Here is a 457219-nt window from a genome sequence, read left to right as displayed (position 1 = left end):
GCCCATTAATAGGTATTTCTGATTTCACCCCCCATCCACAACCGGTTGAGGGTGCGAATACGACGGCGTCGGACCGGCGGCGTATTCACGGCCTGTGAAACGATCAGATCCGCTGCGGGACACGGGCGCGGCGTCGCCCGGCCGCCGGACCGGCCCCCAGCAGGTCGCGGTAGAGCGCGTCCACCTGTTCGACCACCGAGCGAACATCATGGCGAGCGGCGGCGTGCTCGCGCAGGCGCAGACCGCGCCGCTCGCACTCGATCGGATCGGACAGCGCCTCGGCCATTCGGGTGACGAGCGCGTCCGTGTCGCCGGGCGGGACCACGGCGGACGCGCGTTCGACCGGCGGCAGGCACTCCCGCGCGCCCGGCACGTCGGTCAGCAGCACCGGACGCCCGGAGGCCATCGCCTCCAGCGGGGCCAGCGCCATGCCCTCCCAGCGCGAGGGCAGCACCACCAGGTCGGCCGCGGCCAGCCACGGCCGGGGGTCCGCGACGTCCCCCACCAGCCGGACCCGGGACGGCTCGGCGCCCTCCCGGACCGTCGCGGCCAGCCGGGCCTCCTCCGGTCCGCCGCCGACCAGCGCCAGCCGGGCGGCCGGCACCCGGCGCCGCACCTCCGGCCAGGCGGCGAGCAGCACGTCCTGGCCCTTCTGGCGGCAGAGCCGGCCCACGCAGACCGCGAGCGGGGCGTCGAGCTCCAGGCCGAGCGCGATCCGGGCGGCCCGGCGGTCGGCGGGCGCGTAGTGGCGCACGTCCACGCCGTTGGGCACCACCGCCCAGTCGGCGTGCAGTCCGGCCGCGATGCCGTCGGTCCGCTCCTGGACCGAGACGCAGAGCAGCCGGTGCGCCCAGCGGGTCGCGTACCGCTCCCAGCGCAGGGTGGCGGCGGCCAGCGCGCCGTCCACGGCGGCGAAGGACCAGGCGTGCGGCTGGAAGACCGTGGGCACCGCGCCGCGGACGGCCAGCCGGCCGGCCAGCCCGGCCTTGGCGCTGTGCAGATGAAGCATGTCGGGTGCGGCGGCCCGGACGATCCGGCGCAGTCGCCAGGCCTCCGCCGCGGTGGCCGGGCCGGGCGAGCGGCCGGCGGGCCAGTCCTGGACCAGCGCGCCGACGGCCGCGGCCTCCTCGGCCAGCCGGCCGCCGCGCGGACAGGCGACCAGCACCCGGTGGCCGGCCTCGCGCTGGCCCCGGACCAGGTCGACCACGACGCGGGCCACACCACCGTCGACGGGTTGGGAAATGTGAAGGATCGTCATATGCACGGCGGCGAGCCTAGGGTGGCCGCACCGTGCCGCGGGGCCCCGTCACCCGGAGGTGGCGGGGCGTCCACCCGTACGGCGTGCCGCTCGTACGGGTGGACGAACTCCTCGAATTCCTGGACGGGTTCGCGGGGCGGTCCGCCCCGGGACCGGGGCCCGGGCCGCACCGCCGGGCGCTCCGGCTCAGCGCACCTCGGCGGCCAGGTTGGCGAGCACCTCGTCGTGGATCCGGTTCAGGCCCTTGGGCGCGAAGGTCCGCTCGAAGAAGCCGCCGATACCGGTCGCACCCTGCCAGGTGGCCGTGACGGTGACCCTGGTCCGGCCCTCGCCGGCCGCCGCGACGGTCCAGGTGACCACCATGCTGGAGTTGGCGTCCTTCTCCACCAGCTGGTCCGGCCGCGGCGCCGAGACGGTGAGCAGGCAGTCGCGGACCCGCTTCTCGGTGGCCTGGAGCTTCCAGTGCACCTGGGTGCCCGCGCCGGTGCCGCCGACCCGGACCTCGTACTCGCTGTACTGCGCGGGCAGCAGCTTGGGGCGGATCACCTGGTAGTCGGCCAGGGCCTCGTACACCCGCTCGGGGGCCGCGTCGTAGACCCGCTCCGTGGTGGCCTGCACCTGTCCCATGGTCCTGCTCTCCTTGTCGGTCGTCCGGCGCCGGGTTCGGTCCGGCCGGTCTCGCTCACCGGCCAGCAAATCACAGCGGACCGGGTGCTCCGGGCGGCGGCCTCGGCCACGGCGCTGAGGTTAGGGTGGCGGTTGTGCTCGAACAGGTGACAGCAGTGCGCTACGTCGACCCGCTGCGGGCCGGCGGTTCCGTGCCCGGCGTCGTGGAGACCGACGACCTGGGCACCTATGTGGTGAAGTTCACCGGGGCCGGCCAGGGCCGGAAGGCGCTGGTCGCGGAGGTGATCGTCGGCGAGCTGGCCCGGCGGCTCGGCCTGCGGGTGCCGGAGCTGCGGCTGGTGGACTTCGACCCGGCGGTGGCCGAGGACGAGCCGGACAGCGAGATCCAGGACATCCTGCGGGGCAGCCGAGGTGTCAACCTCGGGATGGACCTGCTGCCCGGCGCCCGCGACTTCCGCCCCGGCATGATCGACGTCGGACCGGCCGAGGCCGGCCGGGTGGTGTGGCTGGACGCGCTCACCGGCAATGTCGACCGGACGGTGCACAACCCCAACCTCATGGTCTGGCACGGCCGGCTCTGGCTGATCGACAACGGCGCCGCGCTGATCTTCCACCACCGCTGGTCCGCGGCCGGGGCCTCGGTCGGCAAGCGGTACGACCTGAGCGCCCACGCCCTCGGCGGGTACCGCCCGGACGTGCGGCTGGCGGACGAGGAGCTCGGGCCGCTGGTCACCGCCGGACTGCTGGAGCAGGTGGTGGCAATGGTGCCGGACGCCTGGCTGGCCGACGAGCCGGGCTTCGACTCGGTCGGGGCGCTGCGCCGGGCCTATGTGGAGCACCTGGCGGAGCGGGCGGCCCGTTCGGCCGAATGGCTGCCGGAGGGGTTCTCGACCCCCGAGCAGCTGCTCGACGCGGAGCGGCGGCGGGCCGCGCGGACCAGGGCCGGGCGGCCGGACTGGCTGCGGGAGGTGCCGGACCTGCACGGCAAGCCGTCGGTGGAGACGGTGTGGGAGCAGCACATCGAGTGACCCGCCGGCCGGACCCGTGACCGGGGCCCGGACAGGGGCATGCGAACGGGGGCGGGACAGGTGTCCCGCCCCCGTTCGGCGACTCAGGGGTTCAGCAGCAGGTCAGCCGTGGCTCAGCGCCACCACTGGACCGCCTTCTCGGCGTTGATGATGCCCGCGCCGTAGAAGCCGTTGTCGTCCGCGCCGCCCTCGCAGGTGGCGGTCCACTCGCCGGCGCCGCCCGGGTTGTACGGGGCCGACGGGCAGGCGTGCGACTCGGCCTGGCTGGTGAGCAGCTCGGTCAGCTCCTCCGGGCTGGCCCACGGGAAGGTGCTGGCCAGCAGGGCAAGCACACCGGCGGCGTGCGGGGACGCCATCGAGGTGCCCTGCATGTAGCCGTACTGGCCGCCCGGGATGGTGGACAGCGTGCGGCCGTTCTGGTCCGGGGTGTTCGGGATCTGGTAGCGGCGGTCGCCACCGGGGGCGGCCACGGTGACCTTGCCCTTGCCGTAGCTGGAGTAGTACGACTTGTCGCCGTTGACACCCACGGAGGAGACCGCGACGACGCCGTCGAGCTCGGTCGGCAGGTTGAGGCAGTCCTGGGTGATCGGGCGCTCGACCGGGGTGGTGTCGTCCGGGCTGGCGACGTCCTTGGTCTTGTGGGCCAGGTCGATGTTCTCGTTGCCCGCGGCGGCGACGTTGAGGACGCCCTTGCGCTGCGAGAACTCGACGGCGCGGCGGACGGCGGTGGTGATCGCCGCCTGGTCCGCGTCGTTCTGGCAGTTGAACATCCACGGGTCGACGAAGTAGCTGTTGTTCGTGACCTTGAACTTGTGCTCGCCGGCCCAGACGAAGCCGCAGATGGCGTACTCGGGGTAGATGAAGCCACCGTCGTCGACGACCTTCACCGCGGCGAGCTTGACGTTCGGGGCGATGCCCTCGATGCCCTTGCCGTTCTTAGCGGCGGCGATGGTGCCGGCCACGTGGGTGCCGTGGGCGCCGTCGACGCCCGGCTGCCACGCGTCCCAGGCCGTGTTCGGCTTGCCGCCGTCGATGCAGGAGACCGACTGCGAGGCGTCGATGTTGGCGGCGAGGTCCTCGTGCTTGCCGTCGATGCCGGAGTCCAGGACGCCGACGGTGACCTTGTTGCTGCCGAGGGACAGCTTGTGGGCCTTGTCGACACCGATCTGACGCATGTCCCACTGGTTGGCCCAGTAGGGCTCCTCGCCGGCGGCGGGGGCGGCGGTCGGGGCGGCGGCGACCTCGGCGACCTTGTCCTCGGAGGCGGTGATGCCCTTGGTGCGGCTGGCGCCGACCGACTCGACGGCCTTCGCCTTGCGCAGCTTGGCGGCGAACTGGGTGTCGGTCGAGCGGGCGATCACCACGCCGATCTGCTCGTAGGAGTAGACGACGGTGCCGCCGAGGGCCTTGACCGCGGTCTCGACCTTCTGCACCTGGCCGTGGTTGGCCTTGGTGTTGACGACGTAGCTGAGCAGCGGACCGGTGGTCGTCTCCGCCCCGGCGGCGAAGGCGCTGCCGGCCGGGAGCGCGAGGGCTCCGGCGGTGGCGAGCACAACGCCGACCGCCGCGATCCGGGTCCGGCTGATCCGAGGAACACTCATAGGGGTTGGCCCTCCCGAGTCGTCATGCTGCAGCTGCGGTTGGCAGATGCGCTTGGAATGATCGGGACGCTAGTGAACAAGTGTTGCAATCCGCAAGAGGTAGTCATCTAATCGTCACAAGTCATCCACCGACGGAAGGTATGACTCCGCTCCTGCTGGGCAGGGGTGGCGATCTGACGATCGGACGAGCACAGAGCTCACTGGCGGGTGATCCTAGTAACCCGGACCGAGGGGGCGACAGGCATTCGGAACGGCCGAAAGCGGCCAGTGGCGAGTGCTCGCCACTGGCGGCGGGCCGACGCTCAGATCGCGTACAGTCGGCGCGCGTTGTCCGCCGCCACCAGACGGGCCAGCCGATCGGCGTCGGCCGGGGTACAGGCTCCGTCGGCCCGCCAGCTTCCGAGCAGGGTGCCCAGGCCGTGGCGGAACTGCGCCGCGCCCACCAGGTGGAGCTCCGGCAGGGCATAGCCGTCGGTGGAGAACAGCAGCTTGCCGAACGGCGCCAGCTCCAGCATCTCGCCGAGCACCGCCGCCGCCCTCGGGCCGACGTAGGAGGTGGTCAGCCCGAGGTCGGTGTACACCAGCGGGAAGGCCTGGGCCAGCCAGGCGGCCTGCCGGTGGTAGGGGTAGCCGTGCAGCAGTACCAGCGGGACGCCCGACGGCTCGGCGGCCCGGACGAAGTCGGCGAGCAGCGACGGGTCGGCCCGGTGCAGGGTGACGTCGGGATCGCCGAAGCCGGTGTGCAGCTGGAGCGGCAGCCGCAGCCCGGCGCAGACCTCCAGGGCGGTGTGCAGCAGCTCGTGCAGCAGGACCGGGTCGGTCAGCCGGCCGCCCCCGGCGCGCTGCCGGGCGGTGGCCGCCGCCGTCACCTCGGCCGCTGAGGGCCGCCGCGCGGGCACCGCGAGCCCGGCCCGGTAGGCCACCACCGACTTGACCGCGACGGCGCCGGCGGCCGCGGCGGCCAGCGCCTCGCGCACCGCCCGCGCCCAGCCGCCGGGCGGGGCGGTGACGGCCTCGGCGACCGGCTCCAGCCGGACCACCTCGCGCACCCGGGCGCCGGAGGCCGAGGCGAACCCGTCGAGCGGCAGCAGCGGGAAGCCGGCGGCGCCGGTCAGCCCGGTGTCCACCAGGCAGGTGTCAAGCCCGGCGGCGGCCAGCAGTCGGCGGGTGGCCTCCGGGGCGCCCAGCTCGCGCCGCCGGGCCAGGTACTCCTCGGCCGGCGCGTGCGCGGGCAGCCCGAGCGCGGGCGGGCACCAGCGGCGCACGGCGAGGCCGAGCGCGCTGTCGAAGGGCGAGGTGCCGGGCGCGGGCGGGCGGTCGGACTCGGTGAGCAGCCCCGCCAGGGCGTCGTCGTCGAGCTCGGCCGTCACCACGCTGTGGCAGTGGTGGTCGACCAGCGCGGGGACGTCGGGGTAGGACACGCCCCTAGTACCGCCAGCGGGTGACGGCGGCCAGCCGCTCGGGCGACGCGCCGGCGTACTGCTCTGCCTCGGCCTGGCGGACGGCCAGCACCGCTTCGAACAGCGGCTCGCCGAGCGCCTCCCGCAGCACGGCGGAGCCCCGGTAGGCGGCGAGCGCCTCGGCCGGGCCGGTCGGCAGCCGGGGGACGGTGCCGGGCTCGGCCAGGGAAGGGTCCCCGGTGGACTCCGGCGGCAGCGCGAGCCGCTGCTCCCGCCCGGCGAGGCCGGCGGCGATCACCGCGCCGACCGCCAGATAGGGGTTGGCGGTGGCGTCGAAGCACTTGATCTCGGCGTTGGCCGCGGAGGAGCGCTCGCCGGTGGAGCCGGTGACCAGGCGGAGCGCGGCCTCGCGGTTCTCCAGGCCCCAGCACTGGTAGGCCCCGGCCCAGTGCGAGGGGACCAGCCGCAGATAGCCGGCCGGGCTGGAGCAGCCGAGCACCAGCAGCTCGGGCAGCGCGCCGAGCACCCCGGCCAGGAAGCCCTCCGCCTCGGCGGTCAGCCCGTGCGGACCGGGGCCGCCGTGCGCGAGGTTGCGCCCCTCGCGCCAGAGGCTGAGGTGGAGGTGGCCGCCGTTGCCGACCCCGCCGGCCTCGACCGCCGGGGCGAAGGAGGCCCGCAGGCCGTGCCGGGCGGATACGGCCCGGACGGTGTGCCGGACCAGCACCGAGGTGTCGGCGGCCTCGACCGGCCCCTCCGGGGCGACCGAGACCTCGAACTGCCCGGGCGCGTACTCGGGGTGGATCTGGAGCACGGTCAGGCCCTGCTCGCCGAGGGCGCGGAGCACGTCGCGCAGGTAGTCGGAGAGGTCGGTGAGCCGCTGCATGCCGTAGGCCGGGCCGGCCGTCGGGTAGCGGGGCTCCTCCCCCTCCGGGCCGGCCAGCGCGACCACCCACTCGATCTCGATGCCGGCCTTGAGGGCCAGGCCCTGCTCGGCCGCGGCGGCCGCCGCCCGGCGGGCGAACAGCCGCTGGCACCCGGGGTGCGGGGCACCGCCCTGGGTGTAGCGGTCCCCCGGGGCCCAGGCCCAGCCGGGCTGGGCGGCGAGCGGGACGATCCGCTCGACGTCGGGGTAGAGCCTGAGGTCGCCGGTGGGGCCGCCGATCAGCCGGCTGGTGACGATCGAGTCGTCGGCGAGGAAGACGTCGAAGCAGGGGGCCGCGCCGACGCCCCACTGCGCCGCGTGCACCAGGCCGCCGAGCGGCACCGCCTTGACCCGGGCGATACCGGCGTTGTCCACCCAGGTGACGGCGACCGCCTCGACCCCGGAGCCCCGCAGCCGGTCGACGGCGGCCTGCGCGCGCTCGCCGCGCTCGGCCCGGTCCGCCCGCGGCGGCAGCACGGCGCCGGTGACGGCGGGCCCGGCCGGGCCGGGGGCGGGCCCCGAGGCGGACCCGGCGGCGGGCTCGGGTCGGTCCGTGGCAACGGTTCCAGTGGTCATGCCCCCATGCTTCCCGGCGCCGCCGGGGCGCGTAACTCCCCTATCGGGTGGTCCGAACGGACGTCCGTCCACTCGCCTCACCCGCACGGGTGATCACCCCGCCGTGAGCAGCGAAACTCCCACCCTCCACCCCCTTCCTACTGATCGGTAACTTCGCTACAGTGTCCGCACGCACCACTGCCGGGCTTCGGGAGCCGCACCGGCGGGGCGCCGTCCGCCGCGCCGGTAACCGCGGGGCCGACGGCGGACGACGGTGCGTTCGTTCACCGGTCGGTGCCGCGGATCGCGGCCGGAGCCGGATTTCTCTCCTCTGTGTTCAGAGCCGCTTCCTTCACCCCGAGCGCCTGAGTACCACGGCACACCCGCAGCACCGCCGGAGCGGACCGGCGGCTGCGCGGTGGCCGCAACCGTCATCCCCCCGCACCGCGCGCGGACCCTCCTCCGAAGGCGCGCCCTCTTTCCGGGGGCGTGCCCTCCGGAGCGCGCGCGGGCCTTCCATGACAAGGAGTCAGGACAGATGGAGCGTCCCTTTCCCACGGTCGCCGTGGTCGGACTCGGCACGATGGGCACCGGCGTCGCCGTCGCGGTCGCCAGGAGCGGCCGCCGGGTGATCGGCATCGAGGCCGACGAGAACTCCGCCGCCAGGGCCCTGGCCCGGATCGAGGAGTCCACCGCGCACGCGGTGGACCGCGAGCGGCTCACCGCCGAGGAGCGGGCCGGGCTGCTCGCCCGGCTCACCGTCGGCCACTCGCTGGCCTCGGCCGCCGAGGCGGACCTGGTGATCGAGGAGGTCCCCGAGCAGCTGGAGCTGAAGCGGCAGCTCTTCGCCGAGCTGGACCGGATCTGCCCGGCCGGCACGGTGTTCGCCACCGGCACCACCGCGCTCTCGGTGACCCGGATCGCCGCCGCCACCGCCCGCCCGGACCGGGTGCTCGGCCTGCACTTCTTCAACCCGGTGCACACCATGAAGCTGGTCGAGGTGGTGCGCACCGTGCTCACCGCCCCGCAGGTCGCCGAGGACGCCGCGGCGCTCGCCCGGGACCTCGGCAAGGAGCCGGTGGCGGCCGGCGACCGGGCCGGCTTCGTGGTCAACGGCCTGCTCTTCGCGTACCTGAACCAGGCCGCCGCGATGTACGAGTCCAAGTACGCCACCCGGGAGGACATCGACGCCGCGATGCGGCTCGGCTGCGGCCTGCCGATGGGGCCGCTGGCGCTGCTCGACCTGATCGGCGTGGACACCGCGAGGACCGTCCTGGAGGCGATGTACGAGCAGTCCAGGGACCGGCTGCACGCGCCCGCGCCGATCCTCGGCCAGCTGGTCTCGGCCGGGCTGCTGGGCCGCAAGACCGGCCGCGGCTTCTACACCTACGAGGCGCCCGGCTCCTCCAGGGTCGTCGGCACCGCCACCGGCCCGGCCCGGCCGGGGGTGACCGGGCGGGAGGTGCGCAGCGTCGGCGTCTGCGGCTCGGGCACCATGGCCACCGGCATCGTCGAGGTGTTCGCCAAGGCCGGGTACCCGGTGCTGCTGGCCGCCCGCAGCCTGGAGAAGGCCGAGCGGGCCAAGGCGCAGCTGGCGAAGTCGCTGGAGCGCTCGGTGGCGAAGGGCCGGCTGACCGAGGAGCAGCGGGACGCCGCCCTGGGCCTGGTGACGCCGGTCGGGCAGTACGGCGAGCTGGCGGACGTGGACCTGGTGGTCGAGGCGGTGGCCGAGGACCTCGGGGTGAAGCGCGAGCTGTTCACCGCGCTGGACGCGATCGTCAAGCCGGGCGCGGTGCTGGCCACCACCACCTCCTCGCTGCCGGTGGTGGCCTGCGCCTCGGCCACCGGGCGCCCGCAGGACGTGGTCGGCATGCACTTCTTCAACCCGGCGCCGGCGATGCGGCTGGTCGAGGTGGTCTCCACGGTGCTGACCGCGCCGGACGTCACCGCGACCGTGCTGGAGCTGTGCGCGAAGGTCCGCAAGCACCCGGTGGAGTGCGGGGACCGGGCCGGCTTCATCGTGAACGCGCTGCTCTTCCCCTATCTCAACGACGCGGTGCGGATGCTCCAGGAGCACTACGCGACGGTGGACGACATCGACACGGCGATGAAGCTCGGCTGCGGCTACCCGATGGGCCCGTTCGAGCTGCTGGACGTGGTCGGCCTGGATGTCTCGCTGACCATCGAGCAGGTGCTGCACCAGGAGTTCCGGGAGCCGGGGCTGGCCGCGGCGCCGCTGCTGGAGCACCTGGTGGCGGCGGGCTGCCTGGGCCGCAAGACCGGCCGCGGTTTCCGCGACCACGCGCGCCGATGACCGCCCCGCCGTCCTACGGGGGAGCGCCCGACCGGACGCCGTTGCGCGCGGAGCGGGCCGGCTGGGGAGCGGGTTCGGTGTCCGCGCACTGGCCGAGACCGGCGGTGGGCGGGCCGGTCGCCCCGGTGCGCCGGGAAAGGCCCCCTGCTCCGGCGCCGGGGACGTGTAGCGTTCCGGGCATGGATCGGGTTCAGTCAGTCTCCCCGCAGCAATCCGCCCCGCAGCAGCCCGCCCCGGCGCGTGACGGCCGGTCGGCCGGGACGGGCGCGGAGGGGGGTCAGGGCAGCCGCCGGGCGGCGGCCCAGCGCCAGCAGATGCGCCAGGACCTGGCCACCGCCGCGATGGAGCTGTTCGCCTCGCAGGGCTACGAGGAGACCACGGTCGACCAGATCGCCGCGGCGGCGGGGGTCGCCCGGCGGACCTTCTTCCGGTACTTCCGGTCCAAGGAGGAGGCGATCTTCCCGGACCACGACGACACCCTGGTGCGGGTCGCCGACCTGCTGGCCAGCGCCGAGCCGGAGGAGCACCCGCTGGACGTGGTCTGCCGGGGCATCAAGGAGGTGCTGCGGATGTACGCCTCCACGCCCGGGGTCTCGGTGGCCAGGTACCAGCTGATCCGCCAGGTGCCGACGCTGCGGGAGCGGGAGATCGCCGTGGTGGCCCGCTACGAGCGGCTGTTCACCCGCTACCTGCTGGGCCGGTTCGACACTGCCGGGGAGATCCCCGAGGGCTGGCAGCACGGCGGCGAGGACGACTCGATGCTGGCCGAGGTGTCGGCGGCGGCGGTGGTCGCGGCCCACAACCACGTGCTGCGGCGCTGGCTGCGGGCGGGCGGGCGGGGCGATGTGGAGGCGCAGCTGGACCACTCCTTCGAGGTGATCCGGCAGACCTTCTGGGGCTCCAGCGCGCCGGGGGCGCGGCGGCGCGGTGCCGTGGTGGCACCGGGTGCCAGTGGGACGGAGGCGGAGACCTCGACCGCGCGCGCACTGAGTGCCGGCTCCGGAGGTGAGGTGCTCATCACAGTCACCCGGACGGACGCCCCGCTGGAGCTGGTGGTGGATGCCGTGCGGGCTGCCCTGGAGGGCGTCAAGCAGGCCTGACGGCAGGAGTTTTCGCAGGTAGCAAGGGGTTCATGGGCCCGTGCCGGAGTGTCGGCACGGGCCCTTCCCGTACCCTTCGCGGGCCCTCGGGAGCTGCCTCCCGGTCACCCGAATTGATGGCACCGCGTGTCTTTACGAGTGGCACAGGGTGCCATTACCTTGTTACCCACCAGTCGCGGCGCCGCGGCTCCCCACCTGGCGCGCCGTCGTACCGGCGCCCCCCGATCCCGGGGGCGACCCACCGCAGCACCCGGCCCACCAGCCACCGGCCCGACAGCCACCCCGGCCCACCAGCCACCTCGGCCCACCAGCCACCCACACCCACCACCCCGTTCAGCGAAGCCGGTGTCCGCTCCCGGCTCCCCCAGACGCCCTGTGCCCTCACACAGGTACGCCTTCGGAGGCAGCCATGAAGGAAATCCTCGACGCGATCCTCAGCTCCGACAGCACCTCGGCGGACTTCGCCAACGTGAAGCTGCCGGAGTCCTACCGGGCGGTCACGCTCCACAAGGACGAGGAGCAGATGTTCGCGGGCCTCGCCAGCCGCGACAAGGACCCGCGCAAGTCCCTCCACCTCGACGACGTCCCGCTGCCCGAACTGGGCCCGGGCGAGGCCCTGGTCGCGGTGATGGCGAGCGCGGTGAACTACAACACCGTGTGGAGCTCGATCTTCGAGCCGGTCTCCACCTTCGGCTTCCTGGAGCGCTACGGCCGGCTCTCCCCGCTCACCAAGCGCCACGACCTGCCGTACCACGTGCTCGGCTCCGACCTGGCGGGCGTGGTGCTGCGCACCGGCGCCGGGGTCAACGCCTGGAAGCCGGGCGACGAGGTGGTCGCCCACTGCCTGTCCGTCGAGCTGGAGTCCTCCGACGGCCACAACGACACGATGATGGACCCGGAGCAGCGGATCTGGGGCTTCGAGACCAACTTCGGCGGCCTGGCCCAGCTGGCCCTGGTGAAGACCAACCAGCTGATGCCCAAGCCCGCCCACCTGACCTGGGAGGAGGCCGCCTCCCCCGGCCTGGTCAACTCCACCGCCTACCGCCAGCTGGTCTCGCAGAACGGCGCGGGCATGAAGCAGGGCGACAACGTGCTGATCTGGGGCGCCAGCGGCGGCCTCGGCTCGTACGCCACCCAGTACGCGCTGGCCGGCGGCGCCACCCCGATCTGCGTGGTCTCCAGCCCGGAGAAGGCCGACATCTGTCGGGCGATGGGCGCCGAGGCGATCATCGACCGCTCCGCCGAGGGCTACAAGTTCTGGAAGGACGAGCAGAACCAGGACCCGCGCGAGTGGAAGCGCTTCGGCGGGCGGATCCGCGAGCTGACCGGCGGCGAGGACGTCGACATCGTCTTCGAGCACCCCGGCCGGGAGACCTTCGGCGCCAGCGTCTACGTCACCCGCAAGGGCGGCACCATCGTCACCTGCGCCTCCACCTCCGGCTTCATGCACCAGTACGACAACCGCTACCTGTGGATGTCGCTCAAGAAGATCGTCGGCTCGCACTTCGCCAACTACCGCGAGGCCTGGGAGGCCAACCGCCTGGTGGCCAAGGGCAGGATCCACCCCACCGTGTCCAAGGTCTACACGCTGGAGCAGACCGGGCAGGCCTCGCTCGACGTCCACCAGAACCGCCACCAGGGCAAGGTCGGCGTGCTCTGCCTCGCCCCCGAGGAGGGTCTGGGCGTGCGCGACGCCGAACTGCGCGCCCGGCACCTGCCCGCGATCAACCGCTTCCGCGACATCTAAGGCGACCCGATGACCGACCAGAAGCGCGACCGGCCCTGGCTCATGCGCACCTACGCCGGGCACTCGACGGCCGAGGACTCCAACGCGCTGTACCGGCGGAACCTCGCCAAGGGGCAGACCGGCCTCTCGGTGGCGTTCGACCTGCCGACCCAGACCGGCTACGACTCCGACCACATCCTCGCCCGCGGCGAGGTCGGCCGGGTCGGGGTGCCGGTGGGCCACGTCGGCGACATGCGCACCCTGTTCGACGGCATCCCGCTCGAACAGACCAACACCTCCATGACGATCAACGCCACCGCGATGTGGATGCTGGCGCTCTACCAGGTGGTCGCCGAGGAGCAGGGCGCGGACATCGCCCGGCTCACCGGCACCACCCAGAACGACATCGTCAAGGAGTACCTGTCGCGCGGGACGCACGTCTTCCCGCCCGGCCCCTCGGTGCGCCTGATCACCGACATGATCGCCTACACGGTCGGGAACATCCCGAAGTGGAACCCGATCAACATCTGCAGCTACCACCTCCAGGAGGCCGGGGCCACCCCGGTCCAGGAGATCGCCTACGCGATGTGCACCGCGATCGAGGTGCTGGACGCCGTCCGCGACTCCGGCCAGGTGCCGGCCGAGCGGATGGGCGAGGTGGTCGCCCGGATCTCCTTCTTCGTCAACGCCGGGGTCCGGTTCGTCGAGGAGATGTGCAAGATGCGGGCCTTCGGCCGGCTCTGGGAGAAGGTCACCCGGGAGCGGTACGGCATCGAGGACCCCAAGCAGCGCCGGTTCCGCTACGGCGTGCAGGTCAACTCGCTCGGCCTGACCGAGGCCCAGCCGGAGAACAACGTCCAGCGGATCGTGCTGGAGATGCTCGCCGTCACGCTCTCCAAGGACGCCCGCGCCCGCGCCGTCCAGCTGCCCGCCTGGAACGAGGCGCTCGGCCTGCCCCGCCCGTGGGACCAGCAGTGGTCGCTGCGGATCCAGCAGGTGCTCGCCTTCGAGTCCGACCTGCTGGAGTACGGGGACCTCTTCAACGGCTCCGAGGTCGTCGAGGCCAAGACCGCCGACCTGCTGGCCGGGGCCGAGGCCGAGATCGCCAAGGTGCTGGGGATGGGCGGGGTCATCCCGGCCGTCGAGTCCGGCTACCTGAAGTCCAACCTGGTCTCCTCGCACGCCGCCCGCCGGGCCCGGATCGAGTCCGGCGAGGACAGGATCATCGGGGTCAACTGCTTCGACACCACCGAGGAGAGCCCGCTCACGGCCGACCTCGACACCGCGATCATGGTCGTCGACCCGGCCTCCGAGCAGTCCGTGCTGGCCGCGCTGGAGTCCTGGCGCGGGCAGCGCGACGAGGCCGCCGCGCTGCGCGCCCTGGAGGAGCTCAAGGCCGTCGCCGGCACCACCGCGAACCTCGTGCCGGCCACCCTGGCCTGCGCCCGGGCCGGGGTCACCACCGGCGAGTGGGCCTTCGCCCTGCGCGAGGTGTTCGGCGAGTACCGGGCGCCCACCGGCGTCGGCGGCGCCCCGGTCGCGGTCCCGGCCGAGCCCGGCGGCGAGCTGGCCGCCGTCCGCGAGGCGGTCGCCGCGACCGCCGCCGAGCTCGGCGCCGGCAAGCTGCGGCTGCTGGTCGGCAAGCCCGGCCTGGACGGGCACTCCAACGGGGCCGAGCAGATCGCCGTCCGGGCCCGCGACGCCGGGTTCGAGGTGGTCTACCAGGGCATCCGGCTCACCCCCGAGCAGATCGTCTCGGCCGCCGTCGCCGAGGACGTCCACTGCGTGGGCCTGTCGATCCTCTCCGGCGCCCACTCCGAGCTGGTGCCGGACGTGCTGCACCGGCTGCGCCGGGCCGGGGTGGAGGATGTCCCGGTGATCGTGGGTGGCATCATCCCGGCAGCGGACGGCGAGGCCCTCAGGGCCGCCGGCGTCGCCGCCGTGTTCACCCCGAAGGACTTCGGCATCACGACCATCATCGGCCGGATCGTGGACGAGATCCGGCTGGCCAACAGGCTCCAGCCCTGGACGCCGGCCCCCGCCACGACGACCAGCTGACCCCGGAAGGAACCACCCCCTTGTCCCAGAACCGCCTCCGCCCGCGCCGTTCCTGCCTCGCCGTGCCGGGCTCCAACCCCCGCTTCCTGGAGAAGGCCCAGGGCCTGCAGGCCGACCAGGTCTTCCTCGACCTGGAGGACGCCTGCGCCCCCCTGGTCAAGGAGAGCGCCCGCCACACCGTCGTCGACGCCCTGAACACCGGCGACTGGACCGGCAAGACCCGGGTCGTGCGCGTCAACGACTGGACCACCCACTGGACCTACCGCGACGTGATCACCGTGGTCGAGGGCGCCGGCCCGAACCTCGACTGCATCATGCTGCCGAAGGTCCAGGACGCCGAGCAGGTGAAGGCGCTCGACCTGCTGCTCACCCAGATCGAGAAGACCATGGGCTTCGAGGTCGGCCGGATCGGCATCGAGGCGCAGATCGAGAACGCCAAGGGCCTCATCAACGTCGACACCATCGCCCAGGCCTCGCCCCGGCTGGAGACCATCATCTTCGGCCCGGCCGACTTCATGGCCTCGATCAACATGAAGTCGCTGGTGGTCGGCGAGCAGCCGCCCGGCTACTCGGCCGACGCCTACCACTACATCCTGATGCGCATCCTGATGGCCGCCCGCGCCAACGACCTCCAGGCGATCGACGGCCCCTACCTCCAGATCCGCAACCAGGAGGGCTACCGCGAGGTGGCCGGCCGCGCCGCCGCACTGGGCTTCGACGGCAAGTGGGTGCTGCACCCGGACCAGATCGGCGCCGCCAACGAGATCTTCTCGCCCTCCCAGGAGGACTACGACCACGCCGAGATGATCCTCGACGCCTACGACTGGTGCACCTCCGAGGCCGGCGGCTTCAAGGGCTCGGCGATGCTCGGCGACGAGATGATCGACGAGGCCAGCCGCAAGATGGCGCTGGTCGTCTCCGGCAAGGGCCGCGCCGCCGGTATGAAGCGCACCTCCACGTTCGAGCCCCCGCAGGCCTGAGACCGGTCAGGAGCCATCGACCCATGCAGTTCGGACGCACCTACGAGGAGTTCGAGGTCGGCGCCGTCTACCGGCACTGGCCCGGCAAGACGGTCACCGAGTACGACGACCACCTCTTCTGCCTGCTCACCATGAACCACCACCCGCTCCACATGGACACCAACTACGCGGAGCGGACCACCGACTTCGGCAAGAACGTGGTGGTGGGCAACTACATCTACTCGCTGCTGCTCGGCATGTCCGTCCCGGACGTCTCCGGCAAGGCGATCGCCAACCTGGAGATCGAGTCGCTGCGGCACATCGCGCCGACCTTCCACGGCGACACGATCTACGGCGAGACCACCGTGCTCGACAAGTGGCCGTCCAAGTCCAAGGACGACCGCGGCATCGTGTACGTCGAGACCAAGGGCTACAAGCAGGACGGCACGGTCGTCTGCATCTTCCGCCGCAAGGTGATGGTGCCGACCGCGACGTACATCGAGGCACGCGGCGGCGAGCAGCCCGCCCGGCCCACGCCGCTCTCCTGAGCCCTTCCGGAGCCCCACCACCCCAGGACCCCGGACGGGCCCGGCCGCCGTCATCGGCCGAGCCCCGCACCGGTTCACGGGGGCTCCGCGGAGCCACGCCCGCGGAGCCCCCGTCCACTCTCCCCCCACCCTCGTTTTTCCAGGCATGACAGGAGCCGCACGATGGGACGCCTCGCACAGACCGACGGCCTCACCGAGATCCAGCGGGACATCCTCGCCACCGTGCGCGAGTTCGTCGACAAGGAGATCATCCCGGTCGCGACCGAGCTGGAGCACAAGGACGAGTACCCCGCGGCGATCGTCGAGGGCATGAAGCAGCTCGGCCTCTTCGGGCTGACCATCCCCGAGGAGTACGGCGGCCTCGGCGAGTCGCTGCTGACCTACGCGCTGGTGGTCGAGGAGATCGCCCGCGGCTGGATGTCCGTCTCCGGCATCGTCAACACCCACTTCATCGTCGCGCACATGATCAACGCGCACGGCACCCAGGAGCAGAAGGACCACTTCCTGCCCCGGATGGCGGCCGGCGAGATCCGCGGCGCCTTCTCGATGTCCGAGCCCGGCCTCGGCTCCGACGTCGCCGCGATCAGCACCAAGGGCGTGAAGGACGGAGACTTCTACGTCCTCAACGGCCAGAAGATGTGGCTGACCAACGGCGGCACCTCCAGCCTGGTCGCGGTCCTCTGCAAGACCGACGAGGGCGGCTCCACGCCCTACAAGAACATGACCACCTTCCTGATCGAGAAGACGCCGGGCTTCGGCGCCAACCCGACCGTCCCCGGCCTCACCGTGCCCGGGAAGATCGAGAAGATGGGCTACAAGGGCGTCGACACCACCGAGCTGGTGCTCCAGGACGTCCGGATCCCCGCCGACCGGATCCTCGGCGGCGTCCCCGGCCGGGGCTTCTACCAGATGATGGACGGCGTCGAGGTCGGCCGCGTCAACGTGGCCGCGCGCGGCTGCGGCGTCGCCCGCCGCGCCTTCGAGCTGGGCATCTCCTACGCCCAGCAGCGCTCCACCTTCGGCAAGAAGATCGCCGAGCACCAGGCGATCCAGTTCAAGCTCGCCGAGATGGCCACCAAGGTCGAGGCCGCGCACCAGATGATGGTGATGGCCGCCCGCAAGAAGGACAGCGGGGAGCGCAACGACCTGGAGGCGGGGATGGCGAAGTACCTCGCCTCCGAGTACTGCAAGGAGGTCGTCGAGGACGCCTTCCGCATCCACGGCGGCTACGGCTTCTCCAAGGAGTACGAGATCGAGCGGCTCTACCGGGAGGCCCCGATGCTGCTGATCGGTGAAGGTACTGCGGAGATCCAGAAGATGATCATCGGGCGCCGACTGCTGGAGGAGTACCGCATCGCGGGCTGACCGGCCCGCCGCGGGACTCGCGGTCGACCCGCGGGACCGCCGGACGACGGGCGTGCGGGCCCGTCCCGGCACCGCGCCGTGTCCCGCCCCGGTGGCCTGGTCCGCCCCGGGGCCGACACCGGCGCTCCGGAGCGGCCGCAGGGCGTACAGCTGCTGTCACACGCCCTGCGGCCGCTCCGGCCTACCGTCCCGCGCCCCCGACGGGCAGTTCCGCAGGGCCGACCGGGCAGGGTTGAGACAAGAGTCACCAGCTTCGCCGGGTCCCTTGGGAACCGGAGCGGGGCGAGCTACGGTCGTATACAAGGAGACGCACAGGCGCCTCCCGCAGGTCACATGAACGAGCAGGCGGGTTGCCCACCCACCGTGTGCTCCCGATAGCATCCACCGGGACAGCAGACGTCCCTCTATTACCCGATCCCGCGGTGGCCCCCGTCCAGCGGCCATGATCCCCCGCGACAAAGGTCTTCGATGCCCATCAGCCCGTCCCCTCACACCTCCGTCACGGACCGCGATGCCCTCGCTGCCACGACGGCCGGCCGGCGACCCCGCGTGACCATCGCGCGCGGAGCCACCCCCTGGTTCGTCCCCACCCTCGCCACGGCCGCCGTGACCACCGCGCTCACGCGGCGCAGTGGCAAGTGGGCCCTCGCGGCGGTACCCGCCTGTGCGCTCGGCGCCGGCATGCTGTGGTTCTTCCGCGACCCCGAGCGTGAGATCGGCACGGGCAGAGTGATCTCCCCCGCCGACGGCGTGGTCCAGAGCATCGACGCGTGGCCGGACGGCCGGACCCGCGTGGCGATCTTCATGAGCCCGCTCAACGTCCACGTCAACCGGGCGCCCCTGCCCGGCACGGTGACCTCCGTCGAGCACGTGCCCGGTGGCTTCGTGCCCGCGTTCAACAAGGACAGCGACCAGAACGAGCGGGTCGTCTGGCACTTCGACACCGAGCTCGGCGACATCGAGATGGTCCAGATCGCGGGCGCCGTGGCGCGCCGCATCGTGCCGTACGTGGACGCCGGTACCAAGGTCGAGCAGGGCGAGCGGATCGGTCTGATCCGCTTCGGGTCCCGGGTCGACACCTACCTGCCGGCCGGCGTCGAGGTCGGCGTCGAGGTCGGCCAGAAGACCACCGCCGGGGTGACGCGCCTTGACCGTGACTGATCCTGAGACGATCGTCGGCCTGGACGACGAGGAAACGGCCCTGCGCCGTCGTCGCTGGGCCCGCGACCGCGAGCTGCGCGCACCGCGCTCGCCGCAGCACCTGTCCACCGCCGACTTCCTCACCCTGGGGAACGCCGTCTGCGGCTTCCTGGCGATCTACTCGATCACCACCGGGGTGCTCGTCCCGCACATCACCAACCCGGACGCCGCGCCGGACAAGCACAGCGCCGCCACCGCGGTGACGCTGCTGCTGATCGGCTCGATGTGCGACCTGTTCGACGGCCTGGTGGCGCGCAAGCTGCGCTCCTCCGCGCTCGGCGCCGAGCTCGACAACCTGGCCGACCTGATCAGCTTCGGCATCGCGCCGGCCTACTTCGTCGCGGTCTGGGGCATGGTCTCGCCCGGCTCCAACAGCCGGCTGTCGGCGCTGATCGCGCTGACCGTGCTGCTGGCGGTGGTGCTGCGGCTCGCCCGGTTCTCCACCGTGAAGATGCGGCCGGGGGTCTTCCAGGGCATGCCGTGCCCGATGGGCGCGATGACGGTGATCGCCATCGTGCTGCTCGACCCGCCGTTCCTGCCCGGTCTGCTGGCGATCTTCGCCGTCGCGTACCTCATGGTCAGCCGGATCGAGTACCCGAAGCCGCAGGGGCTGCTGGCCACCGCCACGCTGTGCTGGATCGTGCTCTCGATCGGCTGCCTGGCGGCCTGGGCGACCGGCGCTCCCGGCGGCGACACCCTGCTGCACATCGGCGCGTTCGCGCAGATCACGCTCGCCGCGATGGCGCCGCTGCTGGTGATCCGCCGCAAGGTGGGCCAGAAGGTCGGCGACGTGCGGGCCCGCCGCGCGGAGTCGCGGATCGGCTGACGACCGCCGAAGGACAAGCGGAAGGGCCCGGCTCCCCTCGGGGAGCCGGGCCCTTCCGCTTGCCGTTCGCCCGGATGTCCGGGTGATGTCTGCGGCTCAGGCGCCGCCGCGGTGGACGCTGAACGCCGAGCGGCGGGCCGCCCGGGCCACCGCCGGGTCCGGGTGGACGCCGGAGACGGCCGTCAGCACCGAGGCCGCCCGGGGGTGCCCGGACTGCCGGGCCCGGGCGAACAGCCGCACCGGGTCGCCGGCCGAGGCACCCTCGACATGGCCCACCAGAAGTTCCGTTTCACCGTGGTCCAGCACGGCTGCGGCGGTGTCCACCCAGAGCCAGGCGGCGTCCTCCGCGCCCAGCACATCGGCCGGGGAGACCCCCTCGTCCGAGCGCTCGGCCAGCCACAGCAGCGCGTACGGGCGCAGCACCGCCTCGTCGACGGCTGCCCGCACGGCCTGCTCGGCGGTGGATCCGGCCACCCGCAGCGCCTCGAAGGCCAGACCGCGCACCAGGGCGTCCTCGCCCTGCGCGGCCTCCAGCAGCTCGGCCACCGCCCGGTCGGCGGGGCGGGCGGCCAGCCAGGCCCGGTACTCGGCGCGGGCCGGGCCCGGCGAGTAGTCGGCGCAGGCGCTCAGCAGTTCCATCGCGCTCTGCTCGATGTGGCCGGCGGCGGTCTGCGCGACGGTGCAGATCTCCTCCAGCTTGGCCCGCACCGCCCAGTGCCCGAGCGGGGAGAGCTCGGCCGCGTTGTCCTCGCGGACCAGCGCGCCGACGGCGGCCAGGCCGTCCAGCATCCAGTCCAGGACGGCGGCGACGTCGGCGGGCGAGGCCGGGGTGTCGATCTGCGGCTCGCGGCAGGTGCCGCGGACGGCGGAGACTGCGGAGGCCGCGTGCGGGACGGGCGAGAGGCCGAAGGCGCCCTCGCCGCCGCCGACCCGGCGCTCGTCCAGACCGCGCCGGAGCAGCTCCAGCAGTTCGACGTCGGCGACCGGGCCGTCCACCAGGTGCAGGAAGGAGAGCAGTTGGGGTGCCTGGTCGACGGCCTGGCCGGCGAGGACGGAGAACACGCCGCGCAGGGCGGCGGGCGGCACCGGGGCGAGCAGGGTCCAGGCGTCGAACAGGGTCGACCAGCCCCGGATCACCGCCTCGTCGTCGTGCTCCCAGGCGTGCAGGCGCCAGCCGGGGACGGCGCCGCCGTCGCGGGGCTCGACCAGGCCGACCAGCAGGGCCTGGCCCCAGGCCTTGGCGGCGGCTCCCACCGTCATGGCGAGGGCGCGGCCGGCCGCACGGGCGTCGTCCGGGAGCAGTTCGCCGCGCTTGTCGACCTCGTCGAGGTCGCCGGCCCAGCGGGCGATCCGGACGGCGTCGACCAGCATCCGGCGGGCCAGCGGGGCCAGCTCGGCGGGTGCGGGGAAGCCCTCCGGTACGGGGACCCGGCCTCGGCCGGGGGCGGGGGCGGGGCCTCGTCGGCGGGGTACGCCCTGGCTCCCCGGCCTCGCGCCGGCGGGGCGGTGGGCCGTTCCGGGGAGACGGGTCACCGTCGCACCGGAACCGTTGGTCGGCGGGAGCGGGGCATCACGGTCGCGCGGATTCCGAGACGTCACGTCGAGCAGTCTTCCCCTTGTACCGGCCTTCTGTCACATCCGGTTGTCCGCGCGGGGCGGGGCGGGGGTTCGGGGGGATCGACAAGATCGGGCAACAGAGCCCAAACCGACTGGCTTGATCTTTGTGGCGGGTGCATGCCAGGTCGGAGGGGTGGGCGGGGCCGGTGGTCCGGGCGGGGTCCCGGTCGGCCCGCGCGCCGACCGCCGCCCGGCCGGCGCGCACGCGGTGCACCCGGCTCCCCTGACCCGCGCGGCGCGGCGGGGAGCGCACGGCGGGGGCGGGGGCGGAGCCGGGGGCCGAGGCAGGGCCGGGGGCCGGGGGCCGGTGGCGGCGGCTCAGCAGAAGGGCGTGAGCCAGCGGCGCAGGGTCTCGGAGTAGCGGTCCGGGTCGGTGTTCCACAGCGCGGCGTGGTCGCCGCCGGGGAAGGCCTGGAGGTTCACCAGCGACGGACGGCCCGCCGCCAGCCGCTCGGCGGCCCGGAACGGCGCCACCGGATCGTCGGGGCCGTGCAGCACCAGGGTGGGCACCCGGAGGTCCGCGCCCTCCGCGAGGCGGGCGAAGTCGGCCAGATCCACGCCGGTGCGGCCCTGGGCGGCCAGCGCGCCGAGTTCGGCCGCCGCGCCCCGGTACCCGGCCCTGGCCGCGCCCCGGCGGGCGGTGGCCGGCCAGTCCAGCACCGGGGAGTCCAGGACCAGGCTGCTGATCGAGGAGGCGAAGTCGGACCGGGCGGCGGCCTGCAGGGCCATGGTGGCGCCGAGCGACCAGCCGTAGAGGACCACCCGGCCCGCGCCGCCGTCCAGCGCCAGCCGGATCGCCGCCTCGACGTCCCGCCACTCCGTCTCGCCGAAGTGGCCCAGGCCGTCCGGGGAGGCCGGCGCGCCCGCGTCGCCCCGGTAGGTGACCGCCAGCGCGGGCAGGCCGAGCCGCTCCAGGACGGGCAGCACGGGCAGCACCTGGCTGCGGTCGGTGCCCGGGCCGTGCACCAGGATCACCCAGGTGCCGCGCTTGCCGTCGAGCCACCAGGCGGGCATCGCGCCGAGCTCGCCCTCGACGGCGGTCTCGCCGAAGGTCAGGCCGAGCGCCGAGGCCGGGTCGCCGAGGTACACCCGGGGGGTGAAGCGGACCTCGGTGCCGGCCGTGAGGGTGCCCCGGTCGGCGCGGGCCAGTCGGCGGGTGACGCCCTGTTCGTCGCGGTGCAGGACCTCCTCGACGACGGCGTGCCCGTCCTCGCCCCACTCGACGGCCCAGCGGCCGGGACGCTCGCTGGCCGCGCTCCGGGTGAAGGTGATCCGACCGGCGCCCAGGCTCTGGACCACGACCGGACCGGACCGCTCCCGGGCGGCCCCGGCCGGGCGGACCATCCGCTCCGAGGCCCGGCGGCCGATCACCAGGACGGCCGCCCCGGTGCCGACCGCGGCGGCCGCCACGGTGGCCGCGATTCCCCAACGCATACTCGCTCCCCGCTGCTCGGTTCTGGGCCGACCGGTGTCCGGACCCACGTCACAGCCCAGTCCACTGGCCGGGACCCGGCCGGGCCAGCAGGACACGGCCGTACGGGTTGCCACGTGAGGAAGGTCGCACCGGGTCCGTCGGAACGAGACTGCCAGAACGGACGGGTCCTCACACGGGGATCGCGGGCTCCCGTCGGGCGAGCAGCTCCCAGAAGCGACCGGCCGGCGGGACCACCGCGTCGGACGGCGCGGCCGCCCCCTCGGCGGGCCCCCAGCCGCCGGCCCCCCAGTGGGCGGGCACCTGCCGCTCCTCCTGGAGCACGGGCAGCACCGCGTCGAGGTCCGCCCGGTCCACCGGCACGATCCGGACGATCGCGCCGGCCTGCGCCTGCCAGCGGCCCTCGACGCAGCGCCGCAGCCGCCGGTCCAGCTCCTCCCGGCGGCCGGTCGCGGCGACCAGCTCCCGGAGGGTCAGGCCCAGCACGTGCGCGAGCGCGGCCGTCGGCCCGGCGTCGCCGTCCCACCACCCGGTGGCCTCGGCCCGCCGGTACTCCCCGGCCGGGACGCCGATCCGGCGGGCCGCGCCGTCCGGGCTCAGCTCACGGGCGAGCCGGAATTCCCGCAGGCTCGCCGGGCGGACGCCCATCAGCCGCTCGGGCGGGCACCACAGCGCCCGGGCCAGCGCGAGGAACTCCTCCTCGCCGGGGGGCGGCCCGCCGTTCTCCCAGCCGAGGACGTGGGCCGGGAGCAGCCTGACACCGTGCGCGGCCATCCCTTCGGCGACCTGTTCCGGGGTCAGGCCGAGGGCGGCGCGGTGGGCGCGGACGGCGGCGGGCGAGAACGGCACCGGCGGCGGCGGGGCGGGCGGGGCCGACCGGGCCGGACGTGCGAAGAGGTGGGGGCGCTGGGGTCGCATGGGTCCCGACGCTAGGCGCGGCGCCGGGTGGTGCCCCAGCCGACGAACGCACGAAGCGGGCCGGGCGCGCCGCCCGGCGGGGGTGGAGGATCGCACAGCGGGGCGCGGTCCGGCGGCGGGCGGGCTCGGAGGTAGCGACGGGGGAACAGCGGGCGGCGGCGGGTGGCGGGGCGGGCGGCGGGGCGGGCGCCCGGACTGCTGTCAGCAGGGCTCCGGAAGGGCTCCGGCGTGTGACCAACCCCTCCGCGACCTCGGTTGACTCCCCCTTCGGGCCCGTGATGGGATCCTTCAGCCATTACGGAGGCAAGCAGAGGAAGCCGGTGCGAGTCCGGCGCGGTCCCGCCACTGTCACCGGGGAGCACGACCGGAGTTCAGCCACGGAGGGCCGTTTACGGCCGCCGGAAGGCCCGGGAGCGCGTCCGACCCGGGAGCCAGGAGACTCTCACCCCCGGTACGTCGATCCAGGGCGCGGACCCTGAGTGAGGACACGCACGCGATGCAGGCTGCCCCGCCGGGCCGGGACGTCCCCCCGAGCGCACCAGCGACCACGCCTCCCACCCTGCCCTGCGCCACGCCGTGCGCCCGCTGACCCGGGCCGCCGCGTTCGGCGCGGGCGCCGTCGCCGGGTACCTGGCCGACTCCCGGTTCGGCGACCCGCGCCGCGGCCACCCGGTGGCCGGCTTCGGCGGCGCCGCCGGCCGGCTGGAGCGGTTGCTGTGGCGCGACGACCGCGCCGTCGGCACTGCCTTCACCGCGCTGTGCGTGGGCACCGTCGCGGCCGGCGCGGTGGCCGCCGACCGGCTGCTGGGCCGCCGTCCGCTCGGCCGGGCCGCGCTCGCCGCCGCCGCGACCTGGACGGTGCTCGGCGGCACCTCGCTGACCCGGGAGGCCCGCACCGTCGGCCGCGCGCTGACGGCCGGTGACCTGACGGCGGCCCGGGAGCGGCTGCCGCACCTGTGCGGACGCGACCCGAGCGCCCTGGACGAGCAGCAGATCGCCCGCGCGGTGGTCGAGTCGGTGGCCGAGAACACCGCCGACGCCGTGGTCAACGCCCTGGTCTGGGGCGGCGTGGCCGGCACCCCGGGGCTGCTGGCCTTCCGCGCGGTGAACACCCTGGACGCGATGGTCGGTCACCGCTCGCCGCGCTACGCCCGGTTCGGCTGGGCCTCGGCCCGGCTGGACGACGTGGCGGGCTGGCCGGGCGCCCGGCTGACCGCGCTGCTGACGGTGGCCGCCGCCCCCGAACCGCGCACCGCCTGGCGGGTCTGGCGGCGGGACGGCTCCGCGCACCCCAGCCCCAATGCCGGCCAGGCCGAGTCCGCCTTCGCCGGCGCCGTCGGCGTCCGGCTGGGCGGGACGCTCCAGTACGGCGAGCGCACCGAGCACCGGCCGGTGCTCGGCGAGGAGCTGCGTCCGGTCGGGGTGGACGACATCGAGCGGGCCTGCGTGCTCTCGCGGCGGGTGGGCGCGCTGGCCCTGGGTACGACGGTCGCCGGGCACCTGCTGCTGCGGGCGGCTCTGATCAGGAAGCGGAGGGACCGGGCATGAGCAAGGCACTGCTGGTCGCCGGGACGACCTCGGACGCCGGCAAGAGCGTGGTCACGGCGGGCATCTGCCGCTGGCTGGCGCGGCAGGGGGTCGCGGTCGCGCCGTTCAAGGCGCAGAACATGTCGCTGAACTCCTTCGTCACCGCCGACGGCGCCGAGATCGGCCGCGCCCAGGCGATGCAGGCGCAGGCCGCCCGGGTCGAGCCGGAGGCGGCGATGAACCCGGTGCTGCTCAAGCCCGGCGCGGACGGCCGCAGCCAGGTGGTGCTGCTGGGCCGCCCGGTCGCCGAGGTCGGCGCGCTGGACTACCGCGAGCGCAAGCCGCTGCTGCTGGAACGGGCCCTGGAGTGCCTGGCGGACCTGCGCGCCCGCTTCGACGTGGTGGTCTGCGAGGGCGCGGGCTCGCCCGCCGAGATCAACCTGCGGGACCGGGACATCGCCAACATGGGCCTGGCCACCGCGGCCGGCCTGCCGGTCGTCGTGGTCGGGGACATCGACCGGGGCGGCGTGTTCGCGGCGATGTACGGGACGCTGGCGCTGCTGTCGGCGGAGGACCAGCGGCACGTGGCCGGCTGGTTCGTCAACAAGTTCCGCGGCGACGCGCGGCTGCTGGCCCCCGGGCTGGAGATGCTGCGCGAGCTGACCGGTCGTCCGGTGCTCGGCACCCTGCCGATGCTGCCGGACCTGTGGCTGGACGCCGAGGACTCGCTCGACCTGTCCACCGTCGTCGACCGGACGGCCGCGCGCGGCCCGCTGGGCGCCGACGTGCTGCGGGTGGCGGTGCTCCGCTTCCCCCGGCTGTCGAACTTCACCGACCTGGACGCACTCGCCCAGGAGCCCGGCGTGCTGGTCCGCTGGGCCACCCGGCCGGAGGAGCTGGCCGACGCCGACCTGGTGGTGCTGCCCGGCACCCGGGCCACCGTCTCCGACCTCGGCTGGCTGCGGGAGCGCGGCTTCGAGCCGGTGCTGAAGGCCCGGGCGGCGGCCGGACTGCCGGTGCTCGGCGTCTGCGGCGGCTACCAGATGCTGGCCGGCTCCATCGTGGACGAGGTCGAGTCGAAGGCGGGCCCGGTGGAGGGCCTCGGACTGCTGCCGACGCGGGTGCGCTTCGGGGTGGAGAAGGTGCTCGGACGGCCCGTCGGCGAGGCCTTCGGCGAGCGGGTCGAGGGCTACGAGATCCACCACGGGATCGTCACCGCGGAGGGCGGCGAGGCGTTCCTCGACGGCTGCCGGGTCGGCTCCGTCCTGGGCACCACCTGGCACGGCGCGCTGGAGAACGACGGCTTCCGGCGCGCGCTGCTGCGCGAGGTCGCGGCGGCGGCCGGCCGGGCGTTCGTCCCCGCGCCGGACATCTCCTTCGCCGACGCGCGGGAGGCCCGGCTGGACCGGCTGGGCGAACTGATCGAGGAACACGCCGACACCGACGCGCTGTGGAAGCTGATCGAGGGCGGGGTGCCGGCGGCCGGATCGCTGCCGCTCCTTCCGCCCGGAGCCCCTGGGGAGCATGCATGAGTGACGTCCGATACCCGTTCACCGCGATCGTCGGCATGGCCGACCTGCGGCTCGGCCTGCTGCTGAACGCGGTCTCCCCGGCGGTCGGCGGGGTGCTGGTGCGCGGGGAGAAGGGCACCGCCAAGTCGACCATGGTGCGCGCGCTGGCCGGGCTGCTGCCGTCCATCGCGACCGTCGACGGCTGCCGCTTCGCCTGCGACCCGGCCGGTCCCGACCCGCAGTGCCCGGACGGCGCGCACGACGGCGGGGCGTCCTCGCGGCGCCCGGCCGAGCTGGTCGAGCTGCCGGTCGGCGTCTCCGAGGACCGGATCGTCGGCTCGCTGGACCTGGAGCGCGCGCTCTCCGAGGGCGTCAAGGCCTACGAGCCGGGGCTGCTGGCCCGGGCGCACCGCGGCGTGCTCTACATCGACGAGGTCAACCTGCTCCAGGACCACGTGGTGGACCTGCTGCTGGACGCCGCCGCGATGGGCCGCTCCTACGTGGAGCGCGAGGGCGTGTCGGTGCGGCACGCGGCGCGCTTCCTGCTGGTCGGCACGATGAACCCGGAGGAGGGCGAGCTGCGGCCGCAGCTGCTCGACCGGTTCGGCCTGACGGTGGAGATCGCCGCCACCCGGGAGCCGGTGGAGCGCGCCGAGGTGGTCCGCCGCCGGCTCTCCTACGACGCCGACCCGGCGGTCTTCGCCGACCGCTTCGCCGCTGAGGAGCGGGCGCTGGCGGACCGGATCACCGCCGCCCGCGAGCTGCTGCCGAGCGTGGAGCTGACCGACGCGGCGCTGCGCCAGATCACCGCCGTCTGCGCGGCGTTCGAGGTGGACGGGCTGCGCGCGGACATCGTGATGGCCCGGACCGCCGTCGCCCTGGCCGCCTGGGCGGGCCGCACCGAGGTGCTGGCGGAGGACGTCCGCAAGGCCGCCCAGCTGGCGCTGCCGCACCGGCGGCGGCGCAACCCCTTCGACGCCCCCGGGCTGGACGAGGAGCAGTTGGACCGGATCCTGGAGGAGCACGCCGAGCCGGAGCCCGAGGAGCCGCAGCAGCCGCAGGAGCCGGAGGAGGACCCGGACCCGGAGGGCGGCCCCGAGGGCGACGGTCCCGAGGGTGACGGTCCGCAGGACGGCGGCCCCGACGGCGGCGGTGGCGGCGCACCCGAGCCGTCCGGCCAGGACGGCCCCGACGGCCCGCCTGCCGAGGCGACGGACGCCCCGGCCCAGGACGACGCCCCCGCCCCGCAGCCCGTCCCGCTCCAGCCCCCGTCCCCCGCCCGGGAGACGGCCCCGGTCGCGGCCGGCGACCCGTACCGGACCCGGCTGTTCTCCGTGGACGGCACCGGGCGCGGCGCCCAGGGCCGCCGCTCCCCCGCCGAGACCGACAGCGGCCACACCATCAGGGCCCGCCGCCCGCGCGGCCGCCTCGCCCGGCTGCACCTGAGCGCCACCCTGCGCGCCGCCGCCCCGCACCAGCTGGCGCGCGGCCGGTCCGCGCGGGCCCTGGTGCTGCACAAGGACGACTTCCGCGAGCAGGTCCGCCAGGGGCGGGAGTCCAACCTGGTGCTGTTCGTGGTGGACGCCTCCGGCTCGATGGCGGCCCGGCAGCGGATGACCGCCGTCAAGGGCGCGGTGCTGTCGCTGCTGATGGACGCCTACCAGCGCCGGGACAAGATCGGCATGATCACCTTCCGGGGCGCCGGCGCCGAGCTGGCGCTGCCGCCCACCTCCTCGGTGGAGGTCGGCGCGGCCCGGCTGGAGTCGCTGCCCACCGGCGGCCGCACCCCGCTGGCGGCCGGTCTGCTGCGGGCGCACGAGGTGCTGCGGGTCGAGCGGCTGCGGGACCCGGACCGCCGCCCGCTGCTGGTCGTGGTGACCGACGGCCGGGCCACCGGCGCGCGGGACGCCGTCGCGCAGTCGCACCGGGCGGCCGGGCTGCTGGCCGGTCAGGGCGTGGCGAGCGTGGTGCTGGACTGCGAGTCCGGCCCGGTCCGGCTCGGCCTGGCCCGCACGCTGGCCGACCGGCTGCGCGCCACCGCCGTGACCCTGGACGAGCTGCGCGCCGACGGTGTCGCCTCGCTGGTCCGCGACAGCCGCGGCGAGCGCCGTCCGGGCGTCCCTGCTTCTGCTTCTTCCAGTGCTTCTGCTTCGCGAAAGGCGGCCTGAGCCGACATGCCCAAGGGTGTCCCCGAGAGCGTCCCCGAAGACGGCCTGACGACCCGTCAGCGCCGTACCCAGCCGATCACCGCCGTGCACACCGGGCCCGGCAAGGGCAAGTCCACCGCCGCCTTCGGCATGGCCCTGCGGGCCTGGAACCAGGGCTGGTCGGTCGGGGTGTTCCAGTTCGTGAAGTCCGCCAAGTGGAAGGTCGGCGAGGAGAACGCGCTGCGCGTGCTCGGCGCCTCCGGCGAGGGCGGCACCGTCGACTGGCACAAGATGGGCTCCGGCTGGTCCTGGATCCAGCGCACCGACGCGATGGAGCTGGACAGCGAGGCGGCGGCCAAGGAGGGCTGGGAGCAGGTCAAGCGCGACCTCGCCGCCGAGACCTACCGCTTCTACGTGCTGGACGAGTTCACCTATCCGATGCACTGGGGCTGGATCGACCCGGCGGAGGTGGTGGCCGTGCTCAAGGACCGCCCGGGCAGCCAGCACGTCGTCATCACCGGCCGGTACGCGCCGGAGCTGCTGACCGACGCGGCCGACCTGGTCACCGAGATGACCAAGGTGAAGCACCCGATGGACGCCGGACGCAAGGGCCAGCGCGGCATCGAGTGGTAGCCCGCCGGGTCGGTCGAACCCGCCGGACGTCCTGGTAGTACAGCGAGAGAAGAAGCAGCAGCACCGTGAACATCCCCCGTCTCGTCGTCGCGGCGCCCTCCTCGGGCGCCGGCAAGACCACGATCGCCACCGGCCTGATCGCCGCGCTCGCCGCCCGCGGGCTGGCCGTCTCGCCGCACAAGGTCGGCCCGGACTACATCGACCCGGGCTACCACGGCCTGGCCGCCGGCCGTCCGGGCCGCAACCTGGACGCGTTCATGTGCGGGCCGGAGCGGATCGCGCCGCTCTTCCTGCACGGCGCGGCCGGGGCGGACGTGGCGGTGGTCGAGGGTGTGATGGGTCTGTTCGACGGCGCGTCCGGGCGCGGCGAGCTGGCGTCCACCGCGCATGTGTCGAAGCTGCTGCGGGCGCCGGTGGTGCTGGTGGTGGACGCCTCCTCGCAGTCCCGGTCGGTGGCGGCGCTGGTGCACGGCTTCGCCTCCTGGGACCCGGAGGTCCGACTGGCCGGGGTGATCCTCAACCGGGTCGCCTCCGACCGGCACGAACTGCTGCTGCGCGAGGCCCTGGAGGAGGGCTCCGGGGTGCCGGTGCTGGGCTCGGTGCGGCGCTCGGCGGCGGTCGCCACGCCCTCCCGGCACCTGGGGCTGATCCCGGCCGTCGAGCGCTCGGCGGAGGCCCTGCGGGCGGTGGCCGACATGGGCGAACTGGTCGCCGCCTCGGTGGACCTGGACGCGGTGCTGGCGCTGGCCCGCACCGCCCCGCCGCTGACGGCGGAGCCGTGGGACCCGGCCCGCGAGGTGGCCTCGTTGGGCTCCGATGCCGGTGCTGCCCCCGGTGCCGCCGCCGGTGCGGTCCGGCCGAGGATCGCGGTGGCCGGGGGCGCGGCGTTCTCCTTCTCGTACGCCGAGAACACCGAACTGCTGACCGCCGCCGGCGCCGAGGTGGTGCCCTTCGACCCGCTGCACGCCGACGCCCTGCCGGAGGGCACGGCCGGCCTGGTGATCGGCGGCGGCTTCCCCGAGCTGTACGTCCGGGAACTCAGTGCGAACGGGCAACTGCGGGCAGCGATCGCCGCGTTCGCCGCCTCGGGCGGACCGGTCTCGGCCGAGTGCGCCGGGCTGCTCTACCTCGGGCGGGAGCTGGACGGCCTGCCGATGTGCGGGGTGCTGGACACCTCGGCCCGGATGACCGAGCGGCTGACGCTCGGGTACCGGGAGGCGGTCGCACTGGAGGACTCGATGCTGTTGCCGGGCGGGGCCCGGCTGCGCGGGCACGAGTTCCACCGGACGGTCTGCGAGCCGGAGCACGGCGAACGGCCCGCCTGGGGCTGGCGACTGCCGACCGGTCTGCACTTCGAAGGATTCGCGGGCGCGACGGGCGCCGAGAATGTTCACGCTTCGTATCTGCATCTGCACTGGGCGGGATACCCGCAGCTCGCCGCCGCCTTCACCGCGGCGGCCGCCGCGCACCGGGCCGGCTGAGCGGGCCGGCGGCGGATCCGACGACCCCTCGGGTCTGGTCTTTTGGCCGTCCGGAGCGTCAGAATAGGGACAGACAACCGCATATCGCCCTTTTCGCAACCGGTACCGGCCAGACCCGACCGCCTTTCGGCGAGCCGACCGATTGCCGGCGACCGCCTACTCGACGGGGCGCCGAACACGTCCCCGCGGCGCCGTACACGCCCCGGCGGGGTGAACAGGCTCGAAGGAGCCGTCACCATGCGTCATAACTTAACCCCGCTGCATCACCACCCCACCCCCGTCGACCTCCCCCACGACCGTCCGCACGCCTGCCCCGTCCCGCTGTCACCGGACGCGCTGGACGAACTCCATGACGAGTACCAGGACCTGGTCGCGTCCCGGCGCCTCCCGAACGGCATCTCCTTCGGCCAGTACTACCGTGTCCTGCGCACCCAGTGGCGCGGCGAGAACGTCGTCGGCCTCGACGACGGCGCCCTCCGCCCCGGTCCGCGCAGCGACGCCCAGCTCATCGACCACCCGTCGGAGAAGCTCAAGGGCGTCGTCCCCACCCTGGTACTGCTGGTGGACTTCCCCGACCAGCCGCACGACCCCGCCCACACCGTAGAGCACTTCGAACAGTTGCTGTTCAGCTCCGGAGCGTTCCCGACCGGCTCGATGCGCGACTACTACCACGGCGTCAGCGGCTTCGATGCCGCCGCTCCCACCAACGGCGGCATCGACGTCCAGGGCGAGGTGCACGGCTGGTTCCGCCTGCCGCACCCGCTCTCGTTCTACGCCAACGGCCTGTCCGGCCAGGACTCCGCCCACTTCCCCAAGAACGAAGTGGGCATGGCCGCCGACACCCTGAAGATCGCCCGCCAGCAGGGCGTGAAGTTCCCCGAGGAACTGGACGTGCTGGGCGAGGGCATCGTCACCGCGCTGTTCATCGTCCACGCCGGCCCCGGCGCCGAGGCGGTCCCGAAGGCCCAGCGGCCGGGGGCCCTGTGGAGCGCCAAGTGGAGCTTCACCCCCGGCTTCCCGACCGATTCGAGCCTGACCGTCCAGACCTTCCTGACCGTCCCCGAGGATTGTCGGGTCGGCGTCTGCTCCCACGAGTGGGGCCATCTCGCGGCCCGCTGGGCCGACTTCTACGACACCGGCAACCCGAACGTGGATGCGGTCTCCAGTGGCCTCGGCGACTACTGCCTGATGGCCTCCGGCTCCTGGGGCGGCCCGGACCGGCAGCACGCCGGCGACCGGCCGGTGTACCCGAACGGCATGCTCCGGATGTTCCACGACTGGACCCAGCCGCAGAAGATCACCAGCACCGTCAAGGACATCGTGCTGCGCCCCGTCTCCGAGGGCGGCGACATCCTGGTCGTCCGCAGCCAGCGGATGCAGCCCAAGCAGTACATCGTGGTCGAGTACCGCCGGCAGAGCGGCCAGGACGCCTTCCTGCCGGACCAGGGCATCGCCGTCTACGCGGTGGACGAGTCCATCGACAACGTCAACGACGAGAACCACCTCGCCATCGAGCTGATGCAGGCCGACGGCCGCCGCGACCTGGCGGACGCCGTCATGCCCAACCGCGGCGACAAGAACGACCTCTACCCGTCGCTCGGCAACAACCTCCTCGGCGAGCACAGCACCCCGGCGCTGAACGAACCCGACGGCCACTGGAGCGGCGTCACCATCGAGGTCGCTGGAACGCCGGGGGACGACCGGATGGAGGTCAGCGTGACCGTCGAGTGAGGCGCCGAACACACCACCCGCTCCGCTCCGGGAGCATCCGAACGACCGTGGGCCGCCCGGAGCGGACCGGGACGACCGCCGCCCCGCCCGCCGTTCCGGGCGGCGGCCCCGCCGGTGGCTCCGGCGGAGCCGCTCCGGTACGGACCGAGAGGCCGGCCCGGGCAGCGGCGGCGGTCCCGTCCCCCTGATCCGTCCCGCGTCCGGGACGGATCAGGGGGACGGGTCCTCGTCGGCTGCGAGGTCGGCCGGGAGGTCGGGGGCTTCCGGGAGGAGCAGGGTGGCGACGGCGCCGCCGGTGGGGTGGTTGGTGAAGGTCAGGGCGGCGCCGATGACGCGGGTGTGGCCCTGGGCGATGGTGAGGCCGAGGCCGTGGCCGCGGCCGCGTTCGCGGACGCTGGTGCGGAAGCGCTGGGGGCCGTCGCGGAGGAGTTCGGCGGGGAAGCCGGGGCCGTGGTCGCGGACGGTGAGCCGGTGGCCGTCGACGTGCAGGAGGATCGGGCCGCCGCCGTGGCGGTCGGCGTTCAGGAGCAGGTTGCCGAGGATGCGGTCCAGGCGGCGCAGGTCGGTGCGGACCGAGGCGTCCGCCGCCATCTCCACCTCGACCTCCAGGCCGGTCAGCGCCACGGTGCGGCGCACCGCGCGCTCCAGCGGCACCGCCGAGAGGTCGGGCAGTTCGACGTCGGCGTCCAGCCGGGACACCTCCAGGAGGTCCTCGACCAGGGCGCGCAGGGCCTGGACCCGGTTCTGCACCAGTTGGGTGGGCCGACCCGGCGGCAGCAGTTCGGCCGCCGTGACCAGCCCGGTCAGCGGGGTGCGCAGCTCGTGCGCGACGTCCGCGGTGAACCGCTGCTCGTCCTCCAGCCGCCGGTGCAGCTCCCGCGACATGAGGTCGACCGCCGCCGCGAGGTCGGCCACCTCGTCCCGTCCGTCGACGAGTTCGCCGATCCGGGTGTCGGTGCCCCCGGCGGCGATCGCCCGGGCGGCGGTCGCCGCCGTCCGCAGCCGGCGGCTGATCCGGTCGGCGACCAGCACCCCCGCCAGCACCGTGATGAAGACGGAGGCGACGACGGCGAGCAGGATGATCCGGTCCAGGTCCGCGATGGCCTGCCGGTCCTGGGCGAAGCCGACCCGGACGGACAGCACCTCGCCGCGGCCCCGGACCGGGGCCGCCGCCCAGACCGACTCGCCCGCGGGGCCCTGGGCCAGCAGCGACCCGCGCCGCCCCCCGGCGGCCAGGGCGCGCAGCCGGGCCGGTAGTTCAGGGTCGTCCAGCACGGCGTGCCGACGGCCGCCGCCGGTGAGTTCCTCGTTGCGCTCGTAGGAGCCGAGCGCCGCGTCCAGGGCGGTGACGGCGGAGTCCCGGGCCTGGTCGACGTGCTGGCGGACCATCGCCTGGTGGACGAGCAGCCCGACCGCGACCGCGACCAGGACGGAGATGGCGGCGACGGCGGTGGCGATCTGGCGGCGCAGGGTCATTCGGCCCGCCTGAGCTTGTAGCCGAAGCCCCGGACGGTCTCGATCCGGCCGGCGCCGATCTTGGCGCGCAGCCGCTGGACGTGGACGTCGACCACGCGGGTGTCGGCGCCCCACTCGTAGTCCCAGACGCGTTCCAGCAGGACGGCGCGCTCCAGCACGATGCCGGGGGCGGCGGTGAACTCCAGCAGGAGGCGCAGTTCGGTCGGGGTGAGCGGGACGAGGGCGCCGTGCACCCGGACCTCCATGGAGTCGGTGTCGACCTCCAGGCCGTCGAAGCTGCGGACGGGGGTGCGGGGGGCGGGGGCGACCGGAGGAACCGGCGGGAGCGGCGGAACCGGGGGGACCGGCGGGTCGGCGGGTGCAGCAACGGACGCGGGCTCGGGCACGGACGCGGGCGCGGCCTCGGCCGGGACGACGCGGACGCGGCGGAGCACCGTGCGGATCCGGGCGACCAGCACGGCGCTCTCGAACGGCTTGACCACGTAGTCGTCCGCGCCCGCCTCCAGCCCGGACACCACGTCCACCGGGTCGGTGCGGGCCGACATCATCAGGATCGGCAGCTGGCTCTCCTCCCGGATCCGGCGGCACAGCCCGACCCCGTCGAGCAGCGGCAGCATCACGTCCAGCAGGACCAGGTCGGGCCGTACGGCGTGGAACATCTCCAGCCCCTCCAGCCCGTCGGCGGCCGTGGCGACCGGGAACCCGTAGCGTTCCAGCGCCATCCTGGTCGCCTCCCGGATCACCTCGTCGTCCTCGACGATCAGGATGCTCGGGTGGCCGGCGGCCGTGGGGCTCATGGCTTCGTCTCCGGGAGGGGCACGGCGGTGGGCGTGGCGCTGGGCGCCGCGGGGCGGGCGGTGTTGGGCTGCGGCTGCGGCTGCTTGCCGACGGCCGCGTCCGAGCCGACGCCGGCGGACGGGGAAGCGGTGGGCCGCGACGGGGCCGAGGGCTTGACGGGCCCGCCCCCGGCCCCTCCTCCGGACGTGGCGGTCGGGCCGGTGCCGGGCGGCTTCTCCACCGTCGGCTTCTCGGCGGTCGGCGGCGTCGGCTCGGGCTCCGGGGTCGGCCCGATGCCCTCCACCTTCTGGTCGGCCAGGGCCAGCCGCACCCCGTCCCAGCGGTAGAGGCGGCCGGTCCGGAAGGAGCCGGTCGGCTCGTACAGCCAGAGGTCGGTGCCGACCGTCTCGGCGCCGAACTCCTTCAGCAGGGAGACCCGGTGGATCGGCAGCAGCCGGTCGCCGGAGGCGGTGTAGACGTGCAGCACGACGGTGTCGGCGAGGCCGACGGCGACCAGCAGCTCGGGCCGGCCGTCCCCGGTGAGGTCGCGGTACTCGGGGGTGCGCAGCTCGCAGCCCGGGCACGGTTCGAGGACCCGCCGTTCGTCCTGGGTGACGCCGGGGTCCTTGGTGACCAGGGCGCGGACATCCACGGTGGTGACGTCCTGCCCGGGGACGGTGAGGTCGGGGACCGGCTGCGGCGCGGGCTCCGGGCTGCGGCTCCCGGTGGGCTCCAGCGGCGTCGGTGAGGAGGCGGTGGGCGCGCTCGGCCAGAGTGGCACGCGGGCCGGGGAGGGTGTGACGGGGGCGACCGCGCCGTTGTCGCGCAGTTCGCCGGGGGCGGCGCAGCCGACCGGGAGCGCGAGCGCGGCGGCGGCGAGGAGGACGGGGAGGAGAAGGGCGGGGCGGGGCCGTGCGGCGGTGCGGCGGGGGGCGGTACTCATCCTCCGGGTCCTTTCCTGTCCTGTGCGTGTCCTGGTACGTGCCCGGTGCCTGTCCGATCGCGCCCCGGCCGACGTGCCGGGCGCCCGGCGGGGACACCGCCGGGCGCCGTTCGGCCCCCGTCAGCCTACGGGCGCCGCCGGATCGGCCAGGACGACGATGTTGTCCGTCCAGTGGCCGTCGGCCCCGATCCGGCCGCCGCAGGTGATCAGACGCAGCTCGGGCCCCTTCGTGTTCCCGTACACCGTGTCGGTGGGGAACTCGCCCTTGGCGTACTGGAGCAGGGTGCGGACCCGGAAGTCCACCGTGCCGCCGTCCTCCCGCCGGACCTGGATCAGGTCGCCCGGCTTCAGCTTCGGCACGTTGTGGAACACCGCCGGGCCGTGCGCGGTGTCGTAGTGCCCGATCAGGACGGCGGGCCCGGTCTCCCCCGGTGTCGGGCCGTTGCGGTACCAGCCGACCTCGTCGGCGCGGTCGGCGGCCGGCACCTCGACCGTGCCGTCGGCGTTCAGGCCGAGACCGGTGACCGGGGCGTCCACCCCGGCCGAGGGGATCAGCAGCCGGGTCGGGACCGAGGCCGCCAGCGGGCGGGGGGCGGCGGCCGTCTCCGGCCCGGTGCCGGTCCGCGCCGTCGACGGTGCGGGCGGCACCGGGGCGGGCGCCGCCGGTGCGGTGGCGTCGGGGGCCTGCCGGGCCGAGGTCTCCACCCGGACCACCGGCGGCTCCGCGCGGCCGGAGACGGCCACGGTCGCGCCGATCGCCAGGCAGAGCAGCCCGGCCGCGCCGAAGACGCTCCGGTTCAGCCCCGCCCCGAGTCCGGCCCGGCGCCCGTGGCGGCCGTGCCGCGAAGCGTCCCGGGCCCGGCCGCCCCGCGCCGCCCGCACCCCGTCGCCGCCGTCCGGAGCGGCGGCGACGGGGTGCGGGGAGGACCCGGGGGCGTTGTCAGCCCCGCGCACCGGAACGCCGGCGCAGCAGCGCGAAGCCCAGGGCACCGGCGCCGACGGCGGCGACGGCGCCGCCGCCGACCAGCTTGAGGCCGGAGGAGTCGCCGGCCCCGGAGCCGTCGCCGGCCTGGGCGGCGCCCTTGGGCACCTCGCGCACCTGCGGCTTGGCGTCGCTGGGCGCCTGGGGCTTGGGCTGGACGCCCTCGGGCAGCGCGGTCGGCGTGGCGGTCTTCGCCTGCTCCTTGCCCTGCTCGACGGTGGGCGGGACGGCCTGGGCCGTCGGGGGCCGCTCCGGGTGCTGGGGCGCCTTGACGGCGGGGCCGCTGCCCGCCCCGGCGGAGGGGGCGGCCGGCGCGGGGGCGGAGGGCGTGGCGGTGGGCGTGACGGGTGCGGCGGCCGCGGAGGGGGCGGCCGGCGCGCCGCCGTCGGCCCAGGCCTGCCCGCCGGTGACGGTCGCCAGCAGGGCGGCGCCGGTCAGGGCGCAGACGGCCGTCAGCCGGGAGACGGCGGCCGACCGCCGGGCGCGGTTCGTGGTCGTACGCAGAGCCATGCGAGCTCTCCTTCATGGTGGTGACGCGGGCTCCGGCACCCTGTGGCCGGTGCGTCGGGACTGACGTTAGGAAGCCCGTGTCGCGGTCCCCGGCCGGTCGTGTCACAGCGCTTCATCGGCTGTGTAACGGTCGCCCGGCGGTCGGGCGAGGGGGCCGTGACACCCGTGCCGGCGGCGGGAAATTCGCTGGTGGCGGCCGGCGCGGGGCTCGTAGCATCCACGCGTGACCGACAGTGAGAACACACCCGGGACCGAGGACGGCATCGAGACGGCGGACCGGGAGGTGTGCTGGCGGGGCCGCGACATCGGGTTCGCGGTCGTCGACGTCGACGACGCCGAACTGCTGCAGCGCTGGCGCTCCGATCCCGTGGCCGTGCACCAGATCGGCTATTGGCCGCGCGCCCTGTCCGCCCTGCGCGATCGGCTGGAGCGCCAGCGGAACGACAACGAGCGGGACGACTTCCTGGTCCTGCTCCCGGACGGCACGCCGATCGGCCACATCTCGCTCTTCGACCAGGACCTCGCCGACGGCACGGCGGAGATCTCGCTGCTCCTGGACGAGCGGCACCGGGGCGGGGGCCACGGCCCGGCCGCGCTGGACGCGCTGGTCGACCTCGCCTTCGGGGAGCTGCCCCTGCACCGCCTCCAGGCCGTCACCCACACCGGCAACGCCCCGGCACTCGCGGTGCTGGCCGGCGCGGGCTTCGTCCAGGAGGGCGTGCGGCGCTCGGCCTGCCTCCACCGGGGCACCCGGTACGACGCCGCGGTGCTGTCCCTGCTCCGGCCCGAGTGGGAGGCGCTGACGCGGCCCCGGTCCTGGGATCTGTGATTCCCCGGGGCTGCGACCGGGGACGACCGCTTCCGACCGGTCCCGACCCGTCCTGATCGGAGTCGCGGAATGGACCTAGGTCGGAGGGTCCAGGCCGACCCGAACCGCAGCCGGAGGCCCGGGCGGCGTCCGGTCCGTACGGTGGCGGTATGAGCGTCGATCTCGACAAGTACTTCGCACGCATCGGATGGGACGGCGGACGCGCTCCCACCCTCGACACGCTCCGATCACTGCAACACGCGCACGTGCTGGGCATCCCGTTCGAGAACATCGACGTGGTGGTCGGCACCGTGCCCTCGCTGGACCTCACCGATCTGGAGGCCAAGCTCGTCGCCGGTTCGCGCGGCGGGTACTGCTTCGAGCAGAACACGCTCTTCGCCGACGTGCTCGAACAGCTCGGCTACGGCGTCACCCGGTACACCGGACGGGTGCGGGTCGGCGCCCGCCCCGGGGAGATCCGGCCCCGCACCCACCTGGTGCTGGGCATCGAGGTACCCGGGGGCGGCGAGGGGCCCGGCGACGGGCCCGGGGGCGGCGGGCGGTACCTGGTCGACGTCGGTTTCGGGTCGACCGACGCCCTGCTGGAGCCGCTGCCGATGATCCCCGGGCTGGTCCGGGAGGGGCGGGGCCGCCGGCACCGGCTGGTGCTGGAGGAGGCCGACGGCCCGGCGCCGGTGTGGGTGCTCCAGGCGGCCCGGTCGGGGGACACCTGGATCGAGCTGGTGGCCTTCACCCTGGACGCCGCGCCGCTGCCCGACATCGGCGTCGCCAACTGGCACGTGTCCACCCACCCGCGCTCGCCGTTCCGCCGTCTGTTCGTGCAACGGACGCACGCCGACGGGCACTTGGCCCTGGACGGCACCACACTCACCCGGACCGCGCGGGACGGCACGGTGACGGTGGAGCGGGTCGACGGCCCGGAGGCGCTGCGGGAGCTGCTGGAGTCCGAGTTCGGCATCACCCCGCCGCCCGGCGTCCGCCCGGAGCGCTGACCTGGGCAACAGCCTCCTCGGAGCGGCTCACCCGGTGCGGTAGGCGTCCACGAGGGTCTGGTCGAGGGTGTTGCCGCCGGTGCTGGTCGTCCAGTAGGAGTCGTACCACTGCCGGACCGAGCCGGCCTCGGCCCCGGGCCCGAGATGGGCGGTGCGCAGGGTCGGCGTCGCCTTGACGATGCTGGCCATCCTGGTCGCTCCCTCGTGCGTGACCTCGATGAACATCCCGCCGGTGAGGAAGGCCGCGGCGGCGTCCGGCGGCGTGACGTCGACGGGGGCGGTGGTCCGGGCGTCGACGGTGACGGTGGTGTCGCGGTCGAGGTCGAGCCGGGGCTGGACGATCCAGTCGGTGCCGTCCGGCACCCGGTCCGTCCAGAGGCTGCTCTCCAGCAGGTAGCGGCCGCCGGGCAGCCGCACGGAGGCGGTGCCGGAGGCGTCGTGGGGCTGCTCGGACCGGCCGGCGCCGGGGCCGGAGATCCCGGTGACGGAGGTCCGGTAGCGCGTCGGCACCCGGCCGTCCCGGCCCAGGTGGCGGATCGTCAGGGTGTACGTCGCGGGCTCGGTCGCCGACCCGGTCCCCCGCTCGGTCCCCCGCTCGGTCTCCGGCTCGGCGGCGAAGGCGGCGGAACCGGGGACGCGGACGGAGGCGACTGCCGCACCGCCCAGGGCGGCGGCGCCGGTCAGGACCCGGAGGACGCTCCGGCGCGGCAGGAGGGACGAAGTGGTCATGCCCTCTCCTGTCCGCCGGAGCACCGGAGTTCCCGCGATCCGGCGGACCGCTCCCGGCCCACCGCTCCCGGGCCGCCGCTCGGGCCCACCGCTCCGTTCAGCGGGTGCCGCGCGCCCCGGCGGTCAGGCTGCGGCCCAGGTCGAGCAGGCTCAGGCCGAACATCAGCACGCCCAGCGGCACGTGCAGCGCCGGGTGGTGGGTGACGCCCAGGACCACCTGGGCGGAGGCGAGGACGAGGAAGCCGGTCGCGTACAGGATCGGCCGGGCCGGGCCGCCGCCGGGCCGCCAGGCCAGGACCGCGGCGAGCAGGTAGACCATCGAGGCGCCGTACATCACCCGGGCGCCCACGCTGTGCAGCGTCTCGCCGTAGGAGGTGGAGAGCAACAGGCCTGCGGTGGCGGCCTGGTAGAAGATCGCCACGGTCTGCGCGGCGATGCTGGAGCGGAGGAGCGTGAGGCTGCGGCGTGCGGGCGGGGTCGTCGTCGTGGTGGCCATGGTGCGGTCCCTCTTCCTGCCTCGCGGCGGTGGGTCGGTAGTGTCCCGCTGGTTCGACGAAACAGGTCCGCGAAGTGTGAGGCGGGCGGCGAGGAACGGGGGCGGCACATGGGCGCGGACACGGGGTTCGACCGGGGCGCGGGGTTCGGGCCCGGGGCGGACGCGGCCGTCGGCGAGCGGCGGCACCTGGTCGGCCTCGCCTACCGGATGCTCGGCTCGGTGGCCGAGGCGGAGGACGCCGTGCAGGAGGCCTACGCCCGCTGGTACGCGCAGGCGCCGGAGCGGCGGGCGGCGATCGCCTCGCCCGGCGCCTGGCTGACGACGGTGCTCAGCCGGGTCTGCCTGGACGTGCTGGGCTCGGCGCGGGTCCGGCGCGAGAGCTACGTCGGCGAGTGGCTGCCGGAGCCGCTGCCGGACACGGCGGAGTGGGCGGTCGGGGCGGGCCGGACGGCCGATCCCGCCGACCGGATCACCCTGGACGAGTCGGTGGGCATGGCGTTCCTGGTGGTGCTGGAGTCGATGACCCCGGCCGAGCGGGTGGTGTTCGTGCTGCACGACGTCTTCCGCTACCCGTTCCCCGAGATCGCCGCGATCGTCGACCGGACTCCCGCCGCCTGCCGCCAGCTGGCCACCTCCGCCCGCCGCCGGGTCGGCGCCGCACCCGCCCCGGCGGCGGGCAGCGCCGTCGTGGTGCGGGAGTTCAGACAGGCCTGGGAGGCCAAGGACATCGGCGCCCTGGTCGGCCTCCTCGATCCGTCCGCGGTCATGGTCGCGGACGGCGGCGGACTGGTGAGCGCGGTGGTCCGGCCGGTCGAGGGCGGCGAGCGGATCGCCCAGTACCTGGCGCAGATGGCGGAGTGGGCCCCGGGTCTGGTCCTGCTGGACCGTCAACGGCCGCCCCGGCCTGGTCGCCCAACGCGACGGCACCACGGCCACGGTGGCGGCCCTGGACGTGACGAACGGCCGGATCACCCGCATCTGGGCGGTCCGCAACCCGGAGAAGCTCGGCCTCTGGACGGCGGCCTGACGATCGGGGCGGTGCGGCGGCTCAGTGGCGCGGTACGCCCAGCGCCGGCTGGGAGTACGTGGTGCCGTTCTCCTGCACGAACACGTAGCGGTCGTCGGTGCGGCCCAGCCAGGGGGTGCCGTACAGGGACGCCTTGCGGAGGTCGGTCCGTTCGACGGTGCGGCCGTCCGCCCCGGCGAGACGGTGCACGACGTCGAGGTTGCGGCCCCGTTCGACGGCCACCAGCGGGCCGTCCGGCGCGGCGGTGACGGCCAGCACCTGGCCGTCCACCTTACGTTCCCAGGCCCGGGAGCCGTCCGTCAGCGAGTGGGCGACGACGAACTCGCTGTTCAGCTCGCCGGGCCGGGCGGCAGCGGCGACCAGCAGGTCGCCGACCACCGCCGCCGGGCGGACCGGGCGGAGGCGGAACGAGGCGTAGAGCTTCTGGAGGGACGTCAGCTCGTAGTCGGCCGAGGAGACCGGGATCGTCGCCCGGGGCGCTCCGTCAACGGCCGCGAAGGAGAGGACGGCGTCGATGCCCCGGTTGCCGCGCTCGGTCAGGCGGACGGTGGGCGGGTCGACGGCGAGCACGGCCGCGGTGGCGGGTTCGTTCTCCGCGCCGAGGTTCGTCCGCCACTGGGCCGCGCCGGTCGGGGCGAAGGCGCGCAGCCAGGTGGCCCCCGTCCCCGTCGCCGTCGCCGGGTCCGCGGTCGCGCAGTACTCGACGGCCACGACGCGGGCGGCCGAGGCGGACAGCGCGCGGAAGCCGCACCCGGCGGTCGGCGCCGCCGTCCAGGCCGGGGCGCCGTCCCGCAGGCCGAAGGCGGCGAGCTGGTCCCCGTCCAGGGCCACCAGGGTGGCGGGGCCGGCGAGTTCGATCGCCGAGGGCCGGACGCCGTCCTTGCGCCACAGCTCGCGCCCGGTGCGCAGATCGACGGCGGCGAGCTGGTCGCACGGCGCGGGGGCGCTGCCGTAGCCGACGGCGGCCAGCCCGTCGACGGCGGGCGAGACCGCGCAGACCGACTTCCGGGGAGGTGCGTCCAGCGTCCAGGCGGACTCGCCCGTCCGCGCGCGGTAGGCGTCGAAGCGGTCGGCGCGCGCCCGGACGACGGTCTCGCCGTCCTGCCAGACGGCCACCGCCACGGTCTGGGCGGGCTGGTCCGCCGGAGCCGACCAGGCGGGGCTCACGGACGGCGGCCCCTGTAGGCGGCCGAACGCCAGCGCGCTGCCGGGCACCGCCAGCGCGCAGCAGAGGACCGCCGCGATCAGACGGCCCTTCTTCGGCCCCTCGGACAGGAAGGCAGCGATGAACAGGGCGATCGCCACGAAGACGCCGACGATGCCGGTCGCCAGCATGGCCGATGTCCCCGGCGGGCAGGGTCCCGCGATCCCGCCGCAGGCGCCGCCGGCCTCGGACAGCGCCGACCCTCCCATGGCGAACCCCACGGCCGCCGCCCCGACCACCGCTCCCCCGAGGCCCCCGCAGACCAGTCGCCGTCTCGCCCCGCGCCGCTCCATGAACCCGCCCCCGTGATGGTCGTCCGCCGAAGTCCGGGCACTCTACCGAGGCCGGGTGGCTGCGGCGTCGCGCGGGGTGGACCCGTCCCGGACCGCCCCCGTAGGACAGCGTCCCGCCGCCGATGCCGAGCCCGCCGGGGCCCTCCGTGGTGAGCATCTCGTCCAACTCGGCCTGCGGGAGCAGCCGTCCGCGCATCAGCGCGGAGAGGAACCGGGTGAGGTCGTCGGTCGTGGAGATGATCTCCCCGGCCGCGCCGGCCGTCGACGGGTTGAGCTCGGTGGTGTCCAGGGGCGTCGGCGACCCGCCGAACAGCTTCGAGCAGCCGCGCGCGTGCGGCCGGGGCACGGCGGTGGCGGTGCCGGGCACGCTGGTGCCGCCCAGGCCGAGCGGCCGGACGATCCGCCGCTCGATCTCCGCGCCGTACGGGTGCCCGGTCACCTCGGCCACGATCATCCCGGCCAGGATGTAGTTGGTGTTGGAGTACTCGCGCTTCGCACCGGGGGCGAAGACCGGCGGGTGCGACACGGCGATCCGCACCAACTGCTCGGGTGTCCAGGTGTCGTAGCGACGACTCAGGAACTGCGGCGTGAACAGGACCGCCGCCATTCCGGGGTCGTCGTCGTAGGCGAACAGCCCGCTGGTGTGGTTGAGCAGTTGCCGGACGGTGATCGCCGAGCCGTCGTTCCCGTTCCCGCTCACCACGCCCGGCAGCCACCTGTCCACCGTGTCGTCGAGGTCGAGTCGCCCCTCGGCCTGGAGCTGGAGGAGCACGGTCGCGACGAACATCTTGGTCACGCTGCCGATCCGGAACCGCTCCCGGGTCGACCGGGGCTGCCCGGTCGCGGTGTCGGCGGTTCCGATCGCCGTTGTCCAACTGTCCTGCCCCGACCGGGCCGTGGCGATCATCCCGGGCAGCCCCTCCGCCCGGACGGCCGTGTCCATCGCCGCCCTCGTCCCGCCGTGACCGCTCCCGCCGGTCGCACCGCTCCCGCCGATCCCGCCGCTCCCGCCGGCCGTCGCCGGGAGTGCCGTCCCCACCACCAGTGCCGACGCCGCCGCCGCCACCCCGACTCCGCGCCGAAGCGCCCGCCGCTGTGCCCTCTGCCGTGCCCACTGCTGTGCCCGCTGCCGTGTCATGCAGATCTCCTGAGGTCCGTCGCCCTCGCCCCCCGTCCCCGCGCAGGTCGACGAGCCGGGCGGCCCCGGAGTTCCGGCCGCCCGACCCTTGGCCCGCAAACCGTCCGCGTGGACGAACGGCCCCGGAGTTCCGGGGTTCGGGGTACCCCTAATGGGCCGATTCACCCCCCATGAGCATGGGATGTCGCCCCACCGAACGGCATTGCGAGGATTCGGCGTGCGGCGCCCGGATCCGGCCACGGGAGCGGGCGTTGCACGCCGCACTCGGTGCCCGGCCCGCTCCCGCAGCAACACTCCGGGAGCGTCGGACGTTCACCGATGGAGCATCAAATCCCTTGCACAGTACGCACGTTGGCGGACGATCCGGCTCCGGCGTACTGGCGCCCGACGTTCCGGAACGCCGTCTCCGCGCGGAACGGGATCCCGGCACGTCGCCACCAGAAGGAGGACCCCGTGCCACCACCCCGATCGGTCCGCCGTCCGATGACCGCACTGCTGGCGGCGGTCGCGGCGCTCACGTGCGCGATCGCCCCGGCCGCCGCAGCCGCTCCCGGACCGACCTCCTCCTCCGCCGCCGCCGAACCGCCGCGGCTGCGCTCGCTGTACGTCGCGATGCCGGACGGCGTCCGGATCGCCGTCGACGTCTGGCTGCCCGCCGGAACCACCCCCGGCAAGCGGCTGCCGACCGTCCTGGAGACCGAACGGTACTGGCGCTCCCGCGAGCACCCCGGCGGGCCCGAGAACGACCCCCGGGCCGGGAAGGCCGGCGGCTGGAACGACCGCGGCTACGCCTACGTCGTGACCGACCTGCGCGGCACCGGAGCCTCGTTCGGCACGCTCACCGCCGAACTCGGCACCGCCCTGATCAACGACAGCGGCTCGCTCGCCGACTGGATCGCCGCCCAGCCGTGGTCCAACGGCCGGGTCGGGACGACGGGCGTCTCCTACGGCGGCGACACCGCCATGCTCGCCCTCGGCCTGCGCAACCACCACATCACCGCCGCCGCGCCGAACTCCTACGACTTCGACCCCTACGAGGACCTGGTCCGCCCCGGTGGGCTGCTGATCGAGCCGCGGGTCGCCGTCTACGGCATGCTGCTGCGGATCCTCGACGGGACCGGCGGCACCACCTGCGCGACCAGCGACGAGACCCGGCGGCTCTGCGACGAGTACGGGCTGACCGGCACCGCGCCGAAGCCCGTCGACGGTCCGGACGGCCCCGCGCTGCGCGCCGCCGCCCGCGCCGAGCACGCCGGGAACGCCAACCTCGTCGACTTCGCCCGCAACGGCGCGCACCGGGACTACGCCAGCGGCCCGCAGAGCTGGAAGGTCACCGCCGTGGCACCCCGGAGCGGCGCCATCGAGGCGGGCGGCGTCCCGGTCCTGACCGACGCCGGCTGGCTCGACGCCGGTACGCCCAACGGCGTGCTGTCCCAGTTCACCGGCCTGTCGAACACCCAGGAGAGCTGGATCGGCCCCTGGAACCACGGCCAGGGGTACCTCGCCGACCCGTTCCTGCCCAGCCGCCCGCTCACCGGGGCCGAACGCCGGGAGATCGGCGAGCGCACCGTCGCGTTCTTCGACCGCTACGTCAAGCACCACGAACGCCCCGACGGCGAGCGGCTCGTGCACTACTACACCCTCAACGAGGGCACCTGGCGGACCACCGACCGCTGGCCGGTCCCCGGGACGGCGAACCGGCGGCTCTACCTCGCCGACGGCAACACCCTCGGCCGGAAGCCGCAGCAACCGGCCCCCGGCCGGCCCGACAGCGACCCGCTGACCCTCGCTCCCACCGCCGGCACCGGCCCGCTCGACCGCTGGAACACCAACCTCAGCGGCGACCCGGTCAGTTACCCCGACCGGGCCGCCGTCGACCGCGACCTGCTCAGCTACACCAGCCAACCCGTCCAGCAGGACACCCGGGTGACCGGCCTCGGCCGGGTGACCCTCGACGTGACGGGCGTCAGCGGCGCGAGCGACGGCGCCTTGCACGTCTACCTGGAGGACGTCACCCCGGACGGCCGCGTCACCTACATCACCGAGGGCCAACTCGCCCTCGCCGACCGGGCGGTGGCCTCCCGGTGGAGCAACCCCGACTGGCGCCGGCTGCGCACCCCGCGCACCTTCGCGGCCGCCGACTCCACCCCGTTCCCGCAGGGCACGCCCCAGCGCGTCACCCTCGACCTCCAGCCGACCTCGGTCCTCTTCAAGGCCGGCGACCGGATCCGGCTCACCGTCGCCGCCGCCAACCCCGACTCCTTCGAACTCCGGCCCGCCGACGGCAGGGCCGCCTACACCATCGGCCGCGGCACCGTCCGGCCCTCCTACGTCGACCTGCCGGTGGTCGACTGAGCGCCCGCACCCCGGCGGGCGCTGTACCCCACCCGGCCCCGGGCCGTCGGCGCACACCGCGCCGGCGGCCCGTCCGGCCTGCGTCGACCCGCGTCGGCCTGCTTCGGCCACGACCGGTCGCCCCCGGTCGCGGGCATGGAAGCCCGTCGCGAAAGTAACGCTTGTGTCACGACCGAAGATCGCGTGCAGCAGCCGCGAGCCGGGCTCCGTCAGGTTCAGCGGGGGAGCCAGGGGGGCTTCGGGGGGGACGAAGATGTTCGACAGAGATCAGCCGGGTGACCATGCGAAGCGCTGACGTCCCCGCCTTCACGGCCTTCGTGCATGCACGCTCCTCGGCCCTCTTCAGGACCGCGCTGCTGCTCACCGGCGAGCGTCATCTGGCCGACGACCTGGTGCAGTCCACGCTGGAGCAGGTCTGTCGGAACTGGCGCCGAGTCCGCTCCGCCGACGCACCGGAGGCCTACGCGCGCCGGATCCTGGTGAACATCGCCAACGACCGCTGGCGCAAGTTGCGCGGACACAAGGAAGTACCCCTGGACGACGGGATCGGGGACGAGTACGTCGATCCGTACAAAGGGCTCGTGGTCCGCGACGCGTTGATGCGCGAGCTGCAGTCCCTGCCGATCGGCATGCGCACCGTCCTGGTACTGCGGTACTTCGAGGATCTCGACGACGCGGAGATCGGCCACCTGATGAACATCTCGGCCGGCTCGGTCCGGTCCCAGATCGCCCGGGGCCTGTCGAAACTCCGGTCGACCGTCGACGCCCAGCCAGTGCACTCACGTTCCGGAGGGGTGGCATGAAGGACTACGACCTGGAGCAGGAGCTGGCCGCGGCCATGCTCGACCGTTCACGACAGGAACCGCCGGGCGGCTACGACGTCGACGGCCTCGTCGGGTCGGTACGGCGCCGCCGCCGGCGCCTGCAGGCCGGTGCGGCGGCCGCCGTGGCGATCGTGGCCCTGGGCGCCGGCTTCCTGTCCCGCGCCGATCACGACCGCGTCTCGCTGCCCGTCCAGGCACCGACCGCGCCGAGTGCCGTGCTGCCGCCTGCTCCCCCGCCCGTCGAGCCACCCTCGGCTTCGCCCTCGCCCTCGGCCTCGGCTTCGGATTCGGCCTCGAAACCGGCCGACCCGGCCCGGACGACGAGCACCCTGTTCCTCGCCGCCCTGCGCTACCAGAACCCGGCCGCCCGCTCCCAGGTGGACCTGGTGGCGGTAGCGGCCCTGTTCGCCGACGAGTCGACGTACCAACGGATCTGGGGCGCCGACTCCACCGGTGCGACCTGCGGTTCCTCGGTCGACGGCGTGCTGGTGGCGGGAGAGGTCCTGCTGTACCAGGGGGTCGAACGGCTCGACCGGGCCCCCTCCCCGACCTTCGACGCCACGGGGAAGGTGACCGACCTGACCTGCCGAACGGTCGCCGGAGGCAGCAAGGGCGGCGGCGACCCCACGGTTTCCGGCTTCTACGGCGGGCTGGTGGCGGCCGCCAAGTCCGGTGACTCCACGGCGATGTCGAGGCTCGGGAGACAGTTCGTGACCGCGAACCTCCGCTCCGTCCAGGGCCCGACCGCCGGGACCTGTTCCTCCGCCACCACCCCGTTCTGGCTCGCCGACAACCCCTCGTCCGGAACCCTCACCCACGGATGGACCGTGAACCTCGGCGGCCCGTACGCGTTCCCGATCGAGATCGACGAGAACGCGAAGATCGCCACGTCCTGCGGCAAGTGAGCCGCACCGGCCGCCCCTGAGGCCGACGACACCGGACCGCGCCCGCACGGCGGCGCGTCCGGCAACCCCTGCACGCCCTTGACCGCCCTTGGCCGCCCTCGGTGGCCAACAGGCGATGTCCGCATGCCCGGACATCGGAGAGCGAGTACCCGCATGAAGCACCGGACAGCCCTCACCATTCCCGTACTCGTGGGCGCCGCCCTGGTGGCCCGCGTCCTGGTCCAGACCCCGGGCCCCGCCGAGGGCGCCCCTTCCGGCCCGCCGCCGACGGCAGCGCCGGCAAGCCCGTCGGCGCCGTCACCGCCGGGCGTGCCTTCCGATCCGGCACCTGCCGCCACGGGTACGACAACGCCGGAGCAGGCCGTACGCCTCGCGCTCGACGGACTCGGGGCACACCGCGGCCGCTACGCCCTCGCCGTCGAGGACCTCACCTCGGGCCGCTCGGCCGCCTACGGTTCACCCGCTTCGTCCACCGAGACCTTCACCTCCGCGAGCATCGTCAAGGTCGACATCCTGGCCGCCCTGCTGCTGCGGACGCAGGACCGCGGCGGCCGACTCAGCGCCGCTCAGCAGCAACTGGCCTCCGACATGATCCGCGTCAGCGACAACGACGCGGCACAGCGACTCTGGGCCGAGATAGGCGGGCGCCAAGGTCTGGACGCCGCCAACGCCCGACTCGGACTCTCCTCGGCACACGCCGGGCAAAAGGTGCCCTGGGGCCTGACCCGGACCACGGCCCGCGACCAAATCGCCCTCCTGAAAGCCGTGTTCACCCAGGACTCTCCGCTGAATACCGCCTCCCGTTCGTACCTGCGGACCCTCATGGGCACCGTCAGCGAGGGCCAGAACTGGGGCGTCGGCGCAGCCGGCACACCCGGCACCCCGCCCGTACTCAAGAACGGCTGGCTCCCGGACGGGACGACTCGGCTGTGGATCGTCAACAGCGTGGGCATCGTCGAACGCGCGGGCCACAGCCTGCTGGTCGTCCTCACCGACGGCCAGCCCACCCAGGAGACCGGCATCGGACTCGTCGAGCGGGTCGCGGCAGCTGCGGTCGAGGCCCTGGTGCCAACGCCGTGAGCACCGTCTCGGGCGGCTTCTGCAAGGATGGACGGCGCGTCCCGGGGCTCGCTTCCGGCCCGAAAGGTGCCCATGATCAGGGAGGCTTGCGATGCCGTCGAGCGCGCCCGACTTCGCTGAACCTCTCGGACGGTGCGAGCGCTCCGCCGTCCATCGGGAACTGCGGGACTCCTACGCCCCGACCGAACGGTTCGAGGCGTGGCGGCGCGGTGACCGAATCTCCTGGGACGCCAGGGAGTCCTGGTGGCATCCCTATGACCAGCTGATCACCGACACCGTGGCTCGCGGTGTGGTCGTCCGTCGGGCCCGGATCGTCTCCGAGCCCGTTTCCGAGTACATCCGGTGGGAGCACTACGTCACTCACGCGAACGTCGCGGCCGGCGAGGATGTCCGTTGGCTGCCTCGACGGCGGGCCACGAGCATTCCGCTGCCGGGGAACGACTTCTGACTGTTCGACGGAGCACTGCTCCGAGTGCACCACTTCTCCGGCGACGGCGCGGTGGTCGAGGACGAGATCACCGCGGACCCGGAAACCGTGAAACTGTGCGCCACCGCGTTCGAGGCGGTCTGGGAGCGGGCGGTCCCGCATCACCTGTACGAGATCTGACGAAGGCCCGGCTCCCTTCATACCCGCGTATCCCCCGGAAGGAGCTGTCCGGCCCGACCGTTCGGGAAGGATCGTTTGCAGTCCGACGGTTGTCGGGCGAAAGCCCCGGTGTCGGTCCGGGGCTTTCTCGCGTTCCGGGGCTATTCGGCGGGGGTGCCGTGGAGGAGGAGGGGGAGGTGGGCGCCGCGGGTGAGGGCGTCGAGGGCGTGGGTGGTGCGGCGGTGGTGGTCGGGGTGCATGGTGTCGGCGAGTTGGGCGCGGTGGAGCCAGTGGACGGCGGTGACGGTGTGGGGCGGTCGGTGGCGGGCGACGGTGGATTCCTGGGCGGGGCTGAGGCGTCCGCCCCAGTGGACGAGATGGAGGGCTTCGGGGAGGAGTCGGGTGGGGGTGTGGTCGGTGGCGAGGATCTTGCGCAGGGGCAGGACGAGGCCGGTCTGGGTGTCGGTGTGGCGGCGGGCGGCGTGGTGGGGGAGTTCGTTGGCTTCTGCGGGTCCGCCGGGCAGGACGAGGCCGGACTGGTGGGTGGTGCCGATGACGAGGAGGGCGCCGTCGCGGTTGAGGATCAGGGCGTGGTGGTTGTGGCGTCGGCGGGGTGGGGTGGTGAGGAGGGTGGGGAGGTGGTGCAGCACGGTGGGGCTCCTGGGGGTGGTCAGTTCTCGGTGTCGGGGCTGTCGGGGGTGAGCCAGGTGAGGCAGGCGGGGAGTCCGGCGCTGATGCCGGTGGCGAGGATCAGTCCGAAGATGAGGAGTTGGGGTCCGAGGGGTCCGTCGTGGATGGGCCAGCAGACGAGGGCGGCGGCGAGCGCGCTGAGGGTGGGGACGGTGACGGCGGCGACGACGAGCCGCAGCGAGCGGTTCACGCCACGTCGGCGACGCGGGGCCGGCTGGGGTGCTGGACGGTGAGGAAGCGGGGGGTGGGGAGGGCCTGGATGCGGTTGGGCTTGGTGGTCCACTCGCAGCCGCCGGCCTCGTGACGGAGGTAGACGAGCCCGGCGAGGGTGTCCATGTAGACCGCTTCGAGGGGCTTGCCGGAGGTGTCGAGGTGCGCGAGGTCGCGCACGATCTCCCCAACGGCAGGCTTGTACACGGGAATGCGGGGGTGCGAGGGCATGTTGGCTCCACTGGTTGCACTGTGCATTGGAATCACTACGACCGGTATCCATGGTGGAGCTGGGGGGGCTACGATCGGAAGGTCTTTAACTCTCTAGTTCACGCTGCTTTAAGTGGGGCGATCTTGAAGCGCATCACACTTGACCCGACGTCATCTCCGCTTGCTGCCTTCGCGGTTCAACTTCGCAGGTTGCGCGAGGCGCGAGGACTGACTCAGGTCGAACTCGGCACCCTAGTTCGATACTCCAGCGTCTACATCTCGAACGTGGAGACGGCAAAGCAGGCTCCGAGCTTAAAGTTCGTCCAGCGGGCCGACGAGGCGCTGACAGCCGGTGGGGCACTGGAGCTGCTGTGGTGGAGCTGGAAGAACGGAGCGCTCATCCCGGGATTCCCCGAGTACACCACCAAGGAGCGCGAGGCGATCTGCATACGGCTCTTTGAGACGAGCATGGTGCCAGGCGTTCTGCAACACCCGGACTACTCCGCTGCATACGAGGCTGCCATCGTGCGCCGGGGCGAGGCCACTCGCTCACAGGCCGATGAGCGACTTCAACTCCTCTCAGCTCGAAAGAAGTTACTGGAGCGGACTCTGACCATCCATGTTGTTCTGGACGAGACTGTCCTCCACCGGCCGATCGGCGGCCCAGGTGTCATGGTGCAGCAGATGACCCACCTGGAGAGCCTGTCCGCTCAGCCGAACGTCGTCCTCCAAGTAACGCCGTTCAGCCTGGGCGAGGAGCGCCCCTTCTCACACTCGGTAACGCTGCTCACCATGCCCAATCGGGCGATGGTCGGATACACCGAGACGCTTCAGCGCGGCTACCTGGAGCAGGATGCCGAGATCGTCGCGGGCTGGGCAAGAAAGTACGATCGCCTCCAGGTGGACGCACTTCCCCGGGCGGACAGCCTGACCATGATTCATGAGGCACGGAAGGAACTTGAACGCCATGCACGTTGATCTATCGGGCGCCGAGTGGCGCAAGAGTTCACACAGCAACGGCGGAGGCGGATGCATCGAGGTCTCCGATGGCTACGCCGACGTCATGCCGGTTCGAGACTCCAAGGACCCGCAAGGCCCCTCCCTGCTCTTCCCCGCCGACGCCTGGCGCGCCTTCGTCACCGCCGTCCAGGGCGGCGAGTTCGGCACCGTCTGAACCCCAGCACCATCGATGAGCCCCGACCGCTGAACCGGTCGGGGCTCACCTCGCTCTCCACCCGTGTGCGTACTCGATGTTCAGGACACCTGGCCCCTTCACCGGACCCTTCGCCGTCAGATCCCCCGCGTGATGCAACATCACGCTGTCGTACGGTGACCACGGAGTCCCCGCCAGCGCGCGAGCCGGACCCTCCCGCACCAGCAAATGCACCTGTGCGCCGGTCCACCGGAACGCCGCCGCGCTCCCGGTCAGGAACAACGTCTCGGCCGCGAACCCGAACCTCAACTCGTCCCGCCGCCACTCCTTCGGCTCCTTCTCCCCAGAGAAGTCCGTCTCCGGGATCTCCATCACCTGCGGCCGGCCCGCCCCCAACCCCGCCCGCACCGCCTTCCACCGCGACACCGGAAACCCCAACCCGCCCTGCACCAGCACCAGGTCCACCACCGGCGACTGGAACCACCCCGGCAGCCTGCCCGGCCCCTCCCGCTCGGCCCGCAACGGCACGTACACCAGCGACCGCCGCGACCGCGCCGCCAACCCCCACGCCGCCGCCACGTTCCGGGCCCCCTCCAGGTCCACGAACATGTCCAGCGACCATTCCTTCCGGAACAGCACCGTCCGCCCCGACCTCGGGACGGCCTTCACCACCCGGTACTCCTCGCCACCGTGCCGCACCCGGTGGACCGTCGTCCTCAACTCCACCAGGCAGTCCTACCCCGCCCGTACGCCCTCTGTCCCCCGGGTTTCCCTTCCCCTACCGTGGATCGCAGGCCTACCGAAGGGAACTCCTGGACCATGTCGTGGCGGAAGAGCACCTACAGCGGCCAAGGCGGCGAATGCGTCGAGATCGCCGACGACCACCCCGGCCTCGTCCCCGTCCGGCACTCCCAGGACCCCGCCGGCCCCGCCCTGCTCTTCCCCGCCGACGCCTGGCGCGCCTTCGTCACCGCCGTCAAGCACGACGAGTTCGACATCCTCTGACACCCGGGGCCCTCCCCCGCCGCGTCCGGCTGACCCGCACCCCCTCCGGCTGCTTCGATGGGCGGATGCGCGAAGCAGCCGCCCCAACTCCCCCACCACCGCCGCTCGCCGAAGTACTCGGTGTGCGCCGGATCCGGCTCGCCGAGGTCGCCGCACCTCGCCTCACCGCCGAGGAGCGGCACGCCCGGGACCAGGTCTGGGCGACCATGGTCCTGGCCAATCCCACCCTCTTCGACGGGCCCGCGGTGGCCTGCGCGGACACCTCCTGGCCAAGACCCGGCGAACTCCACATCTCCTGGTCCCGGGTGACCTACCGCCACTACGCCCTGCGGCGCGTCCCCTCCGCCACCGCCCCCACCGCCTCGCTCTCCGTCAGCGTCCTCCAGACCACCGACGACGGCCGTCTGCTCGTCGGCCGGATGTCCCCCACCACCGCCGCCCCCGGGCGCTGGCAGTTCCCCGGCGGCTCCGTCGAACCCCCGCCGGACGGCGAGCGCCTCGACCTCGCCGCGCTGCGTCGCAACGCCGTCCGCGAGCTGGCCGAGGAGACCGGAGTCACCGCCGCCCCCACCGAGTTGGAGCTCCGGGCCGTCACCCGTGGCCAGTACGGCAGCGTCGGCGTGCTGTTCCTCGCACCGCCCCTCCCCGAAGCCTCCCTGCGCGAGCACTTCACCGCCCTCGCGCCGCCGGAACGCGAACTGGTCGAGCTGGCCTTCGTCCGCTCCCCCGCCGACCTCCCGGGCCTGCCCGGCCCGCACGCCGACTACCTCACCCCGGTCCTCCGCCACCTCACCCGGCAACAGGCAGGGCTGCGGCGTCGGACGCCCTGACCGGCCGGGACATCCGGCCGGCACTTGACCTGAACCTCGGTTGATGTACGAGGGTCGTGCCATCGAACGGCGAGACGAGGAGATTCCGATGACACAGCCCACGATCCTGGTGACCGGCGCGACCGGACGGGTCGGCGGTTCGGTGGTGGCCCAACTGCACGCGGCGGGCGTACCCGTGCGGGCCCTGGTGCGGGGGGAGGTGGGCTTCCCTGAGGGCGTGCGGGCGGTACGGGGCGACCTCGGCGACCCCGCGTCACTGGGCGAGGCCCTGGAGGGCGTCGACGCCGTGTTCCTGGTCTGGCCCTTCCTGAGTGCCGAGGGCGCCGCGGAGGTGATCGACGCGATCGGGAAGCACGCCCGACGGGTGGTCTACCTGTCGTCCGCCGGGGTCGGGGACGGGACGGACGTACCGGGCGACCCGATCACCGCCTTCCACACGGAACTGGAGCGGCTGATCGAGGCGTCGGGCCTCGAACGGACGGCGCTGCGGCCCACCGGCTTCGCGAGCAACACGCTGGGCTGGGCGGAGGAACTCCGCGCGACCGGCGCGGTCCGGGCGCCGTTGCCGCAACTGGCCCGCCCGTTGATCCACGAGGCCGACATCGCCGCCGTCGCCGTCCGGGCACTGACGACGGACACCCTGCTCGGCGCCCGCCCCCTGCTCACCGGCCCCGAACCGGTCACCCAGGAACGGCAGGTGGCGCTGATCGGCGAGGCGGTCGGACGGCCGCTGCGGTTCGAGGAGATCACACCCGCCGAGGCCGCCGAGCGGATGAGGGCCGCGGGCTGGCCGGCGGAGCTGGTGGCGGCCGTGCTCCCGGCCCAGGCGGCCATGCTCGACCACCCGGAGCCCGTCAACGACGCCGTGGAGCGCATCACGGGAATCCCTGCCCGGTCCTTCCGGGAGTGGGCGGTGGACCACGCGGCGGACTTCCGCTGAGCGGGGCACCGTTCAGGACGCCGTTCAGGACGCCGGTCAGGACGCCGGTCAGACGGCACCGAAGCGCCGGCGGGCCTCCTCGATCGCGTCCAGGTGGCGGTGCGTCCAGTCGCACATGGCGTCCACCGTGGCGCGCAGGGCCCGGCCGGGCCCGGTGAGGGTGTACTCGACGCGCGGCGGCACCGTCGGGTGCACCGTGCGCTCCACCAGGCCGTTGCGCTCCAGCAGGCGCAGGTTCTGGGTGAGCATCTTGTGGCTGATGCCGTCGACCTCCTTGCGCAGCTCGGTGAAGCGCAGGGTGCCGTCGCCGATCGCCTCGACGATCAGCAGCGCCCACTTGTTGGCGATGTCCGAGAAGATCTCCCGTGCCAGCGAGTCCGCCCGCATCGCGTCCGCCCGGTCCGTCGTCGTCGCCGAGCCGTTGACCTGCTTGCTCACCTTGAGGTTCCCCAGTCACCGAAAAGTGCGTTCTTCCACGTCGGCGACCACTCTCCTACGGTGACCGAGTCACCACAAGAGAGCACGAGGAGGCGGAAGCCGCCATGGCCATCACCCTGCTGAACCCCGACGGACTGCCCACGATCGACGTCTACCACCAAGCGGCGGTGGCCACCGGCTCGCGGACGGTGTACATCGCCGGACAGGTCTCCTGGGACGCCGACGGTGCCACCGTCGGCGCGGGCGACCTGGCCGCCCAGGTCGAGCAGTGCTACCTCAATGTCGCCACCGCCCTGGCCGGGGCGGGCGCGACCTTCGACGACGTCGCGAAGCTGACCGTCCACGTCGCCAATTGGACGCCCGACCAAATGCCGCTGCTCCTGGAGGGCATCCGGCGCGCCACCGCGAAGATCGGCACCACCGCCACCCCGCCGGCCACTCTGCTCGGCGTGGCGGCCCTTGACGTGCCCGAGCACCTGGTCGAGGTGGAGGCCGTCGCCGTCCTCGACTGAGCCCGGGCCGCCGCTCCCCGCGCAGGAAGTCGGACCCGCCGACTTCCTGCGCGGCGGGCGGGCCCCGGTGCACGGGGCCCGCGGGGGTGGGAGATCATGATCGCCACCGACGCCCACCGAGAGTGTGACCATGCGATTCCCCTGGCGCCGCCGCCCCACCGCTCCCACCGCCGCACCGGCCGACACCGAGGACGACCTGCACCTCGCCCGCCAGATCGCCTACCGGGCCGCCCGACGGGACCACCCCTCGACCATCGAGATCCTGGCGCTCGGCGAGGAGGCGCTGGTGGACGAGGCCGGGTACGCGCTCGCCGTGCGCGTCCTGGAGAACGTCCAGAACCTCACCTCCCACGGCCTCGACGAATTCCGCTCCCCCGAGGACATCCGCACGCTGCTCGGCCCCCGGAGCGCGATCTGCTGGGACACTCTGACCGGCTTCTGGAACGACGTCGCCGACTGGAGACGGCACAACGGAGCGCCGTTGGAGTCCTCCGCCCCGCTGCTCGCCGTCGAGAACGAGGAACTGCGGCTGCTCCTGTGGACGTCGAACCGGACCCTCCCCACCGGCGAGAAGCTCGGCATCGCCGACGCCGTGCGCTACGAGAGGGCCGTTGGGGCGAGCCTGCCCGAGTACAGCCACCTCGCGGCGGCCCTGAGCGCCGCAGGGGAGGGCGGCTCCTGACCCCGCCCTCCCCCTGGCGTGGGAAGTCGGACCCGCCGACTTCCCACGCGCACCACCCTGCGGGAATGGATCATCAGCAGGACCCGTGGGCGGCGCTCCTCCACCCTCCCGTGCCGTCGGCGCGGCTCGGGCGGGAATGGCTGCACGGGATCGGGCTCGGCCCGGCCGTGCCCGAGGACGTACTGCTCGCCCTGCTCGACGCCGGGCACGCCGACTTCCTGCTGCGCTCGGACCTGCCCCCGGCCGTCCTGGACGCCGCCGTGGCCAGCCCGCACCGGCAGGTCTGGGGCCGGGCCGCCGAGAACGGGCAGCTCTCGGCCGCCCAGTGGGACCGCCTGCTGACCGCCAGGGCCGGAAAGCCTGAGCACGCCCTGCTGACGGAACTGGCGGCGGACGCGGCCGCCTACCGCGAGCGGGCACCCCGGCGGCGGGGTGTCGAACCCGCGCCCGAGGCCGACGCCCGGCCGCCCGCGACCTCGGAGGAGATCGCCGCACTGGCCGACGCCGTCCCGGACATCGACCCCCGGGACCGTACCTACGCCCTGTGGTGGGTCGCCGCCCTGTTCGACGACCCGGACGCCATGCGGCAGTTGGCCGGCTCCCCCCGGCTCCGGATCCGCCGCAGCGTCGCCCGCGCGCCCCGACTGCCCACCGATGTGGTCGAAGTCCTCGCCCGTGACGAGGACTTCGCCGTCCGGCTGTTCCTCGCCGAGTCCTGCGACGACGCCCCCTCCTGGCTGCTGCTCGACCTCTGGACGGACGGCCGGGACGGCACCTTCTCCTTCCCCGACCGCCCGCTCAAGCACCCCAACTTCCCACGCGCCGACCTGCTGCGCTTCGCCGACGACCCCCACCCGCGCCTGCGGATGCTCGCCCTCGACGACCCGGCAGCCCCCGCCGCCCTCGCCGAACGATTCGCCCACGACCCCGATCCCGTGGTCCGGGCCCGCGCCCACCGCCACCCGGCCCTCCCCCCTGCACTGCTGGCAACCCTGCTCCAGGACCCGGCCACCGCCGGGAATGCCGCCACCAACCCGGCGCTGCCGGCGGCCGTCATGCACCGCATGATCACGGCGGCGGCGGAGCCTGCGGAGTAGGAAGTCGGCCGGGCCGACTTCCTACTCCGGGGCACACCGGCGTCAGCGGCGCAGCGTTCGCCGGGCCAGAGCAAGGGTGACCTCGACCGTGTCGCTCCAGGAGCAGACCTCCAGCCAGGAGAGGTAGCCGGCCTCGGCGAAGGCCAGGACTTCGCCGGGGCAGTCGCCGTTCTCGGTCAGGATCTGGGCTTCGGCGGCCACCACCGTGCCCGGCCCTGAGGCGGCCGGCCGGACTTCGGACCGGTCGAGGTCGAAGTAGGCCGTGCCGCAGCCGCAGGTGCACCGCCCCGAGACGCTCAGGTGGGGCACCTGGGCGCGGAGCGCAGCATGAACCGGATCGTCGGCGTCGAGGAGGGCGTCGAGCACGTCGGCGACATCAGCGGGAAGAGCCTCGGTCATGGCCGCACCGTACGTGGCCTCCGGCATCACCGTCGGATGATTGATCCCGAGGCTTCCCGACCGGCCCCTCTGTCGCCGCCGAACGCCATACTGCCTGTCGTGGATCGCGAAGAGCTGATTGCCGCCCTCGAACGACACGGGACCGAGGGGGCCGGCCGTGCCGCGCTCGCCCTGCGTACCGGGATTTCGTTCCAGGTGTGGGCCGGATCGACGACGCCGGCCGGCCGGCTCTTCGCCATCTGGGCATGGCGGGCCGAATGCTTGGCGGAGGACGGCATCGCCGGCCAGTGGGACTTCGGCCAAGGACTCCCCGACCTCCGGCGCGCCGGTGACACCCCCGTCGCCCTGGGGCGGGTGGGGATGGGCGAGGACTCGCACCTGGTCTTCCTGACCGCCGACCTGAGTTCGTGCGTGGCCGTGCTGTAGCTCCGCCCGGAGGGGCCGACGCGGCGAAAATGGCGGGCTCCGCACGCCCCGGCGGAGCAGAATGCGCAGCATGGCGGACATGGCAGCGTTCCGGGACGCGATCACGGCTTGGGCGGCGGGCGGACCCGGTGGGCCGGCGGGGGAACTGGCCGGGCGGGTGGGGGCACGCACGGCCGTCCTGGTGGAGGGGCCGAGCGACCTGGCCGCCGTCGGGACGCTGGCCGCACGCCACGGCCGGGACCTGGCCGGGGACGGGGTGTGCGTGGTCTCCATGGGTGGGGCGATGAACATCGCCCGCTACGCCGAACTGCTCGGGCCGCCGGGGCTGGGGCTGCGCCTCACCGGGCTGTGCGACGCGAACGAGCAGGGCTTCTACGAGCGTGGGCTCGACCGGGCGGGAGCGCCGCGCGAGGGGTTCTTCGTCTGTGTGGCGGACCTGGAGGAGGAGTTGATCCGCGCGCTGGGCGTGGCCCGGGTGGTGGAGATCGTGCGGGCCGAGGGCGACCTCCCGGCCTGGCAGACCTTCGTTCGCCAGCCCGCCCATCAGGGCCGCCCGGCCGAGGGGCAGTTGCGCCGTTTCCTCGGCACCAAGAAGGGCCGCAAGATCCGCTACGGGCATCTGCTGGTGCAGGCCCTGGCCCCCGGGCAGGAGCCTGCCCCGCTGCGCGACCTGCTCGCCGCCGTCTGAGCCGACGGGACAGCCGGAACGCGCCCGTCAGTACTCGACGGCGTCCAGGTGGTAGGTGGTGTCGACCGAGAACTCCCCGGCCCGCGCCTTGATGGAGAGCACGTACTGACCGGGCGCCAGCGGGTCCAGGGCGCACCACTGGCCCCAGGCGACGCGCGGGATGCCCATCACCAGGAAGCGCCTGGACGCGAACTCCTGCACCCGCAGCGGGACCCCGTTCAACGTCGCCTCCGCCCTGGAGGTCTCGACCCGCCACGGCGCGGCGGACAGGCCGAAGGCGAAGCGCTGGGTGTTGAAGACCGGGAAGAAGACCGGCTTCCCGGCGGGGATGGGGCAGCGGCGCACGACGCGGCCGCCGTAGGTGCCGGCCAGGAACCAGACGTCCGAGGGCTGACGCCAGTTGGCGAACTCGCCGGTGGTGTCACCGACGGGGCTGCGCTCCGCCGGGGCCGACAGTGCCCACTTCCACCAGCGCGCCGCGAGCTCCGCGCCCCGGCGGGGGTCCACGGTGTCGGCACCGGTCTCGGGGGAGGCGGCCTCGCCCACGGTCTGCTCCTTCGGTTCCACGCGCGCACCGCAGATCGGTTCGCCCCGCGACTTTATCCCCTGGGTTTGTCCCCCGGGTGCCGGGCCCTCCGCGCGGGAGGGCCCGGGGCGGGCCGTCGGGCGGTCAGGCGATCACGCGGCGGACGGTGACCTCGTACTGGTCGACCGCGCCGTCCCAGCGGACGACGACGGTGCCGCCCTGCGAGTCGTCGTAGTCGTCGAAGTCGTCATCGTCGTAGTCGTCGTCGTGGAAGTCGTCGTCCTGATCCTCGTCCTCGTCCTCATCCTCGTCGGCCGGGGCGAAGCGCACGAGGGCGAGGTCGTGGGACTCCTCGTCGCAGAAGGCCGCCAGGTAGTCCCGCAGGGCCGGGTCGGCCACACCGGCCACCAGCTCGTGGGCCTCCTCCGCCACCTCGTCGGCGGTGTCGCCGAGGCCGGCCGGGACCAGCTCGGGCGAGGTGGCGGCGGTCAGGCCGGTGGCGGCGCGGAGGGCGTCGAGCAGGGTGTCACCGGAGGCGATCCGGCCCTGCCAGAGCGTCCACACCTCCCGGGGCAGGTCGGCCGAGGCGAGGTCGACGCCGTGGCGGCCCGATATCCGGCCCAACTCCTCGCCCAGCAGGGCGCCGCGCCACTGCCCGCCCTCGGACGCCGCGACGGCGGCGGCCAGATCGGCGCCGAACGCGGCCAGCGTGTCGGGCAGTTCGCGCGGGTCGACCCAGAACAGCGACCGGCTCGCGTCGAACACCAACTCGGTCTCGGCGGTGTCACCCGGCGGGGTGAGCAGCAGATCACCGGGGCCGATCGTCTCCTCCCCCGCGAGCGCGGCCCGGCCGACCCACACCGGGTCGTGGTCGAGCTCGGCCTCGTCGAGGAAGTTGCCGCCGTAGTAGGCCCCGTAGCGGGCGTCCGCGTACTCGGTCAGCGGCCGGCCGAGCACCTCCCCGAAAGCCCCGGCCAAAGTGGCCTCCCACTCCGCGGAGCGGCCGGGCGGCGGCGTGCTGTTCTCAAGCGTCATGGCGGGAGTACAGCACGGCCAACCGACAGCGCCGGCAACGGGGTTGGGTCAGCGGCTGTAGTCCTTGAGCTCCTCGGTGTCCAGGACCATGTCGAGACCGGGGAGTTCGACCCGCTCGCCGTAGTCGTAGGTCCGGGTCCCGCGGTAGCTGCCCTTGACCGGCTCGCTGTGGACGGTGACGGTGTCGTTGTCCCGGTCGACCAGTAGACAGAGCGGGATGCCGCTCTCCGCGTACGCCCGGGGCTTCTTGACCCGGTCCCGCTCGTCGGCCCGCCGGTCGAAGGAGGTGACCTCCGCGACCAGCAGCACACCCCGGGAGTCGGCCCACTCGCCTTGGCCGGCGAAGTACTCGGCGGGCGCCAGGGTGCCGTCCGGGCGGGCGGCAGTCGCGGCGATGGCCTCGAAGGCGTCGAACCGCAGCCCGGCCCGGTCAGCCGGTGGCGCGGACATAGATGTCGGCGGCGCCGGGGAGTCCGGCGGGGTCGGGGGCGACGTAGATGCGGCGGGCCCGGTTGCGGGTGGGGTCGGTGACGGGTTCCTCGGTGTCCTCGGGTGTCGGGGTGGGGCTCGGGCCGGGGTCGGCGGCCGGTTCGGCGGCGGGGGCGAGGTGCTCGGCGGGTTCCGGGTCGGCGGCCTCACCGGCGGGCTCGGTGGCCTCCGCCGGGTCGGTGGGGTCCGCGTCGGCGTCGAGGGCCGGACCGTCGGTGGGCGCCTCATCAGGCGGCGCGGAAGGCAGCGCGGTGGGCGGCACGGAGGGCGAGGCGTCAGGAAGTGCCGAGGGGGAAGCCGACGGCGAGGCCGACGGCGAGGCCGAGGCCGGCAGCGGCCCGCCCAGCTCCGGGGCCGAGGCCGGTTCGTCGCCGCCCAGTGCCTCGGTGAGGTCGGCGGGCAGCGGGGCGACGGCGCCGGGGGCGGGCAGGTCGTAGGTGCGCAGGAAATCGCCGATGCCGACCTCGCGCCCGCCCGCCAGCCGGTAGTGCAGGTAGGCGACGGGCAGGCCGTCCGCCCCCCGCGTGTAGACGGCGCCGACCGGGACGTAGTAGCGGCCCGCGCCCGGGTGCTGGGAGGGATGGAGCCCGGCCAGCAGTTCGGCGCGGTCGCGGTCGGTCTCGATGGCCCCCCGGCCGACGGTGAGCGCGTTGACACCCCGGACGGCGAGGGCGGCCAGCACCGACACGAAGACCACCAGACCGATCGCGACGGTGCGGCGCAGCACCGGCCGGCCGTGCAGGGCCGGCCAGGATTCGCTGGTCGCACGCTCGGGCGGCGATCCGCCGTCGGGCCCTCGTTGCCTCACTGTTCCCGTTCCCCCGGTCCGTCGTCCTGGCGGCCCGGTCAGGGCCCGGCCGTTCGTGGTGCTCGTCCTGGACCCTACGCTCCGAGTTCCGAATGGGACCAACCACCCCGATCAGCCCTGGTAGCACCTCCGCCCGGCCCTCCGCCCGAGCTCCGCCCGACCTCCGCCCGGCCCTCCGTTCAGCCCAGGTACGCGGGCGCGACGGCCGCCTCCAGCAGCCGCCCGACCGCGCCGCCGCCGTCGGCGGGAACGGTCCACAGGTCGGCGCCGAAGTCGCCGGGCATGGCGTAGAGCAGGGTGCGGTCGTCGGACCAGACGGCCTGGTCGTCGATGCTGCGCTGCTCGGCGGTGGCGGTCTCGGTCATGGTGGCGAGGTCGAGGACGTACAGCCGCCAGGGGGCGTCCGCGGAGGCGCCGGGGACGCGCTTCTTGTAGGCGATCCGGGTGCCGTCCGGGGAGAGGGACGGGCACTCGACGTTCTGGTGCAGGGTGGTGAGGGTGCGGGCGGCTAGGTCGCCGCGGACCAGGTAGGTCTGGCCGCCGGTGGCGACGGTGGCGTAGAAGGTGTTGTCGTCGGCGAAGGTCACGCCCCAGACGTTGACGTCCGGCGCCCGGTACGGCCTGCCGTCCTTGACCACGTCGAACTCCTCCAGGTTCTCCCGGAGGTTCCAGTCGCGGACGTCGACGATCGAGGTGCGGGTGGAGAAGTCGGTGCCCGCGTAGGAGTCGCCGCTGACGAAGACGGTCCAGGCGGCGAGGTGGCCGGAGGGCGAGACCCGGGAGCGGGTGGGGATGCCGGCGGCCGGGAAGGAGCGCAGTTCGCGCAGGTGGTCGTCGAGGACGACGGCCCGGTAGGTGTCCTGGAGGGCGCCCCGGTCGGCCCGCAGGCAGATGCCGGTGCCCGCGGCGGCGTAGAAGCGCAGGCACTGGACGCCGGAGGAGGTGCGCGGGCCGTCGGGGTGCCCGGCGGGGACGGTGACGACCTCGTCGCGGTGCGGGCCCCAGGCCATGTTGCGGAAGACGAGCTGCCGGGCGGCCGGGTCCTTGAGGGTGACCTCGCCCCGGGTGACGACCGGGCCGCCGGCCTGGGTGCGGTCGCGTTCGGCGGAGCGGTCCGAGGCCCACAGGACGGCGCCGGTGCCGACCGCGCCGAGCAGGACGACGGCGACCAGCAGGATCAGCACCCGGGTGCGGTTCGGGAGGGTGGTGGCGGTGGTCACGAGGGCACCTCGGAGTCGTCGGTCGTGGAGGTGGCGGGCCCACCAGGGATGCCGGTAGCGGCGGCGGGCTCGCGCAGGACGAACGCCGCCCCGGTGACGCAGCCGGCCAGCGCCAGCGCCGACCAGGTCAGCGCGGTGGTGCCGCCGACCGCGCTCCACAGCGCGCCGAACGCCAGCGAGCAGGCGAACCGGGCCAGCGCCTGCCCGGTGCCGACCAGGGCGAGGCCGGCGCCGCGCCGCTCGGCGGGGACGGTGTCGGCCGCGGCGGCGGCGAGCACGCCGTCCGTGGCCGCGTAGAAGGAGCCGTGCAGCAGCAGGACGCAGACCACGGCCGCCGGGCCGTCCAGCGGCGACAGCAGCAGGCCGTAGGCGAGCAGCAGGACGCCGTGCCCGGCCAGGAACAGCCGGCGGCGGCCGATCCGGTCGGCGAGCGCGCCGAGCGGCACGGCGAGCAGCAGGAAGGCGCCCGCGGTACCGAGCGGCAGCAGCGGGAAGTACTCGACGGAGAGGCCGAGCCGGCGCTGCACCAGCAGGTAGAGGAAGGAGTCGCTGACGGTGGTGAGGCCGAGCAGCACCGCGCACACGGTGAGCCGGCGCAGGCCGGGGACGCGCAGCAGCGCGAGCCCGTCCCGCAGCCGGGGGCGGGCGTCGGAGACTCCGGCGGCGTCGGAGGACGGTCCGGCGCCGTCGGGCGTCCCGGCGGCGTCGAGCCGGTTCGGCACGAAGAGCAGCAGGACGAGCACGCCGAGCACCGCGACGCACCCGCTGACCGCGAACACCGCGTGGTAGCCCTGCTGCTGGCCGCCGTCGGCGAGCATCGGGCCGCCGGCCAGCCGCAGGACGAGGAAGGCGGTGAGCGGACCGAGCAGCGCGCCCGCCGTGTCCATCGCCCGGTGGACGCCGAACGCCCGGCCGCGGTGGGCCGGTTCGGTGGCGAGCGAGATCATCGCGTCCCGCGGGGCGGTGCGCAGGCCCTTGCCGGTGCGGTCGACGGCGACCACGGCGCCGATCAGCGGCACCGTGTGGACGAGCAGCAGCAGCGGCTTGCAGAGCGCGGACAGTCCGTAGCCGACGGCGGCGACGGCCTTGTGCCGGGGCGCCCCGTCGCGGCCCCGGCGGTCGGCGAGGTGGCCGCCGAGCAGGCGGACGAGGGCGCTGAAGCCGTTCTGGATGCCGTCGAGCAGGCCGAAGCCGAGCGGGGACAGGCCGAGGCCGGTGAGCAGGTAGAGCGGCAGGACGGCGCTGACCATCTCGGACGAGACGTCGGTGACCAGGCTGACCACGCCCAGGGCCACCACGGTGCCGGGGACGGCCGCCCGGACGGCGGTGCGGCGTCCGGCGGCGGCGCGCGGTCCGTCACCGGCGCCGGATCCGTCGGCCGGGCCGGATCCGTCGGCGGCCTCCCGCCGCCCCGGCCGGGTCTCGGCCGGGGCGACGGGGGCCTTGGAGCTGCGGGAGTCCGCGACGTACACGGGCGTCAGTTCCAGATGCCGGTGACGGTGGCGGCGGTGGCGGCGTTGCCCGCGTGGCTGGTCAGGCCCGCGAGGTCCTCCAGGGTGCGCAGCACGTTGTAGTGGTTGTAGGTGGTGGCGGTGGTGGAGCCCGGGGTGACGTGGGCGCCGTAGAAGACGGTGGGGATGCGGTTGCCGGCGAGGCGGTTGTCCTCGTCGAAGGTGACGACGAGGAGGCTGTTGTTGGCCTTGGCCCAGGTGGCGTAGGCGCCGAGCTTGTTCTTGATCCAGGTGTCGCCGGTGCCGACCGAGCAGTCGTGCATGTCGTTGCACAGGTCCGGGACGACGAAGGAGACCTTCGGCAGGGTGGCGTAGTTCGTCGGGAACTGCGTCATGGTGTACGCGGTGTTGGTCGGCACGTTGGAGAAGCCGAACCACGGGTTGTGCTTCTGCGCGTACTTGCCGCTGGAGCACACGGTCGAGCCCTGGCTCGGCAGGCCCTCGTTGTAGCTGCCCCAGGTCTTGCCGGCGGCGATCAGCTCGGAGGCGAGGTTCGGCTTGTTGATCGAGCCGACGGAGACGCAGCTGTCGTCGGTGCGGCCCTGGTTGGAGCCGGAGAACAGCTGGTAGTAGTTGGGCTCGCTGGGGTGGGTGAGCCCGAAGGACTGGGTGAGGGTGGCGCCGCCGGCCGCGAGGGTGTTGTTGATGTACGGGGCGCTGGAGCTGCCGATGACCTGGGTGTAGGCGTGGTTCTCCAGGACGACGACGACCACGTGGTCGGGGGCCGGCAGGGCGGCGGCCTGCGCGGTGGTGCCGGTGGCGGCCCAGAGGCCGAGCGACCCGGCGACGAGGCCGAGCCCGGCGGCCGAGGCGGTGAGCCGGCGGCGGGGGCGGCTCGGGGCGGCACCCCCGGCGCTCGGGGCGGTGGCGCTCATGTCAACAGTGTCCGGAGTTTCGGGCATGGTGTCCTCCGTGTGGCGTCGGGACCGGCGGTGGGCAGGGCAGGCTCACCCGGCCGCCGGGTACTGCCGGGTGGGAGAGGACCGCCGGTCGGGGCACCGGCGGTTTCGGAGCGCCGCAAACAGTAGGAGCGGCCCGGTGGCGGGGGCCTCGGCGCAGAGGTGAAGAACTGGCGAACAGGGATCGGTGGCCGAGCTTCGCCGTAGGACGGACGCCGGGGAACGTCACAATCGACCCGATTGACCCGTCCGTCGCGGGCGTGGTGGGATTTCCGGCGGCCCCCGACGCCCGGTATCGCCCTGACCTGCGGCATTCCGCCCGGGCGGCGACCGGCGGATTTCGGCCGCCCCCGGTGGCCCTCGGCGACCGCCGGGCCGGGCCGACCGGCGTCCGGCCCTCGGGCAGGTGTCGGGCGGGTGACGTGGAGGAGCTGGACGTGAGCGGACGGTGAGTACAGCGTGAGGAATCCCGACGGCGACGGGCCCGTCGGCGGCGACGGCCTCGTCGTCGGCGTCGGCGTGCGCGCGACCGCCGCGGAGACGGAACTGCTGGAGCTGGTCCGGCGGACGCTCGCCGGAGCCGGACTGCCCGCCGACGCCGTCCGCGCACTCGCGACCCTCACCGGCAAGGGCGGCCACCCCGCCGTCCGGGCCGCCGCGGCGGCGTTCGGCGTCCCCGTGGCCGAGTACCCGGCCGAGGCGCTGGCCGCCGTCCCGGTGCCGAACCCGTCCGGCACCGTCGGCGAGGCGGTCGGGACGGTCAGCGTGGCCGAGGCGGCGGCCCTGGCGGCGACGGGCGGCGGCGAACTCCTCGTCCCCAAACGGAAGACCGCGTCCGCGACGGCCGCCGTCGCCCGCACCCCTCACCACCGGAACGCAGGAGAGCGCCCGTGACCCCCCACTCCCCCGCCGAACCCGGCGCGCACGAGCCGCACGAGCCGCACGAGCCGCACGAGCCGGACCTGCGCCACCACGGGGACGCCGAGGTCCGCGCCGACGGGGCCGACCTGGTCGACCTCGCCGTCAACGTCCGCACCGGCACACCCCCGGACTGGCTGCGCACCCGCCTCGCCGCCACCCTCGCCGACCTCGCCGCCTACCCCGACGGCACCGCCGCCCGCGCCGCCGTCGCCGCCCGGCACGGCCGCCCGGTGGACGAGGTCCTGCTCACCTCCGGCGCCGCCGAGGCGTTCGTCCTGCTCGCCCGCATCCTGACGCCACGTCACATCACGGTGGTCCACCCGCAGTTCACCGAGCCGGAGGCCGCCCTGCGGGACGCCGGACACCCCGTGCACCGCACCCTGCTCTCCCCCGCCGAGGGCTTCCGGCTGACCGTCGGCGCCGTGCCGGAGGAGTCGGACCTGGTCGTGCTGGGCAACCCCACCAACCCCACCTCCGTCCTCCACCCGGCCGCCGCCGTCGCCGCCCTGGCCCGGCCCGGCCGCACCCTGGTGATCGACGAGGCGTTCATGGACACCGTGCCCGGGGAGAGCGAGTCCCTGGCCGCCGCCCGGGAGCTGCCGGGCCGGGTGGTGGTCCTGCGCAGCCTCACCAAGACCTGGGGCCTGGCCGGGCTGCGGATCGGCTACGTGCTCGGCCCGGCCCCGCTGATCGCCGGACTCGCCGCCGCCCAGCCGCTCTGGCCGGTCTCCACCCCGGCCCTGGTCGCCGCCGAGGCCTGCTCGGCCCCGGCCGCGCTCGACGAGGCCGAGCGGGCCGCCCACGAACTCGGGCTCCGGCGCGACCACCTGCTGAAGGGACTGGCCGCCCTCCCCGCCGTCCGGGTGCACGGCGAACCGGCGGCGTCCTTCGTGCTGGTCGAGCTGCCCGGCGCGGACACCGTGCGCGACCGGCTGCGCGCACGCGGCTTCGCCGTCCGCCGGGGCGACACCTTCCCCGGCCTCGGCCCGGACTGGCTGCGCATCGCCGTCCGGGACGAGGGCACCACGGACGCCTTCCTCGCCGTGCTCGCCGAGGCCCTCGGCTAGCGGGTCGGAGTCAGGGAACGGCGGGGCGGCCGAGGGCGGCGGAGGTCTCCAACGGCAGCGGCCCCGGCCCCGGGACGGTGAGCGTCGGCGTGCCCGAGGGCGTCGTCACCGTCACCGTGATCGGCGCCGACCGCCCGCCCGAGCCGCCGTCCCCCGAGGTCAGGAGCACCACCGCCAGGGTCGCCCCGGCCATCGCGACCACCGCCCAGCGCGCCCACCGCGCCGTCCGTCCGCCCGCGCTCCCGTCCGTGCTCACGCCCGCCGTGCCCTCGCCGTCCGTGCCCTCGCCCGCCACGCCCTCGAACTGCCGGTGCCCGCCGCCCATCCCGGTCGCCTCCCCGGACTCGGTGCTGGTACCCATGGGACCTCCTGGAGCGGCAACCGGTTCCGCTTCCCCGGGAAAACCCCTCAGGAAGACCCCTTCGGGAAGACCCTTCGGGCCACCGGCCCGACCCGGTCCCCCACCCGCACCCGCCCGGGCCGCAGCACCCGGGCGTACACACCCAGGCAGGGCAGCGCCGCCATCCCCGGCAGCGGCACCACCCGGTTGCGCTCCGCGAGCACCCGCAGCGCCGCCGCCGAGCGCGGCAGCCCCGGCCCGTGCGCGAGGGTCGGGACGGCGCAGCGCGGCGTCGCCGCCACGACGTGCAGGCGCAGCTCCGGACCGACCGCCAACTCCCCCTCCACCCAGTCGTTCTCGACAAAACCGGAGACACCGTCGGGAGTCCGCAGCACCAGGTTGGGGCGGTACCGCCCGGCCGCCGCCGCGGGCGCGTCCGCGGCGTCGAGGGCGGCCGTGGTGAGCAGGTGGAGCGGCGCGAAGTCGAAGAAGGTGCCGGTCGGCGCACCCCGGCCCAACTCGCTGACGGTGAAGCCGACCTCGGCCCGCACGCCGCGCGCCAGGACCTCCTCCGGGACGGACCGTTCGACGCTCGCGCCCGGCGGCGGCACGTCCACCAGCCGGACCTTGCGGCCCAGCCGCTCCGAGAGCCCGCCCTCGTCGACGGCCCCGCCGTCCGGACCGAGGACGGCCACCCGGCCGCCCGGGCCGGTGACCGCCGTGAACCCGAGCACGCCGGCCCACAGCCGGGGGTTCTTGGCGCTCACCACCCGTCCGGTGTCGGCGTCCAGCAGCGCCCACGCGCGGTCGCCGGCGATGCCGCGCTCCGACACCTCCGCCTCGCGGAGCTCCTCACCGAGCATCGACTTCACCGGGTACCGGCACAGCCGCTCCACCGTGGCCACCAGCACCGCGCTCAGGCCCCCAGCTCGGTCCGGGCCCACTCCCGCAGCGTGTCGAAGTCCTCGGCCCGCAGGCCGACCCCGGGGTGGATCCGGTACGTCGCCGCCGGGCCCGGGTGGTTGGCGGCTATCCACTCGGTGTCCTGCGGGCCCAGCTCGTCGTCCACCCAGACGAAGGGGCGCCCGTCCGCCCACTCGACCAGGACCCTGGTCTTCCAGTGCAGGCCGTCCGGGTCCTCGTGGAACATCTTCGGCCAGGCGATGAAGGGGAGTTCGGGCAGGCCGACGAGCGGGCCGATCCAGGTGTTGGCCTCGCCCTTCCAGGCTGTCGCCCAGACCAGTTCGAAGGGCAGGCCGAGCAGCCGGGGGCCGTGGTCGGGGTTGATCCACAGCCGGATCGGCTCGACCTCCTCGGCCGGCTTCCCGGGGAAGCGCGCCAGCAGGAAGTCCGGGCGGACGTGGTGGGTGCCGTATCCGGCGGGCTGTTCCGACGGCTGGGCGGCGAACGGGTTCAGCGGGCCGTCGACGTCGAGGAGGAGCAGCGGGAGGGTGGTCATGATGCGAATGGTCCCGCGCGGTGCGCTTCTTGACCATCTTTTTTGCGGCGGTCGGGAGGGCCCGGGGCGGTCCGGAACAGAATCGGGATAGTTCCCGCACCGGACCGTGAACGACCCCGGCGTACGGTCGTGCTGCGCCGGTGAGCGACACCGGCAGTCACAACCCTGGGGGATCCGCCATGCGCCCGCGCCGTCTCGTTCTCACCGCCGTCGCCGTCGCGGCCCTCGCCGTCACCGCGAGCGCGTGCGGGCCGGAGAACAGCGACCCCGCCACCTCCGCGTCCGGCCCGGCCACCACGGCCGCCGCCCCCGCCACCACGGCCCCGGCCGCTCCGGCCGCACCGACCTCCGCACCGGCCGGCGCTCCCACGTCCGCGCCCGCCGCCGCGCCCACCACCGCGAAGCCCTCCGCCTCCACGCCCGCCCAGGCCGCCGGCACCTGCGCCACCAAGGACGTCGTCCTCACCGCCAAGGCCGAGTCCCAGGCGGGCGGCTACATCCTGATCACCGTCAAGGCCAAGCCCGGCGTCACCTGTACCCTGGCCGCCCGCCGCCCCGTGATCGCCTTCGGCTCGGGCGGCATCGAGGCGGCCAAGGCCGAGCAGACCCCCGCCCAGCCGATCAAGCTCAGCGGGTCGGAGGCCGCCTACGCGGGCGTCATGACCAAGACCACCAAGGACAACCAGGCGATCCAGTTCGGCGACGTCATCGTCGGCGTCAACGACCCGGACCCCGACCCGGTCAGCCTGCCGATCGGCCCGACCAACGTGGACAAGCCGATCGTCACCAACTGGCACACCCGGCCCGCGGAGGCCGTGCCGATCCACTGACCGGACCGGCCCGCACCCGTCGGGCCGCCGACCCGGTAGCGGCGGTCGGACCGGTAATCGCTGGTCCGGCGGCGGCCGCTCTGCTTGGATCCGGCCATGACCACGGAACTGCCGGACGGCTACGAGATCTCCACCGACCCCGCGCGCCTCGATGCCGCGCTGATCCACCGGTGGCTGTCCGAGGACGCCTACTGGGCGCTCGGCCGCAGCCGCGAGAAGCAGGACCTCGCCATCGCCGGCTCGCTCAACTTCGGTGTCTACGAGCGCGCTTCCGGCGCCCAGCTCGGCTACGCCCGGGTGGTCACCGACTTCGCCACCTTCGCCTGGCTCTGCGACGTCTACATCGCCCCGGCCGCCCGCGGCCGGGGCCTCGGCACCGCCCTCGCCACCGCCGTCCGCGACCACCTCGCCCCCCACGGCCTGCGCCGCCTGCTGCTCGCCACCGCCGACGCCCACCCCGTCTACGCGAAGGTCGGCTTCGAGCCCATGGCGAAGCCGGAGAAGTGGATGGTCCTCGGACAGCAGTGAGGCCCGTGTGCAGTGGAACCGCACACCGGAAACGCCCGCAGGGCCTCCCCGTGCGACGGGGAGGCCCTGCGGGCGTACGTGCTACTACCGGCGGATCGCCGTGGATCAGACCTGGCCGGCCTTCTCCAGGGCGGCGCAGCAGGTGTTGATCAGCAGGCGGGTGACGACGTAGGGGTCGACGTTGGCGTTCGGCCGACGGTCCTCGATGTAACCCTTCTGCTCGACCTCGACCTGCCACGGGATGCGGACCGAGGCGCCGCGGTCCGAGACGCCGTAGGAGTAGACGTTCCACGGGGCGGTCTCGTGCTTGCCGGTCAGGCGGGACTCGATGTCGGCGCCGTACTGGGTGACGTGCTCCAGGACCAGCTCCTGGGAGGCGCCGAGCGACTCGCAGGCGGTGATGATCGCGTCGTAGCCCTCGCGCATCGCCTTGGTGGAGAAGTTGGTGTGCGCGCCCGCACCGTTCCAGTCGCCGCGGGCCGGCTTGGCGTCGAGGGTGGCGTCGATGCCGAACTCCTCGGCGGTGCGGTAGAGCAGGTAGCGGGCGATCCACATGTCGTCGGAGACGGTCAGGGCGTCGACCGGGCCGATCTGGAACTCCCACTGGCCGGGCATGACCTCGGCGTTGATGCCGCAGATGGCGAGGCCGGCGTCGATGCAGCGGTCGAGGTGCAGCTCGACGATCTCGCGGCCGAAGACCTCCTCGGCGCCGACACCGCAGTAGTAGCCGCCCTGCGGGGCCGGGAAGCCGCCCTCGGGGAAGCCGAGCGGGCGGGAGCCCTTGAAGAAGGTGTACTCCTGCTCGATGCCGAAGATCGACTCCTGCGCCTCGTACTGCTCGGCGACACCGCGCAGCAGGGCACGGGTGTTGGACTCGTGCGGGGTGCCGTCGGTCTCGTTGACCTCGCAGAGGACGAGGATGTTGTCGCCGCCGCGGATCGGGTCCTTGGTGACCCGGACCGGCTCCAGCACGCGGTCCGAGGCGTGACCCTCGGCCTGGTTGGTCGAGGAACCGTCGAAGCCCCAGGTGGGGATCTTCTCGGCGTTCGGCAGGACACGAGTCTTGGAGCGGAGCTTGGCGGTCGGCTTGGTGCCGTCGATCCAGATGTACTCGGCCTTGATTGCCACGGCGGTGTACCTCGCATAACTGGGTGGTGGGTGCCCGCGTAGCGTTGCAAGGCGCCGTTTCCCGGTTGTTCCTCTCATGTAACGCGCATGTGAACCAACCGTCCGCATTGGCACGGTCACGGTGCGGGAGTGCCGCAGGTGGCACTCCCGCACCCGAGGGGGACCGGGGCTCAGTGGCGGCGGGCGTGGGCCGCGACCGCGCGGCGGCGGCGGGTGCCCCAGAGGGCGAAGGCGCCACCGGCCACCAGGGCCGCGGCTCCGGCGGCGAGCGGGGCGGTGGCGTCGTTGCCACCGGTGGACGCCAGGTGGTCGGGCGCGGCGGAGGACGTACCGGTGCCGGTCCGGCGGGCGGAGGGGGTCGTGCCGGCGACCTGCGGGGCGGCGGCGCGGGTGGTGCCGGGGGCCGCGGACGGGGCTGCGGAGGGGGCTCCGGACGGGGTGACGTCCGCAACGGGTTGGGCGGCCGGGGTCACGCTCGGGGCCGCGTCCGACGGCGCCGGGGTGGCGGTGGGCGCGGCCGGCACCGGCTTCTCGCAGCTCACCGAGGCGATCCTGATGGTGCCGGTCACCTTGGCGACATTGAGGTTGAGCGGGTCCACCGCCACCTGGACCTCCAGTGCCGAGGCGGCGGCGGTGGTCGAGGTGGTGGTCTTCTTGGAGAACTCCACCGATACGCTGCCGACCAGCGGCACGTCCACCTTGGTCGGCCCGTAGAGGCTGACGGTGACGGACTTGCCGAGCACGGTGAGCTTGGCCGGGGCCACCACGTCGGCGGTCGGCTGCCCGTCGACCGGACAGGTGGCGGTGGCGGTGAGCGCCTCCAGGCCCAGCAGGGTGGTCCCGGGCAGGCCGGGGGCGTGCACATCGGCGTCGGCCAGGGTGACGGAGGCGGTGGCGCCCTTGGCGTCCGTCCTGGTCACCGACTTGCCGACGTCGGCCTTGACCAGGGTGACCGGTCCGGACTGGTCGACGCCGTCGACCTTGGCGGTGAGCACGGTGCCGTCGCGCTGTGCCGGGGACTCCACCTTGTTGAGCGAGACATTCACCGGGACGTCCACGGCGTTGTTCAACAGGCGGACGTCCAGGTCGAGTTCGGCGGTGACGGCGCGCGCCTTGCCCGGCGAGCCGGGAGCGGCGGTCCCGGTGCCCGGACCACCCGGCGCGCCCGGGGCCGCCGTGGCGGTCGGCACGGTGAGCAGTGTGCAGACCACGACGGCGGCGCTTGCGGAAACGATTCGGCGAGCGGAACGGGAAGAGCGGTGGGAACGGGAAGAGCTATAGGTGCGAGAAGACATGGCGGTACCCCACGACCAACGACAGGAATTGGATGAGCCGCCAGTCTTCTCAAACGATCCGTCATACGAGTCATACAGAGAGTCATTTCACCCATTGGGGTGATGTTGACGCTCTGGGATGACGCGGATCTGCTAGGGCAGCCGCCAGTCGACGGGCTGGGCGCCCTGCTGGGCGAGCAGCTCGTTGGCGCGGCTGAACGGCCTGGAGCCGAAGAAGCCGCCGCTCGCCGAGTACGGGCTCGGGTGCGCGGACTCGATCGCCGGGATCTGGCCCAGCAGCGGCCGCAGATTGCGCGCGTCCCGGCCCCAGAGGATCGCCACCAGCGGGCCTCCGCGCTCGGTCAGGGCGCGGATCGCCTGCTCGGTGACCTCCTCCCAGCCCTTGCCCCGGTGCGCCGCGGGCTTGCGCGGGGCGGTGGTCAGGGCGCGGTTCAGCAGCAGCACGCCCTGGCGCGTCCACGGGGTGAGGTCGCCGTTGGACGGCTGCGGCAGGCCGAGGTCGCTGCCGTACTCCTGGAAGATGTTGATCAGACTCGCCGGGATCGGACGGACGTCCTCCCCCACCGAGAAGCTGAGGCCGACGGCGTGACCGGGCGTCGGATAGGGGTCCTGGCCGACGATCAGCACCCGGACGTCGGCGAAGGGCTGCTGGAAGGCGCGCAGCACATTCGGTCCGGAGGGCAGATAGGTGCGGCCTGCGGCCAGCTCGGCGCGGAGGAAGTCGCCCATCGCGGCGACCCGCCCGGCCACCGGCTCCAGCGCGGTGGCCCACCCGGGCTCGACGATCTCATTCAGTGGACGCGGTGCCATGGGCGTAACCCTATCGGCCTACTCGGACAGCCCTGTCACCACGACCACCGGCCCCGGCGTCGGCACTGGCGTCGGCGTCCGGGGCGCCGCCCCCGCTCAGGCCACCGGGCGGCCGCGCAGCACCACCAGCCGCGGATCGGCCAGCACCCGGACATCGGCGCGCGGGTCCTCCGCGTACACCACGAAGTCCGCCGGGGCGCCCTCCTCCAGACCGGGCCGCCCCAGCCAGGCCCGCGCGCCCCAGCTCGCCGCCGAGAGCGCCTCGGCCGGGGCGAGTCCGGCCTTCACCAGCTCGGCGACCTCCTCCGCGACCAGGCCGTGGGCCAGCGAGCCGCCCGCGTCCGTGCCGACGTAGATCGGGATGCCCGCGTCGTGCGCGGCGCCCACCGTGTCGTAGCGGCGCTCGTGCAGCCGACGCATGTGGGCGGCCCAGGACGGGAACTTGGCCTCGCCGCCGGACGCCAGCTGCGGGAAGGTGGCGATGTTGACGAGCGTCGGGACGATCGCGACCCCGCGCTCGGCGAACACCGGGATCAGCTCCTCGGTCAGCCCGGTGGCGTGCTCGACGCAGTCGATGCCGGCCGCCAGCAGGTCCGGCAGCGACTCGGCGGCGAAGCAGTGCGCGGTGACCCGCGCACCCTCCTCGTGCGCCGCCGCGATCGCCTCGGTGAGCGCGTCGCCGGGCCAGCAGGCGGTGAGGTCGCCGTGCTCCCGGTCGATCCAGTCACCGACCAGCTTCACCCAGCCGTCGCCGCGCCTGGCCTCGGCCCGGACGTAGGCGGCGAGGTCGCCGGGCTCGATCTCGTGCGCGTAGTTGCGGATGTAGCGGCGGGTGCGGGCGATGTGCCGGCCGGCCCGGATGATCCGCGGCAGGTCCTCCCGCTCGTCGATCCAGCGGGTGTCCGCAGCCGAACCGGCGTCGCGGAGCAGCAGGGTCCCGGTGTCGCGGTCGGTGATCGCCTGCTTCTCGCTGGTGGCGGCGTCGACCGCGCCGTGCGCGTCCAGGCCGACGTGGCAGTGCGCGTCCACCAGGCCCGGCAGCACCCAGCCCTCGACCGTCCGGACGTCCCCGGACCCGGACCCGGACCCGGCCCCCGCCCCGACGGCGGTCGGCCGGGAGAAGGCCACCCGGCCGTCGACCACCCAGAGTTCGTCCCGGACGTCCTCCGGCCCCACCAGCACCCGACCACGGACGTGCAGCACCGCGCCATCGCTCATGGCGGCACTCTACCGACGGCGCCGTTGCCTGCGGGCGGCGATTGTGAGGCAGACTCGTTCGGACCGGCACCGCCCCTCCCCGCGAAAGGCCCCGAGACCGTGAGCCCCTTCCTCGACCTTCCCCCGCTCACCGCCGCCGAGTTCGCGGCGATCGAGGACAAGGTCGCCGCGCTGCTCCACACCACCGCCGATGTCGTCGTCACCCAGGGCGAGGCGCTGCTGCCGCTGGAGGCGGCGATCCGCGGCGCCGCGCACCCGGGCTCGACCGCGCTCAACATCGTCACCGGCCCCTACGGCCAGACCTTCGGCAACTGGCTGCGCGACTGCGGCACCAAGGTGGTCGACCTGGCCGTGCCGTTCGAGACCGCGGTGAGCGCCGAGCAGGTCGCCGAGGCCCTGGCCGCCGAACCGGCGATCGACTTCGTCTCGCTGGTGCACGCCGAGGCCGCCACCGGCAACACCAACCCGGTCGCGGAGATCGCCGCCGCGGTGCGCGAGCACGGCGCGCTGCTGATGGTGGACGCCGTCGCCTCGGTGGCCGCCGAGCCGCTGCTGACCGACGCCTGGGGCGTGGACCTGTGCGTGATCGGCGGGCAGAAGGCGATGGGCGGCCCGGCCGGCGTCTCGGCGGTCTCGGTCTCCGCACGGGCCTGGGAGCGGATCGCCGCCAACCCGGCCGCCCCGCGCCGCTCCTACCTCTCGCTGCTGGACTGGAAGGAGCGCTGGACGGACGCCGGCCGCACCGTCCTGCCGCACGCGCCCGCGCAGTTGGAGATGCTGGCGCTCGGCGCCTGCCTGGACCGGATCGCGGCGGACGGCCTGGACACCGTGATCGCCCGCCACCGCGCGGCGGCGGCCGCCACCCGCGCGGGCGTCCGGGCGCTCGGCACGCTCTCCCCCTTCGTCCCGGACGACGCGCACGCCGCGCCGGTCGCCACCACCCTGCGCACCCCGGACGGCCTGGGCGCCACCGGCCTCGCCCGCGAACTGCTGCGACTGGACGCCTCGCTCCCGGTCCAGGCCGGCGGCGGCGCGCTGGCCGCCTCGATGCTGCGGGTGAACCACTACGGCACCGCCGCGGACCTCGGCACCGTCCGCGCCACCCTCACCGCTCTCGCCACCGCGACGGCTGCGGACGCCGCCCCCGCCCTCACCGCGGCGGACGCCGCCTGGGAGCAGGCGCTCACCGCCGGGCGGTAACACCCGGCGGGCCGAGGCTCGGGAACACTGACCGGCCGGGCAGTGTTCCCGAGCGTTCCCGAGCCGTTCACTCCCCCGGCACCGGGACCTCACCGACCCCGGGCAGGCTCCTGCGCGACGGAGAAGTTGTCTGTACAACTTTGACCCCCGCCCTCCGGGCCGCCGAGGAGAAGACCATGACCACCACCGAGCTGTCGCCGTACTGGCTGCGCGACAACTGCCCCTGCACCGAGTGCCGCGACCCGCGCAACGGGCAGAAGCTGTTCCAGATCACCGACCTGCCGGACGATCTGGCGATCGCCGCGCGGGCCGAGCTGGACGGCCACCTGGAGGTGCTCTGGTCGGACGGGCACCGCTCGCGCTACCCGTCCGAGTGGCTCTCCCGGGGCGAGGACGGCGACGGGCGGACGGAGGCCGACAAGCAGCTCTGGGACGCCGCCGACTTCGCCGGCGGCATCCCCGGGGCGCACTGGGACACCTACCTCGCCGACCCGGCCGAACAGGCCGCCGTGCTGGCCGCCGTCCGCCGCTCCGGCTTCGCGGTGCTGCGCGGCGTCCCGGCGGTGGAGCGGCAGGTGCTGGCGGTCGCGGAGACCTTCGGGTACGTGCGGGTCACCAACTACGGCGCGCTGTTCGACGTCCGGGTCGAGCCGGACCCGAACAACCTCGCCTTCACCAGCGCCGCGATCGCCCCGCACAGCGACAACCCGTACCGGGACCCGGTGCCCACCCTCCAGCTGCTGCACTGCCTGGAGAACTCGGCCACCGGCGGCGACTCCGGCCTGGTGGACGGCTTCCGGGCGGCGGCGCTGCTGCGCGCGGAGGCACCGGAGCACTTCGCGGTGCTGACCCGCACCCCGGTGCCGTTCGTGTTCCGCGACCGGGGCACCGAACTGCGCGCCGACCGGCCGCTGATCGACGTGGACCCGCTGGGGCGGATCCGCGAGGTCCGGTTCAACAACCGCTCGATCGCGACCCTGCGCGGCCCGGCGGCGGAGCTGGACGCCTTCTACGCCGCCTACCGGGCGTTCGCCGCGATCACCCTGCGCCCGGCACTGCAGCTGGAGTTCCGGCTCGACCCCGGGGACTGCCTGATCTTCGACAACGTCCGGCTGCTGCACGCCCGGACGGCCTTCGCCCAGGACGGCCGCCGCCACCTCCAGGGCTGCTACGCCGACCTGGACTCGCTGTCCTCCACGCTGAGCGTGCTGGAACGCCGCTCGGCCGCGCTGGACGAACTGGCCGCGCTGTTCGAGGGCGAGGGCGCCGGGGAGTACCTGGGCGAGGCGGTCACCATGGCCGAGCACATGCTGCAGGCCGCAGCGCTGGCCGAGGCGGCCGGCGCGGGCCCGCACCTGGTCGCGGCGGCGCTGCTGCACGACGTCGGACATCTCTCCCTCGACAAGCACAGCCACGGGACCCTGCACGGGCGGGACCTGATGGCGGGCCGGGACAACCGGCACAGCCACACCGGCGCGGACTGGCTGGCCCGCTGGTTCGGCCCGGAGGTCACCGAGCCGGTCCGGCTGCACGTGGCCGCCAAGCGCTACCTGTGCACGGTCGAGCCGGAGTACCGGGCCCGGCTGTCCGAGGCCTCGGAGTACACCCTCCAGGTGCAGGGCGGGCCGATGTCCGAGGAGGAGGCCGCCGCCTTCGCCGCCCACCCGGGCGCCGAGGACGCGGTGGCGGTCCGCCGCTGGGACGACGAGGCCAAGGAGGCGGACGCGGTGACGCCGGACTTCCCGCACTTCCGGCCGCTGCTGGCCGCGCTGATGCGCTGACCCGTGCCGCCAACAGCACACCGCCGCACCGCCGTTGAAGCGGTGCGGCGGTACGGCGGTTGCAGTGGTACGACAGCGAACCGGTGCGGCGGACGGGCGACGCCCCCGAGCGTCAGTCACTCTCCCGCGCGTGCCGCGAAAGCGCCGACGCCGCCAGCGAGTTGTGGATACTGAAGGCCACCGTGCCGGGCAGGTAGCGGTCCTGGGACCACTCCACCGGAGTGCCGGTCGGGTCCGTGGTCCGGCGCCGCTCGCGCAGCAGCGGACCGCCGCGCCGGCAGCCCAGCAGCCGGGCGTCGTCCGCGTTCGCCGCGACTATGTCGATCGTGTGATCGGCGTCGGTGAACAGGATGCCGTGCTCGCGCAGCACCTCGGTGTGCGAGACGACGTCCGGCGGCAGCTCGGCGACGATCTCGCCCACCCGGGGCGGGTAGATGGTCCGCTCGACCATCACCGGCTTCCCGGAGAGGGTGCGCAGCCGGACCGTCACATAGACCTCGTCGCCCGGTTCGAGGCGCAACTGGTCGCGCTCGGCGGCGTCGGCCGGGCGGCGGACCAGCGAGTCCAGGATGCCGCCGGGCTCCTCGCCCATCGAGTAGGCCCAGTGCGTGAAGCTGAGCAGTTCGGAGAAGCTCTGCACCCGGGCCGTGCCGAGCACGACGCGACGGGTGCCCCGGCGCGAGGTGACCAGTCCGTCCGAGCGCAGCACGGCGAGCGCCTGGCGGACGGTGCCGCGCGAGACGCCGTACTGCTCGGCGAGCGCGCCCTCCGCGGGAAGCCGGCCGGCCTCGCCGAACGCGCCGGTGGTGATCGCCTCGCGCAGGTCGGCGGCGACCTTGCGGTAGAGCGAACCGGACGTGCGCTCGGCCCCGGCGGCGCCGGTCGGGCGGCTCTCGGGGCGCCCCGGCTCCAGTGCCACGTCAGTCAATGTCCCTCCTGGGCGTTGTCCTGCGCAGCCCGTACCGGCGCGGACAGCCCGACCATATCCCGCTGCGCTTCCGAAGCATCGCACTCCGGCGATCATCCGCCGGCGATCTGATTCGACCGTTCCCGCAGCCGACCCCGGTTCTGGGCCATCCGTTCACCTTCCCGTCATCGGACTCCGGCGTACTTACCCCCGTCAGCGAAGTTGGCTAGTCAACTCGGACGACGCGATCGGCCTCTCACCCGGCCGGCCCGCCGCCCTTCGCGAGACGCAGGCCCGCGGACCCCCCGCGAACGCCCCCTCGCAGTACGCCCCCTTTACAGGAGACTTCCCCGTGACCGTGCACCGCGCCCGCGCCGCCGCCTTCGCGGCCGTACTGACCGCCGCCGCGCTCTCCCTGACCGCCTGCGGCTCCGCCGGTTCGACCGCCAAGGCCGGCGACGCCGCCAAGGCCGGTACCAAGGACGCCAAGGACGCCACCTCCGCCGCCGACCTCGGCGGTCTGGACGGCCTGGTCGCCGCCGCCAAGAAGGAGGGGAAGCTGCACGTCATCACGCTCCCCCGCGACTGGGCGAACTACGGCAAGATCATCGACGGCTTCAAGGCCAAGTACGGCCTGGAGGTCGAGGAGGAGAACCCGGACGGCTCCAGCCAGGACGAGATCAACGCGATCAACTCCCGCAAGGGCCAGGACCGTGCCCCCGACGTGGTCGACCTGGGCAGCGCCTTCGCCCTGCAGGCGGTCAAGGACGGCATCCTCGCCCCCTACAAGGTGGCCACCTTCGACAAGGTGCCGGACAGCATGAAGGACGCGACCGGCGCCCGCGTCAACGACTACGGCGGCTACATCTCCATCGGCTGCGACGCCAAGAAGATCGCCAACTGCCCGAAGACCTTCGCCGACCTGCTCAAGCCGGAGTACAAGGGCCAGGTCGCCCTCAACGGCAACCCGACCAAGTCCGGCTCGGCCTTCGGCGGCGTCTACGCGGCCGCGCTCGCCAACGGCGGTTCGCTGGACAACATCCAGCCCGGCATCGACTTCTTCGGCAAGCTGAAGCAGTCGGGCAACTTCAACCCGGTCGAGTCGACCCCGGCGACCATCGAGAAGGGCGAGACCCCGATCTCGATCGACTGGTCCTACCTGAACGCCGGTTACAGCGACCAGTTCAAGGACAAGGGTGTCGACTGGAAGGTCTCCATCCCGGTCGACGGCTCCTACGCCCAGTTCTACAACCAGGCGATCAACAAGTGGGCCCCGCACCCGGCCGCCGCGCGCCTGTGGCAGGAGTACCTCTTCAGCGCCGAGGGCCAGAACCTCTTCCTCGGCGGCTACGCCACCCCGTCCACCTTCGAGGCCCTGAAGAAGGACGGCACCCTGGACGCCACCGCGGCCGCCAAGCTGCCGGCCGTCGAGAAGCCGTTCACCAACTTCCCGACCGTGGACCAGATCAACGCGGCCAAGAAGGTCGTCACCGAGAACTGGACCAAGGCCATCGCGGGCTGACCCACCCCGGCCACGCACCACCCATCGGGCTGAGACACCACTCATCCGGCTGAGACAAGGCACTCATGACCACGGCTCCCACCCCGGTGCCGACCACCCCCGCCGCCACCGAACCCGGTGGCGGCGCGGGGGCGTCGACCACCGCCGCACGCACCACCCCCGCCCCCACCCGGCGGCGCGGACCGCTCGCCCGCCTCGGCGGCGCGTGGCTCGCCACCCTGCCGCTGCTGCTGTTCTTCGTGATCGGCTTCGGACTCCCCGCCGTCGCCATCGTGATCGGCGCGTTCACCACCTCCAGCGACGCGGAGACCGGTGCCGGGCAGTTCACCTTCGACAATGTGACGGCCTCCGTCCAGGGCGCCTACCTCACCGCGATGCTGAGCAGCCTCAAGCTCTCCGCGCTGACCGCCCTGCTCGCCACCCTGATCGGCCTGCCGCTCGCCCAGGCGGTCGTCACCTCGAACCGCGGCTGGCTGCGCCAGGCGGTGCTCACCGCCTCCGGTGTGCTCGCCAACTTCGGCGGCCTGCCGCTCGCCTTCGCGTTCGTCGCCACCCTCGGCAACGCCGGCGAGATCACCAGGCTGCTGCACCTGACCGACCACGGCTGGTCGCTGTACACCTTCACCGGCCTGACGATCGTCTACCTGTACTTCCTGATCCCGCTGATGGTGCTCACCATCACCCCGGCCCTGGACGGCCTGCGCGTCCAGTGGCGCGAGGCGGCGCAGAACAACCGCGCCACCACCTACCAGTACTGGCGCCACGTCGCCCTGCCGATCCTGCTGCCCTCGCTGCTCGGCGGCTTCGTCCTGCTCTTCGGCAGCGCCTTCGCCGCCTACGCCACGGCCGCCGCCATGGTCGGCGCGACCGTCCCGCTGGTCAGCCGCTCGATCGCGGACGCGCTCTCCGGCAACGTGCTGGTCGGCCAGGGCAACCTCGCCCTCGCGCTCAGCCTCAACATGATCGTGGTGGCCGTCCTGGTGATGGCCGTGTACCTCCCCCTCCAGCGCCGGAGCGCCCGATGGCTCAGCTGACCTCCCCCGCCCGCACCCACCGCCAGGCCACCCGCCGGCCCAAGGTGCGCTGGTGGCGCGGCGCCGTGCTGCTGATCGCCGGCGTGTACTTCGTGATCCCGCTCGCGGCCTCCGCCTGGTTCTCGATCGACGAGCCCAAGGGCATCTCCTTCGAGGCCTACACCGGGCTGCTCTCCGCGCCCGGCTTCCTGGACAGCCTCTGGCTGACCCTCGGCCTCGCCCTCGCCACCGTGCTGGTGCTGCTGCTCCTGCTGGTCCCGGCCCTGATCGCGGTCCGGCTCGGCGCGCCCCGGCTGCGCCCGGTGATCGACGTGCTCTGCACCCTGCCGCTGGTCGTCCCCCCGGTCGCCCTGACCGCCGGCACGATCGGTGTGCTCCGCTGGGGCCCGGACTACCTGATGGACACCCCGTTCTTCCAGACCTTCGTGTTCATCCAGGACCCGGACTTCCCGCTGGTGCTGGTCATCGCCTACGTGCTGATGGCCCTGCCGCTCGCCTACCGCTCCCTGGACGCCGGCCTGCGCGCGGTGGACGTCCGCACCCTGGTCGAGGCCGCCCGCAACTGCGGCGCGAGCTGGCCGCGCGCGGTGTTCACCGTGGTCCTGCCGAACCTGCGCGGCGCGCTGCTCAACGCCTCCTTCCTGACCCTGGCCCTCGTGCTCGGCGAGTTCACCGCCGCCTCGATCCTCGGGTACCAGCCCTTCCCGGTCTGGATCTACTCGGTCGGAAACAGCCAGGCCCACATGTCGGTCGCGGTCTCCATCCTCAGCCTGCTGCTCACCTGGCTGCTGCTGCTCCTGCTGGCCGGCCTCAGCCGTCAGCGCGGCTCCAAGACCGCCACCTCCTGAAACCACCCCCGGAGTCACCCATCATGACCACGGCCATCTCCCCCGTCACCGGCACCACCACCGCCTCCGGCAGCGCGACCGTCGAGTTCCGCTCGCTGCGCCGCACCTTCGGCGCCACCACCGCGCTGGACGGCCTCGACCTGACCGTCCAGCCCGGTGAGCTGCTCGCCCTGCTCGGCCCGTCCGGCTGCGGCAAGACCACCGCGCTGCGCATCCTGGCCGGCTTCGAGCAGCACGACTCGGGCCAGGTCCTGGTCGACGGCAAGGACATCACCGCGATCCCCGCGCACAAGCGCGACGCCGGCATGGTGTTCCAGTCCTACAGCCTGTTCCCGCACCTGACCGCCGCCGACAACGTCGCCTTCGGCCTGCGGATGCGCGGCGCCGGCAAGGCCGAGCGGACCAAGCGCGCCCAGGAGCTGCTGGAGCTGGTCGGCCTGCCGCAGCACGCCGGCCGCTACCCGCACCAGATGTCCGGCGGCCAGCAGCAGCGCATCGCGCTCGCCCGCGCGCTCGCCCTCCAGCCGCGCGTCCTGCTGCTGGACGAGCCGCTGTCCGCGCTGGACGCCAAGGTGCGGCTGTCGCTGCGCGAGGAGATCCGCCGCCTCCAGCAGGAGCTGGGGATCACCACCCTGTTCGTCACCCACGACCAGGAGGAGGCGCTGTCGATGGCCGACCGCGTCGCCGTCCTGCGGTCCGGCCGGCTGGAGCAGTGCGCCGCCCCCGCCGAGCTGTACGCCCGCCCGGCCACCGCCTTCGTCGCCGAGTTCGTCGGCACCATGAGCCGCATCCCCTGCGAGCGCTCCGGCGAGGGCGTCGAGGTCCTCGGCCGCCGCCACGCCGTGGACGGCGCGCTGCCCGCCGACGGCTCGCTCCAGGTGCTGGTCCGCCCGGAGAACGTCCGGCTGACCCCCGACGAGCACGGGGTGGCCCTGGTCGTCTCGGCGTCCTTCCTGGGCGCGGTCACCCGCCTCACCGTCCGCCTGAACGACGGCACCGACGTCAAGGCCGACCTGCCCACCGAGGCCGCCGCCGGCCTGCCGGTCGGCTCGCGCGCCGCGCTGACCCTGCCGGAGCGCCCGGTCCTGGTCGACCGGCGTACCGTCTGAACCGCACCCGACCCGAACCCGGCCGACCCACACGGCCCGCCCCAACGGCCCGGGCCGCACGGCCCGCCCCGTCCACCCTCCGCGTGCACCACCGAAGGTACCGCCATGCCTGAAACTCCCCCACCCGCCGCCGTCCTCTTCGACATGGACGGCACCCTCGTCGACACCGAGCACCTCTGGTGGGAAGCCGCCGCCGAACTCGCCGACGAACTGCGCCACCCGCTCACCGAGGCCGACGCCCCCGAGGTGCTCGGCCGGGCGATCGAGCACACCGCCGCCCACCTCCACCGGGTCAGCGGCACCACCCTCAGCGCGGCCGAGCTGGCCGACCGGCTCGGCGACTCCTTCGCCGGCAAGGTCGCCGCCGAGACCGTCCCCCGCCCCGGCGCGCTCGCCCTGCTGGCCGAGCTGCGCGACGCCCGGGTGCCCACCGCGCTGGTCTCCGCCTCCCCCCGCCGGGTGGTCGACATGGTGCTGGGCACCATCGGCCGGGACTGGTTCGCGGTCACCCTGGCCGCCGAGGACACCCCGCGCACCAAGCCCGCCCCGGACCCGTACCTCGCGGCCGCGGCCCGGCTCGGCCTGGACCCGGCCACCTGCGTCGCCGTCGAGGACACCCCGACCGGGGTCGCCTCCGCCTCCGCCGCCGGCTGCGCCGTGCTCGCCGTCCCGTCCACCGGCACCGCGATCCCGAACGGCTCCCGGATCACCCTGCTGGACAGCCTGGAGCACGCGGACCTGGACCTCCTCGGACGGCTCACCGCCGTGCCCGGGGTTTAATGCTCCGTGCCCTACGTACTCCTCGCCCTGGCGATCATCAGTGAAGTCTGTGCCACCAGCTGCCTCAAGCTGACCGAGGGCTTCAGCCGGCTCTGGCCGAGCGTGGGCGTGGCGATCGGCTACGTCCTGTCCTTCGCCCTGCTCGGCCGCGCCCTCAAGCACATACCGGTCTCGGTCGCCTACGCCGTCTGGTCGGGCGCCGGCACCGCCGCCGTGGCCGGCATCGGCGTCGTCGCCTTCGGCGAGTCGCTGGGCCGGATGCAGTGGCTCGGCCTCGGCCTGGTCATCGTCGGCGTGGTCGTGCTCAACCTCAAGGGCGGGCACTGACCCGAGGCGCCTCGTCGGCGGCCACCCGGAAGCCGATGTTGCCCGCCGAGCTGTCCGGCGTGTTCGAGCTGCGGGCCGCCACCCGGTAGCGGTTGCAGTAGGACTCGTGGCACATGTGGGAGCCGCCGCGCATCACCCGCGCCGTGCCGTCCGGCGGGCCGAGCGGGTCGCGGCGGTGCTCCCGCCCCGGGCCGGTGCGGTGGAAGTCCGGGCTGAACCAGTCGGCGCACCACTCCCAGACGTTGCCGACGGTGTTGTGGAGCCCGAAGCGGTTCGGCCGGAAGGCCGTCACCGGGGCCGTCCCCCGGTGGCCGTCGGCCGCCGTGTTCAGGGTGGGGAACACGCCCTGCCAGATGTTGCACAGGTGCCGTCCGCCCGGGGTGAGTTCGTCGCCCCACGGGTAGCGGGCCTGCTCCAGCCCGCCGCGGGCCGCGTACTCCCACTCGGCCTCGGTCGGCAGCCGGGTGCCCGACCAGGCGCAGTACGCCTGCGCGTCGTGCCAGGAGACGTGCACCACCGGATGGTTCTGGCGGGTGGTGACCGAGGAGCCCGGCCCCTCGGGCGCCCGCCAGCTCGCCCCGGCGACCGCCCGCCACCACGGCACGGCTGCCACCGCCGGTGAGGCGGCGGCGAGTCCGGGCTCCAGGAAGCCTTCGAAGACGTAGGAGAAACCGAAGCTCTCGGCCTCGGTGCGGTGGCCGGTGGCCTTGACGAAGGTGGCGAAGGCGGCGTTGGTGACCGCGGTCGTCGCGATCCGGAACGGGCTCAACTCGACGGCCCGGACCGGGCCTTCGCCGTCGGCGGGGTAGCCGGTCCGGTCGTCCGTGCCCATCAGGAAGCGCCCGCCGGGCAGGCCGGTCAGCTGCCGGGCGACCCGCGAGGTCCGGGGCGGGTCGGCGAGCGCCAGCGCGACGGGGGCCAGCGCGACGGGGGCCGGGGCGACGGGGGCCGGGGCGGCGCCGTCGCGGCCGGGGGTGCAGCAGGGCTTGGTGGTCGCCACGGGGGTTCCTCGTCCGGTCGGGGCCCGGGGCGGCGGACGGCCGCCGCCCCGGGCGCGGTGGAGTGCGGGGTGCGGGGTGCGGGGTGCGGGGTCAGGCGGCCCGGTCGGTCGCCAGCTGTGCCGCCAGCGCCGGTACGCCGAGCGCCTGTTCCTGCTGCGGCGTGGCCTGGTACAGCAGGTTGGTCAGCTGGTACGGGTCGGCGGCCAGGTCGTAGTACTCGCGGAACTTCACCTCGCCCGTCCCGGACACCGTGCCGTTGGCGTCGGTGTGCAGCGCGTAGTACTCGGTGTACTGCTTGTCCGCCGCCACGTACGAGGACCAGGTGGGCGGTCCGCCCGCCGCCGTGCCCTGCTTCCACCACTCCACCAGCAGGTGGTTCCTGCTGTACGCGGTGAGCAGCGAGTGGCCGTCCTGCGGGGTGTCGGGGGTGATCCCGGCGGCGTCCAGGATCGTCGGGGCGACGTCGATGTTGGCGACGATCCGGTGGTCGGTGGTGCCCGCGCCGAGCCCGCCGGCCGGCCAGGACAGGTAGAAGGGCACCTCGTGCGCCGGGGAGTAGGGCACGGACTTCTTGAGCCAGCCGTGGTCGGCCCAGGTGTAGCCGTTGTCGCCGAGGTAGATGACGAGGGTGTTGTCCAACTGCCCGAGGGCCACCAGCTTGTCGTGGATCGCCTGCACGGCGTCGTCGACGGAGAGCAGGGTGCGCAGCTGCTTGGTCCGTACGGCCTGGCCGTCGGCGAGGGTGGCGGTGGCGTTCTGGATGTAACCGGGCTTGTCGCTGCGGTCGGCCTCGGGCACCGAGGGGCGTCCGTTCCACGGCGGGACGACCGTGTCCGCGTACTTGGGGGCGGGCACGTTGGGCGCGTGCGAGGCGTACGGGGTGACGTAGGCGAACCACGGGCGGGAGTCGGTGGCGGCCTTGTCGAGGAAGGCCAGGGTGCGGTTCTTGACGATGTTGGTGGTGTAGCCGGGCAGGGTCTGGACGGTGCCGTTGATGTTCCAGCTGGCGTCGTTGTAGGCGGGCTGGAGCAGCGCCCACTCCTCGAAGTGCGGCGGATTGTCCGCCAGGGTCCAGGAGTTGAGGTACTTGCCGAACAGTCCGGTGCGGTAGCCGGCCTCCCGGAGGTAGCGCTGGACGGTGGTGTGCTGGTCCAGGCTGTGCGAGGCGCCGTTGTTGCGCACGCCGTGGTTGTGGGCGTAGCGGCCGGAGAACACCGAGGACCGCGAGGGCGCGCAGAGCGGCGTGGTGACGTGGCCGCGGGTGAAGCGGACGCCGTGGCCGGCGATCCAGTCCACGGTCTGCGGGGTGGCCCACTCGGTCTGCTTGGGCTGGTCGTCGGTGACGATCAGCAGGATGTTCGGCCGGCCGACCCCGGCCGCGGCGGCCGGGGCGGCCGCCGCCGTTTGGAGCGCCACCGGGGCGGCGGCGGTGGCCGCCACGGCCGCGGCGCCGGCGAGGAAGCCCCGCCGGCCGATCGCGGAATTACCGTTCGGCTCCGAATCACCGATTTCGCTCATAACCTTGCCTCCATACTGGTCGATGATTCCGGAACACCGGTCGGGGGAATTCCCCGCAGGTGCCACCGGAATTCGTTCACGGGAGGCGGACCACCGGTCGAGACGACGACGCACCCGCGCCCCGGACTGAACTCACGGGTACGGAGACTCGCCGGAGATCCGCGGCGAACACTTCGGGGAACCTCACCGACCTGCACGAACGGTGCGGGTGCGAGCCACCCCGGGTAGGTCCGACGCGCTGCGGCCGGTCCCCGTCCACCCGCCCGGGGACCGCCGCCGGCTCACGCCGGAGCGGCCGTACAGAGGGCGCTCGCGAGCCGTCCGAAATCGACGTGCCGACGAGCAGCCAGGAACTCTCCAGCTGCCATGCGTGCGACTTTAGGAGTTCCCGGCGAGGGCTGGCAATACCCCCGCGCTTTTGTGTCGGCGCCGTTTCGGAGATCCGGCCGCAGGTTTCCCCCGCCGACTCCGGGGCCCTCGCGGCTATCCTCCGACGATGATCATTCCTGCGGAGCCGGTGCGGCTCGTCATCTTCGACTGCGACGGCGTCCTGGTGGACAGCGAGCGGATCGCGGCCGGGATGCGCGCCTTCGGCTACGCGGGCGGCCTCACCCCCGCCGCCCGGCTGACCGGCCCGGACACGGTGGTCTTCGAGGACATGCGCGAACTCCCCGCCCTCCTGGCCCCGGTCGGCCGGTAGAACGGGGAGTGCAGGTCGTACTTCCTCGGGCCGCGGCCCGGGCGGGGCGCGCCTCGCGTCGCACCCCGCCCGGAGTCCGGCTCAGCCGACCGGTCCCAGCAGGGCCGGCAGCTCGGCGACGGACTTCAGCACGTGGGTCGCGCCGTCGGCCCGCAGCCGCTGCTCGTCGTGGGCGCCGGTGAGGACGCCCGCGACCACCGGGGCCCCGGCCCGGACGCCGGTCAGCATGTCGTAGCCGGTGTCACCGGCCACCGCGATCTGCCGGACGGAGTCGGTGCCGGTGCGCAGCAGCGCGGCGAGCGCGAGGTCCGGGTAGGGGCGGCCCCGGCCGGCCTCGGCCGGGCACAGGGTGAGGTCGGCGATGTCCTGCCAGCCGAGGGCGGCCAGGATACGGTCCTGGGTGGACCGCGAGAAGCCGGTGGTGAGGACCACCTTGCGGCCCTGGCCGCGGAGTTCGGCGATGGCCTCGGCCGCGCCGGGCAGCGCCGCGCAGTGTCCGGCGTCGACGAGGTCGTGGTACGCGGCCTCGAAGGCGGCGTTGGCCCGCTGGGCCTTCTCCTCCTCGCCGAACAGGTGGCGGAAGACCGAGATCTTGGACTCGCCCATGGTGGCGCGGACGTGCTCCAGCATGGTGGCGTGCTCGGCGCTGCCGGTCTCGACCCCGAGCGAGCCGGCGGCGGCCCCGAAGGCCCGCTCGACCAGGCCGTCGTCGGCCACGGTGGTGCCGGCCATGTCCAGGACGACCAGGCGGATGTCGTTCGACATGTTCAGTTCCTTCGACAGGATTGCAGGTGGGCGGACTTACAGGTTGGCGAGTTCGGCGGTGGTCTCGGCGATCGCGGGCGAGCAGGTCATGCCCCGGCCGCCGGGGCCGGTGACCAGCCAGACGCCTTCGCGGACGCGCTCGCGGTGGACCACCCGGGTGGTGTCGACGCACTGCGCGTAGACGCCGGCCCAGCGGCGGCGGACCCGGGGCAGCGGACGGCCCAGCAGTTCCTCGGCCACGCCGACCAGGTGGTCGTACGGGTCCTCGACCACGTCGAAGCCGAAGGGGTGGTCGTACTCGTGGGTGTCGCCGATGGTCAGACCGCCGTCCCGGCGCTGGACCATCAGCAGCTGCATCTTGTGCTCAGCGGCGACCGGCGGCTGCGGCTGGACCTCGCGGAGGTGGTCCAGGGCGTTGCCGGCGAAGGCCGGGTAGTAGCGGAAGGAGTCGCCGTCGGCGACCGAGGTGGTCAGCGGCTCGTCCAGCGGGTCGGTCTGCATCATCTGCAGCCGCACCTTGCGGACCGGCAGCTCGGGCGCCAGCTCGCGGACCAGGCCGCCCAGCCAGGCGCCGGTGCAGAGGATCACCAGGTCACCGGCGTGGACGTCGCCGTGGTCGTCGCGGACGGCGTGCTCGCCGACGACGTCGCGGACCTCGCGCCCGGGCAGGAAGGTGTACCGGCCGGTGGCGGTCAGGGCGGCGCGCAGCGCGGGCTGGGCGGTGCGCGGCTCGACGGCGGCGTCCCGCTCGCACCACAGGGCGCCGAGCAGCTTGCCGCGCAGGGCGGGGTTTGCGGCCCGGGTCTGCTCGGCGTCGAGCAGCCGGTAGCCGCGCGCGGCGGCGTCGGGCAGGGTCAGCGCCTGCTCGGCGACCGCGAGTTCGGCCTCGGTGCGGATCGCGGTGAGCGAGCCGTTGGCGCGGAAGCCGAGGTCGGGGACCTGCCCGCCGATCCGCTCCCACAGTTCGCGGGCCCGCAGCGCGGTGTCCAGTTCCTCGCCCTGTGCGCGGCCGCTGACCCAGACCAGGCCGAAGTTGCGCACCGAGGCGCCGCGCGCCTCGGCCTCGCGCTCCAGGTGGACGACCTCGTGGCCGCGCTCGACGGCCTGCCAGGCGTGCATGGTGCCGAGCACGCCTGCTCCTACGACGATGACTCTCATGCGGCCAGGCTGATGCCGCCAGGTGTCCGAGGGGAGTCCGAGTGGCGGACCGCAGATGAACCAACCGAAAAGTTGTACAGCCAACATGGTGCCCGCCCGGTCCCCGGAACGACCGCCGGACGGGCACCCCGGTCCGGGTCAGCGCCGCACGGCCGCCCGCAGGTAGTTCCGGCGGCCGAACTTCGGCTCGTCCACCGCCGTCAGCTCCTCCACCTGGAACCGGTACAGCGCCGCCGCCCCGCCACCGGTCAGGAACTGCCGCCGCACCTCCTCGTCCTGCGCGAAGGCCGGGTACCGCCCCTGGTACGCGGCGAGCGCCGACTCGGCCTGCCGCCCCCACGCCTCGCCCGCGCTGCCGGTCAGCTGGAGGCCGCGCAGCTGCTCGCCGAAGACCGGCGGCGGCAGGAACACGGTGGCCGAGGCCCTGGCCTCCTCGGCCAGGTGGTGGCTGTGCCGGGTGGAGCGCTCGCTGACGAAGTAGAGGACGAGGTCGTCGTCGTAGGCGAAGAAGGCGAGGTTGGCGTGCGGGCCGTGCTCGTGCCCCGCCGTCGCCAGGGTGAGCACCATCGCCTCGGCCAGCAGTCCCTCGACGCCCTTGCCGAGCTCCTCCGCCGGCCGGTCCCCCTGGGTGATGTCGAGTCGGTACGGCATGGGCAGCACTTCCCTCCACTGACACGCCCGGCGCGCGGCGCCCTGGCACGACTGAGCCGGGCGGGTGCCCCCGTCGGGGGCCGCCACGCCCGGCTCACATGCTCTTCCCCGGTACCCCTGCCGCACAAGGGTCGGGACAGCGTCCAACCTGCCGGTTCCGCACCGGCCGTCGCCGCCCGGCCGCTCGCGGTACCGCTCGGCCCCTCTCGGTCCCTCTTGATCCCTCTCGGTCCCGCCCGGTACCGCTCAGTCCCGCCGCGCACCGACCGGCCGACCCGCGCCGACGACCGCCGCCGCGGCCCCCGCACCCAGCAGCGGCCGCAGCGGACCGGTGCGGGCGTGCGCCACCAGCGGCCCGGCCCGGCCGGCCGCGAGCACCAGCGGCACCGCCACCAGCACGCCGACCACCGCCCCCACCAGTACGTCGTGCGGATAGTGCACCCCGACCCAGACCCGGGAGGCGCCCATCAGCACGGCGGCCACGGCGGCGACCGCGCCGATCCGCCGGTCGACGAGGAACAGCGCGGCGGCCGCCGCGAAGGCGATCACGGTGTGGTTGCTCGGGAAGGACCAGTCACCGGGCCCCGGGCAGCTCTCCAGGGTGTCCCGCACCCGCAGCTGCGCGCACGGCCGGACCTCCTCCACCACGCCCTTGAAGCCGGAGTTCACCATGTAGGCGATCAGTACGACCGGCGCCGAGGCCAGTACCCGGGCCATCACCGCCGGCCCGCCGTCGCGCGCCCGCCACCAGGCCGCGAGCATCAGCAGCGCGAAGAGCCCGAGGCCGAGCAGCGACCAGAGCGCGACCAGCCGGTCGAGCCAGTGCGGCGCGGCGTCCGCCCAGCCGACCACCCGGCTGTACAGACCGCCGGAGACGCCACTGCCGTCGTACACGGCCAGCTCGTGCACCGGCAGGCCGTGCGCCACTGTCGCGTGCACCGCCGCCTCGTGCACTGCGGCCTCGTGCACCGCCGCCTCGTGCACCGGGACCACTGCCGTCACCGGTCGGCACCGGTGTGACGGCGGACCGGCCGGTCACCGAACACTTTGCAAACAATCGGGAGCATAAGGACAACTACTACCAGAACGACGATGAGCACCGGACAACGGTCGATACCGGGCGCGCCCGAGCCGGACCACCGCCCGCCCGGCCGCCCGCCCCCGCACCGGCCACCGTGACCAGCATCCGGACACGCGCCCCTGCCACGCACCCGTGCGCCGGGCGCGCACCCCGCAGGCCCCGCGCGCCCGCTTGCGGCCGCCTGCCTCGACCGCCCCGGAACCGGGCGCCTGCCCACCGCTCCCGGCCCCTCGTCACGCCCCTCCCCACCCCCGGCCGGACACTCCCGGCCATTGGCATGTCCTCTCTCATACCGTCGGGTATTCCGAGTTGGCAGACCCCATCCCCAGGAACGGGTGGCGCCCGTACTCTTTCGTCAGCGCGTCGGCCCCGGCGCGCCCTCGGACGGCGGCGAGGAGCGAACCGAGTGCGGCAGCCAGGACGGCAGACCCGACGACCCGAACGTCGTACGCCGCAGACCGCGGCGGAACTGGCCAAGGTCCACGAGCGCGCCCTCGCCGAGGCCGCCGCCCGCGCCGCCACCCGCGACACCACCGCCGACGACCCGTCCCTCTTCCAGCCCCGCCCCGAGATCGGCGACTCCTGGGAACGCCTGCGCCGCCTCGGCCTCGACCCGGACGCGGGCGCCGCCGCCGTCCACCTCGGCCCCGCCGAGATCGAACACCGCCGCCGCACCAGCGGCCTCGACCCGCTGCTCCCCGTCCTGCGCGGCACCCTGCTCGAACAGTCCGGCCAGCCGCCGCTGATCCTCGCCATCGCCGACGCGGACGGCCACATCCTCTGGCAGGAGGGCGAACGCGGCCTGCGCCGCAGCGCCGACCGGATCGGCTTCCTCACCGGTGCCCGGTGGATCGAGGAGAGCGTCGGCACCAACGGGATCGCCGCCGCCCTGCGCGCCCAGCGCCCGATGCAGGTCCACTCCGCCGAGCACTACCTGCGCAGCCACCACTCCTGGACCTGCGTCGCCGCCCCCGTGCACGACCCCGGCACCGGCCGGCTGATCGGCGCCATCAACCTCAGCGGCCCGGCCCACTCCGTCCGCCCCTACCTGCTCCAGCTGACCGCCACCGCCGCCAAGCTCGCCGAGACCGAGCTGCGCGCCCGCCGCCTCGAATCGCTGCACCACCTGCGCACCCTCGCCGCCCCGATGCTGGCCCGGGTGAACGGGCCCGCCCTGGTCGTCGACGCGGCCGGCTGGACGGCCGCCGCAGCGGGCCTGCCGCCACCGGCCCGGCTGCGACTGCCCGCAGAGGGCTGGAGCACCACCGCCGTGCACTGGCTGCCCAGCCTGGGCGAGTGCGTGATCGAGCCGCTCGCCGACGGCTGGCTGGTCCGCCCCGTCCCGCTCCGCAGCACCGCCCCGGCCCCGGCCGGGGACCTGGACGGCCCCGACGGCCGTGGCGGCCTCGACGGTCCCGCGGCTCGCGACGGGCTCGGCGGCCTCGGCGGACTGCTCGCCGAACAGGCCGAGGGCGCCCGGGTCCGGCTCGACCTGCGCCGGCCGGGCAGCCCGGCGCTGTCGGTGCACGGCGCGGCCGGCAGCTGGTCGCACGCGCTCAGCCCCCGCCACGCCGAACTGCTGCTCCTGCTCGCCACCGAACGGAACGGCCTCAGCGCGGCCCAGCTGGCCGACGCGCTGTTCGGGGACCCGGCCAGGACGGTGACGGTGCGGGCCGAACTGTCCCGGCTCCGCCGCCACCTGGGCGGCCTGCTGGCCCACCGGCCGTACCGCTTCGCCGAATCGGTCCTGGTCAGTGTGGCCGGACCGGAGGACCCCTACGACCTGCTGCCGTCCTCCTCGGGCCCGGCCGTGCGCAGGCTCCGCGCGGGACTGGCGGGCGGCACCGTCCGGCTCCCCGGCCCCCCGCCCTTACCGGGCCAGCTGCCGGCTCCGCGAACCGGCCGGGTCGCGCTGCCACCGGCCTGAGCGCGCCACCGGCCCGAGCGCCGTTCGTCCGACTCGAACGTTGTCCGTCCGAGCGCCGTCCGTCGGCCCGGGGCACCCGCTCCGGGCTCAGCGGCCGCCGGACAGCAGCTCGGTCAGCTCGGCGTCGCTCGGCCCGTGGGCCCGCTCCGCCTCCTCCGAGACCAGCGCGTACGTCCGGTCCAGCCAGGCCCTGACCTTCGGCTTGGAGACCTCCAGCAGGGCGCTGCCGTGCGGGGATTCCAGCGCCAGGTGCAACGTCGAGCCGTGGCACGGGCAGTAGGCCGGCCACAGCTTGACGTCGCCCTGACCGCTCAACGAGCGCAGGCCGTCGCGCAGCAGTTCGCGCGAGAACACCCAGTCGGCCTCGTCCGGCCGCCCCAAATGGAACGTCAGCAGCACCTCGTACGGGCGCGCGGCGTCGAACCGGAACCGCGTACGGACCTCTCCGACCACCTCCTCGCCCAGCGAGATCCGCAGGGACAGCACCTCCTCCACCGCCGCCGGAGCGGCGGTGGAGCCTGCCTCTTCGCCGCCCGTGGGGGTAGCGGCGAGAGGGGCACTGGAGGGTGCTGGCAGCGGGTCGGGCGGCATGACGGTCTCTCCAGAACGGCGTGGAATGCCCTCCAGACTGCGCCACCGCGCGACGGACCGGCAAGGGTTGCAAGGGGGTTGCAATAATCCCCGAACGCTCCCGGGGTCCCTTACCGCCCTTGTCAGACGGACCGTCAACTTCCGCTGGTCAAAGGGTTGTCCACGGATTTGATCCATTCGGTCCGGGCTCTGGCCAGCACCCGGGTACCCGCTGCTACGCTCGTCCCCCTGCCGGCGCGCGCCCGCGCGCGCACCCGGCGGACTCCGCACGCGCGGCCCCGGGGGGCACTCGGGCCGGGCCCGGACGCGTCCCGGACGACGCTCCCCCGACCGGATCCCGGTCGGACCGGTCGTCCCCGGCCCGGTCGGCGGCCGTCCGCCCGGTCGGCGGCACCGGCGCCGCCGTCGGTACGTGGGAGAATGCCGCGACCGCAACGGTGACTTCAGGGGAGGGAGGGGTCCGGTGGGTCCGTCCGAGGACACCGGGCAGGACACGGCGTACCCGCACGACCGCAACCGCACCAGGCACGGCCGGCACGGCCGGCCGGGCCCGTTCGGCGGCCGCCTGCGACTGCCCACCCTGCGGTTCTCCGGCGCCGCGATGGCGATGTCCACCGTCGTGGGCATCAGCATCGCCACCACCCTGCTGCTCAACGAGCAGCAGGGCGTGGGCCGCCGGGCCGGGGTAGCCCGGGTCGGCTCCAGCGCCCCGCCGCCCAGCCCGGCCGTCGGCCCCGACAGCGGCTCAGGTACCGCCTCCGGCCGCACTTCCGGTCCTGCCTCCGGCACCACGGCCGACCAGGAGGCCGACGCCTCGGCCGCCACCGCGGGCCGTCCCCCGGCCGTCCCCGTACCCGGCCCGACCGGTCCCGACCGGCCGAACGACGCCGACAACCCGAACGGTCCGAACGACCCGACGGCCGGCCCCCGGGCCCCGGGGGCCACCACCGGCCCGAGGTCCAGCACCCCGGCCGCGCCCCGCGGCGGCTCCCCCACCGGCGTACCGCTCGCCGAGGTCACGCCGCCCCGGCACGGCGTGACCGGCGAGCCCGCCGGGGGACACGGCGCGGGAACCGGAACAGGCACCGGTACGGGCACCACCGGCGGCCAGGACACCCTCGCCGCCGGGCAGACCGCCGAGGAGCAGCCCGCCTCCCGCAACGCCGACCGGCCGACCGCCGACCGGCCCGCCGAGGAGCCCGCGCCCACCACGACGGCCCCGGCCACCCCCGCGCCCTCCCCCTCCCCGACCGCGTCCCGCCCGCTCGCCCCCGTACCGGGCACCCCGACGCCGTCCCCGCCCGGCTGGACCGGCGAGACCCTCACCGACCCCGGCACCGGCGGCACCGACCCGGCCCCCGAGAAGGGCGGCACCACCGGCACCGGCGACAAGGGCGACACCGACAAGGCCGACGAGCTCGCGCTCACCGGCGCGGCCCTGGTCCAGCAGCTCGGCCGCGACGGGACCCGCCACCTGCTCGCGCTGACCGTCACCGAGCCGCTCACCGCGCTCCAGGCCGAGTTCCGGCTCGCCCCGGGCGCGCTGGCCCCCGGGGCCGGCACCGTCTGGACGGACCTGGCCGGCGCCGTGATCACCGCCCACCAGGAGCGCGGCGCGGCGGTGTACCGCTTCACCACCCCGCCCGGTACCGACGTCCGCCCCGGCCGGTACACCTTCGCCGTGCTCGGCGTCCGTCCGCCCGCACCGCGCCGCGCCGCGCCCCGGACCACCGAGTCCTGGAAGGCCGGCGCCTTCGGGATCGACCGGCCGCGCGCCGTCGCCGCCCTCGGCACCTTCGCGGCTCCGTCCGGCACCGACGCCCGTCCCGGTCGCGGTCCCGGCCCCACGGCACCGGCATCCGCACCGGCGCCCGCACCCACGCCCGCACTCGCACCCGCACCCGCACCGGCCCGCTGAGCGGCCCCGGTCCGGTCCGGGCGCGCCGGTCCGCCCCGGTCGGACAACCCGACAGGTCAGCGGCCCGTTCGGGCTCATCCGGCCGACCTCGTTCGTTACTGTGGTCGCCAGTCGGCACAGCCGCCCCACCGCCGGGGCCGGCCCCGCACCACGTCATTCCCAGGAGGAGTTCGTGTCCACGGTCCTGACCCAAGGCGGCAACGCCCCGTTGACCGCCGCGCGGGTGACCGTCGAGGTCACCGCACCCAAGGCGCTGGACGTCTCGGGCCTGCTGCTGACCGATGCCGGAAAGGTCCGTTCGGACGACGACTTCGTCTTCTACAACGCCCCCAACGGACCCGGGGTGACGCACCGCCCGGCCGCCGCCGGCAGCCCGGACGCCATCATCGTCGACACCGCCGCCGTCCCGGCCGGGATCAGCAAGATCGTGGTGACCGCCAGCCCCGACGAGGCAGGCGCCACCTTCGCGGGCATCGAGCCGACCGCGACCGTCCGCGACGCCGCCAGCGGCGAGGTGCTGGTCACCTTCACCTCGCCGGCGCTCGACCGGGAGACCGCGCTGATCGTGGTCGAGGTCTACCAGCGCAACGGCGCCTGGAAGGTCCGCGCGGTCGGCCAGGGCTACGCGAACGGCCTGGCCGGCATCGCCACCGACTTCGGCGTCTCGGTCGAGGAGCCGCCTGCCCCGGCGCCCGCCGCCGCGGCCGCGGCCGCTCCGGTCGCGCCCGCCCCGGCCCCCGCCGCGCCGACCCCGCCGCCGGCCGCCGGCCCGGTCGACCCCCGGCTCGCGATGGCCTCCGCCCCGCCGATGCCGCAGAGCGCGCCCCCGATGCCCCCGGCCCCGCCCGCCGCGGCGACCGCGCCCTCCCTCACCAAAGTCACCCTGGACAAGGGCCGGGTCAGCCTCACCAAGGGCGGCTCGGTCTCGCTGGAGAAGAACGGCAAGCCCTTCCTCTCCTCGATCCGGATGGGCCTCGGCTGGGAGCCCGCCGGCCGGGGTCGCAACATCGACCTCGATGCCTCCTGCCTCGCCTTCGACGCCAAGCGCGAGAAGCTGGACACCGCCTGGTTCATGAAGCTGGGCATCTTCAACGGCGCGATCACCCACTCGGGCGACAATCTGACCGGCGAGGGCGGCGGTGACGACGAGTCGATCACCGTCCACCTCAACGGCCTGCCGCCGGAGGTGTGCGGCCTGGTGTTCGTGGTGAACTCCTTCTCCGGCCAGAAGTTCACCGAGGTCAAGAACGCCTACTGCCGACTGCTCGACGCGGGCACCAACCAGGAGCTGGTCCGCTTCGACCTGACCCACTCCGAGGCCCGCACCGGCGTGGTGATGTGCAAGCTGGTCCGCCAGTACTCGGGCGAATGGGTGATGACCGCGATCGGCGAGTACGTCGACGCCAAGACCGCCCGCGCGATGGTCAAGCCGGCCTCCTCGATGCTCTGACGGCCGGTCGGGCGGCGGGAGAAAACGACTGGACCTCCCGCCGTCCGCCGCGCATCATGTCCGGATGCTGATCAGGGAAGCCACCACCGAGGACTGGCCCGCCATCTGGCCGTTCTTCCACTCGATCGTCGCCGCCGGCGAGACCTTCACCTACCCGCTCGACCTCGGGTTCGAGCAGGGCCGGGAGTGGTGGCTGCTGCCCGAACCGCACCGCACCGTGGTCGCCGTCGACGAGGCCACCGGCGCGGTGCTCGGCACCGCCAAGACGAACCGCAACCAGATGGGCAACGGCGGCCACGTCGCCAGCGCCAGCTACATGGTGGACCCGGCGCACGGCGGCCGGGGCATCGGCCGGGCGCTCGTCCTGGACAGCATCGACTGGGCCCGCCGGTCCGGCTACCGCGCGATCCAGTTCAACGCCGTGGTCGCGTCCAACGAGCACGCGGTGAAGCTCTACGAGTCGCTCGGCTTCACCGTCGTCGGCACCGTCCCGGAGGCCTTCCACCACCCGGTGCACGGCTACGTCGCCCTGCACATCATGCACCTGGCGCTCTGACGCCCCGGGGGCGTATCCCTACTCCTCGATCGCCCCGCCGACCCGCCGCAGGTGCTGCCGGAAGCTGTACCCCGGGTCGGCGGCCCGGCGCTCCAGGAACTCGTCGAACGAGGTCTGCCGCCGCAGCGTGTCCCCGGAGCGGATCCGCTCCGCCTGCGCCCGCTCGGTCCGGGCGATCCCGGCCGCCGTCTCCAGCACCTCGTCCAGCCGAGCGCCCGGCACGAACAGCACGCCGTCCGCGTCCGCGAACACCGCGTCCGCCGCGCTCACCAGGTGCGGCCCGAACCTCGCCGTGGCGAGCGCCTCCGGCTCCCGCCCGTCCAGCCGCAGCGGCCCGAGCGGCAGGCTGCCGTAGGTGAACACCGGCAGCCCGATCTCCACCAGCTCCGGTGTGTCCCGGTGCAGCCCCCACACCACCACCCCGGCGATCCCGGCGGCCCGCGCCTCCAGCACCGCGAGGTCCCCGACGCACGCCTCGTCCGTCCGCCCGCCGTTGTCGATCACCAGCACGTCCCCCGGCTCGGCCGCGCCGTACGCCTCCAGGAACACGTCCACACTCCCGTAGTGCCGCACCGGCAGCACCCGCCCGGCGACCCTGCCCCCCGGCACCACCCCCACCACCCCGGCCGGCGCCACCCGCAGCCCGACCCCCACCCGCATGCACGCATCCGCCACCAACGGCGTGGACAGCTCCGCGAACCGCTTCAGCACCATGCCAACTCCTCGCTCACACGCCAGAGTTCACCAGCACGAAGATCCTACGCCGCTCCCCCTCCCCCCATCGAGTGAAATCCCGCCACACCCGGCCCAGCCCCCGCACGGGGCACCCCCGGACGCACGACGGCCCGGGTCCCCCATCGCGGAAGGGGGACCCGGGCCGGGCGGGTGCCGCGGGGGTCAGCCGCGGGTGGCCATGGCGCGCAGGAAGAAGGTGAGGTTGGCCGGGCGCTCGGCGAGGCGGCGCATGAAGTAGCCGTACCACTCCTCCCCGTACGGGAGGTACACCCGCATGGTGTTGCCCTCGCCGGCGAGGCGGAGCTGCTCCTCGGGGCGGATGCCGAAGAGCATCTGGTACTCGAAGGAGTCGCGCTTGCGGCCGTTCCACTGGGCCAGCTGGCCGGCGATCTTGATCATGTTGGGGTCGTGCGAGGCGATCATCGGGTAGCCCTCGCCGGCCATCAGGACCTTGAGCGCGCGGACGTACGCCAGGTCGACCTGCTGCTTGCCCTGGAAGGCGACCGACTCGGGCTCCTTGTAGGCGCCCTTGCACAGGCGCACCCGGGAGCCGGGGCCGGAGAACTCGCGGCAGTCGGCCTCGGTGCGGCGCAGGTAGGCCTGGAGCACGACGCCCAGCCAGGGGAAGTCCTGGCGCAGCTCGCGGGCGATGGCGAGGGTGGAGTCGGTGGTGGTGTGGTCCTCCATGTCGAGGGTCACCGTGGTGCCGGCGTCGGCGGCGGCCTCGCAGATGCGGCGGGCGTTCTCCAGGGCGATCTTCTCGCCGTCCACCGGGAGGAACTGGCCGACGGCCGAGAGCTTGACCGAGACCTCGGCGCCGGCGGCCAGGCCGGTCTCCTTGAGCGCCTCGAGCAGGTGCTCGTAGGCCTCGGCGGTGCCGGCGGCCTGGGCGGCGTCGCGGGTGTCCTCGCCGAGGTGGTCCAGGGTGACCTTGCGGCCGGTCGCGACGAGGTCGTCGCAGGCGGTGACGGCGTCGTCGAGGGCCTCGCCGGCGACGAAGCGCTCGACTATCGCGTGGGTCGGCGGGAACTTCTCGACGACGGTGCGGACCTGGGCCGAACGGGAGGCGGCGAGGAGGGCGGAACGGAGCATCGTGACTCCTGGAGCGAGTGCTTCTTGGGGTGGCAGAAAGGGACGGGCGGCGAGCCCAGGGGGGTGGTGGGCTCGCCGCCCGTGGGACGCCGCCCGGCTGCGGGGCCGGGGGCGTCAGGGGACCGCGAACGGGTCCCGGAGGGACGGTCAGCCCATGTGCGGGTAGCGGTAGTCCGTCGGCGGGACGAAGGTCTCCTTGACCGAGCGGGTCGAGGTCCACCGCGCGAGGTTCTGCTTGGCGCCGGCCTTGTCGTTGGTGCCCGAGGCGCGGGCGCCGCCGAACGGCTGCTGGCCGACGACCGCGCCGGTCGGCTTGTCGTTGATGTAGAAGTTGCCGGCCGCGTTCCGCAGCTTGAGCATCGCGTGCTGAACGGCCTCGCGGTCCTGGGAGATGATCGCGCCGGTCAGGGCGTAGTCCGAGACGGACTCCATCTGGGTCAGCATCTCGTCGTACTTGTCGTCCTCGTAGACGTGCACGGCGAGGACCGGGCCGAAGTACTCGTCGCGGAAGTACTCCGAGGCCGGGTCCTGGCAGACCAGCACGGTCGGCCGGACGAAGTAGCCCACGCTGTCGTCGTAGGTGCCGCCGGCCAGGACCTCGACCTGCGGGTCGGCCTGGGCGCGGTCGATCGCGGCCTTGTTCTTGGCGAAGGCGCGGTCGTCGATGACGGCGGACATGAAGTTCGACAGGTCGGTGACGTCGCCCATGGTCAGACCGTCGACCTCGGCGCGGAACTCGTCCTTCAGCGCGGCCCAGATCGAGGCCGGGACGTAGGCGCGGGAGAGCGCCGAACACTTCTGGCCCTGGAACTCGAAGGCGCCGCGGGTCATGGCGGTCTTCAGCACGGCCGGGTCGGCGGACGGGTGGGCGACCAGGAAGTCCTTGCCGCCGGTCTCGCCGACGATCCGCGGGTAGGTGCGGTAGCCGGAGATGTTGGTGCCGACCTCGCGCCACAGGTGCTGGAAGGTGGCGGTGGAGCCGGTGAAGTGGATGCCGGCCAGCGCCGGGTGCTTCAGCGCGACGGCGGAGACGTCCAGGCCGTCGCCGGTCACCATGTTGATGACGCCCTTGGGCAGGCCGGCCGCCTCCAGCAGCTGCATCAGCAGGTGCGCGGAGAACTGCTGGGTCGGCGAGGGCTTCCACAGCACCACGTTGCCCATCAGCGCCGGCGCGGTCGGCAGGTTGCCGGCGATGGCGGTGAAGTTGAACGGGGTGATCGCGTAGACGAAGCCCTCCAGCGGGCGGTGGTCGCTGCGGTTCCACACGCCGTCCGAGGAGATCGGCTGCTCGGCCATGATCTGGCGGGCGAAGTGCACGTTGAAGCGCAGGAAGTCGACCAGCTCGCAGGGAGTGTCGATCTCGGCCTGCTGCGCGGTCTTGGACTGGCCGAGCATGGTGGCGGCGGCCAGGGTCTCGCGCCAGGGGCCGGCCAGCAGGTCGGCGGCGCGCAGGAAGATCGCGGCGCGGGAGTCGAAGGAGAGCGCCTGCCAGGCCGGGGCCGCGGCCAGGGCAGTGTCGATGGCCTCCTGCGCGTCCGCCTGGGTGGCGTTGCGCAGGGTTCCGAGCCTCGCCGCGTGGTTGTGCGGCTGGACGACGTGGAACTCGGTGCCGCCGCCCATGCGGCGCTCACCGTTGATCGTCATGGTCAGCTGGACCGGCTCCTGGCCGCCCAGCTCCTTCAGCTTCGCCTCCAGGCGGGCCCGTTCCGGGCTGCCGGGGGCGTAGCTGTGGACCGGCTCGTTCACCGGCGCGGGGACCTGGGTCACAGCATCCATGAGCGCACGCTCTCCTTCGTTCCTTGCGGGGGATGCCGACGCGGATCGCACGACGGCCACATGACGAACGCTATTCCTGCATCAGGGCCCGCTTGATTGGCCGGACGGCTAAAATCATCCGGACGGCGTTGTCCGACCGGATGAAGGATTCGGACGAAAGCCACCCTTCGGCCACCCACCGGCCACCCCGGACCCACCCCAGAGCCACCCCGGACCCACTCCCGGCCCACGCCCGACCCGCCACCGCTCGCCTCCGCGACTGCCCCGGCGGCCGCCCCCGCCCCACCCGTCGGACACCCCCGAGGAGGCCCGATGACCGCCCCCGGCCTCCCGCTCCGGCAGCTGCTGATGTCCCTGGGCGAGCCGCTGGTCGAGCTCCAGACCGCCCCGCACGGCCTCGACGTCCCGGTCCGCGACGTGGCCATCCTCGACCCCGAGGACCCGCCCACCGCCGCCCCGGGCGAACTCGTGCTCGCCATCGGCGCCCGGGGCCGGGCCGCTCTCCCGGCGCTGCGCGCGGCCGGCCGGGCCGGAGCCGCCGCCGTCGCCGTCAAGCTGGACGCCCCCGGCCAGGCCGACGCGCTGCGCGAGGCGGCCACCGAGGCCGGCGTGGCGCTGCTCTCGGTGCGCCGGGAGACCCGCTGGGAGCACCTCGACTCACTGGCCCGGGCGATCATCGCCGGCCCGGACACCCCGGACGCTCCCGGCTCCCCCGAGCACAACGCCGGCGACCTGTTCTCGCTCGCCCAGACCGTCGCCGTGCTCACCAACGGCATCGTCTCGATCGAGGACACCTCCAGCCGGGTGCTCGCCTACTCGCGCTCCTCCGACTCCGACGAGGTCGACGACCTGCGCCGGCTCTCCATCCTCGGCTGGCAGGGCCCCGAGCCGTACCTCTCCAAGCTCCGCGAGTGGGGCGTCTTCCAGCACCTGCGCACCTCGGACACCGTGATCGCGGTCGACCCGCACCCGGAGCTCGGCCTGCGCCGCCGGCTCGCGATCGGCATCAGGACCGGCGCGCAGCCGCTCGGCACCATCTGGGTGCAGGAGGGCTCCCGGCCGCTCGCGCCGCTGGCCGAGCAGGCGCTCGTCGGCGCGGCCCGGGTCGCCGCGGCCCAGCTGGTGCGCCGCCGCCGGGAGCTGTCCGCGGACGTCCGGCTCACCCGGACCCTGGTCACCGGCCTGCTGGAGGGCTCCACCGGCCCGCAGTCGCTGGCCACCCACCTCGGCCTCGACGTGCGGCGCCCGGCCACCGTGCTGGCGTACAGCGCGGGCACCACCGAGCAGCTCACCCGGGCCGAGGTGACCGGCCTCATCTCGGTGCACACGGCGGCCCGGCACCGCGCCGCGCTGCTCGCGCCGATCGAGTCCCGGGTGTACGTGCTGCTGCCCGACCTGCCCGCCAATCTGCCGATGGCCACGGTGCGCGGCTGGGCGCAGGAGGTGGTCGAGGCGGCCAGGGACCACCTGGGCGTCCCGCTGCGGGCGGCGCTCGGTTCGACCGTGGAGGGCCTCGCCCAGGTGCCCGACTCGCGCGCGCAGGCGGACCGGATCCTGGACGCGATGGGCCGCGGCGGGGTCGACCTGGAGGTCGCGGCGCTGATCGACGTCCAGGCGGAGGTGCTGGTCAGCGAGGTGCTGGCGCTGCTCCAGGAGCGCGGCGGCCTGCGCGACCCCAGGCTCACCGCGCTGACCTCCTACGACCGCAGGCACGGGACCAGGCTCGCCGAATCGGTGCTGGCCTGGCTGGACGCCCTGGGCGAGGTCAGGGTCGCCGCGGACGCCCTGCACATCCACCCGAACACCCTGCGGTACCGGGTCCGCCGGGCCGAGCAGCTGACCGGGATCGACCTGGCGCAGCCGCAGCAGCGGCTGCTGGCGATGCTCCAGCTGCGGCTGCCGGCCGACTCCTGACGGTGCACGCCCGCCGCAGTCGGCCCCGGGGCCCGTACGTCCCCGGGCATGCGAAAGGGGCCCGCCGAAGCGGGCCCCGATCACTCATTCGCGGTCAGCTCACTGGCCGTAGCCCTGGCCGCGCTTGTGCTCGTTCAGGCGGTGCCACGGGCCGGTGATGGCCAGCTGGATGCCCGGGGTCTGGATGTTGGCGAAGAGGGTCTTGCCGTCGTCCGAGAAGGTGACGCCGGTGAACTCGCTGAACTCGGGCTTCTCGGCGGTGCCGATGTTCAGCTCGTTGCGGGCGATCGGGAAGGTCAGGCCGTCCTCGGTGGCGCCGAACAGGTGCGAGACACCCTCGCCGTCCTCGGCGATCACGATGCCGCCGTAGGGCGAGACGGTGATGTTGTCCGGGCCGTCGAAGTTGTCGTGGTCGCCCCAGACGTCGGTGTTGACGCCCAGCAGGACCTTCAGGGTGATGGTGCGGCGGACCGGGCTGTAGAACCAGACCTGGCCGTCGTGCTGCAGCGGGCTCTCCGAGCGGGCGAAGCTGGAGACGAAGTAGAAGCCGCCGTCACCCCACCACATGCCCTCCAGCTTGCGGGCGCGGGTGACCTCGCCGTCCTTGAACTGCTTGCGGACGGAGACGGTCTTGGCGTCGCGGTCCTGGACCTTGACCCAGTCCACGCCGTAGGTGGTGCCGACCGTGGTGGCGCGGGACAGGTCGTCGATGAACTTGCCCTGGGCGTCGAAGACCTTGAAGGCTTCCAGCACGCCGGCGTCGGCGGCCAGCTTGCGCAGCTGGTAGCGGCCGTGCTTGAAGCCGGCCGGCGGGGTCCAGCGGAAGAGCAGGCCGTTGGGGTTCGAGGCGTCCTCGGTCAGGAAGACGTGGCCGCGCTTCGGGTCGACGACGACGGCCTCGTGGGCGTAGCGGCCGAAGGCCTTCACCGGCTGCGGGTCACGGTTGTAGTCGTCGTCGAACGGGTCGACCTCGAAGATGTAGCCGTGGTCCTTGGTGAAGCCGTTCTTGCCGGCCTTGTCCTCGGTCTCCTCGCCGGACAGCCAGGTGCCCCACGGGGTGACGCCACCGGCGCAGTTGGTGGCGGTACCGGCGATGCCGACCCACTGCTCGACCGTGCCGTTGGCCTTGGCGTGCACGATGGTGCAGCCGCCGGCCGCGCCCGGGTCGTAGACGTGGCCCTCGGTCAGCGGGACCGGGTTGGGCCAGTTGGCGCGGGCGCCGCCCAGCTCGTGGTTGACGACCAGCAGGTTGCCGCCGCGCTCGTCCTCGAACGCCGAGGTGCCGTCGTGGTTGCTCGGGGTGAACTCACCGGTGCGCAGCTTGGTGACGCCGGCCCGGTTCACGACCTTGTACTTGAAGCCCTTGGGCAGGGCGAGCAGGCCGCCCTGCGCGTCGGCGACCAGCGGGCCGTAACCCACGGCGAGGCGCTCGGCCGCGGCGGCCTCGGCGGCCGGAGCCTCGCCACCGGCCGGAGCTGCGATCGCACCCGGGGCGGTGGCCAGGGCCTCCGCGCTGCCGGCGATCAGTACGCCGGCCCCGACGAGGGTGGAACGGTTGACGAAGTCCCGACGGGACAGCGACATGGCAGTCACTCCTGAAGGCTGGGGAGCCGACCGGGCGGACCCGGTGCGCGGCGTGCGAGGTGTCGAGAACGGTCGTCGACGCCCAGCAGACTCCGCCCGCCGGGTGAACGCCCGGTGAAGGGGACACCGCGTCAGAGCGGCCATTTGCCGACCGTATTCGAACTCATGACTCAACTTTTGCCATGTCCCCACAGGTCACACCACCGGCCGGGCCCCGGCCACCCCCCGTTCGGCCCCAGGGGGGGCCACTGTTCAACCGGGCCGGCCGCCCGGCCGCCTCAGTGGCCGGCCCGTGCCACCCGCCACTGCTCCCAGGCCGCCAGCCACAGCTGCTCGGCCATCCGGTGGTGCTCCTCGCGCTCCCCGCTCCGCGCCCGTTCCCCGCTCCGCACCCGCTGCCAGGCCTGCTGCGCCGGCAGGCTCGCCACCTCGCTGGCGAACACCGAGTACCGGATCGACTCCTCGACCGCGGCGTCGCCCTCCGGCGTCCCCACCACCCAGTGCGTCAGCTGGGAGAGCCGCCGGAGCTGCTCGACCAGCGCGGCCACCGCCTCCGCCGCCTCCGCCCTGGTCTCCGAACCTAGCCGCATCTGCTGGCGCACCGCCGACTCCCACCGCAGCGCGCCCGCCTCCGCGCGCGCCCCCCGCAGCGGCCGGGGCGGCCGCCCGGACCGCAGCCGCGCCTCGACCGCGGCGGCCTCGCTGATGCCGTGCGCGATCACCTCCCGGTGCCCCTCCAGGCCGGTGACCGGGGGCAGCTCGCGCCGCTCCACCGGCAGGCACCGGCCGCGCCGGCCGGCCAGCTCGCGCAGCAGCGCGGTGCGGCCGCGCAGACAGCTCTCGGGGTCCTGGATCCGGGCCAGCTCCACGCCGCCCGGCGGCACCCCGCGCCCGCAGACCGTCACGGTCAGCCCGTCCACCCGGAACCGGCCCGCCCAGACCGGCTCGGCGCCGCCCATCGGGCAGCAGCCGGGCAGCGGCGCGCCGGACCACAGGCCGCGCCGGTCCTCGTGCACCTCGACGGCGTGCGCCCGGCCGTCGACGGTGATCCACTCGCGCAGCGCCCTGACCCGGCCCGGGGTGTCGCCCTCGTCGACGCCGAGCTGCTCGTACACGCGGTCGCGCTCGTCCTCGACCACGTCCTCCAGCTCGGGCAGCGGCTCGTACCGGTCGGCGCCCGGCCGGTGCGTGCGCACGGTGACGTAGGGGCCGGCCGCCGAGGTCCAGTCGCCGGTGCCGACCTCGACCCAGCCGGGAACGGGATCCGCGCCGCCGCCGAACGCGACCAGCGCGGCCGGACCGCCCGGGCCCGCCGCGGGCACCACGCCGTACAACGGGAAGTCGGCCGCGGCGAGCGTCCGGCGGGCGAGGTCCTCCTGACCGCCGAGGAACTCCTCCAGGTCACCGACCCGGCACTCGCGCGGACAGTCCCCCGGGCGGCCGCACGGGTCCACCGTGCCCGCACCGTCCCCGTACCGACCGCTCCGACCGCCTCCGCTCGCCCGCGTCATCCCGCGCCGCACCCCCTGTCCTCGCCGTTCCCGCCGTGCCGTAGACCCCGGCAACGATACGTGGCCCGACCTGCCGGGTCATCAGGCCCTTTGCGCACCGGGCCGATCCGCCGCCGGGCGGGCGGCCACCGCACCCCGTCCACCCCTCCCGGTCCCGCCTCGTCCCGGCCGGTCCCGGCCCCCGCCGGACGGCCCTGCCCGGGGCGCCGCTGTCGGTCCCCCTCCCTACGCTGGCGGCATGACAGCAACCACGGACTTCCCGGCCCGGCTCAGCATCGTCACCCTCGGCGTGACCGACCTCGACCGCAGCGCCCGCTTCTACGAGGCGCTCGGCTGGCACCGGTCCGCCGCCTCCAGCCCGGAGATCGTCTGGTTCCGCACCGCCGACTCGGTGCTCGGCCTCTACCCGCACGACGAGCTGGCCGCCGACGCGGGCGTGCCGTCCGCGGGCGAGCCGGCCTTCCGGGGCGTCACCCTCGCGGTGAACCTGGAGTCCCCGGCCCTGGTCGACGCCGCGCTGGCGACGGCCGTGGAGGCGGGCGCCGCAGTGGTCAAGCCGCCGGCGACGACCGGCTGGGGCGGCTACTCCTGCTACTTCGAGGACCCTGACGGCCACCTCTGGGAGCTGGCCCACAACCCGTTCTTCCCGTTCACCGAGGACGGATCGCTCGACCTGCCCCGCTGAGCCCCCGCCCGCCGCACCGGGCACCGGGCGCCGGGCGCCGGGCGCCGGGGGGCTCTGTTCACCGGCTCTGTTCACCAGCGGGGGCTCTGCTGCCGCCTCAGCCCTTGGAGCGCGCCTTGAACGCCGCCTTGCGGGCCTCCTTCGCCACCGCCCGGTCCGGGTGCATCTCGCCGACCGCCTCCAGCACGTCCGCCGTGTACGGGTGCTCGACCCGCCACAGCTCACCGAGGTAGTCCGCCGGCTCCTCCGTCACCGGCAGCTCCGCCACCAGCTCGCGCAGCAGCTCCGGATCGCCGCCGGTGTCCAGCAGCTGGGCCGCGAAGGCGTCGACGACCGTCCACAGCGCCGTCGCGCGGTCCGGCGCGGGCACGTCCGCCGCGCCGAGCGCGACCAGCCAGGCCGCAGCGCCGCCGCCCAGCTCCGGATCGCCCAGCACCTCCCGCACGGCCGGTTCGGCGGGCGCGCCGATCAGGGTCAGCGCCGAGTGGCAGAGCATCCGCCGCATCGGGGCGTACGCGTCGTTGCCGCGCGCCGCCTCCAGCAACTCGCGCGCCGCCGCCGCTGGCTCCCGCCCCTCGATCCAGACCTTCAGCTCCTCCTCGGGCAGCACATTGGCGGCCTCGCTGACCCCGCGGAGCAGCTCGGCGGCGTCCCCCTGGGCCAGGTCGCCGACCAGCGGCGCGTCGTAGCCGTCCTCCAGCAGCCACTGGCGGATCCCGTACTGGCCGAGCGGGGTGAGCCGGACCAGCCCGAACCGGGCCGACTCCGCCTCGTCCAGCTCCGCCGGCCCGCCGTCCGGGCCGACCCCGGCGGTCTCCTCGCCCTCCTCGCCCTCCTCCTCGTCGAAGAGCTCGGGGTCGATCGGCCGGTAGTCCAGCAGACCCAGCTCGGAGAGGTCGGCGAGCATCGGGTCCAGGGCCACCATCACATCGGTGATGTCGCCCAGCAGCTCGTCGCTCGGCTCCTCGCCCTCGGGGACGACCAGCAGCGCCGCCAGCACGCCCAGCGGCACCGTCTCGGTGCCCGGCTCGGCGAAGGCCGTGGTCTCGTACAGCACCTGCAACGCCTCGTCGAGCAGCTCGGCGGCCTCGTCCCTGGCGTCCTCGACCTCGCCGAGGCCCTCCTCGTCCTCCTCCGCCTCGGCGTCCCCGTCGTCCTCCCGCTCCAGGTCCTGGGAGTCCGCCTCCACCGCCAGCTCGCGGACGATCCCGGCGGCCGTCAGCCACAGCTCCAGGACGGTCTCGGGGTCGCCCTCCTCGGCCGGCTCCAGGTCCGGCCCCGGGACGGCGACGTGCTCACCGGCCGCCGTGGTGCCGATCTCGACGAGGTCCAGGTCGCAGGCGAGCGACCAGGCGCGCATCGCCTCGACCACCGCCTCCTCCGGGACCTCCCCCTCCTCGGGGGCGAGGCCGAGCAGCCGGGCGGCCGGGACCCGGTCCGGGGCGGTGAGGTCGCCGAACTCGTCCACCGCCCGGTGCGGGGCCGCCCAGCGGGACAGCCGCAGCGCCCAGTCGAACATCGGAACGGCCTTCGCCAGCGCGGCCAGCTCCGGTTCGGACGGCAGCCGGACCGGCGGCACCAGCACCGCCGCGTCGTCGAGGTCCTCGTCGTCCAGTCCGTGCGCGGCGAACGCGCCGTACAGATCCTGCAGCTCCAGGTCGGCGGGCAGCACCGCGCCCTCGCCCGGGGTCCCCGCCGCCGAGGGGCCGGCGTTCCTGCGACGTCGTGCGGCCATCGTTGCGCGTTCTCCCTACACCGAGCTTCACCGAGCACCATCGGGCTGTTCCGAACGGTCAGCCGGGCCGGGGCCGCGGAGATCACCTCCGCGTACCGGCCCACTACCTCAGCGTATAGGCCGGGCACCCCCGACGCCCGGCCTCCAGGGGCGCGCGCCGCCAGCGCGCGCCCACCCCTTATCCTTCGAAGTCGGTACCGCGCACAACCCCGCGCGCACCGATGGGCAACGTAGCCCCGCTCTCGCTCACCTGCACCACCAGGGAGCCCGCACCGAGGCCACCACCACAGCGCCCAGGACGGGCGCGCCGGCACACCCCGCCGACCCGCGTGGTGCCCGGCCACAGGAGACCCCTGCCATGGCGGACCTCTCCCCCGCCGGCTCCGGCCTGCGCACCGCGCAGCTCGACGGACGCCGACTGTCGGAGGCCCTGCTTCCCCTGGAGCTCGCGCCCCGCGCCCAGCTCCGGCTCGCCGCGATCAGCCGCTGGAACGCGCTGCGCGGTGTCCGCGTCGGCCTCGTCGCCGGCGCGCTGCTCCTCATGCTGATCGGCGCCAATCTGGCGACGCCGATCTACTCACTGCTCCAGCAACAGCTGCACCTGACCGCACTGGACACCACTGTCCTGTTCGCGATCTACGTGTTCGCACTCGTCCCGGTGCTGGCCGTGGTCGGCCACTGGTCCGACCACCTGGGCCGGCGCGCCCTGATCCTGCCCGCCGTGGCGCTGTCCGCCGTCGGCGACGTCGTGTTCGCCACCTCGGGCAGCTTCTGGCAGCTCGCCGCCGGCCGCGCCGTCCAGGGCATAGCCGTCGGCCTGACCACCGGCGCCGCCGGCGCCGCCCTGGGCGACCTGCTGCCCGACCGGCCGACCCTGGCCGCCAAGATCACCCTGGCGTGTTCGGCGGGCGGCGTCGCGCTCGGCCCGGTGGTGGGCGCCATGCTGGCCACCGGCTCCGACCCGCTGCTCAGCCCGTTCCTGCTGCACGCCATCGCCCTTCTGGCGCTCTGTGTGCCGCTGGCCCTGGTCCACCCCCGGATGCCCGGCCGCAACCGCCCGCCGGCCGACCCGCCCCGGATCACCACCCCGGCCCACCTGCGCCCGCAGCGCCTGCGACTGCCGCGCACCGGCCGCCGCGAGTTCCTGCTCGCCGCCACGGCCGGTTTCATCTCCTACGCGGTCTTCGGCGTCTACCTCAGCCTGGCCCCGGCCTTCGCCACCAAGCTGCTGCACACCGACTCCAAGCTGATCGGCGCCGTGGTCGCGGCCCTGCTGCTCGGTTCCTCGGCGCTGGCCCAGCTGCTCGTCCCGCCGACCGCCGACCGCGTGGTCATCGCGCTCGGCATGACCGGCCTGGCCACCGGCCTGGCCCTGGTCGTCACCGCCGGGTACACCGGCACCCCGGCGCTGCTCTTCATCGGCAGCGTCCTCGGCGGCGCCTGCCAGGGCATCGCCTTCCGCTCCCTGTTCACCACCGCCGTCGGCGCGATGAACCCCGAACGGAGGGGCTCCGAGCTCTCCTCCCTCTGGGTCATCGTCTACCTCGGCTCCTCCCTCCCCATCGTCGCCGTCGGCGCCCTCGTCCAGTCCTACGGCCTGCTCCCCGCCGTCAGCGGCTTCGCCGTCCTCGCGGCCACCCTCTGCGCGGCCCTGGCCGTCGCCGTCGCCCGCAAGCCCCGACAGCCCGCCTGACCACCACGCACACCGAACGCCGCTGCCCGGGACTCCTTCGGAAGTCCCGGGCAGCGGCGTTTCCCCACCTCAGCCGCACGCCAGGTGAACACCCGCGCATCACCCGCTTCGTTGGGCAGTTCTCCCGCCGTTCCCCACCGTCCACCCCCACCCGCCCAGCGGCGGGTGCCCACCCCAGCCCCGCCCGCGCGGCGCGCCAATCGGGCGGGCGCCGGCCGTAGCAACCCCGCCGTCCCGGAACGGAGGTCCGTTCCGGGACGGCGACGTTCCACCACGCCTACGCGCTCCAGGGCTTCCAGGCACCGGTGTCGATCTCGACGTCGAACGGCCCCGGCAGTCGGACGGCCTCGCCGAACTTCCACTCACCCAGGGTTCGTTACGCAGCCTCAGCCCTGTTCGGCTCGCCGAACAAGGTGACGCCCGGCTGTCCCGGGTCCCGGTCCACCAGCAGGTAGTAGGGCACCCCGCTCCGCGCGTATCCGCTCCACTTGGTGGGCTTGCCGGACACCGGGCACCGGTCGTTGTGTGCGCCGGGGTACGCAGTGACCTCGGCGACGAGGCTGATCTCGTCCGGGCGGAGATATCGATCCTCCGCGCCTTCCAGCAGATCCACCTCAGCGCTCACCAGGACAAGGTCGGGACAGTAGCCGTCCCCGACTTCGGCAAGATCGACACCAACGTGCTGCAACACCTGCCACGGAAAGCCTTCGTCCCTGGACTCGGCGCGAAACAGCCCTTCATGCAGGTCCGAGAGGATCGCAGCGTGAACCACCGGTGGATACGGTGCCACGACGAACTCGCCACCGATCACTTCTACCCGCAACCGCTCAGGCAGCCCGAGATGCTCGTCGAGTTCGCCCCGAACCCAGAGCGCATACGGCGACTCGGGCAGGACCCACTGCCCGGCGGCAACAACGGACGACATGCCCCCAGCCTTGCCGCCCCGTCGCAGCCGTACCGCTGCCGCGCAAACCCTTCCCCCGAAGGAGCGAGTTGCGTGCCACTAGGTTGACGTTCGACCTATCCGTCAGACATTGGGCCGCTCAGACCGACAGGAAGAGACCACCGTGCAGCACCGAGTCCGCGCCGTCCTCGTCACCCCGAACAACACCACGCTGCTGATCAAGCGCCTCCGCCCCGGCGTCGACCCGTACTGGGTGATCGTCGGCGGCAAGATCGAGCCGACCGACACCAGCCCCGAGGAGGCCCTGCTGCGCGAGGTCCGCGAGGAGATCGCGGGCGAGGCTGAGATCGTCAGCCTCCTCCACACCATCGAGACGGACGACGAGCGCCAGGACTTCTACCTCGCCGCCATCGAGAAGTGGAGCTTCGAGGACCGCACCGGGCCCGAGTTCAGCGAGGAAGGCCGAGGTGAGTACCTCCTGGAGGAGATCCCCCTCACCGCCGAAGCCATCGGCGCGATCAACCTCCTGCCCCAGGAGATCGCCGCGGTTCTCCGCGCGGCCGTCGAACGCGGTGGAACTCCTCGCCGCCGGGTAGCCGCCGACCGGTCGCCGCGTCCGTACGCCAGACTCTCACTGGGTGTCAAAAGCGCCTCACGGTGCGTCAAATACCGTGGTACGTTCCGTACTCAAAGAGAAAAAGGCGACCCCGGCAGCGCGCCAACGCTCCGGGGTCCGGCAACAGGAGCTATCACTCCCGATGCGCGTCCATCGTAGCGCCCACGTGCGCAACTTCACCGTGCTGCCCAACGCCGTCCTCCAGTACCGACGGCTCTCCTACACCGCCCGCGGCCTGCTCGCGGACCTCCTCTCCCGCCCCGACGGCTGGCGGGAGGACGGCCGCCACATGGCCGACTCCAGCCCGCAGGGGCGCGGCGCGATCCGCAAGGCCCTGAAGGAGCTGACCGACGCGGGCTACTACCGCGTCGAGAAGATCCGGATGCCGGACGGCACCATCCGCACCGAGACCCACGTGTACGACACGCCTTGGTCCTCGCCGGATGCCACCCGTCCGGCACCCGGTGGAGCGGGCACCGGGCACACTGACAGCCCTCCTGTTAAGAACCGGCGCAAAGAACCCTCCCTCCCCGCGAGCTCGGCCGACGACGGCAAGGCCGAAGTGGTCCGCGAAGCCGTGGCCACCCTGTTCCGCGTGATCCGGTCCGAACCGCGTCTGCACTTGGGCGAGGCCGAGGCCGCCGAACTCGCGCCCCTGGTCGCACAGTGGCTGGAGCGCGGCGCGACCCCTGCCGACCTCGCTCACGCGTTGCTTCCGGGCCTACCCGTCCCGATGCACTCGGCAGCGGCCGTCATCCGCTACCGGCTGGAGCGCAAGATGCCGCCCACCCGGCCCACCGCACGGCCAACGGCCCGGTACAGCGAGTGCGCCAAGTGCCACGACCCCGTGCCACAACCAGGCATCTGCCGCCCGTGCACCGGTCTGACAACCGGCGCCCTCACGATCGGCAAGGGGGCAGAGGTGGCAGCAGCGGGCGCCGCCAGGGTCCGAACCGCCCTGCGCACTGCAATTACCGGCGGACGGCCCGCGCACATCGCCGCCTGAGACGCACCCTGTTACCTCGGGCCCGGGGCGGGCACCCGCCGGGAGGCGGGTGGGGGGTGGACGGTGGGGAACGGCGGTAGAGCTGCTCAATCACGGAGATCACACGCGGGTGCACCACGAAAACGCCGCTGCCGCGCGAACCTTGCGGTTCGCGCGGCAGCGGCAGGCAGGTCGAGATCGACTCAGGGCCTCAGACGTTGAAGCCCAGGGCGCGGAGCTGGTCGCGGCCCTCGTCGGTGATCTTGTCGGGGCCCCACGGCGGCATCCAGACCCAGTTGATCCGCAGGTCCTTGACCAGGCCGTCGGTGGCGGTCCTGGCCTGGTCCTCGATCACGTCGGTCAGCGGGCAGGCCGCCGAGGTGAGGGTCATGTCGATGGTGGCCACATCGGCGTCGTCGATGTGGACGCCGTAGATGAGGCCCAGGTTGACGACGTCGATGCCCAGTTCGGGGTCGACGACGTCCATCAGGGCCTCGACGAGGTCCTCGACGGCGACGGTGCCGGCGCTGGTGCCGACCGGGCCGGCCGGGGTGGTCTCCTCCGCGGGGGAGGTGGTCTCTTCGGTCATGGCGGGTGTCCTCCTCTGCGGTGTCAGTCGGTGGCGGGGTGCTCGGCGAGGGCCTTGGCGGTGGCGTCCTTCCAGGCCATCCAGCTGAGCAGGGCGCACTTGACCCGGGCCGGGTACTTGGAGACGCCGGCGAACGCGACCGCGTCCTCCAGCACCTCCTCGTCGCCCTCGCCCTGGCCCTTGCTCTGCATCAGCTCCAGGAACGCCTCCTGGACCGCCTGGGCCTCGCCCACGGACTTGCCGACCACCAGGTCGTTCAGCACCGAGGCGCTGGCCTGGCTGATCGAGCAGCCCTGGGACTCGTAGGAGACGTCCACGACGGTGGAGCCGTCGAGCTTCACCCGCAGGGTGATCTCGTCGCCGCACGTCGGGTTGACGTGGTGCACCTCGGCGTCACCGTCCCGCAGCCCCTTGCCGTGCGGGTTGCGGTAGTGGTCCAGGATGATGTCCTGGTACATCGAGTCGAGCTTCATGGTCGTGCCCCGTCCTCAGCCGAAGAAGTTCCGGACGTGGTGGAGGCCCTCCACGAGCGCGTCGACCTCGCCCGGCGTCGAGTACAGGTAGAACGACGCCCGCGTGGTCGCAGGAATTCCGTACCGCAGGCAGACCGGCCGCGCGCAGTGGTGGCCGACGCGCACGGCGATGCCCTGCTCGTCCAGCACCTGGCCCACGTCGTGCGGGTGGATGTCGCCCAGCGTGAACGAGATCGCCGCACCGCGGTCGACGGCCGTGCGCGGGCCGATGATCCGCAGGTCCGGAACCTCCAGCAGCCGTTCGAGCGCGTACTCGGTGATGGCGTGCTCGTGGGCGGCGATCCGCTCCATGCCGATGCCGGTCAGGTAGTCGACGGCCGCGCCCAGCCCGACCGCCTGCGCGATCGGCGGGGTGCCGGCCTCGAACTTGTGCGGCGCCGGGGCGTAGGTGGACGAGCCCATGGTGACGGTCTCGATCATCTCGCCGCCGCCGAGGAACGGCGGGAGGTCCTCCAGCAGCTCCTGGCGGCCCCAGAGCACACCGATGCCGGTCGGCGCCAGCATCTTGTGCCCGGTGAAGGCGACGAAGTCGGCCTCCAGCGCCTGGACGTCCAGCACCATGTGCGGCGCGGCCTGCGAGGCGTCGATCACGACCAGCGCGCCGACCGACTGGGCCTTGCGCACGATCGCTTCGACCGGGTTGACGGTGCCCAGCAGGTTGGAGACCAGGGTGAAGGAGACCACCTTGGTCTTCTCGGTGATCAGCTCGTCGATGTTGGACAGGTCGAGCCGGCCCTCGTCGGTCAGCCCGAACCACTTCAGCTTCGCGCCGGTGCGCTGCGAGAGCAGCTGCCACGGGACGATGTTGGAGTGGTGCTCCATCTCCGTGATGACGATCTCGGACTCGGCGTCCACCCGGTAGGGCTCGTCCGCCCAGGTCAGCATGTTGGCGACCAGGTTGAGCGACTCGGAGGCGTTCTTGGTGAACACCACCTCGTTGCGGCTCGGCGCGTTGACGAACGCCGCGACCTTGTCCCGGGCGCCCTCGTACAGCGCCGTGGCCTCCTCGGCGAGCACGTGTACGCCGCGGTGGACGTTGGCGTTGTGCCGCTCGTAGTAGGCGTTCAGGGCGTCGAGCACCTGGCGGGGCTTCTGCGAGGTGGCCGCGTTGTCCAGGTAGACCAGCGGCTTGCCGTCGTGCAGCACGCGCTGCAGGACCGGGAAGTCCTTGCGGATCGCGTCGGTGTCGAGCAGGCCCGACAGGACCGCCGACTCGTGCGTGGAAGAGGTCACTCGGACGCGCCACCCTTCACATAGGCCTCGTAGCCCTCCGCCTCCAGCTTGTCGGCCAGCTCGGCGCCGCCGGACTCGACGATGCGGCCGGCCGCGAAGACGTGGACGTAGTCGGGCTTGATGTACCGCAGGATGCGGGTGTAGTGGGTGACCAGGAGGGTGCCCACCTCCCCGGTGGAACGGACCCGGTTGATGCCCTCGGAGACGACCCGCAGCGCGTCGACGTCCAGGCCGGAGTCGGTCTCGTCGAGGATCGCGACCTTGGGCTTGAGCAGCTCCAGCTGGAGGATCTCGTGGCGCTTCTTCTCACCGCCGGAGAAGCCCTCGTTGACGTTGCGCTCGGCGAAGGCCGGGTCCATCTGGAGGGCGGCCATCGCCTCCTTGACCTCCTTCACCCACAGCCGCAGCTTGGGGGCCTCGCCGCGGACGGCGGTGGCGGCGGTGCGCAGGAAGTTGGAGACCGAGACGCCGGGGACCTCGACCGGGTACTGCATGGCCAGGAAGACGCCGGCCCGGGCGCGCTCGTCGACGGACATCTCCAGGACGTCCTCGCCGTCCAGCAGCACCGAGCCACCGGTGACGGTGTACTTGGGGTGGCCGGCCAGGGAGTAGGCGAGGGTGGACTTGCCGGAGCCGTTCGGACCCATGATGGCGTGGGTCTCGCCCTGCTTCACGGTCAGGTCGACGCCCTTCAGGATCTCCCGGGGACCGTTCTCGGCCTCGACGGAGACGTGCAGGTCGCGGATTTCAAGGGTAGCCATGTGTACTCAGGACTCCTGGTTGACGGAGACGAGCACATCGTCCCCTTCGATCTTTACGGGGTAGACAGCGACCGGCCGGGTGGCGGGCAGGCCGGAGGGCTTGCCGGTGCGCAGGTCGAAGCTGGAGCCGTGCAGCCAGCACTCGATCATGCAGTCCTCGACCTCGCCCTCGGACAGCGAGACGTTCGCGTGCGAGCAGATGTCGTTGACCGCGAACACCCCCTCGTCGGTGCGGACGACGGCGACCGGTACGCCGTTGAGGTCGACGCGCTTGGGCACGTCCTCAGCCAGTTCGCTCAGCGCACAGGCGCGAAGGAAGCTCATGGGTGTCAGACCGCCGCTTCCAGCTCGGCCTCGATCTTCTCCATGAGGTGGTCCTGGATCTCGGCGACGCCGATCTGCTGGACCAGTTCGGCGAAGAAGCCGCGCACCACCAGGCGGCGGGCCTCGTCGGCCGGGATGCCGCGCGAGCGCAGGTAGAAGAGCTGCTCGTCGTCGAAGCGGCCGGTGGCGGAGGCGTGGCCGGCGCCGACGATCTCGCCGGTCTCGATCTCCAGGTTCGGCACCGAGTCGACCCGGGCGCCGTCGGTGAGCACCAGGTTGCGGTTGAGCTCGTAGGTGTCGGTGCCCTCGGCGGCGGCGCGGATCAGCACGTCCCCGATCCACACCGCGTGCGCGTCCTTGCCCTGCAGCGCGCCCTTGTAGACGACGTTGGAGCGGCAGTGCGGGGTGTCGTGGTCGATGACCAGACGGTGCTCCAGGTGCTGGCCGGCGTCGGCGAAGTAGAGGCCGAGCAGCTCGGCCTCGCCACCGGGAGCGGCGTAGTTGACCCGCGGGTGGATCCGGACCACGTCGCCGCCGAAGGTGACGACGACGGACTTCAGCGAGGCGTCGCGGCCGATCAGCGCGGTCTGCTGGGCCACGTGCACCGCGTCGCGGTCCCAGTCCTGGACCGAGACGAAGGTCAGCTTGGCGCCGTCGCCGACCAGCAACTCGACGTTGGCGGCCCGGGTGCCGGTGCCGGTGTGGTTGATCACCACGACGGCCTCGGCGAACGGCTTGACGTCGACGACCACGTGCGCGAAGCGGGTGCCGCCCTCGCCGTGCACGTCGATCCGCACCGGTTCGGTGAGCACCGTCTCCTTGGGGACGGTGACCACGAGCGCCTGCTCGAAGGCGCTGTACGCCTGCGCGACGACCCGGTCGACCGGCTTGCCGGCCTTGCCGAGGCGGGCGTCGTCACGGCCGACGGTCTCGGCGGTGACCCCCTCGGGCAGGCTCAGCTCGACCTTGTCCTCGCCCTTGTCGGCGGTGGCGGCGGTGCCGTCGTGCAGGCCGCCGAGGCGGTGCATCGGGGTGAACCGCCAGTCCTCCTCGCGGCCGGTGGGCACCGGGAAGTCCGCGACGTCGAAGGACGGCGCCACCGCGACGCGCGCGTCGATCGGCTGGCGGACACTGTCCCGGCCGGTGCCGGGACCGGCGAGCTGGGCGCCGGCACCGGCGGTGCCGACCTCGATCGAACCGGCGGTGGTGGAGCCGGAGTTGTTCTGGACGTCAGCCATGGCTGTTCGTTGTGCTCTCTTCCTCAAAAAAATGGTCGATGGACGGCGGGCGGTCGGCGGGTCAGCCGACGGAGCCCTCCATCTGCAGCTCGATCAGCCGGTTCAGCTCCAGCGCGTACTCCATCGGCAGCTCGCGCGCGATCGGCTCGACGAAGCCGCGGACGATCATCGCCATGGCCTCGAACTCGGTCATGCCGCGGCTCATCAGGTAGAAGAGCTGGTCCTCGCTGACCTTGGAGACGGTCGCCTCGTGGCCCATGGACACGTCGTCCTCGCGGACGTCCACGTAGGGGTAGGTGTCCGAGCGGGAGATGGTGTCGACCAGCAGCGCGTCGCAGAGCACGTTGGACTTGGCGCCCTTGGAGCCCTCGCCGATCTCGATCAGACCCCGGTAGGAGGTCCGGCCGCCGCCGCGCGCCACCGACTTGGAGACGATGTTGGAGGAGGTGTTCGGCGCCATGTGGACCATCTTGGCGCCGGCGTCCTGGTGCTGGCCCTCGCCCGCGAAGGCGATCGACAGGGTCTCGCCCTTGGCGTGCTCGCCCATCAGGTAGACGGCCGGGTACTTCATGGTGACCTTGGAGCCGATGTTGCCGTCCACCCACTCCATGGTCGCGCCCTCGTACGCCACGGCGCGCTTGGTGACCAGGTTGTAGACGTTGTTCGACCAGTTCTGGATGGTCGTGTAGCGGCAGCGGCCGCCCTTCTTGACGATGATCTCCACGACCGCGGAGTGCAGCGAGTCCGAGGAGTAGATCGGCGCGGTGCAGCCCTCGACGTAGTGGACGTAGGCGTCCTCGTCGACGATGATCAGCGTCCGCTCGAACTGGCCCATGTTCTCGGTGTTGATCCGGAAGTAGGCCTGGAGCGGGATGTCGACGCGGACACCCTTCGGCACGTAGATGAAGGAGCCGCCGGACCACACGGCCGTGTTCAGCGCGGCGAACTTGTTGTCACCGGTCGGGATGACGGTGCCGAAGTACTCGTGGAACAGCTCCGGGTGCTCCTTGAGCGCGGTGTCGGTGTCCAGGAAGATGACACCCTGCTCCTCCAGGTCCTCGCGGATCTGGTGGTAGACGACCTCGGACTCGTACTGGGCGGCGACACCGGCGACCAGGCGCTGCTTCTCCGCCTCCGGGATGCCCAGCTTGTCGTAGGTGGCCTTGATGTCCGCGGGCAGGTCCTCCCAGGACTCCGCCTGCTTCTCGGTGGAGCGGACGAAGTACTTGATGTTGTCGAAGTCGATGCCGGAGAGGTCGGAGCCCCAGGTCGGCATGGGCTTCTTGCCGAAGAGCTTCAGGCCCTTGAGACGCAGGTTCAGCATCCACTCGGACTCGTTCTTCTTCGCCGAGATGTCGCGGACCACGTCCTCGCTGAGCCCGCGCTTGGCCCCGGCGCCGGCGACGTCCGGGTCGGCCCAGCCGTACTCGTAGTTGCCCAGGCCGTCGAGCTCGGGGTGCGAAACGGTGTCAGTCATGCGAGCTTCCTAACGCGCGGACGCTGAATCATCGGTGGACGTACCGGCAGTCGGCGCGGCATCGGTGTTCCGGCCCGCGGCGGTGCGCAGGGCGGGCGACGATGCGGCACCGGGTGCCGGCACATAGGTCGTGCAGACCCCGTCGCCGTGGGCGATGGTGGCCAGCCGTTGCACATGGGTGCCCAGCAACTGGGAGAAGACCTCGGTCTCCGCCTCGCAGAGCTGCGGGAACTGCTCGGCGATGTGCGCGACCGGGCAGTGGTGCTGGCAGAGCTGCGCGCCCGCCGGGGCCTGGGCCGCGGCAGACGGGACCCGCCGCACCGTGGCAGCGTACCCGTCGGCACTGAGCGCCTGGGCCAGTGCCTCGGTACGCTCGCCGGCTCCGGCGGAGCTGAGGGCCTCCCCGTACTTCTCCGCCTGCCGGCCGAACCGGGCCCGGGCGAAGGCGGCGACCGCCTCCTCCCCGGCCTTGCCGCCGCCGACCGCGTCGGAGATCCAGCGCAGGGCGTCGGCGGCGAGCTGGTCGTACGCCTGGTAGAAGGCGTCGCGACCGCCGTCGGTCAGGGCGAAGACCTTGGCCGGACGGCCCCGGCCGCGGCTGCCGTAGACCCGCTGCTCGCGGGACTCGACCAGGCCGGCGGCCGTCAGGCCGTCCAGGTGACGGCGGACGGCGGCGGTGGTGAGACCGAGCCGGTTGGCCAGGTCGGTGGCGGAGGAGGGGCCGTGGTCCAGGATCGACCGGGCGACCCGGTCCCGGGTGGCCCGGTGCCCGTCCAGCAGCACCTCGGTGGCCGTCGCGGGCACGGCGCAGCCGGGGGCCGACTCGGCCTCCTGCTGCGTGGAGTGCTCGCGCATGTTTTTCACAACACCAGTGTTGCGTAATTACTTCCGGCAGGACAAGCCGTGACCCACACCTCACCCGTGGCATCTGTCACGCAGGTTAGCCTTACCTGACCTGCGGAAATGATCACCAAACCCGGTGTCGGGGCCATCCGTTGGCTCCTTTTAGACTCACAGGCATGCAATCCGAACCCGCGGTCCAGATCACCGGGCTGGTCAAGCGCTACGGCGAGAAGACCGCGGTGGACGGTCTCGACCTGCGCATCGACCGGGGCACCGTCACCGCCGTGCTCGGCCCGAACGGCGCCGGCAAGACCACCACCGTCGAGACCTGCGAGGGCTACCGCCGCCCCGACGCCGGCACCGTCCGGGTGCTCGGCCTCGACCCGGTCGCGCAGAACGCCGAGCTGCGCCCCCGGATCGGCGTGATGCTCCAGTCCGGCGGCGTGTACGCGGGCGCCCGCGCCGTCGAGATGCTCCGGCACACCGCGAAGCTGCACGCCGACCCTCTGGACGTCGACGCGCTGGTCGAACGGCTCGGCCTGGGCTCCTGCGGCCGCACCACCTACCGCCGGCTCTCCGGCGGGCAGCAGCAGCGGCTCGCGCTGGCGATGGCCGTGGTCGGCCGCCCCGAACTGGTCTTCCTGGACGAGCCCACGGCCGGCCTCGACCCGCAGGCCCGCCGCGCCACCTGGGAGCTGGTCCGCGACCTGCGCCGGGACGGCGTCACCGTGGTCGTCACCACCCACCACATGGACGAGGCCGAGCAGCTCGCCGACCGGGTCGCGATCGTCGACCGGGGCCGGGTGATCGCCGGCGGCACCCCGGAGGAGCTGTGCCGCGGCGGCGCCGAGTCGAGCGTGCGCTTCGACGCCCCGCCCGGGCTCGACCTCACCACCCTGCTCAAGGAGCTGCCCGAGGGCGCCACCGCCGCCGAGCCCTCCCCCGGGAGCTACCGCATCGAAGCCTCGGTCGACCCGCAGCTGCTCGCCTCCGTCACCGCCTGGTGCGCGGCCTCCGGCATCCTCCCGGAGCGGCTCGCGGTGCAGCGCCGCAGCCTCGAAGACGTCTTCCTCGACCTGACCGGACGGGACCTGCGCTCGTGACCGACTACTCCCCCCGTCCCGGAGCGGCACCGGTCGGCCGGATGCTGCTCGCCCAGACGGCGTTCGAGACCCGGATGCTGCTGCGCAACGGCGAGCAGCTGCTGCTCACCGTGGTCATCCCGACGGTGCTGCTGGTGCTCTTCTCCGCGGTGGACATCGTCGCCGTCGAGGGACCCGGCAAGCGGGTCGACTTCCTCGCGCCGGGACTGCTCGCGCTCGCCGTGATGTCGACGGCCTTCACCGGACAGGCCATCGCCACCGGCTTCGAACGCCGCTACGGCGTGCTGAAGCGGCTGGGCGCCAGCCCGCTGCCGCGCTGGGCGCTGCTGACCGCCAAGACCGGCTGCGTCCTGGTCACCGAGGCGCTCCAGGTGGCGCTGCTGTCGGTGATCGCGCTGGCCGTCGGCTGGTCCCCGCACGGCAATCCGCTCACCGTGGCCGCCCTGCTGGTGCTCGGCACCGCCGCCTTCTCCGGGCTCGGCCTGCTGATGGCCGGCACGCTGAAGGCGGAGGCGACGCTGGCGGCCGCCAACCTGGTCTTCGTCCTGCTGCTGCTCGCGGGCGGGGTGGTCGTGCCGCTGTCGAAGTTCCCGGCGGCGGCGCAGTCCGTCCTGGAGCTGCTGCCGATCGCCGCACTGTCGGACGGCCTGCGCTCGGTGCTCCAGGGCGGCGCCGGGGTGCCGTGGGCCGACCTCGGCCTGCTGGGCGGCTGGGCCGTCCTCGGCCTCGCCGCCGCCGCGCGCTTCTTCCGCTGGGAGTAGGGGCCGTCTCCTCGGGCCCGCCCGGCCGGTAGGCCCGCCGGCCGCGCGACACAACGCCGACGGCCCCCCGGTTCGGGTGAACCGGGGGGCCGTCGGCGTCACTACCGCCTCGGTGCGGGCGGCGCCGTACCTCAGCCCTGGTCGTTGCCGCGACGGCGGCGGGCGAGCAGGACGAGCGCGCCGCCGAGGAGCACGACACCGCCGCCGACGGCCGCGATGACCGGGGTGGCGTCGCTGCTACCGGTCGCGGCGAGCGCCGGGCCGGCCGGGGTCGGCGAGGACGTCCGGGGCGGGACGGGCGCCGCGGTCGACGGGCTGGACGTGGGCGTGGCCGGCCGGCTCGGCGTCACGGTCGGGGTGACCGGGGGCGGGGTCGGCGTCACCGTGGCGGTGGGGCTCGGCGTCGGCGTCACCGTCGCGGTGGGCGTCGGGGTGGGCGTCACCGTCGCGGTGGGCGTCGGCGTCGGCGTGACGGTCGGAGTGGGCGTCGGGGTCGCGCAGACCTCGATCGTCTTCGTCTCCGTCTTGTTCCAGTCCTGGTTCTTCGGGTCCTCGGTGGTGGTCACCACGAGCGTGGCCTTGATCGGCGCGCTGTGGTCCTTCACCGGGAAGGTCTGCTTGAAGGTCTTGCCGAACTCTTTCTGGTCCAGCACCTTCTCGCCGTCGACGGTCAGGCTGACGGCGTTCTTGACGCCGGTCTTGTCGCTGTAGTTGGCGAGGTCGATCACGATCTTGTCGCAGGTGACCTGCCAGGTCGGGACGTGGGCCGAGGCACTGGTCGCCAGCGCCACCGGCAGCAGGACGGCCGCCACGGCCGTTCCCGCGATCGCCGCACTGCCGATGCCTATCTGCCGCCGCTGTCGCGCCATTTCGTAGTTCCCTCCGAACGGTCTTGTGCAGCAGGCGCATTGAAGTGGAACAGCGGTGGCCCGCCACGACTGTCCGGGGGACTCTACCGGCAGCCCCCTGTCGCTCCACACCCCGCTGCACGTCCGGATTTCGACTTTCCGGTGACATTCGGATGTGCTTCGGCGGCCCCGCAGGCCCGCCAGCTCGGGCGACGCCGCTGCCGCCGACCCGAATGGACACCGTCAGGGTGGCCGAAAGACTGCACCCCTGATGATCATTTTCGATCATCAGGGGTGCCTGAAGGAGCAGAACGGGTCACGCGCCTTCAGCAGGTGCGGAGCGGACCGCGACGGGTCAGACCCGGCCGGCCGCCTTGCGCCGACGCGCGACCAGGACCAGCGCGCCACCGGCGGCGAGGGCCAGCGCACCGGCGATCGTCAGCGGCACGACCGGACCGGAGCCGGTGTGGGCGAGGCCGCCCTCGGTGACGGCACCGGCCGACGGGCTCGCCGAGGCGCCCGGCACGACCGCCGGGGCGGACGCGCTCGCGGACGGGCTCGCCGACCCGCTCGGCCCGGCGGTGGCCGGAACGGACGGGCTGCCCGAGGCGCTCGGGGTCCCCGAGGGTGCCGGGGTGCCGGTCGTGCCGGGAGTGGTCGGCGGCGTGCTCGGGGTCCCGGTGGAGCCCGGCGTGCTCGGGGTGACGCTCGCGGACGGCGTACCGGTCGGCGGCACCACCGGCGGCGTGGTGGCCGGGGTGCTCGGCGTCACCGGCGGCGTGGTCGGGGGCGTGGTGGGCGGCGTGGTCGGCAGGCAGCCGGTGAAGGGGTAGTGGTGCGTCTCCGCACCGCCCTTGCCGGTCAGCGACTTGACGATGACCGAGCCGTTCACCGGGGCCGCCGAACCGAGGTCGAGCGCCGCGTTCGGCGCCAGCACGGTGCCGGACCAGGCCGCCAGGCTGCTCTTGACCACCTTGGTGGCGGTCGGGAAGTTCCAGAGCAGCTTGGAGCGGATCGCCCCGCCGTGCGCGCTCTGCAGCTTGTCGTCCAGGACGTAGGCCTTCTTGCCCTCGTCCCAGAGGAGGAAGCCGGTGGTCTTCGCGGCGGCCATGTCGTACGAGTCGCCGGTGACGGTGACCACGGTGACCGAGCCGGTCGGCACCTTGACGTAGATCTCGGTGGCACCCTGGAGAGCGGCGGCGGAGACGGTGAAGCTGTTGAAGGCGACGTCGCCGCTGGTGAGGTAGAGCGCCTTGCCCTTGGCCTCGACCGTGGCACCGGCGGTCTGCGGCTGACCCGCGAGCGTGGTGGAGACGGCGCGGGCCCGGGCGAACTCGGCGGCGAAGTCGATCGGCGACTTGCCCTGCGCGATCGTGCCCTGGTGGGCCTGGACCACGGCACCCTCGGCCTTCGAGCCGTAGACGCCGTTGCCCTTCATCACCTGGGTGTTGTGACCGGTGATCTTGCCGGCGACGACCAGGGCGTTGCCGCCCGGCAGCGCCTTCACCTGCTCGGGGGTCAGCTCCTGGCCGACCGAGAATCCGCCGGTGAAGTCGGCGTTGCCGCCGACCGCCACCGCACCCTCGGCGTCCGGCGTGTGGGTGTCGTCGCCCTCGACGAACTCCCCGTAGAGGTTGGCGACCCCGAGGCTCAGGCACTGGTTCGGGGCGGCTTGGGCGGCGGCCGGGGCGACGAGCCCGGCCAGAACGAGCGATCCGCCGAGCGCGAGCGCTGCGGCGGGAACGGATATGCGCATGTGCAGGATCTCCGCTTGTGTGCGGGGGTGTGGGAGGGGTCCTGAAAAAGGTATGGACCAAACCGCACTCTTTCGGCCATGTAGGCAATTGGTCAAGACCAATGACCGCATTGCCCGAATGATCCGCTTTGCCCCGCCATGCCCTCGGTGGTTTTGCCGCCAAGTCGACACCGGGCATCCCCGGACGCCCACGGACAGCCGCCGACGCCCACCGACGACCGACGCCCGAGCCCCCGCCCCAAGATCGGCTGTAAGGCCGCATACCATGGACGCCGTGCCTAACACCACCCCCTTCTCCCTGCTCGCCGAGCGCTGGCAGCCCTCCGCCGCCGTGGTCAAGCGCGCCGCGTTCGCCGCGCTGGTGATGAGCGTGGTGATCGTCGTCACCGGCGGTGCCGTCCGCCTCACCGCCTCCGGCCTCGGCTGCACCACCTGGCCGAGGTGCACCGACGAGAGCCTCACCCCGACCGCCGAGATGGGCTTCCACGGCGTCGTGGAGTTCACCAACCGGATGCTCACCTACGTGCTGAGCGCCGCCGTCGGCTGGGCGATCGTCGCCGCGCGCTGCGCCCGGCCCCGCCGGCGCGGGCTGACCAAGCTCGGCTGGGCCCAGTTCTGGCTGGTGATGAGCAACGCCGTGCTCGGCGGCATCACCGTGCTGACCGGCCTCAACCCGTACACGGTGGCGCTGCACCTGATCGCCGCGATGGCCCTGGTCTGGGTCGCGACCCAGATGTGGGAGCGCTCCAAGGAGGGCGACGGCCCGGCCCGCCCGCTGGTCGCCGAGCCGATCAAGCGGCTCTCCTACGCCCTGGTCGGCGTGATCGGCCTGCTGGTGGCCGCCGGCACCCTGGTCACCGGCGCCGGCCACCACCCCGGGACGCCCAAGGACAACAAGATGGTCCCGCGGATCCCGCTGGACTACGACCGCCTCGCCCAGGCCCACGCCGACCTGGCGTTCCTCTCGATCGGCCTCTCGATCGCGGTGGTCTTCGTGTTCGCCGCCGTCAAGGCCCCGCCGGCCGCCCGGGCCCGGGCCCGCGAGCTGCTGGTCGGCCTGCTGCTCCAGGGCGTGATCGGCTTCGTCCAGTACTTCACCGACGTCCCGGAGCTCCTGGTCGGCCTGCACATGCTGGGCGCCACTCTGATCTGGATCGCCGCCCTGCGCATCCCGCTCGCCCTCCGCACCCGCGAGGACACCCCGGCCCCGGCCGCACCCCCCGCCCGCACCCCCCAGCCCGCGACCGCCTGACCCCCGGCCCCCGCGAGCCACACGCCACGCAGCAGGGCCCCCGGTCTCCGTGGAGACCGGGGGCCCTGACCGTCCGCGACGGGGCGGGGTCAGCCGCCGATCTGGATGCCGGCCATCCGCTTCCACTCGTACACGCCGGTTCGCACCTTCAGGCCGAGTTCGCCCTCGAAGTTGTCGTGCAGGGTGACCCCGGCCAGTTCGGCGGCCCGGCGGCCGACCGCGTAGCTGGGCGCGACCTGGTCGCCCCAGGCACCGTCGGCGCCGACCACGACGATCCGGGTGGCGACCGCGCCGACGTACTCGACGACGCCGTCGGCGCTGCCGCCGTGCGCCGCCGCGAAGGCGGTCAGGTGCTTGGCGATGCGCTTGGCGCGGCGCTCGGCACGGGCGTCCGGCGCGGCGGGGGTGGCGGTCTCTGCGCTGCTCATGCCCGCATGCTACCGAGCGGTAGTAGAGCTGGCGACGGGAGCGCCGTGTGCACCGGGCCACATACTGGTGGGGTGACCTTCGACGGCTGGCCGGCCGAGGCGCTCGACTTCTACGAGCATCTCGAGGCCGACAACTCCAAGACCTTCTGGCAGTCCCACAAGGACCGGTACGAGCAGGCCGTACGGGAGCCCATGGAACGGCTGCTGGACGAGCTCGAACCCGAGTTCGGGCCCGCCAAGATCTTCCGGCCCAACCGCGACGTGCGGTTCAGCGCCGACAAGTCCCCGTACAAGACGCACATCGGCGCCCATCTGGCGGCCGGCGGCTACGTCCAGCTCTCCGCCGACGGCCTGGCCTGCGGCAACGGGCTGTACCGGCTCGCCCCCGACCAGTTGGACCGCTACCGCACCGCGGTCGCCGAGGACGTCTCCGGCGCCGAACTGGAGCGGGTGGCCGCTCGGGTCCGCCGGGCCGGCCCCGAGGTGGTCGGCCGGGACTCCCTGAAGTCCGCCCCGCGCGGCTACCCCAAGGACCACCTGCGGATCGAACTGCTCCGCCACAAGGGGCTGATCGCCTGGCAGGAGTGGGCCCCCGGGCCGTGGCTGGGCACCCGCGCCGCGTACGAGCGGATCACCGGCTTCCTGCGCGCCTCGCAGCCGCTCAAGGACTGGCTGGACGGCCACGTCGGCCCCTCCGAGCTGCCCGACCGCTAGCCGCCCGCACACCGCGGAGGCGAACACGGACGGAACGCGAAGGGCCCCGGTCGAGTCGACCGGGGCCCTTCCTCACATCCACGTCACCGCGTCACTTCACGAACGGGTCCACCGCGATCACCACGAACAGCAGCGTCAGATAGGTGATCGACCAGTGGAACAGCCGCATCTCCTTCAGCTTGGCGCCGACCAGACCGGCCTTCGCCCGCCCGTACAGCGCGTGCGCCTCCTTCAGCCAGAACGCGCCCAGCACCACCGCGGCGGTCGGGTACAGCCAGCTGGTGTCGGCCAGCGGCCACAGCGTCAGCGAGACCGCCACCATCACCCAGGAGTAGGCGACGATCTGCTTGGCCACCGCCAGGTTGCCCTTGATCACCGGCAGCATCGGCACCCCGGCCCGGGCGTAGTCCTCGCGGACCTTCATCGACAGCGGCCAGTAGTGCGGCGGCGTCCAGAAGAAGATCACCAGGAACAGCACCAGCGCCGACCAGGAGAGCGAATTGGTGATCGCCGCCCAGCCGACGAAGACCGGCATGCATCCCGCGATGCCGCCCCAGACGATGTTCTGCGCGGTGCGGCGCTTCAGCCCCAGCGTGTAGACGAACACATAGAAGAGGAGCGCGCCGAGCGCCAGCGCCGAGGAGAGCCAGTTGACCAGGACACCCAGCCAGACCGTCGACAGGACGCCGAGCGCGATGCCGAACACCAGCGCCTCGCGCGGCGACACCATGCCGGTGACGATCGGCCGGCGCTCGGTGCGGGTCATCACCGCGTCGATGTCGCGGTCGATGTACATGTTGAGGGCGTTGGCGCCACCCGCCGAGAGGTAACCGCCGACGACCACCTCCAGCACCAGCAGGAGGTTCGGCACCCCGCGCTCCGCCAGGAACATCACCGGCACCGTGGTGATCAGCAGCAGCTCGATGATCCGCGGTTTGGTCAGTGCGACGAAGGCGCCGACACGGGCCCCGAACGGCCGGTGCGCAGGCGTCGCCCCGGTGACCCCGGCGGGACGGGATTCGACGGCGGTCACTAACACCCCAACTGAAGATGAATCCTCACAGGCGGCCACCGGAACGTTGTTCCCGAATCGTCCGCTCTGCGCGTACCACGCCACCTTAGACGCTCCATATCTCCCCACCGGCCCCGGGGTGCCCCGGCGGGGCGGAACGCACACCCCCGGGTGAACCCCCGCCGCCCCGACCAGGAACGTTGCCCGCGACGCCGCTCCCGGACCCGCCCGGACCCCCGGACCCCCGTCCCGCGCGCCGGAGAGGCGAACCGGACGGATCCGGGCGAGGGTGGACAAAGGGACCGGGCCTCCGGTCGCACGGTCGTCCACGAAATGTCCGGGGAATGACTGCCAACATGCCAGGGTTCTCCCACCACGGAGGGTGAGCCCCAGGCCGGACGGTAGGCTCGCCCGAAGAAGCGGGATCTACCCTCCGTGACCGGCACCACCCAGCGTCCGGCCCCAGCGACGTGGCCGACCCGGTCCCTCACGGGGTCACTCTTCAACATGGAAGGAGCCCTGAGACAGGGTGAGCACGACGCCGAATGCATTCGAGTGGTCGGACCTCGACGACCGGACCGTCGACACGGCCCGGGTCCTGGCGATGGACGCGGTTCAGAAGGTCGGCAACGGACACCCGGGGACGGCCATGTCGCTGGCCCCCGCCGCCTACCTGATCTTCCAGCGCTTCCTGCGCCACGACCCGACCGACCCGGCCTGGGCCGGCCGTGACCGGTTCGTCCTCTCCCCCGGGCACACCAGCCTGACCCTCTACACCCAGCTCTACTTCTCCGGCTACGGCCTGGAGCTCGACGACCTCAAGGCCTTCCGGGTCGCCGGCAGCCGCACCCCCGGTCACCCCGAGCACGGCCACACCGCCGGCGTCGAGACCACCACCGGCCCGCTCGGCCAGGGCATCGGCAACGCCGTGGGCATGGCGATGGCCGCCCGCTACGAGCGCGGCCTGTTCGACCCGGACGCCGCGGCCGGCGAGTCACCGTTCGACCACACCGTCTGGGCCATCGTCTCCGACGGCGACCTGGAGGAGGGCATCTCCGCCGAGGCCTCCTCGCTCGCCGGCCACCAGAAGCTCGGCAACCTGGTCGCGCTCTACGACGACAACCACATCTCGATCGAGGGCGACACCGAGACCGCCTTCTCCGAGGACGTCCTCAAGCGCTACGAGGCGTACGGCTGGCACGTCCAGCGCGTGACGCCGAAGTCCAACGGCGACATCGACGTCGCGGCGCTGGCCGAGGCCCTGGCCGCGGCCAAGGCCGAGACCTCCCGCCCCTCGATGATCGCTATGCGCACGATCATCGCCTGGCCGGCCCCGGACGCCCAGAACACCGCCAAGGCCCACGGCTCCGCGCTCGGCGCCGCCGAGATCGCCGCCACCAAGAAGGTCCTGGGCTTCGACCCGGAGAAGTCCTTCGAGGTCAGCGACCAGGTCATCGAGCACGCCCGACTGGTCGTCAAGCGCGGCAAGGCCGTCCGCGGCGAGTGGGAGAAGTCCCTCGACGCCTGGCGCGCCGCCAACCCGCACCGTGCCGCCGAGTTCGACCGCATCACGGCCGGCGAGCTGCCCGAGGGCTGGAAGAAGGCCGTCCCGGTCTTCGAGGCCGGCAAGGCCGTCGCCACCCGCAAGGCCAGCGGCGAGACCCTGAAGGCCCTCGGCGCGGTGATCCCGGAGCTGTGGGGCGGCTCGGCCGACCTCGCCGAGTCCAACCTCACCACCATCGAGGAGGACAGCTCCTTCCTCCCCGAGGGCAACCCGCTGAAGTCGGCCGGCCCCTACGGCCGGACCATCCACTTCGGCATCCGCGAGCACGCCATGGGCTCCACCATGAACGGCATCGCGCTGCACGGGAAGACCCGCGTCTTCGGCGGCACCTTCCTGGTCTTCGCCGACTACATGCGCCCCGCCGTCCGCCTGGCCGCCCTGATGAAGCTGCCGGTCACCTACGTGTGGACGCACGACTCCATCGGCCTCGGCGAGGACGGCCCGACCCACCAGCCGGTCGAGCACCTCGCCTCGCTGCGCGCCATCCCGGGCCTGGCCATGGTCCGCCCGGCCGACGCCAACGAGACCGCCGTCGCCTGGCGCACCGTCCTGGAGCGCCAGACCACCCACCCCGGCCCGGTCGGCCTGGCCCTCACCCGCCAGAACGTCCCGACCTTCGACCGCACGGTGTTCAGCTCCGCCGAGGGCACCGCGAAGGGCGGCTACATCCTGGCCGAGGCCTCCAGCGGCACCCCGCAGGTGATCCTGCTCGGCACCGGCTCCGAGGTCCAGCTGGCCGTCAAGGCCCGCGAGGTCCTGGAGGCCGAGGGCATCGCCACCCGCGTCGTCTCGGTCCCGTCCTTCGAGTGGTTCCAGGAGCAGGACCAGGCCTACCGCGACAGCGTGCTGCCGCCGTCGGTCAAGGCCCGCGTCTCGGTCGAGGCCGGCATCGCCCAGGGCTGGCGCGAGCTGGTCGGCGATCACGGCCGGATCGTCTCGCTGGAGCACTTCGGCGCCTCCGCCGACTACCAGGTGCTGTTCGAGGAGTTCGGCATCACCGCCGAGCGCGTCGTCGCCGAGGCCCACAACGCCCTGCGTTCGCTCGAGGCCGTCAACCGCTAGCGGCACCGGGCCGGGGCGCCGACCGCACATCGGCTCCCCGGCCCGCACCCCACACCCCACAGCAGCAAAAGACGTAAGGACTGAAGCACCATGACCGACGCACTGAAGCGCCTCAGCGACGAAGGCGTGGCGATCTGGCTGGACGACCTCAGCCGCAAGCGGCTGAACAGCGGCAACCTCGCCGAGCTGGTGCAGCACAAGCACGTGGTGGGCGTGACCACCAACCCGACCATCTTCCAGAAGGCCATCGGCGGCGGCGACAGCTCCTACGACGGCCAGCTGAAGGACCTCGCCGTCCGCAAGGTCACCACGGACGAGGCCGTCCGCATGATCACCACCTCGGACGTCCGGGACGCCGCCGACGTGCTGCGCCCGGTCTACGACGCCTCCAACGGCCGCGACGGCCGGGTCTCGATCGAGGTCGACCCGCGGCTGGCCCACGAGACCGCCGCCACGGTGGCCGAGGCCAAGCAGCTGTGGTGGCTGGTCGACCGCCCGAACGTCTTCATCAAGATCCCCGCCACCAAGGCCGGTCTGCCCGCGATCGCCGAGGTCATCGGCAAGGGCATCAGCGTCAACGTCACGCTGATCTTCTCGCTGGAGCGCTACAAGGCCGTCATCGACGCCTACCTGACCGGCCTGGAGGCCGCCAAGGCCAAGGGCCTCGACCTCTCCCAGATCGAGTCGGTCGCCTCCTTCTTCGTGTCCCGCGTGGACACCGAGATCGACAAGCGCCTGGAGAAGATCGGCGGCGACGCCAAGGACCTCCGCTCCAAGGCCGCGCTGGCCAACGCCCGCCTCGCCTACCAGGCGTACGAGGAGGTCTTCGGCAGCGTCGACGGCAAGAGCGCCGGCAACGCCCGCTGGGTCGCCCTGGAGGCCGCCGGCGCCAAGCCGCAGCGTCCGCTCTGGGCCTCCACCGGCGTCAAGGACCCGGCGCTGCCGGACACCCTCTACGTCACCGAGCTGGTCGCCCCCGGCACCGTCAACACGATGCCCGAGGCCACCCTGGACGCCACCGACGACCACGGCGTGGTCACCGGCGGCACCATCGTCCCCAACTACGCCGATGCCAAGGCCGTGATGGACGCCATCGCCGCCGCGGGCGTCGACTACGACGACGTCGTCCAGGTGCTGGAGGACGAGGGCGTCGAGAAGTTCGAGCAGTCCTGGAACGAGCTGCTCGACACCGTCACCGCCTCGCTCGCCTCCTTCGCCGACGAGAAGTGACCCCCTGCGAACGGCGCACGAAAGCGGAGCCCATCAAGTGAGCACTGACTTCCCCGAGTTGACCCCGGTGCAGGACGCGGACGACCTCCCGCCGGCACCCGTCAACCCGCTTCGCGACCCCTCGGACCGGCGGCTCCCGCGCATCGCGGGGCCGTCCGGCCTGGTCATCTTCGGGGTCACCGGCGACCTCTCCCGCAAGAAGCTCATGCCGGCCATCTACGACCTGGCCAACCGCGGCCTGCTGCCGCCGGGCTTCTCGCTCGTCGGCTTCGCCCGCCGCGAGTGGGAGGACGAGGACTTCGCCAAGGAGGTCCACGACGCGGTCAAGGAGCACGCCCGCACCCCCTTCCGCGAGGAGGTCTGGCAGCAGCTCGCCAAGGGCATGCGCTTCGTCCAGGGCGACTTCGGCGACGACGACGCCTTCGACAAGCTCCGCGAGACCATCGAGGAGCTCGACCAGGCCCAGGGCACCGGCGGCAACTTCGCCTTCTACCTGTCCGTGCCGCCGAAGTTCTTCCCGACCGTCGTCCAGCAGCTCAAGAAGCACGGGCTGGCCGATCCGCCGAGCGGGTCCTGGCGCCGCGCCGTCATCGAGAAGCCCTTCGGCCACAACCTGGAGTCCGCCCAGGAGCTGAACCGGATCGTCCACGAGGTCTTCCCCCGGGACGAGGTCTTCCGGATCGACCACTACCTGGGCAAGGAGACCGTCCAGAACATCCTGGCGCTCCGGTTCGCCAACCAGATGTTCGAGCCGATCTGGAACCGGTCGTACGTCGACCACGTGCAGATCACGATGGCCGAGGACATCGGCATCGGCGGCCGGGCCGGCTACTACGACGGCATCGGCTCCGCCCGTGACGTCATCCAGAACCACCTGCTCCAGCTGATGGCGCTCACCGCCATCGAGGAGCCGGCGTCCTTCCACCCGAAGGCGCTGGTCGCCGAGAAGCTCAAGGTGCTCAGCGCCGTCAAGCTCCCGACCGACCTGGGCGAGCACACCGTGCGCGCCCAGTACACGGCCGGCTGGCAGGGCGGCGAGGAGGTCGGCGGCTACCTCGACGAGGACGGCATCAACCCGGACTCCAAGACCGACACCTACGCGGCCATCAAGCTGGAGATCAACAACCGCCGCTGGGCCGGGGTGCCGTTCTACCTGCGCACCGGCAAGCGGCTGGGCCGCCGGGTCACCGAGATCGCGGTGGTCTTCCAGCGCGCCCCGTACCTGCCGTTCGACTCCTACGCGACCGAGGAGCTGGGGCAGAACGCCCTGGTCATCCGGGTGCAGCCGGACGAGGGCGTCACCGTGCGGTTCGGCTCCAAGGTGCCGGGCACCTCCTTCGAGGTCCGGGACGTCACGATGGACTTCGCCTACGGCGAGTCCTTCACCGAGTCCTCCCCGGAGGCGTACGAGCGGCTCATCCTCGATGTGCTGCTCGGCGACGCCAACCTCTTCCCCCGTCACCAGGAGGTCGAGCTCTCCTGGCAGATCCTCGACCCGATCGAGAAGTACTGGGACGCCCACGGCAAGCCCGCCGAGTACGCGGCCGGTACCTGGGGCCCGGCCGAGGCGGACGAGATGCTCGCACGAGACGGCAGGAGCTGGCGCCGGCCATGAAGACCGACCTCACGGACACCACGTCCAGCAAGATCAACGCAGCGCTCATGGAGGCGCGCCGGGCCAGCGGCTCGACGGCCGCCGGCATGGTGCTCACCCTGGTGATCGTGACCGACGAGGGCAGCGCGTACGACGCCCTCAAGGCCGCCAACGACGCCTCCCGCGAGCACCCCTCGCGCACCCTGGCGGTCATCAAGCGCGCCGGGCGTTCGCCCCGGGCCCGCGCCGAGACCCGTCTGGACGCCGAGATCCTGGTCGGCTCCGACGCCGGCTCCGGCGAAACGGTCGTCCTGCGCATGCACGGCGAACTCGCCGCGCACGCCCAGTCGGTCGTCCTGCCGCTGCTGCTGCCGGACGCCCCGGTCGTGGTCTGGTGGCCGGAGAACGCGCCGCTGCACCCGGCGCAGGACCCGCTCGGCGCGCTCGCCCAGCGCCGGATCACGGACGCGGTCACCGCCGAGTCCCCGGTCGGCCAGCTCGCCCAGCGGGCCCAGAGCTACACCCCGGGCGACACCGACCTGGCCTGGACCCGGATCACCGGCTGGCGCTCGATGCTGGCCGCCGCGCTGGACCAGCGGCCGTCCGCGATCACCTCCGCGGTGGTCGAGGGCGAGTCGTACAACCCCAGCGTGGAACTGCTCGGCCTGTGGCTGCACAACCGGCTGCACGTGCCGGTCGAGCGGGTCGTCACCAACGGCCCGGGCATCACCGCGGTGCACCTGCGCACCACGGACGGGGACATCACCCTGGACCGCCCGGACGGCCTGCTGGGCACGCTCTCGATGCCCCGCTCGCCGGACCGCCAGGTGGCGCTCAAGCGGCGCGAGACCTCGGAGCTGATCGCCGAGGAGCTCCGCCGGCTCGACCCGGACGACATCTACGCGACGGCCGTCCGCACCCCGGTGGAGCGGCTCAAGGAGCCGGCCACCACCGAGCCGGCCGCTGCGGCCTCGACCGCCGGCGTGGCCGTCGAGGAGGCCGTGGCCGAGGAGACGGCCGCCGCCACCGCCCCGGCCGGGGCGACCGACGGCGGGGCCCGCAAGGGCTCCGCCAAGCGCGCCGCCAAGAAGGCGGGCGCATGACCTCGGCCACCCCGCAGCTGGTCGTCCACCGGGACAAGGAGCTGATGGCCCAGGCGGCCGCGGCCCGGCTGATCACCCGGATCGTGGACGCCCAGGCCGCCCGCGGCGCCGCCTCGGTGGTGCTCACCGGCGGACGCAACGGCAACGCCCTGCTGGCCGCGATCGCCGCCTCCCCGGCGCGCGACGCGATCGACTGGGCGCGGCTGGACCTCTGGTGGGGCGACGAGCGGTTCCTGCCCTCCGGCGACCCGGAGCGCAACGCCGTCCAGGCCCGCGCCGAGCTGCTGGACGCCGTACCGCTCGACCCGGCGCGGGTGCACGAGATGCCCGCCTCGGACGGCGTCGACGGCTCGGACGTGGACGCCGCGGCCGCCCGCTACGCCGAGGAGCTCGCGAAGGCGGCCGGCCCGGCCGACCGCCTCCGGGTGCCCGCCTTCGACGTGCTGCTGCTCGGCGTCGGCCCGGACACCCATGTCGCCTCGCTGTTCCCGGAGCACCCCGGGGTGCGGGAGACCGAGCTGACGGTGATCGGCGTGCGCGGCGCGCCGAAGCCCCCGCCGACCCGGATCTCGCTCACCCTGCCGGCGATCCGGGCCGCCCGCGAGGTCTGGCTGCTGGCGGCCGGCGAGGACAAGGCGGACGCGGTCGCGCTGGCCCTGTCCGGCCCGGGCGAGCTCCAAGCGCCCGCCTCCGGCGCGCACGGCACCGGCCGCACCCTGTGGCTGCTGGACCGGGCCGCGGCGGACCGGCTGCCGCCCCAGCTGTACCCCCCGGCCTCCGCCTGAGGCCAGGGAGCACTCGGAACGCTCGGGAACACTCGGGAACACCGAAGGGCGCCACCCGTCACGGGTGGCGCCCTTCGGTGTTCGCCTGCTCAGATCTCGCCGCGGAGCTTGGCCAGCGCCTCGGCGAGGATCGCCTCGCCGTCGGCGTCGGTGCGCCGCTCGCGGACGTACGCCAGGTGCGTCTTGTACGGCTCGTTGCGGGACGGCGCGGGCGGGTTGTGCTCGTCCTGCCCGGCCGGGAAGCCGCACCGCGGGCAGTCCCAGGTGTCCGGGATGACCGCCTCGGCCGCGAAGCTCGGCCGGGTCTCGTGCTTGTTGGCACACCAGAAGGAGATCCGGTTGCGGGGGGCGGATTCGCCGCGCTCCGCCTCACCCATCGGGCCGGCTCCGACCCTGCTGCCACGGATGGCGTTGCCACTTGCCACGGTCTGACTCCCTGCGTGCTGGTGCGCCGACGCGCCGCGATGCGCGTCGGTGGCGAAAGTCGTCCTAGTGTAAGCAGGAGTTAAGGATGCGCCACCACCGGCTCCGCCCCGGACCCTCCCAGGATAGGCCGCGGGGCGACGGGGCGTCAGAGGTATGTCAGCTCTTGTACTTCAGGACCATGCTGAGTACGAACAGCGAGGCGAACCAGCCCAGACCGACCACGATCGTGATGCGGTCGAGGTTGCGCTCGGCGACCGCGGAGCCACCGCCGGTGGACATCGCGCCGCCACCGAACATGTCCGACAGGCCGCCGCCCTTTCCCTTGTGCAGCAGCACCAGGAGGATCATCAGCAGGCTGAAGACGATCAGGGCAATCGAGAACCCGAGAACCACGGCGGGACCAACTCTCTCGTATCTTCGGCGAAGGGGCCGGACCACGTCGGGTGGTCCGGCCCCAAAGCCTACGTTGCTGCGGCGGCGTTAGCCTACTGCCTGCTCACGGTACCGCACGATCTTGACGAACTCCTCGGCGTCCAGCGAGGCACCGCCGACCAGGCCGCCGTCGATGTCCGGCTTGGCCATCAGGCCGGCCGCGCTCGACGACTTGACCGAACCGCCGTACAGCACCCGGACCTTGTCCGCGAGCTCGGCGGAGTACAGCTCGGCGATCCGGGCACGGATGGCGGCGCAGACCTCCTGGGCGTCCTCGGGGGTCGCCACCTCGCCGGTGCCGATCGCCCAGACCGGCTCGTAGGCGACGACGACGGACTCGGCCTGGTCGGCCGGGACGTCCTTCAGGCCGCCGTCGAGCTGGGCCAGGGTGTACTCGACGTGGGTGCCGGCCTTGCGGATCTCCAGCGGCTCGCCGATGCACAGGATCGGGGTGATCCCGTTCCGGTAGGCGGCCTTGACCTTGGCGTTGACCAGCTCGTCGGTCTCGTCGTGGTACTCGCGGCGCTCGGAGTGGCCGATCACCGCGTAGGTGCACTTCAGCTTGGACAGCATCGGGCCGGAGATCTCGCCGGTGTAGGCACCGCCGTCGTACTGCGAGATGTCCTGCGAGCCGAACTTGATCTTCAGCTTGTCGCCGTCGACCAGGGTCTGCACCGAACGCAGGTCGGTGAACGGCACGAGGACGGCGACCTCGACCGCCTCGTAGTCCTTGTCGGCCAGCGCGAAGGCCAGCTTCTGGGTGTGCTGGATGGCCTCGAGGTGGTTGAGGTTCATCTTCCAGTTGCCCGCCATCAGCGGGAGACGCTCAGTCATGCGTGATTCAGCCTTCCAGTGCGGCGAGACCGGGGAGGGTCTTGCCCTCCAGGTATTCGAGGCTCGCGCCACCGCCGGTCGAGATGTGTCCGAACTTCGTCTCGTCGAAGCCCAGGATGCGGACGGCCGCGGCGGAGTCGCCGCCACCGACCACGGTGAACCCGTCGCTGTCGATCAGGGCCTGGGTGACGGCCCGGGTGCCGTCGGCGAAGGCCGGGTGCTCGAAGACGCCCATCGGGCCGTTCCAGAACACCGTCTTCGCGTCGGCCAGCTTCTCCGCGAACAGCGCGCCGGAGCGGGGGCCGATGTCCAGGCCCAGCGTGCCCGCCGGAATGGCGTCGTCGGCGACGACGGCGAAGTCCTCGACCGGCGCCTGCGTCTTGACGTCCGGGAACGACCCGGAGACCGCGACGTCCACCGGCAGCACGAACTCGACGCCGTTCTCCTCACCGCGCTTGAGGTAGTCCAGCACCGTCGGGATCTGGTCCTCCTGCAGCAGCGAGCTGCCGACCTCGTAGCCCTTGGCCTTGAGGAAGGTGAACGCCATGCCGCCGCCGATCAGGATGCGGTCGGCCTTGCCGAGCAGGTTGTCGATCACGCCGACCTTGTCGGAGACCTTGGAGCCGCCGAGCACCACCACGTACGGGCGCTCGACCTCCTCGGTGAGGCGCTTGAGGACGCCCACCTCGGTGGCGATCAGGTCGCCGACCGCGTGCGGCAGGCGGGCCGGCAGGTCGAACACCGAGGCGTGCTTGCGGTGCACCGCACCGAAGCCGTCACCGACGTAGAGGTCGGCGAGGCCGGCCAGCTCGTCGGCGAAGGCGCCGCGCTCGGCGTCGTCCTTGCTGGTCTCACCGGCGTTGAAGCGCAGGTTCTCGAGCAGCGTGACCTCGCCGTCGGCCAGGGCGGCGACGGTGGCCTTCGCGCTCTCGCCCACGGTGTCGGTCGCGAACGCGACCGGCCTGCCGAGGATCTCGCCGAGGCGGGCGGCCACCGGCGCGAGGGAGAACTGCGGGTCCGGCTCGCCCTTGGGGCGGCCGAGGTGGGAGGCGACGACGACCCTCGCGCCGCGCTCGACGAGCTTGGCGATGGTCGGGGCGACGGCGCGGATCCGGCCGTCGTCGGTGATCGTGCCGTCGGACAGCGGGACGTTCAGGTCCGCGCGCACGAACACGCGCCGGCCGGCGACGTCCAGATCTTCGATGGTCTTCACGGTCTTCGGTCTCCTGGCGAGATGGTGGAGCAGGCGACGGCACAACAGCGGGCCGTCAAAGGGGAGTTGAGGGTGCGCAGACGGAGGGCCCGGTCGGCTTCGCACATGCCTTCCGGGCCCTCCCCCCTACTTCACGTCAGCTCCCGCTGCGTCAGATCCCGGCACCGACGAGGGTGGTCAGGTTGACGAGGCGGTTCGAGTAGCCCCACTCGTTGTCGTACCAGCCGAAGACCTTGACCTGGTTGCCCTGGACCATGGTCATCAGCGAGTCGAAGATCGTGGAGAACGGCGAGTTCACGATGTCGGAGGAGACGATCGGGTCCTCGGTGTACTGCAGGATGCCCTTGAGGGTGGTCTCGGAGGCCTTCTGGAAAGCCTCGTTGACCTCCGCGACGGTGACGTCGCGCTCCAGGGTGACCACCAGGTCGGTGATCGAGCCGGTCGGGACCGGGACGCGCAGCGAGGTGCCGTCCAGCTTGCCCTTGAGCTCCGGGAGGACCAGGGCGGTGGCCTTGGCGGCACCCGTCGAGGTCGGGATGATGTTGAGGGCCGCGGCGCGGGCGCGACGCAGGTCCTTGTGCGGGAAGTCCAGGGTGACCTGGTCGTTGGTGTACGCGTGCACCGTGGTCATCAGACCCTTGACGATGCCGAAGTTCTCGTTCAGCACCTTGGCCAGCGGCGCCACACAGTTGGTGGTGCAGGAGGCGTTGGAGATGACGGTGTGCTTGGCGGCGTCGTACTTCTCGTCGTTGACGCCCATGACGATGGTGATGTCCTCGTCGGTGGCGGGCGCCGAGATGATGACCTTCTTCGCGCCGGCCGTGACGTGCTTCTTCGCAGCCTCGGCCTTGGTGAAGATACCGGTCGACTCGATGACGATGTCGACACCCAGCTCGCCCCAGGGGAGGTTGGCCGGGTCGCGCTCGGCGATGACCTTGAAGGTCGTGCCGTCGACGGTGATGCTGTCCGCGGTGTGGGACACCTCGCCCGGGAAGGTGCCCAGGATCGAGTCGTACTTGAGCAGGTGCGCCAGGGTCTTGGTGTCGGTCAGGTCATTGACGCCGACGATCTCGATGTCCGCGCCCTGGGACTTAACCGCACGGAAGAAGTTGCGGCCGATGCGGCCGAATCCGTTGATGCCTACCCGGATCGTCACGAACCGATCTCCTCGTTAGGTACGCCGGACGCTATGCCGACGGGGTGGAATTTTGGGATGTCCCCGACCGCCTATGACCCTACCCCTCCGAGGCCGGGTGGAGCACATCAGGCGATTGCGCAACCCCTGGCGTGGCGCGTGTTCCCACTGGTTTCGGGCCGTCCGGCCTTGCCCGTCCGGGCAGTTGGTCCCGACCCTCGCGAAGGCCCCCGGCGACGGCCCGTCCCTGTCCCCGGACACGACAGCGCCGGTGCCCGCATGGCGGACACCGGCGCGTGGATCATCTCCGGGTGCGATCGTCAAGACCCCGGCCGGACCCGGTCGGCGGGAGGCGTCAGCTGAGCGCCATCTCGTCGGTGAGATTGGCCTCGGTGCTCGGCAGCCCGAGCTCGGAGGCGCGCTTGTCGGCCATCGCCAGCAGTCGGCGGATCCGGCCGGCCACCGCGTCCTTGGTCAGCGGCGGGTCGGCGAGCGCGCCCAGCTCCTCCAGCGAGGCCTGCTTGTGCTGCATCCGCAGCTGGCCCGCGGCGGCCAGGTGCTCGGGCACCTCCTCGCCGAGGATCTCCAGCGCGCGGGCCACCCGGGCGCCGGCCGCGACCGCGGCCCGGGCCGAGCGGCGCAGGTTGGCGTCGTCGAAGTTGGCGAGCCGGTTGGCGGTGGCCCGCACCTCGCGCCGCATCCGGCGCTCCTCCCAGGCCAGCACCGACTCGTGCGCGCCGAGGCGGGTGAGCAGCGCGCCGATCGCGTCGCCGTCGCGGATCACCACCCGGTCCACGCCGCGCACCTCGCGGGCCTTGGCGGGGATGCCGAGCCGGCGGGCGGCGCCGACCAGGGCGAGGGCGGCCTCCGAACCGGGGCAGGTGATCTCCAGCGAGGACGAGCGGCCGGGCTCGGTGAGCGAGCCGTGGGCCAGGAAGGCGCCGCGCCAGGCCGCCTCGGCGTCGCAGGTGGCGCCGGAGACGACGGCCGGGGGCAGACCCCGGATCGGGCGACCGCGGCCGTCGACCAGCCCGGTCTGGCGGGCGAGCAGCTCGCCGTCCTTGACCACCCGGACCACGTAGCGGCTGCCGCGCCGCAGGCCGCCGGGGGCCATCACGACCAGGTCCGAGGAGTGTCCGAAGATCTCCAGCAGGTCCTTGCGCAGGCGCCGGGCGGCGGCTCCGGTGTCGAGCTCCGCCTCGATCACGATGCGGCCGCTCACGATGTGCAGCCCGCCCGCGAAACGCAGGATCGCCGACACCTCCGCTTTGCGGCAGCAGGCCCGGGTGACCGGGAGCCGGCTGATTTCGTCCTTCACCGCTGGAGTCATCGCCATGGCCCGATCCTTCCATGTGTCCGGAAAATCCGGTCGTACGCGGCGGCCAAGAGCTCCGGGTCGTGTCGCGGCGTGCCGTCGGTACGGGCGACCCGTCCGAGCACCAGTGCGGCGCCCATGCGCTCGGCGGCCTTTTCCAGGCCGGCCAGGTCGGCCTGGCCGAAGGCGCCGCCGGTGACGGCGCGCTCGTCCACCAGGATCGCATCCACCGCGAGTGCGGGGGCGTGGTCGGCGATGACGTCCAGATGACGCTGCGGGGTGAAGCCCTCGGTCTCGCCGGGCTGCGGGGCGAGGTTCAGCGTGAGCAGGCGGCGGGCGCGGGTCTCCACCAGGGCCTTGACCAGCTCGGGCACCAGCAGGTGCGGCAGCACGCTGGTGAACCAGGATCCGGGGCCGAGCACCACCCAGTCCGCCTCCCGCACCGCGGTGACCGCCTCCGGCACGGCGGGCGGCTCGTCCGGGACGAGCCGGACGGACTGCACGGTGCCGGGAGTGACCGCCACGCTGGCCTGGCCGCGGACGGCGCCCAGCTCGGTGGGGAAGGCCGGGTCGTGCCCCCGGACTATCGCCTCGATGTCCAGCGGGACCGCCGACATCGGCAGCACCCGGCCCTGGACGTTGAGCAGCCGGCCGACCCAGTCCAGGGCCGCCACCGGGTCCCCGAGCTTCTCCCAGAGCGCGACGATCAGCAGATTGCCGACCGCGTGGCCGCCGAGCTCGCCGGTGCCGGTGAAGCGCTGCTGGATCACCTCGGACCAGGTGCGGCCCCAGTCGTCGTCGCCGCAGAGCGCGGCGAGCGCCTTGCGGAGGTCGCCGGGGGGCAGCACCCCGAGCTCCTCGCGGAGCCGGCCGCTGGAGCCGCCGTCGTCGGCGACGGTCACCACTGCGGTGAGGTCGGTGGTGAGCCGGCGCAGCGCGGAGAGCGAGGCCGACAGGCCCTGGCCGCCGCCGAGCGCGGTGATCCGCGGGGCCTGACTGCTCCTGGGCGCCTGGTGGGGACGGGCCGGGCCGGTGCGGGCCGCCCCGGTGCGGGACCGGCCGGTCAGGATGGACCTGACCGTGCTCCCGCTCCGGTCGGCGGTCTTGTTCTGCAGCTGCCGCCCGGGCACGTATCCCGTCACACCTACCTCGCGTTCCTCTTGCCGGGCCGCCGACCTCCGCCGGCGGCCCGGCAGGGGGTGCGGCGGCTACTCCCGTCCCATGTCACGGTGGACGAGCACCGTTTCCACGCCGTCCGAGATCAGACGCTTCGTCAGCCGCTCGGACATCGCGACACTGCGGTGCTTGCCACCGGTGCAGCCTACGGCAAGGGTCATGTAACGCTTCCCCTCGCGGCGATAGCCCTCGGTGACAATGCGCAGCAGCTCGGCGTAGCCGTTGAGGAACTCGTTGGCCCCGGGCTGCTGGAACACGTAGTCGGCGACGTCCGCGTCGGTGCCGGTCCTGGCGCGCAGCTCGGGCACCCAGTGCGGGTTCGGCAGGAAGCGGCAGTCCACCACGAGGTCGGCGTCGACCGGCAGGCCGTACTTGAAGCCGAAGGACATCACGGTGGCGCGCAGCTCGGGCTCGTCGTGGTCGGCGAACTGGGCGTCGAGCTTGGCGCGCAGCTGGTGGACGTTGAGGTTGGAGGTGTCGATCACCAGGTCGGCCTCGCCGCGGAGCTCGCGCAGCAGCTCGCGCTCCTGGGCGATGCCGTCGACGATCCGGCCGTCGCCCTGGAGCGGGTGCGGACGGCGCACGCTCTCGAAGCGGCGGACCAGGGCGTCGTCGGAGGAGTCGAGGAAGACGACGCGCAGCCGCACGCCGCGCTTCTCCAGCTCGTCCAGCGAGGTCAGCAGGTCGTCGAAGAACTGCCGGCCCCGGACGTCCACGACGGCGCCGATCCGGGCGACGTTGCCCTGGGAGCGGGCTCCGAGGTCGACCATGGTCGGGATGAGGGCCGGCGGCAGGTTGTCGACGACGAACCAGCCCAGGTCCTCCAGGCACTTGGCGGCGGTGGAGCGGCCCGCCCCGGACATGCCGGAGATGATCACCAGCTCCGGGGTGTTCTCGCCGCCGGCCTCCGGCCGGGCGGTGCCCCCGTAATCGGACACGGTCACTTCGGTTCCCCGCTCTCGGTGGTTCTGCTGTGGAGAACGCGCGTCGCGCGGGCATGCTTCCCGGTCTCACTCGGACGAGTGGGCGCGGGGCACGCCGGCTGACGGGCGGCGTCGGCCGTCATGGCGTCTCCTGGATGGGTGCGGTCTCGGGCGCCGCGGGCGCCGGCTCGTCGGCGCCGTCCTCGATGATCTCGCCCGTGGCGGTGTTCACCGCTGGTGCGGCAGGTGTACGGGACGACAACGCCGCCGCAACGGTCTCCGCCGTCCGCCGGCCGATGCCGGGGACCGCGCAGAGTTCGTCGACGGTGGCCGCTCGGAGCTTCTTGAGCGAGCCGAAGTGCTTGAGCAGCGCCTGACGGCGAGTCTCGCCGAGGCCGGGGACGGAGTCCAGCTCTCCGGCGGTGAGTCGCTTGGAACGCTTGCCGCGCTGGTAGCCGATGGCGAAGCGGTGGGCCTCGTCGCGGACCCGCTGGAGCAGGTAGAGGCCCTCGCTGCTGCGCGGGAGCACCACCGGGTCGTCCTCGCCGGGCAGCCAGACCTCCTCCAGGCGCTTGGCCAGGCCGCACAGCGCGACGTCGTCGATGCCGAGTTCGTCCAGGGCCCGCCGGGCGGCGGCGACCTGCGGCTGCCCGCCGTCGACGACCAGCAGCTGCGGGGGGTAGGCGAAGCGCCGGGGGCGGCCGTCCTCGGCCCGGGTGCCGGTGCCGTCCACGGCGGTGCCGGTGCCGTCCGCGGCGGCCTCGGCGGCGTCCTCCGGGCCCTCCTCGGGGACGGCCCACTCGCCGGTGCGCTCGCGCTCCTGGAGGTAGCGGCGGAACCTGCGGCTGATCACCTCGTGCATCGAGCGGACGTCGTCCTGGCCCTCGAAGCCCTTGATCTCGAAGCGGCGGTACTCGCTCTTGCGGGCCAGGCCGTCCTCGAAGACCACCATCGAGGCGACCACGTCCTCGCCCTGGAGGTGGGAGATGTCGAAGCACTCGATCCGCAGCGGGACGCTGTCCAGCTCCAGGGCGTCGGTGATCTCCTGCAGGGCGCGGCTGCGGGTGGTGAGGTCGGAGGCGCGCTTGGTCTTGTGCAGCGCGAGCGCCTGTTGGGCGTTGCGCTGCACGGTGGCCATGAGGTCCTTCTTGTCGCCGCGCTGCGGGATGCGCAGGTCGACCTGGGCGCCGCGCAGGCCGCCGAGCCACTCCCGCACCGGCTCGGCCGGGTCGGGCAGCGCGGGGACGAGCACCTCGCGCGGGACGGCCTCGCCGCGGTCCTCGGCGCCGCCGCCGACGCCGCCGTAGAGCTGCTGGAGGGCGTGCTCGACCAGGCCGGCGGTGTCGACGTCCTCGACCTTGTCGGTGATCCAGCCGCGCTGGCCCCGGACCCGGCCGCCGCGGACGTGGAAGATCTGGACGGCGGCCTCCAGTTCGTCCTCGGCGACGGCCAGCAGGTCGGCGTCGGTGGCGTCGGCGAGGACGATGGCGTTCTTCTCCATGGCCCGCTTGAGGGCGCCGATGTCGTCGCGCAGCCGGGCGGCCTTCTCGTACTCCAGGTCGGCGGCGGCCTCCTGCATCTCGGTCTCCAGCCGGCGCAGGTAGTTGCCGGTGCGCCCGGCCATGAAGTCGCAGAAGTCCTCGGCCAGCGCCCGGTGGTCCTCGGGCGTGATCCGGCCCACGCAGGGTGCGGCGCACTTGCCGATGTAGCCGAGCAGGCAGGGGCGGCCGACCTGCGCGGCGCGCTTGAAGACGCCGTTGGAGCAGGTGCGGACGGGGAAGACACGCAGCAGCAGGTCGACGGTCTCGCGGATCGCCCAGGCGTGGCCGTAGGGGCCGAAGTAGCGCACGCCCTTGCGGTGCGAGCCGCGCATCACCTGGACCCGCGGGAACTCCTCGTTGAGGGTGACCGCGAGCTCCGGATAGCTCTTGTCGTCCCGGTACTTGACGTTGAACCGGGGGTCGAACTCCTTGATCCAGGAGTACTCCAGCTGGAGCGCCTCGACCTCGGTGGCGACGACGGTCCACTCCACCGAGGCGGCGGTGGTGACCATGGTGGCGGTGCGCGGGTGCAGCCCGGCGAGGTCCTGGAAGTAGGAGGACAGCCGGGGCCGGAGGCTCTTGGCCTTGCCCACGTAGATGACCCGCCCGTGGGCGTCGCGGAACTTGTAGACACCGGGCGAGGTCGGGATCGCACCCGGCGCCGGACGGTAGGTGGACGGGTCAGCCATGGGTCCACCGTACCGACTCGGGCCGGGGGCGCGTGCGGGAGATCAACTGCTTCAGCGCGGGGTCACCTTGAGGTTGCCGCCCTCGACCGCCACGTCGTACGCGGGCAGCGGGGTCGGGGCCGGGCCGTCCAGCACGGCGCCGTCGGCGATGCCGAACAGGCTGCCGTGACAGGGGCATTGGATCTTCTGGTTCTTGACCTGGTCGACGATGCAGCCGGCGTGGGTGCACTTGGCGCTGAACGCCTTGTACTGGCCCTCGGCGGGCTGGGTGACGACGATCTTCTTCTCGCGGAACACGGTGCCGCCGCCGACCGGGACGCCGGAGGCCGGGCCGAGGTCGACCGGGGTCTTGGCGGCGGAGTCGGAGCCGGAGGACGTCGAGGAGCAGCCGGTGACGGCGACGGTGCCGCCGGCGGCGAGAACGGCCGCTGCCCCGCAGAGCAGGGTGCGGCGGGAGGGGGTGGGGCTCTCGGGGGCCTCGGACATGAGGGTGCTCCTGGTTCGGCGGCGGCGTTCGGCGGCGGCTTCGCGGCTGCGGGCCGCCCGGAATTCTATGCGGCGCGCCTCCGCCCGCCCCCGGGGTGCCGGGGGCGGGCGGGGGCGGGCGTCCGCTACTTGCGCGCCGCCGCGGCGCGCTTGCGGGGGGCCTTGGCCTTGACGGGCGCGGCCGGGGCCTCCTCGAAGCCGGCCGGCAGGATGTCCCGGAGGAACTTGCCGGTGTGGCTCTCGGAGACGGCCGCGATCTCCTCGGGGGTGCCCTCGGCGACCACGCTGCCGCCGCCGGAGCCGCCCTCGGGGCCCATGTCGACGATCCAGTCCGCGGTCTTGATGACGTCGAGGTTGTGCTCGATGACGATGACCGTGTTGCCCTTGTCCACCAGGCCGGAGAGGACCTTGATCAGCTTGCTGATGTCCTCGAAGTGGAGGCCGGTGGTGGGCTCGTCCAGCACGTAGACCGTCCGGCCGGTGGAGCGCTTCTGCAGCTCGGAGGCGAGCTTCACCCGCTGGGCCTCGCCGCCGGAGAGGGTCGGCGCGGACTGGCCGAGCCGGACGTAGCCGAGGCCGACGTCGTTGAGCGTGCGCAGGTGCCGGGCGATCGCCGGGACGGCCTCGAAGAAGTCGAGTGCCTCCTCGATCGGCATGTCCAGCACCTCGGCGATGGAGCGGCCCTTGTAGTGGACCTCCAGCGTCTCCCGGTTGTAGCGGGCGCCGTGGCAGACCTCGCACGGGACGTAGACGTCCGGCAGGAAGTTCATCTCGATCTTGATGGTGCCGTCGCCGGAGCAGTTCTCGCAGCGGCCGCCCTTGACGTTGAACGAGAAGCGGCCGGGCAGGTAGCCGCGGACCTTGGCCTCCTGGGTCTCCGCGAACAGCCGCCGGACGTGGTCGAAGACGCCGGTGTAGGTGGCCGGGTTGGAGCGCGGGGTGCGGCCGATCGGCGACTGGTCGACGTGCACCACCTTGTCCACCAGGTCGGTGCCGGTGATCCGGGTGTGCCGGCCGGGCACCGTGCGGGCGCCGTTCAGCTCCCGGGCGAGGTGGGTGTAGAGGATGTCGTTGACCAGGGTGGACTTGCCCGAGCCGGAGACACCGGTGATCGCGGTGAAGGTGCCGAGCGGGAAGCCGACCGTGACGTCCTTGAGGTTGTGCTCGCGGGCGCCGTGCACGGTGAGCTGGCGCTTCTTGTCCCGGGCGCGGCGGGCGGCCGGGATCGGGATGCTCCGCTTGCCGGACAGGTACTGGCCGGTCAGGGACTCCTTGTTGGCGAGCAGCTGCTTCAGCGAGCCGGAGTGCACCACCTTGCCGCCGTGCTCGCCGGCGCCGGGGCCGATGTCGACCACCCAGTCGGCCATCTTGATGGTGTCTTCGTCGTGCTCGACGACGATCAGGGTGTTGCCGATGTCGCGCAGCCGGACCAGGGTCTCGATCAGCCGGTGGTTGTCGCGCTGGTGCAGGCCGATGGACGGCTCGTCCAGCACGTAGAGCACGCCGACCAGGCCGGAGCCGATCTGGGTGGCGAGCCGGATCCGCTGGGCCTCGCCGCCGGAGAGAGTGCCGGCCGCGCGGTCCAGCGAGAGGTAGTCCAGGCCGACGTCGACCAGGAACCGCAGCCGCTCGTTGACCTCCTTGAGGACCCGCTCGGCGATCTGCTTGTCCCGGGCGTTCAGCTTCATCGCGCCGAGGAAGTCGGAGCAGTCGCTGATCGACATCGAGGAGACGTCCGCGATCGAGCGGCCCTCGACGGTGACCGCCAGCACCACCGGCTTGAGCCGGCTGCCCTGGCAGGTCGGGCAGGGCACCTCGCGCATGTAGCCCTCGAAGCGCTCGCGGCTGGAGTCGCTCTCGGCCTCCGTGTGGCGGCGCTGGATGAAGGGCACCGCGCCCTCGAAGCCGGTGGTGTAGGAGCGGTCGCGCCCGTAGCGGTTGCGGTAGCGGACCTCGACCTGGTGCTTGTGGCCGTACAGCAGCGCCTTCTTGGCGCGGGCCGGGAGCCCGGCCCAGGGGATGTCGGTGCGGAAGCCCAGCTCGCCGGAGAGGGCGTCGATCAGCCGCTGGAAGTACTCCTTGGTGTGGCCGCCGGACCAGGGGTGGATGGCGCCCTCGTCCAGCGAGCGCTCGTCGTCGGGCACCACCAGCTCCGGGTCCACCTCCATCCGGTTGCCGAGGCCGGAGCAGTCCGGGCAGGCGCCGAACGGCGAGTTGAAGGAGAACGAGCGCGGCTCCAGCTCCTCGAACGACACGTCGTCGTACGGGCAGTAGAGGTGCTCGGAGTACATCCGCTCGCGCTCGGGGTCGTCCTCCGGGAGGTCGACGAAGTCGAGCACGACCATGCCGCCGCTCAGCCGCAGGGCCGTCTCCACCGAGTCGGTCAGCCGGCGCTTGGCGCTGTCCTTGACGGTGAGGCGGTCGACGACCACCTCGACGGTGTGCTTCTCCTGCTTCTTCAGCTTCGGCGGCTCGGCGAGCTGGACCGTCTCGCCGTCCACCCGGGCCCGGGCGTAGCCCTTGGACTGGAGGTCGGCGAAGAGGTCGGCGAACTCGCCCTTGCGCTCGCGCACCACCGGGCTGAGGACCTGGAAGCGGGTGCCCTCGGCGAGCTCCAGCACCTTGTCGACGATGGCCTGCGGGGACTGCTTGGCGATCGGGCGGCCGCAGTGCGGGCAGTGCGGCTTGCCGATCCGGGCGAACAGCAGCCGCAGGTAGTCGTAGACCTCGGTGATGGTGCCGACGGTCGAGCGGGGGTTGCGGTTGGTGGACTTCTGGTCGATCGAGACGGCCGGGGAGAGGCCCTCGATGAAGTCGACGTCGGGCTTGTCCATCTGGCCCAGGAACTGCCGGGCGTAGGAGGACAGCGACTCGACGTAGCGGCGCTGGCCCTCCGCGAAGATGGTGTCGAAGGCCAGCGAGGACTTGCCGGACCCGGAGAGGCCCGTGAAGACGATGAGGGAGTCGCGGGGCAGGTCGAGCGAGACGTTCTTGAGGTTGTGCTCGCGAGCACCGCGCACGATGAGGCGGTCGGCCACTGCTTCTGGCGCCTTTCTCCGGGGCGAGAGGGCTGGATTTCGAGGGGTGTACTTCTACCAGGATGCGGCAGCCAGCCTACTAGCTCACGCGTTCGATTATCGAGCTCGTCCAGCCGGGTCCACCCGAACGAGTGAGGACGGCGCGCGGAGTCTTGACGCGCGGACCGAAAAGCCCCTGCTCGGAGGCGGACAACGGCGGTAGCGTCACCTGGTCAACGAGCGAAGCCCCCTCGGGGCAACGCGCCGTCTCCCACCGAAGGCCGAATCGATGACCGACGCGCAGACCGACCCTCAGACCGAGCCGCAGACCGAGCCCGCCACCGCCTCCCTGCCCGCCGTCGCCGCCCGGCGCCTGGCCGAGGTCGAGGAGAGCACCCGCCTGCTGCTGCGGACCGTCGCCGGGATCGGGGCGGAGGCCGTCGCCGGGCCCTCCGCGCTGCCCGGCTGGACCCGCGGCCACGTGCTCACCCACCTCGCCCGCAACGCCGACTCCCTGGTCAACCTGCTGGACGGCGCCCGCACCGGCACCGACATCCCGCAGTACCCGAGCCAGGAGGCCCGTGACCGCGACATCGAGGAGGGCGCGCCCCGCCCGGTGGACGAGCAGCTCGCCGACCTGCGCACCTCCCACGCCCGCTTCGGAGCGGCCGCCGCCCTGCTGCCGGACGGGGCCTGGGCCGCGGAGGTCAAGCACCGCAGCGGCATCCTCTTCCCGGCCGCGGAGCTCCCGTGGCGGCGGCTGGCCGAGGTCGAGTACCACCACGTCGACCTGGACGCCGGCTACACCCCCGCGCACTGGCCGGAGGAGTTCGCCACCGTCGAGTTCCGGCAGCTCGCCGCGAAGCTGGCCGGGCCGGCCGGCGCCGGGCTGCCCGCCGTCGAGCTGCTGGCCGAGGACACCGACGCACGCGCCGTGATCGGCACCGGCGCCCCCGCGCTGACCGTCGGGGGCCCCGTCCGCGCCCTGCTCGCCTGGCTCTCCGGCCGGTCCGACGGCGCCGGGCTGCGCCGCACCCCCGGCACCGACCTGCCGGTCCTCCCCCCGTTGGGCTGAGCCCCCTCGCAGGCGCGAGGATGACCCTGACCCTGTAGCCCGACAAGGAGCGGACGTATGACGTACCACGGAGCGGTCAAGGTCGGCGGGCCGCCGGACGTGCGCGAGCTGGCGCACCTGATCATCACCAAGGTGGCGGTCGGCCCCCACGACAACAACGCCTATCTGCTGCGCTGCCGCGACACCGACGAGCAGCTGCTGATCGACGCGGCGGCCGAGGCGCCGGTGCTGCTGGAGACGGTCGGCGAGCGGCTGGCCACCGTGGTCACCACCCACCGCCACCAGGACCACTGGGGGGCGCTGGCCGAGGTGGTCGCCGCCACCGGCGCGCGCACCGCGGCGGGCGAGCACGACGCCGAGGGCATCGGCGTCCCCACCGCGCTGCCGCTCGCGGACGGCGACACCCTCGCGGTGGGCCGCTGCGAGCTGGCCGTCCGGCACCTGGTCGGCCACACCCCCGGCGCGATCGTGCTGGTCTACGACGACCCGGTGGGCCACCAGCACGTGTTCACCGGCGACTGCCTCTTCCCGGGCGGCATCGGCAATACCTGGGGCGACAAGGACGCCTTCGCGAGCCTGTTCCGGGACGTCACCGGGAAGATCTTCGACGCGCTGCCGGACGAGGCCTGGGTCTACCCCGGCCACGGCGACGACACCACCCTCGGGGCGGAGCGCCCGCACCTCGCGGAGTGGCGCGAGCGCGGCTGGTAGTCGCCGACAGCCGAAAGGGCGGGCCCGCGACCACTGCTCGGTCGCGGGCCCGCCCGGTTCTCGGGGAGGGGGTGCGTCAGGCGTCCAGCTTCTCCGGCTCGCCCTGTCCACCCTGTCCGCCCTGCTCGGCCTGCTCGGCCAGGGCGGCCTTCTTGGAGGCCATCAGGCTGGTCACGGTGGTGACGGCGAGCACCACCACGATGAAGCCCAGCGAGAACGGGATGCCGATCTCCGGCACGTGCACACCCTGCTCGTGCAGCGCGTGCAGCACCAGCTTCACCCCGATGAAGCCCAGGATGATCGACAGGCCGTACGACAGGTGGACCAGCTTCTTCAGCAGGCCGCCGATCAGGAAGTACAGCTGGCGCAGGCCCATCAGCGCGAAGGCGTTGGCGGTGAAGACGATGTACGGGTCCTGGGTCAGGCCGAAGATCGCCGGGATCGAGTCCAGCGCGAACAGGACGTCGGTGGTGCCGATCGCGATCATGACGATCAGCATCGGGGTCATCAGCCGGCGGCCGTTCTCCCGGATGAAGAGCTTGGTGCCGTGGTACTTGTCGGTCGACGGGAAGCGCTGCTCGATCGACTTGAGCAGGCGGTTCTCCTCGAACTCCTCGTCCTCCTCGTCGGCCCGCGCCTCCTTGATCAGCTTCCAGGCCGTCCAGATCAGGAAGCCGCCGAAGATGAAGAACACCCAGGAGAACTGGGCGACCAGCGCGGCACCGCCGGCGATGAAGACCGCGCGCAGCACCAGGGCGATGATCACACCGAACATCAGCACGCGCTGCTGGTAGATCCTCGGCACCGCGAACTTGCCCATGATCAGGATGAAGACGAACAGGTTGTCGACACTGAGCGACTTCTCGGTGATGTAGCCGGCGAAGAACTCACCGGCCGGCGTCGCGCCGGAGTGCCACCAGAGGAAACCGCCGAAGATCGCCGCCAGCACGACCCAGACCGTGGTCCAGATGCCGGCTTCCTTGATCGAGACCTCGTGCGGCTTGCGACCACCGATGAAGAAATCGGCCACGACCAGTGCCACGAGCACCACGATCGTGCCGACCCACAAACTTACGGAAACGTCCACTACTGCTCCTCCGGCAGGTAGGCGAGACAGTCATCGTCACTGCCGGAGGTCTCTTCCGCCCGTCGGACGCGCGGCTGCGCGACCGTGGACCAGCGCCCCGGGATGCCGCGACGGGCACCCGTGATGACGGGGACGACTGCGAGGGAATACTCCCCTCCGCTGCAAGAAGGGTAACAGCACTCCCAAGGAAAGGTAAAGAAGGTAAAGAACCGTCAGGGGAACGGTCAGAGGTACGGCTCGATGGCCGGCAGCAGGTCCTGGAAGGAGCGGCCCTTCGCCGGGGCCCCGATCGCCTGCATCTCCCAGCCCCCGGCACCGTCCCGGAACACCTTCGCCATGATCTGCCCGGTGTGCGGACCGCCGCCGGTCAGGTCGTAGCGGGCCAGCTCCAGCCCGGTCGACTCGTCCACCAGCCGGCAGTGCGCGTTCTGCACCTCGGCGAAGGTCTGCCCGGTGTAGGAGCTGACCGTGAACACCACCTGGGTGATGTGCGGCGGCACGTGCGCCAGGTCCACCAGGATCGCCTCGTCGTCCTCCCCCGCCCCGGAGCCGCCGACCAGGTTGTCCCCGGTGTGCCGGACCGAACCGTCGGAGCTCTCCAGGTGCTGGAAGAAGACCACGTCGGACGGGGTCCGCTCGGCGTACAGCAGCGCCGAGGCGTCCAGGTCGATCTGTCGCGTCCGGCTGCCGAACAGGCCCCGCCGGGGCGCCGCCCGCCAGCCCAGGCCCATCCGGACCACGGTCAGCGTCTCCCCCGGGCCCTTCTGCAGGCTGACCCGCTGCCCCTTGGCCAGGTTCACCGACACGGCGGTTGTCCTCTCTGCCCGGCCGCACGGGATCCCCGCGCCGGCTCCACGGTGGAACACCCCGTTGCCGTCCCCCGGCTGAGGCCCCCTCTTTACCGGCCGCCCGACAAGGACGGCACCGCAGGCCAGCCTAGGCCCTGTCTCTTGGATCCTTGCCGGGGCCTCGACGCCGGGGCACGCACTCCCCCAGCCTTCGGCCGGGGGTACCCCCACGCCGCGTTGTCGTCGGTCGCCAATGGCCCCCAGCCTCCGGCCGGGAGGTGCCCCCACCGCAGTGGCTCCCTCCTCCGCCTTGCGATGCACGCACCCCAACGCCGCGGCCTGATCCGACAAAATCCAAGAGACAGGGCCTGAGCCCTGCCCTCGAACGCCTTTCCCGCCGTGTACCCCCTCGCCGGGGCGACGACGCACCGGCGGGCGCGGCCGGGCAGAGAACCGGCCACGCCCGGCGGGCAGTCGGGGCCGGTGCTACGCGATACCGGCCTCGCGCATCTGCCGGAGCTCCCGCTTCAGCTCCTTGACCTCGTCGCGCAGCCGGGCCGCCACCTCGAACTGGAGGTCGGTCGCGGCGGCGTGCATCCGGTCGGTCATCGACTGGATCAGCTCCGCCAGCTCGGCGGCCGGCATCGACTTCGCCGGCTTGCGGTCGGCGCCCAGGGCCGGCACCGGCGCCTTGCCCTTGGCCCCCTTGCCGCCGGGCGCGCGGTACCCGGTGGACAGCAGCTCGTCGGTGTCCACGTCCTCCCGGGCGAGGGTGTCCAGGATGTCGCCGATCTTCTTGCGCAGCGGCTGCGGGTCGATCCCGTGCTTCTTGTTGTACGCCTGCTGGACCTCCCGGCGGCGGTTGGTCTCGTCGATGGCCTTCTCCATCGCCGGGGTGATCCGGTCCGCGTACATGTGGACCTGGCCGGAGACGTTGCGGGCCGCGCGGCCGATGGTCTGGATCAGCGAGGTGCCGGAGCGCAGGAAGCCCTCCTTGTCCGCGTCCAGGATCGCCACCAGCGACACCTCGGGCAGGTCCAGGCCCTCACGGAGCAGGTTGATGCCCACCAGCACGTCGTACTCGCCGGCCCGCAGCTCGCGCAGCAGCTCGACCCGGCGCAGCGTGTCGATGTCGCTGTGCAGGTACCGGACCCGGATGTCCAGGCCGAGCATGTAGTCGGTGAGGTCCTCGGACATCTTCTTGGTGAGCGTGGTGACGAGGACCCGCTCGTTCCTCTCCACCCGCTTGCGGACCTCGTGCACCAGGTCGTCGATCTGGCCCTCGGTCGGCTTGACGATCACCTCGGGGTCGATCAGGCCGGTCGGACGGATGATCTGCTCGACCGGGCTGTCGCCCCGGGAGAGCTCGAACTTCCCCGGGGTCGCCGACAGGTAGACGGTCTGGCCGATCCGCTCCAGGAACTCCTCCCACTTCAGCGGGCGGTTGTCCATCGCCGAGGGCAGCCGGAACCCGTGCTCGACCAGGGTCCGCTTGCGCGAGGCGTCGCCCTCGTACATGGCGCCGATCTGCGGCACGGTGACGTGCGACTCGTCGATGACCAGGAGGAAGTCCTCCGGGAAGTAGTCGAGCAGGGTGTTCGGCGGGGAGCCGGGCTCGCGGCCGTCGAAGTGCATCGAGTAGTTCTCGACCCCGGAGCAGGTGCCGATCTGGCGCAGCATCTCCAGGTCGTAGGTGGTGCGCATGCGCAGCCGCTGGGCCTCCAGCAGCTTGCCCTGCTTCTCCATCCTGGCGAGGGTCTGCTCCAGCTCCTTCTCGATGTCGGTGACCGCGCGCTCCATCCGCTCCGGACCGGCCACGTAGTGCGAGGCCGGGAAGACGTGCACGGAGTCGTCCTGGCTGATGATCTCGCCGGTGAGCGGGTGCAGCGTGTACAGCGCCTCGATCTCGTCGCCGAACATCTCGATCCGGACGGCCAGCTCCTCGTAGACCGGGAAGATCTCGATGGTGTCGCCCCGGACCCGGAAGGTGCCGCGGCTGAAGGCCAGGTCGTTGCGGGTGTACTGGATGTCGACGAAGCGGCGCAGCAGCACGTCCCGGTCGATCTCCTCGCCGACCTTCAGCCGCACCATCCGGTCCACGTACTCCTGCGGGGTGCCGAGGCCGTAGATGCAGGACACCGACGCGACCACGACCACGTCCCGGCGGGTGAGCAGCGAGTTGGTCGCCGAGTGGCGCAGCCGCTCGACCTCCTCGTTGATCGAGGAGTCCTTCTCGATGTAGGTGTCCGTCTGCGGGACGTACGCCTCGGGCTGGTAGTAGTCGTAGTACGAGACGAAGTACTCGACCGCGTTGTTGGGCAGCAGCTCGCGGAACTCGTTCGCCAGCTGCGCCGCCAGCGTCTTGTTCGGCGCCATCACCAGGGTGGGCCGCTGCAGCTTCTCGATCATCCAGGCCGTGGTGGCCGACTTGCCGGTACCGGTGGCACCGAGCAGGACGACGTCCTTCTCCCCGCCGCGGATCCGCCGCTCCAGCTCGGCGATCGCCGCCGGCTGGTCACCGTTGGGCTGGTAGGGACTGACGACCTCGAAGGGCGCCACTGACCGCTCAATACTCGTGATGGGTCGCACGCCACCACCGTACGACCCACCACCGACAACCGCGGACTACTCGGCGCTGTCCCGGGCGAGGGCGACGAGGCGGGAGACGGCGCGGAGGTACTTCTTGCGGTAGCCGCCGCGGAGCATCTCCTCGGGGAAGACCTGGTCGAAGGGGAGGCCGGAGGCGGTGATGGGGAGTTCGCGGTCGTACATGCGGTCGGCGAGGACGACCAGGCGCAGGGCGGTGGACTGGTCGTCGACCTGGCGGACGCCGCGCAGGCAGACGGCGGTGACGTCGTCCAGGAGCGCGCCGTAGCGGCTGGGGTGGACGGCGGGGAGGTGGGCGAGCAGGGTGTCGAAGTCGTCCAGGGAGGCGCCGGGGGTGCGGGCGGCGACGGCGTCGACCTCGTCGTCCCGGTACGGCGGCGGGGCGTCGGGCAGGCCGCGGTGGCGGTAGTCCTGGCCGTCGATCCGCATCGGGCGGAAGTGCGCCGACAGGCCCTGGATCTCGCGCAGGAAGTCGGCGGCGGCGAACCGGCCCTCGCCCAGCTTCTCCGGCAGGGTGTTCGAGGTGGCGCACAGCTTGACGCCGTTCTCGACCAGGCGGCCGAGCAGGGTGGAGACCAGGACGGTGTCGCCCGGGTCGTCCAGCTCGAACTCGTCGATGCACAGCAGGCGGTGGTCGGACAGGGTCCGCACGGCCTGCTGGAAGCCGAGCGCGCCGACCAGGTTGGTCAGCTCGACGAAGGTGCCGAAGGCCTTGGGGCCGGGGACGGCGTGCCAGAGCGAGGCGAGCAGGTGGGTCTTGCCGACGCCGTAGCCGCCGTCGAGGTAGATGCCCGCCGGGCCGGCCGGGGCCGGGGCGGCGCGGCGGAACCAGCCGCGCTTGGGCGCGGTGCCGTTCGCGCCGTTGAGCGCGCCCGCGAACTGCTCCAGGACCTGCACGGCCTCGTACTGGCTGGGCTGGCCCGGGTCCGGGAGGTACGTCCCGAAGCTCACGTCGGAGAAGCGCGGCGGCGGCACCATCTCGGCGACCAGGCGCTCGGCGGGCACGACCGGACGGCGGTCGGTGAGGGCGATCGGCGAACCGATGGCGCCGGCTATGGGCTCGGTCGCGGTGGCGGGGCGGGAGGGTGCGGACACGGTGGTCAAGGGTACGCCCGCTCGGCGCGGACTCCGACCCCGGCCGCTGCGAGACTGGAGGCATGCAGCAGCTGATCGGTCCGCCGGGTGCGGCGTTCGAGGATCCGGAGTCGTCGGAGGCGCTCGCCGCCGTGTACGCGTACCCCGGGCAGGTGAATCACGGCCGCCCGTGGCTGCGCGCCAACATGGTGGCCGGTCTGGACGGCGGGGCCCGGCTGGACGGGCTCTCGGAGGGCCTGTCGAGCCCGGCCGACAAGCAGATCTTCGGGGTGCTGCGGGCGCTGTCGGACGTGGTGCTGGTGGGCGCCGAGACGGTGCGGGCGGAGGGGTACGGGCCGGCCGCGGCGCCGGCCGGGTTCGCCGGGGCGCGCCGGGCGGCCGGGCAGGCGCCGGCCCCGGTGATCGCGGTCGTCAGCCGCTCACTGGGCCTGGACCTCGCGTCGCCGCTGTTCACCGAGCCGCTGGTGCGCACCGTGGTGGTCACCACCGAGGACGCTCCGGCGCACAGCCTGGACGCGGTGGCCGAGGTGGCCGACGTGATCGCGGTCGGACGGGGTTCGGTGGACCTGCGGGCGGCGGTCGCGGCGCTGGCGGACCGGGGCTGGACCCGGCTGCTGACCGAGGGCGGCCCCCGGCTGCTGGGGCAGCTGGCCGCCGCGGACCTGCTGGACGAGCTCTGCCTGTCGCTGGCCCCGCTGATCACCGGCGGCGACGCGCCGCGCATCATCCACGATGCGGAAATGCCTGACGTGCGACGGATGCGGCTGGTCTCATTGATCGAGCAGAAAGGATTCCTCTTCACCCGTTACCTGCGTCCGCCGACCCCGTGACCTCCGCACCGTGATCCCGCTCCCTTCCGGGACTTCCTCCGCGTGGCCCGTGTGCCGGGTGAGCAGCGTGCGGAAAGCTTCCGCCGGGCAGTATGGGATGCGAAGCCGGGGCCCGGGGGCCGGTGTCTGGAAGGGACTCACGTGTTCAAGACGGTACTGATGATCGAAAAGGCGCTCTCCGACGCCGACGTGGAGCTCGTCACCACGCTGCACAGCGAGGAGAAGGTGTCCTTCGTCGTCCTGATGCAGCCGCGCGGCAAGCAGGACGAGCTGCTGCGGGCGCTGGACGACGTCGCCCTCGGCCACCTCGACAAGGTGGTGCACGAGCACGACGAGTCCGAGAGCGGGCCCACGGTCGCCACCGAGTCGCTGGAGCACAGCCTGCGCCACCTGCGCGAGGCCGGCGCCGAGGCGGTCGGCGAACTGGTCGAGGAGAAGCCGCTGGACCGGCTGCGCGCCGTGGTGGAGGAGCACCGGGCCGACGAGGTGGTGGTGCTCACGTCCCCGCACTTCGTGGAGGAGTTCTTCCACCGCGACTGGGCCTCCCAGGCCCGCCACAAGGTGGGCGTCCCGGTGCTGCGGCTGTTCGCCAGCGACTCCTGACCCCGGCCTCCCCGCGTCGGGCGGGGCGGGGTCCGGACGCCGTCGTGGTGCAGAATCGTCCTTGCGGTCCGGCGCGCCCCGGCCGCGAGGACGAAACGACCGTCGTCCGCACCTCCCCCGTCCCCGCCCCGTACGGAGCCCCGCCTTGAACGACGCCGCGCACGACCTGCACGCCCCGCACTTCATCGGCATCGGCGGCGCCGGCATGTCCGGCCTGGCGAAGATCCTCGCGGTGCGCGGGGCCAGCGTCTCCGGCAGCGACTCCAAGGAGTCCGAGACCGTTCTCGCGCTGCGCGCCCTCGGCGCCGGCGTCCACATCGGCCACGCCGCCGAGCACGTGCCGGACGGCGCGAGCAGCATCGTGGTCTCCAGCGCCATCCGCGCCGACAACCCGGAGCTGGTCGCGGCCCGCGAGCGCGGCATCCCGGTGGTGCACCGCTCCGACGCGCTCGCCGCGCTGATGGGCGGCCGCCGGGCGCTGGCGGTGGCCGGCACCCACGGCAAGACCACCACCACCAGCATGCTCGCCGTCGCCCTCGGTGAACTGGGCCTGGACCCGTCCTACGCGATCGGCGGCGACCTCGACGCCCCCGGTTCCAACGCCCACCACGGCACCGGCGAGATCTTCGTAGCCGAGGCCGACGAGAGCGACCGCAGCTTCCACAAGTACGCGCCCGAGGTGGCGATCGTGCTCAACGTGGAGCTGGACCACCACGCCAACTACGCCTCGATCGACGAGATCCACGAGTCCTTCGAGACCTTCGTCACCCGGATCACCCCCGGCGGCACCCTGGTGGTCTCCGCCGACCACGACGGCGCCCGCGAGCTGACCGCCCGGGTGGCCGGCCGCGAGGGCCTGAACGTGGTCACCGTCGGCGCCTCCGAGGACGCCGACCTGCGGGTGCTGTCGGTCGTCGCGCACGGCATGACCAGCGAGGTCACCGTGCTGCTGGACGGCGAGGAGCTGGGCTTCACCGTCTCGGTGCCCGGCCGGCACTACGCCCACAACGCGGTCGCCGCGCTGGCCGCCGGCATCGCGCTGGGCGTCCCGGCCGCGGACCTGGCCAAGGCCCTCGGCGCCTACACCGGCGTGCGCCGCCGGCTCCAGCTCAAGGGCGAGGCGGGCGGCGTCCAGGTGATCGACTCCTACGCCCACCACCCGACCGAGATGACCGCCGACCTGGAGGCGATCCGGGAGGCCACCGAGGGCCGGGTGCTGGTGGTGTTCCAGCCGCACCTGTTCAGCCGCACCCAGCAGCTCGCCGAGGAGATGGGCGCCGCGCTGGCGCTCGCCGACGCCTCCGTGGTGCTGGACATCTACCCGGCCCGCGAGGACCCGATCCCCGGTGTCACCAGCGAGCTGATCCTCGACGCCGCCCGCCGGGCCGGTGCCGAGGTCACCGCCGAGCACGACTTCGCCGCCGCCCCCGCCCTGCTGGCCGGCCTGGCCCGCCCGGGCGACCTGCTGCTCACCATGGGTGCCGGGGACGTCACCAACCTCGGTCCGGAAATCTTGCAGCACCTCGCGAACGTTTCCACCAACGTCTGAGTCCCCCGACCTGGAGCCGTCATGAGCTACGAGATCGAGAAGACCGACGCCGAGTGGCGTGACCAGCTCTCGCCGGAGGAGTACCACGTCCTCCGGGAGGCGGGCACGGAGCGCCCGTTCACCGGCGAGTACACCGACACCAAGACCGTCGGCGTGTACGGCTGCCGGGCCTGCGGGGCCGAGCTGTTCAGCTCGGAGACCAAGTTCGACAGCCACTGCGGCTGGCCGTCCTACTACGCGCCGCTCGCCGGCGACCGCGTCCAGTACATCGAGGACACCACGCTCGGCATGCGCCGGGTCGAGGTCCGCTGCGCCCGCTGCGGCGGCCACCTGGGCCATGTCTTCGAGGGCGAGGGCTACGGCACGCCGACGGACCAGCGGTACTGCATCAACAGCGTTTCGCTGACGCTCAAGCCGGCGGAGTGACGGAGAGCGGTCGAGTGGGCCCGGTACCCCGACGGGGTGCCGGGCCCACTGCTGTCCGACCCACTGCTGCCGGGCCCGCCGCTACCCCGCCAGCGGGGTGAAGCGGACCGGGAGCCGGACCAGGGCGCGGTGGAAGGGGCCGGGACGCCAGCGCAGGGTGTCGGCGGGCTCGGCGAGTTCGAGGTCGCCGATCCGGCTGGTCAGCTGCTCGACGGCGGTGATCGCGATCAGCAGCGCCGGGTCACGGGCCGGGCAGGCGTGCGGGCCGGCCGCCCAGGCCAGGTGCGCCGATTCGCCGCTGCGCAGCCCGGCGGTGTCGGGGCTGTCGGCCGGCGGGGCGGCCTCGGAGTTGGCGGCGGCGTAGGAGACCAGGACGAGCGAGCCGGCCGGGATCGCCCGGCCGTGCAGGACGGTGTCGCAGCGCGGGTAGTGGGCGGAGAGGTTGGCCAGCGGCGGCTCGTGCCAGAGCACCTCGTCGATCGCCTGGTGCGCGGTCATCGCGCCGCCGAACAGCGAGCCGGCGTAGCGGGCGTCGGTGAGCAGCCGGCGCAGGGCGTTGCCGATGAGATTGGTGGTCGGCTCGTTCCCGGCGATCATGGTCAGGGTGATCTGCCGGACCACCTCGTCGTTGTCGAGCCCCGCCGGGTGGGTGAGGAACCACGAGGTCAGGTCGTGCCGGGGGCGTTCGCGGCGCTCGGCGACCATCGCGGTGACCACGGCGACGAGGTCCGCGTAGGCGGTCACCGCCTGCCGGGTGGACTCGATCATGCCGACGATGCCGGCCACCAGTCGCTCCCGGTGCTCGTCGGGCACGCCGAACCAGGTGGTGACCACGTGGACGGGCAGCCGGCGGGCGTAGTCGGCGATGAGGTCGGCGGAGCCGGTGGCCCCGAAGGTGCCGATCAGCCGGTGGGCGACCTCGGCGACGCGGCGCTGCAGCAGGTGCGGTTCCAGCAGCGCGAGGCCGTCGGTGATCACCTGCCGGTAGCGGGCGTGCGTCTCCCCGTCGCTGAACAGCGCGGTCGGCCGGTAGCCGAGCACCGGCAGCAGCGGGGAGTCCGGGGGGACGGTCTGCTGCCAGGCCCGGGAGTCCTTGGAGTAGGTGTCGGTGTCGCGCAGCAGGTCCAGCGCGGCCTGGTAGTCGGTGACCAGCAGGGCTTCGACGCCGGGCGCGATCTCCACCGGCGCGACCGGGCCCTGCCGGCGCAGCCGCTCGTAGACGGTCTGCGGGTCGGCGGCGAAGGCCGGGCCGTGCAGGGCGGTCGGGGGCCGGTCGGTCGGGGGCTGCGCGACGGGGGGCTGGGCGGTGGGGGTGGTCATGACTGCTCCGGGACGGAGGGCGGCAGGCCGCGCAGGACGTGTTCGGTGAGGGCGATCAGGGCGTCCAGGCTGGAGCGGCGCTCGCGGGCGTCGCAGAGCACCAGCGGGGTGGCGGGGTGCAGGTCGAGGTGGGCGCGGAGCACCTCGGGCGGGTGCGGCGGCGATTCGGGGAAGCGGTTGACGGCGACCGCGTACGGCAGGCCCTGCTCCTCGACCATGTCCATGATCTCGAAGGAGTCGGCGAGCCGGCGGGTGTCCGCCAGGACCAGGGCGCCGAGGGCGCCGCGCGCGATGTCCTGCCAGAGCGGGAAGAACCGCCGCTGGCCGGGGGTGCCGAACATGTACAGCACCACCTCGCCGGGCAGGGTGAGCCGGCCGAAGTCGACCGCGACCGTGGTGGTCGTCTTGCCGGGGAGGCCGGCCAGGTCGTCGACGGGGGCGCCGGTCTCGGTCATCGCCTCCTCGGTGTGCAGGGTGGGGATCTCCGAGAGGGTGCGGATGAAGGTCGTCTTGCCGACGCCGAAGGGGCCGGCGACCACGAGCTTCATCAGCGTCTGTTCGGGGTCGGGCAGGTAACCCACCCGGTCCGGGCGCCCCGGACCGGGCGGCCTACCGGAGAGTGCGGAGTCCAACGAGGAGCCTCTCGACGAGGGAGCGGTCGGTCTGCTGGGCGCGGGGGATCGGCGCGCGGGCGTGCAGGCAGCCCGCCTCGACCAGGTCGGCCGCGAGGAAGACGGTCGCGCTGACCGGGAGCCGCAGGTGCGCTGCGGCCTCGACGACGGTGAGCGCGCCGGGCCGCAGCAGTTCCCAGAGCCGCCGGTGCTCGGCCTCCAGCTCGGTGAGCGCCTCCGGCTGCTCGGCAGCGGTCGCGAACAGCACGGTGAGCCGTTCGAATCCGTCGGCGCCGGCGCGGGCCCGGCCGCCGGTGGCCAGGTAGGCGGGCACCATCCGCCTGCGGGGGACGGCGGTCATGACCGCGGGGCGTCCTGCCGCCTGGCCGGGCTGGCCAGGGCGCGGCCGAGGGCGGCCACCTGGACCTGCATCTGGTAGGCGACGTTGCCGAGTTGGGCCTCGGGCGTGGCGAACACCGCGAGCGAGGTGTTCTCCCCGGCCGGGACGACGACGGCGAAGCCGAGCTCGGACTCGACCACGGTCTGCGCCAGCCGGGGCTGCTCGGTGTCGGTGAAGGCGGTGGTGAACGCGCGGGCGGCCGCGTGGACGGTGGCGGTCATCGCGGCGACCCGCTCGGCGGAGGCGCGGCCGAGGCCGGCCGAGGCGGCCTCGACCAGGCCGTCACCGGTGGCGATCACCGCGTGGACGACGCCCGGCAGCTCCAGGAGCGGGCTCAGCACCCACCCGATCCCTTCGGCGGCGACGGCCGGGGCGCCGCCGGTGGGCGCGCCGGCGGGGGTGGCGGTGGCGGTGCTGGGGCTGGACGTGCTGCTCACGGCGCGGCTCCTCAGGAGGTCTGGGTGCTCCGGCGGCCGGACGCCGCCGCAGGACCGGCGCCGGTGTGGGCGGCGTCGGGGCGGGGCGTGGCCGCCCGGTCGGCGACGGCGGGGCCGGTCGCCTCGGGGGACGGGGAGTGGGGGTTCTGGGGGGTGTCGGCCTCGGCGGCTTCCGCGGTGACGAACTCGGTGCCCGCGGCCTCGGTGTCGGCGGCCTCGGCCGTGACGGCCTCCGCCTCCGCGACGGCGGCGCGGCCGGAGCCGGTGCCGTGCTGGAGCGCCTGCCAGCGGGCTGCCGCCTGCTCGGGCGTCCGCACCGGGCGGACGGCGCCGGGCGCGGGTGCCGCGGCACCGTCGGCGGGCGAGGGCTGCGCGGGCACCGGCCGACGCCGGCGGCGGCTGGGCAGTCCGGTGCCGTCGTCCGGCGCGGCGGGCTCGTCCGGCACCGCCCGCACCGGCGGGACGGCGTGCACCGGCGCTCCGTCGGACGGGTCCGGCAGGTCCGGCACCGGCGGGACGACATGAATCGCCGGGACACCCTCGCGGGCGCGTCCGCCCGGAGCGGGAGCCGGACCGGCCGGACCGGAACCGGCCCGCAGCGGCAGCGGGGTGAGCACCGACAGCGGCTGCTGCTCGTCCACCACCGTCAGCAGCCCGGCCGGAATCCGGACCAGGGCGCGCATCCCCCCGTACGGGGAGGGCTCGACATGGCAGGAGAAACCGTACTGCCGGGCCAGCTTGCCGACCACCGCGAACCCGGTCCGGGGCGGGTTGCCCAGTTCGGTGAGCAGCACGTCGGACGGGCCGGCCAGCAGTCGGCGGGCCCGGCGGAGCTGGTCCTCCTCCATCCCGATGCCGCTGTCGTCGACGATCACCAGCGCGCCCCGGCCGCCCTGCTGGAGGGTGACCGGCACGTCCGTCTCGGGGTGCGAGTAGGCGGTGGCGTTGGCGAGCAGTTCGGCGACGGCGATGGCCACCGGCTCGGCGGCCCGGGCCACCACGGCCAGCCGGCCCTCGCGCAGGTGGTTGGCCACCTTGATGCGGGCGTAGCCGGGCACCCGGGAGAGTGCGCCGACCACCACCTCGGCGAGCGGCGAGTCGGTGCGGGCCAGACCCGGCCAGGCCTCGCAGAGCACGGCGACGGTCTGGATCCGGCGCAGCGCGACCTCGTTGCGGAAGTCGACCTCCAGCAGCCGGGGGTCGTCGTTGTCGTCCTGGAGCTGCTGGACCAGGCTCTGGATCTGGTAGAGCAGCGTCTGGATCTTGGAGGTGGCGCCGCGCATCGCGGAGCGGGCGGCGGCGTCGACGCGCTCCCGCTCGTCGGTGACGGCGGCGGAGGCCGCGTCCAGGACGGCCTGCAGGGCCTGCACGGCGGCCGGGCCGACGGCGGCGGCGTCGAGCGGTCCGGCGATCGGCGCGTTGGGGTGGCTCAGCCGCAGGGCGGCGGCGGCCACCCGCTCGGTGGCGAGGTGGCCGATCTCGGCCAGCAGGGCGGCGACGCCGGCCTCGGCCGCCGCGGCGCGCTGCTCGGCGGTGTCGGCCCGCAGGTCGGCGGCGGCCGCCCGGTGGTCGGCCTCGGCCGTGCGCTGTCCGGCCTCGGCGGCCCGGTTCTCCGCCCGGTGGGCGCGGTCCTCGGCGGCCAGAGCGCGGTCGGCGGCGGCGCTGGCCTCCACGGCCGCCTGCCGTGCCTCGGCCCCGGCCTCGCGGGCCTGCTGCTCGGCCCGGGCGGTCTGCCCCTCGGCGGCGCGGGCGCGTTCGGCGGCCAGGCCCGAGGCGGCCTCGGCGGCCTCGGCCCGGGCCGCCGCGCGCGAGCGGCCGCGCGCCAGGAGCGCGGCGGCCACGAGCGCGGCGAGCGCGATCAGCGCCAGGGCCGGTACCAGGAACTGCGTCATCGACGTCCTCGGAGTTTCCTTGTACGAAGAGCGGGCTCGGTCGGGGGGCAGCGGGCGGGTGCCGTGGAACGGGTGCGGTGCGGTGGAACGGGTGTCGTGGAGCGGGTGCGGTGCAGCGGGTGCCAGGGCCGAGGGCTCAGGCCGTGGCGCGGCCGTCCGCGCGCGGGCGGGGCGTCCGGCCGCGAGTGTCCTCGTCGATCTCACGGGCCACCAGCGCCACCTGGTTCATCGCCGCCAGGATGTTCGGCACCTCGCTGCCGTCCAGGTGCCGGTACTCGGCCGCGACGGTGAGCACCAGCCGCTCGGGCAGGCCGAGTTCGGGGTACCGCTGCTCGGCGATGATCCGGCGGGCCGCGTCCAGCGCGGTGAGCCCGGCGGCGTGCAGGGTGTGGGTGCGCTCGCGGACGTGGCCGAGGTAGGCGATGTGCTCGTGGACGCCCGGGCGGTCGAGCACCGGCCCGTGGCCCGGGACGATGATCCGGGCGCCGGTGGCGAGGATCCGCTCGCAGGCGGCGATGATGTTCTCCAGCGGACCGGCCCAGTGCGAGGGGTGGTCGCCGGGCTGGGCGGCGGTCGAGCCGAAGATGACGTCACCGGTGAACACCGCGCGCTGGTGCGGGAGGTGGACGATGAGGTCGCCGCCGGTGTGGGCGGCGGGAAGGCCGGTGATCTGCACCGGGTACTCCCCCACCCGCAGTTCCAGTTCGCCCTGGAAGACGGTGTCCGGGTGGACGGGCTCGGTCCCGGACCAGTCGAACTGCCCGAAGTGGCGCCGGAGGTAGTCGCCGAGCGGCGAGTCCGGGTCGCTCCCGGTGACCAGCTCGTGGGTCTGCTGGGGCGTCGGCTCCCAGTGGATGTGCTCCAGCGCCTCGCGGGTGGCGATCACCTCGGCGTCCGGCAGCACGCCCGCGCCCCAGAGGTGGTCGCCGTTGGCGTGGGTGACGACGATCCGGTCGACGTCGACGCCGTCGGCCAGCCGCTTGCGGCTCTCGGTGAGGAACTCGGCGGCCAGCGAGGGATCGTAGGGGGTGTCGATCCACAACGCGGTGCGTTGCCCGGCGAGCAGTCCGCAGTTGGCCAGGCCCCAGCCCCGCTTCGGCGGGAGCCAGACGTACAGGTCCTCGGCAATCGCGCTCACGTTCGCACGGTTGATCGTCATGGCCGCGATTATGCCGATGATGTGACAGCGGTGGAGCGAAACCCTGGCGTTTTCGGCCATTCCCCGCCCCGGACTCTCCCGTCCCGCCCCATTCCTCCCGGTTCGCCGCCCGCCGCCGTTCCAGGATCCGGTCAGCGGGCATCCGGTCAGCGGGCGCCCGGTCGACAGACGCTCGGTCAGCCGGACGGCAGGACGCGGCAGACCTCCACCGTCACGTCCACCGTGTCCAGGCCGATCACCCGGCCCTCGACGGCGACGAACCCCTTCTCCCCCGAGCGGAACAGCCCGGCCAGCGGGGACTGCCGCCCGGCCGCCGCGAGCGCCTCCACCGCCATCGCCGAACCGAAGGCGAAGACCCCGCACAGCACCACGCAGGGCGCCTGCCGGGACGTCCGGGTGACGAACACGAAGCCGTGGTCGCGGACGAGTTCGTCGGCCGCGTTGTACTGCGCCTCGAAGGCCATCCCGCCCCAGCGGGCCCGGGCCGCCTGCGGGTGCTCCAGCCGGAAGTCCGGGAAGGCGGTGGCCAGGACGCCCGCCGAGTAGGCGTTCACGCTCGGCCCGCCGACCGAGAAGGTCGGCATCCGCGGGTCCTGCGCGCCCGCGGTGACCAGTTCGATGGTGGCCTTGCGGTTGATCTTCCGCAGCAGGTCGGTGAGTTCGGCGATGGCCCGCGCCTCGGCCATCGGCATGAACAGCACGTTCCGGGGGCCCCGACTGGTGAGCCGGCAGCCGTCCTTGGCGTAGGCGAACTCGCCCACCTCGATACTCGGGGTGACTATCTGCACGCGGCCGTACGGGCCGAGCAGCGCGCGCAGGAAGCCGTAGCGCAGGAAGAGGCGGGTCCGGGCGAGCGACCGCGCCGCGAGAAAGCCGATCACCGCCGGAACGAACCCGATCAGGATCTGGAGCACGATCTCCACGACACCCCCGCGATGACTCGGGCACGAACTGTCTGCGCCGATGTGATGCCCCGTAGAACCCCGGGAACTCCCGAGCCGGGCCGACACCCCGCTTCCACGCCCCTCCGCGCACCCGATTCACCCGTCCGGCCCAGTCCTCCGGCCGTCCGCCGGACCGGTGGGCGTCACGCTCCGTCATCCCCGGCCGGGCCGGGGCCCGTCAGCCGTCCAGGCGCTTGATGAACTTCCGCTCGCTGGCGCAGCGTTCGTAACCCAGCCAGGCGTTGATCGCCAGCATCGGCGCGTTGGTCGCGTCGTTCGAGGTGTACGCGTGCCGCAGCCCTGCCTCCCGGGCCAGGCGCAACGACTCCAGTTTGACGAGCTTGGCCAGCCCCCGGCCCCGGAAGTCCCGTCGGCAGGCGGTGAACGCCGACCAGTACCGGTCCGCGCCGTCCGTGTGCACGGCGGTGAACGCGGCCGGCCGGCCGTCGACCGCGGCCACGACGCTCAGACCGGCGTCGAAGGCCGGGCGGTGCCACTCGCCCGCCAGCCACTCGTCGTAGTCGGCGGCGTCCATCACGACCTCGCCCGGCTCGTCCCGGATCGCGTCCGCCTCGACCAGGAACACCGGGTGCGGGTCGGCCGCCCAGTAGCGCGCCGGGCGCAGCTCGACTCCGGTCGGCAGCGGCGGGGCCTCCGGCAGCGGGCGGGCGAGGTCCCGGGCGCCGAAGTGGGCGATCCTCCCCTCGGCGAATCCCCGGGCCGCGGCGAAGGCGCGCGGACCGGGCTCCTCGTCCACCCAGCTGTGCAGTTCGACCACGCCGTGCCCGGCCAGGTGCCGCTCGGCGGCGGCCAGCAGGGCGCTGAAGGCGCCGCGCCGCCGGTACTCGGGCAGGACGCTGCCGTTGGCGTGGCCGACGCCGGTCGTACTGGTCCCGGTCACGACCCCGCAGCGGACCGAGCCGACCACCCGGCCGTCCAGCTCCGCGACGAAGGTGCGGTCATGGCCCTTGGTCCGCTGGGCGTTCAGCCAGACGAACATCTCGGGCGCCTCGACCAGGTGTTCACGCCCGGCCCGGTGGGCGGCCGCCACGGCCTCGGCGTCCTCGGGGCGGAAGGCACGAATCGTCAGCGGTGTCATAGCTGCGTCACAGTAGCCACCGTCGGTCCGCCTGCGAACCCGTTTTCCACCGGAACCGTCCCCACCAGCGGTGATGCGGGAAATTCGGGCCGAGGTCGCGGATTGACTCAACGCCAAGCTCAAGTAATGCTCTGAGATGACCGGCCGAGGCTTGGCAGCCGCTCGGTCCGGGGACATGCTCAGCACTACAGCCCGGCGGCCCTGGCGACGAGGCCCGCGCCGACCGACGGCTTTCCACCCAGCCCTCCGAAGGGGGCGCACCGATGACCTCCCCCGCCCTGCGGACCGCTCCGCAGCCGCCCGCAACGACGACGGGCACCACCGGCACCACGACCACCGCCGGCACCACAGGCTTCGGCACCGGCACCGCGCGCCGGCTCGGCGTCGGCCTCGGCTGGCGCAGCGAGATCGACACCGTGGTCGAGCGGCAGCCCGGCCTGGACTGGGTCGAGGTCGTCGCCGAGAACATCTGCGACGGCCACCTCCCCACCTCTCTGCAGATCCTGCTCGACCGGGGCCTCACCGTGGTCCCGCACGGTGTCGGGCTCGGCCTCGGCGGCGCCGACCGGCCCGACCCGGCCCGGCTGGCCAGGCTCGCCGGGACAGCCGCACTGCTCGGCTCCCCGGTGGTCACCGAGCACCTGGCGTTCGTCCGGGCCGGCGGCCTGGAGGCCGGTCACCTGCTGCCGGTGCCGCGCTCGCGCGACGCCCTGCGGGTGGTCGCCGAGAACGTGCGGATCGCCCAGGACCAGCTGCCGGTGCCGCTGGCCCTGGAGAACATCGCCGCCCAGCTGGCCTGGCCGGACGACGAACTGACCGAGGGGCAGTTCCTGGCCGAGCTGGTCGAGCGGACCGGGGTCCGGCTGCTGATCGACGTCGCCAATCTGCACACCAACCGGGTCAACCTCGGCATCGACCCGGCCGCCGAACTGGACCGGCTGCCGCTGGAGGCGCTCGCCTACGTGCACGTCGCGGGCGGCACCATGATCGACGGGGTCTGGCACGACACCCACGCCCATCCGGTCACCGAACCGGTGCTGGAGGTGCTGGCCGAGCTGTGCGCCCGGGTCGCTCCGCCCGGGGTGCTGCTGGAGCGCGACGCCGCGTTCCCGCCGCCGGCCGAGCTGGCGGCCGAACTCGACGCCGTCCGGCGGGTGCTGGAGCGCGGCCGGTGACCGCCGCCCCCGGCCCGGACGCGGCCGCCGTCTCCGGCACCATGTCCGCCAACGCCTCCGACACCGACACCGTGTCCGCCACCGCCACCGACACCGCTTCCGCCACCGACGCCGCGCGGGCCCGGCTGGCGGCCCGGCAGACCGAACTGCTCACCGCCCTGGTGGCCGGCGGCCCGGTGCCGCCCGGCTTCGACCCGGCCCAGGTGCGCGCCCAGGCGACCGGCCTGGCCGCCAAGCGGCGCGACACCGCCGCCAAGGTGGCCCCGGAGCTGCCCCACCTGCTCGGCGCGCAGTACGGGCCGCTGTTCCTCGCCTACGCCCGCGGCAATCCGCAGACCGGCGGCTACCGCGCCGACGCCCGGGCCTTCGCCGAATGGGCGCTCACCGGGCGCCCCGAACCGTCCGAGGACCAGCGGCGGGACCTGGAACGCTGGCTCCGCCCGGCGTCCGAGGACCGCTCCGAACGGCGGCCCGGCCCGCTCGCCCGCCTGCACCGCGCCCTGCGGCCCGGCCGGGAGGCCTGAGCCCCGCACCGGCGCCGCTCCCGGGGCACCCGTGCCGAGTCCGCCCCGACGCCACCGCCCACCCGGGCCGCGCGTCCGTCCGGACCGCACTCGGCACCACCCGGACACCGCCCCACCACCGCCCCACGACGGCGCCACGCGCGCCCGAACCATGTCTCACCACCCGGGGGAACCACTCATGTGGCACAACGCCTTCTACCTCGTGCCCGGCGTCCTGCTGGCCGCCACCGTCCTCTACGCCTGGCAGGCCAAGCAGGCCGCGCAGCGCGTCAGCGACCCCAAGGGCCTGCCCGGCCGCGGCATCGCCCTGCTGGAGGCCGCCTTCCTGTCCGGGGGCCCGGGCCGGGTCTTCGACACCGCCCTGGTCCGGATGCACCGGCGCGGCCACGTCGTGGTCAGCCGCTCCCGGCTGGTCACGCTGACCGCGAGCGAGCCCGTCGACGAGGTCGACGGTGCGATCGTCGACGCGATCGGCCCGTCCCGCAGCCGGGACCTCGACTCGCTGCGCGTCGCGGTGATGCGCGCGCCCGCCGTCCAGGCCGTCGGCGACGCCCTGGCCGCCCGCGGCCTGCTGCGCAACCCGGAGCGGCTGCGCCGGGCCCGGACCGCGAACCGGAGCATCTGGCTCGCCCTGGCGGTCACCCTGGCCTTCGCCGCCGCCGCCCCGCTGCTGGTCTCCGACGAGCCCGGCAGCGACGGCCCCTCGCTCTGGATCCCGCTGCTGCTGCTCGTCCTCGGCCTGGTCTCGCTGCTGGCCACCCGTCCGCCCAAGGGCCGGGTCACCCCGGCCGGGCGCCGCCAGCTCGGGCTGATGGACACCGGCAAGCCCTGGCAGCCGCACCACGGCGCGTTCGTGAGCGGCGCCGACGCCGTCCTGTTCGGCGCCGTCGCGATGGGCGGCCTGGCCCTGATCGGCGCCGACGGCCTCGGCGACGCGGAACTGCACGAGGCGATGCTCGCCGCGGCGGCCACCGACCAGTCGGCCCGGGCCTTCGCCGCCTCCGCCGGCACCGGCCCCTCGTCCTCCGGCTCCTCCGGCTCCTCCGGCTCCTCCTGCGCCACCGGCCCGGCCGCCTGGTGCGGCTCCTCCTCGGACTCCTCCGGCTCCTCCGGCTCCTGCGGTTCCTCGGGTTCGGGCTGCGGCAGCTCCTCCGGCTCCAGCTGCTCCTCGGGCTCCTCCTGCGGTTCCTCCTCGGGCTCCAGCTGCGGCGGCGGCTCCAGCTGCGGCGGCGGCGGGGGCTGCGGATCCTGAGTCCCGCCCGGGAGCCGACGGCCCACCGGACGTCACAGTTCGGTATCGCGGTCCGGGAAGACGTTCCGCGCGCGGCGCGGCCGGGACTACAACAACCCCATGTGGTTGCTCTTCCTCCTCCCGGCCTGTGTCGCCGCGGTGCTCTCCTGCATCCGGCTCGTCCGGACGACCGCCACCGCCGACGCGCTGTCCGGTCAGGAGGGCCCCCGGCCGTCCGAGGCCGTCGGGATCGGGCTCTACGAGACGGCCTACCTCGCCGGCGGACCGGACCGGGTGGTCGAGCTCGCGCTCGTCCTGATGGCCTCCCGGGGGCGGCTGCACCTCGCCCACACCGGCTGGACCACGGTCGTCGACCCGCGCGGCCGCAGCCGGCTGGAGCGCGCGGTGATCGCCACCGTCGGCCCCGAGGGCCAGTGCCGCACCGACGACCTGCGGGCGGCGATGGGCGCGCACCCCACCGTGCTGGAGATCGGCAGCCGGCTCTCGCTCGCCGGGCTGGCCACCCCGGCGACCGTGCGGCGGCACACCGTGCTGGTGGTCCGGCAGGTCCGGCAGGCGCTGCTGCTCTCCGTGGTCCTGCTGGCCGCGGCGCTGGTCGTCGGCGGCCTGGTCGACGGTGACGCGCTGACCCCGCTGGCCTGGTTCTCGCTGCCGCTGGTGCTCACCTCGGGCACCCTGCTGATGGCCCGGGTCGACGTCTACCCGTACACCCGCTGGGCCTCGCCGATCGGCCAGGAGGTGCTCCGCGAGGTCCGCCCGGCGCGTCAGCACGGCCTCACCGACGACGAGGAGCGCGAACTGCTCACCGCCGTCGCGATGAACGGCCCCGCCGCCCTCCAGGACGCCCGGCTGCGCGCCGCCCTGCGCCGCCACTGACACGCCGAAGGGCCCGTCCGCACGGAAGTCTCCGGCGGACGGGCCCTTCGGCGTGTCGGAACGCGGGTGTGCTCAGACCAGGCCGTTGAGCAGCTCGGCGACCGGCTTGCGGCGGCCGGTGAAGAACGGCACCTCCTCGCGGACGTGCAGCCGGGCCCGGGACGGGCGCAGGTCGCGCATCAGGTCCACGATCCGGTGCAGCTCGTCCGCCTCGAAGGCGAGCAGCCACTCGTAGTCCCCCAGCGCGAACGAGGCGACCGTGTTGGCCCGCACGTCGGGGTAGCCGCGCGCCATCTGGCCGTGCTCGGCGAGCATCGCGCGCCGCTCGGCGTCCGGCAGCAGGTACCACTCGTAGGAGCGCACGAACGGGTACACGCAGACGTAGTCGCGCGGGCGCTCGTCGGCGAGGAACGCCGGGATGTGCGACTTGTTGAACTCCGCCGGGCGGTGCAGCGCCATGTTCGACCAGACCGGCTCCAGCTGCCGGCCCAGGCCGGTGCGGCGGAAGCGGTTGTACGCCTCCTGGAGGTCGTCCGAGTCGGCGGCGTGCCACCACACCAGGATGTCGGCGTCCGCGCGCAGACCGGACACGTCGTAGGTGCCGCGCACCGTGACGTCCTTGGCGTCCAGCTGGGCGAACAGCTCCTCGACCTCGGCGACCAGGCCGGTGCGGTCCTCGGGCAGCGCGCCCTTGAGCTTGAACACCGACCACATGGTGTAGCGGATGACCTGGTTCAGGTCCCGCGCCTTCAACTTGGCGGGCTGCTCGGCGGTCTGCTGCTCAGCGGTCTCAGTCATGCGCCCATTGTCCTCTCGGTGACGTTCGCCCCGGCCAGCGGGGTCAGTACTCGGTCGAGCGCGGCGACGGCCGCCCGGGCGCTCGCGACGCACGCCGGGATGCCCACGCCGTCGTACGCGGCCCCGCACAGGGCCAGTGCTCCCGCCCGGCCCGCCGCCGCCCGGATCCGGGCCACCCGGTCCAGGTGGCCGACCGGGTACTGCGGCAGTCCGGCCCGCCACCGGGTGACGGCGGTGTCGTACGGACGGGCGGTCAGACCGATCGCCTCGCCCAGGTCGGCCAGCGAGCGGGCGACCAGTTCCTCGTCCGCCAGCTCCAACGGCTCCTCCTCGCGCAGCCGCCCCAGCGAGGTACGCAGCACGAAGGCGTCCGGCGCGGACCGCTCCAGCCAGCCCCACTTGTTGGAGGAGAAGGTGGACGCCTTGATCCGGCGGCCGTCCACGGGCGGGACGAGGAAGCCGCTGCCGACCGGTGTGCGGGCCAGGTCGGCGCGGCGGAAGGCCAGGGTGACCAGCGCCATCCCGGCGTACTCCACGGTGTCCAGTTCGGCGGCCGCGGCGGGCACGTCGGCGCGCAGCAGCCGGGCGGCGGCCGGCGCGGGCACGGCCAGCACGACGGCGTCCGCGGCGAGCACCTCACCGTCGCCGGTGGTCACCCGCCAGCCGTCGGGGGTGCGGCGCAGCTCCGTCACCCCGGTCCGGGTGCGCAGCTCGACGCCGGCCGCGGCGCAGGCCGCGGCGACCGCCTCCGGCAGGGTGCCGAGACCGCCGCGCAGACCCTGGAACACGGGGGTGCCGACGGTCGTCGGGCGGGTGGCCAACTCGTGCACGCCCTCGACCAGCGATCCGCCGCCGCGGGCGACCGGCAGCAGCGCGGGCACCGCGGCGCGCAGCGAGATCTCGTCGCTGTGCCCGGCGTAGACGCCGCCGAGCAGCGGTTCCACCAGCCGGTCCACGACCTCGCGGCCGAGCCGGTCGGCGACGTAGCGGCCGATCGCGACATCGTCCGCGACCGCTTCCCCCACCACCTCGTTGCGGGCCCGCTCCAGCCCCTCGGGGCTCAGCACACCGGAGTCCGCCAGCGCGGCGAGGTCCCCGGGGACGCCCATCACCTGTCCGCCGGGCAGCGGCCGCAGCGCGCCCCTGGTCCAGATCGCGGCCTTGGCGGTGGTCGGCGGCTCCAGCAGCTCCGCGAGCCCGACGGCCCGCGCCAGCTCGACCGCCTCCGGCCGCCGGGCGAGCATCGACTCCGCCCCGAGGTCCACCCGGACCCCGCCGACCTCACCGCCCCGCAGCTTCCCGCCCAGCCGCTCCGACGCCTCCAGCAGCGTCACCCGCGCCCGCGCCGGCTCCCCCGCACCTCCACCGACCACGGCGGCCGCGGTCAGCCCCGCGATCCCGCCGCCGATCACCACGACATGTGCTTGCGCCATGTCCCGCAGTCTCGCAGGTCTTTACACCTATGCCTCAATCCGCCCGCTACCGGACAGCGCGCGGACGGATCCGGGACAGCACAAGCCGTACGGCTCCGCTTCTCCGCCTTCCCGCACGGGCCGCTTCCGCTGTTCCTGCGGTCGCAGAGCACTCCGCACCGGGCCGTCGGGGGCGTACCGCTTCCTCCGTACAGTCGTCGAGGCCCCGGTGGACAAGCCCGATCAGTTCCTCGTCCGCACTTTCCTCGGCAAATGGCACCGCATCCATAAGAATCCGTGCCGCCCGCCCCTTATCCCCCAGTTTCTCGCAACAGCGCCCCAGAAGTAGAAGCCTTACGGCCATGTCGCGAGGATTCCGCTTCGGCCCTCTTCTCGTGACCGACAGTTCGGCGCTCTCCGCCGCCTCGCGAAACCGCGACGACTCGTAGTAGAGATCCGCGAGACTGTAGTGCGACCTTGCCTCGCCATCTCTTTCGCCACATCGACCGAATATTTCAATGGCCTTCCTGAAGAACCGTTCGGCCCTCCTCGGATCATCGTGAATCCGGCACAGCGATCCGACGATATCGTAGACTCTCCCCTCCTCCCCCCACGCGCCTCGCATCCGAGCGATCGCCAGCGATTCCTGAAGCTCGGCCATGCCTTCCGGAATATTGCCGCACATCACGAGGGAGCGCCCCAGACCACAGCGGATCTGCCCCTCCGTCATACGGGAGGACGAGATCCCGCCCGCCGCGAGAGCACTGCGGTAGTGGTCGACCGCCTTTTGATGCATGCCTCGGCAGGACCAGATGTCTCCCAGACCGGCCAGGCTCCTCGCCTCACCGTCGTGTTCACCGAGTTCGCGGTAGATGGTCAGCGCTTGCTCGTGATGTTCCGCCGCCGGCCCCCATCGGCCCGCGCCGCGTTCCATGACCCCGCGCCGATGAAGGACGTCCGCTGCCGCCGACCGGTCACCGAGTTGCTCTCTCAATGCGACCTGGGCAGCCTGACAGTCGCGCGCCTCGGTGAGCCTGCCGGCGGCGAAGTACGCCTCCGTGAGCATCACCAACGTGCCCACTTCGAAGTTCCTCTCTCCGAGATGGCGAGCCGCACGCACAGCGTGTTCGAAGGACGTGATGCAGCTTTCGACATGACCGCGAGCCTGGAAGTACGAACCGAGCGCAATCGGCAACGCACGCGCGATCCTGGGCCGACCCATGGCTGTCGCCAGCTCCACCGCCGCCACGAGGGACGGAAGTTCAGCGTCGAACCAGGCCAGCGCATCGGCCGAACCGCCCTCTCCTTCCAGTTGTTCCTCGAAATCCCAGGCCGACGACAAACACCGCGCCAACCAGCGATCGGCTGCGGCTTCCCTTACGTTCGGAGGGACTTCCGACTCCAGACGCTCCTCTGCATACAGCTTCAGCAGATCGTGGAAGCGATATCGGAGCAGGCCTTCCACACGTTCGCTCTCAACCATGTGGGCACGACGAAGAGCTGACAACAATCGACGCACGTCACGCTCGGGCACACCAGCAAGGGCAGCAGCACCTTCCTGGCTGAGCCGCGGTCCGGGGGCGACCGCCAGCAGGGGGAAGAGCCTCGCCTCGTCCGCCTCCAGCCGACGACAGGAGAGTTCGAAAGCAGCCCGGACCGCCAGGTCGTCCCCGTACTCCAGCTCTGTCAAGCGACTTCGCGCACAGGCCAGGGAGTCCGCCACGTCCCGCATCACCCGCTCCGGCTCACCAACCAACAGAGCGGCAACGATCCGCAACGCCAGTGGCAGGCCCGCGCAATGGGACACCACCTCGGCCGTGGCTGCCGGGTCGGCCATGGCTCGATCCTCCCCGGGACGTGCGACGCGGAGAACACGGCCAAGGACTTCGGTCGATCCACTCGGCGAAAGGGCTCCAACCTCGACCACCCGAGCTGCGTCAAGGTCTGCAAGCAGGTGACGGCTGGTGATCAGCACCCCATGAGCACCCTCGGACGGCAACAGCCCCCGCACCTGCGCGGCATCCGAGGCGTCGTCGGCCACGACCAGCAGACGCCTTCCCCGTCTCGCCAGATCACTCATCACCGCCCGGTAGCAGGCCTCCCGGTCCGCCTCACCGGAAGGAATCTCCGCGCCCGCGACTCCGAGCTGCCGCAGCAGGCGATCCAACGCCGCCGCCCCCGTCACCCTGGAGGCGCCGTCGAGGGCGTAACCGTGCAGGGTCACGAACAAGGTTCCGTCGAACCATCCGAGATCTCTTATAGCGCTGCCCGCGGCCAGCGCAAGGGAAGTCTTTCCCGCGCCGGCGAGCCCCGCCAGAATACCGGCAGGACTCGCGGACGGGGCTCGAAGCGCAGGGTTGAACAGATCCAGGACATCGGCAAGTTCCGCATCCCGTGCCGCCACAATGCCAACCGGCGGAAGCAGGTTCGCAAGCGCGCACCCTCGACGGTCCTCGAAGATTTGATTGACGGTCACATTTTCTGCTTGAAATACAGTCTCGGCGCTTCCGCCATTGAATTCATTCACCACACTCGACACATATTCGTTGTACATCGTCGCGCAACTTCTCCCAAATAGGCTGATCGGAGAAGTGAACTCCGGAATGGATGCCGTCACGTACGACGGATGGGCGCAGGCCACCGGCGCGGTAAGTCGTCGGTGCGTGGGCAGGTGCACGACATAGCACTCTGCGGGGAGCTGCGGCCGGGTGACGGGGTGACGGCGGCGCTGCTGCGGCGGGCGAGGATCGCGGTGGACGCGGTGTGACGCCTTGTCCGCTCCGCAGCCGAGACGTGATCGAGCTGCGACCTCCCGGGTGGGTCCGGAGTGGGGCGGGGTCCGTCGAAATGGTGTGGGTGCCCCGGGAGGGGGTGCCGGGCATCGGATGACGGGGAGGGCTCGATCGTGGGACGAGGACGAGGGCGGCGGAGAGCGGGGGCGCTGGCGGCGGTGGCCGTGGCGGCGGTGCTGGCGGCGGGGTGCTCGGCGAGCGGGGACGGCGCGAGCCGGGACATGTCGGCGGTCGCCCCCGCGCAGGCCCCGGCGCAGGCCGCCGCCGGGGAGGCGGCCAAGGCGGACGCCGCCGTCGGGGCGCCGGGGGTGGCCTCGGTGGCACCCAAGGCGCCGCCCGGGCAGCCGGGTGTGATGCCGGTGGTGGACTCCCGGCAGATCGCGTACTCGGCGCAGCTGACGGTGCGGACGGCGCAGGTGGACACGGCGCTGGCGAAGGCCCGGGACCTGGCCGTCGCTGCGGGCGGCTATGTGGCGAGCGAGACCGGGAGCTCCGGCGGGGACGGCGGCCCGCAGAGCGGGCAGATCACGGTGAAGGTGCCCTCGGCGGCGTTCCAGCCGACGCTGGACCAGTTGGCCGGGCTCGGCGAGGTGCTGTCCCGGCGCAGCCAGGCGGAGGACCTGACCCAGCAGGTCGCGGACGTCAACAGCCGGATGCAGAGTCAGCAGGCGAGCGTGGACCGGGTGCGCGCGCTGATGGCGCAGGCGAAGACGCTGGCCGAGATCGTCAGCCTGGAGAGCGAGCTGAGCCGCCGGGAGTCGGACCTGGAGTCGCTGCAGAAGCAGGTGAAGGAGCTGTCGGCGCGGACCTCGCTGTCCACCGTCACGCTGGACGTGAGGCAGAAGGCCGGCCCGGTCCAGGACGTGCCGGACGCGCCGGAGGACAAGGGGTTCTGGGCCTCGGTCGGCTCGGCGCTCGGCGGCGGCTGGCACCTGCTGGGCGCGATCGTGCGCGGGGTGGCCGTGGCGGTGGCCGCCGTGCTGCCGTTCCTGCTGGTGGCCGCGCCGGTCGCGGCGGTGCTGTGGGTGCTGCGCCGGCGGCGGAAGCCGGTCCCCGTGGCACCGGAGCAGGAGGAGGACCGGGCGGTGGAGGAAGCGGAGGAGGAAGAGGAGAAGGAGCCCGCGCACTGATCCCGGGCCCGGCCCGACGGTGGCGGCCCCCTCTCCCTCCGGAAGTGCGGGCCGCCACCGGACGGCGGGTCAGCGGGCGCTGGCCTCGTGCACGAAGGCGACCAGGCGGCTGAGCGCGTCCGGGTCCATGCTGGGCATGACGCCGTGGCCGAGGTTGAAGATGTGGCCGCTGCCGCCGAGCGCCCGGGCCGCGTCCAGCACCTCGCGGGCCTTGGCCTCGACGGCGCCGGTCGGCGCGAACAGCACCGCCGGGTCGAGGTTGCCCTGGAGGCCCTTGCCGGGGCCGACCCGCTCGGCGGCGACGTCCAGCGGCACCCGCCAGTCGACACCGACCACGTCCGCGCCGGCCTGGCCCATGAGGCCCAGCAGCTCGCCGGTGCCGACGCCGAAGTGGATCCGCGGCACGCCGTACCCGGCCACCGCGTCGAACACCTTGGTGCTGGCCGGCATCACCGAGCGGCGGTAGTCGTCCGGCGCGAGCGCGCCGACCCAGGAGTCGAACAGCTGGATCGCCGAGGCGCCGGCCTCGATCTGCACCTTGAGGAAGGCGGCGGTGATCCCGGCCAGCCGGTCGAGCAGGGCGGCCCACAGGTCGGGCGCGCCGTACATCATGGCCTTGGTGTTCTCGTGGTTCTTGGACGGCCCGCCCTCGATCAGGTAGCTGGCGAGGGTGTAGGGGGCGCCGGCGAAGCCGATCAGCGGGGTCGCGCCGAGCTCGTCGACGAGCAGGCCGACGGCCTCGGTGATGTAGGGGACGTCGTCCGGCTCCAGCGGGCGCAGCCGCTCCAGGTCGGCGAAGGTCCGGATCGGGTCGGCGATGACCGGGCCGATGCCGGGCTTGATGTCGACGTCGATGCCGACCGCCCGGAGCGGGACCACGATGTCGCTGAAGAAGATCGCCGCGTCCACCTTGTGCCGGCGCACCGGCTGGAGGGTGATCTCCTTGACCAGCTCGGGCCGCATGCAGGACTCCAGCATGGGGATGCCCTCGCGGACCTTCAGGTACTCGGGCAGCGAGCGGCCCGCCTGGCGCATGAACCACACCGGGGTGTGCGGTACCGGCTCGTGCCGGCAGGCGCGCAGGAACGCCGAGTCGTACGCGGCGCCGCGGCGCGCGTCGGGCTGCTGACCGGGGGTGGCGCCGGTCGGGGGGACTGCCGTCGTCTCGCTCACGCTCCAAATCTTCGCACGCGGCCCGGACCCGCCCGTCCCGGCGGTCCCGTCGCCTCCGCCGGCGCCCGAACGGGAATCGAACGAGGGTCCGACCGGGAAGCCGGGCGGGGCTCCGGACGGGGATCCGGCCGGAGATCTGGCCGGATTGCCGCCCCGGCGCGCCGCGCGGGCAGAAGTTACGGCGATTACCCGGGTTTTCGACCTAGTCTTCGGGTCATGGCAGCGGTCGGAGGGCACCCCGCGCAGGGTGGAGGAGCAGGTGGCGGAACGGGTCGGGAGGCGGCGCCGAGCGAGTTCCGGGCCGCCGTGGAGGCGTTCTCCGGCGCCCGGCTGCGCCCCGAGCTCGTCCTCTCCCCCGCCCCGGCCCCCCGCCGGCTGGCGCCGCACTCCTTCGCGCTGACCGCCACCGTCGAGGTCGACGGCGAGGAGCTGGCCGACGGCCGGCTGGTGCTGCTGCACGACCCGGCCGGGCAGGAAGCCTGGAACGGGGACTTCCGCGTGGTCACCATGACCCGGGCGGAGCTGGAGCCGGAGATGGCCGGCGACCCGATGCTCTCCGAGGTCGGCTGGGCCTGGCTGCTGGACGCGCTGCAGGCGCACGGCGCCGGGTACGCGGAGCCGTCGGGCACGGTGTCGCTCTGCGCCTCGCAGTACTTCGGCGGGCTGGCGGAGCGAGCGTCGACCACCGAGATCGAGATCAGGGCGTCCTGGACGCCCGCCGACGGCCGCTTCGAGCGGCACCTGTCGGCCTGGGGGGACCTGCTCTGCATCAGCGCGGGCCTGCCGCCCGCGGCCGCGGCGCCGCACGCGCCCGCCGACGTCACGTCACTCGGTGGAGTGGTCCCGATGCCCGCCAGGCGACGTCCGCGCTCGCACTGAGGAGTGGCGCCGCCGCGTCGTCATCACCGGACGCGCCGCCACCCCCAGGGCTGACGGAGTGTGACTTCGGTGCGGCTCTCCGTCAACAATCCGGTCGAATCCGACTACTTCGTGTCGAGAGTGATCGATTTTGTGCGAATTCCAGGCATGTCGTAATCAGTCACCTGAGCGATTTGTCCGTATTGTTACTCACTAGATCGTGATCTTTCGCTAAAGCCGGGCACTGATGCTGCCGAAGCAGACTGTGACCCTTTCCGAACGCGGAACACTCCGACCGCCCCCTCGGGGTTCCGTCCGCCACTCCCGCAGGAGGCCTGGTGTCGGTCCTTCTTGAGCACCCCGCAAACGTGGTCGCCTACCGCCCGACCAAGCCCACCGCCATGGTGGTCATCGCCGATCCCCGCGTCCGAAACACCGTCACCCGTCACCTCTGGGCGCTCGGCGTCCGGGACGTGATCGAGGTGTCCTCCATCGCCGAGGCCCGCCCCCGGGTCTCCACGCCGCGCGACATCTGCGTCGCCGACGTCCACCTCCCCGACGGCTCGGGGCTGACCATCCTCGCCGAGACCCGCGCGGCCGGCTGGCCCAACGGGCTGGCACTCTCCGCCGCCGACGACATCGGCGCCGTCCGCAGCGCGCTGGCGGGCGGGGTCAAGGGTTACGTCGTGACCGGCACCCGCACCAATGTGGCCATGCCGGGCCGCCCCGGCATGCCGCTCGGCGCCGCCGGACTGGCCGGCCGGATGCGGCGCCCCGGGATGCCCGGCATGCCGGGCGCGGCCGGGGCTCCCGGCGGCGCACCCGGTGCCCACGGCGCGCCGGGCGCCCAGCAGACCGCCTACCGCGAGCTGTCCGGCCGCGAGGTCGAGGTGCTGCGGCTGGTCGCCGAGGGCCAGTCCAACAAGGCGATCGGCGTGGCGATGGGCCTCTCGGCGCTCACCGTGAAGAGCCACCTCGCCCGGATCGCCCGCAAGCTCGGCACCGGCGACCGCGCCGGCATGGTCGCGGTCGCGCTGCGCACCGGCATCATCCACTGAGCCCCGGCGCCGCTGCGGCGGCCCAGGAGGAACGTTTCCTCCCGGGTCGCCGCGCGCCGCGGCCGGGAACGCCCTGCGGGGCCTGTCCGGAGAGCCCCGGGCGGGCCCCTTCATCGGTCTGACCAGTCCGACAACACTCCCGGTCGCGGGGTCCGTCGTACCCTTGGTAGGTGACCGACGCCGTAGCAGCCATCCCAGAAGAAGCAGCCCCGGTCCCGCTCCTCGAACCGAAGGAGGGGATCCCTCCGGTCGTGGCGGACGAGCAGGCGCTGGCCGACACCGTCGCCGCCTTCGCCGCGGGATCCGGACCGGTCGCCGTCGACGCCGAGCGGGCCTCCGGCTACCGCTACGGCCAGCGGGCGTACCTCATCCAGCTCCGCCGCGCGGGCGCCGGGTCCGCGCTGATCGACCCGATCGCCTGCCCCGACCTCAGTGGGCTGGGCGCGGCCCTCGCGGACACGGAATGGGTGGTGCACGCCGCCACCCAGGACCTGCCCTGCCTGGCCGAGGTCGGCATGAGACCCCAGCGACTGTTCGACACCGAGCTGGCCGGCCGGATCGCCGGCTTCGCCCGGGTCGGCCTCGGACCGATGACCGAGAGCGTGCTCGGGCTGAGCCTCGCCAAGGAGCACTCGGCGGTGGACTGGTCCACCCGTCCGCTGCCCGAGCCGTGGCTGCGCTACGCCGCCCTGGACGTCGAGGTGCTGGTCGAGCTGCGCGACGCACTCGAACAGGAGCTGGACGCCCAGGGCAAGCTCGACTGGGCCCTGGAGGAGTTCGCGGCGATCGCCGCCGCCCCCCGGCCGGCCCCGCGCACCGACCCGTGGCGCCGCACCTCGCAGCTGCACAAGGTCCGCCGGCGCCGCCAGCTGGCCGTGGTGCGCGAACTGTGGCTGGCCCGCGACCGGACGGCGCAGGAGCGGGACGTCTCGCCGGGCCGGGTGCTCTCGGACGCCGCGATCGTCAACGCCGCGCTGGCCATGCCGCTGAACATCGCCGCGCTGCAGGGCGTCCAGGGCTTCGGGCCCCGGGTGCACCGGCGCCAGCTGGAGCAGTGGCTGGCCGCCGTCCAGCGCGGGCGGGAAGTGCCGGAGAACCAGTTGCCGCCGGCCGCCGCACCGCACGACGGCCCGCCGCCGCCGCGCGCCTGGGCCGAGAAGGACCCGGTGGCGGCCGCCCGGCTGAGCGGGGCACGCGCCGCGGTCGGCGAGCTGGCCGAGCGGCACAACCTGCCGGCCGAGAACCTGATCACCCCGGACCTGGTCCGCCGGGTCTCCTGGGAGCCGCCGGCCGACGCCTCGGCCGCCAACGTGGCCGCCGTGCTGCGGCGGCTCGGGGCCCGGCAGTGGCAGGTGGACCTGGTCGCGCCGACCCTGGCCGCCGCCTTCGTCGAGGCGGCGAAGGCCGGCGCCGAGGCCAAGGCCGGTACGGGCGCGCAGCAGGGCTGAGCGGGGAGGAACGGAGAAGGGGATGTCGCCCGGAGCGGGCGGCGTCCCCTTCGTCGTACCCGGCCGCCCCGGACCTCAAGCCGACCCCGAACCCGCCTTGACCCCGGCCGGCACCAGCCCGCCCCGAGCCGAAGGGGCGCGCCGGTGCCGAAACGAGGAGGCTGCGAGGTACAAGCGGCATCGGAGCGCCGACCGTCGGCGCCGGACCGGAGCGCCCCGGAGGCGAGCGGGTGAATCACAGAGTGGGCGACAACACATCCGGTGTTGCGGCTTCCGGGCCTGGGCAGGGTGGTTACCGGCGGGTAGCATGGCCGTGGGCGGCGCCGCCCGCGTCGATTCGTGCGACGGCTCGCGGCAGCCTGCCCACTGAACCGTTGGTCCCTGGGAGGAGAGCCCCCGTGCCTCGTACCGCGAGGGACGTCGTCTTCGTCGATGGCGTCCGCACCCCGTTCGGCAAGGCAGGCCCGAAGGGCATCTACCACGAGACCCGTGCCGACGACCTCGTCGTCAAGTGCATCCGGGAGCTCGTGCGTCGTAACCCGAACCTGCCCGTCGAGCGCATCGACGAGGTCGCGATCGCGGCCACCACGCAGATCGGCGACCAGGGTCTGACGATCGGCCGCACCGCAGCACTGCTGTCGGGCCTGCCGAAGTCCGTCCCCGGCTACGCGATCGACCGCATGTGCGCCGGCGCGCTGACCGCCGTGACCACCACCGCCGGCGGCATCGCCTTCGGCGCCTACGACGTGGTCGTGGCCGGTGGCGTCGAGCACATGGGCCGCCACCCGATGGGCGAGGGCGTCGACCCGAACCCGCGCTTCGTCTCCGAGAAGCTCGTCGACGAGTCCGCCCTGTTCATGGGGATGACCGCGGAGAACCTGCACGACCGGTTCCCGCACATCACCAAGGAGCGCTGCGACGCCTACGCCGTGCGCTCGCAGGAGAAGGCCGCCAAGGCGTACGCCAACGGCGACATCCAGCCCGACCTGGTGCCGATCTCGATCCGCAACACCAACCCCGAGGTCGGCGAGACCGGCTGGGGCCTGGCCACCGCGGACGAGCCGATGCGCCCGGGCACCACGATGGAGAGCCTGGCCGGTCTCAAGACCCCGTTCCGCCCGCACGGCAACATCACCGCGGGCAACTCGGCCGGTCTGAACGACGGTGCCACCGCCTCCCTGCTGGCCGCCGAGGACGTCGCCGAGGAGCTCGGCCTCCCGGTCCGGATGCGCCTGGTCTCCTACGCCTTCGTCGGCGTCGAGCCCGAGGTCATGGGCATCGGCCCGGTGCCGGCCACCGAGAAGGCGCTGGCCAAGGCCGGTCTGACCATCGACGACATCGGCGCGTTCGAGGTCAACGAGGCCTTCGCCGTGCAGGTCCTGGCGTTCCTGGACCACTACGGCATCGCCGACGACGACGAGCGCGTCAACCCGTTCGGCGGCGCGATCGCTTTCGGCCACCCGCTGGCCTCCTCGGGCGTGCGCCTGATGAACCAGCTGGCCCGCCGCTTCGAGCAGCGCCCGGACGTCCGCTACGGCCTCACCACGATGTGCATCGGCTTCGGCATGGGCGCCACCATCGTCTGGGAGAACCCGCACTTCGAGGGTGGTAAGTGAGCATGAGCACCACGACTGAGCTGCTGACCCGCGGCGCCGAGCTCTTCCCCGGCGAGGTCGTCACGACCGCGCACGTCCGCCACCTGGACCTGCCGCTGCAGGCCGGCCGGCTGGCCCTGATCACCCTGGACAACGGCTTCGACCACACCAAGCCGACCACCTTCGGCCCGGGCTCGCTGCTCAAGCTGAGCGAGGCGCTGGACCAGGTCGAGGCCGAGGCCGCCGAGGGCACGATCGTCGGCGCCGCGATCACCGGCAAGCCGTTCATCTTCGCGGTCGGCGCCGACCTCAAGGGCGTCGAGCTGCTCCAGCAGCACGCGGACGCGCTCGCCATCGGCAAGGGCGGCCACGAGGTCTTCAAGCGGATCGCCGCGCTGCCCGTCCCGACCTTCGCCTTCTACAACGGCGCGGCGATGGGCGGCGGCGTCGAGGTCGGCCTGCACTGCGACTACCGCACGGTGTCGGCGGGCGTCCCGGCGTTCTCGCTGCCCGAGGTCTTCCTCGGCCTCGTCCCCGGCTGGGGCGGCTGCAGCATCCTGCCGAACCTGATCGGCCCGGCCAAGGCCGTCAAGGTGATCATCGAGAACTCGATGGCGCAGAACAAGCAGCTCAAGGGCAAGGACGTGTTCGAGCTGGGGATCGCCGACGCGATCTTCGAGCCGGCCGACTTCCTGGAGCAGTCGCTGCTCTGGGCGGCCAAGGTCCTCAAGGGCGACGTGGCCGTCGAGCGCGAGGCGATCGACCGCGGCAAGGCCTGGGACGACGCCGTCGCCTGGGGCCGACTGGTCGCCGACGCCAAGGTGCACGGGGCGGCCCCGGCCGCGTACCGGGCGCTGGACATCATCGCCCAGGTCAAGACTGCGACGCTCAACAGCGCGGACCTGCAGGCCGGCTTCGACGCCGAGGACGCGGCCCTGGCCGACCTCATCATGGGCGGCGAGCTGCGCAGCGGCATCTACGCCTTCAACCTGGTGCAGCGCCGGGCCAAGCGCCCGGTCGGCGCGCCGGACAAGTCGCTGGCCCGCCCGGTCTCCAAGGTCGGCGTCGTCGGCGCCGGTCTGATGGCCTCGCAGCTGGCGCTGCTGTTCGCGCGCCGGCTGGAGGTGCCGGTGGTCCTCACCGACATCGACCAGGAGCGCGTCGACAAGGGCGTCGGCTACGTCCACGCCGAGATCGACAAGCTGCTCGACAAGGGCCGCATCGGCAAGGACAAGGCCAACCGCCTCAAGGGCCTGGTCTCCGGCTCGCTCGACAAGGCCGCCGCCTTCGGTGACGCGGACTTCGTGATCGAGGCCGTGTTCGAGGAGATGGGCGTCAAGCAGACCGTCTTCGCGGACCTGGAGAACGTGGTCTCGCCGACCTGTGTGCTGGCGACCAACACCTCCTCGCTCTCGGTCACCGAGATGGCCTCGAAGCTGAAGCACCCCGAGCGGGTCGTCGGCTTCCACTTCTTCAACCCGGTCGCGATCCTGCCGCTGCTGGAGATCGTCCGCGGCGAGAAGACCGACGACGTCTCGCTGGCCACCGCCTTCGGCGTCTCGAAGAAGCTGAAGAAGACCGCGGTGCTCTGCAAGGACGCCCCGGCGTTCGTGGTGAACCGGATCCTCACCCGCTTCATGGGCGAGATCCAGGGCATCATCGACGAGGGCACCCCGATCGCCACCGTCGAGAAGGGCGTCGAGCCGCTCGGCCTGCCGATGTCCCCGATCGTGCTGCTGGAGCTGGTCGGCCCAGCCATCGCCCTGCACGTCTCGGAGACCCTGCACGGCGCGTTCCCGGAGCGGTTCACCGTCTCCGAGAACCTCGGCAAGGTGGTCAAGGCCGGCAAGCGCGGCTTCTACACCTGGGTGGACGGCCAGCAGGTCCTCGACCCCGAGGTGCTGGAGCTGCTCACCTTCGGCGACACCGTGCTGACCGAGGAGCAGGTGCTCGGCCGCGCCCTGGAGGCCGTCGCCCAGGAGATCGGCCTGATGCTGGAGGAGGGTGTCGTCGCCGAGGCGCAGGACATCGACCTCTGCATGATCACCGGCGCCGGCTGGCCCTTCCACCTGGGCGGGATCACCCCGTACCTGGACCGTGAGGGCATCTCGGAGCGCGTGAACGGCAAGCGCTTCCTCGCCCCGGGCCTGGCCTCCGTGCCCGCCTGAGGATGAACGCGGAGGGCCCCGGCGACCTTGACGGTCACCGGGGCCCTCTGTCGTCCGCCGCGGCCCGTACGGAGGCCGCTGCGGGCCTTCCGGCGGGTACCGGGCGCGTCGTCAGCGCTTGAGGCGGTAGACGACGGTGTCGGCGAAGACGCCGACCATCTCGTAGTGGGTGTCCAGCAGGTTCTCGATCTTCGGGATCATGCCCGGCTGGTACGGCGCGAGGCCGGAGTCGTCGACGACCACCTCGGGCAGCCCCTTGGCGATCTCCTGGTCGAAGGTCTGCCAGGCGTTGGCCATCGAGAACTGCTCGCCGACGTTGGGGCTGCCGTCCTTGCCGCCGCTGTAGTTGGTCAGGAAGCCGGCCGTGAGGTACCGGGTGGCGGGCTTGCGGTCGGCGAGCCAGTACAGCTCCGGGTGCATGCCCCAGACCAGCACGGTGTCCTTGGGCGTGGTCTGCGCGGCGACGGCGGTGGCGACCTCGGTGGTGCGGTCCAGCCGCTCCCCCGGCCAGGCCAGCGCCAGGCCCCAGAAGACGGTGGCGGCGGCCGTGGTGTACACCAGCACCGGCTTCCAGCGGACCGCCGAGGTGGCGACCGCCCCGGTGCCCAGCAGCACCAGCGGGGGCATCAGCTGGAGGTAGTAGTGGCCGAAGAAGTGGAAGCCGACGCTGACCGCGACGACCGAGGAGAGCAGCCACATCCACAGGTCGGTGGTCGAGCCGTGCTCCTCGCCGGCGACCGGCAGCGGGCGGTGCCGGTACTTCAGCCACAGCCTCCGGCCGACCGGCAGCAGGAAGCCGAGCCCGGCGCCGATCAGGATCGCCGAGTTGCCGAGCGCCCGCCCGACCATCTGCAGCCAGGCACCGCCGGAGGTGGCGTAGTCGCCGCTGCCGGTGACCACCCAGAACAGGAAGCCCTTGGGTTTGGTCAGGATCACCGCGACCAGCGCTATCGGCAGGGTGAAGCCGAAGCCGATCTTGAACAGGGCGGGGATCCAGCGGACGCCGCGCTGCCGGGCGTCCTGGAAGAGCATCCAGAGCACCGGCAGCAGCACCGCGCCGCCGGTCTGCTTGGTCAGCGAGCAGAGCGCCACCGCGATGCCGGCGGCCAGCCAGCGGCGGCGTTCGGCGTAGCGGAAGGCCGCCACCATCGCGGGCAGCATGAAGACCTCGAAGGTCGCCGCCTGGGTGTCCTCCGGGGAGAGCCCGATCGAGACCAGCAGGTAGAGCAGCCCGGCGCCGGCGCCGGCCCGGTTGCCCCAGCGGCCGCGGGCGATCGAGGCCAGCAGGATCGCGGTGACCAGGTGCGCGGCCACCGCGAGGGTGCGCAGCGGCCAGAGCGAGGCGGAGCCGAAGACCGTGAAGCACGCCTGGTAGAGCCAGGGCAGCAGCGGGGGCTTGCGGTCCACCACGGTGTCGTAGAGCACGCCGCCGTCGGCGAGCATCCGGGCCTGGGTGGCCAGGAAGCCCTCGTCGGGGCTCCAGACCGGGCGGACGAAGGACGGCAGGTGGGTGAGCAGGGCGACCAGGGCCAGCAGCGGCACCAGACGCGACCAGTAACCGGTCTTCACCCGCTCCCAGCCGTCGGCCGAGGGTACCCCCAGGGGCAGGCGCTCGGTGAGCGCGGTCAAGCGGGATCGGGTGGGGGTCGGCACGGATGACAACCTACCGGGCGGAATCGGCACGGGCAGCGCCGGTCCCGCCTTTGGTGCGATTATCGGCCTCACTGTTGCAGAGCTGTCGCAGAGCCGGGGCGGACGGCCGCCGTCCGGGGCTCTCCCCCGGACGGCGGTACTCCCTCGGACGGCGGTACTCCCTCGGACGGCGGTACTCCCTCGGAGGAGCGGTCAGGCCTCGACGGTGGCGACGTCCAGCCGGGAGACCAGGGCGGTCACCTGCCGGGCGATGTCCGGGGCGGTGAGGCCGATCTCGGCGAGGATCTCCGGGCGCGAGGCGTGGTCCAGGAACGCCTGCGGGATGCCGAAGTCACGCAGCGGCAGGTCCATGTCCGCGTCCCGCAGCGCCTGGGCGATCGTCGCACCGACACCGCCGACCCGGCCGTTGTCCTCGACCGTGACGACCACCCGGTGCTCCGCGGCCAGGCCGGGCAGCGCCGGGTCGACCGGCTTGACCCAGCGCGGGTCCACCACGGTGGAGCTGATGCCCTGGGCGGCCAGCAGGTCGGCCACCTCCAGGCACATCGGGGCGAGCGCGCCGACCGAGACGATCAGCACATCGGCCCGGCGGCCGTCCTCGGCCCCGCCGAGGGAGTCCGGCACGGCGGCGCGCAGGACGTCCATGCCGCCGACCGTGGCGACCGCCGGGACGGCCTCGCCGACCGAGCCCTTGGAGTAGCGGACCACCGTCGGGGCGTCCTTGACCTCGACGGCCTCGCGCAGCTGGGCGCGGACCTGGTCGGCGTCGCGCGGGGCGGCGAGCCGCAGGCCGGGGACGACCTGGAGGATCGACATGTCCCACATGCCGTTGTGCGAGGCGCCGTCGGTGCCGGTGACGCCGGAGCGGTCCAGCACGAAGGTGACGCCCAGCTTGTGCAGGGCGACGTCCATCAGCACCTGGTCGAAGGCGCGGTTGAGGAAGGTCGCGTAGACCGCGAAGACCGGGTGGAGTCCGCCGGTGGCCAGGCCGGCCGCGCTGGTGACGGCGTGCTGCTCGGCGATGCCCACGTCGAAGATCCGGTCCGGGAAGGCCTCGGCGAACGGGGCCAGGCCCACCGGGTGGAGCATCGCGGCGGTGATGCCGACGATGTCCTCGCGCTCGTGGCCGAGCGCCACCATCTCCTCGGCGAAGACCGAGGTCCAGTCCTTGCCGGAGCTCTTGATCGGCAGGCCGGTCTCCGGGTGGATGACGCCGACCGCGTGGAAGCGGTCCTCGTCGTTGTTCTCGGCGGCGTGGTAGCCGCGGCCCTTCTCGGTGAGGCAGTGCACGATCACCGGGCCGCCGAAGCCGCGCGCCTTGGTGAGCGCGGACTCCAGGGCGGTGAAGTCGTGGCCGTCGATCGGGCCGATGTACTTGAGGCCGAGGTCCTCGAACATGCCCTGCGGGGCGATGAAGTCCTTCAGGCCCTTCTTGGCGCCGTGCAGGGTCTCGAACAGCTGCTGGCCGACCACCGGGGTGCGCTGCAGGGTGCCCTTGCCCCAGGACAGGAAGCGCTCGTAGCCCTGGGTGGTGCGCAGGGTGGCGAGGTGGTTGGCGAGGCCGCCGATGGTCGGCGAGTAGGAGCGCTCGTTGTCGTTGACGACGATGACGACCGGGCGGTCCTTGGCGTCGGCGATGTTGTTGAGCGCCTCCCAGGCCATGCCGCCGGTGAGCGCGCCGTCGCCGATCACGGCGACCACCGGGTCCTGCTTGCCCAGCAGCTGGTTGGCCTTGGCCAGGCCGTCGGCGTAGGAGAGCACGGTGGAGGCGTGCGAGTTCTCGATCACGTCGTGCTCGGACTCGGCGCGCGAGGGGTAGCCGGACAGGCCGCCCTTCGTCCGCAGCCCCGAGAAGTCCTGCCGGCCGGTGAGCAGCTTGTGCACGTAGCTCTGGTGGCCGGTGTCGAACAGGATGCGGTCGCGCGGGGAGTCGAACACCTTGTGCAGCGCGATGGTGAGCTCCACCACGCCGAGGTTCGGGCCCAGGTGGCCGCCCGTCTTGGAGACCTCGGTCACCAGGAAGGTCCGGATCTCCTGGGCCAGTGCGGCCAGCTGTCCGGGCGTGAGCCGGTCGAGATCGCGCGGTCCCCGAATGCGGGTCAGCAGGGCCACCCGTTCCTCCTCGTTCGTATTCGCGGACCGGAGGTCCGACGGGCGTCGCTGCCCGGTGTCGACCGGTCGAGTCTAATGTCCGCCCACCGGACGCCGGGCGGGGCGTCCGGTGCCGACGGCCGGTACGCGCCAGCCACCTCGGCGGTCACTCTTTCGGGTGAACGTGGAGAACCGGCGTGTCGTTGCACCCGGCCGGGGCGGCCCGGTGGCGGGCGACGGGGGTCAGTGGCGGGCGACGGCGAGCGCGCTGGAGTCCCCCGCCTCGCTCATGACCAGGGCGAGCGCGCCCAGGACCTCGGCCCGACCGCCCAGGGTACCGGGGACCACCGACAGCTGGCGGGCGGCACTGGGGATCGCGTAGCGGGCCACCGAATCGCGGATCGGCGCGAGCACCAGCTCGCCGGCGTCCGCGAGGTCGCCGCCGAGGATCACCCGGCGCGGGTTGAGCAGGTTGCAGAGGGTCGCCACGCCGGTGCCGATCTGCCGGCCCGCGTCGGCGATCACCCGGCGGCAGCCCAGGTCGCCCTGGTGGGCCAGCTCGACCACCCGGGTCAGGCTGAGCTCGGCGCCGAGGGTCGGGGTGAGCAGGTTCAGCAGGTAGCGGGAGCCGACGAAGGTCTCCAGGCAGCCCCGGTTGCCGCAGCGGCAGACCGGGCCGGCCTCGTCCAGGGTGATGTGGCCGATCTCGCCCGCGGTGCCGCCCGGGCCCCGGTAGATCTGCCCGTTGACCACCAAACCCGCGCCGACGCCGCTGGCCACCTTGATGTAGGCGAGGTCGCTCAGGCCCCGGCCGGCGCCCCAGACCAGCTCGCCGAGGGCGCCGAGGTTGGCGTCGTTGTCGACGTGCACCGGCATGCCGAGGCGCTCGGCCAGCTCGCGGCCGGGGGCGATGCCGGTCCAGCCGGGCAGGATCGCGGTGGAGCCCAGTGCGCCGGTCTCCACGTCGATCGGGCCGGGCACGCCCAGGCCGACGCCGATCACCTTGTCCGGGCGGAAGCCGGCCTCCGCGAGCAGCCGCTCGACCAGGGCCTCGGCCCGGTCGAAGCCCTGCGCGGCCGAGACGTCGACGTCCATCGGGGCGCTCTCCTCGGCGAGGACCCGGTGGGCGAGGTTGCCGACCGCGACCCGCAGATGGGTGTGGCCGAAATCGATCCCCACCACGATGCCGGCGTCACCGCTGAGCGAGACGCTGCGGGCGCGGCGTCCGCCGGAGGAGGTGTCGGCCACCACGACGGTGCCGCTCTCCTTCAGTTCTCGCACGATGTTGGACACCGTGGCCGCCGAGAGTCCGGTCCCGCGGGCGATCTCGGCCTGGGTCAGCGAGCCGGCCATCCGCACCGCGCGGAGCACCCGCTCCAGGTTGGCCCGGTGCAGCGAGGACTGCGAGCCCGGAGTGTCCGTCGACATGATCCACCCTCCCAAGGGGGCCGGGGACCCCTCCGCCGGGTGTCCCCTTTCAACTCCTGAAGCCTAGAGCCTGTGTCCCGGTGAAGGCACGGGGGAGAGTGGGCGAAGAGGTGGTGAGGGCGGAAGGCCCGCGAGCGGGCGCGGGCGGACCGGCGGAGCGGCCCCGGCCCAGGTCGGCGGGGCGGGCCGAGGGCTGACAGCGCCGCAGGTCGGCGCGGGGGCGGCCGGGAGGGCAGGTTCCGACGCGGGTCCGAAAACCGGCCCCCCGTACGATGGTGCCCAATCTCACCCGTCCCGGCGGCCGCGGATGCGCGCCGCTCCCGGGACGATTCCAGACATGACGGGGCATCAGATGGCAGGGGACAACCCTACACCGGGAGCTGGCGAAGCTTCCGGCGGCGGACCGGACAACCGGGGCGTATCGCTCGGACGCCCGGCGGGCGGCGTAGACCCGGCGGCCGTGGCCGACCAGCAGACACAGCTCGACGGGGCCGCGGTCCCCGGTCAGGCCGCACCGCCGGCCCCGGCCGCACCGCCCGCGCCGCCCGCCGGGGCTCCGGGGGCCGCCGGGGCGTACGCCTACGCGCCCACCGCCCCCGCCTTCCCCTCGCAGGGCCCGGCGGGCGCCCCGCCGCAGGCCCCGCCGGTGGGCCCGTACGACCCCTCCGCCGGCCAGCCGCAGTTCGGCGCCCCGGCCGCGGGCCAGCAGTACGGGTACACCGCCCCGCCCGCCGACGGCGGCGCGGCCGGATACGGCTACCCGCAGCAGGGCGGCGGCTACGGCTACCCGGGCGCCCCGGCGCCCGTCGCCCCGCCGAAGCGCAACCCGGTGATGGTCTGGGGCGGCATCATCGGCGGTGTGCTGGCGATCGCCATCGTCGCCGCGCTGATCGTGCTCTTCACCGACGACAACAAGAAGAAGGACGACCAGCCGACCGCCTCCGGCGGCACCACCGGCCAGGTCACCGGCGGGCCCAGCGGGGACACCACCGCCGCCGCCACCGGCGGGACGGTCACCGCGCCGGCCACCGGCGGCGGCACCGGCGGCACGGGCGGCGGTGGCGGCGGCAAGGCCGGCGCCTACAACCCGGCCTGGGCGGCCGACAAGCCGGCCAGCTCGGTCAGCGGCTCGACCCGGATGCTCGCCATCTGGGGCGCCGAGAAGGTCGCGGTGCGCGCCGACACCACCGGCATCCGCGCCGTCAACACCTCCGACGGCAAGGAGGCCTGGAACATCCCGGTGCCCTCCGGCGCCAAGGAGTTCTGCTCCGCCTCGTACAGCGCCAACTCCAAGCACATCGCCGCGATCGCGCTGAACACCGGTGACAGCGACTGCTCCACCATCGCCGCGGTCGACCTCACCACCGGCAAGCTGAGCTGGACCGTCAAGGTCGGGCAGAGCCGGATGACCTCCCCCACCCTGACCGTCACCGACAAGGTGGTCGGCATCGGCGCCAACACGGCCGCCGCGGTCAACATCGCCGACGGCTCCGCGGCCTGGTCGTTCCAGCCGCGCGAGAAGGACTGCAGCGTCTACGGCACCGTCGCCGGCGCCCAGATCGTGGTCACCGACCGCTGCTACGGCCTCAACACCACCGTCAAGTCGCAGCTGGTGATCGTCGAGACGGACACCGGCAAGGTCGCCTCCCCCGCGCCGATCACCCTGACCGGCAGCATCGAGCGGGTCGACAAGGTGCTCTCCGAGCAGCCGCTCGTGGTCTCGATGTCCAGCGGCGCGAACGGCGACTACGTGCTGCCGTTCGACAAGACCAACAAGCCCGGCACCCAGATGCCCGTCAAGGAGCCCGGCTACGACAGCCTGCGGCTCAGCGGCCTGGGCGACGCCATCACCCAGAGCGTGGTCAGCGGCACCACCCTGTACGTGCAGACCAACCCGACCAAGCCCGCGGTGAACGCCTACGACCTGAACACCGGCAAGCGGCTCTGGTCGACCGACGGCAAGGCCAAGGACGGCCTGCGGCTGGTCTCCGGCACCGACAAGGACGGCAAGGTCCGGGTCATCATGGACATGGGCTACGGCACCGACGCCAAGCTGGCCTCGCTCGCCCCCGCCGACGGCGCCGTCAGCGAGCTCGGCACCATCGCGCTCGGCAAGGACTCCTCGTCCTCCTTCAGCATCAGCCTGAGCAGCAACGAGTTCGTGCTGAACTCGGACGGCGCGCTCTACGGGTTCTCCCGCAGCAGCATCGACGCTCCGGTGTTCAAGTTCGTCAAGAAGTAGCGGCACCCCCGGGCGGGGTGGTGCGGGCCCGACCGGGCCCGTACCACCCCGCCCGCGGCGTCCCCGGGGATATCCCCTCGGAGCCCGCGGACGGACATGGCAGGATGCCAGGCATCAGCCCGACGAAGGAGTCCTGCGAGTGCCCGGCACCAACCTGACCCGTGACGAGGCCCGCACCCGGGCCGACCTCCTGCACGTGGACGCGTACGAGATCGAGCTCGACCTGAGCTCGGCCCGAGAGGGGGGCACGTTCCGGTCCACGACCGTGGTCCGGTTCACCGCCACCACCCCGGGCGCGGCCACCTTCATCGACCTCGTCGCCCCGAGCGTCGAGGAGATCGTCCTCAACGGCGTACGGCTCGACAACAGCGCCTTCGCCGACAGCCGGATCGCGCTGCCGGACCTCGCCGCCGAGAACGAGCTGCGGGTGGTCGCCGACTGCGCCTACACCAACACCGGTGAGGGCCTGCACCTGTTCGTCGACCCGGTCGACGGCGAGACCTACCTGTACACCCAGTTCGAGGTGCCGGACGCCCGCCGGGTCTTCGCCTCCTTCGAGCAGCCCGACCTCAAGGCCGCGTTCACCTTCACCGTGACCGCGCCCGCCAACTGGGTCGTGGTCTCCAACTCGCCCACCCCCGAGCCGCAGGGCGAGGGCGACACCCGGGTCTGGTCCTTCGCGCCGACCGGCCGGATCTCCTCGTACATCACCGCGCTCGTCGCCGGCCCCTACGTCGGGGTCTTCGACAGCTACGAGAACGGCGAGCAGAAGGTGCCGCTGGGCATCTACTGCCGGCCCTCGCTGCGCGAGTTCCTGGACCCCGAGGCGATCTTCGAGGTCACCAAGCAGGGCTTCGACTACTTCCAGGAGAAGTTCGACTTCCCCTACCCGTTCGCCAAGTACGACCAGCTCTTCGTCCCGGAGTTCAACGCCGGCGCGATGGAGAACGCGGGCGCCGTCACCCTGCGCGACCAGTACGTGTTCCGGTCCAAGGTGACCGACGCCGCGTACGAGGCCCGCGCCGCGACGATCCTGCACGAGCTCGCCCACATGTGGTTCGGCGACCTCGTCACCATGGAGTGGTGGAACGACCTCTGGCTGAACGAGTCGTTCGCCACCTACGCCGAGGCGGTCTGCCAGGCCGAGGCGCCCGGCTCCCGGTGGCCCAACTCCTGGACCACCTTCGCCAACCAGATGAAGACCTGGGCGTACCGGCAGGACCAGCTGCCGTCCACCCACCCGATCATGGCCGAGATCAACGACCTGGAGGACGTCCAGGTCAACTTCGACGGCATCACCTACGCCAAGGGCGCCTCGGTGCTCAAGCAGCTGGTGGCCTACGTCGGCCAGGACGCCTTCTTCGAGGGCGTGCGCGCCTACTTCAAGCAGCACGCCTGGGGCAACACCCGCCTCGGCGACCTGCTCGGCGCACTGGAGAAGGCCAGCGGCCGCGACCTCAAGTCCTGGTCCGCCGCCTGGCTGGAGACCGCCGGCATCAATGTGCTGCGCCCCGCGCTGACCCTCAACACGGACGGCGAGATCGAGTCCTTCGCCGTGCTCCAGACCGCCCCGGCGCTCCCGGCCGGCGCCAAGGGCGAGGCCGTGCTGCGCCCGCACCGGATCGCCGTCGGCCTGTACGAGCTCAACGACGGCGCGCTGGTGCGCACCGACCGGATCGAGCTGGACGTCAACGGCCCGCGCACCGAGGTGCCGGAGCTGGTGGGCCGCCACCGCCCCGCGGTGATCCTGCTCAACGACGACGACCTCACCTACGCCAAGGTCCGCCTCGACGAGGACTCGCTGGCCGTCGTCACCGAGAACCTCGGCGGCTTCACCGAGGCGCTGCCGCGCGCGCTGTGCTGGGCCTCCGCCTGGGACATGACCCGCGACGGCGAGCTCGCCGCCCGCGACTACCTGACGCTCGCCCTCTCCGGCCTGCCCCGGGAGAGCGACATCGGCGTCGTCCAGTCGGTGCAGCGCCAGGTCAAGCTGGCGCTCGACGTCTACGCCGACCCGAACTGGCGCGAGCAGGGCCTGGCCCGCTGGGCCGAGGCCGCCGAGCAGGCGCTGCGCGACGCCGAGCCGGGCAGCGACCACCAGCTGGCCTGGGCCCGGGTGCTCGGCTCCGTCGCCCGGACCGACGGTCAGCTCGACCTGCTGGCCGGGCTGCTGGACGGCGGCACCGTGATCCCCGGCCTGGCCGTGGACACCGAGCTGCGCTGGGCCCTGCTGGGCCGCCTCGCCGCGACCGGCCGGGCCGACGAGGCCGCGATCGGGGCCGAACTCGCCCGCGACAACACCGCGGCCGGCCAGGAGCACGCGGCCAGCTGCCGGGCGGCCCGCCCGACGGCCGAGGCCAAGGCGGCGGCCTGGGCCTCCGTGGTCGACTCGGACGAGCTGACCAACTACGTGCAGGCGGCGGTGATCGGCGGCTTCCAGCAGGCCGACCAGCGCGAGCTGCTGGCGCCGTACGCGGAGAAGTACTTCGCCGCGGTGAAGGGCGTCTGGGAGAGCCGCAGCCACGAGATCTCGCAGCAGATCATCACCGGCCTGTACCCGGCGCTGCTGGTCGAGCAGGGCACCCTGGACGCCACCGACGCCTGGCTGACCGCCGCGGAGCCGTCGCCGGCGCTGCGCCGTCAGATCGTCGAGGCGCGGGCCGGGGTGGAGCGGGCGCTCAGGGCGCAGGCCGTCGACCGGGCCGCCGGGGAGCGCTGACACCGGCGGGGTGCGTCCCCCTCCCGCGCGGAGGAGGGACGCACCCCGCACGGGGTCGCGCCCTCACGCGGAACGGAAACGCCCGAGGGGGCGCCGGACGATGTCCGGCGCCCCCTCGGGGTCTGTGCTGGGCTCCGTGGTGGAGGGCCCTCGGCTACTTCTTCTTGTCCTTGTTGCCGTACGGCATCGCGGCCAGGCCGCCGATGATCACGAAGGCCGCGATCGGGAGCAGCACGTACAGGCCGAGGGTCTGGGCGACGCTCAGGCCGCTACCCGGGTCGTCGCCGTCGTCCCGGGTGAGGGCCATGGCGGGCGACGACAGCAGCATCATCAGCGTGACCGTTGCGGTGACCGCGCCGGCTCGCAAAGCGTTCCTCTTGTCCACGGTGCCAACTTACCCGTGACTTACGCCGGGCCGCTCGGCGGGGTCGGCCTTTCGGGAGCCGGTCCGGGCCCGGCGGGCGGTCGGGCGCCCACGGAGCGCAGCAGGTCGGCGAGGGCCCGCGCGTCCGGGGCGGCGGCCAGGCCGTCCAGGGTGACCGGGCGCCCGGAGCCGTCCGCGACCGGCAGCCGCCAGTTCGGGTACTGGTCCCAGGTGCCGGGCAGGTTCTGCGGGCGCGGGTCGCCGACCACGTCCGGCAGCCAGACGCCGACCAGCTCGGCCGGGGTGCCGGCCAGGAACCGGTACAGCGCCGTCACCGACAGCGGCTCGTCCTCGGACAGCAGGCCCAGCCGGAGCAGCTCGGCCCGCCAGTCGGCCAGCTCGGCGGCCGCCTCCGCCTGCTCCTCGCCGAGCGCGCGGGAGAGCAGGCCGAGCCGGTGGCGCAGCTCGACGTGCTCGCCGGAGAGGCGGGCCGCGGTGGACGGCAGGTCGTGCGTGGTCAGGGTGGCCAGGCTGCCCGGGCGCCAGCGCCCCGGGGGCAGGATCGCGCCGCCGCCCTGCCAGTCCCGCTCGAACCAGAGCACCGAGGTGCCCAGCACTCCGCGCTCCGCCAGCTCCTCGCGCACCCCCGGCTCGACGGTGCCGAGGTCCTCTCCGACCACGGCGGCGCCGGCCCGGTGGGCCTCCAGGGCGAGCACCGCGAGCATCGCCTCCGCGTCGTAGCGGACGTAGACGCCCTCGGTCGGGGCGTGCCCGGCCGGCACCCACCAGAGCCGGAACAGGCCCATCACATGGTCGATCCGCAGGGCGCCGGCGTGCCGGGCGGCGGAGCGGATCAGCTCGGCGAAGGGCGCGTAGCCGGCGGCGGCCAGCGCGTCCGGGCGCCAGGGCGGCAGGCCCCAGTCCTGGCCGTGCGCGTTGAAGGCGTCCGGCGGCGCGCCGACCGAGATCCCGGCGGCCAGGACGTCCTGGAGCGCCCAGGCGTCGGCGCCGTCCGGGTGGACGCCGACCGCGAGGTCGTGCACCAGGCCGACCGGCATGCCGGCGGTGCGGGCCGCCTGCTGGGCGCGGCCGAGCTGGCGGTCGACCTGCCAGGCGAGCCAGCGGTGGAAGGCGACCCGGTCGGCCAGTTCGGCGGCCTCGTGCCGGACGTGCGGGGAGTCGGGGTGGCGCAGGCCCTTCGGCCAGTGGTGGTGGTCGGCGCCGTGGCGCTCGGCCAGCGCGTTCCAGACCGCGTACCGCTCCAGCCACTCGCCCTCGCGGGCCAGGTAGGCGTCGAACGCGGCCGTGCGGACGGTGCCGTGCCCCTCCGCGTACCGGCGGTACGCGGCGTGCAGGAGTTCCAGGGCGCGGCGCTTGAGGGCCCACACCTCGTCGCGGTCGATCAGTCCGTCGTGGACCAGCACCTCGGCGCGCAGCCGGGCGGCGCGGGCGAGCAGCTCGTCGGCCTCGGCCCGCTCCTCGCCGGCCAGGTAGGCGTACTCGGGCACCTCCTCGATCCGCAGGTGGACCGGGTCGGCGAAGCGCCGGGAGGAGGGGCGGTAGGGGGACGGGTCGGAGGGCTTCGAGGGCAGGGCCGCGTGCAGCGGGTTGATCTGGACGAAGCCCGCGCCGAGGGAGCCCGCCCAGGTGGCCAGGTCGGCGAGGTCGGCAAGGTCGCCCATGCCCCAGGAGCGGTCGGAGAGGACGGAGTACAGCTGGGCGAGGAAGCCCCAGCCCCGACCGGGGAGAGCGGGGAGGCGGTCGGGGGCGACGATCAGGTGCGCGGTGGCGGTGCGGTCCGCGGCCTCGGCGTGCAGGGTATGTCGGCCGGGCGGGAGGTCGTCGGGCAGCCAGTGGGCGTGGCCGTTCGGGAGCCGCCACCGCTCGCCCTGCTCCAGGACGACGGTGAGCCGGGTGTCGGCGGGGAGGTCGAGCGCGGTGCGGCGGCCGGCCCGGGCGACCACGGTCGGCGGCAGCAGGCGGGCGCGCTGCTCCTCCCGGTGGCGGGCGAGCGCCTCACGGGCGGCGTCGGGGGTGGCCGCGGCCACGCCGAGTGCGGCGAGGACGGCGACCAGGGTGCGGGTGCCGGTCGGCACCCCGCCGGGGCCCTGGCGGGTGTCCACCCCGTGGGCCTGCGCCAGCGCCACCAGCTCGGACGGCGGCGGGGGCGCGTCCTGGGCCGGCACCTCCAGTGCGTCGGCTCCGTCACGGTCGAGATAAGCGGCCACTCGCGGCTCCTGCGATGTCTCGGCAACGCCCAGTCAGGACAGGCACAGTCCTACCCGGGTGACGACCCGGTGACCCGGCGCGACACGAGGGGGAACAGAACCGGGAGCAGACGGGGTACCACTCGTACACGGACGCAGGGGCACCACGAGCGGGCAAGTCCACCGGCACCACGCACGGGTGGAGTCCAGCGGCGCCACGCGTGGGTGGGTTCTTTGACCCCGGCCCAGCACGGACCGCGAGCGAGCCGAAGGGGCGCGCCGGTGCCGAAAGGGAGGCGCGAGGAGGCCGCGAGGAACGAGCGGCATCGGAGCAACGACCGTCGGCACCGGACGTAAGCGCCCCGGAGGCGAGCCGAGCCCGAAGAAGGTGTGAGCGAGCCGAAGGGGCGCGCCGGTGCCGAAAGGGAGGCGCGAGGAGGCCGCGAGGAACGAGCGGCATCGGAGCAACGACCGTCGGCGCCGGACGTAAGCGCCCCGGAGGCGAGCCGAGCCCCCAAAAAAGGGGGCGCACGAAGGGTTGCAGTCGCGGGTAAATCGGACAAAGTCGGCATACCCGTCGACGACGTTGACACCGTCAAACAGAGCTGGTGGGCTGTGCCGCGATGTGGTTCCGGCCTGGCTAGGAGGCTCCTGTGCAAGCCCGAGTGTCCGAGGTGGCCGGCCGGCGGTTCCGTCAGCAGCTGGAGCAGAGTGCGGCCCTGCGCGAGGTGCTCCAGCACCCGACGGCGCTCGCGGCCCGTCGGGCCACCGCACGGACGTGCCGTCAACTGGCTCCCAGGACGGCCGATCGGCTGATCGCCGACCTCAAGGGCACCTCGCCGCTGCTGCCTTCGGTCCGGGCCGAGCGCGCCCTGTCCGCCCGCCCGGGGGCGCCGAGCCGGCGGACCCTCCAGGTGGCGGCCACCCTGTCGGCGGCCGCCGTGGTCGGCGGCCTGCTGGTCGGCGGACCGGCCGCGTACGCCTTCGCCCCCGGGTACACGCCGGGTCCGGACGTGGTGAGCACCGCGAGCGGCACTCCACAGACGCCGCTCGGCAGTCTGGGCGACCCCCAGGTGTTCCCGCGTCCGCAGGAGCAGCGCGTGACCGGGAAGCCGGTCACCGTGCCGGGTGCCGTCACCCTGGTCCCCTCGCCGAACGCGGATCCGGGCGCGGTGGCCGCGGTGCGGGAGGTCCTCGGGATCGCCGGCGCGACCGCCGTGACCGCGCTCCCGGAGCCGGGGGCGCCGGTGGCCGGCTCGCTGGTGGTGTACGTCGGCGGACCCGCCGAGGGCGCGGGCGGCGACACCGACCGGATCCTGCGCGAGCTCACCGTCGCGGCCGGCGGCAAGGACACCGCCGCGCCCACCACCGCCGGGATGCCGTCCGGCGGCCATGTGCTGGCGGCCGGTCAGCTTCCGGTGGCCGGCGGCGGCAGCTACGGTGCGGTCGTGCTGGCCGGCGCCGACGCGGCCGGCACCTTCTATGCCGCGCAGTCGCTGCGCCAGCTGCTGGCCGCCGTCCCGGCGGACCAGGGCCAGCTGCCCGGCGCGGCCGGTCTCGGACTGCCCGGGATCGTGCTGCGCGACTGGCCGTCCGGCGCGCCGGTGCGCGGCACCGCCGAGGCGTTCTACGGCACCCCGTGGACGCAGCAGCAGCGGCTCGACCAGCTGGACTTCCTCGGCCGGTCGAAGCAGAACTTCTACCTCTACGCGCCGGGCGACGACCCGTACCGGCTGGCCCGCTGGCGGGACGCCTACCCGCGGGAGCGGGAGAACGACCTGCGCGCGCTGGGCGTCCGCGCCGCGCGCGACCACGTCACCCTCGGTTACGCGATCGACCCCGGGCAGTCCTTCTGCTTCAGTTCCGGGAAGGACGCGGACGCGCTGGTCGCCAAGCTGGACGGGCTGCGCCGGCTCGGCTTCTCGGCGTTCCAGCTGCAGTTCCTGGACGTGTCCTACGAGGAGTGGCACTGCTCCGACGACCGGTCCAAGTACGGCACCGGCCCGGCCGCGGCCGCGCGGGCGCAGGCGGAGCTGGCCGCGAAGGTGCAGGACCGGCTGATCGCGCGGAACCCGGGCCTGGCGCCGCTGTCGGTCGTCCCCACCGAGTACCACCAGCAGGGCTCCAGCCCGTACCGGACGGCGCTGGCCGCCGCGCTGCCCTCGGGCGTGCAGGTGGCCTGGAGCGGCGTCGGGGTGATCCCGGAGCGGATCACCGGCACCCAGGTCACGGACACCGGCGACCTGTACGGGCACCCGCTGGTCACCATGGACAACTACCCGGTCAACGACGCCACCCCGGACCGGCTCTTCCTGGGGGCCTACACCGGCCGGGACAGCGAGGTGGCGAGCCGGTCGGCCGTCATGCTGACCGGTGCGATGCGGCAGCCGGTGGCCTCCCGGATCGCGCTCTCCACGGCCGGTGACTTCGCCTGGAACCCGTCCGCCTACAAGCCGGAGGACTCCTGGCGGGCGGCGCTGCGCTCGCTGGCCGGGCCGACCGGCGCGACGGCCACGCCGACCGGGGAGACCCTGGCCGCGGTCACCGCGCTGGCCGGGAACAGCGTTTCCTCGCCGCTGGCCAAGCAGGAGTCCGGCTATCTGCTGCCGCTGATGGACCGGTTCTGGGCGTCCGCCGAGCCGACCTCGGGGGCGGCGCCGGACGTGGCGAGGCTGATCGAGTCGGCCGCCCCGCTGCAGGAGGCGTTCACGGCGATGGCCGGCGCCCAGCAGACCCTGGCCGCCGCCCAGGCCACCGCCCCGCTGGCCGCCGAGGCCGCGCCCTGGCTGGCGCCGCTGCGGGACTTCGGGCTCGCCGGGCAGTCCGCCCTGGACATGCTGCTGGCCCAGCGCGGCGGCGACGGCGGGGCCGCCTGGAAGGCCCGGGTGGAGCTGACCAAACTGCGCGAGCAGCTCGGCCAGAGCCCGGCGACGGTCGGCGCGGGCGTGCTCGGCCCGTTCCTGGAGCGGGCGCTGCAGGCGGCCGACACCTGGGCCGGGGTGCAGGGCGGCGGCATCACCGCGACCACCACCCTGGGCACCGCGCACGACCACCTGCCGGCGCTGATGGCCGACGGCGTCGCCGACACCTTCTACTGGAGCTCGGCGCCGCCGCAGCAGGGCGACTCGGTCGGCCTGGACCTCGGCGGCGGGCGCCCGGTCGGCACAGTCACCGTGCTGATGGGCTCCTGGGGCAGCGGCCCGGACGGGCAGAGCGCGCTGGACGACTACATCCGGGACGGCGTGCTGGAGTACTCCACCGGGGAGGGCGGCTGGAAGAAGCTGGCCTCGGTGAAGAACCAGAAGTCCGTCTCCGCCCAGGTACCGGCCGGGACGGTGGTCCGGGCGGTGCGGCTGCGGGCCACCGCCGCGCAGAAGACCGCGGTCGCGGTGCGCGAGTTCTCGGTGACCGCGCCGGACGAGCTGCCGGCCAGTGTCTCCGGCGGCCCGGCCGCGCTGCCCGGCTCCTCGGCCTCCGCCGTGCTGGACGGCAACCCGGACACCGCCTACCGGGCGGCCACCGCGCCGACCGCGCAGGACGAGCCGCTGACGGTCGAGCTGGGCGCCGCCCGGCCGCTGGACCGGCTGACCGTGCTCACCGACCCGGGGGTGCGGGCCTCGGCCGCCGTCGCGGTGCGGCACCCGGACGGCACCTGGAGCGAGATCGGCACCGTGCAGCCGGGGTGGAACGAGCTCGCGGCCGGCGGTCAGCCCGCCGACGCGTTCCGGCTGGCCTGGAAGCCGGGCGGGGAGCCGCCCGTGGTCAACCAGGTGATCCCCTGGTACGCGGACGCCCCGGCGGCCCGGCTGAGCCTGGCCGACGCCTCGGTGGACGCGGTGATCGGGGAGGCCGTGCCGGCGCAGGCCCGGGTCACCGTCGAGGCCGGCCGGCCCGAGGGGGTCACCGGGGAGCTGCGCACCGAGGTGCCGGCCGTCGCCAAGGGGCTGACCGTGGCGCCGGTGACCGGGGTGAGCGTGCCGCGCGGCGGCAAGGTCGGCGTGCCGCTGCTGGTCACCGCCGGGCCGGAGACGCCGCCCGGGACGTACCAGGTGCCGGTGGTGTTCGTGGCCGGCCAGACCACGGTCCGCCAGGTGCTCCAGGTGCATGTCGTGCCGCCGACCGGCGGCCCCGACCTGGCGATCACCGCGGTGGCCACCGCCTCGGGCGCCGAGACGGCGAACTTCCCGGCCTCGGCGGTGGCCGACCAGGACCCGAAGAGCCGCTGGTCCTCGCCGGCGGCGGACGACGCCTGGGTGCAGCTGGAGCTGCCGAAGGCGACCCACCTGGGCTCGGCGGTGCTGCACTGGCAGGCCGCGTACGCCGCCGCGTACAAGATCCAGTCCTCGGCGGACGGGCGTTCCTGGACCACGGTGGCGACCGTGGGGGACGGCAGGGGCGGCAACGAGACGGCGCGCTTCGACGCGCCGGGCGCGAAGTTCCTGCGGATCCAGGGCGTGGCCAGGGCGACCAAGTACGGCTACTCGCTCTGGGGCGTCGAGCTGTACGCCGTCGCCCCGGTGGACGGCCAGGTCGTGCCGCCGGTGACGCCTCCGGTCACCCCGCCCGTGACGCCTCCGGTGACGCAGCCGACCGGGCAGCCGGGCGGCCAGACCGGGGGCCCGGGGGGCGGGACGGCGACCACGCCGCCGGCCGTGCCGACGCCCTCGGCCTCCCCGACCGGGCCGACGCCCTCCCCGACCGCCACCGGCCCGGGTGCCGGTGCCGGTGGTGGCGGCACGCCGAGCGGCAGTCCGACCACCTCGCGGCCGAAGCCCTAGGGTCCTCCCGAGGGGGCGCAAACGGCGGGCCGCCGTGCTCCCCGGTGCGGGGTGCGCGGCGGCCCATGAGGCGTACCGGGAATGACGACGGGCAAGCCCTTGTGGTGCTGACTCAGGCGGAGAGCGGTTCCGAGTGCTCACCGCGGCGGACGGGGGCGGGGTGGCCGGCGTGGGCCCGGCCGAGTGGGACCGGGTGGGCCGGGTCGATATGGTCGTGGTGTTCGTACTCGCCCCACTGCGGGGCGCGCAGCTGGTCGTTCCCGCCGTACGGCTCCAGGTAGGGCCGCCAGCGCGGGTCCTTGATCCCGGTGCCGATGATCCGCCAGGCCAGGCCGCTGGGCGGCGCGGGTGGTCGTTTCATCCGCCAGCCGAGTTCGGTGAGGTGGCGGTCGGCCTTGGTGTGGTTGCAGCGGCGGCAGGCCGCCACCACGTTGTCCCAGCGGTGCTGGCCTCCCCGGCTGCGCGGGATGACGTGGTCGACGCTGGTGGCGGCGGCCCCGCAGTAGACACAACGACCGTGGTCGCGGGCGAACAGCGCCCGGCGGGTGAGCGGGACCGGCCCGCAGAACGGGACCCGGACGAAACGGGTCAGACGGACGACGGACGGCGCCGGAAGGGCGCTGGTGGCGCTGTGCAGAGTGACCCCCGAGTCCTCCAGGCTGACCGCCTTGTGATTGAGGACGAGGATGAGTGCGCGGCGCATCGATACGACGCCGAGTGGCTCGTAGGACGCGTTGAGGACCAGGACATGCGGCACGGATGCCTCCTTGGACGCCTGCGGCGCGTGGCTCGCGCCGGGACGAGCGGTTCGATCACGCAACGGGTGCGTGATCCACCCCAGTGTCGCCTTACGCCTTTGTACGGCGCCACCACTCCTGTGTAACGGACCCGATGTGAACTCCGGGTGTGGGTTCTGTCATACCCGGTATGCCCGGAGGAAGCGCGGGTTGCACTCCGGTGCCCCGCCGGGGTGTCGCCGGGGTCCCGTGGGGGTGTCGCTGGGCCGGGCGGAGCAGCGCGGAACGCGGCGCGCGGGGGCGTTGACGGGGCGTCCGGGCAGGTGTGCGCGCCCTGGGGCGGAGCGGTCCGGTCCGTTCGGCGTGCCCTCGGCGTGTCAGGCCGCCGACCGGACGGCGGCTAGGGTAGGCGGACGGTCCGCAGGCCAGGGGCGTGCCAACCCCGGGTGGGCACCGCGGCGGCGGACCGGGTCACGACCCCTGCAGGAAGGTCCCGCACGTGTTCCGCTCCGGTGCCGCCGGCCTCCTCGCCGACGCGTCCACGACGACGCCGGCCTCGACGCCCGCGCCGTCCCCGACTCCCACGGCCCCGGAGTTGCCGGACCTCAGAATCCCGACCAGCGCGCAGGAGGTCTCCGACACCACCCGGCAGGCCGCCAGCTGGTTCGACTCGCACTGGCAGGACTGGCTGGCGAGCGGTGTCCGGATCGTCTTCATCATCGTGCTGGCCCTGGTGCTGCGGGCGATGGTACGCAAGGTGATCACCCAGCTGATAACGCGGATGGTGCGGCCCGGCGAGAGCGAGGACGAGCCCAGCCGGCTCGGCGGGCTGCTGGCCAACACCGGGGTGGTCAACCCCGAGCGGCGCCAGCAGCGGGCCGAGGCGATCGGCTCGGTGCTGCGCAGCGTCGCGTCGTTCTCGATCCTGGGCACGGCGGCGCTGATGGTGCTGTCCGCGCTCGGGGTGAACCTGGCGCCGCTGCTGGCGAGCGCCGGTGTGGCCGGTGTGGCGATCGGTTTCGGCGCCCGCAACCTGGTCACCGACTTCCTCTCCGGGGTCTTCATGATCATGGAGGACCAGTACGGCGTCGGCGACGAGATCGACACCGGGGTGGCCACCGGCACGGTGCTGGAGGTCGGCCTGCGGGTGACCAAGCTGCGCGGCGCGGGTGGCGAGATCTGGTACATCCGCAACGGCGAGGTGAAGCGCATCGCCAATATGAGCCAGGGCTGGTCGACCGCCTCGGTGGATGTCCAGGTCGGCTACAAGGAGGACCTCGAGCGGGTCGAGGCGCTGATCAAGGAGACCGCGGAGGCGCTGGCCAAGGAGTCCCCGTACGACGAGCTGGTCTGGGCGCCGTTCTCGGTGCTGGGCGTGGAGTCGGTCGCGGCGGACTCGGTGGTGCTGCGGATCGAGGCGCGGACCGCCCCCGGCAAGTCGCTGAGCGTGGCGCGGGCGCTGCGCCAGCGGCTCAAGGAGGTCTTCGACCAGGCCGGGATCAAGGTCAAGGAGGAGGTCGCGCCGGCCGTCGCCGTGGGCGCGGCCGCCGGGACGGCCGCCGCGATGGTGCTGAGCACGGCCGCGGCCCCGGCCCCGGGCACCGATCCGGCCCCGCCGTCCGCACTGGCCGACCCGTCCTCGGCGGGCTACAAGGCGGCGACGCCGATACCGGCACCGCTGCCCGCGCCGGTCGACCCGACCAGGACTCCCTGACCTCGGAGCAGCGCACCCGGGCCCCGTCTCCGAGCCGCTCGGAGACGGGGCTCCGCACTGTCCGGGGGCGGGGTGCCGGACCGGCTGAATGCGCCCTCCCTACCCAGGGACCGACGGGAGGTTCGTCAGCGCACGAATAGCCTGATCACGAGCACGGAAGCCGAAGCTGACGAGGGTGACGCGCTCGCCGACACCGAGCGGCGTCCGGCCGTGCGGCGTGAGCGCGCCGTCGAATACGACACAGTCACCTTCGCGGAGATCGCATTCGAGGCAGCCGTCGGCGTTGATGAACACGGTGGTGCTGACCGTGGGCGCACCGGTGGGGCGAGCATGCTCGAGGCAGAGGATCAGATTGGCCTCACCGAAGCCGGAATCGTCGAGGTGGAAGTCGAGGAACTGCCCTTCCTCCCGGTACGCGATGTAGACGGCGGTGTGCGGCCGTTCGACGTCCAGGCCGGTGGACCGCGCGACGACTGCAGCGAGATCGACCTGTTCGGCGAAGCGGTGTACGGCGTCGCCGACGGCCACGTTCCACTTGCCGTTGTGGAGGTACCCGGAAGCGGCTACGGCCTTCTCTGCCTCCTCCGCCATGGCGGCGATCAGCTCGGCGGGGAACGACTGATCACGCAGGTGGCACGGCCGTACACGCTGGTGTGCGGTGAGCCCGCGCACAGCATCCCGGAGCCCGGGGAAGTCCTCTGCCCACCGGGCCGGTGTCCGGGCCGTGCTGTGGGACTGGAGCCATGAGGTCCACCGGCGACTCCAGTAGCTCGGTGCCGCTGCTGCGGCGTCGCCGAGCAGCAGTTCGACCCGGTCCAGTGCGGCCTGCGTCGACTCAACCAGCTCGGTGTTCCCCTTGGCGATCCGCAGCCTCAGAGCTTCTTGCAGATGGATCTTGGCCTCCGCAAGATCTCCGCGCTCCATCAGGTGCTTGCCGGTGTGCTGGAGCGCGAAGTCGAGGAGTTCCGGTTGCTGGCTTCGCGCGGTGTTCAGCGCGTTGCGGTAGAGCGCGTCCGCCGTCCGCACGTCACCGGCGTAGCGGTGCGCGTCCGCCAGGTTGAGCCCGGTGGCGACGACCGCTCCGGTGTTGCCGATCGCTGCGGCGAGGTCGAGCGACTGCTGGAGGAACGTGCGGGCGTCCTCATGGTGCCCCAGGCACATCTGGCCGAGGCCGACCCATCGCGTCAAGACCCGAGTACGCACGGGGTCGGTCTTCTCGGGCAAGGCCCGTAGTTCGTCACGTAGTCGGCCGACCGCGGCGGTCAGCTCGTTCCGGTCGGTGGGGACCATACGCAGGCCGTCGTCCTGTGTGATGAGGTGCTGGAGCACTTGGCCTTCCCTCGTTCGGTTCTGCTCAACGTGGCACTACAGCTCGTCGGTCTGCTGACGCACGTCGGCCAGCAGCTCAACGCCGTGGGGGGAGAAGTGCTCACGCAGGAGTTCGAGTTCGCGCATGAGGTACCGGACGGCCGGCAGCCCCTCGTCGTAGGCGGCTTGGAAGCTCGTGCGCTCGTTGGGCGTCAGGTCGTCGCGGTTCAGTTCAGTCCGGCGGAATCGCAGCAGCTGGTTGTAGACGGAGGTCGCGTGGAAGGCCCGGTCGATTTCCCAGAACTGGTTGCGGGCCACTCCCTGCCCGGCCCGCCACTTGATCTCGATCTTGGGAGAGGTCTCGGCCGAGTAGCCGTCGGCGAAAACCCGATGCTGGAGGACGTGAAAGCTGATCGACTGGTGAGTGCCCTCGTGCAGGATGTTCTCCGCCAGGAAGAGGTGGGACGGCTGCTCGCTGACGGTGTTCGGTGGGATGTGACGAGATGCCTTGTCGGAGAACACGATGACGTACGGGAGCGCCGGGTCGCTGGAGCTGGTCAGCGAGGAGGTGCGGACGCCGGGCTTGAGGCCCACCCACAGCATTCCACGGACGAATTCGCGCACGCGGGCGAACCCCTCGGGGTGGACCAGCGACAGGTGGTCCAGGGCCCGGGTCAGCACCGCGCGGCGCTCGTCGGTATGCACGGCGATCTCGTAGTCCGTCAGGCTGATCTCGTCGGCGATCTCGCGGGGAAGCTCGGCGTCGAACCAGTCGAAGGTCACCCCGGCTACGGTCACGGGGTCACTGCGCAGGGACCGGGCGTGGTCCGCGTAGGTGGTTCCCGACTTCACAAGGCGCTCCATCAGGGCGAACGGCAGAGCCGGCTCGGCGCCCTCCTCGCGGAGCCGGGTCAGCACCGGGTCCTTCCGGTCCAGGTCGAAGAAGGAGCCGACGGGGACGCGGGTTGCGATGGCGGTCTTCAATGCGGACTCTCCTTGATTCGGGGGTGTGCCACGCCGGGCGGCGGGTCAGCTCGGATGATCACCCGCGCCGACCCGCCCATGCCGTCAACCGACCGGCACCAGTTCGGGACTGCGGTCAGACCTCGGTACCCACCGGGGCGAAGTCACCATCCGGGACCATGTGGTCCAGGCGGCGGGTCAGGTTGGTGACCTCCGGGTCACCGGACTCGATGGTGGTGTCGCTCACGTGCCTCTCCAATCGGGTTGGCTCTGCTCACCCGGGAGCGGGCGAGCAGACGATTGGAGACGGTAGGGAGCAGCGGGGTGCGCGGTCGACGAACTTGCTTGAGCTTGCTCGCATTCACCCGAGCGCGTTGATGGCTCCAGTGATGAGCGATCTTGCCTCGGCACCGTAGACAGCGATGCCGGCCAGCTCGGAGAAGGCCTGGCCGTACTCGGAGATTTCGGCCGGCTGGGTGACGGTGAGGTGGGCAGAAACAAGCTCGACGTTCACCTGTGCGTCGTCGTAGACGGTGAAGGACTCAACCGGCCAGCCCGCGCCTCTGGTCGAACCGAGGGGAATCACCCCAAGACTCACCGACGGAAGGGAGCCGACGGAGATGAGGTGGCCGAGCTGACCGACCAGGATGTCCGGAGTGCCGATGACGGTTCGCAGCACCCACTCCTCGATCAGGACGGCGAACCGGTGATCCCCCGTATGCAGCACCTTCTGCCGCTCCATTCGCACGGCGACAGCGTCGTCGACATCGTCGGGAGTGCCGCGCAAGGAAACGATCGTGTTCAGCACTTCGCGCGTGTAGGCCGTTGTCTGGAGCAGGCCGGGAACGACCCATGACTGGTACATCCGAAATCGCCGCGTGCGCTCGAACAGGGGGCGCACGGACTCCTGAGCCCGTTTGAGGCCGGCCCGCTCGAGGCGCCGCCACTCGACGTACATTCCCTCGATGTTCCGGGCCGTCGCGATGAGGTCTGCTGCCTGGTCCGGAACGCCGCAGATGGCCGTCCAGGCACGTAGATCGGCCTCCGAGGGCATCACCCGGCCGTTCTGGATCTTGGAACACTTCGACTCGTGCCATCCCGCAGCTTCGGCCAGCGCCCGCGCGCTCAGTCCGGAATCTCGCCGGATATCGCGCAGACGCTGGCCGAGGGCCTGCCTGGCTTGCTGAACGCTGGACGACACGGACATGGTCAGCGCAGCCGGAAGTCCTCGTGCGGGACCGCCAGCTCCCAGACCGCCTCGAAGGCGGAGGCGCAGAGCTTCACGGTCTGCGGATCGATGGTGACCTCGTCGTCCACGAAGTCGCCGTCCCCGCTGAAGTGGTGGACCAGGAGAAACTGTCCGTCGATCAGCCAGAAGTCGTTGCCCGGGAGCGCCAGGCCAGTCGTCTGCCGACGGGGAAGCCACCTGACCTGCTCACCGGAGGCGAGGTTCCGGAACGTGATCTCGTGCTCGAACCGGATGTACTCGCTCACCGGTTCCGAGACGACCCGCGCGCGCCGCACCTCGACGCCGCGGCTCGTGGTCTCCTCGACGAGCTGCAACCAGGGGCTCCACCACGACGGCCGGTCGGCAGGGTCGTCGCGCTGTCCGCCGAGCCAGCGGAGGAACAGCGGGTCGTCCCGCATGTATCCGTCGCGCAGCTCCAGATGGAGAGCCGAGCGGGTGCAGGTCCGCAGCAGATCCTCAAGCGACGGGACTGCCGCCACCGTTCACCTCCGGGAAGAACTGCATCATGCGCCTGGGGAATTCGATCACGGTCTCGTGCCCGGGGACGTCCATCTGCGCGAGGCGCTCGGGGTCGAGCACCTTCCAGCCCTGGAGGACGTAGTTGCCCGTCGTGTCGTCGAAGTAGACCGTCGGGGACTTGCCTTCGGGACTGTTGGGGTCTTGTCCGAGCTTGTGCAGTGCCATGGTGCGCCTCCTAGCGGGTCGGACCTGATCGCCTTGACGACCTTGCCGTACAAGTCGCCACTCACACCATGAACTTGCTCGAACTTGCTTGAACTACCTTGTCAGATGGTCGAACTCGCCTTCCTTGATGCCACGAAGGAGGGCGCGGAGCGTGTCTGGCGTTGTGGTGATGATGACGTCAGGGTCATCGCTCTCGCGGAGCTTGACGCTGCGGCCAGGGGCTACGGCGAGATTGATGCAGTTGACCGACTCGGAGCTGAAGCTCGACTTCTGCCAGTTGAGAGCTGACATGACACTTCCTCTCAGGTGTCCATTTCGATACGGGCAATGAGATCACGTGACTTCGCAGGGCTGAGGGCGGAGGCTTCCATAATGTCCAGGACCTTCTGGTATTTCACCAGTTGCGCATGGGCGTCAAGGAACTCGGAGCCGTGATACGTGTCGAGCTGTACGGTGTCGAGCTGGGGCACGACTGCGGAGCAGTAGACGATGGACTGCCCGGAGCCGGGGAGCATGCCCGCACCGAAGGGAATCACGAGGACCGAGACGTTCTCGCGCATGCTCGCCTCGATGAGGTGCTTGAGCTGTGCACGAGCCACAGCGGGCCCACCGAACCCCATCCGCAGAGCTGCCTCATGAACGATCGCCGTGAGCGGGATCGCCCGCTCGCCATAGAGGACAACCTGCCGTTTGATCCGGTAGGACACCCGATGTTCCACCTCATGTGGCGCCAGCGGCGGTACAGCGCCGCTGCCGAGCGTACGCACCTGGTCGACGGTCTGGAGCAGGCCGGGAACGTGAATCACCGAAGCGATGCGCATCGCCGTCGCGTGGTGTTCCGTTTCGGCGAGATCGAGCGCGTCCGGCGGAAGGATGTCGCGATACTCCTCCCACCAGCCCCGAACCCGCCGTCCAGTCATGCCGGCCAGAGCATCGATCAGGCTCTCGTCCCCGCACATGTACGCCTGAGCAAATGCGCGGACCCGCTCTGCGCTCACCGCGTAGCGGCCCGCTTCGATTCGACTCATGTGCGCCTGGGCCACTCCCACCCGAGCAGCCGCGGCCGTTGAGCTGAGCCCGGCGTTCTCACGGAGTTTGCGCAGTTCAAACCCAAGACGCTGCTGTCGCAACGTCGGGGCGCCGCTCGATGACATCGCGATCCTCACGTTCACCATCTGGAGTGAAATAGCAGGTTTTCAACGGACCTCATGGAAAGTATGCCACATCGACGCTACCGTATGACATGGATCAGTTACCGAAGGTGCTGGCCCGTTGGCTCACCCATGCCTTGAGGCAGGAGACTTCCATGACTGCTGAGCCCTCACAAACCCCCCGCCCGGGCACACTCGCGCCGACCGTTCCAGACCCCTTCGACCAGGAGCTGTGTGAGCTGGTGCTCGACACCGCACCCCGACTGTTCGCCGTCGTCCAGGTGTGCGGCGAGGATCCTGCGAACGCCGACGGATGGGTCGTGGCCTGGGGGCTCGTCGACCGTGACGGGCCGACACACGTGATCGGCATCGACGGGCGGGCGCGGATGACCCTCGCGTCTCCCGAACGGGCCTTGCGCCATTTCACCGGCCGCTCGGGGACCACCGCGCGACTGGTGTGGCTCGCACAGCCGGGAACTGCCGGATTGGACCGACCTGAAGCCGCTTGACCTGCGACCTGATGGTGGGTCTGCCTGCGGAGGAACGGACGCGAGTTTCCATGGCCGCCTTGCAGCACGTTCCGCGCCCCGCCGCGATCACGATCGCGGCGGGGCGGGGCGGGGCGGGGCGGGGCGGGGCGACAATAGAAAATTTCATTATTAAGATCCCATGGCTGGACGTGAATTTATGGTGCGGCCCCTCGATTCATCGAGGGGCCGCACCATAAATTCACCCATTCTCTTATTTCTCATAAATTTCTTTTTCAAGGTCGGGCCGGTGCGAGCCCGCCCCGCCGCCAGGAGGCCGTCCGGTAACGAGTCGGCATCCTCCGTGCGAAGGGCCATTGACACTCCGCCGACGGGGCCCGTACGGTCCTGTCCCAAGCGACTGGAAAGTTTCCTAACAGTTCGCCCCTGGCCCGACCGGAATCCCGGCCGTCCCGAGGAGGAGGATCGTCACGTGACCAGAAGCCACACCAAGACCCCCCTCGCCGGCACCCCCAGCCTGCTGCGGGCCATCAACGACCGCGCCGCGCTCGAACTGCTGCTGGCGAACGGACCGCTCTCCCGCACCCAGATCGGCACCCTCACCGGGCTCTCCAAGCCGACCGCCTCCCAGCTGCTGGCGCGACTGGAAGCGGCCGGGCTGGTGCTGCCGGTGGGTACCACGGCCGGTGGGCCGGGGCCCAACGCGCAGCTGTACCAGGTGAATCCCGCCGCCGGATACGTCGCCGGGCTGGACGTCACCAACAGCCACGTCCGGGTCGCGGTCGCCGACATCAGCGGCACCACGCTCTCCGAGCACGTCGTCCCCACCAAGGGCTGGCAGGCTGCCGCGACCGTGCCCCGGGTGGCCGCCGCGGTGGCCGAGGCGGTCCGCGCCGCCGGGCTCGCCGAGGACGCCCTGCACACCGTGGTGATCGGCGTCGGCGGCGCGCCCGACCCGGTCACCGGCAAGCTGCGGTACGCCTCGCACCTGCCCGGCTGGCACGCGCCCCGGCTGGTCGAGGGGCTGGCCGAGGCGATCGGCGCGCCGGTGACGATCGAGAACGACGTGAACCTCGCCGCCGTCGCGGAGCAGTCCTCCGGCGCGGCGGGCGGCTTCGAGGACTTCGTACTGCTCTGGGCGGGCGAGGGCACCGGCGCCGCGATCGTGATCGCCGGCCGGCTGCACCGCGGCTTCACCGGTGGCGCCGGTGAGGTCGGCTACATGCCGGTGCCCGGCTCGCCGGTCCGCGACGTCCGCCGGCGCAACTCCGGCGGGTTCCAGGAACTCGTCGGCGCCCCCGCCGTCCGGGCCCTGGCCAAGGAGCACGGGATCGCCGCGCCGACCGCCGAGGACGCGGTCGCCCGGGCCCTCGCCACCCCGGGAGCGGGGGACGCCTTCCTCACCGAACTGGCCGCCCGGCTGGCCGTCGGCCTGGCCGTGATCGTCGCCGTCGTCGACCCCCGTCTCGTGGTGCTCTCCGGCGGGGTCCCGACCGCCGGCGGCGAACGGCTGCGGGCCCTGGTCGAGGAGGAGCTGGCCAGGATCTCGCCCGCCCGGCCCGAGGTCCGCGGCAGTGCGCTGGCCGGCTCGCCCGTCCTGATCGGCGCGCTGGCCCGCGCGCTGGCCGCCGCCCGCGAGGCGGTCTTCTCGACCCACTGACGCCCGACCCACTGACGCCCGACGCACCTCCCCAGGCCCGACGCACAGCCCGACGCACAGCCTGCACCGCTCGACCCTGCACCCACCTCTCCCCATCCCGAACGCGGGACCCGAGGCAATGACGCCTGCCCGCGGCACCCCCAGGAGGACCTCGAAGTGCAATCCACCACCTCCCCCGCCCGCAGAAGCCGCCGGACGATCGCCGCCGTCACCGGCAGCGCCGTCCTCGCCCTGCTCGCCACCGCCTGCACCGGCAGCAGCGACGGCGGCGGCAGCGACGACTCGGCCAGTGGCAAGGACGTCACGATCACCTTCTGGCACGGCTGGAGCCAGGACTCCGAGGTGAAGGCGATCAACGACAACATCGCCGCCTTCGAGAAGGCCCACCCCAACATCCGCGTCAAGGCCGTCGGCAACATCGCCGACGACAAGGTCAACCAGTCCCTGCGGGCCGGCGGCGACGACGCCCCCGACGTGGTCTCCTCCTTCACCACCAACAACGTCGGCATGTTCTGTTCGACCAAGGCCTTCGTCGACCTCAAGCCGCTGCTGGCCAAGGACGGCATCGACGCCGCCAAGACCTTCCCGGCCGCGATGCTCAACTACACGCAGTTCCAGGGCAACCAGTGCTCCCTGCCGCTGCTCGGCGACGCCTTCGGCCTGTACTACAACAAGAAGGCCTTCGCCGACGCGGGCATCACCAACCCGCCGAAGACCTTCACCGAGTTCGCCGAGGTCGCCAACAAGCTCACCGTCCCCGAGGGCGACGGCTACAAGCAGCTCGGCTTCATGCCGCTCTACCACGGCTACGAGTCGACCACCGAGCACTTCCTCGGCCAGTACGGCCCCACCTACTTCGACCCCGCCGGCAAGTCCACCGTCGCCACCGACCCGAAGGTCGCCGCGATGATGAAGTGGCAGAAGAGCATGGTCGACAAGCTCGGCGGCTACGACAAGCTGGACAAGTTCCGCTCCACCTTCGGCGAGGAGTTCAGCGCCAAGAACCCGTTCCACACCGGCCAGGTCGCGATGGCCATCGACGGCGAGTGGCGCACCGCCTCGCTCGCCACCGACAAGCCGGACTTCGAGTGGGCCACCGCCCCGTTCCCGGTGCCGGACGACCAGCAGGACACCTACGGCCGCGGCTACCAGACCGGCACCATCGTCGGCATCGCCAGCACCAGCAAGAAGCAGGCCGCCGCCTGGGAGTTCGTGAAGTTCCTGACCACCGACACCGACGCGGTCGTCTCCTTCGCCAACGCGATCCACAACGTGCCGAGCACCTTCGCCGCGCTGGAGTCGCCGAAGCTGGTCGCCGACGAGAACTTCAAGACCTTCGTGAACATCGCCAAGCACGCCAGCTCCGGCACCACGCCGGCCGTGGTCAACGGCGGCGGCTACCTGGTCTCCGTGCAGAACCTCGGCTACGACTACGAGTCCGGCAAGCAGACCGACCTCACGGCCGGCCTCACCGCCACCGCCAAGGAGATCGACGCCGCCATCGCCCAGGCCAAGTAGCGCGCACCCCGCACGCCCGGCCCGTCCTCGGAGCTCCCATGTCACTCGCGTCCGCCACCCGCAAGGGGGCCGGAGCGACCGCCCCGGCGGCGCCTCCCGTGCAGCAGCTGCTGCGCCGGAAGCGCCGCCGGGCGGCGGCCCGCACCCTCGCCTTCCTCTCCCCCTGGCTGATCGGCTTCAGCGTCTTCTTCCTGTACCCGCTGATCTCGACGATCTACTTCTCGTTCACCAAGTACAACGGCTTCGGCTCGCCCACCTTCACCGGCCTGAAGAACTGGGACTACGTCTTCAACGACCTCCCGGCGTTCTGGCAGGGCCTGCGCAACACCCTGTGGCTGGTCGTCGTCATGGTGAGCCTGCGGGTGGCGTTCGGTCTCGGCATCGGGATGCTGATCACCAAGATCAAGACCGGCGTCGGCTTCTTCCGGACCGCCTTCTACCTGCCGTACCTGGCCCCGCCGGTGGCCGCCACCGTCGCCTTCGCCTTCCTGCTCAACCCCGGCACCGGCCCGGTGAACCACTTCCTCGGCGAGATCGGGCTGCCGCAGCCCGGCTGGTTCGCCGACCCGAACTGGTCGAAGCCCGCGCTCACCCTGCTCGCCATGTGGGGCGTCGGCGACCTGATGGTCATCTTCATGGCGTCCCTGCTGGACGTCCCGAGGGAGCAGTACGAGGCCGCCGAGCTCGACGGGGCCGGCCCGTTCCAGCGGTTCCGCTACGTCACCCTGCCGAACATCTCGCCGATCATCATGTTCGCGGTGGTCACCGGCGTCATCCAGACCATGCAGTACTACACGCAGGCCTTCGTCGCCGGGAAGGTCGCCGCCGGCAACGCGGGCAACTCCGGCCAGCAGTTCGAGCCCGGCTACCCGAACGGCTCCACCTGGACCCTGCCGCAGATGGTCTACAACCTCGGCTTCCAGCGCTTCAACTACGGCGCGGCGTGCGTCGTGGCCCTGGTGCTGTTCGTCATCTCGATGGCCGTGACCTCGGTGCTGATGCGCCGCAAGTCCGGCTTCATGGCCAGCGACGACTAGCGGCCCAGTGAGGACACGATCATGACTCTCAGCTCGACCCTCCCCTCCGAGGCCCCCGGGAAGCGGACCGGCCCGGGCGTCGCCCGCGGCCCCGTCACCGCCGCCGAGCGGGTCGCCCGCCGGCGCGCGCTGCTCAACTGGGTGGCCGTCCACTCGCTGGCGATCGCCGCCGGCCTCTTCTTCCTGCTGCCGTTCGTCTTCGTCTTCCTCACCTCGGTGATGACCGACAGCCAGGCACTCACCACCGACTACTGGCCCACCTCCTGGAACTGGGGCAACTACGGCAAGGTCTGGAACACCCCCGGCTTCCTCACCTGGTGGCGCAACACCCTGCTCTACGCGCTCGCCGGCACCGTGCTGACCGTCGTCTCCAGCCTGCCGGTCGCCTACGCCCTCGCGAAGTTCCGCTTCCGCGGCCGCAACCTGGCGATGATGGCGGTCATCTCGATGATGATGCTGCCGCCGCAGGTCACCATCATCCCGATGTACCTGTTCTGGGCGAAGCAGCTGGGCCTCGGCGGCTCGCTCTGGCCGCTGATCATCCCGATGGCCTTCGGCGACGCCTTCTCGATCTTCCTGCTGCGGCAGTTCCTGCTGACCATCCCCAAGGAGTACATCGAGGCGGCCCGGATCGACGGCTGCGGCGAACTGCGCACCCTGCTGCGGGTGGTGCTGCCGATGGCCAAGCCGGCCATCGCCGCCGTCGCGCTGTTCCAGTTCTTCTACTGCTGGAACGACTACTTCGGCCCGCAGATCTACGCCAGCAGCAACCACGACGCCTGGACCCTCTCCTACGGCCTGGAGTCCTTCAAGGGCGCCCACCACACCAACTGGAACCTCACCATGGCCGCCACCCTGCTGGTGATGGCCCCGGTGATCGTCCTCTTCTTCTTCGCACAGAAAGCCTTCATCGAAGGCGTGACACTGACAGGGGTCAAGGGCTGATGTCCGCACTCAAGCTGGCCATCATCGGCGGCGGTTCGACGTACACCCCGGAGCTGATCGACGGCTTCGCCCGGCTCCGCGACACCCTCCCGATCGGCGAACTCGTCCTCGTCGACCCCGCCGCCGACCGGCTGGAGCTGATCGGCGGACTGGCCCGGCGGATCTTCGCCAAGCAGGGCCACGGCGCGGTCGTCACCACGACCACCGACATCGAGGCCGGCGTCGCGGACGCCGACGCGGTGCTGCTGCAGCTGCGGGTCGGCGGACAGGCCGCCCGCAACGAGGACGAGACCTGGCCGCTGGAGTGCGGCTGCGTCGGCCAGGAGACCACCGGCGCGGGCGGCCTCGCCAAGGCGCTGCGCACCGTCCCGGTGGTGCTCGACATCGCCGAGAAGGTCCGGCGGGCCAACCCGGACGCCTGGATCGTCGACTTCACCAACCCGGTCGGCATCGTCACCCGCGCGCTGCGGGAGGCCGGCCACAAGGCCGTCGGCCTGTGCAACGTGGCGATCGGCTTCCAGCGCCGCTTCGCCAAGCACCTCGGTGTCGACCCGGAGCTGGTCCGGCTCGACCACGTCGGCCTCAACCACCTCAGCTGGGAGCGCGGCGTCACCCTGCTCGACGCGCCCGGCGCGGCCGGCGGCCGGGAGGTGCTGCCGGAGCTGCTCGCCGGATTCGGCAAGGAGATCGCCGACGACATCCGGCTGCCGCAGCGGGTGGTCGAGCGGCTCGGCGTCGTGCCCTCCTACTACCTGCGGTACTTCTACCAGCACGACCTGGTGGTGGAGGAGCTGAAGGTCAAGGGCTCCCGGGCCGCCGAGGTCGCCGAGATCGAGCGGCAGCTGCTGGAGCTCTACGCCGACCCGGCCCTCGACACCAAGCCGGAGCTGCTCGACCGGCGCGGCGGCGCGTTCTACTCCGAGGCGGCGGTCCAGCTCATCGCCGCCCTGCTCGGCACCGGCGGCGGGACCTCGGTGCAGGTGGTCAACACCCGCAACGACGGAGTGCTGCCGTTCCTGCCCGACGACGCCGTGATCGAGGTACCGGCCGAGGTCGACGCGGCGGGCGTGCGCCCGCTGCCGCAGCGCCCGCTGGAGCCGCTGTACGCCGGCCTGGTCGCCGCCGTCACCTCGTACGAGCACCTGGCCCTGGACGCCGCCCTGCGCGGCGGTCGCGACCGGGTCTTCGACGCACTGCTCGCCCACCCGCTGGTCGGCCAGATCGAACTCGCCGACCGGCTCACGGACCGGCTGCTCGCCCACAACCGCGAGCACCTCGCCTGGGCCTGACCCGCCCGGCCTCCGCGCCGGACCCGTCCCGGCGCCGGACCGGGCCCTCGGCCCCCGGCCCGCACTCCGTGGGGGGAGTGCGGGCCGGGCCACCGGCGGCCCGGCGGACGGCGCCCGGCGGACGCCGGCAGGAGAAGCCATCCCCGGCCGGGAAAGACCCCCGGCCGGGCCACGTACGACGAGCCGCGGGGACCCGATGACCCACCAGCCCGAACCACACCTGCCAGGCGTCCTCGCCATCGACGCCGGCAACTCCAAGACCGACGTCGCCCTCGTCGGCGCCGACGGCCGTGTCCTCGGCTCCGCCCGGGGCGGCGGCTTCACACCTCAGAAGACCGGTGGCGCCGCCGCCGTGGCCGGCCTCGCCCCGCTGGTCGAGGAGGCCGCCGCGGCAGCCGGGCTGACCGACTGGACCGGCCCGCTGACCAGCCACGTCAGCGCCTGCCTGGCCAACGCCGACCTCCCGGTCGAGGAGGAGGCCCTGCGGGTGGCCCTGGAGTCCCACCCCTGGGGCGTCAGCAACACCGTGGTCAACGACACCTTCGGCCTGCTGCGGGCCGGCACCGACGGCCCGCGCGGGGTCGCCGTCGTCTGCGGCGCCGGCATCAACTGCGTCGGACTGCTGCCGGACGGCCGCACCGCCCGCTTCCCCGCCCTCGGCGAGCTCACCGGCGACTGGGGCGGCGGCGCCGGGCTGGCCATCAGCAGCATGTGGCACGCCGTCCGCGCCGAGGACGGACGTGGCGGACCGACCGCGCTCGCGCCCGCGATCGCCGAGCACTTCGGCCTGCCCAGCGCCGGCGCCGTCGCCGAGGCCGTCCACCTCGGGCACCTGCCGTTCGCCCGGCTGCACGAGATCGTGCGGGTGCTGTTCGCGGTCGCAGGGGAGGGCGACCGGGCGGCGCTGGAGCTGATCGACCGGCAGGCCGACGAGATCACCCGGCTCGCGCTGGTCGCGCTGCGCCGCCTCGACCTGCTGGACACGCCGACCCCGGTGGTGCTCGGCGGCGGCGTGCTGGCCGCCCGGCAGTCGCTGCTGCTGGACAACCTGACGGACCGCCTGGCGCGGGAGGCGCCGCTCGCCGAGCCCCGGGTCGTCGTCGCGCCGCCGGTGCTGGGGGCGGTCCTGCTCGGCCTGGACCACCTGCGGGCCGGGCCGCAGGCGCAGGAGCGGGCGCGGCTGGCCTACGACCCGGCGCACCCGGTGGCCGCGTAGCCCGGGCCGGGCTGCCGGACTGCCTGCTTGCTGGCTTGCCGGCTTGCTGGCCTGCTGCTCGTCCGCCCACCGTCCTCCGCCCCCGCCGGGCCCGCACGCCCGGCGGGGGCGGTCGTGCGTCCGGGGCGGGAGCGGTGGGTGGCGGGGCCACTGGAACGGGACCGTCACGGCAGAACACTTTGCAGAGTTCTGCCAGGACTTTGCAAAGTGTTCGGCCGTGACGGTGGCAGCGAAGCGGAACCGGCCGAACGGATTCCACGTGTACGCGGGTGTCTCGTCCGGTCATGTTCCTGGAAGACTCATCCCATGACCGCGCCCCGTCGCCTCCTCCTCGCCGTGCTGCTCTGCTGCGCCGTCACCACCGGCCTCTCCGCCTGCACCCCGATCGACGAGGACCCGACGCTGGCGATGTCCTCGGACGAGGTCGGCGACGCGGACGACAGTGCGGACACCGACGACCTGGAGGACGCCGGGGAGGACGGATACTCGGACACCGAGGAGTACTGGGCGGCCCCCGAGGCCGGGGCCGACCTCGGCCTCGCCTCCCCCGCCTCCTCCCCCGCCGCCTGCGCGACCGGGACCGGGCACCGGGTGGTCACGGTCCTGGAGGTCCGGGACGGCCGGCTGAGCGTCCGCCCGGCGCCGCCCGGCTGCCACCCCGACGCCGCACCGGTCGACCTCACCCTGGCGGCCCACGCCACCGCCACCCTGGTCGACCTCCCGCACGGCGAGCCGGCCAAGGAGGTCCAGTTGCCCGTCCTCCTGGACCACCTCGACACCTGTCTGTCCGGCGGCGAGCCCGAACCCCCCTACGCCTGCTACGGCGACACCTACGACCTGGTCGTGGACGCCCGCGGCCGGATCACCCGGATCCGGGAGCTGCGGACGTCCTCCTGAGACGTCCTGAGGCGTCCCGCACGGACGGCGGGACCGGCCCCTCCGGACGGCGGGGCTTGACCTCACGTGCGGTTGAAGTTGTCGGATGGTTCGTGACCGGTCCGGACCACGCGGTCGATGCCCAGTCAGCGGCGTGGTCCGGGAACGGTCCCGGGGGCCGCTTCCGATCCAACGATCGTGCCAGGAGGCGGCCCCTCTCCCGTCCCCCTCTCCCGTCCCCGGTCCGGTCGGGTCCGCCGAACCGGGTCGACAGGAGCGGCACGGGTGGCGCAGAGTCAGGACACATGACCGACCTCGCGGGACTCCCGCCGCTCCCCGCCCGCTACCGGTCCGCACCGGCGGCCGTCGCCGACGCCCCCGCCGTCGCCCGGCTGGTCGCCGCCTGCGAGCGCGACCTGCTCGGCCGTACCGAGAGCGCGCCGGGCGACGTCGCCGCCGACCTCGCGCACCCCGGTCTCGACCCCGCCCGGGACGCCCTGCTGGTGCGGGACGGCCGCGGCGAGGTGGCCGGCTGGGCCTGGGTGCGGGGCGGACGGCGGAGCCGGGTGGACGTCCATCCCGGGCACCGGGGCGCCGGGTTGGGCGGGTGGCTGCTCGACTGGACCGAGGAACGCGCCCGGCGGGCCGGCGGGGAACGGCTCGCGCAGGCCGTGGAGGACGGCGACCGGGCCGCCGTGGGGCTGCTGCGCTCGCGCGGCTACCTGCCGTTCGTCTCCCAGTGGCAGCTGGGGATCGCCCTGCCCGCCGCTCCGGTGGCGGCCGCACCGCCGCCGGGGGTCTCCGTGCGGCCGTTCCGCCCGGGCGACGAGCGGGCGGCGCACCGGGTGACCGAGGACGCGTTCGACGAGTGGCAGGTGCGGCGCAGTCCCTACGAGGAGTGGGCGCCGCGGACGGTCGGGCACGATTCGTTCGCGCCCGCGCTCTCCCGGGTGGCCCTCGCCGGCGGGGAGATGGTCGGCGCGGTGCTGGCCCTGGACGCGCCGGACTGCGGCGAGGGCCACGTCGAGCGGCTGGCCGTCCGCCGCGACCACCGGCACCGGGGGATCGCGCGGCTGCTGCTCGGCGAGGTGTTCGGCGCCTTCCACCGGCACGGCCGGGAGCGGTGCACCCTGTGGACGCACTCGGAGACCGGCGCACTGCCGCTGTACGAGCGGTTGGGGATGACCGTCCGGCGCACCTCGTCGATGTACGGGAAGGCTCTCGGAGCCTAGGGGGCTTTGCAAAGTCGCGTCGGACTTTGCAAAGCCCCCTGGGTCCGGCTCACGCCGGGGCGGCGGGCAGTGCTCAGACGGTGCCGCGGCGGCGGCGTCGGAGCCGGCCGAGGGCGGCGGCGCCGCCCGCGAGCGCGAGGGCCACGATCGAACCGCCCGCGAGCAGGGGCGTGCGGGAGGGCGCTTCGGCCGCCCGGCCGTCGGGACCGTAGCCGCTGGACATGCCCCGGGTGTCGTACTCGGAGCCGGGCAGCTTGTCGGCGTAGCGGGCCTTGACGACCTGCTGGTAGTCGGCCAGCGAGATCGCCGACCTGCCGTCGAGCCCGTCCCTGGCCTGGTCGTTGAGCGGTTCCACGGTGGTGAGCGTCAAGCGGTACCAGCCGCGGATCTGCGGTTCGGTGAAGACCAGGGAGCCGGGCGTCGCACTGCCCGCGTACCCGGCGTCGCTGTCGCCGTCCCGAACCCCCGCGAGGTGCCAGCCGCCGCCCTCGGTCGGGGCGAGCAGCACGGTGGCGGTGCGGTCGTTGACGGCGCCGCCGAGCGAGGAGACCAGGTGGCTCAGCCTGACCGCCGAGGTGGGGACCGGCAGCGCCGTGCCCGCGACGAAGTCCGGGGTGATCTCGTGCACCGCGAGCGGGTCGTTGAGCGTGAACGCGGGCAGGCCGGCGCACGGATCCGCCGTGTCGGGGGGCGTCACCACGGCGCCGGACCCGCCGTCGGGCCCGGCGACGGGCAGCGGGGTGGCGAGGAAGCGGCAGACGGCGTCGTGGACGCCGGCCGACCGCACCATGTCCAGGGCGGCCTGGTAGTCGGGGATGTCGACGGCCCGGGCCGGGCCTGCGGCGGTCAGCAGCACGGAAGCGCCCAGGACCAGGGCGAGGGGCAGTCGGGCGAGCGGGGTGAGCCGGACGGCCTTCCGGCCGACGGGGACAGCTCGGTCACGCATGTGTCGTCCTCCTTCTCTGTCTAGCGGGAGATGCCGGTACGGGAGTGGGTCCACTGGAACGAGCTGTTGTTGACGTAGTCGGCGTAGTTCCACCACGTGTAGGTGGTGGTGTCCGGCCAGGGGTCACCGACGGCGATGGTGTTGTTGGAGGTGTCGAAGCCGTAGACGACGTTCATGTGGCCGCCGCCGGACTTCCAGCCGATCCGGGCGCCGATCGGCCGGGCGGCCTTGACGTCGGTGGTGACCTCGGCGAACGACGCCGCACGAACGAGACCGGTACCGGGCTTGGCCATGCCCAGGCTGTACCAGGCGTTGGCCATGTCCTCCAGCCTGGCGGGCTGGTTGTCGCAGCTCGGCCCGCCGCTGTACTGGGAGGCGCGCGCGCAGAAGTCCGCCTGGGTGGTGCCGTATCCCTGGAACTTGGCGATGGTGAGCCCGGAGGCCGACCAGCACCACTGGCTCTTCTCCTGCTTCAGCATGGTGATCTGGTCGTAGCCGGACTCCGCCCGGGCCGTACCGCCTGCGGCCAGGAGGACCGCCGAGGCCGCGAGTGCCAACACCGGTGCGGTGGCCGTGTATGTGAATCTGCTCATGTCCCTGCCTTCCCATGGGGCGTGGGTTGCCCAGCCACATGAGAGCGCGGACCGCTGCCGTTCGACGGGGGACTCGTGGAAAGCAGGGCCGAACGGGTTGTTAGCCATATGAGAGTGGGATGGCTTGAAACATTCGTAACCGGAGGACCCTTGGAGCATCCGGCTCCATCGCACGCCCCTCGGCGGGCGGCGGCTACCCATTCGGATGAACGTGCCTTGTGGTGCTGGCAGTTCACGGACGGCCACTGCTACCAATTGCCAGGTACTCGAACCAAGGCGAGTGCACCACCCGGCCGTGCGCGAACCGTACGGCCTCCAGTGAGAACGGAACCCGCCTGATGGCAACCGCCCTCCGTAAGACGCTCGCCCTCACCACCCTGGCCCTGACGGCCTCCGTCATGCCCGCCGGTACGGCGGGAGCCGCCGACGCGGCAGGCCCGACCACGCGCACACCCGGCGTCTACTGTCTGGCCAATACCTGGAACAAGCCGGACGTCTCCACCAAGGCGTGCGACGCCAACGACCAGGGCCAGCACTGGACCGTCACCGGTCAGCAGATCGCCCTCACCAACGCCCGGGCCTACTGTCTCGCCAACACCTGGAACAAGCCGGACGTCTCCACCAAGGCGTGCGCCTCCGGTGACCAGGGCCAGTACTGGACCGTGAACGGTGACCAGATCGCGCTGACCTTGGCGCCCGCCTACTGCCTCGCCAACACCTGGGGCACCCCGACCGTCTCCGTGAAGCCGTGCGACAAGTCCGACCGGGGCCAGCACTGGGTGGCCTTCGGCGACCAGATCAGCCTTTCGCAGGTCTGACCCACCCGAGCCGCCCGCGGCGGCACGCCCGTGAAGTGACCGGGAGTGCCGCCGCGGAGCGGAACGGCGGGTCGGCGGTGTCGAAGGGGACGTCCTCCCGGGCGGCGTCGACGGCCGCGTTCGCACACGAGAAGTCGGAGTGGCCGACTTTCCGTGCGGCACCGGACGACCCGACCCGACGGCTGTTCAGGCCGACCCGGCCGCTTCAGCGGTCCATGCCCAACCGGGCCGCGATCGGGCCCGGCAGCGGGTACGGGCGCTCGGGCGGCAGGAGGCGCTGGGCCCGGTCCGCCCGGCCGCCCTGGACGAGGGCGGCGATCTTCCGGGCCTGCGGGGTGAGGTCGGTGATGCCGGTGATCCACTCCTCGGCGAAGGTCCGGACCAGGGTGCGGCCCACGCCCACCTGGATGCTGTAGTGGTTGAGCGCGGCGCCCCGCAGCGAGCGCTCCGGATCCCACTGGACGTGCACCTCGGCGTGGGCGAGCTCCGCCGGGTCGGCGGTGGTCAGGACCGCGCGGCGCAGGGCCTCCTCCCAGCCGGCGCGGGTGATCCGGACGGCGAGGACGCGTTCCTGGCCGGGCTTGCGCGCCCAGTTGCTGCGGTGCATCAACCAGGCGAACGAGGGCTTGATCCAGGTCGTCCGGCCGAAGGAGAAGGGCGGCACGAACCGCTGGGCGGCGAGCGCGGGTTCGGCGACGGCCGGGGCGTACGCCTGGTAGAGGGTGATGGTGGTGGCGTCGAAGTCGGCCCGGATCCCGCGCAGGTGCTGCATGGCGTCCGACTCTGCCAGCGGCGCGGCGGGCGGAGCGACCGGTTTTCGACCGGCCCGCCCTGTCCGCCCTGTCCGCCGGCGGCCGGCGCGGCGCACGGTCAGTGCGGCCGATCACGGTGACGCCGCCCAGTGCGGGCTGAGGGCGATGGCCTGCAACTGGTCGATGGTCAGCGGGGGTTCGGCTCGGGTGGGACTGGCGGTCGTCGCCTTCTCCGGGATCCGGTCGGTGTTGAGCTCGTCCACGTCGACCTTCCGGCCGTCCGGGTGGAGGACGTGCACCGACCAGAGCAGGTAGCCACTGGTCAGCTTGGCCTTCTCGGCCTTGATCTCGGTGCCGTCCGCGAGGATGTCGCAGAAGAGCCAGGGCCCCGGGTCGCAGCTGGGGGTACGCGGGTCGATGTCGGCGAGCCTCACAACGACGGAGGCCCCGCCGCGCCCGTCGTCGTGGAGGACGGATCCCGAGGCTGTTCCGGTCCGGCTCAAGGTGACGCGTCCGTCCTCGAAGGCTCCGCTGCTGGACACCCGGGTGGTCGTGCCCGGGGGCATGAAGGCCGCCAGTTGCGCCGCGAGCGGTCCCGAGCGCGGGCCGCCGACGGGCGGGGCGGCGGACGGGGGCCGGGTCGGAACGGGCACGAGCGTCGCCGTCGGGGCGGGCGCGAACGTCGGGGTCGACGTCGGGGTCACGGCGGGCGACAGGGCGGGCGCGGCCCCGGGCGAGAGCTGCGTGACCCCCATCACGGCGGCGCCGGCGACGGCGGCGGCCAGCGCGGCGATCCGGGCCCGGCGGACGAGGCGGAGCCGGCGGCCCCGCGCGGCCGCGCGGAGGACGAGGTCGGCACGGTGCGGGCCGAACGCGTCGGAACTGTGCCGCATCGCCTCGTGCAGACGTCGGCCGGACTGCTGATCGGGGCTCACGGTGCTCTCCTTTCGAGGGGCGGGGACAGCGGGTCCACGGCCCGCTCAGAGGTGTGCGAGGTCGGCGAGCAGCTCGTCGCCGAGGACGGAGCGGAGCTTCTGCAGCGCCCGCAGGCTGCGGGTGCGTACGGCGCCGGGGTTCAGCTGCATCATCCGCGCGGTCTCCTCGACCGACCGGTCCTCCCAGTACCGCAGCACCAGCACCGCCCGTTCCTTGGGGGCGAGCCGTGCGAGCCCGTCCAGCAGGGTCAGCCGCAGCTCGGGGTCTCCGCGGTCCTCCGCGCCCTCCGGGAGCCGTTCGACGGGGCGCTCCTGCGCACTGCGCCGGCGGCGGTACGAGGTGAAGGTGCGGACCAGGACGGTGTGGGCGTACGCGGCCGGCGCGTGCGTGCGGTCGATCCGCCGCCACGACCGGTACATCTTGGCGAGCGTCTCCTGCACGAGGTCCTCGGCCAGATGCCGGTCGCCGGTGAGCAGGCACGCCGTGCGGAAGAGCTGGTCGCTGCGGGCGTGGGCGAACTCCAGGAAGTCCGCAGGTGTGTCCCCCACCGAATGGTCCCCTCTCGAACTGATGTCACCACCAACACGCTCCAGGACCGACGGCGCGTTACAGGGTCGCGGCAACGGACGGAGCAGGGATACGGAAAAGGAGGTGCGGAGCAGGAAGTCGGCCGGACCGACTTCCTGCTCCGCACCTCCTGTCCGGCGACGGGCCGGACGCGCCTCAGGCCGGGCGGCCCTCGCCGCGCGGGGCGGTCGGGTGGCCGAAGCGGAACAGCGGGTCGGCGGTGTCGAAGGGGACGTCCTCCCGGGCGGCGTCGACGGCCGCGTCGGAGCGCGGGAGGTCGAAGGGGAGGGTGCCGGTCATCGGGGTGCGGCCGAGGACGGCGTCCAGGACGATGTCGTCGGCGGCGCCGAACTCGCCCACCAGCAGGGCCGCGTGGGGTGCCAGCGGGGTGAGGACGGCGGGGCGCTCCAGCTGGGCGACGAGCGCCGTGGGCAGTGCCCCGGCGAGCTCCGCGAGCCGGGCCGCCTCGGCCGGTTCGAACTCCAGCGAGCCGGAGTGGAAGGCCTGTTCCAGCAGCCCTTCGCGCTTCTCGTAGGGCGTGGCGAGGCGGAGCACCGCGAGGTCGGCGTCCTCGGGCCGGTCGACGACGGTGCCGTAGCGGGCGGCCACGGCCGGGTCGACGCCCTCGACGTAGAGGCGGGTGCCGGTGAGCGGGCGGCCGGCCAGGTGGACCAGCGAGCGGGCCTGGAGCTCCCGGCCGAGTGCGCGGCCCTCGGGCGTTCCGACCGTCGCGACGGCGGCCTCGACGTCCACGTACGGGTCGTCGAACAGGCCGAGGCGGAACTTGTCGCGCAGGATGCGGCGGACGGACTCGTCGAGGCGCGCCTCGGTGACGGCGCCGGAGCGGAGCGCGCCGAGGATCAGTTCCGGGTCGGTCTCGCCGCCGAGCTGGTCGGCCCCGGCGTGCAGGGTGAGCGCCACCTGCTCCGGTACGGAGAGCTCCTCGACGCCCCAGTGGCGCGGCGGCAGGCTGACGATGCCGGGGACGTCCATGCCGGTGATGGCGTTGAAGTCGGTGCAGACCACGCCGTCGAAGCCGTACTTGCCGCGCAGCAGGCCGGTGATGACGTCGTGGTTGAAGTTGGCGCCGACCTCGGTGAGTCCGCTGCCGGAGGGGATCGCGTAGGCGGGCATGATCTGCGCGGTGCCGGCCTCGAACGCGGCCTCGAAGGGGCGCAGGTGCCGGTCGAGCGCGCCGCCCGGGTAGACCAGTCGGCGGCCGGCCGCGAAGTGCGAGTCCTCGCCCTTGAACTGCGGTCCGCCGCCGGGGAAGTGCTTGGTCATGCAGGCGACGCTGTCCGGGCCGATGGGCCCGCCCTGGAGGCCGCGGATGTAGGCGGCGATGATCCGGGAGGCGCGGTCCGGGTCCTCGCCGAAGGTGCCGCTGATCCGGGCCCAGCGCGGCTCGGTGGCGAGGTCGGCCATCGGGTGGATGGCGACCCGGATGCCGACGGCCCGCAGTTCGCGGCCGATCAGCGCGGCGTAGCGCTCGACGAGTTCCGGGTCGTCGGTGGCGGCGAGCCCGATCGGTTCGGGGCCGGTGGAGAAGCCGCCGCCGGTGAAGGCGGTGGCCGGGTTGGCGGTGAAGCCGTGCCGGGGGTCGGAGGCGAGGGTGACCGGGATGCCGAGGCGGGCGGCGGCGGCGAGGTCCTGGACGTGGTTGTTCCACTCGGCCATGGCGCGGGCGTCGGGGACGGCCATCATGGCGAAGGCGGTGAGGCCGTGTTCGGTGACGAGGTGCTCGCCGGAGGGGAAGGGGCCCTGGTTGCCGGGGAGCATCCGGCCGTGGAGCATCAGGGCGGCCTTCTCGGCCGGGGTCATCCGGGTCAGGAGGTCCTCGACGCGTTCCTCGACGGGCAGTCGCGGGTCCTCGTAGGGCTCCATGGTGCCGTTGTGGTTGAGGTCGCGGAACGGCGTGCCGTCGGTGTGGCGCAGCAGCGCCGGGCGGCCGGCGGCGCTCACGCGGTCACCCCGGCGGCGGCCTTGGCGCGGAAGGCGGCGACGGTCCCGGCGTCCACGCCGCAGTGGGCGAGGAAGCCCTCGGTGCCGCCGTAGCGGCTGCCGACCAGCTCCAGGAAGGCGGCCATCGCACCGGCCGGGGCCTCCAGCAGCGGGCGGGGGACGACCAGGTTGCCGTTCTCGTAGTCGTTGAGCGCGGCCCGGTTGCGCTCGGCCAGGCCCTCGAAGATCTGGGTCAGCGCGGCGCCGGTGCGGGCGTAGTCGGCGACGATCTCCTCGGTGGGCACGCCGAGCAGGTCGAGCAGCAGGGCGGTGAGGAGGCCGGTGCGGTCCTTGCCGGCGGCGCAGTGCAGCAGCACGCCGCCGGGGCGGGCGGCGGCCTCGACGGCGAGCTTGACGGCCTCGGGGGCGGATTCGGCCATCAGCAGGTAGAAGGCGCCGAGGTCGGCGTCGGTGACCATCGCCTTCATGGCCGCCGCCAGTTCGCCGTTGGTGGGCTGGATGCGGGCGGCGACCACGTCGACGCCGTCGGCCGCGGAGACCGCCCAGTCGTTGTCCCGGGCCTCGGCGTCGCCGCGCAGGTCGACGATGGTGCGGACGCCGGCGGTGCGCAGCTGGGCGGAGATGTCGGCGTTGTCGTTGGGGAAGGGCTGGGCGGAGCGGTACAGGGCGCCGGGGCGGATCCAGCGGCTGGCGGGGTCGGCGAGGGTGGCGGGGTCGCGGAAGTTGACCAGGGTCATGGTGGGGGCCTCTCGGTGGTGGGGGTCGGTCGGGGGAAGGGGGAAAGCCATGGGGAGAGCCATGATGGGGCGAGACATCTAGACATCTAGACGTCTAGATGTCTACCTGGCGGATCGGGGCCGGGGCAAGCGGCGCCGGGGTGAACTTCCGGACAACCCCGGACGGAAGCCGCCCTGCGGCTCCGTAGGATCGGGCGCGTGGCAACGCACCGAAGCGACACCCCGCTGTACCGCCGGCTGGCCCGGCAGCTCCAGGAGCGCATCGACGCCGGGACGTACCCGGCGGGCTCCCGGCTGCCCAGCGAGCCGGAGCTGAGCGCCGACTTCGGCGTCAACCGGCTGACCGTCCGGCAGGCGGTGGCGGAGCTGGAGCGGGCCGCGGTGCTGGAGATCCGCCGGGGCGTGGGGACGTTCGTCCGCCCGCCGGCGGTACGGGTCTCGATCACCGTCGACCCGCGCAGCCAGCGGTTCGACCTCGGCAGTGTCCACCGCGCCCTGCCGCTGGACACCGCCCTGCCGTCGGGCACTCCCCTGCCGGAGGGGGCGGCGGGCGTCGTCGAGGGCGACGGCGAGACCGTGGTGGCGGCCCCGGCCGTCGGCGGCTCCGCCGAGGACGACGAGGCGGCCCGGCAACTGGGCCGCACCACCGGGGAGTTGTCCCGGGTGGACACCGTGATCAGGATCGGCGGCCGCCCCCGGGTGGCGAACAGCTACTGGGTGCCGACCCGGCCGCTGCCGGCCGAACTGCAACGGCCGGGACGGCCGGGGAACATGGTGCTCGCCCTGGCCGGGTCGGCCGGGGTGGAGCTGGAGTACGACTGGCGGGCGTTCGGCGCGATCGGCGCGGACCTCGCCGACGCGGAGCTGCTCGGGGTGCCGCCGGGCACCCCGCTGCTGGTCCGCGAGGGGGTCAGCTGCACGCCGGACGGCACGCCCGCGCTGTACGTGCGGCGGCGGATCGACGGGAGCAGCGCGCGGTTCGTGCTGCACTACCGCGAGCCCGGCGGGACGGACGGCAGGACGGACGGCGGGGCGGACGGCGCGGGCGGGTCCGGGCCCGCCGAGTAGCCGGGCGCGCTCACCCGGCGGGCCCGGAGGGCACAGCCGTCGGCTCCGGCCCCGCTTCCGGCTCGGGCTCCGGCCCCGCTTCAGGCTCGGGCTCCGGCCCCGCGAGCGGCCCGAGCAGCTGCCGGAACGCCACCGCCCAGTCCGCCAGCGGCCGCCCCTCCTCGCCGTCGACGACGTGCCGCCGGGTCATCCCCGCCAGCAGCGCCGCCAGGGCGTGCGGCCGCAGGTCGGCGGTCACGTCCACGCCCAGCCGGTCGGCCGCGATCGCCGCCGCCCGCTGCGAGAACGTGTCGATCATGATCAGCGCGAAGTCGTGCACACTGCGGATCCCGATGAACCGGCGCCGCAGCGCCCGGCGCCGCGCGGTGTGCGCGGCCGGCTCCTCCAGTTGCCCGTCGGTGGTGGCCCCGGCGTACTCGAAGGCCTCCCAGATGCCGAGTCCGGCCGGTGCGGCGGCGAAGGCGTCCAGGACCGCGAGCCCGAAGTCCATGCCGAAGAGCAGGGCCTCCTTGCACTCGTAGTACCGGAAGAAGGTGCGGTGGGCGACGTCCGCGCGCCGGCAGATCTGGTCCACCGTGGTGCTTTCGAAGCCCTGCTCCTCGAAGAGGTCGAGCCCCGCCGTCCGGATCGCCTGCCTGGTCCGCGCGCGTTTGCGGTCGCGCAGTCCGGGCTCCGCCGCGGTGTCCGTCCCCTGCCCCTGCATCCTGCTCGCTCCTCGTCAACTGCCGTGCCGCAAGCGGCCTTGGTCGTACGGAATCACGCCCGGAGCGACCGCTCAAGCCCACCGCGAAGTCGTCGCCAGCTCGACATGTGAAGTTTGCACAACTGCCAATTGGCAGTTGTGCCACTTCCAAAAGCTGGGCTCGTACGGCGACCGGTCCGGTCGGGACCGCCCCGTCCTCCCCTCCCTCTCCCCTCCCTCTCCCCCCGCTCTCCCCTCGGCTCTCCCCGCCTTCCCCACTCCCCCGCCCCCACCGAACCCCACGAGGAACCATGAAGCGGCACACGCACGTTCTGGCAACCGCGGTCTGCACGGCGGCCCTCGCCCTCACCGCCGTCGCCTGCTCCGCCTCCGACGACACCCTCTCCGGCGGCGCCGCGACCGGCTCCGCGCCCAAGGACGACGGACCGGCCGTCGACGGCGGCACCCTGCGCATCGGCCTCGACCGGCCGTTCACCAAGCTCGACCCGGCCGACAGCGGGCTCACCTCGATGCCGATGATGATCCTGGCCAACGCGCTCTACGACCCGCTGATGGCCAACGCCGACAACGGCGCCGTCCAGCCCCACCTGGCCAAGTCCTTCACCCCGAACGCCGACGCCACCGCCTGGACGCTGGAGCTGCCCGAGGGCGTCACCTTCAGCGACGGCAAGCCGCTGGACGGGCAGGCCGTCGTCGACCACGTCAACCGGCTCGCCAGGCCCGAGGCCAAGTGCAGCTGCGCCGTCGACGCCGCCAGCATCGGCGCCATGACGGTGAACTCCCCGACCTCCGTCGGCTTCGCCCTCAAGGCCCCGAACGCCGCCTTCCCCAACCTGTTCACCCGCTCCCTCGGCTACATCTCCGAGGCCCCCGCCGGCCCCGACACCCCCGCCGTCGGCTCCGGCCCGTACACGGTGGAGAGCGTGCAGCCCGGCGTCTCCGCCACCCTGGTGCGCAACCCCGGCTACCGGGGCCCCAAGGGCCACGCCGACAAGCTCGTCTACAAGGTGCTGCCGGACACCGACAGCCGCTACCAGTCGCTGCGCTCCGGCGACGCCGACCTCGTCTGGACCGAGACCCCCGCGCAGTACAAGCAGGCCGCCGGCGACGGGCTGCGCGCCGCGACCGGCCCCGGCTCGACCTCCACCGTGCTGTTCAACACCAAGGCCGCCCCCTTCGACGACCCGAAGGTCCGCAAGGCGCTCCAGTACGCCGTGGACCGCTCCGCCGTCGAGCGGGTCGTCCACCTCGACCAGGGCAAGGTCGCGGACGGCCCGATCGGCTCCACCTCGCCCTACCGGGGCACCGCCGACACCGGCTACCCCGCGCACGACGCCGCGAAGGCCAAGGCCCTGCTCGCCGAGTCCGGCCACGCCGACCTCGCCTTCGACTACCTGGTCGACAGCCGGCCCGAGGCCCAGCAGCGGGCCACCGTGCTCCAGCAGATGTTCGCCGAGGCGGGCGTCCGGATGACCATCAAGCCGCTGGACCAGGCGGGCCTCGGCACCGCGATGTTCCAGCGCCAGTTCCAGGTGATGGACTTCGTCACCAGCATGTTCGGCGACACCGACACCGCCCTGACCAGCCTGTTCCTGTCCGACTCCCCCTACAACTTCACCGGCTGGAACAACCCGAGGGCCGCGCGGGCGATCACCACCGGGCACGGCACCGTCGACCCGGCGCAGCGGGCCCGCGCCTACCAGGAGGCCGCGCAGGAGATCGTCGCCGACGTCCCGATGCTCTTCCTGACCGAGAACCCGGTCGGCTTCCTGGCCTCCGCCGAGCTCGGCGGACTGCCCGACGTGTCGAAGCGGACCGTGGTCAGCGTCTCCCCCGCCGTGCTGTGGGTGAAGAAGTGACGCCTGCCCACGCACCTGCCCCGACCGCGCCGGGGCTCGCCCTGGCGCCCGTCCTCCGGACCGCGGGGCGCGTCGCCGGGCGGGCCGGACGGGCCGCCTCGGTCCTGCTGCTGGTCACCGTCGCGGCACTCGCCCTGCCCCACCTCATGCCCGGCTCCCCCGCCCTCGCCGCGCTCGGCCCCACCGCCACGCCCGAGCAGGTCGCCGCGTACGAGGCGAAGCTCGGCCTGGACGACAACGTGCTCGTCGCCGCCTGGCGCTGGCTCGGCGACGCCCTGCACGGCGACCTCGGCCACTCGCTGTCCACCGGCGTGGCCGTCACCGCCGAACTCTCCGACCGGATCCCGGTCACCCTCGAACTCTTCGTCGCCGCCCAGGTGGTGGCGCTCGGCCTGGCCCTGCCGGTGGCCCTGTACTCGGCCTGGCGGCCGGGCGGCGCGGTCGACCGGATCGCCACGGCCGGGGCGTTCGTCTGGCTCGCCGTGCCCGGCTTCGTGCTCGGCCTGGTGCTGATCTGGCTCGCCGCCGTCCAGCTGCGGATCCTGCCCGCCACCGGCTGGACGCCGTTCACCGAGGACCCGCTCGACAACCTGCGCCACCTGGTGCTGCCCGCGCTCACCCTCGGCCTCACCGAGGCGGCCGTGTTCACCCGAACCCTGCGCGGCCAGCTGATCGACACCCTCGACCAGACCTACGTGGCTGCCGCCCGCAGCCGCGGCATGGGGACGGTGCGGCTGCTGCTGCGGCGCGCGCTGCGGCCCTCCTCGCTGCCGCTGGTCACCCTGGTCGGGATCGGCATCGGGATGTCGCTCGGCGGCTCGGTGCTGGTCGAGTCGCTGTTCGCGGTGCCGGGTGTCGGCACCCTGGCGGCCACCGCGATCGCCGGGCGCGACTTCCCGGTGGTGCAGGCCGTGGTGGTGGTCAGCGCCGTCGGCGTGGTGGCGGCCACCGTCGCCGTGGACCTGCTGTACCGCACCGTCGACCCGAGGATCGCCGATGAGCGTCGCTGAGACCGCCCCTACCGCCCCTACCGCCCCTGCCCCCGCGACCTCTCAGCCGGTTCGCCGCCCGTCCGTCCGCCGCCCGGCCCCCGGGGTGCTGGCCGCCGGGGCCTGGCTGGCGCTGATCGCGCTCGCCGCCCTGCTGCTCCCGCTGCTGCCCGGGTTCGACCCGCTGCACGGCGACTTCGCCCACCCCTCCGCCGCCCCCGGCCCCGGCCACTGGCTGGGCACCGACGCCGCCGGGCGGGACGTCCTGCAACGGACCGTGGCTGGCGCCCGCGCCTCCTTCGCCGTCGCCGGGCTGACCATCACCGTCGGCCTGCTCGGCGGCGGGGCGCTCGGCCTGGTGGCCGGCTGGTTCCGGGGCCCGGTGGACAAGGTGATCGGCTTCGCCACCGACCTCCTGATGTCGGTGCCCTCGCTGATCCTGGTGATGATCACGGTCGCGCTGCGCGGCCCGAGCCTGAGCGTGATCGGCACCCTGATCGGCCTGTTCACCGTGCCGCACTTCACCCGGGTGGTGCGCGCCGTCGTCCTGTCGCTCAACGAGCGCGGCTTCGTCCAGGCCGCCCGGATGATCGGCACCGCGCCGCTGCGCATCCTGCGCCGCGAGGTGGTCCCGCACGTCGCGCCCGTCGCGCTGACCTTCGCGTTCACCGCCACCACGGTCGCCATCGTCGCCGAGGGCTCGCTCAGCTTCCTCGGCTTCGGCCTGCGCCCGCCGGAGCCGTCCTGGGGGGGCATCATCGCCGAGGGCCGGACCACCCTCGGCAGCGCGCCGTGGATCTCGCTCGCCCCCGCGGCGGTGCTCTGCCTGACCGTCCTCGCCCTCAACTACCTGGGCGAGCAGCTCCGTTCGAAGGGAGGCCGGGGATGACCGCCCCCGTCCTGGAAGTCCGCTCGCTGGACACCACCCTGCACACCCCCGACGGCCGGACCCTGCACGTCCTGCACGGCATCGACCTCAGCATCGACGCCGGGGAGTGCCTCGGCGTCGTCGGCGAGTCCGGCTCCGGCAAGTCCGTGCTGGCCCGCACCGTGCTCGGCGTCCACCCTCGCACCACCCGGGCCACCGCCACCGGGCGGATCCTGCTCAACGGCGAGGACCTGCTCACCGCCGCCCCGCGCCGGCGCGCCGAACTCCTCGGCACCGGCGTGGCCATGGTCCACCAGGACCCGATGACCTCGCTCAACCCGGTGGTGCGGATCGCCGACCAGGTCACCGAGTCGCTCACCAACCGCCGCCGGATGCCGCGCCGGGAACGGCTGCGCACCGCCGCCGAACTGCTCGCCGCCGTCGACGTGCCCGACCCGGCCCGGCGCGCCCGCGCCTACCCGCACGAACTGTCCGGCGGGCTGCGGCAGCGGGTCGGCATCGCCGCCGCGCTGGCCGGCTCCCCCGCCCTGCTGCTCGCCGACGAGCCCACCACCGCGCTCGACGTCACCGTCCAGCGCACCGTCCTCGACCTGCTCGACCGGCACCGCGGGACCCGCGGCCTCGCCACCCTGCTCATCACCCACGACATCGGCCTGCTGTACGGGCGGGCCCGGCGGATCGCCGTCATGTACGGCGGGCGGATCGTCGAGACCGGGCCCACCGAGGCCGTCACCGAGGCACCCGCCCACCCGTACACCGCCGCGCTGCTGCGCTCGGTGCCGAGGGTCACCGGGCCGCTGCGCCGCGTCCTGCCCGCCGTGGCCGGCTCGCCGCCGGACCTCTCCCGACCGGCCGTCGGCTGCCCGTTCGCGCCGCGCTGCGAGCGCGCCGAGGCGGTCTGCTCGACGGACGCGCCCCCGCTCCACCGGGCCGGCGACGGCCACACGGCCGCCTGCCACTTCCCGCTCACCGTGCTGCCCGGTCCGGCGTCCGCTCCGTCGGCCCCGTCCGCCGTGTCCGCCTCGTCGGCCGCGTCCGTGCCGAAGGCCCAGGAGACCGTATGACCCCCGTCGCCCCCGCCCCCGAACCCTCCCCCGTCGTGCTGCGGGCCACCGGGCTCTCGGTGGTCCACCGCACCCGCTCCGGCCCGCTGCACGCCGTCAGCGAGGTCGACCTGACCCTGCGCGAACGCCGCACCCTCGCCCTGGTCGGCGAGTCCGGCTCCGGCAAGAGCAGCATCGCCAAGGCCCTGCTGCGGCTGCCCCCGCCCACCGCCGGGACCGTCACCGTGGACGGCACCGACCTGGCCACCCTCGCCCCCCGCGCGCTACGGGCCCTGCGGCCCCGGCTGCAGATGGTGTTCCAGGACCCGGTCTCCTCGCTCAACCCGCGCCGCACCGTCCGCGACCTCGTCGCCGAACCGCTCGACGCCCACCCCGACCCGGCCGCGGACCGCGCCGCCGTGGTCGAACGCCAGCTGGAGGCCGTCGGGCTGCCGCTCGCCCTGTTCGGCGACCGCCGGCCCGCCCAGCTCTCCGGCGGCCAGGCGCAGCGGGTCGCCATCGCCCGGGCGCTGGCCGCCGAACCCCGGGTCCTGATCGCCGACGAGGCCGTGTCCGCGCTCGACGTCTCGGCTCAGGCCACCGTGCTCAACCTGCTGCGCGGCCTCACCGAGGAGCGGGGCCTGGCGAGCCTGTTCATCTCGCACGACCTCGGCGTGGTCCGCGCGGTCAGCGACGACGTCGCGGTGCTCCAGCTCGGCCGGCTCTGCGAGCAGGGCCCCACCGAGGAGGTGCTCGCCGCCCCCGCCCACCCCTACACGGCCGCGCTGCTCGCCGCCGTCCCCGAACCCGGGCGGCCGCTCGGCGACACCGGGCTGCTCCCCGCCGACCCGCCCTCGCCGCTCGACCCGCCGTCCGGCTGCCGGTTCCGCACCCGCTGCCCGTTCGCCGACGAGCGGTGCGCACGGGAGGTGCCGGGGCTGCGCGAGGTGGCGCCGGGGCGGACGGTCGCCTGCCACCGGCCGCTGCTGCCGGTCGCGGTGGCGGTCTCCTCGGCGGCTGGGGGTCCCGGCCGGCCGAACCGATAACATTCCTGGGCTGGGTGGCCGGCCGACCGGCCCGCGGCCCGGCGGTCCGGCCGACCGGCGGAGAGGCCGATCGGCCGACCGGTCGGCCCGCCGGACGGCCGCACCGCACCCACGGGCCGGGGCGGACACCACACCATGACGGCGGCCAACGGAACCGGCACTCCAGGCACCCCCGACATCCCCGGCAAGCTCGCCGGCCACTGCCTGGCCCTGCTCACCGAGGTCTCCCGCACCGGCCGCCTGCTCCGCCGCACCGAGCTGGAACGGCTGCGCGACCTCGGCGAGCGCGCCGCCGAGGCCGGCCACGGACTGCGCGACCTCGTCGGCGTCTGCCTCGGTGCCACCCGCGCGTCCTGGCAGACCTTCCCCGGCCTCACCGCCGTCACCACCGCCGAGATCCGGCGCACCGGCGACGCCGTGCTCGCCGCCACCCAGGCCGCGCTGGGCGCCGTCGCCGAGGGCCACGAACGCGCCCAGCGGATGGCCGTCCGCCAGGAGGAGGCCAACCGGCGGGAACTCGTCAACGACCTGCTGCACGGCCGCACCGACCTCGGCCGGCTCGCCGAACGCGCCGAACGCTTCGGCCTGCGGCTCGCCGCCGGCTACACCGTCGCCGTCGCCGTCGGCGACGAGCCCTACCTGGAGGGCGCGCCCACCCCGCACCGGGTCCTGCGCGAACTGACCGGCCGTTACGACGACCGCACCCTGCTGCTGGCCGTCCGCGACGGGCGGCTGGTCTGCATCGCCTCCGACGGCGAACAGGCCGTCCTCGCCGCCTTCACCGACCTCGCCCTGCGCCCCGGCCCCGGCTACCCGCCGGCCCTGCGGGTGGCCACCGGCCGCCGGTACGGAGGCACCGGCGGCATCGTCCGCAGCTACGAGGAGGCGCTCGCAACCCTGGAGTACGCGGAGCGGCTCGGCCTGCCCGCGGCCCGGCTGCGGGCCGAGGAACTGCTGGTCTTCCCGGTGCTGATGCGGGACCGGGAAGCCATGGCCGACCTGGTGCGGACGGTGCTCGGTCCGCTCACCGCCGCGCGCGGCGGCGCCGGTCCGCTGCTGAGGACCATCACCGTCCAGGCCGAGGCCGGGTACGTGAACGCGGAGACCGCCCGGCGGCTCGGGCTGAGCGTGCGGGCCCTCGGCTACCGGCTGGAACGCATCCGCGACCTCACCGGCTACGACCCGGCGGAGGCCCTGCACCGGTACACCCTGGAGACCGCCGTGATGGGCGCGCGGCTGCTCGACTGGCCCGACCAGCCGCTCTGATCCGTTCTGTCGGACGTTTCGGACGGCCCCGCGTTGCTTGCGGTTTCCGGATATTTTCAGGGTGTCAAAGCAGCGTCAAGATTGCCGGATCCTGGCAGTGTGCGGAGCCTTCGCCCCTGACAGGATCACTGCGGCGCACGGGGGATCCGGCGCTGTAGGAAAGAGTCTGGGGGGCGGGTCGGTTGCGGGGGAATTTCAGAGCCGCACCTGGCTTCCCGACTCTGGTGGTGACCGCTGAGTACTGGATGCTGGCCCTGCTCAGCGGCCTTGGCGCCGACGTCGTGTCCGGGGGACACGACGTCGGCCACGCCACCGGGACCCGGAACGGGGGGTGCGGCGCCGATCCCCATGTCGACGCCGTGCCCGGGGTTCTTCCGGACGATCTTCCCGGCGACCTGCTCGCTTCCGAACCCTTCCCCCTGGTCGGCCGCTCCTGCTTCGTCCTCCCGGGCGACGCCACCGCCACCGGCGGCTGGGCCGAGGTCACCACGGACGAGGGCTCGCCCGCCCTCATCGCGGTCCGCACCCCACCCGGCGACCCCGTCGTCCCGGCCGGCCGGACCGCCCTCCTCCACGCCCACGACCCGGCCACCGACAGTTACCTGATCACCCAGCTGGACCTGGGCAGCATCTTCAGCTGACGGCCGTTCGGCCGATGACCCGACTTGTCCGGCTCGGGCCCGGCGGGGCTCGGACGAACGGTAGGTTCGGAGCGCGGCGTCCCGACGACTGCCGCTTCCCGCCCGCCCCGGCCGAAGCGAGGCACCGCCATGAGCACCCGACCCGTCCGACCCCGGCTGCCGTCCGAGAGCCCGCGGACGATCCGGGAGTTCCGCGAGACCCTGACCGGCTCGGACCTCGCCCGCTTCACCGCCGAGGTCGAGGACGTACCCCAGCCCGAGCTCGGGAACTACCTCAAGGGCTGGCAGCAGCTGCTGCACCTGCGCACCCTCCCCGAGATCGAGCACGCCCTGCGTACCGCCTTCGACCGGCCGGGAACGCCACTGGTCCTCGACGAACCTTCCGTGCGGATCCCGCTCGCCGAGCTGCGGCGGGTGCTCGACGTGCTCGTGCGGCAGGTCGAGGCGCAGGCCACTGAGGGGCGGGTCGCCGTGGCGGATCCGTACTGGTCGGTGCCGCCGGCGGAGGCGGCGGACCTCTGCGCCGGGCCGGCGGAGCCCACCCTGGGGATGGTGTCGGAGTCCTGGGAGCACTTGGAGCGGATGGTCGGGGACGAGTCGTGCGCCGTCGGGTACGGCTTCGTGTGGCTCGGTGACGTGCTGCGTGCCATCGGGGCCGAGGTGGTCTGAGCGCCCGTCACCGCCGGGCCGCCGCCAGGAGGGCGGGGACGGTGGGGAGTTTGACGCGGGGGCGGCCGGTGGCTTCGCCCCGGGCGCGTTCGGCGCGGTCGATGGCGCGGAGCTGGCGCAGGCCGAGGGCGTCGGGGCATCGGGTGCGGACCAGGCGGTCGAAGGTCCTGCGGTCGCCGGTCGGGTGGGGCAGGGTGCCTGCGACGGCGTCGTCCAGGAGGGCGTGCACGGTCTCCTCGGCGCAGGCGCGGTTGGCGCCGATGCCGCCGGAGGGGCCGCGTTTGGCCCAGCCGACGAGGTAGGTGCCGGGAAGTGGTCGGCCGGTCGCCGGGTCCAGGACGCGGCCGCCCCGGTGCGGGACGCTCGCGGTGGCCTCGTCGAAGGGCAGTCCGGGGAGCGGGACGCCGCGGTGGCCGATGGAGCGGACCACCAGGGCGGCGCGCAGGGGTCGGTCGTCGCCGGTCAGGCGGACGGCCTCGACCCGTGCGCCGCCCAGGAGTTCGAGGGGCGCGGCGTGGAAGCGGAGCACGATCCGGCGGCCCGGCCGGGGCGGGGCGGCGCCGTCCAGGCGTTCCAGCGGGAGGCCGGCCAGCAGGGCCGCGGCGGAGCCCTCGGGCGCGGCGGCGAGGGCCGCGCGGACTTCCGGCCGGTCGTCCACGACGAGCTCGACGCCCGGGAGCCGGGTGAGGGCGAGGAACTCGGGGGTGGTCCAGGCGGCGTGCTCGGGTCCGCGCCGGGCGGTCAGGACGACCTCGCGGAGCGGGCTGCGGCGCAGGGCGGCGAGGGCGTGGTCGGCGATGTCGGTGGCGGCGAGCCGGTCGGGGTCGGTGAGCAGGATCCGGGCGATGTCGAGCGCGACGTTGCCGTTGCCGATCACCACGGCCCGTTCGGCGCCGGGGCCGGTTCCGGCGCCGAGGGCGACCGCGTCGGCGGGCACCGTGGGTTCGGCGTTGTACCAGCGGACGAAGGTGGTGGCGGGCAGGCTGCCGGGGAGGTCCTCGCCGGGCACGTCGAGCCGGCGGTCGGCGGCGGCCCCGACCGCGTACACCACCGCGTGGTGGTGGGCGGCGAGTTCGGCGTGGTCGAGGTCGGTGCCGACCTCGACGTTGAGGTGGACCCGCAGCCGGGGGTCGTGGAAGACGGAGGCGAAGCTCTCGGCGATCCGCTTGGTCGACTGGTGGTCGGGGGCGACCCCGTGCCGCAGCAGTCCGCCGGCCACGGGCAGCCGGTCGAGCATGGTGACCTCGGCGCCGGTGGTGCGCAGCAGGGCCAACGCGGTGTAGCTCGCGGACGGCCCGGTGCCGACGACGGCGACCCGCAGCGGGCCGGTCCCGAGGTCGAGGCCGGCGGGCAGGCTGCGCGGGAAGGCGGGCGCGCCCCAGGCGTGGTCGGTGGGGTGGTCGCGGTACCAGTCGCGGTTGAGGTCGCCGTAGACGGCGTCGGGGCCCTGGAGCCGGTCGACCGGGAAGATCGCGTCGACGGGGCAGGCGTCGGCGCAGGCGCCGCAGTCGATGCAGGCGGCCGGGTCGATGTACAGCAGGTCGGTGCGGCCGAAGTCGGGCTCGTCGGGGGTGGGGTGGATGCAGTTGACCGGGCAGACGGACACGCAGGAGGCGTCGTTGCAGCAGGACCGGGTGATCGCGTAGGCCATGGCGGGGCGGGGTTCCTCGCTGGGTGGGGTTCGGCGTGCGGGGTACAGGCCGCGGGGCGCGCGGCGCTCAGAGCATGTGGATGCGGCGGTAGAGCTTCGTCGACGGGCCGGTGAGCAGGCCGTTCTCGGCGAGGAAGGCCATCAGGTGGCGGCTGCTGGTGCGCATCATGGCGCGGCGGTGCTCGCTGGCGCGGACCTCGGCGAGGGCCCGGGCGACGTCCAGTCCGGCCGCCTTGTACACGGACGGGTGAACCATGTTGGTGACGATGACGTACGCGCCGGCGGCGATGCCGAAGGCGGCGTTGCGGCGGCGCAGGGTGCCCGCCCCGCGCAGCCGTTCGCGGATCTCCTGGCGGGCGAACTTCATGTGCCGGGACTCCTCGACCACATGGATCCGGGACGTCCCGCGGACGATGTCGAGGACGTTCTCGCCGCGCATCCAGTCGCGCTGCATGACGTCCAGCACCTCTTCGGCCACCAGGATGCCGCCGTAGGCGAGTTCGCCGCGGGCGAGGGCCTTGTAGGCGCGTCCGGCCTGGGCGACGAACTGATTGGGTTTGTACTGGGGGACGCCCATCTTCTCGCAGGCGCGGGCGAACATGATCGAGTGGCGGCACTCGTCGGCGATCTCGGTGAGCGCGAAGCGGAACTCGGCGCTGGCGGGGTCCTTGAGGTACTGGTCGCGCAGCACCATCTGCTGGAGGATCATCTCGAACCAGATGCCGGTGGTCATGATCGAGCCGACCTCGTGGCGGGTGAGCACGACCCGCTGCTCCTCGGTCATCTCGGACCAGAGCGCGGTGCCGTAGAGGGTGCTCCACTCCGGGTTGAGCCCGTAGTGCCCGGGCTCCAGCGGGGCGTCCCAGTCGATCTCGGTGGCCGGGTCGTAGGAGAGGGTCGCGGCGGAGTCGAGCAGCCGCTTGGACACCTCGTCGTCGGCGGCGGTGTGGGTCCGTCCGTGGCCGCCTGGGGTGAGGGTGGGGGTGCGTTCCGCCGAGTGAGCCATGGCTGCCTCCGTCAGGTGCGTGGCCTGCGGGGACTCGCCACCGCGGCGTGGGCCCGCCCCGCTTATTGACGGAGATTACAATAAGAGCGCACGCCCGAGAACCCCCCGCGCACCGCCTCCTTGGCGATGCCTCCCGTGCGACGGGGGCCGTCGGCGGGAACTGGCGGGCTCGGCGGGCCGGAGGATGATGGAGAGATCGCGGCCGTGATCCCGCCGACGGAGAGGAGCCGACCGGATGAGCACGGCGGACGCCCTGCAGCGTGGCCGATCCCCCTTCGTCGACAACGCCGTCGGAGCACTGCTGGACGCGGACGGCCTCGTCGTCCGCTGGACCCCGGAGGCGGCCCGGCTGTTCGGCCTCGACACCCGGCAGGTCCACGGCCGGCCGGTGCACGAGCTGCTCGCCGACTCCTCGGGGTGGCCGGCGATGTCCGAGCTCACCGAGCGGCAGCGGACCGAGGGCTGGTCCGGCGAGGCGGTGTTCCGCTCCGGCCGGGGCGAGCTGCTCCCGCTCTCCTTCCAGGTCCTCCCCCTGGACGCCCCTGCGGCCCCGGCGCCCCCGGACGGCCCGGGCACGGCGCGCTACTTCGTGCTGGCCGCCCCCACCCCGCAGATCGCCCGCTGGCGCCAGGACCAGGCGTTCACCAGCGAACTCTTCCTCCAGGACCGGGTCGGCCTGGCCGTCTTCGACGAACGGCTGCGCCTCGTCCGCACCAACACCCATCTGCTCCCCTACAGCGGCCTCCCCCCGGACCTGCGCGGCCGCCGCCTCGGCGACTTCCTCCAGCCGCAGGACGCGGCGGCCGTCGAACGCGGACTGCACGACGTGCTGCGCACCGGCCGCCCGCTGATCGGCGCGGAGGAGATCGTCCGCACCATCGAGGACCCGTCCGGCGGCGCGGTGATGGCCATCTCGGCGTTCCGGCTGCAGGCCCCCGACGGGCAGGTGATCGGGGTCACCGCCCTGTTCACCGACGTCACCGAACTCCACCGGACGGGTGAACGGCTCGCCCTGCTGCACCGGGCCACCGCCGCCGTCGGCGGCTCGCTGTCGGTCGGCGGGACGGCGGAGGAGCTGGCCGCCGTCCTCGCACCGCCCGCCGCCCGGACCGGCCCGCCCGCCGACCGGACCGCCGACCGGACGGCCCCCGGCGCCGCCGACCCGGGCGCCGCGGCCGCCCCGGGCCTCGGCGACCTCGCGGTGGTGGACGTCGCCGAGGCCGTGTTCACCGGCGGCGAGCCCGCCCCCGGGCGGGACGGCCGGGTGCTGCTGCGCCGCGCCGCCGTCGCGGTGTCGGCCCCACCCGGCGAACCGGCGGCGGGCCCGGGCGGCCCGGTCGCCCCGCCCCCGCCGCCCCCGGTCGGGGGAGCCGTGCACGCGCACCCCGACGAGCAGAGCGTGCACACCGACTTCCCCGCCTCGATGGCCGTCCCGCTCCGGGCCGGCGGCAGGCTGCTCGGCCGGGTGGCCGTCCACCGCGCCCCCAACCGGCCGCCGTACCTGCCGGCCGATCTGGAGCTGCTGCGCGAGATCGCCGACCGGGCGGCACTCGCCCTGGACAACGCCCGCCGCTACGCGCGCGAGCACCGCGCCGCCGTCGGCCTCCAGCGCAGCCTGCTGCCGCCCTCGCAGGCCGAGACCTCGGCCGTCTCCACCGCCAGCGTCTACCTGCCCACCGACACGGCGAGCGGGATCGGCGGCGACTGGTTCGACGTGATCCCGCTGTCCTCCGCCCGGGTGGCACTGGTCGCGGGAGACGTGGTCGGGCACGGCCTCGCCGCCAGCGCCACCATGGGGCGGCTGCGGACGGCGGTGCGGACGCTGGCCGACCTCGACCTGGAGCCGGACGAACTGCTCGTCCACCTGGACGACCTGGTGGCCCAGCTGATGGTGGAGGCGGAACGGCCGGACGAGGACGAGGACGGGGAGACGTACGGGGACGGGGACGGACTCGACGCCGGGACCGGCAGCATGGACAGTCCCGGCGCGGCCTCCCGGCCCCCGGTCGGCCACGGCCTGTGGCTGGACGGGACCGGGGACGGCGCGGACGAGCAGCAGACCGTGCCGTTCGGCGCCACCTGCGTCTACGCGGTGTACGACCCGGTGTCGCGGCGCTGCGCGATGGCGTCCGCCGGGCATCCGCCGCCCGCCGTCGCGGCGCCGGACGGCCGGGTGACCTATGTGCCGCTCCGGCCCGGACCGCCGCTCGGCGTGACCGGCCTGCCGTTCGAGGTGACCGAGGTCGAGCTGGAGCCCGGCAGCCTGCTCGCGCTCTACACCGACGGACTGCTGCTGGGGTACGCGGACGACCTGGAGGGGGGCATGGACGCGCTGTCGCACCGGCTGGCCGCCGCGGCCGACCCGCCGGAGGGCGCCGTCACCCCGGCCGGGGCCTCGCTGCGGCAGCTCGGCCGGGACCTGGTCTCCGACCTGCCGGCCCACCGCCTCACCGACGACGTCACCCTGCTGCTGGCCCGCACCCGCGAAGTGCCGACGGCGGACACCGCCGGCTGGACCCTGGACGCGGACCCGTCGGGGGTCGCCCGGGTCCGTGAGGCCGCGACCGCGCAGCTGCGGCAATGGGGCCTGGAGGAGCTGGAGTTCACCACCGAGCTGGTGCTCAGCGAGCTGGTCACCAATGCCATCCGGTACGCGGGCGGCCCGGTCGGCGTCCGGCTGATCCGGGCCGAGCGGCTCACCTGCGAGGTGTCCGACCCCAGCGCCACCCAGCCCCGGATGCGCCGCGCCCGCCTCACCGACGAGGGCGGCCGGGGGCTCTACCTGGTCGCCCAGCTCACCACCCGCTGGGGCAGCCGCTACACCCGCCGGGGCAAGACCATCTGGGCCGAGCAGGAGCTCCCGCCCGGCTGACGCGGGGACCCGGCCGGCCGCGGCCGGCGCGCGCCGGGACACGCCCGCGTTCCGACCAATCCGGGGGGATCGCGGCCCTCCACCGGTGTGATTGGTGCTCTGATCTGCTGACTCATCCACCAAGGAGAGACATGCGTACTCGCACCGCCCTCGCCGCCGGCGTCCTCGCCGTGGCCGCCCTGCTGGCCGGCGCCGGCACCGCCTCCGCCGACGCCTCCGCCAACGGTCTGGCCTTCGGCTCCCCGGGCGTGCTTTCCGGCAACCAGATCCAGATCCCGGTCCACATCCCGATCAACATCTGCGGCAACTCGATCGGCGTCATCAGCGCGCTGAGCCCGGCGTTCGGCAACACCTGCGTCAACGCCTGACCCACCGGGTCGCCACGCACCACGACGCGGGCCCGTCCCTCCGGGGGACGGGCCCGCGTCCGCGTGCTGCCGGGGGGCTACTACCGGCGGCTCAGGCCCTTGTCGATCGCGGTGATCAGCTCACCGTTCGGGGTGTCCCCGTCCAGCGACCAGATCATGGCCCCGCCGAGGCCCTCGCGGCGCACGTACTCGGCCTTGGTGCGCAGCACGGTGGCATCGTCGTACGTCCACAGGGTGGTGCCGTCGAACAGCCAGGCGTGGCCGTTGCGCTGGCCCCGGTACAGCTTGTAGGTGCCGGAGTCGGCGAGCTTCTTCAGCGCCTTGTAGTCCTCGGTGCCGGCGGTCCAGGTCGCCGGGGCGGGCCCGGCGGCGGGCTGGCCGAGGCCGTTGCCGCCGCCCGTGACGCCCGTCCAGCCCTGGCCGTAGAAGGGCAGGCCGGTGACCAGCTTGCGGGCCGGGGCGCCGCGGCGCAGCCAGGCGTCGACGGTTCCGTCCAGGCTGAAGTCGTTGCGCGAGTACAGCGCCGACTGCTGGGCGGTGGTCTTCTCGCCGGAGACGTGGAAGTCGTAGCCCTGGAGGTTGACGAAGTCGAAGTCCCGGATGATCTTCGAGACCTCGAAGCCCGCGTCGATCTTGGCGGGCGCGGTGGGCACGTAGGCGCTCAGCTCGAAGTGCTTGCGGCCCTTCAGCGTCCGGCCGTAGGCGTCCACCTGGGTGCGGAACTCGTGGACCAGCTTGGTGAAGTTCTGCTTGTCCTCGGGGCGGATCCCGTTGCCGGGGTTGCCCTCGGAGCCCGGCCACTCCCAGTCGAGGTCGATGCCGTCGAAGATCCCGGCCGCCGCGCCCGCACCGCCCCGGACACCGTCCTCGGGCAGGTTGCCCTTGAGGTAGAGGTCGATGCAGGAGGAGACCAGCGCCTTGCGACCGGCCTCGGTGCGGACGGCGTCCGAGAAGTACGCCGAGCCGCTCCAACCGCCCAGCGAGATCATGACCTTGAGCTCGGGGTGCTTCGCCTTGAGCTCGCGCAGCTGGTTGAAGTTGCCGGCCAGGGCCTGCCCGTCGGTGTCGGCGACGCCGTTCACCGCCTCCTCCGCGCCGACCGGGCGGACGTAGTCGGCCCACCCGTCGGAGCCCGGGCCGCCGATCTGGCAGGTGCCGGCCGGACCGACGTTGCCGAAGGCGTAGTTGATGTGGCTCAACTTGCCGGCGGTGCCGCTGGTCTCCAGGTCCTTGACGTGGAAGTTGCGGGCGTAGATGCCCCACTGGATGAAGTACCCGACCCGCTTGTAGGCGGCCCCGCCGTGGCGCGCGGAATCGCCCGCCCCGTCGAGGTCGGCGGCCGCGGCCGCCGGGGCGAGCGGGGCCAGCAGCGCCAGGACGGCGACGGTGGCGGCGCCGAAGGTCGAACGGGTGGAGAGTCGGTGACGCATGGTCGAGATCACCCCTAGTGCGGTGGGCCGCACGATCGTGGGAACGGTGGACGGCGCAGGGAGTCCGCAGGGTGCGCCCGTAGCGGGCGGCGACGACTCTTCACGCCAAGGTCTATACCTGTCAACGGACTTCGCAAAGGTTTTGCAAAACGGAAGGGAAGTCGGCGAGTGGCGGGCGTCACACCGGGGCGTGTCACAGGACGCCGGGCTGCTCCGTCCTGAGAGGTGAAGCACCGACCACCACCGAGGCACCACCGAGTCACCACCGAGGAGCACCCGCCATGGACGCGCGACTGAACCTCTTCACCAACCCGACCGGCACCAGGGCCGTCAAGGTCCTGATGGGGCTGGGCAAGGAGATCAAGGCCATGCCGCTGCCCGCCGCCACCCAGGAGCTGGTGGCACTGCGGGTGAGCCAGATCAACGGCTGCGCCTTCTGCCTCGACATGCACACCAAGGACGCGGCGGCGGCCGGGGAGACGGCGGTGCGGCTGAACCTGGTCGCGGCCTGGCGGGAGGCCAAGGTCTACACCGAGGCCGAGCGGGCGGCGCTGGCCCTCGCCGAGGAGGGCACCCGGGTCGCGGACGGGGCCGGCGGCGTCCCCGACGAGGTCTGGGCGAAGGCCGCCGAGCACTACGACGAGGAGCAGTTGACGGCCCTGGTGATGCTGATCTCGTTCATGAACCTCGCCAACCGGGCGAACATCATCACCCAGCAGCCGGCCGGCGACTACGTGGCCGGGCAGTTCCACTGACCGTCGCGGGTCCGCCGCCCCGCTCCGGCGGGGGCGGCGGCGGGGGCATGATCGTTCCGAGAGCAACCGTCCGTTCGAGGGGGAGGAAACCGGCGTGAGCAAGGTCGAGGAGTTCGAGGAGCTGCGACCGCTGCTGTTCTCGATCGCCTACCGGATCCTCGGCAGCGTGGGCGAGGCCGAGGACGCCGTGCAGGAAGCCTGGCTGCGCTTCGACGCCTCGCCGACCCGGCCCGACTCGACGAAGGCCTTCCTGTCCACCACGGTCACCCGGATCTCGATCGACGTGCTCCGCCTGGCCCGGGTCCGGCGCGAGGCGTACGTGGGCCCGTGGTTCCCCGAGCCGCTGCTCACCGACCCCTACGCCGACCCGGCCCGGGCCGCCGAGCTGGCCGACTCGGTGTCGATGGCGGCGCTCCTGCTGCTGGAGCGGCTCAGCCCGCTGGAGCGCGCCGTGTTCGTGCTGCGCGAGGTGTTCGGCTTCGGCTTCGACGAGGTCGCCGAATCGGTGGGCCGCTCCGAGGCGGCCTGCCGGCAGCTGGTGGTGCGGGCCCGTCAGCACATGCGGGAGGGACGACCGCGCTTCGAGGCCGAGCGCAAGGAGCGGGACGAGCTCGCGGCCCGCTTCTTCGACGCCCTGCGCGAGGGCGACCTGGCCGGGCTGCAGGACCTGCTCGCGGCCGATGTGACGATGGTCGGCGACAGCGGCGGCAGGACCCCGCAGCTCGCCCGGGCCGTCGCCGGCGCCGCGAACGTCGCGAGGCTGCTGGCCGCGATCGTCCCGCTGATGGCCCGGATCGACGTCACCTTCGCGCCGCACGAGGTCAACGGCCGGCCCGGCGCCGTGTTCCGCGACCGCGAGGGCCGGGTGCTCACCGTCCTCGTCCTCGACCTGCTGGACGGCCGGATCGGGACCGTCCGCTCCGTCACCAACCCCGACAAGCTCGCCCACCTGGGACCGGTCGCCGACGCCTGGGCCGTCCACCAGGAGCTCAAGCGGGCCCGCCGGTCGTCCTGAGACGGCGGCGGAACGGCCGCGCGGGATGCCGAGGACCTCAAGGACGCCGGGGACCTCAAGGACCCCGAGGACCCCGAGGACCCCGACCGGCCGTTCCGCCGCGCGGGGCACCGGGTAAACTCTTGGTCAAGACTTTGTGAGCACCGAACCAGGCGCGTTCCCGGGCCGGACGTGATCGCTTCCCCGCCGGAACGTGTCGACCTGGACGGTGCCGACACGCTTCAGGTCGACCCGGGAACGCGCCGACGCCGACCGGGCGCGTTCGGGACTTCGGACGATCGAGGGCAACGGCGGCCGGGGAACCCGACCGTCCACGTCGGAGCGGCACCTGCCGTACTCGGCGCCACTTCACCGGAGGAGAGATTCCACATGCGCCTACGTCACGCCCTGGGGCTGACGGTCGTGGCAACCACCGCCCTGCTCGGCCTGTCGGTCCCGGCCGTCGCCGGACCGGCGGCCCAGCTCCGGACCTACGTCGACCCCAGGAACGCCGTGTTCCAGCCCGGTGAGCGGGTGCAGGTACTGGCCTCGGACGAGAGGTCGCTGTTCAACACCGGCGCCCACTACGGCCAAGGCGTGTGGGCCCGGTTCTCCACGCTGCCCCCCACCAGCCAGTTCTTCGCCCCGGGCACCGCAGGCTCGACCGCGATCGGCACCACGACCGACGGCATGGTCCACAACGTGGTCGCCGCCGGCAACCGGGTCTTCATCGCCGACCGGAGCATGACGGACGGCCGCTGGTCCCCGTGGGGCGAGATCAGCGAGGCCCGGGCGGCCGGTCCGCTGCCCGGCACCCCCCAGCAGATCGCCGTCGCCGCCATGGGCCGCAAGCTGCACGTCCTCGCCCTGGTCGACGGCAAGGTCCACCAGGCCACCGCCGACTGGAACGCCGGCACCTGGTCCGGCTGGGGCGACGTCAGCTCGGCCGCCGGCCTGCCCGCCGGCACCAAGATCGCGGCCGCCGTCACCGGGAACTCCCTGCACGTCGTGAGCCTCGGCCTCGACGACGGGGTCCACGTCGCGGACGGCGACTACGACCGGGGCACCTGGCGCGCCGGCGAGCCCACCGCCCTGCTCGGCCTGCCCTCCGCCGTGGCGATCGGCGAGCTCTCGGCCGCCGCGATCGGCAGCAAGCTGCACATCGTCGCCGAGGCCAACGACCGCCTGTACCAGGCCACCGGCGACTACGCCGCCGGCTCCTGGGTCGGCTGGGGCGACCTCACCGCCGCCACCGGACCGGTCGGACCGGTCGGCTCGGTCGGCTCGGTCGACCGTCTCGCCGTCGCCGCCGTCGGCAACAAGCTCCACCTGTACACCCTCAGCGGCCGCGGGATGTACAACGCCACCGGCGACTACGACCGAGGCACCTGGTCCGGCTGGGGCAACGTCAGCGCCGCCGTCGACGCCCCCGGGCTCACCGGCCTGGCGGTCACGGCCGCCTGACGGCCCGCGGGCCCCCCACCGCGGTCCCCCGGCCGAGTACTTCCGGCCGGGGGACCACGCATGACTCCGATCGGTCGCCCCGATCGGCGGGAGCAGCCCGACTGTGGGGCGATGGGTACTGCGGTGCGCGGATCGTTCGTGCATCAACTGTGCGCTGTCCGTCCCCCGGAGGAACCGTGCGACTCCCCTCGACCCGTCCGCGCACGCGAGTGCCGCTGCTGGCACTGTCCGTGCTGGCGCTGACCGCGCTGCTGCCCCCGGTCGCGGCCGAGGGCAGCGGCGACCGCTACGAGTGGGCCGCGCTGGGCGACTCCTGCACGGCCGGCCTCTACATCGGCGACCCTCGGCCCCCGCTGGGCAGCGCCGCACGGGACGGGTGCGACCGGACCGCCCACGCCTACCCCGACCTCGTCGGGCGGGCGCTCGCCGCCCGCCCGCCCGCCGGGCAGGCCCGTGCACCTGACCGACGTCAGCTGCGACAACGCCGCCATCGGCAACATCACCCGCGAGCGGCAGCGGCCGACCAGCCAGGTGCAGCCACCCGGCGGGGACCCCGCCGGGTGGCCCGAGGTGGATCCGCAGATCCGGCGGGCCCGGCTCGGCGACCGCACCGACGTCGTCACCGTCGGCATCGGCGCGATCGCCCTGCCCTTCGGCGATTGCCTGCAACTCGCCCTCGCCCACCTGTCCTGCGCGGCGTACTTCACGAATCCGCCGGAGGGCGTGGAGGGCCTCGACGCGAAACTCGCCAGGATCCGCGAGGAGTACGGCCGGATGCTCGACGCGATCCACCGCGCCGCACCGCGCGCCAAGGTGATCGCGGTCGGCTACCCGGCCGTCCTGCCGGAGCGGGGCAGCGCCTGCGGCGGCGGCCCCACACAGCTCGGCCCGATCACCCCCGCCGACATCGACTGGCTGCGCGAGGACGCGCTGAAGGCGATGAATGCGATCATCCGCACGGAGGCGGCGAAGCGCGGCGACCGGTACGTCGACCGCTACACCTCCAGCATGGGCCACGACGCGTGCGCCCCCGAGGACGCCCAGTGGATCGAGGGCATCTGCGGCGACGCCGAGCCCTTCTGGCCGGCCTCGGTCCCCGGCGGCCTGCCGTTCGACTGCCCCGCCATCGGCAAGCGCGCCACCCTCCTGCACCCCAACGCCCGGGAACACGCCAACGCCGCTCCCCTGGTGGAGCGCGCCGTACGCGCCGCCCTCCTCGAACGCTGACGGCAGCGCCCGGGAGGACGGGCCGGAGTCGTTTCTCTCCCCGGAATGTGGGGGCCGCCGAGGTGTCCTCGGCGGCCCGAGCACCTGGAATCGCGCCATCGGGGGGGCGATTCCGGTACTCCTGCCGGGAGTTCGGCCCGATCGGGGGCGGCGGCACGGGCCCGTGCCAGCATGTGCCATGTGCAGCGTGACATGACACAGGAGGGGCTGCGGCTCCTCCCGCCTTCGAAGGAGAGAACTCTGATGAAGCGTTTCGTCGCCGTCCTCGCGGCCGGTGCCGCACTGTCCGGGCTCGGCATCGCGGGGGCCGGCCAGGCCGCCGCCACGCCCACGGGTACGACCACCTGCGGCTACGGCATCGGGGCCCAGGTCTGTCTGACGGTCAACGGCCGCCTCGCGTCCGCCGCCGGCTTCGCGACCTCGGCCGGAGGGCCCGCGCAGTACGCCTCGTTCCGGCTGGAACTCGGCACCACCGGCGGCCCGGGCCTGGAGCGCGAGGACCTAGGCGCCGTGGTTCCGGCCGGCGGGATCACGGTCGGCCCGGTGGCGAGCACCGTCCCGTGCGGCACCGGCATCACCGCCGCCTTCACCGTCACCAGGGCGGGCCGGCCGCCGGTCACCGCCACGGTCGCGGTGCCCGCCGTCTGCTGAGGCCCTCCCGGCCGGATCCCCGGCTCCGGTCAGCCGTCAGGGCGCCGGGACCGGGTCCCGCCAGATGTCCATCGGGACGGCGCGGACGGCGCGTCCGTCCGCGCCGAGGATCCGGCCCATCCGTTTCACCGTGCGCAGCGCCACGCGGCGTTCGGCCACCCGCAGGTCGGGGAACCTGCGGGTGAGCGCGGCCTCCAACCGTTGCACATCGGCGAGAGAACGCTGCCAGACGGAGAGGACGAGGTTGTGCGCGCCGGTGACGGACACGCACAGCCGGACTTCGGGGAGCCTGGCGAGCTGGGGGCCGACCTCGTCCAGCCGGTCCGGGGGGAGCTCGGCCCGGAAGGTAGCCAGGACCGGCCGGCCGGCGTCGCGGGCGGCGATCTCGCAGCGGAAGCGGATCGCGTCCGAGCCCGCCAGCCGGTCGAGGCGGCGGCGCAGCGTGGACGGGCTCAGCCCGGTGGCGGCGGCCAGCCCGGCCTGGTCGAGGCGGCCGTCGACGCCCAGCCTGATGAGCAACTCCCGGTCTTCTGCGCGGACTTCGGCCCGCGCGGCGCCCGGCTTCGCGCTGCCAGCCGACTGGTCGTCGTGCAGCTCCACGCGCTGGGCCTGGTCCAGCGAGTCCAGGCGCCAGCGGATCCCCTCGGCGTAGAAGCCGGTGGCGAGGTGGACCCGGACGGCCTCGACCCCGGGGAGCCGGCCGAGCCGTTCGGCGGTGTACCGGGAGACCGCCGCCAGGTCGGTGAAGGCCGCGGTGACGGCGAGGTCGCAGCCCTGGGAGAAGTGCTCGATGCTCATCACGTGCGCGTCCTCGGCCAGTTCGTCGGCGATCCGGCCGGTCCGGTCGGGGGCGCAGTCGAGGTCGAGGTAGGCGACGCAGCCGCGGTCCTCGGGGTGCGGCAGTCCGTAGGCGGTCACCCAGGCGATCCCGGCCTCCGAGAGCCGCTGCCAGCGGCGGGCCGCGGTGACCGGGCTGATCCCGAGGGTCTGGCCGAGCAGCGACCAGGGCGCCCGGGGGCGCAGTTGCAGCGCGTTCACCAGGGCGAGGTCCAGCTCGTCGACCGTCACCGTCGTGCCGGTAGCCACCGTGCCGCTCACCGTCGTGCCGGTCACCGTCGGCTTCCGGTCGATTCGTTCATGAAAGGGGTTCTCCGTGGCGTGATCCTGCGAAATCGCGGGAGACTCCCGCCGCGAGACCCAGAATCACGGAACGAGACCGCTCCGCACAAATCCCGCCGCACGCGGGTCCGATGGAGGTACCTGTGTCCCTGCACGACGACGCCCTCGCACTGGCCCCGGATCTGGTCCGGCTCCGCCAGGACCTGCACCGCTTCCCCGAGGTGGGCCTCGACCTCCCGCGCACCCAGGAGCGGGTGCTGCGGGCCCTGGACGGGCTGCCGCTGGAGGTGAGCCTGGGCACCGGCCTGAGTTCGGTCACCGCGGTGCTGCGCGGCGGCCGGCCGGGACCGGCCGTGCTGCTGCGCGGCGACATGGACGGCCTGCCGGTCGTGGAGAAGACCCCGGTGCCGTTCGCGGCCGAGAACGGCGCGATGCACGCCTGCGGCCACGATCTGCACACCACCATGCTCGCGGGCGCCGCGCAGCTGCTGGCCGCTCGGCGGGAGCAGCTGCACGGCGATGTGGTCTTCATGTTCCAGCCCGGCGAGGAGGGTTGGGACGGCGCCGGCGCCATGCTCGCCGAGGGCGTGCTGGACGCGGCGGGGCAGCGCCCGGTCGCCGCGTACGCCCTGCACGTGTCGTCGACCATGCCGCACAAGGAGTTCAGCTCCCGGCGCGGCCCGATCCTCGCCGCGTCGGCCGCCCTGCACGTCACCCTCCACGGCGCGGGCGGCCACGGCGCGGTGCCGCACCGGGCCAAGGACCCCGTACCGGCGGCCTGCGAGATCGTCACCGCCCTGCAGACCATAGTGACCCGCCGCTTCGACATCTTCGACCCGGTGGTGATCACCGTCGGAATCCTCCAGGCCGGCACCCGGCGCAACATCATCCCCGACACCGCCCGCTTCGAGGCGACCGTGCGCACCTTCTCCGCCGAGGCGCAGGCCAAGGTCGCCGACGCCTCGGTGGAGCTGGTCAGGTCCATCGCGGCCGCCCACGGCCTGCGGGCGGAGATCGAGTACCTTCCCGAGTACCCGGTGACCGTGACCGACGACTCCGAGACCGACTTCCTGGCGGACACCGTCCGGGAGGTCTTCGGCGAGGAGCGCTTCCGGACGCTGCCGAACCCGATCCCCGGCTCGGAGGACTTCTCCCGGGTGCTCGAAGCCGTCCCGGGCTCGTTCGCCTGGCTCGGAGCCGCCCCGAAGGGCAGCGACCCCGACGTCCTGCCGTCCAACCACTCGCCGCACGCGGAGTTCGACGACGCGGTACTCCCCGACGGGGCAGCGCTCTACGCCGAACTCGCCGCCCGCCGCCTCGCGGGCTGAACCACCCATCGATAAAGGAACGTTCAAGCACATGACCGAACCGCGTGACGTGGTCGAGCGACAGCTCGCCGCCTACAACAGCCACGACCTCGACGCCTTCGTCGCCACCTACGCCGAGGACGTCACGATCCGCCGGACCGACGGCAGCCTCCTCCAGAGCAGGTCGGCCCTACGGGACACGTACGCCGGGCAGTTCGCCGAGGCCCGGTGCCGGGCGGAGATCGTGGGCCGCCTCACCGAGGGCGACTGGGTGGTCGACCAGGAGATCGCCCACGGCCTGTCCCCCGAGCCGCTCCGTGTCCTGGTGGCCTACCGCGTGCGCGACGGCCTGATCGACCGGGTCGACTTCCTCGGCTGAACGACGCCGCAACCACCGCAGGCAGGGAAACCGGAACGGCCGGTCGGATCCGACGATCCGACCGGCCGTTCTCCGTGGTCGGCCAGGAGATTGCGCGAGAACGCGAGTAGGTGGCCCACTGCTCTTGCGACGAGCCGTGCACCGTCCGTAGCGTGCTGATCACAGCCGCGGAGGGAAGGGAAGGCCAGTGGGCGACGAACCGGAACTGACCATGACCGCCGGCGGACCGTGCGGGCCGTCCGGCGAGGCCATCGTGACCATCCCCGAAAGCCTGCTCCCGGAGGCCTTCCGTGCTCTTGGACGGTGAGGAGTGGCAGAACTACTTCCGGGACTTCGAGCGGTCCGCCTTCCGGCTGGAGGTGCATCAGATCTACACCATGCCCTTCGAAGCCGGGACGGTCGCCGGCTTCCTCGCCGGCGACCCGGTCCCCGACGGCTTCAACTCCGAGTGGCACGACTGCATCCGGGACCACCGCGCCGCCGGCCGGACGATGACCCGCGCCAAGTTGGTCCGCCTGCCGCTGACCGACTACAGCCGCTACCTGTTCGAGTGGTGCATCCCCGGCAACGTTGCCGCCGGTGAGGACTACCGGATCGTCGACCTGACGACGCGAAAGCTCGACCTGCCGGACCAGGACTTCTGGCTGTTCGACGAGTCGGTGGTCGTCCACATGAACTACCGGCCGGACGGGACACAGATCAATCGGACGCTGATCGAGAACCCGGACATCTCGAAGTACCTGCGCTGGCGCGACCTCGCGATTGCCGAATCCGTCCCGTTCGCAAAGTGGAACAGTGCCCGAACCTGAACATCAAGGACGTCAACGGAAGAACCTGACGCAGGCTCTTCGAACTCATAACACGATCCTGTTCGTACGGCGCTGAGCCGGGGCGGCTGATCATTGCCAGTCGTCTGGAAGCACTGCGACACTGACGGTATGGCCCTTCACGCTTCGCCACAGGCTCAAGCGCAGCGCGCAGTCCCCATCGTGGGCCCGCCGGAGCGGGCCGACCGGGACGGTGAACGGCTGCTGAAGGAGTTCAACCAGGCAGTTCGCCGGCCTGATGAGTTCGGTGGCCTGTCGACGGTGGCACGTCTCCTCGACCGAATCGCAGCAAGTGAGCAGTCGGCCACGGGTCCGCTGTGGATTCCCGATACGAACGCCCGCCTGGCCCCATCGGCGATGCTGCGGGGCATTTTCCCTGACCCCGACATTTCTGTGATCGCGTCCCAGTACGGCGAAGACGCGCACCGCCGGGGCTGGCTCCAGCTCGACCGCAGGCTGACGCCCGCTGAGCACGCCACTGTCGTCGACAGGGCCGTGGCCTGGTCGGAGACCGATCGCTCCTTGGTCGACATCCTGGCCGAATTCGGTCCGCCATCGGTCACATTCGGTCCACCGGAGCGGTATCGGCCCAAGACCCTCAGCTATGCCACGGACGATCCCTCGGCCCCCGTCGTCGCTTTCCACCTCGGTTCGGCGCAGGCAGAATCGGACCCGGGTTCGGGGGACCGAATGGCGGCAGGCGCGGACCTGCTCGCAGTGCGGATCCGCGACGATCTCCGCGACGGGTGGAAGATCACACCGTCCGGCGTGGACAGGTTCGTACTACGAGCCGGCGTCCAAAGTCCATAGGATCGTCGTCCTGGCAGCGTCATGAGTCGTCGCCGGTAGATGAGCGCGCAGACGGCAGCCGGGCCCCGGCAGTATCCGCGCTGAGTCCCGTACTGCTGCTCCTGCTGGAGTCCGTCCGCGTCTCGGAAGCGTGGCGCGGCAAGGGAGTCGGGATGTGTCTGCTGGAGGCTCGGCACAAACCACTGGCATGCCGGGTTCTCGCCGGGCAAGGATGCGGCCATGCGCTATCCCCACACCGACCCCGAGCTCATGGACCTGGTCCGACGATTCGTCACGCCCGGCCGGCGGTACCTGCGGCTGGGTGGAAGCTCTCTGCGGTTGAGTGGGCCCGAGCGCGAGCTTTTCATGAGGGAGTTGGCCCAGGCCGCCGGGGAGATCACTCCCGCTGAGCTCGGCATCCTTTTCGAAGGCGGTTGGCGCGAGCGCAAGACTGCCTCCTGGCTGGTTGCTGTTGCCGGCAGGACCGAGTTCCGCAGCCCCATCGGCGAACTCCTGTTGGCCAGCGGCGGCCATTACAGCGGGTCCTACTGCATCACTCTTGCCACGTTCGGCACCGGCGCGGACGCCGATCTGATCTGCCGATACCTCGATCGCTACTTGCCTCAACCCGAGCTCATCTGGGACCAGACCTTTGCTCTCAGCACGCTGCTTCACCTCGATGCCGTCCTGGGGGCCGAGCGAGCATCCCGATACCTTGCCCCCGGTGGACTGTGGCAGCAGTGGACCGATGCCACGTCGAACCCGGTGCGGGATCCGCAGGAGTACCGGCAGATCGTGGAGCAGGTCTGTTCCTTCGCCAGTGAATGCGCTGAACTCTTCGCCGGAATGGACACCAGGCGCTGATCCCGCCGGCCCGGCCGACCGGGGCCGGGCCGTCCCGGGCCGAGGAGCCCACCCCGGGACGGTTCACGCTCGCCGCCGGGCCGGCCGGCGGCTCATGAGTACGGTCGTCGACCACGGCACCATCTGCTCATGCACGGCGGGGCAGCGACCCGGTCCCGTCCTCGCGTGATCGCCAACGAAAGAGCAACCGATGCAACCGACTGTCCTGTTCGACCTGGACGGCCTTCTGATCGACTCCGAGCCGGTCTGGGACGCGGCAAAGCGTGAAGTGTTCGGTCCGCTCGGCCTGCACCTCACCTCGGAGATGCAGGCGGCGACGCGTGGGCTGCGGCAGAGGGACATGGTGGCCTACTGGTTCGATCGGACCACCCTTCGAGCCGACCCCGACGACGTCGAGCAGCAGATCGTGGCCGCCGTGTGCCGCGGGCTGGAGGGAGTGGCGCTGAAACCGGCGCCGAACACGCCGTTGCGGCGTGCGCGCGTGCATCGAGGGCGATGGCCGTCGTGTCGTCCTCGCCGGAGTCGGTGATTCGGCATGCGCTCGCGAGCACCGGCCTTGAGCGATCGTTCGATGCCGTGTTCTCGGCCGAGGACGACGAACACGGCAAGCCCCACCCCGGCGCCTATCTCCGCGCAGCCGCCGCCCTCGGCGCGTCACCCGACGAATGCGTTGTGATCGAGGACTCGCTCAACGGCGTCCTCGCCGGCGTGTCGGCCCGGATGACGGTCGTCGCCGTTCCCGAGGCCGCTGATCGCTGCGATCCTCGCTATGCGATTGCCACGCTGGTACTGGAGTCCCTCAAAGACCTCGACACCTCTGTCTTCGGCGCGTATGTGTCCGGGGGGAGCCGGGACGCACGGCGGGGCAGCGTCAGGTAGTCGCGCACCGGGCGCCGCGGCGCATCAGCCGGCTCAGCGTGCGTTCCACCACCCGGCGTCCGGGCAGCACCACGAACCCCGAGGGATCGTCGCTGCGCTTGACGATCTCCACAGCGAGCCCCTGTTGCTGCTTCGCCCAGCGGCCGCTCGTAGAGGACGTGGGCGCGGTGGGAGGGATTCGCCACCCAACCTGCCCGACGGCGCCCTACCGACCGCCGAACCCCCAACACTGAACCCCTAACGCGGGTCGCCCCTCACGGTGCCGGATGCTGTTGGTGAATACGGGGCTTGATCACTTCGCCCCGTCGAGCTGTTGCTCGGCGGGGCAAAATGCTGCGAAGCGGCTGGTGCGGGTGCGGGGCTCCCCGCTCTCACGCCCTCGCCGGTAGCGAACCTGCACGCGGGCGGACTGGGCAGGCTGCCACCAGGAGCATGATCCTTAGTCAATGACGTGCATAGTCGCGTTCATGCATGGACGACCTACCCCCGACGCCTCTACCTTGTCTGTTAGTTCGTCAACCTGTCTGTGAAAAGGAGGTTTGACATGTCTGATCGCGCCGAGCTGACCCGCCTGACCAACACCGGCAACGGCAACGGCACCGGCACGTGCGGGGAGAAGGACTGCCCCAACGTCTACCGCACGGCGAAGGGATCGTTCCTGGTCCAGGGCGACCTGGCCAACGCCTTCACCCCGCCGACGGGTGAGGGCCTGGTTGAGATCCCTGAGGAAACGCTGCGGGAGGCATTCCGTGCTCTTGGCTGGTGACGCCTGGAATCAGTGCTTCGATTCCATGCAGTCGGAGGCGTGGCGACTCGAAACGCTGCCCGCCTACACCATGCCGCAGGAAGCGGAGAAGCTGGCACGCTTTCTGGCTGGAGAAAGTTCGCCCGAGGACTACAAGTCCGGGTGGATGGACGAGGTGGAGCAGTGGACGACCGAGGGAAAGCGTGTCGGTCGCGTTCACATTGTCACCCGTCCACTCTCCGACTATCTTCGTTTCGAATTCGAGTACTACTATCGGCACCATGTGAGGGCCGGCGAGGATATTCGAATCCTTGACGTGACCGACAGGGAAAACCCGCTTCCGGAAGCTCAGGACTTTTGGATGTTCGACCAGTCCAAGATTGTTCTCATGAACTACAGGACAGACGGAACGCAGATCGGCCGCGAGCTCTTCAGCGGTGACCCCTTGCCCTTTGTCGAGTACCAGCGGGTGGCCGTTGCGGAATCGGTCCCGTTCTTGGAGTACATCAGGTCGTGACGCTCAGCCCTGAGCAGCTGGGTCAGTCGAAACAGGAGCTGGCTGCAACACTGAAAGAATTGCGGAAGCGAGCCGGGCTCTCAGGAGCCCGGCTCGCTGCGCGCTGCAACATGTCTCAGTCCAAGATTTCCAGGATTGAGAACGGGAAAAGCCCCGCGAGCCTTGTGGACGTGGAACAGATCCTCCGCATCCTGGAGGCTCCGCCAGACGTATTGGTCAGAGTCACAAAGCTCGCCCGCTTGGCAAACACCGACTGGCAGAGCCTCCGATCGCTTCAGAGGAAGGGGCTTCATCACAAGCAGCAAGAGCTTGCCGGCCTGGAGTCGACATCCACGGAGTTCAGGTTCTTTCTGCTGTCGATGATAACGGGACTCCTCTCGACTCCCGAATATATCAGGGCCAGCCTTGCTCATCTTGACGGAGACCAGAGCAAGCTCATCGCGCGGAAGCTGAGTCGTCAAGAAGTCCTCTATGACACTGGCAAGAGGTTCACGTTCCTCCTGTCGGAAATGGCCGTGAGGTGGCCGCTGATCCCAGCGTCGGCCATGGCAATGCAACTGGATCGACTCGTCTCCGTGTCGCGGCTTCCCAATGTCCGATTCGGCGTGATTCCCCTGAGGGGAATCATGCCGGCGGCACCGATGGACACTTTCACCGTATATGACGCATCGCTTGTCACCATTGAAACAACCAGTGGCATTCTGGCCCTCAGGGACCAAAAAGACGTAGCAATGCATATGGAAGCCTTCACAGCCATGGAAAGATTTGCCCTCTTCGGCGAAGATATGCGAAACCTGCTCGCACGGTGGTCCGATGACTTTCGGAGCTCGGATCAGCAATTTATGCAACCACGTGAATAAAACTTTGAATAGCGTACTTGAATCCCGTAACTTGACTCCTCACTCACTACTCCAAGTCAAGGGGAGCCAGCTTTGTCCGCAGCAGTGGAAAGCCAACCCGGCCGAGCCCACTCGCGCGCGGTGATGCAATACGAGGTGGCGGGAGCGTAGGAGGTCGACCGAGCCGCTCACTGGCCCGGAGTCACCCGATCCGGTGGCCGCTGAGGTGGCCCGGAAGGCAGCGCTTCGCTCGGAACACCTGCGGCACCGGCACCAGCGCTGGTACCCCAATTGATCTGATGATCGCGGGATTTGGTGTCCCGGGGGTGGGGTGCGGCATCGTGGGCCGACCGCGCGAGCGGCGCGCGGGGAGTGACCACCAAAGAAGGGGCGAACCCATGAAGAAGATCGCTGCGAAGCTCTGGCGGATCATCCGGGGCCCGATGCAGTGGCGCGTTCTGTGGCTGTGGCACTCGAAGTTCATGGTCGGGGTCACGGGCATCGTCCGCGACGACGAAGACCGGGTCTTGCTCCTGAAACACCGGATGTGGCCGGAGGGTCGGCAGTGGGGTCTGCCCACCGGCTACGCGAACAAGGGCGAGAGCTTCGAAGAGACGATCATCCGTGAGGTTCGGGAAGAGACCGGTCTCACGGTGAAGGTGTGCGAACTGGCACACCTGAAGAGCGGATACAAGCTGCGCGTCGAAGTCTCCTACGAGGCGCTGTACGTCAGCGGACAGATCAAGGTGGACTCGTTCGAGATCCTGGAGGCTCGATGGTTCTCACCGGACAACCTTCCTGAGGGAGTGCAGGAGTCGCACCGGCAGCTGATCGGTCGGCGGCGACCCTGACTCTCGGACGCTCGCTCACGCCCTCGTACTTGGGGCCGAACGAGCACCTGGCCGGAGACCCGGCCGAGCGCGCGGAGCTGGCACATCTGCTGGCCGCACGGCGGGCGACCACCGCCCTGGACCAGGCGCACCCGCACATCACGTTCAGTCTGCTGCACTGGGTGCTGGACACCTGGGAGGACCAGGCTGCGAGGGAGGTCTTCCGGCAAGGGGCGGATCTACTGGCCGACCGCTACCGGGAGTTGGGCCTGAACCAACTGTTGCCGATCGATCGGGTGTGGGTCGGGGTGCGCTCGACCCAGCCCGATGCCTTCGGCGGTTTCCACTACCCGAACCAGGGCTACCGGCACGTGCAGTTGGCGTCGGTGATCACCCGGTACGGGCCGCTGAGTGATCCGCGGTTGGCGTCGCCGGAACTGGTGGCACTCGACCTGTTGCGCTCCTACTCCCACGACTGCCTGCATTGGGGGTCGTTCCGTGAGTACCGGCTCCACGGCGGTCAGGTGGTCCGGAGCCAGTACGGGATCAACTGGCGCGACTCCCATGGGCGGACGTACTCGGCACCCGACGCGGACGGCACTTCTTCGACCCGGAACCTGGGAACCGTGATGGAGGGGGCGACCGATCGGGAGGCCCGGACCATTGCCGCCACGGTGGCCGACCGTCTCGGCCTGACCCAGCTGATCGCTCCGCCTGATCGGCCGGCCTTCCGCGACACCACGGGGCGACTGGAGCCGGCCGACCTGGAACACGTCGCCCCCGGCATCGCCACCCCGTTCCACCAGGCCATGACCGGATACGAACACGGCGTTGGGACGCGGTACCAGCATTTCCTCGCCGAGATGAGCGGCGCCGACACCGAGACCCTGCACAGACTCATAGTCGCCGCCATGATCAGCGGCGACCCTTCCGCCCTCACTGCCCGGCTCGACCGGCATCACGGACGCGACGCGTTCCGCCGTCTCTTTCGCTCCCCGGCCTACACCGGTCCCGACCCGGGCGAGTAGGCCGCGCTGACAGCTCGAGGGTAGAAACAGAACGGCCATCCGACAGAATCCATTGACCTGCAGCGTTGCCTGCTCGGTGGCACGGTCGTTCCGGCGACCCCAAAGATCATTTCCCAGGTCGGACGAAACCTGCCGATGCACGACAGCCCGGGCGGGCGCCCGCACGCCCCCGTGGGTGCTTCCACGCCTCCTACCCCGGCAAGCGCGGGTCGGTGAGGATGACGAGGTCGGTATGCCGTACACGAAAGGGCAACCTGCTGATGGGATCGCACGAGAAGCCGCCGCCGGACCTGGGCAAGGGCGAGGCGCCTCCGGGGAACGCCGACGGGCAGGTGCCGAGGCCTTATCCGGGCAGCGACGGGAAGCACCGCGGCAGACCGAAGAAGGACTGACGGTGGATCTGGCGAAGCGGCGCGCGGTCATGGACGAGGCCATGGCCTCGCGCGGGGACTGGCCGGAGCGCTCGCCGTGGCTGCGTGAGGCCGTGGCCGCGCTGCCGAGGGACGAGTTCGCGCCGGACCGGCTGTGGCGGTGGGACGGACACGCCTACGCGGCCGTCGACCGGCACGCCGACCCGGACGGCTGGGCTGCCGAGCTGTACGCGAGCCAGGACGCAGCTGCCGTCACCCAGGTCTCGGGCGGACTGCCGTCCTCCAGCCTGTCCGCCCAGGGGGTGGTGGTGGACAGGCTGGACTCGCTGCAACTGGAGTCCGGGCACCGGGTGTGGGACATCGGCGGCGGGCAGGGCTGGAACGCCGCGCTCGCGGCCTGGCGGGCCGGGCCCGGGCGGGTGGTCTCCACCGAGATCGACCCGGACCTCGCCGCCTTCGCCCGGGAACGGCTGGCGGCCGCCGGCCTGGACGTGGAGACGCTCACCGCGGACGCCACCACCGCCGCCCCCGGTGGCGGCCGGTTCGACCGGGTCATCGCCACCTATGCGGTCGAGCACGTGCCGTGGGCGTGGATCGAGGCCACCGGACCGGGTGGGCGGATCGTCTACCCGTGGGGCCGGCTCGGGCACGTCGCCCTCACCGTCGCCGCCGGTGGACGCCACGCCTCCGGCCATGTACAGGGCCTTGCCCAGTTCATGGCGGACCGCACCGCTCCGGCACCGCCGGCGGCGGCCGGGCCGACCGGGTACCGGGTGGTGCGCGGCGAGAGGCCGGCCGAGACGGAGAGGTCGGTCGGCCGCGACCTCGACCCGCTCGAATCGGACTGGGATCTGCGGTTCGCACTGCGGGTGGCGGTCCCGGACACGGTGGTCTTCACCGGCCGCGAGAAGGACGGTGTCAGCGCGTGGGTCCACGACGGCGTGGCCGCGTGGGCCATGTTCTCCGCCGACGCCGCCGGTGGGAGCGTGCTGTTCCAGGGTGGCGGGCGGCGGATCGGCGACGAGGTGCTGCAGGCCTGGAAGCAGTGGGAGGAACACGGTCGGCCGGACCCGTACGAGTACGGCATCACGGTCACCCCCGAGAAGCAGTTCGCCTGGCTGGTCGACCCGGACGACGGACCCCGGTGGCCCCTCCACGAAGCGGCGGCCGCAACGTCGCGCTGAAGGCATGGAGTCGATCACCAACTACACCGCGCCGCAGAGGCGGTAAGGCGGATTGGATCGCCCCTCACGGTGTGCCGTGAGGGGCGATCCAAAGGTCCGGAAACTGGAACGGCCGGTCGGATCCGAGGATCCGACCGGCCGTTCTCTGTGTGCGCGAGGGGGGAGTTGAACCCCCACGCCCTTTCGGGCACTGGAACCTGAATCCAGCGCGTCTGCCTATTCCGCCACCCGCGCAACTGGGTGATGGGTAAATAGTAGCCCATGCCCAGGGGTGGTCCTAACCAACCGGGAGTGACCCGTCCCGGAGGGCGGAGAGGAAGGAAGACCAGGCGGCAGAGGGGAAGAGGAGGACCGGCCCGGAGGGGTCCTTCGAGTCACGCACCGGGACGATGGCGGGGGAAGGGGACCCGAGGGCCACCTCGATGCACTCGCCGCCGTTGTTCCCGCTGTAGCTGCTCTTTCGCCAGGCCGTCCCGAGATCGACGCTCTTCATACCGGTACCCCTCCATCGCATCGGCGATCAGCGCCCGAGAGTCGCTGACCGAGAGCACGTCCCCGCGCAGCAGATCATAGTCACCCCGATGCTGGGCAACGACGGATGCGGCATCACTGAAGTGCCCTCGATAGAGACTCTCCGAGTAGAGCCATTCACTCCCATCCGGCATCTCCAGCAGGAACATTGAGGTCCCGGGGCGCCTCGACGGCGCACAGCCGAAGGGCACGATCTGGATGCTGACATTGGAGCGCTCACCGACCTCCAGCAGGTGCTCCATCTGCCGCCTCATCACCCCAGGGCCACCGACGACACTACGGATCACGCTCTCGTCCAACACAGCGATGTGCAACGGACCGTCGGGCCCGAGCAATCGCTTCTGCCGACTCATGCGCGCGGCCACACGCTCCCGCAGCAGGGTCGGACTGTCCCTGTCGACGCCGGTCCGGAACATTGCGTGCGCGTAGTCCGCGCACTGCAACAGGCCGTTGACCTGGACACATTGATACACCCGGATCGCCAACGCCTCGGCCTCCAGGTCCACATACTTCTGGAACCAGTCCGGATGCTCCACATCGGCCTGCCAGTCCACCCGCTTCCAGAGCAGGTAGAGCATCCCGCCGGTCTGGAGGATCCGGTCACAGGCCTTGACGGAGTCCAGCGGCATCGGCCGGTGACCGCCCTCGTACCGCGTCACCACCGTGCGGTCGCAGTGCAGGAGCTTCCCCAACGCCTCCTGCGTGAGGCCCGCCTGCTCCCGGGCGAAGCGCAGCGCCTCCCCGAACAGCTTCGCCGGGCTCGCCGTCGGCCCCGCATCTGCCTTCCGATGTGACACGTCCGTCACCCCTCTTGTGCCGTGCCCCGCTGCACCACGAATCGGCAGTCACCGTACCCAGAGAGCGGCGATGATTGACACCGGAACGCAGTTATTCGCTTGCACAGCGTGAATATCGCGCCCCATTCGCGAGCCTGTTCCACTCCCCCCTCTCACCCGAAGGCTTCGCCATGCCCTGTCTCCGTATCCCCCGCCGGCCCCGCGAGTTCGCCGCCCGCCTTCCCTCCCGGAACGACTCGGCCCCCCTCGCCCGTTCGTTCCTCCGCGCCTACCTGGCGGGCCTTCCTCGCGGCGAACGCTATTCCGACATCGGCGAGTTGCTGCTCGGCGAACTCGTCACCAACGCCGTCCGGCACTCCGACGCGCCGCCGGACCGCCTGGTGGAGGTCCGGTTCGCCGTCGTCGCCGACCGGCTCCGGATCGAAGTGCACGACGCCGGCGCCGGTCGCCCCGTCCTCCGCCCCTCCCCCGACCCCGACGACGAGCACGGCCGCGGCCTGCTCCTCGTCGACGAACTCGCCGAGCGCTGGGGCTGCTGCCCCCGCGCCGGCGGGATCGGCAAGTTCGTCTGGGTGGTGATCTCCCCCGCCCCCGGGTTCACCGAGCCGGTCTTCGGCCGGTCGCCGAGACTCGTCACGGTCTGAGCGTCACTTCCCGGCCGCGGCCTCCAGGGTGGCGCGCCACAGCGGGCTGTCGACGTAGTGGTTGTCGTAGAGCTCCGAGGAGTCCTTGATCTCCTGCGGGCTCGCCTCGCCCCGCATCACCCGGCCGAGCAGACGCAGGTAGTCGAAGCGCGGCATCCCCGGGGTGAAGACGAACAGCACGTCGGCCTCCGAACCGGGCGCGGCCGCGAAGGCGTGCGGGGTGTGCGGCGGGACGAGCAGGAAGTCGCCGCTCTCCAGGGTCTCGACCTTCTCGTCCAGCAGGACCTGGAGCTTGCCGCCGATGACGAAGAACAGCTCCGACGCCCGGGTGTGGAAGTGGGCCGGGGCGCCGACCGCACCCTTGGCGAAGGTGGACCGGTAGCTGGTGACCGGGCTGCCGTCGGTGCCGTGGTCGGCCAGCAGGGTCATCACGCTGCTCGGGTCGCTGGTGGTCTCGGCGGTGGCGGCGCGGGTCAGGATGGGCTTGATCGGGCCGGCGTTCATGGTGGTTCTCCCCGTCTCGGGCGGCTCCGGCTCCCCTGCCGTCGCCTTGTGATGATCACTCTATTGACCGGATCGACCGGCTGAGGGGTGCATTCCAGCGACAGAATCATGGGTCAATTTCACAGTGGAGCGGCCCCGGGAACGACGACGGGCCGCACCCCCGCCGTGGGGGTGCGGCCCGTACGGAACGGCTCCGGCGTCAGCCGGCCAGACGCTCCGCCGCCGCGTCCAGGCGGGCCAGGGTCCGCTCGCGGCCCAGCACCTCCAGCGACTCGAACAGCGGCAGACCCACGGTGCGGCCGGTGACCGCGACCCGGATCGGCGCCTGCGCCTTGCCCAGCTTCAGCCCGTGCTCGGCCGCGACGGCCTCCAGCTCGGCCTTGAGCGGCTCGGCCTCGAAGGCCTCGACGGCGGCGAGCTTCTCGCGGGCGGTGCGCAGCAGGGCCAGCGCGCCGTCCTTGTCCTTCATCGCCTTCGCCCAGGACTGCTCGTGCTGGACCGGCTCCGCCAGGAACAGGAAGTCGACCTGCTCGACGATCTCGCTCAGCAGCGCGATCCGGGACTGCGCCAGCGGGGCGAGCTCGGCGAACGCCTTCGCGTCGAACGCCTCGGCCGGCCACGGGGCGCGGTCGGCGGCCAGGTACGGCGCGCAGGCGGCGATGAACTCGTCCACCGACAGGGCGCGGATGTACTCGCCGTTGAACGAGCGCAGCTTCGCCACGTCGAAGAAGGCCGAGGCGGCGTTCACCTCGGAGATGCTGAACAGCTGCTCCAGCTCGGCGTACGGGCGGATCTCGACGTCGTCCTTCGGGCCCCAGCCCAGCAGCATCAGGTAGTTCACCATCGCCTCGGGCAGGTAGCCCTCGGCCAGGTAGTCCTCCAGCGCCACCTTGTCGCGGCGCTTGGACAGCTTCTGCCGCTTCTCGTTGACGATCACCGGCAGGTGCGCCCAGACCGGCGGGGTGGCGCCGAGGGCCTCCCACAGCAGCTGCTGCTTCGGCGTGTTGGAGAGGTGCTCCTCGCCGCGGATGACCTCGGTGACGCCCTGCTCCAGGTCGTCGACCACGTTGGCGAGCAGGAACACCGGGCTGCCGTCGCCGCGGGCGATGACGAAGTCCTCGATCGCGGAGTTCGGGAAGGCCGGCTCGCCGCGGATGAGGTCGACCACGACGGTGGCGCCCTCGTCCGGGGTGCGGAAGCGCAGCGCCCGGCCCTCGGCGTACTCCAGGCCGCGCTCGCGGCAGAAGCCGTCGTAGCCGGTCTGGGCGGAGCCGGTGCGCTCGGCGGTCTGCTCGCGGGTGCAGTCGCAGTAGTAGGCGCGGCCGGCCGCGTACAGCTTCTCGGAGGCGGCGCGGTGGGTGCCGGCGTTGGCGGACTGGAAGTACGGGCCCTCGAAGGCCGGGTCGCCCTCGTGGATCCCGATCGCGGCGAGGGCACTGATGATGCCGTCGGTCCACTCGGGCTTGTTGCGGGCGGCGTCGGTGTCCTCGATCCGCAGAACGAAGACACCGCCCTGCTGTCGTGCCGTCGCCCAGTTGTACAGCGCCGAGCGGGCGCCGCCGACGTGGAACATGCCGGTGGGGCTCGGAGCGAAACGGACGCGGACGGGACGGGAAACCTCGGTCATGGAACCAAAGGGTATCGGGCCGGGGACCGGTCCCGGTCACACGCACCCCGCGCCGGGGCCTGCCGACGTCCGGTTCGACGTCCGGTTATGCGGCGTCCAGGTCGATCGCGTTCTTCGCCCGCTCGACGGACTCCTCGGCCGCCGGGCCGCCGGGGTTCTCGGTGGCGAGGGCCTGGTTGAGGGTGACGAAGGGGCGCATCCGGCGCTCGTAGCGCTCGTAGGCCGCGCGGTGTCCGGCGCCGGTGTCGCGGGCCCGGCCGAGCTCCTGGGCGAGCACGTACGCGCCGACCAGGGCCAGGCTGGTGCCCTGGCCGGAGAGCGGCGAGGCGCAGTAGCCCGCGTCGCCGAGCAGGACGGTGCGGCCGGCCGACCAGGAGTCCAGGTGGATCTGCGCCATCACGTCCGCGTAGAAGTCGGTCGAGCGGTTCAGGGCGTCCAGCAGCCGGGTCCGCTCCCAGGGCAGCTCGGCCATCCGCTCGGCGACCGTCTTCCGGGCCGCCTCGGGGTCGCGCTCGACGGGCGTGTCGCTCGCCCAGCCGAAGACGATCCGCAGCTCGGTGTTGTCGCGCACCGGGTAGATGCCGTAGCCGGCGTCGCCGTCGCGCTGCCAGACCTGCCAGTCCTCCAGGCCGAGGAAGTTGTCGGCGGAGAAGATCGCCACATGGGTGCCGAGCGGGCTGAGGCAGTCCGCCTCCGGGCCGAAGGCCAGCCGCCGCACCCGGGAGTGGAGGCCGTCGGCGCCCACCACCAGGTCGAAGGTGCGCGGCTGCCCGTGCGCGAAGGTGGCGTGCACCCCGTGCTCGTCCTCGTGGAGCGCGGTGATGCTGTCGCCGTGGACGAACTCGATGCCCGCCGGGGCGTTGCCGTGGAGGATCTCCATCAGGTCGCCGCGCAGCAGTTCGACGTCCTCGCTGTCGAGTCGGCCGCTGCTGTAGGTGGCCTCCTCCGAGCGGTGCAGCTCGGTGCCGTCGGGGCCGAGCACGGACATCCCGCGCATCCGGGTGCGGACGGCGCGGACCTGCTCGGTGAGGCCGGTCCGCTCGATCACGTCGAGGGCGACGCCCCGGATGTCGACGGCCTGGCCCCCGGAGCGCGGGCCGGGGGCCAGCTCGACGACGGTCGGGGCGAAGCCCAGGCGGACCAGCCAGTGGGCGAGGGCGGTGCCGGCGATGCCGCCGCCGGAGACGAGGACGTTCTGCATGGTTGCTCCCCTGGTTCGTTGTGCCCGGTACGGCGCCTTCCGCCGTGAACACTCTGAACGTACGCTGTACATACAGAGCCCCGCAAGCCTCGAAATCGCAGGTCAGAGCCTTTTCTGAGCTAGTACAGCGGGCGCTTCCGGGCCGACTCCCCTGGTAGCGTCTGCGCTAGTACAGGCCGGGCGCGGCCGCCGAGAATCTCCCGAACAGGAGGGCGCCGCCGTGGCACCCGAGACGGACCCGCCGTTCCGCCGCATCGCCGCCGATCTCCGCCGCCGGATCACCACCGGCGAACTCGCCCCCGGCGCGCGCGTCCCCTCGAACCGGCGGCTCGCGCAGGACTGGGGCGTCGCCCTCGCCACCGCGACCAAGGCGCTCACCGTGCTCCGCTCGGAGGGCCTGGTCGAGGCCCGGCCCCGGGTCGGCACGGTGGTCGCCGCCGCCCCCTCCCCCGCCACCCGTTCACCTCAACCGTCCTCCCCCGAGGGCGAGTTGAGCCGCGAACGGCTGATCGCGGCCGCCCTGGGGATCGCCGACGCGGAAGGGCTCGCCGCCCTGTCCATGCGCGCCGTCGCGGCCCGGCTCGGCGTCGCCCCGATGACCGCCTACCGGTACGTCACCAGCAAGGACGAACTCGTCCTGCTCGCCGCCGACGCCGCCTTCGGCGAGGCCGGCTACCCCGCCGACCCGCCCGCCGGCTGGCGCCCCCGGCTCGAACTCGGCGCCCGCACCCTGTGGTCGCTGTTCCGCCGCCACCCCTGGCTCGCCGAACTCGGCCCCGTCACCAGGCCGTTGCTGCTGCCCAACCTGCTCACCCACGCCGAGTGGGCCCTCGCCGCCCTCGACGGCCACGGCCTCCCGGCCGCCACCGTCCTCGACATCCATGTGCTCTTCTACAGCTACATCGAGGGCCTCGCCGCCAACCTCGAACGCGAGGCCCGCGCCCAGGCCGCCACCGGCCTCACCGGCGACCAGTGGACCGACACCCGCTTCGCCGCCTTCGACACCCGCGCCGCCGCAGCCCGCTTCCCGGTCTTCACCCGCCTGACGGCCGAGTTGGACGAGGGCTACGACCTCGACCTCGACACCCTCTTCGAATCCGGCCTCGGCACCCTCCTCGACGGCCTCGCCCCGAGGATCGAGGGCACGGCAGGACGCAGCTGAGGGCCGCGTCACCAGCCGAGCTGGGCCTCACCGAGGACCTCGCCGCCGATGGCGGCGGCGAGCCTCCGCGCCCGGGGCTCGTCGCCGAACTTGCTCACATGGACGAAGACGGTGTGGTGCTCGGTCCGGCCGCCCCACTGGGCCTGGTCACCGTGGAACACGACCTGGACGCCGTCGTACTTCGGCGAACCACCACTGCCGGTCTCAGGGTCGGCCGGCCACCGGCCGTGCCAGTGGACGGCGGCCGTTCCCCGCCCTACAGCCGCCGCGAACCGCTCCTCCGCACTCCCCGTCGGGACGTCCACCATGACGTCCAGGGGAAGGTGCGGCTCCAGCGCGGCGTCCTCCGCCGTTCGCGGGTCGAGATCGAACCGGAGGAACTCCCCCGCCGGGCCGGTCCGCGCGTCCAGGTGGTCGAAACGCACTCCTGGCAGGACCTCGGCCATCCGCCGGACGTCGGCGGCCGTCAGCAGCTCGGCATAGAGAGAGACCTCGTCCTCGCACGTCTCCAGCAGCGCGCGCAGCCGCTCGGCCCGCGCGTACGCCTCCGCCGGGTCGGTGGTGCGGAAGACGGGGTACGCCCTGGAGTTGCCCATGGGCCGAACCGTCACACACCGGCACCGCCCTCCGCCATCGGATTCCGCCATCGGATTGCGCCCGGCGACGGCACCGAGTCCCGGACGTCAGCCCGCGTCCCGCCCCCGGAAGGTGCGGCGGTACTCGCGGGGCGGGATGCCGAGACGGGTGGTGAACGGCGGGCGCAGGGAGACCGCAGAGGCGAAGCCGCAGTGGACGGCGACCGCGTCGACCGGGAGGTCGGTGTCCTCAAGGAGGCGCTGGGCGGTGAGGATGCGCTGGTCGAGCAGCCAGCGCAGCGGGGTGGTGCCGGTCGCGGCGGTGAAGCGGCGGGCGAAGGTGCGTTCGGACATCAGGGCGAGGGCGGCCATCCGGCGGACGGTCCAGGGGGTGTCGAGGGCGGCCAGGACCTCGGTGCGGACGCGGGCGAGCGGGTCGTCCCCGGTGGGCGCGGGCTCCGGGACCGGGGAGGGGATGAACTGCGCCTGGCCGCCGGAGCGGAAGGGCGCGGTGACCATCGCGCGGGCGATCGACGCGGCCGCCCGTTCGCCGTGGGCCGCGCGGACCAGGTGCAGGCAGAGGTCGATGCCGGCCGCCACCCCGGCGGAGGTCCACAGCCGGCCCTCGCCGGTGAACAGCACCTCGGGCCGTACGTCCACCGCCGGGAAGCGCTCCGCCAGGTCGTCGGCGAGGGCCCAGTGGGTGGTGGCGGTGCGGCCGTCCAGCAGGCCCGCCTCGGCGAGGACGAAGGCGCCCGCGCAGAGCGAGGCGACGGTGACGCCGCGTTCGTGGGCGGTGCGCAGCGCGGCGAGCACGGCCGGGTCGCGCGACTCCTCCGGCCGCTCCACGCCGGGCACGACCACCAGGTCGCAGTCGGCCAGCGCGTCCAGACCGAAGTCCGGGACGCGTTCCAGCCCGCCGCCGAGCCGGACCCGGGCGCCGTCCGGACCGCAGACCCGCAGGTCGAAGGCGGGGACACCGGGGCGGCCCTCCTTCTCGGCCCAGACCTCGCCGATCACCGCGTAGTCGAACGGCCGCACCCCGTCGAAGACCAGACACCCCACCGTACGCATGGGGGAAGCGTAGTGGCAGGATCGTATCGATGGGTGGCTCCACCGCCGCTCACGGGTGCGCCCGGGCCCGCCGCAGCATGGACGCATGACGAACACCAGCGCCTTCGACGCCCCGCTCACCATCGACACCGACGCCGTCCTGGTCGTCATCGACGTCCAGAAGGGCTTCGAGGACACCGCGTTCTGGGGCGAGCGCGACAACCCCGAGGCCGAGCAGCGGATCGGCGAACTGATCGACGTGTGGCAGGCCACCGGGCGGCCGATCGTGGTCGCCCAGCACGCCTCCACCACCGGCCCGCTCGAACCGGGAACCCCCGGCTACGAGTTGAAGGACTTCGTGGCGGCGGTCGAGCCCGCGCTGCACATCACCAAGACGGTGAACAGCGCCTTCTACGGCACCCCGGACCTGCACGCCTGGCTCCAGGAGCGGGGCGCCCGGCAGGTGGTGGTCGCCGGGATCATCACCAATGTGTGCAACGAGACCACCGCCCGGATGGCGGGCAACCTCGGCTACGACACGGTCTTCCCGATCGACGCCATGCACGCCTTCGACATGGCCGGCCCGGACGGCGTGACCCTCCCGGCGGCCGAACTCGCCCGGGCCACCGCGACGGTGCTGCACGCGATGCGGTTCGCCAAGGTGGTGCCGACCTCGGCGGTGGCCGCGGCGGCGAAGACCGGCGCGCCCGCCGACATCAGCTGATCCCGAGCCGGCCGGCGGCGTCCGCCGGGAAGGTCTCGGCGAGGAATGCCTCCCAGCTGCGGGTGCCCCGGTCGGCGCCGGGCCGGGCGAGGTTGGCGCCCTCCCGGTAGCAGCGGCCCACCTTGCCCGGGGCGCGCAGCGGCAGCATCGGGCGGCGCTTCCCGGCGGCCAGCAGGTGGTCGCGGGTCAGGTCGCCGAGCGTGCGGACGGCCGGGCCCGCGAGGTCCGGGACGAGCCCGGCGGGCGCGGCCAGGGCGAGCCCGACCAGGCGCTCGGCGACGTCCCGCGAGTCCACCGGCTCCCAGCGGATGCCGCCCAGCTTCGGGACGACCGGCAGCTTGGCCAAACGGGAGCGTGGGTCGGGGTCGGGAGAGTCATGATCGTCACTCCTCGGCAGAACGGAGGCCGCGCTTCCGGCGGACCCGCTAGCTTCGTGTTTCCGGAGCTTTGACCCACGGCGGCAGAGGAATGTGACACGGGTGGACGAGAACTTTCTGGCGGCGGACGCGGCGGGCGCGGCGGCGGAGGCCGCGACCGCTGGGGGCGCCGGGTCGGGGGACGTGGACTCGTTCGAGGCGCACCGGCCGCACCTGCGGGCCGTCGCCTACCGGATGCTCGGATCGATCGCCGAGGCGGAGGACGCCGTCCAGGACACCTGGCTGCGCTACGACCGCACCGACACCTCCGAGGTGGAGAACCTCGGTGGCTGGCTGACCACGGTGGTCGGACGGATCTGCCTCAACCTGCTGCGTTCGCGGGCCCAGCGGCGCGAGGAGTCCTTCGAGTCCCGGGTCGGGGCGGGCGGCGGGGGCGGCGACATCGAGCCCTCGCGGATACCGGACCCGCTGCTCAGGCGGACGGACGCGCCGGACCCGGAGCAGGAGGTGCTGCTGGCCGACTCGGTCGGGCTGGCGCTGATGGTGGTCCTGGAGTCGCTCTCGCCCGCCGAGCGGGTGTCCTTCGTGCTGCACGACATGTTCGCGGTGCCGTTCGAGGAGATCGCCCCGCTGGTCGAGAAGTCCGCTGCGGCCACCCGGCAGTTGGCCAGCCGGGCCCGGCGCAAGGTGCAGGGCCGGGCGCCCGCGCCGGACCGGGACCTGGCCCGCCAGCGGGTGGCCGTCGACGCGTTCTTCGCCGCCACCCGCACCGGGGACCTCGACGCGCTGCTCGCGGTGCTGGACCCGGACGTGGTGCTGCGCGCCGACGGGGCCGCCGCCGGGCGGGAGCAGCGGCGTCCGGTGGTGCTCAACGGGGCCCGGACGGTCGCGGGCCAGGCGGTCATGTTCCGCAGCCTGTCGCCGTACGCGCGGCCGGCGCTGGTCAACGGCGCGGCGGGGGTCGTGGTGATCGGGGCGAACGGGCGGCCGGTGTCGATCATGGCGTTCACCGTGGTGGGCGGCGTGATCGTGGCGATCGACGTGCTCACCGACCCGGACCGGCTGGCCGCGCTGGACCTCACGGCGTTCGCCGACTGAGCGACCTCGACGCGGGCGAACGCGGCCGCCCCCGCACACCGAGGTGTGCGGGGGCGGCCGTCGTAGGTCCTTCATACGTCCTGGGGGCGTCAGCCCTTCTTGGAGATGAAGTCGTACGCACCGGCGGCGACGTCGTCCAGGTACGGGCCGGCCTGGAACTTCGGGTCACCGGTGTGCTGGCCGACCGAGACATTGCTGACCAGCGCCGGACTGCCGTCCTTGACCGCCAGCCAGCCGCCGCCGCTGGACCCGCCGGTCATGGTGCAGCCGATGGCGTGCATCGGCGGGCGGGCCGGGTCGTAGGACAGCCGGGTCGGCCGGCCGCTCTCGCAGCGGTTGAGCTCCATGCCGTCGAACGGCGGGGCCGCCGGGTAGCCGTACTCGGTGATGCTGAGCTGCTCGCGCGGGGCGTTGAACCAGACCGGCACGGCGCCGCCGACCGTCTCCTCCAGCGACTTGCCGCCCTCACCGGGCTGCACCCGGATGATCGCGAAGTCGTACTGGGTGGCCGGTGAACCGCCGTCCCCGCCCTCGGCCTTCCACTGCGGCGAGGTGACCGCCTGGGTGGCGTTCCAGATGCCGAGCGGCGCGTACTGCGCCTCCTCGGCCTGCTTGCCGCCGCTCAGCGCGCCGGTGCTGTTGAACGCCGGGATGAAGGAGATGTTGCTGAAGTACTTGCCGCCCTTGCCCTGGTGGATGCAGTGGCCGGCCGTCCAGACCAGGTTGCTCTTGCCGGGGTGGGCCGGGTCGGCGACCACGGTGGCGGAGCACTGGTAGTGGCTCAGCCCGGCGGCGGCCTCGGCGCCGCTGCCCGGCGCGTCCGCGAACAGCTTCCCGTGCACGGCGACCTTGGTGTACGGGTGCGGGAGCGGCTGGGCGTTGACGGTCTTCGGCAGCGGGTCGTTGCCGTTGTCGGCGGGCTTCGCGGGCTGGGCGGGCGGCTGCGCGGGCTGCGCCGGGGCCTGCGAGGGCTGGGCCGGTGCGGGCGGAGCCTGGGTGGGCTGCGCGGGCTGGGCCGGGGCCTGGGTGGGCTGGGCCGGCGGGGCCGGGGCCTGCGAGGCCGGCTGCTGGGTGTTCGACGGCTTCGGCGCTGCGGGCGGTGAGGTCGGGTGCCCCGGCTGGGTGGGCTGGCCGGCCGGCGGCTTGCCGGGCGTGGTGGCCGGGGCCGTCGGCGCACCGGGCGCCGTCGGCTGCCCGGGCTGGGGCGGCTGCGAAGGCTTGGCGGGCTGCGAGGGCTGGGCCGGCTGCGAGGGCTGGGCCGGCTGCGAGGGCTGCGCCGGGGCCTGGGTCGGCTGGGCCGGTGCGGCCGGCGGGGCCGGCGGGGCCGGGGGCGGCGGGAGCGGCTCGTTGGGCTTGGCCTTGAGCAGCTTGTCCAGCGTCCAGAAGCCCTTGGCGGCGGCCGGGAGGGCGTAGTCCTTCGCCCACTTCTCCCAGTCGTCGAACTTCCACTTCTTCAGGTCTTCGAGGTTGGCCGGCAGCCCGATGTTCGGCGCCGCGCCCGCGCCCGCACCCGCCGTGACGGCGGTGTCGGCCGAGCTGTTGTCCGGGCCGCAGGCCGCGGTGGTGAGCAGCGTCAGTGCGAGCGCCGAGGCGCCGAGCGCCGTCCTGGCGGCGTGCGCGGTGCGACGGCGCCCGCTGCTTCTGTCAGAAAAAGACATGAACTTGTATTCCCCCTGTGTGAAAAACACCCGGCGCCGCCGGAGCGGCACCGGGTACTGCGCGGGGGAGTATTCCACTCTCCGTCAGGACGGCGGCCACTCGCCCCCGTCAGCGGCCCACCGAACCGTCCAGCAGCTCCCGCAGGATGTCGGCGTGGCCGGCGTGCCGCCCGGTCTCCTCGATCATGTGGACGAGCAGCCAACGCATCGACGGCGCCTCGGCGTTGGGCCGCAGCGAGCGCACACCGGGGCGGTCCGGCCAGGGCGCCGCCGAGACGATCACCTCGTTGGCCCGGGCGATCGCCTCCCGGTACGCGGCCACCGACCCGGCCACCGTCTCGTCGCCGGGCGAGGGCGCGTCGTCGTCCCACAGTTCGACGTCGTCCCCCCGGTAGGCCCAGAGGAACCAGTTGAGTTCGACGGCGGTGAGGTGGCGCACCAGCCAGAGCAGGCTCGTCCCGGAGGCGACGCCGGGGCGGCGGGCGTCCTCGTCGGACAGTCCGTCGGTCTTGGCGATCACACAGGTGCGCAGGTAGTCGAGGAAGGTGAGCAGCGTGGTGTGCTCGTCGGCGTTCAGCCCCGGCGGCCGGAGGTCGGCCCGCACGGGCGCGTGGCTGTTTTCGGTCACCCGGCCACCCTAGGTCGCGCCACCCACAGCGATGTCCCTCGGACCGTCACCAGCCCTGGGCGTGCAGCCAGTCGGCCAGGTGTCGGGCGCAGTCGTCGACCGACTCCCGCCAGGCGCGGGCGGCGCCGTCGCCCGCCTCGTCGCTGACGTGCTTGACCAGGCGGACCGGCAGGCCGGCCCGGTGGGCGACCGCGGCGACGGCGTAGCCCTCCATGTCCACCAGGTCCGCGTGCTGGGCGAGGCGGTCCCGGGCGGCCGGGTCGGAGACGAAGAGGTCGCCGGTGGCCAGGACCGGCCCGTCGCCGCCCTTGCCGACGACCAGCGGCGCGCCGTAGGTGCGGCCGGTGAGGGCGTACAGGGTGGGGGTGTCCAGGTCGTGCTGGATCACCTGGGTGACGGTGTGGGTGCCCTCCCAGCCGGGGCGCAGGGCGCCGGCGGTGCCGAGGTTCACCACCTCGGAGGGATGCCGCCCCCCGGCGAGGACGGTGGCCAGCGCGGCCGCGGCGTTGACCTTGCCGATGCCGGTGAGCAGCACCGGAAGGCGGTCGCCGAGGTGGGCGGCCTCCTCCCGGACGGCGACGACGAGCAGCGGACGGTCGGCGGAGATGGTTCCCAGAAGGCGCATGGCGTCATCGTACGAAGGACCCGGCGGCCGGGGCGGACCCGCACCGCTCGCGCCCCGGGGAGCGTGCCGGACCGGTTCGCGCCGCCGGGCGCGCCACTGACACCCCGGCGCAGACACCCGGCCCGGGCGCGACTCCCGCACAAACGGACCCTAATCCTCCGGTCAACTCGGGAACCGCGTAGGGTGCGTGCCGCGTCGACCCGTTCGCCGCACGGCCCGAGGGGGGACCCGGGCCGACGCGCGAAGCAGGACGGACAGCTCAAGATCCGCGCAACTCGGGTGTGGCCGCGGGGAGTGACGGCCATACTGCTGGCAACGGCCGGGCCCCCGAAGCGGGGGGCGGGCCTCAGGGGAGGGGGTGGCTGGTGGCGACACCGGTACGCACGGAGGGGCCGGGCGCGCACACGCCGGAGCGGCCCGCGGGTACGGTGCCGGCCCAGCGACGGGCCGGCGGCACGGGGGCGGTGGCCCTGCCGACCGGGCCGCTCGCCCGGCTGGGGCGGGCCACCCGGACGGCGCCCGGACGGCTGCGGCTGGCCGGAGCGCTGCTCGTGGTGCTGACCCTGGCGTTCGGCGCGCTGACCGCCGCCCAGGTGAACTCCCGGGCCGCGGCGGCGCAGCGGGTGGTCGACAACAGCCATCCGCTGAGCCAGGCGGCCGCCGACATCAACCGCTCGCTGGCGGACGCGGACGCCACCGCCGCCACCGGCTTCCTGCTGGCGGGCGCCGAACCGCGCGCCGTACGGGAACGCTACGAGCAGGACCTCAGGACGGCCTCCCAGCTGATCACCGAATCCGCCTCCCGCACCCCCGCCTCGTCGCAGCTGAGGGAGCTGCTCTCCACGCTGAACCAGCAGGTGCCGGTGTACGCGGGGCTGGTGGAGACCGCCCGGGCCAACAACCGGCAGGGCTACCCGCTCGGCGGCGCCTACCAGCGGTACGCCTCCGAGCAGATGCGCTCCGTGCTGCTGCCGGCCGCCGCGCAGTTCTCGGCCGCCGAGAACGCGCTGCTGGCCGAGGACATGAAGGCGGCCCGGGCCACCCCGTGGGCCGGGTACGCGCTGGGCCTGCTGGCGCTGGCCGGACTGTTCTGGGTGCAGCTGACGCTGTTCCGGCGGACCAACCGGGTCTTCAACATCGGGCTGATGGCGGCCACCGCCTCCGTGCTGGCCGCGGTGCTGTGGCTGACGGCGGCCGCGACCGGCGCCTCGACGGCGCTGGCGCGCGGCGACCGCGAGGGCGGAGTGCCGCTGCGGGCGCTGAACGCGGCCCGGGTGGACGTGCTGACGGCCCGCCTGGCGGAGAACCTCCACTACGTGGCGCGCGGCTCCAGCGGCGTCTACGCCGACCTGTGGTCGAAGACCACGGAGCACCTGTTCACGTCCGACCCCGGGCGCGGCACCGGGCCCGGCACCCTGGTGCAGGCCCAGTCGCTGGCACCGCGGGAGGCCGGGGCCAAGCTCGCCCAGGCCATGGCCGACTACCAGCAGTGGCGCGAGCGGCACACCGCCGCGACCAAGCTGGAGAACGAGGGCGACTACCAGGCCGCGCTGGACGCCACCGTGACGGCCCGGGAGGCGGACGCGCCGAGGACGGCCGAGGCCGCGTTCGCCGCCGCCGACCGGGAGCTCGCCGAGGCGGCGGTGCTGGAGGAGGGCGAGTTCCGGGACGCCGCGCTGGGCGTCGACAAGGATCTGCGCACCGCGGCCGCGGCGATCGCGGTGCTGGGCCTGCTGGCCGCCGCCGCGGCGCTGGGCGGCCTCGGCCGCCGACTGGCCGAGTACCGGTAGAGGGGCGACGGAAACATGGTCACGAGCACAAGCACGAGCACCGGTCGGGACCGGGGCCGGGGCCGGGCGGCCGCGCTGCGCGGGGCCCGGACGGCGGTGGCGCTGGCACTGCTGGCGAGCGGCGCCCTGGTCCTGGGCGCGGGCGGGCCGCAGGAGTCCTCCCCCGCGGCGGGCACACCGCGCCAGGTACCGCTGGCGGCGCAGCAGGAGCAGGCCGGGCAGTCGGAGCAGAGCGGCCAGGCCGACTGCGACCTGTACCGGAGCGTCCCGCCGAGCACCGAGGACGGCCCGGCGGTGAAGGCGATCAAGGCCAAGCGCAGCCTGGTCGTCGGCGTCGACCTGAACAGCTACCGGTGGGGCTCGCGCAACCCCAACACCGGCCAGGTGGAGGGCTTCGACATCGACCTCGCCCGGGCGATCGGCACCGCGATCACGGGCGATCCGGACAAGGTCGTGCTGAAGGCGGTGCCGACCGCCGACCGGATCAAGTTCATCCAGGAGGGCCGGGTCGACATCATCGTCCGGACCATGTCGATCACCTGCGAGCGGATGGAGCAGGTGGCCTTCTCCCGCCCCTACTTCACCACCAGCCAGCGGGTCCTGGTGCCGCGCTCCTCCCCCGCGAAGAGCATGGACGAGGCGCTGAACGGCGCCACCGCCTGCGCCGCCTCCGGCTCGTCGGCCGAGGAGGAGCTGAAGACCCGTCCGGTCAAGCAGCTGATCACCGTGCAGAACCACCTCGACTGCCTGGTGCTGATGCAGCTGGGCAAGGTCGACGTCACCATGACCGACGACGGGCTCGCGGCCAGCCAGGCCGCGCAGGACCAGACCGTCCGGGTGCTCGACGGCGAGGTGCGGCCGGGTGTGATGGGCGTCGCGATGCTGAAGACCAGCACCGATCTGACGGCCCGGGTGAACCAGGTGCTCAACGACTACTACACCGGCGGCAGCTGGCGGCGGGCGTACGACACCTGGCTGAAGCCCTACCTGCTGGACGACGCCGACCGGCACTGGCCGACGCCCCGGTGACGGGAGCCGCGGGCCGCACTGACGGTTCCTTGACGACCGGGCCCGGCCCGGTGGCGGGGGCGCACGCTAGGGTCGGGGCGGATTCCCCGGGAACCGGAACAGCCGGGCCCGGAACCACGGAGTACGGCACGGCCCAGCACGGAACCACGGCACACGGCACACGGCAGGCGGAGGAGGGAAGGGAACGATGGCGGCTTCGGCCGGCCCGGCACTGAGCCGGGAGGAGGTGGACCGCGCGCTGGCGCGCCTCGGCGCGGAACGCGACGCGGTCGAGTCCGCGCTGCTCTCGCTCCAGGACCACCCGGGCCTGCGCCTGCTCGACGGCGCCGGACTGACCGGGCGGACCCTGGAGCGCTGGTCCGTCGTCGGACAGGGCCTGCCGCTGCTGTGGGCGCTGTTCGACCGCTACTCGGAGGCGCTGGCCTCGGCACGCGCGGTCCGGGCCCGCAGGGCCAAGCCCGGCGGGCCCGAACTCGCCGAGCTCAGCGAGCTGCTGACCGGCGACGCGGTCACCGTGCCCGGTGGCGCGCCGGACGGCCCGCAGCGGCTCGGCGCGCCCGCCCGGCTGGTCGAACGGGTCAGCCTGGAAGAGCTCATGGAGCGGATGAACTCCTGGTACGCCACCGTGCTGGAGGTGGTCTCGGCGGCCGACGCGGTCTGGACGGCGCTGCCGGCCCGGATCGACCTGCTGATCGCCGAACTGCGCCGGGTGCAGACCCTGGCGGCCTCGCTCGGCGTGCGCTCCGGCACCCACCCGCTCGGCGACGACCTGGAGGCGCTGGACGCCGACCTGGAAGGGCTGCGGGCCGAGGTCCGCGCCGACCCGCTCGCCCTCTGGCGGCCCGCCAGGGTCCCGGCCCAGCGCGGCACGGTGCCGGACGGCGGCGCCTCGGCCCTCCCCTCCGGCGTGGTGGACACCGAGCGCTTCGACCGGGCCGGGCGGGCGCTGGACGGCGTCCGGCAGGAGCTGGAGAACCTGCTGCGGCTGCGCGACGACGCCGAGGAGCGGCTGCAGGGCGTCGGCGACCTGCTCCAGCGGGCCGACGCCACCCTGGCCGAGGCCCGCCGGGCGCGCGGCGAGGTGCTGGCGAAGATCGCCGCCACCGAGGTCCCGGCCGTCCCCGGCCCGGCCTCGGCGCTGCGGGAACGGATCGTGCTGGCGCTGGAGCTGCGGCAGAACGGGCAGTGGTACCGGCTGGCGCCGCTGCTCGACGCGCTGGAGGACGCCGCCGCCAAGGAACTGGCCCGGGCCCGGCAGTCGCTCACCGAGGTGACCCAGCCGCTGGCCGTCCGGGCCGAACTGCGCGGGCGCCTGGACGCGTACAAGGCGATGGCGGCCCGGCTCCGGGTGTCCGAGGACCCGGTGGTGCTGGAGCGCTACGAGAAGGCGCGCTGGCTGCTCTGGAGCGCGCCGTGCGACCTGCGGGCCGCGGCCGGCGCGGTGGCCCGGTTCCAGCAGGCGCTACGACCGGCACCGGGCGAGCCCGGGGCGGGCGCGGGCGCGGCGGAGCCGGGCGGTGCCGGGTACGGCGGCGGCACCGGGTACGGCGGTGCCGGGCCGAGCGCGGCCGGGTACGGCGGCACGGTTCAGGACAGGATCGAACGGGACGGGATCGGGCGGGGCGGGGCGGCGGCCGGCGGGGAGCCGGCCGACGGACAGGCTGTCGACGGACGGGTACAGGGGGGCTGACGGTGATGGGCGAGACGTGCGTACGACCGGAGTGCGGCACCGGGACGATCGACGCGGACGGCTACTGCGACGAGTGCGGCCTCGCCCCGGCGAGCACCACCTCGACGCGTGCGGGCACCGGGTCGACACCTGCGGGCGCCGGGTCGGGCCGGACCGGGACCGGCACGGCGACGGGCGCCGGCACGGCGACCGGGACCGGCCGCGGGACGGCCGCGGAACGGAGGACCGTCGCCGGACCTGGTGACCCCTGCCCGCGCGACTGCGCCGGGACGGTCGACCCCGACGGCTACTGCGACGAGTGCGGCCTCGGCGCCGCCTCGGCCCCCCTGACCGGCGGCCAGGACACCGGCCCGGCCCACAGCTCCTCCGTCCGCAGCTCCTCGGTCCGCAGCGGTTCGGCCCGTTCGCTGTCCGGCCGGTCCCGCTCGCACCGCTCCACCCGCACCGGCAGCAGCCGCTCGGTCTCGGTGCGCAGCAGCCGCGGCAGCAGCTCCGCCGGCCGGCACCGGCTGGGCGCCGGCCTGGTGACGGTGCCGACCGTCCCGGCCGCCGATCCGTCACTGGCGGTGCTGGAGAACCCGGAGGTGCCGGAGCGCAAGCGGTTCTGCTCCAAGTGCGACACCCCCGTGGGCCGGGACCGGAACGGCCGGCCCGGTCGCCCGGACGGCTTCTGCACCAAGTGCGGCACCCCGTACTCGTTCACCCCCAAGCTGCGCCGCGGCGACCTGGTCGGCGGGCAGTACGAGGTGGTCGGGTGCCTGGCGCACGGCGGGCTCGGCTGGATCTACCTGGCGGTCGACCGGCGGGTCAACGACAAGTGGGTGGTACTCAAGGGCCTGCTGGACACCGGGGACGAGGACGCCCTGGCGGTGGCCGTCGCCGAGCGCCGCTTCCTGGCCGAGGTGGACCACCCGAACATCGTCCGCATCATCAACTTCGTCGAGCACCCGGACCTGCGGACCGGCGCCACCGACGGCTACATCGTGATGGAGTACGTCGGCGGCAAGTCCCTGAAGGACATCGCCAACGAGCGCCGCCTGCCGGACGGACGGCGCGACCCACTGCCGGTCGAGCAGGCGATCGCGTACGGGCTGGAGGCGCTGCCCGCGCTGGGCTACCTGCACTCCCGGGGCCTGGTGTACTGCGACTTCAAGATCGACAACGTGCTGCAGAGCGGCGACGCGCTCAAGATCATCGACATGGGCGCCGTCCGCCGCCTCGACGACGACGGCCCGATCTACGGCACCATCGGCTACCAGGCGCCCGAGATCGCCACCGACGGCCCCTCCCCCGCCTCCGACCTCTACACGGTGGCCCGCACCCTGGCCGTCCTCAGCTTCGACTTCCAGGGCTACTCGACCACCTACCGCGAGACCCTGCCCGGCCCCGAGTCGGTCCCGGTCTTCGCCTCCTACGAGTCCTACTACCGCCTGCTGGTCCGTGCCACCGACCCGGACCCGGCCCGCCGGTTCGGCTCCGCCGAGGAGATGGCCGACCAGCTCACCGGCGTGCTGCGCGAGGTGCTCGCGCTCCAGGACGGCCGGGCCAGGCCCGCGCAGTCCACCCTGTTCGGCCCCGAACTCCGGGTCGTCGACACCGAGCTGGTGGCCACCACGGTGCGCCCCGGAGAACTGCGGCTGACCGCCGTCGACCCGGCCGCCGCCGCGCTCGCGCTGCCCGTCCCCCGGGTCGACCCGGCCGACCCGAACGCCGGCTTCCTCGCCACCCTGCTGGCCGCCGACCCCGCGGAGGCGCTCACCGCACTGGACGGCGCCCCCACCGACTCGGTGGAACGGCGGCTGCGAGCCCTGCGCGCCCTGCTCGAACTCGGCCGCCCGCACCAGTCCGCCGAGGCGCTGGCCGCGCTGGAGAAGGACCACCCGGACGACTGGCGGGTGGTCTGGTACCGGGGCCTGGCCTCCCTGGTCACCGCCGCCGGGGCCGAGGCCGGAGCCGGTACCGCCGCGGGCGGGGGCACTGAGGGGGAACCGGCCCGCGAACGGGCCCTGCGCGCCGCCGCCGAGGCCTTCGACGCCGTCTACGACGCCTTCCCCGGCGAGGCCGCCCCCAAGCTGGCCCTCGCCGTCTGCGCCGAACTCCTCGGCGACGGCGGCGACGCGGCCGAGTTCTACCGCCTGGTGTGGAGCACCGACCAGAGCTACCTGAGCGCCGCCTTCGGGCTGGCCCGGGTCCGGCTCGCCGACGACGACCGGGCCGGCGCAGTCGCCGCCCTGGAGACCGTCCCGGCCACCTCCAGCCAGTACACCGCCGCCCGGATCGCCGCCGTCCGGGCCCGGCTGCGCGAGCGGCCCACCACCGACCCGCTCGGCGCCGACCTCGGCGCGAGCTCCGAGCAGCTGACCGCGCTGCGCCTGGACGACCGCCGCCGCGAGGAACTCGCCGTCGAGGTGCTCGGCGCGGCGCTCGGCTGGGTCACCGCCGGCTCCCCCGGGGGAACCGGCACGGGCCCGGCGACGGGCGAGGTCAGCGTGCTGGGACGGCCCGCGGTGGAAAGGGAACTGCGGTTCGCCCTGGAGCAGTCCTACCGGGTACTCGCCCGGTTGGCCGACCGGGCCGAGACCAGGATCGAGATGGTGGAACGGGCCAACCGGGCCCGTCCCAGGACGTGGGTGTAACTGATGCCGCAGCAGACCGTGTGCCAGAGCTGTGCCGAGCCGATGGACCCGGAGGACGTCTTCTGCGGGTCCTGCGGGGCCGGCCGGGACGGCCGTCCCGCCCCCGGCGCGATGCCGGCCGGCTGGTCCGCCGCCCGGCCCGGCAGCGGGGAGGAGCACCCGCCGACCCTGCCCAACACCCCCTCCGTGCCCGCCCAGGCCGACCGGAGCGCGGTCGGCTGCGCGCACTGCGGACTCCACCAGGTGACCCCCGACGGCTACTGCGAGGCCTGCGGCCGCGCCCAGCCGCGCCCCCGCGACCACATGGAGAAGGCGCTGGCCGGCGTCGCCGGAGTCAGCGACCGCGGCCTGCGGCACCACCGCAACGAGGACTCCTTCACCATCGCCGCCTCCTCGCTGCCCGGCGGCGACCCGGTCGTGGTGGCCGTGGTCTGCGACGGCGTCTCCTCCTCCGACCGGCCCGACCAGGCCTCCGAGACCGCGGTCGACGCCGCCTCCGAGTCGCTGCTCAGCTCGCTGGAGGCGGGCACCGACCCGACCCGGGCGATGCGCCGGGCGATCGCCGACGCGGCCGACGCGGTGGCCGCCCTCGCCACCGACGGCACCCGGCCGCTCCGGCCCGACGTCAACGCCCCGGCCTGCACCTACGTCAGCGCGATCGCGTCCGGCGGCCGGATCACCATCGGCTGGGTCGGCGACACCCGGGCCTACTGGATCCCCGACGACCGGGTCGCCGCCGAGCCGTTCCGGCTCACCCAGGACGACTCCTGGGCGGCCCGGATGGTCGAGGCCGGGCTGATGGGCGAGGCCGAGGCGTACGCGGACCCGCGCGCCCACGCCATCACCGGCTGGCTCGGCGCGGACGCCGAGGAGGTCGTGCCGCACACCCTCGACTTCACCCCGCACGTGCCCGGCGTGCTGCTGGTCTGCACCGACGGCCTGTGGAACTACGCCGAGGCCGCCACCGACCTGGCGTACTACGTCCGGCCGGACGCCCGGACCGAACCGCTGGCCGCCGCGCAGTCGCTGGTGAAGTTCGCCGTCGCGGCCGGCGGGCACGACAACATCACCGTCGCCGTGCTGCCGATCGACCCGTCCCCGGCGGCCCGGGGCACCGGGGAGGACGCCCGGACCGCGACCGCGCTGGACCTGCCGGTGATCACCGCGACCGGCGCGGCGTACGGGAGCGACGCTGCGGACGAGGAGGAGGACCACGCGCCGACCCTGCCGGACATCCCGGTGATCGGCTCGCCCGCCGCCCCGCTGCCCCCGGTCCCGCCGCCGCCCGCCGTGCCGCCCCGCCCGCCCGTGCCGCCGGTGCCACCGGCCCGCTGACCCGCCCGCACCGCCGGGGCCCGCGCCCCCTCGGCGCGGGCCCCGGCGCGCGGTCCGCGACAGGCCGCGGGCACCGGACCCCCGCACCGGACCCCCGCACCGGACGACCCGCACCGGACGACCCGCACCGAACCGCGAGCCCCGAGCGCAGGACACCGGACACCGAGCACCGAGCCGGCCGCCCGGGCCGCAAGCACCGAGCGACCACCCGCGCCCCGTCCCACCGGCGCGGCCACCACCCGCGCACCATCCGACGATCCGACGGGAGCCACCCACCCATGGCAACACTGGCGAAGCCGAACCTGCCCAGGTTCGATGTGGAGATCTTCCAGAACGAGTACCTCGCGGACGGCGCCCGCGAAGTGAACGCCATCGTCACCGTCACCGCGACCGGCGGCGGCACCTCGGGCGGCCGCCCGCTCGGCATCACCGACGCCCCGGCCGGCGGCGACGGGCAGTCCGCCGCCGTGGTGATCCTGGTGGACTGCTCCGGCTCGATGGACTACCCGTCCAGCAAGATGCGCGGTGCCCGCGAGGCCACCGCCGCCGCCGTCGACACCGTCCGCGACGGCGTGGCCTTCGCCGTGGTCGCCGGCACCCACGAGGCCCGCGAGGTCTTCCCCGGCGACGGCACCCTCGCCATCGCCTCGCCGGAGACCCGGGCCCGGGCCCGGGAGTCGCTGCGCCGGCTCACCGCGGCCGGCGGCACCGCCATGGGCACCTGGCTGACCAAGGCCGACCAGCTCTTCCTCACCCGCCGGGACATCCCGATCCGGCACGCCATCCTGCTCACCGACGGCAACAACGAGCACGAGACCGCCGCCGAGCTGGAGCGCGCGATCGGACGGGTCACCGGCCACTTCACCGCCGACTGCCGGGGCGTCGGCACCGACTGGAAGGTCGAGGAGCTGCGCAAGATCGCCTCCGCGCTGCTCGGCACCGTCGACATCGTCCCCGAACCCTCCGGCCTGGCCGAGGACTTCCGCTCGATGATGACCGGCGCGATGGGCAAGCAGGTCGCCGATGTCGCCCTGCGGGTCTGGACACCCGCCAACGCGGTGGTGAAGTTCGTCAAGCAGGTCGCCCCCGCGCTGGAGGACCTCACCGGCCGCCGGGCCGAGGCCGGACCGAGGGCCGGCGACTACCCGACCGGCTCGTGGGGCGACGAGAGCCGCGACTACCACGTCTGCGTGGAGGTCCCGGCCGCGGCCGTCGGCAACGAGATGCTGGCCGCCCGGATCAGCCTGGTCCTGCCGCCCTCGGTCGCCGGGGGGACGCCCGAGGTGCTGTCCCAGGGTCTGGTCAAGGCGGTCTGGACCGACGACCTCGCCTCATCCACCCGGATCAGCCCGCAGGTCGCCCACTACACCGGGCAGGCGGAACTCGCCGCGGCGGTCCAGGAAGGCATGGAGGCGCACCGCGCCGGGAACGTCGACCTCGCCACCGCGAAGCTGGGCGCCGCCGTCCGGATCGCCCACGCGACCGGGAACGACGGCACCTACAAGCTGCTGCAGAAGGTGGTGGACGTGGTGGACCCGAAGGAGGGTACCGTTCGGTTCCGTAAGAACGTGAGCGAGGCCGACTCGATGATCGTCGAGACCCGGTCGACCAAGACCGTCCGCGTGAAGAAGTGACCGCCGAAGCGCCGACCGGGCCGCGAACCGGCCGGGCCCAGGCCCGGCCGAGCTGGAATTGAGGGGGGACCTGATGCCGATCTGCCCGAGGGGCCACGAGTCGCAGGCCGAGGACTGGTGCGACTTCTGCGGATTCCCGATGACACCGCCGCAGCCGCTGCCGCCGCCGCCCGGCGCGCACCCCGGTGCCCCGGGGGCGCACGGGGCCCACGGCGCGCCGTACGGTGCCACGCTCCCCCCGGGCGCGATGCCCCCGCCGCCGCCCGGCTCGATGCCGGCGCCGGGTTCGATGCCGCCGCCCCCTCCGCCGGCCCCGCAGGGTTTCCCCGACCTCACCGAGGGCCTGGTGATCTGCCCGATCTGCCGCAGCCCGCAGACCGGGCGGTTCTGCGAGGAGTGCGGGTACGACTACGACCTGTCCTCGCCGCAGCGTGCCCAGCAGCCGCCGTTCCCGGCCCCGGCACCGCCGCCCGCGCCCGCCCCGCTGAACATCCCGGCGGCGTACGGCGGCGCCCCGGCGGCACCGGCCGCGCCGCAGCTCGCCGAGGCCCCGCCGCTGCCGCCGCAGCACCAGCAGCAGCACCACCAGCAGCACGGCGCGCCCGCCGGCTACGGCTACCCGCCGCCGGCCCACGGTCAGCAGGCCCCGGCGCCCGGCCCGGTCGAGGCGGCGCCGTACGGCCCGCCGGCCGGTGAGGCGCCGTACGGAGCTCCCGCCGAGGCGCCGTTCGGCCCGCCGGCCGAGACCCCGTACGGGCTGCCGCCCGCGCACCCGGCGCAGCAGCGGCCGCCGGTCCCGCGCGAGGACTCCGGCCCGGTCTACGCCCAGCCCGGACCGGCCCGGCGCGGCGACGAGTTCGGCACCTCGTTCCACCTGGCCCCGCCGGTGCCCCCGCAGGCCGAGCAGCCGCCGGCCCCGGCCGCCGAGCCGGCGCGGACCACCTGGTTCGCGGTGATCGCCGCCGACCGCCAGTACTTCACCGACATGATGGCCCGCAGCGGTCCGGAGGCGGCCGGGCTGTTCTTCCCGCCGTACTGCCCCGAGCGGCGGATCCCGCTGACCGGGCGCGGCCAGCTGCGGATCGGCCGGCGCAGCCAGCACCGCGGCACCGTGCCGGAGATCGACCTCTCGGTCGCGCCGGAGGACCCGGGCGCCTCGCACCAGCACGCCCTGCTGGCCGAACAGCCGGACGGCAGCTGGGTGCTGGTCGACCAGGACTCCACCAACGGCACCACGGTGAACGGCGGCGCGGAGCCGATCTCCCCGCACACCGCGATCCCGCTGGGCGACGGCGACCGCGTCCACATCGGCGCCTGGACCACGATCACCCTGCACCGCGCCTGAGCGGGTCCGGACGGCGGCGGGCCGGTGCGGTCCCGGGTCTCCCGGACCGCACCGGCCGTCCCCGGGGTCACGACTCAGCGGCACCTTGTAAAAATGATCATCAAATGATGCTTCGGCATCTCCCCGTCGTGACCCCGCAGCCCTACCCTCAGTCGATATGACTGCTGCAATATCCGCCGACGGTATCCGTCAGCGGTACGGGGACGTACAGGCCGTCGACGGAGTGTCACTCACCGTCGAGGCCGGCGAATTCTACGGAATCCTGGGCCCGAACGGCGCCGGGAAGACCACCACGCTGGAGATCCTGGAGGGGATCCGCAAGCCCGACGAGGGCCGGATCGAGCTGCTGGGCCTGGCGCCCTGGCCGCGCAACCCCAAGCTGCTGCGCCGCATCGGCGTCCAGTTCCAGGCCTCCGCCTTCTTCAACCGGCTCACCGCCCGGGAGACCATCCGCACCTTCGGCTCCTTCTACGGCGTCGGCCCCAAGGCCGCCGACGCGATGCTGGAGCGGGTCGGCCTGACCGAGTCGGCCGGGGTGATGACCGACAAGATGTCCGGCGGCCAGGCCCAGCGGCTCTCGATCGCCTGCGCCCTGGTCCACGGACCGGAGCTGGTCTTCCTCGACGAGCCGACCACCGGCCTCGACCCGCAGGCCCGCCGCAACCTCTGGGACCTGCTGCGCGACATCAACGCCGAGGGCCGCACCGTCGTCCTGACCACCCACTACCTGGACGAGGCCGAGGTGCTCTGCGACCGCGTCTCGGTGATGGACCGCGGCCGGATCCTGCGGACCGGGGCACCCGCCGCGCTCATCCGCGAGATCGACGACACCGTCCGGATCAGCGTGGAGTCCGGGCAGCTGCCCATCGACACCGCGCGCGAACTGCTCACCGCCGCCGGGGCGGAGACCACCTCGCTGGAGGACGACGGCGTCTCGCTCTCGCTCTCCACCCGGCTGCCCGCGCCGGTGCTCTCGGTACTGGCCGACCGCGGCGCCCTCCGGGGCCTCGAGGTCCGCGGCGCCACCCTGGAGGACGTCTTCCTCCAGCTCACCGGACGGGAGTACCGCGCATGACCGCCGAGCCCACCACGGCCGCGCCCGCGCAGGCCCCCGCACCGGACAGCCCTCCCCCGGCCGAGCGCGAGCGGGTCTCCGCCTTCGCCAGCCTCTCCCGGGTGATGATCGTCTCCTTCGTCCGCGACCGCAGCGCGCTGTTCTTCGTGCTGCTGTTCCCGCTGATGTTCCTGATGCTGTTCGGCACCCTGCTCAAGGGCGCCTCCAGCCCGCACGCCAAGGTCGAACAGGTCGGCGCCGTCCGGGTCCTGGACTCGGTCCAGGGCGAGGCCCGGGCCGGCCTGGAGCAGGTGCTGACCATCTCCAAGGGCGACGACGAGGCCGCCGCACTGGAGAAGGTCCGCAAGGGCGACCTCGACGCCATGATCAAGGAGGGCCCGGACGGCAAGGTCGTGGTCCGCTACAGCGCCGCCGACCAGGTCCGCTCCGGCTCCGTCCAGGGCATCGTCAACTCGGTGGTCCAGCAGGCCAACCAGGCCGCCACCGGCAAGCCCCCGGCCTTCGTCATGGAGAGCAGCCAGGTCGAGGACGGCTCGCTCAAGCCGATCCAGTTCCTCACCCCCGGCCTGCTCGGCTGGGCGGTGGCCACCGGCGCGGTGTTCGGCGCCGCGCTGACCCTGGTCGGCTGGCGGCAGAAGAAGGTGCTGCGCCGGCTGCGGCTCGCCCCGGTGAGCGCCGGGTCGGTCATCGCCTCCCGGGTCGCGGTCTCCGTCCTCACCGCGCTGGTCCAGACCGCCGTCTTCCTGGTGGTCGCGACCACGCCGTTCTTCGGGCTCAAGCTCACCGGCGACTGGTGGCTGATCGTCCCGCTGGTGGTCTGCGCGACCGTCGCCTTCATGTCGATCGGCCTGCTGGCCGGTTCGGTCGCCAAGACCGAGGAGGCGGCGAACGGCATCTCGCAGATCATCGTGCTGCCGATGTCGTTCCTGTCCGGCTCGTTCTTCCCCACCGACGGCATGCCGGGCTGGCTGGAGGCGATCTCCCAGGCGCTGCCGCTGCGGCACCTGGTCACCGCCTCGCAGTCGGTGCTCTCCCGGGGCGGCGGCGTGATGGACGCGCTGCCGACCATGGGCGGCCTGCTGCTGTTCGCGGCCGTCATGACCGGCATCTCCTGGAAGCTGTTCCGCTGGGAGGACTGACCGTCCGCACCTCCCCCGGTCGGCCCGTGCGGGGTCGTACGCCGAAGGTCCTGGTCCCCAGGTCCCGGTGTACGGCCCCGCCGCCGTCTGCGACCATGGTCCGGTGAACGAGATCCGGCGTGGCACGCCCAGCGAGGAGACCTTCTTCGAGCAGGTCGGTGGCGAACCGACCTTCCGGCGGCTGGTCCACCGGTTCTACCAGGGCGTCGCGGAGGACGAGTTGCTCCGGCCGATGTACCCCGAGGAGGACCTCGGGCCGGCCGAGGAGAGGTTCACGCTCTTCCTCATGCAGTACTGGGGCGGCCCGCGCACGTACAGCGAGCAGCGCGGCCACCCGCGGCTGCGGATGCGGCACGTGCCGTTCAAGGTGGACCGCGCGGCGCACGACGCCTGGCTGAAGCACATGCGGGTGGCCGTGGACGAGCTGGCCCTGCCGGCGGAGGCCGAGCAGCAGCTCTGGGACTACCTCACCTACGCCGCCGCCTCGATGGTCAACACCGAGGGCTGACGAGGCCCCGGGCCCCGTGCGCGGGGCCCTACGAGGTGGCTACGAGGGGCGGACCGGGCTGAGGCCCAGACCCGCGCCGAGCGCCGCCGCGGTGCGCAGGGCCACCGAGCCCGCCGGGGCGGAGAGCCGCAGCCAGCCGCCCGCCCGGTGCACGGTGAGCGGGGCCACCGGGTCCAGGAAGCCGATCACCCGGGCCGCGTGGGCGGCGCGCAGCGGCAGTTCTGGCAGGACGGTGACCGGGCGGGACCAGATCTCGTCGGCGAGCGCGTCGAGCACCGGCCGGGTCCGGTGGTGCTCCGGGACGGCCTCGCTGCGCTCGCGGAACTCCCTCACGGCGGCCATCACTTCACCGTAGACCTGGGCGGCGGGCGGTTCGCCGACCGGCCGCCAGCCGGTGCGCGGCGGCAGCAGCCCGGCCCAGGCCGGACCGGTGACCGGCCCGGGCAGGGCGAGGGTGTTCGCCCCGGTGTCGACGCCGTCCAGCAGCTGCCCGGCCGAGACGGTCAGGTCGACCGGCCCGTCGAGCCCGGCCAGCCGGGCGGTGCGCACCGCCAGCACACCCGAACCACCCAGCGGCAGCCGCCCGAAGACGGCCAGCACACCGCTGCCGTCCGGTTGCGGCACACCTTGCGACCGGACCGCCGCAGCCCGGTCGAAGCGCAGCAGTCGGACCAGGAAGGCGGCCAGGTCGGCGGCCTCCCCGGCGTCGGCGAGGGCGAGGGTGGCGGTGCTGTTCAACGCTGCGGCTCACATCCGGGGCATCGGGCGGGCGGAACGGTCGGTCGGCGGGTTCGGGAGGGTGCGGTCGGCCAGGTGTCGGAGAACGCGGCCGGCCGGGTGCGGTCAGACCGCGACGGCCGGCTCCTCGTCCATGAACCGCGACAGGAACTCCCGCTCCACCGGGCTTATCCGGCGCGGCCGGCCCTCGGCCAGGTCGTAGGGGACGACCACGGTCGAGGCCCGGACGTAGACCGTCTCGGTGCCGTCGTCGGCGGTGTCCTTGATCTCGTAGGAGACCGTCAGCGAGGCGCCGCCGATCCGGGTCACCCAGGTCTCGATCGTGACCGGCTCGGGCCGGTGCACCAGCGGGCGCTTGTAGTCGATCTCGTGGCGCGCCACCACCGAACCGCCCGCGAACTCGCCGGCGCCCGCCTCGGCGGCCTGGGTGAACATGAAGTCGATCCGGGCCTCCTCCAGGTAGCGCAGGAAGACCACGTTGTTGACGTGCCCGAAGGCGTCCATGTCGGACCAGCGCAGCGGGCAGGCGTAGATGTGGCGTGACACGGGTGCTCTCCTCGACCTTCGGTGCCCGCCGGCGTCGGCTGCCGGTCGGGCCGCGGCCCGGCAGACCCGCCCCCCGTGGGGCGGATCTGCCGGGCCGTCGTCATGGCTGGCTGTCAGCCGCGGGTCAGCTTCTTGTAGGTGGCCCGGTGCGGACGCGCCGCGTCCGAGCCCAGGCGCTCGACCTTGTTCTTCTCGTACGAGTCGAAGTTGCCCTCGAACCAGAACCACTTGCTCTCGCCCTCGTAGGCGAGGATGTGGGTGGCGACGCGGTCCAGGAACCAGCGGTCGTGCGAGATGACCACGGCGCAGCCGGGGAACTCCAGCAGCGCGTTCTCCAGCGAGGAGAGGGTCTCGACGTCGAGGTCGTTGGTGGGCTCGTCGAGGAGCAGCAGGTTGCCGCCCTGCTTCAGGGTGAGCGCCAGGTTGAGGCGGTTGCGCTCACCGCCGGAGAGCACGCCGGCCGGCTTCTGCTGGTCCGGGCCCTTGAAGCCGAACGCCGAGACGTAGGCGCGGGACGGCATCTCGACCTGGCCGACGTTGATCCAGTCCAGACCGTCGGACACGACCTCCCAGAGGGTCTTCTTCGCGTCGATGTTGGCACGCGACTGGTCGACATAGCTGATCTTGACCGTGTCGCCGACCTTGACCGAGCCGCTGTCCGGGGTCTCCAGGTCCAGGAGCATCTTGAACAGGGTGGTCTTGCCGGCGCCGTTCGGGCCGATGATGCCGACGATGCCGTTGCGCGGCAGGGTGAAGCTGAGGTCGTCGATCAGGACCTTCTCACCGAAGGCCTTGTTGAGGTTCTCGACCTCGATGACGACGCTGCCCAGACGCGGGCCCGGCGGGATCTGGATCTCCTCGAAGTCCAGCTTCCGCATCTTGTCGGCCTCGGCCGCCATCTCCTCGTAGCGGGCCAGACGCGCCTTGGACTTGGCCTGGCGGCCCTTGGCGTTGGAGCGGACCCACTCCAGCTCTTCCTTGAGCCGCTTGGCGCGCTTGGCGTCCTTCTGGCCCTCGACCTTGAGCCGGGACTGCTTGGTCTCCAGGTACGTGGAGTAGTTGCCCTCGTACGGGTAGGCGCGGCCGCGGTCGAGCTCCAGGATCCACTCGGCGACGTTGTCCAGGAAGTACCGGTCGTGGGTGACGGCGACGACGGTGCCCTTGTACTTCTCCAGGTGCTGCTCCAGCCAGTTCACCGACTCGGCGTCCAGGTGGTTGGTGGGCTCGTCGAGCAGCAGCAGGTCGGGGGCCTCCAGCAGCAGCTTGCAGAGCGCGACGCGGCGCTTCTCGCCACCGGAGAGCTTGGTGACCGGCCAGTCGCCGGGCGGGCAGCCCAGGGCGTCCATGGCCTGCTCCAGCTGGGCGTCCAGGTCCCAGGCCTCGGCGTGGTCGAGGTCCTCCTGGAGCTTGCCCATCTCGTCCAGCAGGGCGTCCGAGTAGTCGGTCGCCATCAGCTCGGCGATCTCGTTGAAGCGGTTGAGCTTCCCCTTGATCTCCTTGACGCCGTCCTCGACGTTCTCCAGGACGGTCTTGGACTCGTCGAGCGGCGGCTCCTGGAGCAGCATGCCGACGGTGAAACCGGGCGAGAGGAAGGCGTCGCCGTTGGAGGGGTGCTCCAGGCCGGCCATCATCTTCAGCACGGTGGACTTACCGGCACCGTTGGGACCCACGACGCCGATCTTCGCCCCGGGGAGGAAGCTGAGCGTCACGTCGTCAAGGATGACCTTGTCGCCGTGCGCCTTGCGCACCTTGCGCATCGTGTAGATGTATTCCGCCACGTGAGATCGCTCCGGCGTCGTCGGGGAGTTATTCGGCTTGCAGCCTTCCATTGTGCCGCACCGGAACGGGAGCCCCGAACGGCTGCTCCCCATCCGGCACCCGCCCGCCGCGGTCCGCCCCCGCCCGGCGCAGCCCCGCACCGCCCGGCGTCCCCGTGCCGCGGTGCCCTGCCCGTGCCCCTGCCCCTGCCGTCCGGACGCGCAACGGCCCGGCTCCCCGCACACGTGGTGCGGGGAGCCGGGCCGTTACGGGCGGTTCGGCGCCCGGTGCTCCCGGGTCAGTGCCCCGGTCCTACCGGATCGGCCTCGGGCCGGTGCCTCAGGCGGCGTTGCCCTGGCGGCGACGGCGCAGCAGGAAGACCGCGGCACCGCCGGCCACGACCAGACCGCCGGCGACGGCGGCGATGACCGGGGTGGCGTCGCTACCACCGGTCTGGGCCAGACCGCCGGTGGTGCCGGGGGCGGTGCTGGTCGGCGCCGGGTGGGCGGCCGGGGTGGTGGCCGAGGCCGACGGGGTCGCGCTCGGGGTCACGACCGGAGCCGGGGTGGTCGGGGCCGCGGTGGTCGGCGCCGGGGTCGACGGCTTGGTGCTCGGGGTGGTGGCCGACGGGGTCGGGGTCGGCGTGGTCACGCTGGTGTTCTTGCAGTCCAGGATGCCCTTGAAGTTCTTGCTGAAGCCGTTCGGGCCGGTGACGGTGATGTCGTAGGCCGTGTCCTCGACGACCGGGACGATCACGGTCTCGATCTTGCCCGGCTGGACGGTGATGTCCTTGCCCGGCTTCACCGAGACGGTGGCGGCCTCGTCGCCGCCGTTGGCGACGGAGACCTTGACGCCGTTGGACACGCACTCGACCACGGCGGTGCTGTCGACCAGCGGGCCCTTGGCGGCCTTCCAGGTCGCCTTGGCGGTGTCCTTGACGGCGAGCTTGGTGGAGCCCGCCAGGATCATGGTCTGGCTGTGCTTCTCCGGGGTGTAGCCCTTGCTGAGGAAGACGCGGCCGCTGGGCACGACCGTCTCGGCGTTGGCGTTGATGCTCGCGGTGCCGTCCGGGGTGCCGGCCGGGACGTCCAGCCACAGCTGGGTGTCCTTGGCGATCGGACCGGGCAGGTCGGAGACCGGCTTGTTGTCCTTGTCGACCAGCTTGACCTTGTCGGCGGCGTCGCCGGCGAGCGCCAGCTTCACCTCGTTGGCGCTGGAGTTGAGGGTGAACGGGCCGAGCTTGGTGCCCGGCTTGCCCGACACCGAGTCCGGGGTGAGGCTCAGCGAGGGCTTGGGCTCGGCGGCGATGCCCTTGTTCTTCTCGCTGACCAGGTAGTCGCGGAGCTGCTTGGCCTCGGCGTCCACCGGGACGGCGTTCTTGCCGTCGGAGAACTTCCAGATCGCGGCCTGGGTGCCGGCGGCGGCGTCCTCCTTGGTGAGCTCGCCCTTGACGCCGGCGTCGGCGGCCAGCTTCTTGAGGTCCGTCACCTGCGGGTAGGAGTTCTCCAGGATCCAGCGGATCTTGGAGGCGTCCTGGGCCTTCTCCGGGCGGCCGAGCGAGCTCGACTTCCAGTCGGACTCGCGGTACTCGATGGCCTTGGTGATGTCGACCGGGTGGTCGATGTCGATGCAGTACGTCTTGATCTCGCCGTCGGCCGTCTTGAGGGTGAACAGCCCGCCCTGGATCGAGTGGCCCCCCTCGATGGCGATCTCCTCGCTCATCAAGGTCGGCTGGACCACCGCCGTGACACCGCCGCCCGGCTCGTCGGCCGCAGCCGCCGCACCGGCCGCGAACATGCCCCCGGCCAGCGCGGTGCTGGTCGCGAGCATGACAGTGGTTATGCGGGAGAACGCCCGCCCCTGCCTCTGGAACATCTTGGGATCCCTTCGGGCCGGGCCATGCCGGTGGGCAGCCCGCCTTGCTTGCCGCGCCCCCTGTGGCGCCGCTTCACGATGTGAACCAGACGAATCCTATGGAGCCCCGGAGGTCCGGAAACCCCCATGCGAAATTAGGACGATTCCGTATCTCGATCGTTATCAACCCTCCCACTATCCACACAAGCTGACGGGTAGCCAGAATTACCGGATCATTCCGCTAACCGGAACAGGATTGCGCATACGGGCACAACGGCCGTCTCGATTCGCATATTTGTCGACAGTCGGACGACCCGTCGGACACCCTGCGGGCCGCTAGGCGTCACCCCCGCTTTCCCCCTCGGCCGCCGGCCCGTCGCCGCCGTCCACCGCCTGCCGCCCCCTCAGGGCGTCCACGATCCACCCGGGCACGGCCTCGCCGAAGGCCGCCCCGGCGCCGGCGCCCGCCTCCTCCGGCGCCCCGCCCCGACCCCCCGGCGCCCAACTGAACCTGGCCGTACCGCGACTCAGATCGTGTCCGACCGACCGGGCGTCGATCTCGACCCGGCTGCGCTTCGCCTCCCCCTCCGCCCACTCCCGCACCCTCAGCCGCCCGCTCACCACCACCGGGTCACCCTTGGTCAGCGAGTCGATCAGATGCCCCGCCAACGACCGCCACGCCGTCACCGTCAGCCACTGCGTCTCGCCGTCGACCCAGACCTCCCGCGCCCGGTCGAAGCGCCGCTCGGTCGAGGCCAGCCGGAAGTTCGCCACCGGCACCCCGCCGGGGGTCAGGGCGTACGTCACCTCCGTGGCGACATTCCCGATCACCGTCACCTGTGTACCGTTCACAGCCACACTCCGTTCTCGCTGTTGCACCGTACGGAATCGACCGGCACACCCGCAGAGTGCGCTTCTCGGGAAATGCGCGCAGCAGAGTTCGGAAATCCTGTGGACAAATCGGGCCTGTGGAAAACCACCGTCGCCCGCAGGGGTGAATTTCGGCCTTTGTACGACCGTCGCACCGTCGTTCTGCGCGGCCATGACAACAAACCGGGGGCTCCCGCGCGGCCCCGGACACCCGCAGGGGTGGCCGAGCCGACCGTCCGCGCACGTCATCCGACCGAAGGAACCCGAATACGGCCCCCCACCCGCGTCGATGCCGCCCCCGGCCGCGGCGCTTTCTCCGTGCCGAATCCATAACGGGTGGGCAGACAGCCCCGTAACGAGTGCACAACGTCCGGCGCCGAAGACCGCCAGACCGCTGCACGCACGGCGTTCACCTGCGATTATCGGACCGCTCCACCTAGGCCGACACACCAACGGCGGTGTCGTAACACCCGGCCGAGGAACGGGGCACCCTTATCCTGTCCCCTGACAGGGCAGGGACCCGCCACCCCCCACACCCCATCCTCAGGTACGGGGACGGACAGCGGGCGCCGCGCGCCCACCGCCCGATCCCGGCAACGGTCACGCCCTCCCGGGCGCCGCCCGTCCCGCCCCCATAGCTCAGCGGATAGAGCACCCGCCTTCTAAGCGGTAGGTCGCAGGTTCGAATCCTGCTGGGGGCGCCACACACCTCGCGACGTCCTCCCACCGGGCAGTTCGCGTATTACCCGTACCGGTCAATTGCGGACGCCCCGCCGAGCGGCCGACCGCGCTTCGGCACCCAGCGCGCATAACCCGTGACCATGCGTGTCATGCACTCTCCGAAAAGTCCCCGCCGGGGAATTCCGGTGCCGTAAACACCGGCACCGAAGACCCAGTGGCACCGGCGCCGAAGACCCCGCGTCGCCGATGTCGAACACCCGCCGCCGGCGGCCCGCCGTCAGACCGGGGCCAGTCCCGCGAGATAGGCGTCCAGCAGTTCCACCTGCCGCTCCGCCGGAAACTCCGCCGGGGCGAACAATGCCTGCACCACCAGCCCCAGAACGAAGCTCTGCGCACCCGCCGCGAGCCCGTCCGCCGCAGGCCCGACCGGCAGCTCACCCAGCCTCTGCGCGTCCGCCACGCACTCCGCCAGCACCCGCCGAGAACGCGCGTACCGCGCCGCGTGCGCCTCCGCCAGCTCCGGATCGGCCAGCGCCACGTCCCAGGAACCCACCCAGATCCGGTTGCCCGCCCGACCCGCCCCGTCCAACGGCAGGATGTCCAGCAGCGCCGCCCGCAACCGGGCCAGCCCCGGCGCCGGCGGCGGCCCGCCGTCCGCCGGCACCAACCGCCGCGGCCGCTCCAGCGAACGCCGGTCCAGCAGCTCCAGCGCGTGCGCCACCAGCGCCTTCTTGCTGGGGAAGTAGTGCGTCAGCAGCCCGGTGGTGGCCCCCATCTCGGCGGCCACCGCACGCAGCGTCAACGCCTCGAAACCCCGGGTCGACAGCACCCGCCACACCGCCTCCGAGACTTCGGTCCGGCGGGCTTCGTGGTCTCCACGGGCGGGCGTCATGGGGTTATCTTACGTACCAAACGTTTGTTACGCATGACGCACCGATCCGACCGACCCCTCGTTGCGAAAGGCACGCCCATGTTCGCCGTCCCCCTCTCCGAGAACGCCGAGCTCCGCCCGCTGGAGCCGTGGCGGGCACCCGAGTACCTGGAGCACATCGAGCGCGGCCGCGCCCACATCGATGCCTGGATCAACTGGGCCGGTCTCGCCACCGACCTCGACTCGGCCCGCGCCGTCCTCCAGAACTACGCCGACCGGCAGGCCGCCGACACCGCCCGGCTGTACGGGATCTGGCTGGACGGCACACTGGTCGGCGGCGTGATGTTCGTCCAGTTCGACGCCAAGGGCGGGAACTGCGAGATCGGGGTCTGGACCGAGCCCGCCGGCCAGGGCCGGGGCCTGGTCGGCACCGCCGTCCGGCACCTGATCGACTACGCCTTCACCGTCCGCGGCATGCACCGGATCGAGTGGCACAACAGGCCGGACAACCTCCGCAGCCGGGCGGTCGCCCAGCGGATGGGCTTCACCCTGGAGGGCGTCATGCGCGAGAGCTACCTGCACGCCGGGGTGCACCAGGACGGCGAGGTCTGGTCCCTGCTCACCCACGAGTGGAAGCCCCAGGGCGCCCCCACCGGCTGAGCCCGGACCGCGGCGGCGGGGCCCGGTGGACGACTCCACCGGGCCCCGCGCCGTATCCGCCCCCGGGCGGCCCGTACCGGCTACCGCCCGCCGCGCTCCGCCGCCCCGGCCGGCCGCAGCCGCAGCGCCACCAGCAGGGCCAGCACCATCACACCGGCCGCCGAGAGGAAGACGGTGTCCACCGCGTCCACGAAGCCCGCCACCGCGTGCTCCCGGGCCGCGCCGGTCAGCCGGCCGACCGCACCCAGCGGCACGCCGGGCTCGGCGGCGGTGAACTCCCGGGCCAGCACGGTGCCGAAGAGTGCGGCCCCCAGCGCGCTGCCCAGGGTCTGGAAGAACCGGACACCGGTGGTGGCCACCCCCAGCTGGTGCGCCGGGGCGGCGGCCTGGACCACGGAGATCAGGTGCCCGATCAGCTGGCCCAGCCCCACGCCGAGCAGCAGCAGTTCGGCCCGGACCAGCCACAGCGACGTCCCCGGCCCGCTCGTCCCGAGCAGCAGCAGCGCGGTGGCGGAGCAGACGGCGCCCGTCACCAGCACGGCGCGGACCCGCACCCCCCGGGCCGTCAGCCGGTTGACCACCAGGCCGATCACGGTCATCCCGACCGCCATCGGGAGCAGGTACAGGCCGGCCGAGGTCGCGGCGACACCCCGGGCGACCTGGAGGTAGAGCATCACGTACATGATCGCGCCCATCATCCCCATCCCGACCAGGCCCTGCAGCGCGAAGCCGATCCGGATCTCCGGGATCCGGAACAGCGAGAGCGGCAGCACCGGGTCGGGGGCGGTGGCCTGGCGGCGGAGGAAGAGCACGAAGACCAGCACGGTGGCCGCGGCCAGGCCGAGCAGCTGCGGGGAGGTCCAGCCGTAGGTCCGGCCGCCCCACTCGGTGATCAGCAGCAGGCCGGTGGCGAAGGCCGCGGCCAGGGTGGCGCCGAGGAAGTCCAGCCCGCGCCGTCCGGTCCCGGCGGGCAGCCGCAGCACCAGCACCGCCCCGGCCAGGACGGCCAGGCCGATCGGCAGGTTGACGTAGAAGATCCAGCGCCAGTTCAGGTGGTCCGCGAGCAGCCCGCCGATCAGCGGGCCGACGGCCATGCCGCCGCCGGCGACGATCCCGCCCGCGCCGCCCCCGCCGCCGCCGTCCTCGTCCGGATCCTTCAGCTGGGCCATTACCACCATGGTCACGCTCATCAGCCCACCCCCGCCGATGCCCTGGACCGCCCGGAAGGCGATGAGCTGCTCCATCGAACCGGCCGCCCCGCAGAGCGCCGAGCCGAGCAGGAAGGTGCCGACCGCGCCGATCAGTACCCGCTTCGCCCCGTAGAGGTCGCAGAGCTTGCCGTAGAGCGGCAGCAGCGCGGTGGCGGCCAGGGCGAACGCGCTGACCAGCCAGGGCAGTCGGTCGACGCCGTGGACCGGGTCGAGGTCGCGGACGATCGGCACGGTGGCCGCCGACACGATGTTCATGTCGAGCACCGCCAGCACGATCGTGACCAGGCAGAGCATCATGCCCAGCTTGCGCCGGGACTCGGTCATCAGCGCCGCCGCGGGCGCGGCCGGTGCCGGAGCGGTCGGCGTCGCGGCGGTCGGCGGTTCGGTCGCCGGAACGGTCGGCGGTGCGGTCACGGCCATCGGAAGTCCCCCCTGGGATCACGGAGTCCGGGCGTCGGGACGCCCCGCGCCGAACCGGTCCGACCCGGCGGCGCGGCACCACCATGGCAGTCTTTTTTGACTCGGTCAATTCTTCAGCCCAGTACATCTTTGATCCTGGTACAGTCACTTCATGACGAAAATCGCGATCGGGACCGACGGGAGCGGGACCGACGAGGCCGGACTGGGCCTGCGGGAGCGCAAGAAGCGGCAGACCGCGATCCGGATCTGGCGGACCGCCATCGCCCTGTTCGCCGAACGCGGCTTCGACGAGGTCTCGGTGGCCGAGATCGCCGCCGCCGCCGAGGTGTCCAAGATGACCGTCTTCAACTACTTCGCGACCAAGGAGGACCTCGTCCTCGGGCCGATGGAGAAGCACATCGACGAGCCCGCCCGGGTGGTGCGCGAAGCGGCCCCGGACGTCCCGGCGGTGACCGCGCTGCGCACCCACTACGTCGCCGCGCTCGCCGCGCTCGACCCGGCGACCGGCCTGAGCGACCAGCAGCAGGTGATCGACGTGGTCCGGCTGATCCACCGCACCCCGGTGCTGGCGCTGCGGGCGTACGCGGGCTTCGACGCGGGCGCCCGGGCGGCGCTCACCACCGAACTGCTCGCCCGGGACCCGGAGCACGACCCGCTGACCGCCCGGGTCGCCGCCGCGCAGCTGCTCGGCACCCAGCTGACCCTGACGGAGGAGAACCAGCGCCGGATGCTGGCCGGCGACCGGGCGGCGGACGTCCTGCCCGAGGCCCTGGCCGCCGCCGACCGGGCCTTCGCCCTGGCCGCGCGGGGACTCGGCGACTACGGCGCCTCCCGGCCCTGAGCCACGCCGCCGGACTCCGGGGCACCGGGCTCCGGGGCACCGGACTCCGCAAGGCCGGACTCCGCAAGGCCGGACTCTGGGAGAGTGGCCGCACCCACACCCTCCCGGAGGTGCCCATGGCCACCCGGCCGCTGCTGACGCGCGACCGCGCCCCGCTGCCCACCGAGACCGAGGGCCTCAACGCCCACGTCGGCGAGGACGGCGTCGCGGTGCTGGAGTTCGACCGCCCGCACCGGCGCAACGCCGTCACCCTGGCGATCTGGCAGGCCCTGCCGGAGGTGCTGAAGCGGCTGGCCGAGGAGCCGGGCGTGCGCGCGCTGCTGGTCACCGGAGCGGGCGGCACCTTCAGCGCCGGTGCCGACATCGAGGAACTGGCCGGGGTCTACGGCGATCCGGACCGTGCCGACGCCTACCACGCGGTGAACGTCGCCGCCGAGGAGGCCCTGGCGGCGTTCCCGCACCCGACCCTCGCCGTGGTGCACGGCGCCTGCGTCGGCGGCGGCTGCCAGCTGGCGGTCGCCTGCGACCTGCGCTTCGTCGCCGAGGACGCCCGGCTCGGCATCACCCCGGCCAAGCTGGGCGTGGTCTATCCGGCGGTGCCCACCCTGCGGCTGGCCCGGCTGGTGGGCCCGGCCCGCGCCAAGTACCTGCTGTTCTCGGGCGAGTTGCTGTCCGCGCCGGAGGCGGCCGCCCTCGGGCTGGCCGAACGTGTCCTGCCGGCCGCCGAACTGGACACCGCGGCACTGGAGTTCGCCCGGCTGCTGACCACCCGCTCGCCGCAGACCATCGGCGCGGTCAAGGCCGCGCTGGCGGTGCCGCCGGAGCGGGCGGCCGAGGCCCTCGCGCCCTGGGAGCGCCGCTCCCGGGAGGCCCCGGACGTCCGCGAGGGCCTCGCCGCCTTCCTCGAACGCCGGCCGCCCCGGTTCTGACCGGGCCCCGGGCCGGGCGCACTCCAGGACCGGGCGGACCCGGAACCAGCCGGGCCGGACCGGGACGGACCAGGGGTGGAAGGGGTGCGGACCAGGGGCGGAACGCGCCGGGGCCGAACCGGTCCGTGGATACGATCATGCGACCGATCCGCAGCCGAACCCGCCTGGAGCGCCACCGCGATGACCACCGCGACGACCACCGACACTCCGCCCTCGACGGCCCGGGCCCGCCGGATCACCGACGGCCTGGAGCCGAAGAACGTGATCATCGCGATGCTGCTCCTGCTCGGCGGCCTCCGCTACGGCCGGACCGGCCTCGCCTGGGCGGCGTTCGCGGCAGTGTTCACCGCCGTGGTCCCGACCCTGCTGATCCACTTCGGCATGCGCAGGGGCACCGTCGGCGACCGCCACGTCGGCCACCGGCAGCGGCGGCTCACACTCTTCCCGCTGATCATGGCCTCGGTCGCGACCGGCCTCGTGGTGATGCTCGCCGCGGACGCCCCGCGCGACCTGACCGCGACGGTGGTGGCGATGCTCGCCTCGCTGGTCCCGATCCTGGTGATCACCGTCTGGTGGAAGATCTCCGTGCACACGGCCGTGGCGAGCGGCGCGACGGTCTGCATGGCCGTCGCGCTCTCGCCCTGGTGGCTGCTGCTCTACCCGCTGGTGGCAGCCATCGGCTGGTCCCGGGTGGTGCTGCGGGACCACACCACCGCGCAGACGGTCGTCGGCACGGTGGTGGGCGCCCTGTCGGCCGGGCTCACCTTCTGGGCCGCACGCTGATCCCCGGGCCCCGCGACCGCCGCCCGCTGACGCCCGGCCCGGCCGCCGGCGGTCAGCGGATCGGCAGCCCCGAGACGGCCCGGGCGATCACCAGCCGCTGGATCTCGCTGGTGCCCTCGAAGATCGAGTAGATCGCGCTGTCCCGGTGCATCCGCTCGACCGGGTACTCCCGGGTGAAGCCGTTGCCGCCGAGGATCTGCATCGCCTGCGCGGTGACCCACTTGGCGGTCTCGCCCGCGTAGAGCTTGGACATCGAGCCCTCGGCGGAGGTGAACGGCTGGTTGGTGGCGGCCATCCAGGAGGCCCGCCAGACCAGCAGCCTGGCCGCGTCGATCCGGGTCTTCATGTCGGCCAGCTGGAAGGCGACGCCCTGGTTGTCGATGATCGGGCGGCCGAACTGCACCCGGGTCTTCGCGTAGTCGAGCGCCACCTCGTAGGCGGCCCGGGCGATCCCGATCGCCTGCGCGCCGACCGCGGGCCGGGAGGCCTCGAAGGTGGCCATCGCGGCGTTCCGCCCGGACTTGCGGACGCCCTCGCGGGCCCGGGCGAGGCGCTCGTCCAGCTTCTCCTTGCCCCCGAGCAGGCAGTGCCCGGGCAGCCGGACGGAGTCCAGCACCACCTCGGCGGTGTGCGAGGCCCGGATGCCGTGCTTCTTGAACTTCTGGCCCTGGCTCAGCCCCGGCGTCCCCGGCGGCACCACGAAGGACGCCTGCCCGCGCGCGCCGAGCGCCGGGTCGACGGTGGCCACCACCACGTGGACGGCGGCGATCCCGCCGTTGGTGGCCCAGGTCTTGGTGCCGTTCAGCACCCACTCGTCGGTGGCCTCCTCGTACACGGCGCGGGTGCGCAGCGCGGAGACGTCGGAGCCGGCGTCGGGCTCGGAGGAGCAGAACGCCGCCACCTTGACGTCGTCCGGGGTGCCGAACATCTGCGGCGCCCAGGTGCCGATCTGCTCGTCCGTGCCGTTGGCGAGGACCGCGACGGCGGCGAGGGTGGTGCCGACGATGGACAGGCCGATGCCCGCGTCGCCCCAGAAGAGTTCCTCCATGGCGATCGGGATGCCGACGCCGGAGGGGTCGAAGTACTGCTGGGCGTAGAAGTCCAGCGAGTAGATGCCGAGCTTGGCGGCCTCCTGGATGATCGGCCAGGGGGTCTCCTCGCGCTCGTCCCACTCGGCGGCGGCGGGCCGCACCACGTCGGCGGCGAAGCCGTGCAGCCAGTCGCGGACGGCGATCTGGTCCGGACCCGGGTCCAGCGAGAAGGTGCTCATGAGTGGGTGCCTCCGACGAAAGGTGCGACCGACCGGGGTGTTACCACCGGTAACATCGTCGGAGTCTGCTACTGCTTGGTAACCGGTGTCAACGCCGGTGCCGCAACACCCGGCACGGAAGCGAAGGAACAGCGCATGGACCCAGAGCCCCGCCGGGAGCAGCTGCTCAACGCCGCCGACCGGGTCGTCCAGCGCGAGGGCCCGGGCGCGAGCATGAACGCCATCGCCGCCGAGGCCGGCATCACCAAGCCGATCCTCTACCGGCACTTCGGCGACCGGAACGGCCTGATCCGGGCCCTGACCGAACGCCACACCGGCGGGCTGCTGGCCGCCGTCCGGGCCGCGCTGGCCGAACCGCTGGAACGCCGCGACCGGGTCGAGCACGTCCTGGACACCTACCTCGCCGGGATCGAGTCCCGCCCCCAGGTCTACCGGCTGCTCACCCACCCCGAACCCGGCGACCCCAGCGGCGCGGGCAACGCGCTCGCCCCGGCCCTCCGGCAGATCGCCGAGGAGATCACCCGGGCCGTCGCCGGGCAGGTCGACCTCGGCGCCGACCGCGAACTGCTCGCCGAGGTCTGGGGGCGGGCGATCACCGGCATGGTGCTGGCGGCCGGCGACTGGTGGCTGGAGTCCCGGCCCTGCTCGCGCACCCGGATGGTGCAGGCGCTCGCCGACCTGCTCTGGGGGCGGCTCGCCGCCGCCGCGGACCTGCCGACCGCCGCCCTGCCCGCCGGACCGGCGCCGACCCCGGCCCCGGCCCCGACAGCGGATCCCCAGGACCGCCCCACCGGCTGACCGGCTGACCGGCTGACCGGCTGACCGGACGCCAACAGCGCTTTCCGGCAGGCACGTTCCGCTTCGCGTCCGCACCGCTCCCTTGTGCGGCGCGGACCCGGCGGGCATCATCGGGCCCCACCCCCGCCCACCCCGGAGGTCCCGATGCGCCCGCCCCGCACCGCCGTTGCCCTCCTGATCGCCGCCGCCCTCGCCCTGCCCGCCGCTCCGGCCCGGGCCCACTCCCCGTCCCGCGCACCTGCGTTCCCCACCGGTACCGCCACCGCCCCGGACGGCCGCACCGACCTCACCGACGCCGCCGGCCGCCGGCTCCAGCTGCGCGGCTTCAACCTCGACAAGTACGCCGAGGCCACCGAGCAGGACCTCGGATCGATCGCCGCCCAGGGCTTCACCCTGGTCCGCCTGCCGGTCTCCTGGACCAGGCTGGAGCCGACCCGGGGCCGCCTCGACCCGGCCGAACTGCGGCGGCTGCACCGGCTCCTGGACGCGGCCGACCGCTCCGGCCTGCTCGTCCTGGTCGACCTCCACCAGGACGTCTACGGCCCGTACTTCGGCGGCGGGGACCGCGGCGTCCCGCCCTGGGCCACCCGCGACGACGGCCTGCCGTTCGAACCCGACCCCGACGACTGGTTCGCCGGCTACTTCCAGCCCGGCGTCCAGGCCGCCTTCCGGCACCTCTACGACGACCCCGACCTGCGCGCCTGGCAGGCCGACTTCTACACCCGGCTGGCGCGCGAACTGCGCGGCCACCGCTCACTGCTGGGCTACGACCTGTTCAACGAGCCGTTCGGCCCGGTCGACGGCGACCCGGCCGACCCCGAGGTGCTCGCCCGCGCCGCCGCCGAGCTGGAACAGGGCCGGCTGGCCGCCATGTACCGGCGGCTGATCGCCGCCGTGCGCCGGGCCGACACCCGCGCCTGGCTGTTCGTCGAACCGACCGTCCTGGTCGGCCAGGGCGTCCCCACCAGGCTGCCCGGCTTCACCGACCCCCGCCCCGGCGCGCCCCGGCTCGGCTACGCGCCGCACTTCTACGACACCGCCGTCGAGTCCGGCGCCGACTGGGACCCGGCCGGCGGCTTCGTCGAGCGCTACACCGCCGCGATCACCGCGTACCCGAACGCCCGCCGACTGCCGGTGCTGGTCGGCGAGTGGGGCCCGCCGAACTCCCGCACACCCGGCAACACCCAGCTGGTCCGCCGCCAGGTCGAGGCGATGGACGGCTTCGCGGGCGGCTGGACGCTCTGGTACTGGTGCCGGGGCAACGGCGGCTACTGCGCGCTCGACCCGGCCGGGCGGCCCGCCCCGGGCGAGGAGCCGGCCTTCGGCCCGTACCCGGTCGCGACCGCCGGTACGGGCGCCCGGACCGCCTCGGACGGCGCCCGGCACACCGTCCGCTGGAACGCCGACGGCACCGGCCGGAGCACCGAACTCGCGCTGCCGGCCGCCGCGTTCCCCACCGGCGTACGCGTCACGACGCAACCGTCCGGCGCCCTGGTCGAGGTCGAGCAGCCGAGCGGCGGGCGGGCCGGTCACGCCCGGATCCGGCTCCCGCACGCCCGCCCGGGCACTCCGGTCGCCGTCGTCCTCGAACCGCGCTGAGCCCCGGTCGTTCCCCGACGCCGGTCCGGCGGCGCACACCGCGCCGCCGGACCGGCACCCCCGCTACAGCAGCCCGCGCCGGGCCAGCAGCGGGGCGGTCTCCGGGTCGCGCCCGACCACCGCGCGGAAGGAGTCCAGCGCGTCCCGGCTGTCGCCGCGCGCCAGCAGCTCGCGCCGGAACACCTCGCCGCTCTCGCGCACGCTCCGCCCGCCGTCCTTGAACCACTCCACCGTGTCGGCGTCCAGCACCTCCGACCAGATGTACGCGTAGTAGCCCGCGCTGTACCCGCCCGCGAAGATGTGCCCGAAGTACGTGGTCCGGTAGCGCGGCGGGACCGCCGCCACCGCCAGCCCGGCCTTCGCCAGCGCCGCCGCCTCGAACTCCTCGGCGTCCGCCACCTCCTGGCCCTCCGGCAGGGTGTGCCAGGCCCAGTCCAGCAGCGCCGCCGCCAGGTACTCGACGGTCCGGAAGCCCTGCCCGAAGGACTCCGCCGCCTCGATCCGCCCGACCAGCTCGGCCGGCAGCGGCTCGCCCGTGGCGTGGTGGCGCGCGTAGTTGGCCAGGACCTCCGGCCACACCATCCACATCTCGTTCACCTGGGACGGGAACTCCACGAAGTCCCGCGGCACGGCGGTGCCCGCGAAGTACGGGAAGCGCACGTCCGAGAACAGCCCGTGCAGCGCGTGGCCGAACTCGTGGAACAGCGTGCGCACCTCGTCCCAGGACAGCAGGACTGGCTCGCCGGGCGCCGGCTTGGCGATGTTCAGGTTGTTGTAGACCACCGGCCGCTGCCCCAGCAGCCCGGACTGGGTGACCAGTTCGTCCATCCAGGCACCGCCGCGCTTGGACACCCGGGCGTGGAAGTCGCCGAGGAACAGGCCGAGCGCGGTGCCGTCCGCGTCGAACACCTCGAAGACCCGCACATCGGGGTGGTAGCCGACCAGGTCGGGGCGCTCGGTGAAGCTCACCCCGTAGGCCAGGTTCGCGGCGAAGAAGACGCCGTCCCGCAGGACCCGCTCCAGCTCGAAGTACGGGCGCAGCGCCGCCGCGTCCACCTGGTACGAGGACTGCCGGACCTGCTCCGAGTAGTACGCCCAGTCGTGGGCGGCGATCTCCTCGACACCGTCGGCGGCGGCGACCTTGGCCAGCTCGGCGGCCTCCCGGCGGGCGTTGGCCACGGCCGGCGGCACCAGCCGGGCGAGCAGCGCGTCCACCGCCTCCACGGTGCCGGCCGTCTCGTCGGCCACCACGTAGGCGGCGTGGGTGTCGTACCCGAGCAGACGGGCCCGCTCGGCGCGCAGCGCGGACATCCGGATCGCCAGCGGGCCGTTGGTCCCGGCGGCCCGGCCGAGCGAGGCGGTGAGCAGCCGCTCGCGCACCGAGCGGTCGGTGAGCGAGGCGAGCTCGGTCTGGTTGGAGAAGTTCTTCAGGCTGAGCACATAGGTGCCCTCGCGCCCGAGCGCGCGGCCGTTCTCGGCCGCCGCCGCGATCGCGTCCGGGGAGAGGCCGGCCAGCTCCTCGGCGGAGTCCAGCACCAGCGCGCGGGCCTGCGAGTCGGCCGACACGTTCTGGCGGAACTCCGAGGCGAAGGTCGCCAGCTCGGCGTTGATCTCGCGCAGCCGGGCCTGCTGCACGGCACCCAGCCGGGCCCCCGCCCGGACGAACGCGGTGTACCGGCGCTCCAGCAGCCGCAGCGACTCCGGGTCCAGGTCGAGTTCGGCGCGGCGGGCGTGCAGCTCCTCGACCCGGGCGAACAGCGCGGCGTCCAGGTGGATCGCGTCCCGGTGCGCGGCCAGCCGGGGGCTGATCTCCGCGTCGATCCGGTCGACCTCGGGGGTGGTGTCGGCGGAGGAGTGGTTGTCGAAGACCCCGCGGACCCGGCGCAGCAGCGCCCCCGAGCGCTCCAGCGCGACCAGGGTGTTCTCGACGGTCGCCGGCGCCGGATCGGCGGTGATCGCGGCGATCTCGGCCAGCTGCTCGGCCATCCCGCGCTCGAAGGCGGGCAGGTAGTGCGCCGGCCGGATCTCGGCGAACGGCGGCAGTTCGTAGGCCAGGGTGCTGGCCTTGAAGAACGGGTTCTCGGTCATTCCGCCGACCTTACGCCGTGTCATCGGCGCTGCCTACGCCTCCTCCCGGCCACCGGCGCGCACCGGACCCGCGCGCCCCGGCCCGGCCGCCGAACGGCGCGGCCCCGGTTGTCGTACCCTCCCGCTACCGTCGGAACCGACCGGCCGTACGCCCCCGGACGGCCCCCGTCCGCACGAGAGGAGGAGCCCCGTGGCACCCAGGATCGCCCTCGCCCCCGACCCGCACGGCCCCGGCGGCCGGCTCCAGCCGCTCGACGACGCGGGCACCCCGCTCGGGCCGCCCGTCCCCGTGCCCGACCTCGCCGCCGCCGTCGCCGGGCGGGAGGCCGCCGAGCACCCGCGCTGGGTGTGGGCCGCCGCCGACTCCGGCTACGACCCGCTGCTCCCCCGGCTGCCCGGCCGGCTCGCCCGCTGCCACGACCTGCGGCTGGTCGAGGCGCTGCTGCTCGCCCACGAGGGCCGGTTCGGCGCCCCCCGGTCGCTGGGCGCCGCCTGGGCCCGGCTGCGCGGCCTGCCGGTGCCCGCCGACCTGCCCGAGCCCGGCTCCGCGGAGGCCGACGACGGCCAGGACACGCTGTTCGCCCCCGACCGGCTCCAGCTGCCGCCCGGCACCGACCCGCTGGCCGCCGCGGTCGCCGTCCACGCCGAGCAGCAGCGCCGGCTGGCGGCGATCGACGACCCGGCGGCCCGGGGCCGGTACCGGCTGCTGGTGGCCGCCGAGTCGGCGGGCGCGCTGTCCGCCGCCGAGATGGGCCACGACGGCCTGCCCTGGCGGACGGACGTTCACGACCGGCTGCTCACCGAGCTGCTCGGCCCCCGCCCGACCGTCGCCGGCGCGCAGCCGCGCGTGCTCGCCGAGCTCGCGGCCGAGCTCCGGGAGGCGCTCGGCGGCCGCGTGTTCAACCCCGACTCGCACGCCCAGGTGCTGCGCGCCTTCGCCGAGGCGGGCATCCAGCTCGGCTCCACCCGCTCCTGGGAGCTGAAGCGGATCGACCACCCGGCGGCCCGGGTGCTGGTCCGCTACAAGGAGCTGTCCCGGCTCCATGTGGCCCACGGCTGGGCCTGGCAGGACGCCTGGGTGCGCGACGGCCGGTTCCGCCCCGAGTACGTGGTCGGCGGTGTGGTCTCCGGCCGCTGGGCCAGCCGCGGCGGCGGGGCGCTGCAGATCCCGCGCATCCTGCGCCGTGCCGTGGTCGCCGACCCGGGCCGGCTGCTGGTGGTCGCCGACGCCGCCCAGCTGGAGCCCCGGGTCCTCGCCGCGCTCTCCCAGGACACCGGGCTGGCCCGCACCGCCGCCGGCGGGGACCTGTACGAGGCGCTCGCCGCCTCCGCCTTCCAGGGCGACCGGGACAAGGCCAAGCTCGGCCTGCTCGGCGCCATGTACGGCCAGACCAGCGGCGACATCGGCCCACTGCTGGCGACCCTGCGCACCCGCTACCCGGCCGCGATGGGCTACGTCGAGGCGGCCGCCCGCACCGGCGAGGACGGCGGTGTGGTGGCCTCCCGGCTGGGCCGTCCGTGCCCGCCCGCCTCGGCCGACTTCCTCGACCTGACCGAGGCGGGCGAGGCCGGTGGCGAGGAGGGCGGGCGCCGGGCCCGCTCCCGGGGCCGGTTCACCCGCAACTTCGTCATCCAGGCCAGTGCGGCGGACTGGGCGCTGGCGCTGCTGGCCGCGCTGCGGCGCCGGCTGGCCGAGCTGCCGGTGGCCTCGGCGGCGGACCGCCCGCACCTGGTGTTCTTCCAGCACGACGAGGTGATGGTGCACACCCCGGCCAATCTGGCGGACGAGGTGGCGGCGGCGGTCGACGCGGCGGCGGACGAGGCCCGGCGGCTGGTCTTCGGCGAGACCCCGGTCCGCTTCCCGCTGAGCACCGCCGTGGTGGAGTGCTACGCCGACGCCAAGTAGCCGAGGCAGCTGCTGCCGCCGACGCCGGGGCTCACAGCTTGCGGAAGCCTCGCGCCTCCTCGGCGGCGGCGACCACCTCGGCCAGCGCGGCCCCGGTCGAGGCGGTCACCGCGGCGGCGACGGCGCCCTCCACGAACGGCGCGTCGACCAGCACGACCCCGGGGCGGGGCTCGTCCTCCAGCACGGTCCGCGCCGTCAGCACCGAGCTGCCGAGGTCCGGCAGCACCACGGCCCCCGCCCCGGAGTCCGCCGCCACCACGGCCCGGGCGATCAGCTCGTAGCTTGTGCCGAGCCCGCCGTCCTCGGTCCCGGCCGCCACCACCACCCGCACCTCGGCCGAGGCGAGCTCCCCCAGCAGTTCCCTCAGCCCCCCGGCCAGCGCGGCGCTGTGCGAGACCAGGACGATGCCCACGTGTCCACTCATGCCCCGACCCTAGGCGCTGCCGGCGGAGCCGGGCCGGAACGCCCGCGTGTTGCTCCGAACGGGTGAGGGAGCGGGCGGCGGGCCGGTTCCGGGACGCCGGAGGCCCCTCCGGCGTAGCGTCAGCGTCGGGTCAGCACCGTCGGCCGAGGGGAGCGCGTAGACCGTGAAGAAGCTCATCAACAGCGCGGAGACCGTCCTGGAGGACGCGCTGGCCGGAGTGGCCGCCGCCCATCCGGAGCTGGCGGTGGACCTCGTCAACCGGGTGATCACCCGAGCGGTGCGGCCGCCGGCCCCCAAGGTGGGCCTGGTGTCCGGCGGCGGGTCGGGGCACGAACCGCTGCACGGCGGCTTCGTGGGCCCCGGCATGCTGGACGCGGCCTGCCCCGGCGAGGTCTTCACCTCGCCCGTCCCGGACCAGGTGCTGGCCGCCGCCGAGGCCGTGGACTCCGGCGCCGGGGTGGTGTTCGTGGTCAAGAACTACACCGGTGACGTGATGAACTTCGAGCTCGCCGCGGAGCTGGCCGCCGAGCGGGGCATCGAGGTCCGCACCGTGCTGGTCAACGACGACGTCGCGGTGGAGGACTCCACCTGGACGGCCGGCCGGCGCGGCACCGGCGCGACGGTGGCGGTGGAGAAGATCGCGGGCGCGCTGGCCGAGCGCGGCGCGCCGCTGGACGCGGTGGCCGCCCTGGGCGAGCGGGTGAACGCGGCCTCCCGCTCGTTCGCGATCGCGCTGACCGGGGCGACCGTCCCGGCGGCGGGAAAGCCCGGCTTCGAGCTGGCCGAGGACGAGATCGAGGTCGGCGTCGGCATCCACGGGGAGCCGGGCCGCCGCCGGGAGAAGCTCCGCCCGGCCCACGAACTGGTCGCCGAGGTGGTGTCGACGATCCTCACCGACCACCACCTGACCGCCGGGGACGAGGTGATCGCCCTGGTCAACGGGCTGGGCGGGACGCCACTGCTGGAGCTGTACATCGTGTTCGGCGAGGTCGCCGCCCGGCTGGCCGAGCACGGGATCACGGTGGCCCGCAGCCTGGTCGGCAACTATGTGACCAGCCTGGACATGGCGGGCTTCTCGCTCACCCTCACCAAGGCCGACGCGCAGCTGCTGGAGCTGTGGGACGCCCCGGTGGACACCCCGGCCCTCAAGCGCGCCTGAACCCACCGCCCACCCCGGCCGAACGACCCGAAGGAGCCATCCGCATGGACGTCGACACCCGTCTCGCCGAGGACTGGGTCCGCGCGATCGCCGCGGCGGTCGAGCGGGAGCACGAGCACCTCACCGAGCTGGACTCGGCGATCGGCGACGGTGACCACGGCAGCAATCTGCGACGCGGCTTCACCGCCGTCCTGGCCGTCCTGGACAGCGCGGACGGTCCGTCCGGCCCGGACGCGCCCGCGCCGGACGGCGGCCCCGGCGCGCTGCTGACCAGGACCGGCACCACCCTGATCTCCAAGGTCGGCGGCGCCTCCGGCCCGCTCTACGGCAAGGCCTTCCGTGCGATCGGCGCCGCGCTGCCGCCGCCCGGACAGCCGCCCGCCGACGCGGCCGGGCTGGGCGAGGCGCTGGCCGCCGGACTGCGGGCGGTCCGGGACCTCGGCCGGGCCGCGCCGGGGGACAAGACCCTCGTGGACGCCTGGACGCCCGCTCTGGACGCCTACCGCGAGGCGGTGGCCGCCGGGGCCGGACTGCCGGAGGCCGCCGCGGCGGCGGCCGGGGGCGCCGAGCGGGGCGCCCTGGACACCGTCCCGCTCCAGGCCCGCAAGGGCCGCGCCTCCTACCTCGGCCCGCGCAGCGTCGGCCACCAGGACCCGGGCGCCCGCTCCACCGCCCTGCTCTTCCAGGCCCTGGCCGAGACCACCGCCACCTGGGCGGCCGAGGAGTAGACCCGAACCCCGGCTAGGGCTGCACCGTCCAGACCGGGTCGGTGCGGGTGACGAGCAGCAGCAGCGCGTCGTCCCGCAGCTCGCCCCCGGTGTGCGCGAGCAGGTCGGCGTAGACCCGGCCGACGGCCGCCTCCAGCTCGGCGGCGGAGCGGGCCGCGCCGCGCACCAGCGGCCCCACCCGCTCCGCCAGCGGGTAGAACTCGCCGCTGTCCCGGTGCCTGGCCTCGATCACGCCGTCGGTGCACAGCACCAGCACGTCCTCGATCCCGAACGCCTGGTCCCAGGTGCTCGGCTCGCCGAAGGCCAGTCGGCCGAGGCCGAGCGGCACCCAGGGGTCGGGGGCGTCCAGCACGTGCGCCAGGCCGTCCGGGTCGACCCGGATCGGCGGGACGTGCCCGCACTGCAGCAGTTCCACCACACCGGGTCGGCGGAACTCGGCGAACAGCGCGGTGGTGAACTCGCCGTCCGGCACGTGCCGCTCCACACTGGCCTCGATCCTGGCGGCCACCCCGCGCAGCCCGGCCTCGTCGTACGCGGCCTCGCGGAAGGCGCCGAGCACCACGGCGGCGGTCTGCACCGCGCCGAGCCCCTTGCCGCGCACGTCGCCGACGGCGACCCGGGTGCCGTGCGGGGTCTCCAGGACGGAGTAGAGGTCCCCGCCGATCCTGGAGGCGTCGGCGGCGGAGACGTACCGGACGGCGAGGCGCAGCGGCCCCACGACCGGGCCGGGCAGCCGCAGCAGGGCCCGCTGCGCGGCCTCCGCGACGGAGCTGACCGCGGCGAAGGCGGCGGCCCGGCGCATCCTGATCCTGGCGACCCAGGCGGAGAAGACGGTGAGCAGCAGGTAGCTGATCATCGCGCCCCAGAGGAAGCGGGCGTCGTTGATGGTGTCGACCTCGTCGTAGTGGCTGAGGCCGAAGACGGCGAGCAGGCCGAGCCAGCAGACGCCGAGCAGTTCGAGCGGCCGCAGGGTGAGCGCGGCGATGCTGGGGACGACCGTCATCAGGGGCGCGAGGTAGCGGTCCCGGCCGGAGTAGAGGTCCGCGAGCCCGACCAGCACGATCGCGAGCAGGGCGGGCGAGGCCCGGCGCCAGAACGGGATGTCGAGCAGGTCGACGGCGAGCAGCGCGCCGCGCCGCCGGGCCGGCGGCTGCCCGGCGCCGGTCGGATCGGACGGCGACTGGGCTCGACGGATCGGGAACACATATCGAACATAACGGACGATCAACCCGCCCACCCCCGCACCCCGACCCACCCCGAGCCCCGATCCGCCCCGACCCGCCCCGGCCCCCGCGCCCCGGAACGCGGGCGCACCCCCCGGACGCGGGCACCGTCACTCCACGGACTGTGCCAAAAGGTACCAAAGCACCTGATTCGTCATACAGTGCGACGAAAGCGGATCACACAAGGGAGCCCTCACCGGTGTCCGGATACCGCAACACCCCCCACCTCTCCGCCCGGTCCGTCCGCCCCTCGGCCCGCCCCGCCCAGTGGCCCCGGATCCTCCTCGGCGGACTGCTGCCGTGGATCGCGACCGTCGCCGTCACCTTCCTCACCGGCAACAGCAACCTGGTGCCGACGATCGTCCTGCTCGGCAGCTTCCTCGTCCCGGTCACCGTGGCGACCCGGGCCTACGAACGCCACGCCACCGGCCTCGGCGCCGACCGGATCCTCGGCTGCTTCGGCATCGGCGGCCTCATCGGCGTACTCGGCGCCTCCGTCCTGGAGACCTGCCTGCTCTCCCCCTCCGCCTGGACGCACCTCGGCGTCGGCCTGATCGAGGAGGCGGCCAAGCTGACCGCCCTGGTCCTGGTCAGCCGCCGGCTGCGGGTGAGCGGCCTGCGCTACGGCCTGGTACTGGGTGCCACCGTCGGCGCCGGCTTCGCCGCCTTCGAGAGCGCCGGATACGCCTTCAACGCCGTGCTCACCACCGACGGGCTCTCGCTGCGCAACCTGGTGGAGACCGAGATCCTGCGCGGCGTCCTGGCCCCGGTCGGGCACATCCTGTGGACGGCGCTGCTCGGCGGCGTGCTGTTCCGCGAGCGGCGCGGCGGCCGGTTCCGCCTCACCCCGGCGGTCCTGCTGACCTACCTGGGTGTCTCGACGCTGCACGCGCTCTGGGACTCGATGAGCGGCATCGCGGTCTGGCTGGTGGCCCGGAGCACCTCCGCCGACTGGCAGCGCGCCCTGTTCGAGCTCGGCCGCCTGCCGAGCCCGACCACCGAGCAGGTCCACCTCTACACCCTGTACGACACGGCCGGGCTGGTCCTGGTCGCGCTCGGCGGTCTGTACTGGCTGCGCCTGCTGGTCCGCGGCGACCGGCGGTCCCCGATCCCGACCCAGCTCCCGTCCGCCCCGCTCTGAGCCCCCGCTCCCGCCCGCCCTCCTGCCTGCCCTCCTGCCTGCCCTCCCCCTGCTCCGATCCGCCCCGTTCCGGATCGAACCAGAACGGCCCGCCGCCCGACTACTGGGAGGGGCCCCACCCGGACGGCCCCCGGCGACAACCTTTCGGGCCCGCCGCACGCGAATCCGCCCGCACCACGGCGCGGATTCGAGCGCAGCGTGTCCGGACGCCTACGCTCTGCTCTCGGAAAACGTTCCGGCCGTGCGCGGCGCGACAAACGGAATGCGATCCACACCACACCATCCGCACTCGTACGGAATACCCCCCAAGGGTATGGTGTTCCCAAGAGCAGGGCCCGGGCGTACGCTCGCGGCCGTACCGATCTTTCGGAGGCCCCGATGTCCAGCACCATCACCTACACCGTGACCGGCATGAGCTGCGGACACTGCGAGAACTCGGTGAGCAAGGAGCTCTCCGGTCTCGCCGGGGTGACGGAGGTCTCCGCCGACGCCAAGGCCGGTACCGTCACCGTCTCCACCAGCGACCAGCTGGACGACGAGCTGGTCCGCGCCGCCGTCGACGAGGCCGGCTACGAGCTGGTCGGCCGCTCGGCCTGAGAGCCCCCGCCGCGCGGCGGGGGCCCGCGACCGCACCCCGCACCCCCCGCCGCGCCCTCTCCTAGGAGCTGATCAGCACATGAGCACCTCCACCCCGGGCTCCACCTCCCCGGAGGCGACGAGCGCCATAGCCGGCCCGGCGGGACCGACCGCCGTCCGCGAGCGCGTGGAACTGTCGATCGGCGGCATGACCTGCGCCGCCTGCGCCGCCCGGATCGAGAAGAAGCTCAACCGGATGGACGGCGTCGAGGCCACCGTCAACTACGCCACCGAGAAGGCCAGGGTCGACTTCGGGCCGGACGTCAGCGTGGCCGACCTGATCGCCACCGTCGAGGCCACCGGCTACACCGCCGAACCCCCGCCCCCGCCCGTGGCCTCCGTCCCGGCCGAGGCGCCCGCCGGGACCGCCGCCGGACCGGCCGCCGACCCCCTGCTCGACCGGCTGCTCGTCAGCGCCGTGCTCAGCCTGCCCGTGGTCCTCTGGTCGATGGTCCCGGCGCTCCAGTTCACCAACTGGCAGTGGCTGGCCTTCGCCCTCACCGGCCCCGTCGTGGTGTACGGCGGCCTGCAGTTCCACCGGGCCGCCTGGACCAACCTCAAGCACGGCGCCGCGACCATGGACACCCTGGTCTCGCTCGGCACCCTGGCCGCCTTCGGCTGGTCCTTCTGGGCGCTCTTCTGGGGCGACGCCGGTATGCCCGGCATGCGGCACGAGTTCTCCCTCTCGGTCGGCGACACCGACGCCTCGTCCATGCTCTACCTGGAGACGGCCTCCGCCGTCACCGTGCTGATCCTGCTGGGCCGCTACCTGGAGGCCCGCTCCAAGCGCCGCGCCGGGGCCGCGCTGCACGCCCTGCTGGACCTCGGGGCCAAGGACGTCGCCGTGCTCCAGGGCGGCCGCGAGGTGCGGCTGCCGGTCGACCGGCTCACCGTCGGCACCCGCTTCGTGGTCCGTCCCGGGGAGAAGATCGCGACGGACGGCGTGGTGGTCGAGGGCGCCTCGGCCGTGGACGCCTCGATGCTGACCGGCGAGTCCGTGCCGGTCGAGGTCGCCGTCGGCGACACCGTCACCGGCGCCACCGTCAACGCCGGCGGCCGGCTCGTGGTGGAGGCCGCCCGGGTCGGCGCCGACACCCGGCTCGCCCGGATGGCACAGCTCGTCGAGGACGCCCAGAACGGCAAGGCCGCCGCCCAGCGCCTCGCCGACCGGATCTCCGCCGTGTTCGTACCGGTGGTCATCCTGATCGCGCTCGGCACCCTGACCGCCTGGCTGCTGGCCACCGACAGCGCGACCGAGGCGTTCACCGCCGCGGTGGCGGTGCTGATCATCGCCTGCCCGTGCGCCCTCGGCCTGGCCACTCCGACGGCCCTGATGGTCGGCACCGGCCGCGGTGCCCAGCTCGGCATCCTCATCAAGGGCCCCGAGGTCCTGGAGAACACCCGCCGGGTCGACACCGTCGTCCTCGACAAGACCGGCACCGTCACCACCGGCCGGATGACCCTGCTCGCCGTCCGCACCGCCCGCGGCACCACCGAGGACGAGGCCCTGCGCCTCGCCGGCGCCCTCGAACACGCCTCCGAACACCCCGTCGCCGCCGCCATCGCCACCGCCGCCGCCGAACGCCTCGGCACCCTGCCCCCCGTCGAGAACTTCGAGAACCACCCCGGCCTCGGCGTCCGGGGTGTCGTGGACGGCCACGCGGTCGTCGTCGGACGCGAGGCCCTGCTCGCCGAGCGGGCGCAGCCCCTGCCGTCGGAGCTCGCCGGGGCCAAGCGGGCCGCCGAGGCCGCCGGACGGACCGCCGTCGCCGTCGGCTGGGACGGCGCCGCCCGCGCCGTCCTGGAGATCGCCGACGCCGTCCGACCCACCAGCGCCCGGGCCGTCGCCGAACTGCGCGCCCTCGGCCTGCGCCCCGTCCTGCTCACCGGCGACAACCGCACCGTCGCCGAAGCCGTCGCCGCCGAGATCGGTATCCCCGCGGAGGACGTCCACGCCGAGGTACTGCCCGAGGACAAGGTCGCCACCGTGGAGATCCTCCAGGCCGAGGGCCGGATCGTCGCGATGGTCGGCGACGGCGTCAACGACGCCGCCGCGCTCGCGCAGGCCGACCTCGGCCTCGCCATGGGCACCGGCACCGACGCCGCCATCGAGGCCAGCGACCTCACCCTGGTCCGCGGCGACCTGCGCTCCGCCGCCGACGCCATCCGCCTCTCCCGCAGAACCCTCGGCACCATCAAGGGCAACCTCTTCTGGGCCTTCGGCTACAACGTCGCCGCGATCCCCCTGGCCGCCGCCGGACTGCTCAACCCGATGATCGCCGGCGCCACGATGGCCTTCTCCTCGGTCTTCGTGCTCACCAACAGCCTCCGGCTCCGCACCTTCCAGGCCGGTTAGCGCTCCAGGAGCACTCCCGGGACGGTCGAGGGCCCGTACCGCGTCTGCGGTACGGGCCCTCGACCGTTCAGTGGCACCCGGCGGCCCTCAGCGGCCGAGCAGCTCGCCGCCGTTGCAGTGCAGGATCTCCCCGGTGATGAACCCGGCCTCCGGCGAGGCCAGGAACTGCACCGCCGCCGCCACCTCGCCGGTCTCCCCGATCCGCCCGAGCAGCGTGCGGGCCGCCCGGCGGGAGACCTCGGCCTCGTCCAGCCTCGGCCCGAAGAACTCGGTACCCGCCACCGTGCCCGGGGCGACGATGTTGGCCGTGATGCCCGAGGTGCCGAGCTGGGCGGCCAGGAAGTTGTTCCAGGCGTGCAGGGAGGCCTTCGCCGCCCCGTACGAGCCCGCACCGCGCAGCGCCGCGATCGAGCTGATGGTGACCACCCGGCCGGAGCCCGGGGTCAGCCGGTCCCGGATCGACTCGGTGAGCAGCACCACGGTCAGGACATTGCGCTCGAAGTCGCCCCGCCAACGGGCCAGCAGGGCGTGCGGCCCGGCGCCGATCACGGTCTCCCGGCTGCCGGCGTTGTTCACCAGCACGTCGATCCGCTCGGGAAGCTCGGCGAGCGCGGACTCCACGGCGTCCGGATCGGCGAGGTCGCAGACCAGCGGGGTGACGTTCGGCCCGAACGTGGCGGCGGCCTCCTCCAGCACCGCACGCCGCCGGCCGACGATCACGACCTGTTCGCCGGCCTCGGCGAACCGCCGCGCCACCTCGTACCCGATCCCCGTGCCACCGCCGGTGACAACCACGTTCCTGGTCATCTGCGCACTCCCTCCCCAGCTCCGCCGCCACGCTGCTAGGTGCGGGGCGGTCCGTACCGGAATGCCACGATTCCTATCACGCTCGGTTGCCGTGACTGCGGGGAGGGTGACGTCGCCGTCGGCGGAAGGTGTGGTATGGAGCCGGTACCGCACGCACACGGAGCGTGGCGAGAGGCAGCTCACACCCCCCGGGCGTAACTTCTCGCACGCTGATACGTCTTAGGTTGGTAGTGCGGCAGTTTTTCCGGTGGGCGAAGACGTGGCGAACGGCATAACGTCGACGCGTGGCCACCACTGTCGCCGACGGGGCTCCGGCGGGCCCCGGGTCGGTCGCCGAGGTTGGCGGCCTTCGCGCACGACGCCGGGGTGTGGCGGGGCCGGGGACGCTTTGAGCGGCCGTCCCGGGCCCGCAGCCGCCCCCGGAGTCGTGCGCCGGACATGGAGGACCGAAGACCGAGGGCCCGGCCGCAGAAGTGCGGCCGGGCCCTCGTGGCACGGTGTCAGGGCGTGCGCTTGGCGTCAGCGTCAGCGGGCGTCGATCTCGACGTAGTCGCGGATCTCCACGCCGGTGTAGATCTGGCGCGGACGGCCGATCCGGCTGGTCGGGTCGTTGATCATCTCGTGCCAGTGGGCGATCCAGCCCGGCAGCCGGCCGAGGGCGAACAGCACGGTGAACATGCTGGTCGGGAAGCCCATGGCGCGGTAGATCAGACCGGTGTAGAAGTCCACGTTCGGGTAGAGCTTGCGCGAGACGAAGAAGTCGTCCTTGAGCGCGTGCTCCTCCAGCTTGAGCGCGATCTCCAGCAGCTCGTCCGACTTGCCGAGCTGCGCGAGCACCTCGTGGGCGAGCAGCTTGACCTGCGCGGCGCGCGGGTCGAAGGCCTTGTACACGCGGTGGCCGAAGCCCATCAGCTTGACGCCGGACTCGCGGTTCTTGACCTTGGCGATGAAGGCGTCGACGTCGCCGCCGTCCTTCTGGATGCTCTCCAGCATCTCCAGCACGGCCTGGTTGGCGCCGCCGTGCAGCGGGCCCCACAGCGCCGAGATGCCCGCCGAGATCGAGGCGAACAGGTTGGCGTGGCTGGAGCCGACCAGGCGCACGGTGGAGGTCGAGCAGTTCTGCTCGTGGTCCGCGTGCAGGATCAGCAGCTTGTCCAGCGCGTTGACGATGACCGGGTTGAGCTCGTAGTCCTCGGCCGGGACCGCGAAGGTCATCCGCAGGAGGTTCTCGACGTAGCTCAGGTCGTTGCGCGGGTAGACGAAGGGCTGGCCCATCGCCTTCTTGTACGCGTACGCCGCGATGGTCGGGAGCTTCGCCAGCAGGCGGACCGTCGACAGGTGGCGCTGGGCCGCGTCGAACGGGTTGTGGCTCTCCGGGTAGAACGTCGACAGCGCGCCGACCACCGAGGACAGCATGGCCATCGGGTGGGCGTCCCGGGGGAAGCCCTGGAAGAAGCGCTTGACGTCCTCGTGCAGCAGGGTGTGCTGGGTGATCTCGCGCTTGAACTCCGCCAGCTGGACCGCGTTCGGCAGCTCGCCGTTGATCAGCAGGTAGGCGGTCTCGATGAAGTCACCCTTGGCGGCGAGCTGCTCGATCGGGTAACCGCGGTACCGCAGGATGCCGTTGTCACCGTCCACGAAAGTGATCGCGGACTTGTAGGCGGCGGTGTTGCCGAAGCCGTTGTCCAGGGTGACCAGGCCGGTCTGCGGGAGCAGCTTCGAGATGTCGAAGCCGGCGTTGCCCGCAGTGCTCTCGACGACGGGGTACTCGTACTCGCCGTCCTGGTACCGCAGTACTACCGAGTTGTCGCTCACGTCTTCCTCACCGACGAAATGAATCCTCTTCCAAGGTGCCCTGACTGTCTCTACCATCCCCCATCCGGCGGACAGCCGCGCACCCGGGGTGACCCGAAAGGGCCCGCCCCTACAAAACCTGCCACCGCAGCCGGTACGAACCGGACAAGATCGGCACCCCACCAGGCTCTGCCGTAAATCTCTTCACGTCAAGAGAACAATAGAGGCAAGCATCCCTTGGAGGATCATCCAGACGCCAACCGGTGGTCGAGCGCGGCATGCCTCCGACCTGCACTGACACTCCGAACCGCCTGGGCGATCGCTTTCCGTGACCCCACCAGCACAACCAGTTTCCGGGCCCTGGTCACCGCCGTGTAGAGCAGATTTCGCTGAAGCATCGTCCACGCGGACATGGTGACCGGAATCACCACCACCGGGTACTCGCTGCCCTGCGACCGGTGGATGGTCACCGCGTAGGCGTGCGCGAGCTCGTCCAACTCGTCGAAGTCGTACGGCACCTCCTCGTCCTCGTCCGTCAGCACCGTCAGCCGCTGGTCGTCGGCGCTGAGGGCCGTCACCACTCCCACTGTGCCGTTGAAGACCCCGTTCCGCCCCTTGTCGTAGTTGTTGCGGATCTGCGTGACCTTGTCCCCCACCCGGAACGTCCGCCCGCCGAACCGCCGCTCCGCCAGCCCCTCCCGGGCCGGCGTCACCGCCGCCTGGAGCAGCGTGTTGAGGTTCCCCGCGCCCGCCGGGCCCCGGTGCATCGGCGCCAGCACCTGGACGTCCCGCCGGGCGTCGTAGCCGAACTTCTGCGGGATCCGCCGGGCCACCACGTCCACCGTCAGACCCGCCGCCAGCTCCGCGTCGTCCTCCGCGAACAGGAAGAAGTCCGGCAGCCCCTCGGTCTGCGGCGGCAGCCCCTCGTTGATCCGGTGCGCGTTGGTCACCACCCCCGACTGCTGCGCCTGCCGGAAGATCCTGGTCAGCCGCACCGAGGGAATCGGCCCGCCCTCCGCCAGCAGGTCCCGCAGCACCTCCCCCGCACCCACCGAGGGCAACTGGTCCACATCCCCCACGAACAGCAGGTGCGCGCCCGGCGCCACCGCCTTGACCAGCTTGTTCGCCAGGATCAGATCCAGCATCGACGCCTCGTCGACCACCACCAGGTCCGCGTCCAGCGGCCGGTCCCGGTCGTACGCGGCGTCCCCGCCCGGCCGCAGCTCCAGCAGCCGGTGCACCGTCGAGGCCTCCACCCCGGTCAGCTCCGCCAGCCGCTTCGCCGCCCGCCCGGTCGGCGCCGCCAGCACCACCTTGGCCCGCTTCGCCAGCGCCAGGGTCACGATCGACTTCACCGTGAACGACTTGCCGCAACCGGGACCGCCGGTCAGCACCGCGACCCGCTCGGTCAGGGCCAGCCGTACCGACTGCTCCTGCTCCGGCGCCAGCTCCGCCCCTGTCTTCCGCGCCAACCAGCCGAGCGCCGCCGGCCAGTCCACGTCCCCGAACCACGGCATCCGGTCGGTGTCCGCCCGCAGCAGCCGCAGCAACTGATTGGCCAGGGAGATCTCCGCCCGGTGGAACGGCACCAGGTACACCGCCGTGATCGGCTCCCCCGCCGCCCCCGGCACCTGCTCCCGCACCACCCCCTCGGCGGCCACCAGCTCCGCCAGGCAGTCGATCACCAGCCCCACGTCCACCTGGAGCAGCTTCACCCCGTCGGCGATCAGCCGCTCCTCCGGCAGGTAGCAGTGCCCCTGGTCGCTGCTCTGGGACAGCGCGTACTGGAGGCCCGCCTTCACCCGCTCCGGGCTGTCGTGCGGGATGCCCACGGCCTGCGCGATCCGGTCCGCGGTGAGGAAGCCGATGCCCCAGACGTCCGAGGCCAGCCGGTACGGCTCGTTCTTCACCACCCCGATCGAGGCGTCCTCGTACTGTTTGTAGATCCGCACAGCCAGCGAGGTCGAGACCCCGACCCCCTGCAGGAAGACCATCACCTCCTTGATGGCCTTCTGCTCCTCCCACGCGGCCGCGATCTTCTTCGTCCGTTTCGGCCCGAGCCCCGGCACCTCGATCAGCCGGGCCGGCTCGTGCTCGATCACCTCCAGGGTGTCCACCCCGAACCGCTCCACGATCCGCTCGGCGAACCGCGGGCCGATCCCCTTGATCAGCCCCGACCCCAGATAGCGCTGGATGCCCTGGATCGTGGCCGGCAGCACCGTCGTGTAGTTCTCCACCACGAACTGCCGCCCGTACTGCGGGTGCGACCCCCACCGCCCGTGCAGCCGCAGCGACTCCCCCGGCTGCGCCCCCAGCAGCGCGCCGACCACCGTCAGCAGATCGTTGCCGCCCCGCCCGGTGTCGACCCGCGCGACGGTGTAGCCGGTCTCCTCGTTGGCGTAGGTGATCCGCTCCAGCACACCCTCGACCTGGGCCAGCTGGCGCGGCACCGCCTGGTCGGTGCCGGTGCCGGTTCCGGTGCGCGCCGCTGTCTGCCTGGCCACCGGGCCTCCTGTCACCGTGCGGAACGACTTCCGCTACGCACCGTACCGTCCGGGTGCGACATCCCGGGCGGCAGTGCCAGGCTGGGGCCAGCAGAGAGGGGTCAGCGGGGAGGGACCAGGTCCTACGGAGAAGGAGCGGAACACCGTGCTCACCACCGCCTTCCGGCCGGGTGCCCCCAACTGGCTCGACCTCGCGAGCCCGGACACCTCGACCTCGGCCGCCTTCTACGGCGGGCTGTTCGGCTGGACCTCCGCCAGCGGCCCCGGTGCCGCCCGACACAGCCTCTTCCGCCAGGACGGCCGCACGGTCGCCGCGCTCGGCCCCGTCACGTCCGCCGGCGACCGCGCCGCCTGGACCGTGCACTTCCGCGCCCTCGACTCCGACCGCACCGCGGCCCTGGTCCGCGCGGCCGGCGGGGCAGTCCGCTTCGGCCCCTTCGACGTCCTCACCAGCGGCCGCACCACCGGCTGCACCGACCCGACCGGGGCCGACTTCGCGGTCTGGCAACCGCACGACGTCCGCGGCCTGGACACCGTCACCGAACCCGGCAGCCTCTGCTGGACGGAGTGCTTCAGCATCGACGCCGAGGCCGCCAAGACCTTCTACCGCGCGGTGTTCGGCTGGCAGGAGCAGGACGTCCCGCTCGGCCTCGACCTCTACACGGTGCTCACCCCGCCGGGAGGCGGGACGGCGGACGCGCACGGCGGGATCTGCCCGATCCCGCCCGAGGACACCGCCGCCGGCATCTCCTCGCACTGGCTCCCCTCCTTCGAGGTGCCCGACGTCGACGCCACCCTCGTCACCGCCGAACGGCTCGGCGCCACCGTCCGGCTCCCCGCCGAGGACGTGCACGGCGTCGGCCGCCTGGCCCGACTCGTCGACCCGCACGGCGCGGCCTTCGCCGTCATCACCAGCGCCCCGCCCGGCTGATGACGCCAACCGCCCTTCTAGGGTGTGACCATGAACGATCTGACGATCCGCCGGGCGACCGGCGACGACCTGCCGGCCATTGTCGCGATGCTCGCCGACGACCCCCTGGGCGCGACCCGCGAGAGCCCCGACGATCTCACCCCCTACCGCACCGCGTTCGACCGCATCGACGCCGACCCGCACCAGCACCTCGTCGTCGCCGAGCGCGCGGGGCGGACGGTCGGCACCCTGCAACTGACCCTCGTCCCCGGCCTCTCCCGGAAGGGCGCCACCCGGACCGTCATCGAGGGAGTGCGCGTACACGGCGACGAACGCGGCAGCGGCCTGGGCACCGAGCTGATCCAGTGGGCGATCGAGCGCTCCCGCGAACTCGACGCCCAGCTCGTCCAGCTGACCTCCGACATCACCCGCACCGACGCGCACCGCTTCTACGAGCGCCTCGGTTTCGTCCCCTCCCACCTGGGATTCAAGCTCGCGCTCTGACGGAAATCGCGCCCTGCCGGAAATCGGGCAGAACGCAAAGAACCCCCGTCGGTTACCCGACGGGGGTTCTTCACAATGATTGTTCGGCGGCGTCCTACTCTCCCACAGGGTCCCCCCTGCAGTACCATCGGCGCTGTGAGGCTTAGCTTCCGGGTTCGGAATGTAACCGGGCGTTTCCCTCACGCTATGACCACCGAAACACTATGAAACTGTCAACCGCACCCACACCGTGACCAGACGTGTGGGGGTCGTTGTTTCAGAACAACACAGTGGACGCGAGCAACTGAGGACAAGCCCTCGGCCTATTAGTACCGGTCAACTCCACCCCTCACAGGGCTTCCATATCCGGCCTATCAACCCAGTCGTCTACTGGGAGCCTTACCCTCTCAAGGAGGTGGGAGTGCTCATCTCGAAGCAGGCTTCCCGCTTAGATGCTTTCAGCGGTTATCCCTCCCGAACGTAGCCAACCAGCCATGCCCTTGGCAGGACAACTGGCACACCAGAGGTTCGTCCGTCCCGGTCCTCTCGTACTAGGGACAGCCCTTCTCAACACTCCTACGCGCACAGCGGATAGGGACCGAACTGTCTCACGACGTTCTAAACCCAGCTCGCGTACCGCTTTAATGGGCGAACAGCCCAACCCTTGGGACCTACTCCAGCCCCAGGATGCGACGAGCCGACATCGAGGTGCCAAACCATCCCGTCGATATGGACTCTTGGGGAAGATCAGCCTGTTATCCCCGGGGTACCTTTTATCCGTTGAGCGACGGCGCTTCCACAAGCCACCGCCGGATCACTAGTCCCGACTTTCGTCCCTGCTCGACCCGTCAGTCTCACAGTCAAGCTCCCTTGTGCACTTACACTCAACACCTGATTGCCAACCAGGCTGAGGGAACCTTTGGGCGCCTCCGTTACTCTTTAGGAGGCAACCGCCCCAGTTAAACTACCCACCAGACACTGTCCCTGATCCGGATCACGGACCCAGGTTAGACATCCAGCACGACCAGAGTGGTATTTCAACGACGACTCCACCATGACTGGCGTCACGGCTTCAAAGTCTCCCACCTATCCTACACAAGCCGAACCGAACACCAATATCAAGCTATAGTAAAGGTCCCGGGGTCTTTCCGTCCTGCTGCGCGAAACGAGCATCTTTACTCGTAATGCAATTTCACCGGGCCTATGGTTGAGACAGTCGAGAAGTCGTTACGCCATTCGTGCAGGTCGGAACTTACCCGACAAGGAATTTCGCTACCTTAGGATGGTTATAGTTACCACCGCCGTTTACTGGCGCTTAAGTTCTCAGCTTCGCCCCGACGAATCAGAGCTAACCGGTCCCCTTAACGTTCCAGCACCGGGCAGGCGTCAGTCCGTATACATCGCCTTACGGCTTCGCACGGACCTGTGTTTTTAGTAAACAGTCGCTTCTCGCTGGTCTCTGCGGCCACCCCCAGCTCTGGCAGCAAGTGCCGTCACCAGGAATGGCCCCCCTTCTCCCGAAGTTACGGGGGCATTTTGCCGAGTTCCTTAACCATAGTTCACCCGAACGCCTCGGTATTCTCTACCTGACCACCTGAGTCGGTTTGGGGTACGGGCCGCCATGAAACTCGCTAGAGGCTTTTCTCGACAGCATAGGATCATCCACTTCACCACAATCGGCTCGGCATCAGGTCTCAGCCTTGATGAGTGACGGATTTGCCTATCACTCGGCCTACACCCTTACCCCGGGACAACCACCGCCCGGGCTGGACTACCTTCCTGCGTCACCCCATCGCTCACCTAGTACAGACTTGGTCCAGCGGCTCCACCACGTCCCTTCGTCCGAAGACTCCGGGCCGGCTTCACGGCTTTAGCATCACCTGGTTCAGCGTTGGCGCTTCAAAGCGGGTACGGGAATATCAACCCGTTGTCCATCGACTACGCCTGTCGGCCTCGCCTTAGGTCCCGACTTACCCTGGGCAGATCAGCTTGACCCAGGAACCCTTGGTCAATCGGCGCAAGAGTTTCCCACTCTTGTATCGCTACTCATGCCTGCATTCTCACTCGTGTACCGTCCACGACTGGTTTCCACCGCCGCTTCACCCGGCACACGACGCTCCCCTACCCATCACAGCAGGCGTTGGCCCTATATGCTGCAATGACACGACTTCGGTGATGTGCTTGAGCCCCGCTACATTGTCGGCGCGGAATCACTTGACCAGTGAGCTATTACGCACTCTTTCAAGGGTGGCTGCTTCTAAGCCAACCTCCTGGTTGTCTCTGCGACTCCACATCCTTTCCCACTTAGCACACGCTTAGGGACCTTAGTCGGTGTTCTGGGCTGTTTCCCTCTCGACCATGGAGCTTATCCCCCACAGTCTCACTGCCACGCTCTCACTTACCGGCATTCGGAGTTTGGCTAAGGTCAGTAACCCGGTGAGGCCCATCGCCTATCCAGTGCTCTACCTCCGGCAAGAAACACGTGACGCTGCACCTAAATGCATTTCGGGGAGAACCAGCTATCACGGAGTTTGATTGGCCTTTCACCCCTAACCACAGGTCATCCCCCAGGTTTTCAACCCTGGTGGGTTCGGTCCTCCACGAAGTCTTACCTCCGCTTCAACCTGCCCATGGCTAGATCACTCCGCTTCGGGTCTTGGGCATGCAACTGTATCGCCCTGTTCGGACTCGCTTTCGCTACGGCTACCCCACACGGGTTAACCTCGCTACACACCGCAAACTCGCAGGCTCATTCTTCAAAAGGCACGCAGTCACGAGACACACAGCAAGCTGCATGTCCGACGCTCCCACGGCTTGTAGGCACACGGTTTCAGGTACTATTTCACTCCGCTCCCGCGGTACTTTTCACCATTCCCTCACGGTACTATCCGCTATCGGTCACCAGGGAATATTTAGGCTTAGCGGGTGGTCCCGCCAGATTCACACGGGATTTCTCGGGCCCCGTGCTACTTGGGAGTTCTTCAAACGAGCCGTACAGATTTCGTCTACGGGGGTCTTACCCTCTACGCCGGACCTTTCGCATGTCCTTCGACTACCTGTACGGTTTCTGACTCGCCGACCGGCCGGCAGACCGGTCAAGAAAAATCCCACGACCCCATCAGCGCAACCCCTGCCGGGTCTCACACGCTCATGGTTTAGCCTCATCCGGTTTCGCTCGCCACTACTCCCGGAATCACGGTTGTTTTCTCTTCCTGCGGGTACTGAGATGTTTCACTTCCCCGCGTTCCCTCCACATACCCTATGTGTTCAGGTATGGGTGACAGCCCATGACGACTGCCGGGTTTCCCCATTCGGAAACCCCCGGATCAAAGCCTGGTTGACGGCTCCCCGGGGACTATCGTGGCCTCCCACGTCCTTCATCGGTTCCTGGTGCCAAGGCATCCACCGTGCGCCCTTAAAAACTTGGCCACAGATGCTCGCGTCCACTGTGCAGTTCTCAAACAACGACCAGACACCCACACTCGACAAGTCCGAAAACTCGCCTCGCATGAGACCGGCATCACTGAAGCAACAGACCATACGGCCGTTCCCTCAGGACCCAACAACGTGCCCGACACACCCCATCAACAATCCGTTTTCCACGCCGAAGCAGTACTGACGGATGCCAACCAAGTGTGCCGAATAGTCAACGTTCCACCCATGAGCAACCGTGCAGGACATTCGCCTGCAAGCGGCACATTGCTCCTTAGAAAGGAGGTGATCCAGCCGCACCTTCCGGTACGGCTACCTTGTTACGACTTCGTCCCAATCGCTGGTCCCACCTTCGACGGCTCCTCCCCTTACGGGTTAGGCCACCGGCTTCGGGTGTTACCGACTTTCGTGACGTGACGGGCGGTGTGTACAAGGCCCGGGAACGTATTCACCGCAGCATGCTGATCTGCGATTACTAGCAACTCCAACTTCATGGGGTCGAGTTGCAGACCCCAATCCGAACTGAGGCCGGCTTTTTGGGATTCGCTCCGCCTCGCGGCATCGCAGCCCTTTGTACCGACCATTGTAGCACGTGTGCAGCCCAAGACATAAGGGGCATGATGATTTGACGTCGTCCCCACCTTCCTCCGAGTTGACCCCGGCAGTCTCCTGTGAGTCCCCATCACCCCGAAAGGCATGCTGGCAACACAGAACAAGGGTTGCGCTCGTTGCGGGACTTAACCCAACATCTCACGACACGAGCTGACGACAACCATGCACCACCTGTATACCGACCACAAGGGGGCGACCATCTCTGGCCGTTTCCGGTATATGTCAAGCCTTGGTAAGGTTCTTCGCGTTGCGTCGAATTAAGCCACATGCTCCGCTGCTTGTGCGGGCCCCCGTCAATTCCTTTGAGTTTTAGCCTTGCGGCCGTACTCCCCAGGCGGGGAACTTAATGCGTTAGCTGCGGCACCGACGACGTGGAATGTCGCCAACACCTAGTTCCCAACGTTTACGGCGTGGACTACCAGGGTATCTAATCCTGTTCGCTCCCCACGCTTTCGCTCCTCAGCGTCAGTAATGGCCCAGAGATCCGCCTTCGCCACCGGTGTTCCTCCTGATATCTGCGCATTTCACCGCTACACCAGGAATTCCGATCTCCCCTACCACACTCTAGCCTGCCCGTATCGAATGCAGACCCGGGGTTGAGCCCCGGGCTTTCACATCCGACGCGACAGGCCGCCTACGAGCTCTTTACGCCCAATAATTCCGGACAACGCTCGCACCCTACGTATTACCGCGGCTGCTGGCACGTAGTTAGCCGGTGCTTCTTCTGCAGGTACCGTCACTTGCGCTTCTTCCCTGCTGAAAGAGGTTTACAACCCGAAGGCCGTCATCCCTCACGCGGCGTCGCTGCATCAGGCTTTCGCCCATTGTGCAATATTCCCCACTGCTGCCTCCCGTAGGAGTCTGGGCCGTGTCTCAGTCCCAGTGTGGCCGGTCGCCCTCTCAGGCCGGCTACCCGTCGTCGCCTTGGTAGGCCATTACCCCACCAACAAGCTGATAGGCCGCGGGCTCATCCTGCACCGCCGGAGCTTTACACCCGGGACCATGCGGTCCCAGGTCATATCCGGTATTAGACCCCGTTTCCAGGGCTTGTCCCAGAGTGCAGGGCAGATTGCCCACGTGTTACTCACCCGTTCGCCACTGATCCACCCCGAAGGGCTTCACCGTTCGACTTGCATGTGTTAAGCACGCCGCCAGCGTTCGTCCTGAGCCAGGATCAAACTCTCCGTGAATGTTTACTCGGCCCAATGATTAGAAGGGGCCGGTCAGCACTCGCGTCGAGCGGCACGGCAACCACCGGAATATGGGGTCCCGCGCACTGCGTCCTCGCTAGTGTTTTACTTCAAAAGGAATCTCCAACCCCAGGAAACCCTGAGGCCGGGGATGTCAACATATCTGGCGTTGACTTTTGGCACGCTGTTGAGTTCTCAAGGAACGGACACTTCCTTCAGGCGGCTTTCACACCGGCCCTCCGGGCGCTTCGTTCTTTCGTGTTTCAAGCTTATCAGATGTTTTCCGCTCCGTTTTCCGGAGTTTCATTCAGCCGACTTCGCTTTCCGCTTGTCCCCGCTCTCTCGCGGCGACTCCGGAACTGTACGGGGACGGGAGCGTCAGAAGCAAATCGCCCCCGCCCGGTGGTCCGGGCGGGGGCGATCGGCGTGCTGGGGCGCTGTGCTCAGCGGACCTCGGTGATCTCCGGGCCGCGGGCGAACGGGTCGATCGAGTTGCCGCCGAAGCGGTTCTCGCCCTCACCGGTGGCAGCGACGGCGCCGCCGCCGTCGGCGACCATCTGCGCGTCCTCGGGGAGCTTCAGCACGATCGGGTCGCGGGGCGCCATCGGGGTCTCGCCGCGGACGACGACCGTCTGCCGGAAGACCTGCTCCAGGATCCCGCCCATCTCGGGCTGGACCGCGGCCTGGCCGGAGATGACACCGCGCAGGAACCAGCGCGGACCGTCGCAGCCGACGAAGCGCACCAGCTGCACGCCCTGCGTGCCGTCCGGCAGCTGCACCGGGACCTGGGCGCGGAGGTGCCAGCCCAGCGGGCCCTCCTCCTCCTCGACGATGCCGCCCTGCGAGGTGATGCCGTTGGCGATCTCCTCGCGGACCTCGCCCCAGATGCCCTCCGACTTGGGGGCCGCGAAGGCCTGAAGCTGGATGGCGCTGCTGCCGAGGACCAGGGTCGCGGCCACGATCGCGTCGCCGGCCACCTCTACCCGGAGCTCCATGCCCTCGACACCGGGGACCAGCAGGCCGCCGAGGTCGACGCGGCCCTCCTCCGGGTTCTCCAGCTCGGAGTGGTCCCACGGACCGTCCGGACGCGGGGCCGGCGGCAGGCCGACCCGGTCCGTCGGGTCCAGCTCGGTCACGTTCTCGCTCTCGGCGGAACCTTCGACGTCATCGGCCGTCTCGTCGGCGCTGATGGCGTCGTCGGCGAGCTGCTCGACAGCGTCCTCGCTCTTCTGGCGACGACGGAACACGGTCACTGTCCTTCCCGGTCCAAGACCGATGCGAATACCTGCTCGGCTTCCTGCGAGGCCGCGGGCAGCCTAGACCGCTGCGTGGCCACCGGTCGACCCGAACCCGCCCTCGGCCCGTGCCGACCCCGGGAGCTCGGCCACTTCGTGGAAGCGGGCCTTCTCGACCTGCTGGACGACCAGCTGGGCGATCCGGTCCCCTCGACGGAAGCTGACGGCCTCGCGCGGGTCCAGATTGACGACGATCACCTTGATCTCTCCACGGTACCCGGCATCGACCGTCCCTGGGGCGTTCACCAGAGCAACGCCGCAACGAGCTGCCAGTCCGGACCGGGGGTGGACGAACGCGGCGTAGCCGTCGGGCAACGCGATGGCGATGCCGGTGGGCAGCACCGCCCGCTCGCCGGGGGCCAACTCCGCGTCCACGGTGGTCCGCAGGTCGGCGCCGGCGTCGCCGGGCTGCGCGTACTCGGGCAGCGGCAGCTCGGGGTCGAGCCGGCGGATCAGGACGTCGAGGGGCTCGCGGGGGGTGGTGCTCAAGGGTTCACCTCAAAGGTTCGGGCGCGCTGCATCAGGTCGGGGTCGTCGAGGACCTTCTCGATGTCCTCGGGACGACCGTGCTTGGTGAAGTGTTCCAGCTTCACCTGGATGAAGAGTGCCCGTGCGCGCACGGCGACGGGGCCGTCGGGGCCGCCGATCCGCGCCTCGGCGGCGCTGTAGATCTTCCGGCCGTGCGCACCGGTTATCCAGGCCCGCAGGTGCAGCGTGGAGCCGACCGGCACCGGGGACAGGAAGTCGGTCTCCAGCCGGCCGGTGACGGCGGGGACGTGCAGCAGCCAGTTGAGCGTGCCGAGGGTCTCGTCCATGGCCGTGGTCAGCAGGCCGCCGTGGGCCAGCCCGGGGCCGCCCTGGTGCTCCGGGCGGACGGTGAACTCGGCGGTGACGTCGAGGCCCGTCCCGGCGACCGCGTCGATCCGCAGTCCGCCGGGGTGCTGCGGGCCGCAGCCGAAGCAGTGCTCGTAGTGGGAGCCGAGGCGGGTGCCGGGGGCCGGGGCCTCGGGCGCGCGCTGCGGGAGGACGGCCTCCGGCGGGGGCGTCGCGGGCGACACCGGGTGGGCCGGGGCCGCGGACTCGCTGGGGGCGGCGGGGGTCAGGGGCGCGGTGGGGGCAGTCGAACCGGTCACGGCGCCCCACCCTACCGACCGGTAGCCGTGCCGGGGGCGGGGGTTGCGTCCGGGGCCCGGTGTATCGACGCCCACAATGGGGGGCATGTACGACGAACGCCTCACCGCGCCGCGCTCCTGGTGGCTGTTCCCGGTCCTGATCGGCCTCACGCTCGCCCTGATCCTGCTGCGGATCAGCGCGGTGGGCGCCCTGGTCGGGCTGGTGGTCGGCATCGCCGCCGGCGCCGCCGCGATCAGCAGTTACGGCTCCGCCCGGATCCGGGTGGTCCAGGGCTCCCTGGTGGCCGGCCCGGCCCGGATCCCGGTGGACGCCCTCGGCGCCGCCCACGCGCTCGGTCCGACGGAGGCCGCCGCCTGGCGCGGCCCCAAGGCCGATCCGCGGGCCTTCATGCTGCTGCGCAGCTACGTGCCGACCGCGCTCCGGGTCGAGGTCAGCGATCCGGCCGACCCGACGCCCTACCTCTACCTCTCCACCCGCTCGCCGATGAAGCTCGCCGAGGCCCTGGACGAGGCCCGCCGGAACGCCCGCGCCTGAGCGGGGCCCGCGGGGAAACGCCCGGGCCGGACCGGACGGAACCCGGGCCGGGACAGACGGAAAGGGACGGTACCGCCTCGCGGTACCGTCCCTCGGCGTCTCCGGGAGACGCGTTTCCATCCGTCCGGATGACTGGTGCGTCCGTCGGGACGGACGCCGGAGCTGCCGTCCGGCCCCGCTGCCCGGGGCCGGAAGGGGCGTCGCACCGGTCTCGCGGACACCGCGAGGCCCGAGTCATGACGCCCTGGTCCTCAGGCGCCGCAGTCCCGGCAGATCGGGTTGCCGTTCTTCTCGCTGTACAGCTGGCTGCGGTGGTGGACCAGGAAGCAGCTCATGCAGGTGAACTCGTCGGCCTGCCGCGGCAGCACCCGGACGGAGAGTTCCTCGTTCGAGAGGTCCGCGCCGGGGAGCTCCATGCCCTCGGCCGCCTCGAACTCGTCGACGTCGACCGCGTTGCCGCCCTTGTCGTTCCTGCGGGCCTTGAGCTCCTCGATGCTGTCCTCGTTGAGCTCATCGTCGGTCTTGCGTGGGGTGTCGTAGTCGGTAGCCATATTTCGCTCTCCCCCTCCGGGTTGTGCGGTGTGTGCGGTATCTCCAGCGCACGTAACGCATGGGGGGTCGGTCTTGTGCCCGACCCGAGGCGGAGATTTTGCCTTACTTCAAGCCCTGTTACTCAATCGACACTCAGCCGGGGGTCCGCCGGGATGATCCACTTGGGCGCCCGGAGCCTCACCCAGGGCCATCGGCGGAACGCGTCGGCGGGCGCCCGGCGGACACGCTCCGTGAGCGAAGGCCCCCCGCGCGCCCGCCAATTCCCTTGCCCACCAGGGCGGGGAGCCAATCCTTCGCCCCGCCTCCGATCGCCGTTCCGCTCACGGACGGCGATCGGGACGGTCGGAGCGATGATCACTCTCCGGGGTTGTCCGACCCTTCGGAGCGACGTGGTGTGAGCTTGGTCACGTTCGCTCCCGGGCCGGGCAAAACATTGAAAATCCGCCCAAGCCAGTACGTCTGCGGCGACGCCCGGAGAGGCGTCCGGAGGGTCGTCCGCAGGGGCGTCCGCCGCGCCTACTGCTTCCGGGCCGCGACGCGCGCCAGCCGGGCCGCCTGCCGCTCGTCGAACTTGGTCGCCTGGGCGTCCAGTCCGTCGAGGAAGACGCCGAGCTCCTCCTGGGCCCGCAGGCCCTCGGGGCCGAGGCCACCGATCTCCATCACCTTGAGGTGGCGCAGCACGGGCTGCAGCACGTCGTCGAGGTGGATGCGGAGGTTGTAGACGCCGCCGAGGGCGATCTGGGCGGCGGCCCGCTCGAAGCCGGGGATGCCGTGGCCGGGCATCCGGAAGTCGGTCACCACGTCGGCGATGGCGCGCATGGCCTGGTCGGGGGCGATCTCCAGGGCGGCCTTCAGCAGGTTCCGGTAGAAGACCATGTGCAGGTTCTCGTCGTTGGCGATCTTCGCGAGCAGCTGGTCCGCCAGCGGGCAGCCGGCGTAGTGGCCGGTGTTGCGGTGCGAGATGCGGGTGGCGAGCTCCTGGAAGGCCACGTAGGCGACCGACTGCAGCATGCTGTGCGCGTTGTCGGAGACGAAGCCCTCCGACATGTGGGACATCCGCGCCCGCTCCAGCTCGTCCGGGTCGACGGCCCGGGTGGTGAGCAGGTAGTCGCGAATCGCTATTCCGTGCCGCCCCTCCTCCGCCGTCCAGCGGTGGACCCAGGTGCCCCAGGCGCCCTCGCGGCCGAACATGGTCGCGATCTCGTGGTGGTAGCTCGGGAGGTTGTCCTCGGTGAGCAGGTTGACCACCAGCGAGACCCGGCCGAGCGGGGTCACCTTGGAGTCGCCGGGCTCCCAGGCCTCGCCGCCCAGCACGCCGGGGAAGTCGCGCCCGCGGCTCCAGGGCACGAACTCGTGCGGCATCCACTCCTTGGCGACCTTGAGGTGGCGGTCGAGCTCCTTCTCGACGACCTCTTCGAGGGCCAGGATCAGTCGCGCGTCGGTCCAGGCGCTCGAACCGAGCGAGGTACTGCGCTGCACGGGGGCGATGGTCACGGGTCTGGCTCCTGGGGGAGGTCACGCGCCGGAGGAGCGCGTTGGACGGGCACACCGGAGTACTGGGGCAACCACACTTACGGTTGCGTAGGTTACGACACCGTAAGTTGCCCGGACCGGAAAAGACAAGCCGCCCCCGCCAGGGCTTATGTCGTCTTGACAGGCCTGGCGGGGGCGGCTGGGAACGGTCGGCGCACGGAGGTCGCCCGCCCCGGGCGGCGGAGGGCCCCGAGAAGGGCCGTGAGGGGGTCGTGACGGCTCCGGGAGCCGCCCGGCGTGCCCGAGTGCGGGAGGGGTTCCGGGGGCGCTCGCTAGATACCGGGGATGCGCACGCGCATGGTGAGACCGCCGCCGGCGCGCGGGGTCGCCTCGATGGTGCCGTTGTGCGCCCGGACCACCGAGCGGACGATCGAGAGGCCGAGGCCGACCCCCTTGTCGCTGCGGGTGCGGTCGGCGCCCTTGACCCGGCGGAACGGCTCGAAGATGTGCTCCAGCTCGTAGCCGGGCACCACCGGACCGGTGTTGGAGACCACCAGCTCGCCGCCGCCGGGGACCGGGGCGGTGGTGATCTCGACCCAGCCGTCCGGGGAGTTGTAGCGGACGGCGTTCTGGAGCAGGTTGAGCGCGATCCGCTCCAGCAGGATGCCGTTGCCGGCGACCATCGCCGGGTGCAGCGTGGCGCGCAGGTCGACCTCGCGCTTCACGGCCTCGGCCCTGGTCTGCTCCAGTGCCCGGGTGGCGGCCTCGGACAGCTCCACCGGGCGGCGGTCGGTCAGCTCGTTGTCGCTGCGGGCGAGCAGCAGCAGGCCCTCGACCAGTTGCTCGCTGCGCTCGTTGGTGGCCAGCAGGGTCTTGCCGAGCTGCTGGAGGTCGGCCGAGGCGGCCGGGTCGGAGAGCTGGACCTCCAGCAGGGTGCGGTTGATCGCCAGCGGGGTGCGCAGCTCGTGCGAGGCGTTGGCGACGAAGCGGCGCTGGGAGTCGAAGGACCGGTCCAGCCGCTCCAGCATGTCGTCGAAGGTGTCCGCGAGCTCCTTGAGCTCGTCGTCCGGGCCGTCCAGCTCGATCCGCCGGTGCAGGTCGGAGGAGGCGACCTCGCGGGCGGTGCGGGTGATCCGGCCGAGCGGGCGCAGCACCCGGCCGGCCATCGCGTAGCCGGCCGCGAAGGCGATCGCGGCCAGGCAGACCAGCATGGTGAGGGTCTTGCGCAGCAGCATGTTGAGTGCGGCGTTGGCCTTGTCCGTGTGGCTGTTGGCCAGGTACTGGTTGAACCCCTCGGTGCTCATCCAGGTGCCGTTCACCCGGACGCCGCCCGGTCCGAAGTCCAGGGTCAGCGGCCGGACGTCCTGCATGGCCTGCCGTACGAAGACGTACATCAGCAGCAGCAGCACCACTCCGGCCATCAGGAACATCCCGCCGTAGAGCAGGGTGAGCCGGATCCGGATGGTCGGGCGGAAGGGCAGCCAGGCGAGCATGCCGTCACCGGGCACGTAGCTCTCGCCCTGGTGCAGCCGGGGGGCGCGCGGCGGGTGGGGCGGCCTGGGCGGGACGGTCCGGCCGGGCACGGCGCGCCCGCCGGAGGGCGCGCCGGAGGGCCCGCCGGCCGAGGGCGGGGTGGTCATGATGGTCCTCTCGGGGCGTCCGCCGGGGCGGGCGCGGGGTGGGGGCGGGTCCGGTCAGATCCGGTAGCCGGAACCGGGCACGGTGACGATCACCGGCGGGTCGCCGAGCTTGCGGCGCAGGGTCATCACGGTGACCCGCACGACGTTGGTGAACGGGTCGGTGTGCTCGTCCCAGGCCTTCTCCAGCAGCTGCTCGGCGGAGACGACGGCTCCGCCGGCCCGCATCAGCACCTCCAGGACGGCGAATTCCTTGGGGGCGAGCTGGACCGGGCGGCCGTCCCGGATGACCTCGCGGCGGCCCGGGTCGACCGAGATGCCGGCCCGTTCCAGGATCGGGGGCAGCGGGACGGTGGCACGGCGGCCCAGGGCGCGGACCCGGGCGACGAGTTCGCTGAAGGCGAACGGCTTCGGAAGGTAGTCGTCCGCCCCGATCTCCAGACCCTCGACCCGGTCGCTGATGTCGCCGGAGGCGGTCAGCATGATCACCCGGGTGGCGAGGCCCTGCTCGACCACGCTGCGGCAGACATCGTCGCCGTGGACCAGGGGCAGGTCGCGGTCGAGGACGACCACGTCGTAGTCGTTGACCGCGATGCGCTGGAGCGCGGCCTCCCCGTCGTACACCACGTCGACGGCCATCGCCTCGCGGCGCAGACCCGTGGCGACTGCCTCGGCGAGCAGCTGCTCGTCCTCGACGACGAGAACCCGCACGGTCGTTGTCCCTTCTCCAGGCCGGCCCCGGAGGCGGACGCACGGCTCCGACGGTGCCTCCATCCTGCCTGGTCCTGCGGTAAAGCAGCGATAAGCTGCCCCGGAGGCAGGTCCGCCCGCGGGTGGCGCCGGGCACGCGGCGGGGTCCGCCGACGGGGTCCGCGGCGGGGTCCGCACCCGGATTCGCACCGGGGTTCGTGGCGGGAACAGTCCGGTTGGACTGTGACGCGGGCAACTTTCTCGCGGCAGGAGGTTTCCCGACCCCCGGGGCGGGGAGGACAGCTGCACACCCGCGATCCGGTTTCTGAGCCGATCGCACCCACCCGCCGTGCGTTCATCCGCGCCGGCCCTGGGGCTCGGGGCGTCACGGGAGCGGCCGAGGGCCGTCTCCGCGCCCGACCGGACATCTTCACCGAGCCGGATCGGACGCTTCCGCTGGCTACCGCACACCTGGGGCAGGGGGCGCACGACCGTGCACGTCCGACACAGTAAGGGGGCCCGTATGGACGCCTTCACCGCCGGAATCCTGCAGCGCATCGCCAACGCCGAGCAGGACCTGCACCGCGCGATCGAGGCCGGGGACGAGTTCCTCGCCGAGGTGGAACAGTCCGAGCTGGACGATCTGCGCCGTCTCGCCGCCGAGCACGGCGTGGACACGGTGCTGGAGCGCCACCGCACCGCCGCCTGATCCCCCGACCGCCCGACCCGTCGCCGGACCTCCGGCACCAGCGGCCCTACGGGGGCCGTGCGAAAACCCAGGCCCTGGCATCCCCCGTATGTCAGGGCTCTTCGCTGCCCGGGCGTCCCCCGCCGGGTCCGCCCGGGGAGGGCGGCCCGGCGGGGTCCCGGTCGGCGTCACCCGGTGGGCGCCGCCCGGTCCGCCCAGGCCCGCAGGGCGGCCAGCCGCTCCTGGAGCGGCTCGTACACCCCGGGCGCGGCGGCCACGGTCAGCTCGCCGTCCGGGCCGTGCCCGGGGCGGCCGCCGACCAGGGCGCCGGCCTCGGCCGCGATCAGGCAGCCCGCCGCCCGGTCCCAGGGGGCCAGGCCGCGCTCGTAGTAGCCGTCCAGCCGGCCCGCCGCGACGTCGCAGAGGTCCACGGCCGCGGCGCCGGCCCGGCGGATGTCGCGCACCTCGGGCATCAGGGCGAGCACCACCTCCGCCTGCCGCACCCGCACCTCCCGGACGTAGGCGAAGCCGGTGCCGATCAGCGCCTGGCCCCACGGCGGCGCCGGCCGGGCGGAGAGCGGCTGCCCGTCCCGGTACGCCCCGCGGCCGATCACGGCGTGGAACAGCTCGCCGCGGGCCGGGGCATACACCACCCCGACCACCGCGCGCCCGTCCAGCTCGGCGGCCACGCTGACCGCCCAGGACGGCAGCCCGTACAAGTAGTTGACCGTGCCGTCGAGCGGGTCGACGACCCAGCGCACACCGCTGGTGCCGGGCCGCTCGGCGCCCTCCTCGCCGAGGTAGCCGTCCTCGGGCCGGCGGGCCGCGACCAGTTCCAGGACGAGCTTCTCCGAGGCCAGGTCCATCTCGGTCACCACGTCGACCGGGCTGCTCTTGGTGCCGGCCACACCGAGGTCGGCGGGCCGGCCGTCGAGCAGCAGCGCCCCGGCCCGGCGGGCGGCGTCCAGGGCGACGTCGAGCAGCTCGTCGAGCAGGGCGGGGTCGGGCACGGCGGGGCTGGACACGGGCTTCTCCTCCGGGAGGCGGGGCGGTCGGTGCTCGGCGGTCGTCGGTACTCGACGGCGGTCAGTGTTCGGCAACGGTCGGTGCCCGGCGACGGTCAGTGCTCGGCGACGGCCGGGCGGGGTGCGCGCGGGTTGGGGCAGCAGGCCACCGCGCAGACGTCGTGGCTGGGGCCGAGCGCGCCCAGGGCGCAGCGTGACACCGGCTCGCCGCGCTCGGCGGCGGCCCGCTCCAGGACGAGCTCGCGGACGGCGGCGGTGAACCGGGGGTCGGCCCCGACGGTGGCGGCCCGGGCGACCGGCAGGCCCAGCTCGGCGGCCCTGGCCGTCGCCTCGGTGTCGAGGTCGTACTTGACCTCCATGTGGTCGGAGACGAAGCCGATCGGGACCATCACCACGGCCGGGGCGCCGTCGGCGTGCTGCGTCTCCAGGTGGTCGCAGATGTCGGGCTCCAGCCACGGGATGTGCGGGGCGCCGCTGCGGCTCTGGAAGACCAGCTCCCAGGGGCGGTCCGCGACACCGGTGCGTTCGGCGACGGCGGCGGCGACCAGCCGGGCCACGTCCAGGTGCTGGGCGACGTAGGCGCCGCCGGGGCGGCCCCGGGCCGGGTCGTCCGGGGCTCCGGAGGTCTCGGCCATGGTGTCCGGGATCGAGTGGGTGGTGAACGCCAGCCGGGCGCCGGCCCTGGCCTCCTCGGGCAGCCGGTCCAGGGCGGCCAGGGTGGCCTCGGTCATCGGCTCGACGAAGCCGGGGTGGTTGTAGAAGTGCCGCAGCTTGTCGACCCGGAGCTCCGGCAGGCCCTCGGCGGCCAGGGTCGCCAGCGCGTCGGCGAGGTTCTCCCGGTACTGGCGGCAGCCGGAGTAGCCGGCGTAGGCGCTGGTAGCGAGGACGGCGATCCGGCGGTGCCCGTCGGCGGCCAGCTCGCGCAGGGTGTCGACCAGGTAGGGCGCCCAGTTCCGGTTGCCCCAGTACACCGGCAGGTCGAGCCCGTGCTCGGCGAAGTCCTTGCGCAGCGCGGCCAGCAGTTCGCGGTTCTGCTCGTTGATCGGGCTGACACCGCCGAACAGGAAGTAGTGCTTGCCCACCTCCCGGAGCCGTTCCTTGGGGATCCCCCGACCGCGGGTGACGTTCTCCAGGAACGGCACGACGTCCTCGGGGGCCTCCGGCCCGCCGAAGGAGAGCAGCAGCAGGGCGTCGTACGGGGCGGCGCCGGTGAGGGAGGTGTTGCGCGCGTCGGACATGGGACCGATCCTGCCACTGTGGGCCGGGGGGCCGATGCCGGGACGGCGCCCGGTGTCCGGAAAATACCGATTGCCAAGGTTCGTAAGCTGTGTTTGCCAGCCTCGTCCCTTACCCCCCGATTTGCGGAGCTACCGTGCTGTCCAGCTACCGCCAGATATTCGCCGCCCCCGGCACTCTGGCCTTCTCGTCCAGCGGCTTCATAGCCAGGTTGCCGATCTCGATGACCGGCATCGGCATCGTCACGATGCTCTCCCAGCTGAGAGGCTCCTACGGCATCGCGGGCCTGGTGTCGGCAACGCTGGCGGTCTCGGCGGCGGTCCTGGGGCCGATGGTCTCCTGGCTGGTCGACCGGCACGGGCAGCGCCGGGTCGCCGTGCCGGCGACCGTCATCACGATCGCCGCCGCGACCGGACTGCTGCTCTGCGCCCACTTCTCGGCGCCGACCTGGACGCTGTTCCTCTTCGCGATCGGCATGGGCGGGATGCCCAGCACCGGCGCCATGGTCCGCGCGCGCTGGGCGCACCTCTACCGGGACGAGGCGCCCAAGCTGCACACCGCCTACTCCTTCGAGGCGGTGGTCGACGAGGTCTGCTTCATCGTCGGCCCGATCCTGTCGATCGGACTGGCCACCGCCGTCTTCCCCGAGGCGGGCGTCCTGCTCGCCGGGGTCTTCCTCGCCGTCGGCATCACCCTGTTCACCGCCCAGCGGCGGACCGAGCCGCCGCTGCACCCCGCGCACGCCCATTCCGGCCGCAGCGCGATCCTGAACGGCGGCCTGATCGTCCTGGTGCTGACCTTCGTCGCCACCGGGGCGATCTTCGGCTCGGTCGAGGTGGTGACCGTCGCCTACGCCGAGGACCAGGGCCACAAGGCGATCTCCAGCGTGATCCTGGCGCTCTGGGCGCTCGGCTCCTGCGTGGCCGGCTTCGTGTTCGGCACCCTGAAGCTCAGCGGGTCGATGGCGAGCCGGTTCTTCGGCGGGGTGGTCTTCATGGCGGTCAGCATGGTTCCGCTGCTGCTGGTCGCCGAGTCGGTGAGCGGGATCGGCGGCCTGGTCGCGGTCGGCGGCGCGCTGCTGATCGCGGGCATCGCGATCTCCCCCACCCTGATCACCGCGATGGCCCTGGTCGAGCGGCTGGTCCCGGCCGCCAAGCTGACCGAGGGCATGACCTGGACGACCACCGGACTGGCGATCGGCGTCGCGGTCGGCTCCTCGGTCGGCGGCTGGACGGTCGACGGCGCGGGCGCGGCGGCCGGCTACTGGGTCCCGCTGACCGCCGGGGTGTTCGGCGTGCTGACGGCGGCGGCCGGGCTCAAGCGGCTGCGGGCCGGGCTGGACGCCGAGCCGGGCAGCCCCGCGTCCGCCGAAACCGTGGACCTCGGACGCTGACCTGCCTTACCCTCCTCCCTACCTGCGGCCTACCCGTGGGTAGGGAACGAGGTGAGCCGACACCCGTTCGGCCACGGAGCAGGAGGCGCGCAATGCCCCAGGCCAGTACCGCTGCCCGGACCCGCTGGACCAACTGGGCGGGCAACCAGAGCACCGTGCCCGCCCGGGTGGTCACCCCCGGCAGTGCGGAGGAGCTGGCCAAGGAGATCCTGCGCGCCGCCGACCGGGGCGAGAGCGTCAAGGCGGTCGGTTCGGGCCACTCCTTCACCGCGATCGCCTCCGCCGGGAACGGCGTCCTGGTCCGGCCGCACGGGCTGACCGCCGTCCGCGGGATCGACCACGCGAACGGCACCGTCACCGTCGAGGCCGGACTCCCGCTGCACCGGCTCAACCGGCTGCTCGCCGCCGCGGGCCTCTCGCTCACCAACATGGGCGACATCGAGGTGCAGACCGTGGCCGGCGCCACCAGCACCGGCACCCACGGCACCGGCCGGGACTCCGGGTCGCTGGCCGCCCAGATCCGCGGGCTGGAGATCGTGCTCGCCGACGGGAGCGTCCGGCACTGCTCCCCCACCGAGCACCCGGAGCTGTTCGAGGCCGCCCGGCTCGGCCTCGGCGCACTCGGCGTGATCACCGCGCTCACCCTCGCCGTCGAACCGGCCTTCCTGCTCACCGCGCACGAGCAGCCGATGCGCTTCGACGAGGTGCTGCACCGGCTGGACGACCTCACCGCCGTCAACGAGCACTTCGAGTTCTACTGGTTCCCGCACACCGACCGCTGCGCCACCAAGCGCAACAACCGCAGCCAGGGACCGGCCGCGCCGCTGCCCCGGTTCAAGGAGTGGCTGGAGGACGACTTCCTCTCCAACACCGTCTGGGAGGGCGCCTGCCGGGTCGGCCGCCGCTTCCCCGCCTCGGTGCCGACGATCGCCGCGCTGGCCAGCCGCGCCTGGTCGGACCGCAGCTACACCGACACCGCCCACCGGGTCTTCACCAGCCCGCGCAAGGTGCGCTTCGTCGAGATGGAGTACGCGGTGCCGCGCGCCTCGGTGGGCGAGGTGCTGCGCGAGCTGCGGGCCACGGTCGAGCGGTCCCGCTGGAGGATCAGCTTCCCGGTCGAGGTGCGGTTCGCCCCGGCCGACGAGGTCTGGCTCTCCACCGCCCACGGCCGGGACACCGCGTACATCGCCGTCCACCTCTACCGGGGCACCGCGGAGCAGGGGTACTTCACGGCGGTGGAGCGGCTGATGACCGAGCACGGCGGCCGGCCGCACTGGGGCAAGCTGCACACCCGGGACGCCGAGTACCTCGCCGGGGTCTACCCTCGCTTCGCGGAGTTCACCGCGCTGCGCGACGAGCTCGATCCGGACCGCCGCTTCGGCAACGACTACCTGCGCCGGGTGCTGGGGGCCTAGCCCCGCTCACGACGGCTCGGGCGCCTGCGGCACCTGGGGTGCCCGGGGCGTCGTCGCCGGGTCCGGTGCGGGCGGGGGGACGACGGCGGTGGTCGGCTCCGGGGGCTTCGGGGTCGCGCCGCCGGACGGCTTCGCGGAGGCGTTCCCGCCGCCGGACGGGGCCGGGGGCGTGGCCGGCGCGGACGGCTCGCCGGAGGGGCGGGCCGAGGGGGATCCGGAGGACGGCGCGGACGGCGTCGCCCCGGAACCGCCCGAGGCGCCGGAGGACGGGGAGGCCGTCGGGGCGGAGGACGGCCCCTCCCCCGCCGAACCCTGCCCGGCACCGGGGCTCGGCCGACCGGAGGCCCCGCCGTCCCGGCCGGCCGGGGGCGAGGGCACGGCGGCCGGCCCGGAGGGCGGCGCGTCGCCCGGCGGCTTCCGGTCGACCCGGCCGCCCAGCGAGGTGCCGGTGCCCGACTCGCCCTGGACCGTCGCCGACACCGGCCGGCCGGTCGCGAGCTCGAAGGCGAGGATCGGCACCATAGCGACCGTGAACACCAGGGCCGAGACGGCCGCGTACGTCTTCCAGCCCCACCGGCGCCGCGCCCGGACCACCCTCGGCGTGCTCCACTCGGCCGAACCGGGCGGCGGGGCCGGATCGGCCGCGCCCGGCTCCGGCGCCTGCCGCAGCCCGTTCACCAGCTGCCCCGGACCGGTGGCCCGGTCGACCGCGCCGCGCAGCTGCTCCCCGGTGCGCCGGAAGAGGTGCTGGAACAGCGCCCCGCCGGTGGTCGCGCCGATACTCACCACCGCCGCGCCGAGAATGGTTCCGTACACGCCGAGTTCGGACGCGAGCACCGCCCCCACCACGGTGGCCAGCGCACTGGCGGCGACCTGAGTCCCACTCAGATCAATTCGCCTGCGACCTTCCTCCGCCCCGGCCCGTTCGGGCTTCTGCTCCGGCATCGACATCCCTCGCGTCAGTACGACTGTCCTTCGAACAAGTCACTCCATCCTGCCCAAAGAAGGACACAAGGGTCGAAAATGCGGTTCTTCGCGAGAGATATATGTGAAGATGATCACCGTTCATCGGTCGATCCTCGGCCATTGGGGTCGTGCGCTCTTGAGATTCCCGTGAATCGCGGGAGACTTGAGCGGCGAGCCGCCCCTTCGGATGCCACGAATGGAGTACTGTTCGTAAAGCCTGAGCCCAGGTCGACTTGTCGACTGCCCATCAACCGGCAGCTTGACAAGGAGTGGTGGCGCAGGCGCGCACGGCGACACCGGTCCCGGATCGTCGCGTCACTCCACGTGCGAGGACGGTCGGGGCACCCAGGCGCGACGTCGACGGATGACGTGGCAAAAAGGCAACCGTGCCACAGCGGTGTGGCCGGGCGTAAGCCCGACACGCCGGGGAACTCAGCAAGGTTGTGGCCAGTCGCGAGTGGGCAGGCCACACTCAGTACGGGAGCAGCGACGCAGGTGACGTCGGCAGGCACCACCCGGGAGGTAAGCGTGCCCGAACTGCGGGTTGTGGCCGTCAGCAACGACGGCACACGGCTGGTGCTCAAGGCTGCCGACAGCACCGAGTACACCCTCCCCATCGACGAGCGGCTGCGGGCCGCCATCCGTGGTGACCGGCCGCGCCTCGGCCAGATCGAGATCGAGGTCGAGAGCCACCTCCGCCCCCGGGACATCCAGGCGCGGATACGAGCCGGTGCCTCCGCCGAGGAGGTCGCCCAGGCCGCCGGTATCTCCGTCGACCGGGTCCGCCGCTTCGAGGGTCCGGTGCTGGCCGAGCGCGCCTTCATGGCCGAGCGGGCCCGCAAGACCGCGATCCGCCGGCACGGCGAGGCCCCCGGCCCCCAGCTGGGCGAGGCGGTCTCCGAGCGGCTCGCGCTGCGCGGCGCCGAGAAGGAGACCGAGCGCTGGGACTCCTGGCGGCGCGACGACGGCACCTGGGAGGTCATCCTCTCCTACCGGGCCGACGGCGAGGGCCGCAGCGCGGCCTGGACGTACGACCCGCCCCGGCGACTGGTGCAGCCCAACGACGACGAGGCCCGCGCGCTGATCGGCGAATCGGTCGAGCGCGAGGAGGATTCGGTCTTCCCGTTCATCCCGCGGATCGCCCGACTCCCCCACGACCGGCCGCTGCGCCCGATGATCGACCGGCCCTCGGCCGACCGGATCATGTCGTCCCGCGAGGTCCGGGAGTCCCGGGAGGCGACGGCCGAGTCCAGGGACTCGCTGACCAGCCTGCTGGACGTGGTGCCCGCCTTCCGCGGCGACCTCGCGGTCGGCGCGCCGCCGCCGGTCGAGCCGGCGCCCGCCGAGGTGGCCCAGGAGGAGGCGGAGCCCGCGGCCGCCGCCCCGGCGGTCGGTGCGGGCTCGGCGTACGCGGACATCCTGATGCCCCGCGCGGTGGCACCGCACCGGGAGCGACTGGTCGGCACCACCGACCGCCAGGCCGAGGCCGACGGCGTGCGGCCCGGGCGCCGGGCCACCGTGCCGAGCTGGGACGAGATCGTCTTCGGCAGCCGGCGCAAGAAGCAGGAGTAGCAGGGCCGCAGGACAGCAGAGCGGCGCGAAGGCGCGGACGACCCCGGTCGTCCGCGCCTTCGGCGTTCGTCGGCTCAGCCGGGCTGGTCGGTGACGGCGACCGGGCGGGCCTCGTCACTGGACCACTCGCTCCACGAGCCCGGGTAGAGGGTGGCCGGAAGGCCGGCCACCGCGAGCGCCAGGATCTGGTGCGCGGCCGTCACCCCGGAGCCGCAGTAGACGGCGGTGCCCCGCTCCCCCGCGCCCAGCTCCCGGAACCGGGCGGCGAGTTCGGCGGCCGGGCGGAAGCGGCCGTCCGGGCCGACGTTCTCGGTGGTCGGCGCGGAGACCGCGCCGGGGATGTGACCGGCCCTCGGGTCGATCGGCTCGGTCTCGCCCCGGTAGCGCTCCCCCGCCCGGGCGTCCAGCAGCAGCGCCTCCCGGGCCCAGGCGGCGGCGCCGTCGGCGTCGACCACCGGCAGCTGTCCCGGGACCGGCTTGAAGTCGCCGTCCCCGGCGGGCGGCACCTCGGTGGTGACCGGCAGACCGGCCGCCTGCCAGGCCGCGAAGCCGCCGTCCAGCACCCGGACGTCCGGGTGCCCGGCCCAGCGCAGCAGCCACCAGGCGCGGGCGGCGGCCAGCGAGGTGGCGCCGTCGTAGACCACCACCGGGCGGTCGGCCGAGACGCCGAGGCGGCGCAGCGCGGCGCCGAACTCCTCCGGATCGGGCAGCGGGTGGCGTCCGCCGCGCCCGGGCGGGCCGGCCGGGGCGGCGAGGTCGGTGTCGAGGGAGACGAAGCGGGCGCCGGGCAGGTGGCCGGCGGTGTAGTCCTCGATGCCGGGCGGACCGCCCAGCTGCCAGCGCACATCGAGCAGGACCGGCGGGCGGCCGGAGTCGAGCGACTCCCGCAAACCGGTCACCGACACCAGGGGGGAGTCATCGTGATTGGTCGTCATGGCGGCCATTCTGGCGCAGCGCCGGAATGCCCGGCGGGGCGGCGCTCTTTGTGCGCTCTTTGCCGGATTTTCCGCGCGGCCCGAGGGTTCGACGAGCGCCACGGTGGAAGCATCACCCTCACTGCGCCGTTTCGTGCGCCGACCGCCCGTTGAGGAGACCTGTCATGCCCGCGCTGACACTCCGGCTGGCCCAGGGCACCCCGTGCTGGGTCAGCCTGATGACCGACGACCTGCCCGGTGCCCGGGCCTTCTACGGCGAACTGCTCGGCTGGACCTTCGCCCCGGGACCGGCGCAGCTCGGCGAGTACGTCCGGGCCCGCCTCGGCGAGGAGCCGGTGGCCGGGCTCGGAGTGTCCGAGGTGGCCGGCTTCCCGGTGCAGTGGACCAGTTACTTCGCGGTGGACGACGCGGACCGCGCGGCCCAGTTGGTGCGGGAGTGCGGCGGCACGGTCGCGGTCGGGCCGCTCCAGGCGGAGCGGGCCGGGCGGCTGGCGATCGCGGCCGACGTCTCCGGCGCGGTGTTCGGACTCTGGCAGGGCGAGGAGCACCTCGGCCGGGAGAGCGGGCCGGGGGCGGGCGGACCGGCCTGGGCGGAGCTGCTCACCCCGGACGCGGACGGCGCGGCCGCGTTCTACCGGGCGGTGCTCGGGGTGCCGGTGGCCGAGGCCGAGGGCGGGTCGGCGCTGCTGGTCGGCGGCCGGCCGGTGGCCGGGATCCGGCACGGCGCCGAGCTGCGCGGCCACCCGCCGCGCTGGCGCACCCACTTCGCGGTGGCCGACGTCGGTCTGACGGCCCGGCGGGCGGTCGAGCTGGGCGGCCGGGTGCTGGTGGCACCGCAGGACACGCCGCGCGGCCGGGCGGCCCGGCTGGCGGACCCGCGCGGCGGGCACTTCTCGGTGCTGCAGACGGGCTGACGGCGCGGGCCTGCGACTCGGGCCCGCGGCTGCTTCGGGCCCGCGACTCAGGCCTGCTGCTCCTCGAAGGGGAGGACGTCCGGGGAGAGCACGGCGGCACGGGCGGTGGCCGAGGTCAGGCGGCGGCGGTGGTGGCGTCGGCAGAGCACCTCGTAGCCGACCTCGTCCTCGCGGACCGAGATGTCGCCGATGACGACCTGCGCCCCCTCGACCACCATGACCCCGCCGACGGTACGGGCGTTGTGGGTGGCCCGGGCGCCGCACCAGCAGAGCGCCTCGACCTGGAGCACCTCGACCCGGTCGGCGAGTTCGATCAGCCGCTGGGAGCCGGGGAAGAGCCGGGTGCGGAAGTCCGTGGTGATGCCGAAGGTGTAGACGTCGATGTCGAGTTCGTCGACCACCCGGGCCAGCTGGTCGATCTGCCCCGGGTCGAAGAACTGGGCCTCGTCGCAGATCAGGTAGTCCACCCGGCCGCCGGCCGAGAGCCGCTGCACCACGTGGGCGTGGAAGTCGAACTCGTCGGCCACCTCGACCGCGTCGGCGCGCAGGCCGAGCCGGCTGGAGATGGTGGCAGCGCCGGCCCGGTCGTTGCGGGTGAGGATGATCCCCTGCCGGCCGCGGGCGGCGTGGTTGTGGTCCATCTGGAGCGCGAGGGTCGACTTCCCGCAGTCCATCGTGCCGGAGAAGAACACCAGTTCAGCCATGGGTGGTGCAAGGGCCTTTCACGTCGGGGGAGTTCAGCGGCGGAATTCGAGCAGTGGCACGAACTGCTCGACCGGGGTCATCGAACCGTGCAGGCCGATCATCGCGGACTCGCCGGGCTCGTTGCGGGAGGCGACGACGGCGATGTCGTCGCGGGCGGCGGCGACCACGTCGCCGATCCGGTGGTAGACCCGGTCGTCCACGGTGGGGCCGAACCAGCCGGCCTCGATCGCCTGGTCCCTGGTGGCCACCCACATCCGGTCGCCGAGCACCTCGCTCCAGACCGTGTGCACGTCGGCGGCGGCGCCCGGGACGGCGTAGACGTGGCGGGCGCGGCCCTCGCCGCCGAGCAGGGCGACGCCGGCGCCGAGCTCCCAGTCCTCGTCGAAGTCGATCCGGTCCTCGGGGGCGATGTCGATCATGCCGTGGTCGGCGGTGACGTACATCACCGAGCGCGGGGGCAGCTGTTCGGCGAGCCGGCGGGCCAGCCGGTCGACCGCGTCCAGCGTCATCCGCCACTCGTCCGAGTCCACCCCGAAGCGGTGGCCCGCGCCGTCGAGTTCGCTGACGTACGTGTAGACGAGCGCCCGGTCGTGCTCGGCCAGCCAGGCGGCGGCCCGGTCCATCCGCTCCTCGCCGGTGGTGCGGCCGAGGAAGGTGCCGCCGGAGAGCGCGACCCTGGTGAGCGGGGTCTGCGCGAACAGCGGGGAGGACACCTGGGCGGTGGCCACCCCGGCGGCGTGCACCTGCTGGAAGACGGTGGGGTACGGCTGCCAGACGGCCGGGTCGGTCGGCGGCTGCCAGCGCAGCTGGTTCATCAGGTGCCCGGCGCCGGGCACCGCCACCGTGTAGCCGGCCAGGCCGTGCAGACCGGGCGGGGTGCCGGTGCCGACCGAGGCCAGCGAGGTGGCGGTGGTGGACGGGAAGCCCGCGGTCAGCGGCCGGCCGGTGCCGCCGAGCGAGCCGGCCGTCAGTGAGGTGAGGAACGGCGCGTACTCGGGGTGGCGCAGCAGCAGCTCCCAGCCGAGGCCGTCGACCAGGAAGACCACCGCGCGGTCGGCGGGCGCGAGCGGCAGCGCGGCGGTGAAGCCGGGCACGCCGAGGCCGGCCGCGACCGAGGGCAGCAGGTCGCAGAGCGAGCCGCTGCCGTAGGGCGGCGCGGGCGCGGTGGCGGGGTCGAGGAGCTCGAAGGCGTCGTGACCGTCGGGGGCGAAGGGCATGGTGGCGGGGGTGGCTTCCTGGCTGGCCGGAGCGGTCCGGACCTGTGGCGGGCGGTGTCCGGACGGCGGCGGGTCGGCGGCGGTCGGCGCGCGACCGTGCGGGGCGGCGCCGGTCGGCGCGGTGGTGCGGGTCTGTGCAGGTCTCTGTGGGTCTGTGCAGGTCTCTGCGGGCCTGTGCGGGTCTGTGCGGGTCTCTGCGGGGTGGGGGTCAGACCCGGGGGCCGCTGGTGACGGTCGCCTCGGAGAGGGCGCGGGCGAAGACCAGGGCCTGGGCCACCGTCTCCGGTCCGTCGCCGGCCTCGCTGACCCGCAGGGACAGGTCGTCGGCGGTGGCGGAGCCGGTGTAGCCGTGGTCCGCCTCGCAGTTCGGGTCGGAGCAGCCGGCCGGTTCGAGGTCGAGCCGCTGGACCGCGCCCCAGCCGATGGTCAGCACCACCTCGCGGGGCAGCGTGCCCGGGGTGTAGGTCTCCGGGTTGGCGACCGTCCGGCTGACCACCACGGAGTTGATCCGGTCAAGCCGGACGCTCTCGGTGGAGGTGGTGGCGATCGGGACGGCCGGGCTGCTGCCGTCCCCGGTCTGCTCGTCGGTGTGGCTGACCACGAAGCGGGTCGGGGTCAGCACCAGGACGGTGACGTGCCGACGCACCTCGTTGGCGTCGAAGGTGGTCTCCTGGTGCACCAGGTAGGAGCTGATCGGCTCGGGACCCACCGCGGACTCGACCGCCTCGGACACCAGGGCCGGGTAGTAACCGCTGCGCTCGATCGCGGAACGCAGGTCCTGTGTGGTGGTGGTACCGGTCTTCGCCATAACTCCATCCTGGCATGGTCCCCCGACGAAGCGGGCGGCACGGCGCCGAGCTTCGGACAACGGCGCCCGGGTCCGGACGCAACCAAGGAAGGTTACAGCGTGCTCATGGCGCGCGGGCCCAGATCACTGCGGACGGGCAGGGGCGCGATGCGTACGCGCGCCCCCAGGATCGCCAGTCCGTGCGGGGCGACGACCACCGGTTCGAGGTCCACCGAGGCGACCTCGGGCAGGTCGTCCACCAGTCGGGACACCCGTAGCAGCAGTTCCTCCAGGGCGTCGGTGTCGACCGCCTCGGCGCCCCGCCAGCCGAACAGCAGTGGGGCCGCCCTGACCTCGCGGACGAGCGAGGCGACGTCCTGGTCGGTGGCCGGAACCAGTCGGTGGGCGACGTCGCCCAGCAGTTCGGCGGGGGCGCCGGCCAGACCGAAGGAGAGGATGGCGCCGACCGCCGGGTCGACGGTGGCGCCGATCACGGTGTCCACGCCGCGGGGGGCGAGCCGCTGGACCACCAGCGCGGCCTGGGCGGCGCCGCCGAGCAGTTCGTCCAGCTCGCGGTGCGCGTGGCGCAGTCCGGCCTCGCCGGTCAGGTCGAGCCGGACGCTGCCGAGGTCGGGGCGGTGGCGCAGATGCGGGGCGGTGGCCTTGAGCGCGACCGGATAGCCGAGGGTCGCGGCGGCCCGCACCGCGCTCTCCTCGTCCGGGGCGGGCAGGGTCGGCGAGACGTCGATGCCGTAGCGGCCGAGCAGGGCCGCCGCCTCGGGGTCGGGCAGGGTGATCCGCGCCCCGCCGGGCTGGGTGCGGGCGGCGACCGCGGGGCGGGTGGAGAGCGCGGCGTCGACCAGGGCGCGGGCGCCCGTCTCGTCGATCCGGTCGAGTTCGGGGACCCTGGCGGTCTCCTCGGCCTCGGCCATCCGGCGGCGCCAGTCGGCGTAGTGGACGGCGTGCGCGAGGGCCCGGACCGCCCGCTCGGGGGCGGGGTAGGCGGGGATGCCGCCGGGGCGCAGCCGGTCCGGCAGGTCGGTGAGGGCCAGGTGGGCGAGGAGCAGCGGTTTGCCGGCGGCCCGGGCGCGCTCGCCGGCGGCGAGCAGGGCGGCGGCGATCTCAGGGTCGTCGGAGCCCGGCTCCGGTTCGTCGGGGCCGGTGGGGCGGCCGACCGGGCGGGGGCCCCAGGACTGGCTGCCGATCGGCGGGATGGCGACGGCGATCACCGCGTCCACCCCGGGGTCGGTCAGCGCGGTGTCCAGGGCGATCCGGAAGTTCTCGCCGGTGGCGGCGGTGGTGAGGTCGACCGGGGTGCGCGGGCGCAGGCCGGCGGAGAGGCAGGCGTCGTGGGTGAGCAGCCCCAGGGAGTCGGAGTTGCCGACCACCGCGACCCGGTCGCCGGGCGGCAGCGGCTGGTGGGCGAGCAGGTCGCCGGTGTCGTACAGCTCGGTGATGGTCTCCACCCGGGTGACGCCGGCCTGCTGGAATAGGGCGTCGACGGTGGCGTCCCGCAGGCCGCTGGCGGTGGCCGGGACGGCGTGGCCGGGCGGCAGGCTGCCGGTGTGGCGGGCGCCCTTGACCACGACCACCGGCTTGGCCTGGGCGAGGCGGCGGGCGATCCGGGTGAACTTGCGGGGGTTGCCGAAGGACTCCAGGTAGAGCAGGACGACCTCGGTGGCCGGGTCCTCGGCCCAGTACTGGAGGAAGTCGTTGCCGGACACGTCGGCGCGGTTGCCGACCGAGGCGAAGGAGGAGACCCCGAGGCCGCGCCGGTGGCCGGCCTCCAGCAGGGCGACGCCGATCGCGCCGGACTGGCAGAAGACGCCGAAGGCGCCCCGGGCGGGCAGCACCGGGGCGAGCGAGGCGTTCAGCGGGTGCTCCGGGTCGGTGGAGATCAGGCCGAAGGCGTTGGGGCCGATCACCCGCATGCCGGCCGCCCGGGCCTGGCGGACCAGGGCGCGCTGGCGGTCGCGGCCCTCGGGGCCGGTCTCGGCGTAGCCGGCGGTGACCACCACCAGTCCCTGGACGCCGTGCGCGCCGCACTCGGCGACCGCCTGGGGCACGGCGGAGGCGGGCACCGCGATCACCGCGAGGTCGACCGGGCCGGGGATCTCCAGGACCGAGCGGTGCACCGGGAGGCCGTCGAGCTCGGTGCCGGGCGGGGCGTTGCGGTTCACCGCGTAGACCGGGCGGTCGGCGGCGGCGAAGCCGGTGAGCAGGTCGCGCAGCAGGGTCCGGCCGACGGTCTGCGGGGTGCGGGAGGCTCCGATCACGGCGACCGAGCGCGGGGTGAGCAGCCGCTGCACGGAGCGGGCCTCGGCGCGGTGCTCGCGGGCCCGCATGACGGCGAGCGAGGCGGCGGTGGGTTCGAGGTCGAACTCCAGGTGGACCACGCCGTCGGCGAAGCTGCGGCGCTGGACGTAGCCGGCGTCGGTGAAGACCTTCACCATCTTGCGGTTCTCCGGCAGCACCTCGGCCTGGAAGCGGCGGATGCCGCGTTCCTGGGCGACCGCGGCGATGTGCTCCAGCAGGGCGGAGGCGACGCCCCGGCCCTGGTGGGCGTCCTGGACCAGGAAGGCGACCTCGGCGTCGGTACCGGTCTCCGAGGGGCGGCCGTCGGCATCGATCCGGTCGTAGCGGACGGTGGCGATGAAGCGGTCGCGGACGACGACGGCGAGGCCGACCCGGTGGACGAAGTCGTGGTGGGTGAAGCGCCGGACGTCCTTGTCGGAGAGCCGGGGGTAGGGCGCGAAGAAGCGGAAGTACTTGGACTGGTCCGACACCTGTTCGTAGAACTCGACCAGACGGCCCGCGTCCGCCGGGGTGATCGGACGGATCCGGGCCGTGCCGCCGTCGCGCAGCAGGACGTCGGCCTCCCAGTGCTGGGGGTAGTCCGGGCCGGTCGGGCCGTGGTCCTGGCGGGCCGCCGTCCGGGCCGGCCTCGGGTCCTGCTCGGGGTGCGGTGAAGCGGAGTCGTCCACGATCGTCAGGTTATCCGGCGGCGGGCCGAATGGCGCCGGGCGTGCGTTGGCGGCAGGGTGGGCAGGGCCTCTGAACGGGGATTATGCGCCGTTTATGGCTCTCAAAGAAACAATCACAAGTCCCGAACGCGGCGGCTCGCAGGGGTCGGCTGCATGCAACACTGGTCTAGACAACATGGCCGTTCCCCCCATCGCGGCCATGACCAGCTTCACCGGAAAGGCACGTCTCATGGCCGAGCGCCGCGTCACCATCGGTTGGGCCGAGGGCCTGCACGCCCGTCCCGCCTCCGTCTTCGTCAAGGCCGTCGCGGCCACCGGCGTGCCGATCACCATCACCAAGCCGGGCGGCAACCCGGTCAACGCCGGCTCCATGCTCGGCCTGCTCGCGCTCGGCGCGCAGGGCGGCGACGAGGTCGTGCTGGCCTCCGACGCCGAGGGCGCCGACGAGGCCCTGGACCGCCTGGCCGCGCTGGTCCAGCAGGGCCTGGACGAGCTGCCCGCCGCGGCCTGAGTCCCGCACCGCGCACACGTCCGGAGCCCGGGCCCCGTTGGTCGGGGGGCCCGGGCTCCGGTGTGCGCGGCCTCGCCGCGGCGGCCGTCAGCCCGCCGCGATCGCCCGCAGGATGTCCAGCCGGGCCGCCCGGCGGGCCGGCCGCAACCCGGCCACCGCCCCCGCCACCAGACCGGCCACCAGCACCACGGACAGCTGGAGCGGCGGGACGGCGAAACTGCCCGTCCCCTCGGTGTCCGCCGCCCGGACCAGCGCCCAGCCCAGGAAAGCCCCCAGGCCCAGGCCGCCGATCGTGCCGAACATCGCCACCAGCACCGACTCCCAGCGCACCATCGCGCGCAACTGGCTTCGGGTCTGGCCGACCGCGCGCAGCAGGCCCAGCTCCCTGGTCCGCTCGTGCACCGCCAGGGTCAGCGTGTTGGCGATCCCCAGCAGCGCGATCAGCACCGCGAGCGCCAGCAGCGCGTAGACCACCGAGAGCATGATGTCGACCACCGAGGCCGCGCTCTTCGCGTACTCCGACCGGGTCTGCACCTTCGGGTCGCCGAACGGCGCCGCCGCCGCCGTCACCGCCGCCTTGCCGGCCGACAGCGAGACCCCGTCCTTCAGCGCGACCGCCACCAGCGAGTCGGCGTCCTGCCCCTTGTGCGGGGCCCACGCCTCCCGGGTGACCAGGTAGTCGCCCGCCAGCTCACTGCCCTGGTACAGCGCCTTCACCGTGAACGGCGCCTCGGCACCGTCGCTGAACCGCACCGGCACGGTCGTGCCGACCTGCCAGCCCTGCTTCTCCGCCTCCGTCCTGGACACCGCCAGACCGTCGGTGCCCAGCTGGAGCGAACCGTCCACCCGCCCGAGGTCCACGATGCCCGCCAGCCGGGTCGGGTCGGTGACGTCCAGGGTCCGGCCGTGGCCGTCCACCCGCGCCACACCCCGGCCCAGGCCCACGCTCTGCCGCACCTCCGGCAGACCGGCCACCGCGTCCGCCAGCTTCGGGCTGAGCGCACCGGCCCGGAAGCCGCCGGTGGAGATCGCGAGATCCCCGGCGAAGGTCCGGCTCACCGTGTCGTCCATGGTCGCCTTGATCGACGCGCCGAAGACGGTGAACAGCGAGACCACCGTGACCCCGACCATCAGCGCGCTGGCCGTCGCGGCCGTCCGCTTCGGATTGCGGGTCGCGTTGCGCTGCGCCAGCACGCCCGGCATCCCGCGCAGCCTCGGCAGCGGCGCACCCAGCAGCCGCACCACGAAGGTCGCGAACACCGGGCCGAGCACCACCACGCCGAGCAGCGTCGCCACCGCCCCGCCCGCGGTCAGCCCCACCGAGGGGCCGTTCGTCGCGCCGACCACCGTGGCGGCCGCGCCGGCCGCGATCAGCAGCGCACCGGCGGTCCAGCGGATCCGGCCGGCCCGGCCGTCGGCAGCGCCGTCCACGGCCACCGCCCGCATCGCGGCCAGCGGCGCCGTCCGGCCCGCCCGCACGGCCGGCGCGACCGCCGAGCCGACCGCCGTGACCGTGCCCACCAGCAGTGGCAGGGCCACCGAGACCACGCTGATCACCAGGCTGCCGGTCGGCAGGCTGAAGCCGATCACCTTGAACAGCGACTTCAGCCCGGCCGCGATCCCGATCCCGCCGAGCACTCCGGCCACCGAGGCCGCCAGCCCGACCACCACCGCCTCCGCCAGGGTCGCCCCCAGCACCTGGCCGCGGGCCGCGCCCAGCGCCCGGAGCAGCGCGTTCTCCCTGGTGCGCTGCGCCACCACGATGGCGAAGGTGTTGTGGATGGTGAAGGTCGCCACCAGCAGCGCGATGCCCGCGAAGACCAGCAGCAGGGTGGTGAACATGGTCAGGAAGCGGCTGGACACCTGCGCGGTGGCCTCCTCCGAGACCTTCGTCCCGGTCACCGCCTCCAGCCCGGCCGGCAGCTTCGCCGTCAGCGCCGTCACCAGCTCCTGCTGGGAGACGCCGCCCGAGGCCCGGAACTGGATCGAGGTGGCCTGGCCCTGCCCCTTCGGGGTCAGGTAGCGCTCGGCGTCCGCGAGGGTCAGCCCGGTGTAGGTGTTCTGGCCCATGCCGTCGGCCGAGGCGCCGAAGGTCGCGATGCCGACGATCGTCACCGACACCGGATCGGGGGCGCGCAGAATGGTCGTGTCGCCGATCTTCAGCTCACCGGCCTTGGCCGCGCCCCGGTTGATCACCGCCTCCCCCGGCTGCTGCGGCGCCCGGCCCTCGGCCAGCCGGTACGGGTTGAGCCCGCTGTCCGGCTGCCAGTAACCGGCCAGCGTGGGCGGACCCTGGCCGCCCACCGCCTTGCCGTTCTTGCCGATCAGCTGGCCGGAGCCCTGGATGGCCGGCTCGGCCGCCGCGACCCCGGGCACCTGGCGCAGCTGGTCCGCCAGCGCGAGGTCCACCGGGGCGCGGACGCCGCCGAAGGTGTTCTCGGTGTCCATCACGTCGGCGCTGCGCACCACCGCGTCGGTGCCCCGGTTGGCATCGGCGAACAGGGTGTCGAAGCTGCCGCGCAGGGTGTCGCCGAGCACCAGGGTGCCGGTCAGGAAGCTCACCCCGAGCAGGATCGCGGTGAACGTCCCGGCCAGCCGGCGCTTGTGCGCGGCCAGCGAGCGCAGACTGATCCGAAGGGTGGCGGTGGTGCTGCTCATGACCGGCCGCCTCCCCGGCCTGCCGCGGGGGCACGGTCGAAGTCCTTCATCCGGTCCAGCACCCCGGCCGGGGTGGGCCGCTCCATCCGGTCCACCAGCCGGCCGTCGGCGAGGAACAGCACCTCGTCCGCGTAACCGGCGGCGGTCGGGTCGTGGGTGACCATGACCACCGTCTGGCCCATCTCGTCCACCGCGCGGCGCATCAGCTCCAGCACCTCGGCGCCGGTCCGGGAGTCCAGGTTGCCGGTCGGCTCGTCCGCGAAGACCACCTCCGGACGGCCGGCCAGCGCCCGGGCCAGCGCGACCCGCTGCTGCTGGCCGCCGGACAGCTCGGTCGGCCGGTGCTCCAGCCGGTCCCGCAGGCCGACCGCGTCGATCAGGGTCTCCACCCACTCCCGGTCCACCTCGCCGCCGGCCAGGTCGACCGGCAGCGTGATGTTCTCCCGGGCGGTCAGCACCGGAACCAGGTTGAAGGACTGGAAGACGAAGCCGATCCGCTCCCGGCGCAGCAGGGTCAGCCTGCGGTCGTTGAGGTTCTCCAGCTCGGTGTCACCGATCATCGCGGTGCCGGCGGTCAGCCGGTCCAGCCCGGCCGCGCAGTGCAGCAGGGTGGACTTTCCGGAGCCGGACGGGCCCATGATCGCGGTGAGCCGGCCGGCCGGGAATCCGACGGTCACGTGGTCCAGGGCGCGCACCTCGGTGCGTCCGATGCCGTAGACCTTGACCGCGTCGGCCACCCGGGCGGCCATCCGCTCGGTTTCGACCAGTTCGAGGACCGGGACGGTGGTCACTTGGTACCGCCCTGACCCGGCTTGGTGTCGTCCGGGCCCTGGAAGTGCTCCAGCAGGGTGTCCCGGCGGGTGCGGTACTCCTCCTCGGTCAGCTCACCGTCGGCGTACCGGCGGGCCAGGCTCGCCAGCGGGGCCTCGGTGCCGCCGCCGCCCCACGGGCCGCCGCGCCAGCCAGGACCGCCGCCGCCCCAGGGGCCGCCCCACTGACCGCCGGCCCACGGCGGGCCCCACGGCCCGCGCCGGGCGAAGCCGCGGCGGCGGAAGACGGTGAACACGGTGACCAGGACGATCAGCCAGAACAGCGGGAAGAGCAGGAACCACGGACCGGGGCCGCCCCCGTTCCACGGGCCCCAGCCCTCCCGGCAATAAGCGTCGGCGAGCAGTGCGGTGCTCTGCATGTCGGTCAACTCCTCGGTGTGCCCCGCATGTTCGGACGGGGGCCGCGCCGCCCCGGACGGTCTCCGAGGCCACCAGAAGCTTCTCGCCGGAGGGGGGTCCGCCGCGTCCTCCGGGGAGCGGCACCTCGGGTACGACACCGGGAGTACGCCCCGGGGCCCGGGCTGCTCCCGGGCCGGCCGGTCCCTAGAGCCAGCCGGGGCGGACCAGGCCGGACTCGTAGGCGAGGACGACCAGCTGGGCGCGGTCGCGGACGCCGAGCTTCACCATGGCGCGGCTGACGTGGGTCTTCGCGGTGAGCGGGCTGACCACCAGGCGGCGGGCGATGTCGTCGTTGCTCAGGCCCATGCCGACCAGGGTGAGCACCTCGCGCTCCCGGTCGGTGAGCGCGTCCAGCAGCTGCCCGCCCGCGGAGGGCTCCCGGGAGCGGCTGGCGAACTCGTCGATCACCCGGCGGGTCACGCCCGGGGAGAGCAGGGAGTCGCCGACCGCGGCGACCCGGACGGCGCGCAGCAGGTCGGCCGGTTCGGTGTCCTTGGCGAGGAAGCCGGCCGCGCCCAGCCGCAGCGCCTCGAAGATGTACTCGTCCATCTCGAAGGTGGTCAGCACCACCACCCGGACGGCGGAGAGCTCGGGGCGGGAGCAGATCTGCCGGGTCGCCTCCAGGCCGTCGGTGCCGGGCATCCGGATGTCCATCAGCACGACGTCCGGCCGCAGCTCCTCCACCAGCCGGACGGCCGCCCCGCCGTCGTCCGCCTCGCCGACCACCTCGATGTCGGGCTGGGCGTCGAGCAGGGCCCGGAAGCCCGCCCGGACCAGGACCTGGTCGTCCGCCAGCAGTACTCGGATCATCCCGTCCGCTTCCCCTCGCTCGCCGTGCCCGACCCCGCGGGGTCGGGCAGCCAGGCCCGGACCCGGAAGCCGCCGCCGTGCGGACCGGTGGTCAGCTCGCCCGCGAAGGCCGCGGCCCGCTCGCGCATGCCGATCAGGCCGTTGCCGGAGCCGCCGCCGTCGCCACCCGCGGCCGGGCCCGGATCGTCCACCCGGAGCAGCAGCCCCGCCGGGGAGGACCAGTCCATCAGAACCGTGGCGCTCCGCGCGGCCGAATGGCGGATGACGTTGGTGAGCGCCTCCTGGACGATCCGGAACGCGGCCAGCTCCACCTGGGCGGGGAGCGGCCGGACGGTTCCCACCGTGTCGACCGTGACGGTGAGCCCGGCGTGGCCGGCCTGGGTCACGAGTTCGGGCAGCCGGGCGAGGCCGGGCGCGGGGGTGCGGGGGGCCTGGCCGTCCGGGCCGCGCAGGGTGCCGAGCACCTGGCGGACCTCGCCGAGCGCCTCCTTGCTGGTCGCCTTGATGACGGTCAGCGCGGCCCGCACCTGGTCCGGGTGCTCGTCGATGAGCTCCAGGGCCACCCCGGCCTGGAGGTGGATCACCGAGATGGAGTGGGCCAGGATGTCGTGGAGTTCGCGGGCCATCCGCAGCCGCTCCTCGGCGGCGCGGTTCTCCTCGGCCTGCCGCCGGGCCAGCCGGCGGGTGGCGAGCTGTTCGCCGCGCGAGCGCATGATCTCGGCGCCGGCCAGGATCAGCAGCAGCCAGGCCGCCGCCCCGGCCTCCTGCCACCAGCTCGGGCCCGGTCCGGGGGCGCGCTGCCAGTCGTGCGGCAGCAGGTGGGAGCTGGCCAGGTGGACCAGGTAGCCGCCGCCGAGGGAGATCCAGGCCCACCGGCGGCGGCCCCGGGCGAGCGCGCCGTAGACGGCGACGGCGAGGCTGAAGAACACCGGGCCGTACGGGTAGCCGGCCAGCAGGTAGCCGATGGTGACGGCGGTGACGCCGGCCACCACCGGGCCGGGGTAGCGGTCGCGCAGCAGCAGCAGGGCGGGCCCGAGCAGCAGCAGCGCGTAGCCGACCGCGTCGAGCGCGGCCCGGTCGGTCTGCTGGCGGGCGGCGGCGGTGGAGCCGACGACCTGCACCAGGACCACCAGGAGGGCGGAGAGCCTGGTCCAGGAGGGTCTGGTCCACGGCGGTCCGGGATAGGGATCGTGGCCTGCGCTCACGTGGTCGGTGCTCATGAACGGGTAACGGTCACCGCCCCGGCGCCGCGCCCGCGGCCCGGTCGATGCGCGCGGCGCGGGCCTCGGCGGCCAGGCGCTTCCCCCGCTTGGTCATGCCCCAGGGCTTGACCACGGAGAGCACGGTGGCGGTCAGGTAGATGGTCAGGGCCACCGAGGGGGCGATCACCAGCACGTGCGGGGCGCGGCCGTCCGGCGGGACGGTGCCCGCCGCGACCTGGCCCGCCGCGTCGTGGATGAAGGCGCGCAGGGCGAAGATCGAGGCCAGGGTGGCGGCCAGGGTGAGCCAGAACTTGGTGGCGACCCAGCGGTAGCGCAGCAGGCCCCAGGTGGTGCCGAGGGACAGCAGCACGCCGGAGAGCAGCGACAGCAGGCTGATCGGGATCAGCAGCCAGTCGGCGAAGATCTCCTGCGCCAGGTAGGCGGCGCGCACGGTGTCCGGGTTGTCGGAGAAGCGGCCGGCGATGCCGAGCGCGAGCACACCGGCGGTCAGGCCGAGCCAGCCGACCGAGCAGGCGACGTGCACGGTCAGCCAGACCCGGCGGGCGTGCTTGGGCAGGCGCAGGCGCCCGGCGAGGCCGGCCGGGGGCTCCGGCCGGTCGGCGGCGCGGTCGGCGCGGCCGGCCGGGGTCCCGGCGGGGGCCGTCGGGGCCTCGGGGGTGTCGGCGGCGGGCGGACCAGGAGGTGTGGGCATCGGCTTGTGCTCCGGAGGGCGAGGGGCGACGCGGGCCACGGGCCGGCGGCCACCGGGTGGATGGTGTACGGCCGCCGGCCCATGGCTTGGGTGATCCACGGGATCACCTACTACTCTGCCCGGCCGGGGTGGGCGGGGCATCGCACGGCGGGAGTAGCCGGCCGTACCGCTGGTTGAGTACGGGCGGCGCGGCGCGCGGGCGCCCGACGGCCGGGATCGTTCGGCGCACGGGCGACGAGCGGACTGGGCACAGGCTGCGGGCGGGCGGCGGGCGGGCGGCGGAGGGACGGTCAGTAGGCGATCTCCACGACCTCGCGCCGTGCGGCCGGCTCCTGGAGCGCGGCGAGCAGGTAGTGCGCGAGGTCGGCGCGGGATATCGACCACGCCCCGGGCAGCCGGCGGCCGACCGCCGTGCGGTAGCGGCCCCGGGCCCGGCCGCCGGTGAGCCGGGCGGCCCGGACCAGGGTCCAGTCCAGCTCGGTGTCCTCCAGCAGGAACCGCTCCATTCGCGCCATGTCGGCGTACGGCCGGCGGAGCATCGGGTGCAGCACCCAGGAGGTGAGGGCCCGTTGGAACGGGGCGGCGCGCCAGGGCACCGGGCTCATGCTGGTGGTGGAGACGCACACGACCCGGGAGACGCCGGTGGCGCGCATCGCCTTGAGGATGTGGTCGGTACCGGCCGAGTAGACGGTGGTGGCGGCCCGGCTGTAGCCGATGCCGAGCGCGGAGACCACCGCGTCCGCGCCCTCGACGGCGCGGGCCACCGCGTCCGGGTCGAGGACGTCACCCTGCCGGATGGTGCTGGGACGGGCGTCGGCCAGGGCCAGCGGGTCGCGGGCGAAGGCGACGGTGGAGTGCCCGGCCTCGGCGGCCAGCTCCAGGAAGTGGCGGCCGGTGCCACCGGTCGCGCCGAAGACGACGATGTTCACGGTGCGTTTCCCCCTCGATCGGCCTTGGACGGCCTCGGACGGCCTCGATCAGCCCCGGTGGGCCCCGGCGGCGGGTGGCCCGCCGGGGGCCGGCGCGCGGCCGGCCCGCGCCGCGGACGTGCCGCGGGCGGGCCGGCCCCCGCCGGGGGTCATCAGTTGGCCACCTCGACGCGTCGGCCGTAGGTGGCCGTGTCATCCAGATGGGTGACGATGTAGTCGGCGACGTTCGCCCGCGCGATGCGCGACGCCTTCGCGATGTGGCCGCCCACCACCGCCTGGTAGTTGGGGGTGGCCGGACCGTCGGTCAGCATCGGCACCCGGACGATCGTCCAGTCCAGCGGGCTGGCCTCGACCTCGTCCTCCATCCGGGCCAGGTCGAGGTGGATGTTCCGGTAGACCCGGTCCACCACGAACTCGGCGACGAAGCGCTGCATCGCCGGCAGGTGCTTGGTCTCCAGACCGGCCGAGGACATCGTGACCAGCCGGCGCACCCCGCCCGCCCGGGCGGCGGCGATGACGTTGCGCGCGCCCTCGGAGAACACCGTGGTCGTGGTGCGGGTGGTCACCCCCAGCGCGATCACGACGGCCTCCTTGCCGGCCAGCGGGCCGGTCAGCGACTCCACGTCGAACACGTCCGCGCGGACCTTGCTCAGCCGCTCGTGCTCGATCGGCAGCTTGGCCGGGTCGCGCAGCAGCGCGGTGACGCTGTGCTTGTTCTCCAGGGCCTTCTCGACGAGCAGCCGTCCGGTCCGACCGGCCGCGCCCACCACGACGATCTCCATAATTTCCTCCTTGCCGGGGCCGGCGGCAACTGGTTGCCGCCGGCCGTGAGTTGACCTTCGGTACGCCGACGGGTCCTACGGTAGGGAAAAGGCGAGCAGAACGCCGCCCGCATTGCTCGGGTACTGCGGGTAGTACGCGGCCTGGACGTAGAGCATGCCGTCCGCGACCACCGCGCCGCCGCCGCCGGAGAGCGCCGTGCCGTGGCCCGGCACGCCGTTGACCGTGGTGAAGTCGCGGACCACGTCGTACTGCCAGAGCACCGCGCCGGTGGTGGCCGAGAAGACGCGCATCTTGCCGTCGGCGCCGCCCTCGTAGACCAGGCCGCGGGTGGCGGTCACGGCGGGGGTGAAGGCCCGCTGGCACAGCTCGGGGTTGGCGGCCGCGCCGCCCCACTGGCAGCCGTCGGCCGGGCTCTCCTTCTGCCAGAGGATCGCCCCGGTCGCCGGGTCGAGCGCGTACAGGGTGCCCGGGTTCGCGAACCAGGTGGCGACATAGAGCCGGGTGCCGTCGTAGCTGGTGCCCCACTGGATGCCGGAGCTGCCGCCCTTGGTGTTGGGATCGGCGACCACCGCGCGGTCCCAGACCTTGGCACCGGTCAGCGCGTCGTAGACGTGGTAGATGCCGTTCTTCTGGCCGATGCCGATCACCCGGCGGTTGCCGATGCTGAAGACGTTGGCGCTGGCGCCGAAGTCCCAGTCGTGGTCGGTGCCGTTGGCCTTGCTGGGGCAGTAGGCGTCGGCGCCGGGGATGCCGCAGGCGACGGTGAAGGTGTCCGGGAAGACCTCCTGGGACCGCCAGCGGACGTTGCCGTTGCGGGCGTCCAGGGCGAGCACCGAGTCGGTGTCGCCGGCCGCGCCGGTGTAGTTCTGGCCGGTGCCGACGTAGATGGTGCCGGTCTCCCGGTCGACCACCGGGGAGCTCCACACGGCGACGCCGGAGGGCTCGTAGCGGGCCGCGCCGTTCGGCCAGGTGCCGACCTGCTGCGGCTGCGGGGTGGTCCAGTGCCGCCAGCTCAGCTGTCCGGTGTACGCGTTGACGGCGACCACCGAGCCGCGGAACGTGCAGCACGGGTAGGTCAGGTCGAAGGTGGCACCGGACTCCTTGCTGGACACACCCACGTAGACCTGGCCGTTGTAGACCAGCGGCGAGCTGGTGATCTGGGCCTGCGGGTGGGCGTCCAGCTTCAGCGACCAGCGCAGGGCGCCGGTGCGGCGGTCGAGCGCGTACAGGTAGCCGCGGTTGTCACCGAAGTAGACGGTGTTGCCCTCGACGGCCGGGCTGCTGCGGACCGGGTCCGGGTTGGTGGCCGAGTGGGCGCCGGCCACCGGGGCGACGTCGAAGGTCCAGCGCGCCGCGCCGGTCCTGGCGTCCAGGGCGTGGAAGGTGCCCTCGGCACCGCCGACGTAGAGGGTTCCGTCCACCACGGCGGGCTGGCTGCCGAGGTAGACGCCCTGGACCTTCTCGTGGCCGAAGGCCCACTTGAGGCCGAGGTTGCCGACGGTGGCCGGGGTGATCCGGCTCTCCTGGCCGTTGAACCGGCTGCCGGCCTGGTCGAACTGCCAGCTGCTCCAGCTCGCCGGGGGGCGGGGGCGGGACTCGGTGTCCTCGGCGCCCGCGCCATTGGTGGCGGCGAGCAGGACGAGGGCGGTCAACAGGGCGACCAGGGCGGTGCCGAAACCGGCCGCCCGGGGCCGTCTTGGCTGGGACACGTGGATCAACTCCTCGGTGAGGGCGAGTGGTTCACGTACGGTCCGGGGTGCCGGGAAGCCCGGCGGCGACCTCCGCGTGGGAGAGCACGGCGGCGCAGTCGAGCTCGCCGAGGCCCGCCTCGGCGGCGGCGACGAGGGTTTCGTGGGTGGCGTCGCAGACCGGGGTCGCGACACCCAGGCGGCCCGCCTCGGCGGTGGCCAGCCGGAGGTCCTTGCGCATCAGGTCGAGCCGGAACTGCGGCTCGCCGTAGGCCCGGCGGCGCATCACGCCGGCCTTGTACTTCATCACGGGCGAGCTGAAGCCGCTCTCGCTGATCATCGAGAGGGCCAGCTCGCGGTCGATGCCGGCCCGCTGGGCCAGCGTCACCGACTCGGCGAGCACCTGCATCTCGACGCCCATCAGCACGTTGAGCATCACCTTGGCGGTGGCGCCGAGGCCGCTCGGGCCGAGGTGGCGGATCTCCTTGGCGAGCGGCTCCAGCACGGCGCTCAGCCGCTCGAAGGTCTCGGCGGAGCCGCCGACCATGAAACGCAGTTCGCCGTCCTTGGCGTGCTGGCCGTTGCCGATGATGCAGGCGTCCACCGCGCTGCGGCCGCGACCGGCGACGCGCTCGGCCACCGACCGGGCGAAGTCCGGGGAGACGGTGCTGGTGTCCATCACGATGCCGTGGGCGGGCAGCGTCTCCAGCACCCCGCCGGCACCGAAGAGCTGCTCCTCGACGGCGGCCTCGGAGGCCAGGCTGAGCAGCACCACGTCCACCTGCGAGGCCAGTTCGGCCGCGGTGGCGGCGACCACGGCGCCGCGGGCGGCGAACGGGGCGGCGCGCTCGGGGGTGCGGTTGTGGACCACGATCCGGTGGCCCTGGTCGAGCAGGCGGGAGGCCATGCCACCGCCCATGACGCCGAGACCGATGACACCGATCCTGGTCGCCGGGGGTATGCCGGGGGCGGCGGCGGGCGGGAGGTCCCGGGAGAGTGCACGCCGCCGGCTGGGTATGTCGGCCATGGAGTCGACCCGCTTCCTGGTGGGCTGGTCGCGCCGGTACTCCCGGCGCTCGGAGTGCGGCGGGGAAGGCCGTGCCAGACACCCCGCCCCACCGCGGCCGGGGTGCCGACTGCCAGTCCAGCCTAGCGGGTGAACACTCACTCCGCGACGGCTTTCGGCGTCCGTTTCGAGCCGTATCCGAGGCTGACGTGCGATCAGTTCCGGCCCCGGACAAGCCTCCTCCCCCACCGCCGGGGGTAACGGTGGGGGAGGAGGGGCTGTCGGGGCGGACGCCGGTCGGTCGACCGGGGCGGAGCGGCGGCCGTCAGCCGGCCGCGGTCTCCGGCCGTCCGCCCGCGGGACCGGCGTGCCCGGGCTGACCGCCCTGGCCCGTCGGGGCACCCTGGCCCTGGCCGCCGCCCTGGCCGCCCTGACCCTGCCACTGGCCGCCACCGGGGCCGCCCTGGCCCTGGTGCTGGCCGCCGGGACCGCCGGGGCCACCCTGGCCGCCGGGACCCTTGCCGCCGGGCGCGCCCATCGGCGCCCGCATCGGACGCTCCTGGAGGAAGACCACGACCAGGGCACCGAGCAGCGCGATGACCATGCCGATCAGGTAGACCGTGTGCAGCGACTCGGCCAGCGCCGAGGCCACACCGTCGCGCACCTCGGGCGCCTGCGCCCGGACCTTGGCCGGCGAGGTCAGCAGACCGTCCGTGCCGAGCCGCGCCAGGGCCTCGGCCGGCACCTTCTTCGGCAGTTGGTCGCGCAGCTGGGCGTTGAGGACGGCACCGAAGACCGTCACACCCATAGCGCCACCGAGCGAGCGGAAGAAGTTCGCCGCAGCGGTCGCCACACCCAGCTGGCGCATCTCGACGGAGTTCTGCACCGCCGCGATGAGCACCTGGGTGACCAGACCGAAGCCGATACCGAAGACCGCCAGGAAACCGCCCGCGGCCACCTGGGAGGAGTCGGCCTTGAGGGTCGACATCAGGTACAGGCCGAGCGACATGATCAGCAGGCCCGCGATCGGGAACAGCTTGTACTTGCCGGTCGCCGCGACGACCTTGCCCGAGACGGTCAGGCTGACCACGGTCGCGATCATCAGCGGGACCAGCAGCAGCCCGGACTCGGTGGCGGTGTCCCCGTTGGCGACCTGGAGGAAGAGCGGGGTGTAGACGGTCGCCACGAAGAGCGAGATCGAGGCGAGGAAGAGGCCGATGGTGGCCACCAGGATGACCGGGTCCTTGAACAGCTCCAGCGGAACGACCGGCTCGCTGGCCCGCTTCTCCTGCCAGACGAAGCCGGCCAGCAGCACCGCGGCGAGCACCAGCAGGCCGATGATCTGGACCGAGCCCCACGAGTACTGGTCGCCGGCCCAGACCGAGACCAGCAGGATCGCGACGATGGCGGAGCTGAGCAGCGCCGAACCGAGGTAGTCGAGCTTCTTCTTCTGCTTGGTGACCGGCAGCTTCAGCACCGAGCTGACGACCACCAACGCGACCGCGCCGATCGGCAGGTTGATGTAGAAGATCCACGGCCAGGACAGGTGGTCGACGAAGGCGCCGCCGATCAGCGGGCCGACCACACCGGCGATCACGAAGCAGGACTGCGCGTAGCCCTGCCACTTGCCGCGCTCGCGGGGCGGGACGAGCTCGGCGATCAGGGCCATGGCCAGCGCCATCAGACCGCCGGCGCCCAGACCCTGGAGGGTGCGGAAGCCGATCAGCTGGCCGATGTTGGCGGAGAGACCGGACAGCGCCGAGCCGAGCAGGAAGATCGTGATCGCCGACTGGAACATCAGCTTGCGGCCGTAGAGGTCGCCCAGCTTGCCCCAGAGCGGCGTGGCCGCGGTGGCGGCCAGCATGTAGGCGGTGATGACCCAGGCCAGGTGGGTCACGCCGCCGAGGTCACCGGCGATGGTCGGCAGGGCCGTCGCCACGATCGTCTGGTCCAGAGCTGCCAGGAACATGGCAAGCACGAGGGCAGCAAAGATCGTCAAGAAGGTTTTACGTGGCACTTCCGGGGCGGGTGCAGCGTACGGGGCGCTCATTGGGTACTCCTTGAGAGGCGTCCGCCGGCTCGGAGACCTTGCTCCGAGCTTGAATTCGTATAGACTATACAATCAAAATTAGCCGTCAAGAGCCAACGTCAAGGGCGGCCGCGGCCGCCCGGAAGGGCAGCTAACGATGAGCCAACTCCAGGGGAAGATCGCGCTCGTGACCGGTTCTACCTCGGGCATGGGGGCCGCCGCCGCACTGGCGCTCGCCGCCGCCGGGGCGCACGTCGTGGTCTCCGGCCGCCGGGCCGAGCTGGGCAACGCCGTGGTGGAGCGGATCCGGGAGAAGGGCGGGCAGGCGGACTTCGTCGCCGCCGATGTCACCGTCGAGGATGACGTCGCCCGCCTGGTGAGTACCACGGTCGAGCGACACGGTCGCCTCGACATCGCCTTCAACAACGCCGGCGGCGGCGGGGCGTTCGGCCCGCTGGACCGGGTCCCGGCGGACGCCTTCGCCGCGGTGATCGCGGTCAACCTCGTCGGCACCTACCACTCGCTGAAGCACGAGATCGCCGCCATGCGGGCGAGCGGCGGCGGCAGCATCATCAACAACGCCTCCACCGCCGGCGTCCAGGGCACCGCCTTCGGCCTGGGCGCGTACACCGCGGCCAAGCACGGCGTGGTCGGCCTGACCCGGGCCACCGCGCTGGAGGCCGGTCCGGCGGGCATCCGGGTCAACGCGCTGATCACCGGCCCGGTCGACACCGAGGACTTCCGCCAGCGGGTCGGCGGCCAGCCGGGCGCGCTGGAGCGGGCCGGGGCGGCCACCGCCCTCGGGCGGATCGCGACCGAGGAGGAGATCGCCAACGCGGTGGTCTTCCTCGGCAGCGACGCGGCCGGCTTCGTCACCGGCTCGCTGTTCGGGCTGGACGGCGGCATGACGGCCGGCGTCACGGCCGGGACGATGGGGCGGCCCGGCGGCGGCCAGGGCGGTCCCGGTGCGCAGGGCGGCCAGGGTGCTCCGGGCCAGGGCGGGCCGGGTGCCGGGCGGCCCGGCGCGAACTGACCGGAACCGGACGCACCGGGGCCCGTTCCCACTCGTCCCATTGCCAGCAATCCACCCTCGGGCTATTTTTTCGATATGTTCGTAAAAACCACGAGGAACACCGAAGAGTTCATCTCGGAAACCGGTGGGTGGATTGCCGGCAACCCTGTCGAGAATTCCATCCTGCTGACCATGCTGGCCGGCGCCAAATTCCGCCCGCCGACCGCCCCGCCGATAGCCTGGAGCCGGGTCGAGGACCCCGCTTCGGACACGGCGCCGGTGGTCGGCGTCGCGGCGTTCACGGCGCCGCACCTGGTCGTGCTCAGCGGGATGCCGTCGGCCGCCGCGGCCGCGCTCGGGGCCGAACTCGGCGCCGGGCCCGACCTCCTGCCCGGCGTGATCGGGCCGGACGCGGCGGCCGCCGCCTTCGCCGCGGCCTGGTCCGAGGCCACCGGCCGACCGGCCAGGGCCGACCGCCGCGAGCGGATGCTGTGCCTGGACGGAGCCGTCACCACCGACGGCCGCCCGGCCCCGGAGGGGCAGTCCAGGGCCGCCCGCGAGGAGGAGGCGGAGCTGTTCACCGACTGGTGCCTGGAGGCCGCGCACGGCGCCGGGCTCAGCCGGGAGATGGCCTCGCGCTCCGTCCGGGGCCAGATCGCCGGCGGCCTGCTGCGGGCCTGGGACCTCGACGGCGAACCCGTCGCGATCCTCGGCCGGACCGCCGCCGTCGCGGGCGTGGTGCGCTACGGCCCGATCTACTCGCTGCCCGGCGCCCGGCGCGGCGGGTACGCCCGGGCACTGCTCACCGAGTCCTCGACCGAGGTGCGCGCCGAGGGACTGATCGGCATGGCGGTCACCGCCGAGGGCAACGACACCGTGCAGACACTGTTCGGCTCGCTCGGCTACCGCTCCCGCGGCGGCCTCTCGGAATTCCGGTTCGACTGAGTGGAGAAATCCCTCCGGGAAATTCCCGGAGGGAATGCCGGGGGCCCGGATCCGAAATCGGATCCAGGCCCTCTCGCAATACCGTCCGAAAATTCCGCGGGAACTGCCCGGAGGAATTCTCCCCCGGGCGGCCCCGAGCGTCCGGTCGGCCCGTGGGTCGTCCGGTCAGTCCAGCGGGTCGGGGTCCGGCACGGCCTCCAGCAACGAGAACGCCGTCCCGGTGGAGACCACCCGGTTGAGCCGGTAGCCGCCGCGCCGGAAGACCTCGGCGAACTGCTCCTCGGTGCGGACCTCGCCGCTCATGGTGACCAGCATGACCAGGTCGAAGTTCTTCACGAACCTCGGCACGCCCTCGCGGTGCACCAGCTCCGCCGCGACGAAGCGGGCGCCCGGCGAGGCCTCCCGGCACTTGCGCAGCAGCCGGACCAGCGCCTCGTCCGGCCAGGAGTGCCAGACCTGCTTGGTGACGTAGGCGCCGATCCCGGCCGGGACCCCGGCGAAGAAGTCGACCGGCTCGAAGTCCAGCCGGCCCTGCTCGGCCAGCTTGGCGACGTCGGGCTGGGTCCTGGCCTGCTCGATGACGGCCGGCAGGTCGGCCAGCACGCCGCGGGCGAGGGCGTCGTACTTGTGCAGGATCGCGGCCAGGTAGGTGCCCTGCCCGCCACCGAGGTCGCAGACCGCGCCGGCCTCGGCGAACTCGGGGTACGCGGACACCAGGGCGTCGGAGAGGGCGTCGGTGAAGTCCGTCATCGCCTGGTTGAAGGTCGCCGCGGCGGACGGGTTCTTCTGCAGCCAGGGCCAGAGCGCGGTGCCGTGCACCTTCTCGAAACCGGGCTTCCCGGTGGCCAGGCTGTGGTCCAGCGCGCCCCAGGAGGCCCAGAGCCACTCGGCGCCGACCATCCGGGCCATCGCGTCCATCGAACCGGGCACGCCCGGGCGGAGCAGCTCGGAGAGCTCGGTGTTGGCGAAGACGCCGGGCTCGACCTCCTCGAACACACCGTCCTCGGTCAGCAGCGAGAGCACCTTGGCCAGCGCGCTCGCGGTCGCTCCGGCGCGCTCGGCGAGCTCGGCCACCGGCAGCGGGCCGTCGGCCAGCAGCTCGGCGAGCTTGAACTCGGCGGCCAGCGCCAGGCAGCGCGGAGTGGACGGGAACATCAATTCGGAGAGGAACACCGCGCCGGCCGAAGCAGGGGCGGTCTGGGGAACGGCGGTCATGGGGTGAGGCCTCCCTGCGGGGACCGGGGCGGGGGCGGACGGCGCCCCCGGCCCGAGGTCAGCGGTCATGGGTGGACGGGCCGGACGGCCCCGCGCCGGGCGGCCCGGACGGGCCGGGCCGCCCGGCGGTTGCGCAAGGCCGGGACTCAGCCCAGCAGGGCGAAGGCGAAGCCACCGCCGGGGTTGGCCATGAACTTGTTGGTCGGCGGGATCTCACCGCCGGCCGCGACGCCCACGGCCGGGCCGGTCAGCGCGATCCGGGTCGGGGTGGGGACGATCTGGACCTGGCCGGCGGCCAGCTGGCCCCAGTTGTTCCAGCCCCAGCCCTGCACCGAGCCGTCGGCCAGCAGCGCCAGCGCGTGCCCGCCGTTGCCGGGGGCCGCGTCGGTGCCGCCGCCGCTGACGGACACGGCCTTGACGCCGGTCAGACCGGGCACCGGGGCCGGCACCGCGCGGTCGGCGGTGGTGCCGTCGCCGAGCTGGCCGCCGTCGTTGAGGCCCCAGGCCCAGACGGTGCCGTCGGCCAGCAGCGCCACCGTGTGGTGGTAGGCGCCGACCAGCTGGGTGACCGAGCGCAGACCCGCGACCTTCTGCGGGGCGGCGCGGTCCTCGGTGGTGCCGTCGCCGAGCTGGCCGCGGTCGTTGAAGCCCCAGACCGAGGCGCTGCCGTCGGCGTGCACGACCATGCTGTGGCCGCCACCGGCGCTCAGCCTGACGGCCGGCTCCAGGTTCTCGATCACGGCCGGGCGCGGCCGGCAGTCGAAGGAGGCGGTCATGTAGGAGCGGACGATCCGGCCCTCGCGGGTCGAACCGGGGCCGTCACCCAGCTGGCCGCGGTCGTCGCGGCCCCAGGACCAGACGGTGCCGTCGGCCTTGAGCGCGAGGTTGTGCGCGCCGCCGACCGCCAGCTCGACGACGTCCTCCAGGCCGTCGACCCGGACCGGGACCGGCTGCACGCCGAAGTTGGCCTCGCCGAGGGCGCAGAAGAAGCCGGCGCCCCAGGCCCAGACGGTGCCGTCCTCCAGCAGGGCGGCGGTGTGGCCGCCGCCGGCGCCGACCGAGCGCACCCGGCCGGGCAGGCCGACGGTGCGGACCGGGGTGGCCTGGTTCTCGGTGGAGCCGTCGCCGAGCTGGCCGAAGGCGTTGCGGCCGAAGCCCCAGAGCTCGCCGTCGCCGGTCAGGGCCAGCGCGTGGCCGCTGCCGGCCGCCACCTTGACCACGTTCTCCAGGCCCTTGATGTCCTGCGCGGTGGTCCGGTTGACCGTCCCGCCGTCGCCGAGCTGGCCGTTGGTGTTGTCACCCCAGCTGCTGATGATGCCTGCCATGATGATGCGACCTCTCAATAGTCGGGGGGCGGTCAGGCCCAGAACTGGTCGACGGCGTACTGGTCCTCGGGGTAGGTCCAGAACTCGGCGATCAGGCCGTCCTGGATCCGCGCGACGTTGACGAAGGGCATCTCCAGGCTCTTGCCCTCACGCTCGTACCGGGTGAAGACGGTGGCGAAGGCGAACGTGTCGCTCGCGCCGATCTCGTGGATCTCCATCGTGATCCGGCCCTGGCAGATCTCGAACATCCGGCCGGCGAAGGCCAGTGCGGACTCGATGCCCTCGTGCGCGCCGGACAGCTCGCTGGTGCCCGGGTAGTAGTGCACGCAGTCCTTGGTCCAGTAGCTGGCCGCCTTCTGCACGTCGCCCACGGTGAACGCGGCGTAGACCGCTTCCATGAGCTTGGCGTTGGGGTGGTCGACGACCTTCATGACTCTCCTCCTGTAGCTGTGCGACGGTGCGATGCGGGGCCGTGCGGCAGAGCAGGGCGTGCGGTGGAGCGGCGGCGCGCGAAACCGTTCAACCGGCTTCGCCCGACGCGATCGTGACGATCCGTCAGTTTGCGGCGCGGCGGACGATGTCGACCAGGGTCGCCCGGTCCGGGGCGGGGAACGGCGGGGGCCCGCCCGCGACCGCCTGCTTGACCCGCAGCCGGATCTCCTCGTCCTCGTACAGGCCGGCCGGGTTGTCGAGCGACATCATGGTGCGGACCAGTCGGCGCCAGACCACCTCGTCGGTGCCGGCCGCCTCGGCGACGGTGCCGAAGGTGAGCACGTCCGGCGGCAGCGGCGGCAGCTGCTGGCCTGCCACGGTGGCCCGCCAGAGCCGGGCGCGGCCCGCGTCGTTGCGGACGGCGTCCTCGAACCACGGACGGAAGGTCCGCCCGGCCAGGCCGGCCGCCAGCGCGGCCTGCTCGGCGTCCGGCTCCGGGTGCTCCCGCACCAGGTCGGCCAGGCCGAGCACATGGGCGATGGCCAGCGAGACGCCGCGGCCGAACGCCGGGTTGGTGGTGCAGACGGCGTCGGCGACCGGAAGGAAGCCGGGCACCGGCTGGGCGTCCTGCCCGTACAGCTTCAGCGAGTTGTCCAGACCCGCCATCGCGTGCACCGGCGAGATCGGGTCGGAGGCCTCCGGCGACACCCAGGGGGCGAGCAGCGGGGTGGCCCGGACCACGGAGGTGAAGACGTCCTCGGCCCGCATCTGCTTCAGCTCGGTGTCGTCCGGCAGGATGCCGAACGAGATGGCGAAGGTGTTGTTGTCGCCGAGGAACATCACACCGGTGTAGTGGTCCCACAGCCCGCCGGCGCCGAAGCCCCGGTTGAGCGGGCCGACCGGGCGCGGGCCGTGCGCGCGGTAGTAGCGGGTGTAGTAGGTGATGTCGGCGCTCTGCGCGACGAGTTCCGGCTCGGCCAGGCCGTGCTCGCGCAGCCACTCGTGGCCCTGCGAGCGGCGGCCGCTGGCGTCGATCACCAGATCGGCGGCGATGGTGCGGCCGTCCTTGGTGACCACACCGGTCACCCGGGCCGGGCCCCGGTCGGCGACGGTCAGGCCGCGCACCGTCTCGCCGCGGCGCAGCGAGATGCCCGGCTTGCGCAGCGCCTCCTGGCGGAGGACCAGCTCGAAGGTGGTCCTCCGGCTGCCGAGCATCCGCAGCTCGGCGTCGGCCGGGTGCGGCGTCTTGTCGGCCAGGGTCGGCGGCATGGCCTTGCCGAGCTCGATCTCCCGCACGCCGGCCGCGACCAGCGCCTGGTAGACGGAGGGCAGCCGCTCGCGCAGCAGGTTGGTGCCGAGCGAGCCGAAGGCGTGCGAGTGGTGGAGCTGCGGCACGGTCGGCCGCTGCCAGTCGCCGTGCGCCTCGTCGACGGTGTCGGGGGCCTCGTTGGCGTCCCGCTCCAGCACGGTGACGTCGTGCCCCAGGTCGGCGAACGCCAGCGCGGCCACCAGGCCGGCGACGCTGCCGCCGATGATCAGAGTCCGTGTCATGACCTCACCCCGCGGTGGTAGGAGTGGAAAGGCCCGCCTTCGGGGTGTCCCGCGAGGTCTCGGCCTTGATGTGGAAGCGGATGGACTTCGCGTCGCTGAAGCACTCGCGCATCGGGCGCACCAGGTCCCGGTGCTCCTCGGTCCGCTCCCAGTCGACGAAGTCGTCCAGCGAGCGCCACTCGCTGGTGATCAGCCACTGCTCCGGGTCGGTGGAGGACTGGCAGACCTGGTCGCGCACGTGCCCGGGGACGCCCTCGGCGACCAGGTGGCGGATCTGCTCGTACGCCTTGAGGAAGTCCTCCCGGCGCTCCTCCTTGACGGTGATGAGGAAGAGCACGCGGCCCTGTGCCGCGCCCTCGTCGACCGACATGACGGTCTCCTTCCGGGTCGTGGTGCTGGTGGGTGGTGCTCGTGGGTGTCAGGAGTGCGCGCGCAGCAGGACGGCGCTGTTGAAGCCGTCGAAACCGCGGGCGCCGATCAGCGCGGTGCGCACCTCGGTGGCCTGCTCCTCGCGGACGAAGGCCAGGTCGCAGCCGTCCGCCGGACGGACCGGGCCCGCCGAGGGCGGGATCAGGCCGTTGTCCATGGCGAGCACCGCGGTCGCCGCGTCCAGGGCGCTGCCACCCTGGTAGAGGCGGCCGGTGAGCGGCTTCTGGGTGGTGACGGCGGCCGGGCCGGCGTCGCCGAAGACCGCGCGCAGCGCCTCGGCCTCGGTGCGGTCGTAGGCGGGCAGGCCCACCGCGTCCGGGAAGGTCACGTCGACGTCCCCCGGGGTGAGGCCGGCCCGTTCGACCGCGGTGCCGAGCGCCCTGGCGTACTGGCGGACCGAGCCGGAGCCGGTCCTGCTGGAGGCCACGGCGTCCTGGGTGGCGGACCAGCCGGCGATCTCGGCCCGGATCCGGGCACCGCGGGCGAGCGCGTGGTCGAGGTCCTCGACCACGAACACCACCCCGCCCTCGCCCGGCACGAAGCCGGCCGCCCGCTCGTCGAAGGGCAGGTAGGCCTCGGCCGGGTCGGTGCCGGTGTAGAGCCGGCCGCTGCGCTGCTGGCAGGCGAGCGCGTACGGGCCGAGCGGTGCCTCGGTGCCGCCGGCGAGCACCACGTCGGCGCCCCGGCGGACCAGCCGGGCGGCGTGGGCCAGCGAGTCCAGGCCGCCGGCGCCCTCCGAGACGAGGACGCTGGACGGGCCCTTGGCCTGGTGCTTGATGGCCAGCTGCCCGACGGTCGCGGCGTAGAACCAGGCGATCGACTGGTAGGCGCCGACGGTCCGCGAGGTGTCCGGCTGCCAGAGCCGCTGGAGCTCGCGCTGGCCGAACTGGTTGCCGCCGGAGGAGCTGGCGAGCGCCACCGACAGCTTGTACGGCTCGACCGTGGACGGGTCCAGCTCGGCCTCGCCGAAGGCCAGTTCGGCCGCCGCGTAGGCGAGGTGGGTCCAGCGGTCGGTCTGCACCTGGAGCCGGCGCTCGACGTACCGGTTGACGTCGAAGTCCGGGACCTCGCCGGCCAGCGTGGTCTCGTACCGGCCGGCGTCGAAGAGGGTGATCGGAGCGATCCGGCTCTCGCCGCCGCAGACCGACTTCCAGTGCGCCTCGCTGCCGACGCCGCTGGGCGCGACCACACCGATGCCGGTGATGACGGCACGTCGTGCGCTCATCGGCCCCTCCCCAGCTTGGCGAAGAGCATCGCGGACTGGAAGCCGCCGAAGCCGCTGCCGACCGAGAGCGCCGCGCCCACCCGCACCTCGCGGGCGGTGTTGGGCGTGTAGTCGAGGTCGCACTCGGGGTCGCGGTTCTGCCAGTTGGCGGTCGGCGGGACGACCCCGCGGTCGACGGCCAGCGCGCAGGCGGCCATCTCGATCGCGCCGATCGCGCCCAGCGAGTGGCCGACCATCGACTTGATCGAGCTGATCGGGACCCCGTAGGCGGCGTGGCCGAGCGAGCGCTTGAAGGCGCCGGTCTCGTGCCGGTCGTTCTGCCGGGTGCCGGAGCCGTGGGCGCTGATGTAGCCGATGTCCTCGGGGTTGAGCCGGGACTGGCGCAGCGTCTCGGTGATCGCCTCGGACATCTCCAGGCCGTCCGGGCGCAGACCGGTCATGTGGAAGGCGTTGCCGCGGTTGGCGTAGCCGACCACCTCGCAGTAGATCCGGGCGCCGCGCCGGCGGGCGTGCTCCAGCTCCTCCAGGACGAGGACCGCGCAGCCCTCGCCCAGCACGAAGCCGTGCCGGTCCCGGTCGAACGGCCGGGAGGCGTGCGCCGGGTCGTCGTTGTCCGGGGTGGTGGCCTTGATGGCGTCGAAGGAGGCGACGGTGACCGGGGAGATCGGGGAGTCCGAGGCGCCGGTGAGCATCACCTCGGCCTCGCCGTCCATCAGCAGCTGGTAGGCGTGGCCGATGGCGTCGATGCCGGAGGTGCAGCCGGTGGAGACGACCAGCGCCGGGCCGTGCGCCCCGTGCCGGACGGCCACGTCGGCGGCCAGGCTGCTCGGGATCAGGCCCTGGTAGAGGAACGGGCTGGTGACGTCGGGGTCGACCAGCCAGTTGCGGCCGGAGTCGCTGGCGACGACGAACTCGTCCTCCAGGACGATGGTGCCGCCGACCGCCGAGCCGAGGACCACACCGGTGGCCTCCCGGGTGCGCTCGTCGAGCTCCAGCCCGGCGTCGAGCACCGCCTCCTGGGAGGCGGCCAGCGCGAACTGCACGTAGCGGTCGGCGCGGCGCAGCTCCAGCGGGGTCAGGCCGGCCGCGACCGGGTCGAAGTCGGCCTCGGCGGCGATCTGCGAGCGGAACGCCGAGGGGTCGAAGGCGGAGATCCGACGGGTCGCGGTGCGGCCCGAGGTGATCAGTTCCCAGAAGGTCTCGCGGGTGGTGCCCCCGGGGGCCACCACGCCGATCCCGGTGACCACGACACGGCGGTCACCCGTGGACGGGGAAGCGGTCATCGCTCCCCCAGCACTATGTGGCCCTCGGCCTTGGTGCCCGGGCCGTCCTCGGTGTCGACGTGGCCGAGCTCGGGGGACGGCGCCAGCGGGCCGAGGTGGAAGACCGCGAAGGCCTCCTCGGAACCGGTGTTGCGCAGCCGGTGGCGGATGTCCTTGGGGATCAGCACGCCCTGGCCGGCGAACAGCTCGAAGGGCTTGTCGTCCAGGTCGAGGGTCAGCTCGCCGCGGACGAGCAGCAGGAACTCCTCGCTGTACGGGTGGTAGTGCTCGGTGATCCGCTCCCCCGGCTGGAGCCGGGCGGTCCCCATGAAGCCGGAGGTCGCGCCGCAGGTGGCGGGCGAGAGCACCGCGCGGGTCTCGCCGCCGCGCTTGCGGTTGGCGGGGACGTCGTCGGCGGAAATGATGCGGATGTTCCTGGCGGCCACGGCGCTCACTCCTTCTCGGCGGGGACGGCGTTGGAACCGGCGGCGAGGGCCTCGACCTTCTGCCGGATGATCTCCAGCTGCACGGGCGAGTTGATGTTCAGCCGCTCGGTCATGCCCTGGTCGTCGACCGGGGCGACGGGCTTCATGGAGAAGTCCTGGATCCAGGTCATCCGGACGCCGCCCTCGGGCAGCTCCTCGTACCGCCAGTGGATCTGCATGTAGGCGAACGGGCCGGTCTCCACCCGGTGGGCGTGGACGGTGCGGTCGGCGACGTTGACGGTGCGGTCGCTGACCCAGCTCCAGATCCGGCCCTCCTCGTCCGGGTGCATGGTGAGCCGGAACCGGACGGTCTCGCCGCGGCGCTCGACGATCTCGGCGGACGCGTACTCGGTGAACAGCTCCGGCCAGCCGGCGACGTCGTTGGTGACGTCCCAGACGAGCTTGAGCGGGGCCTGGATGACGATGCTGTTCTCGGTGTGTCCGGCCATCGCTCAGCCCACCGCCCCGGCGGTCTGCAGCTCGGCGACGATCTGGTCGACACTGAGGGCGACGGCGCCGTCCGGGACCTTCAGGCCGTAGCGGTCGGCGATCACCGCCTCCAGCTCGAGCACGGCCAGCGAGTCGAGGCCGAGCTCCTCCAGGGGGACGTGCCGGGAGCCCTCGAACACGTCCGGCGCCGCGCCGGCGCTGGTGATGAGGACGTTCTCGATCTCCTCCGCGGTGACGACCGTGGTCGTCCCGCCGGCCTGGTGGTCGGTCATGGTGCTGCCTCTCGTTTCTCCGGTTAGGGACTGCTCCTGGGCCTCGCGGCGCGGCCGTACGGGGTGAACGGGTCCCCGTTCGGCCGGCGCCGCCGTCGGAGGGCGGGCTCACCGACCGCCGGTGCCGGACTCCCAGGTGTAGAAGCACTGCGCGACCGCGTCCTGCGGCGAACGCCAGGTGGTCAGGTAGGGGGAGATGAACGGGGTGAGCCGTTCACTGACCCGGGCGAACTCCGGGTGGCGGCGGGCGGCGTCGACCGCCTCCTGGCCCGGGTCGTCGGTCTCCAGCAGGTGGACGTAGGCATCGCCGAGCTTGTACAGCGAGCGGTGGGTGACACCGGCGAGACGGGGCAGTTCGGTCTCGTCGGACTCACCGAACACGCGGGCGACGTCGCCCTCCGCGCCGGGCAGCATCCGGGCGATGATCAGTGTGCGGTGCATGCGGGCTCCCCTCGGGGTACGGGCTCTTCCGGGCTCTCGGGCTCTCGGGCTCTTGTGGGCTCTTTCGGGCCGGCGTTCGCTGCCGCGGCTTCAGTGCTGCGGGCGGCCGACCGGCTGGATGGCGCCGATGTCGAGCAGGATCCGGGGCACGTTGTCGCCGATCCAGGACTCGACGACGCGGCCGTCGACGATCCGGTGGCAGGACATCTCGTGCACGGTGACCGGCTTGCCGGTCGGCGGGATGTCGAACAGCTGCCCCTGGTGGGTGCCGCGGGTGGTGAACCGGGCGTAGACGCGGTCGCCGTCGCCGGCCACGTCCTCCACGGTCACGTTGACGTCCGGGAAGGCGTTGCGCCAGAGCAGCACGGCCTGCCGGAAGGAGTCCGGGCCGGGGGGCATCGGGGGCAGGCCGGGGGCGTGCACCACGTAGTCCTCGGCGAAGCGGTCACCGATGGCGGAGAGGTCGCCGTCGTTGAACGCCCGCAGGGTCAGCTCGCGGATGAGGGCCTTGTTGGCCTCCACCGCGCTCTCGGTGGACGAGGTCATGACAGTCCTTTGCTCGGCGGACGACCCCGGCCGGTGCGCGGCCGAGGGCGGTCCGGGTGGGCGTGGGGCGGCGGCCGGCCCGGTAAACGGGGAGGCTCCGGGAGCCGGCCGGTGCGCGCTGCGGCGCGAGGTGCGGGGAGCGGACCGGTCAGATGAGCGAGGCGAGGACGAAGCAGGCCGCCGCGCCGATCGCGCCCATGGTCCGGGTCTCGTGCGCCAGGTGCCAGCGGCGGCGCTTGCCGCGCCAGGCGGCGTCGGTGTCGCGGTACGGGCTCCAGCGCTCGATCTGGCGCCAGATCGGCCGGTTGACGCCCTCGGAGGCGACCGCGACGGTCGCCATGCCGACGGTGCCGGCCGCGTACAGCACCTTGGCCACCTTGCTCTCCGACCGGACGGCCTTGGTGGCGCCGACAGCGGCGGTGGCCAGGCCGTTCCAGAAGGCGATCGGGTGGAACACGTGCATGTCGATCAGCTGGCAGGTGTTGACGTACCGGTCGTAGGGCAGGGAGTTGAGCATCGGCAGGATCGAGGTCTTCATGATCCAGAGCGTGCCGAGCTGAACGCTGGACGAGGTAACCAACCAGACGTCCGAGTTGTCCTTCATGTCCTTCATATCGATTCCTCGAATCGATCCGGGATCGCGGAATGTCCGCCGCGTCGATGCGGCGAACCGGGGCGGGGTCGCCCGACGAGTGGGACACGGGACCCCGGGGGCCGGGGCATCTCGGCCCCCGGGGCTGCCCCGCCGCCTCATCCTTGCCGCCGGGTGGTCCCAGTGTCAGGAGGCATCCGTCTCCACCGGGCTGGGACGTCGCCCCGGCTGTCACGGACCGCGTCCCGGCCGTTCCGGGCCGTCCGCCCAGCCGGTTCGTTGCACCAACCTCCCGGAATCCGGGCCATGTTGACGCGCCCACCGGACGCACCCTACGGTGCGAGCGGGCACTCACTCACCTAGGGCCCAGGGCCCGCGACCACCCCGCCGCGCCGACCGGCCGGCGGACATCCCAGGAGGTGCCGAGCCGATGACGATCGATGTGCACGGCCACATCACGTCGCCCGAACTCTTCCGCCGCTTCCCCATGCCGCCGAGCCTCGTCGACGTCGACGGCATGGTGGAGCTCAAGGCGGCGGCCGGGATCACCATGTCCCTGGTCGGCAGTCCCGTCGGCGCGGGCACCATGGTGCGCACGCCCGGGCTGGACAACTACCGCCAGCCGCTGGACACCCTCGAACGCTTCCACGACTGGCTGGGCGAGCAGGTCCGGGCCCGGCCCGCGGCGCTGCGCGGCTACGTCTACACCAATCCGCTCGGCTCCGACGCCGAACTCGCGGCCGCCGCGAAGCGGCTGGAGCAGGACGAATTCGTCGGACTGATGGTCAACTCCAGCATCGAGGGGCGGTTCCTGGACACCCCGCAGGCCGACGCCTTCTTCGCGATGGCCGCGCAGTACCGCACCCCGGTGATGCTGCACCCGCCGGCCGAACCGGCCGGGGCCGGGGAGCTCGACGACCTGCGGCTGGTCGAGCAGATCGCCCGGCCCTGCGACGTCACGCTGGGGACGGCGGCGGTGCTGTTCGCCGGGTGGCTGGAGAAGTACCCGGAGCTGCGGATCGTCGCCCCGGTCTGCGGCGGCGGACTGCCGCTGCTGCTGGAGCGGCTGGAGCTGGCCCGGCGGATGCCGGTCACCTTCGGCCGGCCCGGCGGTCCTCCCGGCGGGCCTCCCGGTGGGCCTCCGGCGGGCGCTCCCGGCGGTCCTCCGCCGGGGGTGGGCGGTCCCGGCGCCGGCGGTCCCGGCCGACCGGGGACCGGTGGGCCGGGCGGACCCGGGGGAGCCGGCGGACCGGGTGCCGCGCCGACCGGGCCCGTCGTCCCGCCGCTGGCCGAGGCCCTTCGCCGGGTCTTCGTCGACACCGCGACCCCGAGCCTGCGGGCCGTGGCCGCCGCCGTCGACGCCTTCGGGGTCGGCAACGTCATGTTCGGCACCGACTCCCCACCGATGAGCGCGCCGCTGGACGCCTCGCTGGCCCGGCTGAACGGGCTCGGCCTGGACCCGGCCGGGGTCGCGCGGATCCGGCACGGCAACGCCGCCGGGCTGTTCGGCCTGCCCGGCGCACCCGACGCCACCTGAACCCGGTCCCGCCCGCACCGGGCGGGACCGGACCCGACGCCGGCCGAGCGGACCCGGACAGCACCGGGCCCGGACTCATCACCACCCCCGGCGTCCCCCGATCCGACGCTCCGTCGGATTCCCCGCACCACCGACACGCGACAGGGAGGTGCTGTCATGACGGCAGCCGCACCGACCCCACCGTCCGGGCCGCCCGGCGGACGCCCGGGCGGCGGACCGCCGCCCGGATTCGGAGGGCCCCCGCCGGGATTCGGAGGACCGCCCGCCGGCTTCGGCGGACCGCCTCCGGGCGCCGGCGGACCGCCCCCCGGCTTCGCCGCACCGCCCCGGCCCGCACCCGAACGCGTCCCCGCCGAGCGGGAGTTCCTCGGCAGCCGGGTCCTGCTGGTCGGCGGCTACGGCAGCATCGGCGCCGCCGTCGCCGAGGACCTCGCCGCCCAGGGCGCCCGGGTCGCGGTGGCCGGCCGTTCGCTGAAGAAGGCCGAGGAGACCGCCGAGCGGCTCGCCCCGCTGGCCGCCCGCGGCGGCACCGTGGTGCCGCACGCCGTGGACGTCGCCGACCGCGCCGACGTGGACCGGCTGGTGGCGGCCGTGACCGCCGACTGGGGCGGCATCGACGTCCTGGTGAACTGCGCCAGCGCGCTGGTCACCGTCGGCGCCGAGGAGATCTCCGAGGAGGACTGGCGCACCATCGTCGACACCAACCTGCTGGGCGCCTTCTGGCTCTCCCAGTCGGTCGGTCGGGCGATGATCGCGGCCGGCGGCGGCCGGATCGTCCACCTCTCCTCGGTGCGCGGCAAGTTCGGCGCCCGGCGCGGCTTCAGCGCGTACGGCGCCAGCAAGGCCGGCCTGGACCTGCTGGTCAAGCAGCTGGCCGCGGAATGGGGCCGGCACGGGATCGCGGTCAACGCGGTCGCCCCCGGCTTCGTCCGCACCGACTTCGTCCAGGAGAACGCGAGCAACCCGGAGTTCATGCGGATGGTCCTCGGCCGGATCCCGCTGGGCCGCACCGCCGAACTGCACGAGGTGGCCGACGCGGTCACCTTCCTCGCCTCGCCGCGGGCCGGCTTCATCAGCGGCCAGGTGCTGTACGTGGACGGCGGCGTCACCACCAGCCAGTGAGGACCCGCCCGCACCGCCCCACACCCACCGACGGGCCGAGCCCGGCCCGGAGAACCCAGGAGACGACCATGAGCACGTGGCACGCGCTGTACTACCCGCTGCTGCCGGGCAGCGAGGACATCGTCAAGGACCTGTTCCGCAAGAGCGGCCGCCCGGACTTCGACGTCAAGAGCCCCGACGGCACCGTGGTCGGCAAGCTCCTCGGCACCCAGGCCTTCGTCGGCAAGGAACTGGCCGTCCGGGTGATCGAGATCGAGGGCCCGCTGCCGCTGGTCGCCGCGCACATGAGCCAGCAGCCCGCCGTCCGCGAGTTCGAGCGGGAGCTGGAGAAGCACCTCGCCGTCCCGCGCGACATGACCAGCCGCGAGGGCGCGCAGGCGTTCTTCCGGCTGGCCTCGATGGAGAACGTGCTCTCCCGCCGCCACGACCAGCCGCTCGAAGGCGAGTGAACACGATGAAGATCGGAATCGGACTCCCCACCTCGCTGGCCGGTGCGGCCGGCGCCGACGTGGTCGCCTGGGCCCGGCTCGCCGAGCAGGCCGGCTACTCCACCCTCGGCACCATCGACCGCCTGGTGCACAGCAGTTGGGAACCGCTCACCACGCTGGCCGCGGCCGCCGCGGTGACCGAGCGGATCGGCCTGGCGACCAGCATCCTGATCTCGCCGCTGCGCGCCAACACCGCGCTGCTGGCCAAGCAGGCGGCCACCGTGGACCGGCTCTCCGGCGGCCGGCTCACCCTCGGCATGGCGGTCGGCTCGCGGCCGGACGACTTCGAGGTCGGACAGGTCGAGAAGGCCGGCCGGGGCGCGCGGACCGGCACCCAGGTGGCCGAGCTGCGGCGGCACTGGGCCGACGCCCAGTCCGGCCGGGAGCCCTCGGTCGGACCGGCCCCGATCCGCCCGAACGGGCCGGAGCTGATCCTCGGCGGGCACTCCCCCGCCGCACTGTCCCGGGCGGCCCGATTGGGCGACGGGTGGATCGGTGGCGGTACCGGTCCGATCATGTTCGCCCAGGGTGCCCAGGCGCTGCGCGAGCAGTGGGCGGCCGAGGGCCGGGAGGGGGCGCCCCGACTGGTGGCGCTCGCCTACTTCGCGCTCGGCGCGGACGGCACCAAGCACACCGAGGGCTACCTGCGGTCGTACTACCGCGACGCCGGGCCGTTCGTCGAGCACATCCTGCGCGGCGCGGCCGACAACCCCGGCAAGCTGCGCGGGCTGGTCGGCAAGTACGCCGAGTCGGGCTGCGACGAGCTGCTGCTGATGCCCTGCGCCGGGGACCTCGGCCAGGTCGAGGCGGCGGCCCAGGTGCTGGGCCTCCAGGGCTGAGCACGACGGGAGCACGGGGAGGGGCGGGCGGCCGCGGGCCGTCCGCCCCTCCCCGTTGCCGCGCGCCCACCCGCGTGCCCACTGGCCCGGTCCCCGCCCGGGCATGCGAAAGCCCGCCGCCCGGCGGTTCTCGCCGGGCGGCGGGCCGATCCGCGGTTCGGCTCCTCGGCGGGCCCGGTGGTTCAGCGGGCCTTGGCCCGGCCCCGCGCCGGCGCCGCCGCCGACCGGTCCGGGGCCAGCGTCCGCCAGAGCTCCCGGACGAAGGCCTCCGCCTCCCGCAGTGGCTCCGACCCGGTGCCCGGGGCGGCGAACACGCCCCCGTAGGCGGCCAGGTAGCAGGCACCGAGCAGGAGTTGGGAGGCCGCCACGGGGTCCGCGTCCCGGCTGACCAGATCGGCCCGCTGGGCCCGGCGCAGGTAGTCGGCCAGCAGCTCGACGGCCCGGTGCGGCCCGGCGTTGTTGGCCTGCATCCACTCCCGGTGGCGGTCGAGCAGCTTGGGCTCGGCGAAGACGGACAGCAGCATCGGCATCGACGCGCGGTAGAACGCGAGCGCCTCCTCCGCCACCTGCTGGAGGGACGCCCGCACCTCGCCCTCGGTGCCGATCTCCTCCGGGAGCGCCCGCAGCACCGGCAGCAGGCCCGGTAGCCGCTCGGCGAGGACGGCCAGGAAGACGTCCTCCTTGCTGCGGAAGTGCCGGTAGATGGTGCCCTCGGAGCAGCCCGCCACCTCGGCGATCTCCTTGGTGGTGCAGCGGGCCAGGCCGAGGTCACGGATCACCCGCTCGGCGGCGTCGACGATCTGCTCGCGCATACTCATGAAGGCTCCGAAGGAACGGGGCGGCCGGCTTCCGAGCGGGCCGCGGCTGCGGAGGGGCACCCGAAGGATAGCGTGCAGGTGAGTACCCGCTCACCTGTTTCGCCGGGCGCCCCGAACGGCGCGCCGGCCCCGCCGCCCACGAGGGGCGCCGGGGCCGGCGAGACAGGCTTCAGCGAGGGCACCGCTCAGCGCGGCGGCCCGGCGGGCCCACCGACACCGGGAGGCGGCCCGACCAGCTGCACTCCGAGCGGCGCCAGCTCGCCCAGCAGCCGGGCGAAGTCCGGCGGGCCCTGGAGCGGCGGCGGCAGCTCCAGGCTGGTGGCCGGCTCGCCGGTCTTGAAGAACCACTCCTCGAAGCCGGCCGGGGTGCCGAGCACCAGGAACCGGGTGCCCTCGGTCTCCACCCGGTACTGGTGCGCGATGCCGCGCGGCGCGAAGACCGTGGCGCCCGGGCCGACCTTGTGCTCGTCGTCGCCGATCCGCAGCACCATCTCACCCTCCTGGACGATGAAGAACTCGTCCTCGCGGGTGTGCAGGTGGACCGGCGAGGCGTAGCCCGCCGGGGAGAGCTGCTCGGCGAGCCAGAACTGCCCGTTGGTCTCGGCGCCGGTCGCCTTGAACTGGAGCAGCGCGCCCACGTGCCAGATGGCGCGGCCCTCGTCGGGCTGCTTCACGAACGGTTGGGACGTCACTCGGTTCCTCCTCGGTCGGCGGGCCCTCGTTCGGGGCCCGGCAGAACAGCGGTACGGAAACTGATCGATCGTCAGCGCGACTGTACGGCCGCGTCCTTCACCAGGCCGGTGGCGCGCACGGCGGCGACCACCTGGTCCGGGCCGGGGGCGAAGGCGTCCTCCAGCTCGGGGCTGAACGGCACCGGCGCATGCGGCCCGGTGACCATCCTGACCGGCCCGCGCAAGGCCGCGAAACGGTCCTGCGCGACCTGCGCGGCGATGTCGGTGGCCAGACTGCAGCGCGGGTGGGCCTCGTCCACCACGACCAGCCGCCCGGTCCGCTCGACGCTGCCGTAGATGGTCGAGGTGTCCAGCGGCGACAGCGTCCGGGGGTCGATCACCTCGATCTGCACGCCCTCGGCGGCCAGCTGCTCGGCGGCGGCGAGCGCGACCGACACCATCCGGCCGATCGCGACCACCGTGCAGTCGGTGCCGGGCCGGACCACCTTGGCCGAACCGAACGGGATCGCGTACGGCTCCTCGGGCACGCCGCCGGGCACGAAGTAGAGCATCTTGTGCTCCAGGAACAGCACCGGGTCGTCGTCCACCAGCGCCTGCGCCATCAGGCCCTTGGCGTCGTACGGGTTGGACGGCGCGACCACCTTGAGGCCGGGCAGGTGGACGAAGAGCGGGTGCAGCGCCTGCGAGTGCTGGGCGCCGCGGCGCAGGCCGGTGCCCCACATCGCGCGCAGCACCAGCGGCACCGAGATCCGGCCGCCGGCCATGTAGCGCAGCTTGGCGGCCTGGTTGGCGATCTGGTCGAAGGCGACGGTGGCGAAGTCGACGAACAGCAGGTCGACCACGGGCCGCAGTCCGGTCGCGGCGGCGCCGACCGCGGCGCCGACGAAGGCCGCCTCGGTGATCGGCATGTCGAGCACCCGGTCCGGGAACTCCAGGTGGAGGCCCTTGGTCGGGCCCCAGGCATTGGTGCTGTCCTCGCCCATCAGGACCACCGAGCGATCGAAGCGCATCTGCTGCGCCAGCGCCTCGCCGATGGCCTGCTGGTAGGTGATCGTGCGCATGGGACTCCCTCCTCGGAGCGGGTCAGCGGGTGTAGACGTGGTCGAGCAGGGTGCGCGGGTCGACCGTGAAGGGCTCCGAGGCGGCCGTGACGGCCGCCTCGACCAGGGCGGTCGCGTCCCGGTCGATCCGGTCCAGCTCGAAGGCGGCGGGTCCGGGCACGGTGCCCTCGGCGATCCGGGAGCGGAGCAGCAGCAGCGGGTCGGACTCGGTGCGCAGCCGCTCCGGGTCGGCGTCCGGCCGGTAGGACTGGTCGTCCCAGAGCTCCATGTGGCCGTGGAAGCGCTCGGCCCGGAACTCCAGCACGGTCGGCCCCTCGCCGGCCCGGGCGCGCCGGACCGCCTCGGCGGTGGCGGCGTGCACGGCGATCACGTCGTAGCCGTCCACCACCTCGCCGGGGATCCCGAAGCCGGCCGCGCGCTGGGCCATGTCGGTGCCGGAGAAGTGGGCGGCGGCCGGGGTCGCCTGGGCGTAGCCGTTGTTCTCGATCGCGAAGATCACCGGCAGGTCGAGCATCCGGGCCAGCACCAGGCTCTCCAGCACGGCGCCCTGGTTGGCACCGCCGTCGCCGGTGAAGGCCACCGACACCTGGCCGGTACCCTGCTGGCGGGCCGTCAACGCGGCCCCGCAGGCGAGCGGGACACCGCCGCCGGCCAGGCCGTTGGCGCCGAGCATGCCGCGGTCGAAGTCCGCGATGTGCATCGAGCCGCCCTTGCCGCCGCAGATCCCGTCCGGCCGGCCGTACAACTCCTTCATCATCGCCTCGACGTCGCAGCCCTTGGCGATCGCGTGACCGTGACCGCGGTGGGTGCTGGCGAGGTAGTCGTCCGGGGCGAGGGCCGCGCAGACACCTGCTGCGACGGCCTCCTGCCCGCTGTAGAGGTGGACCGCGCCGGGGAGGCTCTTCGCCAGTCCGTGCAGACGGTCCTCGAAGGCCCGGATCACACTCATCGTGCGATAGATCTCGATGATCTGATCGACTGTCAGATCGGTGGTGCGGGATGTGCCCATGGGGTCGCCTCCTCGGCTCTCCGGGGGACGGCCGGCGGGGCGCCGCGCGCCTCGTTCGCCGGTCTCGCTCGTGGCCCGACTCCATGAGGGTAAGTGCTCACTCACATGGGTGCAACCAAGTGTCCGAATCCGTCACCGCCCCCTCCCCCACCCGGCCCTCCCACCCTTGCGCCCTGCGCAACCACGCCCCTAAGGTCTTGTCCCGGGTGGATTGGGATCACGGCATGGAAACGAACGACGGACCGATACTCAGAGGTCCGCCGTGCCTGTTTTCGGACATGCCCGAGGAATTCCTTTTCCCCGCGCCAGGAACGCCCGTGCACAGTGGGTAAGACGCGAGCGACGGGGGGATCTCAGGAACCATGCTGGACCAGATAATCAAATCCTCCGGCAGGGCCGACCGAAGACCGACCAGCCTGGCCGTGAGCGGCGTCGGAGCGCTCGCTACGCGCGGTGAACGGAACACCTCCGACCGGATCGGTCGGCTGGTGAACTCCCTGCTCGGGCTGGTCACCGGCCAAGGCGCAGCCGGCCTGCCGCCGGCACAGCCACGTCCCCGGCCGGCCGGTGCGCCGGTCGACGAAGCGGAGTCCGGCTGTCCGGCTGCCGCCGCCCGACTCGACGAACGCCGCCGTGTCCGCAGGGAGTTGCACGACTCGCTGGCACCCAGGCTGGCCGCCCTGCACATGCGCATGGAACTCGCCGGTCTCAACCTGACCGGCGACGCCGACCAGGCCCCGGCCCTGCTGGCCCAGGCCCGGGAGGACGTCAGCACCGCGATCGCGGATGTCCGACAGGTGATCCGGGACCTCGACACCTCCGAGCCCCGGACCGTCGCCACCACTGGCACACTGCGCCAGTTCCTGCACCGGCAGGCCCTCGCCTTCGAGGAGGCCGGAGCCGGCCGGCTCCGGGTCGTCACCGAGCTCCCGGCCGTCCTGGACGATTTTCCGACACGTGTCCAGAAAGAATTGAAGAACATCTCCGGCGAGGCCGTCGCCAATGTCGTCCGGCATGCCCGGGCAACGTTCTGCCGCATCTCCGCGTCGATCGGCCCCGAGGGCCTCGTCCTTTCCATCGAGGACGATGGGATCGGCATTTCCGGCGACGCGGTCGGCGGAATCGGACTTCCTTCGATGTGCCTGCGCACCAGAGAACTCGGCGGCTTTTTCTCGATCGGGACCAGGGCCCCGCACGGCACCGTGGTCCGGGTCCGACTGCCGCACTCGGCGCTCGTCGACGGTACCCACCGGCTCGACTGACCCGCCCTCGCCCCCTCTCCCCCGCCCCCGGCGGCCACGGGCTCCGTGCCCGACCGACCCGTGCCGTTTCCCTGCGACCCCGTGCGCCCACCGAGTTGACCGTGTTCCCTCACCCTCCCCTTAGGAGCCCCCATGGATCCGGCCGTACCTCGAAACCTCCGCATCCTGGTCGTCGACGACCATGAGCTGTTCCGGGCGGGTTTGCGCCAACTCCTCGACCGGATCGACTCACTGACGGTGGTCGGCGAGGCCTCCAGCGGGGCCGACGTGCTCTCCGCGGTGGAGCGGCTCGCGCCGGACGTCGTCCTGATGGACATCAGCATGCCCGGCACCGACGGCATCGAGGCGACCCGGACCCTGCTCGCCCGCCACCCCCGGGTGGCGGTGGTGATGCTGACGGCCGACGACAACGACGACTCCATCGTCTCGGCGGTCCGCGCGGGCGCGCGGGGCTACCTGGTCAAGGGCGCGGGTCTGGACGACGTCCGCCGGGCGATCACCGCGGTCAGCCAGGGCGGGGCACTGTTCGGCCCGGAGGCCGCCGCCCACCTGCTGGCCCAGGTGCGCCGGCCGGCTCCGGAGCGCGAGCCGTTCCCCGATCTGACCCCCCGGGAGATGGCGGTGCTGACCATGCTGGCCGACGGCCGCAACAACGCGCACATCGCCAATGAGTTCGGGCTCTCCATGAAGACGGTGCGCAACTACCTCTCCCGGATCTTCAGCAAGCTCCAGGTGGCCGACCGCGCCGAGGCCGCCGTCCGGGCCCGGCGGGCCGGGCTCGGCAGCTAGGCCCTCTCTTTCGGATCACGCCGGGCGGTCGCCGCCGGAGCACGCACCTCGCCGGCTTGTCGTCGGTCGCCGATGCTCCGCATGGACTCCGCCCCCAGCCTCCGGCCGGGAGGTGCCCCCACCTCCGCACCGCCGATGCACGCACTCCAACGACACCCGCTGGTCCGACGTGATCCGAAAGAGAGGCCCTAGCGCGCATCGGGGACCGGGCCGATCCGGGCCGGGCGGCCGGCCCCGCCCGATCGCTCCCGGGCCCGGGCCGGCCGGCAGGACGGGCCCGGGCCGGGCCGCGGGGGCCCGGTCAGCGCTCCAGCAACTGCGCCCAGAGCTCCTCCTCGCGCCGGCTCAGCGGCTCGACCGGCGCCGAGGTCCGTTCCGGGTGCCACTCCGGCACCCCCACCGGAGGCAGCACGTCCTCCGGCTTCCGCGCCCCCGGCAGGGCCGAGGGCGAGGTCATCGCCCCCATCGCCAGACCGAGCCAGATCAGCCCGTCCGCCAGGTAGCGGCCGCCCCGCCGCATCCAGCGGCGCAGCAGCAGACGGCGGTGGGCACGGCGCAGGGCGGTTCGCATCGGGGGCCTCCGACGGGACGGCAACGGGGGGAAGCGGTGCTACCGCCATCCTGCGGACCGGCCGTCCCACCGTCATGGGTCGGGAATCCCCAACACGCTGGGAACCTTTCCTGCCCCGTCCCCGGCCGCCGCCCCCCTGACCGGGGACAGGAGTACGGCGGCCCGGGCGCGCCCCGCGCCCTGGAGGCGCGCCCCTTCGGTCAGGCCGAGGCCGGGACGAGCACGATCTTCCCGGTGATCGCGGCGGTCTCCATCGCCCGGTGCGCGTCCGCCGCCTCCTCCAGCGGCATGGTGCGGCCCACCCGCGGCTTGACCAGGCCCTTCTGCAGCAGCTCCAGCACGGTCGCGAGGTCCTGCTGGTACGCGGCCGGGTGGGACTTCTCCAGGCTCCAGGCGTTGTAGAACAGCGTCCGCTTGCCGTCCGGGATCAGCTTCGGCAGCACGATGCCGCCCAGGAAGCCCTGGGCGCCGGTCAGCAGGTCCCGCTGGTTGCCCCGCAGCGCGGCGTTCTGGCCGAAGCCGACCATCACGCCGCCGCGCCGCACCGCCTGGTACGAGCGGAGGAAGTGCGGGCCGCCGATCGGGTCGAACACCGCGTCCACCGCACCGCCCGGCAGGCCGCGCACCACCCGGCGGAAGTCCTCGGCGTCCCGGTCGATCGGGCGGCCGCCGAGCGCCCGCACCTGGTCGGCCCTGGCGGCCGAGCAGGTCCCGTAGACGGTGACCCCGGCGAGCGCGGCCAGCTCCAGGAAGGCGGTGCCGACGCCGCCGGACGCCCCGTGCACCAGGACGGTGCTGCCCTGCCGGACCTCGGCCACCCGGTGCAGCATCTGCTGGGCGATGAAGTAGTTCAGCGACAGCGCCGAGGCCTCCACCGGGTCGACGCCCTCGGGCAGCGGAACCAGCCGGTTGGCGGCCACCAGCGCGTACTCCGCGTAGCCGCCGCTGCGCACCAACGCGACCACCCGGGTGCCCGGTTCGGGGGCCCTGGTGCCCGGTCCGACCTGGTCCACCACCCCCACCAGGTCGTATCCGGGGGTGAAGGGCCGCTTGGGCCCGCCGGGGATCACGCCGGCACGGAGCAGAATGTCACCGTAGGAGACGCCGGCGGCGAGCACCCGGACCCGGACCTGGCCGACGGCCGGTGCCGGGAGTTCGTCGCTGGACAGCCTCAGGACCTCGGCTCCGCCGAGCCTCGGCACACTCACATGGCGGTACCTCATCGTGGCCTCCGCAGTATGGGGGGATGTCGTGATGGGAGTGGCGCCGGTCCTCCGCGGGGGGCGGGTACGGGAGGCGGTCGCCGCCGCACCGTTCCCTGCCCCCGTATTTTTATATAGACTGAGTGTACAATGAATGTGATAGCACCCGCCTCAGGAGACGTCAACAGCCCATGAGCCCACGCCAGTACCGAGCCGGCCAACGCCAGGTAGCCGCCGAACAGACCCGCACCCGCATTCTGGAGGCGGCCTGCGAGCTGCTCACCGGGGAGAAGGGCCCGGCCTCGTTCAGCATGGACGCCGTCGCCAAGACCGCCGGAGTGGCGCGGATGACCGTCTACTACCAGTTCGACTCGAAGACAGGCCTGCTGGAGGCACTCTTCGACGATCTGGCCCAGCGCGGCGGGATGGCCAGGATGCCCGCGGCGTTCATGGCCCCCAGCGGTCGCGAGGCGCTCACCGCGCTGCTCGACGTGCTGAACGGCTTCTACGCCTCCGGCCGGGTCGCCCTGCGCCGGCTGCGGGGCCTGGGAATCCTCGACCCGGAGCTCGACACCGCACTGCAGAGCCGCAGCGAGCGGCGGCGCGGCGGCCTCCTGGTGGTCCTGAACCGGCTGCTCGCCGACCGGGGCGCCGAGGTAGACGAGGCCGGGCTCGACGAACTGGTGGAGATGCTGTTCATGCTGACCAGCTTCGAGACCTTCGACCTGCTGGCCGGGCCCGGCGGCGAGAGCGATCCGGTCGCCCGCCGCGTCGAGGAGCTGATTCTCGCCGTTCTCGACCGCCGTCTCGCGGCGGCCTGACAGCCGGGCGGCTCCCGCGCCCATGCCTCACGGGTCCGTCGAGCGGACCCCTTTCACCCGTGCCACTCCCGTACCACGTGCGTCCGCCCCCCCGGACCGCACCGAACCGCACCACCCCGCCGGCCGGCGACCCCCCTCCGGTCGCCGTACGACGGTAGGCGGCGCGGCGGCCTTCCTCCCCAGGACACCGCCGCGCCGCCCTCCCTTTTCCTCACGAGCCCTGCGGCCCGCTCGGTAGCGACCGGTCCGCCGCGCCTCCCGGCGCCGCGCCCCGCCGCCCGCCCCCGACCGGGACGGCCCCACCCCCGGAGCACCACCAACGGGGGTCCGGGCCGTCACCGCGCCGGAGCAGTCGGAATTCCGGGTCCGTCAGGCCAGGTCGGCCTCGGCACCCGCCGTGCGGCGCGGACGCTGCTTGGGCAGGATCACGCTGGCCGCGATGAGCCAGATCAGGCCGCCGAAGCGGGCGATCGGCAGGAAGAAGCCGAGGCCGGTGTTGAGCAGGGCCAGGGTGCCGAGCACCCCGATCCCGGCGAGCACCAGGCCGGCCCAGGCGAAGCCCTTCGGCCCGAAGCCGAGCAGCAGCATCGGCACGGCCACCCCGGCCAGCATCACGCCGAAGGGCACCACGTGCCCCGGCCCGCCGGAGGCGAAGGTGAGGTCGGCCAGCGAGCGGGCCAGCGAGGCGTCGCCGAGGTCCCCGGAGCGGGAGGCGGCCCAGACGGTGAGGCCGCACAGCGCCATCGACGCGGCGGAGAGCACCCCGGACACCAGCGCGATGCCGGGGCCGGGGGCGGTGACGCCCAGGCGGCGCAGCCGCTGGTAGACGATCGCGGCCCAGACCGCGAGCGGCAGCGAGGCACCGAACTGCAGCGTCCCGGCCACCTTGGCGGCGGTCGCGTGCTCCTTGTAGTAGGCGAGGGTGTCGGCCGCCGAATCGGTGGGCAGCGGTGTCTGCCGGGCCAGCACGATGGACACCACCATCAGCGCCGCGAACGCCACGGCGGGCAGCAGCAAGGGGGGACCTGACTGCTGTCGCCGGGCAGAGGCGGCCGGCACCGCAGATGTCGTGGTCATGAGGGGCACTCCAGTCGAAAACGGGTCGATGGGTGGTCCGGAGGCCGACGACGGACGGGTCGGCACCGACGCCGGTAGTTCCTTGTCCAGAATAGTTCACTCGGGGACATCATTGTCCACTGGTATCGTGTTTCCATGACCGAACCTCCCCACCGCGCCCCGTCGCCCCATCCGGGACCGCAGGGAGCCCAAGTCGCATTTCTGCTGTCCCAGTTGGGTGAGCACGCCTCTCAGGCCTTCGCCCGGCGGGTCGCCGAGCTCGATCTCACCCCGGCCCAGGCGGGCCTGCTCCGGGCGGTCAGCCTGGCCCCCGGCCAGCACCAGCAGGAACTCGCGCGGCGGCTCGGCATGTCGCCGAGCCGGTTCGTGGCCTTCATCGACGCCATCGAGGAACGCGGACTGGTCGAGCGCCGCCGCAACCCCAAGGACCGCCGGTTCCAGGACCTCTACCTCGCGCCCAAGGGCGAGGAGGCGATGCGCGGACTCGCCGAGGCGGCGCTCGCCCACGAGGAGGCCCTCTGCACGGGCCTCGACCCGCAGGAACGTATCGCCCTGGCCGGACTGCTGCGCCGGATCGCCGAGGCACAGCAGCTCACCGCCGGGGTGCACCCCGGCTACCGGCGGCTGAACCCCCGGCGCGACAGCGTCTGAACGGCCGGCCCGGCACAGGCGAAACCCCGCACACGCGAAACCCTCCGGGCACGCGAAAGCCCCCGGCCGGCGGCCGGGGGCTTCACGCGACGGGCGACGGAGGGCACTCAGCCCTTGACGCAGACCACCTGCTTCAGGTGCGCCACGACCTCGACGAGGTCCCGCTGCTGCTCGATCACCTTCTCGATCGACTTGTAGGCGCCCGGGATCTCGTCCACCACCCCGGCGTCCTTGCGGCACTCCACCCCCGCGGTCTGCTCGACCAGGTCGCTCGTGCTGAACCGCTTCTTCGCGGCGGTGCGGCTCATCTTCCGGCCGGCGCCGTGCGAGGCCGAGTTGAACGAGGCCTCGTTGCCCAGCCCGCGCACGATGTACGACCCGGTGCCCATCGAGCCCGGGATGATCCCGTAGTCACCGGCCCCGGCCCGGATCGCGCCCTTGCGGGTGACCAGCAGGTCGACACCGTCGTAGCGCTCCTCCGACACGTAGTTGTGGTGGCAGCTGATCACCTCGTCGAAGGCGACCTTCGCCCGGGGGAACTCGCGCCGGACCACGTCCTGGAACAGCGCCATCATCAGCGCCCGGTTGCGCTTGGCGTACTCCTGCGCCCAGAAGAGGTCCTGCCGGTAGGCGGCCATCTGCGGGGTGTCCGCGATGAACACCGCGAGGTCACGGTCGATCAGGCCCTGGTTGTGCGGCAGCGACCGGGCCACGCCCATGTGGTGCTCCGCCAGCTCCTTGCCGATGTTGCGCGAACCCGAGTGCAGCATCAGCCAGACCGCGCCGCTGTCGTCGACGCACACCTCGATGAAGTGGTTGCCGCCGCCGAGCGTCGCCATCTGCTGCGCCGCCCGGTCCTTGCGCCACTTCACCTCGGACGCGACCCCGTCGAACCGCTGCCAGAAGTCGTCCCAGCCGTCGGTCGGGGCGCCGTGCAGCTTGCCCGGGTCGACCGGGTCGCTGTGCAGACCGCGCCCGACCGGGATGGTCCGCTCGATCTGCGAACGCAGCCGCGACAGGTCGTCCGGCAGGTCCTTCGCGGTGAGCGAGGTCTTCACCGCGCTCATCCCGCAGCCGATGTCCACGCCGACCGCGGCCGGGCAGACGGCGCCGCGCATGGCGATCACCGAACCCACGGTCGCGCCCTTGCCCAGGTGGACGTCGGGCATCACGGCGAGGCCGTGCAGCCAGGGCAGCGAACTGATGTTGCGCAGCTGCTGCATGGCCTGGCCCTCGACGGTGGCCGGGTCGGTCCACATCCGGATCGGAGTCCGGACGCCGGGTACCTCGGTGTACGACATGGTTCAACGACCTCCTGGGGTCGGACGGTTCAAGCGTAGGCGGGTACCGCGCGAAGGACCCGGCGCGGTTCGGGGACGTCAAGTGGGGGCGGCGGCGCTCGGCCGACGCGGGAGCGGTGCTCAGACCGCGAGGGGGCATCGGGAGGACAGTCTCGGGGAGCACTGTCGATAGGTCTCGACCCGCATGGTGACCGCCTCCTCTCCGTGTGTGCACCGGTTGCCGGGGATATCTAGCCACGCACCGCCCCGCACCGGCAAGGGAATTAACGCCGGTCCGGCAGACCACCGGCACAGGGGTGGACGGCGGCGCCGGCACGCGAAAGGGCCCGGTGCAGCGTCACGACGCTGCACCGGGCCCCGGGGTCCGGGCCGGATCAGGCCCCGATCACCGTCACCTCGCCGATGCCCAGCTCACGCACCTGGTCCGCGAACGCCGAGGCGTCACCGACCAGGACCGTCACCAGCCGGTCCGGCGGGAAGGCGTTCACCACGGCCTCGGTGGCGGCCTCGGTCGACAGCTCGGCCAGCTGCCGGTAGACCTCCGCCTGGAAGTCGTCCGCCAGGTACTGCTCGACCTGGTCGGCCAGGGTCCCGGCCACCGAGCCCGCCGTCTCGTACTTCAGCGGCGCCACCCCGACCAGGAACTGCACCGCCTCCTCGCGCTCCGCGTCGGTGAGCCCCTCCGCGGCCAGCGTGCGCAGGATGGTCCAGGTGTCGGCCAGCGCCGGGGCGGTGGAGGCGGTGTCCACCGAACCGCTGATCGCCAGCATGGCGCGCCCGCTGCCGTCCGCAGCCGAGCGCAGCGGCTGCGCGAACGCCCGCACGCCGTAGGTGTAGCCCTTCTCCTCCCGCAGCACCCGGTCCAGCCGGGAGGTGAGGGTGCCGCCCAGGCAGTAGGTGCCGAGGATCTGCGCGGCCCAGGCCGGGTCGTGCCGGTCCGGGCCGATCCGCCCGATCAGCAGCTGGGTCTGCACCGCACCGGGCCGGTCCACGATGATCACCCGGCCGGTGTCGTCACCGGTCACCGGGGCGTGCGCGGCCGGCGCGGCCGGGGCGCCTTTCCAGCCGCCGAGGGTGGACTCCAGCAGGGCCGGCAGATCGGTGCCGGTGAGGTCGCCGACCACCACCACGGTGGTGGTCGCGGGCCGCACGTGCCCCTCGTAGAAGGCCCGGACCGAGGCCCGGTCGATGGCCTTGACCGTCTCGGCGCTGCCGCCGCGCGGGCGGGAGAGCCGGTCGGCGGCGTCGAACAGCGAGGCGTACAGCGCCTTGGCGGCCCGCCGGGCCGGGTTGGCCTGCTCGTGCACGATCTCGTCCAGCCGGTTGGCGACCAGCCGCTCGATCTCGTCCTCCGGCAGCGCCGGGCTGCCCAGCGCGGCGGCCAGCAGGTCCAGGCCGCGGGCCAGCCGGGAGGCCGGGACCTCCAGCGAGACCCGGATGCACGGGTGGTCGGCGTGCGCGTCCAGGGTGGCGCCGGCCCGCTCCAGCTCGGCCGCGAACTCCTCGGCCGTCAGCGTGTCGGTGCCCTCGCTGAGCGCCCGGGCCAGGATCGAGGCGACGCCGTCCAGGCCCTCCGGCTCGGCGGCGAGCGGGGCGTCGAGCAGCACGTCGACGGCCACCAGCTGCTGGCCGGGGCGGTGGCAGTGCAGCACCGTGATGCCGTTGCCGAGGGCGGCGCGCTCCGGCGCCGGGAACGCCCACGGGGTGGGCGTGCCGGGCTGGGGCTGCTGGTGGAAAGTCATGGCGGGGACGTACTCGGTGCTCATACGGCGGCGCCCTCCTCGTCGGTCTCGGCGGTGGCAGCGGTGTCGGCGGCGGTGTCCTCGGCCGTGGTCGGCTCGTACACCAGGACCGCCCGGTTCTGCGGGTGCAGCCGGGCCGCGGCGACGGCCCGCACCTCCTCGGCGGTGACGTCGAGGACCTTCGGCAGGGCGTCGTTCAGCAGCTTCGGGTCGCCGAACAGCACGGCGTAGCGGCAGAGTTCGTCGGCTCGGCCGGCCACCGTGGTGAGCCGGTCCAGCCACTCGCGCTCGATCTGCGCCTGGGCGCGCTCCAGTTCGGCCGGGGTCGGACCCTCGGCCGCGAACCGGGCCAGCTCCTCGTCGACGGCCGCCTCGATCTGCTCGACGGTGGCGTCGCCCGAGGTCTTGACGTCCAGCCAGCCCAGGCTGGGCGCGCCGGACAGCCGCAGCAGGCCGAAGCCCGCCGCGACGGCGGTGCGGTCCCGGCGGACCAGCCGGTTGTACAGCCGGCTCGACTCGCCGCTGCCGAGGACGGTCAGCGCCAGGTCGGCGGCGTCCGCCTCGCGGGTGCCGTCGTGCGGCAGCCGGTAGGCGGCCATCAGCGCGCGGGAGGGGACGTCCTCGCGGATCAGCTCGCGGATCTCCCGGCCGATGCTCTCCGGCAGGGCGCCGTCGCGCGGCGGCTGCTTGCCGTCGTGCGCGGGGATGCTGCCGAAGTACTTCTCCACCCAGGCGATCGCCTGCTCCGGGTCGATGTCGCCGACCACCGACAGCACCGCGTTGTTGGGCGCGTAGTACGTGCGGAAGAACGCCCGGGCGTCCTCCAGCGTGGCCGCGTCCAGGTCGGCCATCGAGCCGATCGGGGTGTGGTGGTAGGGGTGGCCGTCCGGGAACGACAGCGCGGTGAGCCGCTCGAACGCGGTGCCGTAGGGCACGTTGTCGTACCGCTGGCGGCGCTCGTTCTTCACCACGTCGCGCTGGTTCTCCATCGACGCGTCGTCGAGGGCGGCCAGCAGCGAGCCCATCCGGTCCGCCTCCAGCCAGAGCGCGAGCTCCAACTGGTGGGCCGGCATGGTCTCGAAGTAGTTGGTGCGCTCGAAGCTCGTGGTGCCGTTGAGCGAACCGCCGGCGCCCTGGACCAGCTCGAAGTGCCCGTTGTTGGACACGTTCGCGGATCCCTGGAACATGAGGTGCTCGAACAGGTGGGCCAGCCCGGTGCGGCCCTTCACCTCGTGCCGGGAGCCCACGTCGTACCAGAGGCAGACCGCGGCCACCGGGGTCAGGTGGTCCTCGGAGAGGACGACGCGCAGGCCATTGGCCAGGCGGTGCTCGGTGATGGCGATGCCTCGCTGCTGGGAGGCGGGGGCCGGGTTGGCCATGCGCTCGGGTCCTTCCCGTCGTCGACGTCGGGGGGTTTTCGTGTGACGTCCCCCATTGTGGTGCAACGCGCGAGCGCCGTGGATGTGTCCGCGCGGACAGGACGTTCGCCAGGGGCGGAAGAGGGGCGCTGGCCGGGACTGTCGGCGGGAGGGTCCACAATGGGGGCGCCGAGCCCTGTTGACAGCACAGCCGACAGCCCGGCGAGACCGCGCCGACGAGACGTGGACGAGAAGCAAGCGAGACGTAAGGGAGCCCCGCCGCGATGGCCCGCCGCAGTTCGCAGACCCCGCCCCCCGGAGACTTCGAGGAGCGCATCCTCGACGTCGACGTCGTGGACGAGATGCAGGGCTCGTTCCTCGAGTACGCCTACTCCGTCATCTACTCCCGGGCCCTCCCGGACGCGCGGGACGGCCTCAAGCCGGTGCACCGCCGCATCCTGTACCAGGCCAACGAGATGGGCCTGCGCCCGGAGCGCGGCCACGTCAAGTGCGCCCGCCTGGTGGGCGAGGTGATGGGCCGGCTGCACCCGCACGGTGACGCCTCCATCTACGACTCGGTCGTCCGCATGGCCCAGCCGTTCTCGATGCGGCTGCCGCTGATCGACGGCCACGGCAACTTCGGCTCGCTCGGCAACGACGACCCGCCGGCCGCCATGCGCTACACCGAGTCGCGGCTCACCGCCGCCTCGATGGCCATGGTCGAGTCGATCCACGAGGACACCGTCGACTTCGGCCCCAACTACGACGGCAGCGAGCAGGAACCGCTCGCCCTCCCCGCGGCCTTCCCCAACCTGCTGGTCAACGGCGCCACCGGCATCGCGGTCGGCATGGCCACCAACATGCCGCCGCACAACCTCTCCGAGGTCGTCGCCGCCGCCCGGCACCTGATCAAGCACCCGACCGCCGACCTCGACACCCTGATGCGGTTCGTCCCCGGCCCCGACCTGCCCACCGGCGGACGGATCGTCGGCCTCTCCGGCATCAGGGACGCCTACGAGTCCGGCCGGGGCACCTTCAAGATCCGTGCCACCACGACCGTCGAGGCCGTCAGCGCCCGCCGCAAGGGCATCGTGGTCACCGAGCTGCCGTACAACGTCGGCCCGGAGAAGGTCATCTCCAAGATCAAGGACCTCGTCAACGCGAAGAAGCTCCAGGGCATCGCGGACGTCAAGGACCTCACCGACCGCGAGCACGGACTGCGCCTCGTCATCGAGGTCAAGAACGGCTTCGTGCCCGAGGCCCTGCTGGAGCAGCTCTACAAGCTGACGCCGATGGAGGAGACCTTCGGCATCAACAACGTGGCACTGGTCGACGGCCAGCCGCTCACCCTCGGCCTCAAGGAGCTGCTGGAGGTCTACGTCGACCACCGCTTCGAGGTGGTCCGCCGGCGCAGCGACTTCCGCCGCCGCAAGCGCCAGGAGCGGCTGCACCTGGTCGAGGGCCTGCTGGTCGCCCTGGTCGACATCGACGAGGTCATCGCCCTCATCCGGTCCAGCGACAACGCGGCCCAGGCCAAGGAGCGCCTGATCGAGCGCTTCTCGCTGAGCGAGACGCAGACCGCGTACATCCTCGACACCCCGCTGCGCCGGCTCACCCGCTTCGACCGGGTCGAGCTGGAGCAGGAGCAGGCCAAGCTCAACTCGGAGATCGCCGAGCTGACCGAGATCCTGGAGTCCGACACCAGGCTGCGCAGCGTGGTCTCCACCGAACTCGGCGCCGTCGCCAAGCAGTTCGGCACCGAGCGGCGCACCGTGCTGCTGGAGGCCGGCGCCGCTCCGGCCGCCTCGCTGACCGTTCCGCTGGAGGTCGCGGACGACCCGTGCCGGGTGCTGCTCTCCTCCACCGGCCTGCTCGCCCGCACCGCCGACGGCGAGCCGTTCGAGGTGTCGGAGAAGCGCGCCAAGAACGACGTCATCGTCTCCGCGGTGCCGACCACCGCCCGCGCCGACATCGGCGTGGTCACCTCGGCCGGCCGGGTCCTGCGACTGCCGGTCATCGACCTGCCGGCACTGCCGCCCACCCCGTCGCCGACGCTGGCCGGCGGCGCGCTGGTCACCGAGTTCCTCCGGCTGGAGGACGGCGAGCGGGTGCTCGCGCTCACCACGCTGGACGAGTCCTCGCCCGGCCTGGCGCTGGGCACCGTCCAGGGCGTCGTCAAGCGGGTGGTCCCCGAATGGCCCGCCAACAAGGACGAGTTCGAGGTGATCGGGCTCAAGGAGGGCGACGAGGTGGTCGGCGCGGTCGAGCTGCGCACCGGCGAGGAGGACCTCGTCTTCATCACCTCCGACGCCCAGTTGCTGCGCTACCCCGCCGGGCAGGTCCGCCCGCAGGGCAGGCCGGCCGGCGGCATGGCTGGCGTCAAGCTGTCCGACGGCGCCCGGGTGCTCTCCTTCACCGCCGTCGACCCGGCCGTCGACGCGGTGGTCGTCTCGGTGGCCGGCGCCGCCGGCACCCTCACCGGCGAGGCCCAGTCCAGCTGGAAGGTCACCCCCTTCGAGCAGTACCCGCGCAAGGGCCGGGCCACCGGCGGGGTGCGCTGCCAGCGCTTCCTGCGCGGCGAGGACGCGCTCGCCTTCGCCTGGGCCGGGCCGGCTCCCGCCCGCGCCGCCGGTCCCAAGGGCGCGCCGGTCGACCTGCCGGAGCGCGACCCGCGCCGGGACGGCTCCGGCACCCCGGTGAGCAGCCCGATCAGCACCGTGGCCGGTCCCTTCTAGGGGCTGTCCGGGCCCCTTTCAGGGCGGGCCCGCCACCGCCGGAGGGGCGCCGACCGACCGGGTCGGCGCCCCTCCGGCGCTCCCGGCACGGCCCGCACCGACGCGGTCGGCCGGCCCGCGGTCGGCCGGCCCGCGGTCGGCCGCGCCCCGGCGGCCGGGCCGGGAGCGGGCGGCAAGGGTAGCCTTACCGCCGTGAGCACCTGTGCGACGTTGTCGCGTGAACTGTCGGAGCCGCTGGCCGCCACCGCCGCGACCGCCACCACCTGGCTGCTGGTCGAACAGACCGGCCCGTGGGGTGCCAAGGCGCTCGGCCAGAGCCACCTGGACCCGGAGGTCGGCCGCGCGCTGGACGCCGCGACCGGCGGCACCGGCGTCCGGGTCGCGCTGATCCGCCGCCCCGGCCGGCACGCGGACTGCCTGCCGACCGCCCGGCACGAGGTGGTCGTGGCGCACACCGTCCCGTCCCCCGGCCGGAGCTGGGTCCGCCGGGCCTCGGTGGCGGACCCGGCGGAGCTGCTCGCCCTGGACTTCACCGCGCTGGGCGCAGGCGAGCACGGCGGCTTCGGAGCCCCCCACATCGGCGGCCCGATCGCCCTGGTGTGCACCAACGGCCGCCGCGACCGCTGCTGCGCCCTGCTGGGCCGCCCCCTCGCGGCCGAGCTGGCCGCCGCCGGGCACAGCGAGGTGTGGGAGGTGACGCATCTGGGCGGGCACCGCTTCTCCCCCACGATGCTGGTCCTGCCGTACGGCTACACCTACGGGCGGCTGACCGCCGAGTCGGCCAAGGAGGTGCTGGCGGCCACGGCGGCCGGCCACATGGCGCCGGAGTGGTCGCGCGGCTGTTCCGGCTGGGACCGGCCGGGCCAGGCCGCCGACCAGGCCGTGCGGCTGGTCACCGGGGAGACCCGGGCGGACGCGCTGTCCCTGGCCCAGCGGGCGGACGGCGCGGGCCGCTGGGTGGTCGGCGTCCGGCACGAGGACGGCCGGTCCTGGGAGGTCGGGGTGGCCGAGGGCGTCAGCGAGCCGGCCCGGCCCGAGAGCTGCGGCAAGGCAGCGGGCACGCCGTCCCGGATGGAGGTCACCTCCCTGCGCGAGCTCTGACCGCCCCGACCCCTCGCCGCCCCGGGGGCGGGGAACGGCACGACCCCCGGCGGGGTCCGCCGGGGGTCGTGGAAGTCGGCCGGACCACGGCCGGGAGCCTCGCCGTCAGGCGGCCCCGGCCCCGGTCAGGGCCCGGACCTCCAGCTCGGCGTACCGGTCCGGATCGGCCGGCTCGGGCGAGGTGAGGGTGCCGATCCACCCGGCCAGGAAGCCGAGCGGGATGGAGACGAGGCCCGGGTTCTCCAGCGGGAACCAGTGGAAGTCCACGCCGGGGAAGAGCGCCACCTTGGTACCGGACACGACCGGCGAGAAGGCCACCAGCACCACCGCCGGGATCAGCCCGCCGTACACCGACCAGACCGCGCCGCGCGGGGTGAACCGCCGCCAGAACAGGCTGTAGAGCAGCACCGGCAGGTTGGCGGAGGCGGCCACGGCGAAGGCCAGGCCGACCAGGAAGGCGACGTTCAGCTGCTGCGCGAAGAGGCTCAGCACGATCGCCACCGCGCCGATCCCGACCGCCGCGATCCGGGCGACCAGCACCTCCTGGCGCTCGGTGGTCGCCGGTGCCCCGTCCTCCGTCCGCTCCGTCGCCGTTCCGGTCGCGGCGTCCGCGCCGCCGCGTGCCCGCCGGGAGGCCGGGACGAGGGCCCGTCGGCCACGTGCCCCCCGCTGCCGCCGACGGGGACGCCCCCGCCAGGCGCCCGCCCAGATGTCGTGGGCGAAGGCCGCCGAGGAGGCCAGGGTGAGCCCGGCGACCACGGCGAGGATGGTGGCGAAGGCGATCGCCGAGATCACCGCGAACAGCACCACCCCGCCGGTGGAGCCGTTGCCACCGCCCAGCACCAGGGCGAGCAGCGGGACGGCGGTGTTGCCCGCCGCGTTGGCGTGCCGGACCTCCGCCGAGCCGACCAGTGCGGTGGCGCCGAGGCCCAGCGCGATGGCCATCAGGTAGAAGCCGCCGACCAGCCCGATCGCCCACATCGTCGAGCGCCGGGCGGCCCGGGCGGTGGGCACGGTGTAGAAGCGGGACAGGATGTGCGGCAGCCCCGCGGTGCCGAGCACCAGGGCGAGGCCGAGGCTGAAGAAGTCCAGCCGGCTGGTGAAGCTCTTGCCGTACTTCAGCCCGGGCTCCAGGTACCGCTGACCGGCGCCGCTGTGCTGGGCCGCCTGCCGCATCAGCTCGGCGACGTCGCCGTGGAAGCGCACCAGCAGCAGCACCGTCAGCAGCACCGAGCCGGCCACCAGCAGGAACGCCTTGACGATCTGGATCCAGGTGGTGGCCCGCATCCCGCCGACCGTGACGTAGACGATCATCAGACCGCCCACCGCCACGATGGTCCAGGTCCTGGCCTCGGCGCTGTTGGTGCCGAGCAGCAGGGCGACCAGACTGCCCGCGCCGACCATCTGGGCGACCAGGTAGAACAGCGTCACCACGACGCTGGCACCGCCGGCCGCGGCCCGGACCTTGCGCCGGCGCAGCCGCAGCGCCAGCACATCGGCCAGGGTGTACCGGCCGGCGTTCCTGACCAGTTCGGCGACCAGCATCAGGACGACCAGCCAGGCCACCAGGAAGCCGATGCTGTAGAGCACGCCGTCGTAGCCGAACAGCGCGATCAGCCCGGCGACGCCGAGGAAGGAGGCGGCGGAGAGGTAGTCGCCGGAGAGCGCGAAGCCGTTCTGCAGCGGCGTGAAGTCGCGGCCGCCGGCGTAGAAGTCGTCGGCGCCGCCACCGCGACGGCGGCCGGCCCAGAAGGTGATCCCGAGGGTGACCAGGACGATGACCGCGAACAGCACCACGGCCAGGTCGTGGTGGTCGCCGGCGGGGGCGACGGGGGGCGGGGTGGCGGTCCTCATCGCAACTGGTCCTGGGTGTCCCAGCGCAGCGACAGGGCGGCCCGGTCGCGCTGGGTGCGGGCGTTGCGGGCGTAGAGCCAGGTCAGCAGGAAGGTCGTGGCGAACTGCAGCAGGCCGAGCAGCCAGGCCACGTTGACCGGGCCGGCGACCGGGGTGCGCATCAGCCCGGGGGCGGCGGCCTGGGCGGCCACGTACAGCAGGTACCAGGCGAGGAACACGCCGCTGACCGGGAAGACGAAGGACCGGTAGCTGTGGCGGATCCGCTGGAAGGCCAGGCTGTTCTGGACGGAGCGGTAGACCTCGGTGCTGGCGTCGTCCGAGAGTCCGGCCCCGGGGCCGGTCGCGGGACCGGTCGCGGGAACGACCCCGGCCTGCGGCGCCGGGGGCGTCAGGGGTTCCGGGGATGCCGGGGATGCCGGGGGCGCCGACAGCGGAGGCACCCCCGATGGCGCCACCGGTGGTGATGCCGGTGCCGAGGCCCACCAGTCCACCCGTCCGCCCGGCTCTGGACTTCTCGTCTGCGGTTGTGGCACGGCTGCTCCTGGACCGGGGGGTTGTGACCCGACCCATCATGGGGTCGCCCCAACTCCCCAAACTCCCAACGCAGATACGTTCACTCGATGAGGTGATCGATGATCCGACAGACGCTCATCCGACTACTGCGGCGACCCGGTGATTCCGTGTCGGAAGGCGTACGCGACCGCTTGCGCCCGGTCCCGCACGCCGGTCTTGGCGAACAGGTTGTTGATGTGGGTCTTCACGGTGGCCGGACCGACGTACAGCCGACGGGCGATCTCGGTGTTGGAGAGGCCCTCCGCGATCAGCCCCAGCACCTCCGCCTCCCGCGCGGTCAGCCCGTCCGGCGGCTCCGCGGCCGGCACCGCGGACGGCGCCGAGGACGGCTCCCCCGACGGCGCCGGGTCGGCCGCCCCCGACAGCCGCTCCAGCAGCCGCAGTTGCACCTGCGGCGAGAGCCCGGCCGCCCCCGAGCGGACGTCCGCGATCGCCCGGGCGATCTCCTCGCCGCCCGCGTCCTTGGTCAGATACCCCCGTGCCCCGGCCCGCAGCGCCGGGAACAGCGACTCGTCGTCGGCATAGGTGGTGAGCACCACGACCTCGGTGCCCGGGTACCCGGCCCGGATCCGCCGGGTCGCCTCGACGCCGTCGCAGCGCGGCATCCGCAGGTCCATCAGCACCACGTCCGGACGGTGCCGCGCGACCAGCGCGACCGCCTCCTCGCCGTCCGCCGCCGCACCGACCACCTCGATCCCCGGCAGCAGCCCGAGCAGCATCACGATGCCCTCGCGGACCACGGTCTGGTCGTCCGCGACCAGCACCCTGGTCACCGCCGGCCCCGTCATGCGGGCACTCGCAGCAGCACGCGCCATCCTCCCTCGTGCGGGCCCGCCAGCAGGCTGCCGCCGAGCAGTTCGGCGCGTTCGCGCATCCCCAGCAGACCGTACCCGCCACCGCTCGCCGCCAGCCCGCCGGGCACGTCCGCGCGCCCCGCGGCCTCGTCCCGCACCTCCAGCTCGACCTCCTCGGGCAGATAGCGCAGTTCGACGGTGCAGCGCGCGCCGGGGGCGTGTTTGCGCACATTGGTCAGTGCCTCCTGCGCCGTGCGCCGGACCGCGAGCCCCGCCTCGGCGGCCAGTGGACGGGGCATCCCGGCCACCCGGAACTCCGCGCGCTCCCGCCCGGTCAGCTCCACCAGGTAGTCGCCGACCGGGGTGAACTCGCCGCGCAGCGCCGACAGCGCCTGCCTGGTCTCGGCGAGCCCGTCCTGCGCCATCCGCCGGGCGGCCACCACCCGCTCCCTGACCTGCTCCCGGTCGGTGCCGGCGTCCAGCATCAGCCGGGCCGCCTCCAGGTGCACCAGCTGGGCGGAGAGGCTGTGCGCCAGCACGTCGTGGATCTCCCGGGCGATCCTGGCCCGTTCGGCGAGCGCCGCGCTCTCCGCCTCGGCCGCCCGCGCGGCCCGCTCCTGGACGAGCAGCCGCCGCGCCGTCCCCCGCGCCTCGACGTCCAGCCGGAGCAGGTAACCGAGCAGCAGCAGTCCGCCGCAGGTGGCCGCGATGCTCAGGGTGCCCGCCCAGCTGACCGCCGCGTACGAGCCGAGCGAGGCCCCGGCGGTGAGCAGCGCCGGCCCGGGCGGCAGCCGGATCAGCGCGGTCACCGCCAGCCCGTACCAGAGCACGTCGGCGAGCAGGTAGGCGTGCCCCGCGTTGGCCAGCCAGGCGGTCGCGGACAGCCCGGCCGCCAGCGCGTACGCCGGCACCGGGCGCTGCTCCCGGCAGGCGTGCAGGAAGCCGGCGACGAGCACGACCGCCGTGACCAGCCCGGCGACCTCGGCCACCACCGCCCAGCCGGAGTACCGGCCGTCGGAGAAGGTCCCCCAGCAGACGGTGGTCAGCAGGGCGAGCCGGCCGAGCCCGGCGAGGATCCGCCGGGGGCGGCTGACGGCGTCGTGCTCCAGCCCCTCGCGGGACGGCCAGCCGGTCCAGAAGCGGTCGGCCTCGACCAAGGGGGTGCCTCCTCGTACGCGCGGCGGTGGTCAGGACGTCAGGGTGACCCGCCCCAGGGGCAGGAGGGACCGCGCCCTCCAGTGCACCACGAGCGAGCGGACCAGCAGCAGGACCGCCAGGCTCAGCAGCAGCGCGCTGCTCGACTGCCGCAGGTGCAGCGCCGCCCCGAGCCCGAACAGGCCGGCCCTGACCGCGACCGTCCCGCCCCAGGCGGCCAGCGTGGCCCGGGTGCCCCGGGACCAGAGCGCCCCGTCCGCGTCCCTCCACAGCCGGACGGTCCAGCCCCACACCGAGCCGGCCGCGAGCACCGCGACCGTGCCGCAGCCGAGCAGGACGACGGACCAGACCGTGTCCCGCCGGTCGATCAGCTGCGGATCCCGCAGCGCCACGACGGCGAGGACCAGCGGCAGCAGCCAGAAGCGGCGGTCGGTGTCCAGGAGCCGGGGGCGCATCTGGCGCCGGAGCACGAGCACCATCACCACGACCACGAGCGCGGCGTCGACCAGGGTGGGCATCGGGGTTCTCCGTCCGGGGAGGCTCTGTCCGACCTCCCCGACGCTACGGATCCGCCGCCCGCGGCTGATCGGAGCCGAGGTGGAGGGCGGGTGGAAACCGATGCGAAGGGGCCCTCCACCCACGGGTGGAGGGCCCCTTCCGGCGCGGTCGCTCAGGCGTCGATGCGCGAGCGGTCGAGAGTGGCCGCCGAGTCCACGATGAACTCCTTGCGCGGTGCCACGTCGTTGCCCATCAGCAGGTCGAAGACCTTCTCGGCCTGGTCCAGGTCGCCCAGGTTGATCCGGCGCAGCGTGCGGTGGCGCGGGTCCATGGTGGTCTCGGCCAGCTGGTCGGCGTCCATCTCGCCGAGGCCCTTGTACCGCTGGACCGGTTCCTTCCAGCGCAGGTTCTTGCGCTGGAACTCCAGCAGGGTGGAGCGCAGCTCGGCGTCCGAGTAGGTGTAGTGGTACTTCTCCTGGCCGCGCTTGGGGTTGGTGAGCTCGACCCGGTGCAGCGGCGGCACGGCCGCGAAGACCCGGCCCTGCTCGACCATGGGCCGCATGTACCGCTGGAACAGGGTCAGCAGCAGGCAGCGGATGTGCGAGCCGTCGACATCGGCGTCGGCCATGAAGATGACCCGGCCGTAGCGGGCCTGGTCGATGTCGAAGGTGCGGCCCGAACCGGCCCCTATCACCTGGATGATCGCCGCGCACTCGGTGTTCTTGAGCATGTCGCTCACGGACGCCTTCTGCACGTTGAGGATCTTGCCGCGGATCGGCAGCAGGGCCTGGAACTCGGAGTTGCGGGCCAGCTTGGCGGTGCCGAGCGCGGAATCGCCCTCGACGATGAAGAGTTCGCTGCGCTCGACGTCGTCGCTGCGGCAGTCGGCCAGCTTCGCCGGCAGCGAGCTGGTCTCCAGCGCGGTCTTCCGGCGCTGGGCCTCCTTGTGCTGGCGGGCGGCGACCCGGGTCCGGGCGGCGGCCACCACCTTCTCCAGCACCGCCCGGGCCTGGACCTTCTCGTCCCGCTTGCCGGAGGTGAGGAAGGTCTTGAGCTCCTTGGCGAGGACGGCCGCGACGATCCGGTTGGCCGCCGAGGTGCCGAGCACCTCCTTGGTCTGGCCCTCGAACTGCGGCTCGGCCAGGCGGACGGTGACCACGGCGGTGAGTCCCTCGGTGGCATCGTCCTTGGTGACGTCGTCCTCGGCGACCCGCAGCAGCTTGGTGGCCCGCAGCACCTCGTTCACGGTCTTGGCCAGCGAGCGCTCGAAGCCGGTGACGTGGGTGCCGCCCTTGGGGGTGGCGATGATGTTGACGAAGGAGCGCAGCGTGGTGTCGTAACCGGTGCCCCAGCGCAGCGCGATGTCCACCCCGAGCTGCCGGGTGACCTCGGTCGGCGTCATGTGGCCGAGCTCGTCCAGGACGGGCACGGTCTCCTTGAAGGTGCCCTCGCCGTGCAGCCGCAGCACGTCGCTGATCGGCTTGTCCGGCGCCAGGAACTCGCAGAACTCGGCGATGCCGCCGTCGAAACGGAAGGTGCTCTCGTCGACCTGCTCGCTCTCGGTGAGCCGCTCGTCACGCACGAGGATGGTCAGGCCGGGGACCAGGAAGGCGGTCTGCCGGGCCCGGTTGTGCAAGTGCTCCAGCGAGAGCTTGGCGTCCTTGAGGAAGATCTGCCGGTCCGCCCAGTAGCGGATGCGGGTACCGGTGCGGGCCTTGGGCACCTTGCGGGTCCGGCTGAGGCCGTTGGCAGCCTCGAACGGGGCGTCCGGGCCGGCCTCGGTGAAGATGCCGGGGGTGCCGCGCCGGAAGCTGATCGCATGGGTGTGGCCGCTGCGGTCGACCTCGACGTCCAGCCGGGCCGAGAGCGCGTTGACCACCGAGGCGCCGACGCCGTGCAGACCGCCGGAGGCCGCGTAGGAGCCGCCGCCGAACTTGCCGCCGGCGTGCAGCTTGGTCATCACGACCTCGACCCCGGACAGCCCGGTCTTGGGCTCGACGTCGACCGGGATGCCGCGTCCGTTGTCGCGGACCTCGACCGAGGAGTCCTCGTGCAGGACGACCTCGATCCGGTCGCAGTAGCCGCCCAGCGCCTCGTCCACCGAGTTGTCGATGATCTCCCAGAGGCAGTGCATCAGACCGCGGCTGTCGGTCGAGCCGATGTACATGCCGGGACGCTTGCGGACCGCCTCCAGGCCCTCCAGGACGAGCAGGTGCCGAGCGGTGTAGTTGGAACCGTCGTCGCCGGCCAGCAGAGCGGACGGCACGGTCGTTTCGGCACTCACGCGGCACTCTCCTCGGTGAAGTTCTGTCTCATCGGTCACATCCGGGCAGATCCGGACAGGTGCGGAGCGTCCGCCAGTGCAGCACACCGCACCGACAGCCGTTCCCCTCCGTGTGCGCACCCCTCCGCTGGGTGCACAGCACGGCGGGCCGGTCCCGCGCAGCTTGTACGCGCTCCGCGAACAAGAGCCGTGCCGGATTCGGGACGCCGGGGCTCCATCTCCTCCCGGTACCACTGCTCCTGGCGGGCCGTGGGACCGGGCACAGGCTCCGGAACTGCCGTTATGCAGGCTACCGGGGCCCGGGACGGGGCTTATGCTCCAACCCAGCAGAGGATTATGCTACGCGGACTCCCGCACCCGGTTCCGATCGGGCGTTCGAGCCGCGGGCGGATCCTGGGATCCGGTACGCATGAACCACCGGCCCCCGGGGCACGTCCTCATCAACGACAGCAGAATCCTCAGAGAAGAAAAGCCACGAGCGGGAACGTTTTCGGCCTGGTTGGATGTTGACCCTGGTACGACAGCTCGTCGAGCTAGAGAAGAGGCGACGTGACTACTGTTCTGACCCCTGCGAGCCCGCTCACCGCGGCTGACCGCTGCGACCGCTGCGGCGCCCAGGCTTACCTGCGCGTCGTACTCGCCAGCGGTGGAGAGCTGCTCTTCTGCGCCCACCACGGCCGGAAGTTCGAGCCGGAGCTCAAGAAGATCGCCGTGGAGATACAGGACGAGAGCAACCGCCTCGGCACCACTGCCGCCACGGCCAACGAAGACGAGCGCTGATCCCGGGCGCCGCCAGCAGCAGACCGACGTCGAGCTGTGTCCGGTCGCACACCGCGTGCGACCGGGTGAGCCGGGCGACCGCCCTCCTGGGGCCGGCCGCCCGGCTTCGTCGTTCCCGGACCGCCCATCCCGGACCGGCCGCTCCCCGACCGCTCGGCCCCGGACCGCCGACCCCCGGCCCCATGGGCCCCGGTGGTGGCCCGATCGGGCGGCGGTCCGTGCCCGTTCGGCTACAGGAGGGCGCGGACCGCGTCGGCGACCGAGGCGATCCGGGTGTAGACACCCGGGTGGGCGGCCTCGGCGCAGCCCGTCCCCCAGGACACCAGCCCCGCGAGCCGGCCCGCGACCACCAGCGGCCCGCCGCTGTCGCCCTGGCAGGCGTCCTTCCCGCCCCGCTCCTCGCCCGCGCACACCATGCCCCGGGCGTCGAAACGCCCGTCCTGGCCGCCCGGGTAGGCCTGGGCGCAGGTCTGGTCCGCGATGACCGGCACGTCCACGCCCCGCAGCTGGGGCGAGTAGTCACCGTGGCCGGTGGTGTCCCCCCAGCCGTAGACCCGGGCCGGGGTCCCCGCGCGGTACGGCTCGGTCTCGCCCTGGCCGACCAGGTCGATCACCGGCCGGCTCCCCTGCGACTCCGCGAGGGTGACCACCGCCACATCGTTCATGTTGGTGGTGAACGAGTAGTCGGGGTGGATCCGGACCTCCCGCACCTCCACCTCCCGGCCGACCGTGCCGCGCAGGTCGTCCCGGCCGACCACGACCCGCAGCCCGGGCCGGTCCACCTGGTGCCCGCCGGACTCGTCGTAGAAGCAGTGCGCCGCCGTCACCACCTTGGTGGGGGTGACCAGCGCTCCCCCGCAGAACTGGCCCGAGCGGCCGGAGCCGAACTGCTGCCGGCTGGCCAGCGCCACCACCCAGGGGTGGTCGCCCGTGCTCTCGGCCGTTCCGCCGACGATCCGCCCCTGCGGCCGGGCGTGCGCGGCGGCGCCGGCCGGGCCGAGCACCAGCAGCGGCGCGGGCAGGGCGGCCAGCAGCGTCAGCACGGCGGCCCTGCGGTACCGGGGCGCCCGGGCGGGAGCGGGCCGGGCGGTCACCCGGGCCGCGCGCGCGGCGGGGCGGGCGGCGCGGGGCGCGTCGGTCGGCGGGTCGGCGCGGTCCGGACGGTCCGGGGTGGGCGGCACCGTGTCTCCAGGTGGCTCGGCAGCAGGCAACCGGCACAGCGTAGGTGACCGGCCACGGTCCGCGACCGCTCAGCGGCGCACCGCCACCCGGACGAGCGACAAGGGCCACCCGGACGGTGACGTCCGCCCCTCCCGAACAGCCGGAAGGCCCGGAGCGCGGAGCTCCGGGCCTTCCGGTCGGACGTCGGTACCGAACCGTCGATCAGTCCAGGTAGTCGCGCAGCACCTGGGAACGCGACGGGTGACGCAGCTTGGACATGGTCTTCGACTCGATCTGGCGGATGCGCTCACGGGTGACCCCGTACACCTTGCCGATCTCGTCGAGCGTCTTCGGCTGACCGTCCGTCAGGCCGAAGCGCATCGAGACCACGCCCGCCTCGCGCTCGGACAGGGTGTCCAGGACCGAGTGCAGCTGCTCCTGGAGCAGGGTGAAGGAGACCGCGTCGGCCGGGACGACCGCCTCGGAGTCCTCGATGAGGTCACCGAACTCGCTGTCGCCGTCCTCGCCGAGCGGGGTGTGCAGCGAGATGGGCTCGCGACCGTACTTCTGGACCTCGATGACCTTCTCGGGGGTCATGTCGAGTTCCTTGGCCAGCTCCTCCGGGGTGGGCTCGCGGCCCAGGTCCTGGAGCATCTGGCGCTGGACGCGGGCCAGCTTGTTGATGACCTCGACCATGTGCACCGGGATACGGATGGTGCGGGCCTGGTCGGCCATCGCTCGGGTGATCGCCTGGCGGATCCACCAGGTCGCGTAGGTGGAGAACTTGTAGCCCTTGGTGTAGTCGAACTTCTCGACCGCACGGATCAGACCGAGGTTGCCCTCCTGGATGAGGTCCAGGAAGAGCATGCCGCGACCGGTGTAGCGCTTGGCCAGCGAGACCACCAGGCGGAGGTTGGCCTCCAGCAGGTGGTTCTTGGCCCGGCGGCCGTCCTCGGCGATGATCTCCAGCTCGCGCTTGAGCTTGGGAGCGAGCTTGTCGGCGGCCGACAGCTTGTCCTCGGCGAACAGGCCGGCCTCGATCCGCTTGGCGAGCTCGACCTCCTGCTCGGCGTTGAGCAGCGGGACCTTGCCGATCTGCTTCAGGTAGTCCTTGACCGGGTCGGCGGTGGCACCGGCGACGGCCACCTGCTGGGCCGGGGCGTCGTCCTCGTCGTCGTCGGAGAGGACGAAGCCCTCCGACTCCTCCTCCGGGGCGTCGCCCTCGGCGGCGGGCTTGTCGCCGGGCAGGGCCACGTCCTCGAGGACCTCTTCCTCGCCGAGGCCCTCCTCCTCGCCGGCCTTGCCGGTCTTGGCGGTGGTGGTCTTCTTGGCGGCGGCCTTCTTGGCCGGCGCGGCGGTCTTCTTGGCGACGGCCTTCTTCGCCACGGCCTTCTTGGCGACGGCCGCCTTCACCTCGGTGCCGACGGTCGCCCCCTCGACGGTGATCTCGGCGGACACGGTGCTGACCGGCGCGGCGGCGGCCGCGACCGTCGGAGTGGAGACGGGCGCACCGGGCGCGATGCGCACGGGCGGCTTGGTCGGGGCCGACGGGGCGGCCGGGTTCCGGGTGGTGACCGCCTTGGTCGCGGTGCGCTTGGCGGGGCTCTTGGCAGCAACGCTCTTGCGCTTGGCGCCGGCCGGTTCGGCCGCGCTGACCATGAGGTCCACCCCCTCCTCAATCAGAACCTGGTTGAGGCTGCGCATGACGTTCTTCCACTTGGTGACCGGGATCTGGTCCGCCTCGAACGCCTGGCGTACGTCGTCACCGGCGATCTGCCCCTGGGCCTTGCCCCGCTCGATGAGCGCCAGCAGAGCCGCGGACTCGGCGATCTCGGGGGGAAGTGAACGGGATGTGCTGGCCGACACGAACAACCTCTCGGACGATGAGTGGACTCGAACCCGTACCGGCCGCCCGAGCGGGCGGGGAAGGAGATCGCGCGTCGGGCACGCGGTGTCGATTCCGACCGACTCGGGTTTGAGGTCTGGGTTTGCAGGACGGCAGCAGCGCCGCGGACCAACACAGCATTCTGACACGTTGGGTTATTCCGGAGCTGCTCCCGCTCAGGAGACATCGCTGCTGCTCGTCAAGTGTTACGCATGGCCTTCGTGTCGCGGGTCACACCGGTGGGCGGCCGCGGCCCGGGGCCGGCCTCCATCATCCCCCACCCGCGACCCAACCATTCACCATGGACACGCCATTCCACTGTCCGGCGGGTGCGGGCCGGCTCCGAACCGCCGTCGGGACACCCCTTCCTCCTCCTCCGCCTCCCTTTCGCCCGCCGTTTCCTCCACCCCCTCCGCCCCTCCGTTTCACCCCCCGTCTCGCCCGGCCGCTCCGCGCGGCCCCGGACGTACGGAGACCCCCCGGCCGCACCGTGGCGGCAGCCGGGGGGTCGGGGGTCGCGAGGGGGACTTCGGGAGGCCGCGGAGGAATCGCGGACGTCGGACCACGACGGGTCGGGTCGGGGAGCAGGTCGCGGGGCGGGGCGGCGGTGTCCGGTCGCCGAACGGTCCGCTCAGTGCTCCCGGGGCGCCGGAACGGAGGGCTCGATCTCGGGGTGGACGGTGAGCAGCGCCCGCATGGTGTTCTCGGCGGCACTGCCGTCGCCGGAGCCGAGCGCCTCCACCAGCCGGGCGTGCATCCCGACCGAGGCCTCCGAGGGCCGCTCGCAGGCGGTGGCCGGACCGCCGGACACCTGGAGCGCGCAGGCGACGATCCCGGAGAGGTGCTCCAGCATGCGGTTCCCGGCCAGCTGCAGGATGAGCACGTGCAGCTCGGTGTCGGCCCGGGCGTAGGTGGCGAGGTCCGCCTGGGCGCAGGCGTGGCCCAGGATCTCGATCAGCTCGGCCATCCGCTGCTGGACGTCCTCCCGGCCGTGGCCGGAGGCCAGCCGGGAGGCCAGCGGCTCGATCGCCCAGCGCAGCTCGAACAGCTCCCGGCGCTGCTCGTCGCGCTGCGGGCCGAAGGCCCGCCACTCGATGATGTCCGGGTCCAGGAGGTTCCAGTCGCTGACCGGACGGACCCGGGTGCCGACGTTGGGGCGGGCGCTGACCAGGCCCTTGGCCTCCAGCACGCGCAGCGACTCGCGGACGACGGTGCGGGAGACCTCGAACCGCTGGCCGATCTCCTCCGGGACGAGCGGCCGGTCGGCACCGAGGTCGCCGGAGACGATCATCTGGCCCAACTGCTGGACGAGCTGGCCGTGCAGGCCTCGGCCCCGGCTGCTGGTGGTCTTGCGGCCGACCCGGGCGAGGTCCGACTCGGCGCCCTCCCAGCGGGGCGCCGGCGGGATGGGCCGGTCGGCGTAGGAGTAGCGGTCCAGGTCGGCGGAGCCGGGGATGGCCCCATCGGCGGAACGGGCGGGGGTCATGGTGGGGTGCGCAAGGGTACTCACAGCTCCTTTGTCGGCGATCCGCGGGCACAGCTTGAGAATTCTCGTGAAAAGCACACGAAAGGGTGATCGCCCGTGACTGGATAATTGACTTCTTATCAGGGTGAACCACTCATTACGGTCACCATTGGTCGATCTTGGCGAACCGCCCCGGCCCGCCGCGGGCTCAGAGCGCCCGGCGCCGGGCCTGCACCACCAGGGTGACCAGCAGCAACACCAGCACCGGCGCCACCGCGGCGGCCTGCAGCACCGGATCGGTCAGGGCCGGAGCCGCCGACACCGCGCCGCCCCCCGCAACCCGGCCGTCCCCGCCGTACACCCATCCGCACGCCCACTCGATCCCCGACGGGAACGGCAGCAGCTCCGCCGCCCGGGCCGGCCAGGGCGTCCCGCTCTGCCGCAGCACCAGCGCCACCGCGGACTCCAGCAGCGGCGGCAGGGCGCAGAGCAGCAGCACCCCGGCGGTGGCGCTCCGGGTCAGCGCGGCGGTCAGCACCCCGGTCCAGCCCGCCACGACCACCAGCAGCACGAAGGCCAGCAGCGCCGTCGGCGCCCCCTGGCCGGCCACCAGGGCCAGCGGCGCCGCCACCGGCGGCAGCATGTCGAGCCCGCCGGGACCGGACGGGGCCAGCGCCTCCGCGACCCGGGCGGACAGCGCGGCCGGGTCCGACCAGGCCGCCACCGTCACCCCGGCGGGCAGGGCGAAGTGCACGGTCACCGCGTCGACCAGCAGCGTGACCAGGGCGAGCATCGCCGCGAGGGCGCCGGTCACCGTCAGCTTGGCCGTCAGCAGCCGGACCCGGCGCGGGTAGGACACCTGGGAGGCCGCCAGACCCCGGTGCCGCACCTCGTGGCCGTACGCCAGCGCGCCCAGCACCCCGGCGCCCAGTGCCGCGAACGGCAGCGGCACCAGCGGCACCGCCGCCGTCAGCAGCCGCACCGCGGCCGCGCCGCCGAGGGTCCGGTCCCCCACCTGGCCGGCCAGCACGCCGGCGACCACCGCGTTGCAGACCACCACGAGTCCGAGCAGCAGCCAGGTCGAACGCAGGCCGCGCACCCGGCGCAGCTCATAAGCCAGAACACGCACGGTTCACTCGCTCCGAAGGTCAGAGGTGGCGGGGACAACGGGCCCGGTCGGGTTCGCACCGACCGGGTTCGCACCGATCCGATCGGGCCCGGTCGGGTGCGCCCCGGGTGCGGCCGACCGGTCGGGCGCGGGCTGCTCGGCCCGGTCGGGCTGCGGGCGGGTGACGCGGCCCAGGCGGACGGTGTCGTCGCCCAGCAGTCCGTCGGCCGCCTCCCCCGGGCGCCGGTGGGCCTCGGCCCCCGGCACGGCCGCCGGGGCCTGTGCCGAGCGCGCCAGGCCGGTCAGCCCGTCCCGGAAGAGCCGGTCCACCGCGACCACCGGGGAGGTCTCGTCCTCCCGCCGGCCGCTGCTGCGGCGCCCGGTCCGCACGGTCCCGACGGCCTCGGCGGGCACCCGGGCCGCCTCGGCCGCCTCGGCCGTGCCCCGGGTGACGGCCCGGGCGCCGCGGCGGGGCCCCGGCGCGGCGGACGCGGTCACGGCCGACGAGCCGCCGGCCGGGGGCGGCGCGACCGGCAGGGCGAGAGTGGGTGCGGGCTCCGGGTCCCGGCCGGCGGCGGCCAGTGCCCGGGACCGCGCCACCGGCATCGCCACCGTCCGGTCGGCCTGTTCGGCCTGTTCGGTGCATCCGGTCCGTTCGGCCCGGACCGCGGTCACCGCCATCGCGTCCTCGGGCACCGGCGCGTCCGTAGCCGTCGGTGCCATCGAGGTCGGGGCCGCCGTCGCAGCTGCGGCTCCGGGCGTCCGGGGGCGGCCCGGGCCGCTCGCGACCACCCTCAGGTCCGCCCGGGGGGCCGGCCGCTCGACGACCCGGTCGGCGAGCTCGTGCAGCAGGATGCCGTGGCGGTAGGCGAGTTCGCCGATCTCGGTCCGGCCGACGCCGGACACCGCGAGTTCGGTCCCGCCGTCCCGCCGGACCTGAGCGCCCTGACCGGCCAGCAGATCGGCGAGCCGGGCCATCTGGGGGCCCCGCACCGCGACCTCCGGGCTGAGCCGGGTGCGCCGGAACTCCGTCACCGACTGGTCCGCCGCCAGCCGTCCCCGGTCCAGCGTCACCACCCGGTCGGCGAGCTGCGAGGCCTCCTGCGGGGTGCGGGTGGTGACCAGGACCGTCCCCCCGTCCGCGGCGAAGGAGCGCAGGAAGGCGTGGAACCACTCCACGTTGCGCGGCGAGAGGCCTTCGGTGGGCGCGTCCAGGAGCAGCGTGCCGGGCTCGCCGAGCAGAGCGGCCGCCAGGGCGAGCCGCCGGTGCATGCCCGGTGAGTAGGTGCGCAGGCGCTGCTCGGCGACAGCGGCGAGCCTGGTCCGCTCCAGGAGTTCGTCCGCCCGCCTGGTGGGCGCGCCGACCGCGGCCGCCAGCATCCTCAGGTGTCCCCGGGCCTTCCGGCCGGGGTGCCCGGCCAGGTCGGACGCCCCGGGGGCGTCGGCGGATCCGGACAGGAGCACGCCGACCTCGCGCTCCGGCCGACGCAGCCGGCGGTAGGTGCGGCCGTCGAAGAGGGTGACGCCGCGGCCCCGTTCGAGTTCCAGCATCAGCCGCAGCGCGGTCGACTTGCCCGCCCCCTCGGGACCGAGCAGGGCCGTCACCGCGCCCGGGCGGGCCTCGAAGGTCAGGTCCAGCAGCACCGGGGGGCCTCCCCCTCGGTGAACCCTGGTCAGTCCGGTGATCTGGATCATCGCTGGCTGCTCCCATGCCCTCGGCCGACCTGGTCCGCGGCGCGCCGGGTCGCACCCGCACGGTTCCGCGCCAGCACATTAGGGGCCCGCGGCGGAGATTCCGGGCATTACGGGAGCGCCATGGGCCGACCGCCCGCACACCTCACCCGATCAGGGGACAATCCGATCCTGCGGCCGAGACCCGTGGGCCGGGCCGGGCGCGAGGTGCCGGCCCCATCGGGGAACCCGGTCGGACCGTGACGACCGGGCGGCTCAGGACTCCGGACGCAGCATCGGCGGGTTGAGCACACTGGCGCCGCCGGAGGTGAACAACTGGGCCGGGCGCCCGCCCTGACGGGTCGTCGTGCCGCCGGAGGGCAGCAGGAAGCCCGGGGTGCCGGTGACCTTGCGGTGGAAGTTCCGCGGATCGAGCACCACGCCCCAGACCGCCTCGTAGACGCGGCGCAGCTCGCCGACGGTGAACTCGGTCGCGCAGAACGCCGTCGCCAGCGAGGAGTACTCGATCTTGGAGCGGGCGCGCTCCACCCCGTCCGCCAGGATCAGCCCGTGGTCGAAGGCGAGCGGAACACCGTCGGCCCGGTCCGGGCCGAGGAGCTCGGTGACCGGGGCCCACCGGGCACCGCTCGCGTCGCCGCCCGCGCGCGGGGTCGGCAGGTCGGGCGCGAGCACCAGGTGGGCGACGCTGACCACCCGCATCCGCGGGTCGCGCTGGGGGTGGCCGTAGGTGGCGAGCTGCTCCAGGTGGGCGCCGGCCGCACCGGGACCGGCCGCGTCGTGCCCGGGGGCGGTGGGGGCGCGCAGGCCGGTCTCCTCGGCCAGCTCCCGCGAGGCCGCCTCGGCGAGGCCCTCGTCGGGGCGGACGAAACCGCCCGGGAGCGCCCAGTAGCCCTGGTAGGGCGGCTCGCCCCGGCGGACCAGCAGGGCACAGAGCGCGTGCTCGCGCACCGTCAGCACGACCAGGTCGACCGTGACTGCGAACGGGGGGAAGGCCGACGGGTCATAACGCGACATGGCGACGATCATAGTCGTCTCTCTGACGATAAGCACAGGCCCGGGTACGGACCGTGCTGGGACGGCCCTCCCGGCGCTCCCGGCGCTCCCTGCGCTGCCTGTGCTCCTTGCCGTCCGCCGTGCCCGGCCCGGCCCGGTGCGGTGCGGGCCGGACTGCGGCGGGCGGGCGGCGGAGGCGGTGGCGACGTCAGCGGGCCACCAGCTGGAGGTCCGCGGACGCCTCCTCGACCATCGCCACGCCGATCCGGCTGACCCGCACCGAGAAGGGCTCACCGGCGACCCGCAGTCCGGTCAGCTCCAGCTCCCCGAGCGGCGCGGTGCTGGCCGGACGGACCAGCACCCGCCCGCCGGGCACGTCCGGCCGGACCCCGGCGAGCGCGAACACCGCGTGCGCTGCCCCGGCGGACGAGACCGCGGCCGGCCGACAGGCACCCGGGTGCGGGACCGGCGGGGAGCCGGGCGTCCACTGCTCCCCCGCGTACATCTCGGGCAGCCGCCCCTCGAAGTGGGCCGCCGCCGCGAGCAGCCCCTCCAGCAGGGCCCCCGCCTCGTTCTCGTGGCCGGCCTCGGCGAGCCCGGCGACCGCGAGCGCGGTCTCGTGGACGCGCACCGCCCCGCTGCGGTGGCCGAGCGGGTTGAACCGGGGGGACTTGGCACTGAGCGTGCGCAGCCCCCAGCCGCTGTCCAGCTCGGGCGCCGCCAGCCGCTGGGCTAGCAGCCTGGTCTGCTCGCGGTCCAGCAGGGACTCGTGGCGGCCGCCGTCGGCGGCGAGGCCGGGATCGAGCAGGTGGACCAGGGAGGCGGCCACGGCGGGCAGCGGCTGCCCGCCCGGCGCGAGCCCGGCGGCCGGACGCCCGCCGGACAGGTCGTCCAGCCAGAACCGCTCGCGGAACCGGCCGCGCAGAGCGGCCGCCCAGTCCCGCCACTCCTCGGCGCCGGGCCGGCCGAAGGCCGCCAGCAGGTCGGCCCCGTGCAGGGCCGCCCGGTGCGCCTGGGCCTGGACCTCGGCCCTGGCCGGCACCGGGTGGGCGGCGCGCTCCTCGACCGGGCGGCTCAGGTCGGTGACGAAACCGTCCACCAGGCCCTCGCGCAGCGCGCCGAGCGCGCGCTCGGCGGCCGGGAGGAGTTCGGCGACCTCCGCCCGGGGCAGGCCCCACCGCCAGGCCTCGGCCAGCACGGTGACGAACAGCAGGGTGGCCTCGGTGGCGGTGCAGGTCGGCGGCAGCTCGGGTCCGCCGTGCCGCAGGGCGCCGGGCAGCAGCCCCTCGAGGCGGCGGCCGCCCTGGCCGGGAGCGCCCGCCCCGGCGGCGGACTGCTGCTGACGGCGGGCCAGGGCGCGCAGGGTCCCGGCGGCCAGCCGGGTGCCGAGCGGCAGGGTCAACCGGGCCGCCCAGAGCGCGTCGGCCGGGGCGAGGCCGAACCGCCAGGGAGCGCCGGAGGCCAGGTAGAGGTCGGTCGGCCGGTCCGGGTCGGCGAACAGCAGACCGCCCAGGGAGTCCAGGGAGCGCGACACCACCAGGGCCACCCGGGGGTCGTCGCAGCGCACCTCGGGCTCGGCCCAGGGCAGCGGGACGCCGGGGCCGCGCCCGCCGGGCGGGCGCGGGGCGGGCACCGTGCTCTCCAGCTCGGCCCGGAGCTCGACCGACCAGCGCGCGCCCGGCTGGACGTCGAGGTCCCAGCGCAGCACACCGGCACCGGCCAGCACGGCGTGCGGCGAGGGCTGGGCGCTGACCGTGGCGCTGTGGGTGGGCCCCGCCCAGCGCAGCCCCGCGGACTGGACCTGGCCGGGCAGGTCCGGCGAGCGGTGGCCGGCGGCGATCTCGGCGACCGGGCCGAGGTCGGTGGAGAGCGCGATCTCCAGCGGCAGCCGGGCCGGGCGGCCGCCGGCGTTGCGGACCGTGACGGTCTCCACGCCGTCGGCGTGCCGCAGCCGCTCGACGGTGAGCGCCGGGTCCGGGTCGAGGTCGCCGGGGAGGCGGACGGCCCCCAGGAACCGGGCCTGGGCCGCCGTGGTCAGGGTGCCCTGGAGCGGGAGCGGTTCGATCCCGCCGAGCCGTACCTCCATCCGGGCCACCACCCGGACGCCGGAGCGGTAGAACCCGTGCAGGCCGTGCCCGCGCAACTGGCCGTCCGGATCCGAGGCCGCCATCGCCGGCGCCTTCACACACAGCACCGCCTGGTGGACCGCGGCCGGCTGCGGGCGCGGCGGTGCGGACCTGGCCGGACCACCGGCGCCGGCCGGGTGGGCCTGGTCCGGCCGGCCCGCCGGTCTCGGCGCGCCGACCACACTCTCGGCCGGTGCGGCCTGTGGCGGCCTCATCGCGGTCACCGGACTCTCCTCCCCTCGGCGGTCCGGTGGCCGGTCAGGCCGATGGGCCGCGAGCATGCTCGATCGCGTACTGGTTCCGGACCGGCGGAATCCCCCGCCGGTCTGTGCCGTGTCTGGCCGTACCCGGTGCCGGGCCGTGCCATGCGGTGCCGGGTACCCGGTCGGTACCCGCCCCGCGTCGTTGGCCGCCGGGCGTTCTCGCGCCCGGAGGTCCCCGCCTCCCCGTTGCCCGGTCGGGCCCGACGGCCCGACCGCACCCCGCCGCCGGCCCCGGCCCCGTCCTGGCGGCCACCGGACGGCGGCCCGTTCCGGCGCCGCGTCGGGCGCCCCGTCCGACGGCACCGTCACCGGTGCCGGGTCGGGCCCCGGTCCGCCCCGCCCGCGGCGGTGGCGCCCGGGCGCAGGGCCCCCGGGGACAACGCCGGAGACCGGCCACAGGTCACGCCCGCCGTGCGTCCGGGGCCCGCCCGGTGCACCGCGACCGCGTGCTGCCCGCCGGGGCTGCCGATCCTTGGTCCCGGCCCGGCCGCACCGTCCGCCGGGTGGGCGGTCGCGGGCGGCTGCCGCCGGAGGCGGCCCCGGGCCGCGGCCAGGATACGGTGCGGGGGTCGCGGGCCCGCCACCGGCAACCCCGGGCGGAGCCGACGCGACCGCTGTGACCAGCAGAGACCGAGGAGTTGTATGTCGACCGCCAGCCGGCTGCCCGGGATTGCCTTCACCGAGCACGTCTTCCAGGTGCCGCTCGACCACGCCGCCCCACAGGGCGAGCAGATCGAGGTGTACGCCCGTGAGGTGGTGGCCTCGGGCCGGACCGGGGACACCGACCTGCCCTGGCTGCTGTTCCTCCAGGGCGGACCGGGGGGCAAGGCCGGCCGGCCGCTCGGCCGGGACGGCTGGCTGGAGCGCGCGCTCGACGACCACCGGGTGCTCCTGCTCGACCAGCGCGGCACCGGACGCTCCACGCCCGCCACCCGGCAGACGCTGGCCCGGCGGGGCGGGGCCGAGGAGCAGGCGGAGTACCTGGCGCACTTCCGGGCCGACTCGATCGTGCGGGACGCCGAACTGGTCCGCCGCCGGCTGCTCGGCGGGGACCGCCGCTGGAGCGTGCTCGGTCAGAGCTTCGGCGGCTTCTGCACCCTCACCTACCTCTCGATCGCCCCCGAGGGACTGGACCGGGCCTTCGTCACCGGCGGCCTGGCCGGTCTGCACAGCTCCGCCGCCGACGTCTACCGGGCCGCGTACCCGCGGGTCGTCGGCAAGAACGAGGACCACTACGCGCGGTTCCCCCAGGACGTCGACGCGGTGCGGCGGATCGCCGGGCACCTCGCCGGGACCCCGGCCACCCTGCCCGACGGCGGGCTGCTCACCGTCGAGGCGTTCCAGGCCCTCGGGATGCTGCTCGGCACCGGCAGCGGCTCCGGGACCCTCCACTACCTGCTGGAGGAGGCCTGGGTGGAGGGCGTGGAGGGCCCCGAACTCTCCGACACCTTCCTCGCCGGCGCCCAGGCGCAGCTCTCCTTCGCCCAGGGCCCGCTCTACGCCGTCCTGCACGAGTCGATCTACGGCCAGCGCTCGGTGGACCGGGCCGGGACCGCCTGGGCGGCCGAGCGGGTGCGCGCGGAGTTCCCGGAGTTCGACGCCCGCGCCGCGCTGGAGTCGGGCGCCCCGGTGCTGTTCACCGGGGAGATGATCTACCCCTGGCTGTTCGACACCGATCCCGCGCTGCGCCCGCTGAAGGACACCGCGGAGCTGCTCGCCGCCCGCACCGACTGGCCGGACCTGTACGACCCGGCCGTGCTCGCCGCCAACGAGGTGCCGGTCTTCGCGGCGGTGTACCACGACGACATGTACGTCGACACCGCCGACTCGCTGGAGACCGCGCGGGCCGTGCGCGGGGTGCGGACCTGGATCACCAACGAGTGGGAGCACGACGGCCTCCGGGTCAGCGGCGGCAAGGTACTGGACCGGCTGATCGCGATGGCGCGCGGCGAGGTGTAGCGCGCCCGCGCCCCGGGCCGCCCGGCAGTTCCCCGGTCGGCCGTCGGGGCGGCGGTCGGCCGGACGTCCGGGAAGGCGGCCCGGCGGCCGGCCGGTGGTGCGGCGCCGCAGGAGGCCCTCGACGGGCCCGGCCGGGCCGCCCCGGAGGTCACCGCGCACGGCGCTGCCCCCGCTCCGCCCCGCACGCGCCCCGGCGCCGGCGGACCCCGGGCAGGACGGCCGCCGCCCTGGGCGCCGGGCCGGGGACCCGCGCCCGGCCGAGCCCGCCCCGTCGCTCCGGCGGGGCGGGGGTGCTCCCGCTCCCGGGGCTCCGCCCGACACCGTCCGGCCCGTCCGGCCCGGTCGGCCGGCCGGGGGGCTCCGCCGTACCGGTGCTGTCGGCGGTGTCGGCGGTGCGGGAGCCGGGCCCCGGCAGGGTGTCGACGGGCGGCGAGCCCGTCACCGGGCGACCGCGCCGCCGTCGGCCCCGCCGGGCCTTCCCCCGCGCCGGAGCTCCCGCCCCCGCGCCGCCGGGACCGGGCGCACCACCGAGGTCCGGGCCGGGGGGCTCCGGAGCCGCCTCCGGCTCCGCGACCGCTGCCTCGCCCTCCGCCCGCTCCCGCTCGGTGCGGCGCTGCCGCTCCTCCTCGATGCTCACCAGCAGCACCTCCGGCGCGAACCCGCCGTTCATCGACTCGTAGAGAAGCTGCGCGAGCAGGTAGCCGGGGGCACGGCGGAGCGTGTGGCCGAGCACCACCCGCGCGGTCGCGGCGTCCCCCGCGACCCAGGACACCCAGGCCAGCAGGGTGAGCGGCGGAGCGGCGAACCGCTCGTGGGGCGCGACGCAGCGGGTGGCCAGGAACGTCCAGAGCCGCCGGGTGGGCGCGAGCTCGGCCGGGCGGGCGTACTCGGCGGCGCGGTCCCGCAGGACCCGGTCCTGGAGCGCCAGCAGCAACCGGGCCGCCCGGTCGTCGTCGAGCGAGACGGCCCCGGTCATGAACTCCGCGACGGCCGTGTCGACCAGCCGGGCGCCCTCCCGCCGGTCGAGCGCCCGCCGCCCGCCCGGGGCGGCTCCCGGTCCGGCCCCGGCCCGGGCGAGGGCCGCCCGCACGGACTCCGCCCCGGGCGGGCCGATCGGGGCCAGCCCGGCCAGGATCTCCTTGCGGCTGCCGCGCGGCGCCAGGCCCGCGACGGTCGCCGCGACCGCGACCGGCCCGGGCCGACGCCGGATCGGGTAGCCCCCGGGACCGCAGCAGCCCTCCCGGGCGCAGAGGTAGGACCACCAGCGACCCGCCGAGACGCAGAGCGACTCCTTGACCCGCACGCCCCGGCTCTCGAAGGACTGCCGCAGGCTCTCGGCGAGCGGCCGCAACCGCTCCGCCACCGGCGGGCCGTGCTCCCGCCCCGGCCCCCGCACGGCCGGATCCTGGCAGAGGTAGAGGAGCACCTGGACCGGCCGCTGCTCCTGCCGCTCGGAGAGCCGGACCATGAGGGCGGCCGTCTCCTCCGCGGCGGCCGGCCACTCGGCCGCGGACTCCGGGATGTCCAGCCGGATCACCCCGCCCTGGTGCAGGCCGGGCGGCTGCAGCCCGACGGCGACGATGCTGTCGTCCGGGAAGAAGCCGAGGAGATAGGGCAGCGCCTCGGCCATGTCGGCCGGGCCCCGCATGGTGAGCGAACGGCCGCCGGGACCGTCGCCGAAGGGAAGCGCGATGTGTTCGTTGCTCATGGCCCGAAGGCTGTCCCAATTTCCCGGGACCCTCGGAAAATTCTTCGGAATCTGTGGATAAACCCGGCCTGTGAATAACTCCTCCCTCGTTCGGCGTACGGTCGCCCCACTCTCCCGAGGGAAAAATGACGGCCGTTCAGCAGAAGAACGGATGAAATACCTCCGGACTTCGCCCGCCCCGCACCCACCGCCGTTCGCCCGCTGTCGGTCCCTCGGGGTTTCATGGACGCCATGGAGCAGCCGAAGACCCACACCACCGCCACCACCGCCGACCGGGCCGAGGTCCGGGTCCGGGCCGAGGCCGTCCTGCGCGAGCTGGCCGGCCCCGGCGCGACCCTGCGCGAGGACCAGTGGACGGCCATCGAGGCCCTGGTCGTCGACCACCGCCGGGCCCTGGTGGTGCAGCGCACCGGCTGGGGCAAGTCCGCCGTCTACTTCATCGCCACCTCCCTGCTGCGCGCCCGGGGCGCCGGGCCGACGGTGATCGTCTCGCCGCTGCTCGCCCTGATGCGCAACCAGGTGGACTCGGCCGCCAGGGCCGGTATCCACGCCCGCACCATCAACTCCGCCAACACCGACGAGTGGGACGCCGTCCAGGCCGAGGTCGCCGCCGGGGCCGTCGACGTCCTGCTGGTCAGCCCCGAGCGGCTGAACAACCCCGACTTCCGCGACCACGTGCTGCCCAAGCTCGCCGCCTCCACCGGCCTGCTGGTGGTCGACGAGGCCCACTGCATCTCCGACTGGGGCCACGACTTCCGCCCCGACTACCGGCGGCTGCGCACCATGCTCGCCGAGCTCACCCCCGGGGTCCCGGTGCTGGCCACCACCGCCACGGCCAACGCCCGGGTCACCGCCGACGTCGCCGAGCAGCTCGGCACGGGCACCGGCGACGAGCACGCCCTGGTGCTGCGCGGCCCGCTCGACCGCGAGAGCCTCAGCCTCGGCGTGCTCACCCTGCCCGACCCCGCGCACCGGCTGGCCTGGCTCGCCGACCACCTCGACCGGCTGCCCGGCTCCGGCATCGTCTACACCCTCACGGTCGCCGCCGCCGACGAGGTGACGGCCTTCCTGCGCGAGCGCGGCTTCACGGTGGCCTCCTACTCCGGCCGCACCGAGGACGCCGAGCGCCGCACCGCCGAGGCCGACCTGCTGGCCAACCGGGTCAAGGCCCTGGTCGCCACCTCCGCCCTCGGCATGGGCTTCGACAAGCCCGACCTCGGCTTCGTGGTCCACCTCGGCTCGCCCAGCTCCCCGATCGCCTACTACCAGCAGGTCGGCCGGGCCGGGCGCGGGGTCGACCGGGCGGAGGTGCTGCTGCTGCCCGGTCGCGAGGACGAGGCGATCTGGCGCTACTTCGCCTCGCTCGCCTTCCCGCCCGAGGAGCAGGTCCGCCGCACCATCGACGCGCTGGCCGAGGCCGGCCGGCCGCTCTCCACCGCCGCGCTGGAGCCCCGGGTGGACCTCCGCCGCACCCGGCTGGAGACCATGCTCAAGGTGCTCGACGTGGACGGCGCCGTCCACCGGGTCAAGGGCGGCTGGACGGCCACCGGCCGGAGCTGGGAGTACGACAGCGCCCGCTACGCCAAGGTCGCCGCCTCCCGGGAGGCCGAGCAGCGGGCGATGCGCGAGTACGCGACCGGCAGCGGCTGCCGGATGGAGTTCCTGCGCCGCCAGCTGGACGACGAGGAGGCCGTGCCCTGCGGGCGGTGCGACAACTGCGCCGGGCCGCTGCACGGGCCCGAGGTCTCGGCCCAGGCACTGGAGGCGGCCCGGGCCGCGCTCGGCCGCCCCGGCGTGGGCTTCGAGCCGCGGCGGCTCTGGCCCACCGGCATGGACGCCCTGGGCGTCCCGCTCAAGGGCCGCATCCCGGCCGGGGAGCAGGCCGAGACGGGCCGCGCGCTCGGCCGCCTCTCGGACATCGGCTGGGGCAACCGGCTGCGCTCCCTGCTCGCCGACCAGGCCCCGGACGGGCCGGTCCCCGGCGAGGCGGTGGACGCGCTGGTCACCGTGCTGACCGACTGGGCGCGCGGGCCGGGCGGCTGGGCCGGCCCGGCGGCGGCCGACGGCGCCCGGCTGGACCGGCCGGTCGGCGTGGTCACCATGGCCTCCTCGTCCAGGCCCCAGCTGGTCGGCAGCCTCGGCGCCAGGATCGCCGAGATCGGGCGGATGCCGCTGCTCGGGCGGATCGAGTACGCAACCGGGCAGCCGCCGCACGGCTCGCGCAGCAACAGCGCCCAGCGGCTGAACTCGGTGGCGGGCGCGCTCACCCTGCCGCCGGAGCTGGCCGCGGCGCTGGCGGCCGCCGGCGGGCCCGTGCTGCTGGTGGACGACCTGGTCGACTCGGGGTGGACGGTCACCGTGGCCGCCCGGCTGCTGCGCCGGGCCGGGGCGAGCGCGGTCCTGCCGCTCGTCCTGGCGGTCCAGGGCTGACGGAGGGCGTCGTCCCCGCTGCGACGCGGGTCCGACGCAGGAAGGACACGGGGACGGCGGGGCACCGGAACGGCCGGGGAGGAGGAACGGCGGGAGGGCGGAAACCGCACGAGGACGGACCGGTGGCGGCGCCGGGACCGGCGGGATCCGCCGGACGGATCAACGGGGGACCAGCACGGGAAAGGAGGAACGGAAGTGTCGGAGATGCTTCGCGGTGCACTGCGACGCGGCCGGATCACGGTCCGGAGGCGTGCTGACCGGTTTCGCGCGACCGTGGAATATATCCGGCAGAACGTTGGCTTTCGGGCGGCGTTCATCATTTCATCATTGCCGCTCCACCCCTCCTACCCTGAGAATTGGACCGTACCCGGAGCCCGGTCCCATGGACCGTGCCTTCGGCGTACGCATGCGCCCGCGCACCCGTGGGTCGGGAAGGAGGATCGTGATCAGCGGCATCGACCGAGGTCAGTATCCCCTCGCCCGGAGCTCGTCGCCCAGACGGATGCTCGACCTGGAGGCCTGGGCGGAATCGGGGATCCCGCTGCTCCGCGACCCCCGCGACTTCGTCCTGGAGCTGCACCAGCGGCACCTCCCGCAGCCGGGCACCGTCGTGGTCGCCGTCCTGGACCCCGAGCACCGGGTGACCGCCTCGGCCTCCTTCGCCCCCTGGCCGCACGATGCCGACGGCTGGCAGCACCGCAACGCGATCCTCGCCCACCTGCGCCAGGTCACCCCGCACGACCTGCGCCTGTCCAGCCCGGCGCGGACGGCCGTGCTGCTGCGCTGCCGCGAGGGCGCTGCCGGCTGGACCGAGCAGGACGGTGCGTGGATGTGGGCCCTGCGGGACGCCGCCACCCTGCACGGGCTGCGCTGCGGAGCGTACGTGGCACTGACCCCGGCCGGCTGGCAGATCCTCGGGGACGGACGGGGCGGCGGCAATCCGCACGCGGGTTCGTGGGCGGAAGGTCCGGTCCACACCGTGACCGAGCTGCCGCCGCGCACGGCGCTGGAGGGTTCGCACGGCCAGCGGCCCCTGCGGCCGGCGCCCGAGCGGCCGCAGCGCGGCGAACGGCCCCAGCGGTCCCGCCAGGGCGACCGGCCGTGGACGCCCGCCCGGGTCACGGCCATCGAACCGGCCCGGCGCACCGGCACCCGCTGACCGGACGGCCTCCCGTCCGCGGTCCGTGACGGCGGACGCCGGTCCGAGATGCGTCGGGTCCGGCGCGCCCCGGGACCGGCGTGCGCCGCCGCCCCGTCGGCCGAGCGCCCCGCATCCCTGCCCCGCTCCCGCCCATCCGCAGCCCATCCGCAGCCTCTGCGCCGCCCCCGGCCCGGACATGCCGAAGCCCGGTACCCCACAGGGGCACCGGGCCGGAACGGAACCGGACGGGGAGGAGGAAACCGAACAGGACTGGAGAAGGCAGTCGAGCAGGCCGTCGACCGGCCCGAAGACCGGAGCCGCGAGGGCCGCAGGGCCCCCGCGGGTCCCGGCTCCGGGCGCGGGCGCGGGTCTCAGGCGGGCAGAACGCGCGGAGCGGGTGCACCGGCGGCGGCGAGCGGCGTACCGGCGACCGCCGGGTCGGTGCCACCGCAGACCACCAGCAGCTCCTCCGCGTGCCGCAGCGCCTTGGCGTACGCCGCCGCGGCACGGGCGGCCGAACCACCGTTGACGACCAGCACGACCACCGGTCGGCGGACCGGGCGGGCGAGCTCCGCGTCGGCGTAGAAGACGTCGCCGCCCTCGGCGAGTTGCGCCCAGTAGCGCTCCTCGCCGAAGGAGAGTTCGTGCTGCTGCCACGGGTGCGCCGCACCGACGGTCAGCACCAGGACGGCGCCGGGCTCGCGGCCGGCGTCGAGCAGTCGGTCGACGGTCTCGTCGGCGCGGTCCAACGCCGCTGCCCGACCGGCGGGGACGTGCCGCACCTCGACCGACACCGCTTGCGGCGCGGGTCGAGGACCGGGCTTGGGGATCGGGCTCGGCCGCGGCGATGGCCCCGGGCGGTCCGCACGCGCACTCGTCGAACGCGGCCGCGCCGCCTGCGGCGGTGCGGGGCGCGGCCCCGGCACCTGGACCGGCACGGGGCCGGCGGCCGACGGTACGACGGGGGTCGCGCCGCCGGTGGCTGGCGCGTGGAGGGCTTGTGCGTCCGACTCGCGGGGACTGGGAACGCCGGGGCCCGGGAGGCTCTCGTTGATCTCCGGCTCCTCGGGGAAGACAGGCATACCCGGATATCTATCAAATGCTGGTCGAACGCGCACGGGCGCCCCACCCATTGGGCACTACGAGCCCTACGGTCCGCGGTCGAAATATCCCGACGTAGTGTCAGAAACCGAGCGCGAGCTGCTCCCCGGCGGACTCCGCGGAGACCGTCCCGGCGGGGCCGGGCACCACCCGGATCCGCTTCAGGTGGCGCCACTTGGGCAGCGCGTCCAGATAGGACCAGGAGAGGCGGTGGTGCTCGGTCGGCCCGAGCTCCTCCAGCGCGGCCCGGTGGACCGGGGAGGGATAGCCGGCGTTGTCGGCGAAGGCGTAATCGGGGTGCTCCTCGCCGAGTTCGGCCATCATGCCGTCACGGTGGACCTTGGCGAGCACGGAGGCGGCGGCCACGCAGATGCACGACTGGTCGCCCTTGATCACCGTGCGCACCCGCCAGGGGCCGCCGAGGTAGTCGTGCTTGCCGTCCAGGATCACCGCGTCCGGCTCCACCGACAACGCCTCCAGCGCGCGGACGGCGGCCAGCCGCAGCGCGGCCGTCATCCCGAGCTCGTCGCACTCCGAGGCCGAGGCGTGACCGAGCGCGTAGGCGGTGACCCAGTCGGCGAGGACGGGCGCGAGTGCCTCACGGCGGAGCTGGGTGAGCAGCTTGGAGTCGGTCAGCCCCTCGGGGGGCCGGCGCAGGCCGGTGACGGCCGCACCCACGGTGACCGGACCGGCCCAGGCACCACGCCCGACCTCGTCGAGGCCGACCACGATCTTGGCGCCGGCCCGCCGGAGCGAGCGCTCGACGGAGTGCGTCGGCGGGACGATGGGCATGAGGGGGTCCGTTCAGCTGGTCGGACTCCAGCCTAAGCCACCCGCCCGCACCCCCGGCCCGGCGCCGGTCCGGCCTCGACCCGGGCCCGACCCGGGCCACGACCGGGCAGGAGGCCGGACGGGACGCCGGACGGGACGCCGGACGGGACGCCGGACAAGCACCCCACCGGGGGGCCGAACAGGAGACCGGACCGCGAGACCCGGACCGGCCTCCCCCTCACATCCGGATCAGCGGGACGAGGACCTCGTCCACCAACTGGTCGACGAACTCGGGCCCGACCTGCCGGCCGCAGACCTTCACCCGGTACAGCAGCATCGCCGGGACGACGTCGGCAACCAACGGGGTGGCCGCGTCCGGTCGGACGTCACCGCGCTCGGCACCCCGGCGGAGGATGTCCAGGATCACGCCCTTGGTGGGCTCGATCATCCGCTGGGCGATGAAGTCCTTGAACAGCTGGGCCTGTTCGTGGTCCAACTCGGCCATCACCGCAGTCAGGGCGCCGCCCGCGCGGGAGCGCGCCACCGAGGCGAAACTCCCCACCAGGTGCCGCAGTTCCTCACGGGCGGACCCGAAGTCCGGAGTGTCGGTGGGGCGTGGGAGAGTGGAGTCCAGGGCGTCGATGACCAGTTCCACCTTGGACGCCCACCGCCGGTACAGCGCGGCCTTTCCGGTGCGCGCGGCACCGGCTACCCCTTCCATCGTCAGCCGCGCGAAGCCGCCGGAGGTGAGCTGATCGAGCGTCGCTTCGAAGATCGCCGCCTCCAGCTCCCGCCCGCGCCGCCGCACCGGCCTGGTCAGCACCTCGGCCACGGCCTGGACCGGGCAGGGGCCCCGCGCGGGCTCGGGCGCCCGATCCGCCTCGGCCCCGGGAGCCTGCCGGTCGGCCGAGCGCTCCTTCGCCTGGCGCCGCGCCAACTGATCCATCATCACCAATCCTAAGGAACGCTTGCGTTCATAATCTCGCCGACGCTATCGTCCACAGTAGTGAACGATACCGTTCCTTCATAGTCCGCGGGACGCCGTCGGGCCGGGCCGGACCCCAGGGTCCGCAGCATACGAAGCAATAGCCAGCAGGGGGCATCAACTTGGCTATCTCCAACACACTCAGCAAGAACTCTCCGACGCGGAGCGGGCACGGCCCGAACAAGGGCATCACCCTCGCCGTCATCGCGGCCACGCAGCTGATGGTGGTGCTCGACGCCACCATCGTGAACATCGCGCTGCCGCAGATCCGGGACGCGCTGGACTTCTCCACCACCAACCTCTCATGGGTGATCAACGCCTACACGCTCACCTTCGGCGGCCTGCTGCTGCTCGGCGGACGCGCGGGCGACATCCTCGGCCGGCGACGGGTCTTCATCGCCGGCACACTGCTGTTCGGGCTGGCCTCGCTGCTCGGCGGCTTCGCGCAGGACGGCGGCATGCTGCTGGCCGCCCGCGCACTCCAGGGCATCGGCGGCGCGATCTGCTCGCCGACGGCCTTCGCCCTGATCGCCACCAACTTCGACGAGGGGCCCGAACGCAACCGGGCCTTCGGCGTGTTCTCCGCGGTGGCCGGTTCGGGCGCGGCGATCGGCCTGCTGGCCGGCGGCCTGCTCACCGAGTACCTCGACTGGCGCTGGGTCTTCTTCGTCAACGTGCCGATCGCCGTCCTGATCGCCTTCGCCGCGCCGCGCTACATCGCCGAGTCGGAGCGCCACCCGGGCAAGTTCGACCTGCCGGGCGCACTCACCTCGACGCTCGGCCTGGTCGGCCTGGTGTACGGCTTCATCCGTGCCGCGTCCGACGGCTGGACGGACCCGGTGACGCTCGGCTCCTTCGCGGGCGGCGTCGTGCTGGTGGCCGCGTTCGTGATCATCGAGACCCGCACCGCGCAGCCGATCACCCCGCTGAAGCTGTTCGCGAACCGGAACCGCACCGGCGGGCTGGTGATGATGCTCTGCCTGGCCGCGGCCATGTTCGGCATCTTCTTCTACATCACGCTCTTCGTGCAGGGCCCGCTGGACTACAGCCCGCTCAAGGCCGGCTTCGCCTTCATGCCGATCAGCGCCTCGATCATCGTGGCCGCCCAGCTGGCCTCCAGCCTGCAGACCAAGTACGGCCCGAAGCCGTTCATGGCGGGCGGCGCACTGCTCGTCACGGTCGGGCTCACCTGGCTGACGTTCATGAACGCGGACAGCGGCTACGTGGACGGCATCCTCGGCCCCACCGTGGTCTTCGGCTTCGGCATGGGTCTGGTCTTCGTCCCGGTCATGCTGCTCGCCGTCGCGGGCGTCTCCGGCCAGGAGACCGGCGCCGCCTCCGGCCTGCTGAACTCGATGCAGCAGATCGGCGGCTCGCTCGGCCTGTCGATCCTGACCACGGTGTTCGCGCACTACGCCACCGCCGAGGCCAAGGTCCAGATGCCCGGCTTCATGGCCACGGCCACCCCGGAGCAGAAGGCCTGGCTGATGGAGAAGCAGGAGTTCCCGAAGGGCACCGGCGCGGCCAACGAGGTGCTCGCGCAGGGCATCTCGCACGGCTTCATCGTGGGCGCCGTGATGGCGGGCCTGGCCTTCGTGATCGCCGTCGTCGCCATCAAGGCGAAGGCTTCCGACCTGCCGTCGGACACCGCCGGCGTCGCCGTGCACTGACCCGGTCACCCGTCCCGGCCGCCCACTCCGGTGGGCCGCACCGGACACGACGCGACCGAACACAACGCGACACCACGCAACACAGCACGACACGGGGCCGGCCGGGAGCAGCACGCTCCCGACCGGCCCTTCGCGCGTTCCCCGAAGGCCCGCAGCCACCGGGGCCACCGGGGCCGGCGCCGACGCTCAGCCCTCGAAGGCGTAGTGGCGGCTCATGCCCACCCGGTCGCAGGCGTTCTTCCCGTCCGTCAGGCGGTCGGGCGACGGCCGCTCGGCGAGGATCGCGCGGGCCCGCGACTCGGCCAGGCTGGTGGCGTACCAGGGTGCGGGGCTGTCCGCCCGGAGGTCGAACGCCACCTGGTTCAGGGCACAGGTCCGGTAGTCGCCGGGCAGCCGGTCCAGGGCCGGTACGGCGTCCACCGAGAGCGAGCGGACGTTGCGCAGGTCGATCTGCCCGGTCCGCTCGAAGCGGGCCACATTCTGCTCCGCGACCATCGCGTCCGGCCCCATCAGCCCGTAGACGGCGGCGGCCGCCACCGCGCTGAGCACCGCCGCGCGCGGCAGCCAGCCGGCCGACGGGGTCAGGCCCGCCACGATCAGCAGCACGAACACCACCCCCAGCCAGATCTCGACCGTCAGCACCCAGAGCCGGAGGCTGGTCAGGCCGGAGGCGTCCACGTAGAACCACATCCGCCCGAGCGCCGCGGCGACGACCACCAGGGTCAGCAGGCAGAGCGCGCCGAGCAGCAGCCGCACCATCCGTCGGTCGGCCTCCGTCCCGCGCGGCGCCCAGCGCTTGGCGAGCGCGACGACCACCAGGGTCAGCACGGTGACCACCAGCAGCTGCCAGAAGCCCTGCCGGGCGTACTCGGAGCGGCTCATCCCGGTGCGCTCCAGGACGGCCTCGGCGCCGCCGAGCACCACCACCGCCTGGAGCACCACGAAGGCGCCGAACATGAGGTTCAGCGCGGCCAGCGGCAGGGCCCACTCCAGCCGGCCGCGGGCACGGCCCGGCCGGACCACCGTGCGGTCCCAGCGCCGCGGGCCCGCCGCGATGTGGGCGAAGCCCAGGGCCGTCGCCAGGCCGAGCACGAACAGCGCCGCGCGGGCCGGGAGTTCGCCGAGGTCCACGCTGGGGACGAGGCCCTCCAGGACGTTCGCCATGGCCGCGTCCGCCCCGGCGAACAGGGCGCCGAAGACGGTCAGCAGCACCACTGCTACCAGGACGCCCTTGAGCACCGGCACCACCTGGCCCCGGTTGCCCGCGCGACGGCCGCGCAGGGTCCGGCCGCCCCACACCAGTCCTGGCACGAGCTGCCAGAGCAGACCCGGCAGCGCGAGCAGGACGCCGCTCCAGCGCCGTCCGCCGTGCAGCGCCAGCGAGGCCAGACCCAGCGCCGAGACCGTGCTCAGCAGCACCGGCCAGCCCGCCTCGTACAGCGCCGGGACGGCGAGCAGCGCGAGCGCGAGCGCGCTCCACAGCACGGTCCAGGCCCTCGGTCGGCGACCGGCGGCCCGGGCGGCGGCCCCGGCGCCCACGGTGACGACCGCGGCGCCGAGCAGCAGGTCAACGCCGAGTCCGTCGATCAGCAGCCAGGAGCTGAGCAGACCGGCGAGCACCGCTGCCAGCACCGTCCGGCCGGTGGCCGGGGCCTTCCGCTCCGGGTCGCTGGGCCGCAGCCACTGGAACGGCTGCGGCGCGGGAGTGCCGGGCGCCCGGTACGGACCGGCACCGGGGCCGTAACCACCGGGGCCGTGACCACCGGGGCCGTGACCACCGGGGCCGTAACCACCGGCAGGACCGAAGGCACCGGTGGGGCCGGCCGCCGGAACACCGGCACCCGCGTCCGCACCGGCACCGGTACCGGCACCACCGGCACCGGGCCGGGGCGGCACTCCGTCCGCGGCGGGCACGCTGAATCCGGACATGGGATCCCCCTCAATGGTCGGGTGGGAACGCGGAATCCACCCTCCGGGCGGTCCGCCGACGAGCACGCGGAACCACACCGGTGAGGACACCGGGCACCACGGCCGAAGCCGACTGTAGACCATTCTGAACAGGTTCAAAAACATCGGGCCGGGCTCTGTCACACCCCTGTGACAGAGCCCGGCCCGATGCCGGGGAGGACGCGGACCCGCGTCAGTACGTCCCGTAGAGCGAGTACCGGAAGGAGTCCTTCACCGCCGGCCCGAAGTCCGCCGGCCACGTCCCGAACGGCACCACCGTATTGCTGTACGCCCCCTGCCCGGCCGTACCGGTCGAGTAGTTCATGTTGTTCACCGTGGTGCTGGTGCCGTTGGTGTTGTAGACGAACCAGTACGAGGTGTTGGCGCTCAGGGTGAGGTTCACCGGCAGCGAGTTCCACGCGTTGGCGGTCAGCGTGCCCGAGCCCGTGGCGGCCACCAGCGTGCCCGGCGAGCCCCCCGCGTCGGTGTAGACGGCCAACTGGTACCGGTTGTTGGGTGCCGCGGCGATCGGTCCGACGTGCACGCTCAGCGCGGTGAGCGCCGCCGGGTCGGCGCCGGTGGTCACCCGGCTGCCGTTCAGGTGGTTGGAGTCGGTGTCGTCGATCAGCGAGCCCACCGCCGTGTTCCCGATCGTCCGCGGCTCCGCTCCCCCGGTGGTGAAGGAGAAGGTGTACGGGGCGGCCAGGGCGTTCCCCGAGCGGTCCCGGACGCCCTGCACGGTCGCGGTGTACCCGGTCGTCAGCGCCAGCGGGGCGGACGGCGTGAACACCACGCCGTTCGCCGCCGCGTCGTGGGCCACCGACCCCGCGACCGCCGCGCCGCCGGCCGTGGCCCGCAGGGTGACGGCCCCGCCGGTGACGCTCGCCGGGTCCAGCGGCTCGTTGAAGGAGAACCGCACCGCCGTGCCCGGGGCGACCGCGTCGGCGCCGCCGGCCGGGGTGGTGCCGATCACCGCGGGCGCGGTGGTGTCCTGCCCGTAGCTCGCGCTGTAGGAGCCGACCGCGCCGTCGAAGAACGCGTAGGCGACGCCCTTGACCGTCTCGACCCGGTACGGCACCGGGCGGCCGCCCGAGGTGATCCCGGTCAGCGTGCCGGCGGCCGCGTCGACCGGCAGCATGGCGCGCAGTCCGTTGGCCCCGCCGGTGATGCCGAATGTCAGCGCGCTCCCGTTCCAGGCCAGCCCGGTGAAGGCCGAGGCGTTGCGCCCGTCCAGCCAGGTGAGCATCTGCCGGCCGGACACCACCGGGGCGCCGTGCGCCTTGGCGGCGGCGACCACCGCGTCCGAGGCGGCGGAGGCGGCGAAGTCGGTGTGGATGTTGGCGGTCAGCGCCGCGTAGTAGCCCTTGGCGCCGTACGCCGCGTCGAGCAGGGTGTTGACGGTGCCCGGGTAGGACTGGCCGGACTCGTCGGTGAGCTGGGTGGTGGCCTGGTACTCGTCGATCACGCTGCCGTCGGCGTCGGCGAAGCGCATGATCTGGGCCGTGCCGTTGAAGTAGCCGGGCCGGTCCTGGGTGAAGTTCGACGGGTAGAAGTAGTAGTCGGTGTCCAGCCGGATCCCGTTGGCGAGCTTGGTCCTCGCCTGGGTGGCCCAGTCGTCCCACTCCACGCAGTGGGTGCGGCTGCTCGACGGGTTCGGCAGGTTCGGGTACTTGGCCCGCCAGGCCGCCAACTGGTCCCGGTAGTAGCCCTGGAGGACGGAGGTGCTGCCCCAGGGGCGGCAGTTGGTGCTGACGTGCACGCCGACCTCGAAGCCCTGGTCGCTGTACGCCTTCGCCTGGGCCGGGGTGAGCGGGTCGTCGGTGTAGATGTAGGAGGAGCCCCGGAGGCACTCCCAGTTCGCGACCGAGCACCCGGGCGGGCTCTGCGCGATGTAGCCGTCCCAGCGGCCGGCCGTGCCGCCCACGCCGTGGTCGTCGCCGGTCATCACCACGACGGCCTTGACGTCGCGCGGGAAGTACCAGAACCGGGGCAGCGGCGCGTCGTCGGAGGCGAGCTGGGTGAGCAGGTTGGCGAGCAGCCGCTGCTGCTCGTCGGCGATCGGGATCAGCGCCTTGTCCAGGTCGTTCCAGTCGGGCTGGCCGCCGGTGCCGAAGAACATCTCGCTGGCCTCGTAGCCGTCGACCCCGTCGCGCTGCTGGCCCGCCCAGGCGACGTTGCCCTGCCGGGTCTGCACCACCGACTTCGCGAGGTCGTAGCTGAACGCGGCGGCGCGGCCGCTGCCGGCCGTGCGCAGGCTGACCGCCGGGTTGGCGGTCGCGGTCGCGGCGTCGCTGTACAGCGTGGCGACGGCGGTGGCGCCGTTCAGCGTGTAGAGGTCGGCGGGGCCGTGGTAGCCCATGGTGTCGGCGGTGATCCCGGCGCCGGGCGCGGCGGCCGTGTTCACCTTGAGGTAGGCGTCGGCGCGGGTACCGGGGGCCGGGGTGAGCCCGAACAGCGGCGCGAGCTGACGGTCCGGGCGCATCGCGACCAGTGCGCCGCCGCCGTTGGTCCAGGTGGTGAACAGCGCCGCCTGGGCGGCGGTGAGCGGCGTCTCGCCGAGCAGCACCACCTCGGCGGAGGCGAGCACCGAGGCGGTCACGGCCGAGATGTCCACCTGGCGGTAGGCGTTCAGGCCCTCCGCCTTGAGGATCTCGGCCAGGTACCGGGTGTACGGATTGGCCTGGCTGGTGACCAGCAGGACCGGGCCCTCGGTGCCCGGGCCCGTGCCGGGCGGCGGGGGCGGCGGGGCCGCCTCGGTGGTGTACGTGGCGTAGATCGAGAAGCTCAGCCCGCTGCTGGTGACCGCGCCCGCGGTGGCCGGCCAGTTGCCGAACGCCAGCCCGCCGTTGCCGTAGACGCTGGTGCCGCCCGGGCTGTAGCGCAGGTTGTTGACCGTCGGGCCGGAGCCGTTGGTGTTGTAGGCCAGCCAGTACGGCGTGTTGGCGGTCAGGGTGGCCGTCAGCGGGACGGTGTTCCAGCCCGACCCGGCGAGGGTGGCGGTGGCGCTGCTCGCCAGCAGGGCGCCCGGGCTGCCGCCGTTGTCCTGGTAGATCGCGGTCTGGAAGCGGTTGTTGGGCGCGGCGTCCACGCCGTCCACGTAGACCGAGACGCTGCTGACCGTGCCGCCCGCCGAACCGGTCACGTACCGCGAGGCGTTGAGGTAGTTGGAGTCGGCCGAATCGGTGGCGGTGCCGACCGCCGTACTGCCGAGCGTCGCGGTGACGGCCGCCGCCGGGGGCGCTCCCGGCCCGGACACCGCGGCTGCGGCCGTGGTCAGGGCCGCCAGCAGGACTCCGGCCCGCCGCCACCACCGCCCCCCGGCGCGCCCGCCACCGCCCCGCCCGCCACCGCGTCTGTCGGTACGCCCGCCCAGGCGTGTGCCCCTGTCTGCCATGACCGCCCCCCTGTGTCGTCTCGGCCGACCAGCCCCTAACGGTGTACCGGTAACCCACCTACCGTGTCCACGAAATCGCCACATTCGCCATGGAATGACCTGAACCCCGACGTCCCCCGACGTCCCCCGGGGACAACGGGCGTAGCGGGTGGAGCGAGTGGACCGGCCGGAGCGGACAGAACCGGCGTCAGCCCTTGACCGAACCGGCCAGCAGCCCGCGCACGAAGTAGCGCTGGAGCGCGAAGAACACCGCCAGCGGAATCACGATGGACAGGAACGCCCCCGCCGTCAGCAGCTCCCACCGCCCGCCGAAGGAGCCGGACAGCTGCGCCAGCCGGACCGTCATCGGCGCCACTTCCGGGGTGCCGCCGGCGAAGGTGAGCGCCACCAGCAGGTCGTTCCAGACCCAGAGGAACTGGAAGATCGCGAACGAGGCCAGCGCGGGCGTGCAGAGCGGCAGCACGATCGAACCGAAGATCCTGAAGTGCGAGGCGCCGTCCACCACCGCCGCCTCCATCAGGTCGCGGGGCAGCTGGGCGATGAAGTTGTGCAGCAGGAAGATCGCCAGCGGCAGCGCGAACATGGTGTGCGCCAGCCACACCGGCGCGTAGGTGCCCTTGAGGTCCAGCGCCGGCAACAGCGTCAGCGAGCCCAGGTGCGCACCGCCCGAGAACAGTTGGAGCAACGGGATCAGCGCCATCTGCAGCGGCACCACCTGCAGCGCGAAGACCACGAAGAACAGGGTGTCGCTGCCCCGGAACCGCACCCAGGCCAGCGCGTAGGCCGCCATCGCCGCCAGCGCCAGCGGGAAGAGCGTGGCCGGGACGCTGATCGCCAGCGAGTTCACCAGGAAGGGCATCAGGCCGGTGGAGACGCCGGAGCCGCCCTCGAACAGCACCGTGTGGTAGTTGTCCAGCCCGAGGTCCGGATGGAGCAGGGCGTTCCACCAGCCGTCCGCGGTGACGTCCCGTTTGGGGCGCAGCGAGGTGACCAGCAGCCCGAGGGTGGGGACGGTCCACAGCACCGTCACCGCGATCACGAAGACCGAGGCCAGCGGTGAGGAGAAGGTCTTCCGGACGGCGCCGCCGTCCCGCCGTACGCTCATCGGACCGCACGCTCCTTGCGCAGCTGGAGGATGTTGTAGGCCACCAGTGGCAGCACCGCGAGGAAGAGGATCACGGCCAGCGCGCTGCCCCGTCCGGTGTTGAACTGGACGAAGGACTGCGAGTACATCTCGTTGGCCAGCACCTGGGTGCCGAAGTTGCCGCCGGTCATGGTGCGGACGATGTCGAAGGCCTTCAGCGTGGTGATCATCACCGTGGTCAGCACCACCACCACCGTGGTGCGGATCATCGGTACGGTGATGTGCCGGAACAGCCGCAGCCCCTGGGCGCCGTCCAGCCGGGCCGCCTCGGTGACCTCGTCCGGGATCGCCTTGATCGCCGCCGACAGCACGACCATGGCGAAGCCGGTCTGCACCCACACCATGACGGCCATCAGCAGGAAGGTGTTGAGCGGCTGGGCGAGCATCCAGTTCGGCGGGTCGTGCCAGCCCAGCCAGATCGCCAGCTGGCTGAGCAGGCCGATCTGCCGCTGCGAGGGGTCGCGCGACTCGTAGACGAACTTGAAGATGATCGAGGCGCCGACCAGCGAGATCGCCATCGGCATGAAGATCAGCGACTTGTAGACCGCCTGGCCGCGCATCCGGTCCACCAGCAGGGCCAGCACCAGCCCCAGCCCGGTCGCCGCCAGCGGCGCGATCACCAGCCACAGCAGGGTGTTGACCAGCACCTCGCGCACCGAGCCGGTGGTAAGGGCCCAGCCGAAGTTCTCGCCGCCGACGAAGCGGCCGCTGTCGTCGCTGTAGAGGCTCAGATAGACGGTACGGACCAGTGGCGCGACCAGGCCGAGCAGCAGCAGGACCAGCGCCGGTCCGAGCAGCACCAGCACGGCCAGCGGGCGGGCGATCCGGCCCGAGGCGCGGCCGGCGACCAGGAAGACCAGCAACAGGATGCCGACGAAGCCGGCGATCGCACCGAGGCCGTTGCCGAACTTGACCATCGCGTCGCCCCAGGCACCGGCGGCGAGGGACATGGCGTCACGTCCTTTCCCAACGGGAGGCGGAACGGGGTACCGGGAAGCGGGGGTACCGGGAACCGGCGGTACAGGAACCGGGCGGAACCGAACGAGCGGACGCGGCCGATCACGACCGCGAACGCGCGGGGCCGGAAGAAACAGGGAGCCGAGGAAGCAGGAAGTGGAGGGGGCGGGCGGTGCGGGTGGGTGGCCCCGCACCGCCCTTCGGCAGGTGGTCCTGCGACGCGCGCCGCTACTGCGGCCAGGCGGCGTCGATGTCCGCGGCGGTCTTCTGGATCGACTGCCCCTCGGCGAACCAGGCGGTGAGCGACTTCCACTCCTGCCCGGCGCCGACCGCGGCCGGCATGAGGTCCGAACCGTCGAACCGGAAGGTCGCCGCCGGGTCGGTCAGGGCGTCGGCGGAGATCCGGTCGATCGGATCGGTGTAGAGGCTCTTGTCCACACCCTGATTGGCCGAAACCCAGCCGGTCGCGGTCCGCACCCGGCTGCTCGCCCAGTCGGCGCTGGACAGGTAGTTCTGCACCGCCTGCACCTCGGGCCGGCTCGCGAACGCGGTGAGGAACTCCCCGCCGCCCTCGACCGGGTTGGGCACCGAGGGGTCCACCGCGGGCAGGTGGAAGGCGAAGATGTCGCCGTCCGGCCCGATCTTCGTGTCCTTGGGCCACTGCGCCTTGTAGAACGAAGCCTGCTGGAGCATCAGGCACTTGCCGGTGAGGATCGGCGCGCCCGCGTCCTGGAAGGTCGTGGTGGCGATCGACTTCACGTCGCCGTAGCCGCCGTTGACCCAGGCCGGGTTCTGCATCCAGTCGGCGACAGTCCTCATCGCCGCGGCGATCTTCGGATCGGAGAACTTCACCTGGTGGTTCACCCACTGGTCGTAGACCTCGCCGCCGTACGTGCCGAGGACCACCTCCTCCAGCCAGTCGGTGGCCGGCCAGCCGGTGGCCGTGCCGGAGGAGATGCCGCCGCACCACGGCTTGGCGCCGCCGCCGGCCTTGGCGATCCGGTCACTGAGCGCCATCAGGTCGGCCCAGGTCTTCGGGACCTCGTAGCCGGCCTGCTTGAAGGTCCTGGGCGAGTACCAGACCAGGGACTTCATGTTGGCGCTCATCGGCGCCGCGTAGAAGGTGCCGTTGACCGAGCCGTAGGTCTTCCAGACCGGGCTCCACTTGTCCTGGTTCGCCACGGTCTGCTGCGGCGGCTTGACCACCTTGCCGCTCTTGACCATCTGGGCGAGCAGACCGGGCTGCGGGACGATCGCGAAGTCCGGGGCGTTGCCGCCGCTCACCCGCACCGGCAGCTGGGACTCGAAGTCGTTGCTGCCCTCGTAACTGATCCGGATGCCGGTGCACCGGCTGAAGTCGGCCCAGGACTTCTCCAGGTTGTCGGACTCGGGGCTGAGGATCGAGGCGAACACCGTCACCGTGGTGCCCCCGTGGCCGGCGTAGGGCTGGTAGCGGGCGCAGTCGCCGGACAGGGTCTGGTTGCCACCGCCGCCCGAGTCCCCCGAGCTTCCGGAGCTGTTGGAGCAGGCCGCGGTCAGGGCCGCGACGGCCAGCAGGGCCACCACCGCGAGCGGGCGGCGACGGCGGCGGACAGGGTTCAGTGGCGGCGCGGTCGTGGACGGCACGGTCGGGGTGGGAGTCAACGCGGTCCTCCTCGCCGGGGCGCGAACGCTCGGCTGTGCGACAGAACGGCATTGCGCTGTACCGGAGTTCGACGTTCGACATGGACGCGGCGGCCGGCCGATCCGACGACGGTAACGCAGCCGCGACGTGCCCGCCAAGGTGCGGGCACGCCCTGCGTCACCGCGTGCCCCAGTTGTGACCCCGACCGCCGGCCGCGCACCGCACCCGGCCCACCCCGACCGCCCGGCCGTCAGAACAGCCGGACCGGCAGCTCCTTCAACGCGTTCACCACCAGCGAGCCGCTCGGCCGCAGCTCCTCGTCCGGCACCGCCAAGGACAGCCCCGGGAAGCGCTCGAACAACGCCGGCAACGCGATCCCCGCCTCCAACCGGGCCAGCGGCGAGCCCGGGCAGACATGCGGACCGTGCCCGAACGACAGGTGCCGGACCGGATCCCGGGTCACGTCGAACACCTCGGCCGTCACCCCGTGCTGCACCGGGTCCCGACCGATCGCGTTGTACGAGACCAGCACCGGCTCCCCGGCCGGAATCACCGTGTCGCCCACCGCCACGTCCTCGGTGGTGAACCGGAACAGGAAGTTGCTGGTCGGCGGCGTCCAGCGGAGCGACTCCTCCACCACCGCGTCCCAGCCGACCTTGCCCGCCCGCACCAGAGCCAACTGGTCCGGGTGGGCCAGCAGCGCCCGCACCGCGTTGCCGATGAGGTTCACCGTGGTCTCGTGACCCGCCGCGATGATCACCCGCAGGGTCGCCGCCGCCTCCGCGTCGGTCAGCGCCCCGCCCTCCGCGTCGGCCTGCAGCAGCACGCTCGCCAGGTCGTCACCGGGAGCCGAACGGCGCTGCGCCACCACACCGTTGACGAAGGCGTTCAGCCCGGCCACGGTCGCCTGGATGCCCTCCGGGTTCGGGCGGGCGCCGAAGAACCGCTCGTAGAGGTCGCGCAGCAGCGCGTGCTCCGACTCCGGGACACCCAGCAGCGAGCAGATCACCGTCATCGGCAGCGGAAAGGCGAAGGCGGACTTCAGGTCCACCACCGCCTCCCCCGCCGCCAGCGCGTCCAGCAGGCCCCGGGTGATCGCCTCCACCCGCGGGCGCATCAGCTCCACCTGGCGTGGGGTGAACGCGTGCGCCACCAGCGCCCGCAGCCGCCGGTGCTCCGCGCCGTCGGTGGTCACCATGCTCGGACCGGGCACCGCCAGGCCGATCAACGGCCAGGTCTTCGGCACCTCACCGCGCTGGAAGGCCGCCCAGTGCCGGGCGTCCTTCACCAGCCGGGCATCGGTCAGCAGCTCACGGGCGGCCGCGTGCCGGGTCACGGCCCAGGCGGCGACGCCACCGGGCAGCTCCACCGGCACCACCGGACCGGCGGCGCGCAGCAGCGCGCCCTCGGCGGCGTTGTCACGGGCCAGCGGATCGAGGACGAACGGGGCGGGGACGAACGGGGCGGGGGCGGTCATGGCTACAGCACTCCTTCGGTTCTGGTGAAGCGGTACAGCGGCCCCGGCACCGCCGGGGCCCGGGGTCCCGGGCCGGGCCCGGCCCGTGTCCCGGACCGGACTCAGCCCGCGTACCCCGGGGCGAACGACACCGGCAGCGCCACCAGCCCGCGCACCCAGGCCGACGGCCGCCACACCAACGCGTGCTCGGCCACCGCCAACCGCAGGTCCGGCAACCGGTCCAGCAGCACCTCGACCGCCGTCGTCGCGATCACCTCGGCCGCCTCCTGCGCCGGGAACGGACAGCCGTGCTCGCCGTACGAGTAACTCAGGTACGCCCGGTTGCCCTCGGCCGGCCGCCCGTCCGGCTGCCGCACCGACGGGTCCGCGTTGGCCCCCGCGAAGCCCAGCAGCAGCATGTCCCCGGCGGCGATCCGCTGCCCGCCCAACTGGGTGTCCCTGGTCGCCCAGCGGCCCGCGAAGATCTGGGTCGGGGTGTCCTCCCAGAGCGCCTCGTTCAGCGCCTGGCTGATACTGCGCCGCCCGCCCGACAGCGAGGCGGCGAACCGCTCGTCGGTGAGCATCAGCCGCAGCGCGTTGGACATCCAGTACGAGGTCGGCTGGTGACCGGCGATCAGCATCACCCGCAGGTCCCGCATGATCTCGTCGTGGTTGAGACCCGCCGGGTGCGCCAGCATCCGCGAGGCGACGTCGTCGCCCGGGTTCGCCGCCTTCTCCTCGACCAGCTCCAGCATCACCGCGAGCAGCCGCTGCGCCCCGGCCGGCGCGTCGGGGCCGCCGTCCAGCATGGTCAGCAGGCCCTCGATGAGCACCGGCGCCTGCTCCTCGCTCAGCCCGAGCACCCGGCAGAGCACCAGCAGCGGCAGCCGGTGGGCGTACTCGGCGACCAGGTCCGCCTCGCCGCGCCCGGCGAAGTCGTCGATCAGCCGGTCCGCCAGCTCCTCACAGTGCTTGCGCAGCTCGTACGGGTCGACGGCGGCCAGCGCGTCGGTCACCGCCCGCGAGCGCCGGACGTGCTCCTCGCCCTCGGCGTAGAGGATCGACGGCACCGGCGCCATCATCGGCTTGAGCGGCCAGTCCTCGGCGACGGTCGCCCAGCCGGTCCAGCGGGTGGAGTCCCGGCCGAACAACTGCGGCTGACCGGTCACCAGCTGGAGCTCGCGGTAGCCGATCACCAGCCAGGCCGGTACCCCGCCGGCCAGTTCGACCGGTGCGACCGGGCCGTTCCCGGCCCGCATCTCCCGGTAGACCTGGGAGGGGTCGGTCTGGAAGCGCGGCCCGTACAACGGGGTGGCGCCGGCGTGGGCCGGGCAGCCCGGCGGCGGGGTGGCGGCGGGCTCGGTCACGGGGTGCTCTCCTCAAGGACGGGGGCGGCGGCGGCGACGAGAGTGCCCGCCGTCTCGGCCTCGACCCGGGCGGTCAGGTGGCGGACCAGCTCGATCAGCACCTGCTTGCCGGACTCCCGGTCCCGGGCGTCGCAGTCCACCAGCGGCACCCCGGGCGGCAGGTCGAGCGCCTCCCTGACCTGGTCCAGGGTGTGGGTCGGGTCGCCGAAGTTGTTGCGGGCGACGACGAAGGGCGTGCCGTGGTGCTCCAGGCGGTCGATGGCGTACCAGGAGTCCGCCAGCCGCCGGGTGTCCACCAGCACGACGGCCCCCAGGGCCCCGGAGAACAGCCGGTCCCAGAGGAACCAGAACCGCTCCTGCCCCGGCGCGCCGAACAGGTACAGCACCTGGCTCGCGGACAGGGTGATCCGGCCGAAGTCGAAGGCGACCGTGGTCGAGCGCTTGCCCCAGGCCCCGGCGGGATCGTCGATCCCCTCCCCGGCCCTGGTCAGGGTCTCCTCGGTGTTCAGCGGACGGATCTCGCTGACCGCGCCGACCAGGGTGGTCTTGCCCACCCCGAAGCCGCCGACCACGACGACCTTCAGCGCGTTGTCGGCGGTGCGGCGCAGCGGTGTCCGCCCGCTCGGCCGAGGGTCCCGGCCCTCAGAGCTGTTGGAGTCCATGCAGTACCTGCTTCAGCGTGTCGAGATCGGGCAGCCGGGCCTTGTTGGGGGCGAACCGGGGGTGGCGGGCGGTGATCGAACCGGCCTCCAGCAGGTCGCCGAGGAGGATCTTCGCCACCGACACCGGCAGCGCCAGCTCGGCGGCGACCTCCACCACGGCGGTCGGCGCCTCGCACATCCGCAGGATGCGCGCGTGCTCCGACTGCATGCCCGGCGCCGGCTCCCGCTCGGCGACGATCAGCGTGACCAGGTCGAACGCGTTCTCCGGGGACCGGCTGCGGCCCCGGGTGATGGTGTACAGGCGGTCCGGGTCGTCGTCCCGGCCCGGCCGGACCGGACGCCCGTCGGTGTTCCCCCCGCGCCCGCTCATGCCCGGGCGCTCCCGTCGGTCACCGGACCGTCCGCCCCGGCCACGCCCTCCCGGGCCGGTGCGCTGAGGTGGACGCCGATCTGCTCGATCAGCCCGTGCATGTTGTGGCCGACCACGCCCACGTCGGCGTCCTCGTCGGTGACCACGGCGAGGTGGGCGCCCTCGCCGGCCGCCACGATGCACAGCACTCCGCCGTGGAACTCGGTCATCGACTGCCGCACACCGCCGGTGCCGTCGCCGAACTCGATCGACGCGCCGTGCGCCAGGCTCTGCAGACCGGAGGCGATGGCGGCGAGCTGGTCGGCCCGGTCGTTGCCGAGGCCGGAGGTGTGGCAGAGCTTGAGGCCGTCGGCGGAGAGCACCAGGGCGTGCCGGGTGCCGGGGGTGTTGGTCAGCAGGTTTTCCAGCAGCCAGTCGAGGTCGCGGTCGGTGGCACTGCTCATCGGAAGTCCTTCTCGGTGACGGGGGAAGCGTCGGACGCGGGGTCGGCGGCGGACCGCGCGCCCGGGGTGTCCTGGACCGGTACGGCGCCCTCAGCCGGTGCGGGGGCACCGGTGGGCGCGGGGTTCGTGGTGCCGGCGGCGGGCGCGGCGGCGGCGACAGGCGCGGCGTTCGGGGCCTCGGCGGCGGACTCGGCAGCGGCGGGCAGGGCGGCCCGGCGGAAGGCGCCCAGCCTGGCGGCGGCACTCGCCCCGTCGGGACGGGCGGGCCGCTCGACGGGGGTCGCCGCCGGGGAGGCGGCGGCCATGGTCCGGCCGCGACGGCGCTGCGGCAGACCACTGTCGGTGACTGCGGGCGCGACGGGCGCCGATTCGGCGCCCGCCACCGGCGCAGCGGGCGCAACCGGCACGGCGGGCGCAACCGGCACGGCGGGGGCCGGGCGGGCGGGGGTGAGCGCGGGGCGCGGACCCGTACCGGCCGCCCGCTCGACTGCGCGCTCGACCGGCGCGGGCAGCGGGGCCGGCATCGTCGCCGGGTGCGTGACCAACTGCTGTGGAATCAGCACCACCACCCCGGTACCGCCGCGCGCCGACGGCCGGAAGGAGATCTGCAGCCCGTGCTTGCGGGCCAGCACGCCGACCACCGCGAGACCGATCCGGGTGCCCGCCGACAGCGTGGTGAGGTCCAGCGACTCGGCGGAGACGGCCCGTTCGGCTCGGCGCAGCCAACTGTCGCTCAGGCCCAGGCCGCTGTCCTCGACGGTGACGACCAGGCCGGCCGGCACCTCCTCGACGTAGACGTGCACCTCGGCCGGCGGCGCGGAGAACGTGGTCGCGTTGTCCAGCAGTTCGGCGAGCGCGTGCATCACGCCCTCGGCGGCGAACCCGGCCACCGCGGCCGTGCTCGCGTTGTGCAGCCTGACCCGCTGGTAGGCGCCGATCCGGCCGAGCGCGCCGCGCAGCACCGACTCCACCGGGATCGGCCGGCCCCAGCGACGGCCCGAGCGGGCACCGGTCAGCACCGCGATGCTGTCGGCCATCCGGCCCGCCTGGGCGGTCGAGTGGTCCAGCCGCAGCAGGTCGCCGAGGACCTCCTCGTCGTGCCGGTGCTGCATCTCGCGCAGTTCCGCGTGCATGCTCGTGGCCAGGGCCTGCACCCGGCCGGCCGCGGTGGCGCAGACCGCCAGCGCGGCGGCCCGCAGCCGCTCGCCGCGGCCGATCTCCTCCGCCACGGCGCGCAGCAGCGGACGATGGGGGTGGTCGCGGTGCGGGGCCAGGGCGGCGTCCACGGTCGCGCCGCTCCGCAGCCGCTTCACCAGCGCGGGCAGCACCTCGTCGGCGAGCCGGTCCACGGCGGCCCGCTCGGCGCGCTCCGCCTCGGCCCGCGCCCGGGCCCCGGCCGCCTCCGCGCGGGCGGCGGCGGCCTGCTCCTCGGCCCGGGCGAGCGCGGCCCTGGCCTCGTCCCGCTCGGCCTCGGCGGCGGCGGCCCGCGCCTTGGCGGCGACCTCGCCCTGCCTGGCCGCACCGGCGACCACGAGGGCCGTCATCGACTCGCCCTCCCACCGGCCCAGCTCCAGCTCCAGCCGGCGGGCCCGTTCGGTGGCGCTGCCGGCCTGCCGGACGGCGATCAGCCAGAGCACGGTGACCGCCGCCACGGCGGCAGCGGTGAGCGGGCGCCCGGCGTCGAAGGCCCGCATCACCCCGACCGGCCCGGCCACCGCCGCCAGCAGGGCGGCGGCCGCCACAACGGCCCTGGTACGCACGTCGGGTCGACGGCTGGGCCCACCGTCGGGGCTGGTGGTTTCTGTCATCGGTGCGGTGTCCTCGGCAGAAGTCGGGCGAATGCGCGACCGCCCGGCCGACGTCGTGGAACGTCTCCGGGCGGTGTTTCGGTTCACGCAGTCGGCCGATCATATCCATTCAGACGATGTGCTCAACCGGTAAGTTGACGGTCAGTCTCCTTGTGCCACGCTCCGTATACCACTCCACCTCCATCCCCTCACCCCATCGCCACCTCGACCTCACGTCGCACCGATGTACGGATGCGGTGACAGTTCGCGCAAACCACCTCACACTTGGCGATCTCCCGCTCGATCTCCGACCAGGGCTGCCGCTCGGCGATCAGCTGGGAAACATTCGCGCGCTTCGCCCCACGGACGTGATCCCAGTCCAGGCCCCGTGCCCACCCGCCCCATCCACAATCGGTGCAGCCTGCGCGGAGCTTGATCGCATCGTTCCTCGCCTGGGCATCCACCAGTGCCTGCCAGGACGGTGGCAGACGTTTGTCCCTGCTTCGGGGCCGTTGCCGCATCGTGCGGGCACGATGGCAGCGAGCGCATCGCACCTCGCACTTGGCCAACTCGGCCAGAAGCCGGTCCTTGCCCGCGCACAACTGCACCATCCGGGAGACAGTTCCGGTCTTCTCCCCCGGATCCCGATGGTCCGGGTCGAGTGCCCGGACGTCGGAGTAGCCACAATCGACACATCCCGTCCGTTTCCACTCGGTCACGACGGACTGAAGCCTCTGCCTCGATCGGTTCAGGTCGTGCGCGGATCCAAGCCTGGCCCGACGCGCCCGCTGCCGCTCCAGCGCAGCTGCTTTGACCTCGGGTCGCTTCCACTTCTCCCGACGGGCCGCATTTGCCGCAGCCTTTGCCTCTGTCGTTCGCGCCCTGGCCCGGGCCGCGCGCTTGCACTCACTCTGGAGTCCGCTCGGCCTGCTTGCATTTTTCGGGAACTCGGCTGCCGGGTGCGCCTCCTGACACGCCGGACACCAGATCGGTGTCATGGATGTGATCTCTGCTGCCGGAGGTCGGCGCTGCCCGCGGCGCCTTGAGGGATCGGTCACATCCGAAGCCAAGCAGCCCTCACCGACAGAAAAGGGCGGGGCGAGGACTCTCGTCCTCGCCCCGCCCGAGGGCTTCACTCCATCGAGTGAAGCCGACCGCGTTCCTGTGTCAGCTGCAGCCGCTGGTGGAGCCGCAGCCCTCGCAGAGGTAGCAGCTGCCCGCGCGGCGCATCTTGGTGCCGCAGGAGAAGCAGAGCGGCGCGTCGGCGTTCATGCCCAGCTGGATCTCCATCAGCTCGGTGGAGTTGTGGGCCTGGGCGGTGGCCTTCGGCGCCGGGGCGGCGACCGGAGCCGGGACGGCGGCCGGCTTCGCGGCGACCGGCACGACCGGGGCGGACTGGGCGAGGGTCTCGGTGTCCAGCTCCTCCTCCGCCTCCAGCGGCTCGTAGGAGCCGGTCTCCAGGTGGCGCTGACGCTCCTCGACCGAGTGGATGCCGAGCGCCGAGCGGGTCTCGAACGGCAGGAAGTCCAGCGCCAGGCGGCGGAAGATGTAGTCGACGATCGACTGCGCCATCCGCAGGTCCGGGTCGTCGGTCAGGCCGGCCGGCTCGAAGCGCATGTTGGTGAACTTCGAGACGTAGGTCTCCAGCGGGACGCCGTACTGCAGGCCCACCGAGACGGCGATGGAGAAGGCGTCCATCATGCCCGCGAGGGTCGAGCCCTGCTTGGACATCTTCAGGAAGACCTCGCCGAGGCCGTCGTCCGGGTAGGAGTTGGCGGTCATGTAGCCCTCGGCGCCACCGACCGTGAAGGAGGTGGTGATGCCCGGGCGGCCCTTGGGCAGGCGCTTGCGGACCGGACGGTACTCGACGACCTTCTCGACCTTGGCCGGGGCCTCGGCGGCGGCCTTCTCCTCGTCCTTCTTCTTGGCCGAGAGCGGCTGGCCGACCTTCGAGTTTTCGCGGTAGATGGCGAGCGCCTTGACGCCCAGCTTCCACGCCTCGAAGTAGATCTCCTCGACGTCCTCGACGGTCGCGGAGACCGGCATGTTGACCGTCTTGGAGATGGCACCGGAGATCCACGGCTGGATCGCGGCCATCATCCGGACGTGGCCCATCGGGGAGATGGAGCGCTCGCCCATCGCGCAGTCGAACACCTCGTAGTGCTCGGTCCGCAGACCCGGCGCGTCCACCACATTGCCGTGCTCGGCGATGTGGGCGACGACCGCCTCGATCTGCTCGTCCTGGTAGCCGAGGCGCTTGAGCGCACGCGGCACGGTGCCGTTGACGATCTGCATCGAGCCGCCGCCGACGAGCTTCTTGAACTTGACCAGCGCGAGGTCGGGCTCCACACCGGTGGTGTCGCAGTCCATCATCAGGCCGATGGTGCCGGTCGGGGCGAGCACCGAGGCCTGGGCGTTGCGGAAGCCGTTCTGCGCGCCGATCCGCAGGACGTCCTGCCAGGTCTCGTTGGCGGCGGCCAGGACGGGGGCGCCGAGGCCGTCGAAGGAGACGGCGGCGAGCGAGGCGTCCGCGTGCTGCTTCATGACCCGCTGGTGCGGGGCCGCGTTGCGGGCGTAGCCGTCGTACGGGCCGACGACGCCGGCGAGTTCGGCGCCGCGGCGGTAGGCGGTGCCGGTCATCAGGGAGGTGATGGCGCCGGCCAGCGCGCGGCCGCCCTCGCTGTCGTAGGCGTGGCCGGTGGCCATCAGCAGGGCGCCGAGGTTGGCGTAGCCGATGCCGAGCTGGCGGAACGCGCGGGTGGTCTCGCCGATCTTCTCGGTGGGGAAGTCGGCGAAGCAGATGGAGATGTCCATCGCGGTGATGACCAGCTCGACGACCTTGGCGAAGTTCTCGGCGTCGAACGAGTCGTCGTCGCGGAGGAACTTCATCAGGTTGAGCGAGGCGAGGTTGCAGCTGGAGTTGTCCAGGTGCATGTACTCGGAGCAGGGGTTGGACGCGTTGATCCGGCCGGACTCCGGGCAGGTGTGCCACTGGTTGATGGTGGAGTCGTACTGGATGCCGGGGTCGGCGCAGGCCCAGGCGGCCTCGGCCATCTTGCGGAAGAGCTTCTTCGCGTCGACGGTCTCGATGACCTCGCCGGTCATCCGGGCGCGCAGGCCGAATTCGGTGCCGTTCTCGACGGCGGTCATGAATTCGTCGTTGACGCGGACGGAGTTGTTGGCGTTCTGGTACTGCACGGAGGCGATGTCGTCGCCGCCGAGGTCCATGTCGAAGCCCGCGTCGCGCAGGGCGCGGATCTTCTCCTCCTCCTTCACCTTGGTCTCGATGAAGGCCTCGACGTCCGGGTGGTCGACGTCCAGGACGACCATCTTGGCCGCGCGGCGGGTGGCGCCGCCGGACTTGATGGTGCCGGCGGAGGCGTCGGCGCCGCGCATGAAGGAGACCGGGCCGGAGGCGTTGCCGCCGGAGGAGAGCAGTTCCTTGGAGGAGCGGATCCGGGAGAGGTTGAGGCCGGCGCCGGAGCCGCCCTTGAAGATCATGCCCTCTTCCTTGTACCAGTCGAGGATCGACTCCATGGAGTCGTCGACGGACAGGATGAAGCAGGCGGAGACCTGCTGGGGCTGCTTGGTGCCGACGTTGAACCACACCGGCGAGTTGAAGCTGAAGACCTGGTGGAGGAGGGCGTGGGTCAGCTCGTGCTCGAACACCTCGGCGTCGTCCGGGGTGGCGAAGTAGCCGTTCTTCTCGCCGGCGGCGCGGTAGGTGAGCACCACGCGGTCGATGATCTGCTTGAGGCTCCACTCGCGCTGCGGGGTGCCGAGGGCGCCGCGGAAGTACTTGGAGGTGACGATGTTGACCGCGTTGACCGACCAGAAGTCGGGGAACTCGACACCGTGCTGCTCGAAGTTGATCGAGCCGTCACGCCAGTTGGTCATGACGACGTCGCGCCGCTCCCAGCGGACCTTGTCGTACGGGTGCACGCCAGGGGTGGTGTAGATGCGCTCGATCCGCAGGCCGCCCTTGGGCGCCTTGCCGGCGCCCTTGCCCGCGGTCCTGTCGGACTTCGACCCGCGCGCGGAACCGCTCGTGGTGTCTGTCACTTCTGTTCCTCCTCCTGGTTGGGCAAACGCCCGAAGTGCCCCGTAAAGTCCGGGCACGGCTGGTTCGCTCTTCCGGTGTGCGGCAGGCAGGGATCCTCACCCACCGCGCACGTTTTGTCATGGTCTGTGCGCCGTTTTCGGGCACACGTCGGCCCCGGGGGACCGAAGGGGTTGCGCCGACCCCGGAAAGGGGCCGGTGGAGGGGCCGGGCCGGTTAGGGCGCGGCGGCGGCGACGGGCACGCAGGCGCCGTCGGCCTCGGTGGCGGGCTGCTCGGCGCGGAGTTCCGCGATGGCGGCCTCGAAGTCTTCCAGTCCGTCGTACGCCTGGTAGACGCTGGCGAAGCGCAGGAACGCGACGACGTCGAGTTCCTTGAGCGGGCCGAGTATGGCAAGCCCGACGTCATGGGTGGTGAGCTCGGCGTTGCCGGTGGCCCGCACGCACTCCTCGACCCGCTGGCCGAGCTGGGCGAGGGCGTCCTCGGTGACCGGGCGGCCCTGGCAGGCCTTGCGGACTCCGGAGATGACCTTCTCGCGGGAGAACGGCTCGGTGACGCCGCTGCGCTTGATGACCATCAGGGCGGCCGTCTCCACGGTGGTGAATCGGCGACCGCAGTCCGGGCACTGCCGGCGGCGGCGGATGCAGCTGCCGTCCTCGGTGGTCCGGCTGTCGACGACGCGGCTGTCGGAGTGCCGGCAGAAGGGGCAGTGCACCTGAGGATCCCTCCTTGGCAGGACGTGCGGACTTGGTCGAGTCTATGCGATCCCGGGGCCCTGCGAGCAACCCGATCTTGAGGTCTCGACCACAAGTACTGGGCCACGGAGAGGACTGTAGCCACTACATCTAGGTTTCGGAGGGAAGGAAGGGCCCTGGCGTGTCGGCGCGGGCGATACCCTCGGAGTCGATTTCCGATCGAACATTTAATCGATGTACAACAAAGCCTTGATCGAGTCAGCCAACTCCCGAATAATTCACTCGAACGTGTGTTTGGCGCAACCTTTCGATACGAGGTGCGTTGGGCTGGAAAAAGGAGAGGACAGCCGTCGAGAGGGGCAGCCGTGAACGCCGTCGAAAGCAACACCATCCCGGTGCAGGAGCACTCCCAGCTCAAGGTGGGGCAGCGCACCACGAATCAGCAGAGTGTGGACATCAGCATGGACCGCAGCGAGGATCACCGCCCTACGGGCCCGGGCATTTCCGGGATCGGGCGTGTTCCGGACCAGCCCATCGAACACTCCCCCGCCCTGGACGACGCCCACCCGGCGCCGACCCGTTCCGCACCGGGCCGCCCGCCCGGCATCCGGACCGACGAGGCCGGCCTCACCGAGCGCCAGCGCCGGGTGATCGAGGTCATCAGGGACTCCGTGCAGCGCCGGGGCTACCCGCCGTCCATGCGCGAGATCGGCCAGGCCGTCGGCCTGTCCAGCACGTCGTCGGTGGCCCACCAGCTCATGGCCCTGGAGCGCAAGGGCTTCCTGCGGCGGGACCCGCACCGTCCGCGCGCCTACGAGGTCCGGGGCGTCGAGGTCGCCCGGCCGAACACCGCCGAGACGGCGGGCCGGCCGTCCACCTCGTACGTGCCGCTGGTCGGCCGGATCGCCGCCGGTGGGCCGATCCTGGCCGAGCAGACCGTCGAGGACGTCTTCCCGCTGCCCCGGCAGCTGGTCGGCGAGGGCGAGCTGTTCGCGCTCACCGTGCGCGGTGACTCGATGATCGAGGCGGCCATCTGCGACGGCGACTGGGTCACCGTCCGCCGCCAGCCGGTCGCCGAGAACGGCGACATCGTGGCCGCGATGATCGACGGCGAGGCCACCGTCAAGCGCCTCAAGCGCGAGGACGGCCGGATCTGGCTGATGCCGCACAACCCCGCGTACGAGCCGATCAACGGCGACAACGCGACCATCCTGGGCAAGGTCGTGGCCGTCCTCCGCCGGCTCTGACCGCACCGCCCCCCGCCCGGACCCACAGGAAGGGGCTCCCCGCACAGCGCGTGGAGCCCCTCCGGCCTTTCCCGGCCCCGCCCCGGGCCCGGATCGGCTCCGGATCAACGCCGGATCAGCCCCGCTTCGGCACCGGCCGGACCGGCGCCGCCGAATCGTCGATCGCCGCCAGCGAGCGGCGCACCTGGTTGCGGTCCGTGGTGTACCAGAACTCCGGCATCGAGGACCGGAAGAAGCCGCCGTAGCGCTTGGTCTCCACCCGGGGGTCGAGCACCGCCACCACACCCCGGTCCTCCGCCGCCCGCACCAGCCGGCCCGCGCCCTGCGCCATCAGCAGCGCCGCGTGGGTCGCCGCGACGGCCATGAAGCCGTTCCCGCCGCGCTGTTCGACGTCCTTCTGCCGGGCACTCATCAGCGGGTCGTCCGGCCTCGGGAACGGGATCCGGTCCATCACCACCAACTGGCAGGCCGAGCCGGGCACGTCCACGCCCTGCCAGAGCGACAGCGTGCCGAACAGGCAGGTGGTCGCGTCCGAGGCGAACTCCCGGATCAACTCGCCCAGGGTGTCCTCGCCCTGGAGCAGGATCCGCTGGTCCAGCCGCTCCCGCATCGCCTCGGCGGCCGCCTGCGCCCCTCGCATCGAGGAGAACAGCCCCAGCGTCCGCCCGCCGGCAGCGCCGATCAGATCCGCCAACTCGTCCAGCATGTCCGGCCGTTCGGGATCGCGCCCGGGATCGGCCAGATGCCTGGCGACGTAGAGGATGCCCTGCTTGGAGTACTTGAACGGCGAGCCGACGTCGATGCCCCGCCAGTGCGGCACCGGCTCGTCGCCCATGCCCTCCCCCACCGCCTCCGGGTTGTCGCCGGGGGTACGGACGTCCGGCAGCCGGGCGTCGGACGGCAGGCCCACCGAAGCGGCCACACCGGTGAAGTCCCCGCCGAGCTTGAGGGTGGCCGAGGTGAGCACCACCGCGCGCTCCTTGTACAGGCCCTCCCGCAGCAGCCCGGAGACGCTCAGCGGGGCGACCCGCAGCGAGGCGGTGCCGAGCCCGTAGCGGTCGCTGCGCTCGATCCAGACCACGTCGTACTCGGAGTCCTGGAGCAGCCGGTCGGCGGTCTCGTGCAGGGACTCCGCCGCGGCCATCGCCTGCTTGCGCACGGCGTCCTCGTCGCTGAGCCCCTTGTCCCTGGTCTCGCCGAGGGAGGTGATCACCTGCCGGGAGGCGTCCCGGATCGCCGTCACGGCGTAGGCGAGGTACTCGGGCAGCTCCTCCACCCGGCCGGGCTGGGCGGTCTCCATCAGACCGTGGTAGTTCTCGGCGGCGGCCTGCAGCGCGTCCACGGCCTTCTCGTTGGCGAGCCGGGCGGCCCGCTTGACCGTCCGGTTCACCGCGCCGACGGTCAGCTCGGCGGTGGCCGCCCCGGTGACCCGGTTGACCAGCTCGTGCGCCTCGTCGACGATCAGCAGCCCGTGCTCGGGCAGCACCGGCGCGCCCTCGATCGCGTCGATCGCGAGCATCGCGTGGTTGGTGACGACGACGTCGGCGAGCTTGGCCCGCTCCCGTGCCTTCTCCGCGAAGCACTCCTGGCCGTACGCGCAGCGGGTCGCGCCCAGGCACTCCTTGGAGGTGACCGCGAGCTGGGCCCAGGCCCGGTCGGAGACGCCGGGGGACATGTCGTCCCGGTCGCCGGTCTCCGTCTCGTCCGCCCAGTCGCGCAGCCGGAGCACCTCCTTGCCGAGCTTGCCGGCGGGCCCGCCGAGCGCCTCGACCGGGTCGAACAGGCCCTCGCCCTCCTCGCCCGGGGTGCCCTCGTTGGCCCGGTGCAGGCACAGGTAGTTGGAGCGGCCCTTGAGCATCGCGAACAGCGGACGGCGCCGCAGCACCGGGTGGAGAGCCTCCACGGTGCGCGGCAGGTCCCGCTCGACCAGCTGGCGCTGGAGCGCCAGGGTCGCGGTGGCGACCACCACGCGGTCGCCGTGGGCGAGCGCCGGCACCAGGTAGGCGAGGGACTTGCCGGTACCGGTGCCGGCCTGCACCAACAGGTGCTCGCCGTGGTCGACGGCGTCCGCGACGGCCTCGGCCATCCGGAGCTGTCCGGGGCGCTCGACGCCGCCAACGGAGGCCACCGCGGCGTGCAGCAGCTCGGGGACACGGGCGCGGGGGACGGCCTCCGCCGGGGCGTCCGCGACGCTCCCGGCCTCGTCGGCGTCCTCGGCGGGGAGCTGGGATTCGGAGTCGTTCGTCATGACCCACCCAGCCTACGGGGCAGGGGTGACAATCCGGTCCCGGCGGCGGGGCACCCGGCCCGTTCCGTCCGCGGCGAGCGGGTTGGGCACGGTGCCGTGCCGGGCCGCGTGCGGGCGGTGCGGGCGGTCGCCGTAGCCGTCCAGCAGCAGCCGGTTGCGGTTCAGGCAGAGCCGGTCGATCCTCGGCCGGAACAGGTCGAACAGCGCGAACCGCTCGGCGAGTTCCGGGAACCGCGCCTGGTAGCGGTGGATCTCGGCCCGGAGCAGCGCCCAGAACTCCGCCTCGGCGAGGCCGGTCCCGGCCTCCAGCAGCGGTGCCAGATAGCGGTACACGCCGATGAACAGCCCGGAGTGCAGGAACTGGCACAGGCCCTGCGGGTCCTCGCGCAGCAGGACCGCGTCCACCTCGGCGGGCAGGTCGCGCAGCTCCGGCAGGTCCTGGTCGCTGAGGTTGACGTCGTCGACGAAGTCCTTGACCGCCAGCCGGACCGGTACGTCCCGCTCGTCGAAGACCAGGACGGCGTTCTCGCCGTGCGGGGAGAACACCAGCCCGTACCGGTAGAGGAAGTGCAGCAGCGGCGGCAGCATCGCGGCGAACAGCCGGCCGGTCCACTCGGCGGGGGCGAGCCCGGAGCGGGCGACCAGTTCGGCGGCCAGCGGCCGTCCGTCGCGTCCGGTCTGGAGCAGGGCGGCCAGGGTACGGCCGCGCTCGCCGGGCGCCAGCGCCGGGCCGAGCGGCTCCCGCCAGATCGCGCCGAGCAGCTCCTTGTACTGGTAGGGGGCCTCGGGCAGGTCGCGGTAGACCGGGTGGTCGACGGTGACCGAGGCGATCTCGCCGAGCAGCACCACCCGGCACTCCTCGCGCAGGAAGGGGTCGGCGTCGCGCAGCCCGTGGATCCAGGCGGTGACGGCGGGCGCGGCCAGGGTGCGTTCGGTGGGCAGGCCGCGCCAGACCAGGGTGTTGAGGACGGCCAGCGGCAGCTTGACCGTGCAGCGCTCGGGTCGGCTCTCGTTGAAGAACGAGCGGATCGACTGCTGGGGCAGCCGGAGGTCGCCGTCGGTGCCGAGCGGCACGATCTCGCCGGAGGCGATCCACGGGGCGAACAGCGGCACCACGGTCTCGTCCCACTGCCACGGGTGCACCGGCAGCAGCAGGTAGTCCCCGGCGGCGGCGCCGAGCGGGGCGCGGAGCGCGGCCGGGTCGTCGAGCTCCCGGCCGTACAGCAGCTCGGGGTCGGCGAGGCCGGCGACGCCCCGGTACTCGGCGAGCCGGCGGTGCACGGCGATCCAGGGCAGCGGGCGCGGGGTGCGGGCCTCGGGGGCCCAGCGCGCGGCGTCGGCGGCGGAGAAGCCGATCCGGCCCTTGTTGGGAACGATCCACGGGTGGCCGCCCTGCCGGCCCTCCAGCTCGGTGTGGCCGAGGTCGGCGAGTTCGGCGGCGGTGAGGCCGGTGGCCAGCAGGTGGGCGTCGGCGATCAGGGTGGTGCTGAGCTCGCGCAGCAGGTGACCGGTGGTGTCGCCGCGCAGCCCGAGGGCGTGCCGGGCGTGGACCAGGAAGCGCAGCGGGTCGAGGCCCTCGGGGTCGTCGCAGTGGACGGAGCCGGGGTCGACGAGCCAGCTCCCGTAGGCGCCGCGCCGGGCGGTGAAGCGGTACTCGGCCGAGGGCAGGGCGAGTGTCCAGCCGTCCGGTGTCCCGCTGCCGGTCCCGGTCGGGGCGAGGAGCTCCTCGTAGGCGAACTCGCCGAGCATCTTGGCGAGCAGCGCGCGGCCGGCCCGCTGCCAATGGCCGGCGGTGAGCTGCGGCGGCAGGTACAGCGGCGGTTCAGCGGCCGGCGGTTGCGGCACGGGTCGGCTCCTGGGGTCGGGGGAGGGTGGTTGCGGTGACGGACGAAGTGGGGGCGGAGGTGGTGGGGGCGGCGGCCGGGGCCGCCTCGGAGGCCGGAGCCGCCGGGGCGGCCGGGGCGGCCGGAGCGGCTGTCGGGGCGGGCGGCGCGAAGCCGGTCCAGGCGGTGCGCCGGGGCAGCCGGTGGACGGTCCGCCCGGTGACGGCGTTGAGGATCACCGCGGCCCGGTGGGCGCCCAGTCCCAGGTCGGGGGTGCCCACCCCGTGGGTGTGCAGCTCGCCGTTCTGGACGTACAGCCCGCCGGTGAGTTCCGGCCCGGTGGCCACCCGGTGGTCGAGGTCGACCCGGTAGCGGCCGGCCGGGTCGCGGTCGATCAGGTGGGCGAGCGGTTCCAGCGCGGCCGGCCCGGCCGCCCGGTAGCCGGTCGCGAGCACCACGGCGTCGGTGCGCAGCAGGTGCGCGGTGCCGGAGTCGGTGTGCCGGCAGTCGAGTTCGAGCCCGCCGCAGGGGCCGGGCCGGGCCTCGGTGACCTCGGTGCCGGGTGTGATCTCGACCGGCGCCGCGCCGACCGGCCGGCCGACGGTGCGTTCGTACAGCTGGTCGTGGATCTCGGCGAGGGTCTCGGCGGAGGCGGCCTTGTGCAGCTGCCACTGGGCCTCGACCAGGTGGTCGCGGACGGCCTCGGGCAGGCCGTGGAAGTACCGGGTGTAGTCGGGGGTGAAGTGCTCCAGACCGAGTTTGGAGTACTCCATCGGCGCGAGCGCCCGGGTGCGGGTGAGCCAGCGCAGTCGCACGCCGTCGCCGTCGTGGCGGCGCAGCAGGTCGAGGAAGATCTCGGCGCCGGACTGTCCGCTGCCGACCACGGTGATGTCCCGGGCGCCGGCCAGTCCCTCGCGGCGGTCGAGGTAGTCGGCGGAGTGGAAGACCGCCGGGTGGCCGTCGAGGGCGGCGAAGGCCGCGGGGCGGACGGGCAGGGTGCCGACGCCGAGCACCACGTTGCGCGCCTCGACGGTGTACGTCCGGCCGGTGGCGGGTTCGCCCAGCTCGGCGCGGTAGCGGTCGCCGGTCCAGTGCAGGGCGGTGACCTCGGTGCCGAAGCGGCAGTTGGCGAGCCGTTCGGCGGCCCAGCGGCAGTAGTGGTCGTACTCGCGGCGGGTGAGCTGGAAGCGCTCGCTGAAGTAGAACGGGAACAGCCGGTCCTCCTCCCGCAGGTGGTTGAGGAAGGACCAGGGGCTGGTCGGGTCGACCAGGGACACCAGGTCGGCGAGGAACGGCACCTGCATCCGCGCGCCCTCGACGAGCATCCCGGGGTGCCAGCGGAACTCCGGGCGCCGGTCGCAGAAGAGGGTGCGCAGCCCGGGGACGGGCTCGGCGAGCGCGGCAAGGGAGAGGTTGAACGGGCCGATGCCGAGGCCGAGCAGGTCGTACGGTCCGGGCGG

Annotated in this window: 394 protein-coding genes, 2 tRNA genes, 3 rRNA genes, 5 pseudogenes and 1 riboswitch (1 of these 405 only partly in view); of the genes and pseudogenes, 177 read left to right on the top strand and 227 right to left on the bottom strand. The window is 73.2% G+C overall.

Annotated features, from left to right (window positions below):
* Nucleotides 1-103: 103 nt before the first annotated feature.
* The gene (locus OG715_RS30570; RefSeq protein ID WP_266274065.1) at nt 104-1258 is read right to left on the bottom strand and encodes a glycosyltransferase; all 1155 of its coding nucleotides are present in this window, start codon (nt 1256-1258) and stop codon (nt 104-106) included.
* Between the two features lie 186 nt (nt 1259-1444).
* Nucleotides 1445-1885 carry an SRPBCC family protein gene (locus OG715_RS30565; protein ID WP_030398291.1) on the bottom strand — a complete coding sequence of 147 codons (441 nt, stop codon included), beginning with the start codon at nt 1883-1885 and terminating at the stop codon, nt 1445-1447.
* 134 nt (nt 1886-2019) lie between these two features.
* On the opposite strand from OG715_RS30565, the gene OG715_RS30560 reads away from it, so the two are divergent.
* Nucleotides 2020-2913, top strand: coding sequence for a HipA family kinase (locus OG715_RS30560; protein ID WP_266274066.1), 894 nt, complete (start codon nt 2020-2022; stop codon nt 2911-2913).
* 113 nt (nt 2914-3026) lie between these two features.
* Here the strand turns inward: OG715_RS30560 and OG715_RS30555 are convergent, their stop codons facing one another.
* The 3 genes from OG715_RS30555 to OG715_RS30545 all read right to left on the bottom strand — a co-directional run bounded on the left by OG715_RS30555 (nt 3027) and on the right by OG715_RS30545 (nt 7412).
* Nucleotides 3027-4514: a S8 family peptidase gene (locus tag OG715_RS30555; protein WP_266274067.1), complete on the bottom strand. Its 1488-nt coding sequence runs from the start codon at nt 4512-4514 to the stop codon at nt 3027-3029.
* Nucleotides 4515-4816: 302 nt separating this feature from the next.
* On the bottom strand, nt 4817-5935 hold the full coding sequence (locus OG715_RS30550) for an amidohydrolase family protein (protein WP_266274068.1): 1119 nt from the start codon (nt 5933-5935) through the stop codon (nt 4817-4819).
* Nucleotides 5936-5939: 4 nt separating this feature from the next.
* Nucleotides 5940-7412, bottom strand: a complete 1473-nt coding sequence (locus OG715_RS30545) for a type I glutamate--ammonia ligase (RefSeq protein WP_266274069.1) — start codon at nt 7410-7412, stop codon at nt 5940-5942.
* A gap of 517 nt (nt 7413-7929) precedes the next feature.
* Here OG715_RS30545 and OG715_RS30540 point away from each other — a divergent pair.
* The 9 genes from OG715_RS30540 to OG715_RS30500 all read left to right on the top strand — a co-directional run bounded on the left by OG715_RS30540 (nt 7930) and on the right by OG715_RS30500 (nt 19487).
* On the top strand, nt 7930-9705 hold the full coding sequence (locus OG715_RS30540; RefSeq protein ID WP_266274070.1) for a 3-hydroxyacyl-CoA dehydrogenase family protein: 1776 nt from the start codon (nt 7930-7932) through the stop codon (nt 9703-9705).
* 179 nt (nt 9706-9884) lie between these two features.
* Nucleotides 9885-10805: a TetR family transcriptional regulator gene (locus OG715_RS30535; RefSeq protein WP_266274071.1), complete on the top strand. Its 921-nt coding sequence runs from the start codon at nt 9885-9887 to the stop codon at nt 10803-10805.
* Nucleotides 10806-11214: 409 nt separating this feature from the next.
* Nucleotides 11215-12552 (top strand): crotonyl-CoA carboxylase/reductase, encoded by a 1338-nt coding sequence (ccrA, locus tag OG715_RS30530; RefSeq protein WP_266274072.1) that lies wholly within the window; start codon nt 11215-11217, stop codon nt 12550-12552.
* Between the two features lie 9 nt (nt 12553-12561).
* Entirely contained in the window at nt 12562-14589 is a 2028-nt protein-coding gene (locus OG715_RS30525; RefSeq protein WP_266274073.1) for a protein meaA, read from the top strand.
* A gap of 20 nt (nt 14590-14609) precedes the next feature.
* Complete coding sequence (locus tag OG715_RS30520) at nt 14610-15569, top strand: HpcH/HpaI aldolase/citrate lyase family protein (RefSeq protein ID WP_340636237.1); 960 nt, start codon at nt 14610-14612, stop codon at nt 15567-15569.
* A 23-nt stretch (nt 15570-15592) separates the two neighbouring features.
* Nucleotides 15593-16096, top strand: a complete 504-nt coding sequence (locus OG715_RS30515; protein WP_266274074.1) for a MaoC family dehydratase — start codon at nt 15593-15595, stop codon at nt 16094-16096.
* 162 nt (nt 16097-16258) lie between these two features.
* Nucleotides 16259-17461, top strand: coding sequence for an acyl-CoA dehydrogenase family protein (locus OG715_RS30510; protein ID WP_266274075.1), 1203 nt, complete (start codon nt 16259-16261; stop codon nt 17459-17461).
* A gap of 468 nt (nt 17462-17929) precedes the next feature.
* Nucleotides 17930-18622 carry a phosphatidylserine decarboxylase gene (locus OG715_RS30505; RefSeq protein ID WP_030398303.1) on the top strand — a complete coding sequence of 231 codons (693 nt, stop codon included), beginning with the start codon at nt 17930-17932 and terminating at the stop codon, nt 18620-18622.
* Complete coding sequence (locus tag OG715_RS30500) at nt 18609-19487, top strand: CDP-alcohol phosphatidyltransferase family protein (protein WP_375978752.1); 879 nt, start codon at nt 18609-18611, stop codon at nt 19485-19487. Before OG715_RS30505 ends, OG715_RS30500 begins: the two co-directional genes overlap by 14 nt.
* Nucleotides 19488-19583: 96 nt before the next feature.
* Here the strand turns inward: OG715_RS30500 and OG715_RS30495 are convergent, their stop codons facing one another.
* The 3 genes from OG715_RS30495 to OG715_RS30485 all read right to left on the bottom strand — a co-directional run bounded on the left by OG715_RS30495 (nt 19584) and on the right by OG715_RS30485 (nt 23454).
* Nucleotides 19584-21020 carry a hypothetical protein gene (locus OG715_RS30495; protein WP_266274076.1) on the bottom strand — a complete coding sequence of 479 codons (1437 nt, stop codon included), beginning with the start codon at nt 21018-21020 and terminating at the stop codon, nt 19584-19586.
* Between the two features lie 402 nt (nt 21021-21422).
* Nucleotides 21423-22538 carry an alpha/beta hydrolase family protein gene (locus OG715_RS30490; protein ID WP_266274077.1) on the bottom strand — a complete coding sequence of 372 codons (1116 nt, stop codon included), beginning with the start codon at nt 22536-22538 and terminating at the stop codon, nt 21423-21425.
* A gap of 169 nt (nt 22539-22707) precedes the next feature.
* A complete protein-coding gene (locus OG715_RS30485) occupies nt 22708-23454 on the bottom strand; it encodes a helix-turn-helix domain-containing protein (RefSeq protein WP_266274078.1) in 747 nt (248 codons plus the stop codon).
* 262 nt (nt 23455-23716) lie between these two features.
* Nucleotides 23717-23915, top strand: a riboswitch (cobalamin riboswitch).
* 115 nt (nt 23916-24030) lie between these two features.
* Here OG715_RS30485 and OG715_RS30480 point away from each other — a divergent pair.
* The 6 genes from OG715_RS30480 (at nt 24031) to OG715_RS30455 (ending at nt 32484) form a co-directional block, all read left to right on the top strand.
* The gene (locus tag OG715_RS30480) at nt 24031-25002 is read left to right on the top strand and encodes a cobalamin biosynthesis protein (RefSeq protein ID WP_266274079.1); all 972 of its coding nucleotides are present in this window, start codon (nt 24031-24033) and stop codon (nt 25000-25002) included.
* The gene (locus tag OG715_RS30475) at nt 24999-26513 is read left to right on the top strand and encodes a cobyric acid synthase (protein WP_266274080.1); all 1515 of its coding nucleotides are present in this window, start codon (nt 24999-25001) and stop codon (nt 26511-26513) included. The genes OG715_RS30480 and OG715_RS30475 overlap by 4 nt, the downstream gene beginning before the upstream one ends.
* Nucleotides 26510-28660: a putative cobaltochelatase gene (locus tag OG715_RS30470; RefSeq protein ID WP_266274081.1), complete on the top strand. Its 2151-nt coding sequence runs from the start codon at nt 26510-26512 to the stop codon at nt 28658-28660. Before OG715_RS30475 ends, OG715_RS30470 begins: the two co-directional genes overlap by 4 nt.
* Before the next feature lie 6 nt (nt 28661-28666).
* On the top strand, nt 28667-29272 hold the full coding sequence (gene cobO / locus OG715_RS30465) for a cob(I)yrinic acid a,c-diamide adenosyltransferase (RefSeq protein WP_266274082.1): 606 nt from the start codon (nt 28667-28669) through the stop codon (nt 29270-29272).
* Nucleotides 29273-29337: 65 nt separating this feature from the next.
* A complete protein-coding gene (locus tag OG715_RS30460; protein ID WP_266274083.1) occupies nt 29338-30753 on the top strand; it encodes a cobyrinate a,c-diamide synthase in 1416 nt (471 codons plus the stop codon).
* Nucleotides 30754-30990: 237 nt separating this feature from the next.
* Nucleotides 30991-32484: a M6 family metalloprotease domain-containing protein gene (locus tag OG715_RS30455; RefSeq protein WP_266274084.1), complete on the top strand. Its 1494-nt coding sequence runs from the start codon at nt 30991-30993 to the stop codon at nt 32482-32484.
* Between the two features lie 210 nt (nt 32485-32694).
* On the opposite strand, the gene OG715_RS30450 is transcribed toward OG715_RS30455, so the two are convergent.
* The 5 genes from OG715_RS30450 to OG715_RS30430 form a co-directional block, all read right to left on the bottom strand.
* Entirely contained in the window at nt 32695-33960 is a 1266-nt protein-coding gene (locus OG715_RS30450; RefSeq protein ID WP_266274085.1) for a sensor histidine kinase, read from the bottom strand.
* Nucleotides 33957-34757: a response regulator transcription factor gene (locus OG715_RS30445; RefSeq protein WP_266274086.1), complete on the bottom strand. Its 801-nt coding sequence runs from the start codon at nt 34755-34757 to the stop codon at nt 33957-33959. Before OG715_RS30445 ends, OG715_RS30450 begins: the two co-directional genes overlap by 4 nt.
* Nucleotides 34754-35680, bottom strand: a complete 927-nt coding sequence (locus tag OG715_RS30440; RefSeq protein ID WP_266274088.1) for a hypothetical protein — start codon at nt 35678-35680, stop codon at nt 34754-34756. Before OG715_RS30440 ends, OG715_RS30445 begins: the two co-directional genes overlap by 4 nt.
* A gap of 120 nt (nt 35681-35800) precedes the next feature.
* Nucleotides 35801-36634 carry a class F sortase gene (locus tag OG715_RS30435; protein ID WP_266274089.1) on the bottom strand — a complete coding sequence of 278 codons (834 nt, stop codon included), beginning with the start codon at nt 36632-36634 and terminating at the stop codon, nt 35801-35803.
* Nucleotides 36621-37172: a hypothetical protein gene (locus tag OG715_RS30430; RefSeq protein ID WP_266274090.1), complete on the bottom strand. Its 552-nt coding sequence runs from the start codon at nt 37170-37172 to the stop codon at nt 36621-36623. The genes OG715_RS30435 and OG715_RS30430 overlap by 14 nt, the downstream gene beginning before the upstream one ends.
* A gap of 223 nt (nt 37173-37395) precedes the next feature.
* Between OG715_RS30430 and OG715_RS30425 the strand changes: the two genes are divergently transcribed.
* Together OG715_RS30425 and OG715_RS30420 are read left to right on the top strand one after the other, a co-directional pair.
* On the top strand, nt 37396-38001 hold the full coding sequence (locus OG715_RS30425; protein ID WP_266274091.1) for a GNAT family N-acetyltransferase: 606 nt from the start codon (nt 37396-37398) through the stop codon (nt 37999-38001).
* A gap of 149 nt (nt 38002-38150) precedes the next feature.
* On the top strand, nt 38151-38993 hold the full coding sequence (locus OG715_RS30420) for an arylamine N-acetyltransferase family protein (RefSeq protein WP_266274092.1): 843 nt from the start codon (nt 38151-38153) through the stop codon (nt 38991-38993).
* 27 nt (nt 38994-39020) lie between these two features.
* Here the strand turns inward: OG715_RS30420 and OG715_RS30415 are convergent, their stop codons facing one another.
* The gene (locus OG715_RS30415; RefSeq protein WP_266274093.1) at nt 39021-39722 is read right to left on the bottom strand and encodes a hypothetical protein; all 702 of its coding nucleotides are present in this window, start codon (nt 39720-39722) and stop codon (nt 39021-39023) included.
* 97 nt (nt 39723-39819) lie between these two features.
* A complete protein-coding gene (locus OG715_RS30410; protein WP_266274094.1) occupies nt 39820-40218 on the bottom strand; it encodes a hypothetical protein in 399 nt (132 codons plus the stop codon).
* Nucleotides 40219-40326: 108 nt separating this feature from the next.
* On the opposite strand from OG715_RS30410, the pseudogene sigJ reads away from it, so the two are divergent.
* Nucleotides 40327-41245 (top strand): annotated as a pseudogene (gene sigJ, locus OG715_RS30405) (RNA polymerase sigma factor SigJ).
* A gap of 21 nt (nt 41246-41266) precedes the next feature.
* Here the strand turns inward: sigJ and OG715_RS30400 are convergent.
* Both OG715_RS30400 and OG715_RS30395 read right to left on the bottom strand, forming a co-directional pair.
* Nucleotides 41267-42580: an outer membrane protein assembly factor BamB family protein gene (locus OG715_RS30400; protein WP_266274095.1), complete on the bottom strand. Its 1314-nt coding sequence runs from the start codon at nt 42578-42580 to the stop codon at nt 41267-41269.
* A 319-nt stretch (nt 42581-42899) separates the two neighbouring features.
* A pseudogene (locus OG715_RS30395) lies at nt 42900-43649 on the bottom strand (serine hydrolase domain-containing protein); the annotation flags it as partial.
* Nucleotides 43650-44333: 684 nt separating this feature from the next.
* On the opposite strand from OG715_RS30395, the gene OG715_RS30390 reads away from it, so the two are divergent.
* From OG715_RS30390 to OG715_RS30370, 5 genes and pseudogenes are all read left to right on the top strand, one after another.
* On the top strand, nt 44334-46235 hold the full coding sequence (locus OG715_RS30390) for a CocE/NonD family hydrolase (protein ID WP_266274096.1): 1902 nt from the start codon (nt 44334-44336) through the stop codon (nt 46233-46235).
* Nucleotides 46236-46516: 281 nt separating this feature from the next.
* Complete coding sequence (locus OG715_RS30385; RefSeq protein WP_266274097.1) at nt 46517-47038, top strand: SigE family RNA polymerase sigma factor; 522 nt, start codon at nt 46517-46519, stop codon at nt 47036-47038.
* Nucleotides 47035-47964, top strand: a complete 930-nt coding sequence (locus OG715_RS30380; protein ID WP_266274098.1) for a hypothetical protein — start codon at nt 47035-47037, stop codon at nt 47962-47964. The genes OG715_RS30385 and OG715_RS30380 overlap by 4 nt, the downstream gene beginning before the upstream one ends.
* Before the next feature lie 153 nt (nt 47965-48117).
* Nucleotides 48118-49044, top strand: a complete 927-nt coding sequence (locus OG715_RS30375) for a serine hydrolase (RefSeq protein WP_266274100.1) — start codon at nt 48118-48120, stop codon at nt 49042-49044.
* 91 nt (nt 49045-49135) lie between these two features.
* Nucleotides 49136-49651: pseudogene (locus OG715_RS30370) on the top strand (DUF6879 family protein).
* Between the two features lie 140 nt (nt 49652-49791).
* Here the strand turns inward: OG715_RS30370 and OG715_RS30365 are convergent.
* From OG715_RS30365 to OG715_RS30355, 3 genes are read right to left on the bottom strand one after another with little or no spacing between them, the layout of a single operon-like run.
* The gene (locus tag OG715_RS30365) at nt 49792-50280 is read right to left on the bottom strand and encodes an NUDIX domain-containing protein (RefSeq protein WP_266274101.1); all 489 of its coding nucleotides are present in this window, start codon (nt 50278-50280) and stop codon (nt 49792-49794) included.
* Nucleotides 50281-50300: 20 nt separating this feature from the next.
* Nucleotides 50301-50510, bottom strand: coding sequence for a hypothetical protein (locus OG715_RS30360; RefSeq protein WP_266274102.1), 210 nt, complete (start codon nt 50508-50510; stop codon nt 50301-50303).
* Entirely contained in the window at nt 50507-50761 is a 255-nt protein-coding gene (locus OG715_RS30355; protein ID WP_266274103.1) for a hypothetical protein, read from the bottom strand. Before OG715_RS30355 ends, OG715_RS30360 begins: the two co-directional genes overlap by 4 nt.
* 123 nt (nt 50762-50884) lie before the next feature.
* Between OG715_RS30355 and OG715_RS30350 the strand changes: the two genes are divergently transcribed.
* Both OG715_RS30350 and OG715_RS30345 read left to right on the top strand, forming a co-directional pair.
* The gene (locus OG715_RS30350) at nt 50885-51718 is read left to right on the top strand and encodes a helix-turn-helix domain-containing protein (RefSeq protein ID WP_266274104.1); all 834 of its coding nucleotides are present in this window, start codon (nt 50885-50887) and stop codon (nt 51716-51718) included.
* Nucleotides 51681-51914 carry a DUF397 domain-containing protein gene (locus OG715_RS30345; RefSeq protein WP_407661039.1) on the top strand — a complete coding sequence of 78 codons (234 nt, stop codon included), beginning with the start codon at nt 51681-51683 and terminating at the stop codon, nt 51912-51914. The genes OG715_RS30350 and OG715_RS30345 overlap by 38 nt, the downstream gene beginning before the upstream one ends.
* Nucleotides 51915-51959: 45 nt before the next feature.
* Here the strand turns inward: OG715_RS30345 and OG715_RS30340 are convergent, their stop codons facing one another.
* The gene (locus OG715_RS30340; protein ID WP_266274106.1) at nt 51960-52619 is read right to left on the bottom strand and encodes a hypothetical protein; all 660 of its coding nucleotides are present in this window, start codon (nt 52617-52619) and stop codon (nt 51960-51962) included.
* A 93-nt stretch (nt 52620-52712) separates the two neighbouring features.
* Here OG715_RS30340 and OG715_RS30335 point away from each other — a divergent pair, with 93 nt between their 5' ends.
* From OG715_RS30335 to OG715_RS30325, 3 genes are all read left to right on the top strand, one after another.
* Nucleotides 52713-52898, top strand: coding sequence for a DUF397 domain-containing protein (locus OG715_RS30335; protein ID WP_266274107.1), 186 nt, complete (start codon nt 52713-52715; stop codon nt 52896-52898).
* Between the two features lie 65 nt (nt 52899-52963).
* Complete coding sequence (locus OG715_RS30330; protein WP_266274108.1) at nt 52964-53728, top strand: NUDIX hydrolase; 765 nt, start codon at nt 52964-52966, stop codon at nt 53726-53728.
* 88 nt (nt 53729-53816) lie between these two features.
* Nucleotides 53817-54668 carry an NmrA family NAD(P)-binding protein gene (locus OG715_RS30325; protein WP_266274109.1) on the top strand — a complete coding sequence of 284 codons (852 nt, stop codon included), beginning with the start codon at nt 53817-53819 and terminating at the stop codon, nt 54666-54668.
* Between the two features lie 48 nt (nt 54669-54716).
* Here the strand turns inward: OG715_RS30325 and OG715_RS30320 are convergent, their stop codons facing one another.
* Nucleotides 54717-55055, bottom strand: coding sequence for a winged helix-turn-helix transcriptional regulator (locus OG715_RS30320; RefSeq protein WP_266274662.1), 339 nt, complete (start codon nt 55053-55055; stop codon nt 54717-54719).
* A 155-nt stretch (nt 55056-55210) separates the two neighbouring features.
* Here OG715_RS30320 and OG715_RS30315 point away from each other — a divergent pair, with 155 nt between their 5' ends.
* From OG715_RS30315 to OG715_RS30305, 3 genes are all read left to right on the top strand, one after another.
* A complete protein-coding gene (locus OG715_RS30315) occupies nt 55211-55618 on the top strand; it encodes a RidA family protein (RefSeq protein ID WP_266274110.1) in 408 nt (135 codons plus the stop codon).
* A 130-nt stretch (nt 55619-55748) separates the two neighbouring features.
* Nucleotides 55749-56300, top strand: coding sequence for a hypothetical protein (locus OG715_RS30310; RefSeq protein ID WP_266274111.1), 552 nt, complete (start codon nt 55749-55751; stop codon nt 56298-56300).
* 65 nt (nt 56301-56365) lie between these two features.
* On the top strand, nt 56366-57397 hold the full coding sequence (locus OG715_RS30305) for a hypothetical protein (RefSeq protein WP_266274112.1): 1032 nt from the start codon (nt 56366-56368) through the stop codon (nt 57395-57397).
* Nucleotides 57398-57439: 42 nt separating this feature from the next.
* Here OG715_RS30305 and OG715_RS30300 read toward each other — a convergent pair whose 3' ends face one another.
* Nucleotides 57440-57796, bottom strand: a complete 357-nt coding sequence (locus OG715_RS30300; protein WP_266274113.1) for a hypothetical protein — start codon at nt 57794-57796, stop codon at nt 57440-57442.
* Between the two features lie 99 nt (nt 57797-57895).
* Between OG715_RS30300 and OG715_RS30295 the strand changes: the two genes are divergently transcribed.
* Complete coding sequence (locus tag OG715_RS30295; protein ID WP_266274114.1) at nt 57896-58222, top strand: hypothetical protein; 327 nt, start codon at nt 57896-57898, stop codon at nt 58220-58222.
* A gap of 70 nt (nt 58223-58292) precedes the next feature.
* On the top strand, nt 58293-58910 hold the full coding sequence (locus OG715_RS30290) for an ATP-dependent endonuclease (RefSeq protein WP_266274115.1): 618 nt from the start codon (nt 58293-58295) through the stop codon (nt 58908-58910).
* A 27-nt stretch (nt 58911-58937) separates the two neighbouring features.
* Here OG715_RS30290 and OG715_RS30285 read toward each other — a convergent pair whose 3' ends face one another.
* The 7 genes from OG715_RS30285 to OG715_RS30255 form a co-directional block, all read right to left on the bottom strand.
* Entirely contained in the window at nt 58938-59477 is a 540-nt protein-coding gene (locus tag OG715_RS30285) for a hypothetical protein (RefSeq protein ID WP_266274116.1), read from the bottom strand.
* A gap of 103 nt (nt 59478-59580) precedes the next feature.
* The gene (locus tag OG715_RS30280; RefSeq protein ID WP_266274117.1) at nt 59581-60471 is read right to left on the bottom strand and encodes a hypothetical protein; all 891 of its coding nucleotides are present in this window, start codon (nt 60469-60471) and stop codon (nt 59581-59583) included.
* A 48-nt stretch (nt 60472-60519) separates the two neighbouring features.
* Nucleotides 60520-60921, bottom strand: coding sequence for a Uma2 family endonuclease (locus OG715_RS30275; RefSeq protein WP_266274118.1), 402 nt, complete (start codon nt 60919-60921; stop codon nt 60520-60522).
* Complete coding sequence (locus OG715_RS30270) at nt 60902-61768, bottom strand: hypothetical protein (protein ID WP_266274119.1); 867 nt, start codon at nt 61766-61768, stop codon at nt 60902-60904. The genes OG715_RS30275 and OG715_RS30270 overlap by 20 nt, the downstream gene beginning before the upstream one ends.
* 179 nt (nt 61769-61947) lie before the next feature.
* Nucleotides 61948-62988, bottom strand: a complete 1041-nt coding sequence (locus tag OG715_RS30265) for a TolB family protein (RefSeq protein ID WP_266274120.1) — start codon at nt 62986-62988, stop codon at nt 61948-61950.
* A complete protein-coding gene (locus tag OG715_RS30260) occupies nt 62985-64460 on the bottom strand; it encodes an MFS transporter (protein WP_266274121.1) in 1476 nt (491 codons plus the stop codon). The genes OG715_RS30265 and OG715_RS30260 overlap by 4 nt, the downstream gene beginning before the upstream one ends.
* Before the next feature lie 5 nt (nt 64461-64465).
* Nucleotides 64466-65374, bottom strand: a complete 909-nt coding sequence (locus OG715_RS30255; protein WP_266274122.1) for an alkaline phosphatase family protein — start codon at nt 65372-65374, stop codon at nt 64466-64468.
* Nucleotides 65375-65857: 483 nt separating this feature from the next.
* Here OG715_RS30255 and OG715_RS30250 point away from each other — a divergent pair, with 483 nt between their 5' ends.
* Nucleotides 65858-66292, top strand: coding sequence for a cobalamin biosynthesis protein (locus OG715_RS30250; protein ID WP_266274123.1), 435 nt, complete (start codon nt 65858-65860; stop codon nt 66290-66292).
* Nucleotides 66289-67386: an Rv2231c family pyridoxal phosphate-dependent protein CobC gene (gene cobC, locus OG715_RS30245; protein WP_407661038.1), complete on the top strand. Its 1098-nt coding sequence runs from the start codon at nt 66289-66291 to the stop codon at nt 67384-67386. Before OG715_RS30250 ends, cobC begins: the two co-directional genes overlap by 4 nt.
* A 10-nt stretch (nt 67387-67396) precedes the next feature.
* On the opposite strand, the gene OG715_RS30240 is transcribed toward cobC, so the two are convergent.
* From OG715_RS30240 to OG715_RS30230, 3 genes are read right to left on the bottom strand one after another with little or no spacing between them, the layout of a single operon-like run.
* Nucleotides 67397-67747 carry a hypothetical protein gene (locus OG715_RS30240; protein ID WP_266274124.1) on the bottom strand — a complete coding sequence of 117 codons (351 nt, stop codon included), beginning with the start codon at nt 67745-67747 and terminating at the stop codon, nt 67397-67399.
* Nucleotides 67748-67794: 47 nt separating this feature from the next.
* Nucleotides 67795-68670 carry an MOSC N-terminal beta barrel domain-containing protein gene (locus OG715_RS30235; protein WP_266274125.1) on the bottom strand — a complete coding sequence of 292 codons (876 nt, stop codon included), beginning with the start codon at nt 68668-68670 and terminating at the stop codon, nt 67795-67797.
* On the bottom strand, nt 68643-69185 hold the full coding sequence (locus tag OG715_RS30230; protein WP_266274126.1) for a hypothetical protein: 543 nt from the start codon (nt 69183-69185) through the stop codon (nt 68643-68645). The genes OG715_RS30235 and OG715_RS30230 overlap by 28 nt, the downstream gene beginning before the upstream one ends.
* A 179-nt stretch (nt 69186-69364) precedes the next feature.
* Here OG715_RS30230 and OG715_RS30225 point away from each other — a divergent pair, with 179 nt between their 5' ends.
* Both OG715_RS30225 and OG715_RS30220 read left to right on the top strand, forming a co-directional pair.
* Nucleotides 69365-70015 (top strand): DUF4232 domain-containing protein, encoded by a 651-nt coding sequence (locus tag OG715_RS30225; protein ID WP_266274127.1) that lies wholly within the window; start codon nt 69365-69367, stop codon nt 70013-70015.
* A gap of 96 nt (nt 70016-70111) precedes the next feature.
* The gene (locus OG715_RS30220; protein ID WP_266274128.1) at nt 70112-70543 is read left to right on the top strand and encodes a GNAT family N-acetyltransferase; all 432 of its coding nucleotides are present in this window, start codon (nt 70112-70114) and stop codon (nt 70541-70543) included.
* A 105-nt stretch (nt 70544-70648) separates the two neighbouring features.
* Here OG715_RS30220 and glnII read toward each other — a convergent pair whose 3' ends face one another.
* The 4 genes from glnII to OG715_RS30200 form a co-directional block, all read right to left on the bottom strand.
* Nucleotides 70649-71671 carry a glutamine synthetase GlnII gene (gene glnII / locus OG715_RS30215; RefSeq protein WP_266274129.1) on the bottom strand — a complete coding sequence of 341 codons (1023 nt, stop codon included), beginning with the start codon at nt 71669-71671 and terminating at the stop codon, nt 70649-70651.
* Nucleotides 71672-71841: 170 nt separating this feature from the next.
* Nucleotides 71842-72966, bottom strand: a complete 1125-nt coding sequence (locus tag OG715_RS30210; protein WP_323182230.1) for an SCO1860 family LAETG-anchored protein — start codon at nt 72964-72966, stop codon at nt 71842-71844.
* Between the two features lie 132 nt (nt 72967-73098).
* Nucleotides 73099-73776: a uracil-DNA glycosylase gene (locus OG715_RS30205; protein WP_266274131.1), complete on the bottom strand. Its 678-nt coding sequence runs from the start codon at nt 73774-73776 to the stop codon at nt 73099-73101.
* 96 nt (nt 73777-73872) lie between these two features.
* Nucleotides 73873-74994 (bottom strand): amidohydrolase family protein, encoded by a 1122-nt coding sequence (locus OG715_RS30200; protein ID WP_266274132.1) that lies wholly within the window; start codon nt 74992-74994, stop codon nt 73873-73875.
* Between the two features lie 99 nt (nt 74995-75093).
* On the opposite strand from OG715_RS30200, the gene OG715_RS30195 reads away from it, so the two are divergent.
* Both OG715_RS30195 and tmpA read left to right on the top strand, forming a co-directional pair.
* Entirely contained in the window at nt 75094-76194 is a 1101-nt protein-coding gene (locus tag OG715_RS30195; RefSeq protein WP_266274133.1) for a pyridoxal-phosphate-dependent aminotransferase family protein, read from the top strand.
* A 140-nt stretch (nt 76195-76334) separates the two neighbouring features.
* Complete coding sequence (gene tmpA, locus OG715_RS30190; protein ID WP_438268134.1) at nt 76335-77975, top strand: 2-trimethylaminoethylphosphonate dioxygenase; 1641 nt, start codon at nt 76335-76337, stop codon at nt 77973-77975.
* Nucleotides 77976-78087: 112 nt separating this feature from the next.
* On the opposite strand, the gene OG715_RS30185 is transcribed toward tmpA, so the two are convergent.
* Nucleotides 78088-78894 carry a GntR family transcriptional regulator gene (locus tag OG715_RS30185; RefSeq protein WP_266274665.1) on the bottom strand — a complete coding sequence of 269 codons (807 nt, stop codon included), beginning with the start codon at nt 78892-78894 and terminating at the stop codon, nt 78088-78090.
* Between the two features lie 340 nt (nt 78895-79234).
* On the opposite strand from OG715_RS30185, the gene OG715_RS30180 reads away from it, so the two are divergent.
* The 6 genes from OG715_RS30180 to OG715_RS30155 all read left to right on the top strand — a co-directional run bounded on the left by OG715_RS30180 (nt 79235) and on the right by OG715_RS30155 (nt 84502).
* Nucleotides 79235-80404: an ABC transporter substrate-binding protein gene (locus OG715_RS30180; protein WP_266274135.1), complete on the top strand. Its 1170-nt coding sequence runs from the start codon at nt 79235-79237 to the stop codon at nt 80402-80404.
* A gap of 65 nt (nt 80405-80469) precedes the next feature.
* Nucleotides 80470-81438 carry an ABC transporter permease gene (locus tag OG715_RS30175; protein WP_266274136.1) on the top strand — a complete coding sequence of 323 codons (969 nt, stop codon included), beginning with the start codon at nt 80470-80472 and terminating at the stop codon, nt 81436-81438.
* The gene (locus OG715_RS30170) at nt 81426-82286 is read left to right on the top strand and encodes an ABC transporter permease (RefSeq protein ID WP_266274137.1); all 861 of its coding nucleotides are present in this window, start codon (nt 81426-81428) and stop codon (nt 82284-82286) included. Before OG715_RS30175 ends, OG715_RS30170 begins: the two co-directional genes overlap by 13 nt.
* Nucleotides 82287-82309: 23 nt before the next feature.
* Nucleotides 82310-83395, top strand: coding sequence for an ABC transporter ATP-binding protein (locus OG715_RS30165; RefSeq protein ID WP_266274138.1), 1086 nt, complete (start codon nt 82310-82312; stop codon nt 83393-83395).
* 105 nt (nt 83396-83500) lie between these two features.
* Nucleotides 83501-84175 (top strand): HAD family hydrolase, encoded by a 675-nt coding sequence (locus OG715_RS30160; protein WP_266274139.1) that lies wholly within the window; start codon nt 83501-83503, stop codon nt 84173-84175.
* A gap of 6 nt (nt 84176-84181) precedes the next feature.
* Complete coding sequence (locus OG715_RS30155; RefSeq protein ID WP_266274140.1) at nt 84182-84502, top strand: DMT family transporter; 321 nt, start codon at nt 84182-84184, stop codon at nt 84500-84502.
* Here OG715_RS30155 and OG715_RS30150 read toward each other — a convergent pair.
* Together OG715_RS30150 and OG715_RS30145 are read right to left on the bottom strand one after the other, a co-directional pair.
* Nucleotides 84486-85502: a formylglycine-generating enzyme family protein gene (locus OG715_RS30150; protein ID WP_407661037.1), complete on the bottom strand. Its 1017-nt coding sequence runs from the start codon at nt 85500-85502 to the stop codon at nt 84486-84488. The genes OG715_RS30155 and OG715_RS30150 overlap by 17 nt on opposite strands.
* A gap of 91 nt (nt 85503-85593) precedes the next feature.
* Entirely contained in the window at nt 85594-87021 is a 1428-nt protein-coding gene (locus OG715_RS30145; RefSeq protein ID WP_266274141.1) for a sulfatase family protein, read from the bottom strand.
* Nucleotides 87022-87592: 571 nt separating this feature from the next.
* Here OG715_RS30145 and OG715_RS42485 point away from each other — a divergent pair.
* Nucleotides 87593-87721 (top strand): annotated as a pseudogene (locus OG715_RS42485) (HAD family hydrolase); the annotation flags it as partial.
* A gap of 81 nt (nt 87722-87802) precedes the next feature.
* Here the strand turns inward: OG715_RS42485 and OG715_RS30135 are convergent.
* The 4 genes from OG715_RS30135 to OG715_RS30120 all read right to left on the bottom strand — a co-directional run bounded on the left by OG715_RS30135 (nt 87803) and on the right by OG715_RS30120 (nt 91297).
* Nucleotides 87803-88486, bottom strand: coding sequence for a phosphonatase-like hydrolase (locus OG715_RS30135; protein ID WP_266274142.1), 684 nt, complete (start codon nt 88484-88486; stop codon nt 87803-87805).
* A gap of 36 nt (nt 88487-88522) precedes the next feature.
* The gene (locus OG715_RS30130) at nt 88523-89644 is read right to left on the bottom strand and encodes a TIGR03364 family FAD-dependent oxidoreductase (protein ID WP_266274143.1); all 1122 of its coding nucleotides are present in this window, start codon (nt 89642-89644) and stop codon (nt 88523-88525) included.
* A 138-nt stretch (nt 89645-89782) separates the two neighbouring features.
* Complete coding sequence (locus OG715_RS30125; RefSeq protein WP_266274144.1) at nt 89783-90295, bottom strand: pyridoxamine 5'-phosphate oxidase family protein; 513 nt, start codon at nt 90293-90295, stop codon at nt 89783-89785.
* Between the two features lie 246 nt (nt 90296-90541).
* Nucleotides 90542-91297 carry a phosphatase PAP2 family protein gene (locus OG715_RS30120; RefSeq protein ID WP_323182231.1) on the bottom strand — a complete coding sequence of 252 codons (756 nt, stop codon included), beginning with the start codon at nt 91295-91297 and terminating at the stop codon, nt 90542-90544.
* A gap of 485 nt (nt 91298-91782) precedes the next feature.
* Here OG715_RS30120 and OG715_RS30115 point away from each other — a divergent pair, with 485 nt between their 5' ends.
* Nucleotides 91783-93303 carry a GAF domain-containing protein gene (locus OG715_RS30115; RefSeq protein ID WP_266274145.1) on the top strand — a complete coding sequence of 507 codons (1521 nt, stop codon included), beginning with the start codon at nt 91783-91785 and terminating at the stop codon, nt 93301-93303.
* 87 nt (nt 93304-93390) lie between these two features.
* On the opposite strand, the gene OG715_RS30110 is transcribed toward OG715_RS30115, so the two are convergent.
* A complete protein-coding gene (locus OG715_RS30110; protein ID WP_266274146.1) occupies nt 93391-93894 on the bottom strand; it encodes an SsgA family sporulation/cell division regulator in 504 nt (167 codons plus the stop codon).
* A gap of 463 nt (nt 93895-94357) precedes the next feature.
* Between OG715_RS30110 and OG715_RS30105 the strand changes: the two genes are divergently transcribed.
* The 3 genes from OG715_RS30105 (at nt 94358) to OG715_RS30095 (ending at nt 97818) form a co-directional block, all read left to right on the top strand.
* Entirely contained in the window at nt 94358-95812 is a 1455-nt protein-coding gene (locus OG715_RS30105) for a hypothetical protein (protein ID WP_266274147.1), read from the top strand.
* A 184-nt stretch (nt 95813-95996) separates the two neighbouring features.
* The gene (locus tag OG715_RS30100; protein WP_266274671.1) at nt 95997-97262 is read left to right on the top strand and encodes a TerD family protein; all 1266 of its coding nucleotides are present in this window, start codon (nt 95997-95999) and stop codon (nt 97260-97262) included.
* A 64-nt stretch (nt 97263-97326) separates the two neighbouring features.
* Nucleotides 97327-97818: a GNAT family N-acetyltransferase gene (locus OG715_RS30095; protein ID WP_266274148.1), complete on the top strand. Its 492-nt coding sequence runs from the start codon at nt 97327-97329 to the stop codon at nt 97816-97818.
* Nucleotides 97819-97836: 18 nt separating this feature from the next.
* Here OG715_RS30095 and OG715_RS30090 read toward each other — a convergent pair whose 3' ends face one another.
* From OG715_RS30090 to pruA, 3 genes are all read right to left on the bottom strand, one after another.
* A complete protein-coding gene (locus tag OG715_RS30090) occupies nt 97837-98532 on the bottom strand; it encodes an RraA family protein (RefSeq protein WP_407661036.1) in 696 nt (231 codons plus the stop codon).
* Nucleotides 98533-98715: 183 nt separating this feature from the next.
* Nucleotides 98716-99645, bottom strand: a complete 930-nt coding sequence (locus OG715_RS30085; RefSeq protein ID WP_266274149.1) for a proline dehydrogenase family protein — start codon at nt 99643-99645, stop codon at nt 98716-98718.
* Nucleotides 99646-99792: 147 nt separating this feature from the next.
* Nucleotides 99793-101421 (bottom strand): L-glutamate gamma-semialdehyde dehydrogenase, encoded by a 1629-nt coding sequence (pruA, locus tag OG715_RS30080; protein ID WP_266274150.1) that lies wholly within the window; start codon nt 101419-101421, stop codon nt 99793-99795.
* 312 nt (nt 101422-101733) lie between these two features.
* On the opposite strand from pruA, the gene OG715_RS30075 reads away from it, so the two are divergent.
* On the top strand, nt 101734-103335 hold the full coding sequence (locus tag OG715_RS30075) for a PucR family transcriptional regulator (protein WP_266274151.1): 1602 nt from the start codon (nt 101734-101736) through the stop codon (nt 103333-103335).
* Nucleotides 103336-103434: 99 nt separating this feature from the next.
* Here OG715_RS30075 and OG715_RS30070 read toward each other — a convergent pair whose 3' ends face one another.
* Nucleotides 103435-104919 (bottom strand): alkaline phosphatase PhoX, encoded by a 1485-nt coding sequence (locus OG715_RS30070; protein ID WP_266274152.1) that lies wholly within the window; start codon nt 104917-104919, stop codon nt 103435-103437.
* 278 nt (nt 104920-105197) lie between these two features.
* Entirely contained in the window at nt 105198-106373 is a 1176-nt protein-coding gene (locus tag OG715_RS30065) for a hypothetical protein (RefSeq protein WP_266274153.1), read from the bottom strand.
* 295 nt (nt 106374-106668) lie between these two features.
* Here OG715_RS30065 and OG715_RS30060 point away from each other — a divergent pair, with 295 nt between their 5' ends.
* Entirely contained in the window at nt 106669-107115 is a 447-nt protein-coding gene (locus OG715_RS30060) for a VOC family protein (RefSeq protein ID WP_266274154.1), read from the top strand.
* 97 nt (nt 107116-107212) lie between these two features.
* On the opposite strand, the gene OG715_RS30055 is transcribed toward OG715_RS30060, so the two are convergent.
* Nucleotides 107213-108850, bottom strand: coding sequence for a hypothetical protein (locus OG715_RS30055; protein ID WP_266274155.1), 1638 nt, complete (start codon nt 108848-108850; stop codon nt 107213-107215).
* A 358-nt stretch (nt 108851-109208) separates the two neighbouring features.
* On the opposite strand from OG715_RS30055, the gene OG715_RS30050 reads away from it, so the two are divergent.
* Nucleotides 109209-110543: an MFS transporter gene (locus OG715_RS30050; protein ID WP_266274156.1), complete on the top strand. Its 1335-nt coding sequence runs from the start codon at nt 109209-109211 to the stop codon at nt 110541-110543.
* A 376-nt stretch (nt 110544-110919) separates the two neighbouring features.
* On the opposite strand, the gene OG715_RS30045 is transcribed toward OG715_RS30050, so the two are convergent.
* A complete protein-coding gene (locus tag OG715_RS30045) occupies nt 110920-111468 on the bottom strand; it encodes a Uma2 family endonuclease (RefSeq protein WP_266274157.1) in 549 nt (182 codons plus the stop codon).
* Nucleotides 111469-111610: 142 nt separating this feature from the next.
* Here OG715_RS30045 and OG715_RS30040 point away from each other — a divergent pair, with 142 nt between their 5' ends.
* Together OG715_RS30040 and OG715_RS30035 are read left to right on the top strand one after the other, a co-directional pair.
* A complete protein-coding gene (locus tag OG715_RS30040) occupies nt 111611-112222 on the top strand; it encodes an NUDIX hydrolase (protein WP_323182232.1) in 612 nt (203 codons plus the stop codon).
* Complete coding sequence (locus tag OG715_RS30035) at nt 112206-113069, top strand: helix-turn-helix domain-containing protein (RefSeq protein WP_266274158.1); 864 nt, start codon at nt 112206-112208, stop codon at nt 113067-113069. Before OG715_RS30040 ends, OG715_RS30035 begins: the two co-directional genes overlap by 17 nt.
* 190 nt (nt 113070-113259) lie before the next feature.
* Here OG715_RS30035 and OG715_RS30030 read toward each other — a convergent pair whose 3' ends face one another.
* From OG715_RS30030 to OG715_RS29995, 8 genes are all read right to left on the bottom strand, one after another.
* A complete protein-coding gene (locus OG715_RS30030) occupies nt 113260-113637 on the bottom strand; it encodes a metal-sulfur cluster assembly factor (protein ID WP_078880144.1) in 378 nt (125 codons plus the stop codon).
* A 23-nt stretch (nt 113638-113660) separates the two neighbouring features.
* Nucleotides 113661-114110 carry a Fe-S cluster assembly sulfur transfer protein SufU gene (sufU, locus tag OG715_RS30025; RefSeq protein WP_093860082.1) on the bottom strand — a complete coding sequence of 150 codons (450 nt, stop codon included), beginning with the start codon at nt 114108-114110 and terminating at the stop codon, nt 113661-113663.
* 15 nt (nt 114111-114125) lie between these two features.
* Entirely contained in the window at nt 114126-115373 is a 1248-nt protein-coding gene (locus tag OG715_RS30020) for a cysteine desulfurase (protein WP_266274675.1), read from the bottom strand.
* A 26-nt stretch (nt 115374-115399) separates the two neighbouring features.
* On the bottom strand, nt 115400-116164 hold the full coding sequence (gene sufC, locus OG715_RS30015; RefSeq protein ID WP_266274159.1) for a Fe-S cluster assembly ATPase SufC: 765 nt from the start codon (nt 116162-116164) through the stop codon (nt 115400-115402).
* 6 nt (nt 116165-116170) lie between these two features.
* Nucleotides 116171-116488 (bottom strand): bifunctional 3-phenylpropionate/cinnamic acid dioxygenase ferredoxin subunit, encoded by a 318-nt coding sequence (locus OG715_RS30010; protein WP_030394948.1) that lies wholly within the window; start codon nt 116486-116488, stop codon nt 116171-116173.
* 5 nt (nt 116489-116493) lie between these two features.
* Entirely contained in the window at nt 116494-117726 is a 1233-nt protein-coding gene (gene sufD, locus OG715_RS30005) for a Fe-S cluster assembly protein SufD (RefSeq protein WP_266274160.1), read from the bottom strand.
* A gap of 61 nt (nt 117727-117787) precedes the next feature.
* The gene (gene sufB / locus OG715_RS30000; RefSeq protein WP_266274161.1) at nt 117788-119203 is read right to left on the bottom strand and encodes a Fe-S cluster assembly protein SufB; all 1416 of its coding nucleotides are present in this window, start codon (nt 119201-119203) and stop codon (nt 117788-117790) included.
* A 9-nt stretch (nt 119204-119212) separates the two neighbouring features.
* On the bottom strand, nt 119213-120058 hold the full coding sequence (locus tag OG715_RS29995) for a helix-turn-helix transcriptional regulator (protein WP_266274162.1): 846 nt from the start codon (nt 120056-120058) through the stop codon (nt 119213-119215).
* A 164-nt stretch (nt 120059-120222) separates the two neighbouring features.
* On the opposite strand from OG715_RS29995, the gene OG715_RS29990 reads away from it, so the two are divergent.
* Together OG715_RS29990 and OG715_RS29985 are read left to right on the top strand one after the other, a co-directional pair.
* Nucleotides 120223-121149, top strand: coding sequence for an ABC transporter ATP-binding protein (locus OG715_RS29990; RefSeq protein ID WP_266274163.1), 927 nt, complete (start codon nt 120223-120225; stop codon nt 121147-121149).
* A 41-nt stretch (nt 121150-121190) separates the two neighbouring features.
* The gene (locus tag OG715_RS29985) at nt 121191-121910 is read left to right on the top strand and encodes an ABC transporter permease (protein WP_266274677.1); all 720 of its coding nucleotides are present in this window, start codon (nt 121191-121193) and stop codon (nt 121908-121910) included.
* Nucleotides 121911-122041: 131 nt separating this feature from the next.
* Here the strand turns inward: OG715_RS29985 and OG715_RS29980 are convergent, their stop codons facing one another.
* On the bottom strand, nt 122042-122779 hold the full coding sequence (locus OG715_RS29980) for an LAETG motif-containing sortase-dependent surface protein (protein ID WP_266274164.1): 738 nt from the start codon (nt 122777-122779) through the stop codon (nt 122042-122044).
* A gap of 334 nt (nt 122780-123113) precedes the next feature.
* A complete protein-coding gene (locus OG715_RS29975; protein ID WP_266274165.1) occupies nt 123114-124514 on the bottom strand; it encodes a choice-of-anchor A family protein in 1401 nt (466 codons plus the stop codon).
* A 265-nt stretch (nt 124515-124779) separates the two neighbouring features.
* On the opposite strand from OG715_RS29975, the gene OG715_RS29970 reads away from it, so the two are divergent.
* Nucleotides 124780-125766 carry a COX15/CtaA family protein gene (locus OG715_RS29970; protein ID WP_266274166.1) on the top strand — a complete coding sequence of 329 codons (987 nt, stop codon included), beginning with the start codon at nt 124780-124782 and terminating at the stop codon, nt 125764-125766.
* A gap of 89 nt (nt 125767-125855) precedes the next feature.
* Here OG715_RS29970 and OG715_RS29965 read toward each other — a convergent pair whose 3' ends face one another.
* Complete coding sequence (locus OG715_RS29965; protein ID WP_266274167.1) at nt 125856-126194, bottom strand: hypothetical protein; 339 nt, start codon at nt 126192-126194, stop codon at nt 125856-125858.
* Nucleotides 126195-126266: 72 nt separating this feature from the next.
* Here OG715_RS29965 and OG715_RS29960 point away from each other — a divergent pair, with 72 nt between their 5' ends.
* Entirely contained in the window at nt 126267-126908 is a 642-nt protein-coding gene (locus OG715_RS29960; protein ID WP_266274169.1) for a DUF2461 domain-containing protein, read from the top strand.
* Between the two features lie 91 nt (nt 126909-126999).
* On the opposite strand, the gene OG715_RS29955 is transcribed toward OG715_RS29960, so the two are convergent.
* Nucleotides 127000-127941, bottom strand: a complete 942-nt coding sequence (locus OG715_RS29955) for a heme o synthase (RefSeq protein ID WP_266274170.1) — start codon at nt 127939-127941, stop codon at nt 127000-127002.
* A 508-nt stretch (nt 127942-128449) separates the two neighbouring features.
* Between OG715_RS29955 and tkt the strand changes: the two genes are divergently transcribed.
* The 5 genes from tkt (at nt 128450) to pgl (ending at nt 135258) form a co-directional block, all read left to right on the top strand.
* Entirely contained in the window at nt 128450-130546 is a 2097-nt protein-coding gene (gene tkt, locus OG715_RS29950; RefSeq protein WP_266274171.1) for a transketolase, read from the top strand.
* A 90-nt stretch (nt 130547-130636) separates the two neighbouring features.
* A complete protein-coding gene (gene tal / locus OG715_RS29945) occupies nt 130637-131776 on the top strand; it encodes a transaldolase (protein ID WP_266274172.1) in 1140 nt (379 codons plus the stop codon).
* Between the two features lie 67 nt (nt 131777-131843).
* Nucleotides 131844-133391 carry a glucose-6-phosphate dehydrogenase gene (gene zwf / locus OG715_RS29940; RefSeq protein WP_030394962.1) on the top strand — a complete coding sequence of 516 codons (1548 nt, stop codon included), beginning with the start codon at nt 131844-131846 and terminating at the stop codon, nt 133389-133391.
* A complete protein-coding gene (opcA, locus tag OG715_RS29935; protein WP_266274173.1) occupies nt 133388-134473 on the top strand; it encodes a glucose-6-phosphate dehydrogenase assembly protein OpcA in 1086 nt (361 codons plus the stop codon). The genes zwf and opcA overlap by 4 nt, the downstream gene beginning before the upstream one ends.
* Nucleotides 134470-135258: a 6-phosphogluconolactonase gene (gene pgl / locus OG715_RS29930; RefSeq protein ID WP_266274174.1), complete on the top strand. Its 789-nt coding sequence runs from the start codon at nt 134470-134472 to the stop codon at nt 135256-135258. The genes opcA and pgl overlap by 4 nt, the downstream gene beginning before the upstream one ends.
* Before the next feature lie 89 nt (nt 135259-135347).
* On the opposite strand, the gene OG715_RS29925 is transcribed toward pgl, so the two are convergent.
* The 11 genes from OG715_RS29925 to uvrA all read right to left on the bottom strand — a co-directional run bounded on the left by OG715_RS29925 (nt 135348) and on the right by uvrA (nt 148466).
* Complete coding sequence (locus tag OG715_RS29925; protein WP_030308030.1) at nt 135348-135635, bottom strand: RNA polymerase-binding protein RbpA; 288 nt, start codon at nt 135633-135635, stop codon at nt 135348-135350.
* Nucleotides 135636-135840: 205 nt separating this feature from the next.
* The gene (secG, locus tag OG715_RS29920) at nt 135841-136077 is read right to left on the bottom strand and encodes a preprotein translocase subunit SecG (RefSeq protein WP_030394965.1); all 237 of its coding nucleotides are present in this window, start codon (nt 136075-136077) and stop codon (nt 135841-135843) included.
* An 87-nt stretch (nt 136078-136164) separates the two neighbouring features.
* Nucleotides 136165-136950, bottom strand: coding sequence for a triose-phosphate isomerase (tpiA, locus tag OG715_RS29915; RefSeq protein WP_266274175.1), 786 nt, complete (start codon nt 136948-136950; stop codon nt 136165-136167).
* A 7-nt stretch (nt 136951-136957) separates the two neighbouring features.
* Nucleotides 136958-138163, bottom strand: coding sequence for a phosphoglycerate kinase (locus OG715_RS29910; RefSeq protein ID WP_266274176.1), 1206 nt, complete (start codon nt 138161-138163; stop codon nt 136958-136960).
* Between the two features lie 151 nt (nt 138164-138314).
* Nucleotides 138315-139319, bottom strand: a complete 1005-nt coding sequence (gene gap / locus OG715_RS29905) for a type I glyceraldehyde-3-phosphate dehydrogenase (protein ID WP_266274178.1) — start codon at nt 139317-139319, stop codon at nt 138315-138317.
* Nucleotides 139320-139653: 334 nt separating this feature from the next.
* Nucleotides 139654-140634, bottom strand: a complete 981-nt coding sequence (gene whiA / locus OG715_RS29900) for a DNA-binding protein WhiA (RefSeq protein ID WP_030394969.1) — start codon at nt 140632-140634, stop codon at nt 139654-139656.
* Nucleotides 140625-141755 (bottom strand): gluconeogenesis factor YvcK family protein, encoded by a 1131-nt coding sequence (locus OG715_RS29895; RefSeq protein WP_380308051.1) that lies wholly within the window; start codon nt 141753-141755, stop codon nt 140625-140627. The genes whiA and OG715_RS29895 overlap by 10 nt, the downstream gene beginning before the upstream one ends.
* A gap of 66 nt (nt 141756-141821) precedes the next feature.
* The gene (gene rapZ, locus OG715_RS29890; protein WP_266274180.1) at nt 141822-142733 is read right to left on the bottom strand and encodes an RNase adapter RapZ; all 912 of its coding nucleotides are present in this window, start codon (nt 142731-142733) and stop codon (nt 141822-141824) included.
* 118 nt (nt 142734-142851) lie between these two features.
* Nucleotides 142852-144942: an excinuclease ABC subunit UvrC gene (gene uvrC / locus OG715_RS29885; protein ID WP_266274181.1), complete on the bottom strand. Its 2091-nt coding sequence runs from the start codon at nt 144940-144942 to the stop codon at nt 142852-142854.
* 51 nt (nt 144943-144993) lie between these two features.
* On the bottom strand, nt 144994-145428 hold the full coding sequence (locus OG715_RS29880; protein ID WP_266274182.1) for a Rieske (2Fe-2S) protein: 435 nt from the start codon (nt 145426-145428) through the stop codon (nt 144994-144996).
* A gap of 125 nt (nt 145429-145553) precedes the next feature.
* Nucleotides 145554-148466 (bottom strand): excinuclease ABC subunit UvrA, encoded by a 2913-nt coding sequence (uvrA, locus tag OG715_RS29875; RefSeq protein ID WP_266274183.1) that lies wholly within the window; start codon nt 148464-148466, stop codon nt 145554-145556.
* A 268-nt stretch (nt 148467-148734) separates the two neighbouring features.
* On the opposite strand from uvrA, the gene OG715_RS29870 reads away from it, so the two are divergent.
* Complete coding sequence (locus tag OG715_RS29870; protein ID WP_266274184.1) at nt 148735-149520, top strand: maleylpyruvate isomerase family mycothiol-dependent enzyme; 786 nt, start codon at nt 148735-148737, stop codon at nt 149518-149520.
* 57 nt (nt 149521-149577) lie between these two features.
* Nucleotides 149578-150231: an MBL fold metallo-hydrolase gene (locus tag OG715_RS29865; RefSeq protein ID WP_266274185.1), complete on the top strand. Its 654-nt coding sequence runs from the start codon at nt 149578-149580 to the stop codon at nt 150229-150231.
* A 76-nt stretch (nt 150232-150307) separates the two neighbouring features.
* On the opposite strand, the gene OG715_RS29860 is transcribed toward OG715_RS29865, so the two are convergent.
* The 4 genes from OG715_RS29860 to zapE form a co-directional block, all read right to left on the bottom strand.
* Nucleotides 150308-151318, bottom strand: coding sequence for a TerC family protein (locus OG715_RS29860; protein ID WP_266274186.1), 1011 nt, complete (start codon nt 151316-151318; stop codon nt 150308-150310).
* Nucleotides 151319-151542: 224 nt separating this feature from the next.
* A complete protein-coding gene (locus OG715_RS29855) occupies nt 151543-152124 on the bottom strand; it encodes a TerD family protein (protein ID WP_266274187.1) in 582 nt (193 codons plus the stop codon).
* 468 nt (nt 152125-152592) lie between these two features.
* Nucleotides 152593-154695: an excinuclease ABC subunit UvrB gene (gene uvrB / locus OG715_RS29850; RefSeq protein ID WP_266274188.1), complete on the bottom strand. Its 2103-nt coding sequence runs from the start codon at nt 154693-154695 to the stop codon at nt 152593-152595.
* A 36-nt stretch (nt 154696-154731) separates the two neighbouring features.
* The gene (gene zapE / locus OG715_RS29845; protein WP_407661137.1) at nt 154732-155769 is read right to left on the bottom strand and encodes a cell division protein ZapE; all 1038 of its coding nucleotides are present in this window, start codon (nt 155767-155769) and stop codon (nt 154732-154734) included.
* 101 nt (nt 155770-155870) lie between these two features.
* Here zapE and OG715_RS29840 point away from each other — a divergent pair, with 101 nt between their 5' ends.
* The 4 genes from OG715_RS29840 to msrB all read left to right on the top strand — a co-directional run bounded on the left by OG715_RS29840 (nt 155871) and on the right by msrB (nt 159216).
* On the top strand, nt 155871-156638 hold the full coding sequence (locus OG715_RS29840; RefSeq protein WP_266274190.1) for a pyrimidine reductase family protein: 768 nt from the start codon (nt 155871-155873) through the stop codon (nt 156636-156638).
* 141 nt (nt 156639-156779) lie between these two features.
* Nucleotides 156780-157241, top strand: coding sequence for an indole-3-glycerol phosphate synthase (locus OG715_RS29835; protein ID WP_107084186.1), 462 nt, complete (start codon nt 156780-156782; stop codon nt 157239-157241).
* A gap of 166 nt (nt 157242-157407) precedes the next feature.
* Complete coding sequence (gene murC, locus OG715_RS29830; RefSeq protein WP_266274679.1) at nt 157408-158790, top strand: UDP-N-acetylmuramate--L-alanine ligase; 1383 nt, start codon at nt 157408-157410, stop codon at nt 158788-158790.
* A gap of 21 nt (nt 158791-158811) precedes the next feature.
* Nucleotides 158812-159216 carry a peptide-methionine (R)-S-oxide reductase MsrB gene (msrB, locus tag OG715_RS29825; RefSeq protein ID WP_266274191.1) on the top strand — a complete coding sequence of 135 codons (405 nt, stop codon included), beginning with the start codon at nt 158812-158814 and terminating at the stop codon, nt 159214-159216.
* Between the two features lie 81 nt (nt 159217-159297).
* Here msrB and OG715_RS29820 read toward each other — a convergent pair whose 3' ends face one another.
* From OG715_RS29820 to OG715_RS29785, 8 genes are all read right to left on the bottom strand, one after another.
* Nucleotides 159298-160536 carry a cytochrome P450 gene (locus OG715_RS29820; RefSeq protein WP_266274192.1) on the bottom strand — a complete coding sequence of 413 codons (1239 nt, stop codon included), beginning with the start codon at nt 160534-160536 and terminating at the stop codon, nt 159298-159300.
* The gene (locus OG715_RS29815) at nt 160533-161168 is read right to left on the bottom strand and encodes a GTP-binding protein (RefSeq protein ID WP_380509498.1); all 636 of its coding nucleotides are present in this window, start codon (nt 161166-161168) and stop codon (nt 160533-160535) included. The genes OG715_RS29820 and OG715_RS29815 overlap by 4 nt, the downstream gene beginning before the upstream one ends.
* Complete coding sequence (locus tag OG715_RS29810) at nt 161146-161508, bottom strand: DUF742 domain-containing protein (protein WP_266274194.1); 363 nt, start codon at nt 161506-161508, stop codon at nt 161146-161148. The genes OG715_RS29815 and OG715_RS29810 overlap by 23 nt, the downstream gene beginning before the upstream one ends.
* Complete coding sequence (locus OG715_RS29805) at nt 161505-161897, bottom strand: roadblock/LC7 domain-containing protein (protein ID WP_266274681.1); 393 nt, start codon at nt 161895-161897, stop codon at nt 161505-161507. Before OG715_RS29805 ends, OG715_RS29810 begins: the two co-directional genes overlap by 4 nt.
* A 98-nt stretch (nt 161898-161995) precedes the next feature.
* Nucleotides 161996-163876 (bottom strand): ATP-binding protein, encoded by a 1881-nt coding sequence (locus OG715_RS29800; RefSeq protein ID WP_266274195.1) that lies wholly within the window; start codon nt 163874-163876, stop codon nt 161996-161998.
* Between the two features lie 136 nt (nt 163877-164012).
* Nucleotides 164013-165035 (bottom strand): MBL fold metallo-hydrolase, encoded by a 1023-nt coding sequence (locus OG715_RS29795; protein ID WP_266274196.1) that lies wholly within the window; start codon nt 165033-165035, stop codon nt 164013-164015.
* Between the two features lie 176 nt (nt 165036-165211).
* Nucleotides 165212-165958 carry a hypothetical protein gene (locus OG715_RS29790; RefSeq protein WP_266274197.1) on the bottom strand — a complete coding sequence of 249 codons (747 nt, stop codon included), beginning with the start codon at nt 165956-165958 and terminating at the stop codon, nt 165212-165214.
* A 199-nt stretch (nt 165959-166157) separates the two neighbouring features.
* Nucleotides 166158-167078: a GNAT family N-acetyltransferase gene (locus tag OG715_RS29785; RefSeq protein WP_266274198.1), complete on the bottom strand. Its 921-nt coding sequence runs from the start codon at nt 167076-167078 to the stop codon at nt 166158-166160.
* Nucleotides 167079-167485: 407 nt separating this feature from the next.
* On the opposite strand from OG715_RS29785, the pseudogene OG715_RS29780 reads away from it, so the two are divergent.
* The 3 genes and pseudogenes from OG715_RS29780 (at nt 167486) to OG715_RS29770 (ending at nt 170905) form a co-directional block, all read left to right on the top strand.
* A pseudogene (locus tag OG715_RS29780) lies at nt 167486-168777 on the top strand (DUF692 domain-containing protein).
* Between the two features lie 178 nt (nt 168778-168955).
* Entirely contained in the window at nt 168956-170029 is a 1074-nt protein-coding gene (locus OG715_RS29775; protein ID WP_266274199.1) for a TIGR04222 domain-containing membrane protein, read from the top strand.
* Nucleotides 170030-170128: 99 nt separating this feature from the next.
* Nucleotides 170129-170905: a TIGR04222 domain-containing membrane protein gene (locus OG715_RS29770; RefSeq protein ID WP_266274200.1), complete on the top strand. Its 777-nt coding sequence runs from the start codon at nt 170129-170131 to the stop codon at nt 170903-170905.
* A 72-nt stretch (nt 170906-170977) separates the two neighbouring features.
* On the opposite strand, the gene hemQ is transcribed toward OG715_RS29770, so the two are convergent.
* From hemQ to OG715_RS29755, 3 genes are read right to left on the bottom strand one after another with little or no spacing between them, the layout of a single operon-like run.
* A complete protein-coding gene (gene hemQ / locus OG715_RS29765; RefSeq protein ID WP_266274201.1) occupies nt 170978-171703 on the bottom strand; it encodes a hydrogen peroxide-dependent heme synthase in 726 nt (241 codons plus the stop codon).
* A complete protein-coding gene (hemG, locus tag OG715_RS29760; RefSeq protein ID WP_266274202.1) occupies nt 171700-173136 on the bottom strand; it encodes a protoporphyrinogen oxidase in 1437 nt (478 codons plus the stop codon). The genes hemQ and hemG overlap by 4 nt, the downstream gene beginning before the upstream one ends.
* 46 nt (nt 173137-173182) lie before the next feature.
* On the bottom strand, nt 173183-175792 hold the full coding sequence (locus tag OG715_RS29755) for a tetratricopeptide repeat protein (protein WP_266274203.1): 2610 nt from the start codon (nt 175790-175792) through the stop codon (nt 173183-173185).
* Nucleotides 175793-176020: 228 nt separating this feature from the next.
* On the opposite strand from OG715_RS29755, the gene OG715_RS29750 reads away from it, so the two are divergent.
* Complete coding sequence (locus OG715_RS29750) at nt 176021-177037, top strand: DUF4349 domain-containing protein (protein ID WP_266274204.1); 1017 nt, start codon at nt 176021-176023, stop codon at nt 177035-177037.
* A 69-nt stretch (nt 177038-177106) separates the two neighbouring features.
* Here the strand turns inward: OG715_RS29750 and hemE are convergent, their stop codons facing one another.
* Nucleotides 177107-178120: a uroporphyrinogen decarboxylase gene (hemE, locus tag OG715_RS29745; protein ID WP_266274683.1), complete on the bottom strand. Its 1014-nt coding sequence runs from the start codon at nt 178118-178120 to the stop codon at nt 177107-177109.
* A gap of 306 nt (nt 178121-178426) precedes the next feature.
* On the opposite strand from hemE, the gene OG715_RS29740 reads away from it, so the two are divergent.
* The 5 genes from OG715_RS29740 (at nt 178427) to OG715_RS29720 (ending at nt 185337) form a co-directional block, all read left to right on the top strand.
* Nucleotides 178427-179089 carry a DUF3000 domain-containing protein gene (locus tag OG715_RS29740; protein WP_266274205.1) on the top strand — a complete coding sequence of 221 codons (663 nt, stop codon included), beginning with the start codon at nt 178427-178429 and terminating at the stop codon, nt 179087-179089.
* A gap of 317 nt (nt 179090-179406) precedes the next feature.
* Entirely contained in the window at nt 179407-180126 is a 720-nt protein-coding gene (locus OG715_RS29735) for a response regulator transcription factor (RefSeq protein ID WP_266274206.1), read from the top strand.
* 170 nt (nt 180127-180296) lie between these two features.
* Nucleotides 180297-181574, top strand: coding sequence for a ribonuclease D (locus OG715_RS29730; RefSeq protein WP_266274207.1), 1278 nt, complete (start codon nt 180297-180299; stop codon nt 181572-181574).
* A 398-nt stretch (nt 181575-181972) separates the two neighbouring features.
* Entirely contained in the window at nt 181973-183190 is a 1218-nt protein-coding gene (locus tag OG715_RS29725; RefSeq protein ID WP_030395004.1) for a thiolase family protein, read from the top strand.
* Between the two features lie 2 nt (nt 183191-183192).
* Nucleotides 183193-185337, top strand: a complete 2145-nt coding sequence (locus OG715_RS29720; RefSeq protein ID WP_266274208.1) for a 3-hydroxyacyl-CoA dehydrogenase NAD-binding domain-containing protein — start codon at nt 183193-183195, stop codon at nt 185335-185337.
* A 111-nt stretch (nt 185338-185448) separates the two neighbouring features.
* On the opposite strand, the gene OG715_RS29715 is transcribed toward OG715_RS29720, so the two are convergent.
* From OG715_RS29715 to OG715_RS29705, 3 genes are all read right to left on the bottom strand, one after another.
* A complete protein-coding gene (locus OG715_RS29715; protein WP_266274209.1) occupies nt 185449-186966 on the bottom strand; it encodes an ArnT family glycosyltransferase in 1518 nt (505 codons plus the stop codon).
* Between the two features lie 216 nt (nt 186967-187182).
* Nucleotides 187183-189102, bottom strand: coding sequence for a 1-deoxy-D-xylulose-5-phosphate synthase (gene dxs, locus OG715_RS29710; protein WP_266274210.1), 1920 nt, complete (start codon nt 189100-189102; stop codon nt 187183-187185).
* 222 nt (nt 189103-189324) lie between these two features.
* Entirely contained in the window at nt 189325-190509 is a 1185-nt protein-coding gene (locus tag OG715_RS29705) for an ROK family transcriptional regulator (protein ID WP_266274211.1), read from the bottom strand.
* Nucleotides 190510-190969: 460 nt separating this feature from the next.
* On the opposite strand from OG715_RS29705, the gene OG715_RS29700 reads away from it, so the two are divergent.
* Nucleotides 190970-192751, top strand: coding sequence for an outer membrane protein assembly factor BamB family protein (locus OG715_RS29700; RefSeq protein ID WP_266274212.1), 1782 nt, complete (start codon nt 190970-190972; stop codon nt 192749-192751).
* Between the two features lie 139 nt (nt 192752-192890).
* A complete protein-coding gene (gene pepN / locus OG715_RS29695) occupies nt 192891-195470 on the top strand; it encodes an aminopeptidase N (RefSeq protein ID WP_266274213.1) in 2580 nt (859 codons plus the stop codon).
* Between the two features lie 154 nt (nt 195471-195624).
* Here pepN and OG715_RS29690 read toward each other — a convergent pair whose 3' ends face one another.
* Nucleotides 195625-195855, bottom strand: coding sequence for a hypothetical protein (locus OG715_RS29690; protein ID WP_030395011.1), 231 nt, complete (start codon nt 195853-195855; stop codon nt 195625-195627).
* Nucleotides 195856-195875: 20 nt separating this feature from the next.
* Nucleotides 195876-198062, bottom strand: coding sequence for a 4-alpha-glucanotransferase (gene malQ / locus OG715_RS29685; protein WP_407661035.1), 2187 nt, complete (start codon nt 198060-198062; stop codon nt 195876-195878).
* Nucleotides 198063-198694: 632 nt separating this feature from the next.
* Between malQ and OG715_RS29680 the strand changes: the two genes are divergently transcribed.
* Nucleotides 198695-202819, top strand: coding sequence for a beta-N-acetylglucosaminidase domain-containing protein (locus tag OG715_RS29680; protein WP_266274214.1), 4125 nt, complete (start codon nt 198695-198697; stop codon nt 202817-202819).
* Nucleotides 202820-202931: 112 nt separating this feature from the next.
* Here OG715_RS29680 and OG715_RS29675 read toward each other — a convergent pair whose 3' ends face one another.
* Nucleotides 202932-203576: an HNH endonuclease gene (locus OG715_RS29675; RefSeq protein ID WP_266274215.1), complete on the bottom strand. Its 645-nt coding sequence runs from the start codon at nt 203574-203576 to the stop codon at nt 202932-202934.
* A 479-nt stretch (nt 203577-204055) separates the two neighbouring features.
* On the opposite strand from OG715_RS29675, the gene OG715_RS29670 reads away from it, so the two are divergent.
* Nucleotides 204056-205270 carry a mechanosensitive ion channel family protein gene (locus tag OG715_RS29670; protein WP_266274216.1) on the top strand — a complete coding sequence of 405 codons (1215 nt, stop codon included), beginning with the start codon at nt 204056-204058 and terminating at the stop codon, nt 205268-205270.
* A gap of 99 nt (nt 205271-205369) precedes the next feature.
* Here OG715_RS29670 and OG715_RS29665 read toward each other — a convergent pair whose 3' ends face one another.
* The 7 genes from OG715_RS29665 to OG715_RS29635 form a co-directional block, all read right to left on the bottom strand.
* A complete protein-coding gene (locus OG715_RS29665; protein WP_266274217.1) occupies nt 205370-206599 on the bottom strand; it encodes a tetratricopeptide repeat protein in 1230 nt (409 codons plus the stop codon).
* Nucleotides 206600-206635: 36 nt separating this feature from the next.
* Nucleotides 206636-207562 (bottom strand): hypothetical protein, encoded by a 927-nt coding sequence (locus OG715_RS29660; protein ID WP_266274218.1) that lies wholly within the window; start codon nt 207560-207562, stop codon nt 206636-206638.
* Between the two features lie 340 nt (nt 207563-207902).
* Nucleotides 207903-208748 carry a helix-turn-helix domain-containing protein gene (locus OG715_RS29655; protein WP_266274219.1) on the bottom strand — a complete coding sequence of 282 codons (846 nt, stop codon included), beginning with the start codon at nt 208746-208748 and terminating at the stop codon, nt 207903-207905.
* Nucleotides 208749-208750: 2 nt separating this feature from the next.
* A complete protein-coding gene (locus tag OG715_RS29650; protein WP_266274220.1) occupies nt 208751-209269 on the bottom strand; it encodes a DUF6879 family protein in 519 nt (172 codons plus the stop codon).
* Nucleotides 209247-209474, bottom strand: a complete 228-nt coding sequence (locus tag OG715_RS29645; protein WP_266274221.1) for a hypothetical protein — start codon at nt 209472-209474, stop codon at nt 209247-209249. Before OG715_RS29645 ends, OG715_RS29650 begins: the two co-directional genes overlap by 23 nt.
* 93 nt (nt 209475-209567) lie before the next feature.
* Nucleotides 209568-209765, bottom strand: coding sequence for a DUF397 domain-containing protein (locus tag OG715_RS29640; RefSeq protein WP_266274222.1), 198 nt, complete (start codon nt 209763-209765; stop codon nt 209568-209570).
* Between the two features lie 11 nt (nt 209766-209776).
* A complete protein-coding gene (locus tag OG715_RS29635; protein ID WP_407661034.1) occupies nt 209777-210649 on the bottom strand; it encodes a helix-turn-helix domain-containing protein in 873 nt (290 codons plus the stop codon).
* Nucleotides 210650-210780: 131 nt separating this feature from the next.
* On the opposite strand from OG715_RS29635, the gene OG715_RS29630 reads away from it, so the two are divergent.
* From OG715_RS29630 to OG715_RS29590, 9 genes are all read left to right on the top strand, one after another.
* On the top strand, nt 210781-211134 hold the full coding sequence (locus OG715_RS29630; protein WP_266274223.1) for a hypothetical protein: 354 nt from the start codon (nt 210781-210783) through the stop codon (nt 211132-211134).
* Between the two features lie 451 nt (nt 211135-211585).
* Nucleotides 211586-212773 carry an ROK family transcriptional regulator gene (locus OG715_RS29625; RefSeq protein WP_266274224.1) on the top strand — a complete coding sequence of 396 codons (1188 nt, stop codon included), beginning with the start codon at nt 211586-211588 and terminating at the stop codon, nt 212771-212773.
* Nucleotides 212774-212929: 156 nt separating this feature from the next.
* On the top strand, nt 212930-214291 hold the full coding sequence (locus OG715_RS29620; RefSeq protein WP_266274225.1) for an ABC transporter substrate-binding protein: 1362 nt from the start codon (nt 212930-212932) through the stop codon (nt 214289-214291).
* Between the two features lie 38 nt (nt 214292-214329).
* On the top strand, nt 214330-215328 hold the full coding sequence (locus tag OG715_RS29615; protein WP_266274226.1) for a carbohydrate ABC transporter permease: 999 nt from the start codon (nt 214330-214332) through the stop codon (nt 215326-215328).
* A gap of 21 nt (nt 215329-215349) precedes the next feature.
* Entirely contained in the window at nt 215350-216273 is a 924-nt protein-coding gene (locus OG715_RS29610) for a carbohydrate ABC transporter permease (RefSeq protein WP_266274227.1), read from the top strand.
* Nucleotides 216273-217562 (top strand): 6-phospho-beta-glucosidase, encoded by a 1290-nt coding sequence (locus OG715_RS29605; protein WP_266274228.1) that lies wholly within the window; start codon nt 216273-216275, stop codon nt 217560-217562. Before OG715_RS29610 ends, OG715_RS29605 begins: the two co-directional genes overlap by 1 nt.
* 196 nt (nt 217563-217758) lie before the next feature.
* Nucleotides 217759-218778 carry an N-acetylglucosamine kinase gene (locus tag OG715_RS29600; RefSeq protein WP_266274229.1) on the top strand — a complete coding sequence of 340 codons (1020 nt, stop codon included), beginning with the start codon at nt 217759-217761 and terminating at the stop codon, nt 218776-218778.
* 306 nt (nt 218779-219084) lie between these two features.
* Nucleotides 219085-219675, top strand: a complete 591-nt coding sequence (locus OG715_RS29595) for a hypothetical protein (protein ID WP_266274230.1) — start codon at nt 219085-219087, stop codon at nt 219673-219675.
* Between the two features lie 284 nt (nt 219676-219959).
* The gene (locus OG715_RS29590; protein WP_266274231.1) at nt 219960-220886 is read left to right on the top strand and encodes a GNAT family N-acetyltransferase; all 927 of its coding nucleotides are present in this window, start codon (nt 219960-219962) and stop codon (nt 220884-220886) included.
* Between the two features lie 73 nt (nt 220887-220959).
* Here the strand turns inward: OG715_RS29590 and OG715_RS29585 are convergent, their stop codons facing one another.
* Nucleotides 220960-221832, bottom strand: coding sequence for a hypothetical protein (locus tag OG715_RS29585; RefSeq protein WP_266274232.1), 873 nt, complete (start codon nt 221830-221832; stop codon nt 220960-220962).
* A gap of 20 nt (nt 221833-221852) precedes the next feature.
* Nucleotides 221853-222425: a papain-like cysteine protease family protein gene (locus OG715_RS29580; protein WP_266274233.1), complete on the bottom strand. Its 573-nt coding sequence runs from the start codon at nt 222423-222425 to the stop codon at nt 221853-221855.
* Between the two features lie 338 nt (nt 222426-222763).
* Here OG715_RS29580 and OG715_RS29575 point away from each other — a divergent pair, with 338 nt between their 5' ends.
* Nucleotides 222764-223243 (top strand): ricin-type beta-trefoil lectin domain protein, encoded by a 480-nt coding sequence (locus OG715_RS29575; protein WP_266274234.1) that lies wholly within the window; start codon nt 222764-222766, stop codon nt 223241-223243.
* 205 nt (nt 223244-223448) lie between these two features.
* Here OG715_RS29575 and OG715_RS29570 read toward each other — a convergent pair whose 3' ends face one another.
* From OG715_RS29570 to OG715_RS29550, 5 genes are all read right to left on the bottom strand, one after another.
* Entirely contained in the window at nt 223449-224015 is a 567-nt protein-coding gene (locus OG715_RS29570) for a DUF4291 domain-containing protein (RefSeq protein WP_266274235.1), read from the bottom strand.
* 111 nt (nt 224016-224126) lie between these two features.
* Nucleotides 224127-224930, bottom strand: coding sequence for a hypothetical protein (locus OG715_RS29565; protein WP_266274236.1), 804 nt, complete (start codon nt 224928-224930; stop codon nt 224127-224129).
* A gap of 45 nt (nt 224931-224975) precedes the next feature.
* Entirely contained in the window at nt 224976-225479 is a 504-nt protein-coding gene (locus tag OG715_RS29560) for a SigE family RNA polymerase sigma factor (protein WP_266274237.1), read from the bottom strand.
* Nucleotides 225480-225654: 175 nt separating this feature from the next.
* On the bottom strand, nt 225655-227460 hold the full coding sequence (locus OG715_RS29555; RefSeq protein ID WP_323182234.1) for a glycoside hydrolase family 3 protein: 1806 nt from the start codon (nt 227458-227460) through the stop codon (nt 225655-225657).
* On the bottom strand, nt 227457-228248 hold the full coding sequence (locus tag OG715_RS29550) for a tyrosine-protein phosphatase (RefSeq protein WP_266274238.1): 792 nt from the start codon (nt 228246-228248) through the stop codon (nt 227457-227459). The genes OG715_RS29555 and OG715_RS29550 overlap by 4 nt, the downstream gene beginning before the upstream one ends.
* 147 nt (nt 228249-228395) lie before the next feature.
* Here OG715_RS29550 and OG715_RS29545 point away from each other — a divergent pair, with 147 nt between their 5' ends.
* The gene (locus OG715_RS29545; RefSeq protein ID WP_266274239.1) at nt 228396-229265 is read left to right on the top strand and encodes a GntR family transcriptional regulator; all 870 of its coding nucleotides are present in this window, start codon (nt 228396-228398) and stop codon (nt 229263-229265) included.
* A gap of 10 nt (nt 229266-229275) precedes the next feature.
* Here OG715_RS29545 and OG715_RS29540 read toward each other — a convergent pair whose 3' ends face one another.
* Nucleotides 229276-229968, bottom strand: a complete 693-nt coding sequence (locus tag OG715_RS29540; protein ID WP_266274240.1) for a TetR family transcriptional regulator — start codon at nt 229966-229968, stop codon at nt 229276-229278.
* 290 nt (nt 229969-230258) lie between these two features.
* Between OG715_RS29540 and OG715_RS29535 the strand changes: the two genes are divergently transcribed.
* From OG715_RS29535 to OG715_RS29500, 8 genes are all read left to right on the top strand, one after another.
* Entirely contained in the window at nt 230259-231827 is a 1569-nt protein-coding gene (locus OG715_RS29535) for an ABC transporter substrate-binding protein (RefSeq protein WP_266274241.1), read from the top strand.
* A complete protein-coding gene (locus OG715_RS29530; protein WP_266274242.1) occupies nt 231824-232837 on the top strand; it encodes an ABC transporter permease in 1014 nt (337 codons plus the stop codon). Before OG715_RS29535 ends, OG715_RS29530 begins: the two co-directional genes overlap by 4 nt.
* Entirely contained in the window at nt 232824-233705 is an 882-nt protein-coding gene (locus tag OG715_RS29525) for an ABC transporter permease (RefSeq protein ID WP_266274243.1), read from the top strand. The genes OG715_RS29530 and OG715_RS29525 overlap by 14 nt, the downstream gene beginning before the upstream one ends.
* The gene (locus OG715_RS29520; RefSeq protein WP_266274244.1) at nt 233702-234769 is read left to right on the top strand and encodes an ABC transporter ATP-binding protein; all 1068 of its coding nucleotides are present in this window, start codon (nt 233702-233704) and stop codon (nt 234767-234769) included. Before OG715_RS29525 ends, OG715_RS29520 begins: the two co-directional genes overlap by 4 nt.
* The gene (locus OG715_RS29515) at nt 234766-235794 is read left to right on the top strand and encodes an ABC transporter ATP-binding protein (RefSeq protein WP_266274245.1); all 1029 of its coding nucleotides are present in this window, start codon (nt 234766-234768) and stop codon (nt 235792-235794) included. The genes OG715_RS29520 and OG715_RS29515 overlap by 4 nt, the downstream gene beginning before the upstream one ends.
* A gap of 135 nt (nt 235795-235929) precedes the next feature.
* Nucleotides 235930-237060, top strand: coding sequence for a PucR family transcriptional regulator (locus tag OG715_RS29510; protein WP_266274246.1), 1131 nt, complete (start codon nt 235930-235932; stop codon nt 237058-237060).
* 227 nt (nt 237061-237287) lie between these two features.
* A complete protein-coding gene (locus tag OG715_RS29505) occupies nt 237288-237701 on the top strand; it encodes a hypothetical protein (RefSeq protein WP_266274247.1) in 414 nt (137 codons plus the stop codon).
* Between the two features lie 129 nt (nt 237702-237830).
* Entirely contained in the window at nt 237831-238370 is a 540-nt protein-coding gene (locus tag OG715_RS29500; RefSeq protein WP_266274248.1) for a hypothetical protein, read from the top strand.
* A 7-nt stretch (nt 238371-238377) separates the two neighbouring features.
* Here the strand turns inward: OG715_RS29500 and OG715_RS29495 are convergent, their stop codons facing one another.
* Both OG715_RS29495 and OG715_RS29490 read right to left on the bottom strand, forming a co-directional pair.
* Complete coding sequence (locus tag OG715_RS29495) at nt 238378-240021, bottom strand: 4Fe-4S binding protein (protein ID WP_266274249.1); 1644 nt, start codon at nt 240019-240021, stop codon at nt 238378-238380.
* 67 nt (nt 240022-240088) lie between these two features.
* Nucleotides 240089-241027 carry an AurF N-oxygenase family protein gene (locus tag OG715_RS29490; protein ID WP_266274250.1) on the bottom strand — a complete coding sequence of 313 codons (939 nt, stop codon included), beginning with the start codon at nt 241025-241027 and terminating at the stop codon, nt 240089-240091.
* Between the two features lie 235 nt (nt 241028-241262).
* On the opposite strand from OG715_RS29490, the gene OG715_RS29485 reads away from it, so the two are divergent.
* A complete protein-coding gene (locus tag OG715_RS29485; protein ID WP_266274251.1) occupies nt 241263-243899 on the top strand; it encodes a SpoIIE family protein phosphatase in 2637 nt (878 codons plus the stop codon).
* A 131-nt stretch (nt 243900-244030) separates the two neighbouring features.
* Nucleotides 244031-244267 (top strand): chaplin, encoded by a 237-nt coding sequence (locus OG715_RS29480; RefSeq protein WP_266274252.1) that lies wholly within the window; start codon nt 244031-244033, stop codon nt 244265-244267.
* A gap of 80 nt (nt 244268-244347) precedes the next feature.
* On the opposite strand, the gene OG715_RS29475 is transcribed toward OG715_RS29480, so the two are convergent.
* Nucleotides 244348-245697, bottom strand: a complete 1350-nt coding sequence (locus OG715_RS29475) for a glycoside hydrolase family 18 protein (RefSeq protein WP_266274253.1) — start codon at nt 245695-245697, stop codon at nt 244348-244350.
* A 281-nt stretch (nt 245698-245978) separates the two neighbouring features.
* Between OG715_RS29475 and OG715_RS29470 the strand changes: the two genes are divergently transcribed.
* From OG715_RS29470 to OG715_RS29450, 5 genes are all read left to right on the top strand, one after another.
* A complete protein-coding gene (locus tag OG715_RS29470; RefSeq protein WP_266274254.1) occupies nt 245979-246452 on the top strand; it encodes a carboxymuconolactone decarboxylase family protein in 474 nt (157 codons plus the stop codon).
* Between the two features lie 94 nt (nt 246453-246546).
* Nucleotides 246547-247467: an RNA polymerase sigma-70 factor gene (locus OG715_RS29465; protein ID WP_266274255.1), complete on the top strand. Its 921-nt coding sequence runs from the start codon at nt 246547-246549 to the stop codon at nt 247465-247467.
* Between the two features lie 369 nt (nt 247468-247836).
* Nucleotides 247837-248910 (top strand): hypothetical protein, encoded by a 1074-nt coding sequence (locus OG715_RS29460; RefSeq protein ID WP_266274256.1) that lies wholly within the window; start codon nt 247837-247839, stop codon nt 248908-248910.
* A 453-nt stretch (nt 248911-249363) separates the two neighbouring features.
* A complete protein-coding gene (locus OG715_RS29455) occupies nt 249364-250137 on the top strand; it encodes a GDSL-type esterase/lipase family protein (RefSeq protein ID WP_266274257.1) in 774 nt (257 codons plus the stop codon).
* Between the two features lie 243 nt (nt 250138-250380).
* A complete protein-coding gene (locus tag OG715_RS29450) occupies nt 250381-250788 on the top strand; it encodes a hypothetical protein (protein WP_266274258.1) in 408 nt (135 codons plus the stop codon).
* 36 nt (nt 250789-250824) lie between these two features.
* Here the strand turns inward: OG715_RS29450 and OG715_RS29445 are convergent, their stop codons facing one another.
* A complete protein-coding gene (locus tag OG715_RS29445; RefSeq protein WP_266274259.1) occupies nt 250825-251901 on the bottom strand; it encodes an Lrp/AsnC family transcriptional regulator in 1077 nt (358 codons plus the stop codon).
* Between the two features lie 149 nt (nt 251902-252050).
* Between OG715_RS29445 and OG715_RS29440 the strand changes: the two genes are divergently transcribed.
* The 13 genes from OG715_RS29440 to OG715_RS29375 all read left to right on the top strand — a co-directional run bounded on the left by OG715_RS29440 (nt 252051) and on the right by OG715_RS29375 (nt 262466).
* On the top strand, nt 252051-253235 hold the full coding sequence (locus OG715_RS29440; protein WP_266274260.1) for a M20 metallopeptidase family protein: 1185 nt from the start codon (nt 252051-252053) through the stop codon (nt 253233-253235).
* Between the two features lie 31 nt (nt 253236-253266).
* Nucleotides 253267-253593, top strand: a complete 327-nt coding sequence (locus OG715_RS29435; protein ID WP_266274261.1) for a nuclear transport factor 2 family protein — start codon at nt 253267-253269, stop codon at nt 253591-253593.
* Nucleotides 253594-253883: 290 nt separating this feature from the next.
* On the top strand, nt 253884-254402 hold the full coding sequence (locus tag OG715_RS29430) for a DUF6879 family protein (protein WP_266274262.1): 519 nt from the start codon (nt 253884-253886) through the stop codon (nt 254400-254402).
* A gap of 129 nt (nt 254403-254531) precedes the next feature.
* The gene (locus OG715_RS29425; protein WP_266274264.1) at nt 254532-255230 is read left to right on the top strand and encodes a hypothetical protein; all 699 of its coding nucleotides are present in this window, start codon (nt 254532-254534) and stop codon (nt 255228-255230) included.
* Between the two features lie 219 nt (nt 255231-255449).
* Nucleotides 255450-256073: a DUF6000 family protein gene (locus tag OG715_RS29420; RefSeq protein ID WP_266274265.1), complete on the top strand. Its 624-nt coding sequence runs from the start codon at nt 255450-255452 to the stop codon at nt 256071-256073.
* 190 nt (nt 256074-256263) lie between these two features.
* Nucleotides 256264-256602 (top strand): HAD hydrolase-like protein, encoded by a 339-nt coding sequence (locus tag OG715_RS29415; protein WP_266274266.1) that lies wholly within the window; start codon nt 256264-256266, stop codon nt 256600-256602.
* Nucleotides 256569-256952, top strand: coding sequence for an HAD family hydrolase (locus OG715_RS29410; protein WP_266274267.1), 384 nt, complete (start codon nt 256569-256571; stop codon nt 256950-256952). Before OG715_RS29415 ends, OG715_RS29410 begins: the two co-directional genes overlap by 34 nt.
* Nucleotides 256953-257496: 544 nt before the next feature.
* Nucleotides 257497-257718, top strand: coding sequence for a hypothetical protein (locus tag OG715_RS29400; RefSeq protein ID WP_266274268.1), 222 nt, complete (start codon nt 257497-257499; stop codon nt 257716-257718).
* On the top strand, nt 257702-258214 hold the full coding sequence (locus OG715_RS29395; protein WP_266274269.1) for a DUF6879 family protein: 513 nt from the start codon (nt 257702-257704) through the stop codon (nt 258212-258214). The genes OG715_RS29400 and OG715_RS29395 overlap by 17 nt, the downstream gene beginning before the upstream one ends.
* Nucleotides 258211-259074 (top strand): helix-turn-helix domain-containing protein, encoded by an 864-nt coding sequence (locus tag OG715_RS29390; RefSeq protein ID WP_266274270.1) that lies wholly within the window; start codon nt 258211-258213, stop codon nt 259072-259074. Before OG715_RS29395 ends, OG715_RS29390 begins: the two co-directional genes overlap by 4 nt.
* A gap of 377 nt (nt 259075-259451) precedes the next feature.
* On the top strand, nt 259452-259904 hold the full coding sequence (locus OG715_RS29385) for an NUDIX domain-containing protein (protein ID WP_266274271.1): 453 nt from the start codon (nt 259452-259454) through the stop codon (nt 259902-259904).
* A 161-nt stretch (nt 259905-260065) separates the two neighbouring features.
* Nucleotides 260066-260911, top strand: coding sequence for a hypothetical protein (locus OG715_RS29380; RefSeq protein WP_266274272.1), 846 nt, complete (start codon nt 260066-260068; stop codon nt 260909-260911).
* Nucleotides 260912-261305: 394 nt separating this feature from the next.
* Nucleotides 261306-262466, top strand: a complete 1161-nt coding sequence (locus tag OG715_RS29375) for a methyltransferase domain-containing protein (protein WP_266274273.1) — start codon at nt 261306-261308, stop codon at nt 262464-262466.
* Nucleotides 262467-262616: 150 nt separating this feature from the next.
* Here the strand turns inward: OG715_RS29375 and OG715_RS29370 are convergent.
* The 3 genes from OG715_RS29370 to OG715_RS29360 all read right to left on the bottom strand — a co-directional run bounded on the left by OG715_RS29370 (nt 262617) and on the right by OG715_RS29360 (nt 263794).
* Nucleotides 262617-262700, bottom strand: a tRNA-Leu gene (locus tag OG715_RS29370).
* Between the two features lie 43 nt (nt 262701-262743).
* Nucleotides 262744-262884 (bottom strand): DUF397 domain-containing protein, encoded by a 141-nt coding sequence (locus OG715_RS29365; protein WP_323182235.1) that lies wholly within the window; start codon nt 262882-262884, stop codon nt 262744-262746.
* Nucleotides 262841-263794: a helix-turn-helix domain-containing protein gene (locus tag OG715_RS29360; protein ID WP_266274274.1), complete on the bottom strand. Its 954-nt coding sequence runs from the start codon at nt 263792-263794 to the stop codon at nt 262841-262843. The genes OG715_RS29365 and OG715_RS29360 overlap by 44 nt, the downstream gene beginning before the upstream one ends.
* Nucleotides 263795-263964: 170 nt before the next feature.
* Here OG715_RS29360 and OG715_RS29355 point away from each other — a divergent pair, with 170 nt between their 5' ends.
* A complete protein-coding gene (locus OG715_RS29355; protein ID WP_266274275.1) occupies nt 263965-264438 on the top strand; it encodes an ATP-binding protein in 474 nt (157 codons plus the stop codon).
* Between the two features lie 3 nt (nt 264439-264441).
* Here OG715_RS29355 and OG715_RS29350 read toward each other — a convergent pair whose 3' ends face one another.
* The 3 genes from OG715_RS29350 to OG715_RS29340 form a co-directional block, all read right to left on the bottom strand.
* Nucleotides 264442-264942 carry a cupin domain-containing protein gene (locus OG715_RS29350; RefSeq protein ID WP_030395060.1) on the bottom strand — a complete coding sequence of 167 codons (501 nt, stop codon included), beginning with the start codon at nt 264940-264942 and terminating at the stop codon, nt 264442-264444.
* 199 nt (nt 264943-265141) lie between these two features.
* Nucleotides 265142-266515 carry a glutamate--tRNA ligase gene (gltX, locus tag OG715_RS29345; protein WP_266274692.1) on the bottom strand — a complete coding sequence of 458 codons (1374 nt, stop codon included), beginning with the start codon at nt 266513-266515 and terminating at the stop codon, nt 265142-265144.
* 139 nt (nt 266516-266654) lie between these two features.
* The gene (locus OG715_RS29340; RefSeq protein ID WP_266274276.1) at nt 266655-267770 is read right to left on the bottom strand and encodes an FAD-dependent monooxygenase; all 1116 of its coding nucleotides are present in this window, start codon (nt 267768-267770) and stop codon (nt 266655-266657) included.
* 220 nt (nt 267771-267990) lie between these two features.
* Between OG715_RS29340 and OG715_RS29335 the strand changes: the two genes are divergently transcribed.
* Nucleotides 267991-268932, top strand: a complete 942-nt coding sequence (locus OG715_RS29335; RefSeq protein ID WP_266274277.1) for a TetR/AcrR family transcriptional regulator C-terminal domain-containing protein — start codon at nt 267991-267993, stop codon at nt 268930-268932.
* Nucleotides 268933-268940: 8 nt separating this feature from the next.
* Here the strand turns inward: OG715_RS29335 and OG715_RS29330 are convergent, their stop codons facing one another.
* Complete coding sequence (locus tag OG715_RS29330; RefSeq protein WP_266274278.1) at nt 268941-269528, bottom strand: hypothetical protein; 588 nt, start codon at nt 269526-269528, stop codon at nt 268941-268943.
* Nucleotides 269529-269615: 87 nt separating this feature from the next.
* A complete protein-coding gene (locus tag OG715_RS29325; protein ID WP_266274279.1) occupies nt 269616-270581 on the bottom strand; it encodes a GlxA family transcriptional regulator in 966 nt (321 codons plus the stop codon).
* Nucleotides 270582-270666: 85 nt separating this feature from the next.
* Here OG715_RS29325 and OG715_RS29320 point away from each other — a divergent pair, with 85 nt between their 5' ends.
* On the top strand, nt 270667-271284 hold the full coding sequence (locus OG715_RS29320; protein WP_266274280.1) for a cysteine hydrolase family protein: 618 nt from the start codon (nt 270667-270669) through the stop codon (nt 271282-271284).
* On the opposite strand, the gene OG715_RS29315 is transcribed toward OG715_RS29320, so the two are convergent.
* Nucleotides 271277-271630 (bottom strand): hypothetical protein, encoded by a 354-nt coding sequence (locus OG715_RS29315; RefSeq protein ID WP_266274281.1) that lies wholly within the window; start codon nt 271628-271630, stop codon nt 271277-271279. The genes OG715_RS29320 and OG715_RS29315 overlap by 8 nt on opposite strands.
* Nucleotides 271631-271763: 133 nt before the next feature.
* Here OG715_RS29315 and OG715_RS29310 point away from each other — a divergent pair, with 133 nt between their 5' ends.
* A complete protein-coding gene (locus tag OG715_RS29310; RefSeq protein ID WP_407661033.1) occupies nt 271764-272759 on the top strand; it encodes a sigma-70 family RNA polymerase sigma factor in 996 nt (331 codons plus the stop codon).
* An 89-nt stretch (nt 272760-272848) separates the two neighbouring features.
* Here OG715_RS29310 and OG715_RS29305 read toward each other — a convergent pair whose 3' ends face one another.
* The 3 genes from OG715_RS29305 to OG715_RS29295 all read right to left on the bottom strand — a co-directional run bounded on the left by OG715_RS29305 (nt 272849) and on the right by OG715_RS29295 (nt 275670).
* A complete protein-coding gene (locus OG715_RS29305; RefSeq protein WP_266274282.1) occupies nt 272849-274417 on the bottom strand; it encodes a trypsin-like serine peptidase in 1569 nt (522 codons plus the stop codon).
* A 109-nt stretch (nt 274418-274526) separates the two neighbouring features.
* Nucleotides 274527-275045, bottom strand: coding sequence for a DinB family protein (locus OG715_RS29300; RefSeq protein WP_266274283.1), 519 nt, complete (start codon nt 275043-275045; stop codon nt 274527-274529).
* A 46-nt stretch (nt 275046-275091) separates the two neighbouring features.
* Nucleotides 275092-275670 (bottom strand): nucleosidase, encoded by a 579-nt coding sequence (locus OG715_RS29295; RefSeq protein ID WP_266274284.1) that lies wholly within the window; start codon nt 275668-275670, stop codon nt 275092-275094.
* A gap of 365 nt (nt 275671-276035) precedes the next feature.
* Between OG715_RS29295 and OG715_RS29290 the strand changes: the two genes are divergently transcribed.
* From OG715_RS29290 to OG715_RS29245, 10 genes are all read left to right on the top strand, one after another.
* Nucleotides 276036-277460 (top strand): hypothetical protein, encoded by a 1425-nt coding sequence (locus OG715_RS29290; RefSeq protein ID WP_266274285.1) that lies wholly within the window; start codon nt 276036-276038, stop codon nt 277458-277460.
* Nucleotides 277461-277475: 15 nt separating this feature from the next.
* The gene (locus OG715_RS29285; RefSeq protein WP_266274286.1) at nt 277476-278489 is read left to right on the top strand and encodes a glutamate ABC transporter substrate-binding protein; all 1014 of its coding nucleotides are present in this window, start codon (nt 277476-277478) and stop codon (nt 278487-278489) included.
* A 187-nt stretch (nt 278490-278676) separates the two neighbouring features.
* Nucleotides 278677-280179 carry a hypothetical protein gene (locus OG715_RS29280; protein ID WP_266274287.1) on the top strand — a complete coding sequence of 501 codons (1503 nt, stop codon included), beginning with the start codon at nt 278677-278679 and terminating at the stop codon, nt 280177-280179.
* A gap of 5 nt (nt 280180-280184) precedes the next feature.
* Nucleotides 280185-282815, top strand: coding sequence for a serine/threonine-protein kinase (locus OG715_RS29275; RefSeq protein ID WP_266274288.1), 2631 nt, complete (start codon nt 280185-280187; stop codon nt 282813-282815).
* 3 nt (nt 282816-282818) lie between these two features.
* Entirely contained in the window at nt 282819-284150 is a 1332-nt protein-coding gene (locus OG715_RS29270) for a PP2C family protein-serine/threonine phosphatase (protein WP_323182236.1), read from the top strand.
* A gap of 278 nt (nt 284151-284428) precedes the next feature.
* Nucleotides 284429-285784 (top strand): VWA domain-containing protein, encoded by a 1356-nt coding sequence (locus OG715_RS29265; RefSeq protein WP_266274289.1) that lies wholly within the window; start codon nt 284429-284431, stop codon nt 285782-285784.
* 73 nt (nt 285785-285857) lie between these two features.
* Nucleotides 285858-287129 carry an FHA domain-containing protein gene (locus OG715_RS29260; protein WP_266274290.1) on the top strand — a complete coding sequence of 424 codons (1272 nt, stop codon included), beginning with the start codon at nt 285858-285860 and terminating at the stop codon, nt 287127-287129.
* A 157-nt stretch (nt 287130-287286) separates the two neighbouring features.
* Entirely contained in the window at nt 287287-288204 is a 918-nt protein-coding gene (locus OG715_RS29255; RefSeq protein ID WP_030395077.1) for an ABC transporter ATP-binding protein, read from the top strand.
* Nucleotides 288201-289343, top strand: coding sequence for an ABC transporter permease (locus OG715_RS29250; protein WP_266274291.1), 1143 nt, complete (start codon nt 288201-288203; stop codon nt 289341-289343). Before OG715_RS29255 ends, OG715_RS29250 begins: the two co-directional genes overlap by 4 nt.
* Before the next feature lie 103 nt (nt 289344-289446).
* Complete coding sequence (locus OG715_RS29245; protein ID WP_266274292.1) at nt 289447-289851, top strand: globin; 405 nt, start codon at nt 289447-289449, stop codon at nt 289849-289851.
* 39 nt (nt 289852-289890) lie between these two features.
* Here the strand turns inward: OG715_RS29245 and OG715_RS29240 are convergent, their stop codons facing one another.
* The 5 genes from OG715_RS29240 to OG715_RS29220 all read right to left on the bottom strand — a co-directional run bounded on the left by OG715_RS29240 (nt 289891) and on the right by OG715_RS29220 (nt 295599).
* Nucleotides 289891-290589 (bottom strand): hypothetical protein, encoded by a 699-nt coding sequence (locus tag OG715_RS29240; protein ID WP_266274293.1) that lies wholly within the window; start codon nt 290587-290589, stop codon nt 289891-289893.
* A gap of 105 nt (nt 290590-290694) precedes the next feature.
* Nucleotides 290695-291135 carry an acyl-CoA thioesterase gene (locus tag OG715_RS29235; protein WP_266274294.1) on the bottom strand — a complete coding sequence of 147 codons (441 nt, stop codon included), beginning with the start codon at nt 291133-291135 and terminating at the stop codon, nt 290695-290697.
* 113 nt (nt 291136-291248) lie between these two features.
* Complete coding sequence (gene ettA / locus OG715_RS29230) at nt 291249-292913, bottom strand: energy-dependent translational throttle protein EttA (protein ID WP_078896371.1); 1665 nt, start codon at nt 292911-292913, stop codon at nt 291249-291251.
* Nucleotides 292914-293232: 319 nt separating this feature from the next.
* Nucleotides 293233-294768: a Cys-Gln thioester bond-forming surface protein gene (locus OG715_RS29225; RefSeq protein ID WP_266274295.1), complete on the bottom strand. Its 1536-nt coding sequence runs from the start codon at nt 294766-294768 to the stop codon at nt 293233-293235.
* 315 nt (nt 294769-295083) lie between these two features.
* Nucleotides 295084-295599, bottom strand: a complete 516-nt coding sequence (locus tag OG715_RS29220; RefSeq protein WP_266274296.1) for a single-stranded DNA-binding protein — start codon at nt 295597-295599, stop codon at nt 295084-295086.
* A gap of 646 nt (nt 295600-296245) precedes the next feature.
* On the opposite strand from OG715_RS29220, the gene OG715_RS29215 reads away from it, so the two are divergent.
* A tRNA-Arg gene (locus OG715_RS29215) sits at nt 296246-296321 on the top strand.
* Between the two features lie 254 nt (nt 296322-296575).
* Here the strand turns inward: OG715_RS29215 and OG715_RS29210 are convergent.
* On the bottom strand, nt 296576-297190 hold the full coding sequence (locus tag OG715_RS29210; RefSeq protein WP_266274297.1) for a TetR/AcrR family transcriptional regulator: 615 nt from the start codon (nt 297188-297190) through the stop codon (nt 296576-296578).
* Between the two features lie 78 nt (nt 297191-297268).
* Here OG715_RS29210 and OG715_RS29205 point away from each other — a divergent pair, with 78 nt between their 5' ends.
* Entirely contained in the window at nt 297269-297829 is a 561-nt protein-coding gene (locus tag OG715_RS29205; protein ID WP_266274298.1) for a GNAT family N-acetyltransferase, read from the top strand.
* 80 nt (nt 297830-297909) lie between these two features.
* Here OG715_RS29205 and OG715_RS29200 read toward each other — a convergent pair whose 3' ends face one another.
* On the bottom strand, nt 297910-299364 hold the full coding sequence (locus OG715_RS29200; protein WP_266274696.1) for an MFS transporter: 1455 nt from the start codon (nt 299362-299364) through the stop codon (nt 297910-297912).
* Between the two features lie 247 nt (nt 299365-299611).
* Here OG715_RS29200 and OG715_RS29195 point away from each other — a divergent pair, with 247 nt between their 5' ends.
* The 3 genes from OG715_RS29195 (at nt 299612) to OG715_RS29185 (ending at nt 302013) form a co-directional block, all read left to right on the top strand.
* Nucleotides 299612-300301, top strand: coding sequence for a TetR/AcrR family transcriptional regulator (locus OG715_RS29195; protein ID WP_266274299.1), 690 nt, complete (start codon nt 299612-299614; stop codon nt 300299-300301).
* Nucleotides 300302-300417: 116 nt separating this feature from the next.
* Nucleotides 300418-301230: an enoyl-CoA hydratase/isomerase family protein gene (locus OG715_RS29190; RefSeq protein WP_266274300.1), complete on the top strand. Its 813-nt coding sequence runs from the start codon at nt 300418-300420 to the stop codon at nt 301228-301230.
* Nucleotides 301231-301410: 180 nt separating this feature from the next.
* The gene (locus OG715_RS29185) at nt 301411-302013 is read left to right on the top strand and encodes a phosphatase PAP2 family protein (protein ID WP_266274301.1); all 603 of its coding nucleotides are present in this window, start codon (nt 301411-301413) and stop codon (nt 302011-302013) included.
* Nucleotides 302014-302065: 52 nt separating this feature from the next.
* Here the strand turns inward: OG715_RS29185 and OG715_RS29180 are convergent, their stop codons facing one another.
* Nucleotides 302066-303283 (bottom strand): acyl-CoA dehydrogenase family protein, encoded by a 1218-nt coding sequence (locus OG715_RS29180; protein ID WP_045939259.1) that lies wholly within the window; start codon nt 303281-303283, stop codon nt 302066-302068.
* A gap of 135 nt (nt 303284-303418) precedes the next feature.
* Between OG715_RS29180 and OG715_RS29175 the strand changes: the two genes are divergently transcribed.
* Together OG715_RS29175 and OG715_RS29170 are read left to right on the top strand one after the other, a co-directional pair.
* Nucleotides 303419-304081, top strand: a complete 663-nt coding sequence (locus tag OG715_RS29175; protein WP_266274302.1) for a TetR/AcrR family transcriptional regulator — start codon at nt 303419-303421, stop codon at nt 304079-304081.
* 144 nt (nt 304082-304225) lie between these two features.
* The gene (locus tag OG715_RS29170) at nt 304226-305680 is read left to right on the top strand and encodes a cellulase family glycosylhydrolase (protein WP_266274303.1); all 1455 of its coding nucleotides are present in this window, start codon (nt 304226-304228) and stop codon (nt 305678-305680) included.
* Between the two features lie 63 nt (nt 305681-305743).
* Here the strand turns inward: OG715_RS29170 and OG715_RS29165 are convergent, their stop codons facing one another.
* Nucleotides 305744-307768, bottom strand: coding sequence for a M3 family metallopeptidase (locus tag OG715_RS29165; RefSeq protein ID WP_266274304.1), 2025 nt, complete (start codon nt 307766-307768; stop codon nt 305744-305746).
* Between the two features lie 190 nt (nt 307769-307958).
* Between OG715_RS29165 and OG715_RS29160 the strand changes: the two genes are divergently transcribed.
* Nucleotides 307959-309674 carry a bifunctional 3'-5' exonuclease/DNA polymerase gene (locus OG715_RS29160; RefSeq protein ID WP_266274305.1) on the top strand — a complete coding sequence of 572 codons (1716 nt, stop codon included), beginning with the start codon at nt 307959-307961 and terminating at the stop codon, nt 309672-309674.
* Between the two features lie 31 nt (nt 309675-309705).
* Here the strand turns inward: OG715_RS29160 and dhaM are convergent, their stop codons facing one another.
* Nucleotides 309706-310098: a dihydroxyacetone kinase phosphoryl donor subunit DhaM gene (gene dhaM / locus OG715_RS29155; RefSeq protein WP_266274306.1), complete on the bottom strand. Its 393-nt coding sequence runs from the start codon at nt 310096-310098 to the stop codon at nt 309706-309708.
* Nucleotides 310099-310261: 163 nt separating this feature from the next.
* Here dhaM and dhaK point away from each other — a divergent pair, with 163 nt between their 5' ends.
* Both dhaK and dhaL read left to right on the top strand, forming a co-directional pair.
* A complete protein-coding gene (gene dhaK, locus OG715_RS29150; protein WP_266274307.1) occupies nt 310262-311257 on the top strand; it encodes a dihydroxyacetone kinase subunit DhaK in 996 nt (331 codons plus the stop codon).
* A gap of 44 nt (nt 311258-311301) precedes the next feature.
* Nucleotides 311302-311985 (top strand): dihydroxyacetone kinase subunit DhaL, encoded by a 684-nt coding sequence (dhaL, locus tag OG715_RS29145; protein WP_266274308.1) that lies wholly within the window; start codon nt 311302-311304, stop codon nt 311983-311985.
* Nucleotides 311986-311998: 13 nt separating this feature from the next.
* Here dhaL and OG715_RS29140 read toward each other — a convergent pair whose 3' ends face one another.
* Complete coding sequence (locus OG715_RS29140; RefSeq protein WP_266274309.1) at nt 311999-313189, bottom strand: PP2C family protein-serine/threonine phosphatase; 1191 nt, start codon at nt 313187-313189, stop codon at nt 311999-312001.
* Nucleotides 313190-313407: 218 nt separating this feature from the next.
* On the opposite strand from OG715_RS29140, the gene OG715_RS29135 reads away from it, so the two are divergent.
* From OG715_RS29135 to OG715_RS29125, 3 genes are all read left to right on the top strand, one after another.
* On the top strand, nt 313408-314349 hold the full coding sequence (locus OG715_RS29135; protein ID WP_266274310.1) for a PrsW family glutamic-type intramembrane protease: 942 nt from the start codon (nt 313408-313410) through the stop codon (nt 314347-314349).
* 378 nt (nt 314350-314727) lie between these two features.
* Nucleotides 314728-314946, top strand: a complete 219-nt coding sequence (locus OG715_RS29130) for a heavy-metal-associated domain-containing protein (RefSeq protein WP_030395102.1) — start codon at nt 314728-314730, stop codon at nt 314944-314946.
* 79 nt (nt 314947-315025) lie between these two features.
* Nucleotides 315026-317341, top strand: coding sequence for a heavy metal translocating P-type ATPase (locus OG715_RS29125; RefSeq protein WP_266274311.1), 2316 nt, complete (start codon nt 315026-315028; stop codon nt 317339-317341).
* Between the two features lie 87 nt (nt 317342-317428).
* Here the strand turns inward: OG715_RS29125 and OG715_RS29120 are convergent, their stop codons facing one another.
* From OG715_RS29120 to recD2, 3 genes are all read right to left on the bottom strand, one after another.
* Nucleotides 317429-318148 carry an SDR family NAD(P)-dependent oxidoreductase gene (locus OG715_RS29120; protein WP_266274312.1) on the bottom strand — a complete coding sequence of 240 codons (720 nt, stop codon included), beginning with the start codon at nt 318146-318148 and terminating at the stop codon, nt 317429-317431.
* Between the two features lie 525 nt (nt 318149-318673).
* Complete coding sequence (locus tag OG715_RS29115) at nt 318674-319963, bottom strand: citrate synthase (protein WP_266274313.1); 1290 nt, start codon at nt 319961-319963, stop codon at nt 318674-318676.
* Between the two features lie 224 nt (nt 319964-320187).
* Nucleotides 320188-322392 (bottom strand): SF1B family DNA helicase RecD2, encoded by a 2205-nt coding sequence (recD2, locus tag OG715_RS29110; protein WP_266274698.1) that lies wholly within the window; start codon nt 322390-322392, stop codon nt 320188-320190.
* A 199-nt stretch (nt 322393-322591) separates the two neighbouring features.
* Between recD2 and OG715_RS29105 the strand changes: the two genes are divergently transcribed.
* Both OG715_RS29105 and OG715_RS29100 read left to right on the top strand, forming a co-directional pair.
* A complete protein-coding gene (locus tag OG715_RS29105) occupies nt 322592-323377 on the top strand; it encodes a VOC family protein (protein ID WP_266274314.1) in 786 nt (261 codons plus the stop codon).
* 30 nt (nt 323378-323407) lie between these two features.
* Nucleotides 323408-323860 carry a GNAT family N-acetyltransferase gene (locus tag OG715_RS29100; RefSeq protein ID WP_266274315.1) on the top strand — a complete coding sequence of 151 codons (453 nt, stop codon included), beginning with the start codon at nt 323408-323410 and terminating at the stop codon, nt 323858-323860.
* Nucleotides 323861-323941: 81 nt separating this feature from the next.
* On the opposite strand, the gene rrf is transcribed toward OG715_RS29100, so the two are convergent.
* The 6 genes from rrf to OG715_RS29070 all read right to left on the bottom strand — a co-directional run bounded on the left by rrf (nt 323942) and on the right by OG715_RS29070 (nt 331426).
* Nucleotides 323942-324058: ribosomal RNA gene (gene rrf / locus OG715_RS29095) — 5S ribosomal RNA — on the bottom strand.
* 87 nt (nt 324059-324145) lie between these two features.
* Nucleotides 324146-327268, bottom strand: a 23S ribosomal RNA gene (locus OG715_RS29090).
* A 281-nt stretch (nt 327269-327549) separates the two neighbouring features.
* Nucleotides 327550-329073 (bottom strand): 16S ribosomal RNA (locus OG715_RS29085).
* Together the 16S, 23S and 5S rRNA genes form the textbook arrangement of a ribosomal RNA operon.
* Before the next feature lie 443 nt (nt 329074-329516).
* The gene (locus OG715_RS29080; protein WP_266274316.1) at nt 329517-330320 is read right to left on the bottom strand and encodes a DUF3710 domain-containing protein; all 804 of its coding nucleotides are present in this window, start codon (nt 330318-330320) and stop codon (nt 329517-329519) included.
* Between the two features lie 69 nt (nt 330321-330389).
* A complete protein-coding gene (dut, locus tag OG715_RS29075) occupies nt 330390-330857 on the bottom strand; it encodes a dUTP diphosphatase (protein ID WP_093860213.1) in 468 nt (155 codons plus the stop codon).
* Nucleotides 330854-331426: a PaaI family thioesterase gene (locus tag OG715_RS29070; protein ID WP_266274700.1), complete on the bottom strand. Its 573-nt coding sequence runs from the start codon at nt 331424-331426 to the stop codon at nt 330854-330856. The genes dut and OG715_RS29070 overlap by 4 nt, the downstream gene beginning before the upstream one ends.
* A gap of 160 nt (nt 331427-331586) precedes the next feature.
* Between OG715_RS29070 and OG715_RS29065 the strand changes: the two genes are divergently transcribed.
* The gene (locus OG715_RS29065; RefSeq protein ID WP_407661032.1) at nt 331587-332036 is read left to right on the top strand and encodes a DUF3093 domain-containing protein; all 450 of its coding nucleotides are present in this window, start codon (nt 331587-331589) and stop codon (nt 332034-332036) included.
* Nucleotides 332037-332287: 251 nt separating this feature from the next.
* Here OG715_RS29065 and OG715_RS29060 read toward each other — a convergent pair whose 3' ends face one another.
* From OG715_RS29060 to OG715_RS29045, 4 genes are all read right to left on the bottom strand, one after another.
* A complete protein-coding gene (locus OG715_RS29060; protein ID WP_030396554.1) occupies nt 332288-332587 on the bottom strand; it encodes a DUF4193 domain-containing protein in 300 nt (99 codons plus the stop codon).
* 517 nt (nt 332588-333104) lie between these two features.
* Entirely contained in the window at nt 333105-334082 is a 978-nt protein-coding gene (locus OG715_RS29055) for an acyl-ACP desaturase (RefSeq protein ID WP_266274318.1), read from the bottom strand.
* A gap of 311 nt (nt 334083-334393) precedes the next feature.
* Entirely contained in the window at nt 334394-335701 is a 1308-nt protein-coding gene (locus tag OG715_RS29050; RefSeq protein WP_380518398.1) for a sensor histidine kinase, read from the bottom strand.
* 54 nt (nt 335702-335755) lie between these two features.
* Nucleotides 335756-336409, bottom strand: coding sequence for a response regulator transcription factor (locus OG715_RS29045; RefSeq protein WP_030396557.1), 654 nt, complete (start codon nt 336407-336409; stop codon nt 335756-335758).
* A 502-nt stretch (nt 336410-336911) separates the two neighbouring features.
* On the opposite strand from OG715_RS29045, the gene OG715_RS29040 reads away from it, so the two are divergent.
* Nucleotides 336912-337097, top strand: coding sequence for a hypothetical protein (locus OG715_RS29040; protein ID WP_030301315.1), 186 nt, complete (start codon nt 336912-336914; stop codon nt 337095-337097).
* A gap of 167 nt (nt 337098-337264) precedes the next feature.
* On the opposite strand, the gene OG715_RS29035 is transcribed toward OG715_RS29040, so the two are convergent.
* Nucleotides 337265-338086, bottom strand: a complete 822-nt coding sequence (locus OG715_RS29035) for an inositol monophosphatase family protein (RefSeq protein ID WP_266274704.1) — start codon at nt 338084-338086, stop codon at nt 337265-337267.
* Nucleotides 338087-338196: 110 nt separating this feature from the next.
* Nucleotides 338197-339339, bottom strand: coding sequence for a ferrochelatase (locus OG715_RS29030; protein ID WP_266274319.1), 1143 nt, complete (start codon nt 339337-339339; stop codon nt 338197-338199).
* 134 nt (nt 339340-339473) lie between these two features.
* Between OG715_RS29030 and OG715_RS29025 the strand changes: the two genes are divergently transcribed.
* Both OG715_RS29025 and OG715_RS29020 read left to right on the top strand, forming a co-directional pair.
* Entirely contained in the window at nt 339474-340730 is a 1257-nt protein-coding gene (locus OG715_RS29025) for an MFS transporter (protein ID WP_266274320.1), read from the top strand.
* Nucleotides 340731-340822: 92 nt separating this feature from the next.
* The gene (locus OG715_RS29020; protein ID WP_266274322.1) at nt 340823-342145 is read left to right on the top strand and encodes a D-arabinono-1,4-lactone oxidase; all 1323 of its coding nucleotides are present in this window, start codon (nt 340823-340825) and stop codon (nt 342143-342145) included.
* 6 nt (nt 342146-342151) lie between these two features.
* On the opposite strand, the gene OG715_RS29015 is transcribed toward OG715_RS29020, so the two are convergent.
* Nucleotides 342152-343090, bottom strand: a complete 939-nt coding sequence (locus tag OG715_RS29015) for a hypothetical protein (RefSeq protein ID WP_266274323.1) — start codon at nt 343088-343090, stop codon at nt 342152-342154.
* 516 nt (nt 343091-343606) lie between these two features.
* On the opposite strand from OG715_RS29015, the gene sepH reads away from it, so the two are divergent.
* The gene (gene sepH, locus OG715_RS29010) at nt 343607-344683 is read left to right on the top strand and encodes a septation protein SepH (protein WP_266274324.1); all 1077 of its coding nucleotides are present in this window, start codon (nt 343607-343609) and stop codon (nt 344681-344683) included.
* Between the two features lie 74 nt (nt 344684-344757).
* On the opposite strand, the gene OG715_RS29005 is transcribed toward sepH, so the two are convergent.
* The gene (locus OG715_RS29005; protein ID WP_266274325.1) at nt 344758-345618 is read right to left on the bottom strand and encodes a sulfurtransferase; all 861 of its coding nucleotides are present in this window, start codon (nt 345616-345618) and stop codon (nt 344758-344760) included.
* Between the two features lie 164 nt (nt 345619-345782).
* Between OG715_RS29005 and OG715_RS29000 the strand changes: the two genes are divergently transcribed.
* Nucleotides 345783-346532 carry a VOC family protein gene (locus tag OG715_RS29000; protein WP_266274326.1) on the top strand — a complete coding sequence of 250 codons (750 nt, stop codon included), beginning with the start codon at nt 345783-345785 and terminating at the stop codon, nt 346530-346532.
* 47 nt (nt 346533-346579) lie between these two features.
* Here OG715_RS29000 and OG715_RS28995 read toward each other — a convergent pair whose 3' ends face one another.
* The 4 genes from OG715_RS28995 to OG715_RS28980 form a co-directional block, all read right to left on the bottom strand.
* Complete coding sequence (locus tag OG715_RS28995; RefSeq protein WP_266274327.1) at nt 346580-347236, bottom strand: thymidine kinase; 657 nt, start codon at nt 347234-347236, stop codon at nt 346580-346582.
* Between the two features lie 33 nt (nt 347237-347269).
* Nucleotides 347270-348454 carry an alkaline phosphatase family protein gene (locus tag OG715_RS28990; RefSeq protein WP_266274328.1) on the bottom strand — a complete coding sequence of 395 codons (1185 nt, stop codon included), beginning with the start codon at nt 348452-348454 and terminating at the stop codon, nt 347270-347272.
* A gap of 208 nt (nt 348455-348662) precedes the next feature.
* Nucleotides 348663-349262: a DUF5998 family protein gene (locus tag OG715_RS28985; RefSeq protein WP_266274329.1), complete on the bottom strand. Its 600-nt coding sequence runs from the start codon at nt 349260-349262 to the stop codon at nt 348663-348665.
* Between the two features lie 92 nt (nt 349263-349354).
* On the bottom strand, nt 349355-352225 hold the full coding sequence (locus OG715_RS28980) for a bifunctional acetate--CoA ligase family protein/GNAT family N-acetyltransferase (RefSeq protein WP_407661031.1): 2871 nt from the start codon (nt 352223-352225) through the stop codon (nt 349355-349357).
* A gap of 229 nt (nt 352226-352454) precedes the next feature.
* Here OG715_RS28980 and OG715_RS28975 point away from each other — a divergent pair, with 229 nt between their 5' ends.
* A complete protein-coding gene (locus OG715_RS28975) occupies nt 352455-352736 on the top strand; it encodes an HPr family phosphocarrier protein (protein ID WP_030396570.1) in 282 nt (93 codons plus the stop codon).
* An 87-nt stretch (nt 352737-352823) separates the two neighbouring features.
* Here the strand turns inward: OG715_RS28975 and OG715_RS28970 are convergent, their stop codons facing one another.
* The 11 genes from OG715_RS28970 to OG715_RS28920 form a co-directional block, all read right to left on the bottom strand.
* The gene (locus OG715_RS28970) at nt 352824-355394 is read right to left on the bottom strand and encodes an ABC transporter permease (protein ID WP_266274330.1); all 2571 of its coding nucleotides are present in this window, start codon (nt 355392-355394) and stop codon (nt 352824-352826) included.
* Nucleotides 355391-356143, bottom strand: a complete 753-nt coding sequence (locus OG715_RS28965; protein WP_266274708.1) for an ABC transporter ATP-binding protein — start codon at nt 356141-356143, stop codon at nt 355391-355393. Before OG715_RS28965 ends, OG715_RS28970 begins: the two co-directional genes overlap by 4 nt.
* A 38-nt stretch (nt 356144-356181) precedes the next feature.
* Complete coding sequence (locus OG715_RS28960) at nt 356182-356583, bottom strand: SHOCT domain-containing protein (protein WP_266274331.1); 402 nt, start codon at nt 356581-356583, stop codon at nt 356182-356184.
* Between the two features lie 184 nt (nt 356584-356767).
* Complete coding sequence (locus OG715_RS28955; protein ID WP_266274332.1) at nt 356768-357433, bottom strand: response regulator; 666 nt, start codon at nt 357431-357433, stop codon at nt 356768-356770.
* Nucleotides 357430-358653 carry a sensor histidine kinase gene (locus OG715_RS28950; protein ID WP_266274333.1) on the bottom strand — a complete coding sequence of 408 codons (1224 nt, stop codon included), beginning with the start codon at nt 358651-358653 and terminating at the stop codon, nt 357430-357432. The genes OG715_RS28955 and OG715_RS28950 overlap by 4 nt, the downstream gene beginning before the upstream one ends.
* Before the next feature lie 13 nt (nt 358654-358666).
* Nucleotides 358667-359347: a DUF2269 domain-containing protein gene (locus OG715_RS28945; protein ID WP_266274334.1), complete on the bottom strand. Its 681-nt coding sequence runs from the start codon at nt 359345-359347 to the stop codon at nt 358667-358669.
* Between the two features lie 290 nt (nt 359348-359637).
* Nucleotides 359638-360276 (bottom strand): NAD(P)-dependent oxidoreductase, encoded by a 639-nt coding sequence (locus tag OG715_RS28940; protein WP_030396577.1) that lies wholly within the window; start codon nt 360274-360276, stop codon nt 359638-359640.
* Nucleotides 360277-360428: 152 nt separating this feature from the next.
* A complete protein-coding gene (locus tag OG715_RS28935) occupies nt 360429-361058 on the bottom strand; it encodes an NAD(P)-dependent oxidoreductase (RefSeq protein WP_266274335.1) in 630 nt (209 codons plus the stop codon).
* Nucleotides 361059-361133: 75 nt separating this feature from the next.
* The gene (locus tag OG715_RS28930) at nt 361134-362768 is read right to left on the bottom strand and encodes an outer membrane protein assembly factor BamB family protein (protein WP_266274336.1); all 1635 of its coding nucleotides are present in this window, start codon (nt 362766-362768) and stop codon (nt 361134-361136) included.
* A gap of 31 nt (nt 362769-362799) precedes the next feature.
* Nucleotides 362800-363774 (bottom strand): NAD(P)-dependent oxidoreductase, encoded by a 975-nt coding sequence (locus OG715_RS28925; protein WP_266274337.1) that lies wholly within the window; start codon nt 363772-363774, stop codon nt 362800-362802.
* Between the two features lie 304 nt (nt 363775-364078).
* Nucleotides 364079-365722 (bottom strand): MDR family MFS transporter, encoded by a 1644-nt coding sequence (locus OG715_RS28920; RefSeq protein WP_407661030.1) that lies wholly within the window; start codon nt 365720-365722, stop codon nt 364079-364081.
* 217 nt (nt 365723-365939) lie between these two features.
* Between OG715_RS28920 and OG715_RS28915 the strand changes: the two genes are divergently transcribed.
* Nucleotides 365940-366815 carry an SDR family NAD(P)-dependent oxidoreductase gene (locus tag OG715_RS28915; RefSeq protein WP_266274339.1) on the top strand — a complete coding sequence of 292 codons (876 nt, stop codon included), beginning with the start codon at nt 365940-365942 and terminating at the stop codon, nt 366813-366815.
* Nucleotides 366816-366986: 171 nt separating this feature from the next.
* Nucleotides 366987-367739 carry a GNAT family N-acetyltransferase gene (locus tag OG715_RS28910; protein WP_266274340.1) on the top strand — a complete coding sequence of 251 codons (753 nt, stop codon included), beginning with the start codon at nt 366987-366989 and terminating at the stop codon, nt 367737-367739.
* A 165-nt stretch (nt 367740-367904) separates the two neighbouring features.
* On the opposite strand, the gene OG715_RS28905 is transcribed toward OG715_RS28910, so the two are convergent.
* The 13 genes from OG715_RS28905 to OG715_RS28845 all read right to left on the bottom strand — a co-directional run bounded on the left by OG715_RS28905 (nt 367905) and on the right by OG715_RS28845 (nt 377985).
* Nucleotides 367905-368954 carry an ArsR family transcriptional regulator gene (locus OG715_RS28905; RefSeq protein ID WP_266274341.1) on the bottom strand — a complete coding sequence of 350 codons (1050 nt, stop codon included), beginning with the start codon at nt 368952-368954 and terminating at the stop codon, nt 367905-367907.
* Between the two features lie 146 nt (nt 368955-369100).
* Nucleotides 369101-370279, bottom strand: a complete 1179-nt coding sequence (locus OG715_RS28900; RefSeq protein WP_266274342.1) for an RCC1 domain-containing protein — start codon at nt 370277-370279, stop codon at nt 369101-369103.
* Between the two features lie 32 nt (nt 370280-370311).
* Entirely contained in the window at nt 370312-370710 is a 399-nt protein-coding gene (locus OG715_RS28895; protein WP_266274343.1) for a nuclear transport factor 2 family protein, read from the bottom strand.
* A gap of 124 nt (nt 370711-370834) precedes the next feature.
* Nucleotides 370835-372262: an FAD-dependent oxidoreductase gene (locus OG715_RS28890; protein WP_266274344.1), complete on the bottom strand. Its 1428-nt coding sequence runs from the start codon at nt 372260-372262 to the stop codon at nt 370835-370837.
* A gap of 4 nt (nt 372263-372266) precedes the next feature.
* Complete coding sequence (locus OG715_RS28885; protein WP_266274345.1) at nt 372267-372632, bottom strand: antibiotic biosynthesis monooxygenase family protein; 366 nt, start codon at nt 372630-372632, stop codon at nt 372267-372269.
* 48 nt (nt 372633-372680) lie between these two features.
* Nucleotides 372681-373916, bottom strand: a complete 1236-nt coding sequence (locus tag OG715_RS28880; RefSeq protein WP_266274346.1) for a beta-ketoacyl synthase N-terminal-like domain-containing protein — start codon at nt 373914-373916, stop codon at nt 372681-372683.
* A complete protein-coding gene (locus tag OG715_RS28875) occupies nt 373913-375199 on the bottom strand; it encodes a beta-ketoacyl-[acyl-carrier-protein] synthase family protein (RefSeq protein WP_266274347.1) in 1287 nt (428 codons plus the stop codon). Before OG715_RS28875 ends, OG715_RS28880 begins: the two co-directional genes overlap by 4 nt.
* Nucleotides 375196-375624: a cupin domain-containing protein gene (locus OG715_RS28870; RefSeq protein WP_045942344.1), complete on the bottom strand. Its 429-nt coding sequence runs from the start codon at nt 375622-375624 to the stop codon at nt 375196-375198. Before OG715_RS28870 ends, OG715_RS28875 begins: the two co-directional genes overlap by 4 nt.
* 5 nt (nt 375625-375629) lie before the next feature.
* Nucleotides 375630-376112, bottom strand: a complete 483-nt coding sequence (locus OG715_RS28865; protein WP_266274348.1) for an SRPBCC family protein — start codon at nt 376110-376112, stop codon at nt 375630-375632.
* A gap of 3 nt (nt 376113-376115) precedes the next feature.
* On the bottom strand, nt 376116-376385 hold the full coding sequence (locus OG715_RS28860; RefSeq protein ID WP_030301380.1) for an acyl carrier protein: 270 nt from the start codon (nt 376383-376385) through the stop codon (nt 376116-376118).
* A 108-nt stretch (nt 376386-376493) separates the two neighbouring features.
* Nucleotides 376494-376826 carry a TcmI family type II polyketide cyclase gene (locus OG715_RS28855; RefSeq protein ID WP_266274349.1) on the bottom strand — a complete coding sequence of 111 codons (333 nt, stop codon included), beginning with the start codon at nt 376824-376826 and terminating at the stop codon, nt 376494-376496.
* Nucleotides 376827-376916: 90 nt separating this feature from the next.
* The gene (locus tag OG715_RS28850) at nt 376917-377372 is read right to left on the bottom strand and encodes an ester cyclase (RefSeq protein ID WP_266274350.1); all 456 of its coding nucleotides are present in this window, start codon (nt 377370-377372) and stop codon (nt 376917-376919) included.
* Nucleotides 377373-377520: 148 nt separating this feature from the next.
* On the bottom strand, nt 377521-377985 hold the full coding sequence (locus OG715_RS28845) for a DUF1772 domain-containing protein (protein WP_231978553.1): 465 nt from the start codon (nt 377983-377985) through the stop codon (nt 377521-377523).
* Between the two features lie 409 nt (nt 377986-378394).
* Between OG715_RS28845 and OG715_RS28840 the strand changes: the two genes are divergently transcribed.
* The 4 genes from OG715_RS28840 (at nt 378395) to OG715_RS28825 (ending at nt 381950) form a co-directional block, all read left to right on the top strand.
* Nucleotides 378395-379501, top strand: coding sequence for an amidohydrolase family protein (locus tag OG715_RS28840; RefSeq protein ID WP_266274351.1), 1107 nt, complete (start codon nt 378395-378397; stop codon nt 379499-379501).
* A 156-nt stretch (nt 379502-379657) separates the two neighbouring features.
* On the top strand, nt 379658-380623 hold the full coding sequence (locus OG715_RS28835) for an SDR family NAD(P)-dependent oxidoreductase (protein ID WP_266274352.1): 966 nt from the start codon (nt 379658-379660) through the stop codon (nt 380621-380623).
* A 68-nt stretch (nt 380624-380691) separates the two neighbouring features.
* Nucleotides 380692-381072 (top strand): SchA/CurD-like domain-containing protein, encoded by a 381-nt coding sequence (locus OG715_RS28830; protein ID WP_030396597.1) that lies wholly within the window; start codon nt 380692-380694, stop codon nt 381070-381072.
* 5 nt (nt 381073-381077) lie between these two features.
* A complete protein-coding gene (locus tag OG715_RS28825) occupies nt 381078-381950 on the top strand; it encodes an LLM class flavin-dependent oxidoreductase (RefSeq protein ID WP_045942352.1) in 873 nt (290 codons plus the stop codon).
* A gap of 182 nt (nt 381951-382132) precedes the next feature.
* On the opposite strand, the gene OG715_RS28820 is transcribed toward OG715_RS28825, so the two are convergent.
* From OG715_RS28820 to OG715_RS28805, 4 genes are all read right to left on the bottom strand, one after another.
* Complete coding sequence (locus tag OG715_RS28820; protein ID WP_266274353.1) at nt 382133-382768, bottom strand: TetR/AcrR family transcriptional regulator; 636 nt, start codon at nt 382766-382768, stop codon at nt 382133-382135.
* Between the two features lie 185 nt (nt 382769-382953).
* The gene (locus OG715_RS28815; protein ID WP_030396600.1) at nt 382954-383460 is read right to left on the bottom strand and encodes a quercetin 2,3-dioxygenase; all 507 of its coding nucleotides are present in this window, start codon (nt 383458-383460) and stop codon (nt 382954-382956) included.
* 71 nt (nt 383461-383531) lie between these two features.
* Complete coding sequence (locus OG715_RS28810; protein WP_266274354.1) at nt 383532-384521, bottom strand: alpha-ketoacid dehydrogenase subunit beta; 990 nt, start codon at nt 384519-384521, stop codon at nt 383532-383534.
* Between the two features lie 22 nt (nt 384522-384543).
* Nucleotides 384544-385530: a thiamine pyrophosphate-dependent dehydrogenase E1 component subunit alpha gene (locus OG715_RS28805; RefSeq protein ID WP_266274355.1), complete on the bottom strand. Its 987-nt coding sequence runs from the start codon at nt 385528-385530 to the stop codon at nt 384544-384546.
* Nucleotides 385531-385892: 362 nt separating this feature from the next.
* Between OG715_RS28805 and OG715_RS28800 the strand changes: the two genes are divergently transcribed.
* Together OG715_RS28800 and OG715_RS28795 are read left to right on the top strand one after the other, a co-directional pair.
* Nucleotides 385893-386792, top strand: coding sequence for a sensor histidine kinase (locus tag OG715_RS28800; RefSeq protein WP_266274356.1), 900 nt, complete (start codon nt 385893-385895; stop codon nt 386790-386792).
* Nucleotides 386793-386924: 132 nt separating this feature from the next.
* Nucleotides 386925-387581, top strand: coding sequence for a response regulator (locus OG715_RS28795; RefSeq protein WP_045943132.1), 657 nt, complete (start codon nt 386925-386927; stop codon nt 387579-387581).
* A 301-nt stretch (nt 387582-387882) separates the two neighbouring features.
* On the opposite strand, the gene OG715_RS28790 is transcribed toward OG715_RS28795, so the two are convergent.
* Nucleotides 387883-388152: a DUF6059 family protein gene (locus tag OG715_RS28790; protein WP_266274357.1), complete on the bottom strand. Its 270-nt coding sequence runs from the start codon at nt 388150-388152 to the stop codon at nt 387883-387885.
* Nucleotides 388153-388352: 200 nt separating this feature from the next.
* Nucleotides 388353-389375: a medium chain dehydrogenase/reductase family protein gene (locus OG715_RS28785; protein WP_266274358.1), complete on the bottom strand. Its 1023-nt coding sequence runs from the start codon at nt 389373-389375 to the stop codon at nt 388353-388355.
* Between the two features lie 170 nt (nt 389376-389545).
* On the opposite strand from OG715_RS28785, the gene OG715_RS28780 reads away from it, so the two are divergent.
* Nucleotides 389546-390175, top strand: coding sequence for a TetR/AcrR family transcriptional regulator (locus tag OG715_RS28780; RefSeq protein WP_266274359.1), 630 nt, complete (start codon nt 389546-389548; stop codon nt 390173-390175).
* A 369-nt stretch (nt 390176-390544) separates the two neighbouring features.
* Here the strand turns inward: OG715_RS28780 and OG715_RS28775 are convergent, their stop codons facing one another.
* Nucleotides 390545-391192, bottom strand: coding sequence for a DUF4386 domain-containing protein (locus OG715_RS28775; protein WP_266274360.1), 648 nt, complete (start codon nt 391190-391192; stop codon nt 390545-390547).
* Nucleotides 391193-391465: 273 nt separating this feature from the next.
* On the opposite strand from OG715_RS28775, the gene OG715_RS28770 reads away from it, so the two are divergent.
* Nucleotides 391466-391903 carry a MarR family winged helix-turn-helix transcriptional regulator gene (locus OG715_RS28770; protein ID WP_231978555.1) on the top strand — a complete coding sequence of 146 codons (438 nt, stop codon included), beginning with the start codon at nt 391466-391468 and terminating at the stop codon, nt 391901-391903.
* Between the two features lie 107 nt (nt 391904-392010).
* Here OG715_RS28770 and OG715_RS28765 read toward each other — a convergent pair whose 3' ends face one another.
* The 3 genes from OG715_RS28765 to OG715_RS28755 all read right to left on the bottom strand — a co-directional run bounded on the left by OG715_RS28765 (nt 392011) and on the right by OG715_RS28755 (nt 396325).
* Entirely contained in the window at nt 392011-393204 is a 1194-nt protein-coding gene (locus OG715_RS28765) for an RtcB family protein (RefSeq protein ID WP_266274361.1), read from the bottom strand.
* A 374-nt stretch (nt 393205-393578) separates the two neighbouring features.
* Complete coding sequence (locus OG715_RS28760; RefSeq protein WP_266274710.1) at nt 393579-394946, bottom strand: M16 family metallopeptidase; 1368 nt, start codon at nt 394944-394946, stop codon at nt 393579-393581.
* 20 nt (nt 394947-394966) lie between these two features.
* The gene (locus OG715_RS28755; protein WP_266274363.1) at nt 394967-396325 is read right to left on the bottom strand and encodes a M16 family metallopeptidase; all 1359 of its coding nucleotides are present in this window, start codon (nt 396323-396325) and stop codon (nt 394967-394969) included.
* Between the two features lie 263 nt (nt 396326-396588).
* Between OG715_RS28755 and OG715_RS28750 the strand changes: the two genes are divergently transcribed.
* Both OG715_RS28750 and OG715_RS28745 read left to right on the top strand, forming a co-directional pair.
* Nucleotides 396589-399039, top strand: coding sequence for a DNA gyrase/topoisomerase IV subunit A (locus tag OG715_RS28750; protein WP_266274364.1), 2451 nt, complete (start codon nt 396589-396591; stop codon nt 399037-399039).
* A 192-nt stretch (nt 399040-399231) separates the two neighbouring features.
* Nucleotides 399232-400140, top strand: coding sequence for a sucrase ferredoxin (locus OG715_RS28745; RefSeq protein ID WP_266274365.1), 909 nt, complete (start codon nt 399232-399234; stop codon nt 400138-400140).
* Nucleotides 400141-400245: 105 nt separating this feature from the next.
* On the opposite strand, the gene OG715_RS28740 is transcribed toward OG715_RS28745, so the two are convergent.
* The 6 genes from OG715_RS28740 to OG715_RS28715 form a co-directional block, all read right to left on the bottom strand.
* Nucleotides 400246-401994: a solute symporter family protein gene (locus OG715_RS28740; protein ID WP_266274366.1), complete on the bottom strand. Its 1749-nt coding sequence runs from the start codon at nt 401992-401994 to the stop codon at nt 400246-400248.
* On the bottom strand, nt 401991-402434 hold the full coding sequence (locus OG715_RS28735; RefSeq protein ID WP_266274367.1) for a DUF485 domain-containing protein: 444 nt from the start codon (nt 402432-402434) through the stop codon (nt 401991-401993). Before OG715_RS28735 ends, OG715_RS28740 begins: the two co-directional genes overlap by 4 nt.
* A gap of 216 nt (nt 402435-402650) precedes the next feature.
* Nucleotides 402651-403355, bottom strand: a complete 705-nt coding sequence (locus tag OG715_RS28730) for a response regulator transcription factor (protein WP_266274368.1) — start codon at nt 403353-403355, stop codon at nt 402651-402653.
* Nucleotides 403352-404518 carry a sensor histidine kinase gene (locus OG715_RS28725; protein ID WP_266274369.1) on the bottom strand — a complete coding sequence of 389 codons (1167 nt, stop codon included), beginning with the start codon at nt 404516-404518 and terminating at the stop codon, nt 403352-403354. The genes OG715_RS28730 and OG715_RS28725 overlap by 4 nt, the downstream gene beginning before the upstream one ends.
* 30 nt (nt 404519-404548) lie before the next feature.
* Nucleotides 404549-405034 carry a DUF1453 domain-containing protein gene (locus tag OG715_RS28720; RefSeq protein ID WP_266274370.1) on the bottom strand — a complete coding sequence of 162 codons (486 nt, stop codon included), beginning with the start codon at nt 405032-405034 and terminating at the stop codon, nt 404549-404551.
* Nucleotides 405035-405186: 152 nt separating this feature from the next.
* Nucleotides 405187-407298, bottom strand: coding sequence for a DNA gyrase/topoisomerase IV subunit B (locus OG715_RS28715; protein ID WP_266274371.1), 2112 nt, complete (start codon nt 407296-407298; stop codon nt 405187-405189).
* A 549-nt stretch (nt 407299-407847) separates the two neighbouring features.
* Between OG715_RS28715 and OG715_RS28710 the strand changes: the two genes are divergently transcribed.
* Complete coding sequence (locus tag OG715_RS28710) at nt 407848-408078, top strand: DUF7455 domain-containing protein (RefSeq protein ID WP_266274372.1); 231 nt, start codon at nt 407848-407850, stop codon at nt 408076-408078.
* A gap of 230 nt (nt 408079-408308) precedes the next feature.
* Here OG715_RS28710 and OG715_RS28705 read toward each other — a convergent pair whose 3' ends face one another.
* From OG715_RS28705 to OG715_RS28675, 7 genes are all read right to left on the bottom strand, one after another.
* Complete coding sequence (locus OG715_RS28705) at nt 408309-409118, bottom strand: S1 family peptidase (RefSeq protein ID WP_407661136.1); 810 nt, start codon at nt 409116-409118, stop codon at nt 408309-408311.
* Nucleotides 409119-409461: 343 nt separating this feature from the next.
* Nucleotides 409462-411111, bottom strand: coding sequence for an RNA polymerase sigma factor (locus tag OG715_RS28700; protein ID WP_266274373.1), 1650 nt, complete (start codon nt 411109-411111; stop codon nt 409462-409464).
* A gap of 644 nt (nt 411112-411755) precedes the next feature.
* Entirely contained in the window at nt 411756-412688 is a 933-nt protein-coding gene (locus OG715_RS28695) for a FadR/GntR family transcriptional regulator (RefSeq protein ID WP_323182238.1), read from the bottom strand.
* Between the two features lie 109 nt (nt 412689-412797).
* A complete protein-coding gene (locus OG715_RS28690; RefSeq protein ID WP_266274375.1) occupies nt 412798-413718 on the bottom strand; it encodes a hypothetical protein in 921 nt (306 codons plus the stop codon).
* Between the two features lie 3 nt (nt 413719-413721).
* Complete coding sequence (locus OG715_RS28685; RefSeq protein ID WP_266274376.1) at nt 413722-415392, bottom strand: ATP-binding cassette domain-containing protein; 1671 nt, start codon at nt 415390-415392, stop codon at nt 413722-413724.
* 252 nt (nt 415393-415644) lie between these two features.
* On the bottom strand, nt 415645-416403 hold the full coding sequence (locus OG715_RS28680; protein ID WP_266274377.1) for an NUDIX hydrolase: 759 nt from the start codon (nt 416401-416403) through the stop codon (nt 415645-415647).
* A gap of 187 nt (nt 416404-416590) precedes the next feature.
* Nucleotides 416591-418723, bottom strand: coding sequence for a glycogen debranching N-terminal domain-containing protein (locus OG715_RS28675; RefSeq protein WP_266274714.1), 2133 nt, complete (start codon nt 418721-418723; stop codon nt 416591-416593).
* A 690-nt stretch (nt 418724-419413) separates the two neighbouring features.
* Here OG715_RS28675 and OG715_RS28670 point away from each other — a divergent pair.
* On the top strand, nt 419414-420730 hold the full coding sequence (locus tag OG715_RS28670; protein WP_266274378.1) for an alpha/beta fold hydrolase: 1317 nt from the start codon (nt 419414-419416) through the stop codon (nt 420728-420730).
* Between the two features lie 148 nt (nt 420731-420878).
* Here the strand turns inward: OG715_RS28670 and OG715_RS28665 are convergent, their stop codons facing one another.
* Nucleotides 420879-422438, bottom strand: a complete 1560-nt coding sequence (locus OG715_RS28665) for a DUF4192 domain-containing protein (protein ID WP_266274379.1) — start codon at nt 422436-422438, stop codon at nt 420879-420881.
* A gap of 231 nt (nt 422439-422669) precedes the next feature.
* On the opposite strand from OG715_RS28665, the gene OG715_RS28660 reads away from it, so the two are divergent.
* Both OG715_RS28660 and OG715_RS28655 read left to right on the top strand, forming a co-directional pair.
* Complete coding sequence (locus OG715_RS28660) at nt 422670-424868, top strand: RecQ family ATP-dependent DNA helicase (protein WP_266274380.1); 2199 nt, start codon at nt 422670-422672, stop codon at nt 424866-424868.
* 502 nt (nt 424869-425370) lie between these two features.
* Nucleotides 425371-426027: a hypothetical protein gene (locus OG715_RS28655; protein WP_266274716.1), complete on the top strand. Its 657-nt coding sequence runs from the start codon at nt 425371-425373 to the stop codon at nt 426025-426027.
* Nucleotides 426028-426380: 353 nt separating this feature from the next.
* Here OG715_RS28655 and OG715_RS28650 read toward each other — a convergent pair whose 3' ends face one another.
* The 3 genes from OG715_RS28650 to OG715_RS28640 form a co-directional block, all read right to left on the bottom strand.
* Nucleotides 426381-426758 (bottom strand): hypothetical protein, encoded by a 378-nt coding sequence (locus OG715_RS28650; RefSeq protein ID WP_266274381.1) that lies wholly within the window; start codon nt 426756-426758, stop codon nt 426381-426383.
* 433 nt (nt 426759-427191) lie between these two features.
* Entirely contained in the window at nt 427192-427902 is a 711-nt protein-coding gene (locus OG715_RS28645) for a ribonuclease HII (protein ID WP_266274382.1), read from the bottom strand.
* Between the two features lie 217 nt (nt 427903-428119).
* Nucleotides 428120-428830, bottom strand: coding sequence for a TetR/AcrR family transcriptional regulator (locus OG715_RS28640; protein ID WP_266274383.1), 711 nt, complete (start codon nt 428828-428830; stop codon nt 428120-428122).
* A gap of 164 nt (nt 428831-428994) precedes the next feature.
* Between OG715_RS28640 and OG715_RS28635 the strand changes: the two genes are divergently transcribed.
* Nucleotides 428995-430536: an MFS transporter gene (locus OG715_RS28635; protein WP_266274718.1), complete on the top strand. Its 1542-nt coding sequence runs from the start codon at nt 428995-428997 to the stop codon at nt 430534-430536.
* Nucleotides 430537-430722: 186 nt separating this feature from the next.
* Here OG715_RS28635 and OG715_RS28630 read toward each other — a convergent pair whose 3' ends face one another.
* From OG715_RS28630 to nrdR, 13 genes are all read right to left on the bottom strand, one after another.
* Entirely contained in the window at nt 430723-432465 is a 1743-nt protein-coding gene (locus OG715_RS28630; protein ID WP_266274384.1) for a DUF4153 domain-containing protein, read from the bottom strand.
* 211 nt (nt 432466-432676) lie between these two features.
* Nucleotides 432677-435877 carry an Ig-like domain-containing protein gene (locus OG715_RS28625; RefSeq protein ID WP_266274385.1) on the bottom strand — a complete coding sequence of 1067 codons (3201 nt, stop codon included), beginning with the start codon at nt 435875-435877 and terminating at the stop codon, nt 432677-432679.
* Nucleotides 435878-436064: 187 nt separating this feature from the next.
* Nucleotides 436065-436982 (bottom strand): carbohydrate ABC transporter permease, encoded by a 918-nt coding sequence (locus OG715_RS28620; protein WP_266274386.1) that lies wholly within the window; start codon nt 436980-436982, stop codon nt 436065-436067.
* Nucleotides 436979-437971 (bottom strand): carbohydrate ABC transporter permease, encoded by a 993-nt coding sequence (locus tag OG715_RS28615; RefSeq protein WP_266274387.1) that lies wholly within the window; start codon nt 437969-437971, stop codon nt 436979-436981. The genes OG715_RS28620 and OG715_RS28615 overlap by 4 nt, the downstream gene beginning before the upstream one ends.
* A gap of 235 nt (nt 437972-438206) precedes the next feature.
* Entirely contained in the window at nt 438207-439622 is a 1416-nt protein-coding gene (locus OG715_RS28610; RefSeq protein WP_266274388.1) for an ABC transporter substrate-binding protein, read from the bottom strand.
* 230 nt (nt 439623-439852) lie between these two features.
* Nucleotides 439853-441079, bottom strand: coding sequence for a cytochrome P450 family protein (locus tag OG715_RS28605; protein WP_266274389.1), 1227 nt, complete (start codon nt 441077-441079; stop codon nt 439853-439855).
* Between the two features lie 101 nt (nt 441080-441180).
* Nucleotides 441181-442425 (bottom strand): cytochrome P450, encoded by a 1245-nt coding sequence (locus OG715_RS28600; protein WP_266274390.1) that lies wholly within the window; start codon nt 442423-442425, stop codon nt 441181-441183.
* The gene (locus OG715_RS28595) at nt 442422-443087 is read right to left on the bottom strand and encodes a GTP-binding protein (RefSeq protein WP_266274391.1); all 666 of its coding nucleotides are present in this window, start codon (nt 443085-443087) and stop codon (nt 442422-442424) included. The genes OG715_RS28600 and OG715_RS28595 overlap by 4 nt, the downstream gene beginning before the upstream one ends.
* Nucleotides 443068-443457, bottom strand: a complete 390-nt coding sequence (locus tag OG715_RS28590; RefSeq protein ID WP_266274392.1) for a DUF742 domain-containing protein — start codon at nt 443455-443457, stop codon at nt 443068-443070. The genes OG715_RS28595 and OG715_RS28590 overlap by 20 nt, the downstream gene beginning before the upstream one ends.
* Complete coding sequence (locus OG715_RS28585; RefSeq protein ID WP_266274393.1) at nt 443454-443900, bottom strand: roadblock/LC7 domain-containing protein; 447 nt, start codon at nt 443898-443900, stop codon at nt 443454-443456. The genes OG715_RS28590 and OG715_RS28585 overlap by 4 nt, the downstream gene beginning before the upstream one ends.
* Complete coding sequence (locus OG715_RS28580) at nt 443897-445708, bottom strand: sensor histidine kinase (RefSeq protein WP_266274394.1); 1812 nt, start codon at nt 445706-445708, stop codon at nt 443897-443899. The genes OG715_RS28585 and OG715_RS28580 overlap by 4 nt, the downstream gene beginning before the upstream one ends.
* A 1146-nt stretch (nt 445709-446854) precedes the next feature.
* Entirely contained in the window at nt 446855-449749 is a 2895-nt protein-coding gene (locus tag OG715_RS28575) for a vitamin B12-dependent ribonucleotide reductase (protein ID WP_266274395.1), read from the bottom strand.
* A 214-nt stretch (nt 449750-449963) separates the two neighbouring features.
* Nucleotides 449964-450461, bottom strand: coding sequence for a transcriptional regulator NrdR (gene nrdR / locus OG715_RS28570; protein ID WP_030396649.1), 498 nt, complete (start codon nt 450459-450461; stop codon nt 449964-449966).
* A gap of 345 nt (nt 450462-450806) precedes the next feature.
* On the opposite strand from nrdR, the gene lexA reads away from it, so the two are divergent.
* Nucleotides 450807-451688, top strand: coding sequence for a transcriptional repressor LexA (gene lexA, locus OG715_RS28565; RefSeq protein ID WP_407661029.1), 882 nt, complete (start codon nt 450807-450809; stop codon nt 451686-451688).
* Nucleotides 451689-451803: 115 nt separating this feature from the next.
* Here the strand turns inward: lexA and OG715_RS28560 are convergent, their stop codons facing one another.
* The 3 genes in view from OG715_RS28560 to OG715_RS28550 are tightly spaced (at most 12 nt apart) and all read right to left on the bottom strand, a layout consistent with a single transcriptional unit that may run on beyond the window.
* Nucleotides 451804-453936 (bottom strand): ATP-dependent DNA helicase, encoded by a 2133-nt coding sequence (locus OG715_RS28560; protein ID WP_266274396.1) that lies wholly within the window; start codon nt 453934-453936, stop codon nt 451804-451806.
* A gap of 12 nt (nt 453937-453948) precedes the next feature.
* The gene (locus OG715_RS28555) at nt 453949-455781 is read right to left on the bottom strand and encodes an IucA/IucC family protein (RefSeq protein ID WP_266274397.1); all 1833 of its coding nucleotides are present in this window, start codon (nt 455779-455781) and stop codon (nt 453949-453951) included.
* Nucleotides 455759-457219, bottom strand: the 3' portion of a protein-coding gene (locus OG715_RS28550; protein ID WP_266274398.1) for a lysine N(6)-hydroxylase/L-ornithine N(5)-oxygenase family protein. Its footprint extends 18 nt past the window's final position; the window shows 1461 of its 1479 coding nt (coding positions 19-1479); its start codon lies off the right edge, out of view; it ends in the stop codon at nt 455759-455761. The genes OG715_RS28555 and OG715_RS28550 overlap by 23 nt, the downstream gene beginning before the upstream one ends.

Origin of the sequence: Kitasatospora purpeofusca (assembly GCF_036010405.1) — a bacterium.
In the GTDB taxonomy this organism is placed as follows: Bacteria; Actinomycetota; Actinomycetes; order Streptomycetales; family Streptomycetaceae; genus Kitasatospora; species Kitasatospora purpeofusca.
Note: the sequence above shows the minus strand (reverse complement) of the source record. Positions and strands in the feature narration are given on the sequence as shown.

Excerpts from the sequence above, each read along its gene's own strand:
- OG715_RS30570 (WP_266274065.1), bottom strand. The coding sequence starts at position 1,258 with ATGACGATCCTTCACATTTCCCAACCCGTCGACGGTGGTGTGGCCCGC.
- OG715_RS30565 (WP_030398291.1), bottom strand. The coding sequence starts at position 1,885 with ATGGGACAGGTGCAGGCCACCACGGAGCGGGTCTACGACGCGGCCCCC.
- OG715_RS30555 (WP_266274067.1), bottom strand. The coding sequence starts at position 4,514 with ATGAGTGTTCCTCGGATCAGCCGGACCCGGATCGCGGCGGTCGGCGTT.
- OG715_RS30545 (WP_266274069.1), bottom strand. The coding sequence starts at position 7,412 with ATGACCACTGGAACCGTTGCCACGGACCGACCCGAGCCCGCCGCCGGG.
- OG715_RS30540 (WP_266274070.1), top strand. The coding sequence starts at position 7,930 with ATGGAGCGTCCCTTTCCCACGGTCGCCGTGGTCGGACTCGGCACGATG.
- OG715_RS30535 (WP_266274071.1), top strand. The coding sequence starts at position 9,885 with ATGGATCGGGTTCAGTCAGTCTCCCCGCAGCAATCCGCCCCGCAGCAG.
- ccrA (WP_266274072.1), top strand. The coding sequence starts at position 11,215 with ATGAAGGAAATCCTCGACGCGATCCTCAGCTCCGACAGCACCTCGGCG.
- OG715_RS30525 (WP_266274073.1), top strand. The coding sequence starts at position 12,562 with ATGACCGACCAGAAGCGCGACCGGCCCTGGCTCATGCGCACCTACGCC.
- OG715_RS30515 (WP_266274074.1), top strand. The coding sequence starts at position 15,593 with ATGCAGTTCGGACGCACCTACGAGGAGTTCGAGGTCGGCGCCGTCTAC.
- OG715_RS30510 (WP_266274075.1), top strand. The coding sequence starts at position 16,259 with ATGGGACGCCTCGCACAGACCGACGGCCTCACCGAGATCCAGCGGGAC.
- OG715_RS30505 (WP_030398303.1), top strand. The coding sequence starts at position 17,930 with ATGCCCATCAGCCCGTCCCCTCACACCTCCGTCACGGACCGCGATGCC.
- OG715_RS30490 (WP_266274077.1), bottom strand. The coding sequence starts at position 22,538 with ATGCGTTGGGGAATCGCGGCCACCGTGGCGGCCGCCGCGGTCGGCACC.
- OG715_RS30485 (WP_266274078.1), bottom strand. The coding sequence starts at position 23,454 with ATGCGACCCCAGCGCCCCCACCTCTTCGCACGTCCGGCCCGGTCGGCC.
- OG715_RS30475 (WP_266274080.1), top strand. The coding sequence starts at position 24,999 with ATGAGCAAGGCACTGCTGGTCGCCGGGACGACCTCGGACGCCGGCAAG.
- OG715_RS30470 (WP_266274081.1), top strand. The coding sequence starts at position 26,510 with ATGAGTGACGTCCGATACCCGTTCACCGCGATCGTCGGCATGGCCGAC.
- cobO (WP_266274082.1), top strand. The coding sequence starts at position 28,667 with ATGCCCAAGGGTGTCCCCGAGAGCGTCCCCGAAGACGGCCTGACGACC.
- OG715_RS30455 (WP_266274084.1), top strand. The coding sequence starts at position 30,991 with ATGCGTCATAACTTAACCCCGCTGCATCACCACCCCACCCCCGTCGAC.
- OG715_RS30450 (WP_266274085.1), bottom strand. The coding sequence starts at position 33,960 with ATGACCCTGCGCCGCCAGATCGCCACCGCCGTCGCCGCCATCTCCGTC.
- OG715_RS30445 (WP_266274086.1), bottom strand. The coding sequence starts at position 34,757 with ATGAGCCCCACGGCCGCCGGCCACCCGAGCATCCTGATCGTCGAGGAC.
- OG715_RS30440 (WP_266274088.1), bottom strand. The coding sequence starts at position 35,680 with ATGAGTACCGCCCCCCGCCGCACCGCCGCACGGCCCCGCCCCGCCCTT.
- OG715_RS30430 (WP_266274090.1), bottom strand. The coding sequence starts at position 37,172 with ATGGCTCTGCGTACGACCACGAACCGCGCCCGGCGGTCGGCCGCCGTC.
- OG715_RS30420 (WP_266274092.1), top strand. The coding sequence starts at position 38,151 with ATGAGCGTCGATCTCGACAAGTACTTCGCACGCATCGGATGGGACGGC.
- OG715_RS30415 (WP_266274093.1), bottom strand. The coding sequence starts at position 39,722 with ATGACCACTTCGTCCCTCCTGCCGCGCCGGAGCGTCCTCCGGGTCCTG.
- OG715_RS30410 (WP_266274094.1), bottom strand. The coding sequence starts at position 40,218 with ATGGCCACCACGACGACGACCCCGCCCGCACGCCGCAGCCTCACGCTC.
- OG715_RS30400 (WP_266274095.1), bottom strand. The coding sequence starts at position 42,580 with ATGCTGGCGACCGGCATCGTCGGCGTCTTCGTGGCGATCGCCCTGTTC.
- OG715_RS30385 (WP_266274097.1), top strand. The coding sequence starts at position 46,517 with ATGCGAAGCGCTGACGTCCCCGCCTTCACGGCCTTCGTGCATGCACGC.
- OG715_RS30380 (WP_266274098.1), top strand. The coding sequence starts at position 47,035 with ATGAAGGACTACGACCTGGAGCAGGAGCTGGCCGCGGCCATGCTCGAC.
- OG715_RS30375 (WP_266274100.1), top strand. The coding sequence starts at position 48,118 with ATGAAGCACCGGACAGCCCTCACCATTCCCGTACTCGTGGGCGCCGCC.
- OG715_RS30355 (WP_266274103.1), bottom strand. The coding sequence starts at position 50,761 with ATGCCCTCGCACCCCCGCATTCCCGTGTACAAGCCTGCCGTTGGGGAG.
- OG715_RS30345 (WP_407661039.1), top strand. The coding sequence starts at position 51,681 with ATGAGGCACGGAAGGAACTTGAACGCCATGCACGTTGATCTATCGGGC.
- OG715_RS30335 (WP_266274107.1), top strand. The coding sequence starts at position 52,713 with ATGTCGTGGCGGAAGAGCACCTACAGCGGCCAAGGCGGCGAATGCGTC.
- OG715_RS30330 (WP_266274108.1), top strand. The coding sequence starts at position 52,964 with ATGCGCGAAGCAGCCGCCCCAACTCCCCCACCACCGCCGCTCGCCGAA.
- OG715_RS30325 (WP_266274109.1), top strand. The coding sequence starts at position 53,817 with ATGACACAGCCCACGATCCTGGTGACCGGCGCGACCGGACGGGTCGGC.
- OG715_RS30320 (WP_266274662.1), bottom strand. The coding sequence starts at position 55,055 with ATGCGGGCGGACTCGCTGGCACGGGAGATCTTCTCGGACATCGCCAAC.
- OG715_RS30315 (WP_266274110.1), top strand. The coding sequence starts at position 55,211 with ATGGCCATCACCCTGCTGAACCCCGACGGACTGCCCACGATCGACGTC.
- OG715_RS30310 (WP_266274111.1), top strand. The coding sequence starts at position 55,749 with ATGCGATTCCCCTGGCGCCGCCGCCCCACCGCTCCCACCGCCGCACCG.
- OG715_RS30305 (WP_266274112.1), top strand. The coding sequence starts at position 56,366 with ATGGATCATCAGCAGGACCCGTGGGCGGCGCTCCTCCACCCTCCCGTG.
- OG715_RS30300 (WP_266274113.1), bottom strand. The coding sequence starts at position 57,796 with ATGACCGAGGCTCTTCCCGCTGATGTCGCCGACGTGCTCGACGCCCTC.
- OG715_RS30290 (WP_266274115.1), top strand. The coding sequence starts at position 58,293 with ATGGCGGACATGGCAGCGTTCCGGGACGCGATCACGGCTTGGGCGGCG.
- OG715_RS30280 (WP_266274117.1), bottom strand. The coding sequence starts at position 60,471 with ATGACGCTTGAGAACAGCACGCCGCCGCCCGGCCGCTCCGCGGAGTGG.
- OG715_RS30275 (WP_266274118.1), bottom strand. The coding sequence starts at position 60,921 with ATGTCCGCGCCACCGGCTGACCGGGCCGGGCTGCGGTTCGACGCCTTC.
- OG715_RS30255 (WP_266274122.1), bottom strand. The coding sequence starts at position 65,374 with ATGAGCGCCACCGCCCCGAGCGCCGGGGGTGCCGCCCCGAGCCGCCCC.
- OG715_RS30240 (WP_266274124.1), bottom strand. The coding sequence starts at position 67,747 with ATGGGTACCAGCACCGAGTCCGGGGAGGCGACCGGGATGGGCGGCGGG.
- OG715_RS30230 (WP_266274126.1), bottom strand. The coding sequence starts at position 69,185 with ATGACCACCCTCCCGCTGCTCCTCCTCGACGTCGACGGCCCGCTGAAC.
- OG715_RS30225 (WP_266274127.1), top strand. The coding sequence starts at position 69,365 with ATGCGCCCGCGCCGTCTCGTTCTCACCGCCGTCGCCGTCGCGGCCCTC.
- OG715_RS30220 (WP_266274128.1), top strand. The coding sequence starts at position 70,112 with ATGACCACGGAACTGCCGGACGGCTACGAGATCTCCACCGACCCCGCG.
- OG715_RS30210 (WP_323182230.1), bottom strand. The coding sequence starts at position 72,966 with ATGTCTTCTCGCACCTATAGCTCTTCCCGTTCCCACCGCTCTTCCCGT.
- OG715_RS30205 (WP_266274131.1), bottom strand. The coding sequence starts at position 73,776 with ATGGCACCGCGTCCACTGAATGAGATCGTCGAGCCCGGGTGGGCCACC.
- OG715_RS30200 (WP_266274132.1), bottom strand. The coding sequence starts at position 74,994 with ATGAGCGATGGCGCGGTGCTGCACGTCCGTGGTCGGGTGCTGGTGGGG.
- OG715_RS30175 (WP_266274136.1), top strand. The coding sequence starts at position 80,470 with ATGACCACGGCTCCCACCCCGGTGCCGACCACCCCCGCCGCCACCGAA.
- OG715_RS30170 (WP_266274137.1), top strand. The coding sequence starts at position 81,426 with ATGGCTCAGCTGACCTCCCCCGCCCGCACCCACCGCCAGGCCACCCGC.
- OG715_RS30165 (WP_266274138.1), top strand. The coding sequence starts at position 82,310 with ATGACCACGGCCATCTCCCCCGTCACCGGCACCACCACCGCCTCCGGC.
- OG715_RS30160 (WP_266274139.1), top strand. The coding sequence starts at position 83,501 with ATGCCTGAAACTCCCCCACCCGCCGCCGTCCTCTTCGACATGGACGGC.
- OG715_RS30145 (WP_266274141.1), bottom strand. The coding sequence starts at position 87,021 with ATGAGCGAAATCGGTGATTCGGAGCCGAACGGTAATTCCGCGATCGGC.
- OG715_RS30135 (WP_266274142.1), bottom strand. The coding sequence starts at position 88,486 with ATGTCGAACGACATCCGCCTGGTCGTCCTGGACATGGCCGGCACCACC.
- OG715_RS30130 (WP_266274143.1), bottom strand. The coding sequence starts at position 89,644 with ATGAGAGTCATCGTCGTAGGAGCAGGCGTGCTCGGCACCATGCACGCC.
- OG715_RS30125 (WP_266274144.1), bottom strand. The coding sequence starts at position 90,295 with ATGCCGTACCGACTCGACATCACCCAGGGGGACCGGCCGGCGGAGGAG.
- OG715_RS30110 (WP_266274146.1), bottom strand. The coding sequence starts at position 93,894 with ATGCCGCCCGACCCGCTGCCAGCACCCTCCAGTGCCCCTCTCGCCGCT.
- OG715_RS30095 (WP_266274148.1), top strand. The coding sequence starts at position 97,327 with ATGCTGATCAGGGAAGCCACCACCGAGGACTGGCCCGCCATCTGGCCG.
- OG715_RS30090 (WP_407661036.1), bottom strand. The coding sequence starts at position 98,532 with ATGGTGCTGAAGCGGTTCGCGGAGCTGTCCACGCCGTTGGTGGCGGAT.
- OG715_RS30085 (WP_266274149.1), bottom strand. The coding sequence starts at position 99,645 with ATGCTCCGTTCCGCCCTCCTCGCCGCCTCCCGTTCGGCCCAGGTCCGC.
- pruA (WP_266274150.1), bottom strand. The coding sequence starts at position 101,421 with ATGGATGCTGTGACCCAGGTCCCCGCGCCGGTGAACGAGCCGGTCCAC.
- OG715_RS30075 (WP_266274151.1), top strand. The coding sequence starts at position 101,734 with ATGACCGCCCCCGGCCTCCCGCTCCGGCAGCTGCTGATGTCCCTGGGC.
- OG715_RS30070 (WP_266274152.1), bottom strand. The coding sequence starts at position 104,919 with ATGTCGCTGTCCCGTCGGGACTTCGTCAACCGTTCCACCCTCGTCGGG.
- OG715_RS30060 (WP_266274154.1), top strand. The coding sequence starts at position 106,669 with ATGACAGCAACCACGGACTTCCCGGCCCGGCTCAGCATCGTCACCCTC.
- OG715_RS30055 (WP_266274155.1), bottom strand. The coding sequence starts at position 108,850 with ATGGCCGCACGACGTCGCAGGAACGCCGGCCCCTCGGCGGCGGGGACC.
- OG715_RS30050 (WP_266274156.1), top strand. The coding sequence starts at position 109,209 with ATGGCGGACCTCTCCCCCGCCGGCTCCGGCCTGCGCACCGCGCAGCTC.
- OG715_RS30045 (WP_266274157.1), bottom strand. The coding sequence starts at position 111,468 with ATGTCGTCCGTTGTTGCCGCCGGGCAGTGGGTCCTGCCCGAGTCGCCG.
- OG715_RS30035 (WP_266274158.1), top strand. The coding sequence starts at position 112,206 with ATGCGCGTCCATCGTAGCGCCCACGTGCGCAACTTCACCGTGCTGCCC.
- OG715_RS30030 (WP_078880144.1), bottom strand. The coding sequence starts at position 113,637 with ATGACCGAAGAGACCACCTCCCCCGCGGAGGAGACCACCCCGGCCGGC.
- sufU (WP_093860082.1), bottom strand. The coding sequence starts at position 114,110 with ATGAAGCTCGACTCGATGTACCAGGACATCATCCTGGACCACTACCGC.
- sufC (WP_266274159.1), bottom strand. The coding sequence starts at position 116,164 with ATGGCTACCCTTGAAATCCGCGACCTGCACGTCTCCGTCGAGGCCGAG.
- OG715_RS30010 (WP_030394948.1), bottom strand. The coding sequence starts at position 116,488 with ATGAGCTTCCTTCGCGCCTGTGCGCTGAGCGAACTGGCTGAGGACGTG.
- sufD (WP_266274160.1), bottom strand. The coding sequence starts at position 117,726 with ATGGCTGACGTCCAGAACAACTCCGGCTCCACCACCGCCGGTTCGATC.
- sufB (WP_266274161.1), bottom strand. The coding sequence starts at position 119,203 with ATGACTGACACCGTTTCGCACCCCGAGCTCGACGGCCTGGGCAACTAC.
- OG715_RS29995 (WP_266274162.1), bottom strand. The coding sequence starts at position 120,058 with ATGCGCGAGCACTCCACGCAGCAGGAGGCCGAGTCGGCCCCCGGCTGC.
- OG715_RS29990 (WP_266274163.1), top strand. The coding sequence starts at position 120,223 with ATGCAATCCGAACCCGCGGTCCAGATCACCGGGCTGGTCAAGCGCTAC.
- OG715_RS29985 (WP_266274677.1), top strand. The coding sequence starts at position 121,191 with ATGCTGCTCGCCCAGACGGCGTTCGAGACCCGGATGCTGCTGCGCAAC.
- OG715_RS29980 (WP_266274164.1), bottom strand. The coding sequence starts at position 122,779 with ATGGCGCGACAGCGGCGGCAGATAGGCATCGGCAGTGCGGCGATCGCG.
- OG715_RS29975 (WP_266274165.1), bottom strand. The coding sequence starts at position 124,514 with ATGCGCATATCCGTTCCCGCCGCAGCGCTCGCGCTCGGCGGATCGCTC.
- OG715_RS29970 (WP_266274166.1), top strand. The coding sequence starts at position 124,780 with ATGGACGCCGTGCCTAACACCACCCCCTTCTCCCTGCTCGCCGAGCGC.
- OG715_RS29965 (WP_266274167.1), bottom strand. The coding sequence starts at position 126,194 with ATGAGCAGCGCAGAGACCGCCACCCCCGCCGCGCCGGACGCCCGTGCC.
- tal (WP_266274172.1), top strand. The coding sequence starts at position 130,637 with ATGACCGACGCACTGAAGCGCCTCAGCGACGAAGGCGTGGCGATCTGG.
- opcA (WP_266274173.1), top strand. The coding sequence starts at position 133,388 with ATGAAGACCGACCTCACGGACACCACGTCCAGCAAGATCAACGCAGCG.
- pgl (WP_266274174.1), top strand. The coding sequence starts at position 134,470 with ATGACCTCGGCCACCCCGCAGCTGGTCGTCCACCGGGACAAGGAGCTG.
- OG715_RS29925 (WP_030308030.1), bottom strand. The coding sequence starts at position 135,635 with ATGGGTGAGGCGGAGCGCGGCGAATCCGCCCCCCGCAACCGGATCTCC.
- tpiA (WP_266274175.1), bottom strand. The coding sequence starts at position 136,950 with ATGACTGAGCGTCTCCCGCTGATGGCGGGCAACTGGAAGATGAACCTC.
- whiA (WP_030394969.1), bottom strand. The coding sequence starts at position 140,634 with ATGGCGATGACTCCAGCGGTGAAGGACGAAATCAGCCGGCTCCCGGTC.
- uvrC (WP_266274181.1), bottom strand. The coding sequence starts at position 144,942 with ATGGCTGACCCGTCCACCTACCGTCCGGCGCCGGGTGCGATCCCGACC.
- OG715_RS29880 (WP_266274182.1), bottom strand. The coding sequence starts at position 145,428 with ATGTCCGAGGCCCCCGAGAGCCCCACCCCCTCCCGCCGCACCCTGCTC.
- OG715_RS29870 (WP_266274184.1), top strand. The coding sequence starts at position 148,735 with ATGACCGACGCGCAGACCGACCCTCAGACCGAGCCGCAGACCGAGCCC.
- OG715_RS29865 (WP_266274185.1), top strand. The coding sequence starts at position 149,578 with ATGACGTACCACGGAGCGGTCAAGGTCGGCGGGCCGCCGGACGTGCGC.
- OG715_RS29840 (WP_266274190.1), top strand. The coding sequence starts at position 155,871 with ATGCAGCAGCTGATCGGTCCGCCGGGTGCGGCGTTCGAGGATCCGGAG.
- msrB (WP_266274191.1), top strand. The coding sequence starts at position 158,812 with ATGAGCTACGAGATCGAGAAGACCGACGCCGAGTGGCGTGACCAGCTC.
- OG715_RS29820 (WP_266274192.1), bottom strand. The coding sequence starts at position 160,536 with ATGACCACCCCCACCGCCCAGCCCCCCGTCGCGCAGCCCCCGACCGAC.
- OG715_RS29810 (WP_266274194.1), bottom strand. The coding sequence starts at position 161,508 with ATGACCGCCGTCCCCCGCAGGCGGATGGTGCCCGCCTACCTGGCCACC.
- OG715_RS29800 (WP_266274195.1), bottom strand. The coding sequence starts at position 163,876 with ATGACGCAGTTCCTGGTACCGGCCCTGGCGCTGATCGCGCTCGCCGCG.
- OG715_RS29795 (WP_266274196.1), bottom strand. The coding sequence starts at position 165,035 with ATGACGATCAACCGTGCGAACGTGAGCGCGATTGCCGAGGACCTGTAC.
- OG715_RS29785 (WP_266274198.1), bottom strand. The coding sequence starts at position 167,078 with ATGACACCGCTGACGATTCGTGCCTTCCGCCCCGAGGACGCCGAGGCC.
- OG715_RS29775 (WP_266274199.1), top strand. The coding sequence starts at position 168,956 with ATGTGGCACAACGCCTTCTACCTCGTGCCCGGCGTCCTGCTGGCCGCC.
- OG715_RS29770 (WP_266274200.1), top strand. The coding sequence starts at position 170,129 with ATGTGGTTGCTCTTCCTCCTCCCGGCCTGTGTCGCCGCGGTGCTCTCC.
- hemQ (WP_266274201.1), bottom strand. The coding sequence starts at position 171,703 with ATGACTGAGACCGCTGAGCAGCAGACCGCCGAGCAGCCCGCCAAGTTG.
- hemG (WP_266274202.1), bottom strand. The coding sequence starts at position 173,136 with ATGGCGCAAGCACATGTCGTGGTGATCGGCGGCGGGATCGCGGGGCTG.
- OG715_RS29740 (WP_266274205.1), top strand. The coding sequence starts at position 178,427 with ATGGCAGCGGTCGGAGGGCACCCCGCGCAGGGTGGAGGAGCAGGTGGC.
- OG715_RS29720 (WP_266274208.1), top strand. The coding sequence starts at position 183,193 with ATGAGCACCACGACTGAGCTGCTGACCCGCGGCGCCGAGCTCTTCCCC.
- OG715_RS29705 (WP_266274211.1), bottom strand. The coding sequence starts at position 190,509 with ATGTCGACGGACACTCCGGGCTCGCAGTCCTCGCTGCACCGGGCCAAC.
- OG715_RS29655 (WP_266274219.1), bottom strand. The coding sequence starts at position 208,748 with ATGTCCGTGTCGTCCAGCGTTCAGCAAGCCAGGCAGGCCCTCGGCCAG.
- OG715_RS29645 (WP_266274221.1), bottom strand. The coding sequence starts at position 209,474 with ATGGCACTGCACAAGCTCGGACAAGACCCCAACAGTCCCGAAGGCAAG.
- OG715_RS29640 (WP_266274222.1), bottom strand. The coding sequence starts at position 209,765 with ATGTCAGCTCTCAACTGGCAGAAGTCGAGCTTCAGCTCCGAGTCGGTC.
- OG715_RS29635 (WP_407661034.1), bottom strand. The coding sequence starts at position 210,649 with ATGGTGAACGTGAGGATCGCGATGTCATCGAGCGGCGCCCCGACGTTG.
- OG715_RS29630 (WP_266274223.1), top strand. The coding sequence starts at position 210,781 with ATGACTGCTGAGCCCTCACAAACCCCCCGCCCGGGCACACTCGCGCCG.
- OG715_RS29615 (WP_266274226.1), top strand. The coding sequence starts at position 214,330 with ATGTCACTCGCGTCCGCCACCCGCAAGGGGGCCGGAGCGACCGCCCCG.
- OG715_RS29610 (WP_266274227.1), top strand. The coding sequence starts at position 215,350 with ATGACTCTCAGCTCGACCCTCCCCTCCGAGGCCCCCGGGAAGCGGACC.
- OG715_RS29605 (WP_266274228.1), top strand. The coding sequence starts at position 216,273 with ATGTCCGCACTCAAGCTGGCCATCATCGGCGGCGGTTCGACGTACACC.
- OG715_RS29600 (WP_266274229.1), top strand. The coding sequence starts at position 217,759 with ATGACCCACCAGCCCGAACCACACCTGCCAGGCGTCCTCGCCATCGAC.
- OG715_RS29595 (WP_266274230.1), top strand. The coding sequence starts at position 219,085 with ATGACCGCGCCCCGTCGCCTCCTCCTCGCCGTGCTGCTCTGCTGCGCC.
- OG715_RS29590 (WP_266274231.1), top strand. The coding sequence starts at position 219,960 with ATGACCGACCTCGCGGGACTCCCGCCGCTCCCCGCCCGCTACCGGTCC.
- OG715_RS29585 (WP_266274232.1), bottom strand. The coding sequence starts at position 221,832 with ATGCGTGACCGAGCTGTCCCCGTCGGCCGGAAGGCCGTCCGGCTCACC.
- OG715_RS29580 (WP_266274233.1), bottom strand. The coding sequence starts at position 222,425 with ATGAGCAGATTCACATACACGGCCACCGCACCGGTGTTGGCACTCGCG.
- OG715_RS29575 (WP_266274234.1), top strand. The coding sequence starts at position 222,764 with ATGGCAACCGCCCTCCGTAAGACGCTCGCCCTCACCACCCTGGCCCTG.
- OG715_RS29570 (WP_266274235.1), bottom strand. The coding sequence starts at position 224,015 with ATGCAGCACCTGCGCGGGATCCGGGCCGACTTCGACGCCACCACCATC.
- OG715_RS29550 (WP_266274238.1), bottom strand. The coding sequence starts at position 228,248 with ATGGCTTTCCCCCTTCCCCCGACCGACCCCCACCACCGAGAGGCCCCC.
- OG715_RS29540 (WP_266274240.1), bottom strand. The coding sequence starts at position 229,968 with ATGCAGGGGCAGGGGACGGACACCGCGGCGGAGCCCGGACTGCGCGAC.
- OG715_RS29535 (WP_266274241.1), top strand. The coding sequence starts at position 230,259 with ATGAAGCGGCACACGCACGTTCTGGCAACCGCGGTCTGCACGGCGGCC.
- OG715_RS29525 (WP_266274243.1), top strand. The coding sequence starts at position 232,824 with ATGAGCGTCGCTGAGACCGCCCCTACCGCCCCTACCGCCCCTGCCCCC.
- OG715_RS29520 (WP_266274244.1), top strand. The coding sequence starts at position 233,702 with ATGACCGCCCCCGTCCTGGAAGTCCGCTCGCTGGACACCACCCTGCAC.
- OG715_RS29515 (WP_266274245.1), top strand. The coding sequence starts at position 234,766 with ATGACCCCCGTCGCCCCCGCCCCCGAACCCTCCCCCGTCGTGCTGCGG.
- OG715_RS29510 (WP_266274246.1), top strand. The coding sequence starts at position 235,930 with ATGACGGCGGCCAACGGAACCGGCACTCCAGGCACCCCCGACATCCCC.
- OG715_RS29500 (WP_266274248.1), top strand. The coding sequence starts at position 237,831 with ATGAGCACCCGACCCGTCCGACCCCGGCTGCCGTCCGAGAGCCCGCGG.
- OG715_RS29495 (WP_266274249.1), bottom strand. The coding sequence starts at position 240,021 with ATGGCCTACGCGATCACCCGGTCCTGCTGCAACGACGCCTCCTGCGTG.
- OG715_RS29490 (WP_266274250.1), bottom strand. The coding sequence starts at position 241,027 with ATGGCTCACTCGGCGGAACGCACCCCCACCCTCACCCCAGGCGGCCAC.
- OG715_RS29485 (WP_266274251.1), top strand. The coding sequence starts at position 241,263 with ATGAGCACGGCGGACGCCCTGCAGCGTGGCCGATCCCCCTTCGTCGAC.
- OG715_RS29480 (WP_266274252.1), top strand. The coding sequence starts at position 244,031 with ATGCGTACTCGCACCGCCCTCGCCGCCGGCGTCCTCGCCGTGGCCGCC.
- OG715_RS29475 (WP_266274253.1), bottom strand. The coding sequence starts at position 245,697 with ATGCGTCACCGACTCTCCACCCGTTCGACCTTCGGCGCCGCCACCGTC.
- OG715_RS29470 (WP_266274254.1), top strand. The coding sequence starts at position 245,979 with ATGGACGCGCGACTGAACCTCTTCACCAACCCGACCGGCACCAGGGCC.
- OG715_RS29460 (WP_266274256.1), top strand. The coding sequence starts at position 247,837 with ATGCGCCTACGTCACGCCCTGGGGCTGACGGTCGTGGCAACCACCGCC.
- OG715_RS29450 (WP_266274258.1), top strand. The coding sequence starts at position 250,381 with ATGAAGCGTTTCGTCGCCGTCCTCGCGGCCGGTGCCGCACTGTCCGGG.
- OG715_RS29435 (WP_266274261.1), top strand. The coding sequence starts at position 253,267 with ATGACCGAACCGCGTGACGTGGTCGAGCGACAGCTCGCCGCCTACAAC.
- OG715_RS29425 (WP_266274264.1), top strand. The coding sequence starts at position 254,532 with ATGGCCCTTCACGCTTCGCCACAGGCTCAAGCGCAGCGCGCAGTCCCC.
- OG715_RS29420 (WP_266274265.1), top strand. The coding sequence starts at position 255,450 with ATGCGCTATCCCCACACCGACCCCGAGCTCATGGACCTGGTCCGACGA.
- OG715_RS29415 (WP_266274266.1), top strand. The coding sequence starts at position 256,264 with ATGCAACCGACTGTCCTGTTCGACCTGGACGGCCTTCTGATCGACTCC.
- OG715_RS29410 (WP_266274267.1), top strand. The coding sequence starts at position 256,569 with ATGGCCGTCGTGTCGTCCTCGCCGGAGTCGGTGATTCGGCATGCGCTC.
- OG715_RS29400 (WP_266274268.1), top strand. The coding sequence starts at position 257,497 with ATGTCTGATCGCGCCGAGCTGACCCGCCTGACCAACACCGGCAACGGC.
- OG715_RS29385 (WP_266274271.1), top strand. The coding sequence starts at position 259,452 with ATGAAGAAGATCGCTGCGAAGCTCTGGCGGATCATCCGGGGCCCGATG.
- OG715_RS29355 (WP_266274275.1), top strand. The coding sequence starts at position 263,965 with ATGCCCTGTCTCCGTATCCCCCGCCGGCCCCGCGAGTTCGCCGCCCGC.
- OG715_RS29350 (WP_030395060.1), bottom strand. The coding sequence starts at position 264,942 with ATGAACGCCGGCCCGATCAAGCCCATCCTGACCCGCGCCGCCACCGCC.
- gltX (WP_266274692.1), bottom strand. The coding sequence starts at position 266,515 with ATGTTCCACGTCGGCGGCGCCCGCTCGGCGCTGTACAACTGGGCGACG.
- OG715_RS29340 (WP_266274276.1), bottom strand. The coding sequence starts at position 267,770 with ATGCAGAACGTCCTCGTCTCCGGCGGCGGCATCGCCGGCACCGCCCTC.
- OG715_RS29330 (WP_266274278.1), bottom strand. The coding sequence starts at position 269,528 with ATGGGCAACTCCAGGGCGTACCCCGTCTTCCGCACCACCGACCCGGCG.
- OG715_RS29325 (WP_266274279.1), bottom strand. The coding sequence starts at position 270,581 with ATGCGTACGGTGGGGTGTCTGGTCTTCGACGGGGTGCGGCCGTTCGAC.
- OG715_RS29320 (WP_266274280.1), top strand. The coding sequence starts at position 270,667 with ATGACGAACACCAGCGCCTTCGACGCCCCGCTCACCATCGACACCGAC.
- OG715_RS29305 (WP_266274282.1), bottom strand. The coding sequence starts at position 274,417 with ATGTCTTTTTCTGACAGAAGCAGCGGGCGCCGTCGCACCGCGCACGCC.
- OG715_RS29295 (WP_266274284.1), bottom strand. The coding sequence starts at position 275,670 with ATGCGCCTTCTGGGAACCATCTCCGCCGACCGTCCGCTGCTCGTCGTC.
- OG715_RS29285 (WP_266274286.1), top strand. The coding sequence starts at position 277,476 with ATGGTCACGAGCACAAGCACGAGCACCGGTCGGGACCGGGGCCGGGGC.
- OG715_RS29280 (WP_266274287.1), top strand. The coding sequence starts at position 278,677 with ATGGCGGCTTCGGCCGGCCCGGCACTGAGCCGGGAGGAGGTGGACCGC.
- OG715_RS29275 (WP_266274288.1), top strand. The coding sequence starts at position 280,185 with ATGGGCGAGACGTGCGTACGACCGGAGTGCGGCACCGGGACGATCGAC.
- OG715_RS29270 (WP_323182236.1), top strand. The coding sequence starts at position 282,819 with ATGCCGCAGCAGACCGTGTGCCAGAGCTGTGCCGAGCCGATGGACCCG.
- OG715_RS29265 (WP_266274289.1), top strand. The coding sequence starts at position 284,429 with ATGGCAACACTGGCGAAGCCGAACCTGCCCAGGTTCGATGTGGAGATC.
- OG715_RS29260 (WP_266274290.1), top strand. The coding sequence starts at position 285,858 with ATGCCGATCTGCCCGAGGGGCCACGAGTCGCAGGCCGAGGACTGGTGC.
- OG715_RS29255 (WP_030395077.1), top strand. The coding sequence starts at position 287,287 with ATGACTGCTGCAATATCCGCCGACGGTATCCGTCAGCGGTACGGGGAC.
- OG715_RS29250 (WP_266274291.1), top strand. The coding sequence starts at position 288,201 with ATGACCGCCGAGCCCACCACGGCCGCGCCCGCGCAGGCCCCCGCACCG.
- OG715_RS29225 (WP_266274295.1), bottom strand. The coding sequence starts at position 294,768 with ATGTTCCAGAGGCAGGGGCGGGCGTTCTCCCGCATAACCACTGTCATG.
- OG715_RS29210 (WP_266274297.1), bottom strand. The coding sequence starts at position 297,190 with ATGACGCCCGCCCGTGGAGACCACGAAGCCCGCCGGACCGAAGTCTCG.
- OG715_RS29205 (WP_266274298.1), top strand. The coding sequence starts at position 297,269 with ATGTTCGCCGTCCCCCTCTCCGAGAACGCCGAGCTCCGCCCGCTGGAG.
- OG715_RS29200 (WP_266274696.1), bottom strand. The coding sequence starts at position 299,364 with ATGACCGAGTCCCGGCGCAAGCTGGGCATGATGCTCTGCCTGGTCACG.
- OG715_RS29195 (WP_266274299.1), top strand. The coding sequence starts at position 299,612 with ATGACGAAAATCGCGATCGGGACCGACGGGAGCGGGACCGACGAGGCC.
- OG715_RS29190 (WP_266274300.1), top strand. The coding sequence starts at position 300,418 with ATGGCCACCCGGCCGCTGCTGACGCGCGACCGCGCCCCGCTGCCCACC.
- OG715_RS29185 (WP_266274301.1), top strand. The coding sequence starts at position 301,411 with ATGACCACCGCGACGACCACCGACACTCCGCCCTCGACGGCCCGGGCC.
- OG715_RS29180 (WP_045939259.1), bottom strand. The coding sequence starts at position 303,283 with ATGAGCACCTTCTCGCTGGACCCGGGTCCGGACCAGATCGCCGTCCGC.
- OG715_RS29175 (WP_266274302.1), top strand. The coding sequence starts at position 303,419 with ATGGACCCAGAGCCCCGCCGGGAGCAGCTGCTCAACGCCGCCGACCGG.
- OG715_RS29170 (WP_266274303.1), top strand. The coding sequence starts at position 304,226 with ATGCGCCCGCCCCGCACCGCCGTTGCCCTCCTGATCGCCGCCGCCCTC.
- OG715_RS29165 (WP_266274304.1), bottom strand. The coding sequence starts at position 307,768 with ATGACCGAGAACCCGTTCTTCAAGGCCAGCACCCTGGCCTACGAACTG.
- dhaM (WP_266274306.1), bottom strand. The coding sequence starts at position 310,098 with ATGAGTGGACACGTGGGCATCGTCCTGGTCTCGCACAGCGCCGCGCTG.
- dhaL (WP_266274308.1), top strand. The coding sequence starts at position 311,302 with ATGGACGTCGACACCCGTCTCGCCGAGGACTGGGTCCGCGCGATCGCC.
- OG715_RS29130 (WP_030395102.1), top strand. The coding sequence starts at position 314,728 with ATGTCCAGCACCATCACCTACACCGTGACCGGCATGAGCTGCGGACAC.
- OG715_RS29125 (WP_266274311.1), top strand. The coding sequence starts at position 315,026 with ATGAGCACCTCCACCCCGGGCTCCACCTCCCCGGAGGCGACGAGCGCC.
- OG715_RS29120 (WP_266274312.1), bottom strand. The coding sequence starts at position 318,148 with ATGACCAGGAACGTGGTTGTCACCGGCGGTGGCACGGGGATCGGGTAC.
- OG715_RS29100 (WP_266274315.1), top strand. The coding sequence starts at position 323,408 with ATGAACGATCTGACGATCCGCCGGGCGACCGGCGACGACCTGCCGGCC.
- OG715_RS29065 (WP_407661032.1), top strand. The coding sequence starts at position 331,587 with ATGTACGACGAACGCCTCACCGCGCCGCGCTCCTGGTGGCTGTTCCCG.
- OG715_RS29060 (WP_030396554.1), bottom strand. The coding sequence starts at position 332,587 with ATGGCTACCGACTACGACACCCCACGCAAGACCGACGATGAGCTCAAC.
- OG715_RS29050 (WP_380518398.1), bottom strand. The coding sequence starts at position 335,701 with ATGACCACCCCGCCCTCGGCCGGCGGGCCCTCCGGCGCGCCCTCCGGC.
- OG715_RS29040 (WP_030301315.1), top strand. The coding sequence starts at position 336,912 with ATGGACGCCTTCACCGCCGGAATCCTGCAGCGCATCGCCAACGCCGAG.
- OG715_RS29030 (WP_266274319.1), bottom strand. The coding sequence starts at position 339,339 with ATGTCCGACGCGCGCAACACCTCCCTCACCGGCGCCGCCCCGTACGAC.
- OG715_RS29020 (WP_266274322.1), top strand. The coding sequence starts at position 340,823 with ATGCCCCAGGCCAGTACCGCTGCCCGGACCCGCTGGACCAACTGGGCG.
- OG715_RS29015 (WP_266274323.1), bottom strand. The coding sequence starts at position 343,090 with ATGCCGGAGCAGAAGCCCGAACGGGCCGGGGCGGAGGAAGGTCGCAGG.
- OG715_RS29005 (WP_266274325.1), bottom strand. The coding sequence starts at position 345,618 with ATGACGACCAATCACGATGACTCCCCCCTGGTGTCGGTGACCGGTTTG.
- OG715_RS29000 (WP_266274326.1), top strand. The coding sequence starts at position 345,783 with ATGCCCGCGCTGACACTCCGGCTGGCCCAGGGCACCCCGTGCTGGGTC.
- OG715_RS28995 (WP_266274327.1), bottom strand. The coding sequence starts at position 347,236 with ATGGCTGAACTGGTGTTCTTCTCCGGCACGATGGACTGCGGGAAGTCG.
- OG715_RS28990 (WP_266274328.1), bottom strand. The coding sequence starts at position 348,454 with ATGCCCTTCGCCCCCGACGGTCACGACGCCTTCGAGCTCCTCGACCCC.
- OG715_RS28985 (WP_266274329.1), bottom strand. The coding sequence starts at position 349,262 with ATGGCGAAGACCGGTACCACCACCACACAGGACCTGCGTTCCGCGATC.
- OG715_RS28975 (WP_030396570.1), top strand. The coding sequence starts at position 352,455 with ATGGCCGAGCGCCGCGTCACCATCGGTTGGGCCGAGGGCCTGCACGCC.
- OG715_RS28970 (WP_266274330.1), bottom strand. The coding sequence starts at position 355,394 with ATGAGCAGCACCACCGCCACCCTTCGGATCAGTCTGCGCTCGCTGGCC.
- OG715_RS28965 (WP_266274708.1), bottom strand. The coding sequence starts at position 356,143 with ATGGCCGCCCGGGTGGCCGACGCGGTCAAGGTCTACGGCATCGGACGC.
- OG715_RS28960 (WP_266274331.1), bottom strand. The coding sequence starts at position 356,583 with ATGCAGAGCACCGCACTGCTCGCCGACGCTTATTGCCGGGAGGGCTGG.
- OG715_RS28955 (WP_266274332.1), bottom strand. The coding sequence starts at position 357,433 with ATGATCCGAGTACTGCTGGCGGACGACCAGGTCCTGGTCCGGGCGGGC.
- OG715_RS28950 (WP_266274333.1), bottom strand. The coding sequence starts at position 358,653 with ATGAGCACCGACCACGTGAGCGCAGGCCACGATCCCTATCCCGGACCG.
- OG715_RS28945 (WP_266274334.1), bottom strand. The coding sequence starts at position 359,347 with ATGCCCACACCTCCTGGTCCGCCCGCCGCCGACACCCCCGAGGCCCCG.
- OG715_RS28935 (WP_266274335.1), bottom strand. The coding sequence starts at position 361,058 with ATGGAGATCGTCGTGGTGGGCGCGGCCGGTCGGACCGGACGGCTGCTC.
- OG715_RS28925 (WP_266274337.1), bottom strand. The coding sequence starts at position 363,774 with ATGGCCGACATACCCAGCCGGCGGCGTGCACTCTCCCGGGACCTCCCG.
- OG715_RS28920 (WP_407661030.1), bottom strand. The coding sequence starts at position 365,722 with ATGTTCCTGGCAGCTCTGGACCAGACGATCGTGGCGACGGCCCTGCCG.
- OG715_RS28915 (WP_266274339.1), top strand. The coding sequence starts at position 365,940 with ATGAGCCAACTCCAGGGGAAGATCGCGCTCGTGACCGGTTCTACCTCG.
- OG715_RS28910 (WP_266274340.1), top strand. The coding sequence starts at position 366,987 with ATGCTGGCCGGCGCCAAATTCCGCCCGCCGACCGCCCCGCCGATAGCC.
- OG715_RS28905 (WP_266274341.1), bottom strand. The coding sequence starts at position 368,954 with ATGACCGCCGTTCCCCAGACCGCCCCTGCTTCGGCCGGCGCGGTGTTC.
- OG715_RS28900 (WP_266274342.1), bottom strand. The coding sequence starts at position 370,279 with ATGGCAGGCATCATCAGCAGCTGGGGTGACAACACCAACGGCCAGCTC.
- OG715_RS28895 (WP_266274343.1), bottom strand. The coding sequence starts at position 370,710 with ATGAAGGTCGTCGACCACCCCAACGCCAAGCTCATGGAAGCGGTCTAC.
- OG715_RS28890 (WP_266274344.1), bottom strand. The coding sequence starts at position 372,262 with ATGACACGGACTCTGATCATCGGCGGCAGCGTCGCCGGCCTGGTGGCC.
- OG715_RS28885 (WP_266274345.1), bottom strand. The coding sequence starts at position 372,632 with ATGTCGGTCGACGAGGGCGCGGCACAGGGCCGCGTGCTCTTCCTCATC.
- OG715_RS28880 (WP_266274346.1), bottom strand. The coding sequence starts at position 373,916 with ATGAGCGCACGACGTGCCGTCATCACCGGCATCGGTGTGGTCGCGCCC.
- OG715_RS28875 (WP_266274347.1), bottom strand. The coding sequence starts at position 375,199 with ATGACCGCTTCCCCGTCCACGGGTGACCGCCGTGTCGTGGTCACCGGG.
- OG715_RS28865 (WP_266274348.1), bottom strand. The coding sequence starts at position 376,112 with ATGGCCGGACACACCGAGAACAGCATCGTCATCCAGGCCCCGCTCAAG.
- OG715_RS28860 (WP_030301380.1), bottom strand. The coding sequence starts at position 376,385 with ATGACCGACCACCAGGCCGGCGGGACGACCACGGTCGTCACCGCGGAG.
- OG715_RS28855 (WP_266274349.1), bottom strand. The coding sequence starts at position 376,826 with ATGCACCGCACACTGATCATCGCCCGGATGCTGCCCGGCGCGGAGGGC.
- OG715_RS28850 (WP_266274350.1), bottom strand. The coding sequence starts at position 377,372 with ATGACCTCGTCCACCGAGAGCGCGGTGGAGGCCAACAAGGCCCTCATC.
- OG715_RS28845 (WP_231978553.1), bottom strand. The coding sequence starts at position 377,985 with ATGAAGGACATGAAGGACAACTCGGACGTCTGGTTGGTTACCTCGTCC.
- OG715_RS28840 (WP_266274351.1), top strand. The coding sequence starts at position 378,395 with ATGACGATCGATGTGCACGGCCACATCACGTCGCCCGAACTCTTCCGC.
- OG715_RS28835 (WP_266274352.1), top strand. The coding sequence starts at position 379,658 with ATGACGGCAGCCGCACCGACCCCACCGTCCGGGCCGCCCGGCGGACGC.
- OG715_RS28830 (WP_030396597.1), top strand. The coding sequence starts at position 380,692 with ATGAGCACGTGGCACGCGCTGTACTACCCGCTGCTGCCGGGCAGCGAG.
- OG715_RS28825 (WP_045942352.1), top strand. The coding sequence starts at position 381,078 with ATGAAGATCGGAATCGGACTCCCCACCTCGCTGGCCGGTGCGGCCGGC.
- OG715_RS28820 (WP_266274353.1), bottom strand. The coding sequence starts at position 382,768 with ATGAGTATGCGCGAGCAGATCGTCGACGCCGCCGAGCGGGTGATCCGT.
- OG715_RS28810 (WP_266274354.1), bottom strand. The coding sequence starts at position 384,521 with ATGCGCACGATCACCTACCAGCAGGCCATCGGCGAGGCGCTGGCGCAG.
- OG715_RS28805 (WP_266274355.1), bottom strand. The coding sequence starts at position 385,530 with ATGGGCACATCCCGCACCACCGATCTGACAGTCGATCAGATCATCGAG.
- OG715_RS28800 (WP_266274356.1), top strand. The coding sequence starts at position 385,893 with ATGCTGGACCAGATAATCAAATCCTCCGGCAGGGCCGACCGAAGACCG.
- OG715_RS28795 (WP_045943132.1), top strand. The coding sequence starts at position 386,925 with ATGGATCCGGCCGTACCTCGAAACCTCCGCATCCTGGTCGTCGACGAC.
- OG715_RS28790 (WP_266274357.1), bottom strand. The coding sequence starts at position 388,152 with ATGCGAACCGCCCTGCGCCGTGCCCACCGCCGTCTGCTGCTGCGCCGC.
- OG715_RS28785 (WP_266274358.1), bottom strand. The coding sequence starts at position 389,375 with ATGAGGTACCGCCATGTGAGTGTGCCGAGGCTCGGCGGAGCCGAGGTC.
- OG715_RS28780 (WP_266274359.1), top strand. The coding sequence starts at position 389,546 with ATGAGCCCACGCCAGTACCGAGCCGGCCAACGCCAGGTAGCCGCCGAA.
- OG715_RS28765 (WP_266274361.1), bottom strand. The coding sequence starts at position 393,204 with ATGTCGTACACCGAGGTACCCGGCGTCCGGACTCCGATCCGGATGTGG.
- OG715_RS28760 (WP_266274710.1), bottom strand. The coding sequence starts at position 394,946 with ATGACTTTCCACCAGCAGCCCCAGCCCGGCACGCCCACCCCGTGGGCG.
- OG715_RS28755 (WP_266274363.1), bottom strand. The coding sequence starts at position 396,325 with ATGGCCAACCCGGCCCCCGCCTCCCAGCAGCGAGGCATCGCCATCACC.
- OG715_RS28750 (WP_266274364.1), top strand. The coding sequence starts at position 396,589 with ATGGCCCGCCGCAGTTCGCAGACCCCGCCCCCCGGAGACTTCGAGGAG.
- OG715_RS28740 (WP_266274366.1), bottom strand. The coding sequence starts at position 401,994 with ATGAGGACCGCCACCCCGCCCCCCGTCGCCCCCGCCGGCGACCACCAC.
- OG715_RS28730 (WP_266274368.1), bottom strand. The coding sequence starts at position 403,355 with ATGACGGGGCCGGCGGTGACCAGGGTGCTGGTCGCGGACGACCAGACC.
- OG715_RS28720 (WP_266274370.1), bottom strand. The coding sequence starts at position 405,034 with ATGCCCACCCTGGTCGACGCCGCGCTCGTGGTCGTGGTGATGGTGCTC.
- OG715_RS28685 (WP_266274376.1), bottom strand. The coding sequence starts at position 415,392 with ATGATCCAGATCACCGGACTGACCAGGGTTCACCGAGGGGGAGGCCCC.
- OG715_RS28680 (WP_266274377.1), bottom strand. The coding sequence starts at position 416,403 with ATGTCGCGTTATGACCCGTCGGCCTTCCCCCCGTTCGCAGTCACGGTC.
- OG715_RS28675 (WP_266274714.1), bottom strand. The coding sequence starts at position 418,723 with ATGAGGCCGCCACAGGCCGCACCGGCCGAGAGTGTGGTCGGCGCGCCG.
- OG715_RS28670 (WP_266274378.1), top strand. The coding sequence starts at position 419,414 with ATGTCGACCGCCAGCCGGCTGCCCGGGATTGCCTTCACCGAGCACGTC.
- OG715_RS28665 (WP_266274379.1), bottom strand. The coding sequence starts at position 422,438 with ATGAGCAACGAACACATCGCGCTTCCCTTCGGCGACGGTCCCGGCGGC.
- OG715_RS28660 (WP_266274380.1), top strand. The coding sequence starts at position 422,670 with ATGGAGCAGCCGAAGACCCACACCACCGCCACCACCGCCGACCGGGCC.
- OG715_RS28655 (WP_266274716.1), top strand. The coding sequence starts at position 425,371 with ATGCTCGACCTGGAGGCCTGGGCGGAATCGGGGATCCCGCTGCTCCGC.
- OG715_RS28645 (WP_266274382.1), bottom strand. The coding sequence starts at position 427,902 with ATGCCCATCGTCCCGCCGACGCACTCCGTCGAGCGCTCGCTCCGGCGG.
- OG715_RS28640 (WP_266274383.1), bottom strand. The coding sequence starts at position 428,830 with ATGATGGATCAGTTGGCGCGGCGCCAGGCGAAGGAGCGCTCGGCCGAC.
- OG715_RS28630 (WP_266274384.1), bottom strand. The coding sequence starts at position 432,465 with ATGTCCGGATTCAGCGTGCCCGCCGCGGACGGAGTGCCGCCCCGGCCC.
- OG715_RS28625 (WP_266274385.1), bottom strand. The coding sequence starts at position 435,877 with ATGGCAGACAGGGGCACACGCCTGGGCGGGCGTACCGACAGACGCGGT.
- OG715_RS28620 (WP_266274386.1), bottom strand. The coding sequence starts at position 436,982 with ATGAGCGTACGGCGGGACGGCGGCGCCGTCCGGAAGACCTTCTCCTCA.
- OG715_RS28615 (WP_266274387.1), bottom strand. The coding sequence starts at position 437,971 with ATGTCCCTCGCCGCCGGTGCCTGGGGCGACGCGATGGTCAAGTTCGGC.
- OG715_RS28605 (WP_266274389.1), bottom strand. The coding sequence starts at position 441,079 with ATGACCGCCCCCGCCCCGTTCGTCCCCGCCCCGTTCGTCCTCGATCCG.
- OG715_RS28595 (WP_266274391.1), bottom strand. The coding sequence starts at position 443,087 with ATGGACTCCAACAGCTCTGAGGGCCGGGACCCTCGGCCGAGCGGGCGG.
- OG715_RS28590 (WP_266274392.1), bottom strand. The coding sequence starts at position 443,457 with ATGAGCGGGCGCGGGGGGAACACCGACGGGCGTCCGGTCCGGCCGGGC.
- OG715_RS28585 (WP_266274393.1), bottom strand. The coding sequence starts at position 443,900 with ATGAGCAGTGCCACCGACCGCGACCTCGACTGGCTGCTGGAAAACCTG.
- OG715_RS28580 (WP_266274394.1), bottom strand. The coding sequence starts at position 445,708 with ATGACAGAAACCACCAGCCCCGACGGTGGGCCCAGCCGTCGACCCGAC.
- OG715_RS28560 (WP_266274396.1), bottom strand. The coding sequence starts at position 453,936 with ATGACGAACGACTCCGAATCCCAGCTCCCCGCCGAGGACGCCGACGAG.